Source organism: Pseudomonas sp. Pseu.R1 (assembly GCF_045764065.1).
Classification (GTDB): Bacteria; Pseudomonadota; Gammaproteobacteria; order Pseudomonadales; family Pseudomonadaceae; genus Aquipseudomonas.
The window spans coordinates 1996886-2458258 of the sequence record NZ_JBJGEE020000001.1 but is presented as its reverse complement, the minus strand read 5'-3'; the positions used below and the strand labels follow the sequence as shown (position 1 = coordinate 2458258).

Sequence of the window (461373 nt, the reverse complement as noted above, 5' to 3'; positions counted from 1 at the left end):
TGCTGATCCCGATGCTCAAAGACTTCAGCATCCCGCTGGGCGCAGGCTTCGTGATCCTGACCTACTTCGTGATCGTCGGCTCAAGCAACGCGGTCAACCTGACTGACGGTCTGGATGGCCTGGCCATCATGCCGACGGTCATGGTCGGTGGTGCGTTGGGCATCTTCTGCTACCTGTCCGGTAACGTAAAGTTCGCCGAATACCTGCTGATTCCTTACGTGCCGGGCGCGGGCGAACTGATCGTGTTCTGCGGTGCACTGATCGGTGCCGGTCTGGGCTTCCTCTGGTTCAACACTTACCCGGCTCAAGTCTTCATGGGCGACGTTGGTGCATTGGCGCTGGGCGCTGCGCTGGGCACCATCGCGGTCATCGTTCGTCAGGAAATCGTTCTGTTCATCATGGGCGGCGTGTTCGTGATGGAGACCCTGTCAGTCGTCATTCAGGTCGCATCCTTTAAATTGACCGGCCGCCGCGTTTTCCGCATGGCGCCGATCCATCACCACTTTGAACTCAAGGGCTGGCCCGAGCCGCGCGTGATCGTCCGTTTCTGGATCATCACCGTGATTCTCGTGCTGATCGGCCTTGCCACGTTGAAACTGAGGTAAGACAGAGTGTCACTGATCGCTTCTGACCACTTCCGCATCGTTGTCGGCCTCGGCAAGAGCGGCATGTCCCTGGTTCGCTTCCTGGCGAACCGGGGCGTGGCGTTTGCCGTGGCCGATACGCGGGAGAACCCTCCGGAACTGGCGACCTTGCGTCGTGACTACCCGCAGGTGGAAGTGCGTTGTGGTGAGCTGGACGTCGAATTCCTCTGCCGTGCCGATGAACTGTACGTGAGCCCCGGGCTGGCGCTGGCGACACCCGCGTTGCAGCAGGCTGCAGCCCGTGGCGTGAAGCTGTCTGGCGACATCGAGCTGTTCGCGCGTAACGCGAAGGCGCCGATCATCGCCATCAGCGGCTCCAACGCGAAAAGCACCGTGACCACGCTGGTCGGTGAAATGGCCGCTGCGGCGGGCAAGCGCGTCGCGGTCGGCGGCAACCTTGGCACGCCTGCGCTGGATCTGCTCAGCGACGACGTCGAGCTGTACGTCATGGAGCTGTCGAGCTTCCAGTTGGAAACCACCGATCACCTCGGCGCCGAAGTGGCCACCGTGCTCAACGTCAGCGAAGACCATATGGACCGCTACAGCGGCCTGCCGGCTTACCACTTGGCCAAACACCGGATTTTTCGGGGGGCGCGGCAGGTGGTGGTCAACCGCCAGGATGCCCTGTCACGGCCTTTGATCGGTGAAGGCGTGCCGTGCTGGACCTTTGGCCTGAACAAGCCGGACATCAATGGTTTCGGCCTGCGGGAAGAGGACGGCGAGAAGTACCTGGCGTTCCAGTTCGAAAAGCTGATGCCTGCGAGCGAGCTGAAAATCCGTGGCGCGCACAATCAGGCCAACGCGCTGGCTGCATTGGCGCTGGGGCATGCGGCAGGGCTGGCGTTCGAGCCGATGCTCGACGCATTGCGTCGCTTCGGTGGCCTGGTGCATCGCTGCCAGTGGGTGCGCGAGCGTCACGGCGTCAACTATTACGACGACTCCAAGGCCACTAACGTGGGGGCCGCACTGGCCGCCATTGAAGGTCTGGGAGCTGACATCAACGGCAAGCTGGTGCTGATTGCGGGCGGCGATGGTAAAGGCGCTGATTTCTCTGCGCTGAAAACGCCGGTCGCGACTCACTGCCGTGCAGTGGTCCTGCTGGGACGCGATGCTGAGCTGCTCGCCGAGACCTTTGGCGATTCGGTGCCGTTGATTCGCGTCAAAACATTGGAAGAGGCCGTACAACGTGCGGCCGAAGTGGCTCAGGAAGGGGATGCCGTGTTGCTGTCTCCTGCCTGCGCGAGCCTGGACATGTTCAAGAATTTCGAAGAACGCGGACGTCTGTTCGCACAGGCGGCGGGGGACTTGTCATGATCTTTGGCGTGATCAAGCCTTACCCGTCGCCGATCATCAGCGGTCGTGGCGTGGACCTCGATTTCCCGATGCTGGCGGGCTGTCTGGCCTTGCTGGGTCTGGGCCTGGTGATGATCACTTCCGCATCTTCGGAAGTGGCTGCCGTACAGTCGGGCAACGCGTTGTACATGATGACCCGCCACTTGATTTATCTGGTGTTGGGGCTGGCGGCTTGCGTGGCCACCATGATGATTCCGGTGTCGACCTGGCAACGTCTGGGCTGGCTGATGCTGATCGGCGCCTTCGGTTTGCTGGTGCTGGTGATCGTGCCCGGTATCGGGCGCGAGGTGAACGGTTCGATGCGCTGGATTGGCTTCGGCATGTTCAACGTACAGCCATCGGAAATCGCCAAGGTGTTCGTGGTGATCTTCCTCGCCGGTTACCTGATTCGTCGCCAGACGGAGGTGCGCGAAAGCTGGATGGGCTTCTTCAAGCCGTTCATCGTGCTGCTGCCGATGGCAGGTCTGTTGCTGATGGAGCCTGACTTCGGTGCCACCGTCGTGATGATGGGGGCGGCGGCGGCAATGCTGTTCCTCGGAGGAGTCGGCCTGTTCCGCTTCTCGCTGATGGTCGCTTTGGCTGTCGGTGCGGTGTTCGTGCTCGTACAGGCGCAGCCGTATCGGATGGCGCGTCTGATCACTTTCACTGACCCTTGGTCCGATCAATTCGGCTCCGGCTACCAATTGACCCAGGCACTGATCGCTTTCGGTCGTGGTGAATGGTTCGGCGTCGGTCTGGGCAACAGCGTGCAGAAGCAGTTCTACCTGCCGGAAGCGCACACCGACTTCGTGTTCTCGGTACTGGCCGAGGAACTGGGCGTTGTGGGTTCGCTGGCGACCGTTGCGCTGTTCATGTTCGTCAGTATTCGTGCGATGTACATCGGCATGTGGGCCGAGCGTGCCAAGCAATTCTTTGCCGCTTACACCGCTTACGGTCTGGCGTTCCTGTGGATCGGTCAGTTCCTGATCAACATCGGTGTGAACGTCGGTCTGTTGCCGACCAAGGGCCTGACCCTGCCGTTCCTCAGTTACGGCGGCAGTTCGTTGATTATCTGCTGCGCCAGTCTGGGTCTGTTGCTGCGTATCGAGTGGGAGTCACGCAACAACATGGGCAGTGAAGAAGCCGAGTTCAACGAGAGCGATTTCGCCGAGGAGCCGAATCATGGCCGTCGGTAATGTGTTGATCATGGCAGGCGGCACCGGCGGGCACGTGTTCCCGGCGCTGGCCTGCGCCCGTGAATTCCAGGCGCGTGGCTACACCGTGCACTGGCTGGGCACGCCGCGGGGCATTGAAAACGAACTGGTCCCGGCAGCCGGGTTGCAATTGCACTTGATCAACGTGACCGGGCTGCGCGGAAAAGGGCGGCTGTCCTTGCTCAAGGCGCCGTTCATGTTGCTCAAGGCGCTGATGCAGGCGCGCAAGGTCGTGCGTGAACTCAAGCCCGTCTGCGTCGTCGGCTTCGGTGGTTATGTGACCGGCCCCGGTGGCCTGGCCGCGAAGCTGGCGGGCGTGCCGTTGATCATTCATGAGCAGAACGCCGTCGCCGGTACTGCCAACCGCAGTCTGGCCTCGTTCGCATCGCGTGTGTGCGAAGCTTTTCCGCAGACTTTCGCCGCATCGGCCAAACGCCGCACCACCGGTAACCCGGTGCGTGCCGAGCTGTTCTTCGAAACGCCGCGTCAGGCACTGGAAGGACGCAAGCCAAGGCTGCTGGTACTGGGCGGAAGCCTTGGCGCTGAGCCGCTGAATAAATTGCTGCCCGAAGCGCTGGCTCAAGTGCCGGTCGAGGTCCGTCCTGAAGTGTTCCATCAGGCGGGCAAGAATCACGATGAAATCACCGCCGAGCGTTACCGCGCGGCGGGTGTCGAGGCACAGGTTGCCCCCTTCATCAAGGACATGGCCCAGGCCTATGGCTGGGCGGATCTGGTGGTGTGCCGCGCAGGCGCGTTGACCATCAGTGAACTGGCCGCCGCTGGGTTGCCGTCGTTGCTGGTGCCGCTGCCCCATGCGATCGACGACCACCAGTCGCGCAATGCCGAATATCTGGCCCGTGAAGGCGCTGCCTTCGTGATGCCACAAAAGACAACTGGCGCAGCCGAAATGGCGGCTCGCCTGAAAGAGGTTTTGATGCAACCCGAGCAATTGAAGCGCATGGCTACCACGGCCCGCCAACTGGCCAAGCCGGATGCCACCAACACCGTCGTCGATGTCTGCCTGGAGGTGGTCCATGGTTGAGAATCAACGCGCGATGCCACAACCGGAAATGCGCCGTATCCGTCGCATCCACTTCGTCGGGATCGGCGGTGTGGGCATGTGCGGGATTGCAGAGGTGTTGCTGAACCTGGGCTATGACGTATCCGGTTCCGACCTCAAGGCATCGCCTGTGACTGAGCGTCTGGAATCGTTCGGCGCCCGGATTTTCATTGGTCACCGCGCCGAGAACGCTGCTGCCGCTGACGTGCTGGTGGTCTCCAGTGCCGTGAACACTTCCAACCCGGAAGTGGCGACGGCCCTTGAACGTCGCATTCCGGTGGTGCCACGCGCCGAGATGCTGGCCGAGCTGATGCGCTATCGTCACGGCATCGCGGTGGCCGGAACTCACGGCAAGACCACCACCACCAGCCTGATCGCTTCGGTGTTCGCGGCGGGTGGCCTGGACCCGACCTTCGTGATCGGCGGCCGTCTGAACGCCGCGGGCACCAACGCCCAGCTCGGCACCAGCCGTTACTTGATCGCTGAAGCTGACGAAAGTGACGCCAGCTTCCTGCACCTGCAGCCGCTGGTGGCGGTTGTCACCAACATCGACGCCGATCACATGGCAACCTACGAAGGGGACTTCAACAAACTGAAGAAAACCTTCGTCGAATTCCTGCACAACCTGCCGTTCTACGGTTTGGCGGTGGTGTGCACCGACGATCCTGTGGTGCGCGACATCCTGCCAGCGGTCAAGCGTCCGGTGGTGACCTACGGCTTCAATGAAAATGCTGACGTGCGCGCCATCAATGTGCGCCAGGAAGGCATGCGTACCCATTTCACCGTGCTGCGCCGCGACCGAGAGCCGCTGGACGTGTCGGTAAACATGCCGGGCAACCACAACGTGCTCAACTCGCTGGCGACCATCGCCATCGCGACGGATGAAGGCATCACCGACGAAGCCATCGTTCAGGGCTTGTCGGGCTTCCAGGGCGTGGGCCGTCGCTTCCAAGTCTATGGCGAGCTGCCGGTCGAAGGCGGCAACGTGATGTTGGTTGACGACTACGGTCACCACCCGCGTGAAGTCGCAGCGGTCATCAATGCCGTGCGCGGTGGCTGGCCGGATCGTCGTCTGGTGATGGTGTACCAGCCGCACCGTTACAGCCGAACCCGCGATCTGTACGACGATTTCGTGCAAGTGCTCAACGACGCCAACGTGTTGCTGTTGATGGAAGTCTACCCGGCGGGCGAAGAGCCGATTCCGGGTGCGGACAGCCGTCAACTGGCCCACAGCATTCGTCAGCGTGGGCAACTGGACCCGATCTATATCGAACGTGGCGTCGAGTTGGCGCCGCTGGTCAAACCCTTGCTGCGTGCAGGCGACATCCTGCTGTGCCAGGGCGCCGGTGACATCGGCGGTCTCGCACCACAACTGCTCAGGAGCCCATTGTTCACGGGCGCCATCGTGGCTTCTACCGAAGGTAAGCTGAAATGACAGCCGTTGCGCCAGTCTCCCTGCTCTCGACCGCCGAGCCGAAAAGCTTCGGTCGCGTGGCCGTGCTCTTCGGTGGCAAGAGCGCGGAGCGGGAGGTGTCCCTGAAATCCGGCAATGCAGTGCTTGAAGCGCTGTTGAGCGGGGGCGTGGATGCCTTCGGGATCGACGTGGGCGATGACTTGCTGCATCGACTGGCCAGCGAAACCATCGACCGTGCGTTCATCGTTCTGCATGGCCGTGGCGGTGAAGACGGCACCATGCAGGGCCTGTTGGAGTGCCTGGGCATTCCTTACACCGGCAGTGGTGTACTGGCCTCTGCACTGGCGATGGACAAGCTGCGCACCAAGCAGGTCTGGCAGAGCCTGGGCTTGCCGACACCGCGTCATGCCGTGCTGAACAGCGAAGCCGACTGTATTTCTGCGGCGACGGAACTGGGCTTTCCTTTGATCGTCAAACCCGCCCATGAAGGCTCCAGTATCGGTATGGCCAAGGTGACCAGCGTCGACGAATTGATCGCCGCATGGAATGCCGCCAGTACCTACGATTCGCACGTGTTGGTCGAACAATGGATTCAAGGTCCGGAGTTCACGGTCGCGTCCCTGCGTGGGCAAATCCTGCCCCCCATCGGTCTGGGCACTCCTCACAGTTTTTACGACTACGACGCCAAGTACCTGGCTTCCGATACCCAGTACCGGATTCCATGTGGCCTCGATGCAAGCAAGGAACAGGAACTCAAGGCGCTGACCGCTCGCGCCTGCGAAGCCGTGGGGGTTGCCGGTTGGGCGCGCACGGATGTCATGCAGGACGCCGACGGCAAATTCTGGTTGCTGGAAGTCAACACCGTGCCCGGTATGACCGATCACAGTCTGGTGCCCATGGCGGCGAACGCGGCGGGGCTCGATTTCAAACAGTTGGTGTTGGCAATTCTGGCCGACAGTGTCCAGGTGCGGGGGTAAGTCATGCTCGGCGCAACGGTACGTCATCAACAACCCGTTTCCGGTGGTCGCAAGCCGGTGCCGCGGGGTGCCAGTCGCATGGTGGCCAAAGAGCCGCTGTCGGCGCGAATGCCTAAACCGAATTTCGGTTTCCTGCGCAGCCTGATGTGGCCCGTGTTGCTGGTGGTATTCGGTTTCGGCACTTACGAAGCGGCCCAGCGTCTGCTGCCTTATGCTGATCGGCCGATCTCGCGGATCAACGTTCAGGGCGACCTGAGCTACATCAGCCAGCAGGCCGTTCAGCAGCGTATCGCGCCTTACGTAGCGACCAGTTTCTTCAACATCGACCTGGCTGGCATGCGTACCGAGCTTGAGCAGATGCCGTGGATTGCCCACGCCGAAGTCCGCCGTGTCTGGCCGGATCAGGTAGTGATCCGTCTGGAAGAACAATTGCCGGTTGCGCGTTGGGGCGACGAAGCCCTGCTGAACAATCAGGGGCAGGCCTTCACCCCGCGTGAACTGTCCAACTACGAACACCTTCCGCAGTTGTTCGGGCCTCAACGGGCCCAACAGCAGGTGATGCAGCAGTACCAGGTGCTGAGCCAGATGTTGCGCCCGCTGGGCTTCTCCATCGCTCGTCTGGAATTGCGCGAGCGAGGCAGTTGGTTCCTCACCACCGGCGCAAACAGCGCAGGCCCCGGTCTGGAGTTGCTGCTGGGGCGTGATCATCTGGTGGAGAAGATGCGCCGCTTTATCGCCATCTACGAAAAAACGCTTAAAGAACAGATCACGAACATTGCGCGAGTAGACCTGCGCTACAACAACGGCTTGGCTGTTGGGTGGCGTGAGCAGGCAGTAGCGCCAACGACGGACAAACCCGCCGTCGCGAAGAATTGATAAGAGGCAGGACCCATGGCAAACGTGCAAAGCGGCAAAATGATCGTCGGATTGGATATCGGCACCTCCAAGGTGGTGGCGCTGGTAGGCGAAGTCGCGGCTGATGGCACGCTGGAAATCGTCGGTATCGGCACCCACCCGTCACGCGGTCTGAAGAAGGGCGTGGTGGTCAACATCGAGTCGACCGTGCAGTCGATTCAACGCGCTGTCGAAGAAGCGCAGTTGATGGCGGGTTGCCGCATCCACTCGGCGTTCGTCGGTGTGGCCGGTAATCACATTCGCAGCCTGAATTCCCACGGCATCGTGGCGATTCGTGACCGCGAAGTGAGCTCTGCGGACCTTGAGCGCGTACTGGACGCGGCTCAGGCGGTCGCGATCCCGGCTGACCAGCGCGTGCTGCACACCCTGCCGCAGGATTACGTGATCGATAACCAGGAAGGCGTTCGTGAGCCACTGGGCATGTCGGGCGTGCGTCTTGAAGCCAAGGTTCACGTCGTGACCTGTGCGGTGAACGCTGCGCAGAACATCGAGAAGTGCGTACGCCGCTGTGGTCTGGAAGTCGACGACATCATCCTGGAGCAACTGGCCTCGGCCTATTCGGTCCTGACGGACGATGAGAAAGAACTGGGCGTGTGTCTGGTGGACATCGGTGGCGGCACCACTGACATCGCGATCTTCACCGAAGGCGCGATTCGTCACACCGCCGTGATCCCGATTGCCGGTGATCAAGTGACCAACGACATCGCCATGGCGCTGCGTACCCCGACCCAGTACGCCGAAGAAATCAAAATCCGTTACGCCTGTGCGCTGGCCAAGCTGGCCGGTGCCGGTGAAACCATCAAAGTGCCGAGCGTGGGCGACCGTCCACCTCGCGAACTGTCCCGTCAGGCGCTGGCCGAGGTGGTCGAGCCGCGCTATGACGAGCTGTTCACCCTGATTCAGGCCGAACTGCGTCGCAGCGGTTACGAGGACCTGATTCCGGCCGGCATCGTGCTGACCGGTGGCACGTCGAAAATGGAAGGCGCGGTGGAGCTGGCGGAAGAAATCTTCCACATGCCGGTTCGCCTGGGTACTCCGCACAACATCAAAGGGCTCGCGGACGTCGTTCGCAACCCGATCTACTCCACTGGTGTCGGCCTGTTGCTCTACGGACTGCAAAAGCAGTCTGACGGCATCTCGCTGTCCGGCCTGACCGGCTCCAGTAGCAGTTATAGCGATGAACCTAAGGCACCCGTGTTTGAGCGTCTCAAGCGCTGGGTCCAGGGGAATTTCTAAGTTTCAAAAAGTGGTAGGCGGCAGTAGGCGATAAAAAACTAGAGAAGTGAAGGAGAGGGAACATGTTCGAGCTCGTAGACAACATCCCACAAAGCCCGGTAATCAAAGTTATCGGTGTCGGTGGTGGCGGCGGCAACGCGGTCAATCACATGGTCAAGAGCAACATCGAAGGCGTTGAGTTCATCTGCGCCAACACCGATGCTCAAGCCCTGAAAAACATTGGCGCACGCACCATTCTGCAATTGGGCACTGGCGTGACCAAAGGTCTGGGTGCCGGTGCCAACCCTGAAGTGGGTCGTCAGGCTGCGCTGGAAGATCGTGAGCGCATTGCGGAAGTGCTGCAGGGCACCAACATGGTCTTCATCACCACCGGCATGGGTGGCGGTACCGGTACCGGTGCAGCGCCGATCATCGCCGAGGTGGCCAAGGAACTGGGCATTCTGACCGTTGCGGTCGTGACCCGTCCGTTCCCGTTCGAAGGCCGCAAGCGTATGCAGATCGCCGACGAAGGCATCCGCGCGCTGTCCGAAAGCGTCGACTCGTTGATCACCATCCCCAACGAGAAGCTGCTGACCATCCTGGGCAAAGACGCAAGCCTCTTGTCGGCTTTCGCCAAGGCTGACGATGTACTGGCCGGTGCCGTTCGCGGTATCTCCGACATCATCAAGCGTCCTGGCATGATCAACGTCGACTTCGCCGACGTACGCACCGTGATGTCCGAAATGGGCATGGCGATGATGGGCACCGGCGCGGCCAGCGGTCCGAACCGTGCGCGTGAGGCCACCGAAGCGGCCATTCGCAACCCGCTGCTGGAAGACGTGAACCTGCAAGGTGCTCGCGGCATTCTGGTCAACATCACTGCCGGTCCTGACCTTTCTCTGGGTGAGTACTCCGACGTGGGTAGCATCATCGAAGCGTTCGCCTCCGAGCACGCGATGGTCAAGGTCGGTACCGTTATCGATCCGGACATGCGCGACGAGTTGCACGTGACCGTGGTTGCCACCGGCCTGGGTGCAAAAATCGAGAAGCCTGTGAAGGTTATCGACAACACCATGCAAACCGCTCAAGCCGCTCCCGTGCAGCAACAAGCCGTTCGCCAGGAGCAGCCGTCGGTGAATTACCGCGATCTGGACCGTCCTACCGTGATGCGCAATCAGGCTCACGCAGGCGCCACGGCAGCGGCAAAAATGAATCCGCAAGACGATCTGGATTACCTGGACATTCCAGCTTTCCTGCGTCGTCAGGCCGATTGATGAGTTCTATCAGGGGTATAAGGGTGATTGGTGTTCAGCAAAGGCCAGGTCTGCTATCATCGCCAGCCTTTGTTGATACTAATTCGCGATATGCGCTGAAGCGGCCAATGCCATGATTAAACAACGCACCCTGAAGAATATTATCCGTGCCACAGGTATCGGCCTGCACTCGGGGGAAAAGGTTTACCTGACCCTCAAACCTGCACCTGTGAACGCTGGCATTGTGTTTTTCCGTACCGACCTTGAGCCGGTTGTCCAGATCAACGCACACGCGCTGAATGTGGGCGACACCACGCTTTCCACAACGCTGTTCAACGGCGATGTGAAGGTCGATACGGTTGAACACTTGCTGTCGGCCATGGCTGGCCTTGGCATCGATAACGCCTACGTTGAACTCTCTGCCTCCGAAGTTCCGATCATGGACGGCAGCGCAGGTCCCTTCGTATTCCTGATTCAGTCAGCTGGCCTGGAAGAACAGGACGCACCGAAGAAATTCATTCGCATTCTGAAAGAAGTCTGCGTGGAAGAAGACGGCAAATACGCCAAGTTCGTGCCGTTCGAAGGTTTCAAGGTGAGCTTCGAAATAGATTTCGATCACCCGTACCTGAAGAACCGCACACAAACCGCGAGCGTCGACTTCTCCAGCACTTCCTTCGTGAAAGAAGTGAGCCGTGCGCGTACTTTCGGTTTCATGAAAGACATCGAGTACCTGCGCAAGCACAACCTTGCTCTGGGCGGCAGCGTCGAAAACGCGATCGTCGTGGACAAGGACGGCGTATTGAACGAAGACGGTCTTCGCTATGAAGACGAATTCGTCAAACACAAGATCCTGGATGCCATCGGTGACCTGTATCTGCTGGGTAACAGCTTGATCGGCGAGTACCAGGGCTTCAAGTCTGGACACGGTCTGAACAACCGTCTGCTGCGTGCGTTGATCGCACAGCCAGATGCGTTTGAAGTCGTGACATTCGAAGATGCCAGTACTGCACCGATCTCATACATGCGCCCTGTAGCGGCGGTGTAACCACACCTCTTCTTCTTAGTTTGAATATTTCAGGCCACCTTCGGGTGGCCTTTTTTATTTGGATTGGCAATCAGGTAGCGGTGCCGCTGCAACTACGACTGCCGTTGATCTTGGGACGTTCTCTATTCAGACGCCGCAGAGCGTGACCTGGGCGCTGGCCGAAACGCAAGCCCCAAAGAAGTTGGAACAAGCCGGGAGTAAAGGCTTTTGCTTACTCGGGGTCACGCGTTCTTGACCTTCCCATGCGCCGCCAATCGCTCCAGCGCCGCCCGCAACTTCGGATCAGTGATCCCTTCAGCCGCTTCGTTCAACGCCTCAGCCGCCACAGGCGAAAGATCCCTTGGCTGACCCGGCACGGCGCCGCGCGTGATTGACGGTTGGACCTTCAACGACAGCCGAGTCAGGTTGGCAAATTCCCTGAACGCTACCAACTGCCGCTGCAACCGTTTCTGCTGATAGCGCAATCGCGTGGCCCAGTGCCCGTCGGTCACCACCAGCACCAGCGTACCTTCCCGCCACGAAGCCACATGGCAATGTTCCCGCGCAGCCGGTTGCAACTGACTTTCCAGCAATCGCTGCAAGTGAGCCAGCCGTTGAGCGTGATTGAAAATGGCTTTGAGTGGTCTCGCATCACGCAGAAAAACAGAGGGGGCGCGAGCCGAGAGGGGCCGGAATGCCATGTCAGGTTGCCTTTCGATACAAGTTCACGATGTTACCAGAATGCGTGTCTGCCATTCTCGGCACCGGTGTGGTGTGCCGTGAGCCGGGCGATTATGAAGAAAACTTTATGTAATCTGATGCCTGTACGGGTTGAAGTCCGAAGAAATGCCCCTATTGTACTTCTGCCCCGTAACATTGCAGTGCCAGCATCGTGGAATAACGCCACTTTCCTCACCACCATTTCCGGGTAGAATGCTCGTTCGCATGCGGCCATGAGGGCTGCACGGGCGACTCACGGGGCCGCCCTCCATTCCTATGTGTGGAAGATCCTGTCGATATGTTTGCACCTTTGTTAAAAAAACTTTTCGGAAGCAAGAACGAGCGCGAAGTGAAGCGCATGCTCAAGACGGTCCAGATCGTCAATGGCTTCGAAGAGCAAATGGTGGCCCTTTCGGACGAGCAGCTGCGCGCCAAGACCGAAGAGTTCAAGGCCCGTATCGCCAAAGGTGAGACCCTCGATAAGCTCCTGCCTGAAGCCTTCGCGGTCTGCCGTGAAGCGGGTAAACGCATCATGGGAATGCGTCACTTCGACGTTCAGCTGATCGGCGGCATGACGCTGCACGAAGGCATGATCGCCGAAATGCGTACCGGTGAAGGTAAAACCCTGGTAGCCACCCTGGCGGTGTACCTCAACGCGCTGTCTGGCAAGGGCGTGCATGTGGTGACCGTGAACGACTACCTGGCCCGTCGTGACGCCAACTGGATGCGTCCGTTGTATGAGTTCCTCGGCCTGACCGTCGGCGTCGTCACGCCGTTCCAGCCGCCTGAAGAAAAGCGTGCTGCGTATAACTCCGATATCACCTACGGCACTAACAACGAATTCGGCTTCGACTACCTGCGCGACAACATGGCGTTCAGCCTGGAAGACAAATTCCAACGCGAGCTGAACTTCGCCGTGATCGACGAAGTGGACTCCATCCTCATCGACGAAGCCCGTACCCCGCTGATCATTTCCGGCCAGGCCGAAGACAGCTCCAAGCTGTACACCGAAATCAACAAGCTGATCCCCAAACTCGAACAACACATCGAGGAAGTGGAAGGCCAGGTGACCAAACAGGGCCACTTCACCATCGACGAGAAATCCCGTCAGGTGGAACTGAACGAGGCCGGTCACCAGTTCATCGAAGAGATGCTGACCCAGGTCGGTCTGCTGGCCGAAGGCGAGAGCCTGTATTCGGCGCACAACCTGGGCCTGCTGACTCACGTTTACGCCGGTCTGCGTGCGCACAAGCTGTTCCATCGCAACGTTGAATACATCGTTCAGGATGGCGGCATCATGCTGGTCGACGAACACACCGGCCGCACCATGCCGGGTCGTCGTCTGTCGGAAGGCCTGCACCAGGCGATCGAAGCCAAAGAGCACCTGAACATTCAGGCCGAGAGCCAGACGCTGGCATCGACAACGTTCCAGAACTACTTCCGTCTGTACAACAAGCTGTCTGGCATGACCGGTACGGCGGACACCGAAGCGTTCGAATTCCACCAGATCTACGCACTGGCCGTGATGGTCATTCCGCCGAACAAGCCGTTGGCGCGTAAAGACTTCAACGACCTGGTGTACCTGACCGCTGACGAGAAATACGCAGCGATCATCACTGACATCAAGGCCTGCCTGGCCGAGCAGCGTCCGGTGCTGGTGGGTACCGCGACCATCGAAACCTCCGAGCACATGTCCAACCTGCTCAAAAAGGAAGGTATCGATCACAAGGTCCTGAACGCCAAGTTCCACGAAAAAGAAGCCGAGATCATCGCGCAGGCCGGTCGTCCGGGCGCCCTGACCATCGCCACCAACATGGCCGGTCGTGGTACCGACATCCTGTTGGGCGGTAACTGGGAAGTGGAAGTCGCGAGCCTCGAAGATCCGACGCCAGAGCAGATCGCCCAGATCAAGGCCGATTGGCAGAAGCGTCATCAGCAAGTGATCCAGGCCGGTGGTCTGCATGTGATCGCCTCCGAGCGCCACGAATCCCGTCGTATCGACAACCAGTTGCGTGGTCGCGCCGGTCGTCAGGGCGACACCGGTTCGAGCCGTTTCTACCTGTCGCTGGAAGACAGCCTGATGCGCATTTTCGCCTCTGACCGGGTGAAGAATTTCATGAAAGCGCTGGGCATGCAGTCCGGTGAGGCGATCGAGCACCGAATGGTGACCAATGCCATCGAGAAGGCCCAGCGCAAGGTTGAAGGCCGCAACTTCGACATTCGTAAGCAACTGCTGGAGTTCGACGACGTCTCCAACGAACAGCGTAAAGTGATCTACCACATGCGCAACAGCCTGCTGGCTGCGGCGAATATTGGTGACACCATTGCCGAATTCCGCGAAGAGGTCCTCGATGCCACCATCACCGCGCACATTCCGCCACAGTCGCTGCCAGAGCAGTGGGACGTGGCGGGTCTGGAAGCGGCGCTGAACAGCGACTTCGGCGTGAAACTGCCGATTCAGCAGTGGCTGGACGAAGATGACCATCTGCACGAAGAAAACCTGCGTCCGAAACTGCTGGAAGCCATCCTGTCGGCTTACAACGAGAAGGAAGATCAGGCGAGCGCCGAAGCGTTGCGCACCTTCGAGAAACAGATTCTGCTGCGCGTGCTGGACGACCTGTGGAAAGACCACCTGTCGACCATGGACCACTTGCGTCACGGTATTCACCTGCGCGGCTACGCTCAGAAGAACCCGAAACAGGAATACAAGCGCGAGTCCTTCACGCTGTTCCAGGAACTGCTGGATTCGATCAAGCGCGACACCATTCGTGTGCTGTCTCACGTTCAGGTGCGCCGCGAAGATCCGGCCGAAGAGGAAGCGCGTCTGCGTCGCGAAGCCGAAGAGCTGGCTCAGCGCATGCAGTTCCAGCACGCCGAAGCGCCAGGTCTGGATCAGCCGACCGCGCTGGCAGAAGAGGGCGATGACGTCGCCGTCGCGGCTGCCACCGCTATGTCGCCGGTTCGCAACGACCAGAAACTGGGTCGTAACGAATTGTGCTGGTGCGGTTCGGGCAAGAAATTCAAACACTGCCATGGCCAGATTTCCTGAGTAACAATCCGGCTGTAGCATCACCGTAATCCCACGCCGCGACTGGCCTAGCCGTCGCGGCGTTTTTCAATCATTCGCGCCGTCGTGGCACTGCCCGTCGGCCTGGCTATTCAAGGAGCGCATTTCATGGCTGTTGGTCTTGGTCCTCTGCCGACGCTGCACCCGGTTCCCGGTTTTGAACTCGGCATCGCCTCTGCCGGTATCAAGCGCCCAGGGCGTAAGGACGTTGTGGTCATGCGCTGCGCCGAAGGCTCCAGCGTTGCAGGCGTGTTCACCCTGAACGCGTTTTGCGCCGCTCCGGTGATCCTGTCCAAGCAGCGCGTGGGCGGCACTGTTCGCTACCTGTTGACCAACACCGGTAACGCCAACGCGGGCACCGGTGAGCCGGGCTTGCGTGCCGCCGAGCGCACCACTGCCAAGCTGGCTGAGCTGACTGGCGTCGACGCCAGCGCCATTCTGCCGTTCTCCACCGGGGTGATCGGTGAGCCGCTGCCTGTGGAAAAGATCGAAGGCGCCCTGCAAGCCGCGTTGGACGACCTGTCTGTGGATAACTGGGCGGCTGCGGCCACCGGCATCATGACCACCGACACCCTGCCAAAAGGCGCGAGCCGTCAGTTCCAGATCGATGGCGTGACTGTCACCGTGACCGGCATCAGCAAGGGCGCGGGCATGATTCGTCCGAACATGGCGACCATGCTCGGCTACATCGCCACCGACGCTAAAGTCTCCCAGAGCGTGTTGCAGGACCTGATCCGCGACGGTGCCAACAAGTCGTTCAACCGCATCACCATTGATGGCGACACCTCGACCAACGACTGCTGCATGCTCGTTGCGACCGGCCAGGCCAACCTGCCGGAAGTCACCGAAGCCAAAGGCCCGCTGTTCGATGCGCTGAAAAAGGCCGTGTTCGAAGTCTGCATGGACGTGGCGCAAGCCATCGTGCGTGACGGCGAAGGCGCCACCAAGTTCGTGACTGTTGAAGTCAACGGCGGCGGCACTCACCAGGAGTGTCTGGACGTTGGCTACACCGTCGCCCATTCGCCACTGATCAAGACCGCACTGTTCGCTTCCGACCCGAACTGGGGCCGTATTCTGGCCGCTGTGGGCCGTGCTGGCGTGCCGGATCTGGACGTGAGCAAGATCGACGTGTTTCTGAGCGGCGTGTGCATCGCCAGCAAGGGCGCTCGCGCGACGACCTACACCGAAGAGCAAGGCTCGGCAGTGATGGCCAAGGAAGAAATCACCATTCGCATCGAACTGGGCCGTGGTGAGTGCAGCGAAACCATCTGGACCACCGACCTGTCCCACGAGTACGTGAAGATCAACGCGGAATACCGCACCTGATTGGATCGTGTGTCGAGTGTCTTTGGTTGGACACTGTTCTTGTGGGAGCCGGCTTGCTGGCGAATGCGGTGAGTCAGTGACGAATGAGTTGACTGACAGGTCGCTTTCGCCAGCAAGCCGGCTCCCACAGTGATACGCGTCGAACCATAGATTTGTATTCGATGCCGATTCTGAGGAATACCGAACGTGAAACGCATCCATGTAGCCGCCGCCGTCATCCGTGGCGCCGACGGCAAGATTCTCATTGCCCGGCGCGCTGACACGCAGCATCAGGGCGGCTTATGGGAGTTTCCCGGTGGCAAGGTCGAGCCCGACGAAACCGTCGAAGCGGGATTGTCCCGCGAGTTGAAGGAAGAACTGGGCATTACGGTCACCAAGGCGCGGCCCCTGATCAAGATCAAACACGACTACCCCGACAAGCAGGTGTTACTGGATGTCTGGGAAGTTTCGTCTTTTACTGGCGAGCCCCATGGCGCCGAGGGGCAGCCACTGGCCTGGGTGTCCAACAAAGAGCTGGCCGGGTATGAATTCCCTGCGGCGAACAAGCCGATCGTGGCCGCCGCACGGCTGCCGGGTGAGTACCTGATCACTCCGGATGGCCTCGACACGCCGCAGTTGCTGCAAGGCATGCAGAAGGCCATTGCCGGTGGCATCAAGCTGATTCAGCTACGCGCGCCGAACGGATACGACCCTAAATACCGCGACATCGCGGTGGATGCGGTAGGCTTGTGCGCAGGCAAGGCGCAGTTGATGCTCAAAGGCCCGCTGGAGTGGCTGGGCGACTTTCCGGCTGCGGGTTGGCACCTGACCAGCGAGCAACTGCACAAGTACGCCAGCAAAGGCCGTCCTTTCCCGGAAGAGCGCTGGTTGGCGGCGTCTTGCCATAGCGCTGAAGAACTGTCCTTGGCTGAGCAGATGGGTGTGGATTTCGTCACCCTGTCACCGGTTCAACCGACCCAGACGCACCCGGATGCCACGCCGTTGGGCTGGGAGCAGGCGCGGGCGATGATAGACGGGTTCAGCAAGCCGGTCTATCTGTTGGGCGGGGTAGGGCCCGCGCAGCGGGAACAGGCGTGGGAAAACGGCGCGCAGGGCGTGGCCGGAATCCGCGCGTTCTGGCCACACGGGGTTTGATTGCAACGATGATCGCCTAGGAGCCGACTTGCTGGCGAATGCGTCGGGTCAGTTGCAGATAGGCAGCAGACACACCGCATTCGCCAGCAAGCCGGCTCCCACAGGTTAACCCCATCGAATTGTTATTTGTGGTCACTCCGGCTTCTTCGCTGCCTCCCACAAAATCTCCGCCACACCCTGCCTGCGTGCGATGATTCGTGCGGCAACAAACAGCAGATCCGACAGGCGATTGATGTACGCCAACCCCACGCCAGCCAGCGGCTCGATCGCATTGAGGTGCTGACAGCGGCGTTCTGCACTGCGCGCCAGGCTGCGGCAAACATGGGCTTGGGCAATCAACGTAGAACCACCGGGCAGGATGAAATTCTCCAGCGGTCCCACTTCTTCGTTCCACTCATCAATCGCCGCTTCCAGCCGCTCGAGTTCGGCCGCATTCAGCGCCTGATACTCGGGCATTGCTAACTCGCCACCCAAGTCGAACAACCGGTGCTGACACGGCGCCAGTACATCGATGACGTCCTGCATCGCAGGCACTGAATGGGCCAACCCTTCAAGCCCCGCCAGCAGCAAACCCAACTGGCTGTTCAGCGTATCGACTTCGCCAATGGCCTCGACTCGCGGATGGTCCTTGGGTACGCGGCGGCCATCGCCCAAGCCGGTTTCGCCCTTGTCGCCAGTGCGTGTGTAAATTTTCGACAAGCGAAATCCCATCGTTTTACTCCCGGTCGTTTTGACCAATGACTTGCGGGGCAGGCACGTTCATCGGATTGCCTGCCAGCGGCAGACGAAGCGTGAAACAGGTGCCCTGGCCGACGGTGGAATGCACCTCCATCTGGCCTTTGTGGTTGTTGGTGATGATGAAATACGAGACAGACAGGCCCAGCCCGGTGCCCTGACCGACTTCCTTGGTGGTGAAGAACGGCTCGAAGATGCGTTTGCGCACGTTCTCGGGCATGCCGATGCCGTTGTCCTCCACCTGAATTTCCGCCCACGGCGGGTTCAGCCGGGTGCGCAGAATGATGCGCCCCGGATCGGCGTCGTGGTCTCGCATGTGAATGGCTTGCGCGGCGTTTTTCAGCAGATTGAGCAGCACTTGTTCCAGTTCGTTGGCCGTGCCGGGGACGGGGCCGAGTTTCGCATCGAACTGGCGCAGGATGTTCTGGCCCTTGAAGTCGAAGCCGATGGTCAGATCGAAGTCGTTGCTGGCGATTTCTACTGCCTGATCGATCAGCGCGGGGAGATCGCACGGCGCCATCTGTCGGTTGCTGCGGCGGCTGAAACTGAGCATGTGGCTGACGATCTTCGCCGCCCGCCCACCGGCTTGTTGAATGCCGTCGAGCAATTGCGGCACTTCCCGCGCGCTGAGGTATTGATTCACCGCCGCCAGTTCGATGCCTTCCTGTTCGGCCTGTTCCAGGTTCTTCGGCAGCTCAGGGGACAAGCGGCGTCGTATGTTCTGCACGTTGTGCATGATCGCGCCAAGCGGGTTGTTGATTTCGTGGGCCATGCCTGCAGCCAGACCACCGACCGAGAGCATTTTTTCCGACTGCACCATCATGTCCTCCAGCGACAGGCGCTGGGTGATGTCGTCGATGCGGATCACCACACCACGCCCGGCGCCGCCGGTCAGCGGGTAGAAGGTCAGGGCGAAGTGGCGGGTGAGGTCGTCTTTGACCCACGTCACGCGCTCGATCTTGGTGACGGTGTGCTTCTCGACGGTCTGCTTGATCTGCGGCAGGAACGCCTTCATCGGCGGGAACGCGAGGAATATCGGCTGGTTCAAAGCCTCGTCCAGTGGCGTGCCGGAGAGGGCGCCCGCTTCCTGGTTCCACTGGGTCACGTACAACTGTTCGTCCAGTGCGATCAGCGCCGAAGGCATGGAGTCGATGATGCTGTTCAGATAATTCTGAAAACCGGTGAGCTTTTTCTCGATCTTGCTGCGAACCTGCACTTCCAGTTCCAACTTGCGGTTGGTGTGACGGGTTTCTTCCGCCAGCCCTTGAGCTTGATCGTAAGCTTCCTGAGATTCATCGCGAGCGCGCTTGAGCTGCTGCTCGCGGGCTTCCATGCGCGACAGCATCGTGTTGAAGGCCTCGGCGAGGGAGCCGATTTCGTCCCGATTACCAGGGCCTGCGCGCAGGGCGTAGTTCTCTTCGCGCGTGACTCGGCGCGATAGTTCTTCCAGTTGATAGATCGGTTCGGTGATGAAGCGGCGAATCTGCCGGGCCACACCCGCCCACAGCAGGACGCTGAAAATCAGAATGCCCAGACTCGCCGTCAGCGTGCCGGTGTAGAACGCTGTGGGCAGTTCGCTGCTGGCCACCAGCAACAGATGGCCTGGCGCCTGGCCTGGCTTGGGAATCGAGATCACCTGGGTATTGCGAAACTCGGTGATGCGCCAGCTTTCCATGTTGCGGTAATGGTCCGGCAGACGCAGTTTGTCGCCTTGCTGCACTTGAGCCAGTCGCTCGCCGGTGCTGTCGTAAACGGCCGCAGCGCGCAGGGGGCCGTAGTTTTTCAGCTCTTTAAGCAAGGCTTGCGCGTTGTAGGGCGAGGACAGCGCCTGCTCGGAGAGGCCAGGGTTGCTGATCAGGCGGCCGATGGTCTGCAACGCCTGGGGGGCCATCGCTTCCTGAGAGATGTAATAGGCGGCACTGATGAAGGTCAGGTTAGCGACCAATAGAACGGTGGTCAGCAGAACCAGCAGGGCGGCCAACAGCTTTTGGCCGACCGGCAGGTTTTCAAGGCGCTGGCGCAATGGCATGGGGCAGGATCACTGGCGAATGGGAATTGGCAGGTTAGCGCTGTTCGCGGCGAGCGCAAACCCGTGATGTAAAGTCTGGAGGCATCTGTGGGGGATATTGCCGCTCCCACAAAGAACTCAATCGTTAGGTAGACCTTTGACAGTCAGGTGCGACACCAACTGTTGACGCAAATCATGCAATAACGGCGCATCAACATTGTGAAGTTCCGCAGCGTCGCACACATACCCCAGCAAATAGCTGATTTCCGTACGTCGCCCCTGCGCCACATCCTGATACATCGACGAGTAATTGGCCGCCGTGGCCTCGATGACCCGGCTCACTTCAGCGTGCAGCCCTTCTGCGGCGGCAGCTTGCCCACAGCCGGTCAGGACGGCGACCAGCTCATCACACAGTGCCGCGACCTCGTCGGCATGCGCGCGCAATTCGCCGTTACGGCACCCATGCAGCACGGTCAGCGGATTGACCGCGCAGTTCAGGGCCAGTTTGCGCCACAGGCGGTCGAGGATATCCGGCGTCCATTCGTGGGGAATGCCCGCCTGTTCGAGAGCGGTGAGCAGTTCAGATGGCGCCTTCTGCTGGCCGTCACCCAGCCAGTTGAAACCCTGCCCGGCAAACACCACGCTGAAATCGTCATCGCGAAAGGCCCCTTCGGTGCTGGACACAAACACGCAGTGAGCCTGAGAAATGGATTCGACGACCGCTTGCTGGCTGCCCAGACCATTTTGCAGCAATAGAACCTGCGCACCAGTCGCCAGCCGTGAAGCGATGCTCGCTACCGCCCGCTCAGCGTCATAGGCCTTGCAGGCCACCAGGAGGCGATGGATGGGCTCGGGGTCGTCGAGGGTTTGCGCGGATATTTGAAAAACGTGTCGCTGGCCTTGCTCGCTCAGCGTCAGGCCGCCTTTGGCGGTGTAAGTGTCCAAGCGTGTTTGATCACGCAGTAGCAAGCGCACAGGTAAACCGGCACGGGCCAGTCGGGTCGCCCACAGACTGCCCAGACTGCCAGCGCCGAGGATGTGCCACACAGAGGATTTCACGGGGAATTGCGCCATACCGGGAGGGGTCGCGATGAACAGAGGAAAAGTCTCGTTATAATGACCGGGTTTTCATCCCGTCAAGTCAGGCGCGCTCGTTGTGCATTGAGCCGCGCCGTATCAATTGGAGAATCTACATGCCCTCGTTCGACGTAGTGTCTGAACTGGATAAACACGAAGTCACGAATGCCGTCGACAACGCGATCAAAGAGCTGGACCGCCGCTACGATCTCAAAGGCAAAGGCAGCTTCGAGTTCAAGGAAAAGGAACTGACCGTCAACCTGACCGCCGAAGCGGAATTCCAGCTTGAGGCGATGATCGAGATCCTGAAAATGGCGCTGATCAAACGCAAGATCGACGTGCAGTGTCTGGAAGTGAAGGACGCCTACGCCTCCGGCAAGGTGATGAAGCAGGAAGCCACCCTCAAGGAAGGCATCGACAAGGAACTGGCGAAGAAGATCGTCGCTCACATCAAGGAAGCCAAGCTCAAGGTTCAGGCCGCCATTCAGGGCGAACAGGTTCGTGTGACCGGCAAGAAACGTGACGACCTGCAAGAAGCCATCGCCGCCCTGCGCGGTCACGAATTCGGCATGCCGCTGCAGTTCAACAACTTCCGCGACTGATCGTCTCCTCGATTTGCCCCGACGCGGGAACCTGCCGGGTTTGTGCACGTCGGAGTGCAGGTCATCTTGAAGCGGTGCACCCTGAGAGGCGCATCGCTTCAGTCTTTCGTTTCGCGACCACAAGGAGCACTCAATGGATCTGGATTTGAACGGCCAGGTGGATCATCTGGTCAAGGCTTCCCAAGCCTGGATTCCCATGGTCATGCAGTACGGCAGCCGCGTGCTGCTGGCGCTTGTCGTATTGCTCATCGGCTGGTGGCTGATCAACAAACTGACCGCCAAAGTCAGCGCGCTGTTGGCTTATCGTCATGTGGATCTGGCGCTGCAAGGCTTCATCGGCAGCCTGGCCAACATCATTCTGAAGATTTTGCTGATCGTCAGCGTTGCATCGATGATCGGTGTCGAAACCACCTCGTTCGTGGCCGCCATTGGTGCTGCGGGCCTGGCCATTGGTCTGGCGCTGCAAGGCAGTCTGGCCAACTTTGCCGGTGGGGTGCTGATTCTGCTGTTTCGTCCGTTTCGCATCGGTGACTGGATCGAAGCGCAGGGCGTGGCGGGGACTGTGGACAGCATTCAGATTTTCCACACCATCCTGCGCACTGGCGATAACAAGACCGTGATCCTGCCGAATGGCAATCTGTCCAACGGCATTATCACCAACACCAACCGCCAGCCGACCCGTAAAGTGGTGTTCGACGTGGGTGTGGACTACGACGCCGATCTGCAGAAGGCTCGCGAAGTCCTGCTGGAACTGGCCAAGGACCCGCGTGTACTGGCCGAGCCTGCGCCAGTGGCAGTGGTGTCGACGCTGGGCGACAGCTCGATCACCGTGTCGCTGCGTTTGTGGACCAAGACGTCGGATTACTGGGACGTGATGTTCATGCTCAACGCTGAAGCCCGCGATCGCCTGCGTGCCGAGAACATCGACATCCCGTTCCCGCAGCGCGTGATTCGTGTGGTGCAGGAGCAGCAGGAAGCGACGACTCAGCGTTAATTCGTCTGCCCTGCAACGCAAAAGCCCCGACTCGTGAGAGATCGGGGCTTTTTGTTGTCACGTTTCAGGCGCTGCTGCACCTGGAAGCCACGGATTCGCAATCATTGTGGGAGCCGCCTTGGTGGCGAATGTGTCGTGACAGTGAATGTATCTGTGACTTGACCCACCGCTTTCGCCAGCAAGCCGGCTCCCATAGGTTTTGCGGCAGCCATTCGATTTACGGCCTGTCGCTGGCGGGCGTCTCCACCGGCTTCTCTTCTTCCACCGGCTTCTCCTTGCGCAACTCCTGCCCCCAATGCAACGCAATCATGAACAGGGTAGGCACGCCCATCAGGGCCGTGGCCAGGAAGAAGTTGTGGTAGCCCATCTTCTCGACCATGACCCCCGAATACCCGCCGATCAGGCGTGGTAACAGGAGCATGATCGAGCTGAGCAGGGCGTATTGGGTCGCCGAGAATTTGAGGTTGGTCAGGCTCGACAGGTACGCCACGAACGCCGACGTCGCCAGACCCGAGCTGAAGTTGTCCAGCGAGATCGTCAGGATCAGCATCTTCAGGTTCGGCCCCATGTCGGCCAGCATCAGGAACAGCAGGTTGGTCGCCGCGGAGGTCGCGCCGCCGATGAACAGGATCGGCAGGATGCCGAAACGCACGATGGCCAGGCCACCGAAGGCGGCGCCGAGCAGCGTCATCACCAGCCCGAAGATCTTGCTGACGCTGGCGATCTGGTCCTTGGTGAAGCCCTGATCGATGTAGAACACGTTGGCCATCACGCCCATGACTGTGTCGGACATGCGATAGGTCGCGATCAGCCCCAGCAGCAGAAAGGCCTGCCATCGGTAGCGCAGGATGAAGTCATTGATGGGGGTCAGCACTGGCGCCAGACCGCGTCGTCCCATGGAAGACAGACAGGCCGCGGTAAGCAGCGTGTAGAGGATCGCGCGCAGGAAGGCGCGGTCTTCCATCAGAAGGCTTTTCCAGGTCGCATCCTTGAACAGCACGCTGGCGAAATCGGTGTTGTAGAGCTGGGTGAACATCGCAGGCACGGACACCAGCAGAATGATCAGCACAAACACTGAGGCCAACTGGTGTGCGAAGCCATAACGCGCCGCCGAGAGCTGGGTGCGCAAGGCGACGGGCGGTTCGCGCATCACCAGCGTGGTGATCAGCGCCGGGACCATCAACAAGCCGAAGATGACGTAAGTGCCGGTCCAGGCCGAGTGCTTATACGCGAAGCCGGAGGAGCCGAAGCCTTCGGCGAAGTACAGCGCGCCTGCGGTGGCCAGCAGGGCTGCAACGCGGTAGCCTGCCATGTAGCTGGCGGCGAGGGTGGCTTGCTGACTGTCCGAGGCGATTTCAAGGCGGTAGGCGTCGATGGCGATATCTTGGGTCGCAGACGAGAAGGCCACGACCACCGCGATCGCGATCAACCACGACAAGTGCTGCTGGGGGTCACAGAAACCCATGCCGATCAGACCGAGGGTCACCAGCGTCTGCGAGAGCACCAGCCAGGAGCGACGGCGCCCCAGTTTGCCCAGCAGCGGCAGGCGCCATTGGTCGAGAAGAGGGGACCAGACCCATTTGAAGGCGTAGGCCAGGCCGATCAGGCTGGCGTAACCGATGGTCTCGCGGGCGACACCCGCTTCCCGGAGCCAGACCGACAGCGTGGAAAACACGAGCATATAAGGCATGCCCGCAGCGAATCCGAGGAGCAGCAGCACGAACGTCGATGGGCTGGCATAAGCGGCGAGCGCGGCGCGCCAGGTTTTGCGGGGCATGGGCTGAAATCTGCCTCAGATTACGTAAACAAAGCGCGCACTCTAACCGTTGTGCTCTGTCGGGCGCCAGCCATGACGCTCCATATCCACACGATTGTTACGGATGGTCACCCCTTCGGCGCGCAATCGAGCGCGCTGCTCTTCTCCGGAAACCGTTCCGGCGACCAGACTCAAGCGTCCGCCTGCGCCGATGACGCGATGCCAGGGCAGGCTGCTGCCGTCCGGTAACTGGCTCAAGGTGCGCCCGACGAAACGTGCCGCTCGTCCTAAACCGGCCAACTCGGCCAATTGGCCATAGCTGACGACTTTGCCTACGGGAATTTGATGCATTGTCAGGTAAAGCGCCGTGCGCCGTGCCTCTGCGGGAGATTGACCGCTGGGGTCATCCATCAATGAAGTCTGTTCGGTCACGCGTTCGTTCCTGTTCAAAGAGGCAGCAGGAAAATTCGATAGGGAACTGAGGAAATTTCCTACGGTCAGTGATTCCTGTGTCGGCGGTCCACGGATTGCCTCGATGTTGTCCCGAGGGATAATGCCCGATTTACCCGCCAGCCAGAGCCTTGTTTTCGCTTATGTTGTCCAGAACCCTGTTGTGCCTTGCCATTACCAGCGCCTCCACTCCTTTGCTTGCCGATACCGTCTGGTTGAAGAACGGCGACAAACTGACGGGGACCATCAAGGTCTTCGACGGCGGAAAGTTGCTGCTCAATACCAAGTATGCAGGCGATATTCCGCTGGACTGGAAAGAAGTCAAGACGCTGGAGAGTGATCAGCACCTGCTGGTCAAACAGGACGCTTACACCGGCGAGATTTCCAAATCGTTGAAGGCAGCGGATGACGGCAAGGTCACCCTGGCCAACGGCGATGCGCCGAAGACCGTGGATCTGGCGAGCATTCAGCAAATCATGAAGCCCAAGCCGGTCGTCACCGATCTTGTCTGGAAGGGCAACATCGACGCGGCGCTGGACTTCCAGCGGGCAGACACCGACACCGACGACTACAACCTGGCCTTCAAAACCTCTGCGACCCATGGCCGCTGGCGCCATAACGCCAAGGGCGAATTCAACCGCGAGACGCAGGACGACACGACCACCACCAACAACTGGAGTGCCGAGTATTCCCTCGACCGCTTCATCACCGACAAGTTCTTCTGGGACGGTCGGATCACCTACAAGCATGACGGTATCGAAGATTTGCGCCGCCAGCGCACAGTCGGTACGGGACCGGGTTATCAGCTTTGGGATGACGAGTTGGGCGCATTCAAGATCGGCGCGTTGGTCAACCGGACGGACTTTGAATATTCCAATGGCTCGAAAGACAACTTTTACTCCGTTTCAGGTACGTGGGATTACAACCGTTACCTGATTGGCAAGAAGGTCGAATTCTTCACCAACGGCGAAGTGGGCAAACCGATCAGCGGTGTGGCGGATTACAGCCTCGATACGGAAGTGGGCCTGCGCTACAAGGTCACTGAATGGGCCTCGCTCAACGTCAAGGCCGAGAAAGACATCATCAGCGGCTCTGACGATGGTGATTTGAACAAGACCCGTTATACCGCAGGGTTTGGTGTGGCGTGGTAAGCCCTGTATCTAGACATAGCGGCCCCACGCTGTTGGTAGTCGCCGCTTAACCTGTGGGAGCCGGCTCCCACAGGTATTGCGCAAGGCTGGCCTTCTCTGAAATTTTTACGCAAATTTCCCGCAAAATCGTCACGTGCCTCCAATCTGGCACCCCTGAGCGATAACGATTATCGTGTGGGCCTCAGCCGCTGAGCGCTGTCCCACTCGTCGTTTTCATCTGTTCAGGAGCCTCATCATGAGCGCCAAAGCCAACCGGCAAGCCCGAGAGTTATTGCTCAAGGAATATCGCGGCGTGCTGTCGACGCATTCCAAGTCGATGCCCGGTTTCCCGTTTGGCTCGGTGGTGCCGTACTGCCTTGACGATCAGGGCCGTCCACTGATCCTGATCAGCCGCATCGCCCAGCACACCCACAACCTGCAGCGTGACCCCAAGTGTTCGATGCTGGTGGGTGAGCGTGAGGCAGAAGATGTTCAGGCCGTCGGTCGCGTAACGGTGATGGCCGAGGCGCAGAAGGTCACCGACCAGGCTGCGATCGAAGCTGCCGCCCAGCGCTACTACCGCTATTTCCCGGACTCCAAGAGCTATCACAGCGCCCACGATTTCGATTTCTGGGTGTTGGTGCCGGTGCGCTATCGCTACATCGGCGGTTTTGGCGCGATTCACTGGCTTGACGACGTCGCGCTGGCCAACCCGTTCGCCGGAGCTGCCGAAACGAGCATGGTCGAGCACATGAACGAGGATCACACCAAGGCCATCGCGCATTACGTCGAGTTGTCCGGGCTGCCCCAGACCGAACCGGCAGTATTGGTGGGTATCGACAGCGAAGGCATGCACTTGCGCATCGGCCAAAGTCTGTATTGGCTGGCGTTTGCGGAGTCTTGTAATACGCCGACACAAGTCCGCCAAGCCTTGGTGCAGCTGGCTCACGCGGAAAAATGGCCGACCGCTGAACCGACCGAAGCTTGAATTAACGACTTTGCGACTTCACCTAGTGTCTACTGGAAGCCTTACTTCCGTAGAGGAAACTATTTGATGCGCGCTTTTTTACTGCTTTTTTTGCTTTTTCCGGTGCTTGAGCTGTTCGTACTGGTGAAAGTCGGGATGTCGATCGGCTTTCTGCCGACCTTCCTACTGGTGGTCGCCGGGTCCATGCTCGGGTTCTTCGTCATGCGTGTCGCAGGCCTCGCGACGGCCATGAGCGCTCGCGAGAGCCTGGCGCGGGGCGAGTTGCCCGCGCAGCAGATGATGGATGGGCTGATGATGACGGTCGGCGGCGGCTTGCTGGTGTTACCTGGTTTCATCAGTGACGTGTTGGGGTTGATCTGTTTGATGCCGTTCACTCGTCGCTTGCTGGCCAACAAGGTGCGTCAGCGCGCCGAAGCGTCGGCCAATCGTCAGCGAGCTTTCGCCGATGATCTGCGTGCTGGTTCCATGCATCCGGGCGCTGGCCGTACGGGCGCTCGCCAGCCCGAGGTGATCGAAGGTGAAGTGATCGAAGGCGAATACGAGCCTGTCGACAAAAAGTGAATCCTGCCTGCGATTCGCGCGGCACCTTCGGGTGCCGTTTTCGTTTCAACGGCATGTGCCCGTTGAAAATTTTTTCTTCGCCCAGCCTTGTAATCATCTTGCCCGCCCCTATGTATGGGTCACCGTAAGGTTTCTGGCGCATTTCGCCAGACCGTATTCCGCGGTTCGCTCGCGAGCCGCACCCGGCAAGTCCGGAACGTTTTAGCCGCTCGGTGCCAACGCCGGACGTTCAAAAACCATAATTAGGAGATCGACAATGAAGCTTCGTCCTCTGCATGACCGCGTCGTAATCCGTCGCAGCGAAGAAGAAACCAAGACTGCTGGCGGTATCGTGCTGCCAGGTTCGGCTGCCGAGAAACCAAACCGTGGCGAAGTCATCGCCGTCGGCGCTGGTCGCATCCTGGACAACGGTGAAGTACGTGCGCTGGCCGTAAAAGTGGGTGACAAAGTGGTGTTCGGCCCTTACTCCGGCAGCAACACTGTGAAAGTAGACGGCGAAGACCTGCTGGTGATGAGCGAGAACGAAATCCTCGCCGTCGTTGAAGGCTGAGTCGATAAACCGCATTTCCCGCTACTACTAAGTATTTAAGGAATAACGATCATGGCTGCTAAAGAAGTTAAATTCGGCGACGCCGGCCGTAAGAAAATGCTGACTGGCGTAAACGTCCTGGCCGACGCTGTAAAAGCAACTCTGGGCCCGAAAGGCCGTAACGTCATCATCGAAAAAAGCTTCGGCGCTCCTCTGATCACCAAAGACGGTGTATCGGTAGCCAAAGAAATCGAGTTGAAAGACCGTTTCGAAAACATGGGCGCGCAGCTGGTCAAAGACGTTGCCTCCCGTGCCAACGACGACGCCGGTGACGGTACCACCACTGCAACCGTTCTGGCTCAAGCCATCGTCAACGAAGGCCTGAAAGCCGTCGCTGCCGGCATGAACCCAATGGACCTCAAGCGCGGCATCGACAAGGCCACCGTGGCCATCGTTGCTCAGCTCAAATCCCTGTCCAAGCCTTGCACCGACACCAAAGCCATCGCTCAGGTCGGCACCATCTCGGCCAACTCCGACAATTCCATCGGCGACATCATTGCCGAAGCCATGGAAAAAGTGACCAAAGACGGTGTGATCACCGTTGAAGAAGGTTCGGGTCTGGAAAACGAGCTGTCGGTCGTTGAAGGCATGCAGTTCGACCGTGGCTACCTGTCCCCGTACTTCATCAACAAGCCGGACACCATGGTGGCCGAGCTGGACAGCCCGCTGCTGCTGCTGGTCGACAAGAAGATCTCCAACATCCGCGAAATGCTGCCAGTCCTGGAAGCCGTTGCCAAAGCTGGCCGCCCTCTGCTGATCATCGCTGAAGACGTCGAAGGCGAAGCGCTGGCGACCCTGGTTGTGAACAACATGCGTGGCATCGTCAAAGTCGCTGCCGTCAAGGCACCAGGCTTCGGCGACCGTCGCAAGGCCATGCTGCAGGACATTGCTGTTCTGACCGGCGGTACCGTGATCTCCGAAGAAATCGGTCTGAGCCTGGAAAGCACCACCCTGGAGCACCTGGGTAACGCCAAGCGCGTTGTGCTGAACAAAGAAAATACCACCATCATCGACGGCGCTGGCAACAAGGCTGACATCGATGGTCGTATCGCTCAGATCCGTCAGCAAATCGGCGACACCTCGTCCGACTACGACAAAGAGAAGCTGCAAGAGCGTCTGGCCAAGCTGTCCGGCGGCGTTGCGGTGATCAAAGTCGGCGCCGGTTCCGAAGTCGAAATGAAAGAGAAGAAAGCCCGCGTTGAAGACGCCCTGCACGCAACCCGCGCAGCCGTCGAAGAAGGCGTGGTGCCTGGCGGTGGTGTAGCGCTGGTTCGCTCGCTGCAAGCCATCGCTGAGCTGAAAGGCGACAACGCCGATCAGAACGTCGGTATCGCCCTGCTGCGTCGTGCGGTTGAAGCGCCTCTGCGCCAGATCGTTGCCAACTCCGGCGACGAGCCAAGCGTCGTGGTCGACAAGGTCAAGCAGGGTTCGGGTAACTTCGGTTACAACGCTGCAACCGGCGAATACGGCGACATGATCGAAATGGGTATTCTGGACCCGGCCAAAGTGACTCGCTCTGCTCTGCAGGCGGCGTCCTCGATTGCCAGTCTGATGATCACCACCGAAGCGATGATCGCTGACGTGGCAGAAGACAAGCCAGCAGCTGGCGGCGGTATGCCAGACATGGGCGGCATGGGTGGCATGGGCGGCATGATGTAAGTCGGCCTTACCCGGATGCACAAAAAACCCCGCTTCGGCGGGGTTTTTTTATGGATGTCTGGCTTGGGGTTCTTACTCGGATGCCTTGGCGGGGGTTGCATCAGAGTTGCGATCTAACGCCAACTACCCAGAGACCGCCTCACCCGCCAAAGCCTTGTCTGATTTCCCCACCGGTCTATACAACACCGCGTAATACGCCCCCAGACAAATCAACCAGCAAAACACCGCCGTCCACACGTTGTGCGAAAAGAAGTGCGCGCCTTGCAGCATGCGGCCTACAGAGAACACCGTTCCCAAGCCAAACGCAAAGATCAGCCCCGCCTTGGCCAGACGTGGTTTGCGGTCTCTGAACACGAAGAACAGGGCGAACAGGGTAAAACCCGTCGCCGCATGCCCACCCGGCCAGCAGCGGCCCGGTTTGTCGGTCGGTGGACGAGGACTCAGCAGTTCGCTGTAGGTTTCCTCGCCACCAAACTGCGTAAGGCTCCACGGGCATTGAACGGACGTCACAGCCTTGACCGGTGTGACGAAGCTGGTCGACAGCGCCATCGACAGCACCATGCAACCCAACTCCCGTTTCCAAGGCTTTAGTGGCCCCACGAAAAACGATGCAACAAATCCTGCGAGCGACAACACGCCCAAGGTGATGACCACCTGTTTGGCGCGGTCGTGCAGGATGTTTTCCAGAAAGTAACTGTGTTTGCCGATGAACTCCCCTGCGGCCGGATCGTAGGCCATTTGGGCGAGGTTCATGTCCAGCGAGGTCAGTTCCAGCAACAACAGGGCGATGGCGGTCACCACCGGGATGCCCAGATACACCCACAGGTTGATCGGGCGCGAAGCGGGCCGTTCGAGAACTTCAGACATGTTGGATTCCGTGTGATGGCGAGGAGCCCCTCGTTAGCATTCGGCAGTCTGAGCTGCAGGCTGTCGCGTCGCTGTGAATCACGGGTGAAAAAAACGTTATGTGCCTCGGCGCTGGCCCTCGGGCGAAGTTGGCCGTAAGCTGCCGCCAACTCTGACCTCGTTGAGTGCGCGTTCCGACGCGGCCGGGTCATCGCGACAACTGCATACGGAGACATGCGCCCATGAGAATTCTGCTGGTTGAAGACAACCGCGACATCCTGGCAAACCTGGCTGACTACCTGGGGTTGAAGGGGTATACCGTCGATTGCGCGCAAGATGGCTTGTCCGGCCTGCACCTGGCCGCAACCGAGCATTACGACCTGATCGTGCTCGACATCATGCTGCCGGGCATCGACGGTTACACGCTGTGCAAACGCCTGCGCGAGGACGCCCGTCGCGACACGCCAGTGATCATGCTGACCGCTCGTGACCAGCTTGATGACCGTTTGCAGGGCTTCCGCTCCGGTGCGGACGACTATCTGCTCAAACCCTTCGCGTTGTCGGAACTGGCGGCGCGTATCGAAGCGGTGCTGCGTCGTGCGCAAGGCGGCGGGCGTCGCACGCTGCAAGTCGCCGACCTGGTCTACGACCTCGACACGCTGGAAGTGACCCGCGAGGGGCGCATGCTCAAGCTCAACCCGGTCGGCCTCAAGTTGCTGGCGGTCCTGATGCAGAAAAGCCCTCACGTCTTGCGTCGGGAAATTCTCGAAGAGGCGCTGTGGGGCGACGATTGCCCGGACAGCGACAGCCTGCGTAGCCATGTGCACCAGTTGCGTCAGGTGATCGACAAGCCGTTCGCCAAACCGCTGCTGCAAACGGTACATGGTGTCGGCTATCGCTTGGCTGAGGGCCGCGATGGAGTTTAAGCAGAGCCTTGCCCAGCGCATCATCATCGCGTTTGCCTTGATGAGTGCGCTGGTGGCCGGTTCGTTCGCGATGGGCATCGTGGCGACCGTCCATCTGGTCGAAGAAAAGCTGATTTCTGCGGGGCTGGGGGGGGATTTGACCCGTCTGCTGCTGATGGACAGCGTTGAAGACTGGAGTCATCGCCCCGAGCCGGATCAGTTGTTTTATTTCAGCGGCGGTCCGGGAGATTTCGAGCTACCCAAAGACCTGCGTCATCTGGAGCCTGGTTTTCACGAAGTATTTCGTGGGCCGCTGTCCTATCACGCGATGGTTGAGGTGGTCGATGGCCGCCATTACGTGCTGTTGCAAGACCAAAGCGATTTCGAGGAGCGCGAGCGTGTGCTCTTTGCGGTCGTGCTTGTCGGTTTCGTACTGGCGCTGGCGTTGGCCGTGGTCCTGGGCTGGATTCTCGCTCGTCGGGTCATGGCGCCTGTGGTGCGGCTGGCGCGACAAGTGCGTCATCGCGACCAATTGCTGGGGCTGGCGCCACCGCTGGCACCGGACTACGCGGCAGATGAAGTGGGCGAACTGGCCGTCGCGTTCGATGCCACGTTGGGACGCCTGCGCGATGCGCTGACCCGCGAGCGGATGTTCACCAGCGACGTGAGCCACGAATTGCGCACGCCGTTGATGGTGCTGGCCAGCTCTTGTGAATTGTTGCTGGAAAATCCCGCACTCGATCAGCGCGCCCGTGCGCAAGTCGAGCGAGTAGGGCGCGCCTGCGAGGAAATGCGCGACTTGGTGCAGACCTTCCTGATGCTGGCCCGCACACAACGCGACGATGCCGGATTGAATCCGCAGTTGTCTCTGCAAGGGGCCGCGCAACAGTTGCTGACGCTCTGGCGTGATCCGATCGAAACCAAGGGGCTGCGTCTGGATTACTTCCCGGACAACGCGTCTCAAGGCACCTACAACGCTACATTCCTGTATGCCGTGATGGGTAACCTGCTGCGCAACGCACTGCATTACACCGATCACGGGTTCATTCGCCTGACGCTGCTGCCCAATGGCTTCACGGTTGAGGATTCGGGTGTCGGTATCCCGGAAGAAAAGCGCGAGGCCATGTTTCAACCTTTTGTGCGCGGCAATGAAAAGCGCGGCGAAGGACTGGGGCTGGGACTTTCGCTGGTTCAGCGGATTTGCGAAAACCAGGGGTGGACCGTCAGCCTCGATACCATGGAGCCCAACGGGTGCTGTTTCACTGTCGAGTTTAAAAAGGCCGCTGCCTGACAGCCTTGTCAGTGAATGGCCTTTCAATGTATCGGCAGTGTAAATATTGCTGCGATCATTCAGGTTGTGGCCATATGCTAGCCCTATCTTCTGGAAAAACCTCGTAACATTTGTGCTTGTCAGGGGACGTTTTTTTCACATTCACGTGACCTGAGGATGACGTTAATCCACCTACTTTTGGCCGTATCACCTTCAGGAGAGGCGGCCATGAGCAAGCGGATTGAGTTAGATTTCTCGCGCAAATACGACGACGAACACGCAAAAAAATATTTACGCAAACACAGGGACGGATTGGCGCGGCGGTTGTCTGACCATCGCGACAAGCAGCTGGCCCGCCGCGCACTGGCGTTGGCAGGCGAACCTGGTCTGGTGCTGGACTTGCCGTGTGGGGCCGGGCGTTTCTGGCCATTGCTGGCGGAAAAGGCCAACCGGGTCATCATCGGCGCCGATAACTCGGCCTCCATGGTCAAGACCGCTTGCAATTCGCAACCGGCTGAAGTGGTGAAACGGGTACAACCCTTGCAGACCTCTGCATTCGCCATCGACATGCCAGACAATGCAGTGGACAGCATCTTTTGCATGCGCCTGTTGCACCACGTCGGCAAGGCCGAGGACAGAGCCGTGTTGCTCAGGGAGTTTCATCGGGTCACTCGCGACAGCGTGATCATTTCGCTCTGGGTGGATGGCAATTTCAAAGCCTGGAAACGCAAGCGCGCCGAGCGTAACCGTCATCAAGAGGGTTACCAGAACCGCTTCGTGTTACCGGTGAACACAGTAGAAGCCGAATTCGAACAGGCAGGATTTCGCATCCAGGATCGTCTGGACTTCCTGCCGTTGTACGCCATGTGGCGTGTGTATCTATTACGTAAGAGGTAACAGGATGGCCGTGGATTTCGCAGCAGAGTTGACCCTTCCCGCCAAGGACCGTTTTGCCTATTTCTGGAACACCAAAGGCGAGTGGGTGGAAGAGCCCAACGTGCGCCGTGGTGGTGAAAGTGGCGTGCAACGCGTCGTGTCGGAGAATGGCCGCTTGCTGTACGTGAAGCGGCAGGTCGGTCACATCTACCGCAGTTGGCTGCATCCATTCGGCCGCCCGACGGTCTTGCGTGAGCGCGATGCCCTCGAAGGCCTGCGTCAGCTCAACGTCAACGTACCGCGCATGGTGTTCTGTGGTGCTGAGCGCGATGAAAACAACGAGTGGCGCGCGCTGTTGGTCACCGCGTCGCTGGACGGTTTCGACGAATTTGAAAACTGGCTCAAGGCCGGTGGTCGTGAGCAATATGGCGAGGCCGTTTACGAGCAAGTGCTCAAGGAACTGGCCGAGAACCTGGCGCGCATGCACAAGGGGCGCTGGCAGCACAGTTGCATCTACATCAAGCACGTTTTCGTCCGCGTGGTCGGTGAAGGCGCAAACGCCAAGCCTGAAGTGGCGCTTCTGGACCTGGAGAAATGCCGCCAGCGCCTGACCGCTTATGGCGCGGCCCAGCACGACATGAAACAACTGCGTCGCCACTCGTCGTTTGCGTCGGCGGACTGGAGCAAGCTCGTCTATTTTTACGAAACGGCGTTTGGCAGCCCCATCAAAGGTTTAGATCGATGAAGTTAGAAGTCGCTCGAGGTTTGTTTCTGGTTGGAGCGTTAGGCATCGCATCCATAGCCATGGCGGCGTGGGAAACCCCCAAACCGAAGATCCTGAGCGCAGTCCACGGCGAGGGCCAATGCGCCCTCCCGCGTGTGGCGAAGGCTGAATCGCCCGTACGTCCGGATCATGATTTGCTGTTGTTGATGTTTGGGTTGGCGCAGGGGACGAGGGGGCAGAACTGAGGTTTGTTGGGTTTTTGAGAGTGGTTGGCTCTGGAATCTCACTCTGTTGCCCTGTCGGGCCTATTCGCCAGCTTGCTGGCGAATAGGCCCGACAGAGCAACAATGTGGCCACCTCACGCTAACCTCTTATCCCTCCCCGCCAACACCGTATAAACACACGGCAACACAATCAGCGTAAACAACGTCCCCACCGACATCCCCACCGCGATCACCAGTCCGATATCGAACCGGCTCACAGCCCCCGCGCCTGTCGCCAGGATCAACGGCACCATGCCGAACACCATCGCCGCCGTGGTCATCAACACCGGCCGCAGGCGAATCGCTGCTGCTTCTTCCACCGCCTCACGGGCGGTCAGTCCTTTGTCCTTGCGCAACTGGTTGGCGAATTCAACGATCAGAATCCCGTGCTTGCTGATCAACCCGATCAACGTCACCAGCCCGACCTGGGTGTAGATGTTCAGCGTCGACACCCCAAGGAACAGAGGAATCAGTGCGCCGCAGATCGACAACGGCACGGTCACCAGAATCACCAGCGGATCGCGGAAGCTTTCGAACTGCGCCGCGAGCACCAGAAAGATAATCGCCAGCGCCAGGCCAAAGGTGACCCACAGTGCATTGCCCTCCTGAACGAACTGGCGGGAGGTCCCCGCATAGTCGTAGGCGAACCCGGCGGGCGCTTCTTCGATAGCGATCTGCCGAACCGTTTCGATGGCCTCACCCATGCTCACCAGCGGGAACCCGGAAATAACCGCCGAGTTGAGCTGCTGGAACTGGTTCAACTGACGTGGACGAGCCCGATCGCTGACCTTGATCAGCGTCGACAGTGGCAGCATCTTGCCTTCGGCGTTTTTCACGTAATAGTTGGACAGCCACTGCGGGTTGTCGCGATAGGCCCGCTCCACCTGCGCGATGACTTTATAACTGCGGCCATCGATGGTGAACCGGTTGATCTCCGCCTCACCGAGCAACGTGGCAAGGCTGCCGCCCAGGTCCTGCATCGACACGCCCATTTGTGCGGCCTTGGCGCGATCGATGTCGACCACCACTTCTGGTTTGTCGAACGCCAGATCGAGGTCGAGAAACGCGAACTTGCCGGATTCGGTCGCACGTTTCTTGATGCGGTTGACCACCTCCAGTAGCGCCGCATAGTCGTTAGGGGTGTTGATCACGAACTGGAAGGGCAGGCCCTCGCCCGTGCCCGGTAATGAAGGCAGGTTGAAACCGAAAATCTGCAGCCCGGTGATCTGTTCCAGCTTGGCCTGCACTTCGGGCAACAATTGCATCTGCGTGCGTTTGCGTTCATCCCACGGTTTGAGCAGGAAACCGCCCACGCCGGTCTGTACACCATTGAAACCGTTGATCTGGAACGATGAGTAATACTCCGGGAACGCCTTGAAGATGTCGATGAACTGCTGGGTGTACTTGTTCATGTAATCGAGGTTGGTCGGCTGCGGCGACGTGGCCATCATGAAAATGATGCCCTGATCCTCGTCCGGCGCCAGTTGCGACTGACTGAACTTGAGGAACACTGGAATCAGGCACAGCACCAGCACAGCGAACACGATAACCACCGGGCGGGTGTTCAGCGTGCCGTGCAACAGCCGCTGATAGCGCACTTTCAGGCCGTCGAAAATCTGATCGAGCTTGTGGGCCAGCCCGCTGGGGTTTCCATCGTGGTGCAGCAGCATGGCGCACATCATCGGTGACAGCGTCAGGGCGACGATCCCGGAAATCACCACCGCACCGGCCAGCGTCAGCGCGAACTCCTTGAACAGGGCGCCGGTCAGGCCTTCAAGAAAACCGATGGGCGCATAAACGGCCGCCAACGTGATGGTCATCGAGACCACCGGCATGGCGATTTCCCGCGCGCCTTCCAATGCTGCATTCAACGGCGTTTTGCCTTCCTCGATGTGGCGATGAATGTTCTCCACCACCACGATGGCATCGTCGACGACAAGGCCAATCGCGAGCACCATCGCCAACAGTGTCAGCAGGTTGATCGAGTAGCCCATCATTTGCATGAAGAACAACACCCCGATCATTGACAGCGGAATGGTGATCACCGGGATCAGCACCGAACGCAGTGCGCCCAGAAACAGGAACACCACGACGATCACGATCAGCACCGCTTCGATCAGGGTTTTCACCACCTCATGGATCGATGCCTGAATGAACAGCGTGGCGTCGTAAGCGATGGAGGCTTTCAGGCTGGGCGGCAACTGGCTTTCCAGTTCCGGCATGATCCGCCGCACTTCCTTGATCACGTCCAACGGGTTGGAACTGGGCGTGCCCTTGATGCCGATGTAGACCGACGGCGTGCCATCGAACGAACTGACGGTGTCGTAGTTTTCCGCACCCATCTCGACCCGCGCCACATCGCCGAGCAGCACGCGGCTGTTGCCCACCGTCTTCAACGGGATCGCGGCGAAGGTTTCCGGGGATTTGAGATCGGTGGTGGCGTTGACGCTGGTGACCACGTATTCGCCTTTCACCTCGCCTGCCGCCGAAAGGAAGTTGTACTTGCGCACGGCGTCAGTGACGTCGTTGGCGGTCAGGCCAAAGCCTGCCAGTTTCACTGGGTCCAGCCACAGACGCATGGCGAACACCTGATTGCCAAGGATTTCGGCTTCGGCCATGCCCGGCAGCGTAGCGAGCTTGGGCTGGATGACCCGCGACAGGTAGTCGGTGATCTGGGGGTTGTTCAGCTCCGAGCTGTAGAAACTGATGTACATCAGCGCCGAGGCGTCAGCCGCTTCTTTGCTCAGCACCGGGTCTTCGGCGTCCTGAGGCAACTTGTTCTTCACCTCGTTGGCTTTGGCCAACAGTTCGGTGTAAAGGCGGTCGCTGTTGGAACCGATGCGCGCGTAGATCGAGATCACCGAGAAGTTCTGGCGACTGACCGAGGTCATGTAGTCGATGCCTTCGGCGCTGGCCAGACTTTGCTGTAACGGTTGCGTGATGTAGCCCTGAATGGTTTCGGCATTGGCGCCGGGGTAAGCCGTGGTGACGGTGATCAGCGCGTTTTCCATCTGCGGGTACTGGCGGATGGTCAGTTTGCTGAAAGCCTGAAAACCCAGCAGCACGATCAACAGGCTGATCACGCTGGCGAGCACAGGGCGTCGGATGAACGGGTCTGTAAATGCCATGAAAAAAGCTCCTTCGAACAGTCGCCAGGGTCAGTCAACCTTGGGCTGGTCGCTCTGTTCGACGGGGGCTGCCGAATCGGCACTGATGGCGACAGGGGTGCCGTTGTCCAGCTTCAACTGGCCACCGGTCACCACTTGTTCGCCCACTTTCAAGCCTTTGCGGATGATCACCTGCCCGCCACGGCGCTCGCCGGTTTCGACGAAACGGCGCTCCACGGCCAGCAGCGGCTCACCTTTGGCGTTCTTTTCAGGCTGGCCATTGGCGTCTTTTTTCGGGGTGATGACGAACACCGAATTGCCGTAAAGGGTGTAGGTGATGGTGCTTTCGGGGACGACCAGCTCTTGGGTGTCCTGCCCCAGAATGACCTGCAAGTTGGCGAACATGCCCGGCAGCAGTTTGCTGTCCGGGTTGGGCAGGGTTGCGCGTACCAGCACGTTACGCGTGGCGTCTTCGACCTTGGGGTTGATTGCACTGATGCTGGCGTTGAAGCTTTCATCGGGGAAGGCCGCGACGCTGACCTGAACCTGCTGGCCGATGCTCAGTTTCGGCAGCATCTGCTCGGGCACATAGAAGTCGGCGTAGAGGCTGCTCAAATCCTGCAACGTGGCGATGACTGTGCCGCTGGCGAGGTAGTCGCCCACATCCACCTGGCGAATGCCAATGGTGCCGCTGAAAGGCGCGAGGATGCGCTTCTTGGCCAGTGAGGCGTTGAGTTGCGCGACGGTGGCTGCGGCCTTTTTCTGCGTGGCGGCCAGTTTGTCGAACTCGCCTTTGGAAATGGCCGCGTCGCCCACCAGCTTGCTGCCCCGTGCGTAGTCGACCTGCGCCAGACCCAGATCCGCCTCGGCGGTGCCCAGCAGGCCTTTTTCCACATCGCTGTCGAGTTGCAGAAGTGGCTGGCCGACTTTGACCTTTTGCCCTGATTCGAACTGAAGCGCTTTGACTGTCCCGGCGACCTCCAGACTCAGGTTCACGCCTTGCAATGCCTTGAGGCTGCCAATGGCAGGCAGGCGGTTTTGCCAGGCTCGGGATTCAACGACAGCCACCGCGACATTGATTGGCGGTTTTGGGGCAGAGAACTGCTGGATTTGCTGATAAATCGAGAATGCCTTGTACCCGCCCAGGGCCAGCACCACGATCAGGACAACTCCCAACATGATCAACATGCGGCGACGCAACATATTCCACTTCCTTGGAAAACAGATGAATCAGGCGAGCACGGTAGTCGCGTCGCGGGTTTGTTGCCAGTGCTCGTTGCGGTTTTCGTGGGCTCACTCCTACAGGGGGATAGGGGTTAAACCAAATGCAAATGGTTGTCCCACAACCCCGCAGGCAGCTCCAACGGCTGTGCCACCAATGCACTCTGGCGGCAATCATAAAACCGGCAACGACCCTGGCCTGAAGTCACCACGAAGCCATCCGCCACCGCGCCGACCCCGGCACAATCCGGCAACGGTGCATCGAGGCGCACGGCGCCGCTGTCCAGGTCCCAAATGAAGAAACGATTACCACGCGGCGCTGTTAATGCCACCAGCCGCAATTCGTTATGAATCGCCACGCTGGCGGTGTAATGGGCCATGGCCTGTAACTGCTGCTCGGCCACCGGAAATGCCTGAAACGGTTGCCCCGGACGTTTGATCGCCAACAGCTCGGCAGACTCATGAGATGGCCCCATGAACTGCTGCCCGGCGACGATGGTGCCGTCGCTGGCGATCGCCATGTGGCGCACGCTGTTCATCTGCTGTGACAGGGTTTCCTTGCTCAGCAGGGTGCCGTCACGCTGCATCAGCACCAGGCTCGGCTCCATCGCGTTGAGGTTCATCTCGACCCGGCTTTCCGCTTCGGTGCGAATGCCGCCATTGGCCACCACCAGGGTTTCGCCGTCCGGCAGCCAGGAGACCTGATGCGGGCCGATGCCGTGGGTGGAGATTTCGCCGTTGTGCTCCAGACGCTCACCAACGAACCGGTAAACGCCCAACACGCCACGCCCCGGATCAGTGGTGTCGTTCTCGGTGGCGTACAGCCATTCGCCGCCTTTGTGGATGACGGCGTGGCCGTAGAAATGCCGGTTCGGTTGCGAGGTGATGGTTTGCAGCAAGTGCCCATCGCGCAGGTCGATCAGGTAGCTTTCCGTTCCAGGGCGCCGGGCGACGAACAACGCAATCGGCAGTTCCGGGTGATTGATGATGTCGTGGCAACGCTGGGCGACCTGCGTGGCGAACACTTGAGTGCCGTCCACGCGATAGCCGACGGCATAGTGCTGGCCGTTGCCGTCATCGCGGGCGGACAGCAGCAACGGGCTTTCACCTTTTTTCCTGAACAGCGTCCAGCCCCCCAGCGTGCACGCGCTGAGGACCAGACTGCCAAGGGCAAGGGCCTGACGTCGCAACATATCAGTCACCATCGTTGGCATTGAAACCGAGCTGGATGCCCAACGCCTTGGCCAGTTCGCCTTCATGCAGGCGGTGGACGACGTTGAGGCTGTCGTAGAACGCGTTCAATTGTTGGCGACCCTGTTCGGTGGCCAGCAGTTCGACCAGCGGCGGCTTCAACGCGGCCAGTTGTTTGCGGCTTTCAGCGTAAGCGGCGTCGATCTTGTCGGCCAACGGTTTCTGCTCAGCGGGCAACAGGCCGCGCAGGCCGTTGTTGTCCACACCCGACCACACCGTTTCAGCGCTGTCCAGGCTGGCTTGCAGACTGCTCAACGAGGCCTTGCTGCGCCAGGCATCGGCCTGGAACGGCTGCGGTACGCCTTTGGATTGACGGCCCAGCGGCGTGCCGAGTTTCTTCTTCAGGGTGTCGAGGGCGGTCACTTGCACGCGCAGCAATTCGGCGATGGCTTCGTGAGAATCGGCGTAGCGCTGGTTCGGGAATTTGCTCAGCTGGGCGAGCATGCCGTCGGTGCTGTTCCAACTGTTGAGGATTTCCTCGGCCAGAGTCTTCTGACGTTCGCCGATGGCGGTCAGCAGCGGGCAGTACTGGGCTTTCTGTTCGGCGTTGGCCATGTCGATTTCAGCGTCGAACAGGATGTATTCATAAGCCGACAGCCCCTGCACCACGACGCTGGACTTGGCCAGTGCTTCTGCCGTGATGTGCGGCTGCGCGGTGACCAGTTGTTCGACCTGACGCCCGACGAGGTTCTTCTTGTCCGGCCAGAACTGGATCTGCCAGGAGCGATTGCCCTCGGCCAGCGGGCCAATCAGCAATGGCTGCAATTGGGCCCAGGCCTTTTGCGCATGAAGGAAATCGGCGCGGGCGGTGTCCAGATCGGTCTTGCCCTGACAAAACGCCAGCGCGCTGACCGCCAGTTGCCGGTCGGCGTCAACCCAGCGGCTGTATGTCGGCAGGATCACCTGCTTGGCGATGGCCGCAGACGTCACGGCCTGCGGGTCCGATGGCGCACAGGCACCCAGCGCAAGCGCAGCGAGGCTGGTGAACAACAGCTTGGGACGGAACATGTCCGGCTCCTTTTTGTAAAAGTACGATTAAAGAGAATTCAGAAACGCCAGCAACGCTGCCCGCTGCCCCGCGTCGAACGCCAACACCTGCCGCTGCGCAGGCAATGCCTCGCCGCCATGCCACAACACGGCTTCCATCAGATTGCGCGCACGCCCGTCGTGCAGGAATTGCGTATGGCCGCTGACGCTTTGGGTCAACCCAATGCCCCACAAGGGGGGCGTTCGCCACTGCTGGCCGCGGGCCTGGAATTCGCTGAGGTTGTCCGCCAGGCCTTCACCCATGTCGTGCAGCAACAGGTCGGTATAAGGGCGGATGACTTGATTGGCCAGCTCCGGCTCGGCAGCGTCGGCAGTTGTTGTGAACTGTGGTGTGTGGCACTGCTGGCAACCGGCCCTGAAGAACAGGTTTTTACCTTGCAGCACCTGTGGGTCGCCGACATCACGACGGGCTGGAACCCCAAGGTTACGGGTGTAAAAGGTGATCAGCCGAAGGATGTTGTCGCTGACTTCCGGCTCGCCATTGGGGCCGCCGCCGTGAGGCGCCTCTAGGCAATCCGTCTGAAACACCGTGCAGTCGTCAGCGAGTTTGAGGCGTGAAGTCAGGCCCATGTCTCCGGCGAGCGCATGAGCGTTCTGTTGATTCACGCTGGGTTGCGATGCTTTCCAGCCGAAGCGACCGAGCACGGTTTTCTGCTGCGCTTCATCCCAGACCCAATTTGGGGTGCCGGTGATGCCGGTGCCGTTTTTATTATCGGGGTTGGCGTTGGCCAGAATTGACGCCTCGGGGATCGCTTCGAGCAGACCCAGACCAATCATCGGCGGGGCGATTCGGGCCGAAGCGCGGGTTTGCGGGTGCATTGCGCCATAGCCGAGCTGGGTGATCTGCAGGGTCGGGCGGCGCAGTTGAACCGGCGTGCCATCGCGAAAGTGCACCGTCAGTGAGTCGTAGTCGACGCGCACCTTGCCTTCGGGAGGCACGCCGGGAACCGCCATGTCCTGCAGTTGCATGCCGTACACCGGTTCTGGCGTCAGGCCCCATCGTGTCAGGCGTTCGGTGCGCGCGGGGTCATCGGGAATCGACAGGCGTACCAGCATCGACACGGCGTTGTCCGCACCAGGTTCGGGTGGATGCCCGCGACCGTCCCGGATGTGGCAATTCTGGCAGGCGTTGGTATTGAACAGAGGGCCGAGGCCGTCTCGTGCGGTGGTCGTCGAAGGGGCGATCACCCAAGGGTTGCGAAAGAAGCTGTTGCCGACGCTGAAGTCCAGGCGTCGTTCGGGCGACAGGTTGCCCGAGGGCAGGGCGAAGGCGTTGCGATCGCTGCGGCTCACGGTGGCAGCACCACCGGATTGGGCTTCGCCAGGCTCGGCAGCGGTGAAACGCGGGGCGTCATCACACCCGCCGAGGGCCGAAGCCATCAGCAGGAACAGCGAAAGACGGAACCTCGCAGTCATACATACCTGCAAAAAAGGGGGGAATCGGGGCGGGCAAGCTTACCAGCCCCGTGTTGGCCTAATAAGAGGGATTTGCGTTTGTAAGCGCCTCTCGAAACGTGTTGTAACTAATTACCCAGCGCCCGGTATCGCGGTTTCGAGGTTTCCGAATCCGGTAATTTCCAGTGATGGATTCTCCACCATGAGTTGCATGAGGCGACGCTCGCCCTCGACCACCTTGAAACAGCGATACTCGCCGATGCTGTCGAGCTGACGCTCTCTCTCCCGGATGGCCAGCTCTTTCGCCCGCTCATAGCCGTAATATTCGACGCGGAAGGATTTGGTCACGCTGCTGCCGTTGCGTAACGTCGTGCGGGCTACCCAGTAGGCGATTCCGGTGTAGCAGCGGTAGTGCACGCCCGGATAGCCGCTGGTGTTGGTTGCAATGATGCGTTGGCGGATGTCTCGGCTGAGTTTGGGCAGGTGGGTCAGCATCAGTTCGTCACGACATGCATCAGCGGCTCTTCTTGCGGCCTCGCGCCCTCCGTATCGAGAGAATGAGAACAGGCGGTTGAGGGTTCGGCCGTCGCGGTAGATCGTCACTTTCCATGCTCGCGGCCCGTTGATTCCGACCAACAGGTGGATTCCGTAATCGTTGGCTTTGAGTGTGTTGACGCGACGCCTTTTCTTGTTTCCTTTCGGCACGGTCTGTCTCCTCCTGGATGGGATGGGGTCAAGGAAGTGACCATGATCAAGGGCGAGTAAAAGGCGTTCAATCCGACAGAGTGAGAACAGGAAATGCCCTACAGAACTTACGGATCGGTCTCTGGGAGGGACCTGTTTTGCGGGGCATTTGAGGGGTTTCAGAGGCCCAAAAAAGAAGGCCGACCCACGAATGGGTCGGCCTTTTTCTGGTGCTTTACCGAACGCGCCGATCAGAACTCGTGATCGGCGTTGTCCGGGTTCAGGTCGGTGATGCCCAGCTTGCCTGCCGCCTGCTCGATGGCGCCTGTCTGCTTGACCAGTGCCGCGATGGCGTCGCGAACGACTTGGTTGCCTGCCGTGTTGCCTGCGGCAATCAACTGGTCGAAGTGCTCGCCTTTATTGGCGTGATCAACGATGACTTGCAGCTTGGCCTGGGTGTCATCCAGATCGGTGCGCAGGGTAGTGTCGGTTGCCGCGTCGGCCTTGGCCACCAGCGACGACAGGCTCGGGCCGCTGACCTTGCTGCCATCTACACGGGTGTATTCGCCCAGGTAGACGTTGCGGATGCCCAGGCCGTTGTAGAAGTGCGAGTTGTGAGTGTTGTCGCTGAAGCAATCGTGTTCGTCTTCGCTGGAGTTGGCTTCCAGTGCCACCTTCATGCGTTCGCCCGCCAGTTCGCCCAGTGAGAGGCTGCCCATGCCGAACAGCATTTTGCGCAGGCCACTTTCCGCCGGTTCGGCTTCCAGGGTGGCGCGGTAGTTGTCGGCAACGCCCGGTTTCCAGTTATTGACCATCTCTTCGAGGTCGCTGACCAGCAGATCGGTAGCAGCCTTCAGGTAGGCGCGACGACGGTCGTTGTGGCCGCCAGTGCCGCCTTTGCCATCGATGTAGTCGCTGGCAGGGCGTTCACCCGCGCCGGGACCGGTGCCGTGCAAGTCCTGGCCCCAGAGCAGGAATTCAATGGCGTGGTAGCCGGTGGCAACGTTGGCCTCTGAACCGCCCAGCTCGTTCAGGCTGGCGAGTTTCTGCGGCGTGATTTCGGTGACGTCGACCTTGTCTTCGCCGACCTGGATCGATTTGTTGGCGATGATGTTGGCGGTGGCGCCCGGGTTGCCCAGCGCGTGTTGATAGTCCTTGGCGACGTAGTCGATCAGGCCTTCGTCCAGTGGCCAGGCGTTCACCTGACCTTCCCAGTCATCGATGATGGTGTTGCCGAAGCGGAAGACTTCGGTCTGCATGTACGGCACGCGAGCGGCGAGCCAGGCATCGCGAGCGGCTTTAAGGGTTTGATCGTTCGGCGTTGCAAGGAATGTGTCGACGGCGGTGCTGAGGGCTTTCGCAGTGGATTCGGCGTCGCTGAAGGCGGCGTACACCATGCTCGCGTAGTTGGCGACCACCGCCTTGGCGGCTGCATCGCTGGTCTGGGCGGGCGCGGCGGCCGGGGCAGCGGCTGGTGCTGGCGCGGAAGCGGCGGGGGCCGGCGTTGGTGCGGCGGCAGCGGGCTTGTCCTTGCCTTGGTCACAACCGGCCAGAGCGATAGCGAGGGCCAGCAGACTGGCAGTAGCCAGGGGCTTACGAATCATGACGGAATCCTGCGTCGAAAGGGGGAGGGGAACGGTGGCGAACGCCAAAAAAAGCTGCGACATAATGCGAAAGATTTGCATTCTGTGTAAAGGCAAAACGCCCTGATGCGGGCGATGAGATATTTCAAGCTGTTACAAGAACATTCGCGACAAAAAGTGCCCGCAACACCAAACGCTCTCGCTCTTCATAGACAAATAGTCGAGACACCGCTGAACGCGACATGGGCGTCGGAGTGAAGGGACCTCGGCAATGCCGAGGCCAAATCAGGAGCCAGCGGTTTTCCTCAAGGAGAGATCGGCTACAGAACGCCGACGTGGGTGCGATGGGATTGTTTCAGGTACGACAGCAACTCCCGGGCAGGCAGCGGCTTGCTGTAGAAATAGCCCTGACCCTCGTGGCAACCCTCGGAAATGATGTACGCCTCTTGCTCAGTGGTTTCCACACCTTCTGCAATGACCTGCATGCCAAGGCTTTTGCCCAACTGAATGATGGCGCGCACGATGGTGGCGTCGTCATCGTCGTCGATCAGGTCCTGAACGAAGCTCTTGTCGATCTTGATCTTGTCCAGCGGCAAGCTTTTGAGATAGCTCAGCGAGGAATATCCGGTTCCGAAGTCATCGATCGCAATCAACGCCCCGGAGCGACGCAGGCTGAGCAGGTGTTGAGCGGCGGTGCTGATGTCTTCCATCAGGCCGGTTTCCGTCACCTCCAGTTCAAGGCTGCGCGGCGGCAGACGGTAGATCTGCAACAGGTTGTTCACCACGCGGGGTAACTCAGAGTGGTGCAGTTGCACGGTGGACAGGTTCACAGCCATGCGCAGTTCGGTGAAGCCTTGATCGTGCCATTCGCGCAGTTGTTTACAGGCCTGATCCAACACCCATTCGCCAATCGCGATGATCGTGCCGTTCTGTTCGGCCAGTGGAATGAACTGATCCGGCGGCACGAAGCCGTGTTCGGGGTGAATCCAGCGAATCAGTGCCTCAACGCCCACTACACGCTGGTCCCGGTAGCTGATCTGTGGCTGGTAGACGAGATGGAACTGATTGCGCACCAAGGCTTCGCGCAGGTCTTTTTCCAGTTCTCGGCGGCGGCGCATTTCGCTGTCGACGCTGGCGATGTAGAACTGGTATCGATTGCGTGAGCGGGTCTTGGCCAGAGTCATGGTCTGTTCTGCTTTTTGCAGCAGCTTTTCGGTGCTGTCGCCATCTTCCGGGAACAGGGTGATGCCGATGGTGGCCCGCAGACGGATGTCTTCGCCTTCTACCGCGAAAGAGGCTTCCAGATCGTCGAGGATGCTTTGCGCCAGCTCGGCCGCTTCGTAGGGCTGTTCGATATCGGCCTGAACCAGCGCGAACTGGTCGCCGCCCAAGCGAGCCAGTGCGCCCAGACGTCCGCTATGAGCGCGCAGACGGTCGGCCAGCGCCAGCAATAACTGGTCGCCCGCTTGATAGCTGAACTGCTCGTTGATGCCTTTGAAGTCATCCAGACCAACGCACAGCACGGCCACTCGGTGTTGCACGCGACCGGCATCGACCAGAATCTTGTCCAGTTGGGTTTGCAGTTGTTGGCGATTGGGCAGGCCGGTCAGGAAGTCGTATTGGGCCATGCGCTGGAGGCTGGATTCGGCCTCATGACGCAAGTGGGTGTTGCGCTCGATGGAGGCCAATAGCTGGTTGGCGGTGGTGACCCAAATCCCCAGTTCGTTCTTTTCATGGCCTTTGAGCAGGGGGAGTTGATGCTCGCTGGGGCGGTCGGGGTTGATGCTGATCAGGTGTTCGATGATGCGCGACAGCGGTTTGGTGAGTAGCCAGTGATACACCAGATACAGCACCATCCCCATGGCCAGTGCACGCAACACGCCGGAAACGAAGATGATCATTGAATTGACCAGAAAGCCTTCACCGTAGGTGGCCGTGTCGAGGGTGATGCGCAGGTCGCCGTAGTATTCGCTGTAGGGGCTGCGACCGACCAGTTGCGTGGTGAAGCTGCGTTCCTGTCCGAGAATCGGATCGGTCAGCCAGCGGGTGGGGGACGATTTGAGATCGCGGGTCTTTTCGGCGAGAAGGGTTTCGTTAGGATGGCCAATGGATGCCATGCGCACGGCCTTGTCCTGGAACAGACCTTCGATGACCTGCATGCCCATTTCCCGATCCAGGCTATAGACAGCCTGAGTCGACGGGTCTCGGAACATGTCCAGAATCCGCTCGGCGTCTGTGGCGACGGCTTGCCGGGTTTTGTAGGCGTCATAGACGATTTGCGCGCAACTGAGCACAACGCCCACGACCAGCGCCGACAATAACACCACACGCAGCAGCTTCACCGACAAGCTGTTTTTGAGTTCCAGCTTCAAATGGCCATTCCTTCATCCATGCTGATAGCGGGTGACGTAACAAGCATTGGCAATACAGCGCCCGGGGTCAAGGTTTTGAAACACCCTCGACCTGTTTCATTCAGGTAACGATTTCACAGGGGCAATCTTGGCTATCAGTACTGTGTCGGTAAACAGAGGGCGGAACTTGAGCCTCGTTTCGTCGATTCTGACCGAACCTGATATTAGTCCGCTATCGTGGCCTGACAATACATAAAGGACGAATAGAAGGCGAAAAAAAACCCGGACAGGCCGGGCTTTTTTCATTGGGTGCGCAAATCAGGCAGTGAACGCCTTGCCTTCGAACTGCTCAGCGACGAACTTCCAGTTCACCAGGTTCCAGAACGCCTCGACGTATTTTGGACGCAGGTTACGGTAGTCGATGTAGTACGCGTGTTCCCAGACGTCGCAGGTCAGCAGCGGGGTGTCGCCGTTGGTCAGCGGGTTGCCTGCGCCGATGGTGCTGGCCAGCGCCAGGGAGCCGTCAGCTTTCTTCACCAGCCAGCCCCAGCCGGAGCCGAAGGTGCCGATGGAGGTTTTGCTGAACTCTTCCTTGAACTTGTCGAAGGAGCCGAATGCAGCGTTGATGGCGTCAGCCAGTGCACCGGTAGGCTGGCCGCCAGCGTTTGGCGCCAGGCAGTTCCAGTAGAAAGTGTGGTTCCAGACCTGGGCTGCGTTGTTGAAGATACCGCCCGAGGAAGACTTGACGATTTCTTCCAGTGTCTTGCCTTCGAACTCGGTGCCTGGGACCAGGTTGTTCAGGTTCACGACGTAGGTGTTGTGGTGTTTGTCGTGGTGGTATTCCAGCGTTTCCTTGGAGATGTGCGGTGCCAGAGCGTCATGAGCGTAAGGCAGCGGCGGCAATTCGAAAGCCATGGTAATTCTCCTAATCAGGTCAGGTTGCGGTTAGCGCAAGGCCGATCACGGACGGCCAGACAGAATACGCCGGCGAGTTTTTACTCTTTGCGGCGCAGGGGCTGGATCATAGCACCGGCCCCGGCCCATAACCACGCAACAACTGTGTGGGATAGAGGTTCCAGAGGTTTGCAGGGGAAATGATGAAAAGCGGTGGCACGCTGATCTCTGTGGGAGCCGGCTTGCTGGCGAAGGCGGAGTGTCAGGCGGCTCATTCGTCACAGATCCACCGCATTCGCCAGCAAGCCGGCTCTCACAGGGGCGTGTTGGGCGCCATATTTAAGCCGTGCGAATCAACTGCACCGCCACACTGAACATCATCACCGCCACCATCAGATCCAGCAGACGCCAAGTGGCGGGGCGGGCGAGCCAGGGCGCCAGCCAGGCTGCGCCAATCGCCAGCGTCGAGAACCACAACAGCGATGCGCTGGCGGCGCCCGCGACATACGCGCCGGGCTCGGTCTGTTGAGCGCCCAGAGACCCGATCAGCAAAACGGTATCCAGATAAACGTGCGGGTTGAGTAGCGTCACCGCCAGTGCTGTCAGCAGGACCGCGCGACGCGAGCGCTGGCCGTTGACGTCCCCCTCTTGCAGACTTTGCGGGGCCAAAGCACGGCGCAGCGCCTTGGCGCCGTACCAGAGCAGAAACACCACACCGCCCCAGCGCGCCACGGCAAGCAATGTCGGGTTATGCGCCAGCACGTTGGCCAACCCGAACACTCCGGCAGCCACCAGCACCACGTCGCACAGAATGCACAGCACCGCGACGGACAGGTGATGCTCACGACGCAGGCTTTGCGCCAGCACATAGGCGTTTTGCGTGCCGATGGCCATGATCAGGCCGAACGCGACCAACAGTCCGTTGAGGTAGCTTTGCCACATGATGTCTTGCTCCGTGAGTCAGGTGTTGCGATGAAAAGAGTGTGGCGATTGTCGAGGGATCGGCGGTATAAGAAAAACCAATAATGCTGATCGCTCATTAGGAAAATTGATGTTCGATTACAAACTGCTCGCGGCCCTTGCGGCGGTCGTGGAACAAACGGGGTTCGAGCGTGCCGCTCAGGTGTTGGGGCTGTCGCAATCGGCGGTGTCCCAGCGCATCAAACTGCTGGAGGCGCGGGTCGGCCAGCCGGTGCTGGTCAGGGCCACGCCACCGACACCGACGGAAATCGGTCAGCGCCTGCTCAACCACGTGCAGCAGGTTCGGTTGCTGGAGCGTGACCTGCAAAGCGTCGTCCCTGCGCTTGACGAAGGCGGTGCGCCTGAACGATTGCGCATTGCGCTCAACGCCGACAGCCTCGCGACCTGGTGGGCACCGGCGGTAGGGGACTTCTGCGCCGAGCATCACTTACTGACCGATCTGGTGATTGAAGATCAGGATGTCGGCCTCAAGCGCATGCGCGCAGGAGAGGTCGCCGCTTGTCTGTGCGCCAGCGAACGGCCTGTCGCCGGGGCCAGAAGCCTGTCGCTGGGCGCCATGCGCTATCGTGGTTTGGCCAGCCCCGCATTCATCGCTCGGCATTTCCCGAACGGGGTGACGTCTCAGGCGCTGGCGCGCACGCCCGCGTTGGTGTTTGGCCCTGACGACTTTCTGCAACATCGCTACATGGCGTCGTTGGGGGTTGATGGCGGTTTCCAGCACCATTTGTGCCCGTCGTCCGAAGGCTTCATGCGCATGACCGAGGCGGGCATGGCCTGGGGGCTGGTGCCTGAGATGCAGGTTCGCGAGCAATTGGCGGCTGGCAAGCTGGTGGAGTTGTTCGCGGATCAGTGGGTGGATGTGCCTTTGTACTGGCATCATTGGCGCAACGGTGGGCAACTGTTGACGCAGTTGACCGAGCATTTGGCGAAAAAAGCCGGGCAATGGCTGGTGCCGCTGAGCGAGCAGTGAACGTCAACGTGTGATTCACGCAAATCCCTGTAGCAGTCCGGCTTGCCGACGGTAGCGATTTTGATGACGCCGCCGCCGGCAAGCCAGGCTGCTACAGACGTAAAACGGAGCGGTAAATGAAGATTCTGGTCACCGGCGCAAGCGGCTTCATCGGCGGACGCTTTGCGCGTTTTGCGTTGGAGCAGGGGTTGAGCGTCCGGGTCAACGGCCGTCGCCCGCAAGGCGTTGAACATCTGGTTCGACGGGGGGCCGAGTTCATTCAAGGCGATCTGAACGACGCCGAACTTGTGCAGGCGCTGTGCGACGACGTCGAAGCCGTGGTGCATTGCGCCGGTGCGGTCGGCACCTGGGGAAAGCATCAGGATTTCCTGCAAGGCAACGTTCAGGTCACCGAAAACGTCGTTGAGGCCTGCCTCAAGCGGCGAGTGCGACGGCTGGTGCACCTGTCGTCGCCTTCGATCTATTTCGACGGCAAGTCGCACCTCGATATTCGTGAAGAGCAGGTGCCCAAACGTTTCCACAACCACTACGCTGCCACCAAGTACCTGGCGGAGCAGAAGGTGTTCGGTGCCGAAGAGTTCGGTCTGGAAGTGATTGCCTTGCGCCCGCGCTTCGTCACCGGGGCCGGGGACAACAGCATCTTTCCACGGCTGATGCAGATGCAGAGCAAGAAGCGTCTTTCGATCATCGGCAACGGCTTGAACAAAGTCGACTTCACCAGCATTCAGAACCTCAACGAAGCATTGCTCAGCAGCCTGCTGGCGACCGGCTCGGCCCTGGGCAAGGCGTACAACATCAGTAATGGTGCGCCGGTTCCGATCTGGGACGTGGTCAATTACGTGATGCGCAAGATGGAGCTGCCGCCCGTCACGCGCTATCGCTCCTATGGCCTGGGCTACAGCGCCGCTGCGATCAACGAGGCTGCGTGCCTGCTCTGGCCCGGTCGACCTGAACCGACGCTGTCGAGAATCGGAATGCAGGTCATGAGCCGAGATTTCACGCTTGATATCAGCCGCGCCCAGTATTATCTGGATTACCAGCCCAAGGTCAGCGTCTGGACCGCGCTCGACGAGTTCTGCGGCTGGTGGAAAGCGACACACGGTACGGCGCTGTAAAACAGCCGACGATTCGGATGGTCCTAACGTTCGGTGGACAGCCTCCACCCTCAAGATTCAATGGATTTCAAAGGGAAACCCATGCGCAAAGACCCCTATGACGACGTCGATGACATTCCGAGCCTTAGCGCCAAAGACGATGACGACGATTTCATCCCCACCGCCGGTGCCCGTGAGCGTACGACGGTGTATTCGCGGACCACACCGGTCGTGAAAGTCAAAGCGCCAGGATCAGGTGCTTTGTGGGCGCTGATTGGCGCGCTGCTGATCGCGTTCTGCGGCTTGGCCTGGTGGAGCTTTCAGCAGATCTCGTTGATGGAACAGCAGTTGGTGGCCACTCAGGAAAGCTTCGCGCGGATCAGTGAAGAAGCTGCAGGCCGTCTGCAGGACATTTCCGGCAAGTTCAACGCCAGTGAGTCAGAAGCCAATAGCGGCGGCGCAGCGCTGAAAGCTCAGATCAAGCAGTTGCAGGACCAATTGGCCGATCAGAGCAAACAGCAACAAGGCGTGGCTGGATTGCAGGGCGGCCTGGACAAGCGGTTGGAGCAGATTGCCAGTCAGACGGCCCAGCAGCAGGCAATCAATCAGCAGTTGCAAGATCAGCTCAAGACCGTGGCCACTGAACTGGCCGCACTGAAAGCGGCGATGCCGGACGGAAAGTCAGCCAAGGCCGAGCAGGACTCGCTGGACGCGCAAATCAAGAGTTTGTCGGCAGACGTGGCGAACCTGAAGAAGAACAACAACAGCCAGGCGATCGAGCGACTGGAGCAGGACATGATCGTGCTCAAGAGCGAGCAGGACAATCGTCCGGCGCAGGCGGCTTCCTCGGGCGCGAGCACCCAGGAATTCGATGCATTCCGTGGGCAGATGACGCGTAATCTGAACACCTTGCAGAGCCAGATTCAGACGTTGTCGCAGCAGATTAATGCGCGGGGGCAGTGAGCGGGTTTTTTGATGTGGGAGATTCTAGGGTGGCTGGCTAGCCTTTTCGCCAGCAAGGCGGCTCCCGCTTCGATTGCGTCGAATTCAGATTTTTTGTTCGACGCTGAAATTGTGGGATCCGGCTTGCTGGCGAATGCGGGGGTTCAGACAACATCGAGATGCCTGACCTTCCTCGTTCGCCACCAAGGCGGCTCACAGGTTCCGCGTTGTCTGAATTACAACGTCGGATAATCCAGATACCCCACCGGACCCTTGCCGTAGAACGTTTCTGGGTGCGGCTGGTTCAGTGGTGCATCCTTGGCCAGACGCGCAGGCAGGTCAGGGTTGGCGATGAACGGCACGCCGAAGGCGACTGCGTCGGCTTTGCCGCTGGCCAGCCAGGCGTTGGCGCTTTCCTTGGTGAACTTCTCGTTGGCGATGAACACGCCGCCAAAGGCTTGCTTCAGGCGTGGCGCTAGGCTGTCGTCCAGTTCACGTTCGCGAGCGCAGATGAACGCGATGCCGCGTTTGCCCAACTCCGACGCCACGTAGGTGAAGGTTTCGGCCAGGTTGTCGTCGCCCATGTCGTGGGAGTCGGCACGAGGTGCCAGGTGCACACCAACGCGGCCAGCGCCCCAGACTTCTACCGCCGCATCGGTCACTTCCAGCAGCAGACGCGCACGGTTTTCCAGCGAGCCGCCGTAGGCGTCGGTGCGCTGGTTGGTGCTGCTTTGCAGGAACTGATCGAGCAGGTAACCGTTGGCGCCGTGGATTTCCACGCCGTCGAAACCAGCGGCTTTGGCGTTTTCCGCACCGACACGATAGGCGTCGACGATGTCGGCGATTTCAGCGGTTTCCAGTGCCCGTGGCGTTGGGTAATCCGACAGCGGACGCACCAGGCTGACGTGACCTTTTGGCCGGATGGCGCTTGGCGCGACCGGCGCTTCACCGTTCAGGTAGATGGGGTGAGACACACGGCCCACGTGCCACAGTTGCAGCACGATCTTGCCACCTGCCGCATGAACGGCCTTGGTGATGTTGCTCCAGCCGCGCACTTGGTCGTTGGACCAGATGCCGGGAGTATCCGGGTAGCCTACGCCCATTGGTGTCACCGAGGTGGCTTCGCTGATGATCAGGCCCGCCGAGGCGCGCTGTACGTAGTACTCGGCCATCATCGCATTGGGCACGCGCCCTTCGTCCGCGCGGCAGCGGGTCAACGGGGCCATGATGATTCGGTTGGTCAGGTCCAGTTCGCCGACCTTGATCGGGTCAAAAATCGTGGTCATCGGGAATATCCTCAATGCTGTCAGTAAAGGGTGAATCCGCAGTGGTTAACGCATGCGTTCAGCGCTGACTCTTGAGGCTCAGTTCGCTACCGCAGCCAGCTCGGCATCGCCGCGCTGACGGAAAATGATCAGGGTGACCAGCAGGGCCAGTACCGCCAAAGCGCCCGCGGCCAGTGGCACGCTGGTCAGACCGAAGCCGTGGGCGATGACGCTGCCGCCGACCCAGGCCCCCAAGGCGTTGCCGACGTTGAAGGCACCGATGTTCAGGGTCGACACCAGGTTCGGTGCGTCCTTGCCGAAGGTCACGACATTGATCTGCAAGGCCGGGACCGCCGCGAAGCAGGCGACAGCCCAAAGGAACAGCGTCACCTCGGCGGGGATCAGTGCAGCGCTGGTCCAGCTCAGAACCGTCGAGACAACGGCCATGGTGATGAACACGCCGATCAGCGTGGCGGCCAGACGCCGGTCTGCCAGCTTGCCGCCGATGATGTTGCCGACGGTCAATCCAAGGCCGATGAGCATCAGGGTCCAGGTCACACCGCGAGGCGAAACCCCGGTGACGTCGCCCAGCAGTGGCGCCACGTAAGTGAAGAGCGCGAACACCGACGCAGAAAACAGCGCCGTCATGCTCAGGGACAGCCAGATTCCGGCGCCCTTGAGCATCGCCAGCTCGGCGCGCATGTCGAGTTTCTCTTCGTCGTGTTTATTGGGCAGGAAGCGCACCAGACCGATGAAGGCGATCACGCCGATCACGGTCACAGCAAAGAACGTCGAACGCCAGCCCGCCTGTTGACCCAGCGCTGTGCCCAGTGGCACGCCTAGCACGTTGGCCAGGGTCAGACCGGTGAACATCAGGGCGACGGCCGAGGCTCGACGGTTGGCCGGAACCAGACCGGCGGCCACCACCGAGCCGATGCCGAAGAACGCGCCATGGCACAGGGCGGTGATGACGCGGGCGAGCATCAGCACGTTGTAATCGGAGGCCACGGCGCACAGCAGATTACCGATGATGAAGATGCCCATCAGTGTGATCAGCGCAGCCTTGCGCGGCAGGCGGGAGGTGGCCATGGCCATGAACGGCGCGCCGATGGCAACGCCCAGCGCATAGCCGGTCACCAACCACCCGGCGCCAGGAATGCTCACGCCGAGGTCGGCGGCGACGTCGGGCAACAGGCCCATGATGACGAACTCGGTCGTGCCGATGGCGAAGGCGCTCAGGGCCAGAATAAGTAGCGAAAGAGGCACGGTGCGTCTCCTGAATCTGTAGGGGAACGGTCAGCTCAGAGCTGCTTGTTCAGTTCCTGCAAAAACGCCTGAATGACGTCTTCGTTGCGTTTGAAGAAGTGCCACTGCCCGTGCTTTTTGCTGGTGATCAGCCCGGCACGTTGCAGTTGCGACAGATGGGCAGAAACCGTCGATTGCGAAAGTCCGGCGCGTTGGTCGATCTGACCGGCGCAGACGCCGCCTTCGAAACTGTGCGTTTGGTCCGGGAAGCAGGTCGCAGGGTCTTTGAGCCAGTCCAGAATCTGACGGCGAACCGGGTGCGCCAGGGCTTTTATTATTTCGTCGAGGTCGATAGGCATGTCGTTCTCAAGGGTGTGTAGCGGTATATCGCGATAGGGCGAACCATATATCTGTAAATCGCGATATACAAATATGAATGCGTGATAAGGAAGTCGAAAATCGGTATATCGGGTTATAACGATATTCGTACTGCCTTCATTTGCAGTCCATTGAAACGCGATCCTCGTAGCAGCACGGCCGGGCGGCTACAGGGATTGCGCTGCACTCTGATACATTCCTCTCCATGAACTACCTCGCACACCTCCACCTTGGCGGTCAAACGCCTGCGCAATTGCTCGGCAGCCTGTACGGCGATTTCGTCAAAGGGCTGCTGCCGGGGCGTTTTCCTGCGGACATCGAGGACGCCATTCGTCTGCACCGACGCATCGACGCCTTTACTGACTCCCATCCCGTCATCAAACAGGCCATGGCGCGCTTTCCGGCAGAGCGCAGGCGTTACGCGGGGATCGTACTGGACGTGTTTTTCGATCACTGCCTGGCGCGAGACTGGGCGCACTATGCTGACGAACCGCTGGAGATTTTCACCGGCAAGGTCTACCGCGTGCTGGCTGACGAACCGCAATTACCCGAACGTCTGGCGCTGATCGCCCCGCGCATGGCTGCGCAGGACTGGCTGGGTTCGTACGTGGAGTTCGAGGTGGTGGGCAACGCGTTGGCGGGGATTTCCAGACGCCTGTCGCGCCCCGAAGGGTTGGTCGGCGCCATGCAGGAATTGCAGGCGCTTTATCGACCATTGAGTGAGGATTTCAGCGTGTTCTATCCTGAACTTCAGGCATTCGCTCAGGCGGCTTTGGCCGCCGGGCGGGCGCCATCAGGCTGAGCCGTCTCGTTTGGCTGATCCGCTTCGCCAAACAGCGCCACCTGAACCGCCTGCTGGGCTTCGAACGCCAGGGCTGCGCGTTCTTTGTCATGCGGCTGAATCGGGGTCAGCAACTGAATGTGCACCTCGCTCACCTCGTTGGCGAACAGGCGGCGCAAGTGGGAGAGCAGATCGTCATCGCCAATGAACGGCGCGATCTGATCCGGTTTGCCGTCTCGCAGGTACTGGATCGCCACCGGTTGCAGTGGGGTGCTCGTTTCAATCGCGCTCGACAGTAAGCGGCCATGGAAGGTGCGCAGGCTGCGACCGTCGGTGGTGGTGCCTTCGGGGAAGATCACCAGCGAGTGCTTGCTCAGCAAATGCTGCCCCATCTGTTTCTGGATCAATTTGCTGTCGCCCGAACCGCGACGGATGAACAGTGTGCCAGCCTTCAGTGCCAGCCAACCGGCGACAGGCCAGGTGCGCACTTCGGCCTTGGACAGAAACGACAGTGGGGCGAGCATACCCAGCAGCGGGATGTCGGTCCACGAAACATGGTTGGAGACCCACAGCATTGGCTGATCGGGCAGTTTGCCGCTGACCTTCACGCGGAAGGGCAGAGCGGCGGTCAGGCGCGCCATGAACCAACTGGTCCAGCGCTGACGACGAGCCATGGACGCGCCGATGCTCATACGTTCCATCAGGGCGAAGGTGCCCGCGATGGTCAGGCCCAGACCGATGACCCACAACACGCGAATGACGCGCGCATGACTGCGCAGGGCGCCCATCACACGGCTGCCTTGAAGTGGCGGGCGTAGCGCGGGCAGAGTTCGTCGCGCTTGAGCAGGATGAACACGTCGGCGACCTGGAAGTCTTCGTCCCAGCACGGCTCGCCGCAGATCTTCGCGCCCAGACGCATGTAGGCCTTGAGCAGCGGCGGCATTTCGCAGATGACGTTGTTCGGCAGGTCCAGATTGGGCAACGGGTTCTTCGGCTCGGCGCGCAGGTGCTCTGTGCTCAGGTAACGTTCGCGCAGGCGCTGCATGATTGCCTGGGCCTGAATGCCGCCGTCCTGCATCGGAATGCTGGCGCAGCCCATCAGGTAGCTGTAGCCGCCTTCGTTGAGGACTTCAGCCAGTTCGCTCCACAGCACTGCGATGGTGCCGCCGTTGCGGTAGGCCGGGTCGACGCAGGTGCGGCCCAGTTCCAGGATTGGGCCTTGCAGATGGCCGAGGCCATGCAGGCTGAATTCTTCTTCGCTGTAGAACCGGCCCAACGTGTTGGCGGCCTTGTGGTCCAGCAGGCGAGTGGTGGCGACCAGGCGACCGCTGTTCAGGTCACGTACGCCGATGTGCATGCAATGGATGTCGTAATCGTCGATGTCCAGGCCCAGCTCGGCGCCTTTGAGTTTTGCGTTGAATTCGCCACTGAACACGCTGAAGCGCAAAGCCTGTGCTTCCTGCAGGGCTTGGGTGCCGATCAGGCGTTCAGCCTGCAGACGGCGGTCGGAGCTGGAGTCTCGAATACTGGCGATCTGAGTCATGTGGCGTCTCCGTGGGCCAGCCCTGGTCCAGGCCGGTCGACTGATTATTCGAAGCATTGCTGTACGAATGCAGGCTAGGGAGGGCCGATGTCATGACCATTAAGCTTTGGTGATGGTTGCGTGACAGGGCGGACGGAGGGTGTGCGCCTACGTTCATGAACCGACGTAGATCATCTTGTGGGAGCGAATTCATTCTGGGCGGCTTCCGACGATGGCGTCGGCACACGCGACATTGATTTCGCCTGACACGCCGCATTGCGAATGACTTCGCTCCCACAAGGTGAACAGCGTTTGTCGAAGAAGATGTGTTGGCCTCCACGCGTTGTCATCATCCCCTGCTAGGGTTCTGGGCAACCTGCGTTCGAGACCCCTTCATGAGCCGTCTGTTGTTCGTTTTCTTGCTGTTCGCCAATGTGGCGTTTGCCGAGAGCTGGCCTGACCCCGAGTGGCCCGTTCACCCTCTTGCACAGAGCGCTGCCCTAAAGGATCTGGAAACCTACGCCTTCCCACCTCGCGACGAACAGGAGCGCAAAGGCATCCGCACCGACGCGCTGTTGATCATCCGCAACGGTGAAGTGGTCTACGAACGCTACGCAGGCGTGACGACCGCCCAGACGCCGCACCTCACCTGGTCCATCAGCAAAAGCATTCTGGCGACCGTGCTCGGCGTGGCCTTCGGCGAGGGGCATTTCAAGCTCGATGATCCAGTGGCGAAGTTCTATTCGCCGTTCAGCGCCCACCCCGATATTCGCCTTCAAGACCTGCTGCACTGGGCCTCGGGCCTGGACTGGCAGGAAGACTACGAATACGCACCGCTCAATTCCTCGGTGGTCGCGATGCTCTACACCCGTGGGCGCGGCGACATGGCGCGCTACACCGCTGAGCACAAGGTAACCAGCGCTCCCGGCACCTCGTATCGCTATTCCAGCGGCGACAGCACGGTGTTGGCCGCCGCGTTGAAAGGCATGGTGGGCGACACGGCCTATGCCGATTACCCGTGGACGGCCTTGTTCGACCCGCTGGGCATCACAAGTGCGGTATGGGAGACGGATGCCACCGGCACGTTCGTGGGTTCGTCCTACGCCTACATGACCGCTCGCGACCTGGCGCGCATTGGCCTGCTGATGCAACGCGGTGGCGTCTGGCAAGGTCGCCAGTTGTTGCCCAAAGCGTGGATCGATTTCAACGTCACGCCGTTCGCATTCCCGAATGCCACGGGTGAAGCCCCCGGTGGCCAGTGGTGGCTGAACCTTAAAGCAGGCAGTCAGCCCGGACCTTGGCCAGACGCGCCGCCCGATACGTTTGCCGGGCTTGGGCATTGGGGCCAGGCGCTGTACGTGGTTCCGAGCAAGGGATTGGTCATCGTGCGCTACGCCGATGACCGGGACGGCACCTACGACCACAATCAGTTGTTGAAGCGAGCGTTGCATGCCGTGCTCGGGGAGGGTGCCCAATGAACGCGGGTAAAGGCTTCATTCGACGTCGCCCATTCAGCAGCCTCGCGATCCTGCTGCTGTTTTTCCTGTGCGCCGTGCTCTGGGTCTGGCGAGTGCCATTGCAGGTGTTCCCAAGCATCATCAGCGCCTACACCGCCAAGGAATATTGTTCCTGCCGTTATGTGATGAACAACCCGGTGGACTATTGTCAGCGGTACGTGAAGCAGTGGCTGCCCAGCACGTTGTCGGAAAGTGCCAGCGACAAGCGCATCACTGCCACCGGCATGGGCCGGGAGAGCACAGCGCAATGGCAAGGTGCGCGTCAGGGCTGCCAATTGTTGCCCCCGGTGCCGTAACGGCGAACATCCCCATTTGCCTGCGGTCTGACAGCCGGATAAGGTTTGTCCCATCGCGCATCTGGAGTTCCCATGCCCTTACGTTCTCGCCTGCTGCTGGCCTCGCTTGCCGCCTTGGCGTTGCCTGCTCAGGCGAACTGGTATCTGGATAACGAGTCGTCGCGGCTCTCGTTCATCTCTACCAAGAACGCTGACATTTCCGAGGTGCATCGCTTCCTCAATCTGCACGGCAAGGTCGACCCGAAAGGCGTGGCGGAGCTGGAAGTGGAAATGGACTCGGTGGCCACCGGCATCCCTTTGCGCGACGAGCGCTTGCGCAGGCAGTTGTTCGACGTCAAGCAATTCCCCGAAGCGAAAATCACCGCACAACTGGACATGCGTCCTATCAACGCGCTGGCCCCCGGCGCGCAATTGGAACTGCGCCTGCCGCTGAAGGTGCAAATGCATGGGCAGTCGCAAAGCTACAGCGCTGAACTGTTGGCCACGCGGCTGGATGACCGCCGCTTTCAAGTGGTGACGCTGGAGCCGCTGGTGCTGCACGTCGAGGATTTCGGTTTGCTGCCGGGCCTCGACAGTCTGCGCAAAGTGGCTGATCTGTCGGCCATCGGCTTTTCGGTGCCCGTCGGTGCCGTGTTGATCTTCACGGCGCGCTGACCATGAGAGGCGCGATCTTTCCGTGGCGTGACGACAACCAGTTCAACCTGATGATCGACGGGCCTGCGTTCTTCCCACGCATGCTCGCGGCCATCGATGCCGCGCAGCAGCAGGTGGAACTGGAGTTGTATCTGGTAGAGGCGGGGGCGTGCGCCGAGGCGGTCGTGCAAGCGCTGGTCAATGCCGCTCGGCGTGGCGTCATCGTGCGTTGCCTGTTCGATGATTTCGGGTCGCTGGCCTTCACCTTGAGTTTGCGCACACGCCTGACCGACGCCGGGGTGATTCTGCGTTTCTACAATCGCGTGCATTGGCGTCGCGGCATCCGTAATTTCTACCGAGATCATCGCAAGCTCCTCTTGGTCGACAAGGAACTGGCGGTGGTGGGCGGTACCGGGGTGACAGACGAGTTCTGGCGCCCCGATCATGACATCAGCGAGTGGCACGAAGTGATGGTGGAGATTCGTGGCCCCTTGGTACTCGACTGGCAAGCCCTCTTCGACCGCCAGTTCCACGCCAACCCCCGACGTCGCGCCTGGCGTCCGGCGGAAAATTTCGGCCTGCCGCGCTTGCCGAAAGCCCCGGTCAGTGGCCAGGGTCTTGGGCGCGTGGCTTATGCCGATTCGCGCCAGCATCGAGACATTCTGCAATCACTGATTCGCGCGCTGAGCACCAGCAAAAAACGCATCTGGCTGGCGACTCCCTATTTCTTGCCCACCTGGAAAGTCCGCCGCGCATTGCGTCGCGCTGCGGCCCGAGGCGTCGACGTGCGCCTGCTGCTCACCGGCCCGCGCACCGACCATCCCTCGGTGCGCTACGCCGGGCATCGCTACTACCCCCGCTTGCTCAAGGCCGGGGTGAAAATCTTCGAATACCAACCGTGCTTCCTGCATTTGAAAATGGTGTTGGTGGACGACTGGGTCAGTATCGGCTCGTGCAACTTCGATCATTGGAATTTGCGCTTCAACCTTGAGGCGAATCTGGAGGCGATTGACCCGGGATTGACTCAAGCGGTGGCTGAGAGCTTTGAGCGCGATTTTCTGGTCAGCCACCAGGTCAGTCTGGAGGCGTGGCAGGCTCGTCCGCTGTGGAGTCGCGTCAAGCAGCGGGTGTGGGGTTGGGTGGATCGGTTGGTGGTCAATGCGTTGGATCGGCGGGGGTAAACGTCGCGCAGCTCCTTGTCCTGCTACAGATGCCAACGTGCATTTCTCTGTGTAGTACTACGCTGTTACCTGCGGGGGAAATATCCCACCGATACTTTCGGCTAAAGGACTCTCTCACTGGAGGACATCGCACATGGCAGCCAAGAAAATCCTCATGCTGGTCGGCGATTACGTCGAAGACTACGAAGTGATGGTGCCGTTTCAGGCGCTACAGATGGTCGGCCACACCGTTCATGCCGTTTGCCCCGGCAAGAAGAAAGGCGAGGTCATTCGCACAGCCATTCACGACTTCGAAGGCGATCAGACCTACAGCGAAAAGCGCGGCCATAACTTCGGGCTGAATTTCGATTTCGACAGCGTCAAATCCGCCGACTACGACGCGCTGCTGGTGCCCGGCGGCCGTTCGCCTGAGTACCTGCGGCTCAATGCCCGCGTGTTGGAACTGGTGCGCGAGTTTGGTCGCGACAACAAGCCCATTGCTGCTGTTTGCCATGGCCCACAATTGTTGGCTGAAACCGGGGTGCTCAAGGGCAAGTCGTTGAGTGCCTACCCCGCATGCGCGCCCGAGGTCAGGCTGGCGGGGGGCGAATACGTCGAGATCGGCATGGAAGAGGCGCACACAGACGGCAATCTGGTGACCGGCCCGGCGTGGCCTGCCCACCCGGCGTGGTTAGCGGCGTTTTTGAAGCTGCTGGGCACTCAGATCATTCTTTGACAGAAGGCAATCTCACAGGGGAAAACCATGTGCGAACTCTACGTAAAGGCCGACCCGATTCTCTATGAATCCCGCTCTCGTTCGTTGCGCATCTGCGGCGTGGTGACGACATTGCGGCTGGAAAACCAGTTCTGGGACATCCTCGCGGAAATCGCCCGCCACGACGGCATGACGACCAATCAATTGATTACCAAACTGTACGAAGAGGTGATGGGATTCAATGGCGAAGTGGTTAATTTCGCCTCGTTTCTGCGGGTGAGTTGTACGCGGTATTTGAGTCAGAAACGACCCTCTGTGGCGCCCGAGCCCAGCCTTTTGCGAGCGGTGGGCAAGTAAGGCCAGGGGCGAAGCGCACATGAAAAAGCCCGGCACTGAGGCCGGGCTTTTCGTTGCTGCCAGAGCAGCGCTTACTGCACTTCCACCGCCAGACTCTCACTGATCTTCTTCTGCCAGATGGCAGGACCTGTGATGTGTACCGACTCGCCTTTGCTATCGACCGCGACAGTGACCGGCATGTCTTTGACTTCGAACTCGTAGATCGCTTCCATGCCCAGTTCAGGGAATGCCAGCACTTGCGATTTCTTGATCGCCTGAGCGACGAGGTACGCTGCGCCACCCACGGCCATCAGGTAGACAGCTTTGTTGTCCTTGATCGCATCGATGGCGGTCGGGCCGCGCTCGGATTTGCCGATCATGCCCAGCAGGCCGGTTTGTTCCAGGATCTGGCGAGTGAACTTGTCCATACGGGTAGCGGTGGTCGGACCGGCTGGGCCTACCACTTCGTCACCGACCGGATCGACCGGGCCGACGTAATAGATGAAGCGTCCTTTCAGGTCCACCGGCAGGGTTTCGCCCTTGTTCAGCATCTCGACCATGCGTTTGTGCGCAGCGTCGCGACCGGTGAGCATCTTGCCGTTGAGCAGGACGGTTTCACCCGGCTTCCAGCTCTGCACTTCTTCTGGTGTCAGGGTGTCGAGGTTGACGCGGCGAGCCGAAGGACCAGCTTCCCAGACGATTTCCGGGTAGGCGTCCAGCGGTGGCGCTTCCAGCGAAGCGGGGCCGGAACCGTCGAGCACGAAGTGGGCGTGACGGGTGGCGGCGCAGTTCGGGATCATGCAGACCGGCAGCGAGGCGGCGTGGGTCGGGTAGTCCATGATCTTGACGTCGAGCACGGTGGTCAGACCGCCCAGGCCCTGAGCGCCGATGCCCAGTTGGTTGACCTTCTCGAACAGCTCCAGACGCATTTCTTCCAGACGGTTCGACGGGCCGCGCGCTTTGAGCTCGTGGATGTCGATGGACTCCATCAGGACTTCCTTGGCCATGACCGCAGCCTTCTCGGCGGTGCCGCCGATGCCGATGCCGAGCATGCCAGGCGGGCACCAGCCAGCGCCCATGGTGGGAACGGTTTTCAGCACCCAGTCAACGATCGAGTCGGACGGGTTGAGCATCGCCATCTTCGATTTGTTTTCCGAACCGCCGCCTTTGGCTGCCACGTCCACTTCAACGGTGTTACCCGGAACGATGGAGTAGTGAATGACCGCCGGGGTGTTGTCCTTGGTGTTCTTGCGAGCGCCTGCCGGGTCGGCGAGGATCGAGGCACGCAGGACGTTTTCCGGCAGGTTGTAAGCGCGACGCACGCCTTCGTTGATCATGTCGTCCAGACTCATGGTGGCGCCATCCCAGCGCACGTCCATGCCCACGCGTACGAATACGGTGACGATACCGGTGTCCTGGCAGATCGGACGGTGGCCGGTGGCGCACATGCGCGAGTTGATGAGGATCTGAGCCATGGAGTCGCGCGCGGCGGGCGATTCTTCGCGCAAGTAGGCCTCGTGCATGGCCTGGATGAAGTCGACGGGGTGGTAATAGGAGATGAACTGCAGCGCGTCGGCGACGCTCTGAATCAGGTCATCCTGCTTGATCACGGTCATGGGCGTTCTCCTCTGTCAGGCGGGAACATTATATGGGCGGTTGGCGCACGATGCGCTTGGCATCTGCGCGAACGGCCTCTGGCTCTGCTACCGCTCAGGCGCAGCGGCAGGAAAAAGGCGCGGCAGTATACCGCGTGGAGACCGGCGCGACACCCTGCCGCAGGGTAAACGTTGGTCTTAAAGGGCACGGTGTCGGTGTCTCCGCTTAGCCGGGATGCCGGGAGTCCAGCGGTTTACTGAGGGTAATAGAATTTGTAGGTCGCCAGTTCGTAGTTCCTTCCCATGTCATAGGGCAACTGTCTGCTTATCTTGAATTGTTTCCAGAACGACACTCGCTGTAGCGGAAAATTGGTTTCGATGACTTTACCGACGGCTCCATATCCGAATCGGGTCATCAAATGGGGCGCGTGGAGGTGGATCACTTTATCGAAGCCAATCACAGGTCTGCGTACGACATCGGCAACCTGTTGCGCGGCGCCGCTTCTTCCACCTTCACAAGCCAGCAACACAAGGGGTCGATCTGATGCATAGCCTGCCAGCCGGGGGGCAATTTCCTGTCGGGCAATATTGGCCGCGTCTTCGAAGACCCCGTTTGCATTCATCAGATGACCGTTTTTCAGCCCGTGGGTCTCAAAAGCCCTGAGCTCCCCCGGCCCCCAAGGCTTGGGAACGTCGCCCCACAGGTTGTGGTGGAATGCGACGTCGGGTCTTGGTGAACCGAACAGAACATCGGCATGACCCATTTTTCGGATAGGCGCGCTTGGTGAGCCTGACTTGGTGTATCGGCCCATATTCAAGGCTGAGCGGCTGGTTTTGAATCCGATTGTCAGCGCTCCAGCGGCGGCCAATCCGGTGCCGAGCGAAACCCAGCCCAGCACGTCGGAGGCGTTGGAGTCTGCGCCCGCCAACTCCATGCCCATTGCCGCAATGCCCGTGGCTGTCGAGGTAATGTCCAGAGCGACGGCACCGATGGTTATCGCTGCACTGGGCGTGAGCGCCGACCATCCCGCAGCGGCGATTCCTCCAATGACGGCCGACGCCGTGCCGAAACTCGCGATAGCAGTCGCTATGCCGATCGCTAGCCCAATACCGGCCAACGCATAGCTCACCCAGCTATGACCGTCCGGATCGATGCGATTGACCGGATCACCCGCGCAATAGGCATAAGGATTAAGCCCTCCTTTGCCGAACGGACTCAGGCTGTCCGGGCTGAGAAAGCACATCAACACTGGGTCATACGGGCGGTAGTCGCCCAGAATCTGCCAGCCAGTCAGTGGCTCGTGGCGTTGCCCGGCAAACCCGAAGGGCACATGCTCGGTGCTTACTGGCTCGGCGCCATGGGCGCTGTAGCGACGGGTGCGGATGTCGCTGTCAGCTTCCAGTTTGATACTGCCCTGTGCGTCGGCGCCCAGCAGAATCGTTTGATGGACACCTCCGGCGATTTTGTTGATGGCAAACATGCCCTGAGCACCTGAGCAAAACTTCATGCTGTTTTCGCCGGTCCGTTCATGGGTCAGCTCTTCACCACTGAAAAAACTGCGGCTCAGGGTGCCATCCAGCGTGCGGTCTGCCAGACGGCCATGGGCGGTGTAGCCGTATTGGCAGGTTCGGTCATCAAGATGCACTTCAGTCAGACGGTCTTGCGCATTCCAGACCATGCGACGTCCTAGGCTATCGCTCACTACACGGCCACAGGCGTCGTAGGTCAGTGTCACTTCCTGGGGCCAGGACGGGTGGGTGTGAGTGATCTTGACCACCTGAACGGGGTTGCCCTTCGCGTAAGTGAACAGCGCCTCGTCGGTACTTTCGTCTGTGAAGGTAGTCACCACTTTCTCGTGGCCGTTGAGGGCGTTGAATGAAAATTCCTGTCGCACGATGCGGTTGCCGAATGGATCCTCCGGCGCTGCGAGGGCATTGGCGACGTAGGTCACCAGACGACCCCGCGTGTCGTATTCGAAAGCCTCTTCGGCGAGCTGATCATCTTCAGTCCAGATGCGAGAAATGATCTGATCCAGCGCGGAGTAGGCGAGGGTCTGGGTGAACGTGTTGATGACCGGCTGCTCAGGGTCGCCAATAGCTGTGGTCGAGAAGGTTCGCGTCGACTCACGCCCCAAAGCGTCGTAGGTCATTGCCGTGGTCAGTGTACGTGAGTTGTCCGGATCCTTGATGATGATGCTCACTGGACGCGACAACCCGTCGTAGATGTAGCGGGTTGTCAGGTTGCCGACCTGAGTTTGTTGCACGCGCCCCTGAGCGTCGAAATGGCGTCGATGGTTCTCGCCGTTGGCATCCCTGAAGCCTTGCAGCAAACCGTTTATCGAGTACAGCCACAGGGTGTTGTACGGCGTGCCGTCAACGGTCCAGGTGTCCTGTTGGGGCTGGCCTGCCATCGTGAAGTCGAATGCCTCTGTGCCCAGCGCGCCACTGGCTGAGGCGGGCATGCCCAACGGGTGGTATGACAGTTGTTGCGCGGCTTCGTCCTGCGGTTTGACGCTGAGCAATTTGTTGCTCAGCGCCGGTTCGTAGGTAAAGTCCACGCGCTTGCCATTGGCCAGGACGTTGGCCGTGGGCGGGAGTTGCCCTTGAGTGTATTCAAACTGGGTGATGTAGCCTGCGGCCTCTACCGACAGCTGTCGACCCAGGCCGTCGAAGGTCTGCCGACCAATGATCAGGGGTGTGTTCATGATTTTCCAATCCTTGGAAGTTGAGTCCAGATGGTTCGTTGCACGCCGTCGGAAGCATGTCACGCTGCCGAGGCTGCTGCTGGTGGATAAAAGATCTTCGAAGCGGCCTCCCGGTAGGTTGTCTTCCAGGCTTTCACGGGGTTGCGGGTTGCCAATAGACGCTCGAAGTAAGGGTTGGCTTCTTTGGCAATGGTGTTTTTGTTGGCAGGCTGAGCCAAGTTGACGAACTTAATGTAGGCCTTATGAGTGAATGCCTGTACCGGCCGGTTCAGCTCCCTGGCGATTTCCAAAGCCGCACCATTCTTCGCCCCCCAACATGACACCAACACAATGGTGGCATCCGCGTCAGGGAGGTTTGCAAGCCGTGGGGAGATAACCGTTCTGGCAAATTCGGCTGCGGACATGGGTTTGCCGTCCGGGCCCATCAGGATCGGGCGCAGGGGATCGCCATGAGTGACGAACGCAGCACGTTTGGTGCGGTGATAGTTAGGAATGAAACCCACGTCAACACTGTTTGACGCAGCCTCGTAAATGACTTCGTAATCCGCTTGTTTTCTGGGAGTTGATTTGAAACCATGCGTGCCCGCGCGTCGGAAACCCAATTTCAAGCCCAGTCCTGCCCCCGCCAGGCCGGTCACCAGCGAAATGGCCCCGAGAATCGATGATGCTTTTCCATCGTTGCCTGAGGCTTCGAGGAGTGTGCTTGCAGCTCCGGTGGCTAGCGCAACGATATCCAGTGTCGTGGCGACCAGTGCGGTGATATTTGAAGTCGTGAGTAAACTCGTCCCGGTGCTGAACAAAACTCCAAAGGCAGGTAATGCCTGCAAGCCAGGTATCAATCCGATAAAACCCAGGACGATGCCAGTGACTGCCAAGGCGTAGCTCACCCAACTATGGCCGTCCGGGTCGACGCGATTGACCGGGTCCCCGTCGCACCACGCGTAAGGGTTGATTCCCCCCTGACCGAACGGGCTATCGGTGTCAGGGGCCAGAAAACACATGAGCACGGGGTCATAAGGCCGGTAACCGCCTGGAATGTACCAGCCTGATACCGGCTCGCACTGCTCGCCGGTATAGCCGAACGGCTCGTTGTCTGCAGTGGCTACGTCTGCCCCATGCGCACTGTAACGGCGGGCTCGCACCGTGTTGCCTGCCTCCATGCGCACGCTGCCCTGGGCATCGGTGCCCAGCAGAATGGTCTGTCGAACGCCGTCCGTCACTTTGTTCACGGCGAACAGGGCATCCATGTCACCTATTAACTGAATACTGTCTTCGTCGGTCTGTTTGTGGGTCAGTTGGTCTGCGCTGAAGAAGTCTCGGGTAAGGATACCGTTCACTTCGCGGTCGGTGAGCTGGCCACTGGGGTCGTAGCGGTAGGTGCACGTGCCTGTAGGCGTTTGCACTTCGGTCAGTCGACCTTGGGTGTTCCAGCTTAAATTTCGCCCCAGGCTGTCGCTGACGACCCGGCCGCAGGCATCGTAGGTCAGCGTGACTTGCGAAGGCCACGAAGGGTGAGTGTGGGTAATCTCGACGACGCGGGTGGGGTCGTTTTTGGCATAGCTGAAGACAGCCTCGTCGTGCGTTCCATCGATGAAGGTGCTGACGACCTTTTTATAGCCATTGAACGCGTTGAAGGTGAACACCTGCTCGACGATCCGGTTGCCGTAAGGATCTTCTGCCGCCGCCCAGGCATTGGCCGTGCAGCGCACCAAGCGATTGCGCACGTCGTATTCGAATGTTTCCTCGCCTTGCGCCTCTCCATCGGTCCAGGTGCGAGAAGTGATCTGGTCGAGCCCTGAGTAGCTCAGTGTCTGGGTCAATGTGCGAGTGGTGGCCTCGGGTGCCTCGCCCGCTTCGGCATCCGTTGTCTGCACGACCGTAAAGGTGCGGGTGTGTTCTCGCCCCAGCGCGTCGTAGGTCAGCGACGTGGTGAGGGCCTGCTGGCTTTGCGGGTCGATGACGCTCACGGTGAGTGGGCGAGACAGGGCGTCATAGGTGTAGGTCGTCTCGACGTCTGCCACGCGGGTCTTTTCCACGCGTCCGACTGCATCCAGATGGCGCTCATGAACCACGCCTTGCGCGTCATTGAAGCCTTGCAGCAAGCCGCTGAGCGAATGCCGCCAACGGGTGGTATGAGTCTTGCCGTCCACTGTCCAGTTATCGTTGTCCGGTTGACCAGCGGCTGTGAATTCGAAGGCTTGGGTGCCCAATTCCGCTTCGATGAAGGAGGGCTGGCCAAGCATGGGATGGCGACTGATCAGGGTCGTCGTTTCGCCCTCCGCAGCTATGCTGAGCAATTGATTATTCAACGCCTTTTCGTAGGTGAACGTGATCTTCTTGCCATCGGCAAGGGTGTTGGCTGCTGGAGGAAGCTGGCCGTCGATGTAGTCAAACCGGGTAGTGTTCCCGCCCACTTCGACGCTGAGTTGACGGCCCAGGCCGTCGAAGGTCTGCCGACCGATAATCGTTGGTGTGCTCATGTTTCCGATCCTTGGAAATGATGTAAGTCGTGGGATGCTCTTTCCGCTCTCAGGCTTCCCGACACTCGCTCGGTCATTCGGATGGCGCGGCTTGCGATTGTTCAGCGCTCGAGGGTGTCACAGCGATGGTTTCCGGGTGGTTGGCATCGCTGTGCAAGGCGTATGTCCAATTCACGACCGTATCGTCGGCCAGACGCTGTTCGAGGACTCGGCCATAAACATCCAGTCTTAACGACGTTACGCGGTCCTGTTGGCCGGGCACCTTGATGGTGGTCTGGGTGACACGATCCAGCCCGTCGCGTACCCATTCCTTGGTGCGGATGAGCGTGCCTTCGCTGTCATACAACTGCTCCTTTATCGGGCTGCCTGCAGCGTTGTGCCGGGTCATCGTCTGCGGCCCCTGAAGGGAGCCGTTCTGCTGCCAGGCTTTGAGGGTCAAGGCCACCGGGTCGTGTTCATTGCAACTCTGCACACCATCCGGAGAAGTCGTTTGGCGCACTTGACCCCAGTCGTCGTATTCGAAGGTTGTGGTAAGCGTGAGCGCTGTGACCGTGGCCGGGTTTTCCGGGGCGCGCAGCCAGTCCTGCTGTGTTTCGCTGATTGTTCTGCCCTCAGCGTCGAACACGGTACGGGCGATCTCGCGAAACTCATCGGGAGCGTGGTCTATATCCTGCAGTTCGATGCGAACTGCGCGGCCTTCTCCGTCGAGCCATTGCCGACGTCGCTGGCCCGTGGCAAGCACCTGCTCGATCATCACCGGGTTTTCGCCCTCAGCGGCGGTTTCGATCGCCACCTTGTCTTTCACGTGATAGGACGACGTCATCTGGGTCTGATAAGGGCTGTCGTCGGCGTTGACCGCTTTGGTCACACGACCAAGGGCGTCGTATTCGTAACGCGACAATACACCCGCCTGATTGCGCTCGCGGGTGAGTTGGCCGGTGATCAGCGAGCGCGAGCTGCTTTGAGTCGCACGAACCAGATCGGTGTCCTCGAAACCTGTGACGGTCGTGTGGGTGCTCAACTCATCGTTGGTCAATTCATAGCGATAGCTGGTAGTGGTGGCCTTGCCATTGAGGGTGATGACTTTTTCGCTCACGCGAGCATAGTGGGGGCCTTTCTCGGTGATGTAGGTCTGGGTCGTGGTTTCCAGATCACGGGAGTGAGTTTCATCCCGCACCCTCTCGCTCTGCACCACTACGAACGGGAGGCCACCTTCGATAGTGGAATCCAGCGCTTTATAGGCATACGTGGTGGATGTCTCGGATGCGCCGCCGTAGGTGCCGTCTTCCACGAGGGCCGGCTTGACGGTTTTTTTCTTCAAGAACCTGACCAGGCCCAGAGGGCTGGCCGGGCAACCGTCGCTCTCTTCGGTCGCTTCCACGCCTTCGGCAGGGTAATACTCGCTGTACTCCTCGATCCCGTCGGGTGTGCGTGTGAAGAGCACATTGCCGAACGTGTCGTAGCGGTATTCGGTCTCTTCGCTACGTTGCAGGTTTGCAGCGCTGTGATCGATAAACGTCGTTTTCCGTAGGTGGGGAAGCTGGCACCACGCGGGTTGGTCTTCCCAATGCTTGCCAGTCTCGATGCCGTAGGTGGTGGTGTTCCGGATCTCGCACTGTCCTCGGCGAGTCACTTCACTGGTCAGCAGATGAAAGCGGTTCCAGGTGCGCGTAGTGGTCGAAAGCGTGCGCTCTTGTTCATCTGTCAGCGTTTCAATGACTTCGTAGTTGTAATCTTCCTGGACCGCATAAAGGTTGTCGCGTCCTGTCTGCCAGTCGAAGGGGTGCTCGCTGCCGAACCCCAGAAAGTTGAGTGCTCCGACCCATTCGTAAGAGCGGGTCAGTTCAACGTCTCCCGTACCGGATGAGTGCTTCCATTCAATCACCCTTGGTAGTTCAGGGAAGGGAGCACTTGGTGGAAGCTGGTGGCCAAACTCACCCGTCCCCCATCTGACGCTATCGGATGCCCCCAGTGGGCTGGTGAGTTCGGTAGGCAGCAGTATTTCCAACTGGTCGCTCACCGGATGAGCCTCATAAGTCACCGTGAAGGGTTGATCGATGCCAGGCAGGTACACAGAGCCCAGCATATCGTTCGTCAGCTGCAGGGACAGGGTACGAGCCTCATGGCCTGGCACCTGAAATACCACTTCTGCGCCGTCACTTTGAACCTCCAACAGGGTGCGAGTCTCGTCGCGGATTTTGTCGAGCCTGAAATCGTCATTGGCGAACGCGGACCAATCCACGAACATCCGACGCCCCTCTGGACTGCGTAGCTCCGTCAGGAGGTATTTGGCACTGTTGTGTTGTTTCGTCAGAATCTCGGTCTGCCCGGATTTATGATCGATTCGGACCTCCGTGTCACTTTGGCACGTGATCACCATGGATTTAAGTTTGTTGTCCAACAACAGCAGCTCGTTGCCAGGCGAGAAGTCGGTATTTTTGATATCAATGGCAAAACTTTCGCCTGACGAAAGTTGTAGGGAGGCTGAGGTTTGCTGAAGGTTGATTTCGCTGAAACCCAGTGCCCAACCGTAACCAAAGCCTCGGTCGACGGTCGAGGCCAATACGTTGAATGACAAGGTGGGCGAAAGAGAGGGACCCGCCAGACCGTTAGCGGGAAGAAGTGGCAATTGGAATGCAATCGTAAACTGACCCGTCCGTGCATCTACGCCAGTCTTGATAAAATCCATGAAATTTGTAGCTTGGGTATGAATACCGCTGATAGACATATCATCGTTCCCTGTAGGTATGCCTGATAGAGGACGCACCCTTTTGAACTTGCGCTCAAAAGGGACGTCGTTACCGCTGTGCTATCAAGCGGTCGTAATAGTGCGACTCAATGACTTTGAAGTTTGGAATGTTGCCATTGGATTCCGTAAACATCTCGATTTTATGTGTGTTCCCGTTCTGATCCCGCAACAGCCATACACTGCGCTCATTGACGGTTTTTACCGATACAGGAAATGAAGGATGCTTCTCATAAATCTTGACGCGTACAAAATTCATGACGTTGCGTCGGGAGACGTTGATGGTGATGTGCTCGTTACTGAAACTCAGCTTTGTACCGACCGTATAGGCGATGTGCGTGTGTATACGGCTTTCGCGGCTGTCGAAGAACCAGGATGCGTCGGCTTCGAACTTTTTGTGGAACCACGGTTCTCCCTCACCCACGGTTCCTTCTTCAGCTTTTACGGACTCCACCAGTCGGTTTCGTGGGTCTTTGAAGGACAGATGGTAGACGTCGACGTCCAGCTCTCTCGTGGTTTTCTGCCCTGCGTGCCAGCTGCTCAGGTCCTCCTCGTGAACATCTTCGCCCCAGAATTTGAAATCCTGGCGAGAAAGTATCAGGTCCGGATTGACTGTCGTTATGATGCACGATGAATTGAAGTATTTGGTTCCCGTGATTGCCACAAGGTCATCATCTTTGTTCATGGCGGCGTGGAGATTGATGGGGACCTCCGCTTCATGAGTGGAGGAAATGTAGAAGGTTTTGATGTTCTGGCCTGCGATAACCTCCGGCGCTCTTACGTTAGACGGACCCCGCGGGTCTTGAAAATATTTGAATCGTGGGTCGCGGGTGGTCGAGACGGTGAACTCATCCGACAGCTCTTGGAACTCACCCCCTTTGGAGGTCACGAGCCTGAGGCTATTTAATTGCTCTTCAGACAGCTCCACATTTTTTGCCGGTTGATAGGTGACCGTTATTTCGATCTGCTGATGCCCGTTGTTGTAGATTCGAGGCTGGCCAGAGGTTATCTGAATTTTAAATGTGCTGAGAAAGTTGGTGTTTTCAATAATCTTCATTTTTATTCCATCCATGGATTGACGAGTCGCCCGATCTAGGCGTGCTTGAAAGAGGCTCTGGGCGTCTCGTCTAGATTAAACAGACTGAAATCGCTTGCGCCTCAGATGTATTCGAGCAACTCGAAATCCATACCTGCGCCATCGTTGAACTGTTTCATCTCGATCGTGTGTGCATTTCCATATTGATCCAGCAACTCCCAACGGCTAGCGTCGTGATGGAACTCCACCTCAGGACTGTCGCTGATCGTCTTCAGTCGCACGAAGTTCATGACGCCAGGTGTCTGGTTCAGCGGGATGGCGGTGCCCTGAAAGACGAACTCCTTGGGTTCGCCCACCTTATAGGCGTGGTGGTAGAAGTTCTGGAAGCGTGTCGGGACGTACTCTTCTTCATTAGCGTCGTCCCATGGAGAAATATCGAGGTGGTTCTGGTAGTAGGCGACGCCTTCTCCAGCCCCGCGAGGAACAGATGCCACAATTCTGCGTTCTGCGTCCTTGAAGGCCAGGGAATAGATTTCGCAGCCTGCCCGCGAGGTAGCAAGCTCCCGGTCCGATACGTTGTCTGCCCATAACAAGAAATCGTCTGCACCCACCTGTGTGGGTACTACCGACTCCACAGTGACTGAAGCGCCAAATTCGCTGCTGTGAGTGACGTAGCGTGTCTCCTCGTTTTTGCTGATCACCGCATAGAGCGTGTCTTGAGAGCCCTCAGGGCGGGTCGACGAAACATAGAAGGTGCGGCGCTGAGTCGTGGATTCGAGGTCTGTGGTGTCGGAGGCAGAACCTGCGTCCGGGTGATAGTCGAAGCGTTCGTCCCGCTCGGTGCCGAGCTGCAGTTCGCCAGACAGCTCCTGATAATTGCCGTCATCATCCAGAGTGACGAGCTGGATGCTCGCCATCTGCTCCTCGGTGACTTCTTCACCTTCCTGTGGGGTAACTCCGACCGTGATTTCCACCTGGTGGCGGCCGTTGGAGAACACTTTGTTGGAGCTGGAAGTGACCGCGAGGGTGAAGGCGCTGATCCATTGGGTATCGTTGTTGTAACTCATGGTTTTTCACCGTCCATGGTGTTAGTGGGAGACTCTAGCCTAGAGGCTGCTTCTCTGCGGGTTGGTATATATATGTATTGCACTCCCGTGGAAGGTTTGCAGAGTGTTTCCCTGTGGGCAGGCACCGAGGGAGGATGGCAGCACGTGTGTCGTTCAGATGTGTGGCCGAGACTGATCGTTCAGCACGCGTTGGCGAATCGCCACGTTTGCTCTACATTGGCATTTTTCCGGATGACCGTAGCGCCTCTGCCTTTTCCGACAGCAAGACTCGATCAGAAGGCTGTTTAAGGCAGGCACATCTGGTCGGACTGCAAGAGCCTCAATGATGAATCACCCCCATGTAGATGGAACTATTCAGCGCTTGCGGTTGAAGCGCTTCGCCATGGCGGCGGGCACCTACATGCTGCTGATCGTGCTCGTTTGGCTGGCGTATTGCGCGGGGTATTACCACGCTGATTTCTTCGACGTCTGGCTGGTCAGCGTCTCGGTGATGATGTCTCAGGCGGTGCTGAGCCTGGCTTTTTTCAGCGGTTACAACCAACGCTTCAAGGATTCGAGCCTGACGGAGTTTCAGGTGTTGATGGGCCTTGGATGGGAAACCTTTCTGCTCTATCACCTGGATTCGGCGCGGGGCACCTTTTTGCTGTTGTATGTGCTGGTGCTGCTGTTCGGTCTGTTCCATCTGCCGCCCAGAGTCTTCACCCGTTGTGCGGTGTTTGCGTTGCTGGGATTCACGGCGCTCAATCTTTGGGACGGGTATGAGGGTCGCCTCGATGATCCTGGTCTGGCTATTTTGCAAACGGGAGCGCTGTTTATCGCGCTGAGCTGGTTGTGCCTTTATGCGCGCTTTGTGCAGGATTCAAGGCAACGCATGCACCAACACCGCATCACCTTGCAAGCCCACCAGGAAACGCTGCGCGGCATGATGTTTCAGCTTGAGGAACTGGCGTCCACCGACGAGTTGACCCATCTGTGTAACCGGCGCCATTTCCTGCGTCTGGCCAGCCGTGAACTGGAGTCCATGGAGGGCAGCTACACGCAAGGACTGGCGCTCATCGATCTGGACCATTTCAAGCGGGTCAATGACGTGTTCGGTCACGCCGCAGGCGACCGCGTGCTTCAGGTATTCGCCAAGACGGCCGCCAATTGCCTGCGTTCGGATGACATCCTGGCGCGGTATGGCGGGGAGGAATTTGTGTTGTTGATTCCGCGTTGTACCCGCGAGCAATTGATCGATTGCTGCGAGCGGGTTCGCCATGCTTTCGAGCACGTCACCCTTGTTGATTTGCCGGGGCTGGAACTGAGCCTGTCGGTCGGTATGACGTTGATCGAACGCAGCGACACACTGGACTACGCATTGCACCGTGCCGACCAGGCCTTGTATCGCGCCAAACACCAGGGTCGCAATTGCTGCCACGGCGCATGGGACCACGTCGATGCCTGAATTGCGTGCCGGTGATTGGCAATGGTCGGTCGCCGCCGGAAGCAACCTGTTGGACGCACTCAACGGCGCGGGGCTTTGCGTGCCTTACAGTTGCCGTGCAGGCAGTTGCCATGCCTGCCTTGTGCGTTGCACTCAGGGTGAGCCACTGGATGCGCAACCCGAGGCACTGGATGCGGGCCAGCGCGAAAAGGGCTGGCGCCTCGCATGCCAGTGCCGGGTCGTCGATGACTTGAGCGTCGAGCTCTTCGACCCAGTACGCGATGGTTCGCTCGCGACTGTCAGCGGTCATGACTGGCTGAGTCCTTCAGTGTTGCGTCTGCGGCTTGAACCCGAGCGTCCATTGCGCTATCGAGCCGGGCAACATCTGCTGCTCTGGACCGCCAGTGGCGTCGCGCGGCCCTATTCGCTAGCAAGCGTTCCGGGGGAGGATACCTTTCTTGAATTTCATATCGATTGTGCCCGGCCCGGGGCGTTCGTCGATGTGGCGCGCTTCTTGAAAATCGGCGACGAACTTCGAATGGGCGAACTGCGTGGCGGCGTACTGCACTACGACCCTGACTGGCAGGAGCGGCCTTTGTGGTTGCTGGCGGCGGGAACCGGTCTGGGGCCTTTATGGGGCATTCTGCGCGAAGCGTTGCGGCAGGGGCATCAGGGGCCTATTCGGGTGATGCACATTGCGCGGGAACATTACCTGGCTGCGAGCCTTCAAGGCTTGGCGACCGAGCATGATCAACTGCAGGTCGAGCTGATCGATGCCGAGCAGTTTCAGACTGCGCTGTCTGGCTTGCGGGTCGCTTCTCGACAAACCATCGCCCTCGTTTGTGGTTCGCCAGGTAGCGTTGAGGCGTTTTCGAAGCGCTTGTTCATCGCCGGGTTGCCACGGGGGCAATTGCTGGCGGATACCTTTCTGGAGAAGGGTTAGTCGATACAAAAAAGCCCCGGACGCTCACGCGCCGGGGCTTTTTGATCGCTGCGAAGTGCCTTAAACCATTGGGTCGCCGACGTGCAGAATCTTCATGCCGTTGGTGCCACCGATAGTGTGGTAACTGTCACCCTTGGTCAGGATGACCCAGTCGCCTTGCTCGACCAGACCGCGTTTCACCAGCTCGTCCGCAGCCGATTGGCTGACCTGGCCCGCTGGCAGCGAAGCAGGGTCGAATGGAATGGTGTAGACGCCACGGAACAGGGCCGCACGGGCCTGGGTTTCGCGGTGCGGGGAGAACGCGTAGATCGGCACCGAGGAACGGATGCGCGACATGATCAGCGGGGTGTAGCCGCTCTCGGTCAGTGCGATGATCGCCTTCACGCCAGGGAAGTGGTTGGCGGTGTACATGGCCGCCAGGGCGATGCTTTCGTCGCAACGGGTGAACGAGTGGCCGATACGGTGGCTGGAAGTCTTGCCGGTCGGGTGACGTTCGGCGCCGACGCAAATACGCGCCATGGCTTCAACGGCTTCGACAGGGTAGGAACCCGCGGCACTTTCAGCGGACAGCATCACGGCGTCGGTGTAGTCGAGCACGGCGTTGGCCACGTCGGACACTTCAGCGCGGGTCGGCATGGGGCTGGAGATCATCGACTCCATCATCTGCGTGGCCACGATCACCGCTTTGTTGTTGCGTCGAGCCAACATGATAATTTTCTTCTGGATGCCCACCAGCTCGGCGTCACCGATTTCTACGCCCAGGTCGCCACGGGCAACCATGACGGCGTCACTGGCGCGGATCAGATTGCCCAGGGTTTCGTCGTCGGCAACCGCTTCGGCGCGCTCGATCTTCGCCACGAGCCACGCCGTACCGCCAGCTTCGTCACGCAGTTTGCGGGCGTATTCCATGTCGGCTGCGTCACGCGGGAACGAAACGGCCAGGTAGTCCAGGTCCATTTCAGCGGCGAGCTTGATGTCTTGCTTGTCTTTGTCGGTCAGCGCTGGTGCGGTCAGGCCACCACCGCGGCGGTTGATGCCTTTGTGGTCCGACAGCGGGCCGCCAATGGTCACGGTGCAGTGCAGGGCTTCAGCGGTTTGCGTGTCCACACGCATGACCACGCGTCCGTCGTCGAGCAGCAGTTCGTCGCCTACGCCGCAATCCTTGACCAGATCGGGGTAATCGATACCGACAACTTCCTGCGTGCCTTCGGTCAGAGGATGGCTGGTGGAGAAGGTGAACTTGTCACCGACTTTCAGCTCAATCTTCTTGTTGGCGAATTTGGCGATGCGGATTTTCGGGCCTTGCAGGTCGCCCAGCAGCGCGACGAAGCGGCCATTCTTGGCAGCGATGTCACGGATCAGCTTCGCGCGAGCCTTGTGCTCGTCAGGCGTGCCGTGGGAAAAGTTCAGGCGGGCAACGTCCAGGCCAGCAAGAATCAGCTTCTCGATGACTTCAGGCGAATTACTGGCAGGGCCAAGTGTGGCTACGATTTTGGTGCGACGAACGGACATGCACAAACTCCTTAAATGAAGCGCAGCGGAAGGCTACTACTGTATTGGCCTGTAGTCATTGTTCCTTTGCACTACTTGTTGCGTATTGAATGGGCAATCGGCCCAGTGTAGGCAGACTGGCAATGTGCAAAACGGGCTTGAAGAAATCTCGCCAGGCGCCGATATGCTGGAGAGCACAGGAGACTCTCATGCGAATCGTGATGATATTAGTGGCGCTGGCGGCTTTGAGCGGCTGCACGCGCTGGGCAATGAACAGCCATCTGGACAATGCCAACCGTGCGTACGCCCAGGGCGACTGCGATGCGGTGATGTACAACCTGTCCAAAGTGGATCGCGAAAGTCGCGCGCGCCGCTATGTTCAGCCTGAAGTATCGATGTTGCGCGGTCAGTGCCTGGAGCGCCAGAAGCTGTACGTCGATGCCGTGCAGACGTACCAGTTCATCATCACCCAGTACCCGTACAGTGAATACGCGTTCAGAGCCCGAGCGCGTCTCGATACGCTGCACCAGTTGGGCCATGACAACCTCGCGCCCCCGGCAGTCCCGCGACCTGCTTCACTCTAGTTACACCCGTTTGGATACAGCGTCACGTTTTTCGAGTGGCCTTTCTAGAATGTTGAGCTAGGCTGCAATCGGTAGGGACCTAAAGATTTCATCACAGGAGTGGCGAAGAGCACTCCGGTTATTTCAACGCGGGCTAGCGGGATCAATCGCTATCGCGAAATCGAATAATCGGATGAGTGACTTCGGTTATGGCTGGTGAGTCAGATGACGTCCCTGTTGTAATGAACAGGTGGGTTCGGTCGTTTCGTCGTCTGTGGTTCACGCGCGACCGGATCTCTTCGCATTAGCAAGGCCATGCTCAATGGTCATTCGAGGACCCATGTCCAATGCTTAACGAAAGACGAATCGAGCGTCACCAACTCCCTTACTACCTCCAGGTGTTCAATCGGTACACCGACAAGCCATTGGGTTGCCTGGGGAACGTGTCCGAACAAGGTCTGATGTTGATCAGCGACCTGCCGATTCTCGTCGGCGCGGACTTTCAGTTGCGTCTGAAAGTCCCTGACGAGAAGAACGGTCTCTATCACATCGACATCAACGCCAGTTGCCTGTGGTGCCAGGAAGACGAGACCCCCAGGGTCTACGATTCAGGGTTCAAGCTGCAGGCGGCACCTGCCGAGTACTACCATCTGATTCAGGCGCTGCAGCGCTATTTCAGCTTCTATCCGCTGGAGGCTTCTGCCTGAGAACGGCACCTGTCACAGGGTGCCGGCTTTCTTCCAGCTCAGGTAGCGACTCACCAATTGCGGCCCCAGTTCGCCGGGGCGCACGTCCAGTACCGGAATGCCATGAGCGGTCAGCCTTTCATGCAGGCTTGCCCGGGCATTGAGAAAGTCCACTGTGCCGCAATAGTCCAGTGCCTGCTGCCAGCCCTGGACAGGTGTACTGCGCCGTTCATCCAGCACTTCCTCACGCAAGCTGGCGATCAGTACGCGGTGCTGGCGTGCCAGGTGTTTGACCGCTCCCAGCAATTCCTCGTCGTCCTCATCGCGCAGGTTGGTCACCAGCACGACGAGGGCGCGGCGTTTCTGTCGGATCAACAGTTGGCCGATCGCGGCGCCGTAGTCGGCAGACTTTTGTGTGCTGTCCAGGTCATATACGTGATTGAGCAGCAGGTTCAACTGAGCCGGGCCTTTGACCGGCATCAGGTGTCGATCCTGTTCGGCTGCGAACGTCGACAGGCCTACCGCATCCCCTTGCCTGAGCGCGGCGTAGCCCAGAAGCAGGCAGGCGTTGAGCGCATGGTCGAAGTGCGTCAGCTCTCCGTCCTGACTGCGCATCCGACGTCCGCAGTCGAGCAGAAACACGATTTGTTGATCCCGTTCGTCCTGGTACTCGCGCGCTATAGGGGTGCGCTGCCGGGCTGTCGCCTTCCAGTCGATCTGCTTGAGGCTGTCGCCCTCGCGAAATTCGCGCAATTGATTGAACTCCAGACCCAGCCCTCGGCGAGGGTGCTGACGTATGCCAATCTGGCTGAGCCAATTGTCCACCGCGAGTAACTGGCCATTGTGCAGCCGTGCAAAGTCGGGATAGACCCGCGCCGAGCTGATCAACGGCACATAGCGTCGGGAAAACCACAGACGCAGCGGGCTGCGCAGTTGGAGTTCGGCTTTTTCGAAGGTGAACAGCCCACGGCTAGTAGGGCGCAGGCGCCAGGTCAGCTGCGCGCCGCGCTGGGCGCGGAGTACGACTGCTTGGGGCAGGTATTCGGCGTCGAAACGGTTGGTGCCGCCTTCCGGGCCGTGATCGAACACGCTCAGGGCGACGCTTCGTCGATAGGTGTGTTCGATCGCGATACGCACCTCGGCCCAACGCCCCAATGGGAGGCTGCCGGGGAGATGGCGTTGCAGACGGGGAGACGGCAAGCGCCAAAGCCAGCAGGCATCAAGCGCAATCAGCACGCCCATCACGCCGGCCAGCGTCCAGAACAGCCCGTCGAGGCGGCCCAGCGGCCCTCGTCCCAACGCCTGCAATGCTCCCAGCAGTACGCCGTAACCTGCCAGAACGGCCAGCCACCAGAGCAGTCGAGTAGAGGGTCTCAACAGTTGCTTCATTGACGCGGCGCCGGAACCTGGTCGAGCATTTGTTTGAGCACCTGATCCACCGACAGGCCTTCGATGTCCAGGTCAGGCGACAGCCTGACGCGATGACGAAGCACGGCCAGTGCGCAGCTTTTAATGTCATCGGGGATCACGAAGTCTCCCCCGCGCAACAGCGCACGGGCACGACCGCCGCGCACGAGTGCGATGGACGCGCGAGGGCCTGCGCCCAGTGTCAGGCCAGGCCATGTACGCGTGGTGCGGGCAAGGCGCACCGCATAGTCCAGCACCTGATCGTCCACCGGTAATTCGCTGGCGATGCGTTGCAATACCTGCACATCCTTGGCCGTCATCAGCGTGCGTAATGGCTGGACCTCCAGCATGTCAGAGCGCGTCGATCGGGTGACCTGTCGCACCATTTCCAGTTCCTGGTCCGCCTGTGGATAGTCCATGCGCAACTTGAGCATGAAACGGTCCAGCTCGGCTTCAGGCAGAGGGTAGGTGCCTTCCTGTTCGATCGGGTTCTGGGTCGCCAGCACCATGAACGGTTGAGGCACCGGCAGTGCGCGGCCCTCCAGCGTCACTTGTCGTTCCTGCATGGCTTCGAGCAGCGCGGCTTGCGTCTTGGCAGGGGCGCGGTTGATTTCATCGGCGAGCAGCAGGTGGGTGAACAGCGGGCCTTTGCGCAGCTTGAACTGTTCACTCTGCATGTCGTACACGGCATGCCCCGTTACATCGCTCGGCATCAGGTCGGGGGTGAACTGAATACGGGCGAACTCACCGCCGAAGCAGCGGGCGAGGGCACGGACCAGCAGGGTCTTGCCCAGCCCGGGAACGCCTTCGAGCAAAACGTGGCCCCCGCCGATCAGCGCGGTCAGTACATCGTCGATGACGAGGTTCTGGCCGATCACGGCCTTTTGCAATTCATGGCGCACGGCCTGCGCCAGATGAATCGCCCGTTGACGTTGCTGAGTCATGTGGCTGGCGGACCCGGCTTGAGATGCGCTGTCTTCGGGTTCGCCAGGTGCATGGGTGACGGGCTGTTCAATGTCCGTCTGGCTGTCTGTCGCGCTCGACTGCGGCGTGGGGTGATCGCTCATGCTAAGGCATTCCTGAGGCTTTGCAGGTAGGCAACCTGACGGGTGAATTCAATGTCGGAGAGATGTTCGTCCGGACGTGGTCGCAATGCCTGTCCGATATCGCGGGTGGATTGACCTGTCATGCGGGCCAGTATCTGCCACTGCTCGGCAACGGGCAGGCCCTCGAAGCCGGGATGTCGTTGACGGGCTCGGCGCAGGATGTCGTGCTGCAATGGACGTAGCAGCGCCTGATGCCCCTCGCGTCGCAGTATGAAATCGGCGCTGGCTCGCAGGTGTTCGCTCAATTGCCGTCTGGCGCGGGAAGGCTCCGGTTGCAGGGGGCCATGGCGCATGCCGCTGTGCCAGAGTCCTGCGCCAATGAACAGCGCCAGCGCGAACAGTGCCTGTGGGAAATACCGCCACAGCAGCGCCGACAGATTATCGTGGTCAGTGCGCAGCAACATCGTCACGTCGCTGTCCTGGCTCAGATACCACAGCAGCCAGGCATTGTCGTATTTGCCGATGGCCCGGGTTTTCCAGAGGTCGGCGTCGGTCAACACCGTGATCAAGCCCTTGCCATAGGCCATCTGTAGCAGGTGTGTCGCATCCGCGCTGTTGGCCCAGGACTGTGCAAGATTGTCCGGGTCGTCCAGATGGAAGGCCGGATCGAAGCTCATGTAGGCCGGATCGTTTTCGTTCTGCACGTAAAGCCGGGTGAGCTCGGGCCAGAGTGTTTTGGGGGCTTCGACATCCGGGACGCTCAGCGGAATGACAGGGGTGTTCAACGCTCGCTCGCGCTGTTTGTCCTGTTCGCGCAGGTCGCGGGTGAGGAATTGGTGAATGTGCAGTTGATCGAGCAACAGATCGCCACTGCGGCCCTTCGTTTCATCCCACAACTGCTCGGCAACGAAGAGCAGCCGTCCGCCTGCTCGCGCCCACCTCAGTAGACGCTGGACTTCGCTCGGCGTCATCTTTTCGCGGGTGTCCAGCAGCATCAGGGTCTGAGGCTGCTGACCGATATCAGGCAGCACGTTGAGGGCCTGTGTCGTGTTGACGGTGATGCCGCGCTCGCGCAGAAACGTTTCAGCCGCCAGATAGGGATTCGCTCTCACCTCTGGGGCAGGGCCTTGATCGACCACTTCCTGATAGTGTTCGAGGCGCTTGAGCAGAGGCACGCTGGCGCCCGCAATGCTGAGCAGGACCAGCGCAATGATCACGAACCCGATACGGCGGCTCATGCTGTCGTTTCTCCGGTAAACAGACGTCGCCAGTCATCGCACAGCGATTTCAGCACCTCTGCGGCGGGGAGTTGGTGGCCGTAGGCGAGGGTTTGCCAGTGATGGGTGAGGGTCTGGCTGAAGGCATGCAAGGGGGGCAGGTTCAATCGCTCGGTATGCGCCAGCACTTGCCCTTCGGTGTCCGAGTTTTTCAAGGGCAGTTGGTAGTCGGTCAGCAGGCGATTGAGCAGTGCGCGATACAACAGGCTGAGCGCTTCGCGAGGTGATTGCTGCCAGAGTCGTTCGGCGGCAGCGGCAACGTCGTCCGGCAGGCTCTCTGTATTCACCTGCAAGCCGAACAATTGCTGGGGAACGTTGTGGCGAGTTACAGGTGTCGCCTTGTTGCGGCTGACGAATGTGCCGAACCAGGCCCGATAGCGCCAGATGACCCAGCCCAAGGTCAGTGCGAGAAGCGTCCAGAGCAGGGCTTCGAATACGGTTGAAAGCGTTTTGCCAAGGTTGAGCATGCCCAGAATCAGCTTTGCCAGCCACTGAGGGGTGTCGCTGGCCTTTGTTTTCGCGTTGTGCTTTTGTTCGGGCAGCCGCCAGCCTGAAACGTTTTTCGGGTTCTTGAAGGGCGGGCTGTCGAGCACGCCTTTGATCGCCTCTCGGGACGCTGCACTGGTCAGTGGCTGATTGAGCAGCCTTGCCGTGTTGGGGGCTGCGACCTGATCCTCTGTTTGCGGCAGATCCAGTGGTGGCAGCGGGCAGCTGTAATTCGGCTCGTCAGCGCTTTCGTCTGCCATGACACTGGATGGCGAAACGCTCAGCGCCAGTGCGACGCCGAGCAACAAGGCATAGGCACTGCCGACCACTCGCTGACGCAGGCGGCGGAACGTCAATTCGATGTCCCAGGCTTCGAGTGTGGTGCGGCGATTGATGTACAGCGCAAATCCGGATGCCACGTAAATCGGCCCCCACATCACCAGTACCAGCGCATAGAACGCGTTGGTCAGGTGCTCCAGCCAGTTCCAGCTGCTATCAACGGCGAGCAGGCTGCGCCATGACCAGTCCAGCTCGACCTGTTGAGGGATCAGCGTATAGAACAACACCATCAGGCCTATCCAGAGGCACATTTCCAGTGTGCTGCCCATCGAGGTGAGACAGCGAGCCACCCAAAGGTTTTTCTGGCCAAGCAGCGCGATGCGTTGCGCGCGGGGCAAGCCATCCAGCCCCTCCAGTTGCAGGACCGGCAGATTGAAGCTGCGGCTGAGGCTGAAGCGGCGCCAGGTCAGGCTGGCCAACAGTTGTGGTTTGAGCGCTCGAACCCAGGCGCCAAGGGCATTTTTGAGTGTGGGAGGCTGGCCGAACAGGGCTTGCGACAGGATCAGCAGGGGCAGACGCTCGAAGGCGGGCTTCAGCCACCAGAACAGCAGCACCGCGAGGGTCGGATAGTCCCACAGCACCACGCTGAGCAGCAGGAACGTCGGCAGCGTCACCAACGCCCAACTGGTCATCAACAAACATTGGTGCTGGCGCGCGAACAGGACACCCAGGTCGACGGCTTCCCAAGGGTTGCGCGGGCGGATGGCCACGTGGGCTTCAGTCAGGCGCATGGGCGGTGCGTCCGGCGAAAATCAGATAGGCGCCGACCAGCAACCACAACGTGGCACCGACCAGGTACTTGGTGACGGGCTGCGGCCAGGTCATCGATGACCAATAGGCCTCGATGAAGGCGGCGATCATCAGAAACAGGATAACGCCACCCATCAGGCGAACGCTGGTTTGCGCGGCCACTCTCAAGGCTTCGCCACGCCGCAGCGGACCGGGCGCCAGCAACGCCCAACCCAGTTTCAAACCTGCCGCGCCTGCCAGGGCAATGGCGGTTAACTCGAATGAACCGTGGCCCACCACGAACGGCCAGAAGGTTTCACCAAACCCGACGTTCGTGAGATGCCCCGCTACTGCGCCAATCATCAAACCGTTGAACAGCAGGAAGAACAGACTGCCCAGGCCGAACAGCAATCCGCTGGCGAAGGTCTGAAACGCGATGCCGATGTTGTGCATGATGTAGTAGCCGAACATCAGCCAGTCTGTACTCGACGCCCGCTCGGCAGACTGTCCAAGGCGTCTGGCTGCCGGGTCGTACATGCCCTCCATTTCACTGACCTCTGCGGGGCTGACAACGCTGTAGATCAGGTCCGGGTAGCCGTGAACGAGCACTCCCATGATGAACAGGCTGCCGAAGAACAGCACTCCCGAGAAGGCGACCAGCCGCCATTCGGCACGTACCAGCCGAGGAAAGTCAGCCAGAACGAAACTCAGAAGCCGGGCCACGAGTTGACTGCGATGACGATAGAGCTGTTGATGACCTCGCATCGCCAGCTGCTGCAAGGGATCGACCAGGTGACTGCTGTACCCACGCTCCTGTGCCAGAGCCAGGTGCCGGCAAATCTGGCGATAGTCTTCGGTGAAGCCCTTGCCCGCTTCGTTGAGGCGACGACTGCTCTCCAGGATCACCAGGCGCTCGGCGAAGCGCGTCCAGTCTGCCTGATGGCGTTGTTCGAACTCGCGTTGTTTCATGGTGACCCCGCCAGCCCACGCGCGATACCGTTCAACTGGTCAACCGCATGTTGAGGGGGCGTCTGCGTCGGCATTTGCAGGGGCGTCACCAGCAGCGCAGCCAGTTCCTGCGCTCTGGCGGGTGTGAAGTGCTGTTGTCGTTCGGCAAAGGACAGTATCGCCCGCTGCTCGTCCAGTGTCAGACGCAGGGGGGGCATCAGCAAGGGAGCATCCGGTACGGCAGGACGCGTGACCGGAACGTCGCGGTAGATCACCAGTGTGCCGGCGGCCAGATCCCCCAGTCGCTTGAACAATGGATGTTGCAGGCAAGCGAAGGCGCCGACGCTGTACCCAAACGGGAGCATGTCGACGAAGCGCAGCAAATTGCGCAGCAGCGAGGCCGACCACCCCACCGGCGTGCCGTCGTCATGAACCACACGCAGGCCCATGATCTGTTTGCCGGGTGTGCGCCCTTGATGCAGCACTTCGAACAGCACCATGTACCACCAGTTGATGAGAAACAGTGTGAGCACGAACACCCCACTGCCGAATTCGCCGAAGGCATCGAGCAGGAAGAACAACGCGATCAGTAACACGCCGCGAATGGCCAGATCGATCGTGAACGCCAGTGAACGGGACAACAGCCCCGCCGGGCGCAGCAGCAAATCGATGCCTTCCGGAGTTTCCATGCGGATGCGGGTGTCCAGCGGGGCAGGCTGTGCAGCGTTCCTTGGCCAGGCTTGCGAGGAGGACATTGTCGGGAGGGGTATGCCTGAAAATAAAAGTTGATGCTAGCCACGGTATGAACGCTAAGCAACCGGACGATTCTGAACCGTGTTGTGGGAAACGTCTTTAAACACTTCACGACGCCTTTTGGACGGTCTGGGTGCCTGATCGCATCTGTTAGACTGCGCGGGACTTTTGCTCAGGATCTACCCGTGACTTCCAGCATCTTCTGGTACGACTACGAAACCACCGGGATCAATCCGCGTAACGACCGGCCGCTTCAGGTGGCGGGGATCCGCACGGACGACCAGCTCAACGAAATCGACGAACCCGTGAACCTCTATTGTCAACCCAGCGATGACATCCTGCCTCATCCGGCGGCGTGTCTGGTCACCGGTATCACACCTGCGCGGCTGGCTGAAAAGGGCCTGTGCGAAGCAGATTTCATGACTCGGGTCCATGCCCAGCTGGCGTTGCCCGGTACATGTGGTGCGGGCTACAACACGTTGCGCTTCGATGACGAGATGACCCGCTACAGCCTTTATCGCAACTTCTACGACCCCTATGCACGCGAGTGGCAAGGTGGCAACAGCCGCTGGGACCTGATCGATGTCGTGCGTACGGCCTATGCCTTGCGCCCCGAAGGGATCGTCTGGCCGGAGGAAGAGGGGCGGGGCACGCTCAAGCTGGAGCGATTGACCGTCGCCAACGGTATAGACCATGGACAGGCTCACGACGCGCTGTCCGATGTGCGAGCGACGATTGCACTGGCGCGCCTGATCCGGGACAAGCAGCCCAAGCTGTACGACTATCTTTTTCAGCTACGCAGTAAACATAAGGTTCAGGATCAGATCCGTTTGCTACAGCCGCTTGTTCATATATCCGGACGCTTTTCCGCCGCGCGAAGTTATTTGAGCGTTGTTCTGCCGCTGGCCTGGCACCCGACCAATCGCAATGCCCTGATTGTCTGCGACCTTTTTCATGACCCCCGTCCATTACTGGATGAAGCGGCGCAAACGTTGTGTCAGCGCTTATATACCCGTCGCGAAGATCTGCTCGACGGCCAGTTGCCGGTGCCGCTTAAACTACTGCATATAAACAAGTGCCCGGTCGTGGCCCCGTTAAGCGTGTTGCGAGAGGAGGACCGTGAGCGTCTGCAACTGGATATGGACGTTTACAAGGCGCGTGCCCGGGACCTGAGTGAAGGGCAGGGGATCTGGCTGGATAAGTTGAAAACGGTTTACGGCGCTGACGAATTCGCTGTCAGCGATGACCCGGAACAACAGTTATATGATGGATTCATTAACGATCGGGACCGTCGTCTCTGTGAGCAGGTGCGTCTGGCCGAACCGCAACAGTTGGCCAGCGATCCGTGGCTTTTTGATGATCCACGGTTGCCTGAGTTGCTGTTTCGTTACCGGGCACGAAACTTTGCTGAAACCTTGAACGATGTTGAACGGCAGCGCTGGTTGAGTTTTTGTCAGCAACGCTTGACCGATCCTGAAGCAGGCGCCCCGAATACCTTGAAGGCCTTTACCAAGGCGCTGCTAGAGCTGTCGCTGAAGGCGACACCGGATCAATTGAAGGTGCTGGCCCAGTGGCAGGATTACTCGCTGCAACTGCAGCAACGAGTCGGACTTTGACGCAGGTGCATGATGAATCCGGGGCAATAAAAAACGCCAGCAATCGCTGGCGTTTTTCAGGTCGCACATCACTGTACAACGACGGTTACAACACGCGGGCTAATTAGCCCAGCAGCGTTGCCCAGCTTTCAACCTCGTCACCGCCCCACTTGGCTTTCCACTCTTTCAGCGTTTTGTGGTTGCCGCCTTTGGTTTCGATGATTTCGCCGTTGTGCGGGTTCTTGTATTGCTTGACCTTGCGTGCGCGCTTGGTGCCGGTAGTTTTGACAGCGGCGCCACGTGGGGCCTTCAGTTTGGATTCTGGATCCAGCAGCGCAATGATGTCGCGCAGCGATTTTTGGTACTCACCCATCAGCGACCGCAGCTTGCCTTCAAACTCAAGTTCTTTTTGCAGCTTGTCGTCTTGTTGCAGGTTTTGCAGACGGGCCTGCAATTCTTTGATGGCTTCTTCTGTTGCGCGGTATTCGTTGATCAGGGACATGAGGGCTACCTGTGTTGTGATGAGCGGGGTGCAATGACGCAATAATAGTCACAGTATTTGCGCAAGTAAACATTTAAGAAAAGTTTTATTCGTAGCATTTTGAAATAGCGTATGAACATACGCGGGCCATCAAACAACACTGTCGGCGGTAAGAAGTGACGGTTAATAAGTTTTTAGCGACGCTATGTTCGGCGCGGGCGGACCTCGGGTGAAAACACCGGTCCATTACCATTGATCGGATCCTTTTTTCTGCCCGGGGAAAATCTGCGTGATCAGCATACTGCACTGGCGCCGGGTTATCGCTAGAATAGCCGCCTTTGCGAAGTTCTGGAGTTTTCCCCCATGCGCACTTTTCGTCTGGTGATCGCCTGCCCGGACCGTGTCGGCATCGTTGCCAAAGTCAGTAACTTTCTGGCGTCGTACAACGGCTGGATCACGGAAGCGAGCCATCACTCTGACAACCTCAGCGGCTGGTTTTTCATGCGGCATGAAATCCGCGCCGACACCCTGCCTTTTGACCTGGAAGGCTTTCGCGCGGCATTTGCCCCGATCGCGGAAGAGTTTTCGATGGACTGGCGCATCACCGACTCCGATCAGAAAAAGCGCGTCGTACTCATGGCCAGCCGCGAATCGCACTGCCTGGCGGATCTGTTGCACCGCTGGCACAGCGATGAACTGGACTGCGAAATCGCCTGCGTGATTTCCAACCATCAGGATCTGCGCAGCATGGTCGAGTGGCACGACATTCCTTATTACCACGTCCCGGTAGACCCAAAGGACAAGGAGCCTGCGTTCGCCGAAGTGTCGCGTCTGGTCAAGCAGCATGAGGCCGATGTGGTGGTACTGGCGCGCTACATGCAGATCCTGCCGCCCCAACTGTGTCGCGAGTACGCGCATCAAGTCATCAACATTCACCACAGCTTCCTGCCGTCGTTCGTGGGCGCCAAGCCTTACCATCAGGCGTCGCTGCGCGGCGTGAAGCTGATCGGTGCGACGTGCCATTACGTGACCGAAGAGCTGGATGCCGGTCCGATCATCGAACAGGACGTGGTGCGTGTCAGCCACCGCGACAGCATCGAGAACATGGTACGTTTCGGTCGTGACGTCGAGAAAATGGTGCTGGCTCGCGGCTTGCGCGCGCATCTGGAAGACCGCGTTCTGGTGCACGACAACAAGACGGTGGTATTCGACTAAGCTCGAAGCACGCCCAGCCCTGCGGGGGTGAATTCATTCTGGGCGGTACTTCGCGAGAGCGCGGTACATCCTATGCGTAACTGCCGGATGTACCCTTGCATCGCGAATGAATTCGCTCCCACAGGACACGTGTCCCCATCTTCGGAGGCATTCTGCAATGACCCATCCACTCGACAAAGCCACGTCCAAAGCCCCGCCGACGCTGGGTGAAGGCTGTCTGACGCGTTACGACCCGGATGCGCTGTCTCCCGAAGACGGCACCGAGTTCGAGGGCGCTGCGCAGTTGTGGGAACAGGTGAAGCCTGATGAGGACGAGTCAGCCGGTCCTGACTCGCAATAGCTTCATCAGCAGCGGCTTGCCGACCATCAGCAGAAAGACCGGCCCGCCTGCGATCAGGTAGAAGTAGTAGGTCACGATCCGCCAGATCAGAATCGCCGCCGCAGCGGTCGATTTACCCACCATCGGCGCCAACAGGGCGGCTGATGTCAATTCCGCAGCCCCGGCACCGCCCGGTGACAGGCTGAACTGTCCCGCACTCAGCGACAGCATTTGCACCAGAAACGTCCAGGCCCAGTCGATGTCGACTCCCAGGCCTCTGAGGGCCAGATACATTACGCTGTAGCGCAGGCCCCAGTGCACGCAGGTCAGGGCGAATACCTTGAGCAGAATGCGATGGGGCATTTTCCAGGTATCAGCCAGTGCGTCGCGAAAATGCAGAAGTTTGCGTGCCCAGCGAATGCGTGTGGTGTTCTTGCGTCTCAGACGTGTCAGCAACTTGCCATTAAACAGAATGATGCGCCGGTGAAAGCGTGCGAAGCCTGCACACACGCATAAACCCGCGCCGATCAGCAGCGCGCTGGCGATGAGCATCCATTCCAGATTTTCACTGAGCTTGTGAAAGACCGCGTAAATCAGAATCCCGATCAGTGCCAGCAGGAAAAACACCAGATCATTGAGTTGGTCGGTGGCGAACGCGGCCGTGCTTCTGGCAGGGCCGATGCCGCAACGTGACAACAACGCCACCAAGGTCAATGGCGCGCCGCTGCCTCCAGGTGTCGCGCTGTAGGCAAATTCCGTGGCCATGACGATGCCCAAGCTTTTACGCATGCCGACTCCGGCAGCGCTCTCACCCAGCAATAGCCGCAGTCGCATGGTGTTGGCGCACCATCCCACCAGCACCATGCCAAACATGGCGAGCAGCAGTGTCAGGGGAAAATTGCGCAAGCGGTGAAACATCTCTGCGCCGCCCATGAAGAACGGAATCAGCAAGGCGATCAGCAGAATGACGACAAGCCAGACGAGTCGTTTCACGCGCAGGACCTGTTGGACGATTTGAACGCGGGTAAGAAAAAGGCAATGGGCACGATGACAAATGCTCTTCGTTTTGGGTGCTGAGTGGACAGCGTTCACAATCAGGTGTTCGTAAGCAGGTGGTGGGTGGCCGGTGCCCGGGCTGCATTGAACTAGAGTGAAGGGGCTGACTTCAGTTGGCAATCGTCGATGCAGGCAAGGGTGTGTCGTTTCGCCGTGGTCTTGCTGCAACTCCCATTTGATTTGTAGGTGAAGACATGCCGGATTCTCAACAGATGCTGATTGGTGCGGGGCCGGATGGCCAGCCGGTCGGGCAGACGCTCAGGCTTGGTAATCGCCACGGTCTGGTAGCAGGCGCTACGGGCACCGGAAAGACGGTCACCTTGCAGCGCTTGGCTGAAGTGTTCAGCGATGCCGGAGTGGCCGTGTTCGCTGCCGACATCAAAGGTGATTTGTGCGGTCTGGGGGCGGCGGGCAGCCCCCAGGGCAAGGTCGCCGAGCGCATTGCCGGGATGCCTTGGCTCAATCACACGCCCCAGGCGTATCCGGTGACATTGTGGGATGTTTACGGCCAATCGGGTCATCCTTTGCGAACGACACTATCGGAAATGGGGCCTTTGCTACTCGGCAGTTTGCTCGAACTTACGGACAGTCAGCAGTCGGCCCTGTACGCGGCGTTCAAGGTGGCGGATCGCGAGGGCCTGTTGTTGCTGGATATCAAAGACCTCAAGGCTTTGCTCAATTACTTGCACGACAACCCGCAGGCATTGGGCGAGGACAGTGCCCTGATGACGACGGGTTCCAGCCAGGCGCTGCTGCGGCGGCTGGCTGTTCTGGAACAGCAGGGGGCCGAGGCGCTGTTTGGCGAACCCGCGCTGCAACTGGAAGATATTCTGCAACCGGCAAGTGACGGGCGAGGGCGCATTCATTTGCTCGACGCCAGCCGGTTGGTGCATGAAGCGCCGAAAGTGTACGCGACCTTTCTGCTCTGGCTGCTGGCGGAATTGTTCGAGCAATTGCCGGAGCGCGGCGATGCGGACAAACCCCTGCTGGCATTGTTTTTTGATGAGGCCCATTTGTTGTTCGCCGATACCCCCAAAGCCTTGCAAGACCGCCTCGAACAGGTGGTTCGTCTGATTCGCTCAAAGGGTGTCGGCGTGTATTTCGTGACCCAGTCGCCGGGTGATCTGCCAGACACCGTTCTGGCGCAGTTGGGTCTGCGCATTCAGCACGGCCTGCGAGCATTTACCAGTAAGGAACAGAAATCGCTGAAAGCCGTGGCGGAGGGTTTCAGGCCCAACCCTGCTTTCGACGCGCTGACGGTGCTGACCGAATTGGGTATCGGCGAGGCGTTAGTGGGCACCTTGCAGGAAAAGGGTACGCCGGAAGTGGTCAGGCGTGTGCTGGTGGCGCCTCCACAATCGCGGATCGGGCCGCTGAGTGAGGCGGAGCGAGCAGTGCTGATTGCTCATTCGCCGCTTGCCGGTCGGTATGACAAGGCGGTGGACCGCGAATCAGCCTACGAGATGCTATTGGCGCGCAAAGGCGCTGCGCCTGATGCTGCCTCGAAACCCGGCGCTGAAGAAAAGTCCGAAGGCGGTCTGGCCGATCTCGCAGGCGGCTTTTTGGGTAGCCTGGCGGGGCAGGCGGTCAAGAGTGCAGTGCGCCAGGCCGCCAACCAGATCGGTCGGGAATTGGTGCGCGGTCTCATGGGATCTTTGTTGGGCGGCAGTAAGAAGCGACGTTAAAGTGGACTGTAGAAGCGAAAATGCCCACTCAATTGTGGGCATTTTCATGTCACGAGGGCTGTTGAATCACGCCAGCGCCTTGGACGACAGCCAGAACAGCGCAGCGGACAGCGCAACAGTGGCAGGCAGCGTCAGCACCCAGGCGAGCAGAATGTTGCGGACGGTGCCGCCTTGCAGACCGCTCCTGTTGGCAACCATGGTGCCAGCGACGCCAGACGACAGGATGTGGGTGGTCGAGACTGGCAGGCTGAACACGTTGGCCAAGGCGATCGCGCTGGCAGTGGTGATCTGAGCCGACATGCCTTGTGCGTAGGTCATGCCCTGTTTACCGATTTTCTCGCCGATGGTCAGTACCACGCGTTTCCAGCCGACCATGGTGCCGATACCCAGCGCCAGTGCGACAGCGAGAATCACCCAGAACGGCGCGTATTCGGTCGTGGCGGTCAGGTCCTTGCGCAGCTTTTCCAGATCGGATTTTTCGCGGGCGTCGAGCGCAGGCAGTTTCCCGACCTTGCGCGCCGTATCGTCCAGGCAAAGCAGATAACGGCGGGTTTCGATGCGGTGCTCGGCAGACAGGCTGTGGTAGTCCGTTACGCCTTTGAGGTTATTGAGCAACGCGTCGATAGTCGGCTCGGTTTGCTCCGGGTTGCAGCTGAAGTGCTCCGGCAGGTCACCGTTCGTCGATTTGCCCAGTGCCAGGTATTCGCCCAGCGTCGCGTTGTTGCGCTGGTAGAACTGGCTCAAGTGCAGCGTGGCGTCGCGAGTACGTTCGATCTGGTACGTGGTGGTGCTCAGGTCCAGCACGAATTGGGCAGGAACGATACCGATCAGCACCAGCATGATCAGGCCAATGCCTTTTTGGCCGTCGTTGGAACCGTGGACGAAGCTGACCGCCATCGCTGAAATCACCAGCACCAGACGGTTCCAGAAGGGTGGATGCTTCTTGTCCTTGGTATTGCGACGCTGTTCCGGCGTGTTGTGCATCTTCGACAGCGGACGCCACGCCTTCAGCGCGATCAACGCCAGTGCGGCGACGATGAAGCCCATCAGAGGCGAGAACACCAGCGAGGCGCCAATGTCGATTGCCTTCTGCCAGTTCACGCCTTCCGCCAGCGGAATGTGGTTGATCAGCGCGTTGGCCAGGCCCACGCCCAGAATCGAACCGATCAGCGTATGGGAGCTGGACGCCGGAATCCCGAAGTACCAGGTGCCCAGGTTCCAGGTGATCGCCGCAGCCAGAAGCGAAAACACCATGGCCAGGCCATGACCGGTGTTGACGTTGATCAGCAGTTCGACTGGCAGCAGATGGACGATGGCATACGCAACGCCGACGCCGCCAAGCAGCACCCCGAGAAAGTTGAACACACCCGAGAAGAACACCGCCAGGTGGGGCGGCATCGCCTTGGTGTAAATGACTGTCGCCACCGCGTTGGCGGTGTCATGAAAGCCGTTGATGAACTCGAAGGTGAGGACGAAGGCCAGGGCGAGCAACAAGCTCACAATCACCCAAGCATCCAGTCCGCTGAATAAATCGATCATGGAAGGTTTTCTGACCCGGTATTAAGGGGGCGGGATTATGACAGAAAAAAAACTAATCGATAGGCAAGCCGCCAATTGGTAGCAACCTGCAACGAAAATTCTGCCCGTTCACCCCCGTTGACTTTCTGTGGGAAAGCCTTGCGGGTCACCTTGCCTATGTCGGTACATCGAGCCTGAGCCGATCAAGGATCAACGTTCTTCCTTGAGCTCTTCTTCCATCTTCTGAAGTTCTTGCTTGAACGCCTGATCGAGCAGGCTGGCACGTTTGCGCCATGGCTTGCGTTCGGGCTCCGGCTGGGCGGCGTAGGTGGTCACTTCACCGCCGTAGACTTCCTTGTAACGTTGTTCCTGGCGCTCTAGTTCTGCGCGCAGTTCATCTTTGGTCACATTATTACCTGATCGTGTCGAGTGTGATTCTGGTGATAACGCAGGTGGCAGAAGTGTCGAGCGCTGGCGACGGATGGCAAACGTGTGCGATGAGTCTTCAACGAATGTATTAAACACTTCTTGTCACATGCGGCTACGCACACCAGAACGACAAAACTGTCGTAGCCCCAATTCATGTGTTCGGTTTGCCAGGAGGCTGGCAGATTGACCAGGCTTCTGGCCTGTCTATCGCCGGGCATGGCACTCGGGTAGTGCATGCGGCGCGTTGATTGGATCCATTACCTTCAGGGTTTCGGATGGCACACGCGCCTTGGCGTTACAGCTCGTCAATGAGTGGGCACTATCTCCAAGAAGATCGCGGTAGTCAACTGTGCAGCGCACTTCAATTCAATAACTGCGAACAGATACTGTTTTCTTGTACGACGCTTCCGAAGTTCATGAAGGAGAAATCATGACAAAACTTTAATATTCAAAACTCGGCATGCAGAGACAAAAAACTGGCGACGTAATTCCATGGCGCTCTTCATGGGGCGATAAGCGTGAGTGTATTGGATTGCTTACAATTTATTGCGAGGCGAGGAGGCGTGGAGACAAAAACGGCCTTGCAGTGAGCAAGGCCGTTGCCTGGGACTTCTCAGTGGGTACCTGACCAGTATTTCCAAGAAGCCACATGGTGGCGTGTGAAAGGTATAAGCAACTGAGCGGCGGGTCAATTGCGATTATCGGCCAGTGGTTCGATAATCGCACGGATCGCTCTTGCCGTTCTCTGCAAAAGAAGCGAGAGTGGCGCTACAGAAGGCCTGCAAGGCCGCGACGAACGGTGTGAAGATGAACGATCAACTGCGTAATTCCTTTTCTTCGCTGGCCCCGCCCATTGTGGCGTCTCCTGCCAAGCGGATTCAGGCCTTTACGGGTGATCCGGATTTCATGACCTCTCTGGCGCGTGGGCTGGCAGTGATTCATGCCTTTCAGGAGCGTAAACGGCACCTGACCATCGCCCAGATCAGCCATCGCACCGAAATCCCGCGCGCTGCAGTTCGGCGTTGTCTGCATACATTGATCAAGCTCGGTTATGCCACCACCGACGGTCGCACGTATTCGCTATTGCCCAAAGTGCTCACTCTGGGCCATGCGTATCTGTCGTCGACCCCGTTGGCAGTGTCGTCTCAGCCTTATCTGGATCGCATGAGCAATCAGTTGCATGAAGCCTGCAATATGGCCACCCTCGAAGGCGATGACATCCTTTATATAGCCCGTTCGGCGACGACGCAGCGGCTGATTTCGGTGGATCTGGCCGTCGGCGGTCGTCTACCGGCCTATTGCACGTCGATGGGGCGAATTCTGCTGGCGGCGCTGGATGATGTGTCGTTGCAGGAGTATCTCGATCACGTCGATCTGCAGCCCAAAACCAGCCGCACCCTGCGCACACCCGACGCCTTGCTCGAATGTCTGCAACAGGTTCGCCAGCAGGGGTGGTGCATTGTTGATCAGGAGCTGGAACAGGGTCTGCGTTCCATTGCAGTTCCGGTTTACGACGCATCCGGCCAGGTGCTTGCCGCGCTTAATGTCAGCACCAGCGCGGGCCGGGTGACGCGCAATGAGCTTGAGCAGAAATTTCTGCCGATCATGCTCGACGCCAGTCGAGACCTGAGCACTCAGTTGTTCACGTGATTTCTGCTGATGCACTCTCTGTTCGATTATCGAACAGATAATCGATTATCGGATTGTTACGCCCCACGCTCAGGCATAACCTGAATCTCATCCCGGCGCTGATCGACAACGCGCCGCTCACCGATAGAGATTCGAACCTGGAGCGCCCCATGGCTGAAATTCTTTCCCTGCACGATGCCGTGAAGCAATTCGTCAACGATGGCGACACCGTTGCGCTGGAAGGCTTCACCCATCTGATTCCTACCGCAGCCGGGCATGAAATCATTCGTCAGAAGAAGAAAGACCTGACGCTGGTTCGCATGACCCCTGACTTGATCTACGACCAACTGATTGGCGCCGGCTGTGCGAAGAAGCTGATTTTTTCGTGGGGCGGTAACCCGGGTGTAGGTTCGCTGCATCGTTTGCGTGACGCCGTTGAAAAGCAATGGCCGCAACGGATGGAAATCGAAGAGCACAGCCATGCTGATCTGGCCAACGCCTATGTAGCGGGTGCATCGGGTCTGCCGTTCGCTGTCTTGCGCGCTTACGCCGGGTCCGACTTGCCCAAGGTCAACCCGCTGATCAAGTCCGTGACCTGCCCGTTCACCGGCGAAGTGTTGGCTGCCGTGCCGTCCGTGCGCCCGGATGTGACCGTGATTCACGCCCAGAAAGCCGACCGCAAAGGCAACGTGCTGCTGTGGGGCATTCTTGGCGTGCAGAAAGAAGCCGCACTGTCTGCCAAGCGCTGCATTGTCACCGTCGAAGAAATCGTCGACGACCTGAACGCGCCGATGAACGCCTGTGTGCTGCCGACTTGGGCGCTGAGTGCCGTGTGCGTCGTGCCCGGTGGTGCGCACCCTTCCTACGCTCATGGCTACTACGAGCGTGACAACCGTTTCTATCAGGCGTGGGACCCGATCGGTCGCGACCGTGAGGCATTTACTGCGTGGATCGAGGAATACATCCACGGCACCCGTGATTTCAGTGAGTTCCAGAGCAAGCTGGCCCGCGCTTCGGAGGCAAAATAATGACGTACACCACCAGTGAAATGATGACCGTGGCTGCGGCTCGCCGCCTGAAGAACGGTTCGGTCTGCTTTGTCGGCATCGGTTTGCCTTCCAAGGCCGCTAACCTCGCACGTCTGACCTCGTCGCCTGATGTCGTGTTGATCTACGAGTCCGGCCCGATTGGTGCCAAACCCAACGTGCTGCCGCTATCCATTGGCGATGGCGAGCTGGCTGAAACCGCCGACACTGTGGTCTCCACCAGTGAAATCTTCCGTTACTGGCTGCAAGGCGGCCGGGTGGATGTCGGTTTCCTCGGTGCGGCGCAGGTCGACCGCTTTGGCAACATCAACACCACCGTGGTGGGCGACTATCACAATCCGAAAGTGCGCCTGCCGGGTGCCGGTGGCGCGCCGGAAATTGCCGGGTCAGCCAAGGAAGTGCTGATCATCCTGAAGCAGTCTTCCCGCGCGTTCGTCAACAAGCTGGATTTCGTGACCTCCGTGGGGCATGGCGAGGGCGGCGATTCCCGCAAGCGCCTCGGCCTGCCGGGAGCCGGCCCGGTCGGCATCATCACCGACTTGTGCATCATGGAGCCGGAAGCGGGCACCAACGAATTCGTCGTAACTACGCTGCATCCGGGCGTCACCCGCGAACAAGTCATCGCGGCCACAGGCTGGGAGCTTCGTTTCGCGGACAACGTTGTGGTGTCTGAAGAGCCGAGCGAATACGAATTGTCTGCCCTGCGTGATCTGGAAGCGCGTACCGCTGCCGCTCACGGTCAGGCACCGGGAGAAGCATGATGCGTGAGGTCTTTATCTGCGACGCGATTCGCACCCCGATTGGCCGCTTCGGTGGCGCACTGGCCACGGTTCGTGCTGACGATCTGGCTGCATTGCCGATCAAGGCGCTGATGGAGCGCAATCCGTCGGTGAACTGGAAGGAAGTCGACGAAGTTTTCCTCGGCTGCGCCAACCAGGCCGGTGAAGACAATCGCAACGTGGCGCGTATGGCGCTGTTGCTGGCGGGCCTGCCGGAAACCGTACCGGGTGTGACCCTGAACCGCCTGTGCGCTTCGGGGCTGGATGCGGTCGGTACGGCATTCCGCGCCATTGCCTGTGGCGAAATGGACCTGGCGATTGCTGGGGGCGTCGAGTCGATGTCCCGCGCGCCGTTCGTGATGGGCAAGGCCGATACTGCCTTCGGTCGCGGCCAGAAGCTGGAAGACACGACCTTGGGCTGGCGCTTCGTCAACCCGTTGATGAAAGATCAGTACGGCGTAGAGACCATGCCGCAAACCGGTGACAACGTCGCCGAAGACTTCAAGGTGTCCCGCGAAGACCAGGACGCATTCGCGCTGCGCAGTCAGCAGCGCACGGCGGCGGCTCAGGCCAGCGGCTTTTTTGCAGAAGAAATCGTGCCAGTGCGTATCGCGCACAAGAAGGGCGAAACCCTCGTCGACAAAGACGAGCACCCACGGGCCGACACCAGCCTCGAAGCCCTGAGCAAGCTCAAACCCGTCAACGGTCCCGGTAAAACGGTCACCGCAGGCAACGCGGCGGGCCTGAATGATGGCGCGGTGGCGCTGATTCTGGCCTCGGCTGAAGCGGTCAAGAAACATGGCCTGGCCCCCCGTGCGCGCGTGTTGGGCATGGCCAGCGCGGGCGTCGAACCTCGTGTGATGGGCATTGGCCCTGTCCCGGCGGTGCGCAAACTGGTCGAGCGTCTGGGGTTGGCGGTGTCGGATTTCGATGTCATCGAACTCAACGAGGCGTTCGCCAGTCAGGGCTTGGCGGTCATGCGTGAACTGGGCATCGCGGACGATTCGCCCAAGGTCAACCCCAATGGCGGCGCCATTTCCCTCGGCCATCCGTTGGGGATGAGCGGGGCGCGTCTGGTGCTGACAGCGTTGCACCAATTGGAGAAAACCGGCGGCAGCAAAGGATTGGCGACCATGTGCGTCGGCGTAGGACAGGGCCTGGCCCTGGCAATAGAACGATAAGCGACACACGCCTGAAATCATTGAGTTTCAATCACCCGAGCCATGGACTGCCTCCACGAACAGGCAACTTCCAGGCTCGGGCGGTTGTCCTTGTGATGTCGAAGTGTTACTGCTTAAGTCTAAGTGTTTCAGGTTATGTCGTAGACTGGGCCTTCACGGCAGGTCTTTATAAAAACTGGGGAAAAATAATGACAACGACTCACTACACCGGAGAAGAAAGGAGCAAACGGATTTTTGCGATTGTAGGTGCCTCATCCGGCAACCTCGTGGAATGGTTCGACTTCTATGTCTACGCCTTCTGCGCGATCTACTTCGCACCGGCCTTCTTCCCCTCCGATGACCCAACCGTGCAATTGCTCAACACCGCAGGCGTCTTTGCTGCGGGCTTCCTGATGCGTCCCATCGGTGGCTGGCTGTTTGGCCGCGTCGCCGACAAACACGGCCGCAAGAATTCTATGATGATTTCGGTCTTGATGATGTGCGGTGGCTCGCTGGTCATCGCCTGTCTGCCAACCTACGCCGCCATCGGCGCTTGGGCGCCGTTCCTGTTGCTCGTCGCGCGCCTGTTTCAAGGCCTGTCGGTTGGGGGCGAATACGGGACCACGGCCACGTACATGAGTGAAGTCGCGTTGCGGGGGCAGCGTGGTTTCTTCGCCTCGTTCCAGTACGTGACGCTGATTGGCGGTCAGTTGCTGGCCGTACTGACCGTGGTCATCCTGCAACAATTTCTCAATGCCGATGAGCTGAAAGCCTACGGCTGGCGGATTCCGTTCGTGGTCGGAGCGATTGCGGCCGTCATTTCGCTGCTGCTGCGCCGCTCGCTGAAAGAAACCACCACCGCCGAAGTGCGTCAGGACAAGGACGCGGGCAGCATGGCTGCGCTGTTCCGCAACCACTCCGGCGCCTTCATCACTGTGTTGGGTTACACCGCCGGTGGCTCGCTGATTTTCTACACCTTCACCACGTACATGCAGAAATACCTAGTGAACACTGTGCACATGGATGCCAAGACCGCCAGTTACATCATGACCGGCGCGCTGTTCCTTTATATGTGTATGCAACCGGTGTTCGGTGCGCTGGCGGACAAGATCGGTCGTCGGGCGTCGATGTTATGGTTCGCGGGTCTGGGGACCGTGTGCACCTTCCCGATTCTGATGACCCTGAAAACCACCACCAGCCCGGTGCTGGCGTTCATCCTGATCACGTTGGCACTGGCCATCGTCAGTTTTTACACTTCGATCAGCGGTCTGGTAAAAGCCGAGATGTTCCCGGTCCACGTTCGTGCGCTGGGCGTGGGTCTGGCGTATGCGGTGGCCAACGCCATCTTTGGTGGTTCGGCAGAATTCGTGGCGCTGAGCTTCAAGAACATGGGTTCGGAAAACACGTTCTACTGGTACGTGACCGCCATGATGGCGATTGCATTCGTCTTCAGCCTGCGCCTGCCGAAGAAGCCGGAATACCTGCACGAAGATCACTGATTCAATTGCGCGCGCCTGCGATCGGGCGCGCGTCATCCATACTCTTCAATGACTTTCTCGCAAAGTGCTCAACACAAGGGAGCTGCTATGGCATTCGTACAACTTGAAGACGGCGAACTGCATTATCAGGTCGAGGGCCCTGCGGGGGCGCCGGTACTGGTTTTGTCCAATTCTCTCGGGACCGATCTGCACATGTGGGACGCGCAAATCGCCGCGCTCAGCAAGTCGTTCCGGGTCGTGCGTTACGACACTCGGGGCCATGGCAAGTCCCTCGTCACCCAAGGGCCGTACACCATCGAGCAGTTGGGGCGCGACGTGCTGGCGCTGCTCGACGTGCTGAAGATCAAGCAGGCGCATTTCTGTGGGCTGTCGATGGGCGGACTGATTGGCCAATGGCTGGCTATTCACGCCAACGACCGTCTGCACAAATTGATCCTGTGCAACACCGCCGCGAAGATTGGTGGGCCTGAAATGTGGAACCCGCGCATCGAGATGGTGGAGCAGGGTGGTGAGCAGGCGATGAAGGAATTGGGCGCAGGTGCCGTAGCGCGCTGGTTCACGCCTGATTTCGCTCGCGATCATGCCGATAAGGTCAAGCCGGTGACTGACTCGCTGGCGGCTACATCGTCTCTGGGTTATGCCGCTTGCTGTGCGGCGGTGCGTGATGCGGATTTCCGTAAACAAGTGAGTTCGATCAGCGCGCCGACGCTGATCATCTGTGGCAGTCATGACGCGGTGACGACGGTTGCCGATGGGCACTATTTGCAGAATCACATCGAGGGGGCGCAGTTGTCGGATTTCTATGCGGCGCATCTTTCCAATGTTGAGTTGGGCGAAGTGTTCACCCTGCGCGTGACGGAGTTTCTGCTGAGCTGATCAACCCCGTGCTTGCTGTCTGAAGGCGAATCTCGTGTGCCGGGGATTCGCCTTTTTCATAGGGGCCTCGTCAACACTGGCGGCCGATCCGGCTCGACGCTTGATCCAGGGTGGGGCTGAGTTCGATGCTTATGCGTTTTTGAAGCAGTTAGTCGGTGCTGACAGCGAGCGGCCTTTTCGCACCAGCGGTCCGCAACTGACCGCATTGCAGCAGGTCATGGCCCGTCTCAAAGAAGAAGGGAACGAGGGTGAGCCCGCTTACGCCGTTGCCAGAGCGGCGTTCAGCAAGGCCTTCAGCATGAGCTTCATGGTGCAGGCGTTCATGAACACTGCTCTGAGTGCGCCGGATGACGAAGACAGTCGGGAGAATGTGGAGTGGTAACGCGCGTCGCCCGAGGGGGCGAAACCCTAAATATCAGTGCACTCAACAATGGATCTGCCCCGGATTTCAGCGTCGCCAATCGCTTTAAAAGCGCGGTCCAGATATCCGGGACCATAGAATCTCTCACGTCATCCAACAAATGATTGTCCACCACGGTTTTCAGTCGTGGATGAAGGAGGAATGAACTGTCCCCGGCGCGTTGGTTGGGGGCGGTGGGCAGTGACTGAGTGGAGAGGGATATCCGGCGGGTGCACGGATATATCTGGCCAGGCATTGTTCGATACTCCAGTTCAACAACCGGGCGGAGTATGAGCGGGATATTTGTGGCGGGCTTTCAACTATCAATCATGGGACGGTCAGCGGACATAAAAAATCCGATGCCAGGGATCCGGCATCGGATTATGTGCGCCGCTTCAGGTCCGCCACCCCGATGAGCGGCCTTGCACCGCTCAGCAGGTTGTCTGCGGGTCTGAGTCAGAACATGCGCATTTCTGGCACGTCGCCCGAGGTCGGCTTTTTCTCACCGGTCGGGGTCTGTTCGTACCAGCCGCCACCCAGGGCGCGATACAGGTTCACTTCGCTGCTCAGTTGCGACAGACGATCGGTGATCAACGACTGTTGCGCGCTGAACAACTGACGCTGGGCGTCGAGGAAGGTCAGGTTGCTGTCGACGCCGATGCGATAGCGACGCTCTGCCAGGCGGTAGTAATCCTGGTTGGCGTTGACGAAGTCGTTTTGCGCCTTGAGCTGCTCGGTGAAGGTTTTGCGTGCCGCCAGACCGTCGGAGACTTCTTGGAAGCCCGTCTGAATCGCCTTCTCGTAGTTGGCGACGCTAATGTCTTTCTGGATCTTCGAGTAGTCCAGACTGGCGCGCAGACTGCCTGCGTTGAAGATCGGCAGGTTGATTTTCGGCGTGAACAGCCAGGTGCCCGATCCGCCTTTGAACAGGCCGCTCAGATCACTGCTTGCCGTCCCGGCACTGGCCGTCAGGCTGATGCTTGGGAAGAACGCAGCGCGAGCCGCGCCGATGTTGGCGTTGGCCGCTTTCAGGCTGTGTTCGGCCTGAAGGATGTCCGGACGACGCTGCAACAGTTCGGACGGCAGACCTGCTGGCATTTCGTTGAGCATGTCAGCGCTCAACGGTTGTGCGGCTGGCAGGTTGGCTGGCAGACCGGTGCCCAGCAGCAGGACGAGGTTGTTCTCGTCCTGAGCGACCAGACGCTGGTACTGGGCCAGCTTGACGCGAGCACTTTCAACCGAGGTACGCGACTGCGCCAGATCCAGCGCCGAGGCGACCCCGACTTCGTTGCTGCGCGAGGTCAGGCGCAAGCTTTCTTCAAAGGCACCGAGGGTATCCTGCGTCAGCTTCAGCAGTTCCTTGTCCGCCTGCCAGGTCAGATAGGCGTTGGCGACGTTCGCCACCAGGCTGATCTGAGTGCTGCGACGGGCCTCTTCGCTGGCGAAGTAGGTTTCCAGTGCTTGCTCGCTGAGGCTACGGACGCGACCGAACAAATCCAGCTCATAGGAGCTGACGCCCAGGCCTACCGAGTACTGACTGGTGATGCCCGCTTGACCGCTTGACGACAAGTCAGCCGGTACTCGTTGGCGGGTGCTGGTGGCATCGGCGGCTACCGCCGGGAACAGGTCTGCACGCTGGATGCGGTACTGCGCCCGGTAGGCATCGATGTTCAGGGCCGCGACACGCAGGTCGCGATTGTTACTCAGGGCCGTTTGAATCAGTTGTTGCAGGGCCGGGTCATGGAAGAACTGACGCCAGCCTTGTTCGGCAGCAGCCTGATTCGCCGCGTTGTCCGGCGAGTACGCCGGACCTTGCGGGTATTGCGCAGCCACGGGTGCAGCAGGCTGTTTGTAATCAGGGATCAACGAGCAGCCGCTAAGTACGATCGCGGTCACTGCCAGAGAGATCAGGGACTTGCTCATTGGCCAGCCTCATCGTGTGGGATGTGTTTCGGTTTGCTCTTGAACAACCCGGATACCGATACGAAGAACAGCGGTACCCAGAAGATCGCCAGGATGGTCGCGGTAATCATACCGCCGATCACGCCTGTACCGATCGAATGCTGGCTGCCCGAGCCTGCGCCGCTGGAAATGGTCAGCGGCACCACGCCGAGGATGAACGCCATGGACGTCATCACGATCGGACGCAGACGCATGCGACAGGCTTCCACTGCCGCGTCGAGCAGCGATTTGCCCTGTTCATGCAGTTCCTTGGCGAACTCGACGATCAGAATGGCGTTCTTCGCTGCCAGGCCCACCGTCACCAACAGACCTACCTGGAAGAACACGTCGTTGGACAGGCCGCGCAGACTGGTCGCCATCAGTGCACCGATGACACCCAGCGGTACCACCAGCAGAACGGCAATCGGAATCGACCAGCTTTCGTACAGCGCAGCCAGGCAAAGGAACACCACCAGAACCGAAATGGCGTACAGCGCAGGTGCCTGCGAACCGGACAGACGTTCTTCGAACGACAGGCCCGTCCACGAGTAACCGATGCCAGGCGGCAGTTGTTTGGCCAGTTGCTCGATCTCGGCCATGGCCTGACCTGTACTGTAGCCCGGCGCTGGCGTACCGAGGATTTCCTCAGCCGGAACACCGTTGTAACGCGACAGTTTTGGCGAGCCGTAGACCCACTCACCACTGGCGAAGGCATCGAACGGAACCATGGTGCCTGCGGTGTTGCGCACGTACCACTTCTTCAGGTCTTCAGGGCTCATCCGGGACTTGGGAGTACCCATGATGTACACCTTCTTCACACGACCGCGGTCGATGAAGTCATTGACGTAGTTACCGCCCATCGCGACCGATAGGGTGGTGTTGATATCCGACTGGGTTACGCCGAGGGCGCGGGCTTTCTCGTCATCGATCAGCAACTGGTACTGCGGTTCGTCTGTCAGTCCGTTCGGACGCACTCCTGCCAGGATCTTGCTTTGCGACGCCAGACCCAGCAGTTGGTTACGCGCCTGCATCAGCTTCTCATGGCCAACACCGCCCTGATCCTGCAGATACAGGTCGAAACCGGTGGCGTTACCCAGTTCCAGTACCGCTGGCGGAACCACGGCGAACGACATGGCGTCACGGAACCCGAAGAAGTGCGCCTGTGCACGCTTGGCGACTTCGAACACGCTGTTGGACGAGTCGCGCTGTTCCCACGACTTGAGCATGACGAAGCCCAAGCCCGAGCTCTGGCCCCGACCGGCGAAGTTGAAGCCGTTGACGGTAAACACCGAGTTCACGCCCGGATCGGTCAACAGGTATTCACGCATCTTGTCCAGCGTCTGCTGGGTTCGCTCGGCGGTAGAGCCAGGAGGCGTCTGAACCTGAGCGAAGATTACGCCCTGGTCTTCTTCCGGCAGAAACGCAGTCGGGATGCGGGTGAACATCCAGATCATGCCCGCGAAGATCAGCAGGTAGGCGAGGAACGCCGGAAACTTGTGACGGATCACGTTGCTGACGCCGCGCTCATAGCTTTGAACGCTGCGGTCAAAGGTGCGGTTGAACCAGCCGAAGAAGCCTTTGCGCGGCTGGCCGTGCTTTTCAGGGTCGATCGGTTTGAGCATCGTGGCGCAGAGGGCAGGGGTGAAGACCAGCGCAACCAGTACCGAAAGTGCCATGGCCGAGACCACGGTGATCGAGAACTGTCGATAAATCACACCGGTCGATCCGCCGAAGAAGGCCATAGGCAGCAGTACCGCCGACAGCACCATGGCGATACCCACCAGTGCGCCCTGGATCTGCTCCATCGATTTGCGTGTCGCTTCCCGAGGCGACAAGTGCTCCTCGGCCATGACCCGCTCGACGTTTTCCACCACGACGATGGCGTCGTCCACCAACAGGCCGATGGCCAGCACCATACCGAACATGGTCAGGGTGTTGATGGTGAAGCCAGCAGCCGCGAGGATGCCGAACGTACCCAGCAATACCACCGGTACAGTCATCGTGGTGATGACGGTGGCGCGGAAGTTCTGCAGGAACAGGTACATCACCAGGAACACCAGAACGATCGCTTCGCCCAGGGTGTGCACAACGCCGTTGATCGACTCTTTCACCACCGGGGTGGTGTCATACGGATAGACGACTTTCATCCCTGGCGGGAAGAACGGCTCCAGACGGCTCATGGTGTCGCGAATCGCCTTGGAGGTGTCCAGCGCGTTCGCACCGGTCGCCAGCTTGATTGCCAGACCCGATGCCGGTTTGCCGTTGAACTGCGCGTCGACGCTGTAGTTCTCGCCGCCCAGGCCGATGGTGGCGACGTCTTTCAGGCGCACTTGCGAGCCGTCCTGGTTGACTTTCAGCAGGATGTTGCCGAACTGCTCGGCGCTTTGCAGACGGGTCTTGCCGATGATCGTGGCGTTGAGTTGCTGGCCTTTGACCGCAGGCAGGCCGCCGATCTGACCGGAAGACACCTGAACGTTTTGCGCGGTGATCGCCGACTTCACGTCAACCGGGGTCAACTGGAAGTTGTTCAGCTTGTCCGGGTCGAGCCAGATGCGCATCGCGTACTGCGAACCGAACACCTGAAAGTCACCCACGCCAGGCGTACGAGCGATCTGGTCCTGGATGTTGGACACGATGTAGTTGGACAAGTCTTCCTTGGCCATGCTGCCGTCTTCGGACACCAGACCGATGACCAGCAGGAAGTTCTTCACCGCCTTGGTCACACGCAGACCCTGTTGCTGTACTTCTTGCGGCAGCAGCGGGGTGGCGAGGTTGAGCTTGTTCTGTACCTGAACTTGCGCGATGTCAGGGTTTGTACCCTGGTTGAAGGTTACAGTGATGGTCATGCTGCCATCAGAGTTACTTTCAGACGAGATGTAGCGCAGGTTGTCGATACCGTTCATCTGCTGCTCGATCACCTGAACCACGGTGTCCTGCACGGTCTGTGCGGACGCACCTGGGTAGGTCACCTGAATCGCGATGGCCGGTGGCGCAATGGCCGGGTACTGGTTGATCGGCAAATTGAGGATCGATAGAGCCCCGACCAGCATGATCACGAGGGCGATCACCCACGCGAAAATCGGTCGGTCGATGAAAAACTTCGACATGAATCAGTTACTCCCTTGCGCCGGTGCCGGGGCAGCTGCCTTGACGTTGGTTGCCTCGGACACCTTCACTTCTGCGCCTGGTTTGACGTACTGCAGACCTTCGGTAATCACGCGATCACCCGCACTCAGGCCCTTCTCGATGACCCAGTCGGTGCCGCTGGTGCGGTTGGCGACCAAGGTGCGCAGCTCGACTTTATTGTCCTTGTTCACGACCAGTGCAGTCGGGGTGCCTTTCAGGTCACGAGTCACGCCCTGTTGCGGAACCAGAATCGCTTGCTCGTTGACACCCGCTTGCAACTTGGCGTGCACGAACATGCCTGGCAGCAGGGTGTGGTTCGGGTTCGGGAACACGGCGCGCAGGGTGACGGAACCAGTGGTCTGGTCAACCGAGACTTCGGAGAACTCCAGCTTGCCGTCAACCGGGTACTGGCTGTTGTCTTCCAGCGTCAGTTTGACCTTGGCGGCGTTGTCGCCCGCCTTTTGCAGCTTGCCGCTTTCCAGCTCGCGGCGCAGACGCAGCATCTCGGTCGACGACTGAATGACGTCTACGTAGATCGGGTCCAGTTGTTGAATGGTGGCCATCGCATCGGCCTGACCATTGCTGACCAGCGCACCTTCCGTCACTTGCGAGCGGCCGATGCGACCGGAAATCGGTGCGTACACTTTGGTGTAGCGCAGGTTGATTTCGGCGGTCTGCACGGCGGCCTGCGCTTCACGCGCGTTGCCCACAGCGGTGTCGTATTCCTGACGGCTCACGGCTTGCTCGTTGATCAACTGCTTGTAGCGACCGGCCAGTGAACTGGTGGCATCGTAGGTCGCCTTGGCGCTGTTCAGGTTGGCTTCATAGACGGCCGGGTCGATCTGATACAGCTGCTGACCGGCTTTGACGTCGGTGCCTTCAGTGAACAGGCGTTTGAGGATGATGCCGTTGACCTGGGGACGCACTTCGGCCACGCGATACGCAGTAGTGCGACCCGGCAAATCGGAGATCAGGGTGTAAGGCTGGGGCTGGATGGTCACGACGCCGACCTGAGGGGGCGGTGGAGCAGCCGCCGCCGCTTCTTCCTTTTTACTGCATCCGCTGAGCAGCGATGCCAGGGCGGCGGCAGTGACCAGTACGGTAACAGCTGGCTTGAATTGCATGAAGATCCTCGGGTCAGGAGCAGGGCTCATGAAAAGTGGAAAGGGTGTTAATGCTTTTCCGGCTGGATAAGTAGCAAGCTAATGAATATACTTACGTTCACGGTTGTTTGTAAACACCTGTAACTGCGACAGTCCGGCGCATTGCGGGGATCGATTGCTCGCGCGGGACAAGGCATTACAAAGGCCGCCCGCTATGCTTTTCAGGCCGCTCGACCGCAGAGCCTGAAGCATTTTCATTGAGGTTTTACTGCCATGGTTCGTCGCACGAAAGAAGAAGCTCAGGAAACGCGCAGGCAGATTCTGGAAGCGGCCGAGCAGGCGTTTTTCGAGCGAGGCGTTGCGCGCACGACGTTGGCGGACATCGCGACGCTGGCAGGCGTGACCCGAGGCGCGATCTATTGGCATTTCAGCAACAAGGCCGATCTGGTGCAGGCGATGCTCGACAGCCTGCACGAGCCGCTGGAGGAAATGGCCCGCGCGAGTGAGAGCGCGGACGAAGTGGACCCTCTGGGCTGGACGCGAAAGCTTTTGGTTCATTTGTTTCAGCAAGTTGCCACGGACCCAAAAACCCGCCGCATCAATGAAATTCTTTTTCATAAATTCGAATTCACCGATGAAATGTGTGACATGCGGCGCCAGCGACAATTCGTCTGGCTAGACGCTAACGAACGCATTGCCTTGGCCTTGAGCAACGCCGCGCGTAAGGGGCAATTACCTGCCGACCTGAATCCGCAGCGGGCGGCCGTTTGCCTGCATGCTTATATACACGGCATTTTGGGCCAGTGGTTACTGGTGCCAGAGAGCTTCCCCTTGCACGAGGACGCTGAACGCCTGGTCGATACCGTGCTGGATATGCTTCGTTACAGCCCCGCTTTGCGAGATACCGCGGCGCATCGTTGAGCGCTGCTGTCTTGTCAAACGGCATTTCCCACGCCCACGCCGAGCCTGCGTGAGGATGAAGCCGACTATAACCGTGTGGCGCTTAGCCTGCACCTATACAGAGGTGCATCGTCATTGAACAGACGATTTACTCATCTTTTACCCAAATCCATCACCGCGTTCAGCAACACGACAGCCTGATTGCCATCGCGCGTCTACGCTTGCTCCCAAACCAATAAAAACGGGGTAGGTGCGATGGCGGTCGTTTCGCGATTCAAAAGCTGGAGAACAGTCGTTTTCACAGCCGTTGCCTGCGTGTTTGCAACGCAGGCCCTGGCAACCGGAGATGAAGAGCAGGAAGCAGCGGCAGCCAGAACGCTATTGGAAAAGGCCGTCGCTCATTACCGTCAGGTGGGCGACAAGGCATTGGCCGAATTTAGCCGACAGGGCGAGTTCGTCGATGGAGACCGTTATGTGTTCGTCACGGATACCAGCGGTGTGATGCTGGCCAGCGGCGGGCCGTCGGTGGTGCTGATTGGACGCGATATCTCCTCGGTGCTCGATCCCGATCTGCAAAAAGGCTTCAAACAGGTCCTACAAACCCCGGAAATTGCGGGTGTCCAGCAGGCTGAATATCGCTGGCAGAACTGGCGCGACGGTAAGGTTGAACGCAAGCGCGTGTATTTCCAGCGGGTGGGCAACCGTATTCTGGCCGTGGGTTATTACCTGCCCCGCGCCGCGCCGGAACAGGCCAGAGCCTTGCTCGACAAGGCCTCCAAAGCGCTGGAGCAAGATGAGGATGGCACCCTCGAATCCATCAACAATCTCAAGGGCGGTTTCTTGCAGGATGACCTTTATGTGTTCGTCGTCAACGTAAACACCAAACGCTACGTTGCCCACGGCACCAACCTGCGGTTGGTGAATACCGACTTCAGCAAGGTCAAGGACCCGGAAGGCAAACCGGTGGGGCTGCCGATGCTGGAGATGATCAAGAAACAGCTCGAAGGCGAATACGAATACCGCTGGCGCAATCCGGTGACCGGCAAGGTCGAGCACAAGCATGCGTACATGCGCAAAGTGGGGGATTTTCTGGTAGCGGTGGGGTATTACAGCGGTTGATTCGGGACAGCCTAAACACAGCCCCGTAGCAGTCCGACTTGCCGGACTGCTACGGGTGTTTGGCGGACGTAAAATCTGCCTTCACCGATCCTTATCCGCCCGCCCTCTGAGCAGGTTGTTCGGCATTGCCAGCGCTGCGGCCAACCCGAGCAACGAAACCCCGGCACTGATGATCAGCAGGTGCTGAAACGTCATCGCCAATTGCCCGCGCAACAGCTCCAGCGCAGGGCCGCTGACGGCATGCAGGCTGTCCATCAGCAGGTTGCCGGAGCTGCCTTCGCCGATCACGCTGCCACTGATTTGCCCAAGCCCTGTGCCCGCGAGCATGGCCAGCAACAGCGCCGACATGCTCGCCACACCGACCGCGCCACCCAGTGAGCGAAACAGGTTGGTGGTACTGGTGGCTACGCCCATGTCTTTCATCTCTACCGAATTTTGAGTGCCGACCAGTGATGTAGGGAATTGCAAGCCACTGGCGATGCCGGTAAACACCATGAACAAGCCGGTCAGGATCACGGACTGGGGCGGCGTGAAGGCGATGCCGAGGATGGCGAAGGGCATCAACAGCGCGCCAGTCAGAATGATGGGTTTGTAACGCCCGGACAGCGAGGTACGACGGCCTCCAAAGTAGGCGCCCATGGGCATGCCGATGGCCAGTGGCATCAAGTGCAGCGCCGCGATGTCAGCGCCGCCCCCCGTGACGGTCTGAAAGCGCAGCGGCAACAGCACGATGAGCGAAATGGCCTGAAAGCTGGTGAAGAAGATCGTGCACCAGCACAGCACGGCGCTGCGGTTGGCGAACAGGTGCATCGGCAGCAGCGGCTCGCGGGTGCGACGCTCGTACAGGACGAAAATCACTAGGGCCAGCAGCGCTACGCTCAATTGAAGTTGGACGCGGGGATCGCGCCAGCTGTGACCTTGGCCAATTTCCGTGATGCCGAGCAGCAAGGCCGTCAGGCCGATGATCATCAGGACCGTGCCGAGATAATCGATGATCGGTTTGCGTTGCGGAATCGGCAGCCCGATGAGCGTCTGACGCGCCACCCACCAGGCCACCAGGCCCAGAGGCAGATTGATGATGAACACCCAGCGCCACGACAGGTATTCGGTCATGAATCCGCCGAGTACCGGCCCAGCGACACTGGCCGCTGCGTACATGCTGCTGAAATAGCCTTGATAGCGACCCCGTTCGCGAGGGGGAACGATGTCGCCGATGATCGCCTGGCTGACCGACACCATGCCGCCCGCGCCGATGCCTTGCAGCACTCGCGCCAGCACCAGTTGTTCCATGCTCTGGGCCATGGCGCAGAACAGTGATGCAACGGTGAAGGTGCCCAGCCCGAACAGCATCAATCGTCGACGGCCATACAGATCGCCGAGTTTGCCGTAGATGGGCACGGCCACCGTCAGGGCCACCATATAGGCTGAAATGACCCAGGCGAGCAGGTCGAAGTCTTTGAATTGGGCGGAGATGGCGGGCATCGAGACCGCGACGATGGTCTGGTCGAGCGCGCTGAGGAAAACGGCCATCATCAGCGCGAAGAGGATGCTGCGGATGTCCGGGCGGGTTTGATTGAGGCTGGTCACGAACAGGGACTCGAACTGGCAGGTTGACCCGCCGCAACACGGCGGGAAAAGTGTGACCAGTCTAGTCCGTTAGCTAGCTAATCGATAGCGGCCTTCGGGTGAAACCTGGCGACGCGATCAGCGTAATGCACTGAAGCTGGCGTCCGTCGGTACGCAGTGACCGAACGTGCACACCACCGCTCCTCGCGGGATTTGCCGCATTTGCTCAATCCGGTAAGCACCGGCTGCATAGATGCTGAGCACCGCAGCGACAGCGACCACATACACCATTTGTCTTTTTATTGTGGTTCTCATGACGTGTACCTCGATCCGCGTACAAAAATGACTTTTTTGTCGGACAAGGTCAGTGTAGGCCCGTCGGGGCTATGATGGCGTAACGCTGGGCATTGAATGTTTTTATCGGAACGGGACAGGTGCCGACGTTATGACGATGGAACTTTAACGCGCACGCGCTTGCGCCAACAGCCAGTTGAGCAACTCTTGCATCAGCGGCGTCGCTTCAGTGCGGTTCGGGTAAACGAAATAGTATGCGGCGCCGGTCTTGAGTCTCAGCTCGAACGGCGTGACCAGCCGCCCGGCGCTCAGGTCCTCGCCGATCAGCGCCCAGTCGCCTATCGCAACGCCCGAGCCCTGTGACGCCACGGTCATGGCCAGATCCATGGTGTCGAAGTGCTGCCCTTTGCTGACGTTGTTCAGCCGCGCACCTGCGGCCTTGAGCCATTGCGCCCAGTCCTGTTCGTCCAGTGTGGGGTGCAGCAGCATGTGCCCCTCCAGATCGTCAATCTGTTGGAGTGGCTGCGGGCCTTCGAGTAGAGAGGGCGCGCACACCGGAGTGAGTTCTTCGTCCAGCAGGCGATGAACATGCATCGAATCGTCGGGATATCCGCCGTACACCACGGCCGCATCGAAGCGCTCGCGGCGGAAGTCGACGCCATGGGCAATGGTCGTGGTCAGTTCGACCGGCACATCGGGCCGCTCTTTTTGCCACTGCATCAAGCGGGGCAGCAGCCAGCGGGTGATGCAGGTCGGTGCCTTGAGTTGCAGGGCCTGTGTATGAGTGCTGACTTGATCGACGGCGTCTTCGATCAGCCCGAAGACCTGCTCGATACGCGGAAAAAACTCACGCCCCTGCGCGGTCAGGGTCAAGCCTCTGGCCTGACGATGAAACAATTGATAGCCCAGATGACTTTCAAGCCCCGCGATCTGTCGGCTCACCGCCCCTTGCGTGATGTGCAGCAACTCCGCCGCCCGTGTGAAATTGCAGCAGCGGGCAACCACCAGAAAGGTGTGCAGGGCGGGGAGTGGGGGCAGGCGTTTCATGCGTGACTGAAGCCATGAGCTGAGAACATGGCTAAGCATGACATTTTTTGCGTTGTCACTGATACGGCCCCGCGGTTCCAATGGCGCGCAGATGCGTAGTTTCCCAGACACGCAGTTTCGAAGACGATTTCAAGAACGAACAAGGGTCCAGACACATGGCGACGTGCGGCGAAGTATTGGTCAAGCTCCTCGAAGGGTATGGGGTCGAACAAGTGTTCGGTATTCCGGGCGTACATACCGTGGAGTTGTATCGCGGATTGGCTCGGTCGTCGATCAATCACATCACGCCGCGCCATGAGCAGGGTGCAGGGTTTATGGCCGATGGCTACGCGCGCACCCGTGGCAAACCGGGTGTTTGCTTCATCATCACCGGCCCTGGTATGACCAACATTACAACAGCGATGGGCCAGGCTTACGCGGACTCGATTCCGATGCTGGTGATTTCCAGTGTTCAATCTCGCGGCCAATTGGGTGGCGGTCGCGGCAAACTGCACGAGCTCCCCGCTCAAGGCGCGATGATCGCGGGCGTGGCGGCGTTTTCTCACACCCTGATGTCGGCTGACGAATTGCCCGCCGTTCTGGCGCGCGCCTTTGCTGTTTTTCTGGCCGGTCGCCCACGGCCGGTGCACATCGAAATCCCGCTGGACGTGATGGTCGAAAACGCCGACCACCTGCTCGGCAGCCAGCCGGTGTCGATCACCCGCGCAGGCCCGGCGCCTGCCGCCATCAAACAAATGGCCGGTTTGCTCGCGCAGGCCAAGCGCCCGCTGATCCTTGCCGGTGGCGGTGCCATCGATGCCGCGCCTGCGCTGACACAACTGGCCGAAGCCCTTGAGGCGCCGGTCGCGCTGACCATCAACGCCAAAGGCATGCTGCCGTCGAATCACCCACTGTTGATCGGCTCCGCCCAAGCCCTTGATCCGACTCGCGAAATCATCGAGGGCGCCGACGTGGTGCTGGCCATCGGCACCGAATTGGCCGAGACCGATTACGACATCACGTTCCAAGGCCATTTCAAGATCCCCGGTACGCTGCTGCGCATCGACATCGACCCCGATCAGACCGTGCGCAATTTCCCGCCGACGGTTGCGCTGGTGTCTGATGCGCAGACCGCCGCCGAGGCGTTGGTCACGGCGCTGGCGGATGAAACATTGAGTGAGCGCAGCGGGGACTGGGGCCGGGCACGCGCCGCGCAATTGAAATCGACGCTGGACGCGATTTGGGACGAAGCTACGCGCGGCCAGACCCTGTTCCTGCAAACCGTGCTCGACGTGCTGCCGGATGTGGTGATCGTCGGCGACTCCACCCAGCCGGTCTACACCGGCAACCTGACGCTGGACCTGGACAAGCCGCGTCGCTGGTTCAACTCGTCCACGGGCTACGGCACCCTCGGCTACGCCCTGCCTGCCGCCGTGGGCGCCTGGCTGGGCAGTCAGGATTCAGGCGAACGCAATCCGGTGGCCTGCCTGATCGGCGATGGCGGTCTGCAATTCACCCTCTCGGAACTGGCCAGTGCCGTTGAGGCGCGCACGCCCATCATCGTCCTGCTGTGGAATAACCAGGGTTACGAAGAGATCAAGAAATACATGGTCAACCGCGCCATCGAGCCGGTGGGTGTGGACATATACACCCCTGATTTCATCGGCGTCGCCAAGGCATTGGGCTGCGCAGCCGAGGCGGTCAGCGGCGTCGAGCAATTGAAAGCCGCATTGAGTGCGGCGAGCGATCGGCAAGGGCCGAGCGTGATCGAAATCGACCAGCGCGGCTGGATGAACGGGTTGAAAGCATGAGTGAGGCAGCAGTGGTAAATCCGGTTTTGCAGGGGCTGTACATCGACGGACTGTGGCGCGCGGGCGGTGAGCAACTGACCGTGATCAATCCCTCGACGGAGGAGCGTCTGGCCATCGTGACGGGCGGTGATGCGGGGGCGGTGGACGACGCCGTGCAAGCAGCACGCTTGGCGTTTGGCGCCTGGTCGAAAACCACGGGTGCCGCGCGGGCGATGATCCTGCGCAAGATCGCTTCAGGCGTCGCCGCCAAGCGCGAACATTTGATGACGTTGCAGTCGACCAACAACGGCAAGCCCGGTTTCGAGGCGGCCATCGATGTTGATGATGTGATCGCGACGTTCAACTATTACGCCGATTTGGCGGAAGCGGCTGATGGCCAACAAAACCGTGCAGTGGAACTGCCGAGCGAGGACTTCACCGCGCGCTTGCGCCGCGAGCCGTGTGGCATCGTCGGGCTGATCGTGCCGTGGAATTTTCCGATGGTGACCACCGCGTGGAAACTGGCTCCAGCATTGGCCGCGGGTTGCTGCGTGGTGCTCAAACCGTCTGAAGTCACGCCACTGGCCGAGTTGGAATTGGCCCGGATCATTGCCGAGAGCGGCCTGCCCAACGGTGTGTTCAATGTGGTGTGTGGCACCGGTCTGGCGGTCGGCGCGCCGATGTCCGAACACCCTGACATCGCCAAAGTCTCGTTCACCGGCAGTAACGCCGTGGGTGTGCAAGTGATGCAGCGCGCGGCGGAAACCGTGAAAGGCGTGAGCCTGGAGTTGGGTGGCAAATCGTCGCTCTTGGTCATGGCCGATGCCGATCTGGAGCTGGCTGTGGAGTTGGCCAGTGGCGGCGGCTATTTCAACGCGGGGCAGATGTGCTCGGCGACCAGTCGCGTGCTGGTCGCGCAGGAACTGCTGGAGCCTTTCTTGCAGCGCCTCGTCGCCAAGGCGCAGTCGATCAAGGTGGCCGGCCCGCTGGAAAAAGGCACGGAGATGGGGCCCTTGGTCAATCAGGCGCAATACCAGCGCGTGATCAACCACATCGAAGCCGGAAAGAACGCAGGCGCGCGACTGCTGTGTGGTGGTAAGCGCCCGGCTGGTCAGACTCGGGGTTACTTCCTGGAGCCAGCGGTGTTCAGCCAGGTGCCGCTGGACAGTGCCTTGTGGTGTGAAGAAATCTTCGGGCCGGTGCTGTGTGTCCGGGGCTTCAACTCGGAGGCCGAAGCCATCGCGCTGGCCAACGACAGCCAGTTTGGATTGGTGGCCAGTGTGGTCAGCGGCGACGGCGCGACGGCGGATCGCGTCGCCAATGCCCTGCAGGCAGGCATGGTATGGATAAACTCGCCGCAGGTGATTTTCCCGCAGACCTCATGGGGCGGCTTCAAGCAGAGCAGTCTGGGCCGCGAGTTGGGGCCTTGGGGCATGCAAGCGTTTCAGGAGATCAAGCACGTGGTGCGTGCGGTCTGATCACAGCGTCTTGCGCAGGCGCGCCAGATCCCGCAACGGGGGCGCGCCGAACAGACGGCTGTACTCGCGGCTGAACTGGGACGGGCTTTCATAGCCCACCCGGTAGCCAGCCGCCGACGCCTCAAGCCCGTCCGCCAACATCAGGCGGCGGGCCTCCTGTAAACGCAGCTGCTTCTGATACTGCAACGGACTCATGGCCGTGACGGCCTTGAAACGATGGTGCAGCGTCGAAACGCTCAGGTTCACTTCACGCGCCAGCTCTTCGATGCGCAGCGGTTGCTGGAAGTTGTCGTTCAGCCACTTGATTGCTTGGGTGACACGATGGGTCTGGCAATTGGAGATCGCTATTTCGTACAGCCGATAGCCTTCGCTCCCACGCAAGAGGCGGTAAAGGATTTCACGGGTGATCAACGGCGCCAGCATGGGAATGTCTTTCGGACTGTCCAGCAAGCGAATCAGGCGGATGACCGCATCGAGCAGTTGTGAGTCGATGCGTTCGACGTACATCCCGCGACCGCTGGGTCGGGTCGGCACACTCATCGGACCTGCTTCGGCAATCAAGGCATTGATGTCTGCCGGGTCAATGTCCATGCGCATCGCCAGATGCGGCTCTTCGGGGGTGGCATAAATAACCTTGCCGCTGATGGGCAGGGCAACGGAGAGCACCAGATAATTCAGCGGGTCGTAGGTAAACAATTCCCCGCCCAGGGTCACGTCCTTGCGCCCTTGGGCCATGATGCACAGCGCCGGTTGCACCAAACCGGGCACCGATTGCTGTGGGTGATCATGGCGGACCATGAACAGTGATTTGATCACGGTCTGAAAGCTGCCGTCGGTCGGCGCATGGCGGCGAATCAGGTCAGCCAGTTCGATACGCTGTTGCTCCATTTGCGCGCTCAGTTCCGGCGCGGGAGGGGCGTCTGGCAAGGCAGGCGCGATGGCGGTCGGCAGCATGGGAAAGTCCTCTGGTGGAGCATTGATGCAGCACAGCTTATTTTTGTGCAATCGCGAGCGTTAGGCGGATCCTGTCGGATGATTGCCTGATTCTGCCCCGGCTTCACGTCTGTTACGACGAAGTGCCCTGTTCAACGGGGTCGATTGCTTGAAAGTCCCGTTGTGAGCGCCTCGAAAACCGCACGTTCGTACAAGCCCTTGACTATTGTCCGCGCAGAATCAGGCAATAACCGGGCAGTATTTGGCTATCGGGAGTGGCTCCTCGGCCCCTAATCTTCACTTCCAGCCGCAAAGCCAATTCTCCGTTGCGGCGTCAACGCAGGAGCACACCATGCACAGCACTTCCGTCGTGAGCCACATCGTCTGCGTGCGCGCCAGTGCCGGAAACAGCGCGCAATTGGGCGCGCGTTTGAGCGCGTTAATTGGCCCGTCCTCCAAAACCGCAGGCTGCCTGCACTTCGCCCTGCAAAAGTCCATGACCCAGGATGACGTGTGGGTCATCAATGGGTGGTGGGCGGATCAGTCCGCGATGAACGACTGGTTCGCTTCCCCGGATTTGAAAGTGTTTGCCGAGTTGATGAATGAGCGCCTGGTCAGGAGTCTGGATTTTCAGACCTTTGCCAGTGTGACGGCGGCTCAGGCAAAAAGCGCTTATGAGTACCCAGATAGGCGGATGGCGGGCTAACGAGGCCTGGCCGCGCCCCTAGCAATCCGGCAAGCCGGACTGCTACAAGGGGGGGGGCTGTAAAGCCAGCCTGCTACGCCAGCGGTCTCGTCACCGAGGAGTGAGCAGATCGGGGGACGAACGTTTAAAATCCTCGCCTTATTTCTTCAGGGCAGGAGCTCCACCCATGGCACGCAAAGAATTCCAACATTACGAAGCCGTCTCCGCCGCCATTCCCGGCGACGGTGGCTATAGCGCTGCGATCGCGATCAAGGGCTTGGGCGCTGGCGGTGCTCCGGCGTTTCATCGTGTACTGGCCGATCAAACCTTCAAAACCGCGATGGCCGCCGATCTGGCAGCCGTCGAGGAATTGGAGCGTCTGATCGATGTCACCTCCGAAGGCGAGTTGATGTTCGCCCAGGATTGATCAGGCCTTTGGCCGGTACATCTTGAATAGCGACTCAGGGCCCAACTGGAAGTAATCGGCCGGTCCACCCCCGCGCAAGATCGGCTCACCGGCAGCCGTGTCGTAAATGCCGTCCTTGAGCAGCCGCTTGGCGATGTGAATTGCCACCACCTCTCCCAGTATCAACCAGCTCGGCACGACTTCTTTGTCGGCGCGTTGTAGTTGGATGATCTGCGTCACCTTGCACTCGAATGCCACGGGCGTTTCCTTCACTCGTGGCACCGACACGATGCGCGACGGTTCGGCAGTGAGACCGGCCAGTTCGAATTCATTCACCTCTGATCCGACTGGCGCGCAACTGAGGTTCATCTGCTCGGCCAGCGGGCGCGTGGCCAGGTTCCAGACGAACTCGCCGGTTTGCTCGATGTTGTTCAGGCTGTCTTTGCGACCAATGCTGCAGAAACCAATGATCGGTGGTACGTAGTTGAAGGCGTTGAAGAAGCTGTACGGCGCCAGATTGAGCGTGCCTTGTGCGTCGTGAGACGAAATCCAGCCGATGGGACGAGGACCGACGATAGCGTTGAACGGATCGTGAGGCAGACCGTGCCCCTTGGAGGGTTCGTAGAAATGAATATCGTCTGACATGGTTCAGTTCCTGATAGCGGGCGTAAACGGCAGGGTGGGCAATGGCGGCAGCCTGCGGAAAATGAAGGCGACCATAGTGCTCGGCATCGTCGCGGGATGCCAGCTATTCGACAGGCAAAAAAAAGCCCGACATCAGTCGGGCTACAAAGGGAGTTTCGGGAGGTGGAACAATGAAACGGTGTATCAGCTGACGCGGTTTGCACCAACGTGGTCAGCACCGTCAGCAGCCAAACGGTTGGCACCGACGTGATCAGCGCCATCAGCGGCCTGGCGGTTTGCACCGACGTGGTCGGCACCATCAGCGGCCAAGCGGTTGGCACCGACGTGATCAGCGCCATCAGCGGCCTGGCGGTTTGCGCCGACGTGGTCAGCACCGTCAGCAGCCAAGCGGTTGGCACCGACGTGATCAGCGCCATCAGCGGCCTGGCGGTTTGCACCGACGTGGTCGGCACCGTCAGCAGCCAGACGGTTGGCGCCTACGTGATCCGAACCATCGGAAGCCTGACGATAAGAACCGGTGTGCGAAGCATTGGTGTGAGAAGAACCACCTTCAGCAACAACAGTGCTGTTAATAACAGAGTGACTATCGGAAACAGGCAGAGCGAATGCGCTCGACGCCAGAATCGAAAGACCAAGACCAAAAACAAGATTTGAAGTTTTCATGATGTTTGCTCCAGCAAAGTTCAATAATTTTTTCAACTTGGGTATGGAGCTAATGTTACGCGCGCACGGATTAAGTAGAAGTTAACAAGATTGCTAACGACCATCGCCAAAAATGATAGTTGGCTGAAACGCCCGGTTTTAAAGCATTCCAGAGGGTTTTGATCTGAAATGGGGCAATTTCTGTCAAAATCGACAGATTCGCCGCTTGACAAAATTGTTGCTTCGTGAGCTTTGTTTTTTTTCGACTAGTGTTGCGTGATCGCGCAAGATTCACGGTATCGATGCTTCGATAGCGAAAAAATTGGGATCGAGTGAGCCGATTTGAGAGGGAAGTCAGTAGATACGCGGGGTGTAACGTTTTGTTTCGCCAGAAAAAATCAAGCCCGGCGAAAGCCGGGCCAGGGAAGGAACCGATGACACGTTAGCTGATACGGTTCGCACCCACATGGTCAGCACCATCAGCAGCCAGACGATTTGCACCAACATGGTCAGCACCGTCAGCAGCAACGCGGTTAGCACCAACATGGTCGGCACCGTCAGCAGCAACGCGGTTAGCACCTACGTGGTCAGCACCGTCAGCAGCAACGCGGTTAGCACCTACGTGGTCAGCGCCGTCAGCAGCAACACGATTAGCACCTACGTGGTCAGCGCCGTCAGCAGCAACGCGGTTGGCACCCACGTGGTCAGCGCCGTCAGCAGCAACGCGGTTGGCACCTACGTGATCGGCACCGTCAGCAGCGACACGACCGATGTTAGTGTGGGAAGAACCGTTTTCAGCAACAACAGGGGCATTGATTTGTTTGTTGGCTTCTATGGCTGGAAGTGCAAAAGCGCTGCTAGCCAGAATCGAGAAAGCCAGGCCGAAGATCAGTTTGTTAGTTTTCATGGTAGTTGCTCCAGATCGATTTAGTGAGTGGGTAACTCGGTATGGAGTTAACTTTACTCGGCTCTGGATCATTAAGAAGTCAATCGCATTGGTAGCGATCATCGCTGAAATTGATATTAGGAAAAGCCGTTGATGATTCAGCCACTTAGCTGCCATGGCAGCGAAAAAAAGGGCAGCTCACTGGCGTGGGCTGCCCTCGTTGCGGTGACGCATATGCGCTGATTCGCTGCGGACGCCGTTCATGTGGGAGCCGGCTTGCTGGCGAAGGCGGCGTACCGGTTAAAGATCAGTTGATTGACCTATCGCTTTCGTCGGAACGCCGCCCGCACCAAGCCGGCTACCACCGGAAAAGCTCGACCGGCAGCAGAGTATCTGCAAGCCATCATCTCAGTCAGTCTCGATGCGCGAATGCTTGCGGGTGTCTTTCATGAACACGTACACCAGCAGCGAGACGGCGATACAGGCGGTGACGTACCAGTAGTAGCCCGTTTCCATGCCGATGCTCTTGAACCACAGCGCAATGTATTCCGCGGTGCCGCCAAAGATCGACACGGTCAGAGCGTACGGCAGACCAACGCCCAATGCGCGAATCTCGGTTGGAAACAGCTCGGCCTTCACCACGGCGTTGATCGAGGTGTAGCCGCTGACGATGATCAGCGCCGCCATGATGAGGAAGAACGCCCCCCACCAGGTCTGGATGGTGTGCAATGTGCTGAGGATCGGCACCGTGCACAACGTGCCGAGTACACCGAAGGCGATCAGGATCGGGCGACGGCCGATTTTGTCCGACAGCGCGCCAATCACCGGTTGCAAACACATGAACAGAAACAGCGTGGCCGCAGAAATGGTGGTGGAGTCGGAGATGCTCATGCCGACGGTGTTCACCAGGTATTTCTGCATGTAGGTGGTGTAGGTGTAGAAGGCCAGCGTGCCGCCCATGGTCAGGCCGACGACGGTCGCCAGTTCCTTGGGATGGCGCATCAGGGTACGCATCAGGCTTTCTTTCGGTGCTTCTTTCTTCTGAGTGAACGACTCGGTTTCTTCCATGCCGCGACGCAGGAACAGCGCGACCACCGCACACAGGGCGCCGATGGCGAACGGAATGCGCCAGCCCCATGCGTTCAGCTCTTCGGTGGTGAGGGTTTGTTGCAGGACGATCAGCACACCCAATGCGATGAGTTGGCCGGAAATCAGGGTCACGTATTGGAAGCTTGAGTAGAACCCGCGGCTTTCCTTGGTGGCCATTTCACTGAGGTAGGTGGCAGAGGTGCCGTATTCGCCGCCCACCGACAGGCCTTGCATCAGACGGGCGAGCACCAGCAGGATCGGCGCGCCGACGCCGATGGTTTCATAGCCTGGGGTCAGGGCGATGATCAGCGAGCCGAAGCACATCAGCAGCACCGAGGCCATCAGCGCAGCCTTGCGCCCCTTGCGGTCGGCGTACAGGCCCATCAACCAGCCACCGATCGGGCGCATCAGAAAGCCCACAGCGAAGATCGCGGCGGTGTTCAGCAGTTGTGCAGTGGTGTCGCCTTTCGGGAAGAAGACTTTGGCGAAATAGAGGGAAAAGGCGGCGTAGACGTACCAGTCGTACCACTCGACCATGTTGCCGACCGAACCGGAGAAAATGGATTTCAGACGGCTGCTGGTGGTCTTTTCGGCGACAGGCGCCGTAGCCGATCCAGATGATGCAGAGTTGGGGATAGCCATGAGGTTTACCTGCAAGTCATTGTTTTTAGAGGGAACGCGGCGAAGCGGTCTGACGACTGTGATAGCAGGACCTGTGCCAAGGCGTGAGAGGCCCGGTTTAGAAGGGTTTGTGAAGTTCTAGTGAGCGGAAATCCGCTTATGGGCGTTATTGGGGTGAGCGAAAAACTGCCGACGCATGGGGCGCCGTAGCAGTCCGGCAAGCCGAGCTGCTACACAAGCATCGTTGGCAGGCCGGGCTGCTACAAAGGGCTGGCGCTAGGGGCCAAGAAAATCTTCGCGCACCAACCCATGGCGCTGCATTTTTTCGTTCAAGGTACGGCGCGGCAGTTGTAACTCTTCGAGCACCGCCTTGATGTCCCCACGATGCCGACTCAACGCCGAGCGCAGGCAATGAGCTTCGAACGCTTCCTGCTGAGCGACGAGGGATTGCCCTGCTGGCAGATCGACCGAGGCCGGGTTGTCCAGCCCCAGCACCTGACGCTCGGCCGCATTGGCCAGTTCGCGTACGTTGCCGGGCCAGTCGTGGCTCAGCAGATGACCCAATTGGCCGCCACTGAGCGTTGGAGCGCTGCGACTCAGACGTTGCGCCGCTTGACGCGAGAAGTGGTTGAACAGAAGCGGGATGTCTTCACGTCGCTCGCGTAATGGAGGAAGTCGCAATTCGGCGATGTTGAGGCGATACGCCAGATCCTCTCGGAAGCGCCCGGCACGGGCTTCTTCGAGCAGATCGGGTTTGGTGGCCGCGACGATGCGTAAGTCGACCTCAATGCTCTGATTCGACCCCAGTCGTTCCAGGCGCCGCTCTTGGATCACCCGCAGGAGTTTTACCTGTTGAGCCAGCGGCATGCTCTCGATCTCGTCCAGAAACAGCGTGCCGCCATCCGCGTATTCCAGCTTGCCAATGCGTTTACCCTGGGCGCCGGTGAACGCGCCGCTTTCATGGCCGAACAGTTCGGCTTCGAACAGTTGCTCGGGAATGGCGGCGCAGTTGACGGCCACGAATGGCTTGTTCGCGCGCGGACCGAAGTCGTGCAAGCAACGTGCGACCATTTCCTTGCCGCTGCCGGTTTCGCCACGAATCAGCACGTTGACCGGAAGCGAAGCCAGATCCATCACTTGACGGCGCAGGGTCTGCATGGCGGGCGACAGCCCCAGCAATGTCGCGTCCAGGCGGTTCTGCGTGTCAACGTGTGCGTGGAGGCGGCGGTTCTCCAGCACCAGTTCCCGTTTCTCCAGCGCCCTATGAAGGCGGGTCAGCAGGGTTTCCGGGGTGAAGGGTTTTTCCAGAAAGTCATAGGCCCCGTCGCGCATGGCCTCGACCGCCATGGGGACATCGCCGTGGCCGGTGAGCAGGATGACAGGCAGGTCCGTGTCGCGGGTTTGCAGTTCAGCCAGCAATTGCAGCCCGCTCATGTCTGGCATGCGTACGTCGCTGAGCACCACGCCCGGAAAGTCCGCAGGCAGATGTTTCAGGCAGTCTTGCGCGCGGCTGAACACCTTGACCTCGAATCCGGACAGGGAGAGCCATTGTTCGATCGCCTCTCGAATCGGCGCTTCGTCATCGACCACAATTACCGAGTTCATCATGGTTTTTCGGCCTCCGGCGCCTTGGGCAGAGAGAAAGAGAACTGTGCACCCGTATTCAGGTTTTCGGCGATCAGGCGTGCCCCTGATTCATGCACGATGGCGTAGGACACCGCCAGGCCCAATCCCAGACCGTCCCCCACCGGCTTGGTGGTGAAAAACGGATCGAAAATATTGGCCAGATGCTCATCGGCAATTCCGCCGCCACTGTCCGCGACGCAGAGCCGCCAATGATCACTGTCTTCACTGATTCGAATTTCCAGACGTTTGAGCGGTTTATCGCTCATGGCATCCAGCGCGTTGCGCAGCAGGTTGATCAGCACCTGTTCCAGTCGAATCGCATCGCCCAAGACCCAGGCGGGACGCGTCAGATCCAGTACACAACTCACGCGCTCAGTGCGAATCCGGGCCTCGAGCAGCAACAGGGCCTGATCAACCACGCAGGCCAGATCCAGTCGTTCACGCAAGCCGCTGGGGCTTTTGCGGGCGAAGGTCTTGAGGTGGCCGGTGAGGGCGGCCATACGGGTCAATTGCTGGTCGAGCAAGGTCAGCGCCCTGGCGGCATCCTCGATGCGGCCGTGGTCGAGCAGCAGGCGCAGCGTTGCCAACTGCATGCGTTGCGCAGTCAGGGGCTGATTGATCTCGTGGGCCAGCGCGGCGGACATCTGGCCCAACGCCGCCAGTTTGGTCGATTGCACCAGGCCCTCCTGCGCGGTTTGCAGGTCTCGGGTGCGCGCTTGCACCAGTTGTTCCAGTTCTTCACGGCTGCGTTGACGGATACGGGCCAGCCGCCAGCGCTGGTAAAGGAACAGCCCCAGAAACACCAGCGTCAACCAGACCCCAGCTGCGGCCAGAGCAGCGTTGCGCAGGTCCTCGGTGGCGGGTTGGGGTTTGCGCAACAGGTGTAAGGTCCAGCCTTCGGGTTGGAGGAGCCGGGATTGCCATAGGTAATCGGCAGTGCCTTCAGGGGCGATGATCCGGGTCAGTTCACTGCGCTCGCCGAAAGTACGCAGCGACTGTCGGTTCAGCGCGGTCAACGGCTGTTTATCGTACTGGCGGGTGCTGCGCAGTTCGGCCACGTCCTGGTCGGACAGTGAATGCAGCATCCGATAGCGCCAGCCGGGCTGGTTGGCAATGAACACGATGCCTTTGGCGTCGCTGACCAGCAGTATGTCATCACCTTGTGCCCACGTGTGTTCCAGATCGGGAAATTCGAGCTTCACCACCATCGCGCCGATGAACTGCCCTGCATCATCGTGTACGGCGTTGGACAGGAAATAGCCGGGTATACCGCTGGTCACACCCACGGCGTAGAAACGCCCGACGCCTGTGGCTTTGGTTTGAGTGAAGTAGGGGCGAAAGCCGTAGTTGTGGCCGACATAACTGCTGGGCAGCTTCCAGTTGCTGGCGCCGATGGCCAGACCGTTACGGTCAAGCAGCTCCAGCGTCGACGATTTTGCGGCGCCGTTGATCTGTTCCAGCTTCAGGTTGAGCGCCTGTGTGGTTTCGGGGCTGACCGGGCCGTTCAAGGCGGCGCGCAATTGCGGGTCCAGCGCCAGTACCGCGGGCAGGGCGCGGTAACGTTCGATCAGGGTTTGCAGGGTGTTGGCGTATAGCGAGAGTGGTTGCTGTGCTCTTGCCGCGTCGTCTTCCAGCGCGTGACGTTGTGCCTGGTGCATCGCTAATGTCGCGACGATCACTGCACCCGCGATGATAAGCAGAGCATAGACAATGAGGCGGGCAGAGCGTGGCATGGTAACGGCCCACAAATATCGCGCCGAATCCAAATCTCGTTTTCGACGCAGAACCTGTGGAGCCGGCTTGTTGGCGAAAGCGTCGTATCAGACAACACCATGTTGAATGACCCACCGCTTTCGCCAGCAAGCCGGCTCTCACAAGAGGGATGTGTTATTGGCAAGATTTTGCACCTTGCCAACAGGCTTCTTACTGCAAAGTGAAACTGGCTTCTTTCACATTTTCGGAATCCAGCCCGATCATCAGCTTGAAGTCACCGGCTTCAGCCGCGTACTTGAGCGACGGGTTGAAGAACTTCAGGTCTTCCTCGGTCAGGGTGAAGGTCACGGCCTTTTCTTCGCCCGGCTTCAACATGATCTTCTGGAAGTTTTTCAGTTCTTTCACCGGGCGGCTCAGTGATGCTGCAACATCACGCAGGTAAAGCTGAACCGTCGTTTCACCCGCCACTTTGCCGATGTTCTTTACCTGAACGGTGGCCGTCAGCTTGTCCTTGCGGGTCATTTTGTTGATCGACAACACGATGTCCGACACGCTGAACTGGGTATAGCTCAGGCCGTAACCGAACGGGAACAGTGGGCTGGTCGGCTCTTCGAAGTAGTTGGAGGTGTAGTTCGAATCGTTGACGCGATACGGACGACCGGTGTTCAGGTGGTTGTAGTACGCAGGCACCTGACCGACCGAGCGCGGGAAGGTCATCGGCAGTTTGCCCGACGGGTTGTAGTCGCCGAACAGTACGTCAGCCAGGGCGTTGCCGCCTTCGGTTCCGAGGAACCAGGTCTCCAGCATCGCGTCGGCCTGTTTGTTTTCCTCGACCAGTGCCAGCGGGCGGCCGTTCATCAAGACGATGACCAGCGGTTTACCCGTGGCTTTCAGCGCTTTGAGCAGGTCACGCTGACGGCCCGGAATCACCAGGTCGACGCGACTCGCGGCTTCGTGAGACATGTTGCGAGACTCGCCGACAACAGCAACGATCACGTCCGATTGCTGCGCAACCTTGACCGCTTCGTCGATCATCTCCTGCTCAGGGCGACCGTCGATCGGGATCTGGTCATCCATGTTGTCCAGGTACCGGATGGCTTCCTGGTTGTCGGTGACGTTGGCGCCTTTGGCGTAGAGGATTTTTGCCTTGTCACCCACTGCGTTCGCCACGCCGTCATACGCGCTGACCGTTTGACGAGCAAGGCCTGCCGCCGACCAACTGCCCATCATGTCCAGCGAGCTTTTTGCCAGAGGACCGATAACGGCGATGGTGCCTTGTTTCTTCAGTGGCAGGGTGTTGTTGTCGTTTTTCAGCAGCACCATGCTGCGACGCGCGACGTCACGGGCCTCGGCGCGGTGCAGGCGGTTTTCGGCGTTACGGTCGGCAGGGTCATCAACGGCTGCGCCAATGCGCAGATACGGGTTGGCGAACAGGCCCATTTCCCACTTGGCGCCGAGCACTTCACGTACGGCGTTGTCGACTTCCTTGACCGAGACTTCACCGCTCTTGACCAGCGCAGGCAGCTCTTCGCCATAGGCCTTGTCGTTCATGCTCAGGTCAACACCGGCCTTGATCGCCAGCTTTGCGGCTTCGCGGAAGTCCTTGGCGACACCGTGGTCGATCAGCTCTTTGATCGCGCCGTGGTCGCTGACGGTCACGCCCTTGAAGCCCCAGTCCTTGCGCAGCACGTCTTGCAACAGCCAGGTGTTGGCGGTGGAAGGCACGCCGTTGATCGAGTTGAGGGCGACCATCACACCCCCCGCGCCTGCATCGATGGCGGCGCGATAAGGTGGCAGGTAGTCCTGTTGCATGCGCACGGGGCTCATGTCGACGGTGTTGTAGTCACGACCGCCTTCGACCGCGCCATACAAGGCGAAGTGTTTGACCGCCGCCATGATGCTGTTCGGCGCCTGAGTGCTGGTGCCTTGAAAGGCGCGGGTCATGGTCGCGGACAGGCGCGACACCAGATAAGTGTCTTCACCGAAGCCTTCGGAGCTGCGGCCCCAACGGGCATCGCGGGTAATGTCGACCATCGGCGCGAAGGTCATGTCCACGCCGTCGGCGGCAGCTTCGATCGCCGAGACGCGACCGGCGCGGGTAACGGCGTCCATGTCCCAGGTCGATGCCAGGCCCAGGCTGATCGGGAAAATGGTGCGCTGGCCGTGGACCACGTCGTAGGCGAAGAACATCGGGATCTTCATGCGGCTGTGGGCGACAGCGGCGTCCTGCATGGCGCGGTTGTCGGGCAGCACGACGGAGTTGAAAGTGCCGCCGATCTTGCCTGCCGCGATTTCCTTGGCAATTTCAGGCTTGGGCATTTCCGGCCCGATGCTGATGAGGCGCAGTTGACCGATCTTCTCTTCAAGGGTCATTTGCTTCATCAGATTGGCAATGAAGGCGTTCTTGGCTTGCAACGTGGAGAGATTACTGGCGGGCTTGGCGGCCGTTTCAGCCCAGACGGACTGACTGGCCAGGCCGATGACGAGACTCAGTAAACACAGCTTATTCATGTATGAGGTTCTCAAGGCGTCGACCGGCAACTCGCGCGAAATACCGGGTGGCCTTTGTTCTTGGTGTGAAACCTTTGGTTTTTGTTGTCGTCAGGACGCAGTCGTCGCTGAACTCCCGGCCCGTTAGAGCATCAGTAGCGCAGCGAGTTTTATCCGATAGCACAGCGGCAATCCAGAGCCTGGCGACGTAATGGGCCAAGATTATGCCGGGGATCGTCCGATTTGGCTAAAGTCATGTCTGACGGGACGACAAACGCAGGACATAAAGAGGCACGCAGGCCATGCAAATCGAGCGTTACGGGCATATTCGGGGCAGTCGTTACAATTTGTCACTAACACTGCTGATGCTGTTGAGCACCTTGTTAGCCGGTTGCGGTATTAACAACATCCCGACCTACGACGAACAGGTCAAGGCTGCGTGGGCGCAAGTGCAGAATCAGTACCAGCGCCGGGCTGATCTGATCCCCAATCTGGTAGAAACAGTAAAGGGCTACGCCAAACAGGAGCAGGAAACGTTGACCGCGGTGATCGAGGCGCGGGCCAAGGCAACGTCGATCCAGATCGACGCCAATACCCTGAACGATGCAGCCAAACTCAAACAGTTCCAGGATGCCCAAGGCCAACTGACAGGAGCCTTGAGCCGTTTGATGGTGGTGTCCGAGCGTTACCCCGATCTGAAATCGAATCAGAACTTCCTCTCGCTGCAGTCGCAACTGGAAGGTACCGAAAATCGGATTGCGGTGGCCCGGCGTGATTTCATTGCGGCGGTGGAAAAGTACAACACCGAAATTCGTACCTTTCCGGGGCGGCTCTGGCATTCGGTGATGTACAGCGATTTGCCGATACGTCCCAACTTTGAAGCCACCAGCGCCGGGGCCGACAAGGCGCCGGAAGTGAAATTCTGATGCGGGCGGCGCGGCGGGGTGTAGCAGTCGCGTTGCTGGCCATGTTGGTGGGCGTCTTCGCTCCCCAGGTGTTGGCTGAAATCAGATTCCCGGCATTGAGCGGGCGGGTGGTCGATACCGCTGACATGATCGACAACGCAAGCAGGGAGCGTTTGTCGCAGATGCTGCGGGCACACGAAGAACTGACCACCGAACAGGTCGTGGTGGTTACGGTGCCGAACCTGCAGGGGAGCACCATCGAAGATTACGGCTATCAGTTGGGGCGTTACTGGGGCATTGGCCAGCAGGGCAAGGACAACGGTGCGCTGCTGATCGTCGCCAAGGAAGAGCGTAGGGTGCGCATCGAGGTGGGCTACGGCCTTGAGGATCGTCTGACCGATGCGCAATCGTCGGTCATCATCAATCAGATCATCACGCCTGCCTTTAAACAGGGCGATTTTGTCGGCGGTATCAATCGCGGTGCCGATGCCATCGTGCAGGTGCTGGGTGGCGATCCGTTGGCCGAGCCTGCGATGGGGGCGACGGGGGGCGACGATGTCACGGACTGGCGCATGACCCTGTTGCTGTTCGTGCTGTTTGTGATCGCCTGCTATATCAGTGCGCGCTACGGCGGTGTGGGCATCATCGGCCCGGGTAGCTCCCGTGGTGGCGGGGGCTTTGGCTCGGGCGGGTCCAGCTCCGGCGGCATGCGCGGCGGTGGTGGCAGTTTTGGTGGGGGCGGTGCCTCCGGGGGCTGGTAGTCGATGGTTCAACAAGGTCGCAATGCATGACGTTACTCACCGAAGACGAACAGCGGCAGGTCGCCAAGGCCATTGAAGCGGTGGAACGCACGACGGACGCTGAACTGGTCACGGTGCTGGCGGCCAGCGCCGATGATTACGCCTACGCACCGCTGATCTGGGCGGGGCTGATCGGCTTGCTATTGCCGGGGCTGATCAACTTCTATCCCGGTTGGCTCAACGCTAACGAATTGCTGTTGACCCAGATTGCTACTTTTATTGTGGTGGCGTTGTTTTGCCGTTTACCGGCGATCGTCACGCGGCTGGTGCCCGGTTCGGTGCGGCATTGGAGGGCGGGCAGCCTGGCGCGACGGCAGTTTCTTGAGCAGAACCTGCATGCCACGGCGAACGGCACCGGTGTGTTGATTTTTGTCAGTGAGGCCGAGCGCTACGTAGAAATCATCGTCGACGATGGAATTGCGCGGCAGGTGGATGACATGGTCTGGCGCTCGATGGTCGATGTCTTCACCCGGCAAGTGGGGGAGGGCAAGATTCTGGAAGGGTTTCTGGGGTGCATTCGTTCTTGCGGCGAGGTGCTGAGTGCTCAGGTGCCGGTGACCCAGCCGCGCAATGAATTGCCCAATCGGCTGATCGTTCTGGAATAAGGCTCTGTAGCAGTCCGGCAAGCCGGACTGCGGTAGCCGCAAATAAATTGCCCATCACCACCCCATCCCCGCCTAAAATACCGCCCTCGCATTATTCGCTTCCCGAGGCTGCACCCGATGTCCGTCACCGCCCCCAACACCACCCCTGCGCAGGATCACCGCGCGGACTTTCTGAGCCTGCTTGAGACCTGTCTGACACAGAACTCGCTGATCAAGCTGGTGCTGGCCAGATACGTGGGTGAGGAGGCGGAGTTGCAACGGATCATCATCAAACCGACCACGATCAAGCAGCAGCCTTGCCTGTCCTTCGTCTATCGCTACAAGACCCGGGACATCACCAAGAATCATTCCTTGCCAGAAGCCCAGGCGCTGATTGCCAGCCTGTTGCCCGAGTCGTTCAAGAACGCTCACTTACTCTCGTTGACGGACGAAGTGCAACTTGAGTTCGGCAAGAAGGGCAAGAGCACGTTGCATCGCAATACCCCTCAACAGCAGCGCGAAGCGCCGTCTGCGGGGCATGATCGTGAGAAGAAACGCTATCTGGAGTTGAGCCGTCCGTTCCTCACCGATCTGGGCGTGACCGATAAACAGCATGCGCTGATTCCTTCCATGTCGCGCAAATGGAAGCAGATCAACAAGTTCATCGAGGTGTTTTCCCATGCCCTGGCCACCTCGCCGATCAACCTCGACAAGCCGGTGACGGTCGCGGACTTCGGCTCGGGCAAAGGCTACCTGACCTTTGCGATCCACGATTATCTGCGCAACACCTTGCAGGCCGAAGGTAACGTCACGGGGGTTGAGCTGCGTGAAGACATGGTCACACTGTGCAACGACGCGGCCAGTCGACTGGAGCATCCGGGGCTGGCGTTTAAATGCGGCGATGTGCGTTCAGTGGCCCCGAGTGAACTGGACGTGATGATCGCGCTGCACGCCTGTGATATCGCGACCGACTATGCGATTCACACCGGCATCCGTTCCGGCGCGTCGATCATCATGTGCTCGCCGTGCTGTCACAAACAGATTCGTCTGCAGATTCAAAGCCCGACGTTGCTCAAGCCGATGCTGCAATACGGCCTGCACATGGGCCAGCAGGCCGAGATGGTGACCGATGCCTTGCGCGCGCTGTTGCTGGAAGCCTGCGGTTACGAGACCAAGGTCTTTGAGTTCATCTCGCTGGAGCACACCAACAAAAACAAGATGATTCTGGCGGTCAAGCGTGCCACTGCGACCGATCCGGCCGAGTTGCTGGCGAAGATTCAGGAGCTGAAAACCTTCTACACCATCAGCGAGCAGTGCCTGGAGACGTTGCTCCAGGCGGATGGCTTGCTGGGTTAAAGGCGGGTGGCCGCGACCGGCTTTGGCGCGATGACTGCGGTCTTGCGTCCAATGGCCAGCGTCACGACCACGCCTGCGGCGAAAATCCAGGTGATCGGGTCGATGTGCTCACCGAAGAACAGCGCCGAAAAGGCCATGGTGAAAAACAGCTGTACCAACTGGATCTGACTGACCCGCGCGATCCCGCCCATGGCCAGGCCTGCGTACCAGGCGAAGAAGCCAATGAACTGGGAGAACAGCGATACGTAGCCGAAGGCCCACCACGCCCCCATCGAAATGGGTCCCTGATGCTGTGAAGCCAGATAGCCGACGGGGATGACCAGCACTGGCATCGAAATCACCAGCGCCCAACAGATCACCTGCCAGCCGCCCATCTGTTTCGCCAGTCGCCCACCTTCTGCGTAGCCCAGGCCGCCAATCGCCACCGCCCCAACCATCAGCAAATCGCCCGCCTGCAAATTGCCCGCGCCGCTGATCAGCGCGTACCCCAGCACCAACACACTACCCATCGCAGCGCAGGCCCAGAAGGCGCGAGACGGACGCTCATGAGACAACCACGCGGCATAGATCGCCACCAACAAGGGCTGTAGGCCGTTGACCAGTGCGCCGTGGGACGCCGGAAGGGTTTTCATGGCCCAGGCCGACAACACCGGGAAGCCAATGATCACACCCAGGGCCACCACCATCAGCGCTTTGAACTGAGCGAGCGTGGGCAGCTTCTCTCGGCGCCACAGCAGCAACGCGGCTGCCGGAATCGCCGCCACAAGTGCTCGCCCAAGGCCGTTGAGCAGTGGATGGATTTCCTGAACGACGATACGGGTCATGGGCAGGGTCAGGCTGAAGATGACCACTCCGAGCAGCCCCAGGAGCATGCCGGTGTTTTCGCGAGAAGACATGTTGAATCGTGCCTTGTTGTTATAGATGAACGAAGACATTCATTCAGCCACAGAACGGGCACTTAGCCCCTTAACAGCTAGCGACAGAATCAGCCGTACACTTTGGGGGACAGGGTGGAAATGCCGTTTTCGAGGATTTTTCCGTGAGCGCCGCTCAGGGTCAAATGTTGGTGCAGAACTTGAATGCCATCTTCCTGCAACAGTTTGAAGGTCAAATTGCTGCCATTGAACTTAGTCAGGAGAACCATCGTGTCGGTCATCGGAAAGTGGGCGTTGCAAGGTGTCGTAGTGTTCGTGTTCGCATGGATGGCGACCGTGGCGGCTCAGTGGTCATCGAGCGTCGTCAGATCGACGAGCAGCGACCGTCTGGCGGCCTTGAGCAGTGTCCGGCTCTCGACCGAAACGATGGCCGCCAGCGTCGGCAGACAAGCACAGGGCGGTGCGGTGTTGGCGGGCGCGTTGTCGGAAAGTAACGAGTAAACGCTTCAGGGTGGGAAGAATCGGAGCGTTGTGATTGTCGGGATGAATGACCGGACCATTTGAGGTCCGGTTTCTGTTTTGGCTGGGGAAGATGCAGTGATCGTAGGGCGGTGATCAGCCGTTCTTCAATTCCAACCCCTCCTTCAACCGCGCCACCGGCACCGCCAGATCCGGATTCCCCAGTGGATGAGTTCTGGCATCGAAGAACTGCAGCTCGATATTCTGCCCCTCGAACAGGGTGCTGTAATGCCGTTTCTGGTGCTGCACAAATGCGTCGCTGCGAGGCAGGACCGAAATGGCCACCGTTTTCGGACGGGCCTGAAGAACGGCATTGAGAATGTGCCGGTCCTGCCGACCCAGTGCATGACCGAAGATGCACAGCGCACCCTGGTGCTGCGCCAGTTGAGCGTGACAATAAGCGAGGTAATCCGAGCCACGGATGATCTTCATCTTGTCGTCACTGCGTCCTTCACAGACGAACAGTGGCACGTCCTCCAGCGCGTTGACGGCAAAACTGCCCAGTAGGGTGCTTTCCGAAGATTGCAGCTTGCGCGTGGTGCCGTCGAAGTTCTTCACCAGGTGCATGCCGCCGTGTAGATACAGAATTCGGGTAGCGTGGCTGGCGGTGCGGTGCAGGTTGAAGGTGGCGTCTTCGTCGAACAGATCATCGAACGGGTGTGCACCATGCATCACTGCCCAGTAGGCAAGCAGGTCGTAATTGGTTGAGTACACCGTGTCGTATTGACCCAGCGCATGGCCGATATGGGCGATGGTCGAAGGCGCCATCAAACGCCACGGAATGTGCGCCGAGCGAATGCCATGGATCAATGCTTCCTTGATAGCGAAGTAGCGATTACGTGGGGATGACGAACTGATCGTCAGTGCGGCATTGACTCGCATCGCCACCTTCAGGCCGCTGAGCACGGGCTCGAAGTTCTCCGTTTCCATCGATTTGAACAGCGCCAGTTCGGTCGGGCTCAACGGCTTGTTACGGGTCGTCTGGGCCAGTTCGAACAGCGAGTCGTATGCGAAGTTCTTCCACACGGCCAGGCTCGCGCCGTTACCCAGCAACAGGCCCGAGCAGGGATGAATGGTCTGCAACTGGGTCCAGTCGGACAATTTGGCATCAAAATCGGTGAAATCCATCGTCTCGCTTCGCTTTCGGGTGAACAGGCACTGACCAGAGCCAGAACGGAGTGGACTTATAGGAACACAGGTCTGGCTTGTCAATGTGGCTGCCTGTGGTCGGTCAAACTGAAAAACCTTCGAACTGCTGAACCCTGCGCTTTTCTAACCTCTGAACGTTCAAATCCCGCGATCCAGACGCCGTCGGTCCGCTGGTGAGTCAACAGGCTGATACCGGGTGTAAGGTTTTTCGGGTCAGAGCCCACAACACTCTCTGAATGAGAGGGAGGTACCCATGCACAGTGCGATGCTTAGCAAAACGCATTTCAACGGTTACGACGTGATTAACGTGAACAACGGTCCATGGCGCGTCTGCACCGACCATGACCGATTGGGATCGTTCGGGACAAGGGAGGAGGCGATGGCGTTTGCGGCGTCGCTACCGGCTTATAAAGAGCGGGCGGCGATGAAGGCTCAAGTTAATGAGGATAAGCCTGAGAAAAAAGCGCACAGGGCGAAGGATGAGACGAGGCATTGAGTGCGGGAGCGGCTTAAAGCCCCTGTGATTGAGCAGGGGCTTTTTAATATGTTTTTAAATGGATAGGAGTAACCAGCCTGATGGACGGAGAGGCGGCAAGCCTGGAAGGTAGGTTTCTGGATATTGCTCTACGACGGGTCACCCGAAAATGCTTCCGGGCATGACGTACACCTGACCGGCTGAAATGTAACGAAATATGTCAGCCCCGCATCCCACGCATCTCCATTACAAATCCCTGTAAAGCTGGCAAAAGGCCGTTGATAGAATTTCGCTGTTGTGAATGCGATTTATTCTCCTTGACGAAGGCCGACTGATGTCCTCCCCAACCCAACTCAACCTCCAGCGCGGCGCCAGCCTTTCGCTTGCCGCTTCTCGTACACACACGCTCGCGCCGTTGATGGGGCTGGCGACGTTCATGGCGTTACCGATGTCGACTTGGGCGGCCGGACAGGACGCCTCGACCGGTCAAGCGGCGGCGGAGGACTTGACCCTCCCGGCCACCAGCATCGACAGCCAGAGCGATGCGCCGTACACCACCGAGAAGCTCAGCTCGTCCAAGTCCACCGAGCCACTGCTGGACACGCCACAAAGCGTCACGGTGGTGTCGTCGCAACTGCTCAAGGAGCAAAACGCTCAGAGCTTGAAAGACGCGCTGCGCAACGTGCCGGGCATCACCTTCAACTCCGGCGAGGGCGGCGGTGGGGTGGGTGACAGCCTGACCATTCGTGGCTTCAACGCCGACGGCAACATCTATCGCGATGGCGTGCGTGACCCCGCGAAATATTCGCGCAATGACTTTTTCAATACTGAATCGGTGGAAGTGCTCAAAGGCTCCAGTTCCGCAGGTTGGGGCGTGGGTGCGACTGGCGGCGCCGTCAATCTGGTGACCAAAGCGCCGGTGCTTGACGACTTCAATCACGTCAGCGCGGGCGTTGGCACGGCGGATTATCGTCGCGGCACGCTGGACGTAAACCACACCCTTGACGGTCTGGGCGAAGGCGCCGCGTTCCGTCTGAATATCATGGGTAACAACTCTGGGGTCGATGGTCGTGACTGGGTCGGCGACGAGCGCTATGGCTTCGCGCCTTCGCTGGCACTGGGTCTGGGCACCGACACCCGCTTCACCGTTGCGTACGAATACATTCACGACAACAGCAACCCGGATTACGGTATCCCGACGGTCAACGGTACCAACGGCAGCCGCCCGAGCCGGGCCGGTGGCGCGAGCTGGAACAGCTACTGGGGTTGGCGCAACCTGAACTACGAAGACAACGAATCCCATCGTCTGAACATGAAGTTCGCCCATGACTTCAACGATTCGCTGAGCGTCGACACCCAGTTCACCTATTTCCATCTGGATCACGATTACTTCATCACCACACCCGGCGGTGACGCCACGGCGGGTGCGCCAGGGATTCAGGCCGGCAGCGGAATCTACCGCCGTAACGTCAACACTCCGCAGCGGACGCAGACCAACGAAACCTTCAGCAACCAGACCAACCTGACCTGGAAAGTCGACACCTTCGGCATTGGTCATACGCTGGTCGGCGGCTTCGACCTGAGCAAGCAAACGCTGGATTCGAAAACCGGGGCACTCACCGCCGCCGACCGTGCGCGCATGGGCAGCCTGCCGACGTCCAGCAACGACTGGTCGAAGTACCCATTCAGCGCCAACACCTACTACTCTGCCAAGCAATCGGTGGAGCAGACGGACAAGGCGTTTTACGTGCTCGATACGCTGAAGTTCAATGACAATTGGCAGTTGCATCTGGCTGCGCGTCAGGACCATTTCGATGCTCGCGTGACCGACAACGAAAGCCGCGCCAGCCAGACGGCTGCGTGGACCGATCTGGGTAATTCCGATCAATCGGAAAAACTCACCAGTGTTCACACCGCGCTGGTCTATAAACCGGTGCGCAACGGCAGCTTCTACATCAGCTACGCCAACGCCAAGCAGCCGTCCGGCGTACTGGCCGTGGCGCAGACGGGCAGCATTGCATCGACCAAGGGCGATCGGGGCAAGACCTACGAACTGGGCACCAAGTGGGAGTTGTACGACGGTGCGTTGGAGTTGACCGGCGATGTGTTCGAAACCAAACGCCAACTGACCTTCATCGACGATGACGAAGGCACCGCATTCACGGGCGGCGAAGAGCGCGTGCGCGGTCTGGAGCTTTCCGGCACCGGCAACATCACTCGCAACTGGTCGGTCTACGGCGGCTACATCCACGAGAACAGCAAGCTGGTCAAAGGCTACAACGGTTCGGAAGAAGGGTTGGAGCTGGCCAACACGCCGCAGAATGCCCTCAACCTATGGACCACTTACAAGCTGCCGCTGGACCTTTCGGTCAGCTACGGTGTGCGTTACGTCGACGAGGTGAAAATCTACCGTGGTCAAGGCGCTGTCCTGACTCGCGCAGGCGAAACCACTGTCCCGGATTACGTGGTGCATGACGCCATGGTCAGTTGGCGAGCCACTCGCGATCTGGATGTGCGGGTGAACGTCAACAACCTGTTCGACAAGCACTACTGGTCGCAATACAACGGCCGTGGTTACGGCGTGCCAGGTGCAGGTCGTGGCCTGATGCTGAGCGCTGACTACTCGTTCTGAATGCTGCAGAGCACAGGCGCGGGCGTCGGGTCGATATTCCCCAATCGACCTGACGTGCGCGCCGACTTGTTCCTGATCACCATGCGGCTTAATCTCGAAAGCGTTATAAACCCTTTAAGGGTTATTGGTTTTTGAGATAGCAGGTAAGCCCCGTGGATGTGATCGATCTGAAAGTCGTGGACGCTGTGGCCAGGCACGGCAGCATGAACAAGGCCGCTGTCGAGCTGAACACCGTGCAATCCAACGTTTCTTCACGCATTCGTTCGCTGGAAGACGAACTCGGTGTTTCGTTATTTCAGCGCAGTGCCAAAGGCGTGCAGATCACGCCTGCCGGACGGCGCGTTTTACCCTACGCCGCAAAACTCGCCAAACTGCTTTCCGATGCCGCCGCTGCTGCCCGTGACGACGGCACGCCATCAGGCGTGCTGGAAATCGGCACGCTGGAAACCACTCTCGCACTGCGTCTGCCACTGTTGATCGCGCGTTTCGCCAAGACGTATCCCGACGTCCGCCCGGTGGTCAGGACGGGCACGACCAGTAGCCTGATTCAGGCGGTTGTCGATTGTCAGCTTGAAGGTGCGTTTGTGGCCGGACCCGTCAGTCATCCCGAGTTGCTCGCCGAAACGGTGTTTCACGAAGAGCTGGTGTTGGTCACCTCCCGCGCCATCCGTTCACTGGACGCGGTCGCGACCATCGCTCATTTGAAAACCATCGTGTTCCGGGTCGGATGCTCCTACCGTCAGCGCCTCGATGCGCTGCTCGCAAGCCTTGGCGTTCAGGCGCCCGAGCCGCTGGATTTCGGTTCCATCGAGGCGATCATCGCCTGCGTGTCAGCGGGCGTTGGCGTCACACTGCTGCCCCGAGGCGTCGTGGCGGATGCGTGGCAGGAAGGGCGCGTTGCCGTGCACGAAATACCGCCCGCTTTTGCTCAAGTCGAGACGGTTTTCATACGGCGTGTCGACAGCCATTTCTCCAGTGCATTGGCGACGTTTCTCAAGAGCGTGCATCTGGAGAGCCAGGCGCGCTCGCTGAATGTTCGTCAGTTGGCCTGAGGCGCTATCGCGTGATGCGGCTGGGAACTCGCGCCGCGACAAGGTCGATCAGAAGTGCCAGCGCGATGGCTCCGGTCCCCAGCATGAACAGCAGCGCGTACTGGCCGCCACTGAGTGTAAACAGATACGAAAACCCATAGGCCGCGACTGCTTGAAACAGGGCGAAACCCACGGTGGCCGTGCGCCAGGCAGGGCCTTGCTGAGCAGGATGGTGGGCCAACAGTTCCTGAACACGACCGAGCACCAAAGGCACCGTTCCGGTTACGAACGCGCCGACCACCATGCTCGACGCTATCAGCCACGGCGCGCTCGCACTGAGGGCGGGAATACACACGCACCCCCCCTCAAGGATGAACGACAGCCGAAGTGCCAGAGCAAAGCCCACCCTGTCCGCCAAAACCCCTGCCAGTAGCGGCCCCAATGTCGCGCCGATACCAAACAGCACCCAATAATGAGCCCCGACCTCCAGCCCCTCGTTCAATCCATGGGCAATGAACGCCACCAGAAAAATCATGTGCGGCACCCAGCCTGCGGCGTTTAACGCGTACTCGATGTACAGGGCCTTGAGCGTGGTGTTTTTCGTCTGGCGTGGGGGTTGACCCGATTTCGTCGGCTCAACTTCCTGCAATGGCCATCCCTTCCACGCCAGTGCTGTGAACAGCAGCGAGATCACGCCAAGCCCCAGCCACGTCTGTGTAAGCCCCTGTTGCAGCAACAACGGCACCAATGTTCCCGAGGCTGCAATCCCGACGCCGACCCCCATGAAAATCACCCCGCCCGCCAGCCCTTTCTTCGACGGCGCGACGTGCGCCAACACCGCAGGAGCGGCCAGTACCATCAACGCACCACCGGAAATCCCCGACAGCAGCCGCCACACGAAAAACCACAGATAGGAAACCGGAAAGGCGCAGGCCAGAAACGCGACACTCGCCAGCAGCATCATTGCTCGCAGCGTGAAAGCGGTGGACGACTTCTCTGCCATCACTCGGCCCGTCAACGCGCCCATCAAATACCCCGCCAGATTCGCAGCCCCCAGATACGCCGCCTTCGACGAGTCGAACCACCCCGCATCGATGATCGCGGGCAGCAGCGGGGTATACGCGAAACGTGCAAGGCCAATGCCGACGAGGCTTGCGGAAAAGCCTGACGCAATGGCCCATTTGCTGTTGTGGGGGCTGGTGTGAGTGGTTGTGGAGCGAGAAGAGAGGTGAGCGTTTTCCATCGTCATCGCCTGGGTGATTTCGGATGGGTTACGTTAGGCAGAACTGGGTATCTGGAGAAGCGAATAAATTAGATTGCAGATATCTGTGTATGAGATATGAAATCTCTAGATTGTCATCCATAAAAAAACCGGCCAATCGGGCCGGTTTCGTATAACGATTCCCTCATCAAGTCATGTTGACCTAACGTCAGGAGTAAATTTCTGGAGCGGGTAGAGGGAATCGAACCCTCAACTAAAGCTTGGGAAGCTTTCGTTTTACCACTAAACTATACCCGCATTTGACACACTTTTTTACATGCCAAAGCAGGCGTTTCCGAGAGCGCTCTCGTGAATGGCCTTGACGCGTTCAGCGGGTGACTTTGTACCAGATGCCGCTGACGAATTGAAGCTTTAAATACCTCGTCGAGCATTCAGCGTTGCTGACAGAAGGTTCGGGATTCATCCGCCGAGAACTGTTGGACGGGCGCTGGCGAATGAATCCGTACCTTTGGACCTTCACGGTCAGATTGCAAATGCATGGTGCGTCTGTACCTGTCTGTAGCGGTTTCGGCTCGGTTCCGGGGCCGGGGTGAGGAAGCTCAGCAGAGCGTTCTGAGAGTCCAGGCAGGCTGCCTTGTGCTCCATATCCAGAAAGTGCCCGGCGTCCTTGATGGTGGTGAAATGGCAGTCGCGCACATGGTTCTGGAACAGCCTGGCGTCATCCACCGACGTGTATTCGTCCCATTCCCCATTCATGAACAGCACCGGCACGTTGATGCGTTTGGCGGCCTTGAGCTGTTTCTGCGTCGTCGCTTCCAGCACATGGTTGATGTGGTGGTGCATCTGCGCGTATTCGTGCAGGTCCAGTGAGCTGACGTGTTTGTAATTGAAGCGCTTGAACAACGAGGGCAAGTGCTTGCCAATCGTGCTGTTGATCAAGGTGCCGACTTCGAAGCGGTCGAACGCGCCCAAGTGTTGCTGGCCTCGGGTGAGGTAATCGCGCATCGGTTCGTTGATCACGGGTGAGAACGAGCTGATGACGGCCTTTTCGATGCGTTTGGGGCGATGGGCCAGGGCAACCAGTGTCGGAGCGCCACCCCACGAGAACGACATGATGTGCTCGGCGTTGAAGTGGTCGATCAGCTCCAGCAGGATCTGCCCTTCGATTTCCTTGGTCAGCGGTGTTTCGTTGAGGTTGTGGGGTTTGGATTTGCCCGCATACGGCTGGTCATAGAGCACCACGTTGAATTGCGGGTGCAGGTTGCGGACGGTCTGGGCGAAAGATGCTGTAGTGGCCAGTGAGCCGTTCACCATGATGATGGTCTTTTCTGCGGCATCTGCGCGATAGAACTCCGTGTAAACCCGAAACTGGCCCTGTATATCAAGCACAGCGATTTCTGGCCTCATATCCATGTCTCCTGACGTTAAAACAGGTGTGCGCGCAGCGACGTTAACAGTGACGTTGCACGAGTTTCGTGACAGGTAGGCAATGCCTTGAAGTGGCCCCGTGTCGGTCCGTTTACGGGCTGGCCGACAGGTATTGTTATTGGCGGGCGATTTGTCGGATGTCGCGCTTGGCCGCGTGGTACCGACAAAAGGTTTCTTAGAATGCGTAAGTGACTCTCCGGTCACATGTGGACCGACGATTGGATTCAAGCAGGCGACCCGGGATGTCGCAAGTGCCGTTCGCGAATTGTCCTACACGACCTGCCGAGCGGTCGAAAGACGTCAGATGTGCTGAATCTCTTCAGCAGAAAGTGCCCGGTAGTGCCCGGGCTGCAAGGCGGGATCGAGAACCAGCGGCCCTATGCTTTCCCGGTGCAGATTCACAACCTTGTTGTCGAAAAAACCGAACATCCTTTTGACCTGATGATAACGGCCTTCGACGATGCTCAGCCGTGCGTGATGGCTGTCAAGTATCGTCAAGTGCGCTGGGAGTGTGGTCAGGTCTTCGAAGGCAAAGTAGAAGCCTTCTGCGAATTTTTCGATGTAGTGCTCACCGATCTCTTGCTCGGTTTCGACGTGATACACCTTAGGCAGTTTGGTGCTCGGTTGGGTTAGACGGCGGGACCATTGGCCGTCATTGGTGATCAGCATCAGGCCCGACGTGTTGAAGTCCAGGCGTCCGGCGATGTGCAGATCCTGTTTGTCCGGCTCGTCCAACAGGTCGAGGACGGTGGGGTGTTGCGGATCGCGGGTAGCGCTGACGCAGCCGGGTGGTTTGTGCAGCATGAAGTAGCGGGCGGGTTTACCCATTTGCAGGATTTCGCCATCGAAGGTCACTTGGCTGAATTCACGCACTTCGTGCAGCGGTTCTCTGATCGTTACGCCATCCACCGTCACTCGACCTGCGAGCAATGCCAGGCGCACGTCCTTGCGGCTGAAGCGGGGGAGGTTGCTGAGGAAGCGGTCGAGGCGCATGGGCGTTTGAGGGTAGAGAGAAGGATGCGGATATTAAGGTATGTGACGACTTTGTAGGGGCGTGGCTTGGTCTGCTTCGACAAGGCCGGCGCAACGCGGGCACAGGCAGGCTTTGTTTCGGACGTCTTCGGGTAATGCCGCCAACACCGCAGAATCGATGGTCTCTGTAAAACACCAGCACGCCCGATCCACCGTGCGCGGATCGGCCAGCGTGCAACGGTTGCTTTGGCCACACACCGGACAGGTATCAGGGTTGATGTCAGTGCTCGTCATGCCGGTTCTGCCATCTCGGTACACACCTGATTGCGCCCGCTTTGCTTGGCGCTATAGAGCGCCTGGTCCGCGCGTGCGATCAGGCTTTGCAGGGTGTCGTCGGGGTGAAGTTCGGTCACGCCCAGACTGACCGTGACTTGCAGGGCAGAGCCTGTGAACACGTAGGTGTGTTGCTCGGCGAGCAGACGAATTTTCTCGGCGACGCGTCGGGCACCGCTGCTGTTGGTGTCCTTGAGCAGGATGATGAACTCTTCGCCACCCCAACGGCAAATGATGTCGCTCTCACGCAGGCAGCGGCGCACGTCGTCGGCAAAACCGGTCAGCACTTCGTCACCCGCCAGATGGCCGTGGGTGTCGTTCAGGCGTTTGAAGTGGTCCAGGTCCAGCAGCATGGCTGAGAGCGCCTTGTGATCGCGTCGTGCGTCGTCGATGGCGTTCATCGCGATGCGGTCGAAGCCGCGGCGATTCGGCAAGCCGGTCAAGCTGTCGACCATCGCCTGAGTTTCGATGCGCACCTGAAAACGACGAATGACCCGATGCAGCAAGTACAGCACCAGCAACATGACCGCCAGGCAAATCGACAGGTTCAGATACAGCGAGCGGCGAATGTCCGTCAACGCGCCGTCTTCACGCTTGTCGACGAACAGGTACCAGTTCAGCTCGGGGATGTAGCGCACGTTGAGAAAGTGCCCATCGCCCAGCGACTCATATTGATAACTTCCGCTCTGGGGCTTGGGCATTTGCGCCTGCAAGTCCTTGAGGTTCGGCAACTCGCGCAACACCTGGCCGATCTTCGCCCCTTGCGGGCCGCCTTCGGCGCCGGTCAGCACCAGACGTCCGAACGCGTCGACGAAGTACACGCTGCGCTGGTAGCGCTGTTGATAGCGGTCGATCAGCTTGATCACGGCGTCGACGGTCAGCCCCACGCCCGTGGCACCGATGAAGTTGTCGTTGTAGTCGAACACTTTGTAGTTGATGAAGAAGGTCAGGTTGTCCTTGTTCGCCAGGTCAGGGTCGACGTTGATCTCGTAAGGTTCGGCCATGTCCCGCACGCGGTAGTACCAGACGTCGCGAGGCTCGTCGGGCCGGATCTTCTTCAGTACGCCCTTGGCCTGGTAATAGGTCAGGCTTTGGTTGGACACGAAGAACGAGGTGTAGGCACCGTAGTGATCCATCACCTCTTTCAGATAGCGCGTCATTTGCTGCGAGTCTTTCTCCCCTGCCACGACCCAGTCGCGTACGAAGGTGTCGCGGGCCATCATTGACGAGATCAGCACCGGGCGGACCAGATCTTTCTGGATCTCGGAGTAGACCGTGTCCGACGTCAACGGCAATTCGGTGTTGACGATGCTGTCGCGAATGGCGTCCCGCGAGGCGAAATAGCTGAGCAAGGAGGTTGCCAGAAAGCCGCTCCCCAACAGGATCACCAACGTCAACAGCAGGGAGCGTTGTGAATGGAGCGTGGAACGAAGGGGCATGACCAGTCCGCTTGAAGAAGTAATCCATTGAGCGACACATGCTAGCCTGCTGCCACCCCTTGGCGCCATGGGCTTGTGCAGTTTCCGGCCGGTTTGCTCAGGGCGAAATGGGGATTGCGGCCGTGTCAGGCACGAATCTGGGCGCCAGTCCCAGGCTTGCGCTGATCACCGAACAACGGCAATGCACGAGCAGAATCTTGTCGTAGTGAATACCGTGTCGATGCAATTGCTCGAACAGATCCTCCAGTGTTGCGCCTGCCATGCCGAAGCGGTTGCGTACAGTGAGCACGTCCATGGGCGTTGCCGGTATCTCGGCGGGCAGCGGTGAGCGATAGCTGTTGGAAACGATTTGGGAAATGTCCCGATAGCTCTCATAGGTGTCGCTTTGGTATTTGGCCAGCGAGTAGTTCTTGATATGGCCGGACAAGGTCGTACCCGCCATCAAGGTGTCACCTTCGACAAGACTGGAAAACGACATTGTTGCCGGTCCCGCCTGTGGCTGTGTGCTATCGATTTTTGCGTAGGGCAGCACGGATTGACTGACCACTTTGTGCAGGCCGGGATCAATCAGCACATGGCCATGAGGGGCGTAGGTTCTGAGTTCCGTGCCATTGGGGACGGCGGTGGTGCGAGTCCAGGGGAAATAGTAGCCGTGGCTACTGACCACCAGGGTTCTGGCTTGCGAACGGTCGGACGTCCAGAGCAGGAATTTGCGCCCCAGTTTCCAGACCCTGACTGGCTCGCTATCGAAGGTGCGGCTTGCGGCCACCCGCCAATTTTTCAGCGGCCCCGATCCGTTAAAAAAGCGGCTTAGCACGGTTTTACGCGATTGCGTGGCATGTTGCAGCCACAGGCCGAAATTGCGCAGGGGCGGGGTAGCTGCGGTGAGTCCGACCAGCTTCGTGGGCGTGGCAAGGCGACTGAACGACCGGAGCAGGCTGGGGGTGGCGGGAGCAAGTTGCAGCAGGCCCAGTGACAGAATGATGGCCAGCACCTGCCGTTTTTCCTCTGTCCGGTCGCCCGGAAGATTCGCTGCCTGAACACGCAACGCAAGGCTGGCTGCGCTTGCCGTCAGTGACGCAATCGCGGCAGCAGGTAATAGCAGCGCCAGTGGTGCAAGCAGGACCTGCAAGCGGTTGAGTCGTCGGGTCAAATCATCGAGCAGCAATTCGCGGTCGGTCACGATGCTGCTTTGCGCGTCGGAGAGGCTGTTGCTGCGCAGTTGTTCCAGGATAAAGCTGACGGGACATCCTTCAAGAAGCTGTTCGCCCCATTCATGATTCACGGCTTTGTACACCGCTTCGCGATACAGCCGATCAGTCCAGGGACGCAGGCGCGATACGGGCTCTGGAGGGCGCCTCAGGTCTGCCCACAGTTCCAGAATGTAGTTGCACGATGAGTGAAGGTGCAGGGGCATGTAGTTGAGGACAGTGGCACGCCATGAGGGATCGGCAGCGGCACGACGAAGGTGCTCGCTCAGTTGCCCGGAGGTCGTGAATTCAACGAAGGCCCGAGGCTGACCCGCCTGGTACAGGACGCCTCCCGGTTGACCAGCATGACGCAGTACAAGCAACCCCCCGCAAGGTGGGCACAGCGTGCCCCCCACAGGGCCACCGTCCAGATAGAAGCCAATGGCGCTCCACTGAGCATGGCGCCGGGAAATGCTGCGTTTCTGCTCCTGCAGGGCAGACACCAGAAGATTGAACCCCTTGGTCGACAGGTCACCGTGTTTGAGGTTGAACAGGGCCTGACCGATCAGCGTCGACCACAGGCCGCGCTCGACGGCAGGCGACTGATCTTGCCAGAACCGCCGCAGTTTGCCGCTCATGTTGGTGAGGAACTTGATGTTTCTGATATGGCGCTCGACAGCCGCCGCAGTGAGTGGAACTTCATTCTCCACGCGCCACTGGCCTGCACCGTCATGGTCCTCGTACACGACCCAGCGCCCGCCTTCGTCGTCATAGCCGATCGGGCGGCGCTCGCGAAAGTTCTGTACCAGCGCCTGATCGAGTGCGACCGGGGTTTCATCAGGGGACACGATCTCGGGATTCACGGCCAGTTGCGCATGCCCCCAGGGTCTGATGGATGTGCCTCGAAGGTAGCGAACGAACACATGGGCTGGATCGACTTTGCGCCCGAGCGTCTGTGTGAGCCATTTACCCATGATCCGGTTGGCCACCCCCAGTGGTGTTGGAATGCGTTTCTTGAGGTGCGCCGCGCTGTGCCAGTGGTCGAGCGCACTGATCAGTGTCAACGCCGGGTTGATCAGTAGCAGCAACGAAGGGACAGCAAGGTGATCGAGCGAGAATTGCTCTTGCGCCGAGCGCAGGTAAGTGAACAGATCGCCACGAATCTCCCTGCCGAGTGTGAGATGGCCCGGCGCATCGCCCAAGTCCAGATGCGCCCGGTGCCAGGGTGACCGGTTGAGTATTTCCAGCACTTTCTCGGAGTGCCAGGGGGCGTTGTCGCTGATGTACTCCAGGCAATCGGGCTGCTCACCCTGCAGATGAACGAAGCAGTGCCCGGTGCGTCGGGACTTCACATGAAACAGACCGGGAATGGGTTCGTCGTTCAGCAGCACACCGTTGACGGTCGAGTGTTGGGGCGAAACGCTCGCCTCCAGAGGATCGAGCGTTGTTGGGAGGCGATGGATGCCCATCGTGTTGAGGCCCAGCCAATAGCTGTCGCGGCTGATCTTTCCGGTTTTGTACTGTCGGTGCAGGCCATGCAGAAATGAACATTTGGCGAGCAGTTGCCATGTGTCAACGTAGCGCTGCCAGAACTGGCGCAATAGAGTTTCGTAGGCGCCAGGCCAGTTGGCCCTGATCAGCATTCTGAACAGATGCTGGATCGTAAACCCAGGGGCATGGTCGAGCAGCGGGCGTTCAGGCTCGACAGCGCAGCGGGTCAGGGCAAGAAAGGCTTCTGGTTCCAGCAGGGTTCGGCCCAGCTCGCGCAAGGACAGCCTCAGCTCATAGCGCTCCTGCCCGTCCACATCCACCGCGGGATGCTCCTCGGTGGTGAAGTCGATGTGCACGGCATCCAGGTCGACAGTTTCGTTAAAGGGCGTTCTCAGGGCTTCGCTGAACTGGTGGTCGATCCAGGTTTCTACAGGGGGCGGCATCGCCATGTCGAGCTGCCAGGCTTTCAGGACCCAGATCGATCCCGAAAGCAGGCGAGCGACAGGACTGTTGCGCAGCCTGGCGATGTGGTTGTGATTCAGGATGGCGGGGGAGGCGGGTAGAGCGTCGGTCATGGCGAAACACATATGAAGGAATAAGCCCTTCACTATCTCGCGTTCGAGCGTCCAAAGAGCCGTATCTATATACCGCCATTGACGATGCGATTTGTGTCTGGGTGTTGAAAGGGCGGCACCATGAGCGCCGCCCTCCGCAGGGCTCAGCTTTCGCTGGCCAGCACCACAACGCGTTGTCCGGCGCGCACGGCAGAACCGGGCTGAACACGGACTTCCCGAACCAGGCCCGCCACGGGGGCGATCACCGGGATCTCCATTTTCATCGACTCCAGAATCACCAGCGTTTCCCCCGCCTCGACGCGTTGTCCGACTTCGACCTGCACCTGCCAGAGATTACCGGCGATGTGGCTGTCGATACTGGTTTCACCTGGCTGCAAGGCCCCTTCTTCGGCCGCATCGGCAACGGTTTCGTCACTTTCGAAGGTGGCCTGACCGTTGGCGATCCAGCGTTCGCGCTCGGCGTTGAAGGCGCTTTGCTGTTGCGCGCGGAACGCCGCGATGCTATCGGCCTCCTTTGCCAGAAACCCTTGGTAGTTCGCCAGATTCAGCGTGCTCTGTTCGATGTGCAGCGGGTAGCGGCCCAACGGAAAGTCGCGACGGATCTTCAACAGTTCGTCGGCGCTGACCGGGTAGAAGCGAATCTGATCGAAGAACCGCAATAGCCACGGTTTGCCATCGAACGCTTCGACGGCGCGATAGCGGTTCCACATCTGCAATGTGCGGCCGACGAACTGATAACCGCCGGGGCCTTCCATGCCGTAGACGCACATGTAGGCGCCGCCGATGCCCACCGAGTTCTCGGCAGTCCACGTACGCGCCGGGTTGTATTTGGTGGTCACCAGACGATGGCGTGGATCGAGCGGCGTGGCCACTGGCGCGCCGAGGTACACGTCGCCCAGGCCCATCACCAGATAGCTGGCGTCGAACACCGTGCGTTGCACTTCGTCCAGATTCGGCAGGTCGTTGATGCGGCGGATGAACTCCAGATTGCTCGGGCACCATGGCGCATCCTTGCGCACGGTGGTCATGTATTTCTCGATGGCCAACTGACAGGCCGGGTCGTCCCAGGACAGCGGCAAATGCACGATGCGCGAGGGCACTTCCAGATTCTTGCTGGCGCACACCGCGTCCCATTCACCGGCGACGAGGGTCAGCAGATCGGCCAGCGGCAGTTGCTCTGGCTGGTAATGCACTTGCAGCGAACGGATGCCGGGGGTGAGATCGATCACGCCCTTGAGGGCTTTATTTTCCAGGGCCTGCATCAGCGCATGGCCACGGAAGCGCAGAACCAGATCGAGTTCCGGCGCGCCGATTTCCAGCAGCAGGTGGGTGTCGCCGGAGAGGCGGGCGACGAGGCGGGTGTTGTCGGTGCCGATGTCCAGCACAATCGGAGAAGCAACAGAGATCCCTTGTGGGAGCGAATTTATTCGCGAGAGGGACTGACTGGCGACCGAGGTTCCTGCATCACGAATGAATTCGCTCCGAGATGACATCAGTGCTCTTGCTGCCTCAACCGTCACGGGATGAAACCTGACTTTGTCCCCCGCCTTCAACTGCCCCAACTGCCAAAGATCCGCCTCGATAATCGTCACCGGGCACACGAACCCACCCAGGCTCGGCCCATCCGGCCCGAGGATCACCGGCATGTCGCCGGTAAAGTCCACCGCGCCAATCGCATAAGGGTTGTCGTGAATGTTCGAAGGGTGCAGCCCGGCCTCACCCCCATCGGCACGTACCCATTCCGGCTTCGGCCCGATCAGGCGCACGCCCGTGCGGCTGGAGTTGAAATGCACTTCCCAGTCGGTGGCGAAGAACGTCTCGATGTAGGCTTCGGTGAAATATTCCGGCGCGCCATGGGGGCCGTAAATCACCCGAATGTTGCGCACAGCGGGCAACTCGGCGAGCTGTTCAGCGGCCAATGACTGACCAGCGCTGCGCTCGGCCAGCGGCGCGACATGCAGCACATCACCCGCGCGCAAGGCACGACCGCCATGCCCGCCGAACTGACCTAAAGTGAAGGTACTTTTGCTGCCCAGATAATCCGGCACATCCAGCCCGCCACGCAGGCACAAATAGCTGCGTGCACCGGCCCCAGCGATGGTGCCCAAGGTCAGGGTCGAGCCTGCTTTGACCAGCAGCGATTGATTCATGGGCTGCGCTTGGCCATCGATATTCAGCGGAATCACAGCGCCCGTCACGGCCACCACGGCGTCAGTGTTGAAGCGCAAGGTCGGCCCGGTCATGGTGATTTCCAAGGCGGCGCAACCTTCCGGATTACCGAGCAACTGATTGCCCAGACGCAGCGAGCGACTGTCCATCGGCCCCGACGGCGGCACGCCAACGGCCCAATAGCCGAGGCGCCCCGGATAATCCTGCACGCTGGTCTGCGTGCCACCGCTCAACACTTCGAAGGTGTCAGCGTGATACACCAGCCCCTCAAGGCAACGGGTCCACGGCTGGCCGCTGGCGAACGGCGCATCGTTGATGATCTGCCGCAGGTAATCGCGATTGGTCTCAACGCCATACAAACGGCTCTCGCCCAACGCTTGCTCCAGCGCTTGCGCCGCAGAGGCTCGATCCGGCGCCCATGTGATCACCTTGGCAATCATCGGATCGAAGAACGGCGGAATCTCACAACCGGCCTCGACCCACGTGTCGATGCGCAGGCGTTTGCCATCGGCAGCAGGGAAGTTCACAGATGTCAGCAAGCCCGGACTCGGCTGGAAATCCCGCCCCGGATCTTCGGCATACAGGCGCGCCTGAATCGAATGGCCTTCAGGCTTCAAACCGGCGTACAGCTCGGCCAGCGGCGGAAGATCACCGGCGGCCAATTGCACCATCCAGCTCACCAGATCCACGCCCCAGACCTGCTCGGTCACGCCGTGCTCGACCTGCAGGCGGGTGTTCACTTCAAGGAAATAGAACCGCTGATCGTCACTGTCGAACACGAACTCCACGGTCCCGGCGCTGCGATAACTGACTGCTTTCGCCAGCTTGATCGCCGCTGCGCACAGCTCATCGGCCATGCCGTCAGGCAGGTTCGGCGCCGGGGTTTCTTCAAGGACTTTCTGGTTGCGGCGCTGCACCGAGCAGTCCCGCACGCCAAGGGCGATCACTTCGCCGCGACCATCGCCGAACACCTGCACTTCAAGGTGACGAGCGCGCTGAATGTACTTCTCGATGAACACGCCCGCGTCGCTGAAATTGTTCTGCCCCAAGCGCTTCACGGCTTCGAACGATTCACTCAGTTCGCTGGCGCTGCGGCACACGCGCATGCCGATGCCGCCGCCGCCCGCCGTGCTTTTCAGCATCACCGGGTAGCCGATGGATTCGGCTGCGCTCAAGGCGGCTTCGACGCTGTCCAGCAACTCGGTGCCTTCCAGCATTGGCACGCCGTGCTGTTTGGCCAGTGCGCGGGCCGTGTGCTTGAGGCCGAACACCCGCAGTTGCTCGGGTGTCGGGCCAACGAACGCAATGCCCGCGTCCTCGCATGCTTGAGCGAACGCGGCGTTTTCCGACAGAAAGCCGTAGCCCGGGTGGATCGCCTTGGCGCCGCTGGCTTGAGCGATGGCGAGGATCTTGTCCACCGCGAGATAAGTCCCCGCCGCGCCGCCTTCACCGAGGCTGTGGGCCTGATCCGCTTCGAGAATGTGCAGGCTGGCGGCATCGGCTTCGGAATAGACCGCCACGCCCTCGACATTCAAGGCTCGCAGGGTACGCAGGATGCGGCAGGCAATGGCGCCGCGGTTGGCGATCAGCAGTTTATCGAACATGGTTTTTACCCCAGGGATCGTATGCTTCGATCCCGCATCGGGTAGCGGGCCGTCCCGCTGTTGTACGCGTTGCGCGAAGGCCGTCCCTCGCGCCAAAACTTCAATTCAGGCAGCGCGAGGCGATTAATCCCACACCAGCAACTCTGCCGGCGTCGGGTTGTAGCCGTTGCACGGGTTGTTCAGTTGCGGACAGTTGGAGATCAGCACGATCACGTCCATTTCTGCGCGCAGTTCGACGTATTTTCCGGCACCGGAAATCCCGTCTTCAAAGGTCAGGCCGCCTTCGGCAGTCACCGGCACGTTCATGAAGAAGTTGATGTTCGGGCTGATGTCGCGTTTGCCCAGTCGACCGTCGTGGGCGCAGGCGCGCAGGTAGTTGTCGCGGCAACTGTGCATGTGGCGTTTTTCCAGTGCGTAACGCACGGTGTTGCTTTCCTGCGCGCAGGCGCCGCCCAACGTGTCGTGACGCCCGCAGGTGTCTTCGACGATGGTCAGCATCGGCTTGCCAAGGTTGGAATACAGGACGCTGCCTTTGCTCAGGTAGACGTTGTTCTGCTTGCGTAAGGTGCGTTGTACGTCATAACGCTCGCGTGGGTTGGCCAGGCTGTAGAACAGCGTGTCGACCGCCTGATTGCCTTCCAGATCCAGCAGGCGCAGGGTTTGCCCGGCCTTGAGTTCGGTCAGCGAAGGCTCGCCCGCAGGAATGTGGGTGATGGAAACAGGTGCTGTTGTGTGTACGGCGCTCATGGCAGGCCTCCTCAGGCGAACAGACGGTCGGTGTTGATGAAACCGCGCACGTTTTCTTCGCGGGACGTACGGCAGTGCTCGGCGACGCTGGCGTCGGCCTTCATCCAGCTCAGCTTGACCGGCTGTGGCGCGTACTCAGGGTTCGGGTCCATGGGGTGTTGCAGGGCCGTGAGCACCACCAGCGTGTCCATCGGCGCGTACAGCTCGATGTAATCACCGGCTTTCGAGTTGCCGGGCACAAAGGCCAGCGCACCGTGATCGTCGACGTTGACCCGGCTGAACAGGTTCAGGGTCATCAACAGGTCGGACAGACCCAGTCCCCATTTGCCCATTTCCACCAGCAGGTTGTCGGCGCCATTGCGGAAGAAGCCGTTTCGCAGTTCCTGATAACGACCCTGGCCGTATTTTTCTGTGACCTCTTCGGCACACAACACGCCGCCAATGCTGTCGCTCCAGCCACAGGTGTCGGCCGTGATTGCCGCCAGCACGCGGCCCATGTCCGAGTACAGGCAATGGCCGCTGGTGAGCTTGGCGGTGTGTTGGCATTTGAGGCTGTCGGGCAGGTTCAGACGCTCGGTTTTTTCATGAGCGTTGAACATCGTCAGGCTGACGTTGGCGTTGCCGTTCAGATCGGCCAGGCGCAGCAGTTCGCCGCGTTTGAGCACGAACGACAGGTGACCGCCACCGGGCAGCAGGTCTTCGGCGAACACCGGGAATACAGCAGTTGAATCAGTCATGTCGAAATCCTTCAAGCCGATTGCAGCGATTCAATAGCCGCGCGGGCGGCGCGACGATCGCTGTTCAGGGGAATGTCGTAAGTGATACGGGCGCCATAGGCACCGGGGGCGTGTGGGTCGTGGCGGACCTTGTCGAAGACCATCAGGCGCGTACCAAGGTTGAAGCCTTCGGACAGGTCGTGCGTGACCATGAACACCGTCAGTTGGGTTTCGCGCCACAGCTCCAGCAGCAGGGCGTGCATGTCTTTGCGGATGCCGGGATCGAGTGCGCCGAATGGCTCGTCCAGCAGCAACACGCGAGGCTTCATGATCAGCGCCTGTGCGATGGCCAGACGTTGTTGCATGCCGCCGGAAAGCTGCGTCGGGTACTTGTCCCGCGCGTGACCCAGACCGACCTTGTGCAGCAGCGCGGCCGCTTGCTCCCGCGCTTCACGCTTGGCTTTGCCGAACAGCCGACCGAACAACGCCGAGCGCGGCAGTTCAAGGCCCAGCGCGACGTTGTCCAGCACCGACAGGTGCGGGAACACCGAATAACGCTGAAACACCACGCCACGGCTGGCGTCCGGTTCTTTGGCCAGCGGCTGACCGTCGAGCAGGATCGTCCCCTTGCTCGGCGTTTCCTGGCCCAGCAAAAGGCGCAGAAAGGTCGACTTGCCGCAGCCCGATGCGCCGACCAGTGTGCAGAACTCGCCCTCGGCAATGCTCAGATTGAGGCCTTCCAGCACCACCTGATCGCCATACTGTTGCCAGACGTTATTGACCGAAATGAAGCTCATGGGCGCGCCCCTTCATACCAAGGGAATGCCTTGCGGGTCAGCGCTTTCAGGCCCCAGTCCATCAGCCAGGCGAGGAGGGTGATCCAGACCACGTAGGGCAGGATCATGTCCATCGCCAGATAACGGCGCACCAGGAAGATCCGGTAACCCAGACCGTCCGTGGACGCGATGGCCTCGGCGGCGATCAGAAACAACCACGCCGAACCCAGCACCAGCCGCAGCGAAATCAGCAGGCGTGGCAACAGTTGCGGCAGCGCCACGCGCAGAATCAGCGTCCAGGTCGAAGCCCCCAGTGTCTGCGCCTTGATCAGCAATTCGACCGGAATTTCCCGAGCACGTTGTTCCAGATCGCGGGCCAGCACCGGGGTGATGCCGATCACGATCAGCATCACCTTCGACAACTCGCCCAGCCCGAAGACGATGAACAGGATCGGCAGAATCGCCAGCGGCGGCACCATCGACAGCACAGTCAGCAAGGGCGACAGCGGCGCACCGAACAGCGGCAGCACACCCGACGCGATGCCCAGACACAGCCCCACCACAGCACTGATCGCCAGACCAATGGCCAGGCGTTGCAGGCTGGAGCCGGTGTCTTGCCAGAGCAGGTATTCGCCGGTGCGTTGATCGGGAATGATCGCCACACGTTTGATCGCGTCGATCATCTGCACGGCGCTGGGCAGCAGCTTGTCGTTGGGATTCTCCGTCAGCCGCGTGGCCGAGCCTGTGAAGTAGGCAAACAGCAACAGGGCGAACGGCAGGATCACCAGAATCAGGCGGCTGGCTCCATCCGGACGGCGGTTTATTAAGCGCATCTCAAATAACCTGTATGAAGCGGATGTTTACAACTTGCCGTCAGCAGCCATCTGCACGTAGCTCGGGTCGAAGTGCAGCTTGAGGTTGCCTTTGTCGCCTTCGGTCACGCCGCCCGCGAAGGTCATGCCCACGGCGCTGGAATCCTTGGCGCCCTCGCCGAGCAGGCCATGCTCAAAGGAGAAGTCCGCGACTTTGCGCATGGTGGTCGGCAGTTGTTTGCTGGTGGCGAAGTCCAGCGCTTCTTTAGGCGTGGCGAACAGCTTGGTGGTGTCCAGTTGCGACTGGAAACCGGCGAGGTCGGTGCCCGAGGCTTTGGCCATGTGCTCCAGTGCTTCCCTGGATTGGGCGTTCTTGGCGTTCATCAGCGCGACCACTTCGAACCAGGCGCCGGTCAGGGCTTTGCCCAAGGCTGGGTTGTCTTTGAGGGTCTGGGTGTTGACCACCATCATGTCCATGATTTCACCAGGGATCTTGCTGGAGTCGAACACCTCGGTGACGCCAGGCTTGGCCTTGATTTCCGAGAGCATGGGGTTCCAGGTGGTCACGGCCTTGACCTGATCGGTATTGAAAGCGGCGGCGATGTCGGCGTCGGAGGTGTTGACGACTTTCAGGTCTTTCTCGGTCAGGTCCACCGAGTCCAGCGCTCGGGCCAGCAGGTAGTGGGACACCGACAGCTCCACCAGATTGACGTCCATACCCTTGAGGTCGGCGACTTTCTTGCCTTCTCCCTTGAGCACGATGCCGTCGTTGCCGTTGGAGAAATCGCTGACCACCAGCGCAGTGCTTTCCACGCCGCCTGCGGCCGGAATGGTCAGGGCGTCCATGTTGGTCATGGTGCAGCCGTCGAACTGGCCAGCGGTGTACTGGTTGATCGATTCGACGTAGTCGTTGAGCTGAGTGACCTTGATGTTGATGCCGTACTTCTTGGCCCACTTGTCGACGATGCCTTGAGTGCCTGCGTATTCCCACGGCATCCAGCCGGCGTAAATGGTCCAGCAGACATCGAAGTCTTTTTTCGGGGCGGCGTTGGCTGAGAGGCTGAGGGCGGCGAAGAGACCTGCGGCGAGCAGGGCGGATAGACGGGACTTCTGCATTGATGAACCTCCAGTAGCGAAAAAGGGGCGGTCAGGAGCACGGCGACACCACTGGTGTCCTGTCTCCCGGGCTTTTATCCCGCCGTGTAACCTCTACTGGAGGTCGCCGACTCTCGGACCAGCCACCCGCTCGTTCAAGCGGGCCGGAACCCTAGTCGGCTATTGCAAATTGTGGTGCCGCGAACCTGAGTTGACTCCTGCACATTGCTTTCCAAAGCGAGAGGCGTGCCAAGTTGTTGCAAACCTTGTGGGCTGAGGGCTGCCGCGTAATCGCCGGTTTTTTCAGGCCATCAACGTGCACCGTTGCGGGGCGCCGTCCGGCAGTTGGGGTTTGGATCAGGGCACTCGGACGGGATTTTGCAGTCTGAAAAGGTGTTCTCGGCAGTTGTGAGAACGCCGACCAGCGCCGCTGGTTTGAGCTCTATCGCGGTCCAGGAGGCCGCCATGTATCGACGAAGCTTGCGTACCGTTTTGATGACTGTTTTGGTGACATCTACTCTTGCCGGGTGTTACGGAGGCTATTACGAATCAGAGAGCTACACGCAGCCGGTCTATAGCAGTGGCTACAGCAGCGGGTACGTGTATGACGGCTATCGCCCTTATGGGCCGACCGGCTACTACGGGGCATCGGTTTACTACTCATCGCCGCGTTATTACTCGGCGCCGCGCTACTATTCACCGCCCCGGTATTACGCGCCGCCCCCACGTTATTACGGCCCTGGACCCGGCTACGGCGGTCCACGTCCTGGCTATGGCGGCGGTCACTGGAACGGCGGCTCGGGTTACAGACCGCCACCTCCCGGTCCCGGTCCGAGACCTGGCGGTCCGGGGCCGGGCTGGAATGGCAACCACGGCGGTCCGGGCGGAGGCGGTCCTCCACCCGGAAGGCCGTCTGGCAATTTCCGTCAGGACGGTAATTTTGGCCGCGGCGGGCATGGCGGACCGGGTGGCGGCAATCGCTAAGGCAAACGACAGCGGCGCTCCTCGGAGCGCCGTTTTGTATGATCCTGCCGCAGTTCTTTGTAGGCGGGTGGCGGATCAATAAGCAGAAAGATCCGCCAGCGGATGCCGTCCCTCCCACGCCTTCTCAAAATGCGCATCCACTACTGCGAGGGGAATCTTCGCCACATCCTGCCAGTGCCAGCGGGGTGCGTGGTCCTTGTCGATCAGCCTCGCCCTGACCCCTTCATTGAAATCCGGATGGCGACAGCAATTAAGGCTCATGGTGTATTCCATCTGGAAGACTTCAGCGAGTGACAAATGCCGCGCCCGCTCGATCTGCTCCCACACCAGTCTGGCTGTCATCGGGCAGCCCTCAGTGAGAGTCTTGGCCGCTTTGGCGATCAAGGCGTCCTGCGCGTGCAACTGGTGTTTGAGCGCGTTCCAGGCACAGGGAATGTCGGCGACGTCCAGTAACTCGTCGATCAACTGACGACGCGGCAACCATTGCGCAGGAGGCAATTGCCCAATGGCCTCCTGTTGCAACGCTTTGAACAGGCTGTTGAGTTGCACCGCGGTCTGCTCTTGCCAGTTCAACTGCAGCAGCCGGTCGATCATTTCATCTTGCTGATCATCGAGCAGGAAGCGATCCGCCAAGTCCAGATCCAGTGCATCGCGACCGTTGATGTGCGAGCCGGTCAGGCCAAGGAACAGCCCCAACTTGCCGGGCAACCGAGACAGAAACCAACTGGCGCCGACGTCGGGGTAAAGGCCGATGTTAATTTCGGGCATCGCCAACCGACTGCTAGGCGTGACCACACGAATACTGGCGCCTTGCAGCAGCCCCATACCACCGCCCAGCACATAGCCGTGGCCCCAGCAAATCAGCGGTTTTGGATAGGTGTGCAGCTTGTAATCCAGCCGATATTCCGCTGCGAAAAATTGTGCCGCCAACGGTGGGGCTTTTCCGGGGGTATTGCGACCCGCTTCCACCAACGCCCGCACATCGCCCCCTGCGCAAAAGGCTTTTTCGCCGTTGCCTCGCAGCAAAACGCAGACGATCTGTGGATCGCTGGCCCAGGCATCCAGGCGATCCTGTAACGCCAGAATCATCGGCAGTGACAGCGCATTCAGTGATTTTTCCGCATCCAGTGTGGCGATGCCCAAGCGGGCGCCGTCGGCTCCGGTCAACTCTTCGAAGTGCAGATTCATCGTGACCTCGTGTGTGTGAGACAGGCATCCAACACGGCTGTGAGTCGAGCCGTTGCCGGGAAGTTGCAATCAGTCGATGCACTGGAGTGTAGGAAAGCCGGGGCGTGCTGCGCTGGAAATAATTGGCTTGACCCCCTAAAGTCCGCGCATTGTTTTTCCGGATATGACCATGACTGACGACGACCGCATCAAACTTGAGCCCAGTTGGAAACAGGCGCTTCGCGAGGAATTTGAAAAGCCCTACATGGGCGAGTTGCGCGAGTTTCTGCGCCAGGAACACGCGGCTGGCAAAGAGATTTATCCGCCGGGGCCGTTGATTTTCAACGCCATGAATTCGACGCCGCTGGACAACGTAAAAGTGGTCATCCTCGGCCAAGACCCGTATCACGGCCCCGGACAGGCTCACGGTTTGTGCTTCTCTGTCCAGCCGGGCGTGCCTGCGCCGCCATCGCTGGTCAACATCTATAAAGAGCTCAAGCGCGACCTGAACATCGACATCCCCAACCACGGCTACCTGCAATCGTGGGCCGATCAGGGTGTGCTGATGCTCAACACCACCCTGACCGTCGAGCGCGCCAACGCGGCTTCGCACGCGGGCAAGGGCTGGCAGCATTTCACCGACAGGATTATCGAGACCGTCAGCGCCCAACGACCACATCTGGTGTTCCTGCTATGGGGATCGCACGCGCAGAGCAAGAAAAAGCTGATTGATGCTTCGAAACACCTGATCCTCACCTCCGTGCACCCATCGCCGTTATCGGCCTATAAAGGCTTCTTGGGCTGTGGACACTTCGGAATGGCGAACAAGTTTTTGCAACAGAATGGCCTGACGCCGATTGAGTGGCGGTTGCCGATGAGTGTTTGACCTCTCTCGAGGCGGGGCGATTTTCGCCCCTATTCCGCCCGCTCCTTGAGCAGCGCCTCAGCAAGCAAGTTTTGGATCTGCTGCGCCTTCACGAAGTTTCTTGAAAAAAGTGTTCGAAAAGCACACAAGCATGCGCTGAACTCGTTTTCAGGGCTGCACAGCATATTGATCATGCTATTGGCGAATTCCTCCTGACCAGGTTGCTTGGCCAACATCAGGGCAGTCCAAAGTCCCAAAATCGCTTTTCCGCGCCTTGTTGTCAGATCTTGGTGATTGAGTTGAAAGAACTCGATGTTGGTGACCGCACGTTCATACTTTGAACCACTGTCATGCGCCGGGACGGCCAGCACTCCGTCGAAGCTGATGATGTCTTCCGGAGCATCAATATCAACCGATGAAATGGGGTAAAGCAGCAATTGAGACTCTGACTGCATGTTTACAGGGTGAGCACTCAGCAGGTCTCTTTTCCCTTTAATCGGGAAATAGTTGGATTTCAGCGTCGAGTTGCAACGTGTACAGGCGATTGCATAGTTAAGCGGATGGTAGGTAAGCCGAAAATAGCCGGTCTTGCTTGCTGCGCCTGTAACCCAGCTGGGTTTGAACAACTTCCACCGTTTGCTTTTGGGATTCGGCCAGACCTTAATACTACTTTTAGGGCGAAAATGTTCGACCTCATGCACTTTGCTCGCCAGCGATTTGCCTTGTAGCTTCGTTTCGCAATAAGCGCACTTCTCGTACTGCAAATCGATATAGACTTCTTTGATTTCCCCCCAGAAGTCGCTTCCCTCCAGGTAGTCTTTAGCATCGATAAATCGCTGCGTTTCCAATGCAGCGCGGGTTCGCCAGTCCGGCTTTATCTTGTCGATCAGCTTGATCAGTTCGCTTTCCGAGATCGGGTAGCGAATCATTTTGTCGGCCCCTTGGAGGACGCTTTTCGGGAGGCTGCGATCGTCTTATCGGCAGTCGCTGACGCTGGGGTATTTCGCGCGGTTCTTGAGGGGCTCCTGCGCTTCGCGACGGGAGTGATGCCTTGCGCGAGGATTTTCAGATAGGCAATCGAGGCATCGACATCGCCGGAAACTGCGCTGGCTGCCAAACCATTGAGTTCGATTGATGTTTCCTCGCTACGCGTACTGTCCAGACCAAAATAGGGTGACAGCAGGATCTGTTCGGAGCTTTTGCCGTGAACCTTTTCGGGCAGGCGTTTGATGATGGTTGCATGGTCTTGCTGATCCAGCACGAACAGATTTTCTGAAGTCAACGATCCCACCACCAGAGGGCTGTGGGTGGTGAAGATAAACTGGATGTTGGGCAGTGCGGCGGCAAGTGTAGGGACGACGGTACGTTGCCACTCGGGGTGCAGGTGAAGATCAACTTCATCCACCATCACGATACCGCGTGTTTGCCGCAATTTCTGCCCTGATGCAACGCCTTGGCAGATGTGAAAGAGCATGTCACCAATCCAGCCGATGTACGCTTTGAATCCATCGGAAAGCGCGCGGAATGGAAGGGTGGTTTCATTCATTTCAAATAGGTGTTCACGGCCTTGCTGCGTTTGGCTGGCCAAGTCTTGAATCCGACACGATGGTGGCAGCAGGTCGTTAATGAGGTGGATGACTTGTTTATACCGTCCTGGATTTTCCTCAGCAAAGGCAGGCAGCCAATAGGAAAGCGGCATCAGTGACAAATGATCTTCGAACAAACCTGCAACGCGCTCATATCGACGCAGTCGTGATTTCTGTCGCGCACTTTCATCGACCCGGCTTGAGGCTTCAACCCTTCGTGTCGCGCCATAGCCGACGATAAAAAAGGCCGGACTTTGCTCGTCAAACTGCATATGTTCTGCTGAATCGTTTGCTTCTGATGGCGATATCGACCACTTGAGCTGTTCGATGGTGTTGAGCAGGCGCACATCGGTGGTCATCGAGAAACGATCTGGCATCGACCAGGATGAGTTTTTTTTGCTCTTCTCGCCTGGGGTGGCTATCAAGTCGGCAGTGACGGAGGTGGCGCCAGTTTTTTGCAGATTGATTTTCCCGTTGCGCCTGGCGGGCTGTTTACGAACCAGGCCGTCAGGTACGTAGCCGGAGGAGCCGCTGAGCAGCGGCCCCAAGATCGCAAGGGCCACAGCACGCAGGACCGTTGTCTTTCCAAGACCATTATCACCGAGCAATACGTTCACATTCGGAAACTGCAAGCCTTTGCTGTCCGGCAGATTGAACTCAATGTCAGTCTTTTTGAACGATCGCAGGTTTTCGATCTGAAGTTTCTGAATGTGCATGCGTCACCTCTGGCGTAGGCATCGATGGTAGCAAACTCTTTCGACACCAGCATGGCGGCCTTGGGGCAGATCTACCTGTTCCAATACCTGAACAACGGCTCCGCCAAAAACAACACGAACAACAGCCGCATCACCTGCATCGCCGTCACCAGCGGCACCGACAACTGCAACACCTCCGCTGTCAGGCTCATTTCGGCAATTCCGCCCGGCATCATTCCCAGCGTCAGCGAACGAAGATCCAGATGCGTCGCCGCGCTAAGGATCCACGCGCACAGCGCCGCGATGCTCATGGTCAGCGCCGTGCCAATCAGCGTGCGCCCCATGAATGACGGCGCGCGCCGGAAGAACGCCCGGTTGAAGTGACAGCCCAGACCACTGCCGATCAGCCATTGGCCGATCTGGCTGCCGCCGTTGGGCAAGCCGGTGTGCAGATCGAAACTGACGCTGACGATCGCGCTCACCAGCAACGGCCCGAACAACCACGGGTTGGGTTGCTTCAAGCGCTGCCAGCCCCAGGCGACCAGCGCCCCAAGCGGAAACAGCAGCGCCAGCCACGACCAGTCCACCACGGTCGCGTGAGCGGGTGGGCTGCCATTGCCCATCAGGTATTTGAAGATCGCCGGAACACACAACACCACCGCCAGCACCCGCAGGCTCTGGCCCGCTGCGACGTTGCTGAGAATTGCGCCATTGCGAGCGCCGAGGTTGACCATCTCCCCCGAGCCGCCGGGCATGCTGGAAAAGAACGCTGTGGCCCGGTCTTCGCCAGTGCGCAGCATCAACCACACACCGACCACGCTGGATACGCTGGTGACCAGTGCGCCGATGAAGATCAGGCCGAAATGCGAGGCGACTTGTTCGATGACGACAGGGGTGAAATGCAGGCCGATGCCAATCCCGACGACCCATTGGCCGCATTTGCGGCCGCCGGGGATTTCAGCAAGCTGCCACGGGGTGAGGCAGCGTACCAGGATGATCGCCAGCAACGAGCCGACCATCCAGGGCAAAGGCCAGCCGACCTGGCTGGCGAGGTAACCTCCCAGCAGGCCGACCAGCGGTGTGCCCCACCACGTCTTGAAGGGCCGATCAGACATTGGCCATTGCGCGACGCTGAACACTGCGTTTGCGCCAGATGCGCAGCAATGGCAGCACCAGCATGAACAGGGTCACGACCCACACGCCGAGGGTGATCGGGCTGGACCACAGGATGTCCATCGAACCATTGGAGATCGACAGCGCGCGACGCAGGTTCTGCTCCATCAAACCGCCGAGGATGAAGCCCAGCAGAATCGGCGAGAGCGGGAAATCCAGCTTGCGCAGGATGTACCCGAAGATGCCGATGCCGACCATCAGGAACAGGTCGAAGGTGGTCGCGTGCACGGCGTAGACGCCGATCCCGGTGATGATCGCGATCACCGGCACCAACGCCCAGTTCGGCACGGCCAGGATGCGGGTGAAGACGCGGATCATCGGGATATTCAGGATCACCAGCATGATGTTGGCGATGAACAGCGAGGCAATCAGGCCCCAGACGATGTCCGGTTGCTGTTGGAACAGCAGCGGGCCAGGGGTGATGTTGTACAGCGACAGTGCGCCGATCATCACTGCGGTGGTGCCCGAGCCCGGAACACCCAGCGTCAGCATCGGCACCAGCGCGCCGCAGGCGGTTGCGCCAATCGCGGTTTCAGGCGCTGCCAGACCGCGCATGTCGCCCTGTCCGAATTTGCCGCTCGCGCCTGCGATGCGTTTCTCGGTCATGTAGGTCACGGCGCTGGCCAGGGTCGCGCCTGCACCCGGCAACACACCCATGATGAAGCCCATGAGGCCGCAGCGAATATTGACGATGAAAACCGAACTGGCTTCCTTGAAGTTGAACAGCATGCGCCCGGTGGCCTTGACCGCTTCCTGGCCGCGATGGGTCTTCTCCAGCAACAGCAGGATTTCGCTGATCGAGAACAGGCCCAGCACCAGCACCACGAACTGAATGCCGTCGGCCAAATGGATGTTGTCGCCGGTAAAACGATACACGCCGCTGTTGGCGTCGATGCCGATGCTCGACAGGAACAGACCGATCAATGCTGCAATGAACGTCTTCAGTGGTCGGTCACCGGCCATGCCGCCGAGGCAGACAATGGCGAACACCATCAACACGAAATACTCCGCCGGTCCGAAGGCAATCGCCCATTTGGCCAGCAACGGGGCGAACATCACCATGCCGCAGGTGGCGATGAGTGCACCGATGAATGAACTCCACGCCGACAGCGACAAAGCGACACCGGCCAGACCCTGACGAGCCATCGGGTAGCCGTCCAGTGCGGTCATCACCGTGGAGGCCTCACCCGGAATGTTGAGCAGGATCGAGCTGATGCGCCCGCCGTACTCGCAGCCCAGGTAAACAGCGGCCAACAGAATCAACGCCGACTCCGGCGGCAGGCCCAGGGCGAAGGCAATCGGGATCAACAGCGCCACGCCATTGATCGGGCCCAGGCCCGGCAGCAGGCCGACGATGGTGCCGATCAGGGTGCCGGAAAGGGCAGTGACCAGGTTGTACGGGGTCAATGCGACGCCGAAGCCTTGGCCGAGATAACCAAGCGTATCCATATCAGTTCTCCAGAACGTCGAGCAGGCCGAGGGGCAGGGGCACATCCATCACTTTGTCGAAGAGCACGTACAGCAAAATGCTCATCAACGTGGTGATGACGATGCTCGGCAGCCAGCGACCGCCGTACAGCCGCGCCATGGGAATGCCGATCAGGATGCTGCTGAGCACGAAGCCCAGCGGCTCGAACAACCCGGCGAACACCAGCAACAGCGCAGTGCAGGTGCTGATTTTGATCAGGGTCGGACGGTCCAGCGGCGGCTCGTCTTCGGAATGCTTGATCGGGGTCGGACGAAACAGCATGTACAACAGCGAAATGCCCATCAGCGCCAGCATCAGCAGCGGAAACGCGCGCGGGCCAACGGGTTCATAGGAAAACGGGGCCTGATAAGGCCAGGCCATCAGGGCCAGGCCGATACAGGCCAACAGCAGCACGAAGGCGAACAGTCGTTGCAAGACCATGGAAAACTCCCGGGTCGCGCCACCGCGCAGGCGGCGCAACCTCTTAGTCAGTCAAAAGAGAACCAGCCGAGGGGTTCAATTACTGAATCAGGCCGAATTCCTTGGCCAGCGTCTTGTATTGGGCGACTTGTTGCTTCACGTAGGTGTCCAGCTCCGGACCGGTCATGGCGAACGGGAACAACTCACGCTGGTCGCGCAGCTTGGCGAAGTCGTCCGAGGCCAGCAGCTTGTCGAACGAGGCTTTCCACCAGTTGTATTCCTCGTCGGTCACTTTCGGGCCAAGGTAGAAGCCACGCACCACTGGCCAGACGATGTCATAGCCTTGTTCTTTGGCGGTGGGAATGTTCTTCATTTCCGGCTCGTCCAGACGCTGCTCGGAGAACACCGCGAGCAGGCGCATGTCGCCGCTGAGGATGTGCGGCATGGAGTCGGAGATGTCGGTGGAGCCCACCTGAATGTGGCCGCCGAGCAGGGCCGTGGCGATTTCGCCGCCGCCTTCCAGCGCCACATAACGCAGGTCGCGTGGGTTGATGCCTGCGGCTTTGGCGATCAGCGCGGTCTGCATCCAGTCCTGACTGCCGACGGTGCCGCCGGAGCCGATGACCACTTTGCTCGGGTCGGCTTTCAGCGCTTTGACCAGATCGTCGAGGGATTTGTAAGGCGAATCGGCTTTGACTGCGATGGCGCCGTAGCTGGTGCCGACGGCAGCGAGCCAGCGCACCGCGTTTTCATCGAAACGACCGAACTTGCCTTGCGCCAGATTCAGCAGCGAACCGCTGGACCAGGCTACCAACGTACCCGCGTCCGCAGGGCGCTGGGCGACGACCGCGTTGTAGGCCACGGCACCCACGCCGCCTGGCATGTAGGTCACACGCATCGGTTTGGTCAGAATTTTCTCGTTGACCAGTGCGCTTTGCGCCAGCTTGCAGGTCAGGTCAAAACCACCGCCGGGCGAGGCGGGGGCGATGCATTCAGGACGGTTAGGCTCGGCGGCCCACAATTGAGTGGCCACCAGCATGCAACTGGCAGCGACGCTGAAACGGCGCAACGATAGGTTCATGGTCAGTCTCCGACGGAGTTGTTGTTTTTAAGGCGTTCGGTTGTCGATCAGGCAGAGGTTCAGCAGCGTGAAAAGCCTGCCGGGATCAAGAACGGGGACGTGACGATGCACTGCGCTACAACGTGGCGAAGTGTACTCAAAACAGAATGGGATTCAGACGGCGCGGTGGCCGAAGATTGCAGTGATTGCATCACCGATGACTCCGATATTGTTTTTATTGTTGAAAACGCATCGAGGCGTTTTTCGTCACGACCCTGACGTCACGTTGGCTGTAAAACGCGCAACCGTAACGAGTCGTAAACGGATCCTAATCAGCGAAGCTTTCATCAACCTTTCAACTACCTTTCATGAAGCTTTCGTTGGCAGGGTTTTGTTGTTCACTGGCCGCTTTCGGCGTATTTCGGGCCTTCACAGACCGCCTTGCGCCTGTAAACTCCGCCCCACAAAAAGCCTCAATCGGGAGAAACCGATGCGTGTCCTGCTCGTCGAAGACCATCTGCAACTGGCTGAAAGTGTCGCGCTGGCCCTCAAGGGGAGCGGCCTGACCGTGGACGTTCTGCACGATGGCGTGGCGGCTGATCTGGCCTTGAGCAGCGAAGAGTACGCTGTGGCGATTCTTGATGTCGGCCTGCCGCGCATGGACGGTTTCGAGGTGCTGGCCAAACTGCGCGCACGGGGCAAAAACACCCCGGTGTTGATGCTTACGGCCCGTAGCGACGTGAAGGATCGGGTGCATGGCCTGAACTTGGGGGCCGACGATTATTTGGCCAAACCCTTTGAGTTGTCGGAGCTGGAGGCGCGGGTGAAAGCGTTGCTGCGTCGCAGCGTGCTGGGGGGCGAACGCCAGCAGCGTTGCGGTGTGCTGGCCTACGATCTGGACACGCGACGCTTCACATTGGGTGATGAGGCCATGACTTTGACTTCCCGCGAGCAGTCGGTGCTCGAAGCGTTGATCGCACGTCCGGGCCGGGTGATGAGCAAAGAGCAACTGGCCTCGCAGGTGTTCGGGTTGGACGAAGAGGCCAGTGCAGACGCCATCGAAATCTATGTGCACCGCCTGCGCAAGAAGCTCGACGGTCATCCCATCGCGATCGTGACGTTTCGTGGCTTGGGCTACCTGCTGGAAAGTCGCGATGCTTAACCCGTTCCCCTCAGCGGAAAACAGCCTGCGCTGGCGCCTGCTGTGGAACCTGGGGTTATTGCTGGTAATGCTGATGATCGCCAGCGGCATGAGTGCGTACTGGAATGGGCGAGAAGCGGCGGATACGGCTTACGACCGCACCCTGCTGGCCTCGGCGCGGACCATCGCTGCGGGGCTGTCCGAGCGGGACGGAACACTGAGCGCCGATGTGCCCTACGTTGCCCTCGACACCTTCGCCTACGACAGTGCCGGGCGGATTTACTACCAAGTCAACGACATCAACCACAAGCTGATTTCCGGCTACGAGGGCATTCCGCCGCCGCCTCCGGGCACGCCGCGCACCGACGATTATCCAGCACTGGCCAAGTTCTACAGCGCCCGCTATCAGGGCCAGGATGTGCGGGTGGTCAGTCTGCTCAAGGCGGTCAGCGAGCCGAACATGAACGGCATCGCTGAAATTCGTGTGGCGGAAACCGAAGAACAGCGAGTCAACATGGCCCGTGGTCTGATGGCCGACACACTGCTGCGCCTGGGTATGCTCGGCAGTGGCGCGTTGTTGCTGGTGTGGTTCACGGTCAGTGCGGCGTTGCGCCCGCTGGATCGCCTGCGCACGGCCGTGGAAGAGCGCCAGCCCGACGATTTGCGTTCTCTGCCCATGGTGCAGGTGCAGCACGAATTGCGCCCGTTGGTGAGTTCGCTCAACCACTTCACCGAACGGCTTCGCATGCAGTTCGAGCGTCAGGCCCAGTTCATCGCCGATGCGGCCCACGAACTTCGTACCCCACTGGCTGCACTCAAGGCGCGGCTCGAACTGGGTTTGCGCGACCAGGACCCGCTCATGTGGCGCGCCACCCTGGAAAGTGCGGCAACGGGCACTGACAAACTGACCCATCTGGCCAATCAGTTGCTTTCTCTGGCGCGCATCGAAAACGGTGCGAGGGCGATTGCCGAGGGCGGCGCGCAGTTGCTGGATCTCAGCCAGTTGGCGCGGGAGCTGGGGATGGCCATGGCGCCGTTGGCCTACAAGCGAGGCGTCGCACTGGCCCTTGAAGCGGAGGAACCCGTGTGGGTGAAAGGCGAGCCGACATTGCTCAACGAACTGTTGAGCAATCTGGTCGATAACGCACTGGCCCATACGCCGCCCGGAGGCAATGTGGTACTGCGGGTTCATTCGCCCTGCGTGCTGGAAGTCGAGGACGATGGCCCCGGCATCCCGCTGCATGAGCGCGACCGGGTGTTCGAGCGCTTTTACCGGCGTAATCAGCAGAGTTCGGGGTCAGGATTGGGGCTGGCCATTGTTGGGGAAATCTGCCGTGCGCATCTGGCGCAGATCACCCTGCACGATGGGGCTGAGCGTGGGTTGAAGGTGCGCGTAACGTTTCCTGGATGTGAGGGCGCGTCGTAGTAAGAGGATTGTCATGTGCAAGAGCATTTGCGGTTGAATGCGACTTTTGTGGGAGCCGGCTTGCTGGCGAAGGCGGTGTGTCAGGCGACAACGCTATGACTGACCCAGCGCTTTCGCCACCAAGGCGGCTCCCACACATGACATACGGCGGACAACTATCACTAGAACGCGATTCAATAAAGCAGCGTCATCGCCTCATTCATCTGACCAATCAACTCGCCATCGGCCATGTTCAGCCCCAATTGCCTGACCGCAGTCATTGCCATCACCTCAAGATTGGCGTAAGGCCTGCCTGTCGCTTCGTGCACATGAACGGTCGCGACCTGCACCAGATCCACATAATCAGCCTGTTCGGAAACCCGGCCGAAGTTCTGGAATTGCCTCGGCACGATGGCCAGCGCTTCCGGGAAGTCCCAAGATCGCAGCAACCGTTCACCGATGATGGGATGAATACGCTCGATCACATGATTGAGGCTGATCGGATCGGCCAGCAGTTCGAAGTTATCCTCGGCGTAGGTCAGGATCGGCAATACGCCAATCAGATGAATCAGGCCTGCCAAGGTCGCCTTGTCGGCCTTCAGATGAGCGCGCCGCAAGCTCAACAGGCTCGCCACCCCTGCCACTTGCAGGCTCAGTTTCCAGATGTCGCGCATCTTGGCTTCGATGACGTTCGATTTGGCGTGAAACATTTGCTCCACCACCAGGCCGATCGCCAGGTTGCAGCTGTAATTGACGCCCAGACGACGCACCGCCGTCAGTACGTCGCTGACTTCGAAGTTGGGCCGCAACAAGGGGCTGTTCACCACTTTGATCAAGCGAGCGGACAACGCGGTATCACTGCCGATGACCTTGCTCAATTCGGCGATGGTGATCTCCGAGTCTTCCGCCGCCAGACGGATTCTCATTGCCACTTCAGGCAGCGTCGGCAGAAACAGGGCGTCCTTCTCGATCGCCCTGATCAGATCCTTCTGCACCTTGTCAGCCATGCTACTCATATAGGGTCTCTGAAAAGTGCGTTCCAGCCACCCCGACGCCGCGCGACGACGCCGGGTGGACAGCGACGGTTAACGCTGTGTTTCAAGCTTGGCGTCCAACGTGTAAGGCAATTCGCTCAGTTGCAACGCCGGGCCGTCCGGCGCGCCGAGGTGGATGTTGCCGTCTTCTACCGCATCTGCCTGCAATACTGCCAGCAGTTCGATGTTCGAACCGGCACTCGCGGCCAGCACCACATTGCCGACCGAGCTGGCATGTACCGGCGAGAACAGTTCGACACCCGGCTCCGGTACGTCGTTGCCTTGCAGTGAAAGGCGATACTGACGACGCTTGAGTTTGCCCAGATACTGCATGCGCGCGACGATTTCCTGACCGGTGTAGCAGCCTTTTCTGAAGCTGACGCCGCCAACGGCCTGCAAGTTGATCATCTGCGGAATGAATTCTTCGCGGGTTTGCGCGAACACCTGGCCGATACCGGCGCGAATCTGCCCCAGCAACCAGTCGTTCAACGAGCCTTCTGGCACAACGGCAGCCAGACGTGAGTTGATCTCGTCAGCCTGATCGGCGCGCACCCAGAGTTCGGCGCGGGCAGGGGAGACACGGATGGCGATCAGATCCTGAGTTCGTGCGACCGCGTCGGTGTCGGCGGGCAATTCCAGGCCCAGGCTCGTCAGCGCGGCGTCCGCATGATTCAGACCAAAGCGCGCCCAGGAGGCACTTTCGTCCGTCAGCTTGGATTTGGAGAACACGGCGTACTTTCTCAAGTCCAGCAATTGCAGATCGATCAGCTCGCTGGCCATCGCCAGTACAACGCCATCACCTTCCAGCAGGATACGGAAACTGGACTGCATGCGGCCTTTTTGCGTGCAACGGGCGCCGAGCGTGGCTTTGGCGTCGCTCAGGTAGTCCATGTTGCAGGTCAGTTGGCCTTGAAGAAACTTGCTGGCATCCACGCCGCGAACGGCTAGCACACCTTCGTGAGAGAGCGGGCAGAAAAAAGCTGAATCGGCCATGAGTCATCGCAGGGGTAGAAGTCTGAGGCGCCATGATAGTGCTCAGAGGGTGTAATGGGTATATCCGAATCCTGATAATGACTATGTGCAAAAACCTGCGACTAACTGTGGGTACGCCGAACAGCGCTGCGCCTGTATACTCGCCCGCAAATTCGAGGAGCCCTCCATGGTCGAACAAATTGAACTCAATCGCCTGTTCTGGCACAGCCGACGCGGCATGCTTGAACTGGACGTCCTGCTGGTGCCGTTCGTCCAGGAAGTCTATCCGTCGCTCAACGACGTCGACCGCGCGCTCTATGTCCGCCTGTTGACCTGTGAAGATCAGGACATGTTCGGGTGGTTCATGGAGCGCACCGAGTCCGAAGACCCCGAGTTGCAGCGCATGGTTCGCATGATTCTGGACCGTGTCCAGCCGAAATGACCGTTTCGAATGCCGTTGGCAGCGTTCCCGTGCGTTGCTGATGGCGTACCTCGGCGCGCAAACGCTGGCGCTGTTCTCGGTTTCCCTGCTTGAAATCCCGTTCTGGGCCAGGGTGGTCGGTGTATTGCTGTGTCTGCTGCATGGCCTGCGCGTCTGGCCGACGCTGAGCAACAGCGATATTGGATTTACCGCTTTGCGTCGTGACAGCGCTGGTTGGCATCTCTGGAACGAGCGTGACGGCTGGCAACCGGTACAACTGCGGCCTGACAGCATCGCCTTGCCGAACCTGATCCTGCTCCGGTTTCGCTTGATGGGCGGCCATTGGTTGTCGCGGTATTGGGTCAGGAGCGTCTGCATTCCTGGCGACGCAATGGCGCCGGACAATCACCGGCGCCTGCGTCTGCGGCTGAAATTCAGTCGCCGAAGGTGGGCGGCACCAGAATAGTGTCTACGGCTTCGGGCAGCATGTCCGGGTAGTCCAGCGTGTAATGCAGGCCCCGGCTTTCCTTGCGCGCCATGGCCGAGGCAATCATCAACTCGGCGACTTGCGCCAGATTGCGCAGCTCGATCAGGTCGCGGCTCACCTTGTAGTTGCTGTAAAACTCATCGATTTCATCCAGCAGCAATTGCACGCGGTGTTGCGCGCGCTGCAAACGCTTGGTCGTGCGCACGATCCCGACGTAGTCCCACATGAATCGCCGCAGTTCGTCCCAGTTATGCGCGATGATCACGTCTTCGTCTGAATCGGTCACTTGGCTGGCATCCCAGAACGGCAGGTTTTGCGGCTGAGTGATCGTGGGCAGTTGCGCGATAATGTCGGCCGCCGCCGAACGGGCGTACACGAAGCATTCCAGCAACGAGTTGCTGGCCATGCGGTTGGCGCCATGCAAGCCGGTGAAACTGGTTTCGCCAATCGCATACAAGCCTGGTACATCGGTGCGACCGTGCTGATCGACAACGACCCCGCCACAGGTGTAATGCGCCGCCGGTACGACTGGAATCGATTGGCGGGTAATGTCGATCCCAAATTCCAGGCAGCGCTCGTAAACGGTCGGAAAATGCGTTTTGACGAAGTCTTCGGGTTTGTGGCTGATGTCCAGATAAACGCAATCGACGCCCAGTCGTTTCATTTCATGGTCGATGGCGCGGGCCACGATGTCGCGGGGGGCCAGCTCGGCGCGCTCGTCGAAGCGCTGCATGAAGCGCTCGCCGTTGGGCAGCTTCAGATAGGCGCCTTCGCCGCGCAGCGCTTCGGTGACCAGAAAACTCTTGGCCTGCGGATGGTAGAGGCACGTGGGGTGAAACTGGTTGAATTCCAGGTTGCCGACCCGGCAGCCCGAACGCCAGGCCATGGCGATACCGTCGCCGCAGGCACCGTCCGGATTGCTGGTATAAAGGTAGACCTTGGCGGCACCGCCCGACGCCAGAATCGTGAAGCGCGCGCTGTGGGTGTCGACCTCGCCGGTCGAACGGTCCAGCACGTAGGCGCCGAGGCAGCGGGCGCCGTCCCGACCCAGTCGACGCTCGGTGATCAGGTCGACGGCCACACGCTGTTCCAGCAGTTCAATGTTGGGCCGGGCTTTGGCAGCCGCCAGCAGGGTGCGGAAAATCGCAGCACCCGTTGCATCAGCCGCGTGAATGATGCGGCGGTGACTGTGCCCACCCTCGCGAGTGAGGTGAAATTCAAACCCGCCGTCGACCACTGCCGATTGATCGTCGCGAGTGAAGGGTACGCCCATGTCGATCAGCCATTGAATGGCCTCGCGGCTGTGCTCGACCGTGAATCTCACCGCGTCTTCATTACACAAACCGCCCCCGGCATTGAGAGTGTCTTCGACGTGGGACTGCACGGTGTCTGCATTATCCAATACCGCTGCCACGCCCCCCTGTGCCCAGAAGGTCGAGCCGTTGGCCAGGTCGCCTTTGCTCAAGACGGCAACGCGCAAATGATCGGGCAGGGTCAAGGCAAGGCTCAATCCGGCCGCGCCACTGCCAATTACCAAAACGTCGTGCTGAAAATGTCGACTCATTGTGATTTCCGGCTTCTAAATGGCCACTAGTATGTAAAGGGTGAGAACGGCACAATGGCTGGGATTTTATGGCAATTGTGAATCACAGCGGGGGGCGGATTGTGCGCTACTCCGCAGCATCGTGCATACCGTTTGGCGGGCAAATTCAATGTCGGTCACTGCGTCGAATTGGATCCCGTAAACACCTTGATGCGTGTCTTACGCTCTGAATTGAAATGTGGGAACTTTTCATAAAGCCCCACGTTCAATAGAGGGTTGCCGATAAAGGGACAGCGTCGGCGCTGTGCCGTGGCCGTTTTGACTGGCCGAGGCACGCGCATTCGACGACAAGATTATTCACGCAGCCGACCATGTTCGAGCTGCGTTTTTCGTGCGGGCCACCAACGCTCGCCGGAAACTTGCTTGAAGGGGGGAGAACTTTTGCGAAAAGCCCGAGTCTATGGTTGCAAGTCTGTGAAGCAGCCTCTGCAACACTCCTTTGAGCTCTATGAGGAGTGTTCATGCTAACCCAGGAAGAGGATCAGCAACTGGTCGAACGCGTACAACGCGGCGACAAGCGAGCCTTTGATCTGCTAGTGGTGAAATATCAGCACAAAATTCTTGGGTTGATCGTGAGATTCGTCCACGACACCCATGAAGCCCAGGATGTCGCGCAAGAGGCTTTTATCAAGGCTTACCGTGCACTGGGGAATTTCCGCGGCGACAGTGCGTTTTATACGTGGCTGTACCGGATCGCCATTAACACGGCGAAAAACTATCTGGTGTCGCGAGGTCGGCGGCCGCCGGACAGCGATGTCAGATCTGAAGACGCGGAGTTCTACGACGGCGATCATGGCCTCAAGGACATCGAGTCGCCGGAACGTGCATTGTTGAGGGATGAGATCGAAGGCACCGTCCATCGGACCATCCAGCTACTGCCAGAAGATTTACGTACAGCTCTAACTTTGCGTGAGTTTGACGGTCTGAGTTACGAAGACATTGCGAGCGTGATGCAATGTCCGGTTGGTACCGTGCGCTCTCGCATCTTCCGCGCTCGGGAAGCCATTGATAAAGCCCTGCAGCCTTTGTTGCAGGAAACCTGAGACAGCGGCGATAGCCAAAGAGAGGAACCGCCATGAGTCGTGAAGCCCTGCAGGAATCGCTGTCCGCGGTGATGGATAACGAAGCGGACGAATTGGAATTACGTCGGGTGCTCAATGCAATCGACGATGCGGATACACGGGCCACGTGGTCGCGTTATCAAATTGCTCGCGCAGCCATGCATAAAGAGCTGCTGATGCCTCATCTGGACATCTCGGCCGCCGTGTCTGCCGCGATCGCCGATGAAGTCAGTCCGCTCAAGGCCGGTCGTGGCCCTTGGCGTACGCTGGGTCGTCTGGCTGTTGCAGCGTCGGTCACTGTCGCTGTGCTGGCGGGCGTGCGTCTGTATAACCAGGATGAAATCGCTGGCGCCCAACTGGCTCAGCAATCGGCACAGCCTGCCAGCATCGCCATGCCTCAAGTCAAAGGTCCGGCGGTATTGGCCGGTTACACCGAGAGCGAGCCGGCCCCGGGTCCGATGGCCAGCGGCGTATTGCAGAATCAGGCCGGTTGGCACGATCAGCGTCTGCCAGGTTATCTGCGTCAACATGCTCAGCAAGCTGCGTTGAAGGGCACTGAAAGCGCGTTGCCATACGCCCGCGCCGCCAGCCTGGAAAACCGTTAAGGAGGATCATGCGCGCCATCCCTCTAGTGCCGCTTCTGCTTGGTGGGTGGCTGGTCCTTCCAGCTCATGCCGATGATGCGCAAGGCCAGCTCAAGCGTCTTGCGCAGGCTGAGCAAAAGCAAAGCTTCCAAGGCACTTTCGTCTATGAACGCAATGGAAGCTTCTCCACTCATCGAATCTGGCATCGCGTCGTCGATGGCAAGGTTCGTGAGCATCTTCTTCAACTCGATGGTTCCGCTCAGGAAGTGCTGCGCGTCGACGGGGTGACCCAGTGCGTCAGCGGTACGCTGGTGGCCGGTGTCTCGAATTTCCCTGATTCGCCCGCTCACGCATTCGATGCGGCCAAGCTGTCAGCCTGGTACGACATGAAAGTGGCGGGCAGTTCGCGTGTTGCCGGGCGATCGGCGACCGTAGTGACGCTGACGCCCAAGGATCAGCACCGTTACGGCATCGAATTGCATCTGGACAGCGAAACCGGATTGCCGCTCAAGTCGTTGTTGCTCAGTGACAAGGGGCAACTGCTCGAACGCTTCCAGTTCACCGAGCTGGACACTGCCAACCTGCCGACTGATCAAATGCTGCAACCCAGCGCTGATTGCAAGGCGGTCGAGGTCGCCAAGACCAAGTCTGACACGCAGAAACAGCAGGTGGCCTGGCATTCGGACTGGTTGCCACCAGGTTTTGAGTTGAGCAGTGCAGCAGCACGCAATGATCCAGACTCCAAGGCGCTGGTCACCAGTCTGATGTATGACGATGGTCTGGCACGATTCTCTGTGTTCATTGAGCCGGTCAGCGGGGCGGAGGTCACGGATATCCGTACTCAATTAGGCCCGACCGTTGCGGTGTCGCGCCGCCTGACCACGCCCAAGGGCGATGCGATGGTGACGGTGGTCGGTGAAATTCCGATTGGGACCGCAGAGCGTATTGCGCTTTCGATGCGCAGCGACGCCGCTGCGCCGGTCACCAAAAAGTAAGCTGACAAAAACGGTAAGTGCCCACTATGAAAAAGGTTTCATATTGGGCATTTCCAGCTTTCGGCCCAGAGAATGCGGGCTTAAAACGAGATGCTGAAATGTTTGGTGAGCTTTGCAGGTTGCAATCACATCCTTTTTTTTCTATAGGTCACAGCTTCGCGGCTCTGGCCTTTGTTGTTTTCAGCGTTTAGAAAGCTGACTGAGAGTAAAACTGGGCCAGAGCAGTACACCGCGCAAAGCTGCGTTCTGTAGATGCTCCTCGAACCTTGAGGTTCGTACCGCTTAACCATGCTCGTTGTGAACGGGAGCCGTATGTCGATACCACGTTTGAAAACTTATCTGTCCTGGATGGCCGCCGTGCTGATGCTGGGCCAGGTCCTCACTGCGCAGGCTGAAGCCCTGCCGGACTTCACGACTTTGGTGGAACAGGCGTCTCCTGCCGTCGTGAACATCAGCACCCGCCAGAAACTGCCGGACCGTTCGGTTGCTCAAGGACAGATGCCGGACCTCGAAGGCCTGCCGCCGATGTTGCGCGAATTCCTTGAGCGCAGCATGCCGCCAGGCTCACGTTCGCCCGGCAAGGGCGATCGTCAGCGTGAAGCGCAATCCCTGGGGTCGGGCTTCATCATCTCGGCCGATGGCTTCATTCTGACCAACAACCATGTGATCGATGGCGCGGACGAGATTCTCGTGCGTCTGTCCGATCGCAGTGAAATGAAAGCCAAACTGATCGGCACCGATCCACGCACTGACGTTGCGGTGTTGAAAATCGATGGCAAAGACCTGCCAACCGTCAAGCTGGGCAACTCCGACAAGTTGAAAGTCGGTGAGTGGGTACTGGCAATCGGTTCGCCATTCGGCTTCGACCACTCGGTGACCAAAGGTATCGTCAGCGCCAAAGGCCGTAGCCTGCCGAACGACACCTACGTACCGTTCATTCAGACCGACGTGGCCATCAACCCGGGTAACTCGGGTGGTCCGCTGTTCAACATGGCCGGTGAAGTCGTGGGTATCAACTCGCAGATTTTCACCCGCTCCGGCGGTTTCATGGGCCTGTCGTTCGCGATCCCGATCGATGTGGCGATGGACGTTGCCAATCAGCTCAAGGCCAACGGCAAGGTTAACCGTGGCTGGCTGGGGGTCGTGATTCAGGAAGTGAACAAGGATCTGGCCGAGTCGTTCGGTCTGGACAAGCCAGCGGGCGCACTGGTGGCACAGGTGCTGGAAGACGGTCCTGCGGCCAAGGGCGGCCTGCAGGTGGGTGACGTGATTCTCAGCGCCAACGGCACGCCGATCGTCATGTCCGCTGACTTGCCGCACTTGATCGGCAATCTGAAAGACGGCAGCAAGGCTGAGCTGGAAGTGATTCGCGATGGCAAGCGTCAGAAACTGACCGTGACCGTGGGCGCGTTGCCAGCTGAGGGCGAAGAAATGGGCGCGACCGATTCGGGCGTCGAGCGCAGCAGCAATCGTCTGGGCGTGTCGGTCACCGATCTCACTGCCGAGCAGATGAAATCGCTGGATCTCAAGGGCGGCGTGGTCATCAAGGATGTTCAGGACGGTCCTGCTTCGTTGATCGGTCTGCAAACCGGTGATGTGATTACCCACCTGAACAACCAGGCCATCACTTCGGCCAAGCAGTTCACCGAAGTGGCCAAGGGCTTGCCGAAGAACCGTTCGGTCTCGATGCGTGTCTTGCGTCAGGGCCGCGCCACGTTCATCACGTTCAAACTGGCGGAATAAACCGCCAGACGGGAAAAGGAGCGGCCAGGCCGCTCCTTTTTTGTATCGGGCAGACGGTCGGCGATCAGGCCTCGCGTGCGAACGTGACGCCCCGATGTTCCTTCAGGTACAATTCCCGGCTATTTTTGGCAGGCAACCTGCCTGCAATCTTTTTTCGAGTGTTGATCCGTGAGTGATTTGAGTCATATCCGCAATTTCTCCATCATCGCCCACATTGACCATGGCAAGTCGACGCTGGCTGACCGTTTCATCCAGATGTGCGGCGGCCTGAGTGAGCGTGAAATGGAAGCCCAGGTGCTTGATTCCATGGACCTGGAGCGCGAGCGCGGGATCACGATCAAGGCCCACAGCGTCACCCTTCACTACAAGGCGAAGGACGGCAACACCTACCAGTTGAACTTCATTGACACTCCCGGCCACGTTGACTTCACGTATGAAGTCAGCCGTTCGCTGGCGGCCTGCGAAGGCGCGCTGCTGGTGGTCGATGCAGGACAGGGTGTGGAAGCGCAGTCCGTTGCCAACTGCTATACCGCCATCGAACAGGGCCTGGAAGTCATGCCGGTCCTGAACAAGATGGACTTGCCGCAGGCCGAACCCGATCGTGTCAAAGACGAAATCGAGAAGATCATTGGTATCGACGCCACTGACGCCGTGGCGTGCAGCGCCAAGAGCGGCATGGGCGTTGATGAAGTGCTGGAGCGTCTGGTTCAGACCATTCCGGCGCCCACGGGTGATATCGATGCGCCGCTGCAGGCGCTGATCATCGACTCCTGGTTTGACAACTACCTGGGCGTTGTCTCTCTGGTGCGCGTCCGTCATGGTCGCGTCAAAAAGGGCGACAAGATTCTGGTCAAGTCCACCGGCAAGATTCACCTGGTCGACAGCGTCGGTGTGTTCACGCCGAAGCATACCGCTACCGCCGACCTCAAGGCCGGTGAAGTGGGCTTCATCATTGCCAGCATCAAGGACATTCACGGCGCGCCAGTGGGCGACACCCTGACGCTGTCTTCGACCCCAGAGGTTGAAGTCCTGCCAGGTTTCAAAAAGATCCAGCCGCAGGTCTATGCAGGCCTGTTTCCGGTCAGCTCCGATGACTTCGAAGACTTCCGCGACGCACTGCAAAAGCTCACGCTGAATGACTCGTCTCTCCAGTACCTGCCGGAAAGCTCCGATGCACTGGGTTTCGGCTTCCGTTGTGGTTTCCTCGGCATGCTGCACATGGAGATCATTCAGGAGCGTCTGGAGCGCGAATACGACCTGGACCTGATCACCACCGCGCCAACCGTCATTTTCGAGCTGCTGCTCAAGACCGGTGAAACGATCTACGTCGACAACCCGTCGAAGCTTCCGGACATTTCCGCCGTTGAAGACATGCGCGAGCCGATCGTGCGGGCCAATATCCTTGTGCCTCAGGAGCACTTGGGTAACGTCATTACGCTGTGCATCGAGAAGCGTGGCGTTCAGCGTGACATGCAGTTCCTGGGTGGCCAGGTTCAAGTCAGTTACGACCTGCCAATGAACGAGGTGGTGCTGGACTTCTTCGATCGTCTGAAGTCCACCAGTCGCGGTTATGCCTCGCTGGACTATCATTTCGACCGTTATCAGTCGGCGAATCTGGTGAAGCTGGACGTCCTGATCAACGGCGATAAGGTCGACGCCCTGGCGCTGATCGTGCACCGCGACAACGCGGCCTATAAAGGCCGTGCGTTGACCGAAAAAATGAAAGAACTGATTCCTCGTCAGATGTTCGACGTAGCAATCCAGGCTGCCATCGGTGGCCAGATTATCGCACGTACAACTGTCAAGGCGCTCAGAAAGAACGTACTGGCCAAGTGTTACGGTGGTGACGTAAGCCGTAAGAAAAAGCTGCTTGAGAAGCAGAAAGCCGGTAAGAAACGCATGAAGCAGGTCGGTAACGTGGAAATCCCACAAGACGCCTTCCTCGCTGTGCTCAGGTTGGAATAAACAGGCCCTATGTCACTAAATTTCCCGCTGTTGTTGGTCATCGCCGTGTTTGTCTGCGGCGTGCTGGCGTTGTTCGACCTGATCGTGCTGGCGCCGCGTCGGCGCACGGCGGTCGCGAATTATCAGGGCAGCGTCAGCCAGCCGGATGTCGCGGTCGTCGAGCAGCTCAATAAAGAGCCGTTGCTGGTCGAGTACGGTAAATCGTTTTTTCCGGTGCTGTTCATCGTGCTGGTACTGCGTTCGTTTCTGGTCGAGCCGTTCCAGATCCCGTCGGGTTCGATGAAACCGACGCTGGATGTGGGCGATTTCATTCTGGTCAACAAGTTCTCCTACGGCATCCGCCTGCCGGTGATCGACCTGAAAGTCATTCCGGTCAGCGATCCGCAGCGGGGCGACGTCATGGTCTTCCGTTACCCGAGTGATCCCAACGTCAACTACATCAAGCGTGTAGTCGGCCTGCCAGGCGACGTCATTCGTTACACCAATGACAAGCAGTTGTTCATCAACGGCCAACTGGTCGCCAAACAGCTGATTGGCTCCGAGCCGGGAACTTTGGGCAGTGCCGAGCTGTACGACGAGAAGCTGGGCGAAGTGCAGCACCAGATTCGTCAGGAAATGAGCCGTTACCGCGCGCCGCCTGATCATGAATGGACGGTTCCGGCCGGTCACTATTTCATGATGGGTGACAACCGCGACAACTCCAACGACAGCCGCTACTGGGATGACCCCAACATTCCCAAGGAAGAGCTGGGCATGGTTCCCGACAGGAACATCGTCGGCAAGGCCTTCGCCGTATGGATGAGCTGGCCAGAGCCGAAGCTGAGCCACTTTCCGAACTTCTCACGAGTCGGTCTGATCAAGTAACACCGATGCGGCGCTGTCTGATACAGCGCCGTATGTCATTTCGGCAGGCTATGCTGCAAGGCTTACATTGCACGCAACAGGGAAAGACTATTCTTGAGGGCGCACATGACATCTGTCGGTTCGGAAAAGGGCTTGTCGTTCATTGGATGGCTGCTTTTGCTCGCCGTCCTTGCATTTGCCGCGAGTACCGCCGCCAAGCTGGTGCCGCATTACCTCGATTACATGTCATTGAAGAAGATCATCGAAGCCACCGCTACTGACAAGGCTGCAGAGATCAACACCAGTGACGAATTTTATGACTACGTGGCCAAAGGCATGCTGGTCAATAACATCCGGGATTTGGATTTGAAGAAGGCGTTAAGTGTGACGACGGAGAACAACCGGTTCCTCGCCCATTTGAAATATGAGCAGCGTGAGCCGCTGATCCAGAACATTGATCTGGTGGTCAAATTCGACCACGAATTCAGCGTGGGTACACCGTGAGCGTGTCATTGAGTCGTCTGGAGCGTCAGCTCGGTTACACCTTCAAGGATCAGGAACTGATGGTTCTGGCCCTGACCCACCGCAGTTTTGCCGGGCGCAACAACGAGCGCCTCGAATTCCTCGGCGATGCCATTCTCAACTTCGTTGCCGGTGAGGCGCTGTTCGAGCGTTTCCCCCAGGCTCGCGAAGGCCAGCTGTCGCGTTTGCGCGCACGCCTTGTGAAAGGCGAGACCCTGGCGCTGCTGGCTCGTGGCTTTGATTTGGGCGAATACTTGCGTCTGGGCTCCGGCGAACTGAAAAGCGGTGGCTTTCGTCGCGAGTCGATTCTGGCCGACGCACTGGAAGCGTTGATCGGTGCGATCTATCTGGACTCTGACATGCAGACCGCTCGCGATCGCGTTCTGGCCTGGCTGGCCAACGAGTTCGATGGTCTGACGCTGGTGGACACTAACAAGGACCCGAAAACCCGTTTGCAGGAATTCTTGCAATCCCGCGCCTGTGAGCTGCCGCGTTACGAGGTGGTGGACATTCAGGGTGAACCGCATTGCCGAACCTTTTTCGTCGAATGCGAAGTCACCTTATTGAACGAAAAAAGCCGGGGACAGGGTGTCAGCCGCCGCATTGCCGAACAGGTAGCCGCTGCGTCAGCCCTCATCGCCCTCGGAGTGGAGAATGGCAATGACTGATTCAACTGCAACACGCTGTGGCTATGTCGCCATCGTCGGCCGGCCAAACGTGGGCAAGTCGACGCTGTTGAACCACATCCTCGGCCAGAAACTCGCGATCACCTCCCGCAAGCCACAGACCACGCGCCACAACATGCTGGGCATCAAGACCGAAGGCGCCGTTCAGGCGATCTACGTCGATACCCCCGGCATGCACAAAGGCAGCGACAAGGCACTGAACCGCTACATGAACAAGACCGCTTCGGCGGCGTTGAAAGACGTCGACGTGGTGATTTTCGTGGTGGACCGCACCAAATGGACCGATGAAGATCAGATGGTGCTGGAGCGCGTGCAATACGTGACCGGCCCGCTGATTGTCGCGTTGAACAAGACCGATCGCATCGAGGACAAGGCCGAGTTGATGCCGCACCTGTCCTGGTTGCAGGAGCAATTGCCCAACGCGCAGATCATTCCGATCTCGGCGCAGCAGGGCCATAACCTGGACGCGCTGGAAAAAGTCATTGCTGACGAATTGCCAGAGAATGACCACTTTTTCCCGGAAGATCAGATCACCGACCGCAGCAGCCGTTTCCTCGCCGCTGAGCTGGTACGCGAGAAGATCATGCGCCAGCTGGGCGCAGAGCTGCCCTACCAGATCACCGTCGAGATCGAAGAGTTCAAGCAGCAGGGCAAGACCCTGCACATTCATGCGCTGATTCTGGTCGAGCGTGATGGCCAGAAGAAAATCATCATTGGCGACAAGGGCGAGCGCATCAAGCGCATCGGCTCCGATGCCCGTCGTGATATGGAAGTGCTGTTCGACTCCAAGGTGATGCTCAACCTGTGGGTGAAGGTCAAAGGTGGTTGGTCCGATGATGAGCGCGCCTTGCGTTCATTGGGCTACGGCGACCTGTAAGAGACTGACTGCGTGGCGTCTACCCTGACGTTGACGCTAGACATTGTGGGAGCGAATTCATTCGCGATGGCGTCGGGTCAGCGACCAGTGCGGGTGTATGGCACAGCGCATCGCGAAGGAATTCGTTCCCACAGTGGTTTGTGGCGTGTGTAGATACGTTTTAGCCCCCATGAGATCGGAATGTCCCAATCCCCGCCCGCCGGCCAACCTGCTTACGTCCTGCACAGCCGACCCTATCGCGAAAACAGCGCACTGGTGGACTTCATCACGCCTCAAGGCCGGCTGCGCGCAGTGCTGCGCAGCGCCAAAGGCAAGACGGGTTCGCTGGCGCGGCCATTCGTACCGCTTGAGGTCGAGTTTCGCGGGCGCGGCGAATTGAAGAACGTTGGCCGCATGGAAGGAGCGGGCATTGCCGTCTGGCTGGAAGGCGAGGCCTTGTTCAGCGGACTCTATCTCAATGAGCTGCTGATTCGCTTGCTCCCCGCCGAAGACCCTCACCCCAGGATCTTCGAGCACTACGCCGCCACGTTGGCCGCGCTGGCCGAAGGTCGCCCATTGGAACCCTTGCTGCGCTCTTTCGAGTGGCGCCTGCTGGACGAGCTGGGTTACGGTTTCGCCCTAGACGCGGACATCAACGGTGATCCGCTCGTCGCAGACGGCCTTTATCGTTTGCAGGTAGACGCAGGGCTTGAGCGGGTGTATCTGTTGCAGCCCGGTCTGTTTCAGGGCGTGGAACTGCTGGCGATGGCCGAGGCCGACTGGACGGCGCCGGGGGCGCTTTCAGCGGCCAAGCGTTTGATGCGTCAGGCGCTGGCGGTGCACCTGGGTGGCCGCCCGCTGGTGAGCCGGGAATTGTTTCGAAAGCCTTAACGACACGCATTTTTCGTCAGTAACAGGCTGCCATGGCCTGTTCGAACCCTTTTTTCAGGAGACCAACGTGACTCACAGCACCCGCATTCTGCTCGGCGTGAACATCGACCATGTGGCGACTTTGCGTCAGGCACGCGGCACCCGCTATCCCGACCCGGTGAAAGCGGCATTGGATGCTGAAGAAGCGGGGGCTGACGGTATCACCGTTCACCTGCGTGAAGACCGCCGCCATATTCAAGAGCGTGATGTATTGCTGCTCAAGGATGTGTTGCAGACCCGCATGAACTTCGAAATGGGCGTGACCGAAGAGATGATGGCGTTCGCCGAGCGCATCCGCCCGGCCCATATTTGTCTGGTTCCGGAAACCCGTCAGGAACTGACCACTGAAGGCGGTCTGGATGTGGCCGGTCAGGAAGCGCGGATCAAGGCGGCCGTGGAGCGTCTGTCGGCCATTGGCAGCGAAGTCTCGCTGTTTATTGACGCCGATGAGCGCCAGATCGAAGCATCCGCTCGCGTCGGGGCTCCGGCCATCGAGCTGCACACCGGTCGCTATGCCGACGCCGAGACCCCGACTGAAGTCGCCGAAGAGCTGAAACGCATTGCAGATGGTGTGGCGTTTGGCATTCAGCAGGGGCTGATCGTCAACGCGGGGCACGGCCTGCATTACCACAACGTGGAGGCGGTGGCGGCGATCCAGGGCATCAATGAGTTGAACATCGGTCATGCGCTGGTGGCCCATGCGTTGTTCGTCGGGTTCAAGTCGGCGGTGTCGGAGATGAAGGCGTTGATTGTGGCGGCGGCCAGCAAGGGCTAGTTTGGCGCTCCTACAAATGGGTGCGGTATATCAGCTACCTTTGCGGTTGCTGTACTACCGCTTTCGCCAGCAAGCCAGCTCCCACAGGTTCGGCGCCGACCAAACGTCATGGGTCCGACGCAGTCATTGTGGGAGCCGCCTTAGTGGCGAATGCGCTTGACCAGGCAACATCGCATCCACAGGGATATTCGGTTGCAGAGCGCTTTAGTGTGTCAGGCCTTGCGCCCGACAATCACGGCCCTGCGCGGCGCGGGCAAACCTTCCACGGTCTTGCTGTGGTCATTCGGGTCGAGGAAGTCGCTCAGCGACTGATATTTCATCCACTCGGTACTGCGCTGTTCTTCGACGGTGGTGGTGCTGACATCCACGCAGCGCACATCGACGAAACCGGCGCGGCGCAGCCACAGTTCCAGCGCAGGAACTGAAGGCAGGAACCACACGTTGCGCATCTGCGAGTAGCGGTCTTCCGGCACCAGCACTTGATGCACGTCGCCTTCGACCACCATGGTCTCCAGCACCAGCTCGCCGCCTTTGACCAGGCAATCCTTCAGCGCCAGCAAATGGTCGATCGGCGATTTGCGGTGGTAAAGCACGCCCATCGAAAACACTGTGTCGAAGCCTTCCAGCCGCGCAGGCAGGTCTTCCAACGCAAACGGCAGGTGCCAGGCGGGCAGGTCAGGCAGGTAGCGCTGCATGGCCTGGAACTGACAGAAGAACAGCCAGTTGGGGTCCACGCCGATCACGCTGTCAGCCCCTGCGCCGAGCATGCGCCATTGGTAATAGCCGTTACCGCAGCCGACATCGAGCACCCGCTTGCCCACCAGATCGAGATGGGGCGAGACGCGGGACCATTTCCAGTCCGAGCGCCATTCGGTGTCGACGTGCACGCCGAACACATCGAACGGGCCTTTGCGCCAAGGCGACAGTCCCATCAGCGCGGCTCGGGTCTGCTCGCGGGTGGCGTCGTCGCAGTCGGCGTCCAGCGCGAAACGATCCTTGAGTTCAACGCGGGTCGCAGTCAGTTCGGGCAGCGCATTGAGCGCACCTTGCCAGCGCTCCAGGTCGCCATGGCCTTTTTCCATCTTTGCGTCGAGTTGCGCTTGCAGGCCTTGAGCCCAGATATATAGAGGGGTGCCCGCCAGACGGCGGACCAGTGGAGCGAGATCGATCATGGCAGGGCAATCAAAGAAGCGAAATTAAGGCACTGGAACCAGGGCACGACTTTGCTGAACCCGGCCGCCAGCAGGCGTTCGCGGTGCTGTTCGAGGCTGTCAGGTTTCATCACGTTTTCAATGGCGCTGCGCTTCTGCGCGATTTCCAGCTCGCTGTAACCATTGGCGCGTTTGAAGGCCACGTGCAGGTCGGTGAGCAGGGCGTGTTCTTCGTTGTCGTCGAAGCGCAGTTTCTCGGACAGGATCAGCGCGCCGCCAGGCAGCAGGGACCGACGAATCCGGCTCAGCAACTCCAGACGCTGTTCAGGGGCGATGAATTGCAGGGTGAAGTTCAGGGCCACGACTGAGGCGGTCTGGAAGTCCAGTGCGAGGATGTCGCCCTCGATCACGTCGACCGGCAGCAGTTCCTGATACATCGAGTCCTGTGCATTGAGGTACTCGCGGCAGCGTTCGACCATCGCAGCGGAGTTGTCGACGGCGATCACCCGGCAGTCGTCGGTGCGCACATGGCGACGCAATGCCTGGGTCACGGCGCCCAGTGAACTGCCCAAGTCATAGAGCACGCTGTGGGGCTGGGCGAATTGCGCCGCGAGTACGCCCAGGTTCTCGACGATGGTCGGGTAGCCCGGCACCGAGCGCTTGATCATGTCCGGGAAGACCCGCACTACGTCCTCGTTGAAGGCGAAGTCAGGCACCTGGGCCAGCGGCTGGGCGAATAGGCGGTCGGGTTCTTGGCTCACGGCAGTTCCGAAGGATGAGGCGAAAAGTGCGGCATTTTAGCCAAATGTGTTGTGATGCTGAAACCTCATCTCATCGTGACCAAGGTCAGAGGATGTTCGGTAGGAGCGGTGTGGAGGTTACTTCACCGTGATCGCGCAATCGAACGTGCGCTCGGGCCGTACTTCCGGCGCCCAGGGTTGCTGGTAAACCATCATCAGGTGACCGGTGCCGGGGTTGGCGGCTTTGTAGCGCCAGACTGACTGGCCGGAAGTGCCCACCATGCCGACGTCTTCCGGGGTGTTGAACACTTCAGGGCCCAGGGCGTTGAGGATCGAGGGTGCGGGGTTCTGCATCAGCCAGCGGTGCCCGGTGGTGGGGTTGCTGGGCAGCATGAGCATGAGGGTCTGGCCGGTCTTGAGGGTGATCGGGCAGTCTTTCTGGTCTTCGAGAGAGACGATCTGTTTCGGTTGCTGGGCGCAGGCGGCCAGCAGGGCCATGCTCAACGGGACAAGCAGACGGGCAGGGGTCATGAAGGCTCCGGTCTTGAACGGTGTGGGGCCGAGCATAACCGAAGATGGGGTGGATTTGATCGTTCCCACGCTCTGCGTGGTAACGCCGCTAAGGATGCATGCCCACGCAGAGCGTGGGCACGATCACTGCCTCAACCGGAAGAGCGTGGGGTATTAGAACAACACCTTTGCCACGTCCGAGAAGCGCTTGGCGAAGTGGGCGGTGATGCCTTCCTTGAGGTACTCCGGCAGTTCGTCGAAGTCTCCCCTGTTGGCTTCTGGCAGGATCAGTTCGAAGATCTTCTGGCGTCGCGCCGCAATGACTTTCTCCCGCACGCCGCCAATGGGCAGTACATGCCCGGTCAGGGTCAGTTCGCCGGTCATGGCCACGCCTTTCTTCGGCGCCTGATTGCGTGCCAGAGAGAGCAGGGCGCTGGCCATGGTCACGCCTGCGCTCGGGCCATCTTTTGGCGTCGCGCCTTCCGGCACGTGCAAGTGAACGAAGGCCTCGTCGAAGAAACCTTTGTCGCCGCCAAACTTCGCCAGATTGGAGCTGATGTAGCTGTAGGCGATTTCCGCGGACTCTTTCATCACGTCGCCCAACTGGCCGGTCAGCTTGAAGCCGCGGTTGTGGGTGTGAATGCGCGTGGCTTCGATCGGCAACGTGGCGCCGCCCATGCTGGTCCACGCCAGGCCGGTGATCACGCCTATGCCGGACAACACCTGTTCGCTGCGGAAGACCGGCATGCCAAGGGAGGCTTCAAGGTCTTTCGGGCCGATCTTCACGACGGTGTCGGGGTTATCGAGCAACTTGACCACCGCCTTGCGCACCAGCTTGCCCAGTTGCTTCTCCAACTGACGAACGCCGGACTCACGGGCGTAGCCTTCAATGACTGCGCGCAATGCGCTGTCGCTGATGCTCAGGCTGGTTTTCGCCACGCCTGCCTTGTCCAGTTGTTTGGGCCAAAGATGGCGTTTGGCGATGGCCAGTTTTTCCTCGGTGATATAGCCCGACAGGCGGATGACTTCCATCCGGTCCAACAGTGGGCCGGGGATCGAGTCCAGCGTGTTGGCGGTGCAGACGAACAGCACTTTCGACAGGTCCAGACGCAAGTCCAGATAGTGGTCGAGGAATTCTACGTTTTGCTCAGGATCGAGGGTTTCCAACAGCGCAGACGCCGGGTCGCCTTGATAGCTCTGACCCATCTTGTCGATTTCGTCGAGCATGATGACGGGGTTCATCACCTCCATGTCTTTGAGCGCCTGCACCAGCTTGCCCGGTTGGGCGCCGATGTAGGTGCGGCGATGGCCCTTGATTTCGGCTTCATCGCGCATGCCGCCGACGCTGAAGCGATAGAACGGTCGCCCCAGCGATTCGGCAATCGATTTACCGACGCTGGTTTTACCCACGCCCGGCGGGCCGACCAGCAGCACGATCGAGCCTGCGATTTCACCTTTGTAAGCGCCGACCGCAAGGAATTCGAGGATGCGGCTCTTGATGTCATCGAGTCCGGCATGATGCTGGTCGAGCACTTTGCGCGCGTGCTTGAGGTCCAGCTTGTCTTCGCCGTAGACGCCCCATGGCACCGAACTGGCCCAATCGAGGTAGTTGCGAGTAACGGCGTATTCCGGCGAGCCGGTTTCCAGAACCGAGAGCTTGTTGATCTCTTCGTCAATGCGCTTGCGCGCTTGCGGCGGCAGGGTCTTGCCGACCAGACGTTCTTCGAACTGCTCGATGTCGGCGCTGCGGTCGTCTTTGGTCAGACCGAGTTCCTGCTGAATGACTTTCAACTGCTCTTTCAGGAAGAACTCGCGCTGGTGCTCGCCGATCTTGCGGTTCACCTCGGCGGAAATTTCTTTCTGCAAACGCGCGACTTCCACTTCCTTGCGCAGCATCGGCAGGACTTTTTCCATGCGCTTGAGCACGGGCACGCAATCCAGCACTTCCTGCAATTCCACACCCGTGGCCGAGGTCAGGGCGGCTGCGAAGTCGGTCAGCGGGGATGGATCGTTGGGGCTGAAACGGTTGAGGTAGTTCTTCAGTTCCTCGCTATAAAGCGGGTTGAGGGGCAGCAATTCCTTGATCGCGTTGATCAGCGCCATCCCGTAAGCCTTGACCTCGTCGGTCGGCTCGTTGGGTTGATGCGGGTATTCGACTTCCACCAGGAAGGGGGGGCGATGGTGTTTGAGCCACGTCTTGATGCGCACACGACTCAGGCCCTGGGCCACGAACTGCAATTTGCCGCCTTCACGGCTGGCGTGGTGCACCTTCACCAGCGTGCCGTATTCGGGCAGGGCCTTGGTGTCGAAGTGGCGTGGGTCTTCAGGCGGCGTGTCCATGAAGAACAGCGCCAGCGAGTGGTGTTCGGATTTGCTCACCAGTTCAAGGGTTTCGGCCCAAGGTTCTTCGTTGACGATCACCGGCAGGACTTGCGCCGGGAAGAACGGGCGGTTGTGAATCGGGATGATGTACACCTGATCCGGGAGGTTCTGGCCCGGCAGCGCAAGGCTTTTACGGTCCGCGCCGATGACTTCGTGCTCGTGATCGATATCACCGGCAGCGTGTGCTGAATCTGCTTGCTGGTCGCTCATGGGGCACCTGCATGAATGGAGTTGAGGCTTAGATGGGGCAGCCGCGCTCAGGTTTCAATAGTTGCGGTCGATAGCATTGAACAGGAGAGCCGATAGGGAAATATAGGTGGCTTGTGCCTTTCGTCGGCTATTAGTGAGTAGTGGCGTTATGCCTGCTTTTATCGCGTGATCTTCCTTTTAGGGGCGGGTAATCTGCGTAAAACGTTTCCGCACAATGCCAGGGCTGGCGCTACTCTTACTACCGACCATGCCGTACTGGACGTTTGTATGAACCACGTTGTTTCTTCGTTGTGGGTGGCCGCAACCGTTCTTCTTGGCTCCGCTGCCAGCGCCGCCTCGTTGACTGCCGAATTCGTCGATGCTCAGGGCAAACCTTTGAGCGATGCCGTGTTGACGCTCCAGGGGCCTGCCGCAAAGCCCGATCCGGCCCCTAAAGCCGACATGGACCAGCGCGATCAGCGCTTTGCGCCCCATGTGCTGGCGGTGCGTACGGGTACTCAAGTCAAATTTCCCAACAGCGACGACATTCGCCATCAGGTGTATTCGTTTTCGCCCGCCAAACGCTTCGAACTGCGTCTGTACGGCGGCACGCCGTCTGACCCGGTGTTGTTCGACAAACCAGGTGTGGTCGTACTCGGCTGTAATATCCACGATTGGATGTTGGGCTATATCTACGTAACTGACGATCCCTGGTTTGGCGTGAGCAGTGCCAATGGGACGCTTCGTCTCGATCAGATGCCCGCAGGGCACTACAAGGCGACGCTCTGGCATCCCCAGGCGCCTGACATGCAACCCGTTTCCGGAGGCGAGTTCGACATTCCTGCCGCAGGCCTGCATCAGCGTTTCACCCTCGCCGTGCAACCCAAGGCCGAAGATAGCCCCGCAGCGCCCCCGCCCAGTGCATTTGGCGATGCGTTCCACAAAGCTGCCCATGAATGAAACGCCGAATTAGCTTTCAGGCGCGCATTGCAGGCGTGCTGATTCTGCTGCTGCTGATCGTGGTTGGTGCGGTGTTTCTCGCCGTCAAGGCCGCGACGCAGGACGCTGTGCGCAAACAGGCGCAGGCACAACTGGAAGTGGGTACACGGGTGTTCGAGGGCTTGCTGGAAATGCGCGGCAAGCGGCTGCGTGATGCCGTGCAATTGCTCTCCAGCGACTTCGGCTTTCGTGATGCCGTGGCGTCGGCGGACTCGGCGACGATCCGCTCGGTCTTGCTCAACCATGGAGCACGGATCAACGCCAACGACATGTTCCTGTTGGGCATGGACGGCAAAGTGTTGTCCAGCACCATCGACCAGATCCCCGAAGGCTCGCCGTTTCCTTACTTTCAAGCCTTGCGCGATTTGAAGTCACACAATCAGTCGATGCTGATTGTGCCATTGCAGGGCATGCCGCACCTGTTGGTCGAGAGCACCATATCGGCGCCGCTGCCGATTGCGCGAGTGGTCATGGGGTTCAGCATGGATGACGACCTGGCACAGGAGCTGCGTTCGCTCAGCGGTTTGCAGGTGTCGTTCCTTTCTGTGGTCAATCACGAACCCGGACAAGTCATCAGTACCCAACCCCAACGGCTGCACGACAGCCTGCAAGGTCTGATGATGAGCCCGGCGGGCGATCAGATGCAGATGACCGAGCACGGCAAGCACAGCTTTTTGAGCACGCGCCTGAATCTGGGGAATACCGGCGACAGCAACGGCGATCAGGTCGTGGCCTTGCTGCAAAGCCCGCTGGATCACGCGATGCAGGCGTTCGCGCCGCTGGATGAAAAGTTGTTCTGGATCACTGTGGTCGCCATGGTGGCCTCATTGATTGGCACGTTGCTGCTGGCGCGCAGTGTGTCGGGACCTGTGAGGGCGTTGGCCCAGGCCGCCGAGCGGATCGGGGAGGGCGATTACAGCACGCCTGTCACGCTCGAGCGCGGCGATGAACTGGGGTTGTTGGCGGGGGCGATCAACCATATGCAGGAAGGCATCGCCGAGCGTGAAAAACAACTGGCGCACAACGCCCTGCATGACGGTCTCACCGGCCTGCCCAATCGGGCGTTGGTGATGGAGCGTCTGGGCAGTGCGGTCTCGTCGCAGCGGCACGTGGCTTTGCTCTATCTGGGCATCGACAACTTTCGCGCCATCAACGACAGCATCGGGCCGGAAGGGGTCGAGCACCTGTTGCAAATCCTTGGCGAGCAACTGCAACTGCCGTTGCGCCCCGGTGACACCGTGGCGCGGTTATCCGGTAACGAGTTCCTGCTACTGGTGCACAATGCCGAAATCGACAGTGCGGTGGCAGTGGCTGACCGGCTGCAACGACTGCTGCTCAAGCCGCAGCACATCGCCGATCACGATATCTCGCTGGACGCCTGCATCGGCATCGCGGCGTACCCGGTTCATGGCGATTCGCCTTCCGAACTGCTTCGCCGCGCCTCCATTGCCCGGCAGGACGCCACGCAGATGCCGGGGCGTCTACAGGTCTACGAGGATGGGCGGGACGTTGCGCATCAGCGCCAGATCAAGTTGATTCGGGATCTGCGCCATGCTGCACGCAACGGCGAGCTGCTGCTGCATTACCAGCCGAAGCTGGATATCCGTAATGGCCGTGCGCGGCAGGCCGAGGCCCTGTTGCGCTGGCAGCATCCACAGTTCGGGAGTGTATCGCCTGGCGAATTCATCGTACTGGCCGAGCGCACGGGCAGCATTCAGTTGCTGACCAACTGGGTCATCGAGGAGGCCATGCGCCAATTGGCCGAATGGGGTCGTCGCGGCTTGCACGTGCAGTTGTCGGTGAACATCTCAGCCGATGACCTGCTCGATGGCGACTTGGTCGACCGCGTGTCCGATCTGCTCAAGTTGTACCGCGTGCCCGCCGAACAATTGATATTCGAGATCACTGAAAGTGCTGTGATGCGCGAGCCGGAGCAGGCGCTGCAAGTGCTCAACCGGCTGCGTGAATGCGGCATCAGTCTGTCAGTGGATGACTTCGGAACCGGCTACTCTTCATTGGCGCACCTCAAGCGCTTGCCGGTGCAGGAACTGAAAATCGACCAGTCCTTCGTGCGTAATCTGGATGAAACCAGCGAAGACGCGGTGATCGTCCGTTCAACCATTGAGATGAGCCATAACCTGGGGCTCAAGGTGGTCGCTGAAGGCGTTGAGTACGAGCACAGTTTGCGATTGCTGGAGCGTTGGCACTGCGATACCGCGCAGGGCTATTTGATCAGTCGGCCGCTCAATGCGGTCGCTTTCGAGGCATGGATCGCCAAGTCTCACAGTTCACCGAGCATGATGATCCACTGATTGGTTGATGTTTATGACACGTAGTCTCTGGGCTGTATTAAGCCCTGTGGTGTTAGCGAGTGTGGTAGGTGGTTGCATGGCCGGTCTGGCCGCTGTGGCCGAAGCCGATCAGGGGCGTCTGATCGCTACCGGGGGGGCCAGCAGCATCGAAGGCGCGGCTGGGGGCGGGATCATCCCTTGGGCAGTGCTCGCCGGTTACGACGAACAGGGCGAGTGGGGCGCCAACCTGTTCGCCACCCATATCGATCTCCCCGACTACACGCTGGATGTCGCCGGTATGGCGTTTTCCTACGGTAACCGCGTGGAGTTTTCGTACGCGCATCAGCGATTCGACCTGGGTTCGCTGGTTCATAAACTGAGCCTGCCGGAAGACAATCTCACTCAGGACATCTTCGGGGTGAAGGTCCGGCTGTTTGGCGACCTGATCTATGACCAATTGCCCCAAGTGTCAGCGGGTCTTGAATACAAACACCAGAATGACTTTCTGATCCCAAGCCTCATTGGCTCCAAACGTGACGCCGACGTTGAGGGTTACCTCACGGCGAGCCGTTTGTTCATGGGCGCTGCCTTTGGTTACAACGTGGTGGTTAACGGCGGCGTGCGTTACAGCCGGGCCAATGAAACCGGCCTTCTGGGTTTTGGGGGCGATCGGCGTGATACCCGCAGCGTGTTGAAAGAGGGCTCGGTGGCGTTGCTGTTCAACCCGCGCTGGGCGGTGGGCGTCGAGTATCGGGAAAAGCCCGACAACCTCTCGTTCGCCGGGGAGAGCGATTGGGCTGACGCATTTGTCGCCTGGTTCCCCAACAAGCATGTTTCGGTGGTGTTGGCCTACGCCCGTCTAGGCGAAATTGCCACGCTGGACAACCAGAACGGCACGTATCTGTCTGTGCAGGGGAGCTTCTGATGGTGCGACCATTGCGCTGGATGGGGGTCTTGAGCCTTGCCCTGTTGGTGGCCTGCGCGCAGCAGCCGCCCAAGGATGACAGCTTGTACCACGCGCTGGGCGAGCGGGCGGGGATTCAAAAGATCGTCGAGGGGATGCTGCTGCATATCGCCAAAGATAAGCGTATCTACAAGTTTTTCGCCAAGGTCGACATCGTTCGTGTGCGTGACAAGCTGGTCGAGAAGTTCTGCGTCGAAGCGGGAGGGCCTTGCACCTACACCGGCGATACGTTGGCTGAGGCGCACAAGGGGCTGAACCTGAGTCGCAGCGACTTCAATGCGCTGGTGGAAAACCTGATCGACGCGATGGATGACCAACACATCCCGGTGTCGACGCAGAACCGGTTGATCGCGCGACTGGCGCCGCAGCGCGGTGAGGTGATCGAAAAATGATCCGCTGCGTATCTTGTGGGAGCCGGCTTGCTGGCGAACTCGGAGTGTCAGGCTAACGATATTCGGCTGATCCGACGCGTTCGCCAGCAAGCCGGCTCCCACAAAGGATCGGGGTCACCGAAAGATTGTGCACGGCGCCAGATCCGACGGCACAACAAACCCTTTCACAAAAAAGGCGGTCATCTTTCGATGGCCGCCTTTTCGTTTACCGCTCTACCGAATCAATCCGGCAGCTTGTACGCAATGATGTAATCGCCCATTCGCGTACCCAGCGAGCCGTGGCCGCCGGCAACGATCAGCACGTATTGCTTGCCGTCCTTGCCGGTGTAGGTCATTGGCGTCGCCTGGCCACCCGCTGGCAGACGCCCGGCGAACAGCTCTTTACCGGTTTTCACGTCATACGCACGCAGGTACTGGTCCAGCGTACCGGCCAGGAAGCCCACGCCGCCTGCCGTCACCATCGAACCGCCCATGCTCGGCACGCCCACTGGCAGGCCAATTGGTACTGGCGTGTTGTCGCGGCTGGTGCCATTTTTGTGCTTCCACACCACCTGATTGGTGGTCAGGTCGACCGCCGCCACGTTACCCCACGACGGGGCCTGGCACGGCATACCGAACTGCGACATCAGCGGGTGCATGATCACAGCGTACGGCGCGCCGGTGTTCGGCTGCACGCCGCTGGTTTCGCTCTCACGCTTGCTGCCCGCCTCAACCTTGGCGCGCGGCACCAGCTTGGACACGAAGGCCATGTAGTTCGGGCTGGTGAACATCAACTGACGCACCGGATCGACCGAAACGGCGCCCCAGTTGAACACGCCCACGTTACCCGGATAGATGATGCTGCCTTGCTCGGACGGAGGTGTGTACTGACCTTCGTAACGCAGTTCCTTGAACTGGATGCGGCACAGCATCTGGTCGAACGCGGTGGCGCCCCACATGGCTTTTTCAGTCAGCTCAGGCGGCAGCATGTTCAGTTGCGAACGCGCTTGAGTCGGCGAAGTGTGGTCGCCTTGCGCAGCACCGGTCGGCGCCGGAACCTCGTCGATGGGCACAATTGGGGTGCCATCGCGGCGGTCCAGTACGTACAGGCTGCCTTGCTTGGTCGGCTGAATCACGGCCGGCTTCACGCCGTCCTTGGTTTTCAGGTTGATCAAGGTTGGCTGGCTCGGTACGTCCATGTCCCACACGTCGTGGTGAGTGAACTGGTAGTTCCAGCGCACCTTGCCGGTATTGACGTCCAGTGCGACCAGGCCTGCGCTGAATTTCTCGGCGCCGGGGGTACGGTCTGCACCGTACTGGTCAGGCATCTGGTTGCCCAGTGGCAGGTAGACCAAGCCCAGCTTTTCGTCGACGCTGGCCAGCGACCACATGTTCGGTGCGTTGCGCGAGTAGAACTGGTCGGCAGCAATCGGCGCGGTAGCGTCCGGGTTGTTCGGGTCCCAGTTCCACACCAGTTTGCCGTCGTGCACGTCGTAGGCGCGGATCACGCCCGATGGCTCGTTGGTCGACTCGTTGTCGGTCACGTGGCCGCCAATGATCACCAGATTACGGGTGATCGCGGCAGGCGAGGTGGAGTAGTAGCCACCGGCAGTGAACGGGCCGATGTTGGCGCGCAAATCGACAGCACCTTTGTTGGCGAAGTCTTCGCAGACCTTGCCAGTGTCGGCGTTCAGCGCGATCAGGCGCGCGTCGGCGGTCGGCAGGTACAGGCGACGAGGGCAGGCGGTTGCAACCGCTTTGCCAGCGTCAGACAGCGCGGCCGCCGGAGCGCCGACGTCGGATTTGGCGTAGGCGTCTTCGTCGTAGTACGAAACGCCACGGCAGGTCATGTGTGCCCAGCCTGTGAAGTTTTTCGCACCCTCTTTCGAGATCTGCGGGTCGTACGACCAGATGGTCTTGCCGGTGTCCGGGTCCAGCGCCAGCACCTTGCTGTGCGGGGTGCAGGCATAGACCATGCCGTTGACCTTCAGCGGGGTGTTCTCGTTGGTCAGTTCGACCGGGTCTTCTGCCGTTGGCAGGTCGCCGGTGCGAATGCGCCAGGCTTCTTGCAGTTTGCCGACGTTTTCAGGGGTGATCTGCTTCAGCGGCGAGTAGCGATTACCGTGCTCGGAGCGACCATACGCCTGCCAGTCGCCTTCCGGCATTGGCTGCGGATCGTACGCCACGCCTGCGTCGTCGCGGTCCAGCTTGCCTTTGATTTCACCCGGGCTGGTGAACTGGCTGGCGATGGCCGTCAGACCGGCCAACACCACAGCGATGCTCAGCGCAACGGTCGGCAGACCGCCCGGCTGGCCGCGCAGCACAGGGCGGCGGAACCATGGCAGTAGCATGATGACGCCGAGTACGAACCACAGCGACAGACGTGGCACCAACTGCCACCAGTCCAGGCCGACTTCCCATAGCGCCCAGACCGTGCTGAGAAACAGCACGACGGCAAACACGCCCAGTGCCGCGCGGCTGCCTTTGATCAGCAACACGCCAGTGATGATGAAACCAATACCGGCCAGCAGGTAATACAACGACCCGCCCAGTGTCAGCAGTTTGATACCCCCGGCCAGCAAGGCCAGGCCCATGATCAGAATCACCAGCCCGAGCACGCTCGGTAACCGGCGACCCCGACTGAAAGCACCGTCAGTGCTCATAGTGTCGTACTCCGTAACGATTAAGTGGTTGACGCTTTGTTCTTTTCATTTGTCGACTCGAACCGTTTGAATCCGTCTCTTTCACGCTAGTTCCAGAAACCGGATTCAGAAAGTTCGAATATGTCGATCAGAACGAAGATTGAATCTTCAGTCCGGCCACCAACGCGTCGTCGACCTGGTTCACGCCGCCTGGGTGACGGATGAATTGCAGGTTGGGGCGCACGGTCAGCCAGTTGGCGACGTGGACGCCGTAGTACAGCTCGGCGTTGTATTCGGTGTCCTGCACGGGCAGGAAGGCCGGGTCGTTGTAGTCGCTGACGTTGTTGGCCAGATTTTGCAGGTTGATGTTCTTGCGATACGCCGGGTTGACGTGAATGCGACCGATTGCAAGGCCGATGTCATCTTTCGGGCGCGCGTCGAACGGGCCGGTGTAGGTGGCGCCCAGCGCGACGTAGTTGTCGATCATGTTGGTCTTCTTGTCGTGCACGGTGCCGTTGGCGAACAGGCTCAGGCCGCGGCTGTTATCGCTGGCCTGGCTCGTGACTTGCTGGCGCAGGGTCAGCCACATGCCGTGTTTGCTGGACGACGAAGCGTAGTCGTCACCGCTCAGGGCGGCGTAACGGCCATTGCTGTCCTTATAGACGTCGCTGCTGTCGGCGGTGCTGTAGTAGTAACCGAGGCGGTACTCGCCCGGCAGGCCGTTGACCTTTGGCGACCAGACCAGCTCGACTGGCAGCACAGCGCCTTTCGTGCCGCTGCCACTGAGCTTGAAATTGTTGTCGTTTTCCAGGTTCGACGGGTTCTGCTCGAAGGCACCGACCTGAACGAACAGTTCGGGGTTGAGCTGGTATTTCACGCGCAAGGCCCACTGGCTGATCGGCCAGTTGTACCAAATGCCGCCGCCCCAGTTGCCAACTTGTGAGCCACAGAACGACAGGTTCTGGAAGTCGCAGGGGAAGGTGTTGAAGTCCTCGCCTTCGTTGAAGCGACCGACCTTGATGCTCAGCTTCTGATCGAGAAATTTCTGCTGATACCACAGGTCGGTCAGGCGCGTGACGTTGCCACGGCCCCAGACTTCTTGCGATGACGAAATAGTGCCGACACGGGGATCGGACACCCGGTCGTTGCTGATGTTGTCGCCGTTGCGGTTGGTCAGCGTCACTTGAAATTCAGCGTCGTGCCAGCCGAGGATTTTTTGCAGATCAAGGTGCGCGCCGAGGGCGAATTGATCGCTGTAGCGGGTCGCCTTGTCGTGGTTGTAGCCGCCATGCAGGTTCGAACCGACCTCGATGACCGTGTCGAGCTTGAAGTCATAGCCCTGTTGCGACAGCTCGCTGCGCTTGCCACCCCAGTCTCCGAGCATCCATGGCGACTCGCCATCGAACGCGGAGGCGGCGTGGGCGCAGGTTGTCAGGCTCAATGCGGCCAGGCCGAGTGAGCGAATTGAGGTGCAGCGTTTCGAGGACGAAGGCATAGGGCGTGAGTTCTTTTGGGTGAGGTGAAGACGGCGCAGACCGGTCACTGCGTCGATAAGCCGCGAGGGCAAAACTTGACAGATGAGTGCATGAAACGATTCAGCTGTCAGCTCGGCGCGATGATAGGGGGCTAACGATTTTTAAAAAAGACGATTTTGCGACATGAATAGTTACGAATTGCGCAACAGTCATGAAAAGATGGGGTAGCGCTATCCCTTAGTGTTTATGGGGAATACGCGAATCGTGATCTGTGATGTGAGGCGAGAGATAGTTACACAGGTTGGATATAAACGCGGTCTCTGTAACAGCACGGCTTGCCGACGGTGGCGATTTCAAAAACGCCATCGCCGGTAAGCCGTGCCTGGAGTCAATTGTGGGAGCGAATTCATTCGCGAGAGGCCCTTACATCCGACACATCTCTGCCGAATGTACCGCCGCCTCGTCGGGATGCCGCCCAGAATGAATTCGGTCCCACAGGGGGTACGCATGAGTCAAATGACGATCGTTAGAACGTCGTACGCAAACCGACCTCGATGCTCCGGCCTTGCGCCGGGGCGATGTCACGCAAAATCGAGCTGGCGTAACGTACGGTCTGGTTGGTCAGGTTTTCTCCGTTCACAAACGCCAGCCACTGACTGCCACCGAGGTTGAATTTATAACCCGCACTCGCACCCAGCGTGGTGTAGCCGTCGGTGCCAGTTTCGTTGTCCGGCACACGGCCTTGGGACGCGGCATGCTCAACGTCGATCCGCGCCTGCCACTTGTCCAGTTCCCACAGCAGACCACTGTTCAAGCGCAACGGTGCGATGCGCGGCAGCGCTTCGCCGGTGTCCAGATTGGTGGCGCGGGTGTAATCGCCTGACAGCTCCAGCGCGAATTTGCCGTACTGGCTCTCGCCCAGTTTCCAGTGATCCTGTACCTCGAATCCTGCAAACCGTGCGCGCACACCCGAGTAGGTGTATTCCGGGATACCGTCCGCATCTTCTTCACCGTCGTCGTTCAGTGTACGACCGGTGCCCAGCAGGCCGATGTAATTGGAGAAGTGGCTGTAAAACACGCCGAAACTGCCCTTGTGCGTGCCGTTGTCAAAGCGCAACGCCAGGTCACTGGACACGGCCTTTTCTTTCGAAAGCCCCGCATCACCCACTTCATAGGTGCCGGTCGCGACATGAGCGCCATTGGCGTACAACTCATAGAACGTTGGTGCGCGTTCGGTGTAACCCAGCGTGGCGGCCAGCGACCAGATCGGCGTCAGGGTGTACACGGCACCAGACGACAGACTGCCCGCAGTGAAGCTGCTGGAACGGTCTGCATTGGCGAAACGCTCGTTGCCTTTGCCATCCGGATCGACGGTGGTGTGTTCCAGGCGTCCGCCCAGGCTCAGCTTCAGGCGATCCGTGGCCTGTAGCTCTTCAAGAATGAACAGTGCACCGGCGTCGGTATCGGTCTGGGGCACGAAGGCTTCTTCGCCCAATGCCGAGAACTCGCTGCGGGTGACTTGCGCGCCAACCACGCCATTCAGCGGGCCAATCGGTTGGTGGCGCGCTTCGATGCGGGCTTCGTAGCCTTTGTTCTTGAAGGTTGTGCCGACTTCGCCGTCTTCGATCTCCATGTGTTTGTATTCGGTGTAACCGGCGTCCAGTTTCACCGAACTGAACGGGCCGGACAGGTTGCGGATTTCCGAGGCGAACGCGTAGTGATCCTGCTTCATGCGGATGCGCACGTCCTGCTCGGCGGGCGAGCCGTAGTTGGAATCGTAATTGCTGTAGGAAAGCCCCGCGTAACCGTCGTCCCAGGTGTAGGAACCGCCGACTGCGCCGCCGTCCTGACGGCCGTCGCTGTTGCCCAGACGGTGCTTTTTGTCATCACCATCCTGATCGCGGGCGCGTTCGTCGGCGGTGCGGGCGTAACCGGGGATTTTCAGGTCGTTGAATTCCCGGGCGTTGGCGTCCAGGTGCAAGGCGAACGTGCCGTTGCCCGCTTCCAGACGACCCGCGCTGCTGCGCGTGGTGTCGGCGCCGCCATAGCGCAATTCGCCTGCGCCATGAATGCCTTCGATGGCTTCGGTGGGGATGCGGTTGTCAAAGGTGTTGACCACGCCGCCAATGGCGCTGCCGCCGTACAACAAAGCGGCGGGGCCACGCACGATTTCGATGCGATCCACATTGACCGGGTCCAGTGGCACCGCGTGGTCGTACGACAGCGATGAGGCATCCAGCGCGCCGACGCCGTTGCGCAGCAGACGAATACGATCGCCGTCCAGACCGCGAATGATCGGACGGCTTGCGCCGGGTCCGAAGTAGGACGAAGACACGCCGGGCTGCTTGTTCAGGGTTTCGCCCAGGCTACCTTTTTGTTGCAGGGTCAGGTCATCGCCGGTCAGTACGGTGCTGGGCGATGCCACCTGATCGCTCCCCAGCGGGTTGGCGGTAATGGTTTGCTGTTCCAGTTCGATCGCGTGGGAGGGCGAGGCGATCAGCAGCGCAGTGGCCAGCGGCGTCAGACGCCAGAGTCGGGAAGAGAAAGGGCGGGACATGCAGCGGTTTCCTTGGCAGGGTGAGACTCAAATGATTAGCTTTATAGTGTTATAACATAACAATAAAAATGCAATCATTTTGGAATCGCCACAATGGAGTGGCTAGGCTTGTCAGTGCCCATGAGGGCATTTGTGGGAGCGAATTCATTCGCGAAGGCCCTTACATTCGACACATCTCTGCCGAAGGTACCGCCGCCTCGCGAATGAATTCGCTCCCACAGGGACGGTGGCAGGCACACGAACGCTTCACACCCACTTCATGCTCCGTTAAGGTGCGCACCTCGTGAGCACGTCCTTCCATCGATTGCACAAAGGCCCGGCATGACCACACCGAACAACAACCCGCTGCACGGCGTGACACTGGAGCAGATCCTCAACCGGCTGGTGGAGCATTACGAATGGTCGGGGCTGGCGGAGCGCATCGACATCCGCTGTTTCAAAAGCGATCCGAGCATCAAGTCGAGCCTGACGTTTCTGCGCAAGACACCCTGGGCGCGGGAGAAGGTCGAACACCTGTACGTCAAACTGGCGCGCACCAAGCGCTGGTAAGCTTGTCTAGGTTTTCAGGGATTGAGCACCATGTACGACTCAACGCTGCACCTGACGCCCGGACAGCGTCGCTATGCCACTGTGGCTGCGCTGCTTGGCTGGTTTGCGCTGGCCGTGCAGTTGTACCTGGTGCTGTGGGGACGATGGACTGATCAGGCCAGCCTGGTGGGCGGGTTGATCAAATTCTTCAGCTTCTTCACGGTGCTCACCAACACGCTCGTGGCCGTGGCGTTGACCTGCGCGATCACAGACCGGCACTCGACCTGGCACCGGTTTTTCAGATCACCCGTTGTTTGCGGCGGGATCACCACCAGCATTCTGTTGGTCGGCATTGCTTACAACCTGCTGTTGCGGCACTTATGGAGCCCCGAGGGCTGGCAGAAAGTCGCCGACGAATTGCTGCACGACGTCATGCCTTTAGCGTTTTTGGCTTACTGGTGGCTGTACGTTCGCAAGGGGCAATTGCGGCTCAAACACCTGTTGGCGTGGATGGTTTACCCGGTGGTTTACTTCGGCTATCTGCTGATGCGCGGCAATGCGTTCGGCGATTATGTCTATCCGTTCCTGGACATTGGTACCTTGGGATTGCAGCGGGCGCTGGCCAATGCGTTCGGAGTGTTGGCGGGGTTTGTGGGGATTGGGGTGGTGATTTTGTTGGTCGATAGGATCCGCCGTACGCCCCTGTAGCAGTCCGGCTCGCCGGCGGCAGCGTCAGTAAAACCGCCGCCGCAGGCAAGCCATGCTGTTACAGATGAATCAGCGTGAAGATGACTCCTCGCCCGAACCCTCCAGACGCCAGTAACCCGCCGCCTTCACCGCCGCTTCGTCCAGCTTGAACTCATCCAGCAACACTCGGCGCACTTTGCGCGACAGCGCCGATTCCGTCGCGACCCATGCGTACAGGCTGCCTTCCGGCAACGTCAAACCCCGTGTCACCTCCAGCAAATCCCGCTCGCCGCGAACGACCCAAACCACCTCGACATGCGCCTGGCTTTCCAGCGCCTGACGTTCGGCGTTGTCTTCAATCTCGACCACCACCAACGCGCGACGATGGGCCGCCAGCTCTTCCAGACGTCGTCCAATCGCGGGCAGGGCCGTTTCGTCGCCAATCAGCAAGTAACTGTCGAACATGTCCGGCACGATCATCGAACCGCGAGGGCCTGCGATGTACAGAAATTGCCCGGCTTGAGCCTGCGCGGCCCAAGTGGCGGCAGGGCCATCGCCATGCAGAACGAAATCAATGTCCAACTCGCCCGATGCGGCGTCGTAGCGACGCGGCGTGTAGTCACGCATCGCCGGGCGCGGGCCGTCCGAGGCGTTCGGGCCTGGGGTGAAGTTTTCAAGCGCCGCCTGCTCTTCGGGCGAAGTGGCGAACAGCAGTTTCACGTGATCGTCAGTGCCCAGGCTGATAAAACCCTTCAACTCCGGGCCGTGCAGCGTGATGCGACGCATGCGTGGGGTGATGTCGGTGACGCGCAGCACTTGCAGCTTGCGGCGTTTGATTTCGTGGCTGACGCGATGGATCGATTGCTGCGAATTCATACGGACTTCTCCGACGGAGTGTGTGTGCCATCAACGACGGCTTTGGCGGTTTCGTTCAGCAGGTCGCGCACGCGGATGATTTCTTCCGGGGTCCAGCGACCGTGATGCATCTGCAAGGCGTGGCGCAGGTTGTGAACGGCTTCGTGAATCTCTGGTGGGCGGTCATGGCCACGCAATGAACGTTTGCTGACCTCGATGCGCATTTTCACGCCGTCCAGCGCCACGGCCTGCTCGACCAGAAACTGCTGACCGGCTTCGGTGATCTGGTAGCGCTTCTTGCCGCCTTCGGCGTCGCCGGTGATCAGCTCGCTTTCTTCAAGGAAGGTCAGGGTCGGATAGATCACGCCAGGGCTTGGACTGTAGGCGCCATCGAACAGGCCTTCGATCTGGCGAATCAGATCGTAGCCGTGGCAGGACTGATCGGCGATCAGGGCCAACAGCAGCAATTTCAGATCGCCCGGGGCAAACACACGAGGCCCGCGCCCGCCGCGTTCCCGGCCAGTGCGTTTTTCAAATCCGTCGCGGCCATCGCCGTGGTCGCCGAAGTGAGGGCGGTGATGGTGGGGGTGGTGTGAGTGGTCTCTCATCTTTCGTCTTCTCTCGTTACGTTTAGATATACCTTAAGATATATCTTAATGTGTCTGCAAGAGAGGTTAAGACGAACGGTTCTCGTTTGGCAGTGGCAATACGTTTGAGGTTGGAATCGAAACCTGTAGGAGTGAGCTTGCTCGCGATGGCGGTGTGTCAGATGGATGTGGATGTCTGACACTCCGCCATCGCGAGCAAGCTCACTCCTACGGGCAGGTGGCGTTAAGGAGCACTCGCCACCTGCGCCGCCAGCGGGGCCTTGCACTGGGTGTAGGTCCCCGGCTCCAGGTAGCGATTGAGGATCGGCGCCATGCCCTTGAGCACTTGCACGGGCAGGGCCGAGGTGAATTTGAAGGCTTCGGCGGCGCGGCCCGGCACGTAAGCGGTCAACGTGCCGAAATGGTTTTCACCGATGTAGAACACAAACGTCGCCGTGCGGTTGATCGCCTTGGACGCCAGAATCCGCCCGCCCGAGCCAATGCTCTCGATGCGGTTGTCGCCGGTCCCGGTTTTGCCGCCCATTGGCAGCGCCGTGCCGTCCAGGGTTTTGAACGTGCCCGACACCCGGCGCGCCGTGCCCGCATCCACCACTTGGGACAAAGCCTCACGCATGGCCGTTGCAACTTCCGAGGGCAACACACGCTTACCCAGCTCCGGGTTGTTGTTCAGCAACGTTTCGTAAGGCGTGTCGGCGGCGAAATGCAGGCTGTCGATGCGCAGAACCGGCAGGCGAATCCCGTCGTTCTGAATGATGCCGATCAGCTCTGCCAGCGCCGCAGGACGGTCCCCCGAGCTGCCAATCGCCGTGGCCAGAGAAGGGACAAGGTGATCGAACGGATACCCCAGTTTTTGCCAGCGCTGATGAATATCGAGGAACGCTTCGATCTCCAGCATCGTGCGAATCCGGCTGTCGCGGGCGCTCTTGTGGCGGCTCTTGAACAGCCAGCTATACACCTCCTGACGCTCGAAACGGCTGGCGGCCACGGCATCCTTGAACTTGGCGTCCGGGTTTTGCAGCAGGTAGCCCACCAGCCACAAGTCCAGCGGGTGGACGCGGGCGATGTAGCCCTGATCCGGCAGGTCGAATTTGCCAGGCCCATAGGCGAAGTACAGATCATCCAGACGCTTTTCGGTCAGTGCAGGCTGGCTCTTGTCCGCCACGGTGTGAGCACGAACGAAGGCGTTGAACGCACTTTGGCTGGCGTTCGGCAGCAAATAACGATGCACGGCAGCCATACGACTGGCCGAGGGGTGCACACCATCGAGGAAGGTATCGAGGCGGTCTTGCGTGGTTTTGTTTTTGTAGCGCTTCCAGAAGCGCAACAGGAACGAGGTGCCTTCTCGATCAGCAAAATCCGCCAAATATTCCTGACGCCGCGGGTCGCTGTCGTCTTTCATGAGCACCGCGCTGTTGTTGGGGCCTGAATAAGTGACGTAGCGCACCACATCGCGCATCAGGCGGATGAACGGCAGGTTGATCGATTCTCGCAGCGCCTCACGCAACGTTGGGTTGCGGCCATTGTCTTCGCGGCGGAAGTTGTTGAAGTGATGCATCCCGCCGCCCGTGAAGAAGTTTTCGGCAGGGCTGGCCGAATATTGGCGGTCCAGAGCCGTCGCGAGCATTTTCGATAGGTCGCGATCAGGGTTTTGCATCAAATAATCAATCGCCCAGCGGCTGAGGCGGTCTGCGTCCTCGACCGGGACTTTCTTCAACTCGGCGTTGCTCATCCCGCCGTACTTGTCGTGCAGCTCGGAGATGATTTGCAGGTACGTGGTCAACACTCGCATCTTCGCAGTGGAACCCAGCTCCAGCTTGCTGCCCTCATTGATGTCGAAGGGCTGGTCAGTGCTGTCGGTCTGCACCCGAACCCGCGAGCCGTCGATGTCACGCTCGAACAGTGTGAAGCTGTAACGCACTGCCTGCGTGCTGGTGGGCGTCAACAAGTGCTCGCCGAGCAGGCCGAGTTTCGCTGCATAGTCGGGTTTGGCCAGATCGCGCAGGTACTGGCCGACGCTGGTTTGCAGATCGTTTTGCAGGGTGCTGGTGGCCGACAGGTCGAGGCGGTCCAGGTCATACAAAGGACGATTGAGCATCGCCGACAGCCGGGTGCGTGCAACCGTGATGCCCTTGTTGGTTTCGATGGGCTGAATCGTCGGCTGTTGCACCCAGTCGCGATAGGTCACCGTGGCGCCCAATGCGGCGTCGGCCAGGGGTTGATCAATCACGTTGTTCTGGGCCAGCAGACGGATGTGGCTGTCGGTGAGGTCAGCCAATTCCTTGCGCCCCTTGGCCAGATAGTGAGAAGGCCGCCGCTGTGCGATGACCAGCGAAAGTACTTCACGCAATGCCAGACCTTGAGCCGCGAGCGTCTTGGCGTCCTTGGCCGCAGAGGCGAGCAATTGGTTGGTTTTATCGAAATCCGCGCCGTACCAAACGCGCAACCCTTCGGCCATGCCATGCACTTCGCCATGCCCCGGTACGGCGGAAAGGGGAACGCTGTTGAGGTAATCACGCACCACCCGTTGACGCGCTTCCAGCGTTTCAGGCCCGGGTTGATAGGCCCGCACGCTGGCCGAGATCATCTGGCGGATTTTCTCGCCCCCCGACTGCGTCAACCCATCGGGCGAATGGCGATATTTTTCGAGCTGTGTTGCCAGCGTGCTCCCGCCTGCCGACTGGCCGGGCAACCCCACCAGCTTCGCTACCTGCGAGACAGCGGCTTTCAGGAAGCGTGGCCAGTCCACGGCGGGGTTGGCCATTGGCTGCTGTGTATTGAGCAAGTCGCGGTTTTCGATGAACAACAGACTGTTCACCAATACCGGCGGGATCGAGGTGAACGTCGAGTAAAGCTGCTGTGGGTAGGTGAATTGATACAGCGCGTCACCCCGACAGTCGGCGATGGTCAGGCCAGACTGGCTCTTTTCCTGATAGGGCACGAAAAAGCCCCGTTTGGCGTAGGAAAGCAGTTCGGGAGAGAAGCGCGATTGCTCTGTGATTCGGTAGTCCCGTTTCAGCAAGCGGGGCAGGAACTCGCCAAGGGCCGAATAGCCCAGGCGTTTGTCGAACGGGCCATCACCGGGGTAGAGGATTTCATCACTGGCCCCCGGCTCGACGGTGTAACTGAGATGATCGGCAAACTGGCTGAACTCGCGGGCCTGAAGCTTCGAACTGCGGACTTCCGAGAAAACGGCAAATCCCAGGATCACCAACCCCACCAGCACCAAAACCAGCAACACCCGCCACGCATGAAACCCGTGGCGCGGATGTGCAGGCAATGGCGCATCCCCCTGACTGTCAGCCTTGACCGCAGCCTTTTTCCCATCGGAATGCCACAGAGCGCCCATATCGTTGGCCCGGTTAAACCTGTTAATCGCACCTGACTACAAGCTTAGACGCTGGGCGGAAAAACGTAGGACGTTTCTGCTTTTTAAGCCTATGGGTTGACTGGGGTGATTAAATCCAATTACGTCGAAATTGTTGTGAATTTGAAAGTTTTAACAAAAACAAAAGGGATATAGGTATGTGGTGATTCAAAAGGACAATTTTGGCGTCGATGATACTGGTGTTGGGGGCGGAATCTCAGTTGTCGCACGCGACGGCTCCTGACTTACAGCAGGGCGTGCCAAAATCGAGAGAGTTCAAGTATGGCCTCGTTGAGAGCGTTTCAGAGTCTCATATGGACGGCGAGATAGTGCTGACGGATTTGTCGGATCAAATTCATGTGCTTCAGAACAGGCTTGTAAGCTCTACCGCCGCTAACTACTACACATTCACCGCTACTCGTGGGCAGCGTGTGTTGCTTTCTTATCCAAACGGTCTGCCTCAGACTTCCTTCAAGGTTGAATATCTTTCAGGTAACAAGTGGGAGCCATTGGTGGGAGGTTCTAAAACCTTCTCAGGCTTGGGGGCTGGTGGCTCGGTAATCGCACGAGTGGTGAGCGGTTCGAATGCCTCTGACACTTCTACTTCTTACAAAATTGTCTTTGGCTCGTTTCCTGTGTTAAAAAAATACGAGCTTAAGGATGAGGTAGGGGTTAACCGAATTCCAACCGGGCATACCCATCCTTCGTGGCTATGGACCCAAGGTTACAATGAGGCGAATTTAGAGGCGCACTTCACCGATTCTGTCGGTGCCCCACTGAAGGGAGCGATGGGGCGTTTTATCTTGATTTGCAAGAGTCTCGAGTAAAAACAGTGGTTGAAGAAGTGATCAGTGGTGGTGATGGAAAAATAGAACAAGTCGTCAGGTTCGATCGCTGTTCAGGAGGTCATGAGGCACGGGATTATGTCTCTTATGACCGTGGTGCCAATACTTGGAGAAGCTACTACTATGTGGGTGGGTACACTTTTTCGAACGCGTTACTCGGCGCAGAAGCACAGGCTGAAGCTAATGCAGACGTTCGGTTGTTTGGGCATATTTGTAAATCGTCCCGAGTCTGACTGGAGTTATCTAGCCAGGCTCGGGAAACCTGTCAGGCTTTTTCGAAAATACGCGAAACTTCCAAGGCAGTGGGCGTAAAGAGTTGATGGTGGAAATTCATGTAAGAGTCTTCGCTTTTTAGGATTTTTTGAAAATCGAGGCGAGGGGGGATGCTTCCGTCAGGTGCTTGAGCGGGGTTGGACAGGTCATACTTGACAAGTGTTTTCGCGATGTAACTTATCGCCATTGCTTGAGTTTTGAGGCCGTCGTGCGCATTTAATTGCTGCGTAAGGCACTCGATTTCCTCTGAGTTAAGGACGCCCTGTGGGTCGCTTACTTCAAAATTTCCCTGGCTATTAATAGTGAAACTAAAGCTCTTGTTGGCCAGTTCCGGTCGCTCCGCTCTCAGCTTGTCGATGAAAGATTCGTACTGTGATTTCATAATTTCTAGTGAAATACAAGCTAACGTTTTTTTGACCGAAATGTACTCTTCCATCGAATCGATACACTCCAACCCTGGCTCTGTCAGCCAAGGCGTCTCTGCTGATGCAGGCTGTATTTTCTGAGGCTCTTGTTTCACGCTTTCATTGGCATCTGGAACAGGCCGCTTTCCAGCCGATTGATCCAATGACGCTAAGTGCATGCTGCTCACGTTGCTGATATTCATCCTGATTTCCCTCACTGGTTTATCCATACCCCTCGCATAACGGCCGTCAGCGAAAAATCTTTGCCTGATAAACCAGTAGGAAATTTCCGAAGTGCATCCCTAGCGTGAACCCGTTCTCAAACCCCCGCTACCTGTGCCGCCTTCGGGCTGCCCAAACGCTTGTTCAACTCCAGCCAGTTCGACAACAGCAGCATCAACCCCAGCCCCAACAATGCCGTGATCACGCGCATCTGCCACACATCTCCGGCCAGGGCGTTGACACCATCGGCCAGCGGCGCGAGCAGAACACCGAGACAGAAGATTTCCAGTGAGTAGCGTCCCATGCGACAGGTCTGCTGGGCGGGCCAGTTTTCCAGCCACGCGTGGGAGGCTGGCAGCAGTTTGGCGACGACGTAGACCAGCGCGACGAAGTGCAGCAGGCGCAGGGGCGAGAGGTCGGTCTTGCTGATCGGGTAGATCAGGTCGGAGATGGCCTTGGGCATCAGCGCGTCGTGAACAGCAGGGAATTTCCATAGGAAGGTGATGACACCTGCAACCAGCATGTACAGCGCCGCGATCAGGAACAGCGGTTGTTGCCAGACCGGACGAGCAGAGGTGACCCGCGCCGACGGACGTTGGGTGTACAACGCAAATGCACCGCCAAAGACGAAGATCAACTGCCAAGCCACCGGGTTGAAGTACCAATAGCCGCCACCCTCGTAGGCACGCAGGTTCCAGCCGAACAGCGGCACCATCATGTACAGGGCAATCGACAGACCGACGGCCACTGCCGCATTGTGCAGCAGAATCGGCAGAATCAGTGGCAGTGTGCCCATCAGCAGGATGTAGAGCGGCAGCGGGTCGGTCAGGTTGGGCTTGAAGCGCAGCAGCAGTTCATCGGCCAGCGCCTGCTGCGGATTGCCGACGAAGTATTCCAGGCCCATCTCGCGCACCATGTCGCGGGTGTCGACGTGATTGTTGGCGACGAAGACGATGCCCATTAAAAGCGTCAGCAGGAAGATGTGTGCGACATACAGCACCCACGTGCGGCGCAGGATGCGCAGGCAGGCAACGACCCAGCCGTCACGTTGTGCCACCCGGCCGTAGGCCAGCACGGCGGCGTATCCGGCGAGAAATACGAACACTTCGGCGGCATCGCTGAAGCCGAAGTTGCGCAGGGTGAGTTGCGCGAAAGGGTTTTCTGGTACGTGATCCCAAAAAATGAAGATCAGCGCCAAACCACGAAAAAAGTCGATTCGATGGTCGCGTCCGTTCGTCATGGCGATGAACTCTGAAAGTCTGTTTAAAGAAGAGGATGCAGCCGAGCCTTGGTTCAACCCTAGCAGGCGGGGCTGATCGGCGGCGCGCAGGGTGGCGGTTTTGCGGAGTAAATGCAAAGGAGGGATATTACAGAATGTTGACAGTCAGTGATGGCGCGCAAAAAAACACGCGTGAAACGCTCTTTGTGGGAGCCGGCTTGCTGGCGAATGCGTCAGTTCAGTTGGCGATGTGTTGGATGACACACCGCATTCGCCAGCAAGCCGGCTCCCACAGTTTCTGCAGCGGACACGAGATTTAGGCTTGGCGCGACCCTTGTGGGAGCCAACTGGGTGGCGAAAGCTGTTGATCAGGCAACATAGAATCCCCAACAGTGGTGAGTGCCGAGTCGAGAGTTTGTTGTTGACGCCGATGTGCTGGGATCAATCGATCTCGTTAGGCTCGAAGCTGTCCGCCCGCGCCATGCGCCACATCCGCGAGTAGAAACTGTCGTCCACGATGCCGTTGAGCAGTTGCCCCGGTTGCAGGAACACATGGGACTGGGAGAACAGTTTCACTTCGGTGGCCGACTGACGCCGCACCAGATGCCTGGCCTCAAGCTGCGACGGCGAGTCCAGACCTGCAGCGGCGATCATTTCAGCCAGGGCATGCAACGTGCTGCGGTGGAAGTTGTACACCCGCTGCGCCTTGTCCGGCACCACGAGGGCGCGCTGGCGCAGTGGGTCTTGAGTGGCCACGCCGGTCGGGCATTTATTGGTGTGGCAGGATTGCGATTGAATGCACCCGATCGCAAACATGAAACCCCGCGCCGAGTTGGCCCAATCAGCACCGATGGCCAGCACGCTGGCGATGTCGAAAGCGCTGACGATCTTGCCGCTGGCGCCGACCTTGATCTTGTCGCGCAGGTTCAGACCCACCAGCGTGTTGTGCACGAACAACAGCCCTTCGCGCATCGGCAGGCCCATGTGATCGGTGAACTCGACCGGGGCGGCGCCAGTGCCGCCCTCAGCGCCGTCGACCACGATGAAGTCGGGGTAAATGCCGGTTTCGAGCATGGCCTTGGCGATGCCCATGAACTCCCACGGATGGCCCAGACAGAACTTGAACCCCACCGGCTTGCCGCCTGACAGTTCACGCAATTGAGCGATGAATTGCATCATTTCGATCGGCGTCGAAAACGCGCTGTGGCGTGACGGCGAGATGCAGTCCTCGCCCATCGGAATACCACGGGTCTCGGCGATCTCGCGGGTGACCTTGTGCTTGGGCAGGATGCCGCCGTGACCGGGCTTGGCGCCTTGGCTCATCTTGATTTCGATCATCCGCACTTGCGGGTCCTGCGCCTGTTTGGCGAAGCGCTCAGGGTCGAAACGGCCATCTGCAGTGCGGCAGCCGAAATAGCCGCTGCCCAGTTCCCAGGTCAGGTCGCCGCCGTTCTCGCGATGATAGGGGCTGATGCTGCCTTCACCGGTGTCGTGGGCGAAGTTGCCCATTTTGGCGCCTTTGTTCAGCGCGCGAATGGCGTTGGCGCTCAACGAGCCAAAGCTCATGGCTGAGATGTTGAAGATCGACGCCGAATACGGCTGCGTGCACTGCGGCCCCCCCACGGTGACGCGAAACTGGTTGGGATCGGACAGCGGCGCCGGGCGCATCGAGTGGCTGATGAATTCAAAACCGGTCTGGTAAACGTCAATCAGCGTGCCGAACGGTTTGTCTGCTGATTCATTCTTGGCGCGGGCATACACCAGTGAGCGTTGCGCGCGGGAGAAGGGCAGGGCATCGCTATCGGACTCCAGCAGGTACTGGCGAATTTCCGGGCGAATGGTCTCGACGGCATAACGAATGTTGCCCAGGATCGGGTAGTTGCGGCGTACCGAATGTGGCACTTGAATCAAGTCGAAGATCCCGACCAGGCTGAGCAGTGCGGTGACGAGGGTGAACGGCCACAGCCATTCGTGGTGCAGAAACGGGAGGCTGAACAGGGTGAAGAGCACGCAGCCCACGAAGAAGGCGTAGCGACTGAGAAGCGAGAGGCTCATGGGCGATCCTTAAAGTCCTTACACGGTTGAATTGGGTAGCGCTGTGCCGCGCTTTTTATTTCGGTAAGACGTGTCTGGCTTCAAGCGCTCTGCGCCTGAAGGAAAATCGAGAACAGCTCGGACTGCGATTTGATCCCCAGTTTGCTGTAGATATGTTTCTTGTGTACGCGCACGGTCTCGGCAGAGATATCCAGTTTGCGCGCAATTTCCTTGCTGGAGCAGCCGCTGAGCATCAGGCGCCCGACGTCCAGTTCCCGCGCCGTCAACTGCGCCCCCCGGCTCTGTTGCACCGAGGCCTCTAGTTGCGTGCGCCAGTCGCTGGTCGGCAGTTGAGCGGCGGCCGGTCCTTGTTCGGTTTCGATCTCCGAGGCAGGTTCAGCCAGTTCGAAGGGTAGACGCTGACGCAGCAGCGCGAGCACCCACGGTTGAATCAGCGACAGCAAGGCGATCTGTTCGGTGTCGAAACGTTGGGTCGAGCCCAGCGAGAGGCAGAGCGTGCGGTCGTGATCGAGCTGGCAATTGAACTGGATTTCATCGGCCACCACATTCAGACGAAAGTATCGCTGGTAATACTCGGTCAGCTCGAAATGCTCAGGCGCCACTTCGGCCAGCCGGAACAGGCCGCTTTGCGAGCGCTCGCGGCTGGCGATGTAAAAGGGGTCCAGCAGGTACAGGCCTTTGAGGTAATCCTGAAACAACTGGTCGGGGCTGCCGTCCTCACCGGGGGATTCGGCGAAGACTTGGGGCCTCTGACCGGAGCTGAATTGCAGCACCACCCAGCTATCGAAAGAGACGTACTGATGAAGCAGGCGCACCAACTGAGCCCAGAAATTCGGACGGTCCAGCGCCTCGATCAACTGTGCGACCGAGCGGTGCCAGGCGATGTCCTGCAGTGCGATTGTCATGGATCTACCCCTATTGGGTTACTACAGCTGCGTAATACCCCGTAACACGTGCTGATGCGCATACTGCCCGTAGAGCCGAGGGGCAGGCCAGCATTTTGTGCCCGAACCGGCCTCGCGGCTTATGTTTCGAACATCTATAAGGAAAACCCATGAAGGTCGAATTCGCCCAATTGACGGGTCAGGACAATGGCACGCGCCATAACCTGAAACGCGCGCTGGACGCGATTGCAGCTTGCGCCGCTGATACCGCGCTGATCGTGTTCCCGGAAACGCACCTGATGGGCTTTCCTTCCAGTGACACCGTCGCCGAGATTTCCGAGCCGCTGGATGGCCCGACCGTTCAAGCCGTGCAGCAGGCCGCCTGCGCGCGCAATGTGTCGGTGGTCATCGGCATGGCCGAAAACGACAACGGACGTTTCTACAACACCACACTGTTGATCACCCCTGAAGGCATCGCGTTGCGCTATCGCAAGACCCACCTGTGGGCGTCTGACCGGGGCGTGTTCACACCGGGCGATCGCTATGCGACCTGTCTGTGGAACGGCCTGCGGGTCGGCATGTTGATCTGCTACGACATCGAATTCCCCGAGTCGGCCCGTGCCTTGGCGCAATTGGGTGCCGAGTTGCTGATCGTCACCAACGGCAACATGGACCCCTACGGCCCGACGCATCGCACCGCGATCATGGCCCGCGCCCAGGAAAACCAGGCGTTCGCGCTGATGGTCAACCGCGTGGGCGAAGGTGACGGCGGGCTGGTGTTCGCCGGGGGTAGCGCGCTGGTCGATCCGTTTGGCACCCTGTTGAAAGAGGCCGGGCGCGAAGAGTGCCAGTTCTCAGCCGAACTGGACCTGAGCCAGCTTCAGGCAGCCCGCCGCGACTATCGCTATCTGGACGACCAACGCCTGCGCCTGCCGGGCGAAGTGATCGAGCATGCCAATGGTGTGCGCGAACTGATGATTCCCCAAAACCAATAAATAGCTGCCTTCGCCGGGAGCCGTTACGACGAGCGCCCGGTGCTTCCAACTAAAAGAAACGCCTTTGTTCTGCCGAACTTTTCTCTGCCATAAAACCTATAAATTCGGAGTAGTCGCTCATGGCTCGTTTGCAACGCACCCTTTCATTAGGGGCGGTGGTGCTGTTTGGCATCGCCTATATGACCCCCATCATCGTGCTCGGGACATTCGGCATCCTCGCCCAGTCCACGGGCGGCATGGTGCCCGCTTCGTATCTGGCCGCTCTGGTGGCGATGTTCTTCACCGCGATGAGTTATGGCCGTATGGCGGCAGCGTTTCCGGTGGCAGGCTCGGCGTACAGCTACGTGCGCAAGGCGATCAGCCCCAAGCTGGGCTTCATTGCCGGTTGGGCGGTGCTGCTCGACTACCTGTTCCTGCCCATGGCGATCTGGCTGATCGGCGCGGCGTATCTGGGGTCGGCGTTTCCGTCGGTGCCGCAGCCAGTGTGGGTCTTGGCGTTTATCGTCATCACCAGTCTGATCAACATCGTCGGTCTGAAACTGGCCAATACGGTCAATGCGCTGCTGATGATCATCCAGTTCCTGGTGCTGGCAGCGTTCGTCGCGTTGTGCATTCACTACATCGGTGGTGATGCCAGCAAGCCGCTGTGGACCCTCACTCCGTTCCTCAATGGCGACATGCAAATGCCGTTGATCATGAGCGGCGCGGCCATCGCCTGTTATTCATTCCTGGGCTTCGATGCCGTCAGCACCCTGACTGAAGAGACCCGCGACCCGCGTGGGACCATTCCGAAAGCGATCATGTTGATCACCCTGATTGGCGGGCTGATCTTCGTCGGTGTGTCTTATTTCGTGCAGTTGGCCCACCCCTCGGCGCAATTCGAAAACGTCGACTCTGCCGCTTACGAAATCGCCCGTAACATCGGCGGCGACCTGTTCGTGACCATTTTCCTGATTGGCCTGATCGTCGGTCAGTTCGCTTCGGGGTTGTCGGCTCAGGCCAGTGGCTCGCGCTTGCTCTACGCGATGGGGCGTGACGGTGTGTTGCCGAAATCGTTCTTTGCAGGGCTGAGCGAGCGTTTCGGCACCCCGGTCAACAGCATTCTGCTGTGTGCGGTGGTGGCCTTGCTGGCGCTGAAACTGGACGTGACCACTTCGACATCCTTCATCAACTTCGGCGCCTTTCTGGCGTTCAGCCTGGTCAATCTGTCGGTGATCTTCCATTACTGGATTGCGGGCGAAAAACGCGGACCGCGTGAGCTGGTGCTGTTCCTGATCTGCCCGTTGATCGGTCTGGTGGCGGATGTGTGGCTGATGATCAGCCTGGACAAGCTGGCGATCATTCTGGGTGTGAGCTGGCTGGTGTTCGGTTGCGTCTATCTGGCGTGGCTCACCGGTGGGTTCCGCCGCCAGCCGCCGGAGATGGATTTTCAAGAGGCCACGTGATCCGACGATGCACCTCACCTGTAGGAGCGTGGGAAGTCCTGCGTATTTTGCGCTGCATTTCGTCAAGCAAAAGGGGCTGGGACTGGACTAACGGCGCAAATTGCTTTTAGCTCTGCGACCTGAAATCCAGGAGCATCCCCTTTTGAAAAAGTCAGTCGCCATCGTCTTCGGTGGGCAATCCTCCGAACATGAAGTGTCGTTGCAATCGGCGCGCAACGTGATCAATGCGATTGATCGCAACAACTATTACGTCACCTTGATCGGCATCGACAAACAAGGCCATTGGCTGCGTTTTGACGAGCGCGATTACCTGCAAAATGCGGACGACCCGGCGCATATCAAACTCAGCGACTCAGGCCGTCGGCTGTCGCTGATGCCGGGCGCGCAAGGCCCTCAGTTCGTCGAGGTGGAAACCGGTCTGGATGTGCCCCGCATCGACGTGGTGTTCCCGCTGATTCACGGCAGCACGGGCGAAGACGGCTCGCTGCAAGGCCTGTTGCGTCTGCTCGACATCCCGTGCGTCGGCCCGGACGTGCTGGGTTCGGCGGCGTGCATGGATAAGGACGTGACCAAGCGTCTGCTGCGCGACGCGGGCATCGCTGTCGCTCCGTTCGCCGTGCTGCACCGGGGCGAGTCAGTGGATTTCGTCAGCGTGTCGGCGCAATTGGGCCTGCCGCTGTTCGTCAAACCGGCCAGCCAGGGGTCGTCGGTGGGCGTGAGCAAAGTCACGGACGAAGCCAGCTATGCGGCTGCGCTGAAACTGGCGTTCGATTACGACAACAAAGTGTTGATCGAACAGGGCATCGTGGGCCGTGAAGTGGAATGCGCGGTGCTGGGTAACCATGAACCTCAAGTCAGCGTGTGCGGTGAAGTGGTCGCCAACGACGAGTTCTACGCCTACGACACCAAGTACCTGAACGATGGTCAGGCGCGCATTGCCATTCCGGCCGATCTGCCTGCTGACCTGAGTGACGAAGTCCGTGAAGTCGCGTTGCAAGCCTATCGCGTGCTGGGCTGCGCCGGGCTGTCTCGCGTGGACTTCTTCGTCACCGAGGCGCGGGAAATCATCATCAACGAGATCAACACCCTGCCAGGATTCACCTCCATCAGCATGTACCCAAAACTGTGGCAGGCCACCGGGGTGAGCTACCCGGACCTGATCGATCGCTTGATCGGTTTCGCGCTGGAGCGGGCGCAAGAGAACCGGGCATTGAAAACCGAGGTGGTGCTGTGAAGGTCATTCGTATTGCCGCAGCGCTGTTGATCGGCGCCGATGGTCGGACCCTGCTGGTGCGCAAGCGCGGCACTCAGGCGTTCATGCAGCCGGGGGGCAAGATCGATGCGGGTGAGTCGCCCGCCGAGGCCCTGGCCCGTGAGCTGAACGAAGAGTTGGGGCTGGTCGTCGCAGCCGAAAAGGCGCAATTTCTCGGCGAGTTTTCCGCGGTCGCGGCCAACGAGCCGGGTTTTGAGGTGAACTGCCAGTTGTACCGGCTGGACGTCGATCAGGCCGTGAACCCTGCGGCTGAGATCGAAGAAGTCGTGTGGGTCGACAGCGGCAACCTTGATCACCTGCACCTGGCGCCGCTGACTCGCGATTCGATCTTGCCGTTGTATCGGTCGCTTCAATCGGCCTGACGGACGATAACCCTGTGGTCGGTCGCGTCGCCTCGGCGCTGCGCTGCAAACACGGGACCTTGTGGGAGCGAATTCATTCGCGATGCGGTATTTCACGCGATGCATTTATGTCGAATGTACCGACGTCTCGCGAATGAATTCGCTCCCACAGTAAAGGCCGCGCGCGTCCCGACATCAACGCACCGCGCTCACCCCATCCAGCGTCGAAAACGACGTGTCCTTCGCCGTCAGCAGGAAGTCGCGCATGTAGGGTGCGTCCAGCATGTCGGTACGAACCGCCGCATACAGCGTTGCAAACAGTCCTTTTTCCCCCAGCCGCTTGGCCTTCACGTAACCCCGTGAGCTGTATTCATGCAGCGCCCAGTGCGGCATCCCACAGACGCCACGGCCACTGGCCACAAGCTGCATCATCATCACCGTCAACTCTGACGTACGCACTTGCGCAGGCTCGATATCCGCGGGTTCCAGAAAGCGCGTGAAGATGTCCAGCCGATCCCGTTCCACCGGGTAGGTGATCAGCGTTTCACTGGCCAGATCCTCCGGCACCACGAACGGCTTGCTCGCCAGTGGGTGTTGATTGGCAACGGCCAGCATGGCCTCGTAAGTGAATAACGGCACGTAGGTAATGCCTGGCAGATCCACCGGGTCGGACGTCACCACCAGATCCAGATCGCCTCGGGCCAGCGCGGGCAGCGGGGCGAAGGCAAAACCGGAGGCCAGGTCCAATTCCACCTCGGGCCAGGCGTCACGAAACTGGTCGATGGTCGGCATCAGCCATTGAAAGCAACTGTGGCATTCGATGGCCATGTGCAAGCGTCCGGCCACGCCTCCCGCCAGACGCGAGATATCACGTTCGGCATTACGCAGTTGAGGCAGCACCGAATCGGCCAATTGCAGCAGACGCAAACCCGCACTGGTGAAGCGCACCGGCTTGGTCTTGCGCACGAACAGCGGCACACCCATGCGCTCTTCCAATTCTTTGAACTGGTGGGACAGAGCGGACTGAGTCAAATGCAAACGGTCAGCGGCATCTACCAGGCTGTCAGCCTCGCGCAGCGCATGCAGGGTTTTCAGGTGACGAATCTCAAGCACCTTGGCGCTCCATGAATAAATTTTGTGACAACAACCGAGACGATGAGTTTGTCTCATGTAACGAGCGATGTCGACAAATGCCCCAGTTGTCAGTAGGGATACAGATCATCCCGTGGGAGTGAATTCATTCGCGATGAGTAGGTACAGCCGACAGATATGTATCGGATGTACCGACCCATCGCGAATGAACTCGCTTCCACAGTTGACCTTCATCAGATGCACCGACGTGCTTTGATCTACCGCTGAGCCGCCTTCATCAAAATGTCACGCAACTGTGGCAGCGCGCTTTAGAAAACTTCATCAGACTCGCGGCCTACTGGGGTTCTGCGTTTCGGTGTTTTTCCATGCGTTTCTTATTTTTTCTGGCTGCGCTCTTGTGCAGCTTGCCGTCTTTTGCGGCCGCTCGATGCGATGTCAACGTTCCCACCCAAGTGGCCGAACTCGATCAAGTGCACCTGGCGTATCAAAGTATCGGTCGAGATTCAGACCCGGCGCTGCTGCTGGTCATGGGGCTGGGCGGGCAACTGATTCATTGGCCGGACGAGGTCGTCGTTGCCCTGTGCCAGCAGGGTTTTCGGGTGATTCGTTATGACAACCGCGATGTTGGTTTGTCGACGTGGGTACAGGCACCTGCGACGGCCAACCTGACCTACGAAGTGCTGCGTTACAAAATCGGCCTGCCGGTGTCGGCACCGTATTCGTTGACCGACATGGCGCAGGACGCACTGGGCCTGATGGACGCCCTGCACGTTCAGAAATTCCATGTGCTGGGGGCCAGCATGGGCGGGATGATCGCGCAGCATCTGGCCGACATGGCGCCCAAGCGTGTCGAAAGTCTGACGTTGATCATGACCAGTTCTGGCGCACCGGGGCTGCCAATGCCAAGCCCCGCGCTGTTGCAGCTGTTGGCACGTCGAGGCGCTCCGGATCGTCAGACGGCGCTGGAGCAACAGGCCGATCTGCTAGCCGCGCTGGGCAGCCCGGAAGTCAAGGATGATCGGCAGAAACTGCTGCAACAGGCGGCGATTGCCTACGACCGGGCGTTCAATCCTGAAGGTGTCAAACGTCAGATTCTGGCGATCCTCGCCGAACCCAGTCGCGTAGAGCTGCTGAATCGCCTACGGGTGCCGACGCTGGTGGTGCACGGCACGGCAGACCCGTTGTTGCCGGTGATGCACGGCGTTCATGTGGCGGCGCACATTCAGGGCAGCCAGTTGAAGCTGATTCCGGGGCTGGCCCATCGTTTTCAGGAAGCATTCAAGGCGCCATTGCTGGCGGCGGTGTTGCCGTATTTGCGTGAGCATCGCGACGATGCCTCGCACATCGCCCAGCTATGAGGACTGTAGGAGCGTGGCTTGTCCCGAGAACGGCTGCGAAACAGTCGTAAAATCAGGCAACTCGGTTTGGCAGATACACCGCATGCTCTGGTTTTACGACGGGGTCCCCGTCGATCGCGGGCAAGCCACGCTCCTTCAAGTTTTGTGGCGCTGCGACATAGGCGTATCGTGCACCTTTCCCTCTTTTGCACGAGGCTGTCATGCCCACTCCGCTGAAAATCGATTTCATCTCCGACGTCTCCTGCCCCTGGTGCATCATCGGCCTGCGGGCGCTGGATCAGGCGTTGGAGCATCTGGGCGATGAAGTCCAGGCGCAGATTCACTTCCAGCCTTTCGAACTGAACCCGAACATGGGTTCGGACGGGCAGGAGATCTTCGAGCACATTGCCGAGAAATACGGCTCCACCCGCGAGCAGTATCAGGCCAACGCCGAAAACATCCGCCAGCGCGGCGCTGAGCTTGGCTTTGTGTTCAAACCGGGCGAACGGCGCATCTACAACACCTTCGATGCTCATCGCTTGCTGCATTGGGCTGAGCGTGAGGGCAAGCAACAGGCGCTGAAGGAGGCTCTGTTTACCGCCTATTTCAGTCAGCACGCTGATGTTTCTTCCCACAAAGTCTTGGCCGATGTTGCGCAGAAGGTCGGGCTGGATCGAGTGCGCGCTGAAGCCGTTCTTGCGTCTGACCAATTCACCAGCGAGGTGCGAGAGCTTGAGCAGCTTTGGGTTTCCCGAGGTGTGAGTTCGGTTCCGACCATCGTATTCAATGACCAGTACGCCGTGTCTGGCGGCCAGCCGGTGGACGTGTTCGTGGAGGCCATTCGTCAGATCGTCAGTGAGCAGTCGAGCATCGTTAACCCCGAGCGGTGATGAGCTACGCTGACGGACGCCATCGCGAGCAAGCTCACACCTACAGGGTTTTTAAGCCTTGCCATCGGAGTGAGATTGCTCGCAATGCGATGTAACAGACGTAACAAATTTTCGGTTGAGATTTAAAAATAACTTGATCCCATCAACCCTTTTCGGATATCAATTTGTACATGATTAGACAGGTTCGGTTTGACAAGAAAAAACGCGTGGTCGACGAACTCGCGCGACGCATAGAAACCGGTCAAATGGGCTCCGGCGAGCTGTTGCCAGGTGAAAACCTGCTAGCTCAGGAATTTAACGTCAGCCGCGGCACCTTGCGTGAGGCGCTGTCCGAGTTGAAGCGTCGCAACTACATCGCGACGCAGACGGGCGTTGGTTCGATCGTCACCTACGACGGCATTTCGCTGGATCAGCGCGCCGGTTGGGCACAGGCGCTGGCCGATACAGGCGCCAGAGTCAGCACGGAAGTCTTGCGCCTGGTCGCGGTGCAGCGACCGGATCTGGAAAGCCGGTTCGGCACGGCAGCGTTTATCGCGCTGGACCGCCGTCGCACGGCAGCCGATGGCAACGTGGTGTCGCTGGAGCGCGTGTTGATTCCTGCCGTTGACGGCCTGGAAAACCTGCCTCGCGATGGCCTGATCGACGACTCGCTGACCGTGACCATGGCCGCCCATGGCTATGTCGGTGATCGCGGTGACCAGTGGATTGGCGCCGAGCCGCTGGGCAATGACGACGCCGCGTTGATGTTGCGTGAACCGGGCACGGTATTTCTCAAGGCGATCCGAACCACGTTCGACCGCCGCGAGCGTTTCATGGAGCACGTGGAAAGCCTTCTGGACCCCGTGCATTTTCGTCTGCATCTGGCATTTGGATCGAGTACATGACTGCATTGATCGACATTCGCGACCGCGCTCAGGCCGCTTTCTACGGCCTGGCTTTAGGCGACGCGTTGGGCATGCCCACGCAGTCGCTCAGTCGCGAACAGATCAAGCAGCGTTTCGACCGTATCACCACGCTGACCGCCGCCGATGCCGACCAGCCGATCGCGCCCAACATGGCGGCCGGGTCGATCACCGATGACACCGAACAGGCCGTACTGGTCGCCGAATTGCTGGTGGCCGGGGGCGGGCGCATCGACCCGTCCGACTTGGCGCAAACGTTGATCGACTGGGAAGTGGTGATGCAGGCCAAGGGGTCGCAAGACCTGCTTGGCCCGTCAACCAAGCGTGCAATCGAGATGATTCTGGCGGGCCATAGCCCTGAAGAGGCCGGGCGATTCGGTACGACCAACGGCGCGGCGATGCGCATTACCCCGGTGGGCATTGCGGCAGATGTCATCGACGAAGCCTCGTTCGTTGAGTCGGTCGTGCAGGCCTGTCAGGTGACCCACAACACGACACTGGGTATTTCCAGCGCGGCGGCGGTGGCGGCGGTGGTCTCGGCGGGGATCAACGGTGTCGCGCTGAGTACGGCACTGGACATCGGCGCCCGTGTCGCGTTGATCGCCGAGCGTCACGGTCACTGGATCGCAGGAGGGCGTATTGCGGCCCGTATCGGCTGGGCTCGGCAACTCTGCGCCGACGCGACCACCGAGCAATTGCCTGATTTGATCTATGACGTGATCGGCACGTCGGTGGCCTCGCAGGAATCGGTGATTGCCGCGTTCGCGCTGGCGCACCACGTCGCTTCAGGTCAACTGGCCGCGTTCGATGCGTTGTGCATGGCGGCCAGCCTGGGCGGCGACACTGACACCATCGCGGCGATTCTTGGCGCCATGCTGGGTGCGTGTCAGGGCATGGCGGCCTGGCCGCAGGCAATGATCGAAAAGGTCAAGGCCGCGAACAACCTCGATCTGTCCCCTCTGGTCGAGCATTTGCTGTCCCTGCGCGCGGTCTGACCGACGCCGGAAAACTGATTTGAATAAGACACACATCGCCCTGTCATCCGGCGGCGATTCGGGGGCGGCTTGCTCGTTGATCGTGAGCGGCTACCCTCGTCCGACACGGAAGTCCTTTGCTTTACGTACTGCCCACAACCAGAACAAATGGCAACAGGAGCATTCACATGACGTCATCCAACGCCAGTCAGGGCGCAGGACAGCTTGAAACACGCGGCATCGAGCCGGTTCCGGAAAACGAATGCAACGGCCACCCGCTGCAACTGTTCTGGGTCTGGTTTGCGGCCAACATCAGTATTCTCGGTCTTCCCCTTGGTGCGACGCTGGTAGCGTTTCGCGGGTTGTCCATCGGTCAGGCCATCATCGTGGCGATTCTCGGTGCCGCGGGTTCGTTTGCCGTGGTCGGGGTGATTTCCATTGCCGGTCGTCGTGGTCGTGCACCCAGTCTGACCCTGTCCCGTGCCATTTTCGGGGTGCGCGGCAACATCGGTCCTACGATTGTTTCGCTGATGTCCCGTTTGGGCTGGGAAACGGTCAACACCACCACCGCAGCGTTCGTCCTGCTGTCGCTGTGCTCGATCCTGTTCGGCACGGCGGTCGAGGCGAAAAACTCACCGGGCCTGACGCTGCTGTTCATCGCCATTTTCGTGCTGATGACCCTCACCGTTTCCGGGCTGGGCCATGCGACGCTGCTGGTTATCCAGAAATGGGCGACCTACATCTTCGGCGCGCTGAACATTGTGGTCGGCGGCTTCCTCATCGCGCACATCAATTGGGCGGCCGTATTCAACGCTACGCCAGCACCGATGAGCGCAATGATCATTGGTGTGGGCACCATGGCGGCGGGCACCGGTATCGGCTGGGCCAACGCGGGTGCGGACATGTCGCGCTATCAACACGGCAGCGTCAAAGCCACGCGCCTGGTTGCCTCGGCGGCGTTTGGCGCCGGTATCCCGCTGGTGTTGCTGATCACCCTCGGCGGCCTGTTGTCGGTGGGTAACGATCACCTGGCCTCGGCCACTGACCCGATCATCGCGATTCGCGAGTTGCTGCCAACCTGGATGGCCGTGCCGTACCTCATCACGGCGTTCGGTGGCCTGTTGCTGTCGAACAACCTGTCGGTGTATTCGGCGGGCCTGACCACGCTGACCCTGGGTTTGAAGATCAAGCGCGTGCACGCGGTAATCGTCGACATCGTGGCGATCTTCGTCGGTTCGATCTATTTCATGCTCATCGCTGACAGTTTCTACGGCCCGTTCATTACGTTCATCTCGATGCTGGCAGTGCCGATCACCGCATGGGTCGGGATCTTCGTGGTCGACCTGATTCATCGCCACGTGTACTCGGCCAAGGACTTGATGGACGTGTCGCCTTCCAGCGCTTATTGGTACAGCGGCGGTGTGGAGTGGCGTGCGGTCGGTGCGTGGGCGGTGGCGATCGTGCTCGGCTTCAGTTTCACCACCGTGGCCACGACGCCGGAAAACGTGCTGTTCAAAGGCTTCCTGTCCGACTCCTGGCTCGGCCACAACGGTCTGGGCTGGATCGTGACGTTCATCGTCGCCGGTGGTCTGTATGCGCTTCTTGGCGGTTCCCGCGACCGCCGCGTCGTCTCCCATGAGGCTGCACATGCCCGCTAGATTGCTCTACACCGGCCAGGTCGTGGTCGACCTGGTCATGGCCCTCGATCAGTTGCCCCGTTCGGGAGGCGATGTGCTCGCCCGTTCGGCAGCGTTCGAGACCGGGGGTGGTTTCAATGTCATGGCCGCTGCGTGCCGAAATGGTTTACAGACAGTGTATCTGGGCCGCCACGGCAAAGGGCGTTTTGGCGACCTCGCACGTCAGGCCATGGCGGTTGAGGGCATCGAAGTCGCCACGGTTGCGTCGGCCGATCAGGACACGGGATTGTCGGTGGCCCTGATCGAGCCGTCGGCCGAGCGTTCGTTCATCTCCTACGTGGGGGCTGAGGGCGGGTGGTCTGCCTCGGACTTGAACAGCCTGGTCGTGCATCCGAACGATTTTGTGTTTGTCAGCGGCTACAGCCTGTTGCACAAAAACAAAGTCTCGACGCTGTTGAGCTGGCTGGATGATTTGCCGAGTGGTGCGAGTGTGGTGTTCGACCCGGGTCCGCTGGTGAATTCGCCCGAGGGTGAAGAGATGCAGGCGGTGCTGCCGTTGATTGGTGTGTGGACCAGCAACTGCGAAGAAGCCCTGCGATTTACCGGCTGCGAGGCGATTGTCGACGCGTTGGAACAACTGGCGCGGTGGCTGAACGATAACGCGCTGATTGTCGTGCGTGATGGCCCGAATGGTTGTTGGATTCGGCAGGGCAGCGAGGCGCAGCATGTGCGTGGATTCCCGGTCACGGCCATCGACACCAACGGTGCGGGTGATGCCCATGCCGGTGTGTTGCTGGCCGGGTTGGCGGCGGGGCTAAGCCCCCACGAAGCGGCTTTGCGCGCTAACGCGGCAGCGGCGATTGCCGTCACCCGCTGGGGGCCTGCGACCGCGCCGTTGGCCGCCGAAGTCGACCAGTTGATCAACGCCTAACCCTGTAGGAGCGCGCTTGCCCGCGATCTGGCGCGCGGCGGCAGTAAACCTTGTGCGCGCGGAGGGCCTGACACAACGCGGTTGTCCGGTTTTACTGCTGCTGCGCAGCAGATCGCGGGCAGGCCTCGCTCCTACGCCCTGCGGGCAGAATCAAACGCTGACTGCGCGGGTCCAGCTCATCGCACAATCTTGTCCACATGAATCTCCAGCTTTTTCAGTCGATACCACAGGCTGCGCTCTGAAATCCCGATGCGCTGCGCGGCAGCGGCCTGGACGCCGTTCGACTCGTGCAGGGCGGCGAGGATGTAGGCTTTTTCAACCTCCGCCAGTGCAGCATCCAGGTCGCTGGGGATGCCGGGTCCGTCGCTGAGGATGCTGGCGGTGGAGCTCTCCAATGGCTTTGCGCCAAACAGGTACGCGGGCAAATCCGACTCTTCGATGGTCTGCGACGAGGCGACGATAGTCGCGCGCTCGACGCAATTCTGCAGCTCGCGAATGTTACCTGGCCACGGGTAATTGGCCATGGCCAACAAGGCCTCGGGGCTGAAGCCTGTGATGCGTTTACCCGCCGTCGCACCCAGCACATGGGCGAAATGACGGGCGAGGGCGGGAATGTCTTCCACCCGCTCGCGCAAGGCGGGCAGCGGAATCGGGAACACGTTGAGGCGGTAATACAAGTCTTCGCGAAACTCCTTGCGCGCCACCGCTTCCAGCAACCCCTTGTTGGTGGCGGCGATCACCCGCACGTCGACCTTGCGCTCACGCGGATCACCTACCGGCTCGATCACCCGTTCCTGCAACGCGCGCAAGATCTTGGCCTGTAACGCCAGCGGCATGTCGCCCACTTCATCAAGAAACAGCGTGCCCTTGTCCGCTTGCTGGAAGCGCCCGATACGGTCCGACACCGCGCCAGTGAACGCGCCTTTCTTGTGGCCGAACATCTCGCTTTCCAGTAGCCCTTCGGGAATCGCTGCGCAGTTCACCGCCACGAACGGCTTGTCCGCGCGGTTGCCGTGTTTGTGGATGGCTCGGGCGACCATCTCTTTGCCGGTGCCGCTTTCGCCGGTCAGCAGGATGGTCGCGCTGCTTTCTCGCACCGAGTCCACTGCCTGCAACACTTTCCGGAACGCGGGGCTTTCGCCCACCAGACTCTCGATCTGCTGATGCTCATCCAGCTCGGCGCGCAGGCGTTGGTTGTCCCGCAGGATGTCGCGAAACTGCAAAGCCTTGTGCACGGTGATGTCCAGTTCGTCGATGTCGAACGGCTTGCTGATGTAGTCATAGGCGCCGTTGCGCATTGACTGTACAGCGTTCTTCACTGTGCTGTAGGCGGTCATGACGATGACGGGCAGTTGCGGGAAACGCTGTTTGATTTCCGCCAGCAACTGCGGACCGTCCATGCCGGGCATGCGCCAGTCGCTGATCACCAGGTCGATTTCTTCGCGCTCCAGCACGGTCAGCGCGTGCAGCCCGTTCCCGGCGGTGAACACCTGAATGCCGTTCTGGCTCAAAGCCGAGGCCAGCAGGTCGCAGAGCTTGGGTTCATCGTCGACCACCAGCACATTGTGGCTCATGCCTGTTCTCCTTCGTCGGCGGGCAGGTACAGGTTGAACGTGGCGCCAGCGCCGTGTTCGCTGATGCACTCTACACGACCGTCGTGGTTCTCCATGATCGAAAACACTTTCGCCAACCCCAGCCCGGTGCCTGACGCTTTGGTCGTCACGAATGGATTGAAGATGCGCTGAATCACTTCCGGGTCCACACCTTGTCCGGTGTCGGTCACGCTGATGCGGGTGATCGGGCGCTCGCTATCTCCGGTTTCGCGAGCGATGGCCAGTGTCAAGCGCCCACCTTCCGGCATGGCATCAATGGCATTGAGGATGAGGTTCAGACAGGCCTGAGTCAGCTGCCGCGCGTCGGCGTATACCGTGGCGCCCACGGACTGTTCGTCAATGGCGGCTTCGATGTTGTGGGTGGCCAGTTCCGGTCCGCAGAAACCCAGTACGTCCTCCAACAAAGCACGCGCCGATTGCGTCGCGCGAATCGGTGCGCTGGGCTTGGCGAAATCGAGGAATTCGGTGATCAGGTCATTGATTCGCGTCACCTCGGAAATCACGTACTCCAGATGGCGCATGTCCGCTTCCGGCAGGCTGGCGCGGCGATGCAGCAATTGCGTGGCGGTTTTGATGATGCCCAGTGGATTACGGATTTCATGGGCCAGCCCCATCGCCACTTCGCCCAGCGTGTGCAGCTGATCGCGTCGGCGCAGTTGCGCTTCCAGATGCTGCAATTCGCGCAGGCGTTCGGTCATGTGGTTGAAGGTTACGCTCAACTCGGCCAGTTCGTCGCTGCCAATGACCTCGACCTGCTGGTGGTAGTCTCCCGCCGTCACGGCTTTTACGCCTTCGCGCAGGCCTCGCAACGGGCGGGTCAGGTGTTGGGAGACCAGAGAACCCACGCCCAGCGACAACGCCGAACCCACCAGGAAAATGGCCAGAAACAGGTTGGTCTGATTCACCAGCCCCACCAGCGACGAGTGCCGCAGCAGGCCGCTGAAAATCACCCCTTGCAGCTCGCCGTTATCGTTGAGTATCGGCGAATACAAACCGCTGTAGCGTGCGGTGGACTGCTCGCTGGACGCCTTGGTCGTACGCAAAATCTCCTCGATGCGCGCCGGCACCAGCGGAGGATGATCTTCGAAGCGCTGGGTGGAAAAAATCTCGCCGAAGCCGTTGCTGTTGCGCAGGTAGAGGCGCAGGTCCAGCGAATGCACATCCGCCACGCTGGTCAGGAAACTGCTGTCCAGATAGGTCGCGATCACCAGCTCGTAATCGACCCCGCCCTCAACGGTATGAAAGGTCGAAACCACCGTGCCCACGGCGCTGCCACCTTCGTGGATGGTTTGCAGCACGGCCTTGGGGGCCAGACTGATTTGACTGACGATGTCGTCGGCAGCGGTGGAGAATATGACCTTGTGATCGTCGCTGCGGATCAACGCCACCACGTCGATCCCCATGGCGTCAGCGACGTCGGCAATCAGCTTGTCGCGCTTGGCACCGTTTTCGGCATTCGGCCGGGCGTAGGCCTGGAACAACTGCGCCACCCGCGCGTTGTTGTGCATGATTTCGGTGGTTTCGTCGATGACGATCTGGGTCGATTCCTGTAGCCAGATGCGCACGTTGCTATCGAAAATCTGCGACAGCGTCGAGGCCGCCAGTTCGGCGGCGATCATGGTCGGAACCACGCTGACCAGCCAGAACGCCAGCACCAGTTTGCGCTGCACACTCCAGCGCACGAGGGAGAACAGTGAGCGGGCAGAACGTTCGGGAAACTCAGTCATCGAGGGTCGCTTAGTGGTGATAGCGCCGCCGCCAGGGCGGGATCGGATCGGTCGGGGCGGATGATTTGTCTGATCAGCCTGAGCAATGTATTCAGCAACCGGTTACGGTGGCGAAAGAACAGCTGGTTGGGCGCGAAACGGCAACCGAAGCGAATCTTGCTGGCGTAGCCCGCTTGACCGGCTTCGTACACGGGAATGCGATGGTCGATGCAGTACTCGACATTGGCCAGCCAACTGCGTGCATAGAGGTTGTACTCCCGAGTGCGATTTGGGTCATGGGCGAAAATCTTGTCGATCAGGCGATGCTCGTCCAGCAGCATCAGATTGAACGCCACCAGCCGCTCGTCGATCCAGTACAGCACGCATACCGCGCGCTCGCCGAGCTGGTCGAGCAGGCCGGTGAAGTAGCCAGGACCGAGCCGTTCGAATTGTAGATCACTGCGTGCCAGCGTCGCTTCGTAGAGTTGCATGATCTCGGGCAGTACGTCGTCGATCTGTCGCCGCCACTCGATGCGTGGCGCAGGGCCGCGCAGGGTTCGCCGCAGGTCCTTGCGGGTGGATTTGCCCAGTGAACCCAGGTAGGCGTCCAACGACGGGTATGGGACGGCCAGCAAGGCGCTGGGCAGGCCGGGCATGTTTTGCAGTCCGGCCAGGCTACACGTCTCGGCCCACAGAGGCTCGTCGGTGGGCGCATCCTTCACGGCCAACAGGCCGATGCCCAGATCGTCGGCATCCTGTTGCGCCCGCTGCAACAGACGGTTGAACACCTCCTGGCGCAACGGTCCACTGACGTGGCGAGCAGTTCCCGCGTTGCAGCGTTCCGCGACGGGCGAGCCAACGGCGTACATGCGCAGATCGAACACCCCCGGCCACACCCGGTTGATGTGTTCCGTCACCCGTTTGCCCACGCCCTGAATCGTCGTGTCGAGGCGATAGCAGGTGACGAACGCCGGGACCACCCCCAACAACGTCGGACCGTCGAACACCGCCAGATAGCGCCACGTGAAGCCTTCGACGCCGGCCTGTTCGACTGCCCAGTAAAAATCCCAGTCTTCCAGTTGGTCGGGAAAGCATTCGTTCCAGGCCTCGCGATCAATGGACCGGATGCTGGAAAAGGCGTGGGTGCTGATCATGGTTCAGGCCAGTTGAGGGTGATCGTCGATACCCGGTAGGTCATTGAACAGCGCAGCGTCTGTCGCCGCTTCGACCGGTAAACCGGCTTGCACGCGTGTCTCGATGAACGACGCGCTCAAGTCGATGACCTGCCGATATTCCAGGTCCACGGTGATCATGTGGTAGCAGTTGTCGAGCAGCACCTTGACCACCGGCCCGCCCAGATGGCGCTGCACATAATCGGCGTTCCATCGGCTGGTGATGTCGTCCTCCAGCGAGTGCAGCACCAGCGCAGGGGTGTTGACGTGGGGCATGTTCCGTTTGACCACGGCGATCAGCCGATGCAGTTCGCGCACGCTGATGCCGGACATGGTCAACAGCCCGGCGTTGCTGCTTTCGCCTTCCTTCATCTGCTTTTCGACGATGGCGCGCAAGCGTGGGTTCTTGATGCCGTAAGGCGACTTTTCGTTGAAGCGGCACACATGCACGCCGAACGGCACCATCATGTAAATGTGCGTGAACTTGGCCACGAACGGCATGTTCCAGCCGTCGTAGCGCAAGGTCGTGGAATACAGCAACAGCCCGGCAATTTCACCGGGGTGTTGTGCGGCCATGTGCATCGACATGACCGCGCCCATGGACAGGCCGCCGACGAACACCTCACGGTGGCGTTGACGCACACCGACGAAGGTACGACGGGCGCTTTCGTACCAGTCGGTCCAGCGGGTGCGTTGCAAGTCGTCGTTGTTGCCGCAGTGCCCGGCCAGGGTTGGCACGTACACCGTGCAGCCCCGGTCCGCAAGGCCTTGGGCCACCCGACGCAACTCCGTCGGGGTGCCGGTCAGGCCGTGGATCAGCAACACGCCCACGTCGCCGCTGCCGAGAATGAACCCGGCATCGCCTTCGCCCATGTCGATCGCGATGTGCGAGGGCGTCTGGCTCATCGTTGCATGGCCCGGTGCAGCAGACGGTCGAGCAGGGCGATGCCCAGATCGATCTCGTGGTAGCTGATTTCCAGCGAGGGCGCGAGGGTGATCACGTTCTTGTAGTAACCGCCCACGTCGAGCACCAGACCCAGGCGTTTGCCGTCGATCTCGATGTCGCCTTTCATGCCTTCCTCGACCATGAAATCCAGCGTGGCCTTGTCCGGGGTGAAGCCGTCCGGTTGGCAGATCTCTGCCCGCAGCGCCAGCCCCAGACCGTCGACATCACCGATGATCGGGTAGCGCTTTTGCAGGTCGCGCAGGCCTTCGAGGAAGTATTTGCCCTTGTTCATGACCATCGCGCCGTAGTCGGTTTCCGAGGTCATCTTGAACATTTCCAGACCCACCGCCGTGCCCAGCGGGTTGGAGGCGAAGGTGGAGTGGGTCGAGCCCGGCGGGAAGATTTTCGGGTTGATCAGCTCTTCACGGGCCCAGATGCCGCCCAGCGGATTGAGGCCGTTGGTCAGTGCTTTACCGAAGACAATCACGTCGGGTTTGACGTCGAAGTGCTCGATCGACCACAGCTTGCCGGTACGGTAAAAGCCCATCTGGATTTCATCGACCACCAGCAGGATGCCGTGTTGATCGAGCACGTGCTTGAGTTCGCTGTAGAAGTTCATCGGCGGAATCACGTAGCCGCCCGTGCCTTGAATCGGCTCGACATAAAACGCGGCGTATTCGCTTTGACTGACTTTCGGGTCCCACACGCCGTTGTATTCGGTCTCGAACAAGCGGGCGAATTGTTGCACGCAGTGGCTGCCGTACTCCTCTTTGGTCATGCCTTTCGGGCCGCGGAAGTGATACGGGAACGGGATGAATTGCGCGCGCTCACCGAAGTGACCGTAGCGGCGGCGATAGCGGTAGCTGGAGGTGATCGACGATGCGCCGAGAGTGCGACCGTGGTAGCCGCCTTCGAAGGCGAACATCAGGCTCTTGCCGTTGCTGGCGTTGCGCACCACTTTGAGCGAGTCCTCAATGGACTGCGAACCGCCGACGTTGAAGTGCACGCGACCGTCCAGACCGAACTTGTTCCTGGCGTCCACGGCGATGGTTTCCGCCAGCTCGATCTTGCCCTTGTGCAGGTACTGGCTGGCGATTTGCGGCAGGGTGTCGATCTGCTGTTTCAGCGCATTATTCAGGCGTGGGTTGGCGTAGCCGAAGTTCACCGCCGAGTACCACATTTGCAGGTCGAGGTAGGCCTGATCGCTGGTGTCGTAGACGTACGAGCCTTCGCAGCGGCTGAAAATGCGCGGTGGTTCGATGTAATGAACGGTGTCGCCATACGAGCAGTATTTGGCTTCTTTTTCCAGAAGGATCTGGTCTTCGGCGGTGGCGATGCGGATATCAGACATGGTGGAAGCGTTCCTGGGATTCGGTAGGGAGGTGTACGGCCGGCGCGGGCAGGTTGTGAGGCAGCAGGGCCACCAGCGCGGGGAGTTCAGCGAAAGAGTTGAAGCGGGCGTGGGGGATGCCGTTGGCGGCGCAGTACTCGGCCAGACGGCCCTTGGCAAAAACGAAATCAGCGGTGCTGGCCACGCACATGTCGGACTTGCCGTCGCCGATCACCAACACACGTTTGTCGTTGGGCGTGGATTTGCATTTGCAGTTGCCCGACGCGGCGCGGCAGGCATCGCTGGCGTGAGGGAAGACGATGCGCCAGCTGTTCTGGTCCACTTGACGCAGGCCGTTGGCGATGATCGGCAACAGCGGCAGTTGATGACGGGCGAGGATGCGAGCAATGCCTTGTTCCAGGCCGTCGCTGACGATGTCCAGCGTGGCGCCCAAGGCCAGTACGTGCTCGACGAACGCGGGGAAGTCCGGGTCGATGGTCACGCTGTCGAAGTACGCCAGCAGTTGCGCGGGGAATGCCTTGACCAATGACAGTTGGCGGCTGAGGCATTCACGCGAGCCAATGCGACCACTGAGCCATTCATCTTCGATGTCTGCCCAGCTCGGGTGAGCGAAGCGTTCGAGGATGTTGTCGATCACGTCCGTCGGGGTGATCGTCCCGTCGAAGTCACACACGATATGCCAATGCATCATCTGCGTTTGCCTGTCTTGTCCAGAGAGTGAGCAGGGCGAACGGGTCGCCGTATTGCTCGTGAGAGGGCAAGAGCAGGGACTGTGCCAAGGGACTGAGAGCCCGGCTCACTGGGGCTTTGAAGGTGGAGGGGCGGGTCAGGAGGCGCGTGAAGCTACAATTTTTGTAGCTCGCTACAAACAACATCAGTGCTTGCACGGGGCGCAGGCTTTGGGGATTGATGCGCGCATGTTCGCCGTCCCGAGGCTTTTGCGATGACCTGCCTGCCTTCCTCTTTCAAGCGCAACCTGTGTGTCGTGGGCCTGCTCTGCGCTGCGTATTTCAGCCCGCTATGCCATGCCGATTCGCTGACCGGTGATGTCGGCACAGGCGTCGCGTATCAGCCTCACGACCCCACCGGCACGCGCTATGAAACCCGGCCCATTCCCTACCTGGACCTGTCCTGGGGTCGGGTCAATCTCAGCTCCGATGAGGGGTTGTCCTGGGACGCGGTGAAGGCTAACGGCTGGAGCGTCGGGCCGTTCGTCAACTACGTCGAAGGACGTACGGCAAACGGGGCGCTGCATGGTTTGAAGGACGTCTCCGACATGGGCGAAGTCGGCGGTTTCGTCGAGTACAGCCCTTCGGATGCGTGGCGTGTGTTCGCTGAAGTCGGTCGTACGTTCGGCTGCAGCAGCGGGCAAGGCGGGGTGCTGGGACGGGTGGGCGGTGAGCTGGATTATCCGTTGGGACGCGGTGTTTTCGGCGGCACGACCCTGGCTGCGCATTACGCCAACGCCGAACAGGCGCAGACCTTTTTCGGTGTCAGTGGCCCGGAATCACTGGCCTCGGGCATTCGGCCCTATAACGCCAGCGGCGGGTTTCAGAACCTGACCCTCACTCAGAGCGTGGCCTTCCCGCTGGCGCCGAACTGGTCGCTGATCACCAGCGCCAGCTGGATTCATCTGGTGGGATCGGCGGCTGATAGCAGCATCGTCCGCCAGCAAGGTCGGCTGAATCAGGGCGAGCTGGACGTTGCGGTGGCGTATCACTTCAAGTAGCGCTGGGGTTGGTCTGGCCCTTGCAATGACCCGAAGAACTCATCGTTTTCGAGGAAGTTCTTCATGGCTCGTCCTGTTTACCGCTGGCTCGCGTACTCACTCTGGGACCTGGTCCCGATTGCTATGGCGCTGGCGCATTTTGCGTTTGTGCTGTGGCTGGTCGTGGCCTTTCACAGCTTGTCCTGGTGGGCCATCGTGCCACTGGCGTTGGTGTATGCCGTCAGCCTGTCGTGGAGCATCAACAGCATTTCCCATAACCAGATCCACAACCCGTACTTCACCCACAAGGGCATGAACCGGGCGTTCGATCTGCTGCTATCGGTGACCATCGGTTTCTCGCAAACCATGTACCGTGATATCCACAACCGCCACCATCGCGGCAACTCCGACCGGCCCAACGAAAAGGGCGAAACCGTCGATCCGTTGTCGATCTATCGCTACGGCCACAACGGAGAGCCTGAGGCCCTGTGGCGCTATGTGTTCCTGAGCGCGTTTCGCGACGAACCCAAGAGCTATTACGAGGAAATGAAGCGTAAACACCCGGACGATGCGCGCTGGGCCAAGGTGGAAATCTACGTGACCGTCGCCGCGTACATCGCCCTGGCGATTTACGACTGGCATGCGGTGTTGTGGCTGCTGCCGTTCTGGTATTTGGGGCAATCGCTGTCGTCGTTGAACGGCTACTACGAGCATCTGGGCGGTAACCCGGATTTGCCGATTGCCTGGGGCGTGAGTTCATACAGCAGGCTGTACAACGTGATCTGGATGAACAACGGCTACCACGCCGAACACCATTACCGGCCGAAAATGCACTGGACCAAAGTCAAGGCGTTTCACAAGGAGATCAAGGACCAGCAACGGATGATGGGGGTGAAGGAAATACCCGTGTCCCATGGGTTGGGTTTTTTGGTGGATCACACAAAGCACGATTAACGCCCAGAATCAAAAGCCTGAGTCGCTTCAGGCTTCTCCCTCCGCCAACAACGCAATTCCGCCAATGATCACCCACACCCCCAGCCAATGCAGCGGGCTAATGTGCTCACCCAGCCACAACCACGACCCCAGCAACACCACCACGAACACCAGCGAACTCAACGGAAACGCCAGCGAAAGGCTGCTGCGGCGCAGGATCAGCATCCAGCTCAGAAACGAGCCAACGTAGCAGCCCACCGCACCCAGCACCGCAAGGTTGGTCAGCGATGCCAGCAACCAATCCAGCCCGAACGGCAGGCTCGTCAAGGCGTCGCCACCGACCTTCAGCGCCAGTTGCGCCGCGCTTTCGAAACCGATCAATAGCGCCCATAACCCGACGCTCGCGGCGCGGCTCTCCAACCAGCGCCAGGCCGGTTTTTCATTCAATGCCTGTTCACCCATGATTGTCCTCTGCGATAACGTCCGATCGATCCAGCCCTGCCTCACGCGCTACCCAGCCCAGTAATCGGGTCATCCAGCGGCTGCGGTGTTGAAGGTAGTGGTCATTGCCCAACAAACGACAACCCAGCCGCAACTTCTCGCTGTACGCCGCCTGGCTCGCTTCAAACGCTGGGATACCCTGCTCGATGCAGCGCTCGACATGGGCCAGCCAGGTTCGGTGATACAGGTTGTGCTCGCGGGCGGCGGTGCCGTCGGAGGCGAAGACTTTATCGATCTGCCGCGTACCATCGTCCAGCAACAGGTTGAAGCCGATCAGTCGCTCACCCGACCAGAACAGGTAGCAGGTGGCGCGCTCACCGAGTTTCGCCAGCACGGCACGAAAGTAGTCAGCAGTCAGCGGCTCGATCTCTTCACCACTGCGTGCAACGGTATCCGCATACAACGCCAGCATGCGTTCGATCACATCGTCGACCTGATGCTGCCGCGCCTCAATGCGCAGCTCCGAAGGCGCACTGAGCTTGCGCTTGAGCCCCTTGCGCGTGGTTCGGCTGAGGCTTGCGAAATAGCCCTCAAGATCGGCATATGGCAGTGGTAACAGGGTGCGCGGCATGCCTGCAATACGAGCAAAACCGAGTTGTTCCAGTGCGTTGCGCAAGGTCACGCGTTCTTCAGCGACGTCTTTGAACAGGTACAGCCAGGTGCGCTCAAGCTTTGATTGCCGACGTAACGCCTCGACCAATACCTGCATGATCTCTGAGCTACGGGCCAGCCAGTCCGGGGCACAGGCGATCGAGCACGTTTCAGTCACGGGTGAGCCGACCGCCAATATCGACACCGACAGATGCCCCAACAGCTTCGCCAGCACGCCATCGAGCACCTGATGCAGCGGCACGCGATGCCGATACGCCGGGGCCACGGCAATCAACCGCTGCCCGTCGCGAATCATGAAATAGCGCGGCTCGATGCCCGGAAGCCCGGCATCCTCGACGGCGGTGTAATAGTCGTAACCTTCCAGCGGATCGCTCTCCAAATGTGCCCAGTCCGTGCGGCTGACGCGATGAATGCTGTGGCTGACTTCAACACTCAATTGCGACCTATCAGCCAACATGACCGGTGAGGTCGGTCCAGAAACGGATTGAATCTGTGTCATAAACACCTCATGCACCCGTGGCGCAGACCAGCATGACGCCTGCCGTGATGACGAGCGTGCCAAGCCAGCGACGACGGCTGACCCGCTCGCCGAGCACCAGACGCCCGCCCAGCACCACACCTACGTAACTCAGGCTCGCCGCCGGAAACACCAGACTCAGCGGCGCCAGCGACAGCACCAGCAACCAGGTGATGAATTCGAGGGTGTAGGCGCCGACGCCGAACCAGAGCATCGGCGCTCCGGCAATCTGCACCCAGAAACTGCGCAGGCGAAAGCCACCTTCCTGCTCGGGCAAACGGTCCAGCCCGAGCTTGAACGCCAGTTGGCCGATGACATCCAGCAGGATCGAAAGCGCGGTGAGCAGCACGACAGTCGGGGTCATGGAAACAGCTCCTCGAACAGCGTGATCAGCGCTGCGTTGGTCTCGGCATTACGCGCAATGTCCGCCTCGCTCCAGCGTTCGGCCGGTGGCTGATCGGACTTCGCCTCCCAGCGTTTCAGCGGATTGCTGAATGCAGGGGGCGCGAATTCACCGCACACATCAATGCCCAGCACGCGGGTGTGAGTGCCCAAAGCGCGGATGGCATTGAGCAGGTGAGTCAGGCGCATGCCGCCCTGATCCCAGTTGGTGGCGGCGTCTTCGCTGGCCAGTACGTCTTTGTCGACGGTGATCCACACAGCTGTGGTGGGCAGGCTGGCGATCAGCTGTTCAAGGAAGATGGGCCAGTCGACTTCGGCCAGGTTGTGCCAGTGCAGATGGCCATCGAGCTGCTGATGGCCAGGGCCGTCGCCGATCCTGCCCCAGACTTTCGACGGCGGATGACGCCAGGGGAACAGCTGTAAGTCGCCACGTTTCAAGGCGCTGAGATTGCCACCCTTGAGTTGCGGGCTTTGCAGGTCGTCGCTGCACGGGCCAAGGGTGATGATGCGCTTCACATGGGGCAGCTTCAGTGCCCGATTGACCCACGAGCCGCAGTGGCGTTTGGGAGCGAAGTGCACCCAGTCCGGGTGGTTGTCGAAGTGAATCAGGGTGACCGGCTCAGGCAGATCAGTGAGCAGGGCAGGGGTCAGATGATGGTAGTCGCCGGAGCCTACGAAGAAGATTTCCGGACGATTGCCCAGCGGCCTGGCGCGATAGCTGAGGTGATCGGCAAACCGGCGATAGTTGGCTTCGGTGGACCAAAGCCGCAGTTGTGGGCCGAGCGCAAGCAAATCCAGCCGGGTAGCACGACCGTCATGCAGACGGTCTTTGATTGGCGCCTGCTGCGTGAGGCTGTGATCGAGGTCAAGAATGTTCAAGGTTGCCGTCACCCATCAAATGCCGCCCAAGACACCGGGTTCACAGGCATGAACACCAGCCGGGCGGGCCTTTCAGGGGGATTGCAAAGGGTGGGCCAAGGGTTTGAACGGGGGCTGAACGAACAACACAAGCATCTGCGCCATGCGTAATACCTGTAGGAGCGCTCTTGCCCGCGATGAACGATGATGAGGTCTGTCCGGCAGTCCGTGTCATCGTTCATCGCGGGCAAGCACGCTCCTACAGGGTGATCACCCCAACCCGTACTTCTTCACCTTGTCGAACAACGTGGTCTTGGCCATGCCCAATTCCTGGCTGGCCTGGCTCAGATTCCCGCCGCTACGCTGCAAGGCCTCGCTGAGCAAATTTCGTTCGAAGGCTTCCACCGCCTCCGAGAACCCAAGGCTCTGCGCTTGCGTCGACAAGCCTGACTTCTTGAACGCAGGCAACCCCAACGCATACCGTTCGGCCACATTACGCAGCTCACGCACGTTGCCCGGCCAGTCGTGGCTCATCAGCGCCGACATCGTCTGCGGGTCCAGTTGCGGCGGCTCACGGTCAAAACGAAGCGAGGACAACTGCAGGAAATGCTCGAACAGTTGCAGGATGTCCTCACGGCGTTCGCGCAAGGGCGGCAGTTCCAGGGTCACGACGTTGAGCCGGTAATACAGGTCGCTGCGGAACTGGTTGGCTTTGCTCAGATCGGCCAGATCCGATTTGGTCGCCGCAATGACCCGACAATCCACTGCCACGCTCTGGTTCGAACCCAGCCGCTCCAGCGTGCGCTCCTGCAAGACCCGCAGCAGCTTGATTTGCAGGGGGATCGGCATGCTTTCCACTTCGTCGAGAAACAGCGTGCCGTTGTGAGCGTGCTCGATTTTGCCGATGCGCCGCTTGCCCGCGCCGGTGAAGGCGTTGGCTTCGTGGCCGAAGATTTCGCTCTCGAACAGATTTTCCGGCAGGCCGCCGCAGTTCAGCGCCACGAATTGATGGGTCTGGCGACGGCTGAAGTCGTGAAGACAGCGGGCGACCAGTTCCTTGCCGGTCCCGGTTTCGCCTTCGATGAGCACGTTGGCCGAGGTGTCGGCGACGTTGGCGATCAGCGCCCGCAGGTTCTGCATGGCGGCTGAACGGCCAATGATCTTGCCTTCCAGTGAGTCACGCTCGGCCAGTTGCCTGCGCAGCGACCAGACCTCTCGCGCCAGCCCGCGTTGCTCCAGCGCACGCCGGGCGACGTCCACCAGGCGCTCGGGGGAAAAGGGCTTTTCCATGAAGTCATAGGCACCGTCGCGCATGGCGCCCACGGCCATCGACACATCGCCGTGGCCGGTAATCAACACCACCGGCAGCGTGCGATCACGCTCCTTCAGGCGCTTGAGCAGTTCCAGCCCGTCGATGCCTGGCAGGCGGATATCGCTGATGACGATCCCGGCGAAGTTATCGCCGACCACCGCCAGCGCTTCCTCGGCACTGCCCACGCCCTGGCTGTGAATGTCCTCCAGCGCCAGCGCCTGCTGGCAGCCGAGCAGGACATGGGGGTCATCTTCGACGATGAGGACGGTCAGTTCAGTGTTCATGTGCACATCCAGTTCGTCAGCGTTGCCTTCATCGCGAATGAATTCGCTCCCACAGATAAAACGCGTTCCCCTGTGGGAGCGAATTCATTCGCGAAAATGTTTGGGGCGACGGGGATTTTTGAAACACGGCTCATACCTGTGTCGCTCCGCGATCCACCAGCGGCAAAATCAACACAAACATCGTGCCGCCCTCGGCCGGGTCTTCGGCGTTGAGGCTGCCACCCGCTGCCGCTGCAAGGCTTGCAGACAGCGTCAGGCCCAACCCCAGCCCCTGCTCACCCGGCTTGGTGGTGAAAAACGGTTCGAACAAATGCTTGCGCGCCTCGGGGTCGATGCCGTGGCCGTTGTCGCGTACGCGCAGACGATAGCGTCCTTCGAACAGATCACCCTGCAACCAGAGCACTGGCAGTGGCTGGGCTTGCATGGCGTCCAGCGCGTTGCCGATCAGGTTGACCAGAATCTGCTCCAGTCGGGTCTGGTCAATCGCCAGCTCCACTTCATCGAAATGCTGATTGAGATCCAGCGCGCTGTTTTCCAGACGCCCGGCGAGCAGTTGCAATGCGGCGTCGACGGCCTTGCTCAGCGACGCCTGGCCCTTGTCTTCGCCACGTCGGGCAAACGCGCGCAGGCTGGCGGTGATACGGCCCATGCGGTCGACCAGATCGTTGATCGTGCGCAGGTTGGCGCTCGCTGTATCCAGCGCGCCGCGCTCAAGGAAGCGCACGGTATTGCCGGACAACGTGCGCAGCGCCGCCAACGGCTGATTCAGTTCATGGGCGATGCTGGTGGACATCTGCCCGATGGCCGCCAGTTTACCCGCCTGCACCAGTTCATCCTGTGCCTGGCGCAACGTCTCTTCGGCCTGACGTCGCTCGCGAATCTGCCCCTTGAGACGTTCGTTGCTGGCGCGCAAGTCGGCAGTGCGTTCGGTAATCCGGCGCTCCAGTTCGTTGTTGGCTTGCTCCAGCGCTTCGCGAGCGGCCAGGCGGGTGGCGATCACCTTGCGCCGCTCGTTCCAGGCAATCAGCAAAAAGGCCACCAGCGCACACGCCACCGCGACCAGCATCCCCTGATTGGCGGCTTCGCGGCGCAAGTCCTCCAGTGGCGTGAGCAAGGTCAAGTGCCACGGGGTGTCGGCCAGGTCGCGGGTCTGCGCCAGATAGCTCACGACGGTGTGCTCGTGATCGACGCTGCTGTTGGCGGGGAACGTTAGTTTCTCCACGCCGTCAGCGATCAACTCGCGCTCCAGCGGCACCAGTTCATTGAGCGGCCACCAGTAATATTGCAGGCTGCGGGCCAGACGCTCCTTGATCTGCGGCGTCAGCGGACGAACCGATTTGAGCCGCCGCGCCGGGTCGCTGGACAGGATGATGATGCCGTTTTCATCGCTGACGAAAGCCTCCAGCCGCGCCCGTTGCCAGCGCTCCTCCAGGGCTTCCAGGCGCACTTTGATGACGGCCACGCCGATGATCTTGCCTTTCTCTTCCAGCCCGTGAGCCAGGTAGTAGCCGGGCTCGCCGGTGGTGCTGCCGATGCCATAGAAACGGCCCGGCAGCCCGCGAATGGCGTCCTGGTAGTAGGCGCGAAACGACAGGTCCTCGCCCAGATAACTGTCGGCGTCGCGCCAGTTGCTGGTGGCCAGCACTCGACCCGTGGTGTCGAGCACGTAGATCGCACGGCTGCGGCTACGGCGGTTCAGGCCTTCAAGGTAATCGTTGACCTTGGCTCTCAACTCCGGCGACGGGTCGTTGAGCAGCTCGGAAACATTGGACTCCAGCTCCAGCACGCTGGGCAGGTAGTTGTATTTGTTGATTTCGCTTTCGACAGTGCGGGCGTGCAGTTCAAGCTGGCGCGCGCCATTCTCGCTGAGCGATTTGATGCCGTTCTTTTCGCTGTACAGGTACGTGAAGTAACCCAGCGCAATCATCAGCAGGATGATCAGCGGCGGCAGGAACAGTTGGCGAATCAGGCGGGGTTTCACAGTCAGTGATGGCGGCGTACTAAGGGGTGGATCGCATTTCATCACAGTCGTCCTGGACCGACCAGCCGCCCGTGTCATGGATGTCGACACGAACGGCCAGCGGGTTTTGCGCCCTTGTGAGGCTTAAATCAATCAGTGCTGCAGGATCTTGTTCAGGAAGTGCTGGGCGCGCTCGGAACGGGCGTTGATGTCGCCGAAGAACTCTTCCTTGGCGCAGTCTTCGATGATCTGACCCTTGTCCATGAAAATCACGCGGTCAGCCACTTTGCGAGCGAAGCCCATTTCGTGGGTCACGCACATCATGGTCATGCCTTCGTGGGCGAGCTGCACCATCACGTCGAGCACTTCGTTGACCATTTCAGGGTCGAGCGCGGAGGTCGGTTCGTCGAAGAGCATGACGATCGGGTCCATCGCCAGCGCGCGGGCAATCGCCACACGTTGCTGCTGACCGCCAGACAGTTGGCCAGGGTGTTTGTGAGCGTGTGCGGACAAACCGACGCGCTCCAGCAGCGCCAGGCCTTTTTTGGTGGCCTCTTCCTTGCTGCGCCCCAGGACCTTGATCTGCGCGATGGTCAGGTTTTCGGTGATGGTCAGGTGCGGGAACAGCTCGAAATGCTGGAACACCATGCCCACACGGGAACGCAGTTTGGGCAGGTTGGTTTTCGGGTCGGCAATCGAGGTGCCATCGACCACGATGTCGCCTTTCTGGAACGGCTCCAGCGCGTTGACGCACTTGATCAGGGTCGATTTGCCCGAACCCGATGGGCCGCACACCACGATCACTTCGCCTTTCTTGACCTCGGTGCTGCAGTCGGTCAGCACCTGGAAGTCCCCATACCACTTGTTGATATTTTTGATGGAAATCATACGGCTAACCTTTTTTGCATGAGCTTGACCAGACGCGAGGCCACGAAGCTGATGGTGAAATACACAAGACCGGCAACGATCAGGAATTCGTTGGAGCGACCGATGATGTCGCCGCTGGAACGGGCCGAGTTCAGGAAGTCCACCAGGCCGACGGTGTACACCAACGAGGTGTCCTGGAACAAAATGATGCTCTGCTGCAACAGCAGTGGGGTCATCTTGCGAAACGCCTGGGGCAGGATGATCAAACGCATCATCTGGCCGTAGGTCATGCCCAGTGCCTGCGCTGCGCCCATCTGGCCACGGGAGATCGACTGCACACCGGCGCGCACGATCTCGCAGAAGTACGCCGCCTCGAACATCATGAACGCCACGACGCAGGAGGTGAACGCGCCCACGGGCGTGTCTTGCCCGGTGATCCAACGCAGCACGAACGGCACCGCCAGGTAGAACCAGGTGATGACCAGCAGCAGAGGAATCGAACGGAAGTAGTTGACGTAGGCGCCAGCGATGTTCGACAGCACCTTGTTGTGGGACAGACGCATCAGCGCCAGGATCGTGCCGATGACGATACCGCCGATCACGCCCATGACCATCAGTTGCAGGGTCATGAGCATGCCGTTCCACAGGCCTGGAATGGCCGGAATGACTCCAGAGAAGTCCATTATTTGCCTCCCACGGAGATCAGGCCCGGCACCGCGACTTTCTTCTCGACCAGACGCATGAGCAGCATCAGGCTCATGTTCAGGGTGAAGTAGATCAGGGTGGCGAGGGTGAACGCTTCAAACAGGTTCGCGGAGAATTCGGCGGTCTGTTTGGTTTGCGCCAACAGCTCCATCAGGCCGATCAACGACGCCACCGACGAGTTCTTGAACACGTTGAGGAATTCGGAGGTGAGCGGCGGGATGATGATCCGGTAAGCCTGCGGTAGCAGCACGTTCCAGTAGATCTGCGGCAGTTTGAAACCCATGGCGCGGGCGGCGGATTCCTGGCCGCGCGGCAACGCCTGGATACCGGTGCGCACTTGTTCGCACACCCGTGCGGCGGTGAACAGACCCAGACACACGACAACGCTCAGGAAGGCCGAGGTGGTCGGGTTAAGGTCCTGCTTGTACCACTCCTGCAGGTTTTCGGGCAGCAGGTCGGGTACCAGGAAGTACCAGATGAACAGCTGCACCAGCAGTGGCACATTGCGGAAGATTTCCACGTAAACCGTGGCGATTGACGACACGATGCGGTTGGGCACCGTACGCATGACACCCAGCACCGAACCCAGCGCCAGGGCGATGATCCAGGCAACGATGGAGATGCCGATGGTCCAGCCCAGGCCGGAAATGTACCAGTCCAGATAGGTCTCGCTGCCCACGCCAGTGGACTTGAAGAATACGCTCCAGTCCCAGTTGTAATTCATCAGGGTCTCCCCTCTGATCGATCGTTATGCACGCACACCGCTTTGCAGCGGCTTCCGGAGCCGCATTGCAGCTCCGGGAGTCAGGCTTTCACTTTTGTCGCGTGTGAAGGAAAGGACTTACGCCTTCTTCTCAGGAGCAGGCTTGTCGTTCGGGTTCTCGATCAGCTTTTGCAGCTCTGGGCTCATCGGGAATTCGAGGTTCAGGCCTTTTGGCGGGATTGGCTGGGTGAACCACTTGTCGTAGATCTTCTTGATTTCGCCCGACTTGTAGAGACCTACGATGGCGTCGTCCACGGCTTTCTTGAACGCAGGGTCGTCCTTGCGAACCATGCAACCGTAGATTTCATAGGACTGTGGAGTGCCGGTCACGTGCCAGTCGGTTGGCTTCTTGGCCTTGGCCATTTCGCCTGCCAGCAGGGCGTCGTCCATCATGAAGGCGACAGCGCGGCCCGATTCCAGCATCTGGAAGGACTCGCCGTGGTCTTTGGCAGAGATGACGTTCATGCCCATTTGCTTGTCGGCGTTCATCGCTTTGATGATGCGCTCGGACGTGGTGCCCGCAGTGGTCACGACGTTTTTACCTTTCAGGTCATCGAAGTCGTTGTATGGAGAGCCGACTTTGGTCAGCAGGCGGGTACCGATTTCGAAGATGCCGACCGAGAAGTCGACTTGCTGTGCGCGCTCGGCGTTGTTGGTGGTCGAACCACACTCAACGTCGACGGTGCCGTTCTGGACCAGCGGGATACGGGTTTGCGACGTGACCAGGTTGTAGTTGACCTTCAGGTCCGGCTTGTTCAGGTCTTTCTTGATCGCTTCAACGATCGCCAGCTGGATGTCGTGGGAGTAGCCGACTGGCTTGCCCGACGCGTCTGCGATGTAAGAGAACGGAATCGACGAGTCGCGGTGACCGAGGGTAATGGTGCCCGAATCATTGATTTTCTTCAGGGTGCCGGTCAGTTCTGCAGCAGAGACTGGGGTGCTGATCAAAGCGGCGGCTGCAATGGCCACGCCCAGAATGTGGGGAACGATACGCATCTGTTAATCCTCGACTTTGTTTTTCTTATGGGTCCGGTGTTGGGTCGGCCCTATCGTTTCAGAACGCTACAACGGCGGCCCAATCAGGCGGCACGCTACATCGGAGCAATCGTGGATGAGTGTAGAGCATGAGTCATGCCAAGGACGTGGCAGCTCTTAATTCATTGAAAATAAAGGAAATTTATTCTGTTTCAGTCACGGAAAAGCGTTTTGCTGTCCGGGATGCCGAATAGGCGAGGGGAGGGGTGTTCGGAAATCCGAATGGAAGTGATGCGTGCTGGGGTTTTAAGGTTGACGCTGCACTTGTGGGAGCCGGCTTGCTGGCGAATGCGGTAGTTCAGTGACAGATGAGTCAGCTGGCACGACGCTTTCGCCAGCAAGCCGGCTCCCACAGATTCAGCGTCGATAACGAGATTCAAGTTCGGCGCGATCCCTGTGGGAGCCGCCTTGGTGCGGGCGGCGTTCCGACGAAGGTGTTTGACCAGGCAACATCTCCCACCGGAGTGCGCAGTGTAGGGGCAGGGGTTCACGCAGCCGCTATGGTGCTTTTATGGTGAGCCACCTTATCGAGGTACGCCTGCACGTTCTGCTGTTCTTCCACCGTGGTGAAAAGCCCGAGCTTGGTCCGGCGCCAGAGAATGTCTTCTGCCTGAGTGACCCATTCAGCCCTGCACAGATAATCTACCTCCGCACTGTAAAGCCCGCCCCCCAGGTGCTCGCCCATATCCGCCAGCCCATGCACACCATCAACGATCTGCCAACTGCGCGAGCCGTAGGTGATCGCCCAACGTTTGGCCATCTCGGCGGGTAGCCAGTTGCAGCGCTGTTGCAGCTCGGCGGCCAGCGCCGATGGAGTGGTCATGTTTTCACCGCCGGGCAGGCTGGTCTTGGCGGTCCAGCTCGGTTTCATCTGCGGGAAGAATGGCGCCAGTTGCTGCATCGCAGACTCGGCCAGCTTGCGGTAGGTCGTCAGCTTGCCGCCAAATACCGACAGGATCGGCGCTTCTTCAGCACTGCCCGACAGCGACAGCGTGTAATCGCGAGTAATGGCCGACGGGTTGTCGGATTCGTCGTTGCACAGCGGACGCACGCCCGAATAGGTGCGGATGATGTCATCGCGGCTGAGCTGCTTCTTGAAGTGCTCGTTGACGATTTTCAGCAGGTAATCGGTCTCGCCTTCGGTGATTGCCACTTTCGCAGGATCGCCCGCGTATTCGCGGTCGGTGGTGCCGATGATGGTGAACTGCTCCAGATAGGGAATTGCGAACACGATACGCTGATCTTCGTTCTGCAAAATGAACGCGTTTTCGCCTTCATACAGCTTCGGCACGATCAGGTGGCTGCCTTGAATCAGGCGGATGCCGTACTGCGACTCAAGCTTCAAGTCTTCACGAATGAACTTGGCGACCCAGGGACCCGCAGCATTCACCAGCGCTTTGGCGCGAATCGAAAACAGGCTGCCATCGGCGCGCTCCATATTCAGGTGCCACAGACCATTGCTGCGACGGGCACCGAGGCAGAGGGTCCGGGTGTGAATGTGCGCGCCTTTTTCGCGGGCAGCCATGGCGTTGAGCACCACCAGACGGGCATCGTCGACCCAGCAGTCAGAGTATTCGAAACCGCGGGTGATCAAGCTGTTCAGCGGACTGTTGGCGCCGAAGCGCAGGTTTTTCGACGCAGGCAGTTTTTCGCGCTTGCCCAGATGGTCGTACAGGAACAGACCGGCGCGGATCATCCAGGCCGGACGCAGGTGAGGGCGATGAGGCAACACGAAACGCATGGGTTTGACGATGTGCGGCGCCTTCTCCAACAACACTTCACGCTCGGCCAGCGCTTCGCGTACCAGACGGAATTCGTAATGCTCCAGATAGCGCAAGCCACCGTGGATCAGCTTGCTGCTGGCCGACGAGGTGTGGCTGGCCAAGTCGTCCTTCTCACACAAGAATACCGAGAGGCCACGACCGGAGGCGTCCGCTGCGATCCCGACACCGTTGATCCCACCGCCGATCACGGCTATGTCGTATACCTCGGAAAGGGGCGGGGTGGGCAAGGCGGACTGGGCCATCGGGGCCTCCTGTGGGAAATTCGATCATGTTCGATTTTGGCGAATTCGAACATTTGCGTTCATTTTCGAAAATAGTAACGCAATAAGGAACACCTCACCACTCGGCAGTGATTGAAAATACTGATTAGGAGAACGGGAAAGGAACAAAAGCGAACATGAGCATGTTCGGTTGGGTGTATAAACCCGAGAGGAATGGTTAATCGCGATTTGTCTTTGATTCTGCCCGAAGGGCCTAGCGAGGCTTGCCCGCGATCTGGCGCGAAGCGGCAGTAAATCCTGATGTCGCGGTGTACCCCAGCCAACCAGATCGCCTGGTTTTGCTGCCGGTGTCCGGCAGATCGTCAACAAGCTGGACTCCTACGTCCTTCGGGCAGACGCAGGAATATACGTTGTTCAGACGACTTCCAACCGAATCTTGTTCTGCGCCAGCAATTGCGCCAACGCAGGCACGGGCGCCTGATCGGTCACCAGGCAGTCGATCAGGGTGATCGGCCCCAGGCGCACCATCGCGTTACGTCCGAATTTGCTGGAGTCCGCCGCCAGGATCACCTGACGCGCGTTGGCGATGATCGCTTGGGATACCCGCACTTCCTGATAATCGAAGTCCAGCAGGCTGCCGTCTTCGTCGATGCCGCTGATGCCCACCAGCGCAAAATCCACCTTGAACTGAGTGATGAAATCGACGCTGGCCTGACCCACCACGCCGCCATCACGGCGCACGTTGCCGCCCGCCAGCAAGACTTCAAAGTCGTCCTTGCCGCTGAGGATCGACGCCACATGCAGGTTATTGGTGATGATTTTCAGGTGGTTGTGGTTGAGCAGGGCGCGGGCGATGGATTCGGTGGTGGTGCCGATGTTGATGAACAGCGAAGCGTGATCGGGGATTTGCGCTGCAATGGCCTCGGCGATGCGCTGTTTCTCGTCGCGCATCTGATCGGCGCGCATGGCATACGCGGTGTTCTCGATGCTGGAGTCATAGGCCGCGCCGCCGTGATAGCGACGCAGCAGATTCATTTCCGCCAGTTGATTGATGTCGCGCCGGATGGTTTGCGGGGTCACGACGAACAATTGGGCCATTTCTTCGATGCTGACGTAGCCGCGCTCACGGACCAGCTCGAGGATCTGCTGTTGACGGGGGGGCAGATTCATTTTTCTTCCTTCGGGCAAGGGCGCCCATGATGCCGCAGGGAGCCATTACCTGTCAGCCGGAAAAATGACCGCTCTTGAGCGCCGCCACACCTCTGTAGCAGTCCGGCTTGCCGGCGGCAGCGGTATGACAGACATCCTTTAACGCCTGACACACCGCTACCGTCGGCAAGCCGGACTGCTACAGAGGACTGTGCAACTTATTCAGCATCCTCGTGCGGTTCCCAATCCCGCGTGCGGTCCACCGCTTTGCGCCAGCCCGCATACAGCTTCTCTTTTTCAGTCTCATCGCACTGCGGCTCGAATTTGCGCTCGATCACTGCTTTGTCCTTCAACTCGTCCAGCCCGCTCCAGAAGCCAATCGCCAGACCCGCCAGGTAGGCCGCGCCCAAGGCGGTGGTTTCGCGCATCTTCGGACGTTCGACCTGCGTCCCCAGGATGTCTGCCTGGAACTGCATCAAGAAATTGTTCGCCACCGCGCCGCCGTCCACGCGCAGCGCTTTGAGCGGCTCGCCAGCGTCTTGCTGCATGGCGTCGAGCACGTCGCGGGTCTGGTAGGCGATCGACTCAAGGGCAGCCCGAATGATGTGATCGACTTTCACTCCACGGGTCAGGCCGAACAGCGCGCCGCGCGCGTAAGGGTCCCAATACGGCGCGCCCAGCCCCGTGAACGCCGGAACCAGGTACACGCCATTGCTGTTTTTCACTTTGGTCGCGAAGTATTCGGTGTCCATGGAGTCGTTGACGATTTTCAGTTCGTCCCGCAGCCATTGCACGGTGGAGCCGCCGTTGAACACTGCGCCTTCCAGTGCATAGGCGACTTCGCCCCGAGGGCCGCAGCCGATGGTGGTCAGCAGGCCGTGATGAGATTTCACCGCTTTCTTGCCGGTATTCATCAGTAGGAAGCAGCCCGTACCGTAGGTGTTCTTGGCCTGTCCCGGTTCCACGCACATCTGCCCGAACAACGCCGATTGCTGGTCGCCTGCGATACCGGCGATGGCGATGCCGCTTTTGCTGTGGCCGTAGACTTCAGAGGAGGATTTGACCTCGGGCAGCATCTCCCGGGGTACGTCCAACACGTCCAGCATTCGCTGATCCCATTCCAGCGTGTGGATGTTGAACATCATGGTGCGCGAAGCGTTGGTGTAATCGGTGACGTGAACCTTGCCGCCGGTGAATTTCCAGATCAGCCAGCTATCGACGGTGCCAAAGAGCAACTCGCCCCGGCGAGCGCGCTCGCGGCTGCCTTCGACGTGATCCAGAATCCATTTCAGTTTGCTGCCGGAAAAGTACGGGTCGATGACCAGGCCCGTGGTTTCCTTGATGTAGCCCTCAAGCCCATCGCGCTTGAGTTGCTGGCAGATTTCCGTGCTGCGACGACATTGCCAGACCACCGCGTTGTAGATGGGACGACCGCTGTCCTTCTCCCAGACCACGGTGGTTTCACGCTGGTTGGTGATGCCGATGGCGGCGATCTGATTGTGGTGCAGGTTGGCCTGAGCCAGCACTTTGGTCATGCAGGCCGTTTGGGTGGCGAAGATTTCCATCGGGTCATGTTCGACCCAGCCAGGCTGTGGGTAATGCTGGACGAACTCGCTTTGTGCGGTGCTCACCACATTGGCGTCCCGGTCGAAGACGATCGCGCGGGAACTGGTCGTGCCTTGATCGAGGGCGATGATGTAATTCTTGTTGTCGTGGTCGGTCATGTCGATTGCCTGGTGATAAAGCGGGTGTCCGCAGGGCTGCCATCAGTGTACGTGTGAAAGCGCTTTTTGCGCTCGAACAGATGATTCATGAGTCGCTGAATATTCGTATTCGAAAAAATATAGACGTAAACGAACCTTGTCAAAGGTCGTAAATGAATGTCCGAGGCTTTGAAACTGTTCTCGGATTTTCACCTGGCCAAGCCCTTCTGGCTAAGGCGTTTGGGGAGCAGATGGCCTAAAGTAACGGCAACCCATTTTGATAAAGCCCGGCCGTCTGGAGCCTCGCATGACCCCCGCACTGGATCTACTGAAAAAAGTTCGCGCCGAACACCGTGTACACAGTTATGAGCATGATCCCAAGGCTGCGTCTTATGGTCTTGAAGCCGCTGAAAAATTGAACCTGCAACCAGCTCAGGTGTTCAAGACGCTGTTAGCCAGCACGGAAAAAGGTGAATTGCTGGTGGCCGTAGTGCCGGTGGTGGGGTCGTTAGACCTCAAGGCGCTGGCCCATGCCGCAGGGGTAAAAAAAACGGAGATGGCCGACCCTGCTGCTGCACAGCGTGCGACGGGGTATTTGCTGGGGGGCATCAGTCCGCTGGGGCAGAAAAAAAGGCTGCGCACTTTCATCGATGAGTCCGCTCAGCCGTTCGCGACGATTTTTGTCAGCGCCGGTCGGCGCGGGCTTGAAGTCGAACTGTCGGCAGCGGTACTGGCGCAGCACACCAGCGCAATCTTTGCGCACATCGGCCGTGAGTGAGTCATTGAGGCCGTGACGTATTACGGCGACCAGGAAGGGACGCTGCGAACAATAACGATTGGGGGCACTTTCCATGCAGCTTGAATTTCATCAAGTCGACGCGTTCAGCGACCGACCCTTCGCAGGCAATCCGGCGATGGTCTATCGCCTCGATGCCTGGCTGTCGGACGAATTGATGCAGCGCATCGCGGCAGAACACAATCTGTCCGAAACCGCCTTCGTGGTACGAGAAGCGCAGGGCTGGCACATCCGCTGGTTCACGCCGACCCATGAGGTGCCGCTGTGTGGGCATGCGACGCTGGCGACGGCGTGCGTGTTGCTGGAGAAGTATGGGGAAACCTCCGACGTCATCTCGTTCATCAGCAAGTCCGGTGCGCTGAGCGTGACTCGGGAAGCCGGACGACTGCTGCTGGATTTCCCTGCCATGCCACCGAGTGAGGTGGGCGTCACCGTGGACATCGAACGCGCGCTCAACACTGAAGTGGTGGATGTGCTGGGCTCGGCGGAGTTGCTGGTGGTGCTGGAGTCCGAGCAGGCGGTGCGCGATTGCAAACCCGACCTGGCGGCCATCGCTCGTTTACCTTGGCCCGGTGTGATCGTGACGGCCAAAGGCGACGGCGAGCGATATGACTTCGTGTCTCGCTACTTCGCACCTGCGATCGGCATTCCCGAAGACCCCGTAACCGGCGCAACCCATTGCAGCCTGATCCCTTATTGGTCGGGGCGCCTGAACAAATTCAGCCTGAATGCCCATCAGCTTTCGGCCAGAGGCGGGGAGCTGTTCTGTCGGCTGGAAGGGGATCGGGTGAAGATCGGTGGGCACACGACGCTGGTGGCCAGCGGAACCCTTACGCTGGGTTGACTCAGACTTTTCCAGGTGACTCCTGAGTGACTCGAACACCTACAGAGGTGCGCTGGATTCAGGCCGCTGGAAACAACACCAAATGCTCAGCCGCCACCCGAATCCCGGCGTCTTCCCCTACACGCAAATCGACGTTGCTGGGGAACAGGCCTTCCAGTGGCGTACCGCTCGGCAATTGCAGCCGATACAACGTGGCAGCGCCCTGGAACGTCTTGCTGGTGACCCGGGCTTTCAAGGCGTTGTCCGGTGCGTAGACGATGTCATCCGGGCGCAGCAGCACGTCCATCGGCGAACCACTGGCCCCGCGGTAGGCGCGGTTGCCGCGCAGCGCACCCAGCTCGGTCTGCACCGATTCGGCATCGATCAATTGGCCACGAATGAAATACCCCTGGCCGACGAAGCTGGCGATATAAGGCGTGGCCGGTTCGTGATAGAGGTTGTAGGGCGTGTCCCACTGCTCCAGTCGGCCTTCCTTGAACACCCCGACATGATCGCTGACCGCGAAGGCTTCCTCCTGATCGTGGGTGACCAGAATTGCGCTGGTGCCACGGGCCTTGAGGATGTCGCGCACCTCATGGCTCAAGCGCCGTCGCAGCTCGCCGTCGAGGTTGGAGAAGGGTTCGTCGAGCAGCAGCAGTTGGGGTTCAGGGGCCAGCGCACGGGCCAATGCGACACGTTGCTGCTGGCCCCCGGACAGTTCGTGCGGATGGCGTTTGCCCAGCGTGCCGAGGTTGACCAGCTCCAGCATCTCCTCGATCACGTGTGTCAGGCGCGGATGGTTGCGGATGCCAAAGGCAATATTGTCGGCGACTGTGAGGTGGGGGAACAGCGCGTAGTCCTGAAACACCATGCCGATGCGACGCTTTTCCGGTGCCAGTGTGAAACCGGCTTTGGAAATGACCTCGTCCGCCAGCACGATTTCACCTTCATGCACGGGCTCGAAACCGGCAATGGCCCGCAGCGTCGTGGTCTTGCCGCACCCTGACGAACCCAGCAGGCAGCCGATGTCACCGGCATTGAGGTGCAGATCGAGGTTCTGCACCACGCGTTGGTCTTGATAGCCACAGGCCAGGTTGCGCAGTTTCAGCAGCATGGGGTCACTCAGGCGGGTGTGTAGGCAGGTGCCACGAGGAACTCCAGCAGCGCCTTTTGTGCGTGCAGTCGGTTCTCGGCCTGATCCCACGCGACCGAGCGCTCGTCATCGAGCAGGTCTTCGCTGATCTCTTCACCACGGTGCGCTGGCAGGCAATGCATGAACAGCACATCGTCAGCGGCCAGATCGAGCAGTTCGCGGGTCACCTGGAAGGGCTTGAACAGCGCGTTGCGTTTGGCGGTTTCGTCTTCCTGGCCCATGGAGGTCCAGACGTCGGTGCTGATCAGATGCGCGCCCTTGACCGCTTCGCGAGGGTCACGGGTCACGGTCACACGGTCACCGGCCAGGGCCAGGAAGGCCGGGTTCGGCTCATAACCTTCAGGGCAGGCGACCCGCAGATTGAAGTCGAACTGGATCGCCGCTTCTATATAGCTGTTGCACATGTTGTTACCGTCGCCGATCCAGGCCACGGTCTTGCCCTTGATCGAGCCGCGGTGTTCAAGGAACGTCTGCATGTCGGCCAGCAGTTGGCACGGGTGCAGATCATCGGACAGGCCGTTGATCACGGGCACCCGTGAATGCGCAGCGAATTCGGTGAGATTGCTGTGAGCGAAGGTGCGGATCATCACTGCGTCGACCATGCGTGACATGACGCGTGCGCTGTCGGCAACCGGCTCGCCACGGCCCAGTTGCGTGTCGCGAGGAGACAGAAAGATCGCCTGACCGCCGAGTTGAATCATGCCCGCCTCGAAGGAAACCCGGGTACGAGTCGAAGATTTCTCGAAGATCATGGCCAGTACACGACCTCTCAGCGGCTCAAATAGCACGCCTCGATTTCGCAGGTCCTTCAGCTCAATGCCGCGACGGATCAACGCGCCCAGCTCATCTGGCGTGTAATCCATCATCGAGAGAAAGTGCCTGGTGTTCATCATTAACTACCTTGTCTGCAACAGACCGCAGATCCTCAAAGCCGGGTTTTATCGGGAAAACGGGCGAGACCTGCGGCGAAAGCCGCACGGGGCGACGAATAGGGAAGGCGCGAGGGTATAAGAAAATGTCGCCTCGTGCCAAGGCCCGGCGTGTCTGAAAAAGATCGTCAGACGTTCGGTCGCTTGAATATGGCGAGTTCAGGACGCTTTTCATGTACCGAAGTGCTACAGTTGCGTACACAACGAAGGCAATTAGCCATCGTCTCGTCGACAACAGGGCAAAGGTTTTACACCGCCGTGTCGGACGCTGGCAATTACTGCCGATTCTGCAACAGTTTCAAAATGCTGCAGGACCTTATGCGACACGCTTCACGCCGCGCAAACCCGGACGTTTCCTAAACCAGTGGCGTGGGTTATAAAGACTGCTTATGTCCTCCAGAAGAGGTGGGGAATGGATTCAAAAGAGAAACAACTGACGGAACTGCTCGGGCTGACCGCCCGCACCCTCACGCACCTCACGGCTTCCATGACATCGATGTCGTTCGAGCTGATGCGCAGTGAAGATGAAGTGACTCGCTCGGCAGGTCGTCGCATGATCGACCGCATGGCCACCATTAGCGCGGGTCTCGACGATCATTGGCGTTTGATTGGCGAATTGACCGGCGTGCAGGTCTCGCAGGAGCAGGTCGAAACCGTTCACGAGATTCAGATGCAGCGCAAGGTCGTCACCCCCATCGGCGGCTCCGCTTCCTGATTTTCCCTCCTTTGCGCAGGTGAGCTATCGGCTCACCTGATGCTGTCCGATTCACGGCACTGACGTTTCTGGCGGATGTCCGCAACAGGCTCCATAGTCTTGTTTCCGCGATGCTCCAATCGCTATACAAGAACGTGAGACTGGCGATGACCAAGACTCTCCATCACCGTGCCTGTCACCTGTGCGAGGCCATCTGTGGCCTGACCATCGAAACCACCCTTGAGGATGACGCGTCGGTGCGCATCAGCTCGATCAAGGGCGATGCGCTGGACACCTTCAGCCGAGGGCATATCTGCCCCAAGGCCGTTGCCCTGCAAGATATTCAGAACGATCCGGACCGGCTACGCCAGCCGATGCGCCGTATCGGCACCGAGTGGCAGCCGATCGCGTGGCAAGACGCTTTCGACCTGATCGCTGAACGCCTGGCCGACATCCAGCAGCGTCATGGGCACAATGCGGTGGCGGTGTATCAGGGTAACCCCAGCGTTCACAACTATGGGTTGATGACCCACAGCAACTACTTCCTCGGCCTGCTGAAAACCCGTAACCGGTTTTCGGCGACCTCGGTGGATCAACTTCCTCACCACCTGACCAGCTATCTGATGTATGGCCACGGCCTGTTACTGCCGATTGCCGACATCGACCACACCGATTTCATGCTGATTCTGGGGGGGAACCCGCTAGCCTCCAACGGCAGTATCATGACCGTGCCCGACGTGGAAAAACGCCTGAAGGCCATTCAGGCACGGGGTGGCAAAGTCGTGGTGGTCGACCCGCGGCGCAGCGAAACGGCCGCCATTGCCAATCAACACGTGTTCATCCGTCCGGGCGGCGATGCGGCTTTGTTGTTTGGGCTGTTGCACACGTTGTTCGCTGAAGGGCTAACACGGGACACGCATTTACCTGTAGACGGGCTGGAAGAGGTCCGGGCCGCCATTGCGCACATGGACGCCGAAGCCATGAGCCTGCGTTGTGGTGTTCCTGCTGAGCAGATCCGTCAATTGGCCCGTGAATTCGCAGGGGCGGACAAAGCCGTGTGTTATGGGCGCATGGGCATTTCCACTCAGGCGTTCGGCACCTTGTGCCACTGGCTGGTGCAACTGATCAATCTGGTCACGGGGAATCTGGACCGAGTGGGTGGCGCACTCTGTACCGAGCCTGCGCTGGACCTGGTGGCATCGACATCAGGGGGCAGTTTCAATCGTTGGCAAAGCCGCGTGTCGGGGCTGCCCGAGTATGGCGGCGAGTTGCCGGTCTCGGCGCTGGCCGAGGAGATGTTGACCGAAGGCGAGGGGCAGGTGAGGGCGCTGGTCACAGTGGCGGGTAACCCGGTGCTGTCAACGCCCAACGGACGCAAGCTGGACCAGGCGCTGGAAGGTCTGGAATTCATGGTCAGCGTCGACCTCTACATCAACGAGACCACCCGCCACGCCGATCTGATCCTGCCGTCCACGTCGGCTCTAGAGAATGATCATTACGACACCACATTCAATATGTTCGCGGTGCGCAATGTCACCCGCTTCAATCGGGCGATTCTCGCTAAACCTGAGGGAGCGTTGCACGACTGGGAGATTTTCGTCGGGCTGGCCCAAGCGTTTGCGCTCAAGACCGAGCGGGAGTTGAAACCGACCATCCCGCCCGCGCAAATGGTGGATCGTGGTTTGCGAGCCGGGCTGTATGGCGACACGTCTGCGTTCAAATTGTCGCTGGGAACGCTGCATGATCACCCTCACGGGCTGGATTTGGGGGCGTTGAAGCCCAATCTTGCGACGCGTCTGCGAACGGCCAACCAACGCGTTCAGGCGGCGCCTGAGGTGATCCTCGCTGATTTGGTGCGATTCGCTACGGCGCAATTGCCCCCCGCAGACGAATTATTGCTGATCGGTCGGCGCCATGTGCGCAGCAACAACTCCTGGATGCACAACTACCATCGTCTTGTGAAAGGCAAGCCTCGGCATCAATTGCTGATGAACCCTGAAGATCTGGCCAGCCGTGGATTGAGCGATGGCCAGCGAGTGCGCGTAAGTTCGCGGGTGGGGGTGATTGAAGTCGAAGTCATGGGCAGCAGTGACATGATGCCCGGCGTGGTCAGCTTGCCGCACGGCTGGGGGCATAGGCGTCCGGGCGTACAGATGGACATCGCCCGCGATCAGCCTGGAGAGAGTGCGAACGATTTGACCGATGAGCGGCAACTGGACGCTGTCTCCGGGAATGCAGCGCTTAACGGCGTTCCCGTCACGGTAGCCGCTGCATGACATTCATCATATTTATCGGATCGATTAAAGCCAAGACCGAGCGTTACGCTGGGTAATCGGTTAGAATGCGCCACCGTGTCGACTCATACAGTCGTAAAGTTCAGCCGAGGTGCTCCATGGATATCATCGAAACGATCAAAGACCAGATTGCCAAAAACACCGTCCTGCTTTACATGAAAGGCGCCCCGAATGCCCCGCAGTGCGGCTTCTCGGCCAAGGCTTCTCAGGCCCTTATGGCGTGTGGCGAGAAGTTCGCGTACGTCGATATCCTGCAGAACCCTGAAATTCGCGCCAACCTGCCAAAGTACGCTAACTGGCCAACCTTCCCACAACTGTGGGTCGACGGCGAACTGGTGGGCGGTAGCGACATCATCGTTGAAATGCATGCCAACGGTGAGTTGCAGCCACTGATCAAGGCTGCGGTCGAGAAGAACGCGACTGCCTGATTCGGCTGTTGAGGAAAAGCCCCGCTCTCTTACGAGAAGCGGGGCTTTTTTGTGGACGTCGTTCCTGACCGCGACGCCCCCCTGTGGGAGCCGGCTTGCTGGCGAAGGCGCCCGGTCAGACATTGAGGTGTTAAATGAATCACCGTATTCGCCAGCAAGCCGGCTCCCACAGTGATGTGCCGTCCCATAAAAAAGCCCTGCCAGGCTCAACGCCGGGCGGGGCTTTTTTGTAGGCTAAGACTTTGTAGGCTAAGACTGAATCAGTCTTCTTCGCCCATCTGCGATTGCAGGTAGTTCTCGATACCGACTTTGTCGATCAGGCCCAGTTGGGTTTCCAGCCAATCGATGTGCTCTTCCTCGGATTCGAGGATGTCTTCCAGCATCTCACGGCTGCCGAAGTCGCCAACACTTTCGCAGTGAGCGATGGCGGCTTTCAGATCCGCGTGGCCTTTGCGTTCGATCTTCAGATCGCACTCCAGCATTTCCTTGGTGTGCTCGCCGATCAGGATTTTGCCCAAGTCTTGCAGGTTAGGCAGGCCTTCCAGAAACAGGATGCGCTTGATCAACTTGTCAGCGTGCTTCATCTCGTCGATGGATTCTTTGTACTCGTGCTTGCCCAGCTTGTTCAGGCCCCAATCTTCGTACATGCGGGCATGCAGGAAGTACTGGTTGATCGCGACCAGCTCGTTTCCGAGGATCTTGTTGAGATGCTGGATGACTGTAATGTCGCCTTTCATGATCGAGGTCCCGTCGAAGATGTTTATATACAGGCGCCAAGTTTGAGCCTCGAATTATCCTCTGTCAAACCTAAGTTATTGAATAATAAGTGAAAATAAATAGGAATAAGAATGTTTGTGTTCCTCATCTTATCGCTAAGCGATTGAATTACAGGCATAAAAAAACCGGACACAAGGTCCGGTTCTTGAAAAACAGCTAATTATGCAGCAGAAAATTCTGCAGGGTAGGCGAGTGCAGCCTGCGAGGTTTGCAGCTCGGTCAGGGTTTCACGCACCACTTCCTTCGCCAGGCAGGCACATTTCCCACATTTGCTGGCGACACCCAAGGTCTCGCGCACTTCACGATAGCTGCAGCATCCTTCCATGATCGCTTCGCGGATTTGTCCGTCGGTGACACCTTGGCAGAGGCAGACATACATATAAAAAGGACCGTCGCAGAGTTATTTGCTCATGTGCGACGGATACTAATGTTAATGAGAATGCTTGTCAAAGCTACTTCCTGAACGACAGATGAACGTCGATGAATGGTCATGTGCGTGAGCTTGGCGCAGGACTTGTGGGAGCCGGCTTGCTGGCGAAAGCGACGTGTCAGGCAACCTCTTTCCAGCAGACCCGGCGCCTTCGCCAGCAAGCCGGCTCCCACGCGATTGGTGGTGAACCCGAAAAAAAACCGGCCACTTGGGCCGGTTTCTTGGGTTGGCACAGACTTCAATCGTCGAAGTCGTGCCAGCCGCCCATTTCCTTCCAGCGGTTCACGATCCCGCAGAACAGCTCGGCGGTCTTTTCGGTGTCGTAACGCGCCGAATGGGCTTCACGGCCATCGAAATCGATACCGGCCGACTGGCAGGCTTTCGCCAGCACGGTTTGGCCATAGGCCAAGCCCGCAAGCGTGGCGGTGTCGAAGCTTGAGAAGGGATGAAACGGATTACGTTTCATGTCCAGCCGCGCCACGGCCGCGTTGAGGAAACCGAGGTCGAAACTGGCGTTGTGGCCCACCAGGACCGCCCGTTTGCAGCCGTTGGCCTTCAGCGCCTTGCGCACGCCCCGAAAGATATCGGTCAGCGCGGTTTCTTCGCTCACGGCCATGCGCAACGGGTGATCCAGCTTGATCCCGGTGAACTCCAGCGCAGCGGCTTCGATGTTGGCGCCCTCAAACGGCTCCACACGGAAGAAGTACGTGTGCTCCGGGAAAACAAAACCGTGGTCATCCATGCCGATGGTGGTCGCCGCAATTTCCAGCAACGCATCCGTGGCCGCATTGAAGCCGCCTGTCTCCACGTCGACAACGACCGGCAGATAACCGCGAAAACGCGCTGCCATCGGGTGCCTGGAGCCTGTACCGCCGCCAGAACCTTCCTGATCGTCGTCGTAAAGGTCTTCACTCACGCGTTGTCCTCCAGCAAGCGCCAGCGCAATTTCTCTCCGGCACGCAGCGGGATGACCGACAGCTCGCCGAAAGGCAGGCTGGCCGGGGCGGTCCACTCATCACGCACCAGCGTGATGGTGTCGGTGTTGGCTGGCAGGCCATAGAATGCCGGGCCGTTGAGGCTGGCGAAGGCTTCCAGTTTGTCCAGCGCGTTACGCTGTTCGAAGGCTTCGGCGTACAGCTCGATGGCTGCATAGGCGGTGTAACAACCGGCGCAACCGCAGGCTGCTTCCTTGGCGTGCTGCGCGTGCGGCGCCGAGTCGGTGCCCAGGAAGAATTTCGGGCTGCCGCTGGTGGCTGCGTCCAGCAAGGCCACCTGATGGGTGTTGCGCTTCAGGATCGGCAGGCAATAGAAGTGCGGGCGAATGCCGCCCACCAGCATGTGATTGCGGTTGTACAGCAAGTGGTGCGCGGTGATGGTCGCGCCAACGTTGGCCGAGGCTTCGTTGACGAACTGCACGGCGTCGCCTGTGGTGATGTGTTCGAACACGACCTTGAGGGTCGGGAAACGCTCAACGACACGACGCATGTGCTCATCGATGAAGATTTTTTCGCGGTCGAACACGTCGATGTCGCCACGGGTCACTTCGCCGTGGATCAGCAGCGGCATGCCGACTTCGGCCATCGCTTCAAGGACCGGGAAGATCTTGTCGACGCTGGTCACGCCAGAGTCGGAGTTGGTGGTGGCGCCGGCAGGGTACAGCTTGGCGGCGTACACGAAGCCACTGGCCTTGGCAGCGCGGATGTCATCGGGCTGGGTCAGGTCGGTGAGGTACAGCACCATCAGCGGCTCGAAGCGGCTGCCTTGCGGGCGGGCCGCGAGGATGCGCTGACGATAGGCATCCGCTTGTTCCGCGTTGCGTACCGGTGGCACGAGGTTTGGCATGATGATGGCGCGGCCAAAAGTGCGCGCAACGTCAGCGACGGTGTGGGGCAAAACAGCGCCATCACGAAGATGGATGTGCCAGTCGTCGGGACGCAGGAGGGTCAGGCGGTCGGACATGGGGGGGATTCCAGGCGGGCAAACTCGCTGGGAATGCTACCGGAAAAGACTCGTCCAGGCACTCGCTATCAAGTTTTGTAGGAAGTTACCGATAGACACGTGTAAGCGATCAATTTGTTTCGCGTGAAATTTTCTAGTGGAGCCTCCCGTGCGCCAGCGATATCTAGCCCTGCTCAGCGTGTTTGCCAGCCTTCCGGCCATGGCTCTCACTTTCCAGACCCGTCTGGAGAATATCGAGTGGAAGGTAGAGGGCGATCAGTTCGAATGTCGTCTGAGTCAACCGATCACCGATTTCGGTGCGGGCGAGTTCGTGCGTCGTGCAGGTGAACAGGCCACTTTTCGGCTGAAAGCCACAGGCTACAGCCTGGCGTCCGGCTCGGCCACGCTCATTGCAGCGGCAGCGCCATGGCAACCGGGGCGGGGCGATCTGAACCTGGGCGCTGTGAAGGTCGGCAACGGCGAGATTCCTTTCAATACCAATCAGGCCCAGGCCGGTCGGCTGATCGCAGGGCTGATGGAAGGGCGCAGCCCGGTCATTCGTCATGCCCTGCGCGATGGTGGCGGGGCGATGGAAGTGCGTTTATTGCCGGTCAAGTTCAGCAAGGCGTACACAGATTTTCAACTGTGTACCGCCAAGTTGCTGCCCATGAACTTCGACCAGGTACGTCAGGCTGAAATCGGCTTCCCGGGTGGCGGTATCGATCTGGATGCCCAGGCCAAGCGTCGTCTTGATACGGTACTGGCTTACATGAAGGCCGACCCGACCGTCAATCACGTCGAACTGGATGGCCATTCCGATAACAGCGGCAACCGCCTGACCAACCGCGATCTGTCTCGTCGCCGGGCCTTGGCCGTCATGGATTACCTGAAGGCTCAAGGCGTGCCGGAAGAGCAGATCACTGTTCGCTTCCATGGCGAGCAATACCCCTTGGTTCCCAACACCAATAATGCCAACCGTGCGCGCAACCGTCGGGTGAACATTCATCTGGATCGCGTGGCCGAACAGAAACCAGCCGTGCCGCCCGCCGCAGCCCCCGCGCCATTCGCGCCACCTGCTCCAGCGCCTTCCGCTATGCCGGCACCCACGCCTGCGCCGACCACTGCAACGGGAGCTGCGGCGTCCAAGGTCTCCTGAGTCATCCCCGCACGTCGTGTGTTCGACAGCTTCTGTCGCTTCGTCGTCAGAAGCTGTCGCGACACTGTAAATCCAAGCGTATGAGCGGTAGAATCCGCGGTTTTCCGTACAACGCGTTGGAGTGATGGCATGGCGGACGTTAACAAGGTAGTTCTCGCGTATTCCGGTGGCCTGGATACTTCGGTAATCCTCAAGTGGCTGCAGGATACGTATAACTGCGAAGTGGTGACTTTTACCGCTGATCTGGGTCAGGGCGAAGAAGTCGAACCCGCACGCGCCAAGGCGCAAGCCATGGGCGTCAAAGAAATCTACATCGACGATCTGCGCGAAGAGTTCGTGCGCGATTTCGTGTACCCGATGTTCCGTGCCAACACCGTTTACGAAGGTGAGTACCTGCTGGGTACTTCCATCGCGCGTCCGCTGATCGCCAAGCGTCTGATCGAAATCGCCAACGAAACCGGCGCTGACGCCATTTCCCACGGCGCGACCGGCAAGGGCAACGACCAGGTTCGTTTCGAGCTGGGCGCCTACGCACTTAAACCAGGCGTTAAAGTGATTGCCCCTTGGCGCGAGTGGGACCTGCTGTCTCGCGAGAAGCTGATGGACTACGCCGAGAAGCACGCGATCCCGATCGAGCGTCATGGCAAGAAGAAGTCCCCGTACTCCATGGACGCCAATCTGCTGCACATCTCCTATGAAGGCGGCGTACTGGAAGACACCTGGACCGAGCACGAAGAAGACATGTGGCGCTGGACCGTTTCCCCGGAAAACGCGCCAGACAAGCCGCAGTATCTGGAACTGACCTATCGCAACGGCGACATCGTTGCACTGGACGGTGTTGAAATGACCCCGGCCACTGTTCTGGCTACGCTGAACCGCATCGGTGGTGAGCACGGCATCGGTCGTCTTGACATCGTTGAGAACCGTTATGTCGGCATGAAGTCCCGTGGTTGCTACGAGACCCCTGGTGGCACCATCATGCTCAAGGCGCACCGCGCCATCGAGTCGATCACCCTGGACCGTGAAGTCGCTCACCTGAAAGACGAGCTGATGCCGAAATACGCCAGCCTGATCTACACCGGCTACTGGTGGAGTCCTGAGCGTCTGATGCTGCAACAGATGATCGACGCTTCCCAGGTTCACGTGAACGGCGTTGTGCGCCTGAAACTGTACAAGGGCAACGTGATCGTGACCGGTCGCAAGTCCGACGATTCGCTGTTCGACGCCAACATCGCGACCTTCGAAGAGGATGGCGGTGCGTACAACCAGGCCGACGCAGCGGGCTTCATCAAGCTCAATGCGTTGCGCATGCGCATTGCGGCGAACAAGAACCGCAAGTTGTTCTGATCGCATCATCTTCAGGGTGCGGCCTTTCGGGGGCTGCACCCGCTCTCCGGGTTACCTCATCTTTTCCATTTTCGAAACATGCTCGTCATGAGTCGTTCTGATCTTCGGATGACGCCTGTCGGACATCCTGTTCTCCTTCCATCGGCGCTGCCGTTTGACTCGACTCAGGCTTTGGAGCGTTTTTGAATTCAAAGCGGTAGGCTTTGCCGATATTCCAGACGTCACGCACTGCAAGTTCCAGCAATTGCGCGATCTCCGGCACGGTATAACCCAATGCCGAATAATGCATGGCATGCCCGGCGACGGTATCGTCGACAGCGAGCGTGTCCCGGCTGCGCTGAGGCCTTGATCCTCTGACAGGACGGCTGTAATGAATCTTCACGCCGTTTTCGCTGGCCAGGCGCTTGATCTCCTTGCGGTTCATTCGCAATGAATATTGAAGCGCGGTAACCCCTGCGCCCTTGGCGACCAATCCCTTCAATTGTTCGATTTTGGCATGCGCGTGAGTCGCGTCAGTCAGGCTTTCGTCAGTGGGCTGAGCCTCCCAGTTCGAGTGTCGAGTTTCGCCCTCGGGAACAACGCTGATGATGCCACCCTTGGCGACGTAGGCTTCCACCGCTTCTTCCAGTTTAAGAGCGGGGATGACGGAACCCGAAGTTATATCTGTTCGCTTGGTCATGGTCTGTTCCTGTTAATGTGTTGATATATACGATTCGATATGCCAGAGGCCCGTGATCGAATAAATGAATGCACCGCTGGCAGGATGTTCCGTGCAGCCGAGTCCTGCTCGCGTATTAATACAGGCAAGGTCTTATAAATGGATGGGCGATGGCTCAGGCGACGTGACGGGCAGGAGGTGTAGTTATAGTTGCCTGAAACCGGAAAAGGTTGAGGAAAAAAGTAACGACTGGAAATAGGTTTGGCAAGTAAAAAATGTTTTTTTGGCAGGGGCGTGAAGTTGGAGTGAAGGGGTCTTACAAGTGAATGAGTTCAGTCCGTTAGTGTTGTAGTATTTTTCTTATTTATTAATATTTGTCTGGAATTACAGTCGGATTTCGTATTACGTGTGTGGCGGGCGCCTGACGAATCATGAAGGCATGTTGAATGTAAGTTCTCCCATTGTTTGATGAGTTAGGCACGGGTTGCACGCAGTCGTAGAGCACCGGGCTAAACGGGCGTTGTTGCTCCGGGCGAGGCGTGGCTTCGGCCTATTCCGAAAGGTGTGTAGGAGATTTCGTTAAATAAATATGTATAGGAAATGATTTTTTTGAGTGTGTATTTTTCAACATTGCGCTGATTGACAAGGCGGGGTTGTAATTTGCAATATTTTATGATTGAACTTGCATGGAATGTTTCCAGGATCCGCTTATCCTGAGCATCAATGCGATCATGATGCAGGTAATGGGATCATTTGGGCGTCTGTCTCATAACGACGCGTCCCTCATATTTCGATAATGAGAGAATTCTTTAAGCCGACTGATATTTCGATGTCTGAGCGCGCGGCTATTGACATGGGGAGAGCGGTTTCGTGGGCAGGCGGATCAATGAGTGGATATGCGGCAAACACTGGTTTCTTCACAATGCCTTACGGGGGCTGTTCAAAACCTGCGAATGGAGAAGTCAGTGTGGGATGGTGGCAGGCTGTCCGGCCGGAAACTCGGGTGCATAAGTCTGGTTTTGTAGGACATTTCTGTTGCTTGAGTGGGAAAGGTCTTTGCCTGCTAGTCCAAAGGGAGGAGCGCCATGCAAAGCGGTAAACGACTAAGCTATTGTGCGGGCTCCAAAATATCGAACAGCAAAAAAATGGACTGCACATGAATAAAGTGTTGATCGTGGACGATCACCCCGTCATTCGGCTCGCCGTGCGTATGCTGATGGAGCGGCATGGCTACGAGGTCATCGCTGAAACGGACAATGGAGTGGATGCACTGCAGCTGGCCAGGGAGCATTTGCCCGATATCGTCATTCTGGATATCGGTATTCCAAAGCTCGACGGGCTTGAAGTCATTGCGCGGCTGACAGCGATGACACTGCCGTTCAAGGTCCTGATCCTGACATCACAGGCGCCTGGTCATTTCTCGATGCGCTGCATGCAGGCAGGCGCGGCAGGCTATGTGTGCAAGCAGCAGGATCTGACCGAGTTGCTGAGCGCTATCAAGGCGGTGTTGTCCGGATACAGTTATTTTCCCAATCAGGCGCTTCACACGGTGCGTTCGAGTCTGGGCAATGCCAGCGAAGCGGAAATGGTTGATCGCCTCTCAGGCAGGGAGATGATGGTCTTGCAGCAGTTGGCGAGGGGGAGGACCAACAAGGAGATTGCTGACGGGATGTTTCTCAGCAACAAGACCGTCAGCACGTATAAAACGCGTCTGCTGCTCAAACTGAATGCGCACTCGCTGGTTGATCTGATCGAGCTTGCCCAGCGCAACGGCCTCGTTTAGCGATAGCTCCAATCGCCCTTGCGAGCATGATGGTCATCAAAAAGGTGCGGGTGCCTCAGCGGACTTCTGCCGATAAGGCAAAAGCCTCTCGAAACCAGGAGAGGCTTTGAGCGCCAGGGGTCAGAAGTCGAAGTCGTAATCCGCGAGCTGCTTTTGCAGGCGACGCTCTTCCAGAAGATTATCGATGGTGCGGCGCTTGCTGAGATTGGTTTTCGCAGTTTCTACGGGTACTTGCACGGCTTCGTCCGCGTCGGCGGACACGAAGTCGTCATCTACGTCCATCTGCTCTTTGTCAGTGCTCATGAAAGTTGACTCCAGCTTAGACTGTCATTGGCGCACCTTATATCGACAAAACCGAACCGGGTAAAAAAGATTTTTTCAATCGATCATCAGGCAAAAACGCTATTGCTCAATCGTCAGAAGTCTTCTGCTTGAACTCACACAAATCTTCGATCCGGCAACTGCCGCAGCGAGGCTTTCGGGCCACGCAGACGTAGCGACCGTGCAGGATCAGCCAATGGTGGGCGTCCAGGAGATAATCTTTCGGTACGAACTTCATCAGTTTGTTTTCGACATCGACAACGTTCTTCCCCGGCGCGATTCCGGTGCGATTGCTGACGCGGAAAATGTGTGTGTCGACCGCCATGGCCAGTTGGCGAAACGCGGTGTTGAGAACCACGTTTGCTGTTTTGCGACCCACCCCTGGCAGCGCTTCGAGCGCTTCACGGGTTTGCGGAACTTCACCCCCGTGCAACTCGATCAGCATCCGGCATGTTTCGATGACGTTCTTCGCCTTGCTGTTGTAAAGACCGATGGTCTTGATGTACTCCGAGAGGCCTTCAACACCCAGTGCGTAGATGGCCTGCGGCGTATTCGCGACAGGGTAAAGCCGCGCAGTCGCCTTGTTGACGCTGACGTCGGTTGCCTGGGCGGAAAGAATCACAGCGATCAGCAGCTCGAATGGAGAGCTGTAGGACAGTTCGGTTTTAGGATCGGGATTGTCTTCGTGAAGACGGCGAAAGATTTCCAGACGTTTTGCTGCGTTCATCGAGTGGGGATTCCCAAGGGCATCATCAGGTCGTTTTTATCAGGCGGCGTGAAGGCAGGGATTCAGTCTACGTGGCTTCAATGGCCCGCAGGGCTTGTTCTGCCTCTACGATTTCTGCATTCAGTGCAGCAAGCTGCTCCGCGGTCACCTCAGTGGCTTGTGCCTTCTTGAGCGCGGCTCGACGCATCGCCAACTGGATCTTTGCCCGATTCAGCGCTGCCTTGTCGGGCTTTTCGGCGTTTGCATCCGCTCGTACGGGCAGGGGCGGTGACTCGTTGGAAGGCGTTGCCTTCAGAAGTGCTGCCAGTGCTCGTTCCGCGTCGTCAAATTCACGCTGTAACACCACCAATTGAGCGGCTTGTTCCGCGATGGGGGGATGACCAAATGCCTTGAGCGATTTGTTCAATTGGGCACGAGTCATGTTGACGTGTACACGCGCCTGCTTCAAGGCGGCGTCGCCCACTGCGGCTTTCTGCACGCGAACGCGCTCTAATGCTGCCTGCACCGGGTCAACGGTGGTTGGGGCCAACACCTGTGGTGGCTGCTGGCGAGCCAGGCGTTCGGCCTGGCGCTGCTGTGCTTCACGTTGCAGGCGTAGCGTACGTGCCTCGAATCGCTGGCGAGCATGGTCTCGCTTTGCGGTTCTGGCGACGCGTTGGGTTTCGTCAAATGCAAGCCCGCCGACGATGGGAACGACGTTCGATGAGGGCAAGGGCAGCATGTCGATACAGTCAACCGGGCATGGGGCGACGCACAGATCGCAACCTGTGCACTCGTCGGCAATCACCGTGTGCATTAGCTTCGCAGCTCCCACGATGGCGTCCACGGGACAGGCTTGAATGCATTTGGTACATCCGATGCACTCAGCTTCCCGGATGAAAGCAACTTGTGCAGGTGCGCTGCCGCGTTCGGTGTCGAGCGGAAGAGCGGTGACGCTCAGCAAATGCGCCAACGCGGCGATGGTTTCATCGCCGCCCGGAGGGCACTTGTTGATGGCTTCGCCGTTGGCGATCCCTTCGGCGTAAGGCTTGCAGCCGGGGTGGCCGCATTTGCCACACTGGGTCTGTGGCAACAGGGCGTCGATACGCTGAATCAGGTTCATGCTTGGACCAAAGGCCGACGCTGTCGAGGCGTCGGCGCCTTTTGTGTGCTCGATGCGTTGTTTACTTGATGCGTTGACCAGGTTTGGCGCCGCTGTCCGGGCTCAGCAGGTAGATTTCCTCACCGCCAGGACCTGCTGCCATCACCATGCCTTCGGAGATGCCGAAGCGCATTTTCCGTGGCTTCAGGTTCGCGATCATCATGGTCAGACGGCCTTCCAGCTCGGCCGGGTTCGGGTAGGCGCTCTTGATGCCGGAGAATACGGTGCGCTTCTCGTCACCGATGTCGAGGGTCAGGCGCAGCAGTTTGTCCGCACCTTCGACATGTTCGGCTTTCTCGATCAGCGCCACGCGCAGGTCGATGGCTGCGAAGGCGTCGAACTCGATTTCCGGCGACAGCGGGTCTTTCGCCAATTCGCCGTTGCCCGGTGGGGCCGTGCCGGTATCGGTGGCGCTGGCCGCCAGATCTTCTTTCGAGGCGTCAGTCATGGCTTCCACTCTGGCCGGGTCGATACGGGTCATCAGGGCCTGGAACGGATTCAACTGATGGTTGCCGAGCAGCGTCAGGTGGTCGTTCCAGGTCAGCGGTGCAACGTTGAGGAATCGCTCGGCATCGGCCGCCAGTTTCGGCAGGACGGGCTTGAGGAAGATCACCAATTGGCGGAACAGGTTGACGCCCAGTGCGCAGATCGCCTGCACCTCGTCCTGTTTGCCTTCCTGCTTGGCCAGCGACCATGGCGCCTTGTCAGCGATCCAGGCGTTGGCTCGGTCGGCCAGGGCCATGATTTCGCGCATGGCACGAGCGAAATCACGACCCTCGTAGGCGTCGGCGATACTCGGTGCGGCGGCGAGGAAGGCGTCAGTCAGTTCAGGCGCAGCGTTGTCGGCAACCAGCACGCCCGCGTTGCCTTTGTGAATGAAGCCTGCGCAGCGGCTGGCGATGTTGACCACCTTGCCGATCAGGTCGGAGTTGACCTTCTGTACGAAGTCTTCAAGGTTCAGGTCCAGGTCGTCGACGCCGCGGCTCAGCTTGGCCGCGTAGTAGTAGCGCAGGTATTCCGGCGACAGGTGCTCAAGGTAGGTGCGCGCCTTGATGAAGGTGCCGCGGGATTTCGACATCTTCTGGCCGTTGACGGTCAGATAGCCGTGAACATTGATGCCGCTCGGCTTGCGGAAGCCCGAGCCGTCGAGCATGGCTGGCCAGAACAGGGCGTGGAAGTTGACGATGTCCTTGCCGATGAAGTGGTACAGCTCGGCGGTCGAGTCTTTGTTCCAGAACGCGTCGAAGTCCAGGCCTGGTGTGCGCTCGCACAGGTGCTTGAAGCTGGCCATGTAGCCGATTGGCGCGTCCAGCCAGACGTAGAAATACTTGCCCGGCTCGTCTGGAATCTCGAAGCCGAAATAAGGCGCATCACGGGAGATGTCCCATTGCTGAAGACCCGCGTCCAGCCATTCGGCGATCTTGTTCGCGACGGCGTCCTGCAGGGTGCCGCTACGGGTCCACTCTTTGAGCATGGCGTCGAAGGCGGGCAGGTCGAAGAAGAAGTGTTTGGAATCCTTGAGCACCGGGGTCGCGCCGGAAATCGCCGATTTCGGATCTTTCAGGTCGGTCGGTGCGTAGGTGGCGCCGCATTTTTCGCAGTTGTCGCCGTACTGGTCTTCTGTGCCGCATTTCGGACAGGTGCCCTTGATGAAGCGATCGGCCAGGAACATTTTCCTTTCCGGGTCGAAATACTGGGTCACTGAACGCGTGGCAATGTGACCGGCGTCCCGCAGACGAGTGTAGATCAGGCTCGACAACTCGCGGTTTTCTTCGGCGTGGGTCGAATGGAAGTTGTCGAAATCCACCAGGAAGTCGGCAAAGTCGGCACTGTGCTCGGCCTGCACGTTGGCGATCAGTTGCTCAGGCGTAATGCCTTCCTTCTCGGCGCGCAGCATGATGGCCGAACCATGGGCGTCGTCCGCGCACACGTAGATGCACTGATTGCCACGGTGCTTCTGGAAACGCACCCACATGTCGGTCTGGATGTACTCCAGCATGTGGCCAAGGTGGATGGAACCATTGGCATAGGGCAGGGCGCTGGTGACGAGAATCTTGCGTGGCTCGGACATGGGGCTCGGCTACTTGAAGTGAAACGGAGATCGGCCACTATAAAGGCCTGAGCGTTTTTTTTCATCTCGCAGATGGGCGCAGGGAGACCTTTTACGATGTCTGAATACGCTACAGACCTTGTGGGAGCCGGCTTGCTGGCGAATGCGGTGCATCTGCAATTCATCAGGGGGCTGACACTCCACATTCGCCAGCAAGTCTGCGCAGTGTATGGAGTGTGGCCTGCAAAACCGCGCCCCGCTCATCTGACAGACGCGGTAGGATAGCCGCCTGTTTTGCTCAGTCTTTTTCGGGAGTGACCCATGAGCGCTGTGAATCGCGCAACGGTGGAGGCTGTTCTTCGCCAATACACCGATCCTTATTTGAACCAAGACCCAGTCAGTGCCGGTTGCGTGCAGGCCATAGACATCGAGGGTGAGCGCGTCAGTGTGCAATTGGAACTCGGTTATGCCGCCGATCTGTTCAAGAACGGTTGGGCGCAGATGCTGCAACTGGCTATCGAAGGGCTGGACGGCGTGACCTCGGCGAGGGTTCACATCAATATCCGCATCACCGCGCACAAGGCTCAGGGTCAGATACCAGGCCTGACCAACGTGAAGAACATCATTGCAGTAGCCTCGGGCAAGGGCGGCGTGGGCAAGTCCACGACCGCCGCAAACCTGGCGCTGGCGCTGTCTCGCGAGGGCGCGCGCGTGGGCATTCTGGATGCGGATATCTACGGCCCGAGCCAGGGTGTGATGTTCGGTATTCCGGAGGGGACTCGTCCCAGGGTGAAGGATCAGAAATGGTTCGTGCCCATTGAGGCCCATGGCGTCGAAGTGATGTCGATGGCCTTTCTGACGGACGACAACACGCCGATGGTTTGGCGTGGTCCGATGGTCTCTGGCGCGTTATTGCAGCTGATTACCCAGACGGCCTGGAACGATCTGGATTATCTGGTTATCGACATGCCGCCGGGCACAGGCGATATACAGTTGACCCTGGCGCAGAAAGTACCGGTGGCCGGCTCGGTGATCGTCACCACGCCGCAGGATCTGGCGTTGCTGGACGCGAAGAAGGGCGTGGAAATGTTCCGCAAGGTCAACATTCCAGTGTTGGGTGTGGTGGAGAACATGGCCGTGCACATTTGTTCGAATTGTGGCCATGCCGAGCATCTGTTTGGTGAGGGCGGTGGTGAGAAGCTGGCCTCGCAATACGGTGTCGAACTGCTGGCGTCGCTGCCGCTGTCGATGCTGATTCGCGAACAGGCAGATGGTGGCAAACCAACAGCCATCGCGGAGCCGGAAAGCCAGATCGCCATGATCTATCAGGAACTGGCTCGCCACGTGGGCGCACGGATCGTGTTGCAAGAAGCGGCTTCGCCAGCGATGCCGAATATTTCCATTAGCGACGATTGATCATGCCTGCGCCCTCGATCTCCTGTGGATTAACCAGTAGAGGCGAGGTTTTCTGTGGGAGCCGGCTTGCTGGCGAAAGCGGAGGATCAGTTATTAATGAAGTAACTGACAGCTCGCATTCGCCAGCAAGCCGACTCCCACAGGGGGGGGCAGCGCATGTTGTGTCTCCGTGAAACCATGGTGCCTGAGGTGGGGGTGTTCTTGAAGGCATAAAAAAACCCCGCTTTTGAGGGCGGGGTCTTTCAAGCGATGAAGCGCAAGTTAGATAACTTGTACTTCTTCAGCTTGCATGCCTTTCTGGCCGCGGGTAGCGACGAAAGAAACCTGCTGGCCTTCTTTCAGGGTTTTGAAGCCGTCAGCCTGGATGGCTTTGAAGTGTACGAACAGGTCGTCACCGGATTGTGGGGTGATGAAGCCGAAGCCTTTCTCATCGTTGAACCACTTAACGGTACCGGTTTGGCGATTGGACATGGGATGTCTCCTTGGACAAAGTTAACTGCGACTCAGGAAGAGCCCTGGCCGAGACTGAGTGCAAAGAGCAGGAAAATTCGAGATGGTTGGATCGAAATTCAACATCGTGTAGAGATTCTCAGTGACACAAGCAACACAGTGGCGTCACCATAAACCTTTTTGAGAGGTGTGCCAATGCTTCCCCGACGTTTATTTCGGCGGATGACAGACGGTTCGCACCCCGCGTCGTGCGCAGTCTTTGAACCGGACGCTCATGCCCGGTAAGATGCCGGACATCTTTTTTCACCTCGCTATTCAGGACACCGCCATGAGCATCAAATCGGACAAGTGGATTCGCCGCATGGCGCAAGAGCACGGCATGATCGAGCCCTTCGTGGAGCGTCAGATGCGTGGCGAAGGCGCCGATCGTCTGATTTCCTTCGGTGTGTCCAGCTACGGCTACGACGTACGGTGTGCCGATGAATTCAAGGTGTTTACCAATATCAATTCGGCCACCGTCGATCCGAAGAACTTCGACGCGGGCAGTTTCGTCGACATCAAAAGCGACGTATGCATCATTCCGCCAAACTCGTTCGCGCTGGCCCGCACTGTCGAGTACTTCCGCATTCCGCGTAACGTGCTGACCATCTGCCTGGGCAAAAGCACCTACGCCCGTTGCGGTATCATCGTCAACGTGACTCCGTTGGAACCGGAATGGGAAGGCCATGTGACCCTGGAGTTCTCCAACACCACCACGCTGCCTGCGAAGATTTACGCCAACGAAGGCGTCGCGCAGATGCTGTTCCTTGAGTCCGACGAAGAATGTGAAGTGTCTTACAAGGATCGTGGTGGTAAATACCAGGGCCAGCGCGGCGTCACCCTGCCTCGCACTTGATAGCACCGTTGGTCATATCGCAACTGAATTTGTCTCGAAAAACGCACTCTATGTACTGAACTGTTCCCATCCGCACCATGCGGATGGGACCAACGCTCAGGAGTGCCCTATGAAGAGACAAGTCAAGACCAGCAGAAAGGAAACCGACCCCGGACAGAATCAGGTCGGGTTGCTGGCATGGTCGCTGTTAGCGCATCCTCACCTGATTAACATGGTTGCCGGTGGCATCCCTGGCCAGCCGAATCCCGACACTCCCAACGATTTCCCTCAGCCTGAAGAACCCGGTGAGCCGACGTTGCCCGACGAGCCACCTCCCGCTCCGGTAGCATGACCCGCGATCCCTGTCAGCGCACGCGTTGACAGGGATTTTTTGTCTGAATGCCCTGTTTCAATCGTTTCAGCCGCTGTTTCAATGCGCCTGCCAGACCGCACCATCTCCCACAACATAAATGCGGCTGAGATCGTCCTTCTCGACATTCATCCCCCCTGTAAACGCGCCAAACGCGGGCAACAGGCTGATGTCGGGCTGAATATGAAAGCAGGGCAGGCGCAAGCGCTGTCGTCCTTTGCCAAGGAGCCTGTAGGCAGGGTGCACATGACCGGCCAGGACATGATGCGTCGGGTGTGGGATTGGTTCGTGTTGCAAGGCGAAAGGACCTAGCAGCAGTGGCTCCGGGACTACCTGAATGCGCAAACCCGGGGGCGGATCACCCGCACGCTTGTCGTGATTGCCCCGAATCAGTGTCACTGTCAGCGCAGGGTGTCGTTCACGCCAGTCTTGCAAAGACGCCAACGTACCCGCCGCGTGCGACTCAGGGGCGTGCAGGAAATCGCCGAGGAATATGAGGTGTTGGCAATCATAAGCCGTCAGCAAATGATCCAGCCTGCGTAGGTTGTCGTCCGTCGTGCCGTGGGGGACCGGTTGGCCCAGTTTGCGATAGGCCGCCGCTTTACCGAAATGAGCGTCTGCAACGAGCAACGCACGTTCTCTCGGACAGTAGATTGCCTTTTCAGCCAGCAACCACAGCTGCACGCCTGCCAATTCAATCGCCAGATAAGGCCTCATGCACGAACCTCTGGGCCTGCTGCTTTCTCAAGATCACCGACCATGCGGGCAATGCGGTCGGACAACTTCTCGGTGCTCAAACTCTCACGCATGCGCTCGACCAGCAGGGGAAAGGCCATGGGCGTGGGGCGTTTGATCAGGTGCAGATCCAGGGTGCTTTCGTTAATACGCCGCAAGGCGTGCTCTAGCCTGGCGAGATCCAGTTCCTGACGCAGCACTTCTTCCTGCGCCTGAGTCAGCAACAGGTTACCTGCGTCGTATTGCTTGAAGACCTCGAAGAACAGACCACTGGAAGCCTGCAATTGACGATTGCTCTTCGGCGCGCCGGGGTAGCCAGAAAACACCAGCCCGGCAATACGAGCGATTTCCCGGAAGCGGCGCAAGGCCAGTTCACCGGCGTTAAGGCTGGCAAGAATGTCGGCGAGCAAGTTGTGCTCGCTGAACAGACCGCTGTTAAGGTGTTTTGACCAGTCCACTTCAGTCGCGCTGAGCAATTCGAAGCCGTAGTCGTTGACTGCAATGGAGAACGTCAGGGGTGTGTTTCGGCTCATGCGCCAAGCCAGCAGGCTGGCCAGCCCCAAATGCACATGACGCCCAGAGAAGGGGTAGAGAAACAGGTGCCAGCCCTCTCGGGATTTCAGCACTTCGGCCAGCAACGTGTCCTTGCGCGGCAGCGCGGACCATTGGCGTTGCACGTCGAGCAACGGGCTGACGGTGTGCATTTCGGGGCTGTCGAAAACGCCCCGCGCCGCGGCGTCGAATTTGGCCACCACGGCGTCAGCCAGTTCGCTGGAGAGGGGCATCCGCCCACCGTTCCAGCGAGGGACAGCAGCTTTTTTGCTGGTGGCCCGTTTCACGTAGGCGGTCATGTTTTCCACCCGCACCAGCTCCAGCAAGCGGCCACTGAACAAAAAGCCATCGCCGGGTTTGAGTCGCGCGATAAAACCCTCTTCGACGCTGCCAAGCGAGCCACCGCCACCACCCTTGCTCCAATACTTCACGTTGATGCTGGCGTCGCTGACGATGGTGCCGACGCTCATGCGATGGCGTCGGGCCAGACGAGCATCGGGAACGCGCCAGACACCGTGCTCGTCAGGCTCGACTCGACGATAGTCAGGGTACGCCGTGAGTGATAACCCGCCATGGCGGACGAAGGCCAGCGCCCATTGCCATTCCTCGTCGGTCAGATCCTGATAGGCCCAGGCGGTTCGGACTTCGGCCAGCAGTTCGGCAGGTTTGAAACCGCCTCCCAGAGCCATGCTCACCAGGTGTTGTACGAGTACATCCAATGGTTTGTGAGGGGATTCTCTGGGTTCGATCAGGCGGGCGTCGACGGCATCGCGAGCCGCTGCGGCTTCCACCAGTTCCAGGCTGTGAGTGGGCACCAGCGTCACGCGGGAGGGGCGCCCCGGCGCGTGCCCCGAGCGCCCGGCCCGCTGCATCAGGCGAGCGATGCCTTTGGCCGAGCCGATCTGCAACACGCGTTCAACGGGCAAAAAATCCACCCCCAGATCGAGGCTGGACGTGCACACCACCGCTTTCAGATGACCCTCCTTCAATGCACGTTCGACCCAGTCGCGCACCTCGCGTGACAGCGACCCATGATGCAGCGCGATCAATCCTGCCCAGTCTGGCCGGGCGTCGAGCAGCGCCTGGTACCAGATTTCCGACTGTGCACGGGTGTTGGTGAACAGCAGACAACTGGCGCTGCTGTCCACTTCAGCGAGCACTTGCGGCAACATCTTCAGGCCCATGTGCCCCGCCCACGGGAAGCGCTCGATGCTCTGAGGAATCAGGGTGTCGACGATCAGTTCCTTGATCACCTTGCCTTGCACCGCTGTTCCCGACTCACCCAGCAACACGTGCTGAGCATGGTCCTGATTGCCCAACGTGGCGGAAAGCCCCCACACGATCAATGCCGGATTCCATCTGCGCAGGCGGGCGATTGCCAGTTGCAGTTGCACGCCGCGCTTGTTGCCAATCAGTTCGTGCCACTCGTCGACGACGATCATATTCAGTGTCGCGAACGTCGCCTCAGCGTCGGCGCGGGTCAGAAGCAGTGTTAGGCTCTCTGGGGTGGTGACCAGTGCCGTGGGGAGCCGGCGGCCTTGTCTGGCGCGCTCGCTGCTGCTGGTGTCGCCGGTACGCAGCCCGACGCTCCATGGGATCTGCAACTCCGTCAATGGCGCCTCCAAGGCGCGAGCGGTGTCGGCAGCCAGTGCGCGCATGGGGGTGATCCAGAGCACGCTCAGTGGCGGGGCAGGAGGTTTGCGTTTGCGTGGCTTTGCATCGTCTATGCGGGGGGCTGATTTAGCGAAGCGATTGAGCGCGCCGAACCACACGGCGTAAGTTTTACCGGCACCGGTACTGGCGTGCAGCAGACCGGACTCGCCTCGGCTGACGGCATCCCACACGTCTTTCTGAAAGGGAAAAGGCTTCCAGCCACGGGCGGTGAACCAGCGCTGAGCGAAGGAGGCGGCTTTGGGCATGCGCGGTCTCGGACGGGGTTTAAGTCAGAGACCGTTGGCGCAAGCAATTAGTTTGGTTGGATCACAGTTGACTGAGCTGTAGCAGTCTGGCTTGCCGGCGGTGGCGGTTTCGAAATCGCTGCCGCCGGCAAGCCGGACTGCTACAGGGTACGCGTCAATCCGGAAGGGGGGTTATTTCAGGTTTCCACTCAAGAACTGTTTCAACCGCTCGCTCTTCGGGTTGCCCAACACTTCATCCGGGTGGCCCATTTCTTCGATCTGGCCCTGATGCAGGAACACCACCTGATTCGCCACTTTGCGAGCAAAGCCCATTTCGTGGGTCACCAGAATCATGGTGCGGCCCTCTTCGGCCAGGCCTTGAATCACCTTCAGCACTTCACCCACCAACTCCGGGTCCAGCGCCGAAGTCGGTTCGTCGAACAGCATGATTTCCGGTTCCATCGCCAGCGCTCGGGCAATCGCCACACGCTGTTGCTGGCCGCCCGACAGGAACGCCGGGTACTGGTCGGCAACGCGAGCGGGCAAGCCGACCTTTTCCAGGTACTTGCGCGCGCGGTGTTCGGCTTCGACTTTCGATACGCCCAGCACGCGGCGAGGGGCCATGGTGATGTTTTCCAGCACCGTCATGTGGCTCCACAGGTTGAAGTGCTGGAACACCATCGCCAGACGGGTGCGGATGCGCTGCAGTTCAGCCGGGTCGGCGACGCGCATACCGGTGGCGTCGCTGACCATTTTGATCTGCTGGCCGTCCAGGCTCATGGCGCCGTCGTTGGGTTGTTCGAGGAAGTTGATGCAGCGCAGGAAGGTGCTTTTGCCCGAGCCGCTGGCGCCGATCAGGCAGATCACGTCGCCGACGTTGGCCTTGAGCGACACGCCTTTGAGGACTTCGTGGTCACCGTAGCTTTTGTGCAGGCCATCGATGGTCAGTTTGTACATGGAGGCGTTCCTTAAGGAGAAAGTAAGTAGCCGCTGCGGAACGGCTCGACGCCAGCGACATGGGCGATGACCATGCCGGCGGTAGCCATGCGTCGCAAGGAGCGGGCGTACATAAGGCCAGCGTTGGTCGCGTGAACGGGGGTCACGGCGTCGCTGATCGGGTCGATGATTTCAGCGATCAGTTGCCCCGCCTCGACGTATTCGCCTGGCAGTGTGCAGAACACCAGCAGGCCGCCGACTGACGTGGCCACCGGTTCGACCGCTGCCAACGGTGTCGCGGGATAAAGCAGTTCAGGGGCAGGCGCCGGTTCACCGGCAATCGCGCCGTACTGCATCAGATAGCTGATGATGGCCTGACAATCGCGGCTGCCGAGGGCGTGATTCACATCGCCTTGGCCGCGCAATTCCAGCGTCACGGAAAAGCTGCCCAGTTCAATCGGGAAGCGCTTTTCGAAGCGCTGCTGCAATTGCCACCAGACCAACGTGAAGCATTCGTCGAACGACTGGCCGCCCGAATCGGTGGCCAGCAGACTCGCTTGCGCGCCCAGATAGCGGGACAGCGGCTCGACCTGAGACCAGGCTTCCGGCGTGGTGTACAGGTGTTCCACCGATTCGAAATCACAATGCAGGTCCAGCACCATGTCGGCGTCGCAGGCCAGGCGTTGCAGGATCAGGCGCTGGGAGTCCAGTTGCGTGGCGGCGACCCGCGCGTTCAGCCCGGCCAGCAGGCTATTGCGGATCAGCCCGGTGTTGCGTTTCGCATCGTCGCCCAGCAGCGGCTCCACCTCATCGCCGACCTGTTGTGCGAGGTCGACGAAATGGCGATTGAAGTTCTGCCCGCTTTCCAGTTCGTAGCGGCCCAGCGGCGTGTCCATCAAGACCTGTTCCAGCCCGGCCGGGTTGGCCACCGGGACGACGACGATTTCGCCCAACAACTGACCGGCCTTTTCAAGCTCGGCCAGACGCTGTTTCAGGTACCAGGACACCAGCATGCCCGGCAGTTCGTCGGCGTGCAGTGAGGACTGAATGTAGATTTTGCAGGCACCGTTTTTCGGGCCGTAATGAAAGCTGTGAATCTGCCGCGCGGTGCCAGGCACCGGCGACAGCAAATCATGGGTCAGGTGTCGCATGTACGAGTCCTAGTGAGACGGGCCGAGGAAGGCCAGCCAGCGGCGTTCGGCCAGTCGGAACAGGCCCACCAGAATGAAGGTCACCGTCAGGTAGATCAGCGCGGCGATGCCAAACGACTGGAACGTCAGGAAGGTCGCGGAGTTCGCGTCCCGCGCCACCTTGAGGATATCCGGCACGGTGGCGGTGAAGGCCACGGTGGTCGAGTGCAGCATCAGGATCACTTCGTTGCTGTAGTAGGGCAACGAGCGGCGCAGCGCCGACGGCATGATCACGTAGGTGTACAGGCGCCAGCCAGTCAGGCCGTAAGCCTTGGCGGCTTCGACTTCGCCGTGGTTCATGCTGCGAATCGCACCGGCAAAGATTTCCGTGGTGTAGGCGCAGGTGTTGAGGGCGAAGGCCAGGATCGTGCAGTTCATTGCGTCGCGGAAGAACGCATTGAGTAATGGTTGCTCGCGCACGGCGGCGATGCTGTAGATCCCGGTGTAGCAAATCAGCAACTGGATGTAGAGCGGGGTGCCCCGGAACAGGTAGGTGTAGAACTGCACCGGCCAGCGAACCATCGGGTTCGGTGATACACGGGCGATGGACAGCGGGATCGAGACGATGAAGCCAATGGCGATGGAGGCGCTGAGCAGCCACAACGTCATGGCCAGGCCGGTGATGTTCTGGCCGTCCGTATAAAGGAAGGCGCGCCAGTATTCTTGCAGCAGTTCGATCATCGTTGAGCCTCCCGGCTGCCTGCGGCATAACGCCGTTCAGCCCAGCGCAGGGCAAAGTTGGAGACACTGGTGATGACCAGATAGATCAATGCGGCGAGCACCAGGAAATAGAACAGTTGATAGGTGCTTTTGCCCGCGTCTTGCGAGGCTTTGACCAGATCGGCCAGGCCGATGATCGACACCAGCGCAGTGGCCTTGAGCACCACCTGCCAGTTGTTGCCGATGCCGGGCAGGGCGAAACGCATCATCTGCGGGAACACCACGAAGCGGAAACGCTGGGCGCGGCTCAGGCCGTACGCGGTGGCCGCTTCCACCTGTCCGCGAGGCACGGCGAGAATTGCACCACGGAAGGTTTCAGTGAAATAGGCGCCGTAAATGAAGCCCAACGTAATGACACCCGCAGCGAAAGGGTCGATTTCGATGTAGTCCCATTCCATCGCTTCGGTAAAGGTCGTCAGCCAGGTTTGCAGGCTGTAGAAAATCAGCAGCATCAGCACCAGGTCCGGTACGCCACGGATCAACGTGGTGTAGACCTGCGCCGGTACGCGCAGAAAGGCGGTCTTGGAGAGTTTGGCACTGGCGCCCAGCAGGCCGAGCACGATGGCCAGCAGCAGCGACATTACCGACAATTTGACGGTCATCCAGGTGCCCTGCATCAGCAGCGGGCCAAAGCCCTTGAGGCTGAAGGCGGACAGTCCCAGGTTTTGCAGGAGAGTTTCGAACATGTGCAACCTATACAGTCAATAAAAACGCCCATGGAAGTCAGAGGAGGGATTCGGATGAACCTCTGAAATCGACGGGCGTTTGTTTTCTTACTTACCGCTGTACAGATTCAGATCGCCGAAGTGCTTCTTCTGGATCTCGGCGTACTTGCCGTCATCGTGTAACGCTTTGATACCTTTGTCCAAAAGCGCTTTGAGCTCTTTGTTACCTTTCGAGATGCCGACTGCGGTTTTGGATGGCAGCAGTGGATCGTCGATTGGCTTGCTGACTTCGTAGTCCGCGCCTTGTGGCGATTTCAGGAAGCCCAGTTCGGCTTGCAGCATGTCTTGTACGGAAGCGTCCAGACGGCCGGACACCAGGTCAGCGTAAACCTGGTCCTGGTTGGCGTAGGCCTGGGTCTTCACGCCAGCTTTGTCCAGAACGGCCTTGGCGTAGGCTTCCTGGATGGTGCCTTGCTCGTAACCGACGGTCTTGCCTTTCAGGGACGCGACGTCAGCGCTCAGCCCGGAACCTTTCTTGTAAACCAGCGAGGTGGGGCCGGAGAACAGCTCGCTGGAGAAGTCGATGACTTTCTCGCGCGCCGGGGTCACGGTCATCGACGAGATGACGCCGTCGAATTTGTTGGCTTTCAGGCCAGGAATCATGCCGTCGAAATCGCTTTCGACCCATTTGCACTTGACCTTCAGTTCCGCACAGATCGCGTTGCCCAGATCGATGTCGAAGCCGACCAGGCTGCCGTCAGCGGCTTTCGATTCGAATGGTGCGTAGGAAGGATCGACGCCGAAACGCAGCTCCTTGTACTCCTTGGCCATTGCATTGCCAGCGGCCAGGCAGATGGCGAGTGCGGAAAGGGTCAGCCATGCTTTTTTCATCGTTCAGTCCTTAAAACCAAATTGAGCGTTGGGAACACGCGTAGGCTTGCTACCGGCAGGTGCCAGACCGCAAAAAGATAGCAATTTCCGAACCAAAGAGACGAACGTGCGTTTTAAATGTACGGAGTTGTCGCAATGATGACTTTGGGCCATCTCTTGTCTTTTTTCAGGGCGCCGGAGGCAGGGGGAGATTAGCTGAAACGACCAAAAAGGGCGCGTAAAAAATCGGTTACAAAGGGCTGAGTATGGAGGAATTAGTAGCACCTGAATGGTTGGCGGTGACGAACTTGAATCCTCATTGCCAGTGGCATTGGCCGTTTTTGTGGGAGCCGGCTTGCTGGCGAATGAGGCCGGTCAGCCAACTCACCCGTCACTGACCTACCGCTTTCGCCAGCAAGCCGGCGCCCACAGAGTCGGTCGTGCTATGACAGGGGGCATTGGCGTAGTGCGTTGCAGATGTTGCGCACTAAAACAGTGCTCATGCCAACAAGTCCTGCAACGTCGCCAGGCTGTCCGCCTCTGCCACCGGTTTGTCCTGCCGCCACCTGAGCATCCTGGGAAAACGCACGGCGATCCCGCTTTTGTGGCGTTTGGAGAGGGCAATGCCTTCAAAACCCAGCTCGAACACCAGGGTCGGCGTAACACTCCTCACCGGGCCGAATTTCTCTACTGTGGTCTTGCGAATGATTGCATCGACTTTGCGCATCTCTTCATCCGTCAATCCCGAATACGCCTTGGCGAACGGGACCAGTGTGCGTTCGGCGCTGTCTGGCGGGCCGTCCCACACGGCGAAGGTGTAATCGCTGTAGAGGCTTGCGCGCCGACCATGGCCACGTTGGGCATAGATCAGCACGGCGTCGACGCTGAAGGGGTCGATCTTCCATTTCCACCACACGCCCATGTCTTTAGTGCGGCCCACGCCATACAACGAATCCCGCGCCTTGAGCATCATGCCCTCGACCCCAAGGCTGCGGGACGCTTCACGTTGCTGACTCAAATCGAGCCAATCCTTGCCGCTCAAAACTGGAGAAGGCATCAACACCGGGCTGTTTGCGCTGGTGATCACCTGCTCCAGTTGCGTTCGGCGCTGGTGCTGCGGGCGATTGCGCCAGTCTTCGCCCCGCCATTCCAGCAAGTCATAAGCGAGGATGACCACCGGCGCGTCTTCAAGGATTTTTTTGCCCAGGGTTTTGCGGCCAATCCGTTGCTGAAGCAGGGCGAAGGGCTGGACGGACGGCGTGGACGCGTCGGATGGGAGCAGCTCAAACGCGTCAGGTGTTTCCGGGGCAGGTGTCGGCGCTTTCCACACGACAATCTCGCCATCGATGACCGTCCCATCGGGCAAGCTCTGCGCCAGGCTGTGCAACTCGGGAAAACGATCCGTCACCAGCTCTTCGCCCCGCGACCACACCCACAACCGCCCCTCGCGCTTGACCAACTGAGCGCGAATGCCGTCCCACTTCCATTCCACCTGCCAGTTGTCTGCGGGACCGAGCAGCGTTTCGAACTCATCGACGGGCTGCTGAAGCGCATGGGCCAGAAAGAACGGGTAAGGCTGACCGCCGCGCTGGGCGTGCTCGTCTTCGGACTCTTCGGCGATGAGCTTGAGATAACTGTTGGCGGTCGGTCGATGGGACAGGTCGGTGTAACCCACCAGGCGCTGCGCTACACGTTTGCTGTCGATACCGGCCAGCGCGGCCAATGCGCGAGTGACCAACAGCTTCGACACACCAACGCGAAAACTGCCGGTGATCAGTTTCAGGCAGACCATCAGGCTCTGCCGGTCCAGTTGTGCCCAGAACGCGGGCAGGCGCTCCAGCAATTCGTCGGGCGGAAGACCCCGTAAGGGCAGCAGGTGGTTTTCCATCCAGCGTGCCAGCCCTTCTTCGGAACTGTGCGCAGCCTGCGGTAATAACAGGGATAAGGTTTCCGCGAGGTCGCCCACGGCCTGATAGCTCTCTTCGAACAACCATTCGGGCAAGTCTGAAAGCCTGAGTGCCTGTTCGCGTAACAACTTGGTCGGCACTAATTGACGTGGCCTGCCGCCTGAGAGGAAGTAAACGGCCCACGCGGCGTCTTCCGGCGCGGCATGAGCGAAATAGTGCTGCATCGCCGCCAGCTTGGCGTTGCTGGAGGTGGTTGCGTCCAGTTGGGCGTAAAGTTCGGCGAAGGCCTTCACGACGCGGCCTCCTCTTTTGGTGGCGCGGGCGCGTCGTCTTCCTCATCGCCGTATTCTGTGGTGAAGCCTTGAGCGTCCAGACCCCACTCACGCAGGTAACGCACCAACACCGCCACTGATCCATGGGTGACCATCACCCGCTCGGCCCCGGTGTTTTCGATGGCCCATAACAGGCCGGGCCAGTCAGCGTGGTCGGAAAGCGCAAAACCGCGATCCACGCCTCGGCGTCGCCGAGTGCCGCGCAGCATCATCCAGCCGCTGGCAAAGGCGTCGCTGAATTCGCCAAACCGGCGCATCCAGGTGCTGCCTCCCGCAGAGGGTGGCGCAATGATCAGCGCCTGACGCAAAGCCGGGTCGGTCTTTTTGAAGTCCCCGGCGTAGTGCGTCTCGGGGATCCGCACACCCGCTTCGCGATACACCCGGTTCAGCGGCTCAACGGCGCCGTGCACCAGAATTGGCCCGATACCCGGATCGATGCCGTGCAGAATTCTCTGGGCCTTGCCGAAGGAATAGGCGAACAGCACGCTGGCCTTGCCCACGGCGGCATTAGCGCGCCACCAGTCGTTGATGCCAGTGAAAATTTCGCTCTGGGGCTGCCAGCGGTAGATTGGCAGGCCGAACGTGGATTCGGTGATGAAGGTGTGGCAGCGCACGGGTTCGAACGGTTCGCAGGTGCCGTCCGGCTCGACTTTGTAATCGCCGGATGCGACCCAGACTTCGCCCTGATACTCCAGCCTCACCTGCGCCGAGCCCAATACATGCCCCGCCGGATGCAGGCTGAGCTTCACGCCGTGATGAGTGATGGACTCGCCATATTCGAGGGTTTGCAGGTTGATGTCCTGGCCCAGCCGTGCGCGCAGAATGCCTTCGCCGGGGGCGGCCGCCAGATAGTGTTCATTGCCCGTGCGGGCGTGGTCGCCATGGCCATGGGTGATGACCGAGCGAGCGACCGGTCGCCAGGGATCGATGTAGAAATCTCCCGGCGGGCAGTAGAGGCCTTCGGGGCGGGCGATGACAAGGTCCATGGCATGACCGCAGTGGTGGGCTTGTCAGGTAGAGCGGTGATGCCAACAGGAAGTTCGGTCCAATTGTGAACACCGAGCCTGTAGGAGCGCCACCCCGACACCTCCTACAGGGAACTGCGTTGAAGTGCTACTTCCCCGGCGTCAGCGTCAATCGCGTCTTGCCATACACCCGCTCGAAATTCTCCGGTTGCATCGGCACCGACATGTACAGCCCCTTGACCCATGGATCGATACCATCGGCGAAGTGCGGACTGGCCGGGTTGCCCGACTGGCCTGCGGCACTCTGAGCCATCATCGGCTCCTGTTGCGCGAAATCGACGATCATCCGCATCGCTGGAACCACGGCCGCATCGAAGTCCTGCCCCCAATGGAAGCCTGATGCATTCAGCGTCGTGTGATCGCCACCGGCCGCCAACGGCCCTTTGATCATGCTGGCTTTGCTGCCGCCCAGCGCGGCCGTCAATTGCGCACTTTGCGACGTCCATTTGTACTGGTGCAATTTGCCCCATTGCCAGGCCTTGTGATCGCCACCCAACTGGCTTTCGCCTGCGGTCATCGCGGCCGCCAGGCTGCGGGCGAGAATCATCGGTTTGTCTTCTTTCTGCGGCGTTTTCACGTCATCCCAATACGGACTGTCTTCACGCCCCAGCAGGTGGTCGGCTTGCGGCGAGTAGGACAGGTCCGCGCTCTGCACCAGTGCTTTCCACGCCGGGCTGCTTTCCGGACCTAGTTCGTCGAGGAAAATCTGCTTGGTGCTTTCTTGCAGGAACAGCTCGTAAATAGCGGCATCGGCCGATATTGGCGACAAACGTCCGTCGAACGCCATCAAGCGGCTCAATGCTTCTCGCGCCTTGTCCCGATCTGCGGGCGGCAAGGCGTCGATGGCCTGTTTCAGCGGTTTGGCCATGCCCGGCGCTTCGAACATCTTCTTCAGCTTGGCGGCGAACGTGGTGGTCTGGTCGTATTGCATTGAAATCGTGCTGCGAGTGTCCTGCTTGCCGCTGTTGGCCAGTTCGGCGATGCGCTCGGCACGCTCCGGGTAGTCCCAGGAATTGGACAACTGCATGCCATAGCCCTTGGGCACGGTGCGTTGGTTGGCAGTGCCGATCCAGCCCTGCGACGGGTCTTGATCGTAGGGGTGCAGCATGGCGTCGGCGTAACCGTCCCAGTCATAGCGACCTTCCCAGCCTGGCGATGGAATCAGGCCCTGGCCTTCGCGGCGGTTGGGGTAACGACCGGTGACTTGCCAGCCGGTGTTCGTCGCATCGGCGAACACTATGTTCAGGGTGATCGCGCGGATTTCCCGCGTGGTGTCGAACGCACGCTCGACGTTTTGCGCGCGGGTCAGGTCGAACAGGGCATCGAGGGATTTGTCATCCTTGGCGTTCGGGGTTTGCAGGGCGATGCCCAGGCCGTTGGCCAATTGCGCCGAGCTGCCGTTGAGCAGCGGGCCGTGACGGGTCTCGAACGCGGCTTCGCGAATCGGACTCTGTCCGCGGATGAAATAGGTCTCTTCGTGAGCGCCCGCGGGCACCCATTTGCCATCGGCCATGACCATCAGGCGATTGTTTTCGCGCTTGAGTTTTTCCAGAAACAGGTCCTGATTGTCGCCCATCGCCGGACCCATGCCCCAGGCCAGTTTGCCGTTGAAGCCCGAGAGCACCAGTGGCAGACCGGCGACGGTCGCACCTGCGGCCTGATACTTCGGCGCGCGAATCTGCACGAAATTCCACATCGACGGCAGGGTGGCGGGCAACTGGCTATCGGTGGCCAACAGGCTTTTGCCTGCGCGAGCACGTTGCGGCGCGATGACCCAGTTGTTCGACGCCGAAACGCCCAGCAGATTGAGATCGGAAAGTTGCAGCGCGGCTTTGTCCAGATCGCTCAGGCCCGGCATCTGGTTACTCAGGTTCAGGCCTTTGAGTTTGTCGGCTTCAGCGAATGGCAGCGCTTCGTCCGGGTAAGTCGGCAGCAGCCACGCGAGCTTGTCGGCGCCGACTTTCTGAGCCAGTACCAGCGAGGAGATTTCTTCCTGCAGGTTGACCGACAGACTGAAGTTCAGCAGCGCAAAGATCAGCGCCGAGTCTTCAGGTTTCCAGTATTCGGGTTTGTAGCCCGCGTCTGCGAGGTCCGACGGCAGCTTGTCGCGGTAGCGGAACAGGTAGGCGTTGACGCCGCGTGCATACACTTCGAAGAAACGCTTCAGACGCGGCGACGAGGCGTTGTACAGATCGCCCGCCGTTTGCTTGAGGTTGGCCGCGCGCATCATCCGGTCCAGATCCAGTGCGCCGGAGCCTGCGATTTCCGACAGACGGCCCTGAGCCAACAGGCGCATTTGCACCATCTGCGAGATGCGGTCACTGGCGTGGACATACCCCAGCGTGAACAGCGCGTCGTGAAACGTGCTGCTTTCGATCAGGGGCATGCCCAGATGATTACGACGTACGGAGACGTTCTGCGCCAGCCCCTTGATGGCGTAAACGCCGCTGGTGGGCGGCAGATTGTCACGGTCTTCGCCGCCCAGTTGGCAGCCTGCAAGGCTCAACAGCCCCAACATGGCAGCGGCTGTGCTGAGTCGCGTCTTCAGGGATGAATGGGCGGGCGAGGCCATGATGAAGCTCCTGCGGGGGTAGGCGTTGGAAACGCGCTACGTTAGAGAGCAGGCAGGCGGCACGCAAGCGGGGGAGGCGGGTTTATTTTCAGGATGATTCAGGGAGGCGGTACTCGTACCCCTGTGGGAGCGAATTCATTCGCGATGGATGTGTCAGGCGACAAAGATGTATCGACCATGAACACGTATCGCGAATGAATTCGCGCCTACAGGGAGCAGCGGTGCTCGATGTCAGGCGCCGTGGCACTTCTTGAATTTCTTCTCGCTGCCGCAGGGGCAAGGATCGTTGCGACCCACGTCCTTCAGCGCGTTGCGTACCGGCTCCTGCGGTTCGTGGTTGCAGTGCGGGCCGTGTACATGACCGTGGTCATGGTGGTGATCGTGATGGTCATGATCGTGGTTGCAATCAGGGCCGTGCACGTGGGGTTGGTTGCTCATGGGGCTACTCCGGAATCAAATCGCCGGGAATTATGTCGCCTTCGCGGCCAATACGCACGTCGTCCCCGAACAAAAAGCCGGTTTTGAGGTAGCCTTCCAACCGATAGTGAACAGGCTGATTGACCTTGCCGAGCATCCGGGTCACATCCTTGAGGTGTTCCCAGAGGTTGGTGCGGATCGGCACCGAGAAATTCCGGTGACCATTGGCCTTGACCTTGAACCAGTCGTTATATTCGCCATCGGCGATCAGGATGTCGTTGAGCACGACCTTGTAGCGCAACCCGCGGACCCAGAGACCCGAGTCATTGGGGTTGTCGATGCGAAAGCGCAGCGTCATGTCCTGCTTGAGCAGACGGGCCTTGACCACATCGACCTTCAGCAGCTTGACCTCCGGGTCCTTGGCAGCGTCACTGCTCATTATTGATGAACACCCGGACAGCACCAGGGTCAAGAGAAGACCGACGATCCTGATTACGTTTGCTTGAAACACCATGGGGTCACTCCCTGTCGGGCTTGCGTTCAGCCATTTGTGGCAATTCGCTGTTCCATAAAGCCTGCGCCATACTCACGCCATGTGTCGAAGGAGTATTGACTCATGAAGCTGTACGAAATCATTTTTTCTGGCCAATTGGTACCCGGCGCACAACTTGATCGGGTTCAGGCCAATCTGACAAAACTGTTCCAGGCCGACGCTCAGCGCATTGCACTGCTGTTTTCCGGCCGTCGTCTGGTCCTGAAGAACAATCTGGATCAGGCCGCCGCCGAGAAGTATCGCTCGACCCTCGAACGCGCAGGGGCGCGGGCTGAGGTCGTGGAAATGGCCGGACAGGTTCAGGCAGAACCGGAGCCCGTGGCAAGTCCTGATCCGGTTGAAGTGGAAGAAGTCGAGCTGGCGCCTCCACCGGATGAACCCACCTGGACCCGACGCGCGCCACGGACGCCATCCAACGCCGACGTTAAACCCGACAACGCTGAAAAGGTCTCGAAATTCGAACCCCGTGACGTCTACATGGCCGCATTCGCCGACGTCGACGCGCCAGACTTCACGATTTCCGAACTGGGCAAGGATGTGCAAGACTCTAAAGCCGCACCGGTTGCCCCTCGGTTGGACCTGTCAGGCTTGAGTCTGGCGCCGCAGGGCAGTGACATGGGCGAGGTAAGGCCTGTTGAGCATGTGTTGGTGCCAGACATCTCTCACTTGAAGCTCGCTTGAGATCAGACCTCTGAATGATTTCGGTCAGGCGCCGTTTTTGTGGGAGCCAGTTTGCTGGCGAATGCATCGGTTCAGTTGACGATGGGCTGAATGACACATCGCATTTCGCCAGCAAGCCGGCTCCCACAAGGTAGGAGCCCATCAAGCCATATAGGCCGAACAGCACTTCTTGAATTTCAAATCACTGCCACACGGACACGCGTCGTTACGCCCGGCCTTGAGCTGTACGGTCGGGTCGATGAAGTACCAACGCCCGCCGTTCTGCACGAACGCAGAACGCTCGCGATGACTGTGCTCGCCACCCGCATCGTGCCAACGTGCGGTGAAGGTGACGAAGGCATGCTCCGGCTTGCCGCCCAGCAACTCCGCGCTTTCTACCTCAAGCCCGAGCCAAGTGCTTTGTGCGCTCCATTGGCTGATCGAATCGCGATCCAGGCCGCTTTTCTGAATGGGCAATGTGGTGTCCACCAGATAATCCACCAGTCCCAATACATAAGCGCTGTAGCGCGAGCGCATCAACGCTTCGGCGCACGGCGCAGGTGTGCCTGCGTGATAGCGGCCACAGCAGCCGTCGAGAAGATTGCCGCTGCCGCAGGGGCAAATTGCACTGCTCATGATGTCTGCCTCACCACCAGTACTTTCCGAAGTTCTCCGGGTTGGCCCAAAATTTCGCGTTCAGCCAGTCCGGCACCTGTTTGTATTCGCGCAGATCATAGGTGAACAGGGTCAGTACCTGTTCGTCCCGGGCAAAGCGTTCGCTGGCTTGCAGGGCCAGAGAATAGAAATCGGTGGTCTGCCAACCGCAGGCTTTAAGGTCGGCCAGTACCGCAATGCGGCTGGCATTGAGGTTGCGAATGCCGCCGAGTAATTCCAGGCCTGCGCGCTTGGGCATGTGTTCCAGGCAATCGACCACCAGCGCCAGATCAAAGCGTTGACCGGCCAGCTCACTGGGCAACGCCCCCGGCGCTGCTTGTGCCAGTTCCGTGTCCGGATGCGCCTCCTTGAAGGCTTGCAGTGCCGGAAAGCTGTCAGCGCCAATCAACAACAGACGCTTGGGCGCGTAGCGGTCGAGCAGCGCGGCCAGCGCCTGTTGCGGAGTGCGGGTGGAAAAACTGTCGGTCATTAGAATCCCTCGATCAAGCCCGCAAGGTTAGCGCGCCCAATCTTCATGGCCTAGCGGTTGTTTTTCTTTTCAGTATGAACAGCGTTTGGGGCTTGAACTTTTTCATTCGTCGCCATGACAAAGCGTACGGAGTGAAGGCAAAAGGCTATTTGTAAAAGAACAAGCCTCCAAGAGCGCTGAAAAAACCACCAAACCCCCCGGTTTTCGGGTGGCAAATGGCCCCAGCGGCGTCTTTACTGCATTTCAGTCGGTTTTAGCCGATACCAAAGGAGAAGAACTGTATGAGCATGATTCGGACAGCGTTACCTCTGATTTTGGTTACCAGTGTATTGACGGGCTGTGCCGGCTTGCAAAAGACCGACTGGCCTCTGTGTGCTGCGGGCGGTGCGCTCGCGGGTGGCGCGGTAGGAGCGTTTCAGTCGGCGTCCGTAGCGGCGGGCTTCGGTGCGGCAGTGGGCGTGATGGCGGGCGCTTATTGCTGGGCGCACGGGGATGGCGATGATGATGGCGATGGCGTTCTGAACAGCGTCGACAAGTGTCCGAACACGCCCAAGGGCACGCCTGTGGATGCGACCGGTTGCCCGATCGTGACGCCTGCGCCTGAGCCGGTTGCCGCGCCTGTGGTTCAACCGAAAGAAGAAATCATCACCATCCGTGACGTGCACTTCGAATTCAACAAGGCCACCCTGACCCCGGCTGACAAACATCAACTGGATGCCGTGGCGACCAAGCTGAAAACCGAAGCGCCTAACGTGCAACTGCATGTCAGCGGCCACACCGACAGTGTGGGCAGCGATGCCTACAACCAGAAACTGTCGGAAAAACGTGCGCATTCGGTCACGGATTACCTGGTCAGCGCAGGCATTGCGCGCAGCGCGTTCGTGTCGGTCGAAGGCGATGGCGAAAGCCGTCCTGTAGCGGACAACAAAACCGCTGAAGGCCGTGCGCTGAACCGTCGTGTCGAGATCAAGATCAACCGCTGATCCTTCGCTGCGCGTCACTGAAAACCCCGACCTGTGCGTCGGGGTTTTCTTTTTGTCAGGCCCGAAAAATGGAGAGATGGACGCAATTGTTCACAACCTCTGGCATAGTCACCTCCGTCACCGTTCTGTGCGAATCGCTTTCATTTTTCGCACAGCCATAAAAAACAGCAGGGGCGTGTCATGAGGTTGTTTTGGGGGTTGGGGAAAATCTTGACGTTGGGATTTTGGGCCGTGGTGCTGATCAATCAAGCCGCCGTGTTGCCGATTCCCTTCGATATGCTGATCAAACTGGCCGGTTGTCTGTTGCTGCTGACCCATCTGATGGAACTGTTCCTGTTCAACGGTAGCCTGCGGGGGCGCTCGCACCCCTGGTTCGACCGCCTGCAAATTCTGGTTTTCGGCATTTTTCACCTGCAATCATTCGGTCGCCATCAGGCGGAGGTTCAGCATGCGTAACGCGTTGATGATGACGGCAGGCCTGCTGTCGGCCCTGAGCAGTTCACTGGTGATGGCGCAGACCATTTCGGTGGAGCCGCACTCGTTGATGCGCCTGCCGAGCAACGCCAGCACACTGCAACTGGATCGTCTGGAAGTGGCGGATTACGGCACGTTGCTAGTTCCTGCAGGGTTGACCGAAGTGCAGGTTGGCCAATTGGTGATGGGCCATGAGTCGCGTATTGCCATCGTGCCGAGTGCTGAGCCATTCAAATTGCAGGTTCGCCAGGGCGAGCTGGGCAGTGGTTCGCAGATCACCGCTCGCGGGGCGCCGGGTACCTTCGAGAAAGCGCCGTTACCGGGGCGAAATCTGAACGTGCGAATTGAACAGTTGAATGCCGACGTGCTGTCCATCGACGCGCGCGGGGGCGCAGGTTCGCCCGGTTATGTCGGCCTCGACGGCGGTAATGGCAAGGACCCAGGCTGCACGTGGGGTTCGGCGAGCCGCGGGTTCGATGGCGATAACGGCGGCAACGGCCATGACGGTGCGGCGGGGGCTTTGGTGCGTCTGGAACTGCCGCAATCGTTTCCGGATGAGCGGGTGAAGGTCAACGTACAGGGCGGCTCCGGTGGTGTGGGCGGTGAGGGCGGTCGTGGCGGCAAGGGCGGCGCGTCCAAGGGGTGCCTGGTCTACCGCGCCGATGGCGCCAAGTCCGGAAAAAATGGCGAGAAAGGCCAGAGCGGCGCGGTCGGGCCAGCGGGTTCTGTGAGCGTTCGCAAGCTGTAAATGCATTGTCTGTAGGAACGCGCTTGCCCGCGAAGCAATTTGTCTGTGACACCGCAATCGCGGGCAAGCGCGCTTCTACAGGTCACTCACTCAAAACGACGGACGAGCCGCTGCGATGGCCACCACGGCAATCCCGATCAGCAAGTTAATCCCTACCAGCCTGCGAATCCCGCCCAGCGCAGCAGCACCTTCGGCCCACTGCTCTGCGTCCACGGCCTTGCGCAGCTGTGGCAGGTTCAGCGTTGAAACTCTCAGGAACAGCGCTGTCATCACCACATACAACCCGATCATCACCTGCACGTAACGCGGCGCCGTCTGAAAGCCGCTGAAATTGATGTTGATGATGCCGATCCCGGTCACCGGCAGCATGATCACCGCGCACCAGACCCAGACAAAAAAGCGCGGAAACACTTGCAGCCACAGCTTCAGGCGTGCCGGACCTTCGAGGGCTGCGATGACCGCCGGTCGCAGAATCATCCAGGCGAAAAACATCCCGCCGACCCAGAGAACCGCAGAAAACACATGCAAGACGTAGACAAAGGCTACAGGTGACATCGACAACTCCGATCTGCGAAGAAAGCATTAGCGCGGTATGATAGCCGCCCGCTGCAACCACTGATAATTTATCCAGCGGTTTTTTCATCTGTAACCGTGTGACGCCGAGCCAACGACCCAGCCCATGATCAGCACCGAACTCAAAACCCAGATTCAGGGCGCCTATTCGCGTTTCCTCGAAGCCAAGAGCCTCAAACCTCGCTATGGCCAGCGTTTGATGATCGCAGAGGTGGCCAAGGTGCTGGGCGCGGTGGACACCGATGAAGAGGGCCGCCGTTCGGGCGATCCGGCCGTGGTGGCGGTCGAGGCGGGCACCGGTACGGGCAAGACTGTCGCCTACGCGATTGCGTCGATTCCGACCGCCAAAGCGGCAGGAAAACGGTTGGTGATAGCCACCGCCACCGTCGCGCTACAGGAGCAGATTGTCCATAAAGACCTGCCTGACCTGATGCGCAACAGCGGGCTCAATTTCTCGTTCGCCCTGGCCAAGGGGCGGGGCCGTTACATGTGCCTGTCCAAGCTGGACGTGTTGCTGCAAGAGGGCAACGCCCAAAGCGCAACCGCACAGCTTTTCGAGGAAGAAGGCTTCAAGATCGAAGTCGATGAGGCCAGTCAGAAGCTGTTCACCAGCATGATCGAAAAACTGGCGGGCAATAAATGGGATGGCGACCGTGATAGCTGGCCCCAAGAGCTGGCCGATCAGGACTGGGCGCGATTGACCACCGACCACAGCCAGTGCACCAACCGGCACTGTCCGAACTTTCAGCAGTGTGCGTTCTATAAAGCACGAGAAGGCATGGGAAAAGTCGACGTCATCGTCACCAACCACGACATGGTGCTGGCGGACCTGGCCTTGGGCGGCGGGGCTGTCCTGCCCGATCCCCGTGACACATTGTATGTGTTCGACGAGGGCCACCATTTGCCCGACAAGGCGATCGGCCATTTCGCCCATTTCAGCCGCCTGCGTTCCACGGCGGACTGGCTGGAACAGACGGCGAAAAACCTCACCAAATTACTGGCCCAGCACCCGCTGCCGGGGGATCTGGGCAAGCTTATCGAACAGGTGCCGGAGCTGGCTCGTGAGATCAAGACCCACCAGCAATTCATGTTCACGGCCTGCGAGCAAATCGCCGACTTCAAGGCCGGTGAAGACATGGAAGGCCGCGAGCGCCCGCGCCATCGCTTCGTCGGCGGTGTGATTCCCGAGCACATGCGTGAAATGGGCATTGAGTTGAAGAAAGGCTTTGCCCGTCTCGACGACCTGTTCACCCGGCTGACCGAATTGCTCAAGGAAGGCATGGATGGCGAAGTGAACATCGGTATCGCCAGCCATCAGGCCGAAGAATGGTATCCGCTGTTTGGCAGCCTGCTGGCCCGTGCCCACGGCAACTGGGAGCTGTGGACCGCGTTCACTGCCGAAGACCCGGAAAACAGCCCGCCCATGGCGCGCTGGCTGACCCTCGCCGAAAGCGGTTCGCTGTTCGACATCGAGGTCAATGCCAGCCCGATCCTGGCTGCCGAGATGTTGCGGCGCAACCTGTGGAACGTGGCCTACGGGGCGCTGGTGACTTCGGCGACGCTCACGGCACTGGGTAAGTTCGACCGTTTCCGCATGCGCGCCGGTCTGCCTAAGGACGCGGTCACCGCCGTGGTGCCAAGTCCGTTTCATCACGCCGATGCGGGTGTGCTGCGGGTGCCTGACCTCAAGGCCGACCCTCGCAATGCGGCGGAACACACGGCAGCGATCATTCGCGAACTGCCTGATCTGGTCGAAGGCTCCAAAGGCACGCTGGTGCTGTTCTCGTCGCGCAAACAGATGCAAGAGGTCTTCGACGGCCTGGAGCGGGACTGGCGCAAACGAGTGTTCATTCAGGGCAATCTGTCCAAGCAGGAAACCCTGAACAAGCACAAGGCCCGTGTCGATGGGGGGGATGAAAGCGTGCTGTTCGGCCTCGCCAGCTTCGCCGAAGGCGTCGACTTGCCGGGTGATTACTGCGAGCACGTGGTCATCGCCAAAATCCCGTTCGCGGTGCCGGATGATCCCGTAGAAGCGGCATTGGCCGAGTGGATCGAGGCGCGGGGTGGCAATCCGTTCATGGAAATTGCCGTGCCCGACGCGTCGTTGCGCTTGATTCAGGCGTGTGGTCGTCTGCTGAGAACCGAGAAGGATCGGGGCATCATCACGCTGCTGGACCGGCGTGTGGTCACCCAACGCTATGGCAAGGCGATTCTCAACGCGTTGCCACCGTTTCGTCGTGAGATTTCCTGAGGTAGTTGCGCCGTTTTTTTGTGATCTGGCGCCTGACCTGTGGGAGCCGGCTTGCTGGCGAACGAAGTACATCAAACACACATTTGCTGACTGAGACGCTGCATTCGCCAGCAAGCCGGCTCCCACATGGAACACTTGGCCAGTACTTGCACATCCAAGGAACTATAGTGACCCGTTCCCAAACCCCCCAATCGCTGAAACAATGCACGCCATTTTGTGCAGCCCCGGCCCGGAGAGCTTAACCGTGCAGATTCAAGGTCATTTCGAGCTTCAATTCGAAGCCGTGCGCGAAGCGTTCGCAGCGTTGTTCGATGATCCACAGGAACGGGGCGCGGCGCTGTGCGTACAGGTCGGCGGCGAAACGGTGCTCGACCTCTGGGCAGGCACTGCCGACAAGGACGGTGCCGAGGTTTGGCACAGCGATACCATCGCCAACCTGTTCTCCTGCACCAAGACCTTCACTGCCGTCGCCGCCCTGCAAATGGTCGGTGAGGGCAAGCTGGACCTCGATCAGCCTGTGTCGCGTCTCTGGCCGGAATTCGCGGCTGCCGGAAAGCAATCCATCACCTTGCGTCAACTGCTTTGCCATCAGGCCGGCCTGCCTGCCATTCGTGACATGCTCCCTGCCGAGGCACTGTATGACTGGCAGGCGATGACCAATGCACTGGCCGCCGAAGAACCGTGGTGGACGCCGGGCCAAGGCCATGGTTACGCAGCCATTACCTATGGCTGGCTGGTAGGTGAAGTGATTCGGCGTGCCGATGGGCGCGGACCGGGTGAGTCCATCGCGGCGCGTATCTCCCGTCCTCTTGGCCTGGATTTTCATGTCGGTCTGCCGGATGAAGCGTTTCACCGTGTCGCTCATATCGCACGCGGCAAGGGCAATACGGGCGATGACGCGGCTCAGCGTCTGCTGCAGACCACGATGCGTGAACCCTCATCGATGACGGCTCGGGCGTTCACCAACCCGCCGTCCATCATGACCAGCACCAACAAACCCGAATGGAGGCGCATGCAACAGCCGGCCGCCAATGGTCATGGCAATGCTCGCAGTCTGGCAGGCTTCTACAGCGCCTTGCTTGATGGGAGCCTGCTGGATGCCGAGTTGGTCAACGAACTGACCCGCGAACACAGCGTGGGTCAGGACAAGACCTTGCTGACCCAGACTCGTTTCGGTTTGGGCTGCATGCTCGATCAGCCCTCAGTGCCGAATGCCACGTTCGGGCTGGGCGGGAAATCCTTTGGCCACCCAGGTGCGGGCGGGTCGGTGGGGTTTGCCGATCCGGAGCGTGATGTGGCCTTTGGCTTCGTGACCAACACGTTGGGTCCCTACGTACTGATGGACCCCCGTGCACAAGGTCTAGTCCGGGCGCTTGGTGAGTGTTTGCAATAACTATCGCCGATAAGTGCTTGTTCTACCGACTGTCAGGTAAACCGCCCATATGGGAACCGTAGGGCGGTTTCCTTTTCCAACTCAGCGTTTAACCGTGTTATATGGGCGCTGCTTCGTTCATTTTCTGATCAATTATTTGTGTGGGTCACCCATGTCTGCCAACAAAAGCCTCGCATTTGCCCTTTGCCTTGCCGTTACTGGCTGTGCGCAAACTCCTCAGGATCAATCGGCCAGCAACGATCACTGGTGGTCGTTTGGCTCCGGTAAAAACGCAGATGCCGCTGCGCCAGTAAAACCGGCTGCCAATCCTGCGGCGGCCGAAGTGGCGAAGACAGAAGCCGAGAGCGGCACGCACTGGTACTGGCCGTTCGGTTCCGACCATGGCGCCACCGAGAAAAAACCTGAGCTGGCCGCGACTCAGCCTGCCGCCAAGCCTGAAGTGGCCAAGGCCGACGATGGCAGCAAATGGTGGTGGCCGTTCGGGGGCAGCGATGCCAAGAAAGATGCCACGCCAGCCGTGCCAAAGGTCGACCCTAAAGTGACCCAGGCCTGGCTTGACCAGTACGAGCCGAAGGTGCGTGAAGCGATCAAGGACAGCAAATTTCAGTTCGAGCGCCGTGAAGATGTGCTGGTCGTGACCGCGCCGGTGGACAGCACCTTCAACCCGGATCGTCCGGAAATGCTGCTGCCGATCAATCTCGGCCCGATCACTCGCATGGCCAAGGTGGTCGAAGGCGATCAGAAAACTGCAATTCTGGTGCTCGGCCACGCCGACGTCGCCAGCGAAGCCAACACCAAAATCAGCCAGCAGCGCGCCCAGTCCGTGGCGGCAATCTTCCGTCTGAGTGGTCTTGAGCGTAACCGTCTGAACCTGCGTGGCATGGGCGCCGTGATGCCGCGTGCCGCCGATGACAGCGCTGCTGGCCGCGCGCTGAACCGTCGTGTGGAAATCATCATGACGCCACAGGACACCATGGTCGCGCTGATGGCCAAGTACAACCTGCCGCCTGCGCCGACCCTAGTTGCCGTTCAGCAGGCCAAACCTGCCGTGGCGCCAGCGCCTGCTGCTGCCCCTGCCAAGGCCGCCACACCCGCCAAGAAGGCCGCGCCTGCCAAAGCCACCACCGCCAAGAAGGCTCCGGTGAAGAAAGCTGCGCCAACCAAGGCCAAGGCTGCTCCGGCGAAGGCTGCCGCCAAGAAACCTGCTTCCGACGCACAGGCCAGCGCCAACTGAGGGTAATATCGTCATCCCGTTCACGGATTTCGATAAAGGAAGGCAGTGATGAGCCAGCGTCTGGCTGATATGCGTCGTAACTACGCCCGCGAAGGTTTGACCGAATCGCAGGCACCGGAAGAACCTTTCTCGTTGTTCCAGCAATGGTTCGACGAAGCGGTGAAAACCGAACAGGCGCCGGTCGAGGCCAATGCCATGACCCTGGCGACCGTCGATGCAGACGGTCGCCCTCACTGCCGGGTCCTGCTGCTCAAGGGCCTCGACGCTCAGGGCTTCACCTTCTTCAGCAACTACCAGAGCGCCAAGGGCCAGCAGTTGACGGCCCGGCCATTTGCCGCGATGACGTTCTTCTGGCCGACGCTTGAGCGCCAGGTGCGCATCGAAGGCCAGGTCGCCAAGGTCTCCCATGAAGAATCCGATGCGTACTTCCAGGTGCGCCCGTTGGGCAGTCGTCTGGGCGCATGGGCATCGCCACAGAGTCGCGTGATTGCGGATCGTGAAGAGCTTGAGGGCTTGCTCAAGGCCACCGAGGCGCGTTTCATGGACATCCAGCCCGAATGCCCGGATCACTGGGGCGGCTATCGCCTGGTGCCGGATCGCATCGAATTCTGGCAGGGGCGGCCCAGCCGACTGCATGACCGTCTGAATTATCGTCTGATCGACGGGCAATGGACTCGCGAGCGGCTGGCGCCCTGACGACAGCTCGGCGGCGTAAATGCGAATTCTTTGAATCTATCGCAGGGTCAATCGTCCATACTCGTAGACGCCGGTGGCTTTCTGTATAGCCCCTGAATGAACGTAAATTATCGGTACAGGACCGTGACATCGATTGGCGTCGCGGAGTCTAATGGCTACCTGTTCCTCTGGAGGCAAATGTTATGCGTAAGTCTGTTCTGTTGGTCGCTTCGTTCACCGCCATGGCGCTGACGCTGGGCGGCTGTACTTCGAGCCTGACTGGCGACTCGTATTCCCGTGAAGAAGCTCGCCAAGTGCAGACTGTGCGCCTGGGTACGATTGAATCGCTGCGTCCTGTGAAGATTGAAGGCACCAAGACCCCGATCGGTGCGGGCGCCGGTGCAATCGTGGGTGGTGTGGGGGGTAGTGCCATCGGCGGCGGTCGCGGCAGTATCGTGACGGCCGTGATCGGTGCAGTGGCCGGCGGCCTGCTGGGCTCCATGACCGAGGAAGGCCTGACCCGTACTCAAGGCGTTGAAATCACCGTACGTGAAGACGACGGCACCATGCGCGCCTATGTGCAGCAGGTTCAGGAGAACGAAATTTTCCGTATCGGTGAGCGTGTGCGCATCATGACGGTCAATGGCACCAGCCGCGTCAGCCACTGATGCACCTTGTGGCGAGCACGATGTGACACGTGTTGCTCTTGCCGCACCCAATGCAAAACGCCCCGTTTGTTCGGGGCGTTTTTGCATCTGGCTTCAGAGATTATGGCGTTTGCGGTTTGCGGCTGGCCATCGCGGTGATGCCATAGCCGATCAGCGCAGCAGCGATGGAGCCGGTCAGGATGCCCATGCGGTCCATGCCCGCGAATGTGCTTTCTCCGGGTACGAAGGCCAGAGAACCGACGAACAGGCTCATCGTGAAACCGATGCCACACAGGACTGACACGCCCAGCACCTGCCCCCAGTTGGCGCCAGTGGGCAGTGCCGCGAGTCCGGCTTTGATCGCCAGCCAGGTCAGGCCAAACACGCCGATCGTCTTGCCCAGCAGCAGTCCCAAGGCAATGCCCATGGGAACGTGATGGGTGAAGCTGTCTATCGTTATCCCGCTCAACGACACACCGGCGTTGGCAAAGGCGAACAGCGGCAGGATGCCGTAGGCGACCCAGGGGTGCAGGGCATGCTCCAGTGTTTGCAAAGGCGAGGGCGAGTCTCGGGCGGTTTTCAGTGGAATACAGAACGCCAGAATGACCCCTGCCAGGGTGGCGTGGACGCCGCTTTTGAGCACGCACACCCACAACGCCAGGCCGACCAGCAGATAGGGCGCAAGCCGGACGACACCGAGCCGGTTCATGACGATGAGCGCTGCAATCGATGCTGCTGCGATGCTCAATGACAGGGTGGATAGCTCGCCGGAGTAGAACAGGGCGATGACAATGATCGCCCCCAAATCGTCGATGATCGCCAGCGTCATCAGAAACAGCTTGAGGGACACGGGAACACGCTTGCCCAGCAGCGCCAGTACGCCCAGGGCGAACGCAATGTCGGTGGCCATGGGGATTGCCCAGCCACTCATGGCGGCGGGGTTGTCTTTGTTCAAGGCCCAGAAAAACAGCGCGGGCACCACCATGCCGCCCATTGCCGCTGCGCCGGGCAGAACGACCTGTGAAGGCCGTGACAAATGCCCCTGAACGACCTCGCGTTTCACTTCCAGGCCGATCAGCAGAAAGAACAACGCCATCAAGCCATCGTTGATCCACAGCAGCAGAGGTTTGGCGATCTTCAACGCGCCGATCTGAGCCACCACGGGCACGTCGAGCAGGCCGTTATACAGCCAGGAAAGGGGGGAGTTGTTGATCAGCAGAGCCAGCGCGGCGGCTGCAATCAGCAACAGACCGCCAGCCGCCTCTAGCTGGAAAAAACGTTTGAATGTATTGCGTACAGGCAAGGGCACTCTCCATGGACATGCGCACAGGGAGCGACACCGTACCGTGTGTTCTTATTGCTGAAAACAAAAGTTATATACGATTTGGTTATTAAAAACCTGTATACAACCTATCTATTTTCTTAGTTACAAAATGCTGCGGGGCTTGTTCTGCGCGGCTTGTAGGACGTTTCAGAGATTTGCGGTGTGGAAGCTGGCCGGGCGTCTCCCACAGTGATCGCGTTTTCGCCAGCAAGCCGACACAGGTTCATCCTCTGACTCAAGATGTGAATTCGGCACGATCGTTGTGGGAGCCGCCTTGGTGGCGAATGCGTCGTCAGGCTATTGCTCGATCCCCAGAATGCTCCGCGCCACGGCTTCTGCAATCCTGATCCCGTCGACACCTGCTGACATGATCCCCCCTGCATAGCCCGCGCCTTCGCCAGCCGGGAACAGGCCTTTGACGTTCAGGCTCTGCATGTCTGCCCCACGGGTGATGCGCAGTGGCGACGAGGTGCGGGTTTCGATGCCGGTGAGCACGGCGTCGTGCAGCGAAAAGCCTTTGATCTGCTTGTCGAACGCGGGTAAGGCTTCGCGGATCGCCTCAATGGCAAACGCAGGCAATGCGTCGGCCAAGTCGGTGAGTTTGACGCCGGGTTTGTAGGACGGCTCCACTTCACCCAACTGAGTCGACGCTTTACCGGCGATGAAATCACCCACCAATTGGGCGGGCGCTTCGTAGTTCTCGCCGCCCATGATGTAGGCATGGGATTCCAGACGTTCTTGCAGCTCGATGCCAGCCAGTGGGCTGCCCGGATAGTCTTCTTCAGGGGTGATGCCGACCACGATGCCGGAGTTGGCGTTGCGCTCGTTGCGCGAGTACTGGCTCATGCCGTTGGTGACCACGCGATTCGGTTCCGACGTCGCGGCCACCACCGTGCCTCCCGGGCACATGCAGAAGCTGTAGACGGAGCGGCCATTCTTCGCGTGGTGCACCAGTTTGTAATCAGCGGCGCCGAGTTTCGGATGCCCGGCGTATTTGCCCAGTCGCGCTCGGTCAATCAGGCCCTGTGGGTGCTCGATACGGAACCCCACCGAAAAGGGTTTGGCTTCCATGTAGACGCCACGGCCGTGCAGCATGCGGAAAGTGTCGCGCGCACTGTGGCCCAGCGCCAGAATGACGTGCTTCGAATCGATGCGTTCACCGCTGTCGAGCACTACACCGTGTAACTGGCCATCGTCGACCAGCACGTCAGTGACTTTCTGCTGGAAGCGCACCTCGCCGCCCAGGGCGATGATCTGCTGGCGCATGTTTTCCACGACGCCAGTCAGACGGAAGGTGCCGATGTGCGGCTTGCTGACGTAGAGGATCTCCTCCGGCGCGCCCGCTTTGACGAACTCGTGCAGGACTTTGCGCCCGTGGAATTTCGGGTCTTTGATCTGGCTGTAGAGTTTGCCGTCAGAGAAGGTGCCCGCGCCCCCTTCGCCGAACTGCACGTTGGATTCGGGGTTGAGCACGCTTTTGCGCCACAGGCCCCAGGTGTCCTTGGTGCGCTGGCGCACTTCCTTGCCACGCTCCAGGATGATGGGCTTGAAGCCCATCTGGGCCAGCAACAGGCCCGCAAAAATGCCGCACGGGCCGAAACCGACCACCAGAGGACGCTCGCTCAAACCCGCAGGTGCCTGGCCGACGACTTTGTAGCTGACATCCGGCGCCGGTCCGATGTGCTTGTCATGGCTCAGGCGCTTGAGCAGCGCCGCCTCATTACGCACTTTGAAATCGAGGGTGTAGATGAATTGCAGTTCGGTGGATTTCTTGCGCGCGTCATAGCTGCGCTTGAACAGGGTGAAATCCAGCAGCTCGGCACTGTCGATGCCCAAGCGTTGCAGCAGCGCAGGGCGTAGCTCGTCGTCCGCGTGGTCCAGCGGCAGTTTGAGTTCGGTGATTCGTAACATGAAAAGATCCGGTTTCAGGCCGCAGGATCGGCCCGGCAGCACTACAAGAACCGGCGATTATAAGCCAGAACGGCGCTTGACGCTGATGATCTGTGGGAGCCGCCTTGGTGAGGAATGCGTCGGATCAGCCGAGTACGATGTTGACCCATGCACCGCTTTCGCCACCAAGGCGGCTCCCACAAGGTTGTTTGGGGATTTCAATCGTTACGCAGCGCGCCGAAATACGCACATCCACGCTGCACCTGGCCATTGACCCGCAGCTCGGCAGTCAGGTGCTGCACTGCGCCAGTGGCCGGATCGACACAGCGCTGAGGCGCGACGTACAACTCGACGTGCTGGTCGTTGGCATCGGTAATCAGGTTGAAGCGGCCTTCAGGCATCTGTTCTTCCATGTAAGGCACGGCGAACGGCTCCATGCCCTCACGCTCCAGCACCAGACCCTTGCCGCTGGCGTTCAGATTCCATTTGGGACCATTGCCGCTGGCGTGGATGGTCAGGCGCTTGAAATTGGGGTCTTCGCAGGCACCGCTCGGGCGCTCGACGCGATAGAGCTGAAACACGTCGGCCTGACCGTCGCTTCCCTGTGCCCGACTCGCAACGAAGTTGCCTCGAACGTCCGCGAACGCCTTGTTGCTTTTGTCCACCACGGAGGCGGCTTCCTGAAGAATACCGGTGTTGCCCCTATCCGTGACGGCGTAGCGACGTTGTTCGTTGCACGGCTCGAAGAACAGCTTGCCGCCATCACCTGTCAGGATGCCTTGCATGCGGATCATGCCCGCCGTTGACACCTTGTCGTCACTGGAGTGCACAGGCAAAAACTGGCAACCGGCGAAAAGAGGCAACAGGGCGAACATCACGACAGAACGAGCAGCAAACATGAGCGATCTCCAGACAAGAGCCGTCACGTTACTCAGGCTGGTCGCGCATCACAAGCGCTGATTGCCCTCCTGCGGAATGTGTCTTGTCTGTAGGTTGTTTCCGATGCGCTTGTAACGAAATCCCCTATAAAAAGGGCGTCTCCCTAAAGCACCTATCCGTTCGAGGAGTTTGCGGATCGAAGCACCCTCACTACCATCGCCGCTTTCACGGGGCAGTTGGGCGGAAGGGAAGCGGTCATGAGCGAAATGGACGATCTGGCGGCGTTTGCAATGCTGATCGAGGCCAACAGTTTCACGCTGGCGGCGCAATGGCTGGACGTCAGTACCAGCCAGCTCTCCAAACGCATCAGCAAACTGGAAAGCAATTTCGGAGCGAGGCTGCTCCATCGCACGACCCGCACACTGTCGTTGACGCCAGCAGGGGCCGTCTTGTTGCCCGAGGCGCGGGCGTTGCTGGCGCATCGCGACCGTGTGCGTGACGCCATGGCGTGTTTGAGCGAACGGCTGACAGGCACCGTCCGACTGAGCGTGCCGGTGGTCATGGGGGATACGTTGTTCGAGGCGATACAGACGGAGTTTTCGCCGCAATATCCCGATGTCCACGTAGAGCTGGAACTGAACGATGCGTTTCGTGAGTTGCGGCGGGATGGTTTCGATCTGGGCATCCGTTCGAGCATTGGGGTCAATGAGCGGCTCACTGCACATCCGTTGTTTGCCCTGCAAACGCTGACCTGCGCCAGTCCCGAATACCTCGCCCAGCACGGCAAGCCGCAAACGCCGGACGCACTGCGCGTGCATCGCTGCCTGTCGAGCAGCCATCGAGACCCACATGAAATCTGGACCTATCACTGCAATCAGGAAGTCAGTCGCGTGGGTATCCGAGGCGCTTTTTCCAGCAATCATCCTGGTTTGCTGAAGCGGGCTGTGTTGATGGGGCAGGGCATTGCGAGGTTGCCGTCTTGCCTTGTGTATAACGAAATCGGCGACGGTCGGATGGCGTGGTTGCTGCGCGAGTACCAGACGCCCGTGTCATCGTTGTTTCTGGTGCATGGATTTGACCAGCATCTGCCGAGGCGCGTGAAGGTCATGGCGGAGTTTTTGACGGCGTGGTTCGACACCTGCCGAAACAGGCTGGAAACGCTTTGAGTACCGAATAGCAAAACGGCCCCATTGAGGGGCCGTTTCTTTTAGCAGGCGATCACCCGCCCAGATACGCATCCCGCACTTTTGGATCGACCAGCAGCTCTGCACCTGTGCCCTGCATCACCACCCGGCCGTTCTCCAGAACGTAGGCGCGGTCGGCGATTTTCAGGGCCTGGTTGGCGTTTTGCTCGACTAGGAACACGGTCACGCCTTCACGCCGCAATTGTTCGACGATTTCGAAAATCTGCTGAATGATGATCGGCGCCAGACCCAGCGACGGCTCGTCGAGCAGCAGCATTTTCGGCTTGCTCATCAAGGCACGACCGATGGCGAGCATTTGCTGCTCGCCGCCGGACATGGTGCCACCACGCTGGTTGAAGCGTTCCTTCAGGCGCGGGAACAGTTCCAGGACCTTGTCCATCTGCTCCTGATAATCGCCCTTCTCGGTGAAGAAACCGCCCATGGCCAGGTTCTCCTCGACGGTCAGGCGGGCGAACACACGGCGGCCTTCCGGCACGACCGCAATGCTCTTGCGCATGATCACCGAGGATTCCAGACCGACCAGCTCTTCGCCCATGTAGCGAATGCTGCCGCTGTGAGCGCGCGGCGAGCCGCACAGGGTCATCAGCAAGGTGGACTTGCCCGCACCGTTGGCGCCGATCAGGGTGACGATCTCGCCCTGCTGCACGTCGATGCTGACGCTGTGCAGCGCCTGGATCTTGCCGTAGAAGGTGGAAACGTTGTCGAACTGCAGCATTTACGCTTCCCCCAGGTAGGCTTTGATCACATCAGGATTGTCGCGGATCTGTTCCGGTGTGCCGTCAGCCAGAGGCGTGCCCTGGTTGATCACCACGATGTGGTCGGAAATGCTCATGACCAGTTTCATGTCGTGCTCGATCAGCAACACCGTGGCGTTGTGTTCGTTGCGCAACACACCGATCAGCGCCTTCAGGTCTTCGGTTTCCTTGGGGTTCAGACCTGCCGCCGGTTCGTCGAGCATGAGGATGCGCGGACGCGTCATCATGCAGCGGGCGATTTCCAGACGACGTTGCTGACCGTAGGCCAGCGTACCGGCAGGGCGGTTGGCGAAGGCTTTCAGGTCAACGGCTTCCAGCCAGTGCTCGGCGTATTCCATGGCCTCGCGCTCGCTCTTGCGGTACGCCGGGGTCTTGAACAGGCCAGACAGGAAATTGGTGTTCAGGTGGCGGTGCTGGGCGACCAGCAGGTTTTCCACGGCGGTCATTTCCTTGAACAGACGCACGTTCTGGAAGGTCCGCACCACGCCTTTACGGGCGATCTCATGACCGGCCAGGCCCTGAATCGGCTCACCGTCCAGCAGGATGGTGCCCGCTGTAGGCTTGTAGAAACCGGTCAGGCAGTTGAAAACGGTGGTCTTGCCCGCGCCGTTCGGGCCGATCATCGACACGACCTGCTTTTCCTGAACGGTCAGACCGACGCCATTGACCGCCAACAGGCCGCCAAAGCGCATGCTCAAGCCAGAGGCTTGCAGAAGTGGACGGCTCATCAGCGTTCCCCTTTGAGTTTCATGACGGGACGCTGCATCGGCAGGAAGCCCTGAGGACGCCAGATCATCATCAGCACCATCAAGGCGCCGAAGCCCAGCATGCGGTATTCGCTGAATTCGCGAAGCAGTTCCGGCAAGAGGATCATCACGACCGCCGCGAGAATCACGCCCAATTGAGAACCCATGCCGCCTAGTACCACGATGGCGAGGATGATCGCCGATTCGAGGAACGTGAACGATTCCGGGGTGATCAGGCCTTGGCGTGCGGCGAAGAAACTACCCGCGAAGCCGGCGAACGCAGCCCCCAGGGTGAACGCGGAAAGCTTGATTACGGTCGGGTTCAGACCCAGTGCGCGACAGGCGATTTCGTCTTCACGCAGGGCTTCCCACGCGCGGCCGATCGGCATGCGCAGCAGGCGGTTGATCACGAACAGGGCGAGCAAAGCCAGCAGCAGGGCGATCAGGTAAAGGAAGATCACTTTGTTGATGGAGTTGTATTCCAGACCGAAAAACTCGTGGAAGGTCTGCATGCCCTCGGCCGCTTTACGCTCGAAGGTGAGGCCGAACAGGGTCGGTTTTTCGATGTTGCTGATTCCGTTCGGGCCGCCCGTGATGTCGGTCAGGTTACGCAGGAACAGGCGAATGATTTCACCGAAGCCCAGTGTCACGATGGCCAGGTAGTCACCGCGCAAGCGCAATACCGGGAAGCCCAACAGGAAGCCGAACGTCGCCGATGCCAGGCCGGCCAATGGCAGGCAGATCCAGAAACCGAAGCCGAAATAGTGTTGCAACAGAGCGTAGGTGTAGGCACCGACGGCATAGAAACCGACGTAACCCAGGTCCAGCAGGCCGGCCAGACCGACGACAATGTTCAGGCCCAGGCCCAGCATCACGTAGATCAGGATCAGGGTCGCGATGTCGACTGCACCACGGGAGCCGAAGAACGGCCAGATCAGGGCAACGACAACGATGGCGCCGAGGAACCAGCGCTGGGTGGACTGTTGGGTCAGCAGATTGCTGGCCTTGTCCGACACCAGTTTGGTCTGAGGACGCGAGCGCCACATGGCGCTGATCTGCTCGTTGAACAGCACGCGCAGGAACATCAGCAGAGCCGCGGCGAAAATCACCATCACGGTGGTGGTACTGGCTCCGACGACCGCCAGGTTGACCCCGACGATGTCCAGTTTGAGCCCGAGGATCGGGTAGGCAACCAGCAGCACCAAGACAGCGCTGAACAGGGCCGATTTGAGATTCCTGGTCATACTTTTTCAACCTCCGGACGGCCAAGCAGGCCGGTTGGCCGGAACAACAACACCAATACGAGAAGACCGAACGCCACCACATCCTTGTACTGGTCGCCGAAGATGTCGGCGCCGAACGCTTCAGCCACACCCAGCACCAGACCGCCGAGCATCGCGCCCGGGATACTGCCGATACCGCCCAGTACCGCCGCGGTGAAGGCCTTGATGCCGACGAGGAAACCGGCGTTGGGATTGATCACGCCGTATTGCATGCTCAGCAGCACTGCAGCGACTGCGGCCAGTGCAGCACCGATGACGAAGGTCAGGGCGATGATGTTGTTGGTGTTGATGCCGAGCAGGTTGGCCATCTTGATGTCTTCGGCACAGGCGCGGCAGGCGCGACCCAGGCGAGAGCGGGAGATAAACCAGGTCAGGCCGAGCATGGCCACGACGGTCACGATGAAGATCAGGATCTGCATGTACGAGATCACCACTTCATGGGTGGAGCCTGGGCCGAACACGAAGTTGCCGGGAATCAGGTTGGGGATCGATTTGTCTTTCGAGTCCTGCGACAACAGCACGGTGTTCTGCAGGAAGATCGACATGCCGATCGCGGAAATCAGAGGGATCAGACGATTGCTGCCGCGCAGCGGACGGTAGGCAACCCGTTCGATGGCGTAACCGTAGGCGCTGGTCACCACGATACTGGCGACGAAGGCTGCGGTAATCAGCAGGGGAAGGTTGTCCAGGCCCAGCATGGTCAGGCCCGCCAGCGCGATGAACGCGATGTAGGAGCCGATCATGTACACCTCGCCGTGGGCGAAGTTGATCATGCCGATGATGCCGTAGACCATCGTGTAGCCGATGGCGATCAAGGCGTACGTGCTGCCAATGGTCATGCCATTAACGAGCTGTTGGAAAAAATGATAGATGTCTATCTCGGGCATTTGCCGCGCTCCTAAAAACCTTCTCGGTGTTTCACTGGTGAAGTCTTTTTCCCGCTCGCGCGTCGTGATCTACGTCCGCGTTTGGCACGAGCCCAGTGATTCACTGGTGCGGTTTCAAGATGTTCAGGCCATCAAGGTTCTTGTGAAACCCCGCGTGCCAGCTAAAACAAAGCCCACTGCGGTTGCAGTGGGCTTCGGGTTCAACCTGAGGCGTGTGATTACTTCACAGGGGCTTCAGTCTTGGTGCCATCTTTGTGCCAGGTGTAGACGACGAATTTGAAGTCTTTCAGGTCACCCTTGGCGTCGAAGGACAGATCGCCGGTCGGGGTCTTGAAAGTGCCTTTGTGGATAGCTTCAGCCACTTTAGCGGTGTCTTCGGACTTGGCGGCCTTGATGCCTTCGGCGATCACTTCCACAGCGGCGTAGGCCGGGAACACGAATGGACCGCTCGGGTCTTCTTTCTTCGCTTTGAAGGCGTCAACCAGTGCCTTGTTCGCCGGATCCTGGTCGAAGGATTTCGGCAGGGTCACGAGCAGGCCTTCGGAAGCGTCCTGAGCGATTTGCGAGATCGAAGCGTTACCCACGCCTTCCGGACCCATGAAGCCCGCTTTCAGGCCTTTTTCCTGGGCCTGACGCAGAATCAGGCCCAGCTCTGGGTGGTAGCCGCCGTAGTAGACGAAGTCGACGTTGGCTTGCTTCATCTTGGCGATCAGCGAGGAGAAGTCCTTGTCGCCGGCGTTGATGCCTTCGAACAGGGCGACTTTCACGCCGTCTTTTTCCAGGGTTTGTTTAACGGCGGTGGCGATGCCTTCACCGTATTGCTGCTTGTCGTGGATGACCGCAACGATTTTCGGCTTGACCTGCTTGGCGATGTACTCGCCTGCAGCTGGGCCCTGAGCGCTGTCCAGGCCGATGGTGCGGAACACCAGTTTATAACCACGGGCAGTGATGTCCGGGCTGGTAGCGGCCGGGGTGATCATGATCACGCCTTCGTCTTCATAGATGTCGGACGCTGGCTGGGTGGAGCTGGAGCACAGGTGGCCGACAACGTATTTCACGCCATCGTTGACCACTTTGTTGGCGACCGCCACCGCTTGTTTAGGGTCACAGGCGTCGTCGTATTCAACGGCCTCAAGCTTCTTGCCGTCCACACCGCCTTTGGCGTTGATTTGCTCGATGGCCATCTTGGCGCCGCTGAACTGCATGTCGCCGTATTGGGCAACAGCACCGGTTTTAGGACCGGCGATGCCGATCTTGATGGTGTCGGCTGCGAACGAATGGCTGGCAACCCCCGCCAGAACCAGTGCGGCAAACAGCTTGGAAATCTGATTAATACCCTTAGTCATGATGCTCCACTCTTGCGTTGTAGTTTTTATAATCCTGACGGCCAAAGCTGCAGGACCGGATTGATTTATCCAGGCCACACCCCCAGCAACTGTACCGGAACAGTTTAGAGCGCCGGTTGAGCGCTTGAAAAGCTGGCTACGGGGGGCAAAGCCTGTCTATGTCGCTTAATCGAAAGAAAGATACACAATCAAGCCGGTCGATTACCCAACCGGGTCGTTCTATCTATCGGCTTGAGCGAAGTTCTCTGCAATCAATCACTTGAATCCGGGTTTGAGCGCAGGGAAGGCGGCGTTATCATTTGCGCCGATTTTCCAAACGGTGAAACCCATGACGCAAGAACCTAGCACCCTCTATGCCAAGCTGCTTGGCGAAACGGCTTCGATCTCCTGGAAAGAATTGCAACCGTTCTTCGCCAAGGGTGCCCTGTTGTGGGTCGAACCCTCTCAGGATCTGATTGTCGTGGCCGAAGCTTTCGCCGAGAACGCCGAGGCCAAAGTGGCTGCGTGGCTAAAGAGCGGGGAGGTCGGCAAGGTCTCTGAATCAACGGCTCTGGACTTGCTGGAGCGTGATCCGACGTTGTGGGCGGTGGTGGTGGCGCCTTGGGTGTTGATCCAGGAAAGGGCGTGATGCGGAGTTGCGCGCTGTATTGGTGCGAGTAGTGATGGCGAAGTGGGTGCGGGGGTAACGCTGGCCTCGCTTTAGATTGTTACTCTGATGCCCCTCGGGCGCATTCGTCGGCTTGCTGGCGAATGCGCCCGAAGGGCATCAATGTAGCGATCTCAATCTGAGACCCAGCGATCTCACCCCAAATAATCAGTCTTCCCCGTATGCTGATTCAACGAAATCACTCGCGTTTTGCCGATCCGGTGGCGGTAAATCTCGCGCAGGTATTTCACCGCCTTCTTCACACTTTCCCGCGAAATACGAATGTCGTTGATCGAGATAAATCGCGATTTGTCGTCAATCAACTCGCGGTATTTCTTCTCGTACATCGGCTTGATCGCGTACCAGTTGGTGTCGAGGATTTTCGCCGGGTTTTCGTATTCGTTGAGCAGGTCGTCGATACGGTCCTCGTCGAATTCCTCGCTCATGATGAAATCCAGAATCGAGTTGTCCAGCGTGTCATCGAAGCGATACGGCTGTTTGGCGAAGCAGCGCTTGATGAACGCCACGATCAGGGTCAGGAAGTCGTCCGACAGGCACGGGCTTTTGGCAATCAGCGTGGTCAGCGACAGGTTGGCCGAGGCGCCGATCACCAGTGCGTAGCGCTTGAGCGTGGTGTTGGGGAACAGGCTGTTCAGATGGGTCTTGAGCCGGTTCAGGTCCATGTACGACAGCTTGTAATCCTTGGGCAGCGAAACGATGGACACCACCGAGGAGCAATTCTTGAAGAAGTGCAGGTCGTGCAGCGCTGCCGCGTCGTAGCCCGATGTTTTGTACTGCTCCAGCGCAGCGCGGTAACGCCGCGACTCGATCGGCAGCAGGCTGATGCCCTCGATGGCCTGGGTCATCTTGTTGAAGTGCGGCAAGTCGATGGAGCGGAAGAACAGGTCGTCGATGTCCAGACGCGGTTGTTCTTTCTCGAAGATTTTCAGCTTGTCCGACCCGGCAGGGGGCGTTTCCGGCACCACCGATTCGGCGTAGGCAATGGCCACAGGACCGGCCAGGCTCATGAACAGGTCGTTGGCGTCCAGGCGAATCGTCTCGCCAATGTCGATGCCTGCGCGCCGGAAATAATTCTGGTCGTAGTCGGTCGTAACCGCCTGGGCCGTCAGAATGTTGAAAATCTGCTGTGAGATGTACTGGTTCGCGTGACGCTCCATGGCGTTGACGTCGATGTTCTCGATGGTGCCGTCATCGCTCTCTTCGGCGTAACGCATGATGTCATTCGAGATCAGCATCATGGCGTTCCATGGGCGAATGCGGCCCATGACGCTGGCTTCGCTGCTGTCTTCGTTCTCGAAGTTGTACGAGAAGTCCCATTCCTCTGCCAGATACTTGCACAGCAAACGTCCGGCGTTGATGTGCAGGGCTTCGGACATTTCGCTGCGATGGTCGGAAATGTTAGGCAGCACGCAGATGCCGCTGGTGAAGATCGGCTCGAAGACGAACGAGCGCCCACGTTTGCCGTCGTTCTCGCTGGCAGGCTTGGTGTCGAACGTCTTGTTCATGTACGAGAATTGCTGCGCCAGGCCGAACTCCGAGGCCATGCCCGAGCCGGTACCGCCGCCTGCACTGAAAATGTAGAAATACAGCCGCGACTGGTTGGCCTTGATGCCGCAGGAGTCGATCAGGTACGAGTGGATCAGTTTCCAGTCGGCGCTGGAAAAATGCTCGGTGTCCTTGTTGAGGATGATCTTGGCCAAGTACTGGCCCAGGATCGGCGCGTTACCGGCGCCCCCAGCATGGACTTCGGACAAGTCCATGATCTTCATCTTGCTGTAGTCCTTGATGAAGCCGCTTTTCTCGCCTTTGCGCGAAAAGCGGATGCGTCCGGCAATGTCTTTGTCCAGATCGCCCAGCATCACCAGTGGCTCGACCAGAAACACCGGCTTGCTCGACTTGTTCTGCACCAGGCGCAAGTTGTTGCGAATCCAGCGTGCCGGGCTGTAGCCCTTGTCGTCGCGCAGGCGATCGTCGTTATTCAACTGATTGAGATAGAAGGTGCGGGCGTTGTACACCAGTTCCGCGACGTCCAGCGCGATGTTGGAGCCGCAACGGCCCAGGCCGATCAGGCAGACCGAGGGAAACTGCTGATCGCTACGGTTTTCCGTTTCTTCGAAATGGATCGACGGCGGAAACACCATGTCGCGCAGGCCGTCGAGGTTGTCGAGGATGCGGTCCGTGTCGGTTTCAGTGAAATACAAATACGACTGGGCAGGCACCGGCTGAGCGCGGTAATGGCCCTGGGGCACGACACTGTGCTCGTCGAGTACGTGTTGCAGAAGTTCGGATACAGCGCCGGCTGCCTCGGTTTTGTTGGTCATCGCACGTCATGCCTGGAGGATGACGCAGAGGTATCAGCGCGCCATCACTGAAAATAAAACCCGACTCTACAGCGGGATATCGGCGGCGGGCGATAGGGCCTAGCCCTAGCACCGCCTAAGGGAATCCCTCTGCTGATCGGCAGGGAGCGGTGCTTCTTGACGGGGCCGGCGCGAGGTTGAGCGCTGCTTCACAGGCTCAACGCTGAGGGCGGGCGCGAAAACGGTCGCCGTGGGCGTGACTGGCACGTTGAGACTTGCCGCTTGTACCGGGGGTGGTGCCTGTCATCTCCACAGTTTCCAACAGGTGAGTGGAAGGCCACAGTTCGGACGGCTTGCGCTGGTTGAGCTGTTTCACCAAGGGCCTGAGCGCTTCGAGCGGCGCCGGTTTGCTGAACAGATAGCCTTGCACGTAATCGCAGCCATATTCGCTGAGAAACTCCAGTTGTGCCGGTGTTTCCACGCCTTCGGTGACCACTTTGAGGTGCAGGGTGTGGGCCATGACGATGATCGCCTGAACGATTTCCATGTCTTGCGGGTATTTGGGGATGTCGAGAATGAACGAGCGGTCGATCTTCACCGTGTCCAGCGGCAGCCGTTTGAGGTAAGCCAGTGACGAATAGCCGGTGCCAAAGTCGTCGATGGACAGGGCCACGCCCAGCTTGCGAATGTCGTTGAGCAACAGCACGGTGTTGCTGATGTTGCCCATCAGAGCGTTTTCCGTGACCTCCAGCTCCAGTCGCTGTGGGGCTACGCCCGCTGCTTTGAGGGCGACGTCCATTTCTTGAACCAGTTCTTCGCGGGCCAGATTCAACGCCGAGCAGTTCACCGCGATGACCAGTTTTTCGAAGCCGCTGTCGCACAGTTGCGCCAGATCCTGACAAGCCCGGCGCAACACCCAGTTGTCCAGTTCGGCAATCAATCCGTTGTTTTCGGCGATGGTGATGAAACGGTCCGGTGTCAGCAGGCCATGGACCGGGTGCTGCCAGCGCACCAGGGCTTCCAGTTTGGCCACGTGACCGGTGCGCAGGTCGACGATAGGCTGGTAGAACACTTGCAGGCCCTGCTCTTCGACCAATGCGCTGCGCAGTTGCTCTTCAAGATGCAACTCCAGGCTGGCCTTGGTCTTCAGGCCTTCGTTGAAGAAATGCAGGGTGTTGCGGCCGTTGCCCTTGGATTGGTAGAGCGCAAGGTCGGCGTTCTTGAGCAGTTCTTCACACGTGGTGCCGTCGTGCGGAAAAACGCTGATGCCGATGCTGGTACTCATCACCATGCGCCGCCCGGCCAACGCGATGGGGTCTTTCATTTTGGCCATGACCCGCTGTGCCATGTGCCGGGCTTCCTCGATGTTGTGCAAGGCAATGAGGATGCAAAACTCATCCCCGCCAAACCGCGCCACCACATCATGGGCACGTGTGGCGCCGCGAATCCGCTCGGCGATGACTTTCAACAGCTCGTCGCCAGCGTCGTGACCCAGGCTGTCGTTGATGCGCTTGAAGTGATCGACATCGAGAAACATCACCGCCAGCATGCCGTCCGCCAACTGCTGTTCCATCAGGCGCTCGGCGAAGATCTGATTGAAGCCTCGACGGTTGATCAGGTTGGTGAGGGCGTCGTAATGGGCCACTTGCTGTAACGAGACGCGAGCCTGATCCAGTTGGCTCAACAGCGCATTGACCCGATGCAGGTCACGCTCCTTGGCCTGAAGTTTTTTGTCGGCCAGTGCCGCGCTGACGCTGCCTGCGATGATCAGCAGCACGATCAGGGCGATGGTCAGGCTCAATTGCAGGCTGTTTTCAGTGGACGCCATTTGCATCTGCGTGCCGTCCGGCACCATCAGATGCAACGCCCACATACCCATGAAATGGGTGCTGACGATCCCGGCGCCCAGCACCAGACTGGCACCGTACTTGATCAATTGATGGAAAAGCCCGCTGCCCTGACGCAGATGAATCGCCAGAACCAGCGCAGCCAGGCTGCTGGCAATCGCTACCACGACCGAGCCTGCAAAGCGCACGGGCTCGTAATACTGCACCGCACTGGAGCGCATGGCAGACATGCCCACGTAGTGCATTGCGGTGATACCCAGGCCAATGCAGATGGCAGCAAACAGATATTGCGCGACGTTCAACTCAGCGTGACTAAGGGCTTCCATGGCGACCATGCCGGACACCAGCGCAATCGCCAGCGAGGCGACGGTGATGGGCAGGTCGTAGTGCATTTCCAGCGGCGCCTGAAACGACAGCATGCTGATGAAATGCATCGCCCAAATACCCACCGCCAGGCATAGCGCGCCCAGTGCACGCCAGCGCAGACGCGCGTTGCGGTGCTCGACGTGGCCCACACGTTCGGCGATGTCCAGTGTCGCGAAGCTGGCAGCGCAAGCCACTGCGTAGGCAAGCAGAATCAGCAGAGGGTTATGGCTGCACTCAAGCAGCATCCGGCCACTTACCGATGTCGCGGGGAGAAAATGCAAACCCAGCCAATCCATAGCACGCTCCATGTGTCCACTGCCGGAGTGATCTCAGTCTGGGTAACTGATGGCACTTTGGAATGATTATAGGAGTCGCAGGGTTTTAAACAGCCGTTGGAAGACGGACGTACCAACTATTTCGGAATAGGCTCAATCGCCAAATGTTCTAAAGAACGCCCATTACATCCAGATGAGTTGACTCCACCAGCAGAACAGGCCGTTCGAGCGGGAGCAGGCCAAAGGCGGCGCGTGCCTTGTCGCAATCGGGATTGTGCTCGCCGTGCTCCCACGACGACTCGAATTCGCGACAGGTGCTGGAGCGCTGTTCATAGATCGAACAACTCACCGTTTTTCCCACCTCGCCACCCAACGCCGTGCAGCGCGGCGCTTTGAACTCGGTGCCCAGCATCGCCACGCGGCTGGGACTGATGCTGGTCACCAGTTCATCGGGCACGGTTCCCCCCGCTGATGCGCATTCACCCCAAAAGAAAGACACGCGAAAGTGTGAACAGCAGGCACCACAATTCAGGCACGGACTGACGTCGGACATAGCTTCGGACCGAGGATAAGGGGGATATGGGAGGTAAGCGCGCTCATTCTAGGCTTCCCATTGCGGCTGGGAAGGGGGGGCAAAAAATAAAGTTCAGGGCAGCTATTCCCTTTAGCAGCACGGCCTGCCAGCGGTGGCGGACTCAAGACCGCTGCCGCCGGCAAGCCGTGCTGCTAAAGGTGATTGCCCTCGATGTCGCGGGCCATTCGATAAAGCGATATCAGCCCTGCGAATGATCACAGACAGGCAAGGTTGGGCTGTCTAGATTTCAGGGTTACGGCGCAGGTGTCTGGCCTGACAACAACAAGAAAGAGGGCGACACATGGTTCATTCCACTCAGGCGACGAATGCGTGGCGCATTCTGTTTTTGCTGTTTCTGGCCAACCTGTTCAATTTCTTCGATCGGACCATCCCCGCCATCATCATCGAACCTATCCGCAAGGAATGGTCATTGAGCGACTTTCAGCTCGGGATCATTGGCACTGCGTTCACGCTGGTGTATGCCATCGCCGGTCTGCCTTTAGGGCGCATGGCCGATACTGGCTCGCGACGCAAACTCATGGGCTGGGGTCTGGCAGCCTGGAGCGCGCTGACGGCGGTGAACGGTCTGGTCAGCAACTTCTGGACATTTTTGCTGGTGCGCATGGGGGTGGGGATCGGCGAGGCGAGTTACGCACCTGCTGCCAATTCACTGATCGGCGATCTGTTTCCAGCGCACAAGCGCTCGCGGGCGATGGGCATTTTCATGTTGGGACTGCCACTGGGCTTGCTGTTGGCGTTTTTCACCATCGGCGCAATGGTCAAAGCGTTCGATAGCTGGCGCGCGCCGTTTTTCATTGCTGCTGTGCCGGGGCTGATCCTGACGGTGTTCATGTTCATGATCCGCGAACCGGCGCGCGGGGCCGCAGACACCGCTGTGGTGACCGAGGAAAAGGTCAATCGACCCATCCGTCGCGTGCTGTCGATCCCCACGTTCCGCTGGTTGGTGCTGGCGGGGCTGGCATTCAACTTCGCCAGCTACGCCTGCAATTCGTTCATGGTGCCCATGCTTCAGCGTTATTTCCTGCTGCCGTTGCAGGACGCGGCGATGGCCACCGGGATGATCGTGGGGGTCACCGGGCTTATCGGCCTGACGGTTGGCGGCTGGGTTGCCGACAAAGTGCATCAACGCTGGGCTAACGGGCGTCTGATGTTTGCGGGGTTGAGCATGACCGTCGCGTGCCTGTGCACCGGGTTTGCGTTGCACGCCGGGAAGATCGAAATCGGTGTGTTCGTGGGCGTGTTCAGCGTGGGTTGGTTGTTTTCCTACAACTTCTACACCTGCGTTTACACCGCCATTCAGGACGTGGTGCAACCTCGGCTGCGCGCCACGGCAATGGCGCTGTTCTTCGCCGGGTTGTATCTGCTGGGCGGTGGTCTTGGGCCTGTGGTGGTAGGGCTGCTGTCTGATCACTTCGCCCATACGGCGATGGCCGCTGCGCAGGTCGAACAGATGAGCGAGGCGTTCAAGGCCATGGGCCTGCATGACGCGATGATGTACCTGATTCCCGGCGCGTTGTTTTTCACGCTGGTGTTTCTGGTGATCGCGTCGAAAAGCTTCAGCCGCGATGCGCAGCGGATGCGGGAGGGGATGGGGGTGGACGCGCCTATGGGGCAGCCGTCGGTTGTGTAAGTGTGAACGCCAAACATTGTAGGAGCGCGCTTGCCCGCGATTGGGGTGTGTCAGATGACATATTCGTCATCGACAAAACGCCATCGCGGGCAAGCGCGCTCCTACAGTAATAAGGTGTTGATCAGCCCGCGACCAGCACCCGAATCGCTTCCAGACGCAGCGCAGCCTTGTCCAGCATCGCCAGCCCCTGTTCACGCAATTCGCGCAATGCCGTCAGTTCGCTGTCGCGAACCGTCGGGTTGACCGCCTGCAACGCCGTCAAGCGCGCCAGTTCCTCATCGGTGTCCGCGGCCAGGCGGCGTTGCGCTTCAGCCACGCGTTCGGCGTGTTTCGGCGCAACCTTCGCTTCAGCGGCGTTGATCTGCGGATTGAGCACGTCACGCTGGGCCTGAATGAACTTGTTGGCGCTGGCGCGCGGTACGCTTTCCAGTTGATCGTTCAAGGTGGTGAATGACACACGGCTCGACAGGTCGTTGCCGTTGCCGTCCAGCAGGCAGCGCAGCGCAGCCGGTGGCAGGTAGCGGCCCAATTGCAGCGAACGCGGCGCGACCACCTCACTGACGTACAGCAACTCAAGCAGCACGGTGCCCGGTTTCAGCGCCTTGTTCTTGATCAGCGCGACTGCGGTGTTGCCCATCGAGCCGGACAGCACCAGATCCATGCCGCCCTGCACCATCGGGTGCTCCCAGGTGATGAACTGCATGTCCTCGCGGGACAGCGCCTGATTGCGGTCGTAGGTGATGGTCACACCTTCGTCGTCGCCCAGCGGGAAGCTGGCATCGAGCATCTTCTCGCTTGGCTTGAGGATCAGGGCGTTTTCAGAATGGTCTTCGCTGTCGATGCCGAAGGCGTCGAACAGGGTCTCCATGTAGATCGGCAGGGTGAACTGGTCGTCCTGTTCGAGAATGGCCTCGACCAGCGCCTCGCCTTCGCCTGCGCCGCCGGAGTTGAGTTCCAGCAGGCGGTCGCGACCGGTGTGCAGCTCGCTTTCCAGACGCTCACGTTCGGTGCGGGCTTCTTTGACCAGTGCTTGCCAGTCGTCTTCATCGCCGCCTTCCAGTTGCGGCAGCAGGCGCGGGCCGAACTGATGTTGCAGGGCGTTGCCGGTCGGACAGGTGTTGAGGAACGCGTTGAGCGCCTCGTGATACCACTGGAACAGGCGCTCTTGCGGGCTGGTTTCCAGATACGGTACATGCAGCTCGATGGTGTGCTTCTGGCCGATCCGGTCCAGACGGCCAATACGCTGTTCCAGCAGGTCCGGGTGTGCAGGCAGGTCGAACAGCACCAAGTGGTGCGAGAACTGGAAGTTGCGACCCTCACTGCCGATTTCCGAGCAGATCAGCACTTGCGCACCGAACTCTTCGTCGGCGAAGTACGCAGCGGCGCGGTCACGTTCCAGAATGTTCATGCCTTCATGGAACACGGTGGCCGGGATACCGGAGCGCACGCGCAGCGCGTCTTCCAGATCCATCGCGGTTTCGGCGTGGGCGCAGATCACCAGCACCTTGACGCGCTTGAGCATTTTCAGCGTGTCGATCAGCCAGTCGACACGTGGGTCGAAACGCCACCAGCGCTCTTCTTCGCTGGATTCGGCCTGGGCCTGGAAGCTGACTTCCGGGTACAGGTCGGCGTGTTCGCCCACCGGCAATTCGAGGTATTCAGCCGGGCAGGGCAGCGGGTACGGATGCAGTTTGCGCTCCGGGAAACCCTGCACGGCGGCGCGGGTGTTACGGAACAGCACGCGACCCGTGCCGTGGCGGTCCAGCAGTTCGCGAATCAGGCGGGCACTGGCTTCGGTGTCGCCATCGGCCACAGCGCCCAGCAGGGATTCGCCTTCGGCGCCCAGGAAGCCCTGAATGGTTTCATGGGCTTTAGGCGACAGATGGCCTTGATCCAGCAACTCCTGAACGGCTTCAGCCACCGGGCGATAGTTTTCGCTTTCGGCGCGGAACGCTTTCAGGTCATGGAAACGGTTCGGATCGAGCAGGCGCAGGCGTGCAAAGTGGCTGTCCTGACCCAGTTGTTCCGGGGTCGCGGTCAGCAGCAGCACGCCGGGAATCACTTCGGCCAGTTGCTCGACCAGCGAGTATTCCGGGCTGACCTTGTCTTCATGCCAGACCAGATGGTGAGCTTCGTCGACGACCATCAAATCCCAGCCCGCAGCAAACAGCGCGTCCTGAGCCTTCTCGTCGTCCACCAGCCATTCCAGCGAAACCAACGCCAGTTGCGTGTCTTCGAACGGGTTGCTGGCATCGCTCTCGATGAAGCGTTCGGCGTCGAACAGCGCGACCTGCAGGTTGAAGCGGCGGCGCATTTCCACCAGCCACTGGTGTTGCAGGTTTTCCGGCACCAGGATCAGCACGCGGCTGGCACGGCCCGACAGCAATTGACGATGGATGACCAGACCGGCTTCGATGGTTTTGCCCAGACCCACTTCGTCCGCCAGCAGAACCCGAGGCGCGATGCGATCGGCGACTTCACGGGCGATGTGCAATTGGTGAGCGATTGGCTGAGCACGAACACCGCCCAGGCCCCACAGCGAGGACTGCAACTGACGGCTGGTGTGTTCCAGGGTGTGGTAGCGCAGTGAGAACCAGGCAAGGGGGTCGATCTGCCCGGCGAACAGACGATCACTGGCCAGACGGAACTGGATGAAGTTCGACAGTTGGGTTTCCGGCAGGCTTACCGGTTGGTTCTGTGCGTTGAGACCGTGGTAGACCAACAGGCCATCAGCGTCTTCGACTTCGCGAACGGTCATTTTCCAGTTCTCGAAGTGGGTGATGGTGTCACCCGGCGAGAAGCGCACCCGCGTCAACGGGGCATTGCGCAATGCATACTGGCGGGTGTCGCCAGTGGCCGGGTAGAGCACGGTCAACAAGCGGCCGTCCTGTGCCAGAACGGTGCCTAAACCCAGCTCGGCTTCGCTGTCGCTAATCCAGCGTTGCCCCGGTTGATACTGCTGCGCCATGCTGCCTGACTCCCGCCTTGAAAAAGCCGACTATGTTAACGGAACAAGCTGCTCAGGCCAAAGCCACATTGTAAAAAGCCCCGTATTTATTGGGCGTGTGGACCTCGAAGGGCACTTGTTGCGAAAAACATAGTCGAAAGTCCCGCACGTTACGGCTCAAGTCGACGAACCGGCAGCCGACAGCTTGATAACAGGAGACCATTACCATGCTGCCACCGCTGATCCCCTTGAGTGCGGCCCCCGTCACTGCGCAGCAGGACCCGGTCAAACCCACGCCGGACATCCCGCCTGTGGCGCCTGCGCAGCCGAGCTCCAATGAAAGCACCATCAACATGGGCCAGCGCGACCCTGAGCAGGCGCAATTGCTGCTGCGTGAAGAACAGCGTCGACAGCAACGACGACGCAAAGACCGACGGGCATCCGATCGTCATCCCGAACTGAACGAAGAGGCTGAACAGGACGCGCATCAACAGGCGCCTGCCGGGCCGGCGATTCCCGGTGATTTCCTCAATGCCGACAACACCGTGCCGGTCGTGCCAATCATCGATGATGAGCCACGTCAGGGCTTGTGGGTCGACTTGAAGGTCTGAGGTGGTGGTCAGCGACTGTGGGATTGCGCATTATGGTCGCCAACGGGCATTCGAGAGCAGCACGTCATGAGTGATGAAAAACTGGTAGACCTGAGTGTCGAGCGCGCCAAGCGCATTCACGACCTCAACGACAAGCGACTCAACGAAGTACGCCAGGCCTTCGAACAGGCGATGCCGCTGGGCAAGGCCAAGAAGAAGTCCAAGAGCAAACCGAAAAAACGCTAGACCCCTCTGCTTTTCTGATCCGGGTCGATCAGGTGTCGCGTCGCGACATTGATCTGGGTCAACACCCCCAAAACCCCCTCTGCGTAATCTGCACCCATCGAACAGGGTCACAGCGGAGGGGCGTTTATGTTTCTCGATCATGCAGTGATAGCGGGCGTTGGCACGGTCATGCTGATACTCAGCTTCTTCGCAGGCCTGTCATTGTTCATCTGGAAAGACTCACGCAAGCGCGGCAAGGATTGAGTCTTCTATAAAAAGAGCACGCAAGGCATTTAGGGCGACTTCGGTCGCCCATTTTTTTTGGCTTCAAGGCGTGAAGAGGTACTTCGGGAGCCGCCGACAAGCCGTGGTGCTACAGGTTTTCAAGTCAGTCGTTGAAGGCAGAACTCCGTTCTTCAACCGACCGTGATGGTCGGCAACTCTGCCAACGTAACCGTTTGTTCTTTGCGAGGCGCAAGAATCTCCGCTTCACCCTCGACCACCAGTTCATCGTTCTGGTTGTACACGTTGGTGGCAATACGGATCTTGAACTTCGGCAGTTTCTCCAGAATTTCCAGACGCACTGTCAGCGTGTCGCCGATCTTCACCGGCTTCTGAAAGCTCATCTTCTGACCCAGGTAAATGGTCCCCGGGCCAGGCAGTTCACAGGCCACTGCGGCGCTGATCAGTGCGCCACTGAACATGCCGTGGGCGATGCGATCCTTGAACATGGTCTTGGCGGCGAACTCGGCATCCAGATGCACCGGGTTACGGTCGCCGGACATTTCGGCGAACAACTGGATGTGACGCTCTTTGACGGTCTTGGTGTAGCTGGCCTTCTGGCCGACTTCCAGCGCTTCGTAGGGCGTGTTGGTAACTTGAGTCATGCTGCGATCCTGTGACTGAAGGTGAAAAGTGATAACGAGTGCTTCATTCGCTGCGCGGCGGCCGTGGCTCCGTCAGCGCCTCGTCGAACCAGGCGAGTAAATCACGGGTGACTTCGTCGCGGTTGGTTTCATTGAGAATTTCATGGCGCGCCTGGGGGTAGATCTTCAACGTGACGAACGGATGATCGGTCCCGCTCAAGGCGTCGGCCAGATCCTTGAGACGTCGCCCTTCGCTCACCGGATCACATTCGCCGCCCATGATCAGCATCGGCAGGCTTTTGTCGATTTGCGCCAGGTTGGACGGTTTGCTGATTTGCTGCAGGCCGCCGAGCATGTCCAGCCAGAACTGATTGGTGCAGCGAAAGTCGCACAGTGGGTCGTTGACGTAGTGGTCGACCTCGACCGGATCGCGGCTGAGCCAGTCGAATGAGGTGCGCACCGGCTTGAATCGGGTGTTGAAGGAGCCGAACGAGAGAAACTCGATCAACGCACTGCGCCCGGTCGGTCCCTGACGCCAGCGCTCCATGCGGGCCACCACGGCCGCAGTGCGATAGAGCGAAACCGGCTGGAAATTCGAGCCACTGAGCACCGCGCCCTGAAGACTGGCGCTGTGGTGCATCAAATACGCCTGCGCGATGTAGCTGCCCATGCTATGGCCCAGCAGAAACATGGGTGTACCCGGGTGATGTTGGGCAATTGAGGCGCGAAGGGTCGCCAGATCGCCCACCACCTTGTTCCAGCCATCCCGATCCGCGTAATGCCCCAGCACGCCATGATCGGCAGTACGGCCATGGCCGCGCTGGTCGTGGGCATACAAGGCAAGGCCCGCGTCGGTCAGTGCCTGACCCAGTCGTTCGTAACGTCCGCTGTGTTCGGCCATGCCATGGGACAGCATCACCACCGCTCTGGGGGCCGTTATCGGCTGCCATGTGTTGACGAACAGGCGATTGTGATCGGGTGTGTCCAGCCAAAAGGCATCGTGTTTCATGGCGTTTCCCTGGCCTTGTATAAAATTGTCTTGAAAAACCGCTTTAGTGGGTCTTTTCCAGCAGTGTATAGCCGTTACCGAATGGCGGTCAGGCCACTCGCAAGATTCACGTCATTGATGACACCAGCGAGTGTATTTGCCTTGTTCGCGTTAGCTGCTAACGTCCCGCAAGCACCCGTGCACGACAGCGGGGCCAGCACTCTCAGGTAAGAGGATAAAAAGAACATGCAACCTGATTTCTGGAATGACAAGCGCCCGGCGGGCGTCCTCTCTGAAGTGGATTTGCACGCGTATCAGTCCGTGGTCGAGGTCTTCGAGCGCAATTGCAAGAAGTACGCGGATCGCCCGGCGTACAGCAACATGGGCGTGACCCTGACCTACGCCGAGCTTGAGCGGCAATCGGCGGCCTTCGCCGGGTATCTGCAACAACAGACCGAACTCAAACCGGGCGACCGCATCGCGGTGCAAATGCCGAACCTGATCCAATACCCCATTGCGGTCTTCGGCGCCATGCGCGCCGGGCTGATCGTGGTCAATACCAACCCGCTCTATACCGCGCGGGAAATGCGCCACCAGTTCAAGGATTCCGGCGCCCGGGCGCTGGTGTACCTGAACGTCTTCGGCAAGAACGTGCAGGAAGTACTGCCGGACACCGACATTCAGTACCTGATCGAAGTGAAGATGGGCGACTTGCAATCCGCCGCCAAAGGCTGGCTGATCAACACCGTCGTCGAGAAGGTCAAGAAGATGGTGCCCGAGTACGATTTGCCTCAGGCCGTGTCGTTCAAGAGTGTGTTGAAGATCGGGCAGGGCGATCACTTGCAGCGGGTGCAACTGGATCTGGACGACATCGCGGTCCTGCAATACACCGGCGGCACCACCGGCTCGCCCAAGGGCGCGATGCTGACCCATGGCAACCTGGTGGCCAACATGCAACAGGTCTATGCCTGCATGTTGCAGCACGATGTGGACGGGTTGCCGATCTTCAAGCAAGGCAGCGAAATCATGATCGCGCCGCTGCCGATGTACCACATCTATGCGTTCACCTGTAACTGCATGTGCATGATGGTCAGTGGCAACCACAACGTGCTAATCACCAACCCTCGCGACATTGCCGGCTTCATCAAAGAACTCAAAAAGTGGAAGTTCTCGGCGATGCTTGGTCTCAATACCCTGTTCGTGGCCTTGATGGATCATCCGGACTTCAAGAGCCTGGACTTCTCCAGCCTGCGCCTGACCAACTCGGGCGGTACGGCGTTGGTCAAAGCCACCGCAGAGCGCTGGTTGCAACTGACCGGTTGCCCCATTGTGGAAGGTTATGGCCTGACCGAGACGTCACCGGTCGCCACGGCCAACCCCTATGGCGGCAAGTCGAAGCTGGGCACGGTCGGCATGCCGGTGCCGGGCACGACCGCCAAGGTGATCGATGACGAGGGCGTCGAACTGCCTTTGGGCGAGCGCGGCGAGCTGTGCCTGAAGGGGCCGCAAATCATGCTGGGTTACTGGCACAAACCGGATGCGACGGCGGAAGTCATCGACAGCGAAGGCTGGCTCAAGACCGGCGACATTGCGGTGATCGACCCGGACGGGTTCATTCGCATCGTTGACCGTAAGAAAGATCTGATCATCGTGTCGGGCTTCAACGTGTACCCCAACGAAATCGAAGACGTCGTGTCCCGTCATCCGAAAGTCGCCAATTGCGCGGTGATCGGTGTGCCGGACGAGCGCTCGGGGGAGGCGGTGAAGCTGTTTGTGGTGCCCAGAGACTCAAGCCTGACCACCGAAGAATTGAAGACCTACTGCAAGGAGAACTTCACCGGTTACAAAATTCCTAAATACATCGTGCTTCGCGAGTCGTTGCCGATGACGCCTGTAGGCAAGATCCTGCGGCGAGAGCTGCGCGACATCGCCTGAAACGGCTATAAACAAAAACGGCGTGTTGAGAAACACGCCGTTTTTTGTGTTCGAAAGATTTGTACGCCAATCATCGGCCCGACAGCGAACCCTGTGGGAGCGTATTCATTCGCGATGCGGTGGTGCAACCGAAAAATATGTGTCGGATCTACGGCCCAATCGCGAATGAATTCGCTCCCACAGGTGAACGTCGGCGTCAGGTAGGGCGTAGGATTTTTCGACATTTAGGTTCATTGCTCTAAACATGACTAAACGCAATTCAAGAGTCATGTTTGTGACTGTGGGGGCTGCTTTTGCCTCTGGTGGCCCCTTGGCAAAGCTGCTACGCTCGGCCCGCTTTTTGTTCTGTCGATAAGCAAAAAGCGGTTGCTACAAACATTCCAAACACAAGAAATCATCGCTTTGAGCGGTGTGTAGAAACGCTGTCGCTGAGGAGTCGGCTTCCATGATCGAAAATTTCTGGAAGGATAAATATCCGTCTGGCATCGCTGCCGATATCGATCCGGACGAGTATCCAAACGTCCAGGCCGTATTGAAACAGTCCTGCGAGCGTTTCGCCAATAAACCTGCGTTCAGCAACCTGGGCAAGACACTCACCTATGGTGAGCTGTATCAGTTGTCGGGAGCATTCGCAGCGTACCTGCAACACCACACCGACTTGCAGCCGGGCGATCGCATCGCCGTGCAACTGCCCAACGTATTGCAGTACCCGATTGCCGTATTCGGCGCCATCCGCGCCGGTCTGATCGTGGTCAACACCAACCCGCTGTACACCGCGCGGGAAATGGAACACCAATTCAACGACTCCGGTGCCAAGGCGCTGGTGTGCCTGGCCAACATGGCGCACCTGGCCGAGAAGGTCGTGCCCAAGACCGGCGTCAAGCATGTCATCGTCACCGAAGTCGCCGACCTGCTGCCGCCGCTCAAGCGTCTGCTGGTCAACAGCGTCATCAAATACGTGAAGAAAATGGTCCCGCCGTTTCATCTGCCCAAAGCCGTCAAATTCAACGACGTGCTGGCGCAGGGGCAAGGCAAATCGGTCAACGACGCTTCGCCTAAAAGCAGCGACGTTGCCGTGCTGCAATACACCGGCGGCACCACCGGCGTGGCCAAGGGCGCGATGCTGACTCACCGCAACCTGATTGCCAACATGCTGCAATGCAAGGCTCTGATGGGCTCGAACCTCAACGAAGGCACGGAAATCCTCATCACCCCGCTGCCGCTGTACCACATCTATGCGTTCACCTTTCACTGCATGTCGATGATGCTGATCGGCAACCACAACATCCTGATCAGCAACCCGCGCGACCTGTCAGCAATGGTCAAGGAGCTGTCGAAGTGGAAGTTCAGCGGCTTCGTCGGCCTGAACACGTTGTTCGTGGCACTGTGCAACAACGCCGACTTCCGTAACCTGGATTTCTCTTCGCTGAAAGTCACCCTCTCAGGCGGCATGGCGTTGCAACAGGCGGCGGCAGAACGCTGGAAGGAAGTCACCGGTTGTTCGATCTGCGAAGGCTACGGCATGACCGAAACCAGCCCGGTGGCCACTGTCAACCCGATCCAGAAAATCCAGATGGGCACCATCGGCATTCCCGTGCCGTCGACCCTGTGCAAGACCATCAACGACGCGGGTGAAGAGCTGCCGCTGGGCGAAGTGGGCGAGCTGTGTGTCAAAGGCCCGCAGGTCATGAAAGGCTACTGGCAGCGTCAGGAGGCCACTGACGAAATGCTCGACGCTGAAGGCTGGTTGAAGACCGGTGACATCGCGATCATTCAGCCTGACGGTTACATGCGCATCGTCGACCGCAAGAAGGACATGATTCTGGTGTCCGGCTTCAACGTGTACCCGAACGAACTGGAAGACGTGCTCGCGACACTGCCGGGCGTGCTGCAGTGCGCGGCCATTGGTGTGCCGGACGAGAAGTCGGGCGAGGCGATCAAGATTTTCGTGGTGGTCAAGCCCGGTGCGACGCTGAGCAAAGAGCAGGTCATGGAACACATGCGCGGTAACGTCACGGCGTACAAAGTGCCGCGCAGCGTGGAATTCCGCGATGCGCTGCCAACCACCAACGTAGGCAAGATCCTGCGCCGTGAATTGCGCGATGAAGAGTTGAAGAAGCTGGCGTTGAAGAAACCGGCATAAGCGTTTCCCCTTACCAGACCCCGCCCTCGTGCGGGGTTTTTGATTTGATGTCGATGACCCCTGTAGCAGTCGATCAGCGATTTTTGATTCGACACCATCATTGTGGGAGCCAGCTTGCTGGCGAATGCGGGGTGTCAGGCACCGCAGCTTTGAATGACACACCGTATTCGCCAGCAAGCCGGCTCCCACAGGTTGTGCATGATCATGGGTAAATCTGCGACAATCCGCGCCCTGCATTCAGACAGAAAAGACTTCGCGCCCTGATGACCGACGAATCGCCCTCCATCGACCAACTGCTCAAGAACCTCGACCACGCGATGATCAGTGATCGTCATCGCCTGCGTCGCCAGTTGCACGAACTGCGCAAGAAGCCCGACGAGGCGAAGCTGGCGCAGTGGGTCGAGCGTGTGCAGGCGTCGTGCGCGCTGGTCACGTCACGCAAACAGAGCGTGCCGACCATTCGCTATGACGAAAACCTGCCCATCGCTGCCAAGCGCGACGAGATCAAGGCGGCGCTGCTCAAGCACCAGGTGCTGATCATCGCGGGCGAGACCGGTTCAGGCAAGACCACGCAGTTGCCGAAAATCTGTCTGGAAATCGGTCGCGGCCAGCACGGCCTGATCGGTCACACCCAACCCCGTCGAATCGCTGCACGCAGCGTCGGCGCTCGCGTGGCCGAGGAAATTGGCACGCCACTGGGCGGTCTGGTCGGCTATCAGGTGCGCTTCGAGGATCAAAGCGACGAGAACACCCTGATCAAGCTGATGACCGACGGTATTCTGTTGGCCGAAACCCAGCACGACCGTTTTCTTGAGCGTTACGACACGATCATCGTCGACGAGGCCCATGAACGCAGCCTGAACATCGACTTTCTGCTGGGCTACCTGAAAACCCTGCTGCCCCGTCGCCCGGACCTCAAAGTCATCATCACCTCGGCGACCATCGACCTGGAGCGTTTCTCGGAGCATTTCGACAAGGCACCCATTATCGAAGTCTCGGGCCGGACCTTCCCGGTGGACACCTGGTATCGCCCGCTGACCGCCGAGCAGGACGAAGAGGGCAACAGTGTCGAGGATGACCTGACCGTCGATCAGGCGATTCTGGCGACGCTGGACGAACTGGCCGCTTTCGAACGGGCCGAACGCAAATCGCCGGGCGACGTGCTGGTGTTTCTGCCCGGCGAGCGAGAGATTCGCGACGCTGCCGAGGTGCTGCGCAAGGCGCAACTGCGCCACACCGAGATTCTGCCGCTGTATGCGCGCCTCACGCCTGCCGAACAGGCGAAGATTTTCCAGTCCCATCCCGGCCGTCGCGTGGTGTTGGCCACCAACGTCGCCGAAACCTCGCTCACGGTCCCCGGCATTCGTTACGTGATCGACACCGGCACCGCGCGGATCAGTCGCTACAGCTACCGCGCCAAGGTTCAGCGCCTGCCGATTGAAGCCATTTCCCAAGCCAGCGCCAACCAGCGCAAGGGCCGTTGCGGGCGGGTTGAACCGGGCCTGTGCGTACGCTTGTACAGCGAAGAAGATTTCCTCGCGCGCCCGGAATTCACCGACCCCGAGATTCTGCGCACCAACCTTGCGGCGGTCATCTTGCAGATGCTGCATTTGCGGCTGGGCCAGATCACCGACTTCCCCTTCATCGAGCCGCCGGATGGCAAGGCGATCAGCGACGGTTTCAACCTGTTGCAAGAGCTGTCAGCGGTTAACCGCGAAAACCAGCTCACCCCGCTGGGCCGCCAACTGGCGCGCCTGCCGGTGGACCCTCGCATGGGCCGAATGCTGCTGGAAGCGGCCAAACAGGGCAGTCTTCAGGAAGTGCTGATCGTCGCCAGCGCGATGTCGATTCAAGACCCTCGCGAGCGTCCGCCTGAGCGTCAGCAGGCCGCTGACCAGGCCCACGCACAATGGAAGGATCAGGACTCGGACTTTGCCGGGCTGGTCAATCTGTGGCGCGGTTTCGAAGAGCAGCGCCAAGCGCTCACCGCCAGCCCGCTGCGTAACTGGTGTCGCCGTAACTTCCTCAACTACCTGCGACTGCGTGAGTGGCGCGACTCTCATCGCCAACTGAGCCTGATCTGTCGTGACCTGCAACTGAACGTCAACAAGGCGCCGGCGGATTACCCGAAATTCCACAAGGCGGTGCTCTCTGGCTTGTTGAGCCAGATCGGCCAGAAGACCGAAGAAGGCGATTACCTCGGCGCCCGTCAGCGGCGATTCTGGGTGCACCCGTCCTCCGGTTTGGGCAGAAAACGCCCGCAATGGATCATGGCCGCCGAACTGGTGGAAACCACCAAGCTCTACGCGCGCATGGTGGCCAAGATCGAGCCGGACTGGATCGAGCCGCTGGCCAGCCATCTGGTCAAGAAAAACCACTTCGAACCCCATTGGGAGAAGAAGCGCGGCCAGGTCGTGGCCTACGAGCAGATCACGCTGTTTGGTTTGATCATTGTCGGGCGGCGTCCGGTGCATTTCGGCCCGATTGATCCTGTGGTCTCTCGCGAGTTTTTCATTCGTGAGGGGTTGGTGCGGGGCGAGATTCAGTCCCGGGCCAAATGCCTGAGCGCCAACACCCGATTGCTGGAGCAGCTCGACGAACTGGAGGCCAAGGCCCGCCGTCGGGACATTCTGGCCGACGAAGAGACCTTGTTCGGTTTCTATGAGGCACGCCTGCCCGCCGAGATTCACCAGACCGCGACCTTCGACGCCTGGTATCGGATTGAAAGCCAGAAGAACCCGCAACTGCTGATCATGCGCGAGGAGGACGTGCTGGCGCGGGAGGCCAGTGAGGTCACCGCCAACCTGTACCCGGACACCCTGCGCCTGGGCGATCTGACCCTGCCGCTGAGCTATCACTTTGAACCCAACCATGCCCGCGACGGCGTGACCTTGCGGGTTCCGGCGCCGTTGCTGCTGTCGTTGCCCGCCGAGCGGCTGGAATGGCTGGTGCCGGGCTTGCTGGAAACCAAATGTGTGGCGCTGGTGCGCAACCTGCCCAAAGCCTTGCGCAAAAACTTTGTGCCAGTGCCGGACTTCGTCAAGGCCGCGCTGCAACGCATGGTCTTCGCGGATGGCTCGCTGCCTCAGGCGTTGGGCCGCGAATTGCTGCGCATGACCGGTGCACGGGTGACCGACGAAGCGTGGGTCGAGGCCGCGCAGCAGGTGGAGAGCCACCTGAAAATGAACCTGGAAGTGGTCGACGCCAACGGCAAGTTCCTCGGCGAAGGCCGTGATCTGGATGCCTTGACCGCCCGTTTCGCCGAGGCCGGACAGGCCGCGTTGGCTGTGCCGCAGTCGGCGAAAAGTCAGCAGCCGGTGGAGGCCAAAGGCTTCGCCAAAGTAGAAGAGAAGACTCAGCAGAAGATCGCCGGGTTGTCGATGACGGTCTATCCAGCGCTGGTAGAAGAGGGTGGCACGGTCAAGGAGGGGCGCTTCTCGACCCAGACCGAAGCCGAGTATCAGCACCGTCGTGCGTTGCAGCGTTTGTTGCTGCAACAACTGGCCGAGCCTGCGAAATTCCTGCGCAGCAAACTGCCGGGGCAGACCGAGCTGGCGTTGCTGTATCGCGACATGGGCCGGGTCGACGCGTTGATCGAAGACATCCTGCTGGCGAGCCTCGACACCTGCATTCTCGACGGCGAAGCCACCTTGCCACGGGATGGTGCAGGCTTGCTGTCGTTGGCCGAACGCAAGCGCGGCAACCTGACCGAGCATGCCGAGCGACTGGCGCGGCTGACGCTGGAAATCCTCAAGCTGTGGCACGGCCTGCAAAAGCGCTTCAAGGGCAAGATCGATCTGACTCAGGCCGTGGCGCTGAACGACATCAAGGCGCAGCTTGGAAAGCTGGTGTATCCCGGTTTCGTCCGCGAAACCCCGGCGGTCTGGCTCAAGGAGCTGCCACGCTATCTGAAGGCCATCGAGCTGCGTCTCGAAAAACTGGGCGCTCAAGTGCAGAAGGACAGAGTCTGGAGCATCGAACTGGGCAATCTCTGGGCGCAATACCAGATCCGCGCCGACAAACATGCCCAAGAGGGCAAGCGCGACGCGGAACTGGTGGTGTATCGCTGGTGGCTGGAGGAGTACCGTGTGTCGCTGTTCGGCCAGCAACTGGGCACCAAGGTGCCGATTTCCGACAAGCGCCTGAGCAAGCAGTGGGCGGCAGTCGAGGGGTGAGGCCTGCCGCCTAAAGGGCGGTGCCTGACATGACGACCTCCAGCACCCGAATCTGCCCCGGCTGCGGGTAATGCCAGCGCACATCCAGATCCCAGAACTGCGCCCCGTAACGGCGCTCAGGCGTCGGTTGCTGGTAGGCAGGGCGCGGGTCTTGGGCCAGGCACTGTTCGATCAGTTCGACCAGAGGCTCACTCAAGCGTAATGCGTGCTCGTGAGCCTGCCCCAGCGCGCTGTCATCCCACGACACCGGAATCAACTCCGGCGCAGCGGCGGCCATGCTGTTGCGCGCTTCGGGAATGATGTCCGCGTAGGGCACGTAGGGCTTGACGTCCAGCACGGGCGTGCCGTCCAGTAAATCGATACCCGATAGCCACAGACGGCCTGCTTCGACTTTCTCCAGCTTCACCACCGACTGGCCGATGCCATTGGGGCGGTGGGTCGCGCGGGTGGCGAACACCCCCATGGACTGGTTGCCGCCCAGACGGGGAGGACGCACTTTCAGGCGCGGTTTGTCTTCCAGCGCTTCGTGGAACAGGAACAACAGCCAGACATGGCTGACCTGCTCCAGCCCCTGCACCGCGTCGCCCTGATCGAAGGGCGCCACCAGTTCCAGCACGCCCCGCGCGGCGGGCGCCAGTTGCGGCTGGCGCGGGATGGCAAACTTTTCCTTGAAACAGGAGCGGACGAAACCGATGGGCGAGACGCTGTAAGGCTGATTCATCGGAGGGGCAATCGCGCTCAACCGCGAACGCGCAACGTCAGGCCGCGCAGGAAATTGCGCAGCAACTGCTCGCCGCACGGACGGTAGTTGTTATGGCCTGGCTTGCGGAACAGGGCGCTTAGTTCAGGTTTGGAAATCGGAAAGTCGGACGCCTGAAGCACGGCGAGCATGTCTTCTTCCTTGAGTTCGAAGGCGACGCGCAGTTTCTTGAGGATGATGTTGTTGGTCATCGGCAGTTCGATGGGCAATGGCGGGCGGCTCTCGTCCTTGCCGCGTTTGAAGAACACCAGGCCGTCGAGGAAATACGCCAGCACTTCATCGCTGCACGGCTCGAAGCCTTCTTCTTCCTCTTTTTTGGTGAGGGCGATCACTTGGGCCTTGGTCACGTCAAGGCCGCCGAGTTTGATGATGTCCGCCAACTTGCCATCGCTGATATTCAGCGTGTAGCGAATGCTGCGCAGTACGTCGTTGTTCATCATGATGCATGTGTCCTGATCGGTATGAGCACGCGCGACATCTCGCGCCGCGCTGAAAAACGGGGGTTAAAACTTTTCTTTTTCAGTCAGGTAGCGCCACTGGCCTTCGGGCACTTTGCCGATGGACACGCCACCGACGCGAATCCGGCGAATGGACACGACCTTCAGGCCAACCGCTTCGCAAAGCTGGGCGATGATTCCGGGCTGCGGATTCTTCATGGCGAAGCGCAGGCGGGTCTCGTTCTGCCAACTGGCTTTGACCTTCGGCAGTTCCTTGCCTTTGTACATCAGGCCGTGGTTCAGGCGATTGAGGCCATGGGGCGCCATTTCGCCGTCGATTTCGACCACATATTCCTGCTCGATCTTGCTGCGGTCGTCGGTGAGCTTGCGCAGGATTTTCCAATCCTGGCTGAACACCATCAGGCCGCTGGCGTTGGCTTGCAGCGTGGAAATGGCTTCCTGACGCAGAAAATGGCCCTTGAGGGGGCGTTTGCCGACGCTGTGCTCTGCCGAGAGGGTGGCAGGCGTGATCAGGCTCAGGGCTTTTTCAGGGGACATGCCGGCTGGCACGTTGAGCAGCAGCGTCACCGGCTCCGGTTTGTCGGCCTTGGCCTCAGGGCTCAGGGCGACGACCTGGCTATCGACCTTGAATTGCGGCTCGTCGATGACGACGCCATCCACAGTGACCCAGCCGCCCTCGATGAACAGTTCGGCTTCGCGGCGGGAACAACCGACAAGCTCGATCAGGCGTTTGGAAAGACGAATGGGGTCAGTCATGAGAAAAGCCGTTACAGAAGGGAAAGGCGCCTATTGTACCCGTGCATGCACCGTTAATCGCGGCAACATTGAAAATGACGGCTCGATAGGACTCCATTCGAGGGATTTTTCCGAGAGCGGCTCAGGTCTGCTCTTGATTCCCACTCTGTCTGGAGCGTTTTCATGACCAAATGGCTACCCGCGTTGCTGATGGGCGTCAGCCTGCCGCTGATGGCGGCACAAACACCGTCCTACGGGCCGCAACTGGAGGGGTTCCAGTACCCGTTTGCGGCGCAGAACTTCAGTTTTGAATCCCAGGGCAAACAGGTGCAGATGGGTTACATGGACATCAAGCCGACCGGCACCCCCAATGGCCGCAGCGTGGTGATGCTGCACGGCAAGAACTTCTGCGGTGCGACGTGGGAGGGCAGCATCAAGGCGCTGACCGCCGCGGGGTATCGTGTGGTGGCGCCGGACCAGATCGGTTTCTGCCGCTCCAGCAAACCTGCGGATTATCAGTATTCCTTTGAGCAACTGGCGCAGAACACCAAAGCGTTGCTGACGAGCCTGGGCATCGATCACGTTACGGTGGTCGGGCATTCCATGGGCGGCATGCTGGCGACCCGGTTTGCCCTGATGTACCCGGATCAGGTGGATCAACTGATGCTGGTCAACCCCATCGGTCTTGAGGACTGGAAGGCCAAGGGTGTGCCAGATCGCAGCTTTGACGACTGGTACGCCCGCGAGCTGAAGACCAGCGCTGAAAGCATCCGCAAATACCAGCAGTCGACCTACTACGCCAACGAATGGCGCCCGGAATTCGATCATTGGGTCGACATGCAGGCGGGGATGTTCAACGGCAAGGGCAAGGAAGAAGTGGCCCGGGCCTCGGCGCAGACCTACGGGATGATCTTCAATCAGCCGGTGTTCTACGATTTCGAAAAGCTGAAGATGCCGACCGTGCTGTTCATCGGGCAGAAGGACAACACCGCCATCGCCAAGGACGCCGCGCCTGAAGAACTGCGCAAAACATTGGGCAATTACCCGGAGCTAGGCAAGGCGGTCGCCGAACGCATTCCACAGGCCACCTTGATCGAGTTCGCGGGGCTGGGCCATGCGCCACAGATTCAGGACCCGCAACAGTTCAACCGGGTGTTGCTGGAAAGCCTCAAACGCTGAGGCCGCCAACCTGTGGGAGATTCTATGTTGCCTGGCCAACCGCCTTCGTCGGAACGCCGCCCGCACCAAGGCGGCTCCCACAGGGTAGTTCCGGGTCAGGGCCTGCGCGGCAACAGGCTCGGCACCGCGTGCATCAACGCATTGATCGCAAAACCAATGAACATCACCCCACACAAGCGCGTGATGGTGAGCTCATGGCGTTGGTACACCGCACGCACCTGCCGCGCGCCGACCACGCCAACGATGATCCCGTAGGCCACGATCCCGCCCAGCGTGCTGATCAGAATCAACAGCGGCAGCATCGACCAGTTCAGTAGATCGGCCCGGCTGGAAAGCAGCGCGGTGAAGGTCGCCACGGCCACCGGGTACGCCTTGGGATTGGTCAGGCCGAACATGATGCCGTGCCAGAACGGGTGGCGACCTGAGGCTTTGGGTTCGCCTTCGGTGCTGCGTTTGGCGCGGATCGCGCGCCAACCCAGCCAGAACAAAAACAGGCCACTGATAATGCCCAGCACGTCGAACGCTGTGGTGCCGATCACCTTGGCACCAATGATCGCGGCCAGCGCGGTACTGCACCAGATCACGTCCCCCAACAGATGCCCACTGAGAAACGCCGCCCCTGCGCGACGGCCTTTGGACGCGCCAATGCCGAACACCGCCAATACACCAGGACCAGGCGAGATGGCGTAGATAAAACCGGAGGCGAGTACGGCGAGCAGCAAAGACGAAGTCATGGGGGCCTTCTTCTTGTTTATGGGAAAAAAGGAAGTGCTGACGGGATGTATGCCCGAGTGTAGATGAGCGGATGACTAAGTTTCGAGCCTTTTCATACGTTTAAAGAGGGCGTAGCGCAGTTGTAAAAAATCGGTACAGAACGTAAAAAGTGCGCCCACGAAATCCCCTCTGGAGCTTCACCGTCGATGACCACCTCGCACCGATCTGCCGCAGGCTTCAGCCGCCTGCTGCCGCTGAGCCTTGCCTTTGCTTCGCCATGGCTGGCCGCGCAAGAAGCCGAGCCGCTGACGCTGGACGCAGTGAAAGTGTCGGGCGAGGAGTTGTCGGTGTATCAGGCGGACAGCGCATCGGTGGGTGGTTTCGGCGAAAAACCAGTGCGTGACACGCCCGCGTCCATTTCCGTGTTCACTGAGGCGCGTTTGAAGGATCAGCAGGCGAAGCTGCTCAGCGATGTGCTGCGCAACGACGCCTCGGTGGGGGACAGCTACGCCCCGGTGGGCTACTACGAGAACTTCGTGGTGCGTGGTTTTTCGCTCAATGCCGCCAACAGCTATCGCATCAACGGCCGCAGCATCACCGGCGAGCAGAACGTGGCACTGGAGAACAAGGAGCAGGTCGAGCTGCTAAAGGGGCTGTCTGGCCTGCAAAGCGGCGTTTCAGAGCCGGCGGGCGTGGTCAACTACAAGACCAAGCGCCCGGAAGACGTCCGCTCGGTGACGGTCTCCACCAATGAGCACGGCGAGCGTTACATCGCCACCGATGTGGGCGGCTGGTTCGGCAGCGAAAAGCAGTTCGGCCTGCGCGCCAACGTCGCCCACGAAGACATCCGCTCTTACGTCGAGCATGCCGATGGGCAGCGGGACTTCGCCTCCCTGGCCTTCGACTGGAACATCAACGACCAGTCCACCTTGCAACTGGATGTCGAGTACCAGACCAAGGAGCAGCGCTCGGTGCCGGGGTACCAATTGATCGGCGGCACCGAGCTGCCTCACGATGCGTCACCGCGCAAGCTGCTGGGTTATCAGAGCTGGTCGAATCCGGTGGGCATCGACTCGTTGAACATGAACGGCCGTTATGAATACCGATTCAGTGACGACTGGAAAGCCAGCCTCAGCGCCTCACGCAGCCGTGTGGTGATCGACGACTACAGCGCCTTCGCCTATGGCTGCTATTACCAGACCGATTGCCCGGCAACGCCGGTGACCGGCCATTTCAACACCGACGGTGGTTACGATATCTACGATTTCCGTAGCCCTGACGACACGCGGCGCAACGATGAAATCGAAGCCGCGATGACAGGGCTGTTCAACACCGGCTGGCTGAAACATGAACTGACGTTCGGCACCAGCGCGTTCCGCCGCACTGTGGATACTCGCCCGTATTTCAGCGAGTACGTGGGCTCGGGAAACATCAATCAAACGCCTGAAACCTTTGCACCGTCCGACTTGCCGGTAGGGCACACCGAGCGACGTCTGGACAGCCGCCAGTATGGGCTGTTCGCCACTGATCGCATCAGCTTCAACGAGCATTGGCAGACCGTGATCGGCGGGCGACAGGTACGCCTCGACGAGAAGGCCTACAACGAAGACGGCAGTGACAATCGCCACACCCAGCGCTCGATCTTCTTGCCGCAAGGCGCGTTGATCTACAAGCCGGTGGACAATGTTTCCCTGTACACCAGCTACAGCAAAGGCCTGTCACTGGGCGGTACGGCATCGGTGTTCGACACCAACGTGGGTGAAATCCTTGCGCCAACGATTTCTCGCCAACTGGAAGCCGGGGTCAAGTACGACTGGCGCCGCATGAGCTTCACCGCTGCGCTGTTCCAGACCCGTCAGGCCTATCAGTATTCGAAACCCAATGACGACGGCAGCCTGACTTTCGTTCAACAGGGCCAGCAAAAGAACACCGGGCTGGAGCTAAGCGCCAACGGCTGGCTGACCTCGCAACTGCAAATCGCCGCCAGCGTCGCAGCGATCAAGGCGCGGGTGGAGAACAGCGGCACGGCGGCGTACGAAGATCATCAGGCGATCAACGTGCCCAAATACCGGGGCAGTCTGTCAGCGGACTACAGTCTGCCGATTCCGGGTCTGGCGCTGCTGGGCGGCATGCAATACAGCGCCAGCAAATACGCCAACCGCGAGGGCTCGGTGAAGGTCGACGATTACACGGTGTTCAACGCGGGCAGTCGCTACAGCACCAAAATCGACGGTTACGACACCGTGTTCCGGCTGACGGTCGATAACTTGTTCGACAAACGTTACTGGCGTGATGTCGGCGAATACCTGGGCGACGACTACCTGTTCCTCGGCTCGCCCCGTACTGCGCGGTTGTCGGCGACGGTGAGTTTTTAAGTGACTTGAGCAGCCTTTCGGCTCACTCCCACAGGGGCGGTGTTTGAAGCGTGATTGTTCGGTGCCTGGGCGGTAGGTGATCTTGCGCAGGGGATGACACCAGCACCTTCCAGCCTGGCGAGGAAAAGCGCATCCTGTCGCTCTGGCGTTAACAGGCTGTGCACGGACAGGCATGTTCGTGCGTGTTCTTCTGACGGATGCGCAACATGATCGAACTCAGACCAGGCTCCATTCCGGACATCCCCTTGTTGTGGTCGCTGCGCACACGGGCCGTGCGGCACTTATGTGCCAGCCATTACTCGCCGGAACAGATCGAGGTCTGGAGCGAGTCTCCTCCGCCTGAGTCTTACCTGCGCCTGCTGGCCACTCGCTGCGCCTTGATCGCCGAAGAGGAGGGCCAACTGTTGGGCTATGGGATTCTGGACCGACAGAGCGGCGAGGTGATTGCGGTGTTCGTCGAGCCTGCTCATGCAGGAAGGGGCGTGGGCAAGCGCTTGATGGAGGGGCTGGAAGCCATCGCGGCCGAAGAGCATTTCACTCGGCTTTACCTGTATGCCTCGCTGAATGCGGCGGACTTCTACCGGGCGATGGGGTTTGTCGCCATTCGCGATGACGGCTATGAGCACCCGAGCGGCATCACCCTGCGCAGCCTGTATATGGAGCGGGACATGCCTGCGGAATCGGTGCACTGATTCCGCAGTTTTCTCTCTGGATTGTGTTCGGCGAGCCTGTGCCGTTTTCACCCCGTTCGCGCTGACTTCAAAGCGGTGTTCATGCCGGTCTTGAGGTTTTCACCGTGAAAGCGTTGTCCTCGAAGCGCGAAGCGGTTTTCGTGGTTTCTGTAGGAGATCACGTGTCCGTCGGCAAGTCGGACTGTGACAGGGATCAGCGTTACGAACAAAATCAGGTTCGGGTATTGGGCGGCGATGACGCTGGCATTGGGCCCCTCTGGCTTGCTAACGTCGACATGTCACTCAACAGGGAAATTGGGCCATGCCAGCACAGTACCCGTTGCAACGCCGTATCCAGGATGGACGCCCGCTGCTGATCACAGCCCCCGTGCAGACGAGCAGTGACGACATCCTGCATCGCTACCGCGAAGGGCAATTGTGGGCCGTTCGGCAAGGTGTGATCACCGCCGAACTGGATACGGGCAGTTGGGTCGTGCCTGCTCGGCGCATCGGCTGGATCCCCCCTGGCGTTGCTCATGCAGCGCGCGTCCATGACACTGCCACCGGTTGCATGGTCTACCTGCGCCCCGATCTCTGCCCGCTGTTCCCGACCACACCTACTGTGTTCGACATGACCCCATTGTCCGGCGCACTGCTTGAACGCATCGCGCAATGGCCTGATCATTCCGGCGAGCTGTCTCCGCCACAGAACCGTCAACTGGACGTCTTGTTCGACGAACTGAAGATTTCGCCTGCTCACCCGCTTTTTCTGCCCATGCCCAGCAGCCCGCATCTGGTGGGTATGACCTTGACCATCGTCGCCGACCCGGCCAACAAAACCAGTCTCGACGACTGGGCGCGGCGTGTGGGGATGTCGCGGCGCGGTCTCACCCGCCACTTTCGTGCAGAGACCGGTATGTCGCTGGTGCAATGGCGCATCGTCGCGCGGATGAAGCGCGCGCTGGAACTGCTGGCCCAGGGCGACAGCGTCAACCGCGTGGCGCAACGCCTGGGCTACGACAGTGTCAGCACCTTCATTGGTGCCTTCAGCGCCCAGTTCGGTATGACGCCCGGCACTTATGCCCTGTGATGTGACCTGATTCCGGTTGTCTGCCAGCCGCCCGTTGGGCGCAAGCTTTGTTATCCTGCGCGCCTTTGCCGCACCTGACGGCTTTTCACTCTGCCAAATGGGGTCTTCCATGACAGCCATTCTTCGACCACGTCCACAACCGATCAGCCGGGGCGATTACAAGACCCTGGGCCTGGCGGCGCTGGGCGGGGCACTGGAAATCTACGATTTCATCATTTTCGTGTTCTTTGCGCTGACACTGAGCCAGCTGTTTTTTCCGCCGGAAATGCCCGAATGGCTGCGGCTGTTGCAGAGCTTCGGCATCTTCGTCACCGGTTACCTCGCTCGCCCGCTGGGCGGCATTCTCATGGCCCATTTCGCCGACAAACTCGGCCGCAAACGGGTGTTCAGCCTCAGCATCATGATGATGGCCTTGCCGTGCCTGCTGATCGGCGTGATGCCGACTTACGCCGAAATCGGCTACTGGGCGCCGCTGGCACTGCTGGGCCTTCGCGTGCTGCAAGGTGCGGCGGTCGGTGGCGAAGTGCCGAGTGCCTGGGTGTTCGTCGCCGAGCATGCACCGAAAGGCCATCGAGGTTACGCGCTAGGTGTATTACAGGCAGGTCTGACGTTCGGCTATCTGATCGGCGCGCTGACCGCGACCTGGCTGGCGAAGGTGTTCAGCCACGCGGAAATCCTCGATTTCGCCTGGCGCATTCCATTTCTGCTGGGCGGCGTGTTCGGTGTGATCGGCGTGTGGCTGCGGCGCTGGTTGAGCGAGACGCCCGTGTTCATGGCGCTCAACGCCCAGCGCGAAGGCCTGACCGAACTGCCGTTGCGCGCTGTCATACGCGAACACCGTCAGTCGCTGCTTCCGGCCGCCTTGCTCACCTGCGTGCTGACGTCTGCGGTCGTCACGCTGGTGGTGATCACGCCAACCGTGATGCAGCAACGGTTTGGCATGAGCCCTAGCGACACGTTCGCCCTGAGCAGCGTCGGCATCGTGTTTCTGAACATCGGCTGCGTGCTGGCGGGGCGTCTGGTAGACCGCATCGGCGCCTGGTGGGGCGTCGTGTTGTACAGCCTGCTGCTGCCAGTGGGCGTTGGTCTGTTGTACGCCAGCCTGGTCGTCCAGTGGTTGCCGGTCGGGCTGGCATATGCAGTCGCCGGGCTGGCCTGTGGCATCGTCGGTGTGGTGCCGTCGGTCATGGTCGGACTGTTCCCGGCGAACATTCGCGTGTCCGGCATCTCATTGACCTACAACATCAGTTACGCGCTGTGGGCCAGCACCACGCCGCTGGCGCTGATCGCGCTGATGCCATGGAGCCCGTGGGTATGCGTCGGCTACTGCGCGATCATGGGCGCAGTGGGCCTGCTGACGGCGATGTTTTTCGGCCTGCGCAAAGGCATGCAGGTGGATGACGTGCTGCCTGCGGGGTGCAGCAACTGATTGACGGGGCGTCATTGAGTGGCGCCCGGTGCAGGACTACCCTGATGACGCTGGTGTGCCTCTGATGACAAAAACAGGAGAGCCGTCATGAGCGTCAAACCTATCCCCGAGGGTCAGCACAGCCTGACCGTCTACATGGGCGTTTCGCCCGCTGCCGAAGCCATCGAGTTTTACAAGAGAGCGTTTGGTGCCAAGGAAATGTTCCGCCTGGAAGCGCCGGGCGGACGCGTTGGCCATGCCGAGCTGCAGATCGGCGATTCACGCATGATGCTGTCCGAGCCGTGCGATCAGGGAGGCTTCAACAGCCCCGAGCCCGGTGGCAAGACCGCCTTTGCCATGCATCTGTACGTCCCCGATGTCGATGAACAATTCAAGCGCGCCGTCGAGGCAGGGGCGACAGTGGTCACCGAGGTTCAGGACATGTTCTACGGCGACCGCAGTGGCAGCGTCCGCGATCCTTTCGGGCATCTCTGGTTCATCGGGACTCACAAGGAGGACCTCACACCTGATGAAATTCGTGAGCGTGCCATGAAAATGTTCAGTCAGCCGACGTCCTGATACGTCGTCAGCCATTTCCTTTTTTTATGTAGTGCGACCAGCTGTTTCTCTGGGGTTGGTCGCACTTTCCTAATGCTGCAAGTGTTCGGCCTGCTTCGCTATTCATGACCGCGCAATTGTAACGAGTGATTGTATTTGCAGTTTTCTACGTTTATTGTCGCGGCCCGAAATATGAGCGTGTCGATTCGTGTGCAAACACTTGTTTGCGCCATGGGCTATTCATGTTCGATGACAGTGCTGTAGGGGAATGTCAGGAATGTTTCTCAAATTTTTGTAGGAATAATTACCGTCTGCAGTTCTGGCCATAACTTCTTCAGAGGTCTGCGGTGAAAGTGTGCAGTGTTTTAAATTTCGCTCAATAAAATCCCGTCGATGCCGATGGGTCGTTAATACCATGGAAGGTCATCAGAAAGGGTGGAGGCTCATCAATGCAAGAACGAGCGCCTAAGCGCAAACGTGCCAGACGCACGACGCCGCGAGAGTCCGAAGTGCTGGCATTGGTGCTGCTGGGCTGTACCAACAAAGACATCGCACAGCAGTTGGGCATCAGTGATTACACGGCCCGCGACCATGTATCGGCGTTGCTGAAAAAGAATCAGGTGAAGAACCGGGCACAGTTGTTGGCCCTGCATGTTGCTCCACCGCGCAAGAAAAAACAGGAACACCCCCTACATTTGACGGATTGTATCGCGGAGCGGTTTGCGCATAATGGGGATGGTCAATAGTTACAGGTGCAGCGAGTGAAGTGTCTCTTTATGCCGGTGTGACAGTCCTTCCGGTATTTGTTAAAACAACCCCATGGATAATAAACAAGCTTGTACAGGTATCGTCAGGATACTGCCGCAGACGAATTCTCTGATGAACAGCTGTCGGTGTTTTTCACATTTAAGAATGTTAGTCAGAGCAAAAAAAGTGGCACGTAGAGGATATGAGTCTTCAGGATCTCCAACTTTTCGATACAGGGCAGTGAAACCTACGTCATTGTCGGAGCCTCCGGATCTGGCAAACGTACGCTGCCGACCTGGAAATAATCCAACAACAAGAAGGAGCGACACGATGACAACCGAAAAACCGCCGTACGACGAAAACCTGCCCGCTGATCCTCAACTCGATTTTGAGGACGATGAAGACCCGGTCATCGTGATATTTCACGACCTGGTGCATGAGCAGGCGTCCTACGGCAGCGCCAATCTAATCGAGCTGCACCGAAGGTGGATGGGGCCACGAGGACTGTTCGCCACGCTGTGCACCGAGATCGAACAGTTGGGGCGGCAGGCGCCGGGGCTTCAGGACGTTCAGTCGCTCGCATGTCCTGAGCGCATGGAGGCCGCCGAGAAGGCCGTTGCCTTCGCCCTCGCCAAAAGCAACCGCCGGGTGATCACCCCCAACCCGATGAAGGAGTTGTCGAGGGAGGCCTTGTGTTGCATCGCCTTCGGTGAGCGTTCGGATTACACGCTGGTCGAGCGATACACCGCATACGAGGCCATCCGCGATTTCGATTCGGCATTTTTCATCAAGCTGATCGCGACCACACGCGGTGTGTCAGAGCGACGCATCGTCTTTCGCGGCTTGCTGGAACATTACGACCGCCTGATGCCGCTGGAGAAATGCATTTTCCCGGTAGGCTATCGCGCGGTTCAGGCGGCTCATCTGGAACGTGAAGAGGCGTTGAACGGTGAGTGGATGTTCGAGGACGATGTGGTGACGTTGCTTGAGAAGCTCACACCGTTGGAGCTGTTGAGGCAGGTCATGGCGTCTGCGGATCCTTTGCAGTGAGGTGTAGCAGTACGCCAATACCTACACAAAACCGGGCTGCCCACGCTCTTCGAAACCCTGATGCGCCTGGGCCGTTGATCCTTCAAAACTCCGTACTCAATGAATGACATGCCCTTACTCCGGGTGACGCCGAGTTGACTCGGTTTCGCCCGGTGCTTTTGGCGTCGTACAGTGCCATGTCCGCTTCGTGCAGCCACATCCCGGCGTCGGTGAGATGAGGGCCGTAGGCAGCGATGCCGATGCTGAGGCTGAGCCTTAATTCGGGAATTTTACTGTGGTTGTGTTCGTGGACTGTGCGGCGCAGGCGTTCGAGGATCTCGGTGGCCTGGGTCAGTGTCGTGTCCGGCAGGATCACGCAGAACTCGTCGCCGCCGTAGCGTCCGGCCAGATCGGTGGCGCGCAGGCTGGTCGACAGCGCGCCACTCAATTGCTTGAGCACATTATCGCCAATGATATGGCCGTAGGTGTCGTTGATGTGTTTGAAGTGGTCGACGTCGATCAACGCCACGCTGTTCTGTCGCTTCATCGTCTGGCAATGATTGAACTCGACCCTGAGCCGGTCCTTCCAGGCGCCATGGTTCATCAGGCCTGTGAGGCTGTCGGTCGTGCTGAGTTTTCCAGCGATTTCTTGCTTTCCGACAACTGCACGGCCACGCGATAAGACACCAGGCCGATTGCCAGGGGATAGATCACCAGCATCGGCAAGCAGGCGTACACCTGCATGGGGGTAATGGTCGGGAACAGCGCGGGCAGAAAAATTCCGTATCCCACCAGCGCGCCGACGATTTGCGCCAACGAACCGCTCAGGAACAATCGCGGGCCGCCTGCGGCAATGTTGTTCATTGCCATCATCGACAAGGCAGTGACCGTCGGGAGCGGGTTAAGGCCCATCGCTCCAGCCCAAAAACCGCCCGCCAGCGAATCGTAGATCAGGTTTCGGCGCTCGGCTTTGTAAGGCTGTTTCGACACCCTCGCCAGAAGAAACGCTACATGGGGCCAGACGTAGCCATGCAGGACCATCGCTGTCCAGACCCACGCGGGTGGGTGTGAAGGGTAGAGCGCGGCGGCGACGGCGAAAAAGCCGATACCCAGCCCTACACTGCGCGGCACATGCATGCGCCGGGCATACGACAGACCTCTGCGGATGGAAGTGTTCATAGCTCTTCACCGGGTGATGACGCAGCATCCCGACTGAAACATCGGCCACGCTTCGAGTGTCGCTCGGCATTTGGTTTCTGTGAAGAGCAATTTGCCACTATTGGACGGTTGAACAGCACCGGCTGTCGTTCAGCAAACCCGGACCCCGTGAGAGTGACGCATCTGTCCCGGTCGTTTTATCGTCCATCTGTCTATGGACGGCGTCCTGTGGTTTGGCTGAAATGCATCCGCCCCCACCCGAATACTCGGGCGGGTGATTTCAGCGACGTCTGAGCAGGACTTTTCCCATGCCCGAATTCTCGAATCTGATCGCCTTTTCCCTCATATCGCTGGGTATGGTCCTGACACCTGGCCCGAACATGATCTACGTGATTTCCCGGTCCATCTCACAAGGCCGCAAGGCGGGTTTGATCTCCCTGGGGGGCGTCGGGATCGGTTTCATTTTCTACATGTTGTGCGCGGCGTTCGGCATTACCGGATTGGTCATGGCCGTGCCCTATGCTTACGACACCCTGCGTGCGGCGGGTGCTTTGTACCTGCTGTACCTGGCATGGCAAGCCGTCAAGCCGGGCGGGCGGTCTCCATTTCAAGTCAAGGATCTGCCTCAGGACAGCAACCGGCAATTGTTCCTGATGGGCCTGCTGACCAACCTGTTCAATCCCAAGGTCGCCGTGCTTTACCTCTCGCTGCTGCCGCAATTCATCACGGTCGGTAACGGCACCAGTGTGCTCAGCCAATCGTTGGTGTTGGGCAGCGTGCAGATTGGCGTCAGTCTGACGGTCAACGCGATGGTCGCCATGGCGGCGGGCTCTATCGCGACTTTTCTGACGACCAAGCCGACCTGGGCCAATGTCCAGCGTTGGCTGATGGGAACGGTGCTGTTCGGGTTCGCCATGCGGATGGCGGTGGAGGGACGAAAGTAGGAGGCTGACAAAGTCGTCAGCCGATCCCTCATCATTTACTGCCTGTCACGCCTTTCACCACCGCCCCATGGGCCTTGGCGTCTTTTGCCAGTGAGATGACGTTGACCATCGCTGTTCGCGTGCCTGACGCAGCCGCGACGGTGGTGCTCAGGACTTTGCCGCCGTCGACGCTGCCGGAGATATCGAGCTGACGCAGGCCAAGGCCTTTTCTGACGAGTTTCTTCTCGCCCAGTTTGGTGAAGTCCTTGTAACTGGACTGCTGCTGAACAAGGGTTTCGGCAATGATGTTGTCCAGGGTTTCCGTGTCGTTGGACGACGCCGTGTTGCCCTCGGGCAAGGGCGTTTCGGTGATGATCACCACGCGCTTGGCGGGTTTGTTCATGTACAGCGAGCCGGTGACGCCCGCCGCCTTGGCCTTGTCGTCGATCTCCTCCATAGGCCCTTTGACATAGTCTTTGGGCAGGAAGAACACGAACTTGCCGCCCAGCATCGAGACTTTCTGGCCGGTGGGTTTGGCGGGGGTGGTCTTTTTGGCGGTGTGGGCGCTTTTGGTCGATTTGGCAGGGTGCTTGGCGTCAGTGGCCGCCTGCGCACCTGTGATGCCCAGCGCAATGGTCAATGCAGTACACATCAGGGCTGATTTCAGGGTGAACAAGCGCATTCCTACCTCTTCAAATGCTGATTCCTACAGAGGGTAGGCATTTTGCCTGAGTGATTTGGATAAATGTTGGTGGGGTGACTGGGCGCATGCTGACTGCTGTAAGCGATCTCGGTGGTGATCATCTTTTTATGGCCCGCCACACGTCACTGTGGGCCGGCTTGCTGGCGAAAGCAGTTCGTCAGTGATGGATCTGTCACCTGACACTCCGCCTTCGCCAGCAAATCGCCCCTCACAAAAGGTGAATTCGGCCTCAGCGAACGCGATCAGAACACATTAATCGGATAATCCACGATCACCCGGTATTCATCCGCATTGTGATCCACCGTCTTATACCCATCGCCCCCCCGGTTGGTCGCCCAGCGCAAACGCACGCCGAGGTTCTTGGCCGGGCCGCCTTGCACCACGTATTTGATGTCGGCATCCCGTTCCCAGTGCTTGGCGTTGTCGCCATCAGCGTTGTAATAGCTGTAGCCCGAGTCAGCGGCGGTCGTCGCTTTGGTCAGATCCATCGTGCCTCGGGTGTAGGACAGCGACGAGGTCAGCCCCGGCATGCCCCAGCCCGCGAAGTCATACGCATATTGCAGCTTCCAGGATTTTTCCCCCGGCGCGTTGAAGTCCGAGTACTGCTGGGAGTTGTCCAGATAGACGCTGTCGCCGTCGCGGATGTAGTCGAAAGGTGTGTTGCCGTTGACCTTCTGCAACGAGGTGGTCAACGTCTGATGACCGACCGTGACGCCCAGATGCACGCTAAACGTGTTGTTGTCGATGCTGCCCAGCAGCGCATGCCCGCTGTCCTGCGTATGGTAGTAATGGAAACCGGGATTGAGGCTGACCAGATCGTTCAATGCCCAGTTGTAGTCCAGATCATAGTAATACTGGTTCCAGATGTCCTTGAGCTGCGAGGCGTACAGGCTCGACGTCATGCCCGGCACGCCGGTGTACGTCGCCCCGGCCCAGCTCATGTGCTTGCTCTTATCGCCATCGGGCAGGGTGCCGTAATAAGTGCCGATACGCCCGTTGCCACTCTGGTTGAACAGCTTGTCGAAACTCACTTGCCCGGCGTCCAGCGTCAGGTGATCGACGCTGGTGTTGGTCAGGCTGAAGCCGCGAAACGTCATCGGCAACATCCGCGTCGCACCGCCCGCGATCACCGGATTATTGAGGAACATGTCGCCCGCTTTCAGCACGGTATTGAAGGCACGCATTTTCACCGCGCCGCCCGCTGACGAGAATGAATCCGGGGCATCGCCGTACAAATTGTCCTTGTTCGGATTGGGGGCGGTAGTCGGCAAAATGCTCGACCCGCCACTGCCACCGCCGCCGTCCAGCTTCATGCCCAGCATCGCATTGGCATCGAGCCCGAAGCCCACCGGGCCTTGGGTAAACCCGGACTCAAAGACCCCGACGAAGCCTTGGCCCCACTCTTTGCTGTCCTGCTTGCCATCGTGCCGGTCGTGGTTGAAGTAATAGTTTTTCAGGTCGAGATTGAAGCTTGACCCCTCGATAAAACCATCCTTACTGCCAGTAGCATCATCGGCATAAACAGACGTAGCGGTAATGGCTGTCATCGCCACGACCAGCGCACTCAGTTTGAAAGAGACGTTCACAGATCAGTATCCCCGTAGACTTTATTGGCGTTCGGCAGTGAGAACAGACGTCGAACTGTATTGTTATAAATACCGCTTATTATTTTTCGCGCTCAAAAAAAAGCCGCTAGGGAAAGCGGCTGAAGTTTGGAGCTTAAGCGCTTGCGTCAGGAGCAGTGACGCAAACAACACAATGAAAAAACGACAGAAACAGAAGCTACGTACAGGTCAGGTGTGTTTGGCATTCTCCGCTTGAGGGTTGAAGGTAGACGCTTGTTGGGTCTTGCTCTGTTCCTTGGCCTGGGCAGCCAGGGCTTCCTCGTGCTGCTCGAAGTTCGTATGAATCGCTTCATTGCGCGCCACGAACGCAGGAGACTCTTCTGCCAAAACAAGAGGAGAGGCCATTAAAGAAGAAACCGCCAGAGCGCTGATAATACCGATGGATTTAAACATTTGATTCAACCTTCTTGCGTGAGCAAGTTCGATTAGGTGAGGCCACTGTAAGAATTCAATGACCCTGGATCAAATGAAACCCCTTTAAAAATTGTTTAGCGAAAATGTTATGTGGATGAGAGGGAATTAAATCGTCTTCATGGGAGCGAAGATCGGGCGGATGCCTCGACACTTCGGAAAATCGGTGCAACCCCAGAAGTTGCCGCCTGCATTGGCGCCCGTACGTTCGACCTTGATCACCATCTTTTTACGGCAAAACGGGCAGGCGGGTGCTTTCGGTCAACGCCGCCGTCCGGGCCTTGTCCGCCAATCTCCAATCTGTGTAAGACAAAAAGCGAAGCGTCTGTAAGACCCTTGCTCACTCGGTTTGAGAAAGGCGCCACAGTGTACGCTGAAAAGATACTGTGGTGGCTTAATGATGTCATGGTAAAAAGCGCGTCGGAATATTCATCGACACGCTAAGGAATAGCCATGCTCAAGGTAGGAACCAGCTTCATCGCCGCACTCGTGCTGCTCAGCGCCTTCATCGTTTCCGCGAAGGAAACCCGCCTCACTGACGCCGCCATCGCGCAAATCCTCATCGAAGACTCCATCGCCGCCTACCCCGGCAATTGCCCATGCCCCTACAACGCGGCCCGCAATGGCAGTCGCTGTGGCAAACGTAGCGCCTATAATCGCGCAGGCGGCTACTCGCCATTGTGCTTTAAGGAAGACGTCACCAAGGAAATGGTTCAGGAGTATCGGCAGCGTACCAAGGGCTGATCACTGCCTCATCCGGCAAGTGCACAAGTGGCCGGGCACCGATGTGCCCGGCGCTCTGGATGTCACTGACTCATTTCGCCCTTCTTCATCGCATCCTTCTTCATGCCGTCCTTGGACATGGCATCGTGCTTCATTGAACCGTTCGACATCGCGTCATGCTTGGCCTCGGGTTTGGCCATTTTGTCCTTGCTCATGGCGTCGCGCGACATCGTGCTCTGATTGCTCATGCTGCCGTTGCTCATCGCATCCTTGGACATCGTGTCAGCCGCATAAGCACCGGAAACGGCTAACAGCAAAGCGCCGGAAAAGACAGTTGCGATCATCTTGTTCATTTTTGGATTTCCTTCAGAGAGTGGCCCAAAAGCGGGCGTGCCATGGCGATCAACGTCTACCGCACTGACGGATTCGCCTTGATTGCCGCGTTTGAACTCAAGCGGCCCAGTTACTCTGAAGGCAATCAGATCGCCAAATCCTCTCGAAAGGTTAAACAAATCGTGAAGTGTGCCTGGTTTGCCAGACCGAACTTTGACACGTTTTCCGAGTGGAAAAGGCAGAGCCAGTCAATCGCCAACTGATACCGTTTTTTGGGTGGCTTCTGAGTCTTTTCTCGCCAGTCATTGCTTCATACAGTGTGCGGTCGTACCACTCATTGAAAGCGGTCGGCCGCCACCCGCGTGAGGCCGACTGGCAAACCGGCCCATCCAGCTTCTTTTCAAGACTTCCCGAACATTGCGCACCGCCCCGATATCGCTCCGCGTCTCCGGACAGCCGATAGGGCCGCGGGCGGCCGGGTCTTTGGGGCGCTTGCAGTGGGCAACGGTCCGTTTTGGATCGCGAGCGGCGACGCAGGCCACGGCTATCAGACGAACAGGTTTAACGTCGAGCGCATCGTGCCGATACAGCTCGTAAGCATGGCTCGAAAAAAAGCGCTACGGAAACTATGGAAAATCTGCCCAAATCCTTTAAGTCGGAAAACCGCCGCTCCAGCGTTGCGCTGACACGCAGCTCCCTTTTTTATTTCGTCGCCTTACTGACAGGGGTTTTCTTGCTGGCGAGCTTTATGTTGCTTTTCCTGGCAAGGGATCTGGACAGAACCGAGGAAGAAGAAAGCGCTTTTTATACTGCCAAAGCCGTGCATGCCTCAGAAAGGAGTGTGGGTTCGACGCTCAAGGATTACGCATTTTGGGGCGACGCATACAAACACCTCCATCTACAGGTTGATCCTGAATGGGCATTTGTCCGCCAGAATATCGGTTCGACGCTCTATGCTGACTTCGGCTTCCAAGGGCTGTTCGTCGTCGATGAGAGGGGGAGCACCGTTTATGCAGTGGTCAACGGTGAGCTAAAAAATATCTCGATTGAAGACTGGCTAGGGCAGCCATTAGCGCCTCTGGTAGCCCAAGCGCGGAAGGTGGCATCGGAAGAGAGACCTGTAACCTCTTTCATGAACGTAAAGGGTGTTCCCGCCATCGTCGCCGCTGCCGCGATCACCCCTGGCACCGATCCGACGATCGAACCCGATGATCGTGCGGCGTCTGTGCTGATTTTTGTCGACTTACTGACCGACGACAAGCTGGCGACGCTGGGCCGGGATTACGGGGTGAAAGATCTTCGTGTCGCCACACCGTCTGAGCCGCATCAGGCATCAGATTTTGTGCTCGGCGCTAACGGCGAGGGTGGTGCGTTACGCTGGACGCCGCCCAAGCCGGGTAATCGGCTCCTCGCCCTTGGATTACCTCTTACGGGCGTCGCTGCCCTGCTGGTCTGCTTGATGGCGTGGGTGATTTTGCGCCGTACGACCGCTGCCGCCAGTGCGCTGGACGAAAGCTACCTTTCGCTCCAGAAAAGCCAAGCGGCGTTGGCGACCAGCGAGGCCCGGTTTCGCGATGTCGTCGAGGCCAGTTCAGACTGGGTCTGGGAGATCGACCAGGAATGCTGCTTCACTTATCTCTCCGAGCGATTTGAAACTGTTACCGCGTTCTGTCGGCAAGACTGGATCGGCGTGTCCATAGACGCGTTGCTCACCAGTCAAATGGGGACTCTTTCGCAATGGTTGTCGATTCCAAATCGCAAACCGGACATCACAGTGTCCTGCCGATACATCAATACCCAAGGCGAAGAGCGCGTCACTCGCCTCTCTGCGCGTCAACTGCCCGACGGTGGTTTCCGCGGAACCGCCACCGACATTTCAGAGGAGGTCCAAGCGCGTCGGCGCATTGAGTTTTTATCTCAGCACGATGCCCTTACAGGTCTTCCAAACCGCGTCAGGCTACAAGAGTTTCTCGATGGTAAGTTCAAGGCGTTGCCGACCAAAGAGCAGCCGTTGGTCATGCTCAGTCTGGACCTGGATAGATTCAAACCTGTGAATGATTTGCTGGGGCACGCTGCTGGGGACAGAGTACTCAACGACATTTCAGCTCGGCTGTCTGAGTGTATTCGCCATGGAGATCTCGTCGCGCGGGTAGGTGGCGATGAATTCGTGCTGATTCTCACTGATGCCAAGGACCCGGAGGAAGTTGAGTCGCTATGCCGACGTCTCATTGAGTCGATCGAACTTCCTTTGGTGATCGATGAACAGGAAGTTTTTGTCAGCGCCAGTATCGGTATTGCGATGGCACCGACCGACGCACGAGAGGCTGCCGAATTGCTACGTTATGCAGACATCGCCTTATACGAGGCAAAAGCCGGCGGCCGCAGTACCTGGCGGTTTTATGCCGGTGACATGAACGCCCGCATCATCGAGCGGCGACGTCTGGAGAGTGACCTGCGCTTTGCAATAAAGCATGGTGAGCTGAGGTTGCACTTCCAGCCTCGGTTCAGGATTGCTGACGGCAGGATGGTGGGCGCTGAAGCATTGGTGCGTTGGCAGCATCCCCAACGAGGCTTGGTGTCGCCTGAGAAATTCATACCGATTGCAGAGGAGACCGGCCTGATTCTGCCGCTAGGCGATTGGGTGATGAAGACGGCTTGCAGCTATGCAGCACAATGGCCGTCCCACCTTTTCGTTTCTGTGAATCTCTCTCCAGCTGAATTCAAGCGCGGCAATCTGATTGCCCGCGTTCAACAGGCACTCACCAATAGTGGCATTGAACCGTCCCGCGTTGAGTTCGAGATTACAGAGGGGGTGATGCTCGAAGACGCCGTAGGTGGTTTGGAGTTGATGCACCAACTCAAGCGCTTGGGGGTACGTATCGCGATGGATGATTTTGGTACCGGATACTCATCTCTCAGTTATTTACGAACGTTTCCCTTTGACGGCCTGAAGATAGACCGCTCCTTTCTCTCCCGGCTGGGTGAGAGCGAAGATGATCAGGCCATCGTTCAGGCGATCGTCGGTCTGGGGCAGGCGCTTTCTTTAACAGTGACGGCAGAAGGCATTGAGACCGCCGAGCATCTCGCGCTGTTGAAAGCCGTGGATTGCGCAGAGGGTCAAGGCTACTTTCTTAGTCGTCCAATGGAAGCGGACGCCTTTGATGCATTGCTGGGCGAAACGCATAGGTCGGCATTTACCATAAAGAGTTAAGTCCCGTATTGCCGCCCTGACTGAATGGCCGAAGGTGCTTGGCGAGTCGGGCGCAGCAACCTGAGCGAAAGACTGCCTCGGACTGTGGGTTCAACCGTATCCCTCCCGATTGCTGATCTGAATCATAAACCTCTACCATTGATGCTTATGTCCGATCACCGGTACGGAGCCGCAGGTGAGCATCCAATTTGACTTAAACGACCTACTGGCCTTTCGAGGGGTGGTGGAGCAGGGCAGTTTTCGGCGTGCTGCGGACTCGATACGTATCACGCAGTCGGCCTTGAGTCGGCGCATCGAGAAGCTGGAAACCGCTTTGGGCGTTAAGCTGTTTGAGAGGACCACGAGAAAGGTATCGTTGACCAATGTGGGACGGGCCTTCCTTCCACAAGTGGAGCGTTTGCTGGACGATCTGGATCTTGCTTTGTTGAGCGTGGGGGAAGGTGGCGCGTTGCGGACAGGCACGTTGACCGTCGCCTGTGTGCCCTCAGCCGCTTACTATTTCATGCCCCATGCGATCCGAAGCTTTCACGCACAGTACCCAAAAATCAAAATCAAACTGATCGATGCCTCGGCTAACGAGGTCAGCGCAGCGGTGACCTCGGGAGAGGCCGATTTTGGGGTGGGTTTTACCGGCAATCTCGCGCCTGAGGTCGAATTCAGCCTGTTGATGGAGGAGCGATACGTCATTGCTTGTCGTAACGACCATCCGCTCGCTTCACGAAACGCGGTGACCTGGGCGCAGGCTTATGAGTACGACTACATCACTCTCGACAGGTCATCGGGCAATCGTCTTGTCATAGACCGTGCACTGCCGGGCCTTCGGGTCGAGAAAGCAAGCATTTGCGAAGCGCGCCACGTCACCACCGTACTGGGCTTGGTCGAGGCAGGATTGGGTGTGGCGGCGGTGCCATCCATCGCCATGCCTGTCGCGCCGCATCCTATTCTCACCAGCGTGGCGCTCAACGAACCTGAAGTCGTCAGGCAGATGGGGTTGCTCAAGCGCCGCGGGCGCACGTTAACGCCCGCGGCACTGGAGCTGGAACGGTTAATTCGCGAGTTGCCAGACCGATTAGCGCGGCACTGAATCCAGACCCGTGGAGCGAACAATCGGCTGCGCGTCCGGGGACGCCAGGTAGGTCAGAAGTTTCTTCGCCTCGGCGGGATGATCGGCGTTTTTCGGGATTCCCGCGGCGTAACGCGTCACCGATTGGACGTCTTCAGGTATCTTGCCGACGAAGGTGATCCCCGGAATGGGCAGCAGCTCAGCCACCTGCTGGAAGCCGATTTCATAGTCTCCTTTGGCAACCACGGATGCGACAGGGATGCGCTCGATCATCTTGCTCTTGGGCGCCAATTGAGCCTGCACACCCAGCTTTTTGAACAGTTCGTTCTGAATGTACACACCGCTCGCGCTATCGGAATAGGCGACTGATTTTGCCGATAGCAACACTTGCTTCAGCTCGGCATCAGTGTTGATCGCAGGTTTCTTTTCTCCTGCCTTGACGACCATGCCAATGCGCGAATCGGCGAGTTCCACGCGGGAGCTGGCGTCCACCTTCCCCTGCTTGATCAGTTCATCCAGCGCGTAGCCGACCATGATCACCACGTCGGCATGTTCGCCCCGTTCGAGTCGATTGGGGATCGCTTCCTGCGCTTTGCCCATGGAGGGTCCCAGCACGGTGTTCAGCGTGTTGCCGCTGCTCTTTGCGTAAAGCGGAGCCAAGCCTTTATAGGCCGCGGTGAAGCCGCCCGAGGTCATGACGGTCAGTTCTTCTGCCTGAGCAGTCGCGCCGTATAAGCTTCCGGCAATCAGCAGTGCCGTTAGAGAGTGGGTAAACGGTTTCATAGACATTCCTTTATGTCAGGCAGTGGCAGGTGACTGAGTTGCCAAGCGGCGGTAAAGCACCAGAGTGGCGGCGAACGCGCAGCCAGCGGCGAAGATCATCCAGTACGCGGGTGCGGCTTTGTCGCCGGTCATGTGGATAAGCCAGGTAGAAACGGCAGGGGTGAAGCCACCGAATACGGCGGTTGCCAAGCTGTACGCCAGCGAGAAGCCCGCGACGCGTACCTCCACTGGCATGATTTCAGTGAGGGCCGGAATCATTGCACCGTTGTAGAGACCGTACAGGCAAGAGAACCAGAGCAGTACTTCCAACATGTGCGAAAAGCTTGGCGATTGCGCCAGAAAAGACAGTGCTGGATACGCCGTGATCAGGGTAAGCACGGACATTGCCATGAGCAACGGCTTGCGCCCAAATCGGTCGCTCAAGGCGCCGCCAATGGGAAGCCAGGCGAAGTTGGAGACGCCCACTAGCAATGTGACCATGAGTGCGTCACGGGTACTGAGTTGCAGCACGGACTTGCCAAATGTCGGGGCGTACACGGTAATCATGTAGAACGCGGTCGTGGTCATGGCGACCATCAACATCCCCAGTATCACGATGGCGGCATTGCTGTAGAGGGTGGCCATGACCTCTTTCATGGTCGGACGATGCTTACACGTCGAAAACGCTTCGGTCTCCTCAAGGCTACGACGCAACAGGAATATGAAGGGGATGATCAGGCATCCGATGGCGAATGGAATTCTCCAGCCCCACTCCGACAAAGCGGCCGGTGCCAGCCAGAGATTCAACGCGTAGCCCAGCCCTGCCGCCACCACGATAGCGACTTGTTGGCTCGCGGATTGCCAACTGGCGAAGAAGCCTTTGCGACCTGGCGTTGCCATTTCTGCTAGGTAAACGGACACACCGCCCATCTCTGCCCCGGCCGAAAATCCTTGAAGCAACCGCCCCAACAACACGAGCGCAGGCGCCCACAGGCCGATGCTGGCGTAGCCAGGGACAAGCACGATGAGCAACGTGCCGCTGGCCATGATCGCCAAGGTGACAATGAGCCCTTTGCGGCGCCCTACATCATCGATGTAGGCGCCCAGCAGGACGGCACCTAGCGGGCGCATTAAAAAGCCTGCGCCAAACACCGCAAACGTCATCATCAGTGACGCGAATTCGTTGGCAGCGGGGAAAAATGCAGCGGCGATCTGGGTGGCGTAGAAGCCGAAGAGGAAAAAATCGAACTGTTCGAGGAAGTTTCCGGACGTCACCCGGAAGACCATGGCGGCCTTGGATGACCCATTAGCCGCGTGGCTTGGATTGGGCATTGTGATCTCCAGCGTTTTTTTGAGTGTTTTGTAAGCGCTTGTAACTGGAGATTCTCGGGGAAAAAACGCGGGGTGATAAACGTTGATTTCTCATCGATTGATGCATGAATACGATCAATTGAGAACGACAACGGACCCGTTCCAATCGACAGTCGCTGTCGGACGCCCAAATTGTCGGCGACGGCGGCAGATTTGAAATGCCCACGACGAGCCCCGTCCACCGAGGGGCTCGCTAAAGGCACGTGGGCGGCAAATTGTGGTGCTTTATTGGTTAGTCGAACGTTGGGCCTGTACGGCGGCAGCGGTAACCGGTTTGCCCGTGTTTCCCCACCCTGTGCGGATGAAGGTGACCACGTCTGCCACTTCCTGGTCGGATAGACGCCATGCAAAACCCGGCATGGCGAACGCCGTCGGCGCATGCTGGTTGCCTGGGAGGTAGCCGCCGTCAAGCACGATGTGAACCAGCGAGGTTGCGTCCTTGCCGTTGACCACCGAATTGCCGGCCAGCGCCGGGAACACTTGCGCGTACCCTTTACCGTCACTGCGATGGCACGCCATGCAGTTGTCCGCATAGGTTCGTGCACCAACCGCTTGCACGTTCAGGCTGGCCATCTGCTTGGCGGTGTCGGAGCTGCCTGATGCAGCAGGTGCAGCGCCAGAAGCAGGCAGACTCTTGAGGTAGCGAGCAATGGCCAGGCGATCGTCGTCGGTCAGGTACTGCATGCTGTGCTGTACCACATCGGTCATGCTGCCAAACACCGCTGTCCGGTCGGTACGGCCTGTCTTGAGGAATTCGGCGATTTCTGCCTCGCTCCATGCGCCCAGACCATCCTGGGCGTCGCCTCGCAGGTTCTTGGCGACCCAGCCTTCCAGCGGCGCGCCCCCCGAGAGGAAATGCCCTTGCGCATCGGCTGACAGCGCCTTTTCCTGCATGCCGATACCACGCGGTGTATGGCAACTGCCGCAATGGCCCAGGCCTTCGACCAGGTACTGCCCGCGCGCCAGTTGCGGGTCCGACGAGGCGGGCAATGTGCTCGCCACCGCCGGTGCGAATGTCCAGCGCCAGATCGTTAACGGCCAGCGCATGCTCAGTGGCCAAGGGATATCCGCGTCCCGGTTAGGCGTTGCGGCAGGCTTCACCCCGTTCATGAAATAGGCGTAGAGGTCGGCGATGTCCTGATCGGAGACTTTCGCGTATGACGGAAACGGCATCGCCGGATACAGGCTCGAGCCATCGCGTCGGATGCCGTGACGCACGGCCTTGTCGAAGTCCTCCAGCGTGTATGCCCCGATACCGTGTACCGGATCGGGAGTGATGTTGGTGGCGTAGACCGCCCCGATCGGGGTTTCCAGACCCAGGCCGCCGGCGTAGGGCTCGCCGCCTTTGACCGTATGGCAGGCCATGCAGTCACCGGCGCGGGCCAGGTACTCGCCTCGCTGGATCGCCTGGGGATCTGCCGACGCGGCCATGGCCTGCAAACTGATCGTGCCCAGGCACACTGCGCTCCACTTCAGGAGTGTGTTCAACGTCGTCATCTCAGGCCTCCACCAACGGCTTGCCGGGGTTCTTCAGGTAGTGCTGCCGGATGGCGTTGGCCGACCAATAGGCGAGGGCACCGACGAGTCCTGTCGGGTTGTAGCCGATGTTCTGCGGAAACGCAGACGCGCCGATCACGAACAGGTTGGGCACATCCCAGGATTGCAAGTAGCGATTGACCACGCTGTTGGACGGGCTGGTGCCCATGATGGCGCCGCCGGTGGTGTGCGTGCTCTGGTAGAAGCGGGTGTCGTACAGCGTGCCGATTTTCTTGGCATTGACCTGATAGGACTCAGGGTTCATGGCCTTGGCGATTTCTGCCGCCTTGCCTGTCACGTACTGCGACATCTTGATGTCGTTGTCATGCCAGTTGAAGGTGACGCGCAACAGCGGCTGGCCAAACGAGTCGCGGTAGGTCGGGTCCAGGTCCAGGTAGGTGTCTCGGTAGGCCATCACCGAGCCCTGGGTGTAGATGTTCAGGCTGCGCTGATAGTTGTCGGCGACGGCGGCTTTCCAGCCTTTGCCCCAGTTCGGCGCGCCCTTGGCGACACTGGTCTGCCCGATAGGGCGCCCGCCGGTGCGATGGTGACCAATGTTGGCACCGCCGATGAAACCGAGGCCAGTGTGATCGAAATTGTCGCCGTTGTAGTTGTCGATGGCCGATCCGCCCGCCCCCGTGCCGATGAAGGGGTTCAGGTAGGCGCCCTTGGGCATGACCACGTTGACCGAGCCGAGCATCTGATAGGCGTAGTTCTTGCCCACCACACCTTCGCCGGTCTGCGGGTTGTAGGGTTTGCCAATGCCGGAAAGCAGCAGCAGGCGCACGTTGTGCAACTGAAACGCGCTGAGTATGACCAGCCGTGCGGGCTGCTCGGTCTCTTGACCTTGCGCGTCGATGTAGGTCACGCCGGTCGCCTGTTTTCCAGTGGAATCCAGATTGACCTTCGTGACGTGGCAGAGCGCGCGCAATTCGAAATTCTTCCGGCGACGAAGTGCCGGGAGGATCGTGGTCTGCGGCGAGGCTTTCGAATACATGTAGCAGCCATAGTTTTCGCAGAAGCCACAGAAGTTGCACGGCCCCAGACGAACCCCATAGGGGTTGGTATAGGGCGCCGACGCATTGCCTGCCGGGATTTTGAAAGGCGAGTAGCCGAGGCCCTTCGCGGCTGTTTCGAACAGCGTGTCGCCGTAGACCGGTTTGAGCGGTGGCAGCGGGAACTCCTTGCTGCGCGGGCCTTCGAACTGGTTGCCGCCTTCAATGAGCTGGCCCTTGATGTTGCCTGCTTTGCCAGAGACGCCGGCGACGTCTTCGAAACGGGTGAAGAACGGTTCGAGTTCTTCGTAGCTGACCCCATGATCCTGAATGGTCATGTTGTCAGGAATCATGTTCTTGCCGTAGCGCTCCGTGTAATGGCTGCGCAGTTTCAGGTCACTGGGCAGTGGGCGCCAGGTCAGACCGTTCCAGTGAAAGCCCGCGCCGCCCACGCCATTGCCCAGCAGGAAGGTGCCTTGCTGGCGATAAGGAACCGCGATGTCGGCGGGGGTGTGCCGAATGGTGACGGTTTCCTTGGATAAGTCCTGGTACAGCTTGCCGCGCACCGTGTAGGCGAGCTCGTCGATGACTTTCGGGTAGCTCGCGTCGTCAGGGGTGTCCTGGTCTGGCCCGCGTTCGAGGGCGACCACATTCAGGCCGGCTTCGGTCAGTTCGGCGGCGAGTATCGATCCCACCCAACCCAGACCGACGATGACGGCATCGATTTCCGGTTTCTTGATTGCCATCTGCTCTTACCCCTTGAGTCCGTTGATGGACACAGGGCCGAGCGGATACCGCTCGTTGGGACGATCTACCCAGTCCATGAAATCTGCGCGCGCACCGGGGAAGCCGATCATTTTCCACCCAGCCATGTCTTGGTTGCCGCCGTACTTGGGATCGGCGAAATAACCTTCCTTGACGTTTTTCAGCAGCAGCGCGAAGAACATCTCGCCCGGCACGTTATTCAGTGTGAGCTGGCCTTTTTCCAGCGCCGTCAGCGTCGCAACCCGGCCCTGTTCAGGCAGCTCGGCGAAACGCTTGCCATGTCTGGTCTGACAGGCAGTGTCGACCTCGGCGATGCTCAGGCGATAGATCTCGCGCGGCACCAGCTTGAACTGGAAGCCCATTTCCACGGGTTGATCGGTGATGAAAGGGCCCTGCATGTACCACAGGCGACCATAGGCGTAAGGGGTTTCCATCTGACGGTCAAGAAACTCCGGGACCCCCGCCGACAGCGCACCAGGGCCTTCCTCGTCTTCGGGAATGAGGACGGCGCAGGCGGCATTGACGAATCGCCACTCGGCGTCCGTGAAAAAGCTCGGCTCGTAGGCACGCGGCGCAGGGGCAGGTTCGTCCTGCGCGGCAGCGGCCTGTACCGGGGCCGGAGTCACTAACTGCGTTGTCGAATAGCCGCCCAGGCTTACGGCGGGGATCAGAATGGCGCTGCGACGCAGGAATTCGCGTCGTGAATTGGGTGTGTCGGTCATCGTTGCTCCGTCAGGCGTGCGGCAGAGGGTGCTTGTGAAGTGGCCTGCTGACCATCTTGGAAGTGGGTGTTTCGGGGAGGATGCGGGCGCTGTGGAGGCGTGCGTCAAACCACCACAGCGGCATCTGGGCGAAGAATGGTATCTCAGTGAAATGGCAAATAATAGAATGACATTTCATTAATACGATTTTTTAGCGCCGCGCTACATTTTGAAGCTGGCAACCAGGCGCGTCAGGGAGTGCCCCAACTGCTCCAGATCCTCGCTGGCCGAAGCGGTCTGGCGGGCCTGCTCGGTGGAAACGATCGACAAATTACGAATGTTGATCAGGTTGCGATCCACTTCCCGAGCGACCTGGGCTTGCTCTTCCGAGGCGCTGGCGATCACCATGTTTTGCTCGTTGATCTGCAGCACACTGGCCATGATTTCCTGCAAGGCGTCCCCGGACTGGCGTGCCAGAGCTCGCGTCTGGGTCGCTTGCTCGGTGCTTTCCTTCATGGCAGAGACTGCGTGATCGGAGCCCTCCCGGATGGTGGTGACCATCGATTCGATTTCGAAGGTGGACTGTTGCGTCCGGGCCGCGAGGGCGCGCACTTCATCGGCCACCACCGCAAACCCGCGACCCGCTTCGCCCGCACGCGCTGCTTCGATCGCAGCGTTCAGCGCCAACAGGTTGGTCTGTTCGGCGATACCGCGGATGACATCCAGTACCTTGGCGATTTCCCGCACGCGATCGGCCAGGCCCTCGACTCGCTCGGCGCTTCGCGCGGCGTTGCGTTCCAGTGACTCGATCGCTTCGATGGTTTCGCCGACGCGAGCATTGCCTTGCTCGCTGGCCGAACGGGATTCTTGCGACGCCTGGGAGGTGGCCACCGCGTTGCGTGCGACTTCCTCCACGGCGGCTGTCATTTCCGTAACGGCGGTCGCCGCCTGCTCGATTTCATTGTTCTGTTGAGCCAGGTTCTGATTGGACTCCGAGGTCACCGCCCGCAGTTGGCTGGACGAGGAGGCGATGACTTCGGCCGATCGAGCGATTTCCTGCAAGGTGTTCTTGAGGTTGGCCTGCATGGTCAGGAGCGTGCCATTGAGCTGGCTCACTTCATCCCGGCCGTCTGTGGCGATCGGTTGGGTCAGATCCCCGGCAGCCACCTTCTCAGCGGCAGACAGGGCGCTGCCGATCGGACGCACAATGCTGCGGCTGACCAGAAGGGCGACGGCAATCGTAATCAGTACCGCGAGCACAATGATCATCACGACGTTATTACGGGAGCTGCTGTAGGTCTGGGTCGACTCCTCGAACAGCCCTTTCATGTTTTGGTCGTTCAGGGCTGTCAGCTCGTACAGCTTGGGAAACGCCTGCTCGGAGTTCTGTCGCAGAGTGCCGTTGAGCAGTTCGATCATCTCCTTCTCGCGGCCCTGCTTGCCCAGGTCGATCAATTGCCGGATGCCGGGCTCGGTGGCCTGCAGAATGGGCCTGATGTTTTCGAACAGGGCACGCTCGTCCGGTTTTTCGAGGCTGGCGGCATACGCGGTCTGCGCTTCACTGAGTTTCTTGAGCTGGACTTCCAGACGGCGGTTGCTGTCCTCGCGCATGTCGGCAGAGGCGTATAGCGCCAGCTTGAGTGAATTGATCCGCAGGCCAAGGACGGCTTCCCTCATGGCACCCAGTGCGGCGGACGATGGAATGCCCGTCTGCTGGATCGTGCGATTGGTGTTGTCGATCAGAGACATCTTGAACAGGGCGTAGATGCCGACGATGACCACGATCGAAGCGATCAGGGTGAAGCTGATCGCGGATCGTGCAGCGATGGAGATGTTGCGGATCATGGGACTAACCTCTGCGCGGGATAAGGACTGCCACGGGGTGTGGAAAATCCTTATGTCGGCGCCAGAGGGGAACTCTTAAGATATTTTGAAACACAATTTCAAAAATACACATTTGAGCGGGGCGCTGCTTCTTGAAAGGCCAGGTGTCGACGTTGACAGGGAAACCGTTGGTACCTTGTCCCGCGCGGATTGACCCAGCTGGTAGCTATCCCTTTTCAGCTATCGGATAATGCCGGTCAGTTTCGCTTTCGACGTTCAGTCAGTCGGCAAGGAGTCATCGATGGTCAAAACCCGTCCGCGCCCGGCGGTCAACGGTGTGGCATCCGCGGATCGTGTGCTTACCGTTCTCTCTGCATTCAGGGTGGGAGATACCGCTTTGAGTCTGGTCGAGTTGGTCGAGCGTACCGATCTGATCAAAAGCACCATCATGCGGCTTATGGTCTCGCTGGAAACCCACGGTTTCGTCAACCGTCTGGCGGACGGGCGCTACATGCTGGCCAGCGAAGTCATGCGGCTGAACGCTGTGTACCAGGATGCCCTGGACCTCGAGCGGCATGTCTTGCCCAGGCTGCACAAACTGACGGATGAAACGGGTGAGACGGCCTCGTTCTATGTGCGTCACGGCGCCTATCGGCTCTGTCAGTACCGGGTCAACTCACCGCACCGCCTGCGTCTTCACCTGCAACCCGGCGACATGCGGCCGATGGATGGTGCTGCGAGCGCGGAAGCCTTGCGTACGCCTTTCAGCCGCGCGAAGGAGGGGTTGGACCCGTTCTACTCCAGCGGCGCCACCGACCCCCACGCGGCATCGATGGCGCTGCCGATTTTCGGGCCGTCGCAGGAAGTGATCGGCGCGCTGGTCCTCTCAGGCCCGGCCACCCGCCTGACCAGCGACTACGCGAAATCCCTTCGCGAAGTATTCATCGAAGTGGCCGATGACCTGACTCGCAGTCTGGGGGGCAAGACCCTCAAGGACGACAAAGGCGCTCATCACGCCCCCGTCCTGGAAAACATCAACTGAAGCCGTAGAGGCTGACCGGGTTGTCCCGCAGGATGCGGGTCCGGTCACGCTCCGATGGCGCCCATTCGGTGAGCAGATCGAGAATGCCCGCATCGTCGGGCTTGTGGGTGGCGACTGTCGGGTGCGGCCAGTCGCTGCCCCACACCAGCCTTTCCGGGTTTATCTTGACCAGCGCTTGTGCGACCTGACCGACGTCGACGTAGCGGGGCGCCCCGGTTTTGGATCGAATGTACGGCCCAGACAATTTCACCCAAGTGCGTTGGTTGTCCAGTAGTCGGGTCAGTGCCGCGAACGCGGCCGAGGTCACGCCCTCAGGTTGAGGGACGTGGCCCATGTGATCGATGACCAGCCGAGAAGGCAGCTTCGCGAGGCGGTTTTCCAGATCGGTCAATTGCGTGCCAGGCGCAACGACCTGCACGTTCCAGCCCAGTGCGTTGACGCGCGCGGCCAGCGGTTCCAGATCGTCCAGGTTGGCGCCGCCATAGCTCAAGTTGAAGCGAATACCGCGCACCCCTGCCGCGTGGAGTTCTTCCAGTTCCTTGTCTGAAATCGAGCCCGCGACCACTGCAACGCCGCGAGCGTCGCCTTTTGCGTTGGCCAGACCATTGAGCATGACCCGGTTATCGGTTCCGTAGGTGGAGGGTGTGACGATGACCATGCGCTTGACGTGAAGGCGTTGCTGCACCTGACGATAATCATCCAGCGAGGCATTGGGGGGCAGCAATGTCGCCCCGGATGCTGCCGGATAATGATCATCGTACAGGTGCATGTGGCAATCCACGCTACCTGCCGGAGGCACCAGCTTCGAACTGTTCTCGCCGCTGGAATAGCGGAATCCTGCGAACGCATTGAGCGACATGAAAGCCCCCAGGCAAACGCCACCCTGAACGAACTGACGACGGTTAATGGTCATGCTGAAGTTCTCATTATTGTTGTAGATGTCGAGTAAAAAAGGTGCTCAAGTCTGGCTTGAACACCGTGATGCGTTGCCTCCCAGCCCAGAAGGCCTGAGATGTTCGAGCGCCGACCGACGCCGTCTTTCTGATGGTCGGCGACGTCAGGCCAACGGTTGCGATGGGCCTGTTTGCAGGCTCAACGTGCTTCGATCGAGCTGGGCTCTCCAACGGACGGGTGTTTGTGCTTGCGGCCCATCAGCAATACCGCAATACCCCCCGCAGCGCACAGGGCCGCCAGTGGCATCATTGCCAGTGCGTAGCTTCCGGTGGCGTCATGGATGGAGCCATAGACGTTGACCATCAGGCCGCCACCAATCAGGTTCGCCAAGGCACCGACCGCCGCCAGACCCGCTGCAGCCGTGCTGCTCGATAGCCACGTCGACACCAGTGCCCAAAACGGGCCTTTCATCGAGTAGGCACCGATCAGAACCATCGTGAGCAACATCACTGTGGCGGGCAGCGAGGAGGTCACCAGCGCGAGCAGCAGACCGGCGGCGATCAGCAGCAGCGTGAGCGAGGTGTGCCAGCGACGTTCGTTGGTGCGATCAGAGCTGCGTCCCCAGATGATCATGGCCACCGAAGCGATGCCGTATGGAATGGCGTTGGTGAAGCCGATTTCCAGGTTGGACAGGCCAAAGGTCTTGAGCAACTGAGGCGCCCAGACGCTCATCGTGCTGCCTGCGGCGGAGGCCCCGGAGTAAATGAGCGCCAGAACCCAGATGTCCTTGTGCCTGAGCAGCTTCCACAGCGAGATGTGACCGATGTTGGTTTTGCGCTGCTTCTCTTCATCGAGTCGGTTGACCAGCCAGGTGCGCTGCTCGTCACTGAGCCACTTTGCCTGTTCTGGACGGTCGGTAAGCACGAACAGGCACGCGACCCCGAGCAACACGGCAGGGATGCCTTCCAGGATGAACAACCAATGCCAGCCGCGCATCCCCATCCAGCCATCCAGTGTCAGAAGAAAGCCGGACAGAGGCGAGCCCAGGAAGTTGGCGCCGGGGATGGCCACCATGAAGATCGCGACCATGCGAGCCCGGTATGCCGACGGCAGCCAATAGGTCATGTACAACAGCACGCCCGGAAAGAAGCCAGCCTCTGCTGCGCCCAGCAGAAAACGCATGACATAGAGCGAGTTGGCACCCTGGACGAAAGCGGTACCTGCGGAGATGAGGCCCCAGGTGATCATGATGCGGGCGATCCAGATTCTTGCGCCGAATTTCTGCAGCGCGAGGTTGCTGGGCACTTCGATCAGAAAGTAGGAAACAAAAAACAGGCTGCTGGCGAATCCGAAAATGGCGGGCGTCAGGCCCAGGTCATGGTTCATTTGCAGGGACGCCATCCCGATGTTGCCTCGATCGATGATTGCGATCAGGTAGCAGACAATCAGAAACGGCAGCAGACGCCAGGCAACTCGATGCATCGTGGCGCGTTCGAGGTCGCTGACGGGGGCGGTGACAGGCTTTACGGCCATTGTGCTCTCCTGTGTTTATTTTTTTGGAGAAACGGTTCGGAACGGACGCATGCCGCTGCGCAGCGGCACTTATTCGATCGTGAGGTCAGTCATTGATCAAGTGGCGGTTAACGACGCACCTTGGGTCCATGGCTTCGCCTTCCCAGATCTTGATGACCTGTTGCAGGGCCAGCAGACCCACGCGGTCGCGGGCTTCGCTGGTGTTGGCGCCAACGTGGGGCGTCGCCACCAGGTTAGGGAGGGACCACAACTCGCTGTCCACAGGTGGCGGTTCAGGGTGGAATGTATCCAGGCCCGCACCTGCGATCTGCCCGTTGCGCAGCGCTTCGACCAGCGCCGGAGTGTCGATCAGCTCGCCGCGCGCGGTGTTGATCAGAATGCTGCCCGGGCGCATGCGCGCGAACTGGGCTGTGCTGAACAAGTTGCGATTCTGCTCGGTGAGCGGGCAGTGCAGGCTGATGATGTCGCTGCTCTCGATCAGTTTGTCGAAATCGTCTTCACGCTCGACATGTGAGCGATCAGGCAGGGCTTTCAGGAAGGGGTCGTAGACTTTGACCTTCATCTGCAAGGGAGCCACGAGGTCCATCAGAATCCCGCCAATCGAGCCCAGACCGATCAGGCCAAGGGTCTTGCCAAAGAGCTCGGTGCCGTTGGCCGTCGATTTGTCCCAGTGCCCCGCGCGCAGCCGGGCGTCCTGGTAGGCAGTCTGGCGTGCAACGCTGAACAACAAGGCGAAAGCGTGCTCTGCCACGGATTGTGCGTTGGCGCCCACCGCGATGGTGACCGGTATGCCTCGCTCTGCCGCCGCCTGAATATCGATGGAGTCGTAGCCCACGCCATGTTTGGCAACCACTTTGAGATTGGCTGAGGCCTCAATCATGGCTGCTGTCAGCTTGCCTTGGCGAACGATGATCGCATCCGGCTGCTCGTCACGAATGATGGCGGTCAGTGCTTCGGCGGGCATGTAGGGCGTGGTGGGAATGATCTGGATGCCCAGGCTGTCTGCGTGATTCATGGCATCGGCCGTCAGGGCCGGGCCTGTCAGCAAGATTTTGCGAGTCATGGATATCTACCTTGTTTTTATCGTGAATACCGACCCATGAGGTCGTCGTGTGCTCAGGATCACCCTAGCACAATGAAATGCCATTTCAATAATGAAATAAATTTGGCGATGAAGGGTATGGGTGGTTGAGATAAAAACTGTTGAATGCTGAAAATCGAAATGCGATTCTATTATTTCAGTCGGGTAGCTCCCGTCGGCACACCACAATTTCAAGAGAGAGATGCCATGTCCATCGGATTCCGAGTCCTGAATGCCTCCCGTAAAGTCAGCGCGGAGTGGATTTCGCGCTATCGCGAAGTCCCCGTCGCCAACGTGAGCGATTCCATGCACCGCATGACTGCCGCCGGTGCGCGTCTGCGGCCTATGCACCGTGGAGGCGTGCTGGCAGGCGCCGCACTGACAGTCAAGGCGCGGCCGGGTGACAATCTGATGCTGCATTACGCGATCGATATCGCCCAGCCTGGTGATGTGATCGTTGTCGACGCAGGCGGCGATCTGAGCAATGCGCTGATCGGCGAGATGATGGTTGCCTATGCCGTCAAGCGTGGCGTGGCCGGCATCGTTATCAACGGGGCCATCCGTGATGCCGGCAGTATTGGCGCCGGTGAATTCCCAGTGTTCGCGGCAGGCATTTCCCATCGCGGTCCTTACAAAGACGGGCCGGGTGAAATCAACGTGCCTATCGCTATCGATGGTATGGTCATCGAGCCGGGCGATCTGGTAATCGGCGATGATGATGGTCTGCTCTGCGTGCCGTATGATCACGTGGCTGAGGTGTACGAGCGCGCGACCGCCAAGCACCATGCGGAGCTCAAGCAGATGGACCAGATTGCCAAAGGCGAAAACGACCGCAGTTGGGTCATCGAAGCATTGAAAAAGAAAGGCTGTCAGTTGCCGGAGTAATCTGGCGCACGATGCACGACCCTGTGCGAGCCGCCTGCTTCCTATCCATAGCGGGCGGCCTGAGGCCCGCGACAGAGGCCTGAATGACGTCCCAGATTCCGTCCCGTAAACCTTGGCCGATGCCCGTTCGGGCGCTGGCTCACCGCGATTTCCAGGTTTATTTTTTCGGCCAGGCGGTTTCCACGCTTGGCAAATGGGTACAGCAGGTTGCGTTGACCTGGTTGGCCTATCACCTCACAGGGTCGGCCTCATTGCTGGGGTTGCTGACCTTTCTGTCGTTGGCCCCGCAACTGTGCATCGGTCCGCTCGCCGGCGCCTGGACCGATAAGCACGACAAGCGTCGGCTCCTGTTGATCGCACAGGCTTTGCTGGCTGCTCAGTCGTTGTTTCTGTCGGTGATGACCTGGCTGGGTGACATGAACAGCTATTGGCTGATCGCGATGGCGCTCATGCTGGGCGTGCTCAATGCGTTCGAAACGCCCCTTCGCCAGGCATTGATCGGCAGCTTCGTTGCCGATCCAGCGGACTTGCCCAATGCACTGGCGCTCAATGCCATGCTGATCAATGCAGCGCGGTTTGTTGGCCCCCCGTTGGCGGGAGCGCTCATCGCATACAGCGGCGAAGCGGTGTGCTTCCTGGTCACCGCCTGTGCATTTTCCTTATTGTTGTTTGCCTTGATGAAGGTCAAAGGGGCGCCCTCAGCCCGGGTGGCTGGCAAGACCGGGCAAATCTTTCGTGAGGGCCTTACCTACATGTGGGGCACCCTGGAAGTACGTCGGTTGTTGATGGGCGTGGTCGTGGTCAACCTGCTGTCATCCATCTATGCCGTGTTGCTGCCTGTGATCACTCGTGAGTCCTATCAAGGTGATGCCACCACGCTTGGCTGGTTGTGGGGCGCTGCCGGCGCCGGGGCGTTCGTGGCCTCGCTGGGTCTGGCGCTGGCCGGTTCATTGCCTCGACTGACCCGTTTTATCGTGGTTGCCGCCCTGTGCTGCGCGTGCGGACTGGCGAGCCTGGCATTGAACATACCGTTGGGCTGGGCCATGGTGTCTCTGGCGGTTTTGGGGTTTGGGATCACGGCCAGCAACGTCAGCAGCAACATGCTTCTGCAGAGCCAGGCACCCGCCGAATTGAGAGGTCGTGTGGTTGCGTTCTACCTCTCCATGCGCTTCGGTTTCGAAGCGATTGGTGGTCTGTTCGCGGGATTGGTGTCGGTCGTCTGGGGAGCCCCGGCGACGATGGGAGCCGCCGGGGTGTTGCTGCTGGGCTACGTGGTGTTCGATCACTTCTACTGGCGAGCGCGCTCGTCGGCGCCGACTAGCACTCGGTAGCAGGTTTTGAAACCGTCTCGGACTTAGCCCGCTGCCTGGCTGGGTCGCCAAGCCACAGCATCAGGCAGGTGCCTAGCATCAGAATCGAAGCCACGGCATAGAACGGCCCGGAGTAGGACTGCGTGGCATCCTTGATCAAGCCGATCATGAAGGGGCCAACGAACCCGCCTAGGTTACCGATCGAGACGATCAGTGCCAGACCGCCCGCCGCCGCACGCCCGGTCAGGAACGACGACGGGATCGCCCAGAACGTCGCCTGGAACGACAGAATGCTGGCAACCGCCAGGGCCAGACTGGCGATCTTCAATACCGGTTGCTCGATCAACGCAGCCGCGACCAGTGAGATCGCGGCTAACGCCAGCGCTCCCACCACATACGGCAGACGGTGCTTGCTGCCGTTAGCCAATCGAGCCCAGATCGTCATGGACACAGCGCCCAGCACATAAGGTAAGGCAGCGACCAGCCCGACCGTGCTGTTCTCCATGCCAAGGCTTTTGATGATCTGGGGCATCCAGATGCCGATGCCGATCGAACCGACGATGCAGCAGAAGTTGATGGCTGCCAGCACGAAGACCTTGGGGTTGGTCAGTGCGCCGCGCAAGGTGTTGCCATGGCTGGCGCTGATCGAGGCCTGTTCACTGCTCAGCTTGTTTTGCAGCCAGGTCTTCTCCCGCTCACTCAGCCAGCGCGCCTTGGCCGGGGTGTCCACCATGACGAACAGGCAGGCAATGCCCAGCAGTACAGCAGGGATCGCTTCGGCGACCAGCAAAAATTGCCAGTTCTTCAGGCCCAGAACCCCGTGCATGTCCAGCAGCCATCCCGAAAGCGGGGAACCGAAGATATTGGCGGTGGGGATGCCCAGCAGAAACGTTGCTGTGGCTTTCGCCCGCCATTTACCGGGAAACCAGTAAGTGAAATACAGGTACACCCCCGGCGTGAAGCCTGCCTCGGCAAGCCCCAGCAGGAAGCGCATGATGCTGAAGCTGACAGGGCCGGTGGCGAATGCCGTTCCGACCGAAATCAGCCCCCAGGTGATCATGATCCGTGCGATCCAGATGCGTGCGCCGAAGCGTTGCATCAGCAGGTTGCTGGGGATTTCGAAAATGAAGTATCCGAAGAAGAACAGGCCTGCCGCCCAACCGAACATCGTCGCGGTCAGGCCAAGGTCTTTGTTCATGCTGATGGCGGCAAAGCCGACATTGGTTCTGTCCAGATAGCTGATCACGTAACAGACAAAGATGAACGGAACGATGCGCAGCAGAACGCGGCGCAGCAGCTTTTCACCTTCAGCATCGGAGAGCGGGGCGTTCGTTTTGGTATCCGGAGTCATGGCGTCACTTCTTTTATCGTTGTTTTAGAAGACATGTGTGTGGTCTCGCAGCCGCTTAGCTATGTGAATACATCGGCAGGCCTTTCACCGGTGTTCGAACCTGCAAAATGGAACCCGTCTCCGATTCGGTGATGAACAGCGTGCGGCCGTCGGCCCCTCCGAAAGCGAGATTGGTGTTGCTGATACCTTCGCAGGAGACATAGCGCTGGGTAGGTTCGCCGACTCTGGAGAGTCGCCAGACCGAGCCAAACCCCGTATGAGCGATATACAGATTGCTTTCGTCATCCAGCGCCAGGCCATCCGGGCCTCCGAGCCCGCCATGCAACTGCGCGAAGACGCCGACCTTGCTGATGATTGAGCCGTTACCCAGCGGGATTCGCCAAATCTGCTGCGCACGGGTGACCGCAATCAGCAGATGGTTGAGTTTGGGGTCGAACACAATTCCGTTGGGGCTGGGAACGGTATTGATCAGGCACGTGAGCTGACCGGCGGCGTCCAGCTTGTAGACGCGCCCGGTTGGGTCCTGCAGACCGGTTTGCCCCTGATCGGTGAAGTACATGTCGCCTGCTGGCGAGAACACCAGATCGTTCACCCCTTTGAAACCTTCCGAGCCAGCCGACTCCAGAAACGGCTCGATCTTCCCGCTTTGCGGGTCAAGCAACATGATGCCGCGCTTGTAATCCGTGATGAAAATCCGGCCGTCCTGGTGAATCTTCAGGCCGTTGGGCCAACCGTCGTATTCACAGACCAGTGTCCAATCGCCAGAGGGAGAAATCCTGAAGATGCGACCGTACGGGATGTCCGTGACGTAAAGGTTGCCTTCCTTGTCGAAAGACGGACCCTCCAGAAATGAATCGATGACTTTTCCCTGGCGATTGGCATCGGCCCACGTCGTCCGTCGTGGATTGCGAAAATGCTCAGGCAAACGAGTGAAGACCGTTGTTTCGGTGATGGTTGGGGCGGGGAAGAAGCTCATGAGTGCTCCTGAAGCGATCCGACGGTACGGGTGCGGTATGTTATTAAAATAGAATTCGATTCCAAAAAATAAATCATTTCCACGAAGGGTGCGAGCGGTTTTACACGCTGATCGTCAGTTAACAGGCAGGACGGGGGGAAGGGCGATGTCGCAATTGCTGGATTTTTAGAATTTTATTTCAATAGATCGATAGGGTGAGTGGCAAAAAACGGTATTCATCCGCTGCAAAACGATCTGAATGCGTTGGCGCGCAAGCGCTGACGGCTCAGCCGGGCGCAGGAAGCACGTGCGAAGGCGGCGTTTCGAAATGGCGCGTGAAACATGGGCGACTCTCTTCGTTCGCGCTGCTAGTAGCGCTTACATCTTGGTAGCCACCGTTTCAACTCGCCAAATCCAGCGGCAGATCGCTAATGTCCTTCAGCCGCTTCCCGTCCACTATTGTCCACTTGCACGACACGCTGGCATGAAGCAGCGGCAGTCCCCCAGCTGCGGCTCGGAGGCTCGCGCGCGTGCTGACCGAATCATCCACCAGACACTCATGCCTATTGATGGACGCATCGCGTTCCAACGCACGTGCCACAACGATATCCGGAGTAATGGTGTAATCACTGCCCAACGCCGCGGCCAATTCACGATCCGCTTTCGCAGCGCGATCCAGTGCTACCAGATGCGCGTATTGCTCATACTTGGCGATTTCAAGACGACGGCGGCCAGATACCTGATGCACATCCCAATCACCGGGGCGCAGGTGGTTGAGTTTTAAAAAGGTGTCACGGATGAAGGCGGCGCAGAGGCTTTCAAATGAATGCTCGGACGCACATCCTGTGATAGGCACCCCAGTCGAGTTTGTCAGCATGCGCCCGAAGACCCCTTGAGCGATTGCAACACTTCGGCTGTGCGTGCGATCCGAATTACTGGGCATACCCTGGCTGTCGTACGTGAAGGCGGCGCTCAGCAGCGATGCATGAAACACTTGTCGCGGAAGTGAATCTTTCATTTCGAGCCCCAACAGGTGCTTTGCCCAGAGCGCCCGCAAAAGCGCCTTAGTGCTTGCAGCCATGACGATTCTGGCTTCGCGCTATCACACCCCAATGTGATCTGCGTGTGCCACTACTTGTGGCATGTCCCGTAACCGAATCCATGGCTCGCCCTGCCAGTGCAGCATGCTCACCGACAGCCCTGGCCATTGCAGGAAACTCAAGCACGGATGACAGGGCTCGGGTGGCACCCGCTCATCTCTCAGACACGGGACCACTTCATGAGTGATCCAGCGCCGCAATGCTCGGTTCTCGCCGTGATAGTGATGCACGAGAAGCGCGTACACCGCCGATTCACTCACCATTAGCTCATCTGCATCGCCGTGCTGACCTGCCAACGTCATTACTCGCCGTTGATCCGCATCAAGCTTGCGCGTCGTGCGTTCGTTCAGGGGCCAGCCCATAATACGGCCCATGTCCTTGGCGCAGAACCAAGCTTGGGATTCCAGGAGGAGAGTACGCAGCGGGCGGTTGTGACGGTGGAAGGTGGTGGGGTGCAAGGCTGGCGGCATGGGTCCGTATCTCTTCTGATCGCCTTCCGTGGCATGGGTGTCGGGAGCTAAGAAACCCCGAGCAGAGAACAGGGCCGGATTTATTCCCCTTGCGGGTCTTGTATTCGCCCACTCCCGACATAGCAGAGAGATTTTCTACGCGCAGGTAGAAGCCGTGGGCGTAAAAAAAGCCGCATCTATCGGGAGCGGACGGGCCGCTCTGCTCAGTTGTTTCTGCTGCGTTTCTTAGGCGCTGGGGCAGGGTAGGTGGCTGGGCCTGCCTCGGCAAGATTCGATGTTGTAGGAAAAATCTGAAAATCATCAGAGTTGGTTAGGTATTGCTACTTCAACGTTGCTGCTAGCATTTGGTGTTCCTGGTCTACGTCAGACGGAATGGAGTCATCGGGAGCGTTTAACGAGCCTGACGGCTGTGGATTACCGCTTGAGCCAGCGGACAGTTGCAAGGTATTGAATTGCGACTTCAGCGCTTTGACGCTAGGCCAGTCTGACGAGTTTTCAGGAGCGTAGAGGGCTTTATTCGCCCATTCCTCGTACTCGCTGCCGATCAGCGGTTCAGCCAATTTTACCGTTCGATTCTCAGGATCGATCCACAAAAGTCTCAGGTCGAAAAGGGTATGAATATCAGCGCGAAGCAATAAACCATTGCTGACGACGTTGGTTTCATCACCCAGGTAAGGGACGATGTGAGCCGCTTCTAACAGTGCCTCAATGGTGCATCCGGTGACGGCGCATCTGCCTTTGTAGGCTTTGAGCAGCGCGGCTCTGAACTTGCCTTGGCCTTTGCGACGAACTACCGATGCAATGACCTTCTTGCGAGCGTCGATGATGTTTTGAGGATCGAATTCACCTGACTCTGCCAGTTCCTCTTCGACGACAGAAGCGTTGAGGAGAGGACTGCTCTCATGGCGGAGAACAAATTTGGTTGGTCTCGAACCTGACTGGCTTTGATAGAGGAAACGCCCTTTGTAGGTAAAGCCATAGCCGGGATGCTGATTTTTCTTTGTCCTGTAGAAAAGCAGTACTTCTAGCCCGCGCTCGACGTGTTTCTCAAGAAGGTAATCGGTCCGTCCTTCGGTCTGTCCTTCCATCCGTAACTCATCGCCGATAAGTACGTCCTCGTACTGAGTTTTATCTGCTGTCTTGGTTTCTGTGACGAAGATCCATACGGAATCGAAAGCCGCGGGTTTGAAGATGCCGTTGTTGATATTGGCGTCGACGATCTGGAACTGGGTACTCAAATCCTTGCGGCTATACACGTGACCTTGGCTGAGCGAGCTAGACGTGTTGGTACCGGTCAGAACCTGTTGTGAGTCTTTCTTCGCCACGCTGTAGTCCTTTTCCGCAGAACATGTAGGAAAAGGAATGTTGCGTCACGCTGGTGCTACGTTACAACCTGTTTCAGGTCAATGTGATATCACTGGACGGTCAAGGTTTCAGGCCTCATACCTGATCGTCCCCACGCTCCGCGTGGGAACGCAGCCCCTGACGCTCCGCGTCAGCTCTACCTAACACCACCGCTGCACCTCAATAGGCCCCGGCTGCCCCTGATAATCTCTAGCACTCGAATACCTCCAGTGCTCCCCGAGATCGACATACCCTCGCTTTACAGGGTTGTGGTGAATGTAATCGAGCTTCTGCCGCATCACGCTTTCGCTGTAGACCAACTCCGCATGAACGCCTTCCTGCCAGACCTGATAAACGCGGTCGACCTTATGCGCGCATTTGGCGAAGCGCAGTCGTTTGAGCGTGCTTTCTGCGTACGCGGTCTTGAGGTGTTCGATGATGTGTCGGGCCGTGAAGGATTTGAAGCTGGCGACTGATTTTGCGAGGTCGGGAGATTGAGCGAGGTAATGCAGGTGGTTTTCCAAGACTACGTAACCGTAGAGCCTTAGGCTCTGATTTGTCTGTTGATATCGCCATGTGTTCAGGACTATATCCACGAGGGTGGGGCGGGTGAAGAGCGGGAGCCATTCGACGACGGTGCAGGTGAGAAAGTGGGGTTTGTCGATTTCGGTGATGGTATAGCGGCTGCGGGCCATGGCTCTTCCTGAATTTGACGCTGGACGTGGAGCGTTGAGGCTATTTCAAGGTTTTCAGATATAAGAGCGGTTTAGCGTTTCGAGGTGCTTCAGTGGGGCGACGCGGAGCGTCTAGGGATGCATTCCCACGCTCCGCGTGGGAATGCAGCTTCTGACGCTCTGCGTCCGCTCCTTCATCGCAAACGAAAAGGGCCGCCATCGCTGGCAGCCCCTTTCATTTCAAACCGCGAAAGCAGGACCCCACTTTCCAGATTTGCTCAGCATAAGGCCCATTGATTTTTAAAGCTTTTTTCTTGATGACTTGATATGCAATGTCAAAATTGGTGGGCTTTTGGAGTTAAGGCACCCAAATGACCTAACTTTTGGGAGCGCGTTGCAATACCTCGACACCATCGTCGTTAACACAAGGAACCCACGCGCTAGCACCCTTGGTTGTGTAATTGCATGGACTTGACCACCCATTTGCATTCGACCTGACCAGTAGTTTGTGTTGGATCTGCCTGCCGCACTGGGTGCGCCTTGACCGGCAGGAATCAACCCATAGCGGACAGTCGTCAATTCTGCCGCACCACCAGCTACATCGTTCCGATGACGAGCTCGGTTAATACGCACGTCAATAAACTATGAAGGGCGAATTTACACTCGATCTTTCCCGTCGATGAGGCCAGCGGCAGGGCGGTGCTGCCGGTTCAGCCCGGTAACCGCAGCCCTCATGAAGTGCAAAGTTTGGAGCAATCTAGTCGCAGTATCTGTAGCTGATCGTACGATCCTGATTTTCCAGCCGTGTAGGAAATTGTTGGGAGTATCGACTGCGTTTCGTCTTGGTTACATCTTGAAATAATTTAATTGACGCCAAACAAATGACTGAATAGGATCCAACCCCTTCTGATATCACTGTGCCATTGCAAGGACGCTCCGTGGGTTTTCCCGTTCATCGAGTCGCGCTGTTCTGCCTACTGACCACGCCACCCCTTGTCTCCGTCGCCGCGCCTACCCCAGGCGAACAGGACCTCATCCGCGATCGCCAAGAGCGTCTGCTGCAAGACCAGCAACGCCGCCTTGAAGAACTCAAGGATCTACCCGGCAAGCAAGCGACGCCAACGCAACCCATTAAGCCCGCGGATGCGCGCTGCTTCACGATCCAGACCATTGAACTCAAAGGCGCCGATTCTCTTTCCGAGTCTGAGCGCAAACGTTTGACCCAGCCGTACCTTGGTCAATGCCTTGGCGTCTCGCAGCTTAACGAGCTGCTCAAGGTCATCACCGACCTCTACATCGAGAAAGGCTTGGTGACCAGTCGCGCCTACCTGCCGCAACAGGATTTGTCCAAGGGCCACTTGCAAGTGCTGGTGATCGAAGGGCGGCTGGAAAAGCTCAAAAGCGATGCCGGTAGCGGCCTTACTGATCGTGAACTGGCCATGGCGTTCCCGGGGCGGGAAGGGCAGTTGGTCAACCTGCGCGAGATCGAGCAGATGGTCGACCAACTCAACCGCTTGCCGTCCAATCAGGCCCAGATGGAATTGACGCCGGGGCAGCAGGTCGGCGGCAGTGACGTGCTGGTCAAGAACACCCCACAGAAACCCTGGCGTGCCAGCCTGTCGCGCAACAACGACGGCCAGCGCAGCACCGGCGAGCAGCAGTGGAACACCGGCCTCGAGTGGGACAGTCCGTTGGGTCTGGCCGATCAGTTGAGTCTGCGCGGCGGCCACGACGCGATGACCGATTCGGCGCACACCTCTCACAACGCTTCGCTAGCCTACAACCTGCCTTGGGGCTGGTGGAACTTCAGTTACAGCTACAGCGAGAGCGATTTCCGCTCTCAGGTGCAGGCCAACGGTTTCAACTTCAAACAGAGCGGCGACAGCCAGACCCACCAGGTGCGCGCCGAGCGGGTCATCTACCGCGACGCCCTGAGCAAGACCTCGCTCAATGTCGGCCTCTCCAGCCTTCGCACCAACAACTACATCGAAGACAGCCGCCTGGCGCTGAGCAGCAACCGCATCACCGAGGTGCAATACGGCATCAACCACGGTCGGCGCATCGGTGGGGCGTTCCTCAACGTCGATCTGGGCATGCAGCAAGGCATCGGCGCCTTCGGTGCTCAGGACAACGGCCATCCCGGACCGGGCGAAGCCGACGCGCGCTACCGCAAATACACCGGCACCGTCAGCTATTTGCAGCCGTTCAAGCTGTGGGGCGAGAGCCTGACCTTCACCAGCCTGGCCACCGTGCAGCGCAGCGAAGACGTGCTGTTCAGCCCGCAGCGCATGAGCCTGGGCGGCTCGGCCTCGGTGCGTGGCTACAAAGACCAGTTTCTGTCCGGCGACAGCGGCGGCTATTGGCGCAACGAGCTGCGCCTGACCCGCCCGGTGACCTTGGAATGGTTGCGCCCGGTGTTCAGCGATTACGGCACTGCCATTGGTTACGACCAGGGCGTGATCCGCAACGACCGCTACAACGGTGACCAGCACGGGCGCCTTTCCAGCAATGCCTTCGAATTCTTCGCCCGCGGCCAGCACGTCGCCGCGAGTGCCACTTTTGCCCACTCTCTGGAACGTCCTGGCGGCGTGATCGAGCGCGAGTCGCCGATCTATTTTCGCCTCGACTTCTTCCTCTGACGTTTCGCCGGGATGCCTGACATGGACGTTCGTTTCTTCGATTTTCTCGCCCGCCAGCCTTCCGCGAAACTGACCGCGCGCAGCACCTTCTGCGGCCTGCCCAAACGTGGTCTCGCCCTGATTCTGGCCAACGCGATGTTCTGGCAGCCGCTGCTCGCCCAGGCCGACGGCATTGCCGTGAGCGGCACCACCAACACCACGTTGGGCCAAGCGGGCAACGGTGTGCCCATCGTCAACATTGCCGCGCCCAACGCTGGCGGCCTGTCCCACAATCAGTACCAGCAGTACAACGTCGGCACGCAGGGCGTCATCCTCAACAACGCCACCGACCGCACCCAGAGCACACAACTGGGCGGCATCATCCTCGGCAACCAGAACCTCAACGGCCGCGCCGCCAACACCATTCTCAACGAAGTGACCGGCGCCAACGCCACGCAGCTCAAGGGTTATACCGAAGTGGCAGGGCAGGCCGCCCGCGTCATCGTCGCCAACCCGTACGGCATCAGTTGCAACGGTTGCGGCTTCATCAACACCCCGCAAGCGACCCTGTCCACCGGCAAACCCGTGCTCGACAGCGCAGGCGGGATTGACCACTTCCACGTCGACGGCGGCAGCGTCTCCATCGACGGCGCAGGGCTGAACGCCGACAACGTCGACCGATTCGACATCATCACCCGCAGCGCGAAAATCAACGCCGAGCTGCACGCCAAACAACTGAACATCGTCACCGGCCGCAACGACGTCAACGCCCAGACCCTCAACGCCACTGCGCTGGCCGACGACGGCAGCGCCAAGCCACAACTGGCCATCGACAGCTCTGCCCTCGGCGGCATGTATGCAGGTGCGATCCGCCTGGTGGGCACCGAAGCCGGTGTGGGCGTGAAGCTGGCCGGTAACCTGGCGGCCAGCGAAGGCGACATCCAGATCGACGCCAACGGCCAGTTGAGCATGGCCCAGGTCGCCGCCAACGGTGCGGTCAACGTCAAGGCGGCCAGCGCCGATGTGCAAGGCGCGATGTATGGCAACAGTGTCGACGTGCAGACTCGTGACGCGCTGACCATTCAGCAGAACATCGCCGCGCAGAGTCGCATCAGCCTGAGCAGCAACGGCCAGTTGACCAACAACGCTATCGTCGAAGCTGGGGTCAATGCCGACAACAGTCGTAACAATGCGGGTGATGTGGCGCTCAGCGCGAAGAACCTGAAGAACAACGGGACCGTGATTGCCAGCCGTGATGTGAGCGTGGCAACCCATGAAAATCTCGACAACAGCGCGCATCAGATTTCAGCCGGGCGTAACCTGACCCTCAACGCCCAAGGCACGCTGAACAACCAAAAAGGCAAACTGGTCGCCCAAGGTGGCTTGACCGTCAAGGGTGTTCATCTCGACAACCGCTCGGGCGGCACGCTGTCCGGACAGGCCGGGGTGCAGATCGGCCTCACGGGCGACCTGAACAACAGCAACGGCCTGATCAACAGCGAGGGCACTCTGGACGTCGCCGCCAACCAACTGATCAATACGGCGGGCAGTTTCTCCAGCGCTGGCAACACTCAAGTCGCCGCCCTCGGCGTACTCGACAACCAGCACGGCTCGATCAGCGCGGACGGCACGTTGAGCCTAACCAGCGCCCGTCTGGACAACCGCAATCAGGGTGCAGTTTCCGCAAAAGGCGCAACGGTTGTCAGTACCGGTACGCTCGATAACAGCCACAGCGGCCAGATCACCAGCGCTGACCGCCTCACGCTGACGGCCACTCAGGTCACCAACCAGGACAATGGGCGTATTGCCGCCTCGCAGGCCGTGAACGCCAGTGTCACTGGTCTTGATCAACAGAATGGCGAGCTGTTCAGCAATGGCACGCTGAACCTTGACCTCAACCATGGCCAGTTGAACAACCAGAATGGCCTCATCAACTCGCCCGGCGCGTTGTTGCTGAAAAACCTGGCGGGAGTGAACAACCAGAACGGCGAAATTTCTAGCGCCCAGGGTTTCACCTTCAACGCTGCCAGCCTCGGCAACGGCAACGGCAAACTGATCAGCGATCAGGCGCTGGTCGTGCGCGTGGCGCAGGCGCTGGATAACGTCAACGGCGTGATATCTGCCGGGTCGCTGGATGCCAGCAGTGCCAGTCTGAACAACACCGGTGGCCTGTTCAGCAGCCACGGAGCAATGACACTCGCCGTCACCAACACCCTGACCAACCACAACGCCACGGTCATCGCCGACGGCACGCTGTCGCTCACGGCCGCGAACGTCGACAACAGCCTCGGCCAGATCGCCAGCAAGCAAGACTTGATCGCCAATATCGGCGGACTGCAGCAACAGGGCGGCCAGTTTGTCGCGCTAGGGCGCCTGAGCCTAACCGGCAACACCCTCGATAACCGTGATGACGGGCTTGTCAGTGCCAACGGCCCCCTTAGCTTGGACGTCGGCGTGGTCGACAACCGGGGCGGTGAGCTGTCCAGCCAGGACCGCATCAGCCTCAGCGGTCAGCAACTGGATAACAGCGACGGCGGTCGCATCATCGGCCAGAAAGAACTGGCTCTGGTGATCGACACCCTGCTCAACCGGAACGCCGGGCAGCTGTCCGGCAAGACCGGAGTGAGCCTGACCGGCATCCAGCTCGACAACAGCGCTGGGAGCCTGTCGAGCCTGCAGAACCTCGACCTTCGGTTGAACGGCAATCTGCTGAACAGCCTGGGCCTGCTCAGCGCTGAAGGCACGCTCGCGGTTCACACCGGTTCGCTGAACAACAACGGCGGCACCCTTTCCAGCGCAGGCGCACTGAGCGTCGACAGCATTGGGGCGGTCACCAGTCAGGGTGGCAGGCTGGTCACCGACGACCGGGTGAACATCACCAGCGCCAGTCTCGACAACACCCTGAGTGGCAGCATTAGCGGCAAAGGCCCGGTGGTGATTCAGACGGGCAACGTCGACAACAGCAATCACGGTCGCATCACCAGCGGCGCAGGTCTGGAACTGACCGCAGCGCAACTGACCAATCGCGACGGCGGCAACATCGGCAGTCAGGTCAGCTTGCTGGCCAGTGTCACCGGCCTCGACCAGCAGGGCGGTAGGCTGTTCAGCAATGGTAGCCTCACGCTTGACCTCAACCACGGCCAGTTGAACAACCAGAACGGCCTGATCAACGCGCCCGGTGCCTTGCTGCTGAACAACCTCGCAGGGGTGGACAACCAGAACGGCGAAATCTCCAGCGCTCAAAGCTTCACGTTTGGCGCCGAAAGCCTCGACAACGGCGACGGCAAGCTGCTGAGCAATCAGGCGCTGATCGTGCGCGTCGCCCAGGCACTGAACAACGTCAAAGGTATGATCGCCGCCGCGAGTCTGGACGTAAAGGCCGGCTCGCTGAACAACAGCGGCGGCACCTTGACCAGCCGCAGCGATCTTGCACTCAATGTCGACGGCCTGCTGCGCAACGACAATGACGGCCTGATCAACGCCGCCAACACGCTCAATGCTCAGGCCACCGGCATCAGCAACATCGGTGGCGCACTGCTGGCCAACACAGCGCTGAACCTCGACCTCAACGGCGCGGATCTGGACAACAGCAACGGCCTGATCACCACCCAGAACCCGCTGACGATCACCCATCTGCGCGACCTGAAAAACGCCGGGGGCGAACTCTCCAGTGCGCTGAGTTTCAGCCTGACCGGCCGTACGCTGGACAACAGCGGCGGCAAGCTGATCAGCAACCAGACCCTCACCCTCAATGCCGATTCGTTGCTCAACCAGCTTGGCCTGATTTCCGGCTGGCAGGGGCTGAGCGTCAGTGGTGGCAGCCTCGACAACCGCAACAGCGGCACACTCTCCAGCCGCAGTGGCGACGTCGGCGTGGTACTCACAGGCGCTTTGCTCAATGGCAACGACGGCGCGCTGGTCAGCCAGAATGCGCTCAACGTTGCCGCCGCCAGCGTCGACAACCAGGGCGGGATTCTGTCCAGCGGAGCAGGGCAGACCTACACCGTCAGCGGCCTGCTGAACAACGGCCAGAACGGCCTGATCGACAGCGGCGCAGGCTTGACCCTCAACGCCACAACGCTGAACAACGCCGCTGGCACGATCAACGCGCAACAGGCGCTGACGTTCACCGGCACCGATCTGGACAACAGCGCGGGCAGCATCGCCAGTAACGCAGCGATCACCCTTGACCTGCTCGGCAGTCTGACCAATACCAACGGTCAGCTCGCCAGCGCGGGCGACCTGCTGATTCAGCGCGCCACCCAGATCAACAACCAGGGCGGCCAGCTCGCCAGCCAGCGTGCACTGACCCTGTTCACTCAAGTGCTCGACAACCGCAATCGCGGCACTGTGGCCGCCAATGACGCGCTTATCCTCACGGCCAGTGGCGCGATCCAGAATGCCAACGACGGCCTGATCTACAGCAAGAATGCCGACCTCACGGTGCAGGCCGTGAGCCTCGCCAACAACCAAGGCACGCTGCAAAGCCAAGGCGCGTTGAACGTGACCATCAGCGGCGACATCGACAGCCAGACCGGCAAGATCATCGCCCAGAGCGGCGACCTCACGCTCACCGCCAACAACGTCGACAACCGCGGCGGTGTGCTCTCCAGCCTGCAAAACGCCTTCACCGCGCGTATCACGGGCGTGCTTAAAAACGGCTACGACCTCAACCACCAAGGCGGCATCACCCAGGCCCAAAACCTCGACATCCGGGCACTGGCCGGCCTCGACAACTACGGCGGGCGCATCTCGGCGCAAACCGGCGACGCGCTGATCAACACCGGCAGTGGCAACTTCGACAACCGCAACGGCGGCCTCTACGCCAAACAAAAAATCAACGTCACCGGCAACAGCTTCGATAACAGCGGCGACAACGACGGCCAGATCGCGGGGCAGCAGATCGACCTCAACCTGAGCGGCACACTCAACAACCGCCTGGGCATCATCGAAAGCGACAGCACTCTCAGCATCAAAGCAGCCAGCGTCGACAACCAGACCGGCAAGATCCGCGCGATGGGCACCAGCGGTACCAGCCAGTTCCAGATCGGCGGCCTGTTCGACAATCGCCTCGGCACTCTGGAAACCGCCAACACCGATCTGGCGCTGGGTGTGGGCAGCCTGCTCAACGCAGGCGGCAGCGTACTGCATGTGGGCAGCGGCAATTTCGGGATTTCCACCGCCAACGTCATCAACGCAGGCGGCAGCTTCGTCACCCGCGGCGCCATGACTCTGAGTGCTGACAGTTGGACCAACAGCAGCGTCCTGCAAGCGGGCTCGCTGAACATCAACGTCAATAACTTTACCCAGACCGCGACGGGGCAATTGCTGGCCTCGAACGCTTTTACAGGTAGCGGGGTGAACTGGACCAATGACGGATTGATCGCCAGTGACGGGACGTTGAGTCTGAATCTGAGCGGTATTTACTCGGGTAATGGTCGACTCACCAGCCTCGGAACTCTGGGCTTGAGTGCGAGCCAGCTGTCGCTGGGTAGCGCAGGCAGTATCGCCGGTGGTGCGCACACGGACATCAACGTCGCGGGGCAGTCCACCACTTATGGCCGTATCACGTCAGCGGCGGACATGCTGTTCAACGCAAGCAGTATCGCCAACTACGGCACGTTGGGCGCGGCTCAAGGCTTGACGCTGACGACTCCCGTATTGACGAACGATCAAGGCTTGATTTTTAGCGGCGGCGATATGGTGCTGCGCGCAGGGGACGTCACCAACCGTAATGCTGACATCTACAGCCTGGGGTCACTGAGCATTGGCGGGCTGCAGAGTGGTGGGTGGGCCAACTCAATCACGAATCTGTCGGGCAGCATTGAAAGTAATGAGGATTTGGTGCTGGCTGCCAATTCGCTCATTAACCAAAGAGAAGTATTTGAAGTTACAGGTTCGCTGACCGGGAGCTCGATTGGGGTACGTTGTATCGATTGTGCGGCGACTGCGGACTGGATGGACTGGATGGACCGGCACGCCAGCCAATTGGTCTGGTTGCAGGATTACAACGCATCGGTAGGTAACACGTCTGCCGAGTCTGCCATCACGGCGGGTAGGGACTTGGTCGTGAACGGAGGCAGCCTGCAAAACGTCGCCTCGACGATCAGTGCAGTCAGAAACGCTTCCATCACCGTGAATGACTTCGAGAATCGGGGCTATGCCTTGGGCAGCTACTCGGTCAGAAGTCTCTACTCCCCGCCCGGAAACCTTACCGAAGGCTTTCTGATGCAGATTCTTGGCTATAACGCCATCAATGATGTTGATTACGACAGCCATTTTTTCTACGCAGATGGCACATTTGATCCCAATATTCATTTCTTGGATCGCGATTACAATGACAGCGTGCAGCACCTGTTGTTTATCCATGGAAATGGAAAGAATGATGGTCGTGGCTGGCACCTTTATTTTGGGACCATGAACTTTGAGTTCCAGGACGGCGGGCATTTAAACGATGCGGAGGCACGGATCCCTCGTCCTGCCTATGCGCCTACTGACGCTGGCATTATCCCGGCACCCCTCAGTGGTTTGTCACTGATTGATCAAGTTACGACCAATGGGTCTGCGGTCTCTAACGTCAGTTCGGTCGTGCAGGCGGGCGGTAGTCTGGTTATCAACGCCAGCCAGAATCTGAACAATTCGGTTGTGCAGGGCGCAATGGCTGTCACAAAACCTGCTGCACAGGGGCTGTCTACCGGTGTAAGCAGCGTTACTCCAACCGTTATTTCGCTTAATAAGCAACTGCCCCCCGACCTTGCACAACAGCAAGTCGACCCAACGACCTTGCCCGGCTTCAGCTTGCCCACTGGCCAAAACGGCCTGTTCCGCCTGAGCGGTCAGGGCGGCAACCAGGCCAGCGCAACACCGCAGAGCTGGAGCGTTGGCAGCACTACTGTCTCGACATCCCAACGTGATCAGGCGCTACCGGGCAGCTCCTCACGCGACGTGCTCATCGGCAACACCAACACACCAAGCGCCACGGGCCAATCACTGACCGTCGCTGACCGGCAAGACACAGGGGACACGGCCAGCCTACCAGGCCTGACCCGTGTGCAAGGCGTGCCCAGCTCGGCAGCGAAGCCTGGGACCGGCAAATACCTGATCGAAACCAACCCGGTACTCACCGACCTCAAGCAATTCATGAGTTCGGACTACATGCTCTCGGCGCTGGGCTACGACCCGGATCTGGCGCAAAAGCGGCTGGGTGATGGCCTCTACGAACAACGCCTCGTACAGCAAGCCGTCACGGCCCGCACCGGCCAGGCGTTCATCGACGGACAGACCTCCAACGAGGACCAGTTCAAATACCTGATGAACAACGCCATCGCCAGCAAGGACGAACTCAACCTATCCGTTGGCGTCTCTCTGACCTCCCAGCAGGTCGCCGCACTGACCCACGACATCGTCTGGCTTGAAGAGCATGAAGTGAATGGCGAAAAAGTGTTGGTGCCCGTGCTGTATCTGGCGCAAGCCGACAACCGCCTGGCACCCAATGGCGCACTGATCGCCGGTAACGACGTCACCCTGATTGCAGGCCAAAACCTGGAAAATGTCGGCACCCTGAAAGCCACCAACAATCTCTCAGCCTCCGCGGGCACCGATTTGGTCAACAGCGGCCTGATCTCTGCGGGCGACCGGCTGGATCTGTTGGCGGGTAACAACATTACCAACAGGTCGGGCGGCATCATCACCGGTCGTGATGTGGCGGTGAGCGCCGTAAACGGCGATGTGACAAACGAGCGAACACTGACTGAGCATCAAGTTGACTATCGCAACACAGTCACCAAAGAAGCCTTCCTGGACAGCTCGGCTCGTATCGAAGCCGCAAATGACCTGTCTCTTTCCGCCGGACGTGATCTGGTCAATACAGGTGCGTTGCAAAGTGGTCGCGATCTGACACTTTCTGCGGGTCGTGACGTTAATCTGCTTTCAGTCGCGACACAGACCTCATTTCAGGCGGGTAGCAATTTCTCGTACTCGACCACAACGCAAAACGGCAGCTTGACCTCGGCAGGACGCGACTTGTCGGTAACCGCAGGTCGCGACGTTATGGCGATTGCCAGTCAAATCGATGCCAAGCGTGATATTGCCATGGCGGCGACAGGCGATCTGACACTGAACTCGGCGACTGACGAGGATCATTCGTACAGCAAAAGCAAGAAGGTGACGGCACAGAACGACCATGTCAGTCAGGTTTCCAGCACGCTGACGGCAGGCGGGGACATTGCGCTCAAGGCCGGAAACGACCTTGGAATTATCGCCAGCAACGTCAAGGCTACGGGTGATGTGAGCCTGGATGCCGGACAAGACGTCTACGTCACCTCGGCCCAGAACGAAGACTATTCCTACTACAAGAAAAAGAAGAAAGGCTCGTTCGGTCGCAGCAGCACTCGCGTAACCGAAAGCTACCACTCCGACAACGTGGCCTCGGTGGTTGAAGCCGGGCATGACCTCTCCGTCAATACCACCCAGGATGCAGCCGGTGCCGTGAGTCTCAATGGCGGCCGCGATGTGGCTGTCATTGGCAGTCAACTGAGCGCTGGCAACGACATGCTGATCGGCGCGACGAATGATGTTTCCATCGTTTCAGCTGCGGAGGAGAGCGGTTCCTACAGCAAAAAGACCAAATCCGGTCTGTTCGGTATCAGCAAGAGTGGCAAAAGCCAGTTAACGACCGCCGAAACTCAAGTCGGGAGCGCGTTGCAGGCGGGCAATGATGCTGTCCTCGTCGCCGGCCGGGACGTCGATCTCAGCGCCAGCACCCTCGTTGCCGGGCGGGACGCAGAACTGCACGCGGGGCTGCTGGATGACACGGGTGACGTCAATCTCACATCAGCCAGCAACTCAACCTACAGCCACGCTGAGTCGTACAAATCCGGGCTGGGTTTGTCAGGCAGCCTGAACTCCAGCGGCATTGCAGGCAGCATCGGATCATCGACCCAACGCGGGCACGAAGTCACCACCTCGGCAGGTGTGGGCAGTCAAGTCGTGGCAGGGCGAGATGCGATTCTCGACGCTACCCGTGACATCAACATCATTGGTAGCTCGGTCGATGCTCAGCAAACCGCAGCGTTGGATGCCGGGCGTGACGTCAACGTCGTTGCAGGGGCAGACAGCACCCAGTCCACAAGCTGGAAATCCAGCAGGGATTCCGGATTGTCGTTGACGTGGGACCGTAACGGCTTCACCGGCTTCGTGGGTGAGACCAAGATCACGGACGCTTCGGCAAAAGGCGCAAAGACAGCCTCCGCCAGTTCTGTCTCAGGCGGCAACATCGGTGTGGACGCTGGCCAGGATGTGAATATTCAGGGTTCCGACCTCTACGCGGATAACAACATCGACCTGAAGGCCGGGCGAGACATTCGGGTTAACGCCGCCGCTGAAACCGACTCACAAGGCAGCAGCCGCAGTGTGACCACTAACGGCGTCTCAGTGACCGTCAACCACAACTACGGCAACACCGTCGATGCATTGAAAAACGTCGGCAAAGGCGATGATCTCGTCAGCCAGGCCTCCAGTGTCATGAAGGCTGCCGACACAGTCGATCAGTTCTTCCGTGGCGCCACCATGGATGAGAGTACGGGTAACAAGCGACAAGGTGAAAGCCTGATCAGCACCGTGGTCAGCAATCGCGGCTCGACCCTCAACGCGGGCAACGACATTTCCATGGACGCCGGTAACGATGTGACCGTCCGGGGAGGTGCGCTACAGGCAGGGCGAGACATCAACGTAAAGGGCAAGGACATTTCCCTTGATGTTGCCAAAGGCTCCGAGACGTCAGCAGGACAACAAAGTCAGAGCAAAAGCGGCATCGTCGGCGGCACCACGGGTGGCTTCAAGGTCGGTATCGGCGCCAGCAGCGGGGCCGCGTCACAAGATGGAAAGCAAGGTACATCTAGTGCTACCGAGTTGTATGCCGGACGTGACGTCAACCTCAACGCTTCCAACGACCTCAGCCTGATCGGTACTCGTGTCGACGCCAATCGGAATATCGACCTCAAAGCAGGCAACGACCTGACGATCCACGCTGCGCAGAACGATTCAAGCAGCAAGGATAGTCGGCACAGCGGCGGCGGTGAAGTCGGGCTTACAGTGGGACAGGGAGGCATTGGTGTCTACGCCAGCGTCAATCTGGGACGGGGCAATCTGGATCGTGAGGCGGCTAAACAGCAGGAAGCCTATCTCTACGCTGGAAATACGCTGGGCTTCGAGAGTGGCCGCGACACCACCGTCGCCGGAGCGACACTGCGTGGCGATAACGTCATCGGCAACGTTGGACGCGACCTGACCGTCTCCTCCGTCCCTGATACCGGAAAGGTGACCGGCAAAGAGTTCGATGTCAGTGCCACCGTCACAGTGGGTTATGGCGGCAGTGTCAGTGGCTCGGTCGGCTACGGCCAGACCACAGGCAGCACGAACTGGGTCGGCAATCAAACCTCAATCACCGCCAAAGACAAGCTCGACATCCGCACCGAGCAGCACACCCAAATCGACGGCGCGGTGCTTGCCTCGGACAGCGGTAACCTCAAGCTCGACACCGGGACCTTGGGCTTCAGCGATATCGCAGGCAAGGACAAGGAACAAGGCTATTACCTGAACGTGGGCGGTACCTACGGCTGGGGCGCCAGCGGCACCGCCAATCAGGATGCGAACCAGGTGGGCAAGGGCAAGGACGGCGAAAGCGGCTGGAACGTCTCGGGTTACAACTACAACAAGGACCGTGAACAGATCGTGCGTGCCACCGTGGGCGCGGGCGATATCACCGTGCGTGACGATGCACAGACCGGCAACGATTCGACAGCGGGCCTCAACCGCGATCTTAGCAAGGCGTATGAGATCACGCGGGATGACGAGCACAGGACGGACCTGTATGTGTCGAGTTCGTCGATTGATTTGGTCACGCATCCGTTGCAAACCCTCCAGCGCTGGAAGGATGCTGCGCTCAATTTTGACAAGGTGATCAAAGGGCGCATAACGGAAGTCACGACCTCCGCCGAGAGATTATGGAGCGAGATTCAAGCGCAGCGCGTAAGTGTTGAACAAATTCCAGAGGCGTCACGCAAGGCGTTGGGTGACCAACGAGCTTTGGATGTTGGAAAGAACCTCGTACGCGCAGGGCTTGACCCAGCGTTGCTGGCCACCCTTCCCGCAACCGTCACGACGCAGCTCAACGACTGGGCGAACTGTGCAGCAGGCGCCTGCCCTGTCACGAGCAGCAATGGCAGCGCAGAGGTAAACGGTCCCACATCCGGCACAGTGTTGACGCTTGATGAGACCGTAACCCAAGGCGTCACGCCATTCATGGCACTGTTCCTGACCCGGACGAGTGACCTGATCCAGGAGATCAACAAGCTGCCGGTGCAGGAAGCTCAGGTCGCGATGCTTGCGATGCAAGCCGCCATGGGGCCAGCCAAGGCGACCTTGAGCATCGCGTTGAATGCGTTGGCCCATGCGGCTTTCGGCGAGCAGTATGAAAAACTGAAGGAAGAGCTGGCGATCACGTTGACGGCCGAGCTGACAGAGACAGATCGCCAGGAAATACAAGACGCTAACGACGAAGCCAAGCGTCTGTACTCAAGCAACGATCACAGCGTTTTCCAGCTTGATGGTGACTCACAGGTTCTGGCCACTGAGTTTTTGATTGACCTTGTGGGTGGTGGACTGCAGTCGCTGGGAGGAAAGGCCACTGGGAAAGTGGTTAATGTGGTCGGTGATAAAGTACAAACCGGCTCGCTCAAACCAGAATGGCTGAGCCGTCTCCAAGCGGGTAATGACTTTAATAAAGTGCAGAGCAAAAATTATCCTTACAACGAGGTTTATATACAGAGGGAGGATGGCAAGGGGTATTATCGAGTTGACTCATACAATCCTGTAACAGAGGAAATTATTTCGCGGAAGTTCACTCAGCTCTCGGAAGTATCCGAAGCAACGGCAAAGAACTATATTAGTGAGGCGGTATCAAAGTACTCTCCTGGTGCTACGATTGCTAAGGTTCCATCTAGTGGATCGCTAGGAGGACAAAAGCTTCAAGGTACTGTAATATTGGAAATTCCACCGCAAAATGGACCGATTCCTTTGTCGGTTTTGGATGCAGCTAAGAAAGCTGACGTTATCCTTCGTGATACGAATGGGAAGGTATACTAGTTATGGAAACCGTAAAATACTGCCAAACGTGGTCCAGAATCAAAAAAGAGATGGTAGGGCCACTCTCGGAGGAAGAGGCCGCGTCTCTACATTCGTCTAATAACTCCTACACAGCACTCATCGGCGGAGGGCGATATCCAGCTTGTTTTATCGAGATGGTGATAGATAAAGCAATGGTGGGTGTGGGTTTTTTAGATGAGATGGGGCGAGTTTATTTGACTTATCAATTTCAAGTAGTTGCTAATGGGAAGATATTTCTCACCATGGCGACGTGGCGAAAATTTGATGGAGAGGGGGATAAAGTCCTGTCAGGGGAAAGCTATATTTTTTCAGAAAGTGGAGAGCTAGTGATTCGCCGCAATCGGATGGTCCCTTATGAGGTGGAGGAGGCAAACGCAACATTTGATCCTGCCGGTAACTATGAAAATATCCCTGTGTTTGGAGATTATTCGGCAGTTATTAAAGTCGAAAGATAGCTGCTAATACCGAATTGACCCAAATGCTGGCGCAAGAATGCCCCAAATCCAGCGTAGGCGATGGCTGCACGAAATCCGAGCGGTTCAACGATATCTCGGCAACTGGGTCTGTTCGGTATCAGCGCCAACACTCTCTACCAAAATGCCCGGATCCTAGATACCGGCCGTCTCCCATAAAGAGTGCTCACCAGTATTCAATATCGCAGACTACTGTAGTGGTCAACTCATCCCGGACACGGTTTTGAGTTTTTCTTCAGCTTTCGCCGGAGCCAGCCCATCGTTGAACTGATGCGGCCGGATCCAGTTGTAGTGGCCCATCAGGTATTGGCCAATGTATCGTTGAGCTTGCTGCCCGGTCAGGTAGCCCGTGGTCGGTATCCACTCTGATTTCAAGCTGCGGAAGACTCGCTCCATCGGTGCATTATCCCAACAGTTGCCTCGGCGGCTCATGCTCTGGCGCATGCGGTAGCGCCACAGTCTCTGGCGAAACTGACGGCTGCCATATTGCGATCCTTGGTCAGAGTGGAACAGGAGTCCTTGAGGCTTTCCACGTTGTTCGTAGGCGACGTCCAGCGCTTTGACCACCAGGTCTCCATCCGGCTTTTCTGATAAGGCCCAGCCAACCACTCTGCGTGCATAGAGATCCAGGACAACTGCCAGATAGTGCCATTTGCCTTGTGCCCAGACGTAAGTGATGTCTCCACACCAGACCTGATTTGGAGCTTCGACATCAAACGCTCGGTTCAAGGTATTCGGTATATCTGGCCGCTCCACTGTGGCCTTTTTGTACGCATGTGATCCTGGCTGCTTGCTGATCAACGCCAGCTCACGCATCAGGCTGCGTACCTTGAACCGCCCGATTTGCTCACCCTCTTCTTGCATCATTGCCATGATGGTACGGCTGCCGGGCGCACTTCGACCTCGCGTGAACAACTCATTCACTCGACTGCGCAACCGTAGTCGTTCAACGTCCGGAGTTCGCCTTCTGTGACGATGTGCGTAGTAACTTGAGCGAGTGACTTCGAACACTTCGCACAAACAATCAACGGGATCATGGTCGCTGAGCTGGCGGATCAGCGCGTACGCTCGAGATCTTCCGACATCAAGAGCGCGGTAGCCTTTTTTAGTATCGATTTCTCGCGTTTAAGGCGCGTGATCCGGGCTTCCAACTCTTGGATTTTTTGCTGCTTTGGAGTCAACGCTTTGCTGGCCGGCGTAACGCCGCCGCGCTCCTGCTGAAGCTGATTAACCCATCGGCGTAGGGCCGACTCGACCAAGCCGAGCGAACGGGCCGCTTCGGCATGGCTGTAGCCTTGATCAAGCACCAGGCAGGCAGCTTCGCGCTTGAACTCAGGGGTAAAGGTACGGCGTTGCTTGGTCATCGGACACCTCTCTGTGGCGAGCATTCTCGCCTAAATGGGTGTCCGGGGTTAGTAGACCACTACACTAGAGCTTGAGTCCAAGTGCAGCCAGAGGTCTTCTTGAGGCATTTCGCTTCGCACTTCAACTTCTCAAAAGCGGTTGCAGTAATCTGGGAGGAAATCCTGCGTGTGCTCCAAAAGTCAGAGCGGATCTATCCAGTGCCCACTGCTGAATTCAGCAAACTCAACGAATCAACGCATAAGGTTGGGTAATTGCACGGACTTGACCACCTGTTTGCATTCGACTTGACTATCAAATAACACGCTAGTCAGTGGGAAAAAACATGTCGATTTGAGTCCCGAGTCGCTACATGAAATCTGCAAGCGTTCGCACAGTCGGTAAAGGCGTGAGATTTGAGCGCTAACGCGAACACGATTGATGACCTAGTTGTTGGCGCCGAAGTCGAATTGACTCAGTTGCCGAGATATCACTGACCCGATCTGATTCCTCGCGAAACATTACCCTTACTGGATTTGTACCGATATGGAGGTGCGTCAGCACGTGCGTCAATTCGGCGTTGGCGTTAACAGAGAGCGAGAGAGATGGCAATTTTGTCCGGTGAGCGCGGATCTGTAGCGGTGATTGTGTGTCACACCACCCATCCAACCACTCAAATCATTCACTTCACTCACAGGGCCTGTTCGAAGATTTCGACAAATGCCTTGACCAGCGGGCTGCGCTCGCGTTTGCGCGTCAATACCAACAAGGGGGCGGTGGCCCCGGGTTCGGCCAAGGGTCGATAGGTCACGCCGCGCTTGACCAGGGTCTGGGTGCACTGGGGCACCACGGCGACGCCACGGCCTGCGGCGACCAGAGCGATGATCGAGGTGATCTGCTTGCCCTTCGGCGCGGGCAGGGGGGTCAGCGCCTGGCGCCGATATAGTGCCTCGATGATCTCGTTCAATCCGGAACCGTAGTCGGTCGGGAAGGCGATCAACGGGTAGGCGCTCAGCTCGGTGAGTGTCACCTGTTCTTGCCGGGCGAGCGGGCTGTCACTGGCAATGGCCGCGACCAGAGGCTCGTTGTCCAGGCAGATGGTTTGAATCCCGGTATCTTCGGCGGACGGCTGCATACGACTCATGCCGATATCCAGACGTCCCTCGATGAGCTGTGACCATTGGGTGCTGGACGCGCCTTCTTCCACGGTCAGTTGCACATCTGGATACGCCGAGCAGAAGGCCTGAATGGCCTGGCTGAAGATGTCCGACAGCGCAATCGAACTGGCGTAGCCCACCGCCAGATGACCAGCGGAACCCGCCGCCAGCTTACTGGTGATGCTCGCCGTCAGATCGACTTGCTCCAGCACCGCCCGGGCGTAGGGCAGAAAGTGCCGGCCCTCGGAGGTAAGCATGACGTTGCGGGTGCTGCGATCGAACAGGCGAAAGCCCAGTTCCGCCTCCAGTGCCGAAATCTGCCGAGTCAGTGGCGGCTGGGCAATGTGCAGGCGTGCCGCGGCACGGCCAAAGTGCAACTCGTCGCTGACGATTAGGAAGTAGCGCAGGCGGTGGAGGTCAATCATGGTCATCCTTGAGGTATCAATCGGTCAGAAATAGGTATTGGATCCATTCGGCGGCCTATTTTATAAAGTTGTTAAAAAATATTACAAATAATCGTGGGAATCATCGTGTGAGTTGTCCTCGAGTTGCCGTGTTTTTGGCTGGGTGCGCCGCTTTTATCAACCTATATGTCACTCAAGGACTGCTCAACGAGTTGGCCGCGGCGTTTCACATTTCCGCTAGGCAAGCGAGCTGGAGCATTACCGTCACCACCTTGGCGGTTGCAATCACCGCCCCCTTTGTCGGCCGGTTGACTGCGCGGGGCGAGCAGCACCGGGTCATCGCCGTGGCCGCGATATCGCTGGCATTGCCTGCGGTGATGGCGGCCTGCTCGGGCAGTTTCAGCGAGCTGCTGCTCTGGCGAGCGGTGCAAGGCATGCTGATTCCGGTGGTGTTTGCCACCAGCGTTGCCTACATCGGCGTGCGCTGGAGCGGCGGGACCGTGACGGAAATAACCAGCCTGTATATCGCCGGCACGGTTCTGGGCGGCTTTAGCGGACGCTTTTTGTCCGGTCTGGTGACCGAGTTCGATAACTGGCGCTTGGCGCTGGCAGTGCTGGCCGGCTTGAATCTGCTCATCGGCTTGGGGATTTTCCTGTTGTTGCCGCGCAACCTTCGTTCACCCGTACAAACACCTGTCGATCGCCAGGCAATGCGCAGCGAATTGCTAAGCAGGCCGTTGCTGGCCACCTACACCGTGGGTTTCTGCGTGCTGTTCGCCCAGGTCGCGATGTTTACCTATGTCGGCTTACACCTGAGTCGGGCGCCATTTGCGCTGGGCACCGCTGCGCTCGGTTCGATTTATGCGGTGTTCCTGCTGGCACTGGTGGTGGTGCCGATCGCCGGGCGCATGAGCAAGGCCCGGCCTCGCAGTGAATTGGTGAGGGTGGCGGCATGGCTGGGCGCCACCGGCTCGGTGCTGACCCTGTGGCCATCCTTGTGGCTGATCGTTGTCGGTCTGGCACTCAGTTGCACCGGCGTGTTTCTCGCCCAGTCCGCGGCCAATGCCTTTATCACCGCCCATGCCCGGCAAAACAAGGCCGGCGCCGTGGGCGTGTATCTGACCTGCTACTACCTGGGCGGCAGCTCCGGCGCGTTTGTGCCTGGCGTGTTGTGGGAGCAATGGGGCTGGCCTGGCTGTATCGCGTTGATCGCGGTTTTCCAGTTGCTGCCGCTGCTGATCGTGCGGGGTGGTTGGAAGTATTCCTCATTGCCGTCATCGCCGCTCCCGCGCCTGTGAATGTGCGTGAAATCATCATCCAACAAGGAAAAAAGTGAGATGACCGTGAGTAACATGCTGACGCTGCAAAGCCAGTTGTTGAACGTGATAGAACCGGTGCTGGAGCTGATGCCGGTCGGGGTTCTGAAGCAAGCGTTGGTGGATGCGTTTCGCAGCCAGGAATCGGAACTGCTGGACATCGAAAGTACGTTCCAGATGCTCACCTCGCGCCGCCATGCTGCACCGCAGTTGCGCAAGTTCTTTGGCAGTTGGTCGAAAACCAACAACTCGGCCGTCAGTGTGTCCGGTTTGGCCAACCGCATCACGCTGCTGGCGCGCTCCGAGCAGTGGGGCGAAGCGGCGCAAACGCTCTACCGGGTCTGCGGCAGCCTGCAACGGATCACCGACGAAGACCTCGGCGCACTGAGCAACACGCTGCATTCCGAGCTTTTTTACAACATGGCAACGCCAATCTGCGGTGACGATGAGTGGCTGCTGAAAAACAACTGCCTGCCGTCGGCGCAGTCCTTCAAGGACTGGACGGACGCGCGACGCCTGCGTGACCGCGACCTGTTGCAGGGGCTGTTGGTCACCCTGGTTCACGAGGTCTACACCCACGGTGAAGTGGAGTTCATCCATCCGCTGTTCAAGCAATGGTTTGAACGCGACATGGGCGTGCCGTCCGCGAAGGTACGGGCCACTGTTGCCTGGGTCACCGTGCACACCGGCGGCACCGAAAGCAATCACTTCGCCCACGCGGTTACAGCGGTCGAGGAGCTCGTCGATGTCATGGGCATCGCGGTGGTCAAATCCGCCGCCCAGGAAATCTTCGGCCAATACCTGCAGCGCAAGGCTGCAGTGATGCGTGAGTGCGGCCAATACCTGGGCTGACAGACAACGACCTGAACAGCGCTTGGCAAAGTATTAATAACGACGGAATCGGTATTGGCCTGTACTTTAGGTTTTTATCAAGATACTGAAGCTCCGGATCCGGAGTGGATTTGATGTGCCTGAAGTTGGAGATTTACAAACTATGGAAGATTGCAAGGAAAGCCGTATGCAGCTCATTGTTTTTTGCCCGCCGAAAATTCTTCTCCAGCACTCTGCCGCGAGCTGGTCTGCCGCGCTTGGCCAGGGGGGCATGCTGTTGAGCTGCGCCTCACGATCTCAAGAGATTGCGGCGCATCTGGGCCATACCGTCCGCTTCCAACTCTTCGACAACTTTAACGACAGCGCGCTGGTCGAGATCGATGTCCATGAGCTTGCACAGGAGCTCCATGCGCCGCTGTGTGTGGCGCTGGCCGAGATTGATGTGCTGCGGGTGGCGCGCATCAATGATCGGCTCGGGGTTACGCTGGATGCCGAGGATCGCGCCTCGTTTTACCGGGACAAGTTCCTGATGAAACAACGCGCCAGGGACTGCGGGTTTGCCATCGCCGAAATGGCATCGATCAGCAATGCCACGGAAGCGGTTCGCTTCAGCGAGCGCTTCGGTTTCCCGGTGGTCATCAAGCCTCGCGATGGCCGCGGCTCGAACGGCGTGGAGGTGCTCGACGACGCGCAGCAGCTGCGGGAATGGCTGGCCGAGCGCACTTCAAGCACTTTCCACAATCTGATGATCGAGAGCTATGTACGTGGCAGCCATTACATCGTCAATGGCCTGTACATCGATGGCCGTCCGATCCTGGTTTCACCGGTTCGGGTCATGACCTCGGCGCTGGATTTCCTCGGCGGCAAATCACATGACCTGCACATGCTCGACGCCGACAACCCTATGCGCGACAGGCTGGTTCGCTATGCGCGTTCGCTGGTCGAAGATGTGCTGCCATCCGATCCGACCATGCTGTTTCATCTCGAACTTTTCGTGGATGGAAATGACGAGATCGTCCTCTGCGAAATCGCCTCGCGGTTGGGTGGGGTGTTCTTCAATCAGGAGCTAACCCACGCCTGGGGCATTGATCCGCGGATGAGCTTCCTGCGCGCGCTGCATGATCCGTTCTACCGCCCTGAGCCAATGGCCGCGCCGCTGCGGATGGTCGGGCATATCAGCATCCCGCCACGGGTCGGTCTGCTGCGCGACGTCCCGCAAATCTGCACGCTCGACGGTGTCTTGGAGTACCGAATTTCCGCCAAAAAGATGACCTCCTATGGCGGCATGGAATTCACCAACTCGGAAATCCTCAACGCCATCGTGGCAGGCCAGGATGAGGCCGAGTTGCGCGACAAGCTGCATCAGGTCGAAGCCTGGTTCCACGAGAGTTGCGACTGGTCGGGCAGCGAAATCGCCGCCGTGATATAGACCTTACCGCACACCCTTTCGACATTAATTGAGCTGACCTTCCTGAGCTGGACGGAATCGTCACGCCTGCAGAAAAGTGGATATCCAATGAAGAATGTGTTCGAAAGCCTTATCCCGATTCCCGTGGCGGCCCTGGGCGCATGGCTCGGTTACATGACTGGGCTTCCGCTTGGTGAGCTGATCGGTGCGATCTGTCTGGTCACAGCGCTCAGCAAAATGGGCGTGCACATGCGCATGCCATATCCGTTCGTGGCCACCGTGCAGTTGCTGCTCGGGGTCAGTGTTGGCTCCATCGTCACCGCCTCGATGATGCATGAACTTACGGATTTCAACATTCTGGTCGGTCTGCTCATCTGCATGACCACGCAGATTTTCGTCGGCTACAACTGGCTGCGACGCATGGAGCGCTGGGGGCACATAGAAAGCCTGCTCGGGTCCATTCCCGGCGCAATGGCAGCGGTGATGACGGTCTCGGGAGAGGAGGGCCCGGCCTCCGGGCGCATTGCGTTCGTGCACATTGTCCGTTTACTCGCGCTGTTGCTGGTGGTGACGATCATTGCCGGTGGGCACTCCGAAAGCGCAGCGCCGGTGCTGGGCTCGTTTGATGATTACCTTGGCGTGATCCCTCCGGCGATCGCGGCTGTGATCGCCGGTTATCTGCTGGAACGCTTCGATGTTCCGGCGCCTTACATGTTGACCGGGCTGATTTGCTCAGCCGCAGTCAACGTCGGTTTTCCTCAAGTCCATCTGCATGTTCCCGATCCGCTGGCGATCGTTGCGCTGATCTTGCTCGGCGGCCTAATCGGCATTCGCCTCAAGGACATCACGCTCAAGGATTTCGTGCGCTACATCCGCGCCGGTCTGGTGGTTACCGCCCTGACGTTCTGCACGACACTGCTGGTTGCCTTCGCGTTCAGCAAGCTGACCGGCAAGCCGTTCCTTTCGCTGTTCATGTCGTGGGTTCCTGGCGGTGTTGAGGTGATGACCGCAGCGGCTTTGCTGCTCAAGCTCGATCCTGCCTTCGTGATGCTCAATCACGTGGTGCGGATGTCGATCATCCATATTTCGCCGGCGTTCCTGCCCAAACGGCTGCTGCAGGAAAACCCGCAGCCTGAACAGTAATTGCTGCAAAAAACTTCGAATGTCAAGGATTTGATCTCGATGAGTATTGCTATTCACGACCCAACGCTGCGCGACGGAAATCATGCCGTCTCCCATTCGCTGAGCCTGGAGGATATTGCCTCCTACTGCCAGGCGGTCGATGGCTGCGGCCTCAGCGTTGTAGAAGTCGGCCACGGAAATGGCCTGGGTGCGTCCTCCCTGCAACTCGGACTTGCGCGCTACAAAGACAGCGAGATGCTCGAAACGGCGCGAGCCAACCTAGCGCATTCCAGACTCGGCATCCATATGATTCCCGGGTTTGCCAGGCTGAGCGACATCGATACCGCACTGCAGATCGGCGTCGACGTGCTGCGCATCGCGTCCCATTGCACCGAGGCCAGCGTGACCGAGAGCTACATCGAACATGCACGGGCTAAGGGCGCGTACGTCCAGGGCGTGCTGATGATGACTCACATGGCCAGCCCCGAGACGCTGCTCGAAGAAGCATTGAAGCAGCAGGGCTATGGCGCCAATGCCTTGGTTCTAATGGATTCGGCGGGGCACTTTGACCCGGACAGCACTCGCGAAAAGATCGGCCTGCTGGTCAGGGAGCTCGCCATTCCCGTGGGTTTCCATGGTCACAACAATCTTGGCCTGGCGGTCGCCAACTCGCTGGCTGCCGTCCAAGCCGGGGCGACCATCATTGACGGCTGCATGCGCGGGTTCGGCGCGGGTGCCGGCAACACCCAGCTGGAGGTGCTGTGCGCGGTGCTCGAGCGCTATAAGTTCGAGACCGGAGTGAAGGTCTTTGACCTTTGCCGCGCCGTCGAGAGCCTTGAGGGTTTCGCGCCGGTCAGGACTCCTACGGTGGTGAAGACTGCCAATCTGATCAGCGGCCTCTACGGCGTTTGCAGCGGGTTCGAGAAGCACGTTACGCGCGCGGCGGCGGAATTTCGCGTCGAACCGCGAAAAATCTATGAAGAGCTTGCGCGATGCAACGCCGTGGCCGGCCAGGAAGACCTGATCATCTCGGTGGCCAGCCGCCTTTCTCAACCCGTCGTCGCCTGACTCTGGAGCTGAAAAAATGACTTTGAAAACCGCCATCATCGGCAGTGGCAATATCGGCTGCGACATCCTGTGCAAGGTGCTCGCCCATCCGGATCTGGATTGCACGCTGGTTGCCGGTCGCTCCCTGCACTCATCCGGCCTTGCATTCGCCCGTGAGCGCGGGGTCGCCACCACCGCGGAAGGCATCGACGGCCTGTTTGCCCGGATCAACGAATTTGATCTGGTGTTTGATGCCACCTCGGCGGCCGACCATGAAGCCCACGCACCGCGCCTGGTCGAGGCCGGGAAAGCGATCATCAACCTGACCCCGGCCTCTCTGGGCGCGTTGTGCGTGCCGTCCCTCAACGGAGTGGAGCTGAGCGAGGCTAGCAATATCAACATGATCACCTGTGGTGGCCAGGCTTCCATCCCGCTTGCGGCCGCAATCGCCCGGGCTAATCCGGGCGTGCGCTACATCGAAGTGGTGTCCTCAATCAGCGCCGAAAGCGCCGGCCCGGCTACTCGGCGAAACCTGAGCAACTACATCACGACCACCGAGAATGCGCTGAGCCATTTCACCGGTTGCAAGGACGTCAAGGCGATCCTCAACATCAATCCGGCTAAGCCGAATGTCTTTATGCAGACCGCGGTTTCGGCGCTAATCGAGACGGTTGATCTGGCCGCCACCCGCCGTGAAGTGGAGCGTGCCCTGACCCAGGTGCAGTCTGCTGTGCCTGGGTATCAGGTGATCGTAGATCTGCATTACAGCGAAGGACGCTTGTTCACCATGGTGCGTGTTGAAGGGGCAGGAGACTTTCTCGATCCAAGCGCCGGCAACCTCGACATCATCACTACGACCGCAACCCACATGGCCGCGCTCATGGCCCGAGGGCGCGTGACCGAACGCGCAGCCTGACTCAGCGTAACGGAGAGACTTTTATGCCTACTCTTTCGCCAGATCTCGAATTTGCACGGTTTTGCCCGATTCTGGGTGTCGTTCAGAAGATCAGGGAAACGCTGCATCCAGTGATCGATCTCGGTGTCGGTGTGCCGGGTTTTCTTCCGGCGCCACATATCGTCGAGGCGGCCGTCAAGGCTGCCTGCGAACACACGGGCGGGTATGGCTCGAGCCGCGGAGATGAAGCGCTGCTGGCGGCGTATCTGGGTTACCTGCATGGACAGGGGTTCACCCACTATCGCGAGCAGAATCTGGTGGCCGGCCTCGGCGCCAAGCACCTGTTGTTCAGTGTGCTACGCGCGATCATCCGCCCCGGCGACGAGATACTCGTATCCACCCCTTGCTGGCCGACCTATTTCGACATTGCCGATCTGGTCGGGGCGGGCGTGATCAACGTCACCTGCTCGGCGCAAACCGATTTCAAGATGACGGCCCAATCTCTTGAAGATGCCTTGTCCGACAAGGTGCGGGTGGTCATGCTGAACTCGCCGGGCAACCCTACCGGCGCCGTGTATTCCGCCGAGGAACTCGCGGCGTTGGCAGAGGTGCTGCGTAAAAAGGATGTCTGGATCATTTCGGATGACGTCTACCAGCGATTCGTCTACGACATGGATAGTTGCCCCAGTCTGCTTTCAGTCGCACCGGATCTGAGCGACCGCATCATCAAGATTGACAGCGTATCCAAGTTCTATGGGATGCCGGGCTGGCGGGTCGGGCTGTTGGCGGCCAGTGAACGGATTGCCGCGGCAGTCACCACGCTCAATTCTAACTCGATCTCGAATATCCCACCGATCCCGGCGGCAGCGGCAGCGGCGGCCTTCAGCGGTGACCAGGCGTTCTCCTACGCAGCAAGAGACCGCTTGTACGGCCAGCGCCAGGCATTGCTCGCCACTTGCAGGGGGCGCCACACCTGAGGTTCTGCCAACCAGCGGGGGCGTTTTATCTGTTCATGGATATCAGCCAGACCCTGGGCAAATCCCTGCATGGCAGATTGATCGCCGATGACGAGGCATTTTGCGCCTTGCTGCTGGAGGAATACAGCGTCGCGCTGATTCCCGGCAGCTTTTTTGGCGCACCGGGTCATGCGCGATTGTCGTACTCCGGCGATGCCGAGCAGGTCAGGTCCGGGGCCGCGCGCTTGAGAACGTTCCTGTCCGCCATTTCGTGACTACCGGTCTAGCAGGGGCGAGGTTTGGCGACGCTGAAGTGTCCTGATTCGGCTAACCGCGAGCTGCTCTGCGTTCTTCTGGAACGGGGAGTGGCTGGCCACGCCACGTCTGCTGCCGGGCCAATGCACACGTAAGGGAAGCGGTTCAATATAAGGAAATACCTTGATGAAATATGCTTTTGCAATCGTCGGCTGCGGCGCGACGGCTATCGCATTCCTGCAACGTCACCTGGATCGCGTCGCTGCATGCAGCGCACCGGCCGGGACCATTTACCTCTTCGAAAAACGCGATGACTTCGGGCGCGGCGCGGCTTATGAGGCTGATCTGCAGAGCAATATCCTCAATACCAAGACCGGTTTCATTACGCCCTATCCGCATCTCCCTGGTCATTTCCAGCGTTGGTTGGAGGATCATCCCGGGGTGTGGCGGCATGCCTTTCCCGAGTTTCGTCCGACACCGGAGAGCTTTGCTCCGCGGGCTTTGTTCGGCATTTACCTGCAGGACCAGATCAAGAAAATCGTATTGCGTGGCGCCTCGCTCGGCTGCCAATTGGTGATGATGAATGCCGAGGTCTGCGCTATCGATGTGATTGACGGAATGGAGACCGTGCGGACGCGATGCGGGCTGAGTATCGCCACGCACAAGGTCTTGCTGTTCTGCGGGCCGTTGGCCAAAAAAATTGATCCCGAAAAGCAGGACGAGCGTGTCCTGGCGACACCCTATCCAGTTGCGCGCCTGCTGAAGACAATTTCCCCGGACGAGCGGGTGGCCGTAATCGGTGCGCGGTTGAGCGCCATCGACACGGTGATCGCGCTAATCGAAGGCGGGCATCGCGAGTTGATTCGCATGCATTCGCGCAGCGGCTATTTCCCCGTGGTTCGCGGAACCCAAGAGCGCGTCGAGCTCAAGCACCTGACCCGCGAGGGTGTTCGCGCGCTGGTCGCGCAAAACGGGCCGTTACAGATCAGTGATCTGGTCGCACTGTTTCGCAAGGAACTGGCCGCCCACGACCCGGCCTCGACAAGTGCCGTGATCCCTCTGCCAGCACCGCCGGCCGACGTCATCAGCTTCATCGAGAACGAGATCAATGTCTCGCAGGCTCCGCGTATCTGGCAGGCCATCCTCTATGCAACCAACGGCTTCATCGAACACCTTTGGCAGGCGCTGGACGACACTGCACAAGCCAGGTTCATGAGCGAGTATTTCAGCTTCTTCATGGCTTACCGCGTCTCCATCCCGGCGGAAAACGCGCGCAAAATTCTCGGTTACCTGCGAAGCGGCCAGCTGGAGTTCGTCCCCGGTGCGTTCGCCGGGCCCGAGCCGGTTGATGTGCCGGGACTGAGCATTCGCGGGGCTGGCTGGGAGCATGTCTATGATCGGGTGATTTACGCAACTGGCTTTCCTCGAGATGCGAACCTCATTGAGTCGACCTTGCTGGGATCGCTGATCAAGAGCGGCACGGCCACCTGTCATCCGATGGGGGGAATCTCCGTCGACCCGGATACCTACCGCATTCAGGGCCGGACAGGCTCGGCACGGCAGATTTATGCGGTCGGCGAGCTAACCGTGGGGCAGTTCTTTTTCACCTCTGCGCTGGAAATCAACGGGCGACACGCCTTCTGTTGCGCGGACGCGATGCAATGGCGCGAAGAAACGCACAGGGTTGAGCGCGTGGAAGAGCATGTCTGAAAAACAGGGGCGCGGCAGCTCATAGCTTTCAGGTGCGGCATTGAATTCACCTGATTCGAGTTGTATAGGCCCTAATCAGGATTATCGGTCACCTACGCAACAACTTGAGAGGAAAAGGTGCAGGGCATAGTATCTGGGGCTGTAATCGATGCTGCTGGTACTTGAGGTTCGCTCAAAGGCAGCTTGTACTTGAGAGCTTGGCGATCGTCAAAGTCTTGGATTACAGCCTCAAATGTTGGATAGCGCCACCCTGATCTCGATGACGGCTTCCTCTGATACTTCAACGGCCTTTTTATTGACTCGACAATGGCCGGGTAGGGCTCCGCCGCGCCACGATTGATCGTTATTGACTGACGACCAGAACCTGTTTGCGTAGCCTGTTGCTGCGCCTGGTAGTTGCGAGCCGTTTCGAACGACCATGAAAAAATGCCCAGTAATACTGAAACCTATGGGTTGCCCACTGGCTGATCTGATAATCAATGCCGGTTTGCTAGGGTGACGCAGAACAGATCTCAGAGCAAAAAGCCACCTCTGCCGTTCGGCCTAGGTGGCTTTTTTATTACTAGCACTAGATTGAAGCGTTCAGGTTAGGGTTCGTAAAATCCCCTCCGATTGCTTTGAAAAACTGAAGCTAACGGGGACAAATGACCCCTTGAGTCAAGTCATCGTGACATCGTGTCAGACCTTCGTGACAAGTGGGGCAGGATCCTTCGTTTTTCATCCAAGTCCAGACTGAGTTGCATTGATTTTTAAACAGATTTTCAGATGGGATGAGACTCGCTTTTTCAGAAAAGTTAGACTCTGTACAGAAAATTCTTATAGCCTCGGACTGGTCGGAACCGAGCAATGCTTAAAAAGCAATGCAGTGTTCAATTTCCTAGATTGAGTTGTATACGCGGTCGGGGGGGCGGCGCTAAGCCGGCGGATAATGGGGGAGGGTGCAGTGAGCCAAATGCGGAATACGTGGGTGTTACAGATCGTGCACTACCGATTAAACATCTTGTTTAATCGGAACCTTTCGAGGATATGCCGTCTCGCTGAGGCGATCAAAAGAAGCTCTAGTAATGAACGTGCCTTGTGGAAGGTCGGCTGGTATATTTGTTGACGTTTCAAGTACCCCGATTCGCCGCAGGTAAACGGCGATCCTTGGTACACTTAGTTTTTGATCTACCATAGCAGGTGTCATCGAATGAGCGAGTATCTCCCGACATTTCGCCGCATCTGATGGTGTAATATGTAACTTTTGATTTATTCTGATTGTAGGGATGAATTTTGAGCGAAGAAATACCGACCAAAAGCTCCGAACAGGAATATCTAGATCCGCTGCTGCCGTCTCGACGCTGAGCAACTCAACAATATTTAAATGGCTCCATTTGGTGCTCCCATTCCGGCCAGTGCTGGGGATTCGGACACCGTATTCACATAGCTCATTGAGCCTGTAGATTAGACAGCTGCTGTAGTCTTTCTGAGGAATACAAATGGGCTGTACTCCGAACTTAGACAAGATCTGCCGAATAAGCTTCACGTTAATATTGGTTATCTCTGCTGCCTCTACGCCGTTGACGTGTGTGTTCTTAAAGTTAACTACCTTGTCGAGACTGGCACACCGTAATTTGGTCGTGTTGCATTCTGGAGCAAGGTCGCCAAGTGCGATAAGGCGGAGCACTGTAGGGTGTGAAAGGTTTAAGCGCATAGAAGCTTCATGGCTGGTAATGAGACCGGATGGCAACTCATTCAGATTTTTAGCAAGTTTTTCTATATCGGAGCGGAGAAACAGTGGCTGAGTGCATCCTTTGACCTGTTTATATGTGACAGGATTAACACCCATTTCGATCAGATGCCTACTACAAAGGCGGTAATCTAACTTTAGGATTTTTCGGCATTGAGTAGGGAGAAGATAAGTGGCCGCGACGCGGTCGATATCCGTGTTTTTTAGGACGATCCGCCCCGTCGCGCTGGATCGATAGGGGAACAAAATTCCGGATTGAATGTAGTTGTAAATGTTCTCGTAATTGACTTTAAGTTTTTTTGCTGCGGCTGATACAGTGCAATAGCCAATTCGACTGGTGGTCGTAAATACCTCAAGCTTGGACAGGTCATAGCGTTGCTTCTCATTCACAGGAGAAGCTACAAAGTGATCGTTTAAAATGTTACCGGTAGCTTCTCGCTCGAAAATGGAGGAGCCTGAGTAATGCAAATGATTGATAGGGCGGAGGTCAAGTAGTTTAAGCTGGACAATGGTATCTTGCAGGCTTAGGCCTAACCTCCGCGATAACGCAGATGCCGACTCATAGCGCTGCATAAACATATGTAGTTCATCGGCCATTACGAAAATACCACGGTTCTCTCCGCGGATCTCGGTCAGGAAATTCTGGTGAATGAGATGGCGCATCGTGTTACGGGTAACGAGAGCAGCCTCCGCTGCTGAGTTGATGTCAATTTGATCAGATACGTCAGTAGAACTTTTATCAAAATCGCCGTTTAGTTGATTCAATAGTGGCATAAAATATCGATCAGATATCTGGCGTACACGGTCCCCTGGCCATGGAAGTCCAAAGTCCGTTGACAGTTTTTTAACTCTTTCATTGAGTGCCTAGAGATTCTTACCAACTGAGCCCGGCTCAGCTCGAATTCTGGAGGATCGACAAAAGATGGAGCTGGCAAGGATGGAGCGGGCGTATGATCCATCCTGAACTGCTCAAGCGAGGTTTTGATCACGGGCTCATTAATATGACGCAGCTTGGCTTGAATGTAAGAAAGAGGAATATGAGGGTATTTTTTGGTCTGATAGTGTAGATACTCATCAATATACTGTCGTTGACCTCGCATGATACCCGCCGCCGCATTCAGGACTACTTTTCTTTCTTCTGAATCGCCGCCTCGGTTATAACAATAGCCCAATTCTAATAACAGCATTTTAAGTTTGGATAGAGCTGAGCTATCCTGGTTTCTGATAGTTTCTAATAAGTAGCGTTCTGAGTACACGTCATCGTCGGAGCAGGCCTCGGAGACAAAAACATGGCCGCATGCGCAACGCCCATTGAGCGCGCTTATCCAGTATAGCTTATGGTGGCAGGCCGGGCATTCATGTATGTATCTGCGATGATGATAAGGGCAGCACTCTGTCAGGCTGATATCCTTGATGTAGCGTTCATGACGCTCATCCCAACATTGGGAGCAAAATGCTACAGGTCCTCTGCGTATAAACTTGCTAGGAACAATCGTCCCGTTGATTTCGAAAGGGCCATGTTTACCTTCCCGGACTAACGGGATGTAAAAGCCTGCAAGAAATCGCTGTGCATCCCTACCTGCCCGAGCCGCGATCCATTGCACCAACGGGGAACAAATGGTCATCTCCGATTTGTTGAGGTTGATCATGAAGGTGAAATCTTGGAGCTGGGCAGGACACTCACACCCATGCCCTAAAGCAAATCTTTTGAGGATACTGCTCGGACTTTCTTCCTCAAGGGGGTAAGGTAAGAAAATCATATCATCCATGAAGGTCACTCCGTTGGAAATGGGATTTTTTCAACTGAGTTGATTAACATCCGGCACTGCTCCAGTGTCAATTCGAATGGGTTGCTTTTGCATAGGTTAAGATGAAGTTTGAGCGGGTCACAGGCGCAAAGGAAGTCTTCAGTGGTCATACCTAGTTCATCTGGCCGTTGGAAGCATTGCAAGAGAACATCCTGCAAGATGATGTTTATTTGTTTGAGGTTGCCTCTCGTTGCTACATATATTGCTGCAGAAATTTCTGCGTCATGCAAGTGCACGCTACTTTTCATTGGCTTCAACCTGTGGATGACCTCATCTAGGGTTTTCATGAACAGTTGGAAGACGGACGTCGGGTTGGCCTCATACTCCATCAGCGTAAGTTCGATCATGTAGGGGAAACGATTAGCGAACGACTCATAGTAGCTTGTAATGTCGCGGCATCCCTCTGTGCCTATCAGAATGATTGGTTTGTTCAATTTGTTTGCTAGGTCAACTAACCATTCCAGTGTTGCAATTCTCACTTTTCTAGCTTCCGGCTTGCAAAGTCTTTGAATTTCGTCTAGAAAAACAACCTCCACTTTCATCAGTTTTAGCCGATTAACCAATACAGTGGTCAGTCGGGACGTGCTCCCGCGAGGGTTATTGACTCCCAAACCAGTAAGCATGGTCTCTACCAACTGCTTTATCGTCGGTGGGGGAGGTACTTCGAAATACACAGTTCGCTTGGTATAAATAACACCCTCTGGGGTAATGATTTCTTCGCTCTCTAGAGCGTAATGTTTTTGCAGTTGCTCGCTGAGTGTTGTTTTGCCAGTACCAGATCGTCCACAAATGATAGCGGAAGTTACTGCCCCGGTCGCAATCGCCATGTCAATCACATCGCAGGCTGTTGAATAGGCTTGCGCGAACGCGGGAAAGAAAATAGTCTGCTGCTGGAAGACTTTTATCAATTTTAATGCCTTTGCGTTACTCACTTTCATCGCCTCTTACAGAGTAGTCTCCCGGGGTGTCATCGCGTTTTTTGTAGGTCCTGCCATTTTGTTTTTTTGTTCTTTGTGGGGAGCCGTTAAGTGCGGTGGAAGCGGGGTCGGTTTTAGGATTTCTTTCCCTGAATCTCTCAAGTTTTAGCCGTTCTTTAGCATTATTCTGACGTGAAATTTTAATAAGAAGTTGTATTCTGGCCTCCTCCACAGATTCATAGACGCCAGATCGCTTATTTTTGATCAAACGGTCATGGATTTCCCTGTGGAAACTAAAAGTGAGGTCTGTTTGATAGTCAGGGTCCAATGCCTGCAAAGGTTGTGGGGAGTCGTTAAGGAAGTGTGGGTGGCACAGCCACGCTTGACTCACATCACACGGGTCAAAGTAGAGTATCAGCTTGTCGCAATGCGGATGACGGGCAGCAAGTTCGCTAACAGCGCCCCCGTACCAGGTCAAGTTTTCAGCTGTGACCCTCCCTGCAGTAGGCGTAACCATTGCTTGGCGCCAGAACAATCTGCGAAGGTCCTCACTGGAATACCTCCTTGGCGGCAAGTCACGTTTGAGGCACTCCGCCCACGCTTCGTTCGGTGACATGTTAAGAGCCGAGTGACGTCTGTTGTGATAATTGTCTAGGAATTCAACAAAGCATTCACGGAAGTCCTTCAGAGTGTACACTGCGTGCCCTTCGGAGTCGTAGTCTCCTCTTTGTTCGATGTTTGATCGCGTGGTTCCACTGAAATAATGGACAAATCCGCGCGAAACTGTCCCGAAAGGTCGTTCAATATGAGCTTTCCCATCAGGCATGTAAGGTTCGCAGTAGGACATCTCTGTATGTACGCAATCTAACCGATCACGGTGCGATTCTCCGATATTTTCGGCGCCATTATCTGCAAGGTAACTATCAGCCACTCCCCCATACGGATTATCTGAGCAAATGGATTTAATGAATACGCGTAAGGTTGTGTCTTCACTGGGAGGGTTGAAAGAAATATCCCATGCAACTACGCGTCGAGTTTTAACTTCAATGAATGCAGTCAGGTACGGTTTGCCTATTACCTCGTACTGGTCATTCACTAGGAAGATGTCCATTTGCTGCGAGTCAAATTCCACTCTTTCAAATAGGTATTTAGGTTTCGGTAAGGTTCCACCAAAGCGATGTCTGCGCCTTGCTATCCGCTTGCCTTTTTGTGCAAGGTCAGTCTTATAGGCGTCCAGCTCTTTGATGATTCGCCATAACGTGGTGCTCGACGGCACGCGGTATTGCTTAAGAGGAGGGCGGAAGTTATTCAGCTTATCGATTGCCAGCTGTATTCCCTTACTCAAATCTTTGATCTGCCAAGGAGTTTCGCACCAGAAGTAGTCGTCCACATATTCTCTGATCAACTCCCTGATTTCTTCGGGCTGATAGGACAGGTGTTTTCGGTGGGTTCGCCGACCGGGTATGATTGCTACGAAACCACCCTGTTCGAAAAACGCCTTGCGCCAACTGCATACCGTGCTGTAACCAGGGTAATGGTGCGGGCCGATCTTTTTCTCCACTGCGTCCTTAAGGCTTTCGAAGTCATCATGCGACAGTACCCCTGCATAACAATTTGTCAAGGTCGTGATATACGCCATCCTCACCTTGAATATGTCGGCTTGGTGCGCCGTCAGCCCTGCGATAATTTTATCGGGTGAGCACGTGATAGGCGCTTCCTGGGTTTTCCTCAGTTGACCGCGAGCGGCCGCCACTTGCAATGCATCGACTGGCTGATAAATTATTTTCGGCGGACCCTGTACAGACCGAAGTTGCACCTCATTCTCTTCAATCGCCACGATCTGATAGTGATGCCCTCGTAGATAATATTGCTCGCCGACATTAAAATTTGACGGGGTCATCTCAGGCGGACTCGACTTGAAAGTCTAGATTAGGCCGTTGCCTTAAATCGGCATGAAGGTGCCTATAAAATACCCCGAAAGCTATATCACACAGGGGAATGCCTTGTTGGATCAAGCTCCGAATGGTGGCCCTGTGTTGAAGGTGATTTGCCAAAAGGTCAGAGATCACAGAAGCTTTCTCAGCGGAGCCGCCGTGTAACTGGAAATAAAAGCAGCGCAGCGTGGATGTGTGAGCGTTAATTTGCAAGGCTGGGAGAGCGAGCGCCTCATAATGCAGCCCTGCCTGGGTAAACTGGTCGTAAGTTTTCGACAAGCGCTGACGAGTATATTCCTCGATTTCCAACACACCCCGTACATCGTAATAGATACATTGACCAGTTCTCAGGGTCACTGCGAAATGTGGACGAGCTATGAAGCCTGTCTTTTCGAACCTCAAGGTAAAGGGGCGGCTTTTGTAGGCAAGCACTCGAGGGTCATGTTCCAAGTGCACGCAAAAATCGGCTTGTAACGTATTTTCACACGCCACCATCTGATGGTTTTTGATTGATGGGAAATGGGTCACCCGCATGTGCGGACGGCCCGACGTTAGCGGCGTCCTTGGTGTAAGTGTGATGTCGTGATGGGCTAAGCTGGTAACGAATGTGTTCATTTCAGCAATCCTCACAAAGGTTCACGCTGACCATCTCAGTACTCCGTGCCCGTAGACCTCCTACCACGTGCTCCGTTTTTACGCCCAAACTCCAACTCCCTCCGTCTGGGGGCTTGGTAGCGGTGTACAGCCTTTTTTGCTCGCATTTCAGCGAATCTTTTCCCTACGCCAGAAGGTGATCAGTTCTATCTTTCACCCTTATACGTTTTCGTTCTTAACGAAGACTGCGACGCATCCAGTGTGTAGTTTTGCTACCACGCTTGCTGGCACGGTTAAGTATTATTCATTACGATTGATTACGGCAGGGATCGAAAAATGGCTACCTCGTCGTTTTCGATTTTTCCGCGCAAGCGTCTAGATCGGGGCTTAACGCAAATATTTCCGCGGAGCAAATTCCGCGCAAATAGAACCGTACCCGGCGGTACGGAGAGGTGTACGCCATGAAATTGCATGTCACGCGACCATGTCGCAGGCTGCGCGGGGTCGCTTATTTTCACGCAATTGCCGACGCCGCCGGCTGCGATCACACACCCGATGGTATCAATAGATACTGGCACTCCCTTCGACCAAGGCTAAGCAAAAACCGATCTCGATGGCAGCGCGCAAAGAAGGGGGCAGAGCTCTCCACGTGGACTCGGCGTGAACTGGGCTCTCACCTTCCACAGCTAGATGTGATGTTCAACAATCCAATTTGGGCTTTGCTAAACGGTGCACTGGACCCTCAATACTGGAACGCCTTGGCGGATACGATACAAGTTCAGGGGTGCCCCTTACGGGAGTGTCAGAAGCTACATCCTGAACGCCTATTTAGGCGGATTGATTGGTCCTGCTTCTGCATTTATTTAGTGCTATGGCGGACGACATCGCCAGCTTATTATTTTTACCGCACGTGGATAAATAGCAATTTTCCAGAGATTTTTTTGCTTTTTTCTTTACAATTACCCATAAAGCATATTGCTAAGGAGTTGTATGATTTGCTTTCGCGTGAGGCTAATCTGAGAATTCAGGATCCCCTAGTTCTTCAACAATGGCTCAATTGGCCTGAACGCCATGCTGCCCATGAAGACTGTTATCAAGTCCTGAAGCACATTGCGTGGATTGGTGGCCGGCGTGACCTGTTCGCACAGCTGATGTGGCAGTTTCCACGTGAGGTCAGAGAGTTACTGGTCGACGAGTCAGAGTCTGGAAATCAGAGCAGTATGACTCAGCGGTTTTCCGCGCTCCGCCGACCATTCCAGCACGTAGTCCGTCGTTGCAGGATTACCACTATGGTTATTCACGATACCGACTGCGGATTCTACTGGCCAACGCCGACTACCCTAGCCTGAGGGCTGGTGGATGACTTTACTGCGTAGCTCTGAGAATAACGCAAGCGGATGAGGCGATAGTTCTCATCCTCTAACGGGCAGATCCTCGCAACTGCATGAGTTCGCGGGCTGAAACTCGTACCGGTCACGTTGATCAGCGTGGGAATCAATGTGCGCCAGCACGTCGCACTCGTTCTCGACGCCGTCCAGCGTATGATGCGAGCGGAAGTGCCCGCACTGTTATGCAGGGGTCATACGTTCGTAGTTTTGGCTGACAGCAACTGATGCAGATAAGTGAGTTGGTCGGCTTGCACGCGAAGGGCGCGCCGATCCTGCCGATGATCCTGCAGATAGCCCCGAGCCTTCTCACGCATGACCGAAAGTTCCAACAGCAGTTTCGCCGACTGCGCTTGCTCGGCACGCAATGCGTCTTGGACTGCATGCAGGCGACGATTTTCATCCTCCAGTTCCTGGGACTGCGTTTGTAACTCTTGAACCCGATGGCGTTGCTCGGCATTTAGCCTTTCCAACTCACGGTATAACTCTGCGACCTGTTCTTGCTTGACCATCGACTGGTTCTGCAGCGCGCGAAGCTCATGTTGCAGACTTCGAATGCTATCCTCATAGCGAGCAACTTCGGCGTTCCTCTGCTCCAGTTGTTGCTCCCGATAGTGCTTGAGCGAGTCTCGGGCTTCGCGGTGTTTTTGTTCTAACGAGGCGATCTGCAGGGCACGCTCATCGAGCAAACGATGCTGGTGCTGTTCGGCCGAATTGAGCCGTTGCCGTTCACCTTCCAACTGCTGAAGGCGTTCGTTCAACTCCCGCTCCCGATTTTGCCCCTCCCGACGCTCCTTGTCGGTTCGCTCGTAGATGCTCTGCAATTCCTCAAGGCGTGCCACGTCCGCTTGCCGTTTGCGTTGATAGGCCTCTTGCTCCCGATCCAAGCGTGCGCGATCAGTGGCCACAGCGTCTTGGGCGTCGGCCGCTAAGCGTTGGGCTAGACTGCTGATGAAGACCTGCAATTCCTGATCGAGTTGGACGTAGGGCGGTTTGGGTTCCTCCAGATCCAGGTCGCGCAGAAAGCGCAGGATCGTGGTTTTGGACCCCGTGTTGCCAAGCTCGCTGCGGACCATGTCAATGCTGGGATGAATCCCTCGCGCAATCAAACGGTCGCGAGCTTGTTGTACGAGGGCTTTGTTGATTCCGGGACGGGCCATGATTGCTCTCCGACAATTACATACCGTTTTAGAAGTATGAATGTACGGGTACAGCTACGCTCGTAAGGCCTTTTGGATTCAGACGGGATGACGTTCGAGAATCCTGAATTCTCAAACGTCAGATGCTTTTAGGGCGGCCGAGATGCGTTGAGACGGTATGCTCGGAGGTTGAGAGGTGAATGGTTCAACTGATCGCTATCTCAATGCGGCGCGGCGGGACAGCACCCGGCGCCGCTACCTGCAGGCGCTAGAGCACTTCGAAGAGCAATGGGGCGGAGTGCTGCCGGCCTCGAGCGAGAGTGTTGTGCGCTATCTGGCAGCCCATGCTGAACAACTGTCGGTCGCCACGTTGCGGACTCACCTCGCTGCTCTAGCTCAGTGGCATCAGCGACAAGGTTTTGTCGATCCGACTAAGGCACCCCAAGTCCGTGACGTCCTCCGCGGTATTAAGGCTGAGCATCCCCAAGCCGTAAAGCGGGCGGAGGCGTTGCAACTGCAGGCGCTCGAGGCGTGTATTGATGTTCTACAGCATCAGGTGGAATCAGCGCAGCCTGCCATTCGGCTTCGGGCAGGTCGGGACCGTGCGCTGGTACTGCTTGGCTTCTGGCGGGCTTTCCGCGGAGATGACTTGTGTCGGCTCAGGATCGAACACATCCAGGTGCGGTCAGGAGAGGGAATGGAGATCTTTCTCGCCAGTGGCAAGACTGATCGCCAACATGAAGGGGTGACGTTCGCGGTGCCAGCACTGAAGCGGATGTGCCCGGTGCAAGCGTATGAGGACTGGCTGGACATCAGCGGCTTGCGGCATGGGCCGGTCTTTCGATCGATAGACCGCTGGGGGCATTTGGGGCATGAAAGTCTTAATCCCAACAGCGTGTCGCGGCTGCTGCGTCATGCGTTCGTGCGTAACGGCCTGGACGGCGACTCATACAGTGGGCACTCATTGCGGCGAGGTTTCGCGACGTGGGCCAGTAAAAATCAGTGGGGAACCAAGGCGTTGATGGATTACGTAGGCTGGCGGGATGTACAGTCTGCAATGCGCTATATCGACGCCACAGCGCCTTTTGGTGACTGGCGCCGTGGTGAGTCGGGAGAGTGATGATCGTATCTGGAGGTTCGACTCCGCCGCTATCGAATGTCCAGTGATCTTGAATCTGGGTTGAAGAACCGGGATACGACCAAGCCACTGGCTTCAAGATCAGGATGAATTTCCGAGGTAGCAAAGATCAATTGATAATCACTCTTGTAGTTGCTGCACTCGCGAACGATGAGCTTCTGCAGATTATGACTGCGGTTTTGCTCCATACCGCCGTCATCGATCCCATCTAGCATGAGGAAGCGTGGGACGCGCATATAGCCAAGCTCTAATGCTGTTGTGAGGAGGGCAAGGTGAAAAATGTGTCGCAGCACCACCGTCGAGCTTTCTGAAAAATTGCGCGAGCCATTCACATACACTGAATTTTGCTCAAAGTCATAATGCACGTTGCGCGCGTGCATAAACTCAGGCTGTAATTGGAGATCCTCTTTCAGCAGACGGATGGTGTGTCGTTCGATGACTTTTGACACTTCGGCCTTGCGGCTGGCTTGATTAGCTTCCAGTGATTCAATGGAGGACTCAAGATTCGATAGTTCGTTTTGAAGTTCATCCCGCTGTTTCTGAAGCTCCTGAATCACGGAGAACAGCTTCTGCTTTTCATGGGCTTGCTTTATCTCGCTGTCCAATGCGCCCAAGCTTCGTCCTCTGGCCTCCAGAACCGTTTCAAGGCTGGATGACCAGGTAGAAGTTGCAAGCTTGTATTCTTTTTCTAGCTTTTTCACTGCTGCGACAGCACCCGGGATGTCGTTTCGCAGCATCGACGCTTCTTCTTCTCGGATCACCAATAGCGCTTGAGATTCTTTAAGCTGAATGCTGAGTTCGTTTCGCATTCTAAGGAGTTGGGAATCTCCGCTGCCTTCGATGGTCGACTTGCACAGTTGGCAGACGTGAGCGGCGCCGTCAGGGTTTATTTCGGATAAGCAGCCAGGGCAAAACTGAAACGAAATGGTCCCCAAATATTGGCGAGTGACTTTGGATTCGTCGAGATTGTCCAACCGCGATATTAACTCTGCCACGAACAAGGTGGAATCTGAGATGTCAAGCTCCAGCGCCGCTAGGGCGTCTTTGAGCGTGGACTCATACTTCTTGGCGTGGTTGAGCTTCGTGCGCAAACTATCACCCACTTTAGCGGCTTCGCGGGATTGCTGGGCGTTCACTGCGCGGCTGGTTTTGAGCTGCTCAATATCGTTGATGATAGCCGTTCGCTGGGTTTCCAGTTCTGAGATGATATTCCGAGAGGCTTCAAGATCGGGGGCCTGTCCGGATTGCCCTAGCACTCGGAAAATCCCACGAAGTTCAGATACTTTTTTATCCAGCGCTTTATTGAGCTCCCTGACACGCAGTTGGGCGGTATATAGAGTGTCGTCGTAGACGCCGCACAGGTATCCACCAATGGTCTCTCGGGTCAGTGCACTGTCAAAGCTATCCATCCTGAAAATCGGGCTATGGACGGATGGCTGATCGGCGTACAAGACCCTAAGAAGTTGATGCATGGTTAGATTGGCTGCGCCTTGCCCTTGGGCTTGAGGCATTTCCAGAGCCACAAAAATAGCTTGCGAGAAGCTGATCTTCTGTTCGGAGCGCTTGAAGGGGTATCGCTCCCATAATGTGGGCCCAGCTTCCAGAGCCTCAGTCATTTTCCCCCAAAAGATGGACATGGGACGCTGAGATTCACTGCTCACCTCGCGTAGGAAAGTGGCAGATTTCCCGTTTAGCTGCACCTCCACCATCACAGTCGAGCATTGGAGAGCATGAGGTTTCCACCTTATGTTTTCCGCACCCAATGAGTAGGCGATCATATCCATGATCGTGGTCTTACCCGAAGTATTACGTCCCCTGATGACGTTCACACCCAAATGAAAATGGCAGTCGAAGGCGCGATGCCCTCCTTGCTGAACTATCAGTCGGTTGATCTGTAGGGTAGGCTTAAGGAAGGTCATATCGATACTCTAGTAATTCCGTTCGGTGTTTCAAGCCGTCGATCCCATGGAGGGGAATGCTGGCCAAGTCCTTGACTAGAAAGCTGAAGACTTCAGGTTTAACATCGTGATAGATCGCGATACGCTGTGTTAGCTCTGCGGGGATTACATGCTCTTCCGCACGCTGAAGCACGCCCTGTTCATACGCCTTTACATCAATGATCCCTAAAGCAGCAATGCTTCTTAAAGCCGCGTGTTGAATCTGAGCCATATCGCGGAATACGGCTCTTGGATTTAACGGATCCCGGTAAGCGTTGCCGTTGGCTTTGGCGAGTCGTCTGCCATGCGCTAGCGAATTAGGAAGGCGGATTTTTGAGATAGCGGAAGGGAACGTCAGGTAGAAGTCGAGTAGTCTTGCCCGATCCAGCTCTATAGAGGGTGATGCTTCCAGAATCGCGAGCATTCTGAAAACACAGTGGTAGGCATCAAATGCCGGATGGTAAATCAGCATTTTTGTCCCACCTCACGTGGCAATTCCCGGCTAAGAAATACAACAGCCCGAGAAGGTCCTTGACGGTAAATTCCATAAAATTTTCCCCGAGCAAAGATTTGATAGCTTGTAATGCTCGGTTGATGCTTAAGTCCACTGCTTGACGATCCCCCCCGGCTTCAATAACCGGTGTGACGGTCAGCATGTAAATTGTATGAAGCTCATCCAGAAGAATTGTGTACACGCGCTGTGCGGTTTTGGATGACTGAAACTTCATTATAAGTTTTACAGCCTTTTCCTTTTCTTTCATCGCGAAATGCAGCATGTCCAAGCGGTCACTGTCTCGTAGCTTTTCCTCTAAACCACGAACATCACCATCCGTCGGCAGTGCCATATAATGCTGAAGCTTTCTAGAGAAGGTGTTGCCTGACGGGTCACCAATACCATCCACTTTCATTTTTTCATACAGGACAGCAAGCTCTTCAATAGATGCTTGAGTAATAATGTTGATATCAACAGTGCTGATATCACCGGCAGCCATGTGCCCGCCGACGCGATTGTTGGACTGGTTGGCAAACACGGTAGGATTACGCTTTGTTGTTTTTGTGGATGTCGCCGCCGGCCATATCACCACCTACCTGATTGTGGTGCTGCGAGGCTCGTGACGTTCTCGATGAGCGACTAGAACTGTTACTGATGACCACTTTCAACGTCCATCCAGCACCCAGTCCCGCGAAGAACGTTACGATATGTGTGAGATATTCCATTATCCAACCTTCATCAATATTTGTGGCGATCAATATGACCAAACGTGGCTAGGGTAGCGTATGGCTATCATCCCGTCCATGCAGTGTCACAAGACCGGACCTAGGCACTAAGGAATCGGTGAGGACGAGGGGCTTGAGTACAGATTCTGAGTGGAGCAAGGCTGCAAGCGTTGCTGGTTCTCATCAGGCACCGTCGTTGTCAAAAGCTGCCGCTGGAAACCCGGCTACAGCAGAGCTTAGCCGGGCAATAGCCCACGCAAAGCACCCGTGATCAAGATCGCAAAGATCACGACTGGCAGAATGGAGAAACGTGACGCGGCATAAACCGTGAGGGCCAGAGCAATCAGATCAGCAGGGTGTCCTGACACGAATTTTGGAGCGATCACGGCGATCAGTACACAGCCTGGAGCCGCATTCAACACCTAGGTGAGATTCGGCTGTCGAAATTCTTCTCGTATGAGATTGACCGCAAGCGATCCAGAACGTTGACTGTATATGCATACAGTTTGGCATCGCAAGGCGTGCATCATGAGCATCACCATTCTTGGCCCATTGGCGACTGGCGGCGAAAAGCTGCCCATGTACTCGTTCCACGTACCGGCAGGGTTTCCATCGCCGGCGGCGGATCACATCGAAAAGCACATTTCGCTCGACGAGCTCTTCGACATTCGGGCACCCCATGTTTATCTGGTCAAGATTGAAGGCGACAGCATGCGTGGCGTCGGCATCTACAACGGGGATCTCGTAATCGTAGATCGGAGCCTGTACGCGGAGCATGGGGACATCGTGATTGCTGCTCTAAACACTGAGCCTCTGTGCAAGCGCCTGCATATGCGTGAGAACGAGGTGATCCTGCTCTCTGAGAATCCGAAGTATCCGCCACGCCATGTGATGGAGGGGGATGAGCTTGTGATCTGGGGCGTCGTCAAATACAGCGTTCGTGATCATGACAACGGCTAAACCCGTCTTCGCACTGATCGACTGCAACAGCTTCTACGCGAGTTGCGAGCGTGTCTTCCGTCCTGATCTTGCGAAGACCCCGATCGTAGTACTGAGCAACAACGACGGCTGCGTGATCGCCAGGTCTTACGACGCTAAGCCCTTCGTTAAAATGGGCCAACCGTACTTCCAGATCAAAGACCATCTGCGACGAAACGGCGTGGTCGCTTTCAGCAGCAATTACGCCCTATATGGCAACATGAGTGAGCGTGTTATGACCATCATCGAGTCGATGGTGCCGTCGCTGGAGGTGTACAGCATCGTCGAGGCCTTTGCTGATCTGACTGGAATGCCTGGAGATCTCATAGCCTTTGGCCGCAAGCTTCGTGCGACGATTTTGAAACGCACAGGGATACCCGTTGGGGTCGGGATTGCCCACACCAAGACCTTGGCCAAGCTTGCGAACCATACAGCCAAGCGACTGATCGATAAGACCGGCGGGGTAGTGGATCTTTGCGATCAATACAACCGGGAGTGGACGTTGCGCAACACCGACGTTGGTGAAGTCTGGGGTGTCGGAAAGAGGATGAAAGCTCATCTTGAAAGCATGGGCATCATGAGCGCGATGGACTTGGCTAAGGCCGATGCCTGGACGCTTCGGCAGAAATTCAGTGTGGTGGTCGAGAAGACGGCTCGTGAGCTTGCTGGCACATCCTGTCTTGAGTTGGGGGAGGCCGATCCACCGAAACAAGAAATTTGCTGCAGCCGAATGTTCGGCAGTCGCCTGACGGACATTGAGCCCATCAAAGATGGCGGTGGCCACGTACACCCAGCGGGCGGCAGAAAAGCTTCGGGTACAAAACTCACTGTGCAAGAAGATCCGCGTGAGCATCCGCACCGGGATGTTCAACCCAGAAGAAGCTAAGTACGCGAATGCTGCGCTGGTGGAGTTGCCGTATCCCACGAACGATGTGCGCCTCATGACGAAGGCTGCGACCGAAGCCGTGAATCGCCTGTTCAAGGCGGGCTTCAAATACAGCAAGGCGGAAGTCCTACTCATGGATCTGCGACAGCCTGGCGAGTTTAGTGATGACCTGTTCGCTCATTCGCAGCCTGCTGCGACTAACAAAGTGATGACCGTTTTGGATGAGATCAATGGCAGGTGGGGCAGGGGAACACTGCGTGTAGCCAGTGTGCCTCTGGCACCTGGATGGGCGATGCGCCGGGATCTGATGAGCCAGAGTTTTACGACAAGGATGGATCAGCTGTGGGTTGTAAAAGCGGTCTAGGAACAGGAGTAATACGGTCGAGGGCTTTAGGCTCACCTGAGAGCTTCTCTACGCGCCTATGTGCAAGTCCAGTTGGGATGGATATCTGATCCTCGATTGAGGTTGGCAGATGAGGAGTGTGCTAGGCCTTCAAACTTCATGCACTGGTCTACAGGACTCTATCCCAGCTCTTAGGAACGTGCGTAGACAGGCTGTTGCAGCTATCGTGGAGGCTGACTTTCGAGTAAGGAGTTCTCATGTATCAGGTGCTAGGGGTTCAGAAATGCATGGCATTATTTGCATCGTTGTGTCTCCTGATTTTCGGGGGGCTCAGCTTTTGGCGCTTGGGTGCAGTCTTCAGTGATTTCACTGTTTTCTGGCGCGTTGTGTCATTTTCAGTTTCGATCTCAACTGTCTCTGTGATCGCGTTCGGGCAGACACCGATCTTCCCGAAGCTGTGCTGCCTGCCTTTGATACGAAAGTTTTTTCCGCCAATCGACGGTGTTTGGCAGGTTACCATCCGTTCCAACTGGAACATGGTGGGACAGCTCGTAGGGCGGCCAGCGGATGAAGCGCTGTTCGTTAAGCAGGGGAAAATCACAATCACCTCCCGCTTGTTTAGTGTTCGTATGAAATTTCAGTCCCTAGATAAATACTCCAAATCGAGCACGACCGTAGTAGGAATTCGTCGTGATCCTGAGCATGGAACGATCGAGCTCAATTACTCCTACGTCAATGTGACGCGTAACCCCGAGGCCACTGATAGCGGGCACCATCATGGCTCTGCACGTGTGGAGGTTCACGACGAAGAGGACGGCTTGAAGCTTGATGGGGATTACTGGACAAATCGGAATTGGAACAAGGGATTGAATACAGCGGGGCTGATTTCCTTCGAACGAGTGGTTGCACCTTGATCCCATCCATAAGCTTCCTTGTACAGGTTACATGCCTAGCGACTGGTGTCTCCGAAAGCTGAGTTTCTGGGCTGTACCCTTAGATGAGTTCAGCCCGGCGAGCACCACCAGGAACTGTCAAAGCGCCTCTATCAGAATTCACCGTTCCTCACTAGTGGCAAGACACAATATGTAGTGGTTTTTAAGATTTTTTGCCCCTGCTTGAACTATATGTGGGGTGGTGGCAATATTGGATCCAGCTTGTGTCCGTTTGGTTACCGATACGTGCATTCCGCCTACGCACAGACCGTCTTAGGCAGCAGGGATGAGGCATCTGTTGGGAAAGACTCCCAATGCAAGAATCAGTATGAAGGCAGGCACGATGCGCAATAGCCATCGACTGGAGATGTCTCATGCTCAACCTGAGCCCATTGCTCTACACCACAAAAGATCGTACGGCTGTCGACGGCGTGGCTGTCGACCATCCAACGTTCCTCAAAGCGCTGGAACTGACCTCGGAGGAAAAACAGGCGATCGATGCCGCACGGAAAGACATTCGTCGTGCGCTTCGCGAGGGCTTGCCCCAAGCGCTTCGTGCCAAAGGGTACGAAGGAGAAGTTTGTGAACCGAAGTTCTTCATTCAGGGTTCGTGGGCCTATAAGACGCTGAATCGCCCATGTGTTACCCCTCCGCAGCAATCTGATGTCGACGATGGGGTATACCTCCCGCTGAGCATTATGAAAGAGGAGGCGAAGCCACATCTTGCTATTGATGATTTTTTCGAGGCGGTACAAGCGGTCTTAGCGCCATTGTGCGGCCCGGGCAGCGGGTGGGAGCTGGAACGTAAGCCAAACTGCATGCGCGTTGTGGTATCAGAATATGCACACATTGACCTGCCGCTTTACGCGATTCCAGACGATCAATATCTGCTGTTGAAAGCCGCAATGGAGTCTTTCAGCGCGCGCGCCATGGACGGTATCGCTGCAAACGCCTCCGTTCAAACTTGGAAGAAACTTCCTTCAGATCAGATTCTGCTGGCGTGCGAGCGTGGCTGGATCAAATCTGATCCTTTGGAGATGAAAGAGTGGTTTGAGCGGGAAGTGAAGGACAAGGGGGAGCAGCTTCGGCGGGTTGTTCGCTACATCAAAGGGTTCCGTGACCAGCAATGGGATGAAAAAGGCCCTAGCTCAATCCTGCTGATGGCTGCCGCATGCCCGCTTTTTGAGTTTGAACTAAAGCGTGACGATGAAGCGCTACTTACCGTCGTCGAAGGCCTTCCAAAAGCTCTCAGGGCTGGCGTGCTAAGCCCGATTGATTCCAGCGTTTATCTGACGGATGCGCTTTCAAAATCTGATTTGGAGGCGGCAGCGGAGAAATTCGAGACTTTTGCTAAATATCTCTCTGCATCGATGGCTGCAAGCGCTGAGGCAAAAGTGTCTGCTTGTGGGTGGATGCGTGAGATGTTGGGTATCCGATTTCCTAATAGACCTGATCTGATTGAAGACCGCACGTCCTTTGGTCTGCCAGCAGCAATCGCTGCTGTGGAGCCTGAACCTGGGGAAATGGAAATCCTGAAACGCTCGAAGTCTGGGTGACTTTTTTGTCAATTCCTCAGATCTTACAGGTGCTCAAGCCTCTGGGGTTCCGGCGTCAGGAACCTCAGAATCTCTCTGACTATCTCGTAATGGAAGGCTCGCTGCACACTAGGTTCGGCGGTGTGTCTTGCGATGTCTACATTGATCGAGCGTTGCGCTCATTTCCCCGGATCGTGCTTAGGGAGCCTCTTCCTTCGCAATTGCTACCGATCGCGCCGCATATCGGAGCAGATGGTTTTCTCTGCTATGTAGATGAAGAGACTGTCGTCTTTGATCTTTACAAGCCTGTGAGCCAGACGATTGCCTCCTTGAAACGCGCTGCAACTGTGCTTGATCAGATTATGGCAGGGGAGCGAGTTGATGATTTGGAGGAAGAGTTCTTCGCGTTCTGGCGCGGCGATTACTGCTACACCGATTTGGCTAACCCAGATTCCGAGGATGTGGTGTTGCTTGCTCTGGGACGGGGGCAGGGATTCGCTTTGACTGACAATGTGGAACGGACTGCTGAAAAGTTTGCTCATCGATCAGGGCGGATCAAGCCTCATTTGAAATTAGCCTCGAAGGTCGTTACTCGGATTCGCCCTCGTCCGGCCATTGGTTCTTGGCCGCCAGCGACCCTGCTTCAATTGCTCGACTGGCAAACCAAGTTGGACGATTCCTGCCGGAAAAAAATCCTTGATCGAGTAGTGAGGGCCTATCGCGCTGGGCAGGATGAAGTACTCATCGTGATCGACGCGCCAGGTCAGCTCTACGGTTTTTTTGTGAGCGACCTGCAGAAGCGCAAGCGAACCTCCAATCTGGATCAGCGCATTCCTATATTTGAGGCACCTATCGAAGTGGTACAGGTGGTGAGAATGGATGACCGTTACATCGTTGAGCGAAACATCCCCGGACTCACCACGTTCGCAGGGAAAAAAATAGCTTTGGTGGGATGTGGAACCATCGGTGGATATCTTGCCGATCTATTGGTTCGAGCGGGCGCTGGTACAGGTGCTGGGGAGTTAGTGCTAGTCGACAATCAGAAACTTGCGCCTGGTAACATTGGCCGCCACCGTCTTGGGATTAACCGACTGGAAAAAAACAAAGCTGACGGGCTTCAGGCTGAGCTCAAAACAGCTATGCCTTCGGCGAATGTAAGGGCAATGAATCAGGACGCCTTCTCAGTCGTCTTTGGTGAATTCGATCTCGTTATCAATGCGACTGGCGAACAAAGCTTGGGAGGTTGGTTGGCGGGCGAGTTGGCTCACTTGCGTAGTAAGAGTGGGCAGCTGATTCCGTTACTTACTGTATGGATTGATGGAGCAGGGGAGGCTGTACGCGCTCAATTTAAAAGGCACGAGTCAGAGGGATGCTTCCGTTGTCTTTGTGACTATGAGCTAGATCAGCTGTTTTTATCCGTCGAGGGAGGCGTTCGGTCAACTCTGGCCGGGGGCGGCTGCGAGGGACGGTATGTTGCTTATCCTGCCTCGGTCTCTATTCAGGCCGCTGCACTAGGATTCGATGCTGCGCTTGCGTGGGTCAATTCGGCCTTGTGGGCGTCGCTCTCGACTCGGGTGATAAGTCAGCTATGCAGCGCCGTAAACGGTGATCTTACTATGCTGCCTAGGCCGGGATGTCCTGCATGCAGTTCATGAGTACATGGGCAGATTCTAACGGCCAGCGTCTGGTTTACCTTGCCCCGGAAGTCCTGGCTATATTTGATCGATACATTCAGGGTGAGCAAGAAGCTGAGGCAGGCGGGATTCTGCTTGGCCACGTTCGAGGAGCCCATCTCGAACTTCTTGAAGCTACTGTCCCTACTCCTAAAGATCGCAGGCTGAAATATTTCTTTGAAAGGCTCCTTCACGGCCATCGGAGCATTGCCGAGCAGCGATGGCGGGAGAGTAACGGACTGATCAGATATCTCGGAGAGTGGCACACGCACCCTGAGGATCATCCTACGCCTTCGGGATTGGACGTCACCGAGTGGCAGAAACTGGCAGCCGCGCGGCGTGATGGCAGGCCATTGCTCGCTGTCATTGTTGGCCGAAAATCTTTGCGCGTGGAATATATGCAGTCGAATGGTGTGCGGCATCAACTGCATTCAGTTTCGCTATGAGAGGTTGGGTAATTGCATTGATTTGACCAGTCATTTGCATAGTCGTTTGCGTAGGCCGTAGCCACTACCTCGCTGTCGAGGAAAGCGTTTGCGGCCCCACCGTCATGGCCCAAGCGAGCAGCATCTCGGGCTGAGTATCTTGGATATGAGCGTGACTGGGGGAAGATGCTCACTCAACGCCCCGTTGGGGCGCTTCTTTCGTAGCCTGAAAACGGAGTGGATACCGACAGTGGGGTACATGAGCGCGTCACCGCCCCAACAGGATATCGGTCAGTTCATGATGCAGCGCTACAACTGGCGTCGGCCGCATCAGTTCAACGAAGGGTTACCACCTGCGGTCGCCGAGGAAAGACTTAGCGCGGTGTCCGAGATCAGTTGACCACTAACCGTCTCGCTGCCTCCCGTAGAAGCCGGCGATTTCGACTATTTGAAAAAATACGCCCCGAAAGCCAGAAAAGTCGATATTAGAAAATGGTGGGACTTTATTCAGAATATAATCTGCAAATTTATTTTTTGGTAGCGCTACGTTCTTCCGTTCAGCTAGGTCAATGACGTTATCATCATAAATTAGCGACTGTTTACTCAAACGACAGAATAGCCGCTGCTCTCCTTTGAAGCAGCCGAGCTGATCAAACTCATCTTTGGAATACAAACGCCTGCCCTGTGTGTCGGACATATATAGCTGAGCGTCTTGGTAGAGATGCTCGATGCATATGAAGTCAGAGTCCCTGAATTCCGGAATAGGAATGATCAAGCTGAATACGTTATTTGTATGATCACGATAATTCCCGGGAGATCCTCCCATTTCCGCGATTATTGACCGCTCGTCTCGATCAAAAACACAGATAGTCAAATGCTTTTGCGGTGCCTCACTAAGGTTTTCACACAGCGCTTTAAGCACTGAACTTCCTGGCTTTCGAGTATTTCTAAAAATCAAATTGAGGTTTGTAAACTCTCCGCAAGATTTAAAAAAATTCAGTGCAGCTTCTAGGTGCTTACAGTCGGTAATGCCTTCTGTATAAACATGGATCTCGTCGGTAAGCGATCTGAGGATTTTTCGCTCATCAAGTCGGTAGGTGGGGTCTAGCGCTTGAAGCCTTTTAGCTAGCGTCAAAAAAACCGGATCATTGTATCCCTTTACATGCCCGATGTGATTGATTTTCCCTCTAACAACCCAACTCAATCTTGGAGCAGCTTCACCGTGCCGATTCCGTTTATCTACGTGCACACGCCAATACTCTTCCGCCAGTTTCAGATCATACTTTTCCCAAGCGTATAATGCTGCCCGGACGGATTTCACGTACTCTTTCGGAACATTTAACTTTCGATTGACAATTATACCAGTGGCAAGCTGCCGCTCCGCCCGACTTCGTAAAGTAGTTTTCTTGAAGTTTAGCTGAAAGCCAGCGGCGATCACTATTCCGACAATCTCATCGCTGAGCTTGACCGTCCCGTTAGCATCACGTTCAGCAATTGAAGAGGGAAATAAACTTCCGTTATTGGAAATGAACACGTCATCAGCATAACGCGTGTAGTAACACTTATTTTGCGACGCAAGCTCTTTAAGTCGAAAATCAAGCCCCTTGCATAAAATATTGCTTATCAATGGACTAGTCGGCGCCCCCTGAGTAAGTCTACCGTCCTTAGTGCAAAGCCGAGCAATTGTATCCGCTACCGGCTTCGCATAACTGAATGGTGGACGTCGCAGGAGACCAGCAACGCGAGCAGCTGAAATAGAATGAAAAAATTCCTTGAGATCGAATCTGAGTAGCCACCTTTGGTTGGCATGAACCGCAGCGTGCTCTACAATTCCCCGACCTTTTACATAGGCGTAAACACAGCTTCTCGGCTTATACTTCGGCTCAAACAATCTTATTATACTTTTCTGTAACTCCTTAAGCCCCTTTACAGGCGCTTCTATGAGCCTTTGCCCTTCAGATCGCTTGGCGATGTGAAAAGATCTGTACTTTGAATCATCATCAAGACGATAGGCATAATAGGTTAATTTTGCTACTGAAACACCCAGTAAAGCAGCCAACTCTTTATTGGAAGAAATACTAATTTCAGGCGTTTTACCGAAAGGCTGGGATGCATCCATTGCACAGACCTAGTGTCTCATTAAAAGGGGCGGGACTCAGGACTCCAACATCCGCCAAGTTCACGGCGGCGCGACGCGAAGCGTCAAAGGTAAAAGCGCTACAAGCTGAGACGTATACATCTCAGAAATGCGAGCCCTGAGCCCCGGCAGGATACTATCGATAGCTGTATTCCAGAGCAAGCTTTTCCGCCCATCATTGGCAGGATTGGACCAGCAAACGCTTAGGCAGCGGGCTGAGTTCGTGAAATCAGCTAAGCCTCCTTGAGAACACGGAGAGCAATTATTTACTGTGCGAAAAGTACTATCGTAGAAATCACCGCGATCAAGCCTGTCCCCAGGACCGCGCTAACGGATCACGGATTACCGGCTAAACGATCCAATGCTCACCGTCCGCTGATAGTCTGCCTCCAGACACATTGGTAGAATCAGGCGAGCTCAACGTAATTCTCGCCGAGACACGATATGAACCCAGATTTGACTGAAGAAGAAATGCGCCGCGCGCTTTTCGGTAGCGCTGAGCCTTCGCAGCAGGTTATCGCTGCCCCGATCTCCGAGCCGGTTCCCGAAGTAGTATTCGTAACGCCACCTGCGCCGACAGCCAAGAAAAAAGTTTCAAAGGCGTTCACCCCAAGGCTTCGCGTCACGCTCCGTGTGGGCAATGAGTTTGAAGGCAAAACGTTTGAGCTGATTCACGAAGCTGACACGCTGAGCACTTTGCAGGCGGAGCAAGAGGCTGTGAAGATGGCTAGGAAGAAATTTCGATATGTAGAGGTCGTTTCTATCAAATCAATGTAGCGGTCCCTCCCAACCTTCCCCGACGACCATCATCTGGCCTATAGCCCGCCAAGTCTCACTTCCGAACTTCAGCCAATGAAAAAAACTGCCGAAGCGGGTTCATTGCCATCAAATCCATCCAACGTCCTGTCAACAGCATTCCGAGCAATGGCAGATCATCCCAGCACGAGTCGAGCAACGAGAAGGTATCCCGAGACGTGCTGCACACCAGCTTTGTTACTGCTGAACTGTAAACTTAGGTGACGACTAACACTTCCTGACCAATCTGTCTTTCCGCCTCATTAAGCGCCGGTACGATGAATAATATGCTCTGGTCGAGAGGTTATATCCAAAAAATCACCTTCTTGTTCTCATCCAATTTGAAGCTTATTGATAAACACCCGTTATGATACGTTCCAAATATGAATTTACAAGCTCATAGCCTATTGCGTTATCAATTAGATCTAGGGGAGTGAGGTCTGCGAGGTGTCTGCAGGGGTGGCTCAGCCACTTTTCGGCTAGCTCTTGCGACCCAAATGCGAGTGTCGAATGCTCTAGAGTCTTAGCGAACTGAAAAGCGATTGCACTCTGTTGAGCGGTCAGCCGGTCTGAAGCTTGATCAGTTTGCAGGCGTTTAGCTTTGCGTGGTCGTATTTCTCTTATCTGTTGCATAACATTGGTCGATAAATAGAGCTTAGAGCACGAAATCATTCTTAGAACGCTACCTTCTTCAAAGCCGTGTTGGATCAACAGCATAAGCTCAATGTCTGTAACGGACTGAAGTGGACGGTTAATTAGGCATTCAGTAGGCGGGCAGGTCGACACACTGTTTTTGGCGTTATGGTTCATTTCTTTTCCTGTGGTATGCTTTTTCGGAAGCTTTTGTCTTCGTACTCAGGAATTAATACTATAGTGACGTTCACATTTTAATTCAAGGCTGACTAAATGTTGATGCCTGGCTGTTTGTTGAGGGTGCGGCTAGTGATTTGAATTTTTCGATAGTTATACAGAGCCGGCGTCTCTTCTTAAGTGTTAGCTATCTGTCATTCTTGGTTTTAGGCTGGTTTAACTGTCAAGAATTTTGACAAATTTTACGGTTTGACCCACATTTATACAGTAGGGTTGGGAGGGTAGCAGGGCCGGAATTTCGGCATTTTTTCCGCGCATGCGCGGGTTTTCCTAACAGTGCCTACGAGCTAGCGTGCCAGGTACCTTAAATGCAGAGATATAGCTCCACGGCTTTTTGACGACTATGATGATGCAGATGGGAGCCCAAATGTTGAGAGCCTTCAGCCTGTCCTACGAATTTCATTAATTAGGGGTGAGTATTATGAAAGGCCGCAGGAAACTCAAAACTGATAAGTGGTTATTGATTCAGCGCTACGTTACAGAGGCCAAGGCGGTGTTGGACAAACGAAAGGCTAGGCCCAGCTTGCTTGATATCGCTGCTAGGATGGGCCCCAGTCTTGAGCCTGTTGGCTGGCTTGCAGGCGGGAATGGTGGGACGTGCCTGGAGATAGATCGCAAATAGTTCTGAAATTAACCTAACTTGCTAGGTTTCTTTAGTTGGCCTGAAGTTTAGCCCTTGCGCCAGTACCTGCTGACAGCTGCTGAGGTGAGACCTAGGCGCCTTGCAGTTTCCGCTTGGCTAAGTCCTTCCGCTTTGAGGTCCAAGACCTTTTTTAGATTGGCCAAATTCGCCGGCTTCCCGCGACTACGTTTAGTCAAGTTCCCTGTTTGGTAGTGCAAGGCGAGGATGTCCATTCCTCCTTCTGCCCTGAATGACTCCAACACTTGAGCTGCCTGCTTGAGAGAGTCCTCTGGGTTCTCTCCTCGCTCAAGAGAGACGCATAGGGCAACAAGTGCGACCAGATCGAAATCGAGCGCGGTGGCGAGCAGTTGAAGCTTTTCTAGCGAGACTTTTACTTTCGCCTGCTCCAATTGGCTCACCGCTTTCTGAACGCTTACCTCCGCGAGGCCTTCTTGAGTCACACCACGCTTTGCGCGGACAGCCCTCACATTGGCGGCTACTTCTTTGGTCAGCACTGAGTCATCCTCAAAAGTGAGGATGAGGCCATATCGCCGCTATATCGATAAACGTATTAAAATACGTATAATGTAGTAATTCGTAAAAGAATCTGCTGCGGTGTCAGTTTTGGCTAATGCGATTAGAGATGTGCGTGTGTTTTTGGAACTTAGAGGATGGTTGATATGTTCAAAACAATTCGAGCGGCTGAAATGCTGGTAGGTAATCCGCTTGGGGCAGGCGAACTACAATTTTGGCCCTTCGTGGAATTTGAAACATTTCTCCCTTGGTTTCACGTTGAGACCATTGAAGACACGGGCGATGCTTTACATAAGGGTGTGATTTTGGCGGCATCAGTGGATCAGCTGAAGCAGTTTTTACAGCATGACTGTCAAACTGCCTGGATTGAAGAAGTACAGGTGATTACACCTGGAGATTTGAATGGGACGGGGTCTTGGAGGATGGAGATCTTGACGAAGCTGACCGAATTTAATGCGACCGACAGTGTTCCATCGGGACACACTTATGAAGTACACGGGGGGGCGACTTACTCTACAGCTATTACTGAGGCAATGGAGAAGACAGTTTCAAATTTAGTCTATGCCCGAAGGACTTAGGATTTAACGATAAGATGTCTAGAGGAGGGACTAGACCTCCTCTTACACTTTTGGCTTCGGTCTGAGAGCCAGCAGGCGTATTAACATCGCCATTTTCTCCCTGACCGCGACCGGGGCGGTGCGTTCAGTCTCGCTGCAGACGATGTGATGTGGAGAGGAGGCTGTCTACTAAAATTAACACCTTGCTCATGATGGATGAGCAAGGCCTCAATTTGGTGCGGTCAGTCTCAGATTTCTGAACACAGTCTCGGTTATCGTGAAAACTGAAGGGATCAAATCAATCCCAGCTCAACGCCCCACCAGTCTGATACTCAATCACCCGAGTCTCAAAGAAGTTCTTCTCTTTCTTCAAGTCCATGATTTCGCTCATCCACGGGAACGGGTTGGTGGTCCCTGGGTATTCTTCCTTCAAACCAATCTGGCTCAGACGACGGTTAGCGATGAACTTGAGGTAGTCCTCCATCATCGCGGCGTTCATGCCCAACACGCCGCGTGGCATGGTGTCGCGGGCGTATTCGATTTCCAGTTGGGTGCCTTGCAGGATCATTTGCGAGGCTTCTTCCTTCAACTCAGCATCCCACAGGTGCGGGTTTTCGATTTTGATCTGGTTGATCACGTCGATGCCGAAGTTCAGGTGCATGGATTCGTCGCGCAGGATGTATTGGAACTGTTCTGCGACGCCGGTCATTTTGTTGCGACGGCCCATGGAGAGGATCTGGGTGAAGCCGCAGTAGAAGAAGATGCCTTCCAGCACGCAGTAGTAGGCGATCAGGTTGCGCAGCAGTTCTTTGTCGGTCTCGACGGTGCCGGTGTTGAATTCCGGGTCGGAGATGGCGCGGGTGTATTTCAGGCCCCAGGCGGCCTTTTTCGCGACCGACGGGATCTCGTGGTACATGTTGAAGATCTCGCCTTCATCCATGCCCAGCGATTCGATGCAGTACTGGTAGGCGTGGGTGTGGATCGCTTCCTCGAAGGCCTGGCGCAGGATGTACTGGCGGCATTCAGGGTTGGTGATCAGGCGATACACAGCCAGCGCGAGGTTGTTGGCAACCAGCGAGTCGGCGGTGGAGAAGAAGCCCAGGTTGCGCATGACGATGCGGCGTTCGTCGTCGGTCAGGCCTTCCGGGTTTTTCCAGAGGGCGATGTCGGCGGTCATGTTGACTTCTTGCGGCATCCAGTGGTTTGCGCAGCCGTCGAGGTACTTTTGCCAGGCCCAGTCGTACTTGAAGGGTACGAGTTGGTTGAGGTCGGCGCGGCAGTTGATCATGCGCTTTTCGTCGACGGCAACGCGGGCAGCGGAGCCTTCGAGTTCGGCCAGACCTTCGGCGATGTCGAGTTTGTCCAGCGCGGCTTTGGCGCGGGCAACAGCGGCGGAGTCGTTGGCGTTGACGGCGCGTGCTTCCAGTGCGGCGGCACCACCGGCGCTGTCGAGTTTGTCCATGGCCGCTTCCGCAGCGTGGCCTGCGTTGGCGCCTTTGACGGGTTCAGTGGTGTCTTCTTTGTCGAATTCGTCCCAGCTCAGCATGACGTTGAGTCTCCTGCGTGAGGGTCAGTGCTCATGACTGACCTGGTGGATCTTGAGTGTTGGTTGCGTATCAGGCGTTGCACGCAAAGAACATGAAGTCTTGGGGATCTGTGCCCCTGATTTTGCTTTGTCTGACAGGCACTGCATGAAGAGCGCGAGTCTGAGCGAGCGGCCGCTAGGCGCCGAGTTTTTTGGACCCCGGAGCGTACGTCTGTACGTGAGGAGGCCAGAAAACTCGGCAACAACGCGGACGCCGCTCAGAATCGTGCGGCGTCCAGCGTGCTTATTGGCAAGCTTCGCAGTCTGGCTCGTCGATCGCGCAGGCCTTAGGCACTGGCGCTGGACCTGCTGCCGGGGCTGCCTCGGCTGGGCGCGGGGCGGTGATCGCCGAGTCGTCCGGGCCATGGCCGCCGCTGGAAACGGCGTTCAGCTTGCCGGTGTTGATGGTCGATTTCTCGGTGCTGGTCGCGGCCAGGGCACGGAGGTAGTAGGTGGTTTTCAGACCACGGTACCAGGCCATGCGGTAGGTCACGTCCAGTTTCTTGCCCGAGGCGCCAGCGATGTACAGGTTCAGGGACTGAGCCTGGTCGATCCACTTCTGGCGACGGCTTGCTGCGTCGACGATCCAGCGGGCTTCGACTTCGAACGCGGTGGCGTAGAGGTCTTTGAGCTCTTGCGGGATGCGCTCGATCTGTTGCACCGAACCGTCGTAGTACTTGAGGTCGTTGATCATGACCGAGTCCCACAGATCGCGGGCTTTCAGGTCGCGAACCAGGTACGGGTTGATCACGGTGAATTCGCCCGAGAGGTTCGATTTCACGTACAGGTTCTGGTAGGTCGGTTCGATCGACTGCGAGACGCCAGTGATGTTGGCGATGGTCGCGGTCGGTGCGATGGCCATGATGTTCGAGTTACGAATGCCTTTCTGAACGCGAGCACGCACTGGCGCCCAGTCCAGGGTTTCGTTCAGGTCGACGTCGATGTACTTCTGGCCACGGGCTTCGATCAGGATCTGTTGCGAATCCAGCGGCAGGATGCCCTTGGACCACAGCGAACCCTGGAACGTCTCGTAGGCGCCACGCTCATCGGCCAGGTCGCAAGAGGCCTGGATGGCGTAGTAGCTGACCGCTTCCATGGAACGGTCGGCGAACTCGACGGCAGCGTCGGAGCCGTAGGCGATATGCTGCAGGTACAGCGCGTCCTGGAAGCCCATGATGCCGAGACCGACCGGACGGTGGCGGAAGTTGGAGTTCTTCGCCTGCGGCACGGAGTAGTAGTTGATGTCGATCACGTTGTCGAGCATGCGCACGGCCACGTCGACGGTGCGTTTGAGCTTGTCGGTGTCCAGTTTGCCGTTGACGATGTGGTTCGGCAGGTTGATCGAGCCCAGGTTGCAGACCGCGATTTCATCCTTGTTGGTGTTCAGGGTGATCTCGGTGCACAGGTTCGAGCTGTGGACCACGCCGACGTGCTGCTGCGGCGAACGCAGGTTGCACGGGTCTTTGAAGGTCAGCCATGGGTGGCCGGTTTCAAACAGCATGGACAGCATTTTGCGCCACAGGTCTTTGGCCTGAATGGTCTTGAACAGCTTGATCTTGCCTGGGTACTCGGTCAGTGCTTCGTAGTACTCGTAACGCTCTTCGAAGGCCTTGCCGGTCAGGTCGTGCAGGTCCGGTACTTCGGACGGCGAGAACAGGGTCCACTTGCCGTCATCGAAGACGCGCTTCATGAACAGGTCAGGGATCCAGTTGGCGGTGTTCATGTCATGGGTACGACGACGGTCGTCACCGGTGTTCTTGCGCAGCTCGATGAACTCTTCGATGTCCATGTGCCAGGTTTCCAGGTAGGCACAGACAGCGCCTTTGCGCTTGCCACCCTGGTTAACGGCGACGGCGGTGTCGTTCACGACTTTCAGGAACGGTACGACGCCTTGGGATTTGCCGTTGGTGCCCTTGATGTAAGAGCCCAGCGCACGAACCGGGGTCCAGTCGTTACCCAGACCGCCTGCGAATTTGGACAGCATGGCGTTGTCGTGGATGGCGTGGTAGATGCCCGACAGGTCATCCGGAACGGTGGTCAGGTAGCAGCTCGACAGCTGTGGACGCAGGGTACCGGCGTTGAACAGGGTCGGGGTCGACGCCATGTAGTCGAAGGACGACAACAGGTTGTAGAACTCGATGGCGCGGTCTTCACGGGCTTTCTCTTCGATGGCCAGACCCATCGCGACGCGCATGAAGAAGATCTGTGGCAGTTCGAAACGCACGCCATCCTTGTGGATGAAGTAGCGGTCGTACAGGGTTTGCAGACCCAGGTAGGTGAACTGCTGGTCGCGCTCGTGGTTGATCGCCTTGCCCAGTTTTTCCAGGTCGAATTCGGCCAGAACAGGGTTCAGCAGTTCGAACTCGATACCTTTGGCGACGTACGCAGGCAGCGCCTTGGCATACAGGTCGGCCATTTCGTGGTGGGTGGCGCTTTCGGCGACGTTCAGGAAGCCCAGGCCTTCGGCACGCAGGGTGTCCATCAGCAGGCGTGCGGTCACGAACGAGTAGTTCGGCTCACGCTCGACGAGCGTGCGCGCGGTCATCACCAGAGCGGTGTTGACGTCTTTAAGCGCCACGCCGTCGTACAGGTTTTTCAGGGTTTCGTTCTGGATCAGCTTGGCGTCGACTTCGGCCAGCCCTTCGCACGCTTCGGTGATGATGGTGTTCAGACGACCCATGTCCAGCGGCGCCAGGCTACCGTCGTTGGCAGTGATACGGATCGACGGGTGAGCTTGAACCGGGGCTTCGCCGCCACGACCGGCACGCTCTTTGGAGCGGTCGTTACGGTAGATCACGTAGTCGCGAGCCACTTTTTGCTCGCCAGCGCGCATCAGCGCCAGTTCTACCTGATCCTGAATTTCTTCGATGTGGATGGTGCCGCCCGAGGGCATGCGACGCTTGAAGGTCGCGGTGACTTGTTCGGTCAGGCGGGCAACGGTGTCGTGGATACGCGACGACGCAGCGGCAGTGCCGCCTTCAACTGCGAGGAAAGCCTTGGTGATGGCGACGGTGATCTTGTCATCGGTGTACGCAACGACGGTGCCGTTGCGCTTGATCACGCGCAGCTGACCCGGAGCGGTCGCGGACAGGTCCTGCTGGGTCGCACCTGTCTGCGGCGCAATGGCCGGCGAGTTCTCGCGAGTTGTGTCTGTTTGCATGGGTCTCTCCACGTTCTCTATGTTTATTTGGGCACTGGTCAGTACCCACCGTTCCGTCTTGAAGCAAACGACCGACAAACGTCGGTTCGAGACTTCAAAGCGGTTGGGGAAGCTCTAAGGCACCATCCCTGGCGTTGAAGTCCGAGGCTGTGTATGAAAAGTCTTGATACTCGGTCCTGCTGCGTTGAAAACAGCCTTACCTTCTTCTCAAAACATTTCGTACAAAGCCCAAGGGCGCGGGTCGACCCGTCACCCAGATAAATCTGATGCAGAATGCTCGTTCTTTGTTGCAACACTCATACCGTTACGCGTAAATCCTGAAACGTTTGCTGGCCATCTCAATGGCAGCGGTCAGGCGGTAAAACCGGTGGTGATTCAGCCCTGTGGGCGCAAGAAAAAAGCTTGAAATGCCGCTGTCACTTGTGTTTGGTCTTTCGGCTCAAACCCTACATGTAGGGGGTGGCTCGGCGACGAGGTACAAGATTATGTGTTGGCGACACGAAATGCAACGTGTGTTCTGTGGATAACCCTGTGTGTAATGTGTGTGGGAATTGGGGAAATTGCGTGTAGGCCGCGTGGCGACTGGGATGAGCCGTCGATCGCTGTTTTTTACGGCTTTATTTAGACCAGACGGTTTTTTTGAGGGCGCGAAGGCGATCACAAAACAAGGCACTGGCAAATGGTTAGAATCGAACGTAAAGGTGCCCCCTTTCCTGACTCTGGCCGCGTAGGCCTTCTATCTAATAAGAACAACGCAGGAGCACCACGACCTTGCAACAAGAACCCTGGCAGGTGCTGATCGTCGAGGATGACCTGCGCCTTGCTGAACTGACTCGCGATTACCTTGAAAGCAACGGCCTGACAGTGAGCCTGGAAGGGGATGGTGCGCGGGCGGTGAAGCGGATTGTGGATGAGCAGCCCGATCTGGTGATTCTTGACCTCATGCTGCCAGGCGAAGACGGCCTGAGTGTCTGCCGCAACGTGCGGGGTCAGTACGGCGGCCCGATTCTGATGCTCACGGCGCGCACCGACGACAGTGATCAGATTCAGGGCCTGGACATGGGCGCCGACGATTACGTCTGCAAACCCGTACACCCGCGGGTGCTGCTGGCGCGGATTCATGCCCTGTTGCGGCGTAGCGAACCTCTGCAAGTCCCTGCTCAGGAGCCGCGCCGTCTGGTGTTCGGCCCGTTGGTGGTCGACAGCGCCTTGCGTGAGGCTTGGCTTAACGAGCGCTCCATTGAACTGACCAGTGCCGAGTTCGACCTGTTGTGGCTGCTGGTGACCAATGCCGGGCGGATTTTGTCGCGAGAAGAGATTTTCACCGCCCTGCGCGGGGTGGGGTACGACGGGCAGGATCGCTCCATCGATGTGCGTATTTCGAAAATCCGCCCCAGAATTGGCGACGATCCTGTTCATCCGCGCCTGATCAAAACGGTGCGCAACAAGGGCTACCTGTTCGTGCCGGAAGCGGCCAGGGACATGCCCCCTTTCTTGCTCAACGGTTAAAGCATGAATTCCATCTTCTTGCGCATTTACGGCGGCATGCTGGGCGTTCTGGTGCTGGTCGCGCTGCTGGGCGTCCTGACCTTGCACGTTGCCAACACCGTGCGCGGCGAGCAGTACCGGGAACAGCTCGCCCACGGCACGTTCACGTTGATGGCCGACAACCTCAAATTGATGGACAGCATCGAACGCACCCGCGCATTGGCGGTGTGGGAGCGCTTGCTGGGAATTCCGTTGTCGCTGCAAACCGCTGAGCAGGCGCATTTGGAGGGCGGCACGCGCAACCGGCTGAGCCGCGGGCAGGTCGTGGTTGAACAGACCGGTCCCCATGCCGCGCGGGTGTTTCGCGAGGTTGAGCCTGCCGTGCCTGGCAAACCCGGCAGCGCGCTGCTACTGACCGGTGAAGTGCAGCAGATCAGCGAGCAACTGGCCCGGGCGACCATGTATCTGTTGCTGGACGAACTGGTGCGCCTGCCCGTCGATGAACAGCCGATCCGCCTGGAAACCCTGCGCATCAGCAAGGGCTTCGGTTTCGATCTGCACCTGATCAAGCTGGAACAGACGGATGTCGATGACGATCAGCGCCGCCGTATCGACGAAGGCGACACGGTGATGGCATTGGGTAAGGGCGGCGATTCGATCCGCGTGCTATCGGGTGTTGGCGAGACCCCGTGGGTGCTGGAGATCGGTCCGCTGTATCAATTCAACCCCTATCCGCCGGAATTGCTGATTCTGATTACGTTTTTCGGTCTGTGCCTGATCGGCGTGGTGGTCTACCTGCTGGTGCGCCGTCTTGAGCATCGGCTGCGCGGGCTGGAAGCGGCGGCCACGCAGATCGCCCAAGGCAGTCTGGAAACCCGCGTGCCTGAAACCGGTGCCGATTCAGTGGGGCGCCTGGCCTCGGCGTTCAACGGCATGGCCGAGCATTTGCAGCGCTCGCTCACGATTCAGCGCGAACTGGTGCGCGCGGTGTCCCATGAACTACGAACGCCCGTGGCGCGCTTGCGCTTTGGGTTGGAAATGATCAGCGACGCCAGTACGCCCGAAGCGCGGCACAAGTACATGGTGGGCATGGATAATGACATTCAGGACCTCGACAAGCTGGTGGACGAGATGCTGACGTATGCGCGTCTTGAGCAGGGCTCGCCGACCCTGAACTTCCAGCGTATCGATTTGCAGGCGCTGATCGATCAAGTCATCACCGAGTTGGCACCGCTGCGGGCCAATGTGCGCGTCGGCCGTGGGCAATGCGTGGCGGTCATTGATGAGACTGAGATGTTCGCTGAAGCGTGGGTCGAAGCAGAACCTCGCTATTTGCACCGGGCATTGCAGAACCTGGTGAGCAACGCGATGCGCCATGCCGAATCCCAAGTCAGAATAGGCTTTCAGTTGGGTCAGGATCGTTGCCGAATCGATGTCGAGGATGACGGCCCTGGTGTGCCGGAAAGCGCATGGGACCGGATTTTCACGCCGTTCATGCGTCTGGACGACAGCCGCACCCGCGCCTCGGGCGGGCATGGGTTGGGCCTGTCGATCGTGCGTCGTATCGTGCACTGGCATGGTGGCCGGGCGTTGATCGGGCGTAGCGAGTTGGGCGGGGCGTGTTTCAGTCTGGCCTGGCCGCGTGAGCAACGTGACATTTAAACAGCGTTTTAACGGAGTCCGGGGTTGAATAATGACCCCTGTGGGAGCGAATTCATTCGCGAGACGGCGGTATGACCCATACATCTGCGTCGACCGAACCACCATCGCGAATGAATTCACTCCCACACGGGGATCTGCGTATGCCGGTGTATTTCGGGTTCACTTCACAATCGCCACAAGGCTCAACAACTGCCCAACCCGCACGCTGAACTGTGCATCCAGTTCCTTGCCGTCATGCCATTCCTCTGACAAGTCGATCTTCAATCGCAGGCGTGCGCGGCCGTCGTGCGACCAGTCGAGCAATTCGGCGTCTTCGAAATAGAAGCGTTTGAGCACAAGGGGGTAAAGCGCCTTGAACAGCGCTTCCTTGAGGGAAAAGGTCAGGGTGACGTGTAAGGCAATCTGGTGCTCTGGCCCGGCCGCCATACGTTGCAGCTCATCGGCGGTGAGGATTTCCCCGGCCAGTCGCGAGGCCCGCTCGCTGCTCATCAGTTGCTCGACATCCATCCCCAGTCCGCGCCAGTGTTGCTTGCTGGCCACGATGGCCGCAGCCCAGCCGGTGCTGTGGGTGATCGAGCCGCACAGGTCGCCCGGCCAGACAGGTGCCCGGTCCTCGCCGATTGGCGGCACATGCTGACGACCATCGAGCAGGCGCATGGCTTCTCGGGCGCACAGGCGCCCGGCGAGAAATTCGGTCTGCCGCTTGGCCACGGAGCGTTGAATGCTGGCGGGCGGTTCGATCAGGCAGTGCTGAAAGTCGCCTTCGGCCAGTTGGTGTGGGTCGAAGGCGCTGCTGACCAGCACCACATTGTCCAGCGCATGAGGCAGCGGCCAGTGGGCGGTGAGGGCGGCGCAGCAACGAGGGAGTGTCATCGGCTCGGTCATGGTCGGCAGGGTGCGGGTGTGGGGAGTGGGGGTCAGCGCGCGGATTTGAGTTTCATGCGCAGCATCGGATAGGGGCGCCCCAATCCGTCGACCTTCGAACGTCCAACGACCTCGAAGCCTTGCTTTTCATAGAAGCCCAGTGCCTGCGGATTTTGCTCGTTGACGTCCAGCTCGCTGACATCGAAGTGTTCGATGGCGTAGTTCAGCAGCTTTTTGCCCAAGCCCATGCCGCGGTACTCCGGGGCGATGAACAGCATCTCCAGCTTACCGGGGCTGGTACCGCCGAAACCGGTGATGTGCAGCTGGGAGTCGCGGGTGCAAAACAGGTTCACCGCATCGAGGTACTGGGTCTCCAGCAAGTTTCTGAGCAGTGTGATGTAGTTTTCCGGCAGAAAATCGTGAGTCGCGCGGACCGATGCTTCCCAGACACGAGTCAGTTCGGCGTAGTCGTGCGGTTTCGGCAGGTAGATGACCGAATGATGGGTCATGTCGCCTCTTCTCCTTTTTTATCGTGGTCCTGATATGGAGACGATAGCCGGAAAAACAAACCCCGCCGTTTGACGGGCGGGGTTGTTGAGCGGGCGATCTCGGCTGGACGCTGCCCTTGTGGGAGCCGGCTTGCTGGCGAACGCGGTATGTCAGTCCCTGAGATATTGATTGATCCACCGCTTTCGCCAGCAAGCCGGCTCCTACAGGAGAAAATTTCCCCGTCAGACCGGCTCAGCCCACAGGTCGTACTCATCGGCATCGACCACGCGACACAGGATCTTGTCGCCGGGCTTCAGATCACGATCGCTTTCAACGAACACGTTGCCGTCGATTTCCGGCGCGTCGAAGAACGAACGGCCCACGAAGCCTTGCTCGTCTACTTCGTCAATCAGGACTTCGATTTCCTTGCCGATCTTCATTTGCAGGCGTGCAGCGCTGATGGCCTGCTGGTGCGCCATGAAGCGATCCCAGCGTTCCTGTTTCACGTCATCCGGCACGACCGGCGCATCCAGCAGGTTGGCAGGGGCGCCTTCAACCGGCGAGTACTGGAAGCAACCGACGCGATCCAGTTGCGCTTCGGTCAGCCAGTCCAGCAGGTACTGGAAATCTTCTTCGGTTTCGCCGGGGAAGCCGACGATGAACGTCGAGCGAATGATCAGGTCCGGGCATTGCTCGCGCCATTTCTTGATGCGTGCCAGGGTTTTGTCTTCGAAGGCCGGGCGCTTCATCAGCTTGAGGATCTTCGGGCTGGCGTGCTGGAACGGAATGTCCAGGTACGGCAGGATCTTGCCCTCGGCCATCAACGGGATGATCTCGTCGACGTGCGGGTACGGGTAGACGTAGTGCATCCGCACCCAGACGCCCAGCGAACTCAAGGCCACACAGAGCTCCGTCATGCGGGTTTTCACCGGCTGACCGTTCCAGAATCCGGTGCGGTATTTGACGTCGACGCCATAGGCGCTGGTGTCCTGGGAGATGACCAGCAGCTCTTTGACGCCCGCCTTGACCAGACGCTGGGCTTCATCCAGCACATCGCCCACCGGACGGCTGACCAGCTTGCCGCGCATCGACGGGATGATGCAGAAGCTGCAACTGTGATTGCAGCCTTCGGAAATTTTCAAATAAGCGTAGTGACGTGGGGTCAGCTTGATGCCTTGTGGTGGTACCAGGTCGATCAGCGGGTTGTGATCGAGCTTCGGCGGCGCTGCGTCGTGCACGGCGTTGACCACTTGCTCGTACTGCTGCGGACCGGTCACGGCCAATACGCTCGGGTGCACGTCGCGAATCACGCTTTCGTCCACGCCCATGCAGCCGGTCACGATGACCTTGCCGTTTTCTGCGATGGCCTCACCGATGGTGTCCAGCGATTCAGCCTTGGCGCTGTCGATGAAGCCACAGGTGTTCACCACGACCACGTCGGCATCTTCATAGGTCGGCACGACCTGATAGCCTTCCATGCGCAGCTGAGTGAGGATGCGCTCCGAATCGACGAGCGCCTTCGGGCAACCCAGAGAAACGAAACCGACCTTGGGGGCGGCAGGCGTGGTAACGGTGGACATTGACTAACCTCGGTGTAGGTATGCCGAGGCGACTGGCCTGGGCATCGACTGGACGCTTGGGGCGCCTCTGATCAAAAAGTGCGCAATTCTAGCGATGAGCGCCGCGATTGACCAGCGTTATACCGAGAATTACGACGAGTGCTGCGCTATGCTTCGCGGCGTTGAACCCGGCGGCCCTTGTCGGCCGGGTTCATCGGAATTAACCGGTAAGTGGCAGGTCCATCGGACAGCCGCCTATCGCGTGCTCGAGTCATGGTTTCAGGAGTGGTAAATGGGTCACGCAACGAGTCAGGCAGAGACCGGGCATTCTTCAGTCAAACCCTTGAGTTTGCTGGTGGGGGCGGTGGGGGTCGCGTATGGCGACATCGGCACCAGCCCGTTGTACACGATCAAAGAAGTCTTTGTGGGCGGCTACGGCGTACAGGCCGGGCATGACGCGGTGCTGGGGATCCTGTCACTGATTTTCTGGGCGCTGGTCTGGGTCGTGTCGTTCAAATACATGGCGTTGGTGCTGCGTGCCGACAACGACGGCGAGGGCGGCATCATGGCCCTGACGGCGCTGGCGCGTCGCGCGTCGGCGAAGTTTCCGAAGTTGCAGGCGGCGATGATCGTCTTCGGTCTGTTCGGTGCCGCGCTGTTCTATGGCGACAGCATGATCACTCCGGCCATTTCGGTGCTTTCAGCCGTTGAGGGCATGGAGCTGGCGTTTGACGGCCTGGATCACTGGGTCGTGCCGATTGCCTTGATCGTGCTGGTGGCGCTGTTTCTGATTCAGCGCCACGGCACAGCGCGTATTGGCGTGATGTTCGGGCCGATCATGGTGCTGTGGTTCGTCACCCTGGGTGTACTAGGCATTCATGGCATCATTCAGCAGCCTGAGGTGCTGCACGCGGTCAACCCGGTCTGGGCGGTGCGTTTCTTCATCGATCATCCGGGGATTGGCGTTGCTGTGCTGGGCGCGGTGGTGCTGGCGTTGACCGGTGCCGAAGCGCTGTACGCCGACATGGGCCACTTTGGCCGCAAGCCGATTTCCCGCGCCTGGTTCGGACTGGTACTGCCTGCGCTGGTGCTCAACTATTTCGGCCAGGGCGCGTTGGTGATCGAAGACCCCGAGGCCGTGCGCAACCCGTTCTACCTGCTCGCGCCAGGCTGGGCGCTGCTGCCACTGATCGGTCTGTCCACGCTGGCGACCATTATTGCGTCCCAAGCGGTGATTTCCGGCGCGTTCTCCATGACGTTGCAGGCGATTCAACTGGGCTACATCCCGCGCATGTACATCCAGCACACCTCCAGTGACGCTCAGGGCCAGATTTACATCGGCGCGGTGAACTGGTCGCTGATGGTCGGTGTGATCCTGCTGGTGCTGGGCTTTGAATCCTCCGGCGCGCTGGCCTCGGCTTATGGCGTGGCGGTGACCGGGACCATGCTTTGCACCACGATTCTGGTGGCATCGGTCATGTTGCTGGGCTGGAAGTGGCCACCCATCGTCGCGGTGCCCATTCTGCTGGGCTGCCTGTTCGTCGACGGCCTGTTTTTTGCTGCCAACGTGCCGAAAGTGGTGCAGGGCGGGGCCTTCCCGTTCCTGGCGGGTATCGCGTTGTTCATCCTGATGACCACCTGGAAGCGCGGCAAGCAGTTGCTGGTGGAGCGCATCGACGAGGGCGGCTTGCCGCTGCCGATTTTCATCAGCAGCATTCGCGTGCAGCCGCCACATCGGGTGCAGGGCACGGCGGTGTTTCTGACGGCCCGCCCCGACGCCGTGCCTCACGCACTGTTGCACAACATGCTGCACAACCAGGTGCTGCATGAGCAGGTGGTGTTGTTGACCGTGGTCTACGAGGATACCCCGCGTGTCCCGACGGCGCAGCGTTTCGAGGTCGAGTCTTATGGCGAAGGCTTTTTCCGGGTGATTCTGCACTTCGGCTTCATCGACGAACCGGACGTTCCGGCGGCGCTCAAACTCTGCCATCTGCCTGATCTGGATTTCAGCCCGATGCGCACGACCTACTTCCTGAGCCGTGAAACCGTGGTTTCCACCAAACTGGCCGGGATGGCTCGCTGGCGCGAAGGGCTGTTCGCCTTCATGTTGAAGAACGCCAACGGCAACCTGCGCTTCTTCAAGCTGCCATACAACCGGGTGATCGAGTTGGGGACGCAGGTGGAGATGTAAACCGTGAGCGATGCTCTGCGCTTTTGATTCTGGCCGTAGGCCGTAGGAGCGCAGCTTGCTTGCGATCGGCGACCGTAGTCGTCGTAAACCATGCTGCACCGAGACACCAGAAACGTATCCACCGAACTTACTGCTGTTTCGCAGCAGATCGTCAGCAAGCTGGACTCCTGCGCTCTCTGGGCAGAAACGGTCAGCCATAAAAAATCCCCGCAGTCTCACGAGTGCGGGGATTTTTTATGGCTGACCGTTAATCAGCGCTGGCCGACTCCGGCGCTTCTTTGCCTTTCCACTTATCGATGACCGCGATCAGGCGTTTGGCCAATGCGGGGTAGTCTTCGTCGAAGTGGTGACCGCCTGGCAATTGTTGCTTCTGGCCTGGGGCGGTGGCTTCGGTGCAGCCGCTTTCGTCCTTCTCTTCCACACCGTACACGCAGAACACCTTGTCACCCGGCAGTTTGGCCATTTCCGGGCCGGTGGCGGCTTCTTTGCCGGACGCGCCCAGCCAGCCCTCGACAGCGATCTCGAAGCTGCCGCTGCGGGCGAAGGCGAGGAGGATGATGCCGTCGACGCGGGCCTTGTCTTCTTCCGGCAGGCGGTTGTAGACCGCAGGCAAAACGTCGGCACCGAAGGAATAACCGGCCAGCACGAAGTGCTTGGCACCCCATTTCTGACGGTAGTGGGCCATCAGCTCGCTCAGGTCGGTGGCAGTCTGCTCGGGGGATTTGTGCTCCCAGTAGTAGCGCAGGGTGTCGATACCGACCACCGGGTAGCCACCGGATTTCGCCATGTCACCTGCCACGTCCTTGTCCAGATCGCGCCAGCCGCCATCACCCGAGAGGAACAGGGTCACAGTGTCCGAAGGCTGGCTCGACGGGACTTCCACCACCGGAATGTTCAGACCGCCGTTGGCGTCGTCAGCGATCAGCAGGTGACGGACTTCGGTGTTGAGGATCTGCGGGTATTTGATGTCGTAATCGCTGATCTTGGTTTCGGCGTTGGGCGTGTCACGCACAAATACCGCGGTGTCATCGTCCGGACCATCGTTCCAGGCCACGGTCCATTTGCCATGGGCGGCGGCTTTCGGCGCAGGAACCTTGCAGTCCGGCTGATTGAGCACGAAGTTCACCGAAATGGCCTGAGCCTTGTCGTTGTTTTGACCTGCAAGCCAGTCCCAGGCCACCGAACCGCCTGCGCTGATGCCAGCAACGACATCGGGTGTGCCATCGAGTTTCTGCAAGGCCGCGTTGAAGGTCTTCTCTTGCAGTTGGCAGTCGTCTTTGGGCAAGACAACCTGAATGACTTGAGCCGACGCGTCGTAGCTCAGCGCCAGAACCTGCTTCTCGGTCAGCGAGTCTTCGGAGGTGACGGCAAGGGCGACGCGGGTCTTGACCTTGGTCGATGGGGTGGCGCGGATCAGCGCCGAACCATCGTCCAGGGGCATGCGTTCAAGTGTCGGTTGTGCGGCAGGTCGGTTCCACAGCCAGAAACCCAGTGCCACCACCAGAATTACCAGGGCTGCGAGCAAAAAGCGCCAGTAGCGTTGAATCATCAGCGTTTCACCAATCCAGTCAGGCCGCCTGCGATCAGGGCGGCGGTATCTGCCAGTGCCACCAACGGATCGAGTCCGGCGGGCACGGCCATATAACGGGGTTCCCAGTCAGGCTGGAATTTGTCCTTGAAACGACGCAATCCCTGAAAGTTGTAAAGCTGCTCGCCGCGGGTGAACACCATCGAGCCCAGACGCTGAGTCAGCGGTGCGCCGCGCCGAGGTTGCAGGCCCGACAACGGCACCATGCCCAGGCTGAAACGGCTGTAGCCTTCCTTTTTGTAATGCAGAATCAGGCCGACCATCATGAATTCCATAGTCAGCTTCGGCGCGTCCGGGTGCGAACGCATCAGGTCCAGGCTGGCGATGTCGTTGCGCGAGGTCTCCAGCAAATTGGAAAACGCGACCGGTTTGCCCTCGAAGTGAACGATGGCAATGCGAAAATGCTTGAGGTAATCCAGGCTGAAACGGCCCAGAGAGAAACCTTTCTCGCGCACGTTCTTGCCGGTCAGCCAGGCGTCGGAAATCACCTTCAACTCGTCCATGGGGGCTTGGCCGACATCGTAGATTTCCAGTGACAGACCGTCGCGACCACCCCGGTTCCAGGTGTAGCGCAGGTCCTTCATTTCCTTGCCTTTGGCGTCGATGTCGAAGGTGTTCAGGTTCACCCGCGCTTCTTCGCCCAGTTTGATCGCCGTCAGGCCAATGTCCATGTAGAACGGCAGGTTCTCTGCACGTACCTGATAGAACACAGGGCGTGCGTGGTGCACGTCGCACAGGTCACGGAATTGCCAGATCAGTTCGGCGCGTTGCTGGGTCGGGCCGATCGGGTCGTACAGCGCCACCAGGCTGCGGCCGCGATGGGCGTACATCAGGAAAGCGTTGCCGTCCGGGTGCATCAGCACCGCTTTATCGCCGGTCAGCACCAGGCCACCATCCGGCTGGTTCGAGGCCTTGATGATTTCAGCAGCTTTGGCCAGTTGCTCTTCATTCGGCAGATCGATTTGCGGACGTGCCGTGCGCAGCAGCCAGGTCAAGGAGACGATCACCAGCAGCACCGCGCTGCCCAGCGCAGAGCGCAGGCCGCGAGGAGCGTCGGCGTCCAGTGTGAACTGCCACCAGAGCTGATGGCTGTAGGGGACGTCCTGATAAGCGAACAGCAGCAACCAGAACGACGCCCCCAGTACGCAGATGCTGGCCACCAGATACAGCGGCGAAAACGGTAGTTCAAACAGGCGGCTCGGGCGATAGAACGAGCGACGGAAGATCGCCAGCAGGCAGGCCGTGAGCAGCAGCAGGCTGGCCTCTTCCCAGTCGAAGCCTTTGAGAATCGACAGGATCGAGCCAACAAACAGCAGGATGGTGGTCAGCATCCATGCCGCTGACAGACGACGGCGCAGACCCTGAGCCAGCAACAGGCAGAGCACACCGATCAGGCTGGCACCGAAGTGCGACGCGTCGATCAGGCGATGGGGAATCAGGAAACCAAGGCTTTCCAGGCGGGTGTCGATTTCCGGTGTCGCGCCGGAAAACAGCAGCACGACGCCGGACAGGAACACCAGCAACGCCAGAATCGGCGCGCCCAGGCCTGAAGCGACGCGAATCGCCTGACGGGCAAACAGCAGGCGTTTGGCTTCACTGAACAGCAGCACCAGACACGCGATCAGCAGAGGCAGCAGCACGTAGATCAGGCGATACAGCAACAGCGCAGCGGCCAGTGGAGCAGCACCCAATTCATCGGCAAAGGCGGTCAGCAGGATCGCTTCGAAGACCCCGACGCCGCCCGGCACGTGGCTGAGCACGCCCGCAGCCAGGGCCAGCAAATACACCAGCAGAAACGCGCCGAAGGGCGGGGCGGATGGCAGCAACAGATAAAGCACCGCTGCGGCGGCCGCGACGTCCAGTGCCGTGATCACCAGTTGCATGAGCGTCAGGCGCAGGCCCGGCAGGCGCAACGTGCGGCGTCCAGCGCGGACCAACAGGTTGTGCGCAATGGTCTGCTCAGGCAGCCGACGACGGTAGACCGCTACGCCAATGATCAAGCTGAAAGCCAGCACGGCCACGGCGATGGTCGCCAGTACCGCAACCGGCAAATGCAGCGCGAGAGAGGCCGAAGGCAGATCGCTCAAGGTTGCGAGAGCGGCCAGTGGTGGCAGTGCGCATCCCAGAGAGAGGCTGGCGAACAGGGTCATATGAGCGACTTCGCCCGCCCCCAGGCCCAGCCGCGAATACAGGCGATAACGCACGGAGCCGCCTGACAGCATCGACAAGCCGACCGCGTTGCCGATCGCGAAGGCACAGAATCCGCCCATGACCAGCGATTTGGCAGGCAGGTCGACGTTGGCGTATTTGCTCGCGGACCATTCATAGCCCAGCAGGATGGTGAAGCCGATGACCGTTGCCAGCACTGCGCCACCCAGCGAGGGCAGCGGTACGCTCAGCAGCGAGTCTTGCAGCGCGTAAATGTCGAGTTCGGTCAGCATGTGCCGACAGGCAATCAGCGCAAGGGCGAACAGCAGAATGGTGACTGCCACCCCGATGGGCTGACGGTATTTGCTCACCAGCTCGCGTGCGCGCAGTCGGGCAGGGGGAGCCGGAGGCATCTCTGGAACTGCTTCGTTTGTGTCGGATGGGTTGGCGCGCATCAATCACTCCTTGGATCGTGCGCGACAGGATGGGGGTATACAGCCAAGTTACCAATCCCTACGCAAAAAATAATTCAGGATGTTAGCGCTTCAACGTCTAACGGGCGAATACGGCGATACGTTCCGTGACCATAGAGTCTAGGTTCAGATGCTCGGCAGTGTATCGACCACGGACACAAAAACTATCGCGCCCGGCAACATACGGTAACAACCAACTCAAGGCCACATGGTTTCGGCAAAGAAATGTGACAAGTGTTTCACCCTGCTGTTCGGCACTTTTCGTCCGGCCAAAAAAAAGGCCACTCTTTCGAGTAGCCTTTTTTAAGACGTTTGGTTGCGGGAGCCGGATTTGAACCGACGACCTTCGGGTTATGAGCCCGACGAGCTACCAGGCTGCTCCATCCCGCGTCTGTGAGGCGGCATTCTACAGCCGAACGGCAGAGTGTCAACCTTTAAACGTCAATATCGACAAAATAACCGCACTCGGAGGGCTGGCACACGTAACTCAAGGCCGGGCAAGGCTTTTGTCTCGGCGGGTCTGCGAGGCAGGACGTCATCATTGATGAAAGATATTTCATTCATGTGACGCAAGATCGTTTTCTTACGCGCACAAAAAAACCACTCGTTGAGTGGCTTTTTTGATGTTTGGTTGCGGGAGCCGGATTTGAACCGACGACCTTCGGGTTATGAGCCCGACGAGCTACCAGGCTGCTCCATCCCGCGTCTGTGGGGCGGCATTCTACAGAGGTTCGAGAGGGTGTCAAGCGAATCGCCGAAAAAAGTGCTTTTTCTTCAAATGGTTAGCCGAAGCCGCCGGTCGACAGGGCCTATAGGCCCTGTGCGGCAAGGGTTTGAGCCGATCGTCGCAGGCAGGCGTTTCGCATCAAGAGTGTCAGATGCTGACGCGAGTGAGATACTGCTCAACCGTTTTCCTACGACTCCCGGTCATGCAGCAGCGCAAAATCATCCACATTGACTGTGACTGTTTCTATGCCGCCATCGAAATGCGCGACGACCCGAGCCTGGCCGGGAAACCGTTGGCCGTCGGCGGTTCGGCGGATCGGCGTGGGGTGATCGCGACGTGCAACTATGAAGCGCGGGCCTATGGTGTGCGCTCGGCGATGTCGTCGCGGCACGCGCTGTCACTCTGCCCGGATCTGACCATCGTCAAGCCGCGAATGGACGCTTACAAAGCAGCATCGAAGGAAATTCACACGATCTTTCGGGATTACACGGACTTGATCGAGCCTTTGTCACTGGACGAGGCCTATCTGGACGTATCCGATTGCAGCCATTTTTCAGGCAGTGCCACGCGCATCGCCCAAGACATTCGCCGCAGGGTGTCGAACCAACTGCACATCACGGTCTCGGCGGGCGTCGCACCGAACAAATTTCTGGCCAAGATCGCCAGTGACTGGCGTAAACCCAATGGCTTGTTCGTCATCACTCCTGATCAAGTGGAGGATTTTGTCGCCGAGCTTCCTGTCTCCAAGCTGCATGGTGTAGGCAAAGTCACGGCTGACAAGCTGGGTCGGTTGGGCATCATTAGTTGTGCCGATCTGCGGCAGTGGAACAAGTTGTCGCTGGTGCGAGAGTTCGGCTCGTTCGGCGAGCGGTTGTGGAATCTCTCCCATGGCATCGATGAGCGGCCTGTCCAGAATGACAGCCGTCGTCAGTCGGTCAGTGTGGAAAACACCTACGACACGGACCTGCCGGATCTGGCAAGTTGCCTGGAAAAGCTTCCGGCGTTACTGGAAAACCTGAACGGTCGGATTGCTCGCCTGGATACGCAATACCGACCTGGCAAACCTTTTGTAAAAGTGAAGTTTCACGATTTCACACAAACCACCCTGGAGCAGGCCGGGGCGGGGAGGGATCTGGAAAGCTACGAGCAGTTGCTGGGCCAGGCTTTTGCGCGCGGAGGCAAACCGGTGCGACTACTGGGCGTTGGAGTGCGCCTGCACGATTTGCGAGGCGCTCATGAGCAACTCCAGTTGTTCAACTGACTGACAGCCTTACTCGCTGCCTGCTGGCACCGCTACCAACCGCCCCGCGTCCTTGGTCAAGGCGCGTAGAAATTCATGCTGCAATTGCGGGTCGTTGCGAGTCATTTCGATCAATGATTGCTCCAGATCACTCGCTTCTTCTTCCAGACCCAGTTCTGACAGGCGTTTGACCCGGTGAACCCACTGGTTCACTTCGTCGTCTTCAAGATCGTCATAAATCAGGTCATGCGCCTCGATCAACTTGCCGCGCAAAGACTTGCTCAGCGGCAGGTTCGTGCTGGCCTGGACGTTAGTCTGGTCGTCGACGACTTTCAGATTCAGTTGCGTAATACGGCTGAGGTCCTGCTCTGCGAATGGGCTATCAAGCAAGTTGATACGCAGCACCCCATTGCGATCGGTGTTCAGCTCGTTGGTTTCCTTCCCGGCCTTGACCTCCACCGGGCTTTCGCTCCAAGGCAGGCTGGTGTGTTCGATCCGGTGGTCCCGCTGAACTTCGTCGATGCCTGCCAGGTTCTGCTGCGCCCGACCGTGGGACGGGGCGTTCATGAATGGGTTGATCCCGGCGACGCCATAGCTGATCCAGTCTTTGGTCACGCTGTCCGGCAGGCTGCCAAACGTCAGGACGTTGACCACGTTGGCGCCCACGCCCGCCACGATGGCGACTGCCCCCAGCGGGATTTCGTAGATTTCTCGCCAAGGTTGGTAAGGGGTGTAGCGGTCGTAATGACGGGTAACATCGTATTCGGTGATGTCGAAAGTCTTCAGCTCGTGAATGCGGACACGGCGCTGAGGCAATTCAAGGGTCTTGGGTTCGCCGACGTCGATCTGGAAGCTATGGTCGAGCAGTTTGCGGTCGACGCGCTCTTCGTGTTCGCTGCGTTGAGACAGATGATTGGCGCAACCGCTGACGAGCAGGCTGCCACACAACGCAGCGCCTGCGAGGCTTGAGGAACTTCGCTTTAACATGAGATCTCTTGTTGCAGGTGGGGCAGCACACTGCCGGTGGCTGAGTGCGCGCCCGCAGGGTGCGGGCGCGCGAACGACTCAGCGCTTGATCCTGCCCTTGATGAAGGACAGCACATCGGCAACGGGTAGCGATTGAGCTTCTGATTCGGTCCGGCTCTTGTATTCCAGATTGCCTTCCGCCAGACCGCGGTCGCTGACTACGATGCGGTGCGGGATGCCGATCAGTTCCATGTCCGCGAACTTGATACCGGGGCTGGTCTTCTTGTCGCGGTCATCCAGCAGCACTTCAAAACCGGCAGCGGTCAGTTCTGCGTACAGCTTGTCGGTGGCTTCGCGCACCGCGTCGGTCTCATAGCGCAGTGGAACCAGTGCGATCTGGAATGGGGCCAGTGCGTCGCTCCAGATGATGCCGTTGTCATCGTTGTTCTGCTCGATGGCGGCCGCTACCACGCGGGAAACGCCAATGCCGTAGCAGCCCATAGTCAGGGTGACAGGCTTGCCGTTCTCGCCCAGCACCTGGCACTTCATGGCATCGCTGTACTTGGTGCCCAACTGGAAAATGTGGCCGACTTCGATGCCGCGTTTGATGATCAGCGTGCCTTGGCCATCAGGACTTGGATCGCCTTCGACCACGTTACGCAGGTCAGCGACTTCCGGCACTGGCAGATCGCGTTCCCAGTTCACGCCGAAGTAGTGCTTGTCATCGATGTTGGCACCGATTCCGAAGTCGCTCATCAGCTCGACAGAGCGGTCGATGATACAAGGCAGTGGCAGGTTCAGCGGGCCGAGGGAGCCGGCACCTGCGCCAATCGCTGCGCGCAGTTCAGCTTCGCTGGCCATGACCAGCGGGCTGGCCACCAGTGGATGGTTGGCCGCCTTGATCTCGTTCAGTTCGTGGTCGCCGCGAACGATCAGCGCAATCAGCTTGCCTTCTTCGGCAGCGTGCACGACCAGTGTCTTGACGGTTTTTTCGATGGCCAGACCGAACTGCTCGACCAGCGCTGCGATGGTCTTGGCGTCCGGCGTGTCGACCAGGCGCAGCTCTTCAGTAGCTGCGGCACGGGATTTCTCCCGTGGGACCGCTTCGGCTTTCTCGATGTTGGCGGCGTAATCGGAGCTGTCGCTGAACACGATATCGTCTTCGCCCGACTCGGCCAGTACGTGGAACTCGTGGGAGCCAGCGCCGCCAATCGAGCCGTTATCAGCCACGACCGGGCGGAAGTTCAGGCCCAGGCGGGTGAACACGTTGCAGTATGCCTGGTGCATGCGATCGTAGGTTTCCTGGAGGGAATCCTGAGTTGCATGGAACGAGTAGGCGTCCTTCATGATGAATTCGCGACCACGCATCAAGCCGAAGCGCGGGCGGATCTCGTCACGGAACTTGGTCTGGATCTGGTACATGTTGATCGGCAACTGTTTATAGCTGCTCAATTCGTTGCGAGCCAGATCGGTGATGACCTCTTCATGGGTCGGGCCTGCGCAAAAGTCACGGTCGTGACGGTCTTTGAGGCGCAGCAGCTCGGGACCGTACTGCTCCCAGCGACCAGATTCCTGCCACAGTTCAGCCGGCTGAATGCCTGGCATCAGGACTTCCAGTGCACCGGCAGCGTCCATCTCTTCACGGACGACGGCTTCAACCTTGCGCAGAACACGCAGGCCCATCGGCAGCCAGGTGTAAAGACCGGAAGCGAGCTTGCGGATCATGCCGGCGCGAAGCATCAACTGATGGCTGATCACCACCGCATCGTTTGGCGTTTCTTTCTGTGTGGCGAGCAAATATTGACTGGTACGCATGGTCGGCCGTTGTCGGTTGCTATGACTGGGAAATGACCTGGCATTGTACGGGGGTGATACGGTCGAGTACAGGCCGCAAGGGGCTCTCGATCCGTCGGATGTGACGACTGATGCAAATGAAAAAGCCCGGCGCGAGGCCGGGCTTTTCTATAACGAGTGTCAGACGGCGCGATTACAGAACCGAAATCGGGTAGTCGACGATCAGACGGAACTCGTTGACATCGCCTTCACCCTGATCGGCGTTGGCACGGTGCCAAGCTTGACGAATACGGAACGACAGGTCTTTTGCGGGACCGGTCTGAACGACGTATTTGGCCTCAAGGTTGGTCTCGTGGTGGCTACCGTCAGCGCCGTAAAGGCCTGCGTACAGACTATTAGACGGGGTGTGAGTGCCGTCAATATTTGTACCGCTAATATAACGGGTCATGAAGCTCAGGCCGGGTACGCCGTACGGCGCCATGTTCAGGTCGTAGCGAGCTTGCCACGAGCGTTCGCCCGGACCGTTGAAGTCAGAGTATTGAATCGAGTTCGCCAGGAAGATCGAGTCGCCACCGCGGACTTTACCGGCGTCGTTGAGCGAGATGTAGTCAAACGGCACATCACCGTTGACCTTCTGAAAAGCCAAGGTCAATGTATGGGCGGCCAAGAAGGAGTAGGCAGCAGAGCCGGACCAAGTGGTGTTGCTGATATCACCCAGTTCCTTCCTACCGGTGTCGCGCGTGTTGTATATGTTGAAATCGAACGCCAGAGACTGGTCATCGGTCAGCGGCAGGGCATAGTTCACGTTACCGTAGTACTGCTTGAACACGTCTTCAAGCTTGGAGGCATAGAACGCAACGCCCAAGCTATCAGTGATGGAGTACTTACCGCCGACGTAGTCTACGCTGCTGATATCAAGACTGCTTGGGCCGTAGGCGGTACCGATGGCGCCGTCACGGTTGGTGCTGTCTTGCGACGTGCCAGAGTAGAAGTGACCGCCTTCGACATCCAGGCCTTTGATCTCGCTGCTCTGCAATGTGATACCGCTAGCAGTTTGTGGCAGGAGGCGGGAGCCACCTACGGCAAAGACCGGATTCTGCGGCTGCATATCGCCGACTTTCAGTTCGGTTTTAGAAACGCGGAACTTAACAGCGGCGCCAGCTTTTCCGAAGCTGTCGTGGTTATCTTCGTTGCTATCTGTGGTCAGGTTGCCCGAGCCGGAATAATGATTCTGACCGTCAAGTTTGAAGCCAGCGTAACCGAAAGCATCGATACCCACGCCGATCAGACCTTGGGTGTAACCCGAGCTGTAATTGCCCCAGAAGCCTTGAGTCCAGTCTTTGTCGTCAACCGCGCCGTTTTTCTTATCGCGGTTGTAGTAGTAGTTACGAGCCTTGACGTCCAGCTTGCTACCTTCAACAAAACCAGTGGCTTCGGACTGGTCGCTTACGAATGCCGCAGCCGATGCCAATTGGGTGCTGGCCGCAGTAACTGCCAGTGCGATTGCGCTCCACTTCATCACTCTCATCGTGACTTTGCTCCTTTGGTTTTAAGAAGAGTACTGCCGTCCACCTGTTTTTTTATCTGGGCGGCTCTTTCTTTTTGGTGTCGGCGAAACTTATAGCACGCAGACATTATTGGCGATAGTTACAAACCTATCCTTTCAATTTCTTTACGGCCGTGTCGCAAATCAGCTCTGTCCGTGTCGCTATTGAACAGCTCCTTATCTAAAGACGTACAACTACCGCAGTACTTTTCGACCGAAATGATGTGTATCCGCAGTGATCCGCATCCTTCCTGTCGAACGCCCCTGTAGCCAGTTCGCCATTTTTCTTTTTGGCTGAGGTCCCGGTCCGCGACCTGTCCTTTTCAGCCTTGTGTGTGACAAAGCAACAACCGTGCACAAAGTTCCCGGACGCATGAAAAAAATGTTGAAAACCGCGTAATTGCTTTTGTATTCAACGCTAACTCACTGTTTTTACAGGATAAAAAATTTCAAAAAAAGACGCTTGAGTGCCTTGCCGATTGAGCTTAGCGCTCAAAAATGTCACTGGCGTTACCTGTTACCGTCGGCAAGTGAGTAAAAGGCGGATAACGGATGCCGAGTGTGTCGCTGGAGTGAGTCGTTTTGGTGCATTTTGAGGCGAAGGCGCTTGAATTTGGTACGCGCGTACATGGCGCTTAATGTGATCTGACTTCAGGGTCAGTCGACAGGCCCGAAGACGGCTTTCAACGCATTGATTGGCAAGGGTTTGGTCGGTGTGATGAGCGGGCGGTGGCCGAAGGGTTTGGTCAGCGGTGTTGCGTCATGGCAGTGCGTTGGGTCAGAGCGTGAATGTTGCGGGTGCGGGCGAGGCCGAAAGCAGGTCACTGCTTCGGGAGCAACAGCGATCAAGCAAAGTGGGCCAGATCGTACGGTTGGCGTGATTCGCCTGATGTTCACGCGTATCCTGTACTGCATCAGATAAATGTTTCGCAAGCCTCACGGCTCGAAACTTAACCCGGCAATCAGGAGTTATGGCGTGTTCGTTTTGGATCAGCGTTTGTTACAGGACACTCTGCCAGTAGGCGACTTTCCATTGAGTCGTTTGCTGTTGTCGAACGACGCCCAGTATCCGTGGTTTATTCTGGTGCCCCGCAGGGCGGACATCAGTGAAGTGTTCCAATTGTCTAAGGTGGACCAACTGCAGCTGTGGAAAGAAACCACAGTGTTATCCGACACCCTGCAACGCCTGTTCAATGCAGACAAAATGAACGTCGCCGCGCTGGGTAACGTGGTGAGTCAGCTGCACATGCACGTCATTGTTCGTCACAAAAGCGATGCTGCGTGGCCTGCTCCGGTATGGGGCAAGCATCCTGCGCAACCTTACACTCAGGATCAGGCGGCGGAAATGATCGCTCGGGTCTGCGCGTCGCTGGTCAGTGAACCAGGATTTGTCGAGGTGACCCCATGAGCGATCTTAAGGATCGGATGATGGAGCTGGAGACTCGTCAGGCGTTTCAGGACGACACGATTCAGGCGCTCAATGACGTGTTGGTCGAGCAGCAGAGGATGCTGGAGCGGCTGCATTTGCAGATGGCTGCGTTGATCAAGCGCCAGGAGGAAATCGGCGGTCAATTCGAGGCTGTCGAAAGCGAGGCCCCTCCACCGCATTATTGAGGGCAAAAAAAACCGCGCCAGTCAGCGCAGTTTTTTTGTGGGTGGGTTTCAGCGACGCGGAAGTGCGGCAATCACATCTTCGGCTTGAAGCCCTTTGTCCCGGTTCATGACGGAGAATTCAACGCGCTGGCCTTCTACCAGAACACGATGGCCTTCTCCCCGGATGGCACGGAAATGCACGAAGATGTCATCGCCAGAATCGCGGGAGATGAAGCCAAACCCCTTGGAGGTGTTGAACCACTTCACGGTGCCGGTATCGCGTTGGCCTGGTTCATGTTGTTGTGAGGCCGGGGATGGCGACGATTTGTAGAAGCTGACACCCAGATGAATGGCAACAGCGACCAGCAACGCCAGCAGGCTGACGAGGACAGCAGGTTGGCCTGCGATGGTTTCCAGAGGTACAAGCAAGGTCAGAACCTGGAGGACGACCGCCAGGATCAAAAGAGCGCTGACCAGGTTTTGCAGTTGATGACGCGGACCCTTATTCCAGTAAGGAATGACCGGGGCGATGATCAGGTTGATCAGGCCGAACAGTGCCAGATACAGCGCATCCGGTTGGGACAGGTAGGAAGACAGCGCTTCACTCCGCAGGCTGGGTATGAATGAGAGCAGCAGGGCAGCTGCGCCCGTTAGCAGGTGGACTATTTTCAACATTTTGATGACTCACATTAATGAAGGATCACTAGGAAACAGCGGATCGCGCCCGGTACGCCTTTAGAATAAGGAAGGTGTAAGACACGAGCGACGATTCAGCCTATGCGCGACAGGTGGTTGGTCTGCCCGTCACGACACATACGTATTTAACAGCAAAGCGCAGGGCTACTCAAATCAAGCGCTTAACCCTGCTGATCGCAGCAAATGATGGCGATTTTGCTTGTGGTTCGCTTCCTTGTAAAAGAACCGTCCCAGAGCCGTTGAGGTTCAGTTCGTGGCGATTTTGCCAGCAGGCGGGTGACCGGACATCTTCATGGGAATTCGTCATACCCAGAGATGGCTGCCACGCATCTCATGTCTTGGTAGAGTGGTTGCTGGTTGTTCGGAAAAATCCATCATATAAAGAGGGCGAAGTATGGCTATCGATATCGGCATCAGCGAAGAGGATCGCAAGTCCATCGTGGACGGTCTTTCCCGCTTGTTGGCAGATACATATGTGTTGTACCTGAAAACCCATAATTTTCACTGGAACGTCACGGGACCGATGTTTCGCACGTTGCACTTGATGTTCGAAGAGCAGTACAACGAGCTGGCGCTGGCTGTGGACCTGATTGCCGAACGTATTCGTGCTTTGGGCTTCCCTGCGCCGGGCACCTATTCGACCTACGCACGTCTGTCTTCGATAAAGGAAGAGGAGGGTGTGCCTGCGGCGGAGGACATGATTCGCTCTCTGGTCAGTGGGCAGGAAGCGGTGACGCGTACCGCCCGGGGAATTTTCCCGTTGCTGGACAAGGTCAGCGATGAGCCGACTGCCGATTTGCTCACCCAGCGCATGCAGGTTCACGAAAAGACCGCCTGGATGCTGCGGGCGATGCTGGAAGGCAAGTAGTCATGCGGACGGGTGGGCGCTTGAAGTGCCCACCTTGGCTGCGGCAAGCATCGGAGCAGTGTGATGCTGCGATGACTGAAACGATAAAGTGGGAGTGCTTAAGTCTTCTTGGTTGTGGATTTTGCGCAGCGTTCTTTGTATTTTTCGACAAAGAATAAATATCTAATACCTTTTGTATGCTTTTTATGGTTAGGAAATGGACTTCCGAAATTCATCTTTTAATTGTGGTCATGTCCTACATCTTTTGAGTGTTGCATCTACTGGATAATCCCCGCGCGAATAGGGCTTTATAGGCATGCCGATTATTTACTTTCAAATGTTTCTATCGCCATGGTCTATTCAATGCTCAGGAGATCATCATGAGTCAAGATGCCACACGGGAGGTCGGGGATGTGCACCGATGTTTCAAGGTTCAGAACGATTCATTCGTCGAGAGCTTCAATATGGATTTGGCGCAGCCTCAGTCGCGCTCGGTCCGGCTCAACGGGTTGGCAACGTGCCTGCGCCTGGAGGAGGTGTACTGGAATATCCTGTCTGAAATCGCAGACAGCAATGGTTGCTCGATCAATGCGGTCCTTTCTTATGTCGACAGGGAGGTTCATTTGCGTTACGGCGGTGTAAAGAATTTCAGCGGTCTGGTTCGTGTCGTTTGCGTGACTCATCTGTTGAAGCCTGAAGGCTTCCAGCTCTCTTCTGCCTGATCTTCCGGGTGCCTATTCCAGCGGATGCGCCCAAGGCGGATCCGCTTATGTCAGCAGCCATCTGTCCGTCATGAGCCTTGGGGCGGATGGCTTCTTTGCAGGTAGCGGTCTGCGCGGCTGCACAGCCTCGATTAACCCTATATAATCCCCCGCCTACTCTGGAAGGCAGGGTTGACCCTCAGGTTGATCTCCATGCCAAGGCTCCTGCACCATTGCGCATTGGCGACGGGCGAGAGCTCCACCGAATTCCGAATGACGAGAAGTGAATACACGATCATGATGCGCAGCCATTATTGCGGCCAGTTGAACGAGAGCCTGGAAGGCCAGGAAATTACCCTTTGCGGTTGGGTCCATCGCCGCCGTGACCACGGGGGAGTCATTTTCCTCGATATCCGCGATCGTGAGGGGCTGGCTCAAGTGGTCTTCGATCCGGATCGCGCTGACACTTTCGCCATCGCTGACCGCGTTCGCAGTGAATATGTCGTCAAGCTGACAGGCAAGGTCCGCGCTCGCCCGGCGGGTGCCGTTAACCCGAACATGGCGTCCGGTGCCATCGAAGTGCTGGGTTACGAGCTGGAAGTTCTGAACGAGTCGGAAACGCCACCGTTCCCATTGAATGAATATTCTGACGTGGGTGAGGAAACACGCCTGCGCTATCGCTTCATCGACCTGCGCCGTCCGGAAATGGCCGAAAAGCTGCGTCTTCGTTCGCGCATCACCACCAGCATTCGCGGCTTCTTGGACAGTAACGGCTTCCTGGACGTTGAAACTCCGATCCTGACCCGTGCCACCCCGGAGGGGGCCCGTGACTATCTGGTACCGAGCCGTACCCACGCGGGCAGCTTCTTCGCCCTGCCGCAATCGCCGCAGCTGTTCAAGCAACTGCTGATGGTCGCCGGCTTTGACCGTTACTACCAGATCGCCAAGTGCTTCCGCGACGAAGACCTGCGTGCCGATCGTCAGCCTGAGTTCACTCAGATCGACATCGAGACCAGCTTCCTTGACGAAAAAGACATCATGGGTCTCACCGAGAGCATGATTCGCAAGCTGTTCAAGGAAGTGCTGGATCTGGAGTTCGGCGACTTCCCGCACATGACCTTCGAAGAAGCCATGCGCCGCTACGGTTCCGACAAGCCAGACCTGCGTAACCCGCTGGAACTGGTCGACGTAGCTGATCAGCTCAAAGAAGTGGAATTCAAGGTCTTCAGCGGTCCGGCCAATGATCCGAAATGCCGTGTGACTGCGCTGCGCGTTCCGGGCGGGGCGAGCATGCCGCGCAGCAAGATCGACGACTACACCAAGTTCGTCGGCATCTACGGCGCCAAGGGCCTGGCTTACATCAAGGTCAACGAGCGCGCAAAAGGTGTTGAAGGCCTGCAGTCACCCATCGTGAAGAACATTCCGGAAGCCAATCTGAACGTGATTCTGGATCGCGTCGGTGCGGTGGATGGTGACATCGTTTTCTTCGGTGCTGACAAGTTCAAGGTCGTCAGCGAAGCGCTGGGGGCTCTGCGTATCAAGCTGGGTCACGATTTCAACCTGCTCACCTGCGAATGGGCGCCGATGTGGGTCGTCGACTTCCCGATGTTCGAAGAGAACGATGACGGCAGCTTCACTGCGTTGCACCACCCGTTCACCGCACCGAAGTGCACCCCGGAAGAGCTGGAGGCCAATCCGGCAACCGCATTGTCCCGCGCGTACGACATGGTGCTGAACGGTACCGAACTGGGTGGGGGGTCGATTCGTATCCACCGTAAGGAAATGCAACAGGCGGTGTTCCGTCTGCTGGGTATCGCCGAGGACGAGCAGCAAGAGAAGTTCGGCTTCCTGCTGGACGCGTTGAAGTATGGCGCGCCGCCGCACGGTGGTCTGGCCTTCGGTCTGGACCGTCTGGTCATGCTGATGACCGGTGCTCAGTCGATCCGTGAAGTGATTGCCTTCCCGAAAACTCAGAGCGCTGCGGACGTCATGACCCAGGCACCGGGTGTTGTCGATGCCAAGGCATTGCGCGAGTTGCATATCCGTCTGCGCGAAACCCCGAAGGCCGAATAAGCTCAGTGGAAGAGGGGCGGGTCCTCGGTGACTTGCCCCTGTAGCTTGCGCCCGTATCGGGCACTGATTCGAGTAAAGCGCTGCTGTTAAACATCGAGCGGCGGCGTGCGTGTTTCAAGGTTTGGAGCGTGTTATGGCTGGTCATTCCAAGTGGGCGAACATCAAGCACCGCAAAGAGCGTCAGGACGCCAAGAAAGGCAAGATTTTCACCAAGTGGATTCGTGAGCTGACGGTCGCTGCTCGGCAGGGCGGTGGGGACCCCGCGTCGAACCCGCGTCTGCGGCTGGCTCAGGATAAGGCGCTGGGCGCCAATATGAGTCGCGATATCATTGATCGGGCGATCGCGCGCGGTGCGGGTGCTGCCGATGCCGACGACATGGTTGAACTGGGTTACGAAGGTTACGGCCCAGGCGGTGTGGCGGTCATGGTCGAAACCATGACCGATAACCGCAATCGCACTGCGGCTGCCGTTCGCCATGCGTTCAGCAAATGTGGCGGCAATCTGGGGACTGACGGCTCGGTGTCCTACCTGTTCGAGCGCAAAGGTCAAATCTCCTTCGCTCCAGGTATCGATGAAGATGCATTGATGGAAGCGGCGATGGAAGCGGACGCCGATGACGTGGTCAGCCACGAAGACGGTTCCATTGATGTGTTCACATCTTTTGCTGGTTTTTATGCGGTCCGCAACGCCTTGGAAGCAGCAGGATTCAAAGCGTCGGATGCAGAAATTGTCATGCAGCCGACCACGAGTGCCGTGCTGGACCTCGACATGGCTGAAAAAGTACTCAAGCTGATCGACATGCTTGAGGATCTGGATGACGTGCAGAACGTCTACTCCAACGCTGAAATTCCGGATGAAGTGATGGAGCAGCTTGGCTGATCTTCACTTGTGTCTGGACATGGGGCCGGAGGCACGAAGCGCTGATTCGATCATCGCTATCGGCCTCCGGCTTCTGCCTTTATGCTGCGCACAATAGCGCGTGTCATTTCTCGACCTGCAGGTGTTATGACTCTTATTTTAGGTATCGATCCGGGTTCTCGAATCACTGGCTTCGGCGTGGTGCGTGAAACCGGCCGTGGTTGTGAATACGTGGCTTCAGGCTGTATTCGCACCGGCAGTGGTCTGCTGCATGAACGGTTACAGATTGTGTACCGGGGTGTTCGTGAAGTGATCCAGACGTACGGCCCGGTGACGATGGGTATCGAGCGGGTGTTCATGGCCCGTAACGCAGACTCTGCCCTGAAGTTGGGCCAGGCGCGGGGTGCCGCGATCGTGGCTGCCGCCGAAGAGAGTCTGGAAATAGCCGAATATACCGCCACTCAGGTCAAGCAAGCGGTCGCGGGGACAGGCGGGGCGAACAAGGATCAGGTAATGATGATGGTCATGCACCTGTTGAAACTGACGAAAAAGCCTCAGGTCGACGCCTCCGATGCGCTGGCGATTGCTTTATGCCACGCGCATACACGCTCCAGCCTGATTCCGCACGGGTTGAATACTGCACGCAGCCGTAGTGGGCGGTTGCGTCTCTGATAGCATCATCCACTTATACATTTTTACTTGCAGCTCACGTGAGTCCTGCAAACATGGCGGCCAGGGTTGAATCCTGCCCCGAACAGTGACGAGCGACTGGAAAGGACTGGATACGTGATTGGACGTTTGCGCGGTGCATTGGCAGAAAAGCAGCCTCCGCACCTGGTGCTCGATGTCAACGGGGTGGGCTACGAAGTCGAAGTCCCCATGACAACCCTTTATCGTCTGCCCCATGTGGGCGAAACCGTAACGTTGCATACCCATCTGGTTGTTCGGGAAGATGCGCACCTGCTGTTCGGCTTTTATGAAAAGCGTGATCGCGAGATGTTTCGCGAACTCATTCGGCTCAATGGCGTTGGCCCCAAGCTGGCGCTGGCCCTGATGTCTACGCTTGAGGTCGATGAGTTGGTGCGCTGTGTTCAGGCTCAAGATACTTCGGCGTTGACCCGCGTGCCGGGGGTGGGCAAGAAGACGGCAGAACGGCTGTTGGTGGAATTGAAAGACCGTTTCAAGGCCTGGGACGCATTGCCAGGCACTTTTACATTGGTGTCGGAAGGTCCGGGAGCGCCTTTGCCGGTCGCGACTGCCGAATCCGATGCGGTCAGTGCGCTGATCTCCCTGGGCTACAAGCCGCAGGAAGCGAGCAAGGCTGTGACCGCCATCAAAGACAAGAATTTGAGCAGTGAAGACCTGATTCGTCGCGCTCTGAAGGGGATGTTGTAAGTGATCGACGCCGACCGCCTGATCGCCGCCACCGGGCGCGATCGTGACGAGCAACTGGACCGCGCCATCCGGCCGCTGAGTCTGGCCGACTATATTGGGCAGCCTACGGTGCGCGAGCAGATGGAGCTGTTCATTCAGGCAGCGCGTGGTCGCAATGAGGCTTTGGACCATACGCTGATCTTCGGTCCTCCCGGGTTGGGCAAGACCACGCTGGCCAACATCATTGCGCAGGAAATGTCGGTTTCGATCAAAAGCACTTCGGGGCCTGTGTTGGAGCGGCCGGGTGATCTGGCGGCGATTTTGACCAACCTTGAACCCCACGACGTGTTGTTCATCGACGAAATTCACCGTTTGTCGCCTGTTGTCGAAGAAGTGCTTTACCCGGCGATGGAAGATTTCCAACTCGACATCATGATCGGCGAAGGCCCTGCGGCGCGGTCCATCAAACTGGATCTGCCGCCGTTCACCCTCGTGGGTGCCACGACCCGTGCAGGTATGCTCACCAATCCGCTGCGTGACCGGTTCGGTATCGTGCAGCGTCTTGAGTTCTACAGCACGGCGGACCTGGCCACGATCGTGTCCCGGTCGGCAGGGATTCTGGGGTTGCCGATCGAGGATCAAGGGGCTTTCGAGATTGCCCGTCGTGCGCGCGGGACGCCGCGCATCGCCAATCGGTTGTTGCGCCGAGTGCGGGATTTCGCCGAAGTGCGGGGCAAGGGCCAGATCACCAAGGCAATAGCCGACATGGCCCTGAACCTGCTGGATGTTGATGAGCGAGGGTTCGATCATCAGGATCGTCGTTTGCTGCTGACCATGATCGAGAAGTTCGACGGCGGTCCGGTCGGGGTCGACAACCTTGCAGCGGCCATCAGTGAGGAGCGTCACACCATCGAAGATGTACTGGAGCCTTATCTTATTCAGCAGGGCTACATGATGCGTACACCTCGGGGGCGTATGGTGACGCGGCATGCCTATCTGCACTTTGGCTTGAACATCCCGTCTCGCATGAACGAGCGGCCGGTATCTGATGAGCAGGGCAATGATTTCGATGAATAAAAAGCCCATCGACCGACCTATTCGAGTGTTTGATGGTCTGACGGGCAGTCGAGGGGATATCACCTTGCCCTACGCTGTGAAAAACGATGAAAAACAGTTGCCTGGCCGGATTGGCAACCTGAGGAGTAAGCACTAGAGTATGCGCGCGCAAAACGGGGCTCAGCCGTTCGCACATCGCTGTCGCGTTTATTACGAAGACACCGATGCCGGCGGCGTCGTCTACTACGTCAATTACCTGAAATTCATGGAACGGGCTCGGACTGAGCGGTTGCGGGAGTTGGGCTTCGCCCAGTCTGCAATGGCCAGCGACGAGAACCTGTTGTTTGTCGTGCACTCCAGTGAGGCGCGTTACCACTCGCCCGCGCGGCTGGACGACGAGCTGCTGATCAGCGCCGAAGTGATCGAATTGAACCGCGCCAGCCTGCGCTTTCAGCAACACGTCAGGCGGGCTGTGGATAATGTACTGCTCTGTGAAGGGCAGTTTTTGGTGGCGTGTGTGCGCGCCGACAGTTTCAGACCCCGGGCCATTCCCGAAACTCTGCGCACGGCCTTTGCCGGTCAGAGTGGCGCGGGTACACATTCAGAGCAGGAGATACAGCGTGGAAGCTAACGTCGTCGACCATACCTCCATGTGGAGTTTGGTCAGCAATGCCAGCGTGGTCGTTCAGTTGGTGATGCTGATCCTCGTGGCCGCATCGGTCACTTCGTGGATCATGATTTTTCAGCGTAGCGCCATGCTGCGCGCCGGGCGCCGTGCGCTGGATAGCTTCGAGGAGCGCTTCTGGTCGGGTATCGACCTGTCCAAGCTGTATCGTCAGGCGGGCAGCAACCCCGATCCGGATTCGGGCGTCGAGCAGATCTTCCGCGCCGGTTTCAAAGAGTTTTCCCGTCTGCGCCAGCAACCGGGCGTTGACCCTGATGCGGTCATGGAAGGTGTTGCGCGTGCGATGCGCGTCGCCATCTCCCGTGAAGAAGAAAAACTTGAGCAGAGCCTGCCGTTCCTGGCAACCGTCGGTTCCACCAGTCCTTACGTCGGTCTGTTCGGTACTGTCTGGGGGATCATGAACTCCTTCCGTGGTCTGGCCACTGCGCAGCAAGCCACTCTGGCCACGGTTGCTCCGGGTATCGCCGAAGCCCTGATCGCGACCGCCATCGGTCTGTTCGCTGCAATCCCTGCAGTAATCGCCTATAACCGTTTCTCTGCTCGTGGCGAGAACCTGATTGGCCGTTACTACACATTCGCCGACGAATTCCAGGCCATCCTGCACCGTAAAGTGCACACCAGCGAAGACTAAGCAGGTATCTCCCAATGGCTTTAATCGCTCGCGGCCGACGCGGCAAACGCAAGCCGGTCGCCGAAATGAACGTGGTGCCTTACATCGACGTGATGCTGGTGCTGCTGGTCATCTTCATGGTGACTGCGCCAATGATTAACCAGGGCGTGAAAGTCGATCTGCCCAAGGTCTCCAGTGAGGCCTTGCCGCAGGACAACAACAATCAGGTCCTGACCATTTCGATCAAGGCTGACAAGACCTACTACTGGAACCTTGGCAGTGAAGTCGATACCGACAAACAGATGGACAAGGCCATGACCTTGCCGCAACTGACCAGCGCCGTGACCAAGATCATCGCGGCAGGTCGTGAAGCGGGCAAGCAGACCCAGGTGTTCATCCGTGGCGACAAATCCGTTGATTACGGTGCCGTGATGGGCACGATGGGCGGATTGCAGAAGGCCGGAGTCGGGAATGTTGGTCTGATTACCGAGGCGCCCTGATGCAGCCGATTCGAGAGCCGTCAGCCTCGGAAAGCTACTTCTGGCCCTCGGTCTGGGCCGTGGCATTGCACGTCCTGATTTTTGGCCTGCTGTTTGTCAGCTTCGCGATGACGCCGGAGCTGCCTGAAGCCCGGCCGATCGTTCAGGCCACGCTTTATCAGCTGAAATCGAAAAGCCAGGCGACGACCCAGACCAATCAGAAGCTTGCTGGCGAGGCAAAGAAATCCGCTGCGCGACAGACAGAAGTCGAGCAGATGGAGCAGAAGAAAGTTGAGCAAGAGGCCATAAAGGCGGCGGAACAAAAGAAAGCCGATGCCGCTCAAAAGGCCGAAGAACAGAAGGCTGAGGAAGCGAAGAAAGCGGAAGAGGCGAAAAAGGCCGATGACGCGAAGAAAGCCGAAGCCAAAAAAGCGGACGACGCGAAGAAAGCCGCAGAAGAGAAACAATTGGCTGATATAGCCAAGAAGAAAGCCGAAGACGACGCGAAGAAAAAGGCCGAGGAAGACGCCAAGCGTGCGGCCGCCGAGGAAGCCAAGAAGCAGGCTGCTGAGGATGCGAAGAAACAGGCTGCAGAAGATGCGAAGAAAAAGGCTGCCGAAGACGCGAAGAAAAAAGCGGCTGAGGACGCCAAGAAGAAAGCGGCTGACGATACCAAGAAGAAGGCTCAGGACGCTGCCCGCAAATCGGCGGAAGAGAAGAAGGCCCAGGCATTGGCCGACCTGCTCTCCGACAAGCCGGAACGCCAACAGGCGCTGGCCGATGAGCGTGGTGACGAAACTGCAGGCAACTTCGACGACTTGATTCGCTCGCGGGCTGCGGAGGGCTGGGCACGTCCACCTTCGGCGCGCAAAGGCATGACGGTCGTGTTGCAGATCGCGATGTTGCCGGACGGTACGATCACTTCGGTGAGCGTGGCCAAGTCCAGTGGCGACGGTCCGTTCGACAGCTCGGCCGTTGCGGCGGTCAAAAACATTGGTCGTTTGACAGAGATGCAAGGTCTGAAACCTTCGGATTTCGCACCTTACCGGTCATTCAAGATGACATTCACACCTGAGGATCTAGCCTTGTGATTAACCTTCTTCGAGGATTGCTTGTGGTTCTGTGTTGCGCAGCGGGTTTTGCCGCTGCCGACGAAAAGAACATTCTGGTCACAAGCGGCAGTGACCGTGCCACACCTATTGCGGTCGTGCCGTTCGGTCTGCAGGGCGGCAGCGTATTGCCGGAAGACATGGCTCAGATCATCAGCAGCGACTTGCTGAATTCGGGCTATTACTCGCCGATTCCAAAGGAAAACATGATCAGCCAGCCAAGCCAGGCCAGCGAAGTCATTTTCCGTGACTGGAAAGCTCTGGGTGCGCAGTACGTGATGGTCGGCAACATCGTGCCGTCGGGTGGTCGTCTGCAGGTCAACTACGCGCTGTTCAACGTTGCGACCGAGCAGCAAGTGCTGACCGGTAACGTGTCGGGCACCACTGACCAATTGCGGGATATGGCGCACTACATCTCCGATCAGTCTTTTGAAAAGCTGACCGGTATCAAAGGTGCTTTCTCCACGCGCATGTTGTATGTCACTGCCGAGCGTTTCGGAGGTAACAACACGCGCTACACGTTGCAACGGTCGGACTACGACGGTGCCCGTGCGGTGACGCTGCTGCAATCTCGCGAGCCGATCCTGTCCCCGCGTTTCGCGCCAGACGGCAAGCGTATTGCCTACGTGTCGTTCGAGCAGAAGCGTCCACGTATCTTCGTGCAACACATTGATACTGGCCGCCGCGAGCAGATCACCAACTTCGAAGGTCTGAACGGCGCGCCTGCGTGGTCTCCGGACGGTAGCAAGCTGGCGATGGTCTTGTCGAAAGACGGCAACCCTGAAATTTATGTGATGGACCTGGCTTCGCGTCAGTTGAGTCGCGTAACCAATGATCCTTCCATCGATACCGAACCGTTCTTCGGTAAAGACGGTTCGACTATTTATTTCACGTCTGATCGTGGTGGCAAGCCACAGATCTATAAGTCCAGTATCAATGGCGGCGGTGCACAGCGCGTCACTTTCATCGGCAATTACAATGCGGCACCCAAGTTGTCTGCTGATGAAAAGACTCTGGTCATGATTCATCGTCAGGACGGCTTCACCAACTTCAAGGTGGCGGCTCAGGACTTGCAACGCGGTAGCGTAAAAGTTCTCACAGACAGCAACCTTGATGAGTCGCCTACTGTTGCGCCCAACGGCACCATGGTAATCTACGCCACCCGCCAGCAGGGCCGGGGAGTCTTGATGCTCGTGTCCATTAATGGACGCGTAAGGCTCCCGCTTCCTACCGCTCAAGGCGAAGTCAGAGAACCTTCCTGGTCCCCTTACCTGAACTGACGCGGCGCTTTACGTTTTACTTAACACACTGGGGTTCATTAGGAGTTTCACGATGGAAATGCTGAAGTTTGGTAAATTTGCTGCGCTGGCTCTGGCCATGGCTGTAGCTGTAGGTTGCTCGTCCAAAGGCGGCGACAATGCCGGTCAAGGCGCTGCTGTAGATCCAAACGCTGGTTACGGCGCTAACACCGGTGCCGTTGATGGCTCGCTGAGCGAAGAAGCTGCTCTGCGCGCAATCACCACTTTCTACTTCGAATACGACAGTTCTGACCTGAAGCCAGAAGCCATGCGCGCTCTGGACGTTCACGCCAAGGACCTGAAAGCTAACGGCGCTCGCGTTGTTCTGGAAGGTAACACTGACGAACGCGGTACCCGTGAGTACAACCAGGCACTGGGCGAGCGTCGTGCGAAAGCCGTTCAACGCTACCTGGTTCTGCAAGGCGTATCGCCAGCTCAACTGGAAGTGGTTTCCTACGGTGAAGAGCGTCCAGTTGCTACCGGCAACGACGAGCAATCCTGGGCTCAAAACCGTCGCGTCGAACTGCGTAAGTAATTTGACATGCGAACGTGCCGCCGTGCTTTAACCGTTTTGGCTCTCACCCTTCCTCTCGCAGCGATGGGTGCGGTTCCTGTGGTCGATGACAACTCTGGCTCCGCTGGCAGCAGTTATCCGCCATCGGGTTATGGTACGGCAGGCGCCTACGCCGGAGGCGGGGCTACGGCCCAGCCTTCGGCGCAAGGTCAGCTGTTCATGCAGTTGCAACAAATGCAGGAAGAGATTTCGCGCTTGCGTGGAATCGTCGAAGTCCAGCAGAACGATATCCAGCAAATGAAGCAAGAAGCGCTGGATCGTTACAAGGATCTCGATTCTCGCATCGGAGCGGGTGGCGCACCTGCTGCACCGGCTGCCAATAATTCCCCTTCCGACGGTGGTGTGAATGCCGGCGGAACCCCTGTAGCACCTGCCGCTGGCGCTGCTGCCGGGCAGGCTCCGCAGACCAGCACCGAACCCGGTGATCCGGCGAAAGAGAAGCTCTACTACGACGCTGCTTTCGACTTGATCAAGGCCAAGGATTTCGACAAGGCCAGCCAGGCGTTCTCTGCATTTCTGCGCAAGTACCCAAACAGTCAGTACGCGGGTAACGCCCAGTATTGGCTGGGTGAGGTGAACCTGGCCAAAGGCGACCTGCAAGGTGCCGGTCAGGCCTTCGCCAAAGTCAGCCAGTTGTACCCGAAACACGCCAAGGTGCCTGATTCGCTCTACAAGCTGGCTGATGTCGAGCGCCGCCTCGGTCATACCGACAAGGTCAAAGGCATTTTGCAGCAAGTCGTTGCCCAGTATCCGGGAACATCGGCGGCGCAACTGGCTCAGCGTGACCTTCAGCGTCTCTGATCGCCCAACAGCTTGACCGATGATTCAAGAAAGCCGCGCGTTGCGCGGCTTTTTTCGTTAGAATCGCGCACCCGAAATTCCGGTATTGATTACGCTTCTGTGGATTCTGCGATGGCAGAGTGTACAGAAGTGCCTGACGGAGGCGGATGGCCTGTTTAGCCGTTACGCCCGTGGCCCTTATGCAAGACACATTACGCATCACCGAAGTTTTTTACTCTTTGCAGGGTGAAACGCGCACGGCAGGCTTGCCTACCGTTTTTGTGCGTCTCACCGGTTGCCCTCTGCGGTGTGGATACTGCGACAGTGAATACGCCTTCACGGGCGGAAAAATTCACACGCTTGATGCTCTCATGGATCAGGTCGCCAGCTATCGCCCTCGCTACGTCTGCGTCACGGGCGGCGAGCCATTGGCGCAGCCTAACGTGATCAAGTTGCTTGAGCGCCTCTGTGACGCTGGTTACGAGGTTTCCCTCGAAACCAGCGGCGCATTGGACATCTCCAGAGTTGATCCGCGCGTCAGCCGCGTCGTTGACCTCAAGACCCCCGGTTCGAAAGAGGTCGCGCGCAATCGATATGAAAATATCGAACTGTTGACGCCGAACGATCAGGTCAAATTCGTGATCTGCTCTCGCGAGGATTACGACTGGGCCGTTTCCAAGCTGATCCAGTACGGTCTTGAGCGCCGCGCGGGTGAGGTGCTGTTCTCACCGGTTGCCCATGATCTGCGCCCCAGAGACCTGGCGGACTGGATCGTGGCCGATAATCTGCCGGTCAGAATGCAACTGCAATTGCACAAAATTCTCTGGGACGACGAGCCAGGACGCTGAGAGGAGCAAACACATGACTGAGAAAAAAGCGGTAATCCTGCTGTCCGGTGGCCTGGATTCGGCCACTGTTGTCGCGATGGCCAAAGCCGATGGTTTCACGTGCTACACGATGAGCTTCGATTATGGTCAACGTCATCGCGCCGAGCTTCAGGCCGCTGAGCGTGTGGCAAAGGACCTTGGCGTGATCGAGCACAAAGTGATTGGCCTGAACCTGAACGGCATCGGCGGCTCCGCCCTGACCGACAGCAGCATCGACGTACCGGAAGCGCCAAGTGAAGGCATTCCGGTGACCTACGTGCCAGCTCGTAACACCGTCTTCCTCTCGTTGGCCTTGGGTTGGGCTGAAGTGTTGGGTGCCCGTGACATCTTCATCGGCGTCAACGCAGTCGATTACTCTGGCTACCCGGACTGCCGCCCTGAGTTCGTGGAATCGTT

At 58.7% G+C, this 461373-nt stretch carries 387 protein-coding genes, 3 tRNA genes, 7 pseudogenes and 1 riboswitch (2 of these 398 only partly in view); of the genes and pseudogenes, 188 read left to right on the top strand and 209 right to left on the bottom strand.

Translation table 11 applies throughout. The annotated features are described in order from the left end of the window. From mraY to lpxC, 10 genes are all read left to right on the top strand, one after another. Window positions 1–605, top strand: partial view of a phospho-N-acetylmuramoyl-pentapeptide-transferase gene (mraY, locus tag ACI5GA_RS11275; RefSeq protein ID WP_404635760.1) — the 3' portion only. It extends 478 nt beyond the left edge of the window; 605 of the gene's 1083 nt are visible here — the last part of the coding sequence; its start codon lies beyond the left edge, outside the window; the stop codon is at window positions 603–605. A gap of 6 nt (window positions 606–611) precedes the next feature. Beyond that, on the top strand, window positions 612–1958 hold the full coding sequence (gene murD, locus ACI5GA_RS11270) for a UDP-N-acetylmuramoyl-L-alanine--D-glutamate ligase (protein WP_404635762.1): 1347 nt from the start codon (window positions 612–614) through the stop codon (window positions 1956–1958). After that, a complete protein-coding gene (gene ftsW / locus ACI5GA_RS11265; RefSeq protein WP_421422801.1) occupies window positions 1955–3172 on the top strand; it encodes a putative lipid II flippase FtsW in 1218 nt (405 codons plus the stop codon). Before murD ends, ftsW begins: the two co-directional genes overlap by 4 nt. Then, the gene (murG, locus tag ACI5GA_RS11260; protein ID WP_404635766.1) at window positions 3159–4232 is read left to right on the top strand and encodes an undecaprenyldiphospho-muramoylpentapeptide beta-N-acetylglucosaminyltransferase; all 1074 of its coding nucleotides are present in this window, start codon (window positions 3159–3161) and stop codon (window positions 4230–4232) included. The genes ftsW and murG overlap by 14 nt, the downstream gene beginning before the upstream one ends. Further along, window positions 4225–5685 carry a UDP-N-acetylmuramate--L-alanine ligase gene (gene murC, locus ACI5GA_RS11255; RefSeq protein ID WP_404635768.1) on the top strand — a complete coding sequence of 487 codons (1461 nt, stop codon included), beginning with the start codon at window positions 4225–4227 and terminating at the stop codon, window positions 5683–5685. Before murG ends, murC begins: the two co-directional genes overlap by 8 nt. Further along, a complete protein-coding gene (locus tag ACI5GA_RS11250; RefSeq protein WP_404635770.1) occupies window positions 5682–6641 on the top strand; it encodes a D-alanine--D-alanine ligase in 960 nt (319 codons plus the stop codon). Before murC ends, ACI5GA_RS11250 begins: the two co-directional genes overlap by 4 nt. A gap of 3 nt (window positions 6642–6644) precedes the next feature. Next, window positions 6645–7517 carry a cell division protein FtsQ/DivIB gene (locus tag ACI5GA_RS11245; RefSeq protein ID WP_404635772.1) on the top strand — a complete coding sequence of 291 codons (873 nt, stop codon included), beginning with the start codon at window positions 6645–6647 and terminating at the stop codon, window positions 7515–7517. A gap of 15 nt (window positions 7518–7532) precedes the next feature. Beyond that, window positions 7533–8792 carry a cell division protein FtsA gene (gene ftsA, locus ACI5GA_RS11240; RefSeq protein WP_404635773.1) on the top strand — a complete coding sequence of 420 codons (1260 nt, stop codon included), beginning with the start codon at window positions 7533–7535 and terminating at the stop codon, window positions 8790–8792. Window positions 8793–8854: 62 nt separating this feature from the next. After that, on the top strand, window positions 8855–10045 hold the full coding sequence (gene ftsZ, locus ACI5GA_RS11235; protein WP_108236923.1) for a cell division protein FtsZ: 1191 nt from the start codon (window positions 8855–8857) through the stop codon (window positions 10043–10045). 112 nt (window positions 10046–10157) lie between these two features. Next, the gene (gene lpxC / locus ACI5GA_RS11230; protein ID WP_404635775.1) at window positions 10158–11069 is read left to right on the top strand and encodes a UDP-3-O-acyl-N-acetylglucosamine deacetylase; all 912 of its coding nucleotides are present in this window, start codon (window positions 10158–10160) and stop codon (window positions 11067–11069) included. Window positions 11070–11290: 221 nt separating this feature from the next. Here lpxC and ACI5GA_RS11225 read toward each other — a convergent pair whose 3' ends face one another. Further along, the gene (locus tag ACI5GA_RS11225) at window positions 11291–11749 is read right to left on the bottom strand and encodes a DUF721 domain-containing protein (protein WP_404635777.1); all 459 of its coding nucleotides are present in this window, start codon (window positions 11747–11749) and stop codon (window positions 11291–11293) included. Between the two features lie 317 nt (window positions 11750–12066). On the opposite strand from ACI5GA_RS11225, the gene secA reads away from it, so the two are divergent. The 3 genes from secA to ACI5GA_RS11210 all read left to right on the top strand — a co-directional run bounded on the left by secA (window position 12067) and on the right by ACI5GA_RS11210 (window position 17295). After that, window positions 12067–14817, top strand: coding sequence for a preprotein translocase subunit SecA (gene secA / locus ACI5GA_RS11220; RefSeq protein WP_404635779.1), 2751 nt, complete (start codon window positions 12067–12069; stop codon window positions 14815–14817). A 126-nt stretch (window positions 14818–14943) separates the two neighbouring features. Further along, window positions 14944–16161, top strand: a complete 1218-nt coding sequence (gene argJ, locus ACI5GA_RS11215) for a bifunctional glutamate N-acetyltransferase/amino-acid acetyltransferase ArgJ (RefSeq protein WP_421422800.1) — start codon at window positions 14944–14946, stop codon at window positions 16159–16161. Window positions 16162–16347: 186 nt separating this feature from the next. Beyond that, window positions 16348–17295, top strand: a complete 948-nt coding sequence (locus ACI5GA_RS11210; RefSeq protein ID WP_421422799.1) for a Nudix family hydrolase — start codon at window positions 16348–16350, stop codon at window positions 17293–17295. A 132-nt stretch (window positions 17296–17427) separates the two neighbouring features. Here the strand turns inward: ACI5GA_RS11210 and ACI5GA_RS11205 are convergent, their stop codons facing one another. The 3 genes from ACI5GA_RS11205 to ACI5GA_RS11195 all read right to left on the bottom strand — a co-directional run bounded on the left by ACI5GA_RS11205 (window position 17428) and on the right by ACI5GA_RS11195 (window position 21112). Continuing rightward, complete coding sequence (locus tag ACI5GA_RS11205) at window positions 17428–18006, bottom strand: cob(I)yrinic acid a,c-diamide adenosyltransferase (RefSeq protein ID WP_404635785.1); 579 nt, start codon at window positions 18004–18006, stop codon at window positions 17428–17430. A gap of 4 nt (window positions 18007–18010) precedes the next feature. Further along, window positions 18011–20059: a sensor histidine kinase gene (locus ACI5GA_RS11200; protein WP_404635787.1), complete on the bottom strand. Its 2049-nt coding sequence runs from the start codon at window positions 20057–20059 to the stop codon at window positions 18011–18013. A gap of 117 nt (window positions 20060–20176) precedes the next feature. Next, window positions 20177–21112, bottom strand: a complete 936-nt coding sequence (locus ACI5GA_RS11195; protein ID WP_421422798.1) for a putative 2-dehydropantoate 2-reductase — start codon at window positions 21110–21112, stop codon at window positions 20177–20179. A gap of 119 nt (window positions 21113–21231) precedes the next feature. On the opposite strand from ACI5GA_RS11195, the gene ACI5GA_RS11190 reads away from it, so the two are divergent. Both ACI5GA_RS11190 and ACI5GA_RS11185 read left to right on the top strand, forming a co-directional pair. Next, the gene (locus tag ACI5GA_RS11190) at window positions 21232–21717 is read left to right on the top strand and encodes a YajQ family cyclic di-GMP-binding protein (RefSeq protein ID WP_404635791.1); all 486 of its coding nucleotides are present in this window, start codon (window positions 21232–21234) and stop codon (window positions 21715–21717) included. 139 nt (window positions 21718–21856) lie between these two features. Further along, window positions 21857–22711 carry a mechanosensitive ion channel family protein gene (locus tag ACI5GA_RS11185; protein WP_404636255.1) on the top strand — a complete coding sequence of 285 codons (855 nt, stop codon included), beginning with the start codon at window positions 21857–21859 and terminating at the stop codon, window positions 22709–22711. A gap of 217 nt (window positions 22712–22928) precedes the next feature. Here the strand turns inward: ACI5GA_RS11185 and ACI5GA_RS11180 are convergent, their stop codons facing one another. Both ACI5GA_RS11180 and ACI5GA_RS11175 read right to left on the bottom strand, forming a co-directional pair. Then, window positions 22929–24488: an AmpG family muropeptide MFS transporter gene (locus ACI5GA_RS11180; protein WP_421422797.1), complete on the bottom strand. Its 1560-nt coding sequence runs from the start codon at window positions 24486–24488 to the stop codon at window positions 22929–22931. A gap of 42 nt (window positions 24489–24530) precedes the next feature. Continuing rightward, window positions 24531–24878: an MGMT family protein gene (locus ACI5GA_RS11175; RefSeq protein WP_404636256.1), complete on the bottom strand. Its 348-nt coding sequence runs from the start codon at window positions 24876–24878 to the stop codon at window positions 24531–24533. Window positions 24879–25060: 182 nt separating this feature from the next. On the opposite strand from ACI5GA_RS11175, the gene ACI5GA_RS11170 reads away from it, so the two are divergent. The 5 genes from ACI5GA_RS11170 to groL all read left to right on the top strand — a co-directional run bounded on the left by ACI5GA_RS11170 (window position 25061) and on the right by groL (window position 29844). After that, window positions 25061–26068 (top strand): DUF481 domain-containing protein, encoded by a 1008-nt coding sequence (locus ACI5GA_RS11170; protein ID WP_421422796.1) that lies wholly within the window; start codon window positions 25061–25063, stop codon window positions 26066–26068. Window positions 26069–26303: 235 nt separating this feature from the next. Continuing rightward, window positions 26304–27035, top strand: a complete 732-nt coding sequence (locus ACI5GA_RS11165; protein WP_421422795.1) for a HugZ family protein — start codon at window positions 26304–26306, stop codon at window positions 27033–27035. Between the two features lie 66 nt (window positions 27036–27101). Then, a complete protein-coding gene (locus ACI5GA_RS11160) occupies window positions 27102–27596 on the top strand; it encodes an FxsA family protein (protein WP_404635799.1) in 495 nt (164 codons plus the stop codon). A 256-nt stretch (window positions 27597–27852) separates the two neighbouring features. After that, a complete protein-coding gene (locus tag ACI5GA_RS11155; RefSeq protein WP_274135953.1) occupies window positions 27853–28146 on the top strand; it encodes a co-chaperone GroES in 294 nt (97 codons plus the stop codon). A gap of 51 nt (window positions 28147–28197) precedes the next feature. Beyond that, a complete protein-coding gene (groL, locus tag ACI5GA_RS11150) occupies window positions 28198–29844 on the top strand; it encodes a chaperonin GroEL (RefSeq protein ID WP_404635801.1) in 1647 nt (548 codons plus the stop codon). Window positions 29845–29967: 123 nt separating this feature from the next. Here the strand turns inward: groL and ACI5GA_RS11145 are convergent, their stop codons facing one another. Next, window positions 29968–30711, bottom strand: coding sequence for a phosphatase PAP2 family protein (locus ACI5GA_RS11145; RefSeq protein ID WP_404635803.1), 744 nt, complete (start codon window positions 30709–30711; stop codon window positions 29968–29970). A gap of 221 nt (window positions 30712–30932) precedes the next feature. Here ACI5GA_RS11145 and colR point away from each other — a divergent pair, with 221 nt between their 5' ends. From colR to ACI5GA_RS11120, 5 genes are all read left to right on the top strand, one after another. Continuing rightward, window positions 30933–31616 (top strand): two-component system response regulator ColR, encoded by a 684-nt coding sequence (gene colR, locus ACI5GA_RS11140; protein ID WP_108236939.1) that lies wholly within the window; start codon window positions 30933–30935, stop codon window positions 31614–31616. Then, complete coding sequence (locus tag ACI5GA_RS11135) at window positions 31606–32886, top strand: sensor histidine kinase (protein ID WP_404635805.1); 1281 nt, start codon at window positions 31606–31608, stop codon at window positions 32884–32886. Before colR ends, ACI5GA_RS11135 begins: the two co-directional genes overlap by 11 nt. A 207-nt stretch (window positions 32887–33093) precedes the next feature. Continuing rightward, window positions 33094–33762 carry a class I SAM-dependent methyltransferase gene (locus ACI5GA_RS11130; RefSeq protein WP_404635807.1) on the top strand — a complete coding sequence of 223 codons (669 nt, stop codon included), beginning with the start codon at window positions 33094–33096 and terminating at the stop codon, window positions 33760–33762. 4 nt (window positions 33763–33766) lie between these two features. Further along, window positions 33767–34486 (top strand): lipopolysaccharide kinase InaA family protein, encoded by a 720-nt coding sequence (locus ACI5GA_RS11125; RefSeq protein ID WP_421422794.1) that lies wholly within the window; start codon window positions 33767–33769, stop codon window positions 34484–34486. Next, window positions 34483–34710, top strand: a complete 228-nt coding sequence (locus ACI5GA_RS11120; RefSeq protein WP_404635811.1) for a hypothetical protein — start codon at window positions 34483–34485, stop codon at window positions 34708–34710. Before ACI5GA_RS11125 ends, ACI5GA_RS11120 begins: the two co-directional genes overlap by 4 nt. A gap of 113 nt (window positions 34711–34823) precedes the next feature. Here ACI5GA_RS11120 and ACI5GA_RS11115 read toward each other — a convergent pair whose 3' ends face one another. The 10 genes from ACI5GA_RS11115 to ACI5GA_RS11070 all read right to left on the bottom strand — a co-directional run bounded on the left by ACI5GA_RS11115 (window position 34824) and on the right by ACI5GA_RS11070 (window position 49203). Then, entirely contained in the window at window positions 34824–37856 is a 3033-nt protein-coding gene (locus ACI5GA_RS11115) for a multidrug efflux RND transporter permease subunit (protein WP_421422793.1), read from the bottom strand. Between the two features lie 30 nt (window positions 37857–37886). Beyond that, window positions 37887–39038, bottom strand: coding sequence for an efflux RND transporter periplasmic adaptor subunit (locus tag ACI5GA_RS11110; protein WP_421422792.1), 1152 nt, complete (start codon window positions 39036–39038; stop codon window positions 37887–37889). 113 nt (window positions 39039–39151) lie between these two features. Next, window positions 39152–40249 carry a DUF1513 domain-containing protein gene (locus ACI5GA_RS11105; RefSeq protein ID WP_421422791.1) on the bottom strand — a complete coding sequence of 366 codons (1098 nt, stop codon included), beginning with the start codon at window positions 40247–40249 and terminating at the stop codon, window positions 39152–39154. A gap of 1 nt (window position 40250) precedes the next feature. Continuing rightward, the gene (locus ACI5GA_RS11100) at window positions 40251–41315 is read right to left on the bottom strand and encodes an imelysin family protein (RefSeq protein WP_421422790.1); all 1065 of its coding nucleotides are present in this window, start codon (window positions 41313–41315) and stop codon (window positions 40251–40253) included. A gap of 27 nt (window positions 41316–41342) precedes the next feature. Then, the gene (locus tag ACI5GA_RS11095; RefSeq protein WP_404635821.1) at window positions 41343–42770 is read right to left on the bottom strand and encodes a di-heme oxidoredictase family protein; all 1428 of its coding nucleotides are present in this window, start codon (window positions 42768–42770) and stop codon (window positions 41343–41345) included. A gap of 111 nt (window positions 42771–42881) precedes the next feature. Next, entirely contained in the window at window positions 42882–43454 is a 573-nt protein-coding gene (locus ACI5GA_RS11090) for an AP2/ERF family transcription factor (protein WP_404635823.1), read from the bottom strand. 230 nt (window positions 43455–43684) lie between these two features. After that, window positions 43685–45037 carry an imelysin family protein gene (locus tag ACI5GA_RS11085; protein ID WP_404635825.1) on the bottom strand — a complete coding sequence of 451 codons (1353 nt, stop codon included), beginning with the start codon at window positions 45035–45037 and terminating at the stop codon, window positions 43685–43687. A 299-nt stretch (window positions 45038–45336) separates the two neighbouring features. Next, entirely contained in the window at window positions 45337–47388 is a 2052-nt protein-coding gene (locus ACI5GA_RS11080; RefSeq protein ID WP_404635827.1) for a putative bifunctional diguanylate cyclase/phosphodiesterase, read from the bottom strand. 297 nt (window positions 47389–47685) lie between these two features. Then, window positions 47686–48282, bottom strand: coding sequence for a superoxide dismutase (locus tag ACI5GA_RS11075; RefSeq protein ID WP_108236952.1), 597 nt, complete (start codon window positions 48280–48282; stop codon window positions 47686–47688). 318 nt (window positions 48283–48600) lie between these two features. Beyond that, window positions 48601–49203 (bottom strand): LysE/ArgO family amino acid transporter, encoded by a 603-nt coding sequence (locus ACI5GA_RS11070; protein ID WP_421422789.1) that lies wholly within the window; start codon window positions 49201–49203, stop codon window positions 48601–48603. A gap of 109 nt (window positions 49204–49312) precedes the next feature. Here ACI5GA_RS11070 and ACI5GA_RS11065 point away from each other — a divergent pair, with 109 nt between their 5' ends. The 3 genes from ACI5GA_RS11065 (at window position 49313) to ACI5GA_RS11055 (ending at window position 52269) form a co-directional block, all read left to right on the top strand. Beyond that, window positions 49313–50212 carry a LysR family transcriptional regulator ArgP gene (locus ACI5GA_RS11065; protein ID WP_421422788.1) on the top strand — a complete coding sequence of 300 codons (900 nt, stop codon included), beginning with the start codon at window positions 49313–49315 and terminating at the stop codon, window positions 50210–50212. Between the two features lie 116 nt (window positions 50213–50328). Further along, window positions 50329–51327 carry an NAD-dependent epimerase/dehydratase family protein gene (locus tag ACI5GA_RS11060; protein ID WP_404635833.1) on the top strand — a complete coding sequence of 333 codons (999 nt, stop codon included), beginning with the start codon at window positions 50329–50331 and terminating at the stop codon, window positions 51325–51327. A gap of 81 nt (window positions 51328–51408) precedes the next feature. After that, window positions 51409–52269 (top strand): ATPase, encoded by an 861-nt coding sequence (locus tag ACI5GA_RS11055; protein WP_421422787.1) that lies wholly within the window; start codon window positions 51409–51411, stop codon window positions 52267–52269. Between the two features lie 215 nt (window positions 52270–52484). Here ACI5GA_RS11055 and ACI5GA_RS11050 read toward each other — a convergent pair whose 3' ends face one another. From ACI5GA_RS11050 to ACI5GA_RS11040, 3 genes are all read right to left on the bottom strand, one after another. Beyond that, entirely contained in the window at window positions 52485–53534 is a 1050-nt protein-coding gene (locus tag ACI5GA_RS11050; RefSeq protein ID WP_421422786.1) for an alkene reductase, read from the bottom strand. A 78-nt stretch (window positions 53535–53612) separates the two neighbouring features. After that, window positions 53613–54779 (bottom strand): MFS transporter, encoded by a 1167-nt coding sequence (locus ACI5GA_RS11045; RefSeq protein WP_421422785.1) that lies wholly within the window; start codon window positions 54777–54779, stop codon window positions 53613–53615. Between the two features lie 35 nt (window positions 54780–54814). Continuing rightward, entirely contained in the window at window positions 54815–55117 is a 303-nt protein-coding gene (locus ACI5GA_RS11040; protein ID WP_404635841.1) for an ArsR/SmtB family transcription factor, read from the bottom strand. A gap of 224 nt (window positions 55118–55341) precedes the next feature. On the opposite strand from ACI5GA_RS11040, the gene ACI5GA_RS11035 reads away from it, so the two are divergent. Beyond that, the gene (locus ACI5GA_RS11035; RefSeq protein WP_404635843.1) at window positions 55342–55938 is read left to right on the top strand and encodes an ACP phosphodiesterase; all 597 of its coding nucleotides are present in this window, start codon (window positions 55342–55344) and stop codon (window positions 55936–55938) included. Here the strand turns inward: ACI5GA_RS11035 and ACI5GA_RS11030 are convergent. Together ACI5GA_RS11030 and olsB are read right to left on the bottom strand one after the other, a co-directional pair. Then, complete coding sequence (locus ACI5GA_RS11030) at window positions 55899–56705, bottom strand: lysophospholipid acyltransferase family protein (protein ID WP_421422784.1); 807 nt, start codon at window positions 56703–56705, stop codon at window positions 55899–55901. The genes ACI5GA_RS11035 and ACI5GA_RS11030 overlap by 40 nt on opposite strands. Continuing rightward, complete coding sequence (olsB, locus tag ACI5GA_RS11025) at window positions 56705–57460, bottom strand: L-ornithine N(alpha)-acyltransferase (protein WP_404635847.1); 756 nt, start codon at window positions 57458–57460, stop codon at window positions 56705–56707. The genes ACI5GA_RS11030 and olsB overlap by 1 nt, the downstream gene beginning before the upstream one ends. A gap of 374 nt (window positions 57461–57834) precedes the next feature. Between olsB and ACI5GA_RS11020 the strand changes: the two genes are divergently transcribed. From ACI5GA_RS11020 to ACI5GA_RS10995, 6 genes are all read left to right on the top strand, one after another. Beyond that, window positions 57835–58917 (top strand): serine hydrolase domain-containing protein, encoded by a 1083-nt coding sequence (locus ACI5GA_RS11020; RefSeq protein WP_421422783.1) that lies wholly within the window; start codon window positions 57835–57837, stop codon window positions 58915–58917. Next, complete coding sequence (locus tag ACI5GA_RS11015; RefSeq protein WP_404635851.1) at window positions 58914–59252, top strand: amidase; 339 nt, start codon at window positions 58914–58916, stop codon at window positions 59250–59252. Before ACI5GA_RS11020 ends, ACI5GA_RS11015 begins: the two co-directional genes overlap by 4 nt. A gap of 72 nt (window positions 59253–59324) precedes the next feature. Further along, window positions 59325–59906: a YceI family protein gene (locus ACI5GA_RS11010; RefSeq protein WP_404635853.1), complete on the top strand. Its 582-nt coding sequence runs from the start codon at window positions 59325–59327 to the stop codon at window positions 59904–59906. 2 nt (window positions 59907–59908) lie between these two features. Then, window positions 59909–61066, top strand: coding sequence for a phospholipase D-like domain-containing protein (locus ACI5GA_RS11005; protein ID WP_421422782.1), 1158 nt, complete (start codon window positions 59909–59911; stop codon window positions 61064–61066). 133 nt (window positions 61067–61199) lie between these two features. Further along, window positions 61200–61781: a DJ-1/PfpI family protein gene (locus tag ACI5GA_RS11000; RefSeq protein WP_404635857.1), complete on the top strand. Its 582-nt coding sequence runs from the start codon at window positions 61200–61202 to the stop codon at window positions 61779–61781. Between the two features lie 27 nt (window positions 61782–61808). Further along, window positions 61809–62117, top strand: coding sequence for a ribbon-helix-helix domain-containing protein (locus ACI5GA_RS10995; RefSeq protein ID WP_404635859.1), 309 nt, complete (start codon window positions 61809–61811; stop codon window positions 62115–62117). Between the two features lie 71 nt (window positions 62118–62188). On the opposite strand, the gene ACI5GA_RS10990 is transcribed toward ACI5GA_RS10995, so the two are convergent. The 6 genes from ACI5GA_RS10990 to ACI5GA_RS10965 all read right to left on the bottom strand — a co-directional run bounded on the left by ACI5GA_RS10990 (window position 62189) and on the right by ACI5GA_RS10965 (window position 73725). Next, complete coding sequence (locus ACI5GA_RS10990) at window positions 62189–63712, bottom strand: fumarate hydratase (RefSeq protein WP_404635861.1); 1524 nt, start codon at window positions 63710–63712, stop codon at window positions 62189–62191. A gap of 233 nt (window positions 63713–63945) precedes the next feature. After that, entirely contained in the window at window positions 63946–66396 is a 2451-nt protein-coding gene (locus ACI5GA_RS10985; RefSeq protein ID WP_421422781.1) for an RHS repeat domain-containing protein, read from the bottom strand. 59 nt (window positions 66397–66455) lie between these two features. Then, window positions 66456–68876, bottom strand: a complete 2421-nt coding sequence (locus tag ACI5GA_RS10980) for an RHS repeat-associated core domain-containing protein (protein ID WP_404635865.1) — start codon at window positions 68874–68876, stop codon at window positions 66456–66458. Between the two features lie 73 nt (window positions 68877–68949). Beyond that, on the bottom strand, window positions 68950–71604 hold the full coding sequence (locus tag ACI5GA_RS10975; protein ID WP_421422780.1) for a hypothetical protein: 2655 nt from the start codon (window positions 71602–71604) through the stop codon (window positions 68950–68952). A 70-nt stretch (window positions 71605–71674) separates the two neighbouring features. Further along, window positions 71675–72679 carry a hypothetical protein gene (locus ACI5GA_RS10970; protein ID WP_421422779.1) on the bottom strand — a complete coding sequence of 335 codons (1005 nt, stop codon included), beginning with the start codon at window positions 72677–72679 and terminating at the stop codon, window positions 71675–71677. Between the two features lie 101 nt (window positions 72680–72780). Continuing rightward, a complete protein-coding gene (locus ACI5GA_RS10965; RefSeq protein WP_421422778.1) occupies window positions 72781–73725 on the bottom strand; it encodes a hypothetical protein in 945 nt (314 codons plus the stop codon). A 322-nt stretch (window positions 73726–74047) separates the two neighbouring features. Here ACI5GA_RS10965 and ACI5GA_RS10960 point away from each other — a divergent pair, with 322 nt between their 5' ends. Together ACI5GA_RS10960 and ACI5GA_RS10955 are read left to right on the top strand one after the other, a co-directional pair. After that, window positions 74048–75169, top strand: coding sequence for a diguanylate cyclase domain-containing protein (locus ACI5GA_RS10960; protein ID WP_421422777.1), 1122 nt, complete (start codon window positions 74048–74050; stop codon window positions 75167–75169). After that, window positions 75162–76091, top strand: coding sequence for an iron-sulfur-binding ferredoxin reductase (locus tag ACI5GA_RS10955; RefSeq protein WP_421422776.1), 930 nt, complete (start codon window positions 75162–75164; stop codon window positions 76089–76091). The genes ACI5GA_RS10960 and ACI5GA_RS10955 overlap by 8 nt, the downstream gene beginning before the upstream one ends. Window positions 76092–76151: 60 nt before the next feature. On the opposite strand, the gene pyk is transcribed toward ACI5GA_RS10955, so the two are convergent. Further along, entirely contained in the window at window positions 76152–77603 is a 1452-nt protein-coding gene (gene pyk / locus ACI5GA_RS10950; protein WP_404635875.1) for a pyruvate kinase, read from the bottom strand. Between the two features lie 188 nt (window positions 77604–77791). Between pyk and ACI5GA_RS10945 the strand changes: the two genes are divergently transcribed. Continuing rightward, window positions 77792–78166: a tetratricopeptide repeat protein gene (locus ACI5GA_RS10945; protein ID WP_404635877.1), complete on the top strand. Its 375-nt coding sequence runs from the start codon at window positions 77792–77794 to the stop codon at window positions 78164–78166. Window positions 78167–78492: 326 nt separating this feature from the next. Next, window positions 78493–78852, top strand: coding sequence for a PilZ domain-containing protein (locus ACI5GA_RS10940; protein WP_404635879.1), 360 nt, complete (start codon window positions 78493–78495; stop codon window positions 78850–78852). Window positions 78853–78864: 12 nt separating this feature from the next. On the opposite strand, the gene ACI5GA_RS10935 is transcribed toward ACI5GA_RS10940, so the two are convergent. The 6 genes from ACI5GA_RS10935 to ACI5GA_RS10910 form a co-directional block, all read right to left on the bottom strand. Beyond that, window positions 78865–80220: a DUF58 domain-containing protein gene (locus ACI5GA_RS10935; RefSeq protein ID WP_421422774.1), complete on the bottom strand. Its 1356-nt coding sequence runs from the start codon at window positions 80218–80220 to the stop codon at window positions 78865–78867. After that, the gene (locus tag ACI5GA_RS10930; RefSeq protein ID WP_404636258.1) at window positions 80217–81182 is read right to left on the bottom strand and encodes an AAA family ATPase; all 966 of its coding nucleotides are present in this window, start codon (window positions 81180–81182) and stop codon (window positions 80217–80219) included. Before ACI5GA_RS10930 ends, ACI5GA_RS10935 begins: the two co-directional genes overlap by 4 nt. Window positions 81183–81301: 119 nt before the next feature. Next, window positions 81302–82522, bottom strand: a complete 1221-nt coding sequence (locus ACI5GA_RS10925) for a DUF4350 domain-containing protein (RefSeq protein ID WP_421422773.1) — start codon at window positions 82520–82522, stop codon at window positions 81302–81304. After that, window positions 82519–84117: a DUF4129 domain-containing protein gene (locus ACI5GA_RS10920; RefSeq protein WP_421422772.1), complete on the bottom strand. Its 1599-nt coding sequence runs from the start codon at window positions 84115–84117 to the stop codon at window positions 82519–82521. Before ACI5GA_RS10920 ends, ACI5GA_RS10925 begins: the two co-directional genes overlap by 4 nt. Beyond that, window positions 84104–85084, bottom strand: a complete 981-nt coding sequence (locus ACI5GA_RS10915) for a stage II sporulation protein M (protein ID WP_404635887.1) — start codon at window positions 85082–85084, stop codon at window positions 84104–84106. Before ACI5GA_RS10915 ends, ACI5GA_RS10920 begins: the two co-directional genes overlap by 14 nt. Next, window positions 85081–85818 carry an RDD family protein gene (locus ACI5GA_RS10910; RefSeq protein WP_404635889.1) on the bottom strand — a complete coding sequence of 246 codons (738 nt, stop codon included), beginning with the start codon at window positions 85816–85818 and terminating at the stop codon, window positions 85081–85083. The genes ACI5GA_RS10915 and ACI5GA_RS10910 overlap by 4 nt, the downstream gene beginning before the upstream one ends. Window positions 85819–86001: 183 nt before the next feature. Here ACI5GA_RS10910 and sbcB point away from each other — a divergent pair, with 183 nt between their 5' ends. Continuing rightward, window positions 86002–87432 carry an exodeoxyribonuclease I gene (gene sbcB / locus ACI5GA_RS10905; protein WP_421425469.1) on the top strand — a complete coding sequence of 477 codons (1431 nt, stop codon included), beginning with the start codon at window positions 86002–86004 and terminating at the stop codon, window positions 87430–87432. Window positions 87433–87535: 103 nt separating this feature from the next. On the opposite strand, the gene mvaT is transcribed toward sbcB, so the two are convergent. After that, complete coding sequence (gene mvaT / locus ACI5GA_RS10900; RefSeq protein ID WP_404635891.1) at window positions 87536–87913, bottom strand: histone-like nucleoid-structuring protein MvaT; 378 nt, start codon at window positions 87911–87913, stop codon at window positions 87536–87538. Window positions 87914–88255: 342 nt separating this feature from the next. On the opposite strand from mvaT, the gene purU reads away from it, so the two are divergent. After that, a complete protein-coding gene (gene purU / locus ACI5GA_RS10895; RefSeq protein ID WP_404635893.1) occupies window positions 88256–89107 on the top strand; it encodes a formyltetrahydrofolate deformylase in 852 nt (283 codons plus the stop codon). 157 nt (window positions 89108–89264) lie between these two features. Beyond that, entirely contained in the window at window positions 89265–89447 is a 183-nt protein-coding gene (locus ACI5GA_RS10890) for a hypothetical protein (protein ID WP_404635895.1), read from the top strand. On the opposite strand, the gene ACI5GA_RS10885 is transcribed toward ACI5GA_RS10890, so the two are convergent. Beyond that, entirely contained in the window at window positions 89424–90419 is a 996-nt protein-coding gene (locus tag ACI5GA_RS10885) for a lysylphosphatidylglycerol synthase transmembrane domain-containing protein (RefSeq protein WP_404635897.1), read from the bottom strand. The genes ACI5GA_RS10890 and ACI5GA_RS10885 overlap by 24 nt on opposite strands. A gap of 257 nt (window positions 90420–90676) precedes the next feature. Between ACI5GA_RS10885 and ACI5GA_RS10880 the strand changes: the two genes are divergently transcribed. Then, window positions 90677–92167, top strand: coding sequence for a helicase HerA-like domain-containing protein (locus tag ACI5GA_RS10880; RefSeq protein ID WP_421422771.1), 1491 nt, complete (start codon window positions 90677–90679; stop codon window positions 92165–92167). 66 nt (window positions 92168–92233) lie between these two features. On the opposite strand, the gene ACI5GA_RS10875 is transcribed toward ACI5GA_RS10880, so the two are convergent. Both ACI5GA_RS10875 and ACI5GA_RS10870 read right to left on the bottom strand, forming a co-directional pair. Beyond that, a complete protein-coding gene (locus ACI5GA_RS10875; RefSeq protein ID WP_404635901.1) occupies window positions 92234–93706 on the bottom strand; it encodes an inorganic phosphate transporter in 1473 nt (490 codons plus the stop codon). 189 nt (window positions 93707–93895) lie between these two features. Then, complete coding sequence (locus ACI5GA_RS10870; protein WP_404635903.1) at window positions 93896–94093, bottom strand: hypothetical protein; 198 nt, start codon at window positions 94091–94093, stop codon at window positions 93896–93898. Window positions 94094–94921: 828 nt separating this feature from the next. Here ACI5GA_RS10870 and pcaR point away from each other — a divergent pair. From pcaR to ACI5GA_RS10835, 7 genes are all read left to right on the top strand, one after another. Continuing rightward, window positions 94922–95764 (top strand): pca regulon transcriptional regulator PcaR, encoded by an 843-nt coding sequence (gene pcaR / locus ACI5GA_RS10865; protein ID WP_404635905.1) that lies wholly within the window; start codon window positions 94922–94924, stop codon window positions 95762–95764. Window positions 95765–95913: 149 nt separating this feature from the next. Continuing rightward, window positions 95914–96771, top strand: coding sequence for a CoA transferase subunit A (locus ACI5GA_RS10860; RefSeq protein ID WP_421422770.1), 858 nt, complete (start codon window positions 95914–95916; stop codon window positions 96769–96771). After that, on the top strand, window positions 96771–97550 hold the full coding sequence (locus ACI5GA_RS10855) for a CoA-transferase subunit beta (protein WP_421422769.1): 780 nt from the start codon (window positions 96771–96773) through the stop codon (window positions 97548–97550). The genes ACI5GA_RS10860 and ACI5GA_RS10855 overlap by 1 nt, the downstream gene beginning before the upstream one ends. Next, window positions 97547–98749, top strand: a complete 1203-nt coding sequence (gene pcaF, locus ACI5GA_RS10850; protein ID WP_421422768.1) for a 3-oxoadipyl-CoA thiolase — start codon at window positions 97547–97549, stop codon at window positions 98747–98749. The genes ACI5GA_RS10855 and pcaF overlap by 4 nt, the downstream gene beginning before the upstream one ends. A gap of 188 nt (window positions 98750–98937) precedes the next feature. Next, on the top strand, window positions 98938–100227 hold the full coding sequence (locus ACI5GA_RS10845) for an MFS family transporter (protein WP_421422767.1): 1290 nt from the start codon (window positions 98938–98940) through the stop codon (window positions 100225–100227). Window positions 100228–100314: 87 nt separating this feature from the next. Next, window positions 100315–101103, top strand: a complete 789-nt coding sequence (gene pcaD / locus ACI5GA_RS10840; protein WP_404635915.1) for a 3-oxoadipate enol-lactonase — start codon at window positions 100315–100317, stop codon at window positions 101101–101103. 34 nt (window positions 101104–101137) lie between these two features. Beyond that, a complete protein-coding gene (locus ACI5GA_RS10835) occupies window positions 101138–101485 on the top strand; it encodes a hypothetical protein (RefSeq protein ID WP_421422766.1) in 348 nt (115 codons plus the stop codon). 474 nt (window positions 101486–101959) lie between these two features. Here ACI5GA_RS10835 and ACI5GA_RS10830 read toward each other — a convergent pair whose 3' ends face one another. Genes ACI5GA_RS10830 through ACI5GA_RS10820 form a run of 3 tightly spaced genes read right to left on the bottom strand, consistent with a single transcriptional unit; the run spans window position 101960 to window position 107694 of the window. Next, window positions 101960–103426: an AdeC/AdeK/OprM family multidrug efflux complex outer membrane factor gene (locus ACI5GA_RS10830; protein WP_404635921.1), complete on the bottom strand. Its 1467-nt coding sequence runs from the start codon at window positions 103424–103426 to the stop codon at window positions 101960–101962. Then, window positions 103423–106551, bottom strand: a complete 3129-nt coding sequence (locus ACI5GA_RS10825) for an efflux RND transporter permease subunit (protein ID WP_421422765.1) — start codon at window positions 106549–106551, stop codon at window positions 103423–103425. The genes ACI5GA_RS10830 and ACI5GA_RS10825 overlap by 4 nt, the downstream gene beginning before the upstream one ends. A gap of 3 nt (window positions 106552–106554) precedes the next feature. After that, window positions 106555–107694: an efflux RND transporter periplasmic adaptor subunit gene (locus tag ACI5GA_RS10820; RefSeq protein WP_404635925.1), complete on the bottom strand. Its 1140-nt coding sequence runs from the start codon at window positions 107692–107694 to the stop codon at window positions 106555–106557. A gap of 252 nt (window positions 107695–107946) precedes the next feature. Here ACI5GA_RS10820 and ACI5GA_RS10815 point away from each other — a divergent pair, with 252 nt between their 5' ends. Together ACI5GA_RS10815 and ACI5GA_RS10810 are read left to right on the top strand one after the other, a co-directional pair. After that, window positions 107947–108594, top strand: coding sequence for a TetR family transcriptional regulator (locus tag ACI5GA_RS10815; protein ID WP_404635927.1), 648 nt, complete (start codon window positions 107947–107949; stop codon window positions 108592–108594). A gap of 234 nt (window positions 108595–108828) precedes the next feature. Next, window positions 108829–109692, top strand: a complete 864-nt coding sequence (locus ACI5GA_RS10810) for a cache domain-containing protein (RefSeq protein WP_421422764.1) — start codon at window positions 108829–108831, stop codon at window positions 109690–109692. Window positions 109693–109773: 81 nt separating this feature from the next. Here the strand turns inward: ACI5GA_RS10810 and ACI5GA_RS10805 are convergent, their stop codons facing one another. The 3 genes from ACI5GA_RS10805 to ACI5GA_RS10795 all read right to left on the bottom strand — a co-directional run bounded on the left by ACI5GA_RS10805 (window position 109774) and on the right by ACI5GA_RS10795 (window position 112599). Then, on the bottom strand, window positions 109774–111279 hold the full coding sequence (locus tag ACI5GA_RS10805) for an MDR family MFS transporter (RefSeq protein ID WP_421422763.1): 1506 nt from the start codon (window positions 111277–111279) through the stop codon (window positions 109774–109776). 117 nt (window positions 111280–111396) lie between these two features. Beyond that, on the bottom strand, window positions 111397–111573 hold the full coding sequence (locus ACI5GA_RS10800) for a hypothetical protein (protein WP_404635933.1): 177 nt from the start codon (window positions 111571–111573) through the stop codon (window positions 111397–111399). A gap of 144 nt (window positions 111574–111717) precedes the next feature. Next, window positions 111718–112599, bottom strand: coding sequence for a LysR substrate-binding domain-containing protein (locus tag ACI5GA_RS10795; RefSeq protein ID WP_421422762.1), 882 nt, complete (start codon window positions 112597–112599; stop codon window positions 111718–111720). 155 nt (window positions 112600–112754) lie between these two features. On the opposite strand from ACI5GA_RS10795, the gene ACI5GA_RS10790 reads away from it, so the two are divergent. Beyond that, window positions 112755–114389, top strand: coding sequence for a 5-guanidino-2-oxopentanoate decarboxylase (locus tag ACI5GA_RS10790; protein WP_421422761.1), 1635 nt, complete (start codon window positions 112755–112757; stop codon window positions 114387–114389). After that, window positions 114386–115846: an aldehyde dehydrogenase family protein gene (locus ACI5GA_RS10785; RefSeq protein ID WP_421422760.1), complete on the top strand. Its 1461-nt coding sequence runs from the start codon at window positions 114386–114388 to the stop codon at window positions 115844–115846. Before ACI5GA_RS10790 ends, ACI5GA_RS10785 begins: the two co-directional genes overlap by 4 nt. Here ACI5GA_RS10785 and ACI5GA_RS10780 read toward each other — a convergent pair whose 3' ends face one another. Further along, window positions 115847–116800: an AraC family transcriptional regulator gene (locus tag ACI5GA_RS10780; RefSeq protein WP_404635941.1), complete on the bottom strand. Its 954-nt coding sequence runs from the start codon at window positions 116798–116800 to the stop codon at window positions 115847–115849. A gap of 331 nt (window positions 116801–117131) precedes the next feature. Here ACI5GA_RS10780 and ACI5GA_RS10775 point away from each other — a divergent pair, with 331 nt between their 5' ends. Both ACI5GA_RS10775 and ACI5GA_RS10770 read left to right on the top strand, forming a co-directional pair. Continuing rightward, the gene (locus ACI5GA_RS10775; RefSeq protein WP_404635943.1) at window positions 117132–117485 is read left to right on the top strand and encodes an antibiotic biosynthesis monooxygenase family protein; all 354 of its coding nucleotides are present in this window, start codon (window positions 117132–117134) and stop codon (window positions 117483–117485) included. Window positions 117486–117651: 166 nt separating this feature from the next. Further along, window positions 117652–117891 carry a hypothetical protein gene (locus tag ACI5GA_RS10770; protein ID WP_421422759.1) on the top strand — a complete coding sequence of 80 codons (240 nt, stop codon included), beginning with the start codon at window positions 117652–117654 and terminating at the stop codon, window positions 117889–117891. On the opposite strand, the gene ACI5GA_RS10765 is transcribed toward ACI5GA_RS10770, so the two are convergent. The 8 genes from ACI5GA_RS10765 to bglX all read right to left on the bottom strand — a co-directional run bounded on the left by ACI5GA_RS10765 (window position 117892) and on the right by bglX (window position 127603). After that, complete coding sequence (locus tag ACI5GA_RS10765) at window positions 117892–118515, bottom strand: flavin reductase family protein (RefSeq protein WP_404635947.1); 624 nt, start codon at window positions 118513–118515, stop codon at window positions 117892–117894. 183 nt (window positions 118516–118698) lie between these two features. Beyond that, window positions 118699–119178, bottom strand: coding sequence for a hypothetical protein (locus ACI5GA_RS10760; protein ID WP_421425468.1), 480 nt, complete (start codon window positions 119176–119178; stop codon window positions 118699–118701). 333 nt (window positions 119179–119511) lie between these two features. After that, entirely contained in the window at window positions 119512–119664 is a 153-nt protein-coding gene (locus ACI5GA_RS10755) for a hypothetical protein (protein WP_404636270.1), read from the bottom strand. Further along, the gene (locus ACI5GA_RS10750; protein ID WP_421422758.1) at window positions 119600–120064 is read right to left on the bottom strand and encodes a hypothetical protein; all 465 of its coding nucleotides are present in this window, start codon (window positions 120062–120064) and stop codon (window positions 119600–119602) included. The genes ACI5GA_RS10755 and ACI5GA_RS10750 overlap by 65 nt, the downstream gene beginning before the upstream one ends. Window positions 120065–120451: 387 nt before the next feature. After that, a complete protein-coding gene (locus ACI5GA_RS10745; RefSeq protein ID WP_404635951.1) occupies window positions 120452–121774 on the bottom strand; it encodes an MFS transporter in 1323 nt (440 codons plus the stop codon). Between the two features lie 255 nt (window positions 121775–122029). After that, window positions 122030–123361, bottom strand: coding sequence for a sigma-54-dependent transcriptional regulator (locus ACI5GA_RS10740; protein ID WP_404635953.1), 1332 nt, complete (start codon window positions 123359–123361; stop codon window positions 122030–122032). Next, the gene (locus ACI5GA_RS10735) at window positions 123358–125112 is read right to left on the bottom strand and encodes a sensor histidine kinase (protein ID WP_421422757.1); all 1755 of its coding nucleotides are present in this window, start codon (window positions 125110–125112) and stop codon (window positions 123358–123360) included. Before ACI5GA_RS10735 ends, ACI5GA_RS10740 begins: the two co-directional genes overlap by 4 nt. 190 nt (window positions 125113–125302) lie before the next feature. Continuing rightward, the gene (gene bglX, locus ACI5GA_RS10730; protein WP_404635957.1) at window positions 125303–127603 is read right to left on the bottom strand and encodes a beta-glucosidase BglX; all 2301 of its coding nucleotides are present in this window, start codon (window positions 127601–127603) and stop codon (window positions 125303–125305) included. A gap of 281 nt (window positions 127604–127884) precedes the next feature. On the opposite strand from bglX, the gene ACI5GA_RS10725 reads away from it, so the two are divergent. The 4 genes from ACI5GA_RS10725 to ACI5GA_RS10710 all read left to right on the top strand — a co-directional run bounded on the left by ACI5GA_RS10725 (window position 127885) and on the right by ACI5GA_RS10710 (window position 131227). Beyond that, window positions 127885–128508: a LemA family protein gene (locus tag ACI5GA_RS10725; protein WP_404635959.1), complete on the top strand. Its 624-nt coding sequence runs from the start codon at window positions 127885–127887 to the stop codon at window positions 128506–128508. Beyond that, window positions 128508–129248 (top strand): TPM domain-containing protein, encoded by a 741-nt coding sequence (locus ACI5GA_RS10720; RefSeq protein WP_404635961.1) that lies wholly within the window; start codon window positions 128508–128510, stop codon window positions 129246–129248. Before ACI5GA_RS10725 ends, ACI5GA_RS10720 begins: the two co-directional genes overlap by 1 nt. A gap of 26 nt (window positions 129249–129274) precedes the next feature. Next, on the top strand, window positions 129275–129892 hold the full coding sequence (locus tag ACI5GA_RS10715) for a TPM domain-containing protein (RefSeq protein WP_404635963.1): 618 nt from the start codon (window positions 129275–129277) through the stop codon (window positions 129890–129892). 117 nt (window positions 129893–130009) lie between these two features. Next, on the top strand, window positions 130010–131227 hold the full coding sequence (locus ACI5GA_RS10710; protein WP_421422756.1) for a class I SAM-dependent methyltransferase: 1218 nt from the start codon (window positions 130010–130012) through the stop codon (window positions 131225–131227). Here ACI5GA_RS10710 and ACI5GA_RS10705 read toward each other — a convergent pair. Both ACI5GA_RS10705 and ACI5GA_RS10700 read right to left on the bottom strand, forming a co-directional pair. After that, window positions 131224–132123, bottom strand: coding sequence for a DMT family transporter (locus tag ACI5GA_RS10705; RefSeq protein WP_421422755.1), 900 nt, complete (start codon window positions 132121–132123; stop codon window positions 131224–131226). The two genes, ACI5GA_RS10710 and ACI5GA_RS10705, sit on opposite strands and share 4 nt — an antisense overlap. A gap of 89 nt (window positions 132124–132212) precedes the next feature. Beyond that, window positions 132213–132371 (bottom strand): hypothetical protein, encoded by a 159-nt coding sequence (locus tag ACI5GA_RS10700; RefSeq protein ID WP_421422754.1) that lies wholly within the window; start codon window positions 132369–132371, stop codon window positions 132213–132215. Window position 132372: 1 nt separating this feature from the next. On the opposite strand from ACI5GA_RS10700, the gene ACI5GA_RS10695 reads away from it, so the two are divergent. After that, entirely contained in the window at window positions 132373–132603 is a 231-nt protein-coding gene (locus ACI5GA_RS10695; RefSeq protein WP_404635971.1) for a hypothetical protein, read from the top strand. Window positions 132604–132717: 114 nt separating this feature from the next. Here the strand turns inward: ACI5GA_RS10695 and ACI5GA_RS10690 are convergent, their stop codons facing one another. Next, window positions 132718–133749 carry a DUF4917 family protein gene (locus ACI5GA_RS10690; protein WP_421422753.1) on the bottom strand — a complete coding sequence of 344 codons (1032 nt, stop codon included), beginning with the start codon at window positions 133747–133749 and terminating at the stop codon, window positions 132718–132720. 274 nt (window positions 133750–134023) lie between these two features. Between ACI5GA_RS10690 and ACI5GA_RS10685 the strand changes: the two genes are divergently transcribed. The 3 genes from ACI5GA_RS10685 (at window position 134024) to ACI5GA_RS10675 (ending at window position 137929) form a co-directional block, all read left to right on the top strand. Next, a complete protein-coding gene (locus ACI5GA_RS10685; RefSeq protein WP_404635975.1) occupies window positions 134024–134266 on the top strand; it encodes an SPOR domain-containing protein in 243 nt (80 codons plus the stop codon). 313 nt (window positions 134267–134579) lie between these two features. After that, a complete protein-coding gene (locus ACI5GA_RS10680) occupies window positions 134580–136877 on the top strand; it encodes a TonB-dependent receptor (RefSeq protein ID WP_421422752.1) in 2298 nt (765 codons plus the stop codon). Window positions 136878–137029: 152 nt separating this feature from the next. Next, window positions 137030–137929: a LysR family transcriptional regulator gene (locus ACI5GA_RS10675; protein WP_421422751.1), complete on the top strand. Its 900-nt coding sequence runs from the start codon at window positions 137030–137032 to the stop codon at window positions 137927–137929. A 4-nt stretch (window positions 137930–137933) separates the two neighbouring features. Here ACI5GA_RS10675 and ACI5GA_RS10670 read toward each other — a convergent pair whose 3' ends face one another. From ACI5GA_RS10670 to ACI5GA_RS10610, 13 genes are all read right to left on the bottom strand, one after another. Then, the gene (locus ACI5GA_RS10670) at window positions 137934–139151 is read right to left on the bottom strand and encodes a YbfB/YjiJ family MFS transporter (RefSeq protein ID WP_421422750.1); all 1218 of its coding nucleotides are present in this window, start codon (window positions 139149–139151) and stop codon (window positions 137934–137936) included. 202 nt (window positions 139152–139353) lie between these two features. Beyond that, window positions 139354–139427 (bottom strand) — tRNA-Gly (locus tag ACI5GA_RS10665). A gap of 225 nt (window positions 139428–139652) precedes the next feature. Beyond that, window positions 139653–140537 carry an alpha/beta fold hydrolase gene (locus ACI5GA_RS10660; protein ID WP_404635983.1) on the bottom strand — a complete coding sequence of 295 codons (885 nt, stop codon included), beginning with the start codon at window positions 140535–140537 and terminating at the stop codon, window positions 139653–139655. A gap of 321 nt (window positions 140538–140858) precedes the next feature. Continuing rightward, complete coding sequence (locus ACI5GA_RS10655; RefSeq protein ID WP_421422749.1) at window positions 140859–141551, bottom strand: pseudouridine synthase; 693 nt, start codon at window positions 141549–141551, stop codon at window positions 140859–140861. A 33-nt stretch (window positions 141552–141584) separates the two neighbouring features. Beyond that, window positions 141585–141824: a cysteine-rich CWC family protein gene (locus tag ACI5GA_RS10650; RefSeq protein WP_421422748.1), complete on the bottom strand. Its 240-nt coding sequence runs from the start codon at window positions 141822–141824 to the stop codon at window positions 141585–141587. Beyond that, on the bottom strand, window positions 141821–143302 hold the full coding sequence (locus ACI5GA_RS10645) for a sensor domain-containing diguanylate cyclase (RefSeq protein WP_421422747.1): 1482 nt from the start codon (window positions 143300–143302) through the stop codon (window positions 141821–141823). Before ACI5GA_RS10645 ends, ACI5GA_RS10650 begins: the two co-directional genes overlap by 4 nt. A 97-nt stretch (window positions 143303–143399) precedes the next feature. Further along, a complete protein-coding gene (locus ACI5GA_RS10640) occupies window positions 143400–146558 on the bottom strand; it encodes a dermonecrotic toxin domain-containing protein (protein ID WP_421422746.1) in 3159 nt (1052 codons plus the stop codon). Window positions 146559–146701: 143 nt separating this feature from the next. After that, window positions 146702–150331 (bottom strand): urea carboxylase, encoded by a 3630-nt coding sequence (gene uca, locus ACI5GA_RS10635; protein WP_421422745.1) that lies wholly within the window; start codon window positions 150329–150331, stop codon window positions 146702–146704. Between the two features lie 123 nt (window positions 150332–150454). Then, entirely contained in the window at window positions 150455–151078 is a 624-nt protein-coding gene (locus tag ACI5GA_RS10630; RefSeq protein WP_404635995.1) for an urea amidolyase associated protein UAAP2, read from the bottom strand. Between the two features lie 11 nt (window positions 151079–151089). Continuing rightward, window positions 151090–151815 carry an urea amidolyase associated protein UAAP1 gene (locus tag ACI5GA_RS10625; RefSeq protein ID WP_421422744.1) on the bottom strand — a complete coding sequence of 242 codons (726 nt, stop codon included), beginning with the start codon at window positions 151813–151815 and terminating at the stop codon, window positions 151090–151092. Between the two features lie 11 nt (window positions 151816–151826). Further along, window positions 151827–152591, bottom strand: a complete 765-nt coding sequence (locus ACI5GA_RS10620) for an ABC transporter ATP-binding protein (protein ID WP_421422743.1) — start codon at window positions 152589–152591, stop codon at window positions 151827–151829. Then, window positions 152588–153403 (bottom strand): ABC transporter permease, encoded by an 816-nt coding sequence (locus tag ACI5GA_RS10615; protein WP_404636001.1) that lies wholly within the window; start codon window positions 153401–153403, stop codon window positions 152588–152590. The genes ACI5GA_RS10620 and ACI5GA_RS10615 overlap by 4 nt, the downstream gene beginning before the upstream one ends. A gap of 27 nt (window positions 153404–153430) precedes the next feature. Beyond that, window positions 153431–154498, bottom strand: a complete 1068-nt coding sequence (locus ACI5GA_RS10610) for a putative urea ABC transporter substrate-binding protein (RefSeq protein WP_404636003.1) — start codon at window positions 154496–154498, stop codon at window positions 153431–153433. Window positions 154499–154559: 61 nt separating this feature from the next. After that, window positions 154560–154664: riboswitch (guanidine-I (ykkC/yxkD leader) on the bottom strand. A gap of 320 nt (window positions 154665–154984) precedes the next feature. Between ACI5GA_RS10610 and ACI5GA_RS10605 the strand changes: the two genes are divergently transcribed. Continuing rightward, window positions 154985–155461, top strand: coding sequence for a hypothetical protein (locus ACI5GA_RS10605; protein WP_421422742.1), 477 nt, complete (start codon window positions 154985–154987; stop codon window positions 155459–155461). 75 nt (window positions 155462–155536) lie between these two features. Here the strand turns inward: ACI5GA_RS10605 and ACI5GA_RS10600 are convergent, their stop codons facing one another. Beyond that, the gene (locus ACI5GA_RS10600; protein ID WP_404636007.1) at window positions 155537–156649 is read right to left on the bottom strand and encodes an enoyl-CoA hydratase/isomerase family protein; all 1113 of its coding nucleotides are present in this window, start codon (window positions 156647–156649) and stop codon (window positions 155537–155539) included. Window positions 156650–156818: 169 nt separating this feature from the next. Between ACI5GA_RS10600 and ung the strand changes: the two genes are divergently transcribed. Next, the gene (ung, locus tag ACI5GA_RS10595) at window positions 156819–157514 is read left to right on the top strand and encodes a uracil-DNA glycosylase (protein ID WP_404636009.1); all 696 of its coding nucleotides are present in this window, start codon (window positions 156819–156821) and stop codon (window positions 157512–157514) included. Between the two features lie 29 nt (window positions 157515–157543). Here ung and ACI5GA_RS10590 read toward each other — a convergent pair whose 3' ends face one another. The 6 genes from ACI5GA_RS10590 to ACI5GA_RS10565 all read right to left on the bottom strand — a co-directional run bounded on the left by ACI5GA_RS10590 (window position 157544) and on the right by ACI5GA_RS10565 (window position 163922). Then, window positions 157544–158422 carry a hypothetical protein gene (locus tag ACI5GA_RS10590; RefSeq protein WP_421422741.1) on the bottom strand — a complete coding sequence of 293 codons (879 nt, stop codon included), beginning with the start codon at window positions 158420–158422 and terminating at the stop codon, window positions 157544–157546. Next, window positions 158419–159795 carry an AAA family ATPase gene (locus ACI5GA_RS10585; protein WP_421422740.1) on the bottom strand — a complete coding sequence of 459 codons (1377 nt, stop codon included), beginning with the start codon at window positions 159793–159795 and terminating at the stop codon, window positions 158419–158421. Before ACI5GA_RS10585 ends, ACI5GA_RS10590 begins: the two co-directional genes overlap by 4 nt. Window positions 159796–159866: 71 nt before the next feature. Further along, window positions 159867–160889, bottom strand: a complete 1023-nt coding sequence (locus tag ACI5GA_RS10580; RefSeq protein WP_421422739.1) for an AbrB family transcriptional regulator — start codon at window positions 160887–160889, stop codon at window positions 159867–159869. Then, the gene (locus tag ACI5GA_RS10575; protein ID WP_404636017.1) at window positions 160882–162396 is read right to left on the bottom strand and encodes a tripartite tricarboxylate transporter permease; all 1515 of its coding nucleotides are present in this window, start codon (window positions 162394–162396) and stop codon (window positions 160882–160884) included. The genes ACI5GA_RS10580 and ACI5GA_RS10575 overlap by 8 nt, the downstream gene beginning before the upstream one ends. 1 nt (window position 162397) lies before the next feature. Next, window positions 162398–162856 (bottom strand): tripartite tricarboxylate transporter TctB family protein, encoded by a 459-nt coding sequence (locus ACI5GA_RS10570; protein WP_404636019.1) that lies wholly within the window; start codon window positions 162854–162856, stop codon window positions 162398–162400. A 79-nt stretch (window positions 162857–162935) separates the two neighbouring features. Continuing rightward, complete coding sequence (locus ACI5GA_RS10565) at window positions 162936–163922, bottom strand: Bug family tripartite tricarboxylate transporter substrate binding protein (RefSeq protein WP_404636261.1); 987 nt, start codon at window positions 163920–163922, stop codon at window positions 162936–162938. Between the two features lie 463 nt (window positions 163923–164385). Here ACI5GA_RS10565 and ACI5GA_RS10560 point away from each other — a divergent pair, with 463 nt between their 5' ends. Beyond that, window positions 164386–165057 (top strand): response regulator, encoded by a 672-nt coding sequence (locus ACI5GA_RS10560; RefSeq protein WP_404636021.1) that lies wholly within the window; start codon window positions 164386–164388, stop codon window positions 165055–165057. Beyond that, entirely contained in the window at window positions 165050–166462 is a 1413-nt protein-coding gene (locus ACI5GA_RS10555; protein WP_421422738.1) for a sensor histidine kinase, read from the top strand. The genes ACI5GA_RS10560 and ACI5GA_RS10555 overlap by 8 nt, the downstream gene beginning before the upstream one ends. A gap of 173 nt (window positions 166463–166635) precedes the next feature. Here the strand turns inward: ACI5GA_RS10555 and ACI5GA_RS10550 are convergent, their stop codons facing one another. Beyond that, window positions 166636–167457, bottom strand: a complete 822-nt coding sequence (locus ACI5GA_RS10550) for an HDOD domain-containing protein (RefSeq protein WP_404636025.1) — start codon at window positions 167455–167457, stop codon at window positions 166636–166638. Between the two features lie 69 nt (window positions 167458–167526). Next, window positions 167527–168468: a YgfZ/GcvT domain-containing protein gene (locus ACI5GA_RS10545; protein ID WP_404636027.1), complete on the bottom strand. Its 942-nt coding sequence runs from the start codon at window positions 168466–168468 to the stop codon at window positions 167527–167529. A gap of 166 nt (window positions 168469–168634) precedes the next feature. On the opposite strand from ACI5GA_RS10545, the gene ACI5GA_RS10540 reads away from it, so the two are divergent. Both ACI5GA_RS10540 and ACI5GA_RS10535 read left to right on the top strand, forming a co-directional pair. Then, window positions 168635–168889, top strand: coding sequence for a succinate dehydrogenase assembly factor 2 (locus ACI5GA_RS10540; protein WP_404636029.1), 255 nt, complete (start codon window positions 168635–168637; stop codon window positions 168887–168889). Further along, window positions 168873–169334: a protein YgfX gene (locus ACI5GA_RS10535; protein WP_404636031.1), complete on the top strand. Its 462-nt coding sequence runs from the start codon at window positions 168873–168875 to the stop codon at window positions 169332–169334. Before ACI5GA_RS10540 ends, ACI5GA_RS10535 begins: the two co-directional genes overlap by 17 nt. Here ACI5GA_RS10535 and nadB read toward each other — a convergent pair. After that, window positions 169303–170919: an L-aspartate oxidase gene (nadB, locus tag ACI5GA_RS10530; RefSeq protein WP_404636033.1), complete on the bottom strand. Its 1617-nt coding sequence runs from the start codon at window positions 170917–170919 to the stop codon at window positions 169303–169305. The two genes, ACI5GA_RS10535 and nadB, sit on opposite strands and share 32 nt — an antisense overlap. A 500-nt stretch (window positions 170920–171419) precedes the next feature. Here nadB and rpoE point away from each other — a divergent pair, with 500 nt between their 5' ends. From rpoE to pdxJ, 11 genes are all read left to right on the top strand, one after another. Further along, window positions 171420–172001: an RNA polymerase sigma factor RpoE gene (rpoE, locus tag ACI5GA_RS10525; RefSeq protein ID WP_037014368.1), complete on the top strand. Its 582-nt coding sequence runs from the start codon at window positions 171420–171422 to the stop codon at window positions 171999–172001. A 32-nt stretch (window positions 172002–172033) separates the two neighbouring features. Further along, window positions 172034–172624 carry a sigma-E factor negative regulatory protein gene (locus ACI5GA_RS10520; protein WP_404636035.1) on the top strand — a complete coding sequence of 197 codons (591 nt, stop codon included), beginning with the start codon at window positions 172034–172036 and terminating at the stop codon, window positions 172622–172624. A gap of 8 nt (window positions 172625–172632) precedes the next feature. Continuing rightward, complete coding sequence (locus ACI5GA_RS10515; RefSeq protein ID WP_421422737.1) at window positions 172633–173598, top strand: MucB/RseB C-terminal domain-containing protein; 966 nt, start codon at window positions 172633–172635, stop codon at window positions 173596–173598. 348 nt (window positions 173599–173946) lie between these two features. Continuing rightward, window positions 173947–175341, top strand: coding sequence for a DegQ family serine endoprotease (locus ACI5GA_RS10510; protein ID WP_421425467.1), 1395 nt, complete (start codon window positions 173947–173949; stop codon window positions 175339–175341). A gap of 168 nt (window positions 175342–175509) precedes the next feature. Continuing rightward, complete coding sequence (gene lepA / locus ACI5GA_RS10505) at window positions 175510–177306, top strand: translation elongation factor 4 (RefSeq protein WP_404636039.1); 1797 nt, start codon at window positions 175510–175512, stop codon at window positions 177304–177306. Window positions 177307–177315: 9 nt separating this feature from the next. Continuing rightward, a complete protein-coding gene (gene lepB / locus ACI5GA_RS10500; protein WP_404636041.1) occupies window positions 177316–178170 on the top strand; it encodes a signal peptidase I in 855 nt (284 codons plus the stop codon). A 105-nt stretch (window positions 178171–178275) separates the two neighbouring features. Then, the gene (locus tag ACI5GA_RS10495; RefSeq protein ID WP_404636043.1) at window positions 178276–178653 is read left to right on the top strand and encodes a DUF4845 domain-containing protein; all 378 of its coding nucleotides are present in this window, start codon (window positions 178276–178278) and stop codon (window positions 178651–178653) included. Further along, a complete protein-coding gene (gene rnc / locus ACI5GA_RS10490; protein ID WP_404636045.1) occupies window positions 178650–179339 on the top strand; it encodes a ribonuclease III in 690 nt (229 codons plus the stop codon). Before ACI5GA_RS10495 ends, rnc begins: the two co-directional genes overlap by 4 nt. Beyond that, the gene (gene era, locus ACI5GA_RS10485; protein ID WP_404636047.1) at window positions 179332–180234 is read left to right on the top strand and encodes a GTPase Era; all 903 of its coding nucleotides are present in this window, start codon (window positions 179332–179334) and stop codon (window positions 180232–180234) included. Before rnc ends, era begins: the two co-directional genes overlap by 8 nt. Window positions 180235–180414: 180 nt before the next feature. Further along, entirely contained in the window at window positions 180415–181104 is a 690-nt protein-coding gene (gene recO, locus ACI5GA_RS10480; RefSeq protein WP_421422736.1) for a DNA repair protein RecO, read from the top strand. 67 nt (window positions 181105–181171) lie between these two features. After that, window positions 181172–181918, top strand: a complete 747-nt coding sequence (pdxJ, locus tag ACI5GA_RS10475; RefSeq protein WP_421422734.1) for a pyridoxine 5'-phosphate synthase — start codon at window positions 181172–181174, stop codon at window positions 181916–181918. A gap of 212 nt (window positions 181919–182130) precedes the next feature. Here the strand turns inward: pdxJ and cmoB are convergent, their stop codons facing one another. The 4 genes from cmoB to lon all read right to left on the bottom strand — a co-directional run bounded on the left by cmoB (window position 182131) and on the right by lon (window position 186911). Then, the gene (gene cmoB, locus ACI5GA_RS10470; protein ID WP_404636053.1) at window positions 182131–183090 is read right to left on the bottom strand and encodes a tRNA 5-methoxyuridine(34)/uridine 5-oxyacetic acid(34) synthase CmoB; all 960 of its coding nucleotides are present in this window, start codon (window positions 183088–183090) and stop codon (window positions 182131–182133) included. Then, on the bottom strand, window positions 183087–183830 hold the full coding sequence (cmoA, locus tag ACI5GA_RS10465; protein ID WP_404636055.1) for a carboxy-S-adenosyl-L-methionine synthase CmoA: 744 nt from the start codon (window positions 183828–183830) through the stop codon (window positions 183087–183089). The genes cmoB and cmoA overlap by 4 nt, the downstream gene beginning before the upstream one ends. 117 nt (window positions 183831–183947) lie before the next feature. Continuing rightward, window positions 183948–184340, bottom strand: coding sequence for a protease inhibitor I42 family protein (locus ACI5GA_RS10460; protein WP_404636057.1), 393 nt, complete (start codon window positions 184338–184340; stop codon window positions 183948–183950). A 153-nt stretch (window positions 184341–184493) separates the two neighbouring features. After that, complete coding sequence (lon, locus tag ACI5GA_RS10455; RefSeq protein WP_404636059.1) at window positions 184494–186911, bottom strand: endopeptidase La; 2418 nt, start codon at window positions 186909–186911, stop codon at window positions 184494–184496. 267 nt (window positions 186912–187178) lie between these two features. Between lon and ACI5GA_RS10450 the strand changes: the two genes are divergently transcribed. The 4 genes from ACI5GA_RS10450 to ACI5GA_RS10435 all read left to right on the top strand — a co-directional run bounded on the left by ACI5GA_RS10450 (window position 187179) and on the right by ACI5GA_RS10435 (window position 191536). Continuing rightward, a complete protein-coding gene (locus tag ACI5GA_RS10450; protein ID WP_421422733.1) occupies window positions 187179–187850 on the top strand; it encodes a methylamine utilization protein in 672 nt (223 codons plus the stop codon). Beyond that, the gene (locus tag ACI5GA_RS10445; RefSeq protein WP_421422732.1) at window positions 187847–190201 is read left to right on the top strand and encodes an EAL domain-containing protein; all 2355 of its coding nucleotides are present in this window, start codon (window positions 187847–187849) and stop codon (window positions 190199–190201) included. Before ACI5GA_RS10450 ends, ACI5GA_RS10445 begins: the two co-directional genes overlap by 4 nt. A gap of 76 nt (window positions 190202–190277) precedes the next feature. Next, window positions 190278–191105 carry a DUF3034 family protein gene (locus tag ACI5GA_RS10440; RefSeq protein WP_421425466.1) on the top strand — a complete coding sequence of 276 codons (828 nt, stop codon included), beginning with the start codon at window positions 190278–190280 and terminating at the stop codon, window positions 191103–191105. Window positions 191106–191125: 20 nt separating this feature from the next. Beyond that, entirely contained in the window at window positions 191126–191536 is a 411-nt protein-coding gene (locus ACI5GA_RS10435; RefSeq protein WP_404636264.1) for a group I truncated hemoglobin, read from the top strand. A 221-nt stretch (window positions 191537–191757) separates the two neighbouring features. Here the strand turns inward: ACI5GA_RS10435 and ACI5GA_RS10430 are convergent, their stop codons facing one another. The 3 genes from ACI5GA_RS10430 to ACI5GA_RS10420 all read right to left on the bottom strand — a co-directional run bounded on the left by ACI5GA_RS10430 (window position 191758) and on the right by ACI5GA_RS10420 (window position 198189). Then, a complete protein-coding gene (locus tag ACI5GA_RS10430) occupies window positions 191758–194178 on the bottom strand; it encodes a glucose/quinate/shikimate family membrane-bound PQQ-dependent dehydrogenase (RefSeq protein ID WP_421422731.1) in 2421 nt (806 codons plus the stop codon). Window positions 194179–194305: 127 nt separating this feature from the next. Continuing rightward, a complete protein-coding gene (locus tag ACI5GA_RS10425; protein ID WP_421422730.1) occupies window positions 194306–195652 on the bottom strand; it encodes a carbohydrate porin in 1347 nt (448 codons plus the stop codon). Window positions 195653–196158: 506 nt separating this feature from the next. Next, window positions 196159–198189 (bottom strand): TonB-dependent receptor, encoded by a 2031-nt coding sequence (locus ACI5GA_RS10420; protein WP_421422729.1) that lies wholly within the window; start codon window positions 198187–198189, stop codon window positions 196159–196161. Between the two features lie 321 nt (window positions 198190–198510). On the opposite strand from ACI5GA_RS10420, the gene ACI5GA_RS10415 reads away from it, so the two are divergent. Further along, window positions 198511–198738: a VF530 family DNA-binding protein gene (locus ACI5GA_RS10415; protein ID WP_404636071.1), complete on the top strand. Its 228-nt coding sequence runs from the start codon at window positions 198511–198513 to the stop codon at window positions 198736–198738. Between the two features lie 30 nt (window positions 198739–198768). Beyond that, window positions 198769–199425 (top strand): Pr6Pr family membrane protein, encoded by a 657-nt coding sequence (locus tag ACI5GA_RS10410; protein WP_421422728.1) that lies wholly within the window; start codon window positions 198769–198771, stop codon window positions 199423–199425. A 69-nt stretch (window positions 199426–199494) separates the two neighbouring features. Here ACI5GA_RS10410 and ACI5GA_RS10405 read toward each other — a convergent pair whose 3' ends face one another. The 3 genes from ACI5GA_RS10405 to ACI5GA_RS10395 all read right to left on the bottom strand — a co-directional run bounded on the left by ACI5GA_RS10405 (window position 199495) and on the right by ACI5GA_RS10395 (window position 204213). After that, on the bottom strand, window positions 199495–200280 hold the full coding sequence (locus tag ACI5GA_RS10405; protein WP_421422727.1) for a siderophore-interacting protein: 786 nt from the start codon (window positions 200278–200280) through the stop codon (window positions 199495–199497). Continuing rightward, on the bottom strand, window positions 200277–200867 hold the full coding sequence (locus tag ACI5GA_RS10400; RefSeq protein WP_404636075.1) for a PadR family transcriptional regulator: 591 nt from the start codon (window positions 200865–200867) through the stop codon (window positions 200277–200279). Before ACI5GA_RS10400 ends, ACI5GA_RS10405 begins: the two co-directional genes overlap by 4 nt. Before the next feature lie 223 nt (window positions 200868–201090). Continuing rightward, window positions 201091–204213 (bottom strand): transglycosylase domain-containing protein, encoded by a 3123-nt coding sequence (locus tag ACI5GA_RS10395; protein WP_421422726.1) that lies wholly within the window; start codon window positions 204211–204213, stop codon window positions 201091–201093. 209 nt (window positions 204214–204422) lie between these two features. On the opposite strand from ACI5GA_RS10395, the gene ACI5GA_RS10390 reads away from it, so the two are divergent. After that, window positions 204423–205058 (top strand): hypothetical protein, encoded by a 636-nt coding sequence (locus ACI5GA_RS10390; RefSeq protein ID WP_421422725.1) that lies wholly within the window; start codon window positions 204423–204425, stop codon window positions 205056–205058. A gap of 283 nt (window positions 205059–205341) precedes the next feature. Here ACI5GA_RS10390 and ACI5GA_RS10385 read toward each other — a convergent pair whose 3' ends face one another. From ACI5GA_RS10385 to ACI5GA_RS10370, 4 genes are all read right to left on the bottom strand, one after another. Then, window positions 205342–205956 carry a hypothetical protein gene (locus tag ACI5GA_RS10385; protein WP_421422724.1) on the bottom strand — a complete coding sequence of 205 codons (615 nt, stop codon included), beginning with the start codon at window positions 205954–205956 and terminating at the stop codon, window positions 205342–205344. A gap of 116 nt (window positions 205957–206072) precedes the next feature. Then, window positions 206073–207215, bottom strand: coding sequence for an OpgC domain-containing protein (locus ACI5GA_RS10380; protein WP_404636081.1), 1143 nt, complete (start codon window positions 207213–207215; stop codon window positions 206073–206075). A 420-nt stretch (window positions 207216–207635) separates the two neighbouring features. Further along, complete coding sequence (locus tag ACI5GA_RS10375) at window positions 207636–209249, bottom strand: FMN-binding glutamate synthase family protein (RefSeq protein WP_404636083.1); 1614 nt, start codon at window positions 209247–209249, stop codon at window positions 207636–207638. An 80-nt stretch (window positions 209250–209329) separates the two neighbouring features. Then, complete coding sequence (locus ACI5GA_RS10370) at window positions 209330–210154, bottom strand: response regulator transcription factor (protein ID WP_421422723.1); 825 nt, start codon at window positions 210152–210154, stop codon at window positions 209330–209332. Window positions 210155–210303: 149 nt separating this feature from the next. On the opposite strand from ACI5GA_RS10370, the gene ACI5GA_RS10365 reads away from it, so the two are divergent. The 4 genes from ACI5GA_RS10365 to ACI5GA_RS10350 all read left to right on the top strand — a co-directional run bounded on the left by ACI5GA_RS10365 (window position 210304) and on the right by ACI5GA_RS10350 (window position 214208). Then, window positions 210304–211128, top strand: a complete 825-nt coding sequence (locus ACI5GA_RS10365; protein WP_421422722.1) for a carbon-nitrogen hydrolase family protein — start codon at window positions 210304–210306, stop codon at window positions 211126–211128. 119 nt (window positions 211129–211247) lie between these two features. Next, the gene (locus tag ACI5GA_RS10360; RefSeq protein WP_421422721.1) at window positions 211248–212573 is read left to right on the top strand and encodes an APC family permease; all 1326 of its coding nucleotides are present in this window, start codon (window positions 211248–211250) and stop codon (window positions 212571–212573) included. A gap of 142 nt (window positions 212574–212715) precedes the next feature. Beyond that, complete coding sequence (gene ddlA / locus ACI5GA_RS10355) at window positions 212716–213807, top strand: D-alanine--D-alanine ligase (RefSeq protein ID WP_404636091.1); 1092 nt, start codon at window positions 212716–212718, stop codon at window positions 213805–213807. Beyond that, complete coding sequence (locus ACI5GA_RS10350) at window positions 213804–214208, top strand: NUDIX hydrolase (RefSeq protein WP_404636093.1); 405 nt, start codon at window positions 213804–213806, stop codon at window positions 214206–214208. The genes ddlA and ACI5GA_RS10350 overlap by 4 nt, the downstream gene beginning before the upstream one ends. A gap of 174 nt (window positions 214209–214382) precedes the next feature. Here ACI5GA_RS10350 and metR read toward each other — a convergent pair whose 3' ends face one another. Further along, on the bottom strand, window positions 214383–215300 hold the full coding sequence (gene metR / locus ACI5GA_RS10345) for a transcriptional regulator MetR (RefSeq protein WP_404636095.1): 918 nt from the start codon (window positions 215298–215300) through the stop codon (window positions 214383–214385). Between the two features lie 344 nt (window positions 215301–215644). On the opposite strand from metR, the gene ACI5GA_RS10340 reads away from it, so the two are divergent. From ACI5GA_RS10340 to ACI5GA_RS10315, 6 genes are all read left to right on the top strand, one after another. Next, window positions 215645–216637 (top strand): alpha/beta fold hydrolase, encoded by a 993-nt coding sequence (locus ACI5GA_RS10340; RefSeq protein ID WP_404636097.1) that lies wholly within the window; start codon window positions 215645–215647, stop codon window positions 216635–216637. A 200-nt stretch (window positions 216638–216837) separates the two neighbouring features. After that, window positions 216838–217506, top strand: a complete 669-nt coding sequence (locus ACI5GA_RS10335; protein WP_421422720.1) for a DsbA family oxidoreductase — start codon at window positions 216838–216840, stop codon at window positions 217504–217506. A gap of 170 nt (window positions 217507–217676) precedes the next feature. Continuing rightward, window positions 217677–218390 (top strand): GntR family transcriptional regulator, encoded by a 714-nt coding sequence (locus ACI5GA_RS10330; protein WP_404636101.1) that lies wholly within the window; start codon window positions 217677–217679, stop codon window positions 218388–218390. Continuing rightward, on the top strand, window positions 218387–219403 hold the full coding sequence (locus ACI5GA_RS10325) for an ADP-ribosylglycohydrolase family protein (RefSeq protein WP_404636103.1): 1017 nt from the start codon (window positions 218387–218389) through the stop codon (window positions 219401–219403). The genes ACI5GA_RS10330 and ACI5GA_RS10325 overlap by 4 nt, the downstream gene beginning before the upstream one ends. 167 nt (window positions 219404–219570) lie before the next feature. After that, the gene (locus ACI5GA_RS10320; protein ID WP_421422719.1) at window positions 219571–221040 is read left to right on the top strand and encodes a purine-cytosine permease family protein; all 1470 of its coding nucleotides are present in this window, start codon (window positions 219571–219573) and stop codon (window positions 221038–221040) included. Continuing rightward, window positions 221030–221950, top strand: a complete 921-nt coding sequence (locus tag ACI5GA_RS10315; RefSeq protein ID WP_421422718.1) for a PfkB family carbohydrate kinase — start codon at window positions 221030–221032, stop codon at window positions 221948–221950. Before ACI5GA_RS10320 ends, ACI5GA_RS10315 begins: the two co-directional genes overlap by 11 nt. 176 nt (window positions 221951–222126) lie before the next feature. On the opposite strand, the gene ACI5GA_RS10310 is transcribed toward ACI5GA_RS10315, so the two are convergent. Genes ACI5GA_RS10310 through ACI5GA_RS10285 form a run of 6 tightly spaced genes read right to left on the bottom strand, consistent with a single transcriptional unit; the run spans window position 222127 to window position 229429 of the window. Continuing rightward, window positions 222127–223524, bottom strand: a complete 1398-nt coding sequence (locus tag ACI5GA_RS10310; RefSeq protein WP_421422717.1) for a sigma-54-dependent transcriptional regulator — start codon at window positions 223522–223524, stop codon at window positions 222127–222129. Continuing rightward, window positions 223521–225290 (bottom strand): ATP-binding protein, encoded by a 1770-nt coding sequence (locus ACI5GA_RS10305; RefSeq protein ID WP_421422716.1) that lies wholly within the window; start codon window positions 225288–225290, stop codon window positions 223521–223523. Before ACI5GA_RS10305 ends, ACI5GA_RS10310 begins: the two co-directional genes overlap by 4 nt. After that, window positions 225287–226423, bottom strand: coding sequence for a GNAT family N-acetyltransferase (locus ACI5GA_RS10300; RefSeq protein WP_421422715.1), 1137 nt, complete (start codon window positions 226421–226423; stop codon window positions 225287–225289). Before ACI5GA_RS10300 ends, ACI5GA_RS10305 begins: the two co-directional genes overlap by 4 nt. A gap of 3 nt (window positions 226424–226426) precedes the next feature. Further along, a complete protein-coding gene (locus ACI5GA_RS10295) occupies window positions 226427–227347 on the bottom strand; it encodes an alpha/beta hydrolase (protein ID WP_421422714.1) in 921 nt (306 codons plus the stop codon). After that, complete coding sequence (locus tag ACI5GA_RS10290) at window positions 227344–228738, bottom strand: aspartate aminotransferase family protein (RefSeq protein WP_404636116.1); 1395 nt, start codon at window positions 228736–228738, stop codon at window positions 227344–227346. Before ACI5GA_RS10290 ends, ACI5GA_RS10295 begins: the two co-directional genes overlap by 4 nt. After that, on the bottom strand, window positions 228731–229429 hold the full coding sequence (locus ACI5GA_RS10285) for an MtnX-like HAD-IB family phosphatase (RefSeq protein WP_421422713.1): 699 nt from the start codon (window positions 229427–229429) through the stop codon (window positions 228731–228733). The genes ACI5GA_RS10290 and ACI5GA_RS10285 overlap by 8 nt, the downstream gene beginning before the upstream one ends. A 252-nt stretch (window positions 229430–229681) precedes the next feature. On the opposite strand from ACI5GA_RS10285, the gene ACI5GA_RS10280 reads away from it, so the two are divergent. After that, complete coding sequence (locus ACI5GA_RS10280; protein ID WP_421422712.1) at window positions 229682–230467, top strand: MipA/OmpV family protein; 786 nt, start codon at window positions 229682–229684, stop codon at window positions 230465–230467. Window positions 230468–230530: 63 nt separating this feature from the next. Continuing rightward, a complete protein-coding gene (locus ACI5GA_RS10275; protein ID WP_421422711.1) occupies window positions 230531–231400 on the top strand; it encodes a fatty acid desaturase family protein in 870 nt (289 codons plus the stop codon). 27 nt (window positions 231401–231427) lie between these two features. On the opposite strand, the gene ACI5GA_RS10270 is transcribed toward ACI5GA_RS10275, so the two are convergent. The 13 genes from ACI5GA_RS10270 to glpK all read right to left on the bottom strand — a co-directional run bounded on the left by ACI5GA_RS10270 (window position 231428) and on the right by glpK (window position 246073). Further along, window positions 231428–231841: an EamA family transporter gene (locus ACI5GA_RS10270; protein WP_404636122.1), complete on the bottom strand. Its 414-nt coding sequence runs from the start codon at window positions 231839–231841 to the stop codon at window positions 231428–231430. Continuing rightward, window positions 231834–232991, bottom strand: a complete 1158-nt coding sequence (locus tag ACI5GA_RS10265) for a GNAT family N-acetyltransferase (RefSeq protein ID WP_421422710.1) — start codon at window positions 232989–232991, stop codon at window positions 231834–231836. The genes ACI5GA_RS10270 and ACI5GA_RS10265 overlap by 8 nt, the downstream gene beginning before the upstream one ends. Before the next feature lie 7 nt (window positions 232992–232998). Then, window positions 232999–233373, bottom strand: coding sequence for a transporter (locus ACI5GA_RS10260; RefSeq protein WP_404636124.1), 375 nt, complete (start codon window positions 233371–233373; stop codon window positions 232999–233001). Further along, window positions 233370–234290, bottom strand: a complete 921-nt coding sequence (locus ACI5GA_RS10255) for an arginase (RefSeq protein WP_421422709.1) — start codon at window positions 234288–234290, stop codon at window positions 233370–233372. Before ACI5GA_RS10255 ends, ACI5GA_RS10260 begins: the two co-directional genes overlap by 4 nt. 249 nt (window positions 234291–234539) lie before the next feature. Next, complete coding sequence (locus tag ACI5GA_RS10250) at window positions 234540–235865, bottom strand: sigma-54-dependent transcriptional regulator (RefSeq protein ID WP_404636126.1); 1326 nt, start codon at window positions 235863–235865, stop codon at window positions 234540–234542. A gap of 130 nt (window positions 235866–235995) precedes the next feature. Continuing rightward, the gene (locus ACI5GA_RS10245; protein ID WP_421422708.1) at window positions 235996–237888 is read right to left on the bottom strand and encodes a sensor histidine kinase; all 1893 of its coding nucleotides are present in this window, start codon (window positions 237886–237888) and stop codon (window positions 235996–235998) included. Between the two features lie 90 nt (window positions 237889–237978). Then, on the bottom strand, window positions 237979–238713 hold the full coding sequence (locus ACI5GA_RS10240; RefSeq protein WP_404636128.1) for an amino acid ABC transporter ATP-binding protein: 735 nt from the start codon (window positions 238711–238713) through the stop codon (window positions 237979–237981). Continuing rightward, window positions 238710–239378: an amino acid ABC transporter permease gene (locus ACI5GA_RS10235; protein WP_404636265.1), complete on the bottom strand. Its 669-nt coding sequence runs from the start codon at window positions 239376–239378 to the stop codon at window positions 238710–238712. The genes ACI5GA_RS10240 and ACI5GA_RS10235 overlap by 4 nt, the downstream gene beginning before the upstream one ends. Beyond that, the gene (locus ACI5GA_RS10230) at window positions 239375–240121 is read right to left on the bottom strand and encodes an amino acid ABC transporter permease (protein WP_404636130.1); all 747 of its coding nucleotides are present in this window, start codon (window positions 240119–240121) and stop codon (window positions 239375–239377) included. The genes ACI5GA_RS10235 and ACI5GA_RS10230 overlap by 4 nt, the downstream gene beginning before the upstream one ends. A 117-nt stretch (window positions 240122–240238) precedes the next feature. After that, complete coding sequence (locus ACI5GA_RS10225) at window positions 240239–241156, bottom strand: glutamate/aspartate ABC transporter substrate-binding protein (protein ID WP_404636132.1); 918 nt, start codon at window positions 241154–241156, stop codon at window positions 240239–240241. A gap of 526 nt (window positions 241157–241682) precedes the next feature. Continuing rightward, window positions 241683–243221 carry a glycerol-3-phosphate dehydrogenase gene (gene glpD / locus ACI5GA_RS10220; protein WP_421422706.1) on the bottom strand — a complete coding sequence of 513 codons (1539 nt, stop codon included), beginning with the start codon at window positions 243219–243221 and terminating at the stop codon, window positions 241683–241685. A gap of 393 nt (window positions 243222–243614) precedes the next feature. Continuing rightward, window positions 243615–244370 carry a DeoR/GlpR family transcriptional regulator gene (locus ACI5GA_RS10215; protein ID WP_421422705.1) on the bottom strand — a complete coding sequence of 252 codons (756 nt, stop codon included), beginning with the start codon at window positions 244368–244370 and terminating at the stop codon, window positions 243615–243617. A gap of 197 nt (window positions 244371–244567) precedes the next feature. Beyond that, on the bottom strand, window positions 244568–246073 hold the full coding sequence (glpK, locus tag ACI5GA_RS10210) for a glycerol kinase GlpK (RefSeq protein ID WP_421422704.1): 1506 nt from the start codon (window positions 246071–246073) through the stop codon (window positions 244568–244570). 286 nt (window positions 246074–246359) lie between these two features. Here glpK and ybaK point away from each other — a divergent pair, with 286 nt between their 5' ends. After that, window positions 246360–246830 (top strand): Cys-tRNA(Pro) deacylase, encoded by a 471-nt coding sequence (gene ybaK / locus ACI5GA_RS10205; protein ID WP_421422703.1) that lies wholly within the window; start codon window positions 246360–246362, stop codon window positions 246828–246830. A 73-nt stretch (window positions 246831–246903) separates the two neighbouring features. Then, window positions 246904–247692, top strand: a complete 789-nt coding sequence (locus ACI5GA_RS10200) for a PhzF family phenazine biosynthesis protein (RefSeq protein ID WP_404636141.1) — start codon at window positions 246904–246906, stop codon at window positions 247690–247692. Window positions 247693–247750: 58 nt separating this feature from the next. Here ACI5GA_RS10200 and ACI5GA_RS10195 read toward each other — a convergent pair whose 3' ends face one another. Together ACI5GA_RS10195 and argF are read right to left on the bottom strand one after the other, a co-directional pair. Further along, on the bottom strand, window positions 247751–248797 hold the full coding sequence (locus ACI5GA_RS10195) for an ABC transporter ATP-binding protein (RefSeq protein WP_421425465.1): 1047 nt from the start codon (window positions 248795–248797) through the stop codon (window positions 247751–247753). Continuing rightward, window positions 248794–249714, bottom strand: coding sequence for an ornithine carbamoyltransferase (gene argF, locus ACI5GA_RS10190; RefSeq protein WP_404636143.1), 921 nt, complete (start codon window positions 249712–249714; stop codon window positions 248794–248796). The genes ACI5GA_RS10195 and argF overlap by 4 nt, the downstream gene beginning before the upstream one ends. Before the next feature lie 451 nt (window positions 249715–250165). Here argF and ACI5GA_RS10185 point away from each other — a divergent pair, with 451 nt between their 5' ends. From ACI5GA_RS10185 to grxD, 3 genes are all read left to right on the top strand, one after another. Further along, the gene (locus tag ACI5GA_RS10185) at window positions 250166–250468 is read left to right on the top strand and encodes a hypothetical protein (protein ID WP_062387999.1); all 303 of its coding nucleotides are present in this window, start codon (window positions 250166–250168) and stop codon (window positions 250466–250468) included. 146 nt (window positions 250469–250614) lie between these two features. Further along, the gene (locus ACI5GA_RS10180) at window positions 250615–252723 is read left to right on the top strand and encodes a molybdopterin oxidoreductase family protein (RefSeq protein WP_421422702.1); all 2109 of its coding nucleotides are present in this window, start codon (window positions 250615–250617) and stop codon (window positions 252721–252723) included. A 116-nt stretch (window positions 252724–252839) separates the two neighbouring features. Then, on the top strand, window positions 252840–253169 hold the full coding sequence (gene grxD / locus ACI5GA_RS10175) for a Grx4 family monothiol glutaredoxin (protein ID WP_108239385.1): 330 nt from the start codon (window positions 252840–252842) through the stop codon (window positions 253167–253169). Window positions 253170–253429: 260 nt separating this feature from the next. On the opposite strand, the gene bfr is transcribed toward grxD, so the two are convergent. The 4 genes from bfr to pyrC form a co-directional block, all read right to left on the bottom strand. Beyond that, the gene (bfr, locus tag ACI5GA_RS10170) at window positions 253430–253906 is read right to left on the bottom strand and encodes a bacterioferritin (RefSeq protein WP_400592811.1); all 477 of its coding nucleotides are present in this window, start codon (window positions 253904–253906) and stop codon (window positions 253430–253432) included. Between the two features lie 200 nt (window positions 253907–254106). After that, on the bottom strand, window positions 254107–254325 hold the full coding sequence (locus ACI5GA_RS10165) for a bacterioferritin-associated ferredoxin (protein ID WP_166593464.1): 219 nt from the start codon (window positions 254323–254325) through the stop codon (window positions 254107–254109). Window positions 254326–254614: 289 nt separating this feature from the next. Continuing rightward, complete coding sequence (gene rnt / locus ACI5GA_RS10160; RefSeq protein WP_404636148.1) at window positions 254615–255292, bottom strand: ribonuclease T; 678 nt, start codon at window positions 255290–255292, stop codon at window positions 254615–254617. Next, window positions 255289–256335 carry a dihydroorotase gene (gene pyrC, locus ACI5GA_RS10155; RefSeq protein WP_421422701.1) on the bottom strand — a complete coding sequence of 349 codons (1047 nt, stop codon included), beginning with the start codon at window positions 256333–256335 and terminating at the stop codon, window positions 255289–255291. The genes rnt and pyrC overlap by 4 nt, the downstream gene beginning before the upstream one ends. A gap of 148 nt (window positions 256336–256483) precedes the next feature. Here pyrC and ACI5GA_RS10150 point away from each other — a divergent pair, with 148 nt between their 5' ends. Together ACI5GA_RS10150 and ACI5GA_RS10145 are read left to right on the top strand one after the other, a co-directional pair. Next, window positions 256484–257470: a flagellar protein MotY gene (locus ACI5GA_RS10150; protein ID WP_404636152.1), complete on the top strand. Its 987-nt coding sequence runs from the start codon at window positions 256484–256486 to the stop codon at window positions 257468–257470. 129 nt (window positions 257471–257599) lie between these two features. Continuing rightward, a complete protein-coding gene (locus ACI5GA_RS10145; RefSeq protein WP_404636154.1) occupies window positions 257600–258817 on the top strand; it encodes an argininosuccinate synthase in 1218 nt (405 codons plus the stop codon). 85 nt (window positions 258818–258902) lie between these two features. Here ACI5GA_RS10145 and ACI5GA_RS10140 read toward each other — a convergent pair whose 3' ends face one another. Continuing rightward, window positions 258903–259496, bottom strand: a complete 594-nt coding sequence (locus ACI5GA_RS10140) for a hypothetical protein (RefSeq protein WP_421422700.1) — start codon at window positions 259494–259496, stop codon at window positions 258903–258905. Window positions 259497–260631: 1135 nt separating this feature from the next. On the opposite strand from ACI5GA_RS10140, the gene ACI5GA_RS10135 reads away from it, so the two are divergent. Further along, window positions 260632–261258, top strand: coding sequence for a response regulator (locus tag ACI5GA_RS10135; protein WP_404636158.1), 627 nt, complete (start codon window positions 260632–260634; stop codon window positions 261256–261258). A gap of 120 nt (window positions 261259–261378) precedes the next feature. Here ACI5GA_RS10135 and ACI5GA_RS10130 read toward each other — a convergent pair whose 3' ends face one another. From ACI5GA_RS10130 to metG, 4 genes are all read right to left on the bottom strand, one after another. Beyond that, window positions 261379–261561 carry a PA3496 family putative envelope integrity protein gene (locus tag ACI5GA_RS10130; protein WP_404636159.1) on the bottom strand — a complete coding sequence of 61 codons (183 nt, stop codon included), beginning with the start codon at window positions 261559–261561 and terminating at the stop codon, window positions 261379–261381. Between the two features lie 106 nt (window positions 261562–261667). After that, window positions 261668–262306: an endonuclease III gene (gene nth / locus ACI5GA_RS10125; RefSeq protein WP_421422699.1), complete on the bottom strand. Its 639-nt coding sequence runs from the start codon at window positions 262304–262306 to the stop codon at window positions 261668–261670. Between the two features lie 67 nt (window positions 262307–262373). Beyond that, window positions 262374–263408: an electron transport complex subunit RsxB gene (rsxB, locus tag ACI5GA_RS10120; RefSeq protein ID WP_421422698.1), complete on the bottom strand. Its 1035-nt coding sequence runs from the start codon at window positions 263406–263408 to the stop codon at window positions 262374–262376. A 61-nt stretch (window positions 263409–263469) separates the two neighbouring features. Then, complete coding sequence (metG, locus tag ACI5GA_RS10115; protein ID WP_421422697.1) at window positions 263470–265518, bottom strand: methionine--tRNA ligase; 2049 nt, start codon at window positions 265516–265518, stop codon at window positions 263470–263472. Window positions 265519–265818: 300 nt separating this feature from the next. Here metG and apbC point away from each other — a divergent pair, with 300 nt between their 5' ends. After that, window positions 265819–266913 (top strand): iron-sulfur cluster carrier protein ApbC, encoded by a 1095-nt coding sequence (gene apbC, locus ACI5GA_RS10110; RefSeq protein WP_404636163.1) that lies wholly within the window; start codon window positions 265819–265821, stop codon window positions 266911–266913. Window positions 266914–267174: 261 nt separating this feature from the next. Here the strand turns inward: apbC and ACI5GA_RS10105 are convergent, their stop codons facing one another. Continuing rightward, window positions 267175–267384, bottom strand: a complete 210-nt coding sequence (locus tag ACI5GA_RS10105; RefSeq protein WP_010445013.1) for a cold-shock protein — start codon at window positions 267382–267384, stop codon at window positions 267175–267177. Window positions 267385–267691: 307 nt separating this feature from the next. On the opposite strand from ACI5GA_RS10105, the gene dcd reads away from it, so the two are divergent. Then, a complete protein-coding gene (dcd, locus tag ACI5GA_RS10100) occupies window positions 267692–268258 on the top strand; it encodes a dCTP deaminase (RefSeq protein ID WP_010445012.1) in 567 nt (188 codons plus the stop codon). A 109-nt stretch (window positions 268259–268367) separates the two neighbouring features. Continuing rightward, on the top strand, window positions 268368–268589 hold the full coding sequence (locus tag ACI5GA_RS10095) for a hypothetical protein (protein ID WP_421422696.1): 222 nt from the start codon (window positions 268368–268370) through the stop codon (window positions 268587–268589). A gap of 78 nt (window positions 268590–268667) precedes the next feature. Here ACI5GA_RS10095 and pdeM read toward each other — a convergent pair whose 3' ends face one another. The 12 genes from pdeM to ACI5GA_RS10035 all read right to left on the bottom strand — a co-directional run bounded on the left by pdeM (window position 268668) and on the right by ACI5GA_RS10035 (window position 282940). Next, complete coding sequence (pdeM, locus tag ACI5GA_RS10090) at window positions 268668–269324, bottom strand: ligase-associated DNA damage response endonuclease PdeM (RefSeq protein WP_404636168.1); 657 nt, start codon at window positions 269322–269324, stop codon at window positions 268668–268670. Next, window positions 269321–271813, bottom strand: a complete 2493-nt coding sequence (locus tag ACI5GA_RS10085) for a ligase-associated DNA damage response DEXH box helicase (protein WP_421422695.1) — start codon at window positions 271811–271813, stop codon at window positions 269321–269323. The genes pdeM and ACI5GA_RS10085 overlap by 4 nt, the downstream gene beginning before the upstream one ends. 171 nt (window positions 271814–271984) lie before the next feature. Beyond that, window positions 271985–272749, bottom strand: coding sequence for an ABC transporter ATP-binding protein (locus ACI5GA_RS10080; protein ID WP_421422694.1), 765 nt, complete (start codon window positions 272747–272749; stop codon window positions 271985–271987). Window positions 272750–272760: 11 nt separating this feature from the next. Continuing rightward, window positions 272761–273879, bottom strand: coding sequence for a succinylglutamate desuccinylase/aspartoacylase family protein (locus tag ACI5GA_RS10075; protein ID WP_421422693.1), 1119 nt, complete (start codon window positions 273877–273879; stop codon window positions 272761–272763). A 9-nt stretch (window positions 273880–273888) separates the two neighbouring features. Further along, window positions 273889–274599, bottom strand: a complete 711-nt coding sequence (locus ACI5GA_RS10070; RefSeq protein WP_404636176.1) for an ABC transporter permease — start codon at window positions 274597–274599, stop codon at window positions 273889–273891. After that, entirely contained in the window at window positions 274596–275324 is a 729-nt protein-coding gene (locus tag ACI5GA_RS10065) for an ABC transporter permease (RefSeq protein WP_404636177.1), read from the bottom strand. Before ACI5GA_RS10065 ends, ACI5GA_RS10070 begins: the two co-directional genes overlap by 4 nt. Before the next feature lie 87 nt (window positions 275325–275411). Continuing rightward, window positions 275412–276194, bottom strand: coding sequence for a transporter substrate-binding domain-containing protein (locus tag ACI5GA_RS10060; RefSeq protein ID WP_404636178.1), 783 nt, complete (start codon window positions 276192–276194; stop codon window positions 275412–275414). A 478-nt stretch (window positions 276195–276672) separates the two neighbouring features. Then, a complete protein-coding gene (locus ACI5GA_RS10055; protein ID WP_421422692.1) occupies window positions 276673–278373 on the bottom strand; it encodes an ATP-dependent DNA ligase in 1701 nt (566 codons plus the stop codon). Further along, window positions 278370–279398, bottom strand: coding sequence for a ligase-associated DNA damage response exonuclease (locus ACI5GA_RS10050; RefSeq protein WP_404636180.1), 1029 nt, complete (start codon window positions 279396–279398; stop codon window positions 278370–278372). The genes ACI5GA_RS10055 and ACI5GA_RS10050 overlap by 4 nt, the downstream gene beginning before the upstream one ends. A 127-nt stretch (window positions 279399–279525) precedes the next feature. Then, window positions 279526–282009 (bottom strand): penicillin acylase family protein, encoded by a 2484-nt coding sequence (locus ACI5GA_RS10045; RefSeq protein WP_421422691.1) that lies wholly within the window; start codon window positions 282007–282009, stop codon window positions 279526–279528. A 231-nt stretch (window positions 282010–282240) separates the two neighbouring features. After that, entirely contained in the window at window positions 282241–282447 is a 207-nt protein-coding gene (locus ACI5GA_RS10040; protein ID WP_404636182.1) for an SEC-C metal-binding domain-containing protein, read from the bottom strand. Between the two features lie 4 nt (window positions 282448–282451). Further along, window positions 282452–282940 (bottom strand): LEA type 2 family protein, encoded by a 489-nt coding sequence (locus tag ACI5GA_RS10035; RefSeq protein ID WP_421422690.1) that lies wholly within the window; start codon window positions 282938–282940, stop codon window positions 282452–282454. Between the two features lie 102 nt (window positions 282941–283042). Between ACI5GA_RS10035 and ACI5GA_RS10030 the strand changes: the two genes are divergently transcribed. Then, window positions 283043–283660: a hypothetical protein gene (locus tag ACI5GA_RS10030; protein WP_421422689.1), complete on the top strand. Its 618-nt coding sequence runs from the start codon at window positions 283043–283045 to the stop codon at window positions 283658–283660. 141 nt (window positions 283661–283801) lie between these two features. Here the strand turns inward: ACI5GA_RS10030 and ACI5GA_RS10025 are convergent, their stop codons facing one another. Beyond that, the gene (locus ACI5GA_RS10025) at window positions 283802–284275 is read right to left on the bottom strand and encodes a YchJ family protein (RefSeq protein ID WP_404636185.1); all 474 of its coding nucleotides are present in this window, start codon (window positions 284273–284275) and stop codon (window positions 283802–283804) included. A 10-nt stretch (window positions 284276–284285) separates the two neighbouring features. Further along, complete coding sequence (locus tag ACI5GA_RS10020; RefSeq protein ID WP_404636186.1) at window positions 284286–284783, bottom strand: DUF6231 family protein; 498 nt, start codon at window positions 284781–284783, stop codon at window positions 284286–284288. Window positions 284784–285064: 281 nt separating this feature from the next. Between ACI5GA_RS10020 and ACI5GA_RS10015 the strand changes: the two genes are divergently transcribed. The 3 genes from ACI5GA_RS10015 (at window position 285065) to ACI5GA_RS10005 (ending at window position 286988) form a co-directional block, all read left to right on the top strand. Further along, window positions 285065–285766, top strand: coding sequence for an OmpA family protein (locus ACI5GA_RS10015; protein WP_404636187.1), 702 nt, complete (start codon window positions 285065–285067; stop codon window positions 285764–285766). A gap of 180 nt (window positions 285767–285946) precedes the next feature. Beyond that, on the top strand, window positions 285947–286222 hold the full coding sequence (locus tag ACI5GA_RS10010) for a DUF1145 domain-containing protein (protein ID WP_404636188.1): 276 nt from the start codon (window positions 285947–285949) through the stop codon (window positions 286220–286222). Window positions 286223–286229: 7 nt separating this feature from the next. Beyond that, window positions 286230–286988, top strand: a complete 759-nt coding sequence (locus ACI5GA_RS10005) for a collagen-like protein (RefSeq protein ID WP_421425464.1) — start codon at window positions 286230–286232, stop codon at window positions 286986–286988. 90 nt (window positions 286989–287078) lie between these two features. On the opposite strand, the gene ACI5GA_RS10000 is transcribed toward ACI5GA_RS10005, so the two are convergent. After that, window positions 287079–287543 (bottom strand): CopD family protein, encoded by a 465-nt coding sequence (locus ACI5GA_RS10000; protein WP_404636189.1) that lies wholly within the window; start codon window positions 287541–287543, stop codon window positions 287079–287081. A 124-nt stretch (window positions 287544–287667) separates the two neighbouring features. On the opposite strand from ACI5GA_RS10000, the gene dinG reads away from it, so the two are divergent. The 5 genes from dinG (at window position 287668) to ACI5GA_RS09975 (ending at window position 293782) form a co-directional block, all read left to right on the top strand. Then, window positions 287668–289812: an ATP-dependent DNA helicase DinG gene (gene dinG / locus ACI5GA_RS09995; RefSeq protein WP_404636190.1), complete on the top strand. Its 2145-nt coding sequence runs from the start codon at window positions 287668–287670 to the stop codon at window positions 289810–289812. A 244-nt stretch (window positions 289813–290056) separates the two neighbouring features. After that, a complete protein-coding gene (locus ACI5GA_RS09990; RefSeq protein ID WP_421422688.1) occupies window positions 290057–291205 on the top strand; it encodes a serine hydrolase domain-containing protein in 1149 nt (382 codons plus the stop codon). Window positions 291206–291356: 151 nt separating this feature from the next. Then, a complete protein-coding gene (locus ACI5GA_RS09985; protein ID WP_404636192.1) occupies window positions 291357–292439 on the top strand; it encodes an OmpA family protein in 1083 nt (360 codons plus the stop codon). 48 nt (window positions 292440–292487) lie between these two features. Continuing rightward, window positions 292488–293135 carry a pyridoxamine 5'-phosphate oxidase gene (gene pdxH, locus ACI5GA_RS09980; RefSeq protein WP_404636193.1) on the top strand — a complete coding sequence of 216 codons (648 nt, stop codon included), beginning with the start codon at window positions 292488–292490 and terminating at the stop codon, window positions 293133–293135. Window positions 293136–293317: 182 nt separating this feature from the next. Next, entirely contained in the window at window positions 293318–293782 is a 465-nt protein-coding gene (locus ACI5GA_RS09975) for a glycine zipper 2TM domain-containing protein (RefSeq protein WP_404636194.1), read from the top strand. Between the two features lie 100 nt (window positions 293783–293882). Here ACI5GA_RS09975 and nhaA read toward each other — a convergent pair whose 3' ends face one another. The 3 genes from nhaA to ACI5GA_RS09960 all read right to left on the bottom strand — a co-directional run bounded on the left by nhaA (window position 293883) and on the right by ACI5GA_RS09960 (window position 297874). Further along, window positions 293883–295064, bottom strand: coding sequence for a Na+/H+ antiporter NhaA (gene nhaA, locus ACI5GA_RS09970; protein WP_404636195.1), 1182 nt, complete (start codon window positions 295062–295064; stop codon window positions 293883–293885). Between the two features lie 318 nt (window positions 295065–295382). Continuing rightward, on the bottom strand, window positions 295383–296996 hold the full coding sequence (locus ACI5GA_RS09965; protein WP_421422687.1) for an NAD(P)/FAD-dependent oxidoreductase: 1614 nt from the start codon (window positions 296994–296996) through the stop codon (window positions 295383–295385). A 197-nt stretch (window positions 296997–297193) separates the two neighbouring features. Continuing rightward, window positions 297194–297874 (bottom strand): COG3650 family protein, encoded by a 681-nt coding sequence (locus ACI5GA_RS09960; protein ID WP_404636197.1) that lies wholly within the window; start codon window positions 297872–297874, stop codon window positions 297194–297196. 237 nt (window positions 297875–298111) lie between these two features. Between ACI5GA_RS09960 and ACI5GA_RS09955 the strand changes: the two genes are divergently transcribed. Next, window positions 298112–299020 (top strand): LysR family transcriptional regulator, encoded by a 909-nt coding sequence (locus ACI5GA_RS09955; RefSeq protein ID WP_421422686.1) that lies wholly within the window; start codon window positions 298112–298114, stop codon window positions 299018–299020. 52 nt (window positions 299021–299072) lie between these two features. Here ACI5GA_RS09955 and ACI5GA_RS09950 read toward each other — a convergent pair whose 3' ends face one another. The 5 genes from ACI5GA_RS09950 to ACI5GA_RS09930 form a co-directional block, all read right to left on the bottom strand. Continuing rightward, window positions 299073–299774 (bottom strand): ABC transporter ATP-binding protein, encoded by a 702-nt coding sequence (locus ACI5GA_RS09950; RefSeq protein ID WP_404636199.1) that lies wholly within the window; start codon window positions 299772–299774, stop codon window positions 299073–299075. Next, on the bottom strand, window positions 299775–300542 hold the full coding sequence (livG, locus tag ACI5GA_RS09945; RefSeq protein ID WP_108235778.1) for a high-affinity branched-chain amino acid ABC transporter ATP-binding protein LivG: 768 nt from the start codon (window positions 300540–300542) through the stop codon (window positions 299775–299777). After that, entirely contained in the window at window positions 300542–301804 is a 1263-nt protein-coding gene (locus ACI5GA_RS09940) for a high-affinity branched-chain amino acid ABC transporter permease LivM (protein WP_404636200.1), read from the bottom strand. Before ACI5GA_RS09940 ends, livG begins: the two co-directional genes overlap by 1 nt. Next, on the bottom strand, window positions 301801–302730 hold the full coding sequence (gene livH / locus ACI5GA_RS09935) for a high-affinity branched-chain amino acid ABC transporter permease LivH (RefSeq protein WP_108235780.1): 930 nt from the start codon (window positions 302728–302730) through the stop codon (window positions 301801–301803). The genes ACI5GA_RS09940 and livH overlap by 4 nt, the downstream gene beginning before the upstream one ends. A 218-nt stretch (window positions 302731–302948) precedes the next feature. Then, window positions 302949–304076: a branched-chain amino acid ABC transporter substrate-binding protein gene (locus tag ACI5GA_RS09930; RefSeq protein ID WP_404636202.1), complete on the bottom strand. Its 1128-nt coding sequence runs from the start codon at window positions 304074–304076 to the stop codon at window positions 302949–302951. A 328-nt stretch (window positions 304077–304404) separates the two neighbouring features. Between ACI5GA_RS09930 and ACI5GA_RS09925 the strand changes: the two genes are divergently transcribed. Beyond that, window positions 304405–304704, top strand: coding sequence for a DUF2288 domain-containing protein (locus ACI5GA_RS09925; RefSeq protein WP_404636203.1), 300 nt, complete (start codon window positions 304405–304407; stop codon window positions 304702–304704). A 173-nt stretch (window positions 304705–304877) separates the two neighbouring features. Here ACI5GA_RS09925 and ACI5GA_RS09920 read toward each other — a convergent pair whose 3' ends face one another. The 3 genes from ACI5GA_RS09920 to ACI5GA_RS09910 all read right to left on the bottom strand — a co-directional run bounded on the left by ACI5GA_RS09920 (window position 304878) and on the right by ACI5GA_RS09910 (window position 310084). Continuing rightward, window positions 304878–307064, bottom strand: a complete 2187-nt coding sequence (locus ACI5GA_RS09920; protein ID WP_404636204.1) for a hypothetical protein — start codon at window positions 307062–307064, stop codon at window positions 304878–304880. A gap of 196 nt (window positions 307065–307260) precedes the next feature. Beyond that, window positions 307261–309552: a putative bifunctional diguanylate cyclase/phosphodiesterase gene (locus ACI5GA_RS09915; protein WP_421422685.1), complete on the bottom strand. Its 2292-nt coding sequence runs from the start codon at window positions 309550–309552 to the stop codon at window positions 307261–307263. A gap of 148 nt (window positions 309553–309700) precedes the next feature. Further along, window positions 309701–310084: a YkgJ family cysteine cluster protein gene (locus tag ACI5GA_RS09910; RefSeq protein ID WP_404636268.1), complete on the bottom strand. Its 384-nt coding sequence runs from the start codon at window positions 310082–310084 to the stop codon at window positions 309701–309703. Between the two features lie 322 nt (window positions 310085–310406). On the opposite strand from ACI5GA_RS09910, the gene ACI5GA_RS09905 reads away from it, so the two are divergent. Continuing rightward, a complete protein-coding gene (locus ACI5GA_RS09905; protein WP_421422684.1) occupies window positions 310407–311756 on the top strand; it encodes a spinster family MFS transporter in 1350 nt (449 codons plus the stop codon). Window positions 311757–311877: 121 nt separating this feature from the next. Here ACI5GA_RS09905 and rapA read toward each other — a convergent pair whose 3' ends face one another. Then, entirely contained in the window at window positions 311878–314724 is a 2847-nt protein-coding gene (rapA, locus tag ACI5GA_RS09900; RefSeq protein WP_421422683.1) for an RNA polymerase-associated protein RapA, read from the bottom strand. 206 nt (window positions 314725–314930) lie between these two features. On the opposite strand from rapA, the gene ACI5GA_RS09895 reads away from it, so the two are divergent. The 3 genes from ACI5GA_RS09895 (at window position 314931) to ccoM (ending at window position 315782) form a co-directional block, all read left to right on the top strand. Then, complete coding sequence (locus ACI5GA_RS09895) at window positions 314931–315314, top strand: aspartate-semialdehyde dehydrogenase (protein WP_404636208.1); 384 nt, start codon at window positions 314931–314933, stop codon at window positions 315312–315314. Between the two features lie 66 nt (window positions 315315–315380). Continuing rightward, entirely contained in the window at window positions 315381–315539 is a 159-nt protein-coding gene (locus tag ACI5GA_RS09890; RefSeq protein ID WP_404636209.1) for a hypothetical protein, read from the top strand. Window positions 315540–315665: 126 nt separating this feature from the next. Then, window positions 315666–315782: a cytochrome c oxidase subunit CcoM gene (gene ccoM, locus ACI5GA_RS09885; RefSeq protein WP_404636210.1), complete on the top strand. Its 117-nt coding sequence runs from the start codon at window positions 315666–315668 to the stop codon at window positions 315780–315782. A gap of 152 nt (window positions 315783–315934) precedes the next feature. On the opposite strand, the gene ACI5GA_RS09880 is transcribed toward ccoM, so the two are convergent. Then, a complete protein-coding gene (locus ACI5GA_RS09880; RefSeq protein ID WP_421422682.1) occupies window positions 315935–316405 on the bottom strand; it encodes a MaoC family dehydratase in 471 nt (156 codons plus the stop codon). Window positions 316406–316448: 43 nt separating this feature from the next. Continuing rightward, a complete protein-coding gene (locus tag ACI5GA_RS09875) occupies window positions 316449–317393 on the bottom strand; it encodes an alpha/beta hydrolase (RefSeq protein WP_421422681.1) in 945 nt (314 codons plus the stop codon). Between the two features lie 225 nt (window positions 317394–317618). Here ACI5GA_RS09875 and fadD2 point away from each other — a divergent pair, with 225 nt between their 5' ends. From fadD2 to hrpA, 3 genes are all read left to right on the top strand, one after another. Beyond that, a complete protein-coding gene (gene fadD2 / locus ACI5GA_RS09870) occupies window positions 317619–319307 on the top strand; it encodes a long-chain-fatty-acid--CoA ligase FadD2 (protein ID WP_421422680.1) in 1689 nt (562 codons plus the stop codon). A gap of 445 nt (window positions 319308–319752) precedes the next feature. Further along, on the top strand, window positions 319753–321450 hold the full coding sequence (fadD1, locus tag ACI5GA_RS09865; RefSeq protein ID WP_404636214.1) for a long-chain-fatty-acid--CoA ligase FadD1: 1698 nt from the start codon (window positions 319753–319755) through the stop codon (window positions 321448–321450). A 263-nt stretch (window positions 321451–321713) separates the two neighbouring features. Beyond that, on the top strand, window positions 321714–325625 hold the full coding sequence (gene hrpA / locus ACI5GA_RS09860; protein WP_421422679.1) for an ATP-dependent RNA helicase HrpA: 3912 nt from the start codon (window positions 321714–321716) through the stop codon (window positions 325623–325625). Between the two features lie 10 nt (window positions 325626–325635). Here the strand turns inward: hrpA and tsaA are convergent, their stop codons facing one another. From tsaA to ACI5GA_RS09845, 3 genes are all read right to left on the bottom strand, one after another. After that, the gene (tsaA, locus tag ACI5GA_RS09855) at window positions 325636–326346 is read right to left on the bottom strand and encodes a tRNA (N6-threonylcarbamoyladenosine(37)-N6)-methyltransferase TrmO (protein ID WP_404636216.1); all 711 of its coding nucleotides are present in this window, start codon (window positions 326344–326346) and stop codon (window positions 325636–325638) included. Between the two features lie 17 nt (window positions 326347–326363). Then, window positions 326364–326825, bottom strand: a complete 462-nt coding sequence (locus ACI5GA_RS09850) for a DUF1456 family protein (protein ID WP_404636217.1) — start codon at window positions 326823–326825, stop codon at window positions 326364–326366. A gap of 63 nt (window positions 326826–326888) precedes the next feature. Continuing rightward, a complete protein-coding gene (locus ACI5GA_RS09845) occupies window positions 326889–327599 on the bottom strand; it encodes an rRNA pseudouridine synthase (RefSeq protein ID WP_404636218.1) in 711 nt (236 codons plus the stop codon). A 162-nt stretch (window positions 327600–327761) separates the two neighbouring features. Between ACI5GA_RS09845 and ACI5GA_RS09840 the strand changes: the two genes are divergently transcribed. Next, a complete protein-coding gene (locus ACI5GA_RS09840) occupies window positions 327762–328757 on the top strand; it encodes an alpha/beta fold hydrolase (protein ID WP_421422678.1) in 996 nt (331 codons plus the stop codon). Between the two features lie 95 nt (window positions 328758–328852). Here the strand turns inward: ACI5GA_RS09840 and ACI5GA_RS09835 are convergent, their stop codons facing one another. After that, a complete protein-coding gene (locus ACI5GA_RS09835; protein WP_421422677.1) occupies window positions 328853–329491 on the bottom strand; it encodes a LysE family translocator in 639 nt (212 codons plus the stop codon). A 186-nt stretch (window positions 329492–329677) separates the two neighbouring features. On the opposite strand from ACI5GA_RS09835, the gene ACI5GA_RS09830 reads away from it, so the two are divergent. The 7 genes from ACI5GA_RS09830 to ACI5GA_RS09800 all read left to right on the top strand — a co-directional run bounded on the left by ACI5GA_RS09830 (window position 329678) and on the right by ACI5GA_RS09800 (window position 337370). Beyond that, window positions 329678–331846, top strand: a complete 2169-nt coding sequence (locus ACI5GA_RS09830; protein WP_421422676.1) for a TonB-dependent siderophore receptor — start codon at window positions 329678–329680, stop codon at window positions 331844–331846. Between the two features lie 206 nt (window positions 331847–332052). Then, window positions 332053–332538 (top strand): GNAT family N-acetyltransferase, encoded by a 486-nt coding sequence (locus ACI5GA_RS09825; RefSeq protein ID WP_404636222.1) that lies wholly within the window; start codon window positions 332053–332055, stop codon window positions 332536–332538. Between the two features lie 301 nt (window positions 332539–332839). Beyond that, a complete protein-coding gene (locus ACI5GA_RS09820; RefSeq protein ID WP_404636223.1) occupies window positions 332840–333607 on the top strand; it encodes a helix-turn-helix transcriptional regulator in 768 nt (255 codons plus the stop codon). 109 nt (window positions 333608–333716) lie between these two features. After that, window positions 333717–335036: an MFS transporter gene (locus tag ACI5GA_RS09815; RefSeq protein WP_404636224.1), complete on the top strand. Its 1320-nt coding sequence runs from the start codon at window positions 333717–333719 to the stop codon at window positions 335034–335036. Between the two features lie 87 nt (window positions 335037–335123). Further along, window positions 335124–335594, top strand: a complete 471-nt coding sequence (locus ACI5GA_RS09810; protein ID WP_421422675.1) for a VOC family protein — start codon at window positions 335124–335126, stop codon at window positions 335592–335594. Window positions 335595–336082: 488 nt separating this feature from the next. Then, window positions 336083–336319 (top strand): LuxR C-terminal-related transcriptional regulator, encoded by a 237-nt coding sequence (locus tag ACI5GA_RS09805; protein ID WP_404636226.1) that lies wholly within the window; start codon window positions 336083–336085, stop codon window positions 336317–336319. A gap of 331 nt (window positions 336320–336650) precedes the next feature. Then, window positions 336651–337370: a hypothetical protein gene (locus tag ACI5GA_RS09800; RefSeq protein ID WP_404636227.1), complete on the top strand. Its 720-nt coding sequence runs from the start codon at window positions 336651–336653 to the stop codon at window positions 337368–337370. 82 nt (window positions 337371–337452) lie between these two features. Here the strand turns inward: ACI5GA_RS09800 and ACI5GA_RS09795 are convergent. Next, window positions 337453–338528: pseudogene (locus ACI5GA_RS09795) on the bottom strand (diguanylate cyclase). 287 nt (window positions 338529–338815) lie between these two features. Here ACI5GA_RS09795 and ACI5GA_RS09790 point away from each other — a divergent pair. Beyond that, window positions 338816–339451 (top strand): LysE family translocator, encoded by a 636-nt coding sequence (locus tag ACI5GA_RS09790; RefSeq protein ID WP_421422674.1) that lies wholly within the window; start codon window positions 338816–338818, stop codon window positions 339449–339451. A 31-nt stretch (window positions 339452–339482) separates the two neighbouring features. Here the strand turns inward: ACI5GA_RS09790 and ACI5GA_RS09785 are convergent, their stop codons facing one another. The 4 genes and pseudogenes from ACI5GA_RS09785 to ACI5GA_RS09770 all read right to left on the bottom strand — a co-directional run. Then, window positions 339483–340112: a polyribonucleotide nucleotidyltransferase gene (locus ACI5GA_RS09785; protein ID WP_404636230.1), complete on the bottom strand. Its 630-nt coding sequence runs from the start codon at window positions 340110–340112 to the stop codon at window positions 339483–339485. A 263-nt stretch (window positions 340113–340375) separates the two neighbouring features. Then, entirely contained in the window at window positions 340376–341719 is a 1344-nt protein-coding gene (locus ACI5GA_RS09780; protein ID WP_421422673.1) for an OprD family porin, read from the bottom strand. A gap of 207 nt (window positions 341720–341926) precedes the next feature. Continuing rightward, window positions 341927–342151: a hypothetical protein gene (locus ACI5GA_RS09775; protein WP_421422672.1), complete on the bottom strand. Its 225-nt coding sequence runs from the start codon at window positions 342149–342151 to the stop codon at window positions 341927–341929. Between the two features lie 126 nt (window positions 342152–342277). Beyond that, window positions 342278–342430: pseudogene (locus tag ACI5GA_RS09770) on the bottom strand (topoisomerase DNA-binding C4 zinc finger domain-containing protein); the annotation flags it as partial. A gap of 192 nt (window positions 342431–342622) precedes the next feature. On the opposite strand from ACI5GA_RS09770, the gene ACI5GA_RS09765 reads away from it, so the two are divergent. Beyond that, on the top strand, window positions 342623–342913 hold the full coding sequence (locus tag ACI5GA_RS09765) for a hypothetical protein (RefSeq protein WP_404636233.1): 291 nt from the start codon (window positions 342623–342625) through the stop codon (window positions 342911–342913). 62 nt (window positions 342914–342975) lie between these two features. Here ACI5GA_RS09765 and ACI5GA_RS09760 read toward each other — a convergent pair whose 3' ends face one another. Then, on the bottom strand, window positions 342976–343245 hold the full coding sequence (locus ACI5GA_RS09760; protein WP_421422671.1) for a pentapeptide MXKDX repeat protein: 270 nt from the start codon (window positions 343243–343245) through the stop codon (window positions 342976–342978). A gap of 42 nt (window positions 343246–343287) precedes the next feature. Here ACI5GA_RS09760 and ACI5GA_RS09755 point away from each other — a divergent pair, with 42 nt between their 5' ends. From ACI5GA_RS09755 to ACI5GA_RS09745, 3 genes are all read left to right on the top strand, one after another. Further along, the gene (locus ACI5GA_RS09755; protein WP_421422669.1) at window positions 343288–343488 is read left to right on the top strand and encodes a hypothetical protein; all 201 of its coding nucleotides are present in this window, start codon (window positions 343288–343290) and stop codon (window positions 343486–343488) included. A gap of 365 nt (window positions 343489–343853) precedes the next feature. Next, window positions 343854–346436 carry a bifunctional diguanylate cyclase/phosphodiesterase gene (locus tag ACI5GA_RS09750; RefSeq protein ID WP_421422668.1) on the top strand — a complete coding sequence of 861 codons (2583 nt, stop codon included), beginning with the start codon at window positions 343854–343856 and terminating at the stop codon, window positions 346434–346436. 175 nt (window positions 346437–346611) lie between these two features. Continuing rightward, window positions 346612–347520 carry a LysR family transcriptional regulator gene (locus tag ACI5GA_RS09745; protein WP_404636236.1) on the top strand — a complete coding sequence of 303 codons (909 nt, stop codon included), beginning with the start codon at window positions 346612–346614 and terminating at the stop codon, window positions 347518–347520. On the opposite strand, the gene ACI5GA_RS09740 is transcribed toward ACI5GA_RS09745, so the two are convergent. The 6 genes from ACI5GA_RS09740 to ACI5GA_RS09715 all read right to left on the bottom strand — a co-directional run bounded on the left by ACI5GA_RS09740 (window position 347506) and on the right by ACI5GA_RS09715 (window position 355474). Continuing rightward, window positions 347506–348282 (bottom strand): substrate-binding domain-containing protein, encoded by a 777-nt coding sequence (locus ACI5GA_RS09740; protein ID WP_421422667.1) that lies wholly within the window; start codon window positions 348280–348282, stop codon window positions 347506–347508. The genes ACI5GA_RS09745 and ACI5GA_RS09740 overlap by 15 nt on opposite strands. A gap of 15 nt (window positions 348283–348297) precedes the next feature. Beyond that, window positions 348298–349593, bottom strand: coding sequence for an MFS transporter (locus tag ACI5GA_RS09735; RefSeq protein WP_421422666.1), 1296 nt, complete (start codon window positions 349591–349593; stop codon window positions 348298–348300). Window positions 349594–349857: 264 nt separating this feature from the next. After that, on the bottom strand, window positions 349858–351129 hold the full coding sequence (locus tag ACI5GA_RS09730) for a c-type cytochrome (protein ID WP_421422665.1): 1272 nt from the start codon (window positions 351127–351129) through the stop codon (window positions 349858–349860). 1 nt (window position 351130) lies between these two features. Continuing rightward, window positions 351131–352909, bottom strand: coding sequence for a GMC family oxidoreductase (locus ACI5GA_RS09725; RefSeq protein ID WP_421422664.1), 1779 nt, complete (start codon window positions 352907–352909; stop codon window positions 351131–351133). A 6-nt stretch (window positions 352910–352915) separates the two neighbouring features. Beyond that, window positions 352916–353650, bottom strand: a complete 735-nt coding sequence (locus ACI5GA_RS09720; RefSeq protein ID WP_421422663.1) for a gluconate 2-dehydrogenase subunit 3 family protein — start codon at window positions 353648–353650, stop codon at window positions 352916–352918. Window positions 353651–353851: 201 nt separating this feature from the next. After that, a complete protein-coding gene (locus tag ACI5GA_RS09715; protein ID WP_421422662.1) occupies window positions 353852–355474 on the bottom strand; it encodes a methyl-accepting chemotaxis protein in 1623 nt (540 codons plus the stop codon). Window positions 355475–355754: 280 nt separating this feature from the next. On the opposite strand from ACI5GA_RS09715, the gene ACI5GA_RS09710 reads away from it, so the two are divergent. Continuing rightward, on the top strand, window positions 355755–356495 hold the full coding sequence (locus tag ACI5GA_RS09710) for an IclR family transcriptional regulator (protein ID WP_404636242.1): 741 nt from the start codon (window positions 355755–355757) through the stop codon (window positions 356493–356495). On the opposite strand, the gene ACI5GA_RS09705 is transcribed toward ACI5GA_RS09710, so the two are convergent. The 3 genes from ACI5GA_RS09705 to ACI5GA_RS09695 all read right to left on the bottom strand — a co-directional run bounded on the left by ACI5GA_RS09705 (window position 356488) and on the right by ACI5GA_RS09695 (window position 359985). Next, a complete protein-coding gene (locus tag ACI5GA_RS09705; RefSeq protein ID WP_421422661.1) occupies window positions 356488–357408 on the bottom strand; it encodes an amidohydrolase family protein in 921 nt (306 codons plus the stop codon). The genes ACI5GA_RS09710 and ACI5GA_RS09705 overlap by 8 nt on opposite strands. Before the next feature lie 179 nt (window positions 357409–357587). Further along, complete coding sequence (locus ACI5GA_RS09700) at window positions 357588–358922, bottom strand: MFS transporter (protein ID WP_421422660.1); 1335 nt, start codon at window positions 358920–358922, stop codon at window positions 357588–357590. Between the two features lie 85 nt (window positions 358923–359007). Then, window positions 359008–359985 carry a hydroxyacid dehydrogenase gene (locus ACI5GA_RS09695; protein ID WP_404636245.1) on the bottom strand — a complete coding sequence of 326 codons (978 nt, stop codon included), beginning with the start codon at window positions 359983–359985 and terminating at the stop codon, window positions 359008–359010. A 225-nt stretch (window positions 359986–360210) separates the two neighbouring features. Here ACI5GA_RS09695 and ACI5GA_RS09690 point away from each other — a divergent pair, with 225 nt between their 5' ends. Both ACI5GA_RS09690 and ACI5GA_RS09685 read left to right on the top strand, forming a co-directional pair. Continuing rightward, complete coding sequence (locus ACI5GA_RS09690) at window positions 360211–360888, top strand: RraA family protein (RefSeq protein ID WP_404636269.1); 678 nt, start codon at window positions 360211–360213, stop codon at window positions 360886–360888. Window positions 360889–360971: 83 nt separating this feature from the next. Beyond that, entirely contained in the window at window positions 360972–362219 is a 1248-nt protein-coding gene (locus ACI5GA_RS09685) for an MFS transporter (protein ID WP_421422659.1), read from the top strand. On the opposite strand, the gene ACI5GA_RS09680 is transcribed toward ACI5GA_RS09685, so the two are convergent. From ACI5GA_RS09680 to ACI5GA_RS09655, 6 genes are all read right to left on the bottom strand, one after another. Beyond that, window positions 362206–363549 (bottom strand): MFS transporter, encoded by a 1344-nt coding sequence (locus tag ACI5GA_RS09680; protein WP_404636247.1) that lies wholly within the window; start codon window positions 363547–363549, stop codon window positions 362206–362208. The two genes, ACI5GA_RS09685 and ACI5GA_RS09680, sit on opposite strands and share 14 nt — an antisense overlap. Window positions 363550–363604: 55 nt before the next feature. Beyond that, window positions 363605–364525 carry an SMP-30/gluconolactonase/LRE family protein gene (locus tag ACI5GA_RS09675; protein ID WP_404636248.1) on the bottom strand — a complete coding sequence of 307 codons (921 nt, stop codon included), beginning with the start codon at window positions 364523–364525 and terminating at the stop codon, window positions 363605–363607. A 379-nt stretch (window positions 364526–364904) separates the two neighbouring features. Beyond that, a complete protein-coding gene (locus ACI5GA_RS09670) occupies window positions 364905–365585 on the bottom strand; it encodes an NgoMIV family type II restriction endonuclease (protein ID WP_421422658.1) in 681 nt (226 codons plus the stop codon). Window positions 365586–365606: 21 nt separating this feature from the next. After that, window positions 365607–366074: a Bro-N domain-containing protein gene (locus ACI5GA_RS09665; RefSeq protein ID WP_421422657.1), complete on the bottom strand. Its 468-nt coding sequence runs from the start codon at window positions 366072–366074 to the stop codon at window positions 365607–365609. Between the two features lie 320 nt (window positions 366075–366394). After that, a complete protein-coding gene (locus tag ACI5GA_RS09660; protein WP_421422656.1) occupies window positions 366395–367399 on the bottom strand; it encodes an HNH endonuclease in 1005 nt (334 codons plus the stop codon). A gap of 180 nt (window positions 367400–367579) precedes the next feature. After that, the gene (locus ACI5GA_RS09655; protein WP_421422655.1) at window positions 367580–368113 is read right to left on the bottom strand and encodes an REP-associated tyrosine transposase; all 534 of its coding nucleotides are present in this window, start codon (window positions 368111–368113) and stop codon (window positions 367580–367582) included. A gap of 944 nt (window positions 368114–369057) precedes the next feature. Here ACI5GA_RS09655 and ACI5GA_RS09650 point away from each other — a divergent pair. From ACI5GA_RS09650 to ACI5GA_RS09640, 3 genes are read left to right on the top strand one after another with little or no spacing between them, the layout of a single operon-like run. Next, entirely contained in the window at window positions 369058–370731 is a 1674-nt protein-coding gene (locus ACI5GA_RS09650) for a ShlB/FhaC/HecB family hemolysin secretion/activation protein (RefSeq protein WP_421425463.1), read from the top strand. A 21-nt stretch (window positions 370732–370752) separates the two neighbouring features. Continuing rightward, window positions 370753–382854 (top strand): hemagglutinin repeat-containing protein, encoded by a 12102-nt coding sequence (locus ACI5GA_RS09645; RefSeq protein WP_421422654.1) that lies wholly within the window; start codon window positions 370753–370755, stop codon window positions 382852–382854. A 2-nt stretch (window positions 382855–382856) separates the two neighbouring features. After that, window positions 382857–383330 (top strand): lytic transglycosylase, encoded by a 474-nt coding sequence (locus ACI5GA_RS09640; protein WP_404640499.1) that lies wholly within the window; start codon window positions 382857–382859, stop codon window positions 383328–383330. A gap of 219 nt (window positions 383331–383549) precedes the next feature. On the opposite strand, the gene ACI5GA_RS09635 is transcribed toward ACI5GA_RS09640, so the two are convergent. Both ACI5GA_RS09635 and ACI5GA_RS09630 read right to left on the bottom strand, forming a co-directional pair. Beyond that, window positions 383550–384712 (bottom strand): IS3 family transposase gene (locus ACI5GA_RS09635; RefSeq protein WP_421422653.1). Its coding sequence is split into 2 segments (ribosomal slippage): window positions 383550–384457 and window positions 384457–384712, totalling 1164 coding nucleotides; the frame shifts between segments, so codons are not numbered across the junction. Between the two features lie 668 nt (window positions 384713–385380). Further along, window positions 385381–386271 (bottom strand): LysR family transcriptional regulator, encoded by an 891-nt coding sequence (locus ACI5GA_RS09630; RefSeq protein ID WP_421422652.1) that lies wholly within the window; start codon window positions 386269–386271, stop codon window positions 385381–385383. A 107-nt stretch (window positions 386272–386378) separates the two neighbouring features. On the opposite strand from ACI5GA_RS09630, the gene ACI5GA_RS09625 reads away from it, so the two are divergent. From ACI5GA_RS09625 to ACI5GA_RS09590, 8 genes and pseudogenes are all read left to right on the top strand, one after another. Continuing rightward, the gene (locus ACI5GA_RS09625) at window positions 386379–387548 is read left to right on the top strand and encodes an MFS transporter (RefSeq protein ID WP_421422651.1); all 1170 of its coding nucleotides are present in this window, start codon (window positions 386379–386381) and stop codon (window positions 387546–387548) included. 45 nt (window positions 387549–387593) lie between these two features. Continuing rightward, window positions 387594–388418, top strand: a complete 825-nt coding sequence (locus tag ACI5GA_RS09620; RefSeq protein WP_421425462.1) for a hypothetical protein — start codon at window positions 387594–387596, stop codon at window positions 388416–388418. 166 nt (window positions 388419–388584) lie between these two features. Beyond that, on the top strand, window positions 388585–389826 hold the full coding sequence (locus tag ACI5GA_RS09615) for an ATP-grasp domain-containing protein (protein WP_421422650.1): 1242 nt from the start codon (window positions 388585–388587) through the stop codon (window positions 389824–389826). A gap of 87 nt (window positions 389827–389913) precedes the next feature. Next, window positions 389914–390948: an AbrB family transcriptional regulator gene (locus tag ACI5GA_RS09610; protein ID WP_404640495.1), complete on the top strand. Its 1035-nt coding sequence runs from the start codon at window positions 389914–389916 to the stop codon at window positions 390946–390948. 39 nt (window positions 390949–390987) lie between these two features. After that, entirely contained in the window at window positions 390988–391995 is a 1008-nt protein-coding gene (dmpG, locus tag ACI5GA_RS09605) for a 4-hydroxy-2-oxovalerate aldolase (RefSeq protein ID WP_404640494.1), read from the top strand. Between the two features lie 16 nt (window positions 391996–392011). Continuing rightward, window positions 392012–392890 (top strand): acetaldehyde dehydrogenase (acetylating), encoded by an 879-nt coding sequence (locus ACI5GA_RS09600; RefSeq protein WP_421422649.1) that lies wholly within the window; start codon window positions 392012–392014, stop codon window positions 392888–392890. Between the two features lie 23 nt (window positions 392891–392913). Then, window positions 392914–394100, top strand: a pseudogene (locus tag ACI5GA_RS09595) (pyridoxal phosphate-dependent aminotransferase). A 166-nt stretch (window positions 394101–394266) separates the two neighbouring features. Continuing rightward, on the top strand, window positions 394267–395790 hold the full coding sequence (locus tag ACI5GA_RS09590) for an FAD/NAD(P)-binding protein (RefSeq protein WP_421422648.1): 1524 nt from the start codon (window positions 394267–394269) through the stop codon (window positions 395788–395790). Between the two features lie 991 nt (window positions 395791–396781). On the opposite strand, the gene ACI5GA_RS09585 is transcribed toward ACI5GA_RS09590, so the two are convergent. From ACI5GA_RS09585 to ACI5GA_RS09560, 6 genes are all read right to left on the bottom strand, one after another. Next, window positions 396782–398293 (bottom strand): hypothetical protein, encoded by a 1512-nt coding sequence (locus ACI5GA_RS09585; RefSeq protein ID WP_421422647.1) that lies wholly within the window; start codon window positions 398291–398293, stop codon window positions 396782–396784. Then, window positions 398281–399288 carry a TniQ family protein gene (locus ACI5GA_RS09580; protein WP_421422646.1) on the bottom strand — a complete coding sequence of 336 codons (1008 nt, stop codon included), beginning with the start codon at window positions 399286–399288 and terminating at the stop codon, window positions 398281–398283. The genes ACI5GA_RS09585 and ACI5GA_RS09580 overlap by 13 nt, the downstream gene beginning before the upstream one ends. Window positions 399289–399293: 5 nt before the next feature. Continuing rightward, entirely contained in the window at window positions 399294–400259 is a 966-nt protein-coding gene (locus ACI5GA_RS09575) for a TniB family NTP-binding protein (protein ID WP_421422645.1), read from the bottom strand. Then, window positions 400252–402144 (bottom strand): hypothetical protein, encoded by a 1893-nt coding sequence (locus ACI5GA_RS09570; RefSeq protein ID WP_421422644.1) that lies wholly within the window; start codon window positions 402142–402144, stop codon window positions 400252–400254. The genes ACI5GA_RS09575 and ACI5GA_RS09570 overlap by 8 nt, the downstream gene beginning before the upstream one ends. 1 nt (window position 402145) lies before the next feature. Then, entirely contained in the window at window positions 402146–402793 is a 648-nt protein-coding gene (locus tag ACI5GA_RS09565; protein WP_421422643.1) for a hypothetical protein, read from the bottom strand. A 1558-nt stretch (window positions 402794–404351) separates the two neighbouring features. Then, window positions 404352–405317 (bottom strand): DNA-binding protein, encoded by a 966-nt coding sequence (locus ACI5GA_RS09560; protein WP_421422642.1) that lies wholly within the window; start codon window positions 405315–405317, stop codon window positions 404352–404354. A gap of 175 nt (window positions 405318–405492) precedes the next feature. Between ACI5GA_RS09560 and ACI5GA_RS09555 the strand changes: the two genes are divergently transcribed. Continuing rightward, complete coding sequence (locus tag ACI5GA_RS09555) at window positions 405493–406416, top strand: site-specific integrase (protein WP_421422641.1); 924 nt, start codon at window positions 405493–405495, stop codon at window positions 406414–406416. A gap of 29 nt (window positions 406417–406445) precedes the next feature. Here ACI5GA_RS09555 and ACI5GA_RS09550 read toward each other — a convergent pair whose 3' ends face one another. From ACI5GA_RS09550 to ACI5GA_RS09535, 4 genes and pseudogenes are all read right to left on the bottom strand, one after another. Next, complete coding sequence (locus ACI5GA_RS09550) at window positions 406446–408353, bottom strand: AAA family ATPase (RefSeq protein WP_421422640.1); 1908 nt, start codon at window positions 408351–408353, stop codon at window positions 406446–406448. Then, window positions 408340–408843 carry an ABC-three component system middle component 5 gene (locus ACI5GA_RS09545; protein ID WP_421422639.1) on the bottom strand — a complete coding sequence of 168 codons (504 nt, stop codon included), beginning with the start codon at window positions 408841–408843 and terminating at the stop codon, window positions 408340–408342. The genes ACI5GA_RS09550 and ACI5GA_RS09545 overlap by 14 nt, the downstream gene beginning before the upstream one ends. Further along, a complete protein-coding gene (locus ACI5GA_RS09540; RefSeq protein ID WP_421422638.1) occupies window positions 408818–409402 on the bottom strand; it encodes an ABC-three component system protein in 585 nt (194 codons plus the stop codon). The genes ACI5GA_RS09545 and ACI5GA_RS09540 overlap by 26 nt, the downstream gene beginning before the upstream one ends. 423 nt (window positions 409403–409825) lie before the next feature. Continuing rightward, window positions 409826–410011 (bottom strand): annotated as a pseudogene (locus ACI5GA_RS09535) (AzlD family protein); the annotation flags it as partial. Between the two features lie 106 nt (window positions 410012–410117). On the opposite strand from ACI5GA_RS09535, the gene ACI5GA_RS09530 reads away from it, so the two are divergent. From ACI5GA_RS09530 to ACI5GA_RS09500, 7 genes and pseudogenes are all read left to right on the top strand, one after another. Beyond that, window positions 410118–410549, top strand: coding sequence for a LexA family protein (locus ACI5GA_RS09530; protein ID WP_421422637.1), 432 nt, complete (start codon window positions 410118–410120; stop codon window positions 410547–410549). Continuing rightward, window positions 410536–411817, top strand: a pseudogene (gene umuC, locus ACI5GA_RS09525) (translesion error-prone DNA polymerase V subunit UmuC). The gene ACI5GA_RS09530 and the pseudogene umuC overlap by 14 nt, the downstream one beginning before the upstream one ends. A 236-nt stretch (window positions 411818–412053) precedes the next feature. Beyond that, window positions 412054–412710 carry a hypothetical protein gene (locus ACI5GA_RS09520; RefSeq protein ID WP_421422636.1) on the top strand — a complete coding sequence of 219 codons (657 nt, stop codon included), beginning with the start codon at window positions 412054–412056 and terminating at the stop codon, window positions 412708–412710. Window positions 412711–413102: 392 nt separating this feature from the next. Further along, entirely contained in the window at window positions 413103–414284 is a 1182-nt protein-coding gene (locus ACI5GA_RS09515; protein WP_421422635.1) for a CBASS cGAMP synthase, read from the top strand. A gap of 29 nt (window positions 414285–414313) precedes the next feature. Then, a complete protein-coding gene (locus ACI5GA_RS09510; RefSeq protein WP_421422634.1) occupies window positions 414314–415918 on the top strand; it encodes a ThiF family adenylyltransferase in 1605 nt (534 codons plus the stop codon). Further along, window positions 415906–416382, top strand: a complete 477-nt coding sequence (locus ACI5GA_RS09505; RefSeq protein WP_421422633.1) for a Mov34/MPN/PAD-1 family protein — start codon at window positions 415906–415908, stop codon at window positions 416380–416382. The genes ACI5GA_RS09510 and ACI5GA_RS09505 overlap by 13 nt, the downstream gene beginning before the upstream one ends. 160 nt (window positions 416383–416542) lie before the next feature. Beyond that, window positions 416543–416761 (top strand): annotated as a pseudogene (locus ACI5GA_RS09500) (IS3 family transposase); the annotation flags it as partial. A 3-nt stretch (window positions 416762–416764) separates the two neighbouring features. Here the strand turns inward: ACI5GA_RS09500 and ACI5GA_RS09495 are convergent. After that, a complete protein-coding gene (locus tag ACI5GA_RS09495; RefSeq protein WP_421422632.1) occupies window positions 416765–418480 on the bottom strand; it encodes a reverse transcriptase domain-containing protein in 1716 nt (571 codons plus the stop codon). A gap of 462 nt (window positions 418481–418942) precedes the next feature. Between ACI5GA_RS09495 and ACI5GA_RS09490 the strand changes: the two genes are divergently transcribed. Continuing rightward, entirely contained in the window at window positions 418943–419275 is a 333-nt protein-coding gene (locus tag ACI5GA_RS09490; protein ID WP_421422631.1) for a hypothetical protein, read from the top strand. Window positions 419276–419641: 366 nt separating this feature from the next. Here the strand turns inward: ACI5GA_RS09490 and ACI5GA_RS09485 are convergent, their stop codons facing one another. Both ACI5GA_RS09485 and ACI5GA_RS09480 read right to left on the bottom strand, forming a co-directional pair. After that, a complete protein-coding gene (locus ACI5GA_RS09485) occupies window positions 419642–419926 on the bottom strand; it encodes an antitoxin Xre/MbcA/ParS toxin-binding domain-containing protein (protein ID WP_421425461.1) in 285 nt (94 codons plus the stop codon). A 906-nt stretch (window positions 419927–420832) separates the two neighbouring features. Continuing rightward, a complete protein-coding gene (locus ACI5GA_RS09480; protein WP_421422630.1) occupies window positions 420833–421300 on the bottom strand; it encodes a helix-turn-helix domain-containing protein in 468 nt (155 codons plus the stop codon). 165 nt (window positions 421301–421465) lie between these two features. Between ACI5GA_RS09480 and ACI5GA_RS09475 the strand changes: the two genes are divergently transcribed. Beyond that, window positions 421466–421897, top strand: coding sequence for a hypothetical protein (locus tag ACI5GA_RS09475; RefSeq protein ID WP_421422629.1), 432 nt, complete (start codon window positions 421466–421468; stop codon window positions 421895–421897). A 277-nt stretch (window positions 421898–422174) separates the two neighbouring features. On the opposite strand, the gene ACI5GA_RS09470 is transcribed toward ACI5GA_RS09475, so the two are convergent. Next, the gene (locus tag ACI5GA_RS09470) at window positions 422175–423422 is read right to left on the bottom strand and encodes a ribonucleotide-diphosphate reductase subunit beta (RefSeq protein ID WP_421422628.1); all 1248 of its coding nucleotides are present in this window, start codon (window positions 423420–423422) and stop codon (window positions 422175–422177) included. 283 nt (window positions 423423–423705) lie between these two features. Then, window positions 423706–426621 (bottom strand): ribonucleoside-diphosphate reductase subunit alpha, encoded by a 2916-nt coding sequence (locus tag ACI5GA_RS09465; protein WP_421422627.1) that lies wholly within the window; start codon window positions 426619–426621, stop codon window positions 423706–423708. A gap of 771 nt (window positions 426622–427392) precedes the next feature. Here ACI5GA_RS09465 and ACI5GA_RS09460 point away from each other — a divergent pair. After that, on the top strand, window positions 427393–428130 hold the full coding sequence (locus tag ACI5GA_RS09460; RefSeq protein ID WP_404639140.1) for a response regulator: 738 nt from the start codon (window positions 427393–427395) through the stop codon (window positions 428128–428130). 3 nt (window positions 428131–428133) lie between these two features. Beyond that, entirely contained in the window at window positions 428134–429771 is a 1638-nt protein-coding gene (locus ACI5GA_RS09455; protein ID WP_404639138.1) for an ATP-binding protein, read from the top strand. A gap of 159 nt (window positions 429772–429930) precedes the next feature. Here the strand turns inward: ACI5GA_RS09455 and ACI5GA_RS09450 are convergent, their stop codons facing one another. From ACI5GA_RS09450 to rimO, 3 genes are all read right to left on the bottom strand, one after another. Then, entirely contained in the window at window positions 429931–430656 is a 726-nt protein-coding gene (locus ACI5GA_RS09450; RefSeq protein ID WP_421422626.1) for a 4'-phosphopantetheinyl transferase family protein, read from the bottom strand. A gap of 32 nt (window positions 430657–430688) precedes the next feature. Continuing rightward, window positions 430689–431144 (bottom strand): GNAT family N-acetyltransferase, encoded by a 456-nt coding sequence (locus tag ACI5GA_RS09445; RefSeq protein WP_421422625.1) that lies wholly within the window; start codon window positions 431142–431144, stop codon window positions 430689–430691. A 222-nt stretch (window positions 431145–431366) separates the two neighbouring features. Beyond that, window positions 431367–432704: a 30S ribosomal protein S12 methylthiotransferase RimO gene (gene rimO / locus ACI5GA_RS09440; RefSeq protein ID WP_404639132.1), complete on the bottom strand. Its 1338-nt coding sequence runs from the start codon at window positions 432702–432704 to the stop codon at window positions 431367–431369. Window positions 432705–432975: 271 nt separating this feature from the next. Between rimO and ACI5GA_RS09435 the strand changes: the two genes are divergently transcribed. Beyond that, on the top strand, window positions 432976–434874 hold the full coding sequence (locus ACI5GA_RS09435; protein WP_404639130.1) for a potassium transporter Kup: 1899 nt from the start codon (window positions 432976–432978) through the stop codon (window positions 434872–434874). A gap of 247 nt (window positions 434875–435121) precedes the next feature. Here the strand turns inward: ACI5GA_RS09435 and ACI5GA_RS09430 are convergent, their stop codons facing one another. The 4 genes from ACI5GA_RS09430 to ACI5GA_RS09415 all read right to left on the bottom strand — a co-directional run bounded on the left by ACI5GA_RS09430 (window position 435122) and on the right by ACI5GA_RS09415 (window position 439788). Further along, the gene (locus tag ACI5GA_RS09430) at window positions 435122–436423 is read right to left on the bottom strand and encodes an AcvB/VirJ family lysyl-phosphatidylglycerol hydrolase (protein ID WP_421422624.1); all 1302 of its coding nucleotides are present in this window, start codon (window positions 436421–436423) and stop codon (window positions 435122–435124) included. After that, a complete protein-coding gene (gene mprF, locus ACI5GA_RS09425; protein WP_404639126.1) occupies window positions 436423–439065 on the bottom strand; it encodes a bifunctional lysylphosphatidylglycerol flippase/synthetase MprF in 2643 nt (880 codons plus the stop codon). The genes ACI5GA_RS09430 and mprF overlap by 1 nt, the downstream gene beginning before the upstream one ends. 331 nt (window positions 439066–439396) lie before the next feature. Beyond that, window positions 439397–439473, bottom strand: a tRNA-Met gene (locus ACI5GA_RS09420). 238 nt (window positions 439474–439711) lie between these two features. After that, window positions 439712–439788: transfer RNA gene (locus tag ACI5GA_RS09415), tRNA-Met, on the bottom strand. A 224-nt stretch (window positions 439789–440012) separates the two neighbouring features. On the opposite strand from ACI5GA_RS09415, the gene dinB reads away from it, so the two are divergent. Beyond that, the gene (gene dinB, locus ACI5GA_RS09410; RefSeq protein ID WP_404639124.1) at window positions 440013–441071 is read left to right on the top strand and encodes a DNA polymerase IV; all 1059 of its coding nucleotides are present in this window, start codon (window positions 440013–440015) and stop codon (window positions 441069–441071) included. Window positions 441072–441080: 9 nt separating this feature from the next. On the opposite strand, the gene ACI5GA_RS09405 is transcribed toward dinB, so the two are convergent. The 3 genes from ACI5GA_RS09405 to ACI5GA_RS09395 form a co-directional block, all read right to left on the bottom strand. Beyond that, window positions 441081–442037 (bottom strand): hypothetical protein, encoded by a 957-nt coding sequence (locus tag ACI5GA_RS09405; RefSeq protein WP_421422623.1) that lies wholly within the window; start codon window positions 442035–442037, stop codon window positions 441081–441083. Window positions 442038–442115: 78 nt separating this feature from the next. Beyond that, a complete protein-coding gene (locus ACI5GA_RS09400) occupies window positions 442116–443831 on the bottom strand; it encodes a proline--tRNA ligase (protein ID WP_421422622.1) in 1716 nt (571 codons plus the stop codon). 172 nt (window positions 443832–444003) lie between these two features. After that, on the bottom strand, window positions 444004–445338 hold the full coding sequence (locus tag ACI5GA_RS09395) for an OprD family porin (protein WP_404639118.1): 1335 nt from the start codon (window positions 445336–445338) through the stop codon (window positions 444004–444006). Between the two features lie 994 nt (window positions 445339–446332). Here ACI5GA_RS09395 and ACI5GA_RS09390 point away from each other — a divergent pair. Both ACI5GA_RS09390 and ACI5GA_RS09385 read left to right on the top strand, forming a co-directional pair. Next, window positions 446333–446764: an HIT domain-containing protein gene (locus ACI5GA_RS09390; RefSeq protein ID WP_421422621.1), complete on the top strand. Its 432-nt coding sequence runs from the start codon at window positions 446333–446335 to the stop codon at window positions 446762–446764. Beyond that, entirely contained in the window at window positions 446761–446970 is a 210-nt protein-coding gene (locus ACI5GA_RS09385; RefSeq protein ID WP_421422619.1) for a SlyX family protein, read from the top strand. The genes ACI5GA_RS09390 and ACI5GA_RS09385 overlap by 4 nt, the downstream gene beginning before the upstream one ends. Window positions 446971–447018: 48 nt before the next feature. On the opposite strand, the gene ACI5GA_RS09380 is transcribed toward ACI5GA_RS09385, so the two are convergent. Together ACI5GA_RS09380 and ACI5GA_RS09375 are read right to left on the bottom strand one after the other, a co-directional pair. Beyond that, window positions 447019–447216, bottom strand: coding sequence for a cold shock domain-containing protein (locus tag ACI5GA_RS09380; RefSeq protein WP_238591726.1), 198 nt, complete (start codon window positions 447214–447216; stop codon window positions 447019–447021). A 132-nt stretch (window positions 447217–447348) separates the two neighbouring features. Continuing rightward, window positions 447349–447624 (bottom strand): annotated as a pseudogene (locus ACI5GA_RS09375) (cold shock domain-containing protein membrane protein); the annotation flags it as partial. A 415-nt stretch (window positions 447625–448039) separates the two neighbouring features. Here ACI5GA_RS09375 and ACI5GA_RS09370 point away from each other — a divergent pair. The 16 genes from ACI5GA_RS09370 to queC all read left to right on the top strand — a co-directional run. Next, complete coding sequence (locus ACI5GA_RS09370; RefSeq protein ID WP_404639113.1) at window positions 448040–448513, top strand: Dps family protein; 474 nt, start codon at window positions 448040–448042, stop codon at window positions 448511–448513. Between the two features lie 359 nt (window positions 448514–448872). After that, window positions 448873–449214: a ribbon-helix-helix domain-containing protein gene (locus ACI5GA_RS09365; protein WP_404639111.1), complete on the top strand. Its 342-nt coding sequence runs from the start codon at window positions 448873–448875 to the stop codon at window positions 449212–449214. Window positions 449215–449490: 276 nt separating this feature from the next. After that, window positions 449491–451266 (top strand): aspartate--tRNA ligase, encoded by a 1776-nt coding sequence (aspS, locus tag ACI5GA_RS09360; protein WP_404639153.1) that lies wholly within the window; start codon window positions 449491–449493, stop codon window positions 451264–451266. A gap of 133 nt (window positions 451267–451399) precedes the next feature. Then, window positions 451400–452146 (top strand): YebC/PmpR family DNA-binding transcriptional regulator, encoded by a 747-nt coding sequence (locus tag ACI5GA_RS09355; RefSeq protein ID WP_404639109.1) that lies wholly within the window; start codon window positions 451400–451402, stop codon window positions 452144–452146. Window positions 452147–452272: 126 nt separating this feature from the next. Further along, window positions 452273–452797, top strand: coding sequence for a crossover junction endodeoxyribonuclease RuvC (gene ruvC, locus ACI5GA_RS09350; protein ID WP_404639107.1), 525 nt, complete (start codon window positions 452273–452275; stop codon window positions 452795–452797). A gap of 114 nt (window positions 452798–452911) precedes the next feature. After that, the gene (gene ruvA, locus ACI5GA_RS09345; RefSeq protein WP_404639105.1) at window positions 452912–453520 is read left to right on the top strand and encodes a Holliday junction branch migration protein RuvA; all 609 of its coding nucleotides are present in this window, start codon (window positions 452912–452914) and stop codon (window positions 453518–453520) included. Further along, entirely contained in the window at window positions 453521–454576 is a 1056-nt protein-coding gene (ruvB, locus tag ACI5GA_RS09340; protein WP_404639103.1) for a Holliday junction branch migration DNA helicase RuvB, read from the top strand. It begins immediately after the preceding gene. A gap of 139 nt (window positions 454577–454715) precedes the next feature. Beyond that, window positions 454716–455186, top strand: coding sequence for a tol-pal system-associated acyl-CoA thioesterase (ybgC, locus tag ACI5GA_RS09335; protein WP_404639101.1), 471 nt, complete (start codon window positions 454716–454718; stop codon window positions 455184–455186). Further along, window positions 455176–455871 carry a protein TolQ gene (gene tolQ, locus ACI5GA_RS09330; protein WP_404639099.1) on the top strand — a complete coding sequence of 232 codons (696 nt, stop codon included), beginning with the start codon at window positions 455176–455178 and terminating at the stop codon, window positions 455869–455871. The genes ybgC and tolQ overlap by 11 nt, the downstream gene beginning before the upstream one ends. Before the next feature lie 23 nt (window positions 455872–455894). After that, window positions 455895–456350, top strand: a complete 456-nt coding sequence (gene tolR, locus ACI5GA_RS09325; protein WP_274134464.1) for a protein TolR — start codon at window positions 455895–455897, stop codon at window positions 456348–456350. Further along, window positions 456350–457420 carry a cell envelope integrity protein TolA gene (tolA, locus tag ACI5GA_RS09320; protein WP_421422618.1) on the top strand — a complete coding sequence of 357 codons (1071 nt, stop codon included), beginning with the start codon at window positions 456350–456352 and terminating at the stop codon, window positions 457418–457420. Before tolR ends, tolA begins: the two co-directional genes overlap by 1 nt. Further along, the gene (gene tolB / locus ACI5GA_RS09315; RefSeq protein ID WP_421422617.1) at window positions 457417–458718 is read left to right on the top strand and encodes a Tol-Pal system beta propeller repeat protein TolB; all 1302 of its coding nucleotides are present in this window, start codon (window positions 457417–457419) and stop codon (window positions 458716–458718) included. The genes tolA and tolB overlap by 4 nt, the downstream gene beginning before the upstream one ends. Window positions 458719–458770: 52 nt before the next feature. Next, window positions 458771–459271 carry a peptidoglycan-associated lipoprotein Pal gene (gene pal / locus ACI5GA_RS09310; protein WP_404639151.1) on the top strand — a complete coding sequence of 167 codons (501 nt, stop codon included), beginning with the start codon at window positions 458771–458773 and terminating at the stop codon, window positions 459269–459271. Window positions 459272–459277: 6 nt separating this feature from the next. After that, a complete protein-coding gene (gene ybgF / locus ACI5GA_RS09305) occupies window positions 459278–460111 on the top strand; it encodes a tol-pal system protein YbgF (RefSeq protein WP_404639093.1) in 834 nt (277 codons plus the stop codon). Between the two features lie 179 nt (window positions 460112–460290). Next, on the top strand, window positions 460291–460938 hold the full coding sequence (gene queE, locus ACI5GA_RS09300) for a 7-carboxy-7-deazaguanine synthase QueE (protein WP_421422616.1): 648 nt from the start codon (window positions 460291–460293) through the stop codon (window positions 460936–460938). A 13-nt stretch (window positions 460939–460951) separates the two neighbouring features. Continuing rightward, window positions 460952–461373, top strand: the 5' portion of a protein-coding gene (gene queC, locus ACI5GA_RS09295) for a 7-cyano-7-deazaguanine synthase QueC (RefSeq protein ID WP_404639089.1). It continues 253 nt past the right edge of the window; 422 of the gene's 675 nt are visible here — the first part of the coding sequence; the start codon lies at window positions 460952–460954; the stop codon falls past the right edge of the window.

Bases quoted from the DNA above. Each gene is read 5' to 3' on its own strand.
- ftsW (WP_421422801.1), top strand. From the start codon at position 1,955: ATGATCTTTGGCGTGATCAAGCCTTACCCGTCGCCGATCATCAGCGGT.
- murG (WP_404635766.1), top strand. From the start codon at position 3,159: ATGGCCGTCGGTAATGTGTTGATCATGGCAGGCGGCACCGGCGGGCAC.
- murC (WP_404635768.1), top strand. From the start codon at position 4,225: ATGGTTGAGAATCAACGCGCGATGCCACAACCGGAAATGCGCCGTATC.
- ACI5GA_RS11250 (WP_404635770.1), top strand. From the start codon at position 5,682: ATGACAGCCGTTGCGCCAGTCTCCCTGCTCTCGACCGCCGAGCCGAAA.
- ACI5GA_RS11245 (WP_404635772.1), top strand. From the start codon at position 6,645: ATGCTCGGCGCAACGGTACGTCATCAACAACCCGTTTCCGGTGGTCGC.
- ftsA (WP_404635773.1), top strand. From the start codon at position 7,533: ATGGCAAACGTGCAAAGCGGCAAAATGATCGTCGGATTGGATATCGGC.
- ftsZ (WP_108236923.1), top strand. From the start codon at position 8,855: ATGTTCGAGCTCGTAGACAACATCCCACAAAGCCCGGTAATCAAAGTT.
- lpxC (WP_404635775.1), top strand. From the start codon at position 10,158: ATGATTAAACAACGCACCCTGAAGAATATTATCCGTGCCACAGGTATC.
- ACI5GA_RS11225 (WP_404635777.1), bottom strand. From the start codon at position 11,749: ATGGCATTCCGGCCCCTCTCGGCTCGCGCCCCCTCTGTTTTTCTGCGT.
- secA (WP_404635779.1), top strand. From the start codon at position 12,067: ATGTTTGCACCTTTGTTAAAAAAACTTTTCGGAAGCAAGAACGAGCGC.
- argJ (WP_421422800.1), top strand. From the start codon at position 14,944: ATGGCTGTTGGTCTTGGTCCTCTGCCGACGCTGCACCCGGTTCCCGGT.
- ACI5GA_RS11205 (WP_404635785.1), bottom strand. From the start codon at position 18,006: ATGGGATTTCGCTTGTCGAAAATTTACACACGCACTGGCGACAAGGGC.
- ACI5GA_RS11200 (WP_404635787.1), bottom strand. From the start codon at position 20,059: ATGCCATTGCGCCAGCGCCTTGAAAACCTGCCGGTCGGCCAAAAGCTG.
- ACI5GA_RS11195 (WP_421422798.1), bottom strand. From the start codon at position 21,112: ATGGCGCAATTCCCCGTGAAATCCTCTGTGTGGCACATCCTCGGCGCT.
- ACI5GA_RS11190 (WP_404635791.1), top strand. From the start codon at position 21,232: ATGCCCTCGTTCGACGTAGTGTCTGAACTGGATAAACACGAAGTCACG.
- ACI5GA_RS11180 (WP_421422797.1), bottom strand. From the start codon at position 24,488: ATGCCCCGCAAAACCTGGCGCGCCGCGCTCGCCGCTTATGCCAGCCCA.
- ACI5GA_RS11175 (WP_404636256.1), bottom strand. From the start codon at position 24,878: ATGGATGACCCCAGCGGTCAATCTCCCGCAGAGGCACGGCGCACGGCG.
- ACI5GA_RS11170 (WP_421422796.1), top strand. From the start codon at position 25,061: ATGTTGTCCAGAACCCTGTTGTGCCTTGCCATTACCAGCGCCTCCACT.
- ACI5GA_RS11165 (WP_421422795.1), top strand. From the start codon at position 26,304: ATGAGCGCCAAAGCCAACCGGCAAGCCCGAGAGTTATTGCTCAAGGAA.
- ACI5GA_RS11160 (WP_404635799.1), top strand. From the start codon at position 27,102: ATGCGCGCTTTTTTACTGCTTTTTTTGCTTTTTCCGGTGCTTGAGCTG.
- ACI5GA_RS11155 (WP_274135953.1), top strand. From the start codon at position 27,853: ATGAAGCTTCGTCCTCTGCATGACCGCGTCGTAATCCGTCGCAGCGAA.
- groL (WP_404635801.1), top strand. From the start codon at position 28,198: ATGGCTGCTAAAGAAGTTAAATTCGGCGACGCCGGCCGTAAGAAAATG.
- ACI5GA_RS11145 (WP_404635803.1), bottom strand. From the start codon at position 30,711: ATGTCTGAAGTTCTCGAACGGCCCGCTTCGCGCCCGATCAACCTGTGG.
- colR (WP_108236939.1), top strand. From the start codon at position 30,933: ATGAGAATTCTGCTGGTTGAAGACAACCGCGACATCCTGGCAAACCTG.
- ACI5GA_RS11135 (WP_404635805.1), top strand. From the start codon at position 31,606: ATGGAGTTTAAGCAGAGCCTTGCCCAGCGCATCATCATCGCGTTTGCC.
- ACI5GA_RS11130 (WP_404635807.1), top strand. From the start codon at position 33,094: ATGAGCAAGCGGATTGAGTTAGATTTCTCGCGCAAATACGACGACGAA.
- ACI5GA_RS11125 (WP_421422794.1), top strand. From the start codon at position 33,767: ATGGCCGTGGATTTCGCAGCAGAGTTGACCCTTCCCGCCAAGGACCGT.
- ACI5GA_RS11120 (WP_404635811.1), top strand. From the start codon at position 34,483: ATGAAGTTAGAAGTCGCTCGAGGTTTGTTTCTGGTTGGAGCGTTAGGC.
- ACI5GA_RS11115 (WP_421422793.1), bottom strand. From the start codon at position 37,856: ATGGCATTTACAGACCCGTTCATCCGACGCCCTGTGCTCGCCAGCGTG.
- ACI5GA_RS11110 (WP_421422792.1), bottom strand. From the start codon at position 39,038: ATGTTGCGTCGCCGCATGTTGATCATGTTGGGAGTTGTCCTGATCGTG.
- ACI5GA_RS11105 (WP_421422791.1), bottom strand. From the start codon at position 40,249: ATGTTGCGACGTCAGGCCCTTGCCCTTGGCAGTCTGGTCCTCAGCGCG.
- ACI5GA_RS11100 (WP_421422790.1), bottom strand. From the start codon at position 41,315: ATGTTCCGTCCCAAGCTGTTGTTCACCAGCCTCGCTGCGCTTGCGCTG.
- ACI5GA_RS11095 (WP_404635821.1), bottom strand. From the start codon at position 42,770: ATGACTGCGAGGTTCCGTCTTTCGCTGTTCCTGCTGATGGCTTCGGCC.
- ACI5GA_RS11085 (WP_404635825.1), bottom strand. From the start codon at position 45,037: ATGATTCGTAAGCCCCTGGCTACTGCCAGTCTGCTGGCCCTCGCTATC.
- ACI5GA_RS11075 (WP_108236952.1), bottom strand. From the start codon at position 48,282: ATGGCTTTCGAATTGCCGCCGCTGCCTTACGCTCATGACGCTCTGGCA.
- ACI5GA_RS11070 (WP_421422789.1), bottom strand. From the start codon at position 49,203: ATGTGGCAAAGCTACCTCAACGGACTGTTGGTCGCGTTCGGCCTGATC.
- ACI5GA_RS11065 (WP_421422788.1), top strand. From the start codon at position 49,313: ATGTTCGATTACAAACTGCTCGCGGCCCTTGCGGCGGTCGTGGAACAA.
- ACI5GA_RS11060 (WP_404635833.1), top strand. From the start codon at position 50,329: ATGAAGATTCTGGTCACCGGCGCAAGCGGCTTCATCGGCGGACGCTTT.
- ACI5GA_RS11055 (WP_421422787.1), top strand. From the start codon at position 51,409: ATGCGCAAAGACCCCTATGACGACGTCGATGACATTCCGAGCCTTAGC.
- ACI5GA_RS11050 (WP_421422786.1), bottom strand. From the start codon at position 53,534: ATGACCACGATTTTTGACCCGATCAAGGTCGGCGAACTGGACCTGACC.
- ACI5GA_RS11040 (WP_404635841.1), bottom strand. From the start codon at position 55,117: ATGCCTATCGACCTCGACGAAATAATAAAAGCCCTGGCGCACCCGGTT.
- ACI5GA_RS11035 (WP_404635843.1), top strand. From the start codon at position 55,342: ATGAACTACCTCGCACACCTCCACCTTGGCGGTCAAACGCCTGCGCAA.
- ACI5GA_RS11030 (WP_421422784.1), bottom strand. From the start codon at position 56,705: ATGGGCGCCCTGCGCAGTCATGCGCGCGTCATTCGCGTGTTGTGGGTC.
- olsB (WP_404635847.1), bottom strand. From the start codon at position 57,460: ATGACTCAGATCGCCAGTATTCGAGACTCCAGCTCCGACCGCCGTCTG.
- ACI5GA_RS11020 (WP_421422783.1), top strand. From the start codon at position 57,835: ATGAGCCGTCTGTTGTTCGTTTTCTTGCTGTTCGCCAATGTGGCGTTT.
- ACI5GA_RS11015 (WP_404635851.1), top strand. From the start codon at position 58,914: ATGAACGCGGGTAAAGGCTTCATTCGACGTCGCCCATTCAGCAGCCTC.
- ACI5GA_RS11010 (WP_404635853.1), top strand. From the start codon at position 59,325: ATGCCCTTACGTTCTCGCCTGCTGCTGGCCTCGCTTGCCGCCTTGGCG.
- ACI5GA_RS11005 (WP_421422782.1), top strand. From the start codon at position 59,909: ATGAGAGGCGCGATCTTTCCGTGGCGTGACGACAACCAGTTCAACCTG.
- ACI5GA_RS11000 (WP_404635857.1), top strand. From the start codon at position 61,200: ATGGCAGCCAAGAAAATCCTCATGCTGGTCGGCGATTACGTCGAAGAC.
- ACI5GA_RS10995 (WP_404635859.1), top strand. From the start codon at position 61,809: ATGTGCGAACTCTACGTAAAGGCCGACCCGATTCTCTATGAATCCCGC.
- ACI5GA_RS10990 (WP_404635861.1), bottom strand. From the start codon at position 63,712: ATGACCGTGATCAAGCAGGATGACCTGATTCAGAGCGTCGCCGACGCG.
- ACI5GA_RS10985 (WP_421422781.1), bottom strand. From the start codon at position 66,396: ATGAACACACCCCTGATCATTGGTCGGCAGACCTTCGACGGCCTGGGT.
- ACI5GA_RS10980 (WP_404635865.1), bottom strand. From the start codon at position 68,876: ATGAGCACACCAACGATTATCGGTCGGCAGACCTTCGACGGCCTGGGC.
- ACI5GA_RS10975 (WP_421422780.1), bottom strand. From the start codon at position 71,604: ATGTCTATCAGCGGTATTCATACCCAAGCTACAAATTTCATGGATTTT.
- ACI5GA_RS10970 (WP_421422779.1), bottom strand. From the start codon at position 72,679: ATGAAGATTATTGAAAACACCAACTTTCTCAGCACATTTAAAATTCAG.
- ACI5GA_RS10965 (WP_421422778.1), bottom strand. From the start codon at position 73,725: ATGAGTTACAACAACGATACCCAATGGATCAGCGCCTTCACCCTCGCG.
- ACI5GA_RS10960 (WP_421422777.1), top strand. From the start codon at position 74,048: ATGATGAATCACCCCCATGTAGATGGAACTATTCAGCGCTTGCGGTTG.
- ACI5GA_RS10955 (WP_421422776.1), top strand. From the start codon at position 75,162: ATGCCTGAATTGCGTGCCGGTGATTGGCAATGGTCGGTCGCCGCCGGA.
- pyk (WP_404635875.1), bottom strand. From the start codon at position 77,603: ATGTCCGTTCGTCGCACCAAAATCGTAGCCACACTTGGCCCTGCCAGT.
- ACI5GA_RS10945 (WP_404635877.1), top strand. From the start codon at position 77,792: ATGCGAATCGTGATGATATTAGTGGCGCTGGCGGCTTTGAGCGGCTGC.
- ACI5GA_RS10940 (WP_404635879.1), top strand. From the start codon at position 78,493: ATGCTTAACGAAAGACGAATCGAGCGTCACCAACTCCCTTACTACCTC.
- ACI5GA_RS10935 (WP_421422774.1), bottom strand. From the start codon at position 80,220: ATGAAGCAACTGTTGAGACCCTCTACTCGACTGCTCTGGTGGCTGGCC.
- ACI5GA_RS10930 (WP_404636258.1), bottom strand. From the start codon at position 81,182: ATGACTCAGCAACGTCAACGGGCGATTCATCTGGCGCAGGCCGTGCGC.
- ACI5GA_RS10925 (WP_421422773.1), bottom strand. From the start codon at position 82,522: ATGAGCCGCCGTATCGGGTTCGTGATCATTGCGCTGGTCCTGCTCAGC.
- ACI5GA_RS10920 (WP_421422772.1), bottom strand. From the start codon at position 84,117: ATGCGCCTGACTGAAGCCCACGTGGCCATCCGCCCGCGCAACCCTTGG.
- ACI5GA_RS10915 (WP_404635887.1), bottom strand. From the start codon at position 85,084: ATGAAACAACGCGAGTTCGAACAACGCCATCAGGCAGACTGGACGCGC.
- ACI5GA_RS10910 (WP_404635889.1), bottom strand. From the start codon at position 85,818: ATGTCCTCCTCGCAAGCCTGGCCAAGGAACGCTGCACAGCCTGCCCCG.
- mvaT (WP_404635891.1), bottom strand. From the start codon at position 87,913: ATGTCCCTGATCAACGAATACCGCGCAACAGAAGAAGCCATCAAAGAA.
- purU (WP_404635893.1), top strand. From the start codon at position 88,256: ATGCGCACTTTTCGTCTGGTGATCGCCTGCCCGGACCGTGTCGGCATC.
- ACI5GA_RS10890 (WP_404635895.1), top strand. From the start codon at position 89,265: ATGACCCATCCACTCGACAAAGCCACGTCCAAAGCCCCGCCGACGCTG.
- ACI5GA_RS10880 (WP_421422771.1), top strand. From the start codon at position 90,677: ATGCCGGATTCTCAACAGATGCTGATTGGTGCGGGGCCGGATGGCCAG.
- ACI5GA_RS10875 (WP_404635901.1), bottom strand. From the start codon at position 93,706: ATGATCGATTTATTCAGCGGACTGGATGCTTGGGTGATTGTGAGCTTG.
- pcaR (WP_404635905.1), top strand. From the start codon at position 94,922: ATGAACGATCAACTGCGTAATTCCTTTTCTTCGCTGGCCCCGCCCATT.
- ACI5GA_RS10860 (WP_421422770.1), top strand. From the start codon at position 95,914: ATGGCTGAAATTCTTTCCCTGCACGATGCCGTGAAGCAATTCGTCAAC.
- ACI5GA_RS10855 (WP_421422769.1), top strand. From the start codon at position 96,771: ATGACGTACACCACCAGTGAAATGATGACCGTGGCTGCGGCTCGCCGC.
- pcaF (WP_421422768.1), top strand. From the start codon at position 97,547: ATGATGCGTGAGGTCTTTATCTGCGACGCGATTCGCACCCCGATTGGC.
- ACI5GA_RS10845 (WP_421422767.1), top strand. From the start codon at position 98,938: ATGACAACGACTCACTACACCGGAGAAGAAAGGAGCAAACGGATTTTT.
- pcaD (WP_404635915.1), top strand. From the start codon at position 100,315: ATGGCATTCGTACAACTTGAAGACGGCGAACTGCATTATCAGGTCGAG.
- ACI5GA_RS10830 (WP_404635921.1), bottom strand. From the start codon at position 103,426: ATGAGCAAGTCCCTGATCTCTCTGGCAGTGACCGCGATCGTACTTAGC.
- ACI5GA_RS10825 (WP_421422765.1), bottom strand. From the start codon at position 106,551: ATGTCGAAGTTTTTCATCGACCGACCGATTTTCGCGTGGGTGATCGCC.
- ACI5GA_RS10820 (WP_404635925.1), bottom strand. From the start codon at position 107,694: ATGCAATTCAAGCCAGCTGTTACCGTACTGGTCACTGCCGCCGCCCTG.
- ACI5GA_RS10815 (WP_404635927.1), top strand. From the start codon at position 107,947: ATGGTTCGTCGCACGAAAGAAGAAGCTCAGGAAACGCGCAGGCAGATT.
- ACI5GA_RS10810 (WP_421422764.1), top strand. From the start codon at position 108,829: ATGGCGGTCGTTTCGCGATTCAAAAGCTGGAGAACAGTCGTTTTCACA.
- ACI5GA_RS10800 (WP_404635933.1), bottom strand. From the start codon at position 111,573: ATGAGAACCACAATAAAAAGACAAATGGTGTATGTGGTCGCTGTCGCT.
- ACI5GA_RS10795 (WP_421422762.1), bottom strand. From the start codon at position 112,599: ATGAAACGCCTGCCCCCACTCCCCGCCCTGCACACCTTTCTGGTGGTT.
- ACI5GA_RS10790 (WP_421422761.1), top strand. From the start codon at position 112,755: ATGGCGACGTGCGGCGAAGTATTGGTCAAGCTCCTCGAAGGGTATGGG.
- ACI5GA_RS10785 (WP_421422760.1), top strand. From the start codon at position 114,386: ATGAGTGAGGCAGCAGTGGTAAATCCGGTTTTGCAGGGGCTGTACATC.
- ACI5GA_RS10780 (WP_404635941.1), bottom strand. From the start codon at position 116,800: ATGCTGCCGACCGCCATCGCGCCTGCCTTGCCAGACGCCCCTCCCGCG.
- ACI5GA_RS10775 (WP_404635943.1), top strand. From the start codon at position 117,132: ATGCACAGCACTTCCGTCGTGAGCCACATCGTCTGCGTGCGCGCCAGT.
- ACI5GA_RS10770 (WP_421422759.1), top strand. From the start codon at position 117,652: ATGGCACGCAAAGAATTCCAACATTACGAAGCCGTCTCCGCCGCCATT.
- ACI5GA_RS10765 (WP_404635947.1), bottom strand. From the start codon at position 118,515: ATGTCAGACGATATTCATTTCTACGAACCCTCCAAGGGGCACGGTCTG.
- ACI5GA_RS10760 (WP_421425468.1), bottom strand. From the start codon at position 119,178: ATGAAAACTTCAAATCTTGTTTTTGGTCTTGGTCTTTCGATTCTGGCG.
- ACI5GA_RS10755 (WP_404636270.1), bottom strand. From the start codon at position 119,664: ATGTTGGTGCAAATCGTCTGGCTGCTGATGGTGCTGACCATGTGGGTG.
- ACI5GA_RS10750 (WP_421422758.1), bottom strand. From the start codon at position 120,064: ATGAAAACTAACAAACTGATCTTCGGCCTGGCTTTCTCGATTCTGGCT.
- ACI5GA_RS10745 (WP_404635951.1), bottom strand. From the start codon at position 121,774: ATGGCTATCCCCAACTCTGCATCATCTGGATCGGCTACGGCGCCTGTC.
- ACI5GA_RS10740 (WP_404635953.1), bottom strand. From the start codon at position 123,361: ATGATGAACTCGGTAATTGTGGTCGATGACGAAGCGCCGATTCGAGAG.
- ACI5GA_RS10735 (WP_421422757.1), bottom strand. From the start codon at position 125,112: ATGCCACGCTCTGCCCGCCTCATTGTCTATGCTCTGCTTATCATCGCG.
- bglX (WP_404635957.1), bottom strand. From the start codon at position 127,603: ATGAATAAGCTGTGTTTACTGAGTCTCGTCATCGGCCTGGCCAGTCAG.
- ACI5GA_RS10725 (WP_404635959.1), top strand. From the start codon at position 127,885: ATGCAAATCGAGCGTTACGGGCATATTCGGGGCAGTCGTTACAATTTG.
- ACI5GA_RS10720 (WP_404635961.1), top strand. From the start codon at position 128,508: ATGCGGGCGGCGCGGCGGGGTGTAGCAGTCGCGTTGCTGGCCATGTTG.
- ACI5GA_RS10715 (WP_404635963.1), top strand. From the start codon at position 129,275: ATGACGTTACTCACCGAAGACGAACAGCGGCAGGTCGCCAAGGCCATT.
- ACI5GA_RS10710 (WP_421422756.1), top strand. From the start codon at position 130,010: ATGTCCGTCACCGCCCCCAACACCACCCCTGCGCAGGATCACCGCGCG.
- ACI5GA_RS10705 (WP_421422755.1), bottom strand. From the start codon at position 132,123: ATGTCTTCTCGCGAAAACACCGGCATGCTCCTGGGGCTGCTCGGAGTG.
- ACI5GA_RS10700 (WP_421422754.1), bottom strand. From the start codon at position 132,371: ATGGTTCTCCTGACTAAGTTCAATGGCAGCAATTTGACCTTCAAACTG.
- ACI5GA_RS10690 (WP_421422753.1), bottom strand. From the start codon at position 133,749: ATGGATTTCACCGATTTTGATGCCAAATTGTCCGACTGGACCCAGTTG.
- ACI5GA_RS10685 (WP_404635975.1), top strand. From the start codon at position 134,024: ATGCACAGTGCGATGCTTAGCAAAACGCATTTCAACGGTTACGACGTG.
- ACI5GA_RS10680 (WP_421422752.1), top strand. From the start codon at position 134,580: ATGTCCTCCCCAACCCAACTCAACCTCCAGCGCGGCGCCAGCCTTTCG.
- ACI5GA_RS10670 (WP_421422750.1), bottom strand. From the start codon at position 139,151: ATGGAAAACGCTCACCTCTCTTCTCGCTCCACAACCACTCACACCAGC.
- ACI5GA_RS10660 (WP_404635983.1), bottom strand. From the start codon at position 140,537: ATGAGGCCAGAAATCGCTGTGCTTGATATACAGGGCCAGTTTCGGGTT.
- ACI5GA_RS10655 (WP_421422749.1), bottom strand. From the start codon at position 141,551: ATGCGCCTCGACCGCTTCCTCAGCAACCTCCCCCGCTTCAGCCGCAAG.
- ACI5GA_RS10650 (WP_421422748.1), bottom strand. From the start codon at position 141,824: ATGACGAGCACTGACATCAACCCTGATACCTGTCCGGTGTGTGGCCAA.
- ACI5GA_RS10645 (WP_421422747.1), bottom strand. From the start codon at position 143,302: ATGCCCCTTCGTTCCACGCTCCATTCACAACGCTCCCTGCTGTTGACG.
- ACI5GA_RS10640 (WP_421422746.1), bottom strand. From the start codon at position 146,558: ATGACCGACGCTCTACCCGCCTCCCCCGCCATCCTGAATCACAACCAC.
- uca (WP_421422745.1), bottom strand. From the start codon at position 150,331: ATGTTCGATAAACTGCTGATCGCCAACCGCGGCGCCATTGCCTGCCGC.
- ACI5GA_RS10630 (WP_404635995.1), bottom strand. From the start codon at position 151,078: ATGAGCGCCGTACACACAACAGCACCTGTTTCCATCACCCACATTCCT.
- ACI5GA_RS10625 (WP_421422744.1), bottom strand. From the start codon at position 151,815: ATGACTGATTCAACTGCTGTATTCCCGGTGTTCGCCGAAGACCTGCTG.
- ACI5GA_RS10620 (WP_421422743.1), bottom strand. From the start codon at position 152,591: ATGAGCTTCATTTCGGTCAATAACGTCTGGCAACAGTATGGCGATCAG.
- ACI5GA_RS10615 (WP_404636001.1), bottom strand. From the start codon at position 153,403: ATGCGCTTAATAAACCGCCGTCCGGATGGAGCCAGCCGCCTGATTCTG.
- ACI5GA_RS10610 (WP_404636003.1), bottom strand. From the start codon at position 154,498: ATGCAGAAGTCCCGTCTATCCGCCCTGCTCGCCGCAGGTCTCTTCGCC.
- ACI5GA_RS10600 (WP_404636007.1), bottom strand. From the start codon at position 156,649: ATGAATCTGCACTTCGAAGAGTTGACCGGAGCCGACGGCGCCCGCTTG.
- ung (WP_404636009.1), top strand. From the start codon at position 156,819: ATGACTGACGACGACCGCATCAAACTTGAGCCCAGTTGGAAACAGGCG.
- ACI5GA_RS10590 (WP_421422741.1), bottom strand. From the start codon at position 158,422: ATGATTCGCTACCCGATCTCGGAAAGCGAACTGATCAAGCTGATCGAC.
- ACI5GA_RS10585 (WP_421422740.1), bottom strand. From the start codon at position 159,795: ATGCACATTCAGAAACTTCAGATCGAAAACCTGCGATCGTTCAAAAAG.
- ACI5GA_RS10580 (WP_421422739.1), bottom strand. From the start codon at position 160,889: ATGTCTGATCGGCCCTTCAAGACGTGGTGGGGCACACCGCTGGTCGGC.
- ACI5GA_RS10575 (WP_404636017.1), bottom strand. From the start codon at position 162,396: ATGGATACGCTTGGTTATCTCGGCCAAGGCTTCGGCGTCGCATTGACC.
- ACI5GA_RS10570 (WP_404636019.1), bottom strand. From the start codon at position 162,856: ATGGTCTTGCAACGACTGTTCGCCTTCGTGCTGCTGTTGGCCTGTATC.
- ACI5GA_RS10560 (WP_404636021.1), top strand. From the start codon at position 164,386: ATGCGTGTCCTGCTCGTCGAAGACCATCTGCAACTGGCTGAAAGTGTC.
- ACI5GA_RS10555 (WP_421422738.1), top strand. From the start codon at position 165,050: ATGCTTAACCCGTTCCCCTCAGCGGAAAACAGCCTGCGCTGGCGCCTG.
- ACI5GA_RS10550 (WP_404636025.1), bottom strand. From the start codon at position 167,457: ATGAGTAGCATGGCTGACAAGGTGCAGAAGGATCTGATCAGGGCGATC.
- ACI5GA_RS10545 (WP_404636027.1), bottom strand. From the start codon at position 168,468: ATGGCCGATTCAGCTTTTTTCTGCCCGCTCTCTCACGAAGGTGTGCTA.
- ACI5GA_RS10540 (WP_404636029.1), top strand. From the start codon at position 168,635: ATGGTCGAACAAATTGAACTCAATCGCCTGTTCTGGCACAGCCGACGC.
- nadB (WP_404636033.1), bottom strand. From the start codon at position 170,919: ATGAGTCGACATTTTCAGCACGACGTTTTGGTAATTGGCAGTGGCGCG.
- rpoE (WP_037014368.1), top strand. From the start codon at position 171,420: ATGCTAACCCAGGAAGAGGATCAGCAACTGGTCGAACGCGTACAACGC.
- ACI5GA_RS10520 (WP_404636035.1), top strand. From the start codon at position 172,034: ATGAGTCGTGAAGCCCTGCAGGAATCGCTGTCCGCGGTGATGGATAAC.
- ACI5GA_RS10515 (WP_421422737.1), top strand. From the start codon at position 172,633: ATGCGCGCCATCCCTCTAGTGCCGCTTCTGCTTGGTGGGTGGCTGGTC.
- ACI5GA_RS10510 (WP_421425467.1), top strand. From the start codon at position 173,947: ATGGCCGCCGTGCTGATGCTGGGCCAGGTCCTCACTGCGCAGGCTGAA.
- lepB (WP_404636041.1), top strand. From the start codon at position 177,316: ATGTCACTAAATTTCCCGCTGTTGTTGGTCATCGCCGTGTTTGTCTGC.
- ACI5GA_RS10495 (WP_404636043.1), top strand. From the start codon at position 178,276: ATGACATCTGTCGGTTCGGAAAAGGGCTTGTCGTTCATTGGATGGCTG.
- era (WP_404636047.1), top strand. From the start codon at position 179,332: ATGACTGATTCAACTGCAACACGCTGTGGCTATGTCGCCATCGTCGGC.
- recO (WP_421422736.1), top strand. From the start codon at position 180,415: ATGTCCCAATCCCCGCCCGCCGGCCAACCTGCTTACGTCCTGCACAGC.
- cmoB (WP_404636053.1), bottom strand. From the start codon at position 183,090: ATGATCGATCTCGCTCCACTGGTCCGCCGTCTGGCGGGCACCCCTCTA.
- ACI5GA_RS10460 (WP_404636057.1), bottom strand. From the start codon at position 184,340: ATGACCCCTGCCCGTCTGCTTGTCCCGTTGAGCATGGCCCTGCTGGCC.
- lon (WP_404636059.1), bottom strand. From the start codon at position 186,911: ATGAGCGACCAGCAAGCAGATTCAGCACACGCTGCCGGTGATATCGAT.
- ACI5GA_RS10450 (WP_421422733.1), top strand. From the start codon at position 187,179: ATGAACCACGTTGTTTCTTCGTTGTGGGTGGCCGCAACCGTTCTTCTT.
- ACI5GA_RS10445 (WP_421422732.1), top strand. From the start codon at position 187,847: ATGAAACGCCGAATTAGCTTTCAGGCGCGCATTGCAGGCGTGCTGATT.
- ACI5GA_RS10440 (WP_421425466.1), top strand. From the start codon at position 190,278: ATGGCCGGTCTGGCCGCTGTGGCCGAAGCCGATCAGGGGCGTCTGATC.
- ACI5GA_RS10435 (WP_404636264.1), top strand. From the start codon at position 191,126: ATGGGGGTCTTGAGCCTTGCCCTGTTGGTGGCCTGCGCGCAGCAGCCG.
- ACI5GA_RS10430 (WP_421422731.1), bottom strand. From the start codon at position 194,178: ATGAGCACTGACGGTGCTTTCAGTCGGGGTCGCCGGTTACCGAGCGTG.
- ACI5GA_RS10425 (WP_421422730.1), bottom strand. From the start codon at position 195,652: ATGCCTTCGTCCTCGAAACGCTGCACCTCAATTCGCTCACTCGGCCTG.
- ACI5GA_RS10420 (WP_421422729.1), bottom strand. From the start codon at position 198,189: ATGTCCCGCCCTTTCTCTTCCCGACTCTGGCGTCTGACGCCGCTGGCC.
- ACI5GA_RS10415 (WP_404636071.1), top strand. From the start codon at position 198,511: ATGACCACACCGAACAACAACCCGCTGCACGGCGTGACACTGGAGCAG.
- ACI5GA_RS10410 (WP_421422728.1), top strand. From the start codon at position 198,769: ATGTACGACTCAACGCTGCACCTGACGCCCGGACAGCGTCGCTATGCC.
- ACI5GA_RS10405 (WP_421422727.1), bottom strand. From the start codon at position 200,280: ATGAATTCGCAGCAATCGATCCATCGCGTCAGCCACGAAATCAAACGC.
- ACI5GA_RS10400 (WP_404636075.1), bottom strand. From the start codon at position 200,867: ATGAGAGACCACTCACACCACCCCCACCATCACCGCCCTCACTTCGGC.
- ACI5GA_RS10395 (WP_421422726.1), bottom strand. From the start codon at position 204,213: ATGGGCGCTCTGTGGCATTCCGATGGGAAAAAGGCTGCGGTCAAGGCT.
- ACI5GA_RS10390 (WP_421422725.1), top strand. From the start codon at position 204,423: ATGATACTGGTGTTGGGGGCGGAATCTCAGTTGTCGCACGCGACGGCT.
- ACI5GA_RS10385 (WP_421422724.1), bottom strand. From the start codon at position 205,956: ATGAATATCAGCAACGTGAGCAGCATGCACTTAGCGTCATTGGATCAA.
- ACI5GA_RS10380 (WP_404636081.1), bottom strand. From the start codon at position 207,215: ATGACGAACGGACGCGACCATCGAATCGACTTTTTTCGTGGTTTGGCG.
- ACI5GA_RS10375 (WP_404636083.1), bottom strand. From the start codon at position 209,249: ATGAGCCTCTCGCTTCTCAGTCGCTACGCCTTCTTCGTGGGCTGCGTG.
- ACI5GA_RS10370 (WP_421422723.1), bottom strand. From the start codon at position 210,154: ATGACAATCGCACTGCAGGACATCGCCTGGCACCGCTCGGTCGCACAG.
- ACI5GA_RS10365 (WP_421422722.1), top strand. From the start codon at position 210,304: ATGAAGGTCGAATTCGCCCAATTGACGGGTCAGGACAATGGCACGCGC.
- ACI5GA_RS10360 (WP_421422721.1), top strand. From the start codon at position 211,248: ATGGCTCGTTTGCAACGCACCCTTTCATTAGGGGCGGTGGTGCTGTTT.
- ACI5GA_RS10340 (WP_404636097.1), top strand. From the start codon at position 215,645: ATGCGTTTCTTATTTTTTCTGGCTGCGCTCTTGTGCAGCTTGCCGTCT.
- ACI5GA_RS10335 (WP_421422720.1), top strand. From the start codon at position 216,838: ATGCCCACTCCGCTGAAAATCGATTTCATCTCCGACGTCTCCTGCCCC.
- ACI5GA_RS10330 (WP_404636101.1), top strand. From the start codon at position 217,677: ATGATTAGACAGGTTCGGTTTGACAAGAAAAAACGCGTGGTCGACGAA.
- ACI5GA_RS10325 (WP_404636103.1), top strand. From the start codon at position 218,387: ATGACTGCATTGATCGACATTCGCGACCGCGCTCAGGCCGCTTTCTAC.
- ACI5GA_RS10320 (WP_421422719.1), top strand. From the start codon at position 219,571: ATGACGTCATCCAACGCCAGTCAGGGCGCAGGACAGCTTGAAACACGC.
- ACI5GA_RS10315 (WP_421422718.1), top strand. From the start codon at position 221,030: ATGCCCGCTAGATTGCTCTACACCGGCCAGGTCGTGGTCGACCTGGTC.
- ACI5GA_RS10310 (WP_421422717.1), bottom strand. From the start codon at position 223,524: ATGAGCCACAATGTGCTGGTGGTCGACGATGAACCCAAGCTCTGCGAC.
- ACI5GA_RS10305 (WP_421422716.1), bottom strand. From the start codon at position 225,290: ATGACTGAGTTTCCCGAACGTTCTGCCCGCTCACTGTTCTCCCTCGTG.
- ACI5GA_RS10300 (WP_421422715.1), bottom strand. From the start codon at position 226,423: ATGATCAGCACCCACGCCTTTTCCAGCATCCGGTCCATTGATCGCGAG.
- ACI5GA_RS10295 (WP_421422714.1), bottom strand. From the start codon at position 227,347: ATGAGCCAGACGCCCTCGCACATCGCGATCGACATGGGCGAAGGCGAT.
- ACI5GA_RS10290 (WP_404636116.1), bottom strand. From the start codon at position 228,738: ATGTCTGATATCCGCATCGCCACCGCCGAAGACCAGATCCTTCTGGAA.
- ACI5GA_RS10285 (WP_421422713.1), bottom strand. From the start codon at position 229,429: ATGATGCATTGGCATATCGTGTGTGACTTCGACGGGACGATCACCCCG.
- ACI5GA_RS10280 (WP_421422712.1), top strand. From the start codon at position 229,682: ATGACCTGCCTGCCTTCCTCTTTCAAGCGCAACCTGTGTGTCGTGGGC.
- ACI5GA_RS10275 (WP_421422711.1), top strand. From the start codon at position 230,531: ATGGCTCGTCCTGTTTACCGCTGGCTCGCGTACTCACTCTGGGACCTG.
- ACI5GA_RS10270 (WP_404636122.1), bottom strand. From the start codon at position 231,841: ATGGGTGAACAGGCATTGAATGAAAAACCGGCCTGGCGCTGGTTGGAG.
- ACI5GA_RS10265 (WP_421422710.1), bottom strand. From the start codon at position 232,991: ATGACACAGATTCAATCCGTTTCTGGACCGACCTCACCGGTCATGTTG.
- ACI5GA_RS10260 (WP_404636124.1), bottom strand. From the start codon at position 233,373: ATGACCCCGACTGTCGTGCTGCTCACCGCGCTTTCGATCCTGCTGGAT.
- ACI5GA_RS10250 (WP_404636126.1), bottom strand. From the start codon at position 235,865: ATGAACACTGAACTGACCGTCCTCATCGTCGAAGATGACCCCCATGTC.
- ACI5GA_RS10245 (WP_421422708.1), bottom strand. From the start codon at position 237,888: ATGAAATGCGATCCACCCCTTAGTACGCCGCCATCACTGACTGTGAAA.
- ACI5GA_RS10240 (WP_404636128.1), bottom strand. From the start codon at position 238,713: ATGATTTCCATCAAAAATATCAACAAGTGGTATGGGGACTTCCAGGTG.
- ACI5GA_RS10230 (WP_404636130.1), bottom strand. From the start codon at position 240,121: ATGAATTACAACTGGGACTGGAGCGTATTCTTCAAGTCCACTGGCGTG.
- ACI5GA_RS10225 (WP_404636132.1), bottom strand. From the start codon at position 241,156: ATGCGTATCGTTCCCCACATTCTGGGCGTGGCCATTGCAGCCGCCGCT.
- glpD (WP_421422706.1), bottom strand. From the start codon at position 243,221: ATGGCCCAGTCCGCCTTGCCCACCCCGCCCCTTTCCGAGGTATACGAC.
- ACI5GA_RS10215 (WP_421422705.1), bottom strand. From the start codon at position 244,370: ATGAATCTGCCCCCCCGTCAACAGCAGATCCTCGAGCTGGTCCGTGAG.
- glpK (WP_421422704.1), bottom strand. From the start codon at position 246,073: ATGACCGACCACGACAACAAGAATTACATCATCGCCCTCGATCAAGGC.
- ybaK (WP_421422703.1), top strand. From the start codon at position 246,360: ATGACCCCCGCACTGGATCTACTGAAAAAAGTTCGCGCCGAACACCGT.
- ACI5GA_RS10200 (WP_404636141.1), top strand. From the start codon at position 246,904: ATGCAGCTTGAATTTCATCAAGTCGACGCGTTCAGCGACCGACCCTTC.
- argF (WP_404636143.1), bottom strand. From the start codon at position 249,714: ATGAACACCAGGCACTTTCTCTCGATGATGGATTACACGCCAGATGAG.
- ACI5GA_RS10185 (WP_062387999.1), top strand. From the start codon at position 250,166: ATGGATTCAAAAGAGAAACAACTGACGGAACTGCTCGGGCTGACCGCC.
- ACI5GA_RS10180 (WP_421422702.1), top strand. From the start codon at position 250,615: ATGACCAAGACTCTCCATCACCGTGCCTGTCACCTGTGCGAGGCCATC.
- grxD (WP_108239385.1), top strand. From the start codon at position 252,840: ATGGATATCATCGAAACGATCAAAGACCAGATTGCCAAAAACACCGTC.
- bfr (WP_400592811.1), bottom strand. From the start codon at position 253,906: ATGAAAGGCGACATTACAGTCATCCAGCATCTCAACAAGATCCTCGGA.
- ACI5GA_RS10165 (WP_166593464.1), bottom strand. From the start codon at position 254,325: ATGTATGTCTGCCTCTGCCAAGGTGTCACCGACGGACAAATCCGCGAA.
- pyrC (WP_421422701.1), bottom strand. From the start codon at position 256,335: ATGTCCGACCGCCTGACCCTCCTGCGTCCCGACGACTGGCACATCCAT.
- ACI5GA_RS10145 (WP_404636154.1), top strand. From the start codon at position 257,600: ATGGCGGACGTTAACAAGGTAGTTCTCGCGTATTCCGGTGGCCTGGAT.
- ACI5GA_RS10140 (WP_421422700.1), bottom strand. From the start codon at position 259,496: ATGACCAAGCGAACAGATATAACTTCGGGTTCCGTCATCCCCGCTCTT.
- ACI5GA_RS10135 (WP_404636158.1), top strand. From the start codon at position 260,632: ATGAATAAAGTGTTGATCGTGGACGATCACCCCGTCATTCGGCTCGCC.
- ACI5GA_RS10130 (WP_404636159.1), bottom strand. From the start codon at position 261,561: ATGAGCACTGACAAAGAGCAGATGGACGTAGATGACGACTTCGTGTCC.
- nth (WP_421422699.1), bottom strand. From the start codon at position 262,306: ATGAACGCAGCAAAACGTCTGGAAATCTTTCGCCGTCTTCACGAAGAC.
- rsxB (WP_421422698.1), bottom strand. From the start codon at position 263,408: ATGAACCTGATTCAGCGTATCGACGCCCTGTTGCCACAGACCCAGTGT.
- metG (WP_421422697.1), bottom strand. From the start codon at position 265,518: ATGTCCGAGCCACGCAAGATTCTCGTCACCAGCGCCCTGCCCTATGCC.
- apbC (WP_404636163.1), top strand. From the start codon at position 265,819: ATGAGCGCTGTGAATCGCGCAACGGTGGAGGCTGTTCTTCGCCAATAC.
- ACI5GA_RS10105 (WP_010445013.1), bottom strand. From the start codon at position 267,384: ATGTCCAATCGCCAAACCGGTACCGTTAAGTGGTTCAACGATGAGAAA.
- dcd (WP_010445012.1), top strand. From the start codon at position 267,692: ATGAGCATCAAATCGGACAAGTGGATTCGCCGCATGGCGCAAGAGCAC.
- ACI5GA_RS10095 (WP_421422696.1), top strand. From the start codon at position 268,368: ATGAAGAGACAAGTCAAGACCAGCAGAAAGGAAACCGACCCCGGACAG.
- pdeM (WP_404636168.1), bottom strand. From the start codon at position 269,324: ATGAGGCCTTATCTGGCGATTGAATTGGCAGGCGTGCAGCTGTGGTTG.
- ACI5GA_RS10085 (WP_421422695.1), bottom strand. From the start codon at position 271,813: ATGCCCAAAGCCGCCTCCTTCGCTCAGCGCTGGTTCACCGCCCGTGGC.
- ACI5GA_RS10080 (WP_421422694.1), bottom strand. From the start codon at position 272,749: ATGTACAAACTGACCATCGATGGCCTGCACAAAAGCTACGGTGACCAC.
- ACI5GA_RS10075 (WP_421422693.1), bottom strand. From the start codon at position 273,879: ATGCGACACCTGACCCATGATTTGCTGTCGCCGGTGCCTGGCACCGCG.
- ACI5GA_RS10070 (WP_404636176.1), bottom strand. From the start codon at position 274,599: ATGATCGAACTGCTGCAAGAATACTGGCGCGCCTTCCTTTATACGGAC.
- ACI5GA_RS10065 (WP_404636177.1), bottom strand. From the start codon at position 275,324: ATGTTCGAAACTCTCCTGCAAAACCTGGGACTGTCCGCCTTCAGCCTC.
- ACI5GA_RS10060 (WP_404636178.1), bottom strand. From the start codon at position 276,194: ATGAAAAAAGCATGGCTGACCCTTTCCGCACTCGCCATCTGCCTGGCC.
- ACI5GA_RS10050 (WP_404636180.1), bottom strand. From the start codon at position 279,398: ATGGACCTTGTCATCGCCCGCCCCGAAGGCCTCTACTGCCCGCCGGGA.
- ACI5GA_RS10045 (WP_421422691.1), bottom strand. From the start codon at position 282,009: ATGGCCTCGCCCGCCCATTCATCCCTGAAGACGCGACTCAGCACAGCC.
- ACI5GA_RS10040 (WP_404636182.1), bottom strand. From the start codon at position 282,447: ATGAGCAACCAACCCCACGTGCACGGCCCTGATTGCAACCACGATCAT.
- ACI5GA_RS10035 (WP_421422690.1), bottom strand. From the start codon at position 282,940: ATGGTGTTTCAAGCAAACGTAATCAGGATCGTCGGTCTTCTCTTGACC.
- ACI5GA_RS10030 (WP_421422689.1), top strand. From the start codon at position 283,043: ATGAAGCTGTACGAAATCATTTTTTCTGGCCAATTGGTACCCGGCGCA.
- ACI5GA_RS10025 (WP_404636185.1), bottom strand. From the start codon at position 284,275: ATGAGCAGTGCAATTTGCCCCTGCGGCAGCGGCAATCTTCTCGACGGC.
- ACI5GA_RS10020 (WP_404636186.1), bottom strand. From the start codon at position 284,783: ATGACCGACAGTTTTTCCACCCGCACTCCGCAACAGGCGCTGGCCGCG.
- ACI5GA_RS10015 (WP_404636187.1), top strand. From the start codon at position 285,065: ATGAGCATGATTCGGACAGCGTTACCTCTGATTTTGGTTACCAGTGTA.
- ACI5GA_RS10010 (WP_404636188.1), top strand. From the start codon at position 285,947: ATGAGGTTGTTTTGGGGGTTGGGGAAAATCTTGACGTTGGGATTTTGG.
- ACI5GA_RS10005 (WP_421425464.1), top strand. From the start codon at position 286,230: ATGATGACGGCAGGCCTGCTGTCGGCCCTGAGCAGTTCACTGGTGATG.
- ACI5GA_RS10000 (WP_404636189.1), bottom strand. From the start codon at position 287,543: ATGTCACCTGTAGCCTTTGTCTACGTCTTGCATGTGTTTTCTGCGGTT.
- dinG (WP_404636190.1), top strand. From the start codon at position 287,668: ATGATCAGCACCGAACTCAAAACCCAGATTCAGGGCGCCTATTCGCGT.
- ACI5GA_RS09985 (WP_404636192.1), top strand. From the start codon at position 291,357: ATGTCTGCCAACAAAAGCCTCGCATTTGCCCTTTGCCTTGCCGTTACT.
- pdxH (WP_404636193.1), top strand. From the start codon at position 292,488: ATGAGCCAGCGTCTGGCTGATATGCGTCGTAACTACGCCCGCGAAGGT.
- ACI5GA_RS09975 (WP_404636194.1), top strand. From the start codon at position 293,318: ATGCGTAAGTCTGTTCTGTTGGTCGCTTCGTTCACCGCCATGGCGCTG.
- ACI5GA_RS09965 (WP_421422687.1), bottom strand. From the start codon at position 296,996: ATGTTACGAATCACCGAACTCAAACTGCCGCTGGACCACGCGGACGAC.
- ACI5GA_RS09960 (WP_404636197.1), bottom strand. From the start codon at position 297,874: ATGTTTGCTGCTCGTTCTGTCGTGATGTTCGCCCTGTTGCCTCTTTTC.
- ACI5GA_RS09955 (WP_421422686.1), top strand. From the start codon at position 298,112: ATGAGCGAAATGGACGATCTGGCGGCGTTTGCAATGCTGATCGAGGCC.
- ACI5GA_RS09950 (WP_404636199.1), bottom strand. From the start codon at position 299,774: ATGCTGCAGTTCGACAACGTTTCCACCTTCTACGGCAAGATCCAGGCG.
- livG (WP_108235778.1), bottom strand. From the start codon at position 300,542: ATGAGCCGTCCACTTCTGCAAGCCTCTGGCTTGAGCATGCGCTTTGGC.
- ACI5GA_RS09940 (WP_404636200.1), bottom strand. From the start codon at position 301,804: ATGACCAGGAATCTCAAATCGGCCCTGTTCAGCGCTGTCTTGGTGCTG.
- livH (WP_108235780.1), bottom strand. From the start codon at position 302,730: ATGCCCGAGATAGACATCTATCATTTTTTCCAACAGCTCGTTAATGGC.
- ACI5GA_RS09930 (WP_404636202.1), bottom strand. From the start codon at position 304,076: ATGACTAAGGGTATTAATCAGATTTCCAAGCTGTTTGCCGCACTGGTT.
- ACI5GA_RS09925 (WP_404636203.1), top strand. From the start codon at position 304,405: ATGACGCAAGAACCTAGCACCCTCTATGCCAAGCTGCTTGGCGAAACG.
- ACI5GA_RS09920 (WP_404636204.1), bottom strand. From the start codon at position 307,064: ATGACCAACAAAACCGAGGCAGCCGGCGCTGTATCCGAACTTCTGCAA.
- ACI5GA_RS09915 (WP_421422685.1), bottom strand. From the start codon at position 309,552: ATGGATTGGCTGGGTTTGCATTTTCTCCCCGCGACATCGGTAAGTGGC.
- ACI5GA_RS09910 (WP_404636268.1), bottom strand. From the start codon at position 310,084: ATGTCCGACGTCAGTCCGTGCCTGAATTGTGGTGCCTGCTGTTCACAC.
- ACI5GA_RS09905 (WP_421422684.1), top strand. From the start codon at position 310,407: ATGGTTCATTCCACTCAGGCGACGAATGCGTGGCGCATTCTGTTTTTG.
- rapA (WP_421422683.1), bottom strand. From the start codon at position 314,724: ATGGCGCAGCAGTATCAACCGGGGCAACGCTGGATTAGCGACAGCGAA.
- ACI5GA_RS09895 (WP_404636208.1), top strand. From the start codon at position 314,931: ATGCTGCCACCGCTGATCCCCTTGAGTGCGGCCCCCGTCACTGCGCAG.
- ACI5GA_RS09890 (WP_404636209.1), top strand. From the start codon at position 315,381: ATGAGTGATGAAAAACTGGTAGACCTGAGTGTCGAGCGCGCCAAGCGC.
- ccoM (WP_404636210.1), top strand. From the start codon at position 315,666: ATGTTTCTCGATCATGCAGTGATAGCGGGCGTTGGCACGGTCATGCTG.
- ACI5GA_RS09880 (WP_421422682.1), bottom strand. From the start codon at position 316,405: ATGACTCAAGTTACCAACACGCCCTACGAAGCGCTGGAAGTCGGCCAG.
- ACI5GA_RS09875 (WP_421422681.1), bottom strand. From the start codon at position 317,393: ATGAAACACGATGCCTTTTGGCTGGACACACCCGATCACAATCGCCTG.
- fadD2 (WP_421422680.1), top strand. From the start codon at position 317,619: ATGCAACCTGATTTCTGGAATGACAAGCGCCCGGCGGGCGTCCTCTCT.
- fadD1 (WP_404636214.1), top strand. From the start codon at position 319,753: ATGATCGAAAATTTCTGGAAGGATAAATATCCGTCTGGCATCGCTGCC.
- hrpA (WP_421422679.1), top strand. From the start codon at position 321,714: ATGACCGACGAATCGCCCTCCATCGACCAACTGCTCAAGAACCTCGAC.
- tsaA (WP_404636216.1), bottom strand. From the start codon at position 326,346: ATGAATCAGCCTTACAGCGTCTCGCCCATCGGTTTCGTCCGCTCCTGT.
- ACI5GA_RS09850 (WP_404636217.1), bottom strand. From the start codon at position 326,825: ATGATGAACAACGACGTACTGCGCAGCATTCGCTACACGCTGAATATC.
- ACI5GA_RS09845 (WP_404636218.1), bottom strand. From the start codon at position 327,599: ATGACTGACCCCATTCGTCTTTCCAAACGCCTGATCGAGCTTGTCGGT.
- ACI5GA_RS09840 (WP_421422678.1), top strand. From the start codon at position 327,762: ATGACCAAATGGCTACCCGCGTTGCTGATGGGCGTCAGCCTGCCGCTG.
- ACI5GA_RS09835 (WP_421422677.1), bottom strand. From the start codon at position 329,491: ATGACTTCGTCTTTGCTGCTCGCCGTACTCGCCTCCGGTTTTATCTAC.
- ACI5GA_RS09830 (WP_421422676.1), top strand. From the start codon at position 329,678: ATGACCACCTCGCACCGATCTGCCGCAGGCTTCAGCCGCCTGCTGCCG.
- ACI5GA_RS09825 (WP_404636222.1), top strand. From the start codon at position 332,053: ATGATCGAACTCAGACCAGGCTCCATTCCGGACATCCCCTTGTTGTGG.
- ACI5GA_RS09820 (WP_404636223.1), top strand. From the start codon at position 332,840: ATGCCAGCACAGTACCCGTTGCAACGCCGTATCCAGGATGGACGCCCG.
- ACI5GA_RS09815 (WP_404636224.1), top strand. From the start codon at position 333,717: ATGACAGCCATTCTTCGACCACGTCCACAACCGATCAGCCGGGGCGAT.
- ACI5GA_RS09810 (WP_421422675.1), top strand. From the start codon at position 335,124: ATGAGCGTCAAACCTATCCCCGAGGGTCAGCACAGCCTGACCGTCTAC.
- ACI5GA_RS09800 (WP_404636227.1), top strand. From the start codon at position 336,651: ATGACAACCGAAAAACCGCCGTACGACGAAAACCTGCCCGCTGATCCT.
- ACI5GA_RS09790 (WP_421422674.1), top strand. From the start codon at position 338,816: ATGCCCGAATTCTCGAATCTGATCGCCTTTTCCCTCATATCGCTGGGT.
- ACI5GA_RS09785 (WP_404636230.1), bottom strand. From the start codon at position 340,112: ATGCGCTTGTTCACCCTGAAATCAGCCCTGATGTGTACTGCATTGACC.
- ACI5GA_RS09775 (WP_421422672.1), bottom strand. From the start codon at position 342,151: ATGTTTAAATCCATCGGTATTATCAGCGCTCTGGCGGTTTCTTCTTTA.
- ACI5GA_RS09765 (WP_404636233.1), top strand. From the start codon at position 342,623: ATGCTCAAGGTAGGAACCAGCTTCATCGCCGCACTCGTGCTGCTCAGC.
- ACI5GA_RS09760 (WP_421422671.1), bottom strand. From the start codon at position 343,245: ATGAACAAGATGATCGCAACTGTCTTTTCCGGCGCTTTGCTGTTAGCC.
- ACI5GA_RS09755 (WP_421422669.1), top strand. From the start codon at position 343,288: ATGGCGATCAACGTCTACCGCACTGACGGATTCGCCTTGATTGCCGCG.
- ACI5GA_RS09750 (WP_421422668.1), top strand. From the start codon at position 343,854: ATGGAAAATCTGCCCAAATCCTTTAAGTCGGAAAACCGCCGCTCCAGC.
- ACI5GA_RS09740 (WP_421422667.1), bottom strand. From the start codon at position 348,282: ATGAAACCGTTTACCCACTCTCTAACGGCACTGCTGATTGCCGGAAGC.
- ACI5GA_RS09735 (WP_421422666.1), bottom strand. From the start codon at position 349,593: ATGCCCAATCCAAGCCACGCGGCTAATGGGTCATCCAAGGCCGCCATG.
- ACI5GA_RS09730 (WP_421422665.1), bottom strand. From the start codon at position 351,129: ATGACGACGTTGAACACACTCCTGAAGTGGAGCGCAGTGTGCCTGGGC.
- ACI5GA_RS09725 (WP_421422664.1), bottom strand. From the start codon at position 352,909: ATGGCAATCAAGAAACCGGAAATCGATGCCGTCATCGTCGGTCTGGGT.
- ACI5GA_RS09720 (WP_421422663.1), bottom strand. From the start codon at position 353,650: ATGACCGACACACCCAATTCACGACGCGAATTCCTGCGTCGCAGCGCC.
- ACI5GA_RS09715 (WP_421422662.1), bottom strand. From the start codon at position 355,474: ATGATCCGCAACATCTCCATCGCTGCACGATCCGCGATCAGCTTCACC.
- ACI5GA_RS09710 (WP_404636242.1), top strand. From the start codon at position 355,755: ATGGTCAAAACCCGTCCGCGCCCGGCGGTCAACGGTGTGGCATCCGCG.
- ACI5GA_RS09705 (WP_421422661.1), bottom strand. From the start codon at position 357,408: ATGACCATTAACCGTCGTCAGTTCGTTCAGGGTGGCGTTTGCCTGGGG.
- ACI5GA_RS09700 (WP_421422660.1), bottom strand. From the start codon at position 358,922: ATGGCCGTAAAGCCTGTCACCGCCCCCGTCAGCGACCTCGAACGCGCC.
- ACI5GA_RS09695 (WP_404636245.1), bottom strand. From the start codon at position 359,985: ATGACTCGCAAAATCTTGCTGACAGGCCCGGCCCTGACGGCCGATGCC.
- ACI5GA_RS09690 (WP_404636269.1), top strand. From the start codon at position 360,211: ATGTCCATCGGATTCCGAGTCCTGAATGCCTCCCGTAAAGTCAGCGCG.
- ACI5GA_RS09685 (WP_421422659.1), top strand. From the start codon at position 360,972: ATGACGTCCCAGATTCCGTCCCGTAAACCTTGGCCGATGCCCGTTCGG.
- ACI5GA_RS09680 (WP_404636247.1), bottom strand. From the start codon at position 363,549: ATGACTCCGGATACCAAAACGAACGCCCCGCTCTCCGATGCTGAAGGT.
- ACI5GA_RS09675 (WP_404636248.1), bottom strand. From the start codon at position 364,525: ATGAGCTTCTTCCCCGCCCCAACCATCACCGAAACAACGGTCTTCACT.
- ACI5GA_RS09670 (WP_421422658.1), bottom strand. From the start codon at position 365,585: ATGGCTGCAAGCACTAAGGCGCTTTTGCGGGCGCTCTGGGCAAAGCAC.
- ACI5GA_RS09665 (WP_421422657.1), bottom strand. From the start codon at position 366,074: ATGCCGCCAGCCTTGCACCCCACCACCTTCCACCGTCACAACCGCCCG.
- ACI5GA_RS09655 (WP_421422655.1), bottom strand. From the start codon at position 368,113: ATGGCCCGCAGCCGCTATACCATCACCGAAATCGACAAACCCCACTTT.
- ACI5GA_RS09645 (WP_421422654.1), top strand. From the start codon at position 370,753: ATGGACGTTCGTTTCTTCGATTTTCTCGCCCGCCAGCCTTCCGCGAAA.
- ACI5GA_RS09640 (WP_404640499.1), top strand. From the start codon at position 382,857: ATGGAAACCGTAAAATACTGCCAAACGTGGTCCAGAATCAAAAAAGAG.
- ACI5GA_RS09630 (WP_421422652.1), bottom strand. From the start codon at position 386,271: ATGATTGACCTCCACCGCCTGCGCTACTTCCTAATCGTCAGCGACGAG.
- ACI5GA_RS09615 (WP_421422650.1), top strand. From the start codon at position 388,585: ATGCAGCTCATTGTTTTTTGCCCGCCGAAAATTCTTCTCCAGCACTCT.
- ACI5GA_RS09610 (WP_404640495.1), top strand. From the start codon at position 389,914: ATGAAGAATGTGTTCGAAAGCCTTATCCCGATTCCCGTGGCGGCCCTG.
- dmpG (WP_404640494.1), top strand. From the start codon at position 390,988: ATGAGTATTGCTATTCACGACCCAACGCTGCGCGACGGAAATCATGCC.
- ACI5GA_RS09600 (WP_421422649.1), top strand. From the start codon at position 392,012: ATGACTTTGAAAACCGCCATCATCGGCAGTGGCAATATCGGCTGCGAC.
- ACI5GA_RS09590 (WP_421422648.1), top strand. From the start codon at position 394,267: ATGAAATATGCTTTTGCAATCGTCGGCTGCGGCGCGACGGCTATCGCA.
- ACI5GA_RS09585 (WP_421422647.1), bottom strand. From the start codon at position 398,293: ATGCCACTATTGAATCAACTAAACGGCGATTTTGATAAAAGTTCTACT.
- ACI5GA_RS09580 (WP_421422646.1), bottom strand. From the start codon at position 399,288: ATGGATGATATGATTTTCTTACCTTACCCCCTTGAGGAAGAAAGTCCG.
- ACI5GA_RS09570 (WP_421422644.1), bottom strand. From the start codon at position 402,144: ATGACCCCGTCAAATTTTAATGTCGGCGAGCAATATTATCTACGAGGG.
- ACI5GA_RS09565 (WP_421422643.1), bottom strand. From the start codon at position 402,793: ATGAACACATTCGTTACCAGCTTAGCCCATCACGACATCACACTTACA.
- ACI5GA_RS09560 (WP_421422642.1), bottom strand. From the start codon at position 405,317: ATGGCCCGTCCCGGAATCAACAAAGCCCTCGTACAACAAGCTCGCGAC.
- ACI5GA_RS09550 (WP_421422640.1), bottom strand. From the start codon at position 408,353: ATGACCTTCCTTAAGCCTACCCTACAGATCAACCGACTGATAGTTCAG.
- ACI5GA_RS09545 (WP_421422639.1), bottom strand. From the start codon at position 408,843: ATGCTGATTTACCATCCGGCATTTGATGCCTACCACTGTGTTTTCAGA.
- ACI5GA_RS09530 (WP_421422637.1), top strand. From the start codon at position 410,118: ATGAGCATCACCATTCTTGGCCCATTGGCGACTGGCGGCGAAAAGCTG.
- ACI5GA_RS09520 (WP_421422636.1), top strand. From the start codon at position 412,054: ATGTATCAGGTGCTAGGGGTTCAGAAATGCATGGCATTATTTGCATCG.
- ACI5GA_RS09515 (WP_421422635.1), top strand. From the start codon at position 413,103: ATGCTCAACCTGAGCCCATTGCTCTACACCACAAAAGATCGTACGGCT.
- ACI5GA_RS09505 (WP_421422633.1), top strand. From the start codon at position 415,906: ATGCAGTTCATGAGTACATGGGCAGATTCTAACGGCCAGCGTCTGGTT.
- ACI5GA_RS09495 (WP_421422632.1), bottom strand. From the start codon at position 418,480: ATGGATGCATCCCAGCCTTTCGGTAAAACGCCTGAAATTAGTATTTCT.
- ACI5GA_RS09490 (WP_421422631.1), top strand. From the start codon at position 418,943: ATGAACCCAGATTTGACTGAAGAAGAAATGCGCCGCGCGCTTTTCGGT.
- ACI5GA_RS09485 (WP_421425461.1), bottom strand. From the start codon at position 419,926: ATGCAACAGATAAGAGAAATACGACCACGCAAAGCTAAACGCCTGCAA.
- ACI5GA_RS09475 (WP_421422629.1), top strand. From the start codon at position 421,466: ATGTTCAAAACAATTCGAGCGGCTGAAATGCTGGTAGGTAATCCGCTT.
- ACI5GA_RS09470 (WP_421422628.1), bottom strand. From the start codon at position 423,422: ATGCTGAGCTGGGACGAATTCGACAAAGAAGACACCACTGAACCCGTC.
- ACI5GA_RS09465 (WP_421422627.1), bottom strand. From the start codon at position 426,621: ATGCAAACAGACACAACTCGCGAGAACTCGCCGGCCATTGCGCCGCAG.
- ACI5GA_RS09455 (WP_404639138.1), top strand. From the start codon at position 428,134: ATGAATTCCATCTTCTTGCGCATTTACGGCGGCATGCTGGGCGTTCTG.
- ACI5GA_RS09450 (WP_421422626.1), bottom strand. From the start codon at position 430,656: ATGACCGAGCCGATGACACTCCCTCGTTGCTGCGCCGCCCTCACCGCC.
- ACI5GA_RS09445 (WP_421422625.1), bottom strand. From the start codon at position 431,144: ATGACCCATCATTCGGTCATCTACCTGCCGAAACCGCACGACTACGCC.
- rimO (WP_404639132.1), bottom strand. From the start codon at position 432,704: ATGTCCACCGTTACCACGCCTGCCGCCCCCAAGGTCGGTTTCGTTTCT.
- ACI5GA_RS09435 (WP_404639130.1), top strand. From the start codon at position 432,976: ATGGGTCACGCAACGAGTCAGGCAGAGACCGGGCATTCTTCAGTCAAA.
- ACI5GA_RS09430 (WP_421422624.1), bottom strand. From the start codon at position 436,423: ATGATTCAACGCTACTGGCGCTTTTTGCTCGCAGCCCTGGTAATTCTG.
- mprF (WP_404639126.1), bottom strand. From the start codon at position 439,065: ATGCGCGCCAACCCATCCGACACAAACGAAGCAGTTCCAGAGATGCCT.
- dinB (WP_404639124.1), top strand. From the start codon at position 440,013: ATGCAGCAGCGCAAAATCATCCACATTGACTGTGACTGTTTCTATGCC.
- ACI5GA_RS09405 (WP_421422623.1), bottom strand. From the start codon at position 442,037: ATGTTAAAGCGAAGTTCCTCAAGCCTCGCAGGCGCTGCGTTGTGTGGC.
- ACI5GA_RS09400 (WP_421422622.1), bottom strand. From the start codon at position 443,831: ATGCGTACCAGTCAATATTTGCTCGCCACACAGAAAGAAACGCCAAAC.
- ACI5GA_RS09395 (WP_404639118.1), bottom strand. From the start codon at position 445,338: ATGAGAGTGATGAAGTGGAGCGCAATCGCACTGGCAGTTACTGCGGCC.
- ACI5GA_RS09385 (WP_421422619.1), top strand. From the start codon at position 446,761: ATGAGCGATCTTAAGGATCGGATGATGGAGCTGGAGACTCGTCAGGCG.
- ACI5GA_RS09370 (WP_404639113.1), top strand. From the start codon at position 448,040: ATGGCTATCGATATCGGCATCAGCGAAGAGGATCGCAAGTCCATCGTG.
- ACI5GA_RS09365 (WP_404639111.1), top strand. From the start codon at position 448,873: ATGAGTCAAGATGCCACACGGGAGGTCGGGGATGTGCACCGATGTTTC.
- aspS (WP_404639153.1), top strand. From the start codon at position 449,491: ATGATGCGCAGCCATTATTGCGGCCAGTTGAACGAGAGCCTGGAAGGC.
- ACI5GA_RS09355 (WP_404639109.1), top strand. From the start codon at position 451,400: ATGGCTGGTCATTCCAAGTGGGCGAACATCAAGCACCGCAAAGAGCGT.
- ruvC (WP_404639107.1), top strand. From the start codon at position 452,273: ATGACTCTTATTTTAGGTATCGATCCGGGTTCTCGAATCACTGGCTTC.
- ybgC (WP_404639101.1), top strand. From the start codon at position 454,716: ATGCGCGCGCAAAACGGGGCTCAGCCGTTCGCACATCGCTGTCGCGTT.
- tolA (WP_421422618.1), top strand. From the start codon at position 456,350: ATGCAGCCGATTCGAGAGCCGTCAGCCTCGGAAAGCTACTTCTGGCCC.
- pal (WP_404639151.1), top strand. From the start codon at position 458,771: ATGGAAATGCTGAAGTTTGGTAAATTTGCTGCGCTGGCTCTGGCCATG.
- ybgF (WP_404639093.1), top strand. From the start codon at position 459,278: ATGCGAACGTGCCGCCGTGCTTTAACCGTTTTGGCTCTCACCCTTCCT.
- queE (WP_421422616.1), top strand. From the start codon at position 460,291: ATGCAAGACACATTACGCATCACCGAAGTTTTTTACTCTTTGCAGGGT.